Genomic DNA, 457,823 nt, shown 5'->3' with positions numbered 1-457,823 from the left:
AGTCGCAGATCGGTACCTCGCGCTCACCGTCGGCGCCGGCGAGTACCAGCGACGCTTCCAGCGCGAGCAGCACCGGCGGGCTGTCACCGATGGGGGAGCCGGTACCCAGGTTGCCGCCGAGGGTGGCGCTGTTGCGGATGAGACGGGACGCGAACTGCGGGAAAAGCTCTGCCAGCAGCGGGACGCTGCCGTCGAGGCGGCGTTCGATCTCGGTGAGGGTCTGGGCCGCCCCGATCACGATGTGGTCGGATTCGACGCGCAGCTCGCGCAGTTCGGGCAGCCTGTCGACGGCGACCACGCAATTGGCCCGGCGCGAGCGGATGTTCACCTCCACGCCCCAATCGGTGCTCCCGGCGACCACCACCGCGTCGGGCCGCTCGCGCAGCAGCCGCAGCGCATCGGCCAGGGTGCCCGGCCGCAGGAACACGCTGTCGTCCCGGGTGTATTCGGTGGCGACCGGTTCGGGCGCGGACTGCTCGCGGCGCTGCGCCAGGGCGTCGTCCTCGGTGGGCGAACCGACGGCGTACGCGGCATCGCGGATCGGGCGGTAGCCGGTGCAGCGGCACAGGTTTCCGCTCAGCGCGTGCAGATCGAAACCGTTCGGACCGTGCTCGGCGTCGGAATCGGTGACCCCGGCCGGGTCCGCGTCCGAGTCCGAGCGCGAGTCCATGTCCGAGTTCGAGTCCGCGTGCGCGCAGCGGTCGGGCCGGTAGTACTCGGCGGCCATGCTGCAGATGAATCCCGGTGTGCAGTAACCGCATTGGGAGCCGCCGCGGACGGCCATCTCCTCCTGTACGGGGTGCAGCGCTGGGGGCGTGCCGGTTTCGCCGACGGTGGCGAGGCCTTCGGAGGTGATGACCTCCTGACCGTCGAGCGCCGCGACCGGCACCAGGCAGGCGTTGACCGCCACCCAGTCGGTGGGCTTGCTCACCCCGGGCCGGGCCACCAGGACCGAACAGGCGCCGCATTCACCCTCGGCGCAGCCCTCCTTGGTGCCGGTGAGACCACGCTCGCGCAGGAAATCCAGCACTGTGGTGTGGGGTGCGGCCGGTGAGATCGGCGTTTCTTTTCCGTTGACCGTGATCCGCGCCGCTACCATGGCACGTCCTCATTTCGGCGCGCGGTCGATCTGACTGTCCTAGTCGCCATTTCAGGAGCTTTCTATTTCGGTGGCGCAGCTCGAGAACCCAGAGCGCAACAAATCGGCACGCAACGACGTGCCGTAAACGGTGACAGAGAGGGAAAGGTGCCGGGGCCGTGATCGGGCACGCCGGCGAGGGGCTGCTCAGCAGCCGTGTGCTACACGACCCGGAGCCCAGGCGATCTGGTGAGCGAGGCGAAGCAGTCCGGAGATGGTCGACATCCGGCTTCGCCCCCTTCCAGTGGCTCACGAGTTGATGCGGTCGAAGTTACGTTGCCGCAGGTTCACCGGTCAAGCCGATGTCGGTGGATTCCACGAATACCCGCCACTGCGTGTGGCGGGTATTCGTACGCGGAACCAGTTGTGCGGGGACCGGCCGACCCGGCCGGGCAGGGGCCGGGCCGCGTCGGGCCGGCCGGACGCGTCAGCGCACGGGGGTGAAGTCCTGCGAGGCGATGTACCCGGGGCGGCGCACCGGGGCGGCGAAGGGCTTCGACGGACGGTTCTTGACGCTGTTGAAGACGAGGAACACGTTGCTGCGCGGGTAGGGCGTGATGTTGTCACCCGAGCCGTGCAGCGCGTTGCAGTCGAACCAGGTGGCCGAGCCCGCCTTGCCGGTGAAGAGCTTGATGCCGCAGGCCGAGGCGAACTTGGTCAGCGCCTCGTCCGACGGGGTGCCGGCATCCTGCATCTGGAGGGACTTCTTGTAGTTGTCCTTCGGCGTCGCACCGGCACAGCCCAGGAAGCTCCGGTGGGAGCCGGGCATGATCATCAGCCCGCCGTTGGTGGTGTGGTTCGGCGTCAGGGCGATGGACACCGACACGGTGCGCATGTGCGGCAGGCCGTCCTCGGCGTGCCAGGTCTCGAAGTCGGAGTGCCAGTAGAAGCCGCTGGCGCCGAAACCGGGCTTGACGTTGATCCGGGACTGGTGCACGTACACCTCGGAGCCCAGGATCTGGCGCGCCCGGCCCACGACGCGCGGATCGGCGGCGAGGGCCGCGAACACCTCGCTGATCCGGTGGACCTCGAAGACGGAGCGCACTTCCCGGGACTTCGGCTCCACGATGGACCGCTCGTCGGCCAGCGTCGAGGGGTCACGGAGCAGCCGGTCCATCTCGGCCCGGTAGACGTCCACCTCGTCGGGCGTGATGAGTTCGTCGACGGAGAGGAAGCCGTCGCGCTCGTAGCTCTCCAGCTCGTGGGCCCAGACAGGGCCCGGCGTGCCGGGCTCGGACCAGACGACGGGGTCCCGGCGGCCGGTGAGCACCTCCTCGGAGCCCCTGGTCGGATACAGGTCGGTCACCGTGCGGGTGGATGCGTAGGTCATGGTGGTGCCTGCCTCTCCTCTCTGTGCTTTCTCGCTGTGCGTTTTCCGTACGTCAGCTGGAGTCGGGTTCGGTGAGCAGCGGGTACACGCCGTTCTCGTCGTGGTCCTCCCGGCCGGTCACGGGCGGGTTGAAGACGCACAGGCAGCGGAAGTCCCGCTTCACGCGCAGGGTGTGCCGCTCGTGCCCGTCGAGGAGGTACATGGTTCCCGGCGTGATCGTGTAGGTCAGGCCCGTCTCCTCGTCCGTGAGTTCGGCCTCGCCCTCCGTGCAGACGACGGCCTCCACGTGGTTCGCGTACCACATGGACGTCTCGGTGCCGGCGTACAGGACGGTCTCGTGCAGGGAGAAGCCGACGCGTTCCTTGGCCAGGACGATGCGCTTGCTCTCCCAGGTGCCGGATGCCGCCCTGACGTGGCGGTCGGTTCCCTCGATGTCCCGGAACGAGCGGACGATCATGGTGGTGCCCTTCGTGGTATGGGGGTGCTGGTCAGGCGGCTTCGCGGACGGAGCGGGCGAGGATGGCGAGGCCCTCGTCGAGTTCGTCGCCGGTGATGGTGAGCGGCGGGAGCAGTTTCACGACCTCCCCCTCGGGGCCCGAGGTCTCGACGAGCAGACCGTGCTCGAAGGCCCTGCGGCACACCTGCGCGGCGCGCTCCTTGTGGGTGAACTCGATGCCCCAGGCCAGTCCACGGCCCCGGTACGTCGCGCCCAGCCGGCTGTGTTCGGCGCACAGCTCGCGCAGCGCGCGCTCGACGCGCTCGCCCTGGACGAGGGTCCGCTCGCGCAGGACGCCGTCGCCCCAGTACGTCTCCAGGGCCGCGGTCGCGGTGACGAAGGCCGGGTTGTTGCCGCGGAAGGTGCCGTTGTGCTCGCCCGGCTCCCAGAGGTCCAGCTCGGGCTTGAACAGGCACAGGGACATGGGGAGTCCGTAGCCGCTGATGGACTTGGACAGCGTGACGATGTCCGGGGTGATGCCCGCCTCCTCGAAGGAGAAGAACTCGCCGGTCCGGCCGCAGCCCATCTGGATGTCGTCGACGATGAGCAGCATGTCGCGGCGCCGGCACAGGTCCGCGAGGGCGCGCAGCCATTCCGCGCGGGCCACGTTGATGCCGCCCTCGCCCTGGATCGTCTCGACGATGACCGCCGCCGGGTGGTTGAGGCCGGAGCCCTGGTCCTCCAGGAGGCGCTCGAACCAGAGGAAGTCGGGGACCCGGCCGCCGAGGTAGTTGTCGAAGGGCATTGGGGTGCCGTGCACCAGGGGGACGCCGGCGCCGGCCCGTTTGAAGGCGTTGCCCGTGACGGCGAGCGAGCCGAGCGACATGCCGTGGAAGGCGTTGGTGAAGGAGACGACCGACTCGCGGCCCTTGGCCTTCCGCGCCAGCTTGAGCGCCGCTTCGACGGCGTTGGTCCCGGTGGGCCCCGGGAACATCACCTTGTAGGGCAGTGCGCGGGGTTCGAGGACGTGGGACCGGAAGGTCTCCAGGAAGGCCCTCTTGGCGGTCGTCGACATGTCCAGCGCGTGCGTGATGCCGTCCCGCTCCAGGTAGTCGAGCAGGGCCCGCTTCAGGACGGGGTTGTTGTGGCCGTAGTTCAAGGACCCGGCGCCCGCGAAGAAGTCCAGGTAGCCGCGGCCGTGTTCGTCGTACAGCCGGCTTCCCGTGGCGCGCTCGAATACGACCGGCCAGGCGCGGCAGTAGCTGCGCACCTCGGACTCCACGGTCTCGAAGACGGACAGGACCGGCTGGGTCATGGTCAAGGCAACTCTCCAATGAGCTTGGGGGTGTTCGGTACGGGATGTTCGGTTCGGTGGGGACCCGGGCGGCTGCCGGCGCGGCCCGCGGACAGCGGGCGGCCAGGCGGGACCGGGATCAGAAGTGGAGCGGCCCGATGCGGTGCAGGACCTCCGGGGCGTGCCCGCCGTCCGGGAACTCCTCTGCGGCGAACAGCACTTCGCGCGTGAGCGTGGCGCCGTGCCGTGCGGCGTAAGAGGCGAACAGTCGCTCCGACGCGAGGTTTCCGGGAGAGATGGTGGTCTCCAGGGAGCTCAGCCCGTGTTCCGCCGCCACACGGGCGGAGAGGCCGTCGAGCAGGGCCCCGGCGATTCCCTGGCCGCGGGCGGATTCGTCCACGGCGATCTGCCAGACGAGCAGGGTTCCGGGGCTGTCGGGCCGCAGGTATCCGCTGACGAATCCGACGGCCCGCCCGGACGGGTCGCGGGCCACCGCCGAGGTGCCGGCGAAGTCACGGCACCAGAGGAGATAGCTGTAGGCCGAGTTGAGGTCCAGCGTCCTGGAGTCGCGCGCGAGGCGCCACAGCAGGGGGCCGTCACCTGGGCGGGGGCGGTCGATGTGCGTCGTCGAGGTGGTCGGAGTGGACGGGAGGGTCTTCCTGTAATGGGCCAGTTCTGCATGAGCAGTCATGCGGGCCGAAGTTACCCAGGGATGGCGCACATTGCATGGCCCTGAGGGGTTACGGAACCGGTATGGCTCGTGATAGATGCAGATGCCCTCCGGGGGTGTGAAGCGCCGGCAAATGCACCCAGTGATTCTATGAAAAATGCAGACATTTCCACCCCACCCTCGGTTTTATAACGAGCGGATAACACCTTTGTTCTGTCTCATATTTGCCAGTTGAATGTGATGTGTTCGTCGGCCGGTCGGGGGTTTCGTTCATGGCTCCGCGTGGAAGTGGATCAGGCCCTTCCGGGAGGATGCCGAACAGTTCTGCCGGTCTACGCCGCCCCGTCGGGTATCACGCCGAAGTTGTGGCGGGCGATGCTGATGCTGAGGTCCTGTACCGCGTAGGCGGTGTAGTAGTACCCCTGCGGCACCGTGTCCCGCCCCGTTTGCAGGGTGAACCGGTCGCGGAGGCGGCCGTCCGGGGCGGCCGCGGCCGAGCGGAGCGGGTCCGCAAGGGTGTGGTCCGCGAAGATGGGGAGCGTCAGCAGGCCGTAGTGCACCGGGGCGGGACGCGCCTGGGTGAGGTCGACGGTCACCTCCAGCGGGGCGCCGGGACGGACGGTCCGGGGTGAGGTGGTGGCCAGGTGGGGGCCGCCGTCGAAGCGGAAGTAGCCGTCGCCGCAGCGCAGGCAGACGATGACGTCGACGTCGGGGATGACGCGGCTCCTTCCCGCCCGGGTGAACCTCTGCGCGATGCTCCCGCACGCCTCACAGGAGACCTGCCGGGCAGCGGTGCGCACGGAACTGCGCTCGCCCCAATAGTCGGAGTAACCCATCATCGGATCGTCGGGGTTGGCCGCTATCCGCTCGGCGATGGACCGGTCCAGGGCTGCCAGGTCGCCCGTCAGCCGGCGGTGGATCTGCGCCGACTCCTGCGGCGAGGTGCGCCGCAGGAGCCGGGTGTACTTCTTCAGCAGGGCGGAGCAGGCCCCTCTCAGGGGGTGCTCGGCGGGCAGCAGGCCGCTCTCCGCCCAGGCCACGGCGCGGTCCAGGGCGGTGGCGAGCAGATCCTCGGTGTCCTGCTGCCGGGGGCCGCGGTGCGCCGTACCGGAGGCGTCGGCCGTCTCGGCCGCCGCCTCCCGGACGATGCCGTGGCGCACGAAGACCGGATACGGATCGACGTCGGCGATGCTGGCGTTGAGTACCGCCGCGAGATCCTCGTCCGCGGGGCGCCGACGGAGCAGCAGTTCCGTCTCGGGCCGCCCGGAGTCGCTGGCCGTCAGCGTTCCGACGACCGTCTGCGCGGTGCCGTCGACGGCCGACAGCAGCAACTGGTACGGGGCCGCGTACATGGCGGTGTCACTGAACGGACTGCTCTGGCAACTGCTCAAGACCACCTCGGCAGCGGTGAGTTCACTGACCCGGATCAGGAAGCGGTCGTCCTTGCGGTGCGGGTGGCCGTACCCGTACCGAGGGCGCAGGCTGACCGGGCCGCCCGGAGTCTCGACATCGCTGAGCCCGAGCATCCCCCAGACGCCGAGGTTCATCAGGTCGTCCTTCCCGTGCCCCTCGAACATGAGGCGACGCCACGGTGAGGCCGTCAGGTACTCCCGGATGTCGAGGGTCTCGAAGTCCTCGTGGGTCAGGACCTCCAGATCCGGGGGCGGGGAGGCGAACGGGTCCTCGCCGGTCAGCAGTACCCGGTGGGTTATCTCCTCCCGCACGGTGACGTACTGCTTTGCGATCATCCAGCTGAGCGAGGGCAGGTCGCGGCCGGTGAGCAGGGACGTCGAGCGCGCGGCACCGAAGCCCACGAGTGGAGCCACGGTCCGCGACGGCAGGTCCGCGTGGAGGCCGCAGACGATCAGCGATCCGGCGTCGGGCAGTGCGTCCGGATCCCGCTTCCAGTCCAGGGCGAGCGGACGGAGGAGCAGGCGAACGGCGTCCGCCTCGGGTGAGCTGTCGAGAAGGTCGAGTCCGCAGTCCGTCGGCCCGGGGCGGACCGGTGCGTCGTACAGGATCTCCGCACGCGCTGCGGATTCGTTCAGGTCCGGGCGCCCGACTGACAGGAACGGGACGGAGATTGATGGACCGTCGAGAAATTTCCCGGAGAGCGCGAGGAAGGTTTCGACACTGTCACACGGAAGGAATCTTCTGTGGTCTGCGCCCTGAAGCACGGCGAGGCCTGCCTTTCCCGCTCTTCCGATGGGTGTGTTCCGGGTTGCGCGTTCTGTATGCCGAAACCGGTCGCTCTGGCTCTTCCGGGGAGTCGTCACTCCGGATGGCCAGGAGCTTCACCGTACTGGAGAAGCCGCATGTCGCAGACACGTGACGATCGTCACGTGTTCATGTCAGGCGTTGGCTGATTATGATCCCAGCGACCATGGAGAACGTGCTCTCCATCGCCGCACCGTGGGGAAACGGTGCCGGCTGAACAGCGCGGTCAGGGGGACGGGGGCTTGGTGTCGCACCTCCATGGTGTGGCCGCAGGGGGATCCGGTGAGCGTTGCCTGACGTCCGGGCAGAGAGCGGAGCTCTGTCCCGGTGACGTCGCGCGGCGTCTTTGTCGCACCCGCCTCGGCATCCTGACGCGACGCGCCTTCCATCGAGTTTCTTGGAGACCACATTGCCTTCCGAGGCCACGCCGGATTCCGCCGCCGCAACCCTGACCAGGCTGTTGGCCGCAAGCGTCGCCCGGTTCGCCGAGCGGCCGGCCGTCTCTGACGACCAGCAGTCCCTCAGCTACGCGGAGTTGGACCGAAGGACGGACGCCCTCGCCGCGACCCTGCGCGCGCGTGGCATCCGCGGCGAGGACCGCGTGGGGCTCTACCTCGACCGCTCCGTCGACGTCTTCGTAGCCATTCTCGGCATCCTCAAGGCCGGGGGTGCCTACGTGGCCGTGGACCCGCGGTATCCCGACGCCCGACGTGACCTCATGCTCACGCACAGCGGCGCGGAGCTCGTTCTGACGCGGCCCGAATGGCAGGATCGGCTCACCCACCTGGAACTGGCCGTCCTCCCCTTCCGCAGCGGGTCGACCGAGGCTGCCGCCCCGCAGGACGCGGCCGTGGCCGACGGCGCGGCGAGCGTACTGTTCACTTCGGGCTCGTCCGGCATTCCCAAGGCCATCGTGCTCGAGCACCGCAACATCGTCTCGTTCGCCCGGAACCGGAGCATGCCGGCCCTGCGGCCCGGTGACCGCACCGGGCAGATCTCCAGCCTGTCGTTCGACGCCTTCCACTTCGAGATGTGGTCGACGCTCGCACAGGGGGCGGAGGCGGTGATCCTGCCCCCCGTTCCCGAGCTGCTGGCCGCGGACTTCCAGCGCGAGCTGAAGCGCCGGCGGATCACGGCCATGCTCGTTCCGACGATGGTGGTCAATCACGTCGTACGGGAGGACCGCGACGCCTTCGCCCCGCTGCGGCTGCTTCACACGGGCGGCGACGTCATCCTGCCGTCCGCCTGCCGCGAACTGCTGTCCGGCCGGTTCGAGGGGGAGCTGTACAACCTCTACGGGCCGGCCGAGATCACCACGGCCTGCACCGCGCAGCGGGTGACCTCCGCGGAGGCGGGGCGGGACCGCGTCCCGATCGGTGTCCCGCTGGACGGGGTCACCGCGTACGTCCTCACACCGGAGCTCCTGCCCGTCACACCGGGAGAGACGGGCGAACTGTACGTCGGCGGCCCCGGCGTGGCCCGCGGCTACCTCGACGCGCCCGACCTCACGGACGAGCGGTTCGTGGCCAACCCGTTCGCTGACAGCCCGGCCAGGCTGTACCGCACGGGCGACCTCGTGCGCGAACGAACCGACGGGAGCATGGAGTTCGCCGGACGGATCGACAGCCAGCTCAAGATCCGCGGCTACCGGGTCGAACTCGGCGAGGTCGAACGCTCCCTGCGGCAGCACGCGCAGGTGCACGAGGCCGTGGTGCTGCCCAGTGGCGAAGGCGACAGCCGTCGTCTGGTGGCCTTCGTGGTCCTGGACGGTTCACCGGACCTCAAGGACGTACGGGCCCACGCCGAGTCGGTACTGCCCGACTTCATGGTGCCCGGTCACTTCGTCGTCGTACCCGAAATCCCGGCGAACGAGCACGGGAAGCGGGACATGGCGGCGCTGCGGAACCTGCTCGACGAGCACCGGTCGCGGCAGGACGGCCACGTTCCCCCGGCGACCGAGACCGAACGCATCCTCGCCTCCCTGTGGGAGGCTCTCCTGGGCGTGGAGAAGATCGGCGCCAACGACGACTTCTTCAGCCTGGGCGGCCACTCGCTCCTGGCCCTGCGGATGCAGAACAGGGTCAAGCGCGAGTTCGGCGTCGCCTTGGAGTACCGCAACCTGTTGGCCCGTCCCGTTCTCGCCGCCCTCGCCGCCGAAATCGACGATGCCCTGGGCGAGGTGGACTTCGCATGACGGCCGAGCCCCGCATCGACCTGACCGACACCGGGCTGTTCCTCCGCGGCGAGCACAACGAGGCGTTCACCAGGCTGCGCCGCGAGGAGCCCGTCTACTGGAACGAGGGGGCCGACGGCAACCGCTTCTGGGCGCTCACCCGTCATGAGGACGTGCTGTGGGCGTACCGCGAGCACGCGGTCTTCGGCTCGCAGCGCGGGGCGATCCTCGGCGGCTCCTTCCGCAGCAACGAGGACACGGCCGGGGGGCGGATGCTCGTGGCCTCGGATCTGCCCCGCCACCGGCTGCTCAAGCAGCAGATCCATCCCGCGCTGTCCGCCTCGGTCGTGCAACAGGTCGGAAGGCAGGTGGCTCAGCTGCTCGACCGGGCCTTCGAGAGGGCCAGGAGGGAAGGCGGCTGCGATTTCGCGGTCGACATCGCCACCGAACTCCCCGCCGGAGCCCTGATGGTGGTCATGGGCATCGGCCACGAGGAGGCGCACCACCTGATCGGGCTGACCCGCCGCATGGTGGGATTCCAGGACGAGACGTTCGTCGACACCGGGGGCGAAGCCAGGCTGCGTCTCGCCTGGCTCCAGGCTGAGATCTTCGACTTCTTCGCGGACCTCGTGGAGCTGCGCCGCGCGCGGCCCGGAGCGGACCTCGTCAGCGTACTGATCCAGGCCAGGGTCAATGGGCGCCCGCTGTCGGAGGAAGAGATCCTCTACAACTGCCTGAACGTGGCGGTCGGCGGGAACGAGACCACGTCCCACACGGCCTGTTCCGGGCTGCAGGCGCTGATCGACCATCCCGATCAGTACGAGCGCGTCCAGAGCGATCCGGCGCTGCTGCCGGGCGCCATCGAGGAGATGCTGCGGTGGAGCTCCACCAACGCGTACGTCCAGCGGGTCGCGCTGCGGGACGTGGTCCGTGGCAACGCGCAGATCCGCAAGGGGGACTCCGTCACGCTGTGGAACGTCTCCGCGAACCGGGACGAGGAACAGTTCACCGACCCGGGGCGCTTCGATGCCGCGCGCACGCCCAACCGGCACGTGAGCTACGGCGCGGGGATCCACCGCTGCATCGGCGCGCCCGTCGCCCAGGCGGAACTGATGCTCCTGGTCGAGCGGATGCTGGCACCCGGACTGCGCATCCGGTCCGCCGGCCCGCGGGGCAGACTCCGTTCCAATTTCATCCTGGGCACCACCCACATGCCGGTGGAGATCGTCTGAGGCGCGAAGTCCCGTACGCACGCACGTCCGTTACCGACCCAGTGAGCTTCCCCATGCCCCTTCCCCCCGCCGACCCCGGCTACGTCTCGGGTGAGCGCATCGAACGCGTCGTCGCGGTGCACGCCGCCCGTACCCCCGACCGGGTGGCCGTCCAACAGGGCCACGAGACACTGACTTTCCGCGAACTGCGCGACGGTGGCGAGCGGGTCGCGGCCGCTCTGCGGGTGTCCGGGATCGGCCCCGGCGACTACGTCCCCGTCCTCATGGAGCGTTCACCGCAGCTGGCGGTGACGCTGCTGGGAGTGCTCACGGCCGGGGCCGCGTACATCGCCTTGGACCCCGCCTGGCCGCGCGAGCGGATCGAGGACGTGGTGCGGCGGGGGGCGACGGCCCCGCTGCTGGTGGCCGACGGGTGTGGGGCCGCCGACGGCGTCCCGCTGGGGGTTCCTGTCATCCGGCTGCCCATCGACGCCCCGGAACACCAGGAGGAAGTACCGCGGTTCACCGACGGCACCCAGGCCGCCTGCGTGTTCTTCACCTCCGGATCGACGGGGAGGCCCAAAGGGGTGGTCTCGCCGCACCGGGGCACGATACGTACGCTCGTGGACTGCCCGACCGTCCCGCTCGACCACACCACCGTCTTCCTGCAGGCGGCCCCGCTGCCCTGGGACGCCTTCGCCATGGAGCTGTGGGGGCCGCTCATGAACGGCGGGCGGTGCGTGCTGCTGCCGCGGGGGACCGGAGTCCTGGACGTCGAGGCACTGCGCGACGCCATCCTCGTGCGGGGCGTGAACACGATGTTCCTCACCGCTTCGCTCTTCAACGTCCTTACGGACCAGGCTCCGGAACTCCTCGGCCTGCTGCGGCTGTTGCTCGTCGGCGGGGAGCGGGTCTCGGTGCCGCACGCCCGCGCGATGCTGCACCGGTTCCCCGGTCTGAACCTGGTCAACGGGTACGGGCCCGCCGAAAGCACGATCTTCGCCACCACACACGTGATCGGACCCGCCGACGTGGCGGACGACAGCGAAGAGATCCCCATCGGACTCCCCGTGCCGCGGACGGGCTTCGTCCTGCTGGAACCGGGCACCGACCGCGTGACCACCCGGGCAGCCGGTGAGATCGCCCTGTCCGGCGATGGACTGGCCGCCGGATACCTCGGAGATCCGCAGGAGACGGCCAGGCGGTTCTTCGTCCACGACGGCGTGCGGTACTACCGCACCGGCGACCTGGCCGTGAGGGACGGTTCGGGCCGGCTCCGCTACCGGGGCCGCACCGACGGCCAGTTCAAGATCCGCGGCGTGCGCATCGAGCCCGGCGAGGTCGAGCGGACACTCGAAGCGCACCCGGCGGTCGCCGCGTGCTGCGCCCTGCGAGTGGAGCGCGTCGCCGGGCGTCCCGAGCTGGCCTGCCTCTACACCACGACGGGGGAGAGGGAGCCGGACGAGGAGGAACTGCGCGCCTTCGCCGGCAGGGTGCTGCTCGCACCCATGGTCCCCGCGCTGCTGCGCCCGGTGGATCGGCTCCCGCTGGGCGCCACCGGCAAACTGGACCGGGATGCGGCAGAAGGCCTGCTCAGCGGGATCCTGATCCGGGAGCAGCGGAGCTCCTCGTCCGCAAAGGCCGTGGGTACGGACGGGACCTGCACCTCGGACCCGCAGCTCGCGGACGCACGCGCACTGCTCGGTCTCCCGGGGCTCGGCGCCGGGGACGACCTCATCGGAGCCGGCGCGACCTCACTGGACGCCATCCGGCTGGCCGACCGGATCGGGGGCTGGTCCGGGGCCCGGATCACGGTGGGGGACGTCTACCGGCTGCGTTCCCTGGACGCGCTCCGCGAGTACAGCCGTGAGGCACCCCGGGACGCGCCCCCCGTCGCCGTTGCGATGGTGGCGCCGAGGGGGCCGCTGCCCTTGACCCACGCCCAGCGGCGCTTCTGGATGGCCGAGCAGGTGGCCCCCGGCGACGCCGACAACATGCTCGTCCTGGCCTACCGGCTGCGCGGAGCCCTCGACCCGGAGGCGCTCGGGCAGGCCCTGCGGGACGTGGTGGGCCGGCACCCGGTCCTGCGGACCGTCTTCCGCTGGGAAGACGACTTCCCCGTGCGGCAGGTGAGGGACGCGGGGGCGGTGGCCGTACCGCTGGAGCGGGTGCACCCCGTCTCCCAGGGGGCCGGACCGCAGACGGCGGGTCCCACGGATCCGGCACTCGTGGCCCGGCAGCTCACGCAGGACTGGTGGGGGCGCCCCTTCTCGCTCGAGGACGAGATTCCACTGCGGGCCCGCTGGTGCCGGCTGAGGGACGGCAGTCATCTGCTGCTCCTGCACCTGCACCACATCGCCTTCGACGGACAATCCGAGTCCGTGCTGATGAAGGATCTGGGCACCGCCTACGCGGCGCGCTCGGCCGGTCGCACTCCCGACTTCGGCCCGGCCGACGCCTCCGAGGACCACGCGGCCCGGGAGCACGAGCGGCTGGGCGACCGGTCGCGGCGGGACCTGCCCTTCTGGCGCCGGACCCTCGGACACACCCCGGCTCCCGCTCTGCCCGCCCCGGCCGCTGTGGGCGAGGCGCCCCGGTCGGAGTCGGTCTTCCGGGTGGCCCCGGAGACCGTGGCGGCATTGGCCCGCACCGCGGCGGGGTACGGCGGCCCGCCCCTCGCGGCCCTGCTCGCGGCGTCCGGCCGGGCCATCGCCCGGACTCTCGGCGCGGCGGACGTATGCCTGGGCACGGCGACCGCGGGCCGCTTCGACCCCGCACTCGACGGGGCGGTGGGCTATTTCGTCAATCCCCTGGCGATCCCGCTGAATGGTTCGCGGGACCTGGATGCCGGTGAACTGCTGGGGCGGACCGCCCGGACGGTGACCGATGCGCTGGAGCACGCCCGCACCCCGTTCGACGACGTGGTGCGCGCGCTGCGGCCGGCCCGGGAAGGCAGGCATCCCTGGTTCCAGGCCTGGGTGGTACTGCAACAGCAGCCCCCGCACGGCGAGTTCTCGCAAGGCCTGGGCATCGAGGCGATCCGGATCCCGCCGCCCACGACGGCGCTGGAACTGATGGTCGAGGCCTTCCCGCAGCCGGACGGTTCCTGGGAGGTCGTGCTGCTCCGGCGCGCCGACGGCATCGGCGAAGCCGAGGCCGAGGAGCTGCGGAAGGCGCTGGAGGCCGCCCTGGAAGAGCTGGCGGCCCTGGCCTGACGCTCCGGACTCCCGCTACTGCCCACCCGCATCGGCGCGCGGCGCACCACCTCCGGCGCCGCGCCCGAAGGCCAGCGCCAGCTCCTCGATCGCGGCCAGCCGTGCGTCGACCGTGTGCGGCACGCACTGGGCGCGCACCGTCTCCAGCACGTGAGAGGTCCAGGGCCGCGTCCCCTCGACCGGGAAGACGTCCTTGCCGCGGTAGAGGCCGGCCTGCCAGAGCGGGACGAGCTCGGCGCCCCGGCGGACCTTCGCGGCGAGGTTGGTGGGTCCCAGATGGACACCGCGCAGTCCGCGCTCGTAACACAGCTCCAGCGGGAGGTAGAACAGCAACTCGAACGACAGGCCACTGGCGTTGGTGCGTATCTCGTCCACCATCCCGCTGGAGCGGCCCCAGAGCATGTCGCCCCACACGTAGTCCAGGCTGTACCCCAGCAGGGGCCCGGCCGGACCACGCCGCATCGTGGTCAGGACCTCGTGGCCGGCCGCGTGTTGCGCGGTGCTCCGGATCTCCTCCGTGAGGCTTTCGAGCGAGCGCAGGGAACCGTGGCGCCGCAGGGACTGCCAGGCGAGCGCCGCCACTTCGTCGACACAGTCCGCGAGCCGTTCGCGTGTCACGTCGACCCCAGCGGCTGCGGCAGCGGCAGCGGCACGGCGCCGCTCACGGCGGATCGCGCGGCCACCGCGGCACGACGCGTAGTAGTCGTCCATCGAGCTGCCCGGCGCCGGCACCCAACTGTCCATCAGCGGCGACAGGATGGGGCGGGCCACACCGCTCTCGACGAGCGCGACCGCCGACTCGGTGGTGAGGTGCAGTGCGTAGGTCCAGTCGGTCTTACGGGATGCGGCTGCCTCCCCCGCCGCCTCGAAGAACCCGCCCACGATCTCGGCCGGAGCAGTGTGCCGGACCATGAGATGCGCGCGGTAGCCGCGGCGCGGTCCGATGAGGGCGTACGGGGCCTCCGGCCGGTAGGGGAACAGCAAATGCGGTGTGTAACCGGTGTTGTCCTCCCGGGCCGGGAACGAAATCGGGGCGACACCACAGACCTCCCCGTCGGCCACCGCCGTCAGGTAGCCGGGGGCGACCCCGTCCAATCCCTGAGTCGCCCGCAACCAGGGGGCGCTGCTGTAGAAGCCGAACCTGGTATCGGACAGGACACTCGCGGATTCGGCCCCGAGCCGGTCCACCGCATGAAAGTCAGCCACTGGAAACCCTTCCGTATGCACCGCCGTGCGTGTCTCGTCCGCCTGTGCCGGCGCCGTGGCGTACCCCGCTGCCGGCCTGCCACGAGGGATGCCAGTGGATCCCCGGGCCCGTGTAGCCCTGGGATGCCGCCGCGTGCAGCGTCCACAGGGGATCGTGCAGCTGGGCCCGGCCCACCGCGCACAGGTCGGCCCGGCCCGCCAGGATGATCGAGTTCACGTCGTCGTGGCCGGAGAGGGCGCCGACCGCGATCGTGGGAAGTCCCGTGGTGTTGCGGACCAGGTCGGCGTAGGGGGTCTGGTAACTCCTGCCGTACGGGGGCCGCTCCTCGGCCACGACCTCACCGGTGGACACGTCCACGGCGTCGGCTCCGGCCTCGCCCAGCGCCCGGCAGATCTCCACCACATCGGACTCCGTGATGCCGTGCCGCGCCCAGTCGGCGGCGGAGATGCGCACCACCAGGGCGCGGTCGTCCGGCCACACGGCCCGGACCGCGCGCAGGACCTCAAGAGGGAACCGCAGCCGGGACGAGGTCGGCCCGCCGTACCGGTCGGTCCGCCGGTTGGTCAGTGGAGACAGGAATCCGGACATCAAATGCCCGTGTCCGTACTGGAGTTCCAGTGCGTCGAAGCCGGCCCGCAAGGCCCGGCGCGCGGCCGCCACGAAGTCCTCGGCGATGGCGTCCATGTCGGCGCGGGTCGCCTCCCTCGGGACGCCGCTCAGCTCGTCCCAGGGGATCGGCGAGGCGGCGACCAGGGGCCAGCCCTGATCGCCGAGCGGTACGCACCGCCCGTCCCGCGTGGGGACCGCGGTCGCCCCACGGCGCCCGGCGTGGGTCAGCTGGATGCCCAGGCGGGCCTCGGACTGGCCGCGCACGAAGGCCACGATGCGGCGCCATGCCTCTTCCTGCGCATCGGTGTACAGGCCGGGGCAGCCCGCTGTGGCGCGGCCGTCCGCGCTGACGGCCGTCATCCCCGCGAAGACCAGGGCCGCCCCACCCAGCGCGTGGACGCTCAGGTGGACGAGCTCGAAGTCGCCGGGCATGCCGTCGCACGCGGTGTAGAGGGCCATCGGCGGCACCACGATCCGGTTGCGCAGGTGCAGTCCGCCCAACGGGAAGGGCCGGAACATCGGTGGCGTGGGAGGCAGGCCGTCAGCGGCCGGCCCGCAGTCGTCGGACGCGCCCGGGAGTGCCACCGAGTCGACGAATTCCCGGTCCCTGGAGCGTAGGTTGTCGTACGTGACCCGGCGGCTGCGCGTGAGGAGGTTGAACGCGAACTGCCCCGGCTCCTGGCGCGTGTAGCGTCCCGTGTGCTCGAACCACTCCAGACTGGCCTGAGCCGCCCGCTGGGCCGATGCCGCTGCGGGCGCGCGTTCGGCCTCGTACACGGCGAGCGCGAAATCGACCGAGGGGTGCTCGCGCAGGCAGGACACGAGGGACAGCGCGTCCTCCATCGCCAGCTTGGTGCCCGAGCCGATGGAGAAGTGCACCGTGTGCGCCGCGTCCCCGAGCAGCACGACGTTGCCACGGCGCCAGGTCCGGTTGCGCACGGTGGTGAACTTGGACCAGCGCGAGTTGTTTCCCGTGAGCCGGTGGCCGTCCAGATGCCCGGCAAGGGTCTCCTCGCACCACCGGATGCCGGCCGTGTCGCTGGCGCCCGCCGGAAGGGTCTGCGTGTCCGGCCCCCCGAGGCCCGCTCGCCGCCAACTGCTCTCGTCCATCTCCACGATGAACGTGCTGCGCCCCGCTTCGTAGGGGTAGGCATGTACGTTCACCGTACCGAAGTCGTGTGCGTCGACGGCGAAGGTGAAGTGGTCGAAGTGCTTGTCCGTGCCGAGCCACATATAGCGGGAGGGACGCTCGTCGAGGCTGGTCCCGAACTCCTCGGCGTATCCGGACCGGGTGGACGAGTGCGCACCGTCGGCAGCCACCACGAGGTCGTACCGGGCAGCCAGTTCCGCGACCGGCGGCGCAGCGCTGTGGTGCCGCAGCTCCACGCCCAGCCCGACGCACCGGTCGCGCAGGACCTGCAGCAGACGGGTCCGGCCCAACGCGGCGAAGCCATGGCCGCGCGCGGAGACGGACTCGCCCTTGAAGCGGACGTCGATGGTGTCCCAGTACGCGAAATCCCTCTGTATGGCGGCGAACACCTCCGCGTCGGCCTTCGCGATCTTCTCCAGGGTTCCGTCGGAGAACACCACGCCGAACCCGAAAGCGGCGTCGGCGCCGTTCCGCTCCCACACCGTGATGTGCGCCTGTGGGAGCGACTGGCGGGCCAGCGCCGCGAAGTACAGCCCGCCCGGCCCCGCCCCCACCACTGCGATGCGCATCCAGAACTCCTCGTGCTTCCCCCACGGCACTGCTCTCCGGCAGGCCGCAATTGCCGAATTGCCGTGTTACCGGGCGGCCGACTTCGCGGCGCGCAAACGCAGTTCGCTGCGCAGCAGCTTTCCGCTGCTGTTGCGCGGCAACGTCGTGACGAACTCCACCGCGCGCGGGTACTTGTGGGGTGCGATGACCTGCTTGACATGCGCTTGCAGGTCACGGGCGGTGGCCTCGTCGGCGGCGAAACCGGCTCGCAGTACCACGTACGCCTTGATGAGCATGCCGCGCTGGGCATCCGACACGCCCACGACGCCGGACTCCGACACACCTGGGTGGCCGGCGAGCGCCCGTTCCACTTCGGGCCCGGCGATGTTGTAGCCGGAGGACACGATCATGTCGTCGCTGCGCGCCACGTACCAGAAGTAGCCGTCGGAGTCCCGGACATAGACGTCACCGGTGACGTTCCAGCCGTCGCGTACGTACGTCGTCTGGCGCGAGTCGGCGAGATATCGGCAGCCCGTGGGCCCGGTCACGGCCAGCAGGCCGGGCTCCCCGTCGGGAACGGGGCTGCCCGTCTCGTCGATCACGGTGGCGCGGTAGCCCGGGATGGGCTTGCCCGTGGAGCCCGGACGGATGTCGTCGTCGGCGGCGGAGATGAACACGTGGAGCATTTCCGTGGAGCCGATGCCATCGATGATGCGCAGTCCGGTGGCATCGTGGAACTCCCGCCAGACATGCTCCGGCAAGGCTTCGCCGGCCGACACGCAGCGGCGCAGGCCCTTCAGCCGGGGGACCGCACCGGCGGCCAGCATGGTGCGGTATGCGGTCGGCACCGTGAACAGCACGGTGACCTTGTGTTCGTCGACGAGCTCCGCCAGCCGCTCCGGGGACGCCTGTTCCACCAGCAGCGTCGAGGCGCCGGCGTGCAGCGGGAACACGACGAGACCGCCGAGCCCGAAGGTGAAGCCCAGCGGCGGGGTACCCGCGAACACGTCGTCGGGCCGAGGCCTGAGGACGTGGGCGGAGAAGGTGTCCGCGTTGGCCAGCACGTCGCGGTGGAAGTGCAGGGTTGCCTTGGGGCGCCCGGTGGTGCCGGAGGTGAAGGCGATCAGCGCCACGTCGTCGGCCGCCGTCGCGACGTTGGCGAACACGCCGGCCTTGGTGTCGCACCGCCGGGTGAGGTCCTCCGGCCCCGACCCGCCGTAGGCGACTGCCGTCACGTCCGGTGCGCCCGAGGCGAGTTCGTCGAGGTAGCGGTGGTCACACAGGGCGATGGCCGGCCGGCTGATCTCGGTCAGCTCGGCCAGCTCGGCGGACCGGAGCAAGGGCATGGTGGTGACGGCGACACCGCCCGCCTTCAGTACACCGAACCAGGCGGCCACGAGCCAGGGAGTGTTGGGGCCCCGCAACAGCACCCGGTTGCCGGGGGCCAGTCCGAAGTCCTCCGTGAGGACCTGCGCGACCTGGTTGGCCTTCCTGAGGAGATCTCCGTACGACCAGGCCTCCGTCGGGGTGAGCAGGCAGGGACGGTCGGGCCCCCAACGCTCGACGCCCTCGTCGAGGAGACGCGCCGCGCAGTTCAACCGGTCGGGGTAGTGCAGTTGAGGCAGGTCGAAGTGGAGGTCGGGCCACTGGGACACGGGAGGCAGTTGATCACGACAGAACGTGTCGACATGGGCGGACGCGGACAGCTGCATGAGGGGTCACCTGAACCTAGGCGGCAGGAAGAACGGGTTCGCCGGAACAAGACGGCAGATGGGGAGAGCCAGGCCACTCGGACGGCTGCGAAGAGCTCCGGAAACAGGCGCTGCGCCGTGTACGTGACAGGTCCAGCAGGGATGAACCCCCGCTCGCCCCCACCTCCCGCGGGCCGCCCCGGGTGCTGCCGGAGCCGGTCGAGCGAGAGAAACAGCAAAGGGGCCGCACGGCACCGAGCCGACAGCCAAGATCCAACCGTGCCACCCGGCCCGGTCCCTGTCAATCCTCTCCTCATGTGAGGGAGTTGGCACTTGACGAGACTCCCGGACTGCGCGAGAGTGCCGGGGCCGTGTCGGTCGGTCGCCACGCGGATCGACGATTCACCCTCTTCTCCAACCGGACGCGCCAGAGAGCTGTCGGCCCCCTCTCCCGTGATCCGGTTCACATGATGAAAAGTAATTGTGGCTGTATTGTTCGCGAAATGACCATGCCTTCCAGTATTCTATTCCGCCGCGCCGTCGTGGCTGTCGCCGGAATATCTGCATTCGCCTTGACTGCCTGCTCCCAGGGTTTCTCGGAGGCCGATAAGAAGGGCTGCCAGGCCTTTATCAAGACCTATGAGTCATTCAAGAGCGATCGCGGCAGCGTCTCGCGGGACGACTTGAACAGAGATGCCCTCGCCCTGCTGAATTCGAGCGACAAGGACGTGAGCATGGCGGCGGCCTCGTGGCGTGACATCGACTTCGCGGAATCCCAGGTCGACATCCACGCCACCCCCATCGTGGACGCCTGCTCCAAGGCGGGCGCCGGCGGAGCGGCGTCGCCCGCCCCGAGCCGGTGACCTCCGTGCGCGACCTCTCGTACGCCGAGGCCCGATCGCGATCCCGGCTGCTGAGGGTCGAGGAGTACCGCCTCGAACTCGACCTGGTGGCGCCCGGCGAGACCTTCCTGTCGCGCACCAGGATCACGTTCACCTGTCGCCGTCCCGGGGCGGGCAGTTTCGTGGAGTGCGCCGCGGCCCGGGTGGACCGCATCGTCCTCAACGGTGTGGAACTGCCCGTGGACGAGGTGTTCGACGGGAGCCGGATCCTGCTGGACGGGCTGGCCGAGGCCAACGTCCTCGACGTCGACGCCGTCTACGCGTACACCTCGGACGGCCAGGGCCTGCAGCAGTTCACCGACCCGGTGGACGCAGGGGTGTACGTCTATTCGTACGCCCAGGCCCATGACGCGCACCGCTTTCTCGCCTGTTTCGACCAGCCCGACCTGAAGGCCCGCCTCAGACTGAGCGTGCGCGCACCGGAAGACTGGATCGTCCTGGGAATGACACCCCGGATCGGCGAGGAATCCGGACAATGGGACTTCGAGCCCACCGAGCGGCTCTCCACGTATCTCTTCGCCGTGGCGGCAGGCCATTTTCATGAAGTGCGGGGCGCGGTCGGCGATATGCCGGCCGGGCTCTACGCGCGACGTTCGCTCGCTGCCCGACTCGATGCCGACGCCAGGGAAATCCTCACGACGGCGAGTTCCTGCCTCACCGGCTTCGAGGACCTGTTCGGAATTCCTTACCCCTTCGCGACGTACGACCACGTCTTCGTCCCGGAGTTCAACGCCGGGGCAATGGAGAACCCAGGGCTCGTGATGCTCCGGGACACCTTCGTGCTCGACACGACGGCCACCTACGAGGACCGCCAGACCCGGGCCGTGGTCCTCGCGCACGAGATGGCGCACATGTGGTTCGGCAACCTGGTGACTCCGCGCTGGTGGGACGACCTCTGGCTGAACGAGGGCTTCGCAGAACTGCTGGCCTTCCTCGTGGTCGCCGAGCGGACCGAGTTCGCATCGGCGTGGACGGCCTTCTGCGCCGGCCGCAAGGAATGGGGCCATGAGGCCGACCGGCGGCCCTCGACCCATCCGGTCGTCTCGGAGATCCGCGGCACGGCCGGCGTCATGCTCCACCTCGACGGAATCACCTACGCCAAGGGCGCCGCCGTCCTGCGCCAGCTGATGGCCCGCCTCGGCCGCGAGCCCTTCCTGGCCGGCGTACGCGAGGTGCTCCGCCAGCGTTCCTACGCGAACCTCTCCCTGCCGGACCTGCTCGCAGCCCTGGAGGAGGCGAGCGGCGAGGACCTGGAGGACTGGACCGACGACTGGCTGTACACCCCGGGTGTCAACACCCTGCGCACCGAGGTGCAGGAGACCCCGGACGGACGGGTCGGCCGCGTCGAGATCGTGCAGGACGCGCCCGCGGCCTACCCGCTGGAGCGCGCGCACACCCTCGAGATCGGCGTGTACGACCGAGAGGGCGCCGCTCTGGTCAAGCGCGACAGCCTGCGGCTGGACGTCTCGGGCAGGCGGACCGAGGTGCCGGGCCTCGCCGGCGGACAGCGTCCGGCGCTCCTGCTGGTGAACGAGACCGACGAGGCATGGGCCACGGTCCGTCTCGACGCGGTCTCCACGGCCACCATGCGACACTCCCTCGGCCGCCTCACGGACTCCACCGCCCGGGGCGTGGCCTGGCAGGCGCTGTGGCACATGACCCGTGACGCGCAGCTGCCCGTTGCCGCATTCCTGGACGCCTCCTGCGCCGCTCTGGAGACGGAGACCGAACCCGCACTCACCGGGGCCGCCGTGGACCGGCTGCGGCAGGCCGTGGACCGGCTGGGCAGCCCGTCGCTGCGCGAGGCCAGACTGCGACGGCTGGCTCCCTGGTACGCCGCACTCGCCGCGCGGCCCGGCAACCGCTGCCGCCCGGTCTTCGAAGCGGCTGCCGTCGAATGCGCCACCACGGAGCCCGAACTGGCCGCCCTCGCGGCCCGACTGGGCGCGGCCGGCCCGGCACACGGCTCCCAGGCCGACCGATGGCGCATCGTGACCCGGCTCGCGGCCGCCGGGGTGTCCGGCCGTCGGGAGATCCTGGCCGAACTGGCCCGCGACGGCACGCACGGCGGTACGACGGCCGCGGCCACCGCTCTCACCGCCCGTCCGGTGCCCGCCGCCAAGGAGGAGGCCATCGCCCTGCTGGCGGCGCCGGGCGGCTCTGCGCTGCCGATCCTGGAGGGGCACGCCCGCGGACTGTTCAGGCCTGACCAGCCCGCGCTGACCGCCGCGTACGCGACCCGGGCGCTCGGCCTCCTGCCAGGTCTCTGGGAACGGCACGAGGCGCGTGCGGCGTCCCGGCTCAGCAGGCTGCTGCTCCCCGACTTCCACACCGGATCCGACGTGCTGGAGCAGGTGGACCGTGTGCTTGAGTCGGGGTGCGACGAGCGGCTGCGGTGGCTGCTCGTGGACCACAGGGCCGAACTGGTCTCGGTGCGCGACACACGAGCGATGGATGGATCACGATGACGGACACGGCAGTACCCGCCCAGGACGACCCCGGCCGCTACCGGCTCGGTGCCACCTGCGTCGTCTTCGACGACGAGGGCAACGTCCTGATCCAGCTCCGCCGTTCACCGGTGCGCTGGGAGCTGCCGGGCGGTCTCGTGGAACCGGGGGAGCACCTGCACGACGCCGCGGCCAGGGAGGCCGAGGAGGAGACGGGAGTCACCGTCCGGGTCCAGCGCCTCGCCGGGGTGTACCAGCACCCGAGCAAGGGCATCCTGGCGGCCGTCTTCGTCGCCGTCGCGGCCGGCGGCGCGCCCCGGCCGAGCACGGAGGCATCCGAGGTCCGCTGGGCGGATCTCGCCACGGCCCGGGAACTGCTGCACCCGCTGTACCGGCCCCGCCTGGAGGACGCCCTGAACTCCGCCGAGGGCGTGCCCCTGTGGGTGCACGAAGGGCAGCGCACCATCGGGTCGCTGCCCGGCACGACGGCGCGGACATGACCCCGCCGACACCGACGACCAGAACAGGCGACAGGGTGGAAGACCCCATGACCGAGCACCCGCCGAACACCGACGCACTCCCGGACCCGGAGGCCGTGGTGGTTCCGGACGGCTTCGGACGGACCCGCGCGTTCCTGCGCGAGGACCATGCCAAAGACTTGCACCAGGGCTTCCAGCTCTTCGCTTCCGTTTCCGGGACCCCGGTGGCGGACTTCGCGTACGGACAGGCCCTCGGCCGGGCGCTGACGACCGACTCCCGGCTCCACTGGCTGTGCGCTTCCAAGCCTCTGACCTCGGTGGCCGTCGCGCTGCTGATCGAGGAGGGTGTGCTCGGGCTCGACGACCCGGTGACGCGCTTCGTTCCCGAGTACGGGCAGGCAGGCAAGGAGGGGGCCCGGATCGGCGATCTGCTGGCCCACACCGTGCCCTACCGGGACGGGGCCTCGCAGTACATCGCCTCGCTGGACTGGCAGGAGAACCTCGCCGCGGCCTGTGCGGCCCCGGTCGACGAGGCCATGGAGATCGGCGGCGTCAGGACGTACAGCGCCTGGATCAACTCCCACGTGCTCGCGGAGGTCGTTTCGAGGGCGGCCGGCGGGGAGTACGGGGACGTTCTGCGGGGCACCGTCCTCGGACCGCTCGGCATGGACCGCACCCACCTCGGGATGACGGCCGCGGAGTACGCCGCCGCCGAGGACGACCTGCGCGCCATGACGTACGGAGGGGTGCGCAACCCCGACTCGGGCCATGCCAACGACGCCTTCGTCATGGGGGTGCCCGAGCTGCGGGCCGCCTGCATTCCCGGGATCGGCGCGATGGGGACCATGCGGGACCTCGCCCGGCTGTACGAGGCACTGCTCGGCCACGGGCCGGCCGGGGGTGAGCCGGCCTGGAAGGGGGCCTCAGCCCTGCTGCGCCGGCGGCACATGGTTCCCGAGGCGCCGGAGGACTGGGAGAACTGGTCGGCCGGCTGGGCGATCAACTCCATGAACTGGTCCCGGGGTTTCGTGACGGACCGGGGGATGTACTGCCCCGAGGTCTCCCCGAGGGTGTTCGGCCAGCCGGGCGAGAAGACGGTCATGGCCATGGCGGACGCCGACAGCGGGCTGGTCCTGGCCTTCTCGTTCAACAGCTTCATCAGCTCGGCGGTGGCCGGGTTCCGGATGACCCGGATGTGTCAGGCCGTCCACGGCGACCTCGTGGAGATCGGGGCGCTCGCCGCAAGGCCGGCCTGACACCCCGACCGGCCGACGCGGCAACGGCAGGAGACGGCGACGCGCCGACCGCAGCACTCGCGGTCGGCGCGTCGCCGTCTCCCCTGACCTGTCCGCAGGCGTGCCGGGCGGGCCCGGTGCTCAGCGGATCACCACCGGGGAGGACGCGGCCCGTACGGTCAGGCGCGGCCGACCCGTGCCGTCGGCCGAGACCTGCCAGAGGTCCGAGCCGACGTCCCCCGGCTTGGAGTAGAGCACCGTACGGTCGTCCAGCCATTCGACCTGGTCGTCGACACTGGCCGACTCCGCCAGCTCGTTCTCGGCCATGCTGCGCAGGTCCAGCACCACCAGCTGCCAAGGGCTGTCCGGATCGCGGTGCGGGGCCCGCTTCTTGAAAGCCAGCCGGGTTCCGTCCGGTGAGAGCGAAGGACATTCGGCATTCGTGCGCAACGTGGACAGGGTCCGGTCCACCAGGTCGCCGCGCACCAGGTACGTCTTCCCGCCCGTGCCCAGCGTGAGGTAGAAGGTGCGGTCGTCGGCGAAGGTCACCCCCCAGAAGTTGACGTCGGGGGAGCGGTACGCCGCGCCGTCCAGGAACAGGGACCAGGATTCGAGGTCGGGCAGCGCGCGGCCCGAGGCGGTGTCGTGGATCGTCACCCGGGTGGAGAACCCGGCGGCGGCGTAGGAATCCCCGCTGACGAAGGTGGTCCAGGTGGCGAACCGGCCGCTGGGCGAGACACGGGCCCGGCTCGGTGTCCCGCTCATCGGCGTGCGCGCGACCTCACGCAGCGAGGCGTCGAGGATGACCGCCTGGTACGAACCTGTGAGTCCTTGTGGTGCCTGGAGGCAGACGGCGGTGTCGCGCGCGCTGTAGAACCGCTGGCACGACAGCGGGCCCGTGGTGCGCTCGCCGTCCGGTGCGGTGAGCGGCACCGCTGCCAGGAGGGAACGGGTCGGTCCCCAGGCCTCGTTGCGAAAGAGAAGCTCTCCCGGTGCGTTCGCCCGGATCTCACCCGGGTGTTCCCCCGGTCCGCCGACGGCGGACCGGCCCCGGGTGTCCGCATCCCGCGCGGTCCGCACGACGTACCCCGCGGCCAGGGCGAGGCACAGGGCGGTGACGGTGGCGAGGACGCCGAGGCGTGCCGCCCGGTTCACGACGGGCTCCCGGAGGCCTTCTTCGCCGGCCGGTCCGGATCGTCGGCACGGGGGCGCAGCGCCAGGACGGACAGGACACCGCACGCCAGCGCGAGGGTGGCGGCGAGGAGCGCGACGTGTTGCCCCCAAGCCGTCCAGGCCGCCCCGAACAGCAGGGAGCAGACAAGCCTGGCGACGGCCTGCCCGCTCTGGACCAGGCCCATCCCGGTGGCTTTGAGCCCGTCGGGAAAACAGGGGGCGACCAGTGCCATGAGGACTCCGTCGGTCGCGGCGTAGAAGATCCCGTGCAGGACCAGCACGGTCGTGGTGACGGCGGTCGGACTTCCGCCCTCGAAGAGCAGCACCCCGTACGCGCCGAGCAGGCTCACGTGCCCGGCGAGAAAGATCCGCCACCGCCCGAACCGGTCGGCCAGGCGCCCGACCGGGAGGGCGAACAGCAGGAATCCGGCAGCCGTGCCCAGCGGCAGGAGAGGGAACTGCGCGGTGGGCAGGGTGAAGCGCTGCTGGAGCATCAGGTACAGGAAGGAATCGCTGACGGTGACCAGTCCCAGAACGGCGGCGCACCACCAGACGCGGACGAAGCCGCGGTGGGTGCGAAGGCGAAGGGGGGCCCGCCAGGACAGCGCCGGCGGCTTCGCCGGTCCGGCCGCCGTCGCTCCCGGGGTGTCTTCCCGCACGAACAGCCACAGCAGGGCGACGGCGGGCACCGCGACGCAGAAGCTGACGAAGAACACGGCGTGGTAGCCGCCGTCGACCTGGCTGAGCAGTACGAAGGCCACCAGGGGCCCCAGCAGGGCGCCGACGGTGTCCATGGCGCGATGCAGCCCGAAGGCGCGACCCTGCGCCTCGGGAGGCGCGGACATGGAGATCAGGGCGTCGCGAGGGGCGGCCCGGATGCTCTTGCCGGCCCGGTCCGCGAAGATCACGAGCCCGATCGTCGAGGCAGTGCCCGCCACCAGCAGGCCCAGCTTGCAGACCGCCGAGAGGGCGTACCCGGCGGCGGCAACCGGTTTGCGGCGCTGCCGGCGGTCCGACGCGTAGCCGAACAGCACGCGCAGCAGGGCCCCCGAACCGCTGTAGACACCGTCGAGCACCCCGAAGAGGAACGGCGACAGCCCGAGGCCGAGGACGAGGTACACGGGCAGCGCCGCACTCGTCATCTCCGACGAGATGTCCGTGACCAGGCTGACGGTCCCCAGGACGAGCACGTTGCTCTTGACGAGGCTGAACGAACTGCCGGAGGGCAACGGCGGCTGCTCGTCCCGTGCCCGGGCCGCCGGTTCGGCGGCCCGGGAGGTGGAGAGGTACATTCCTCAGCTTCCCCGCTTCACTGCCAGATCTCGCTGATGGGTTCTGCGCCCGCTGCGTTGCCCGAGTGCTGGAGGCCGTACATGTCCTCCAGCGTGCGCAGCACGCCGTAGTGGTTCAGCAGCCGGCCGTAGTTGCCGGGCTTGACCATCGGGCCGTGGAAGACGAGCGGGATGCGGGCGTCCTCGCGCGTTCCCTCGTCGAAGGTGACGACGAGGAGGCTGTTGTTGGCCGTTGCCCAGCGGGCATAGGCGTCCAGGTTGGCCTTCAGCCAGCTGTCACCGACGGCGATCGTGCATCCCTGGTCCTCGTTGTGCATGTCGTTGCACAGGTCGGGAACGACGAAGGAAACGGTCGGCAGGGTCGAGAAATCGCTGGGGAACGCGCTGAAGGGCTTGTTCGTCGAGGGCGGCAGATTGGCGAACCCGGCCCACGGATTGTGCTTGCGGGCGTAGTTGCCGGACGTGCACTCGTCGGAGCCCTCGTGCGGGAGTCCCTCCGAGTAGCCGGCGAAGCCCAGGTTCTTGTCGAGCAGGCTCCGGCCCAGGTTGGGGGCGTCGACCTTGTCCGGGTAGCAGTTGTTGTCGGTCCTGCCCTGGTTGCCACCCGAGAACATCTGGTAGTAGTTCGGCTGGCTCGCGGGGGAATTCGCGAGCATGCGGGTGAAGCTCGCGCCGCCCTTCGCCAGCTCGTTGATGTACGGGGCCTGCGGGTTGCCGATGATCCGCGTGTACTGCTTGTTCTCGAAGACGACCACGACGGTCTTCTCCGGCCGCGGGAGCGCCTTGGCGGGCGCCGCAGGGGCGGTGGGCGGCGCCGCCGGTCCGGACGTGCAGCCGGTGAGGGCCAGACCCGCCGCCACGACGAGGCCCGCGAGCCGCCGGGCCGTCGTGCGGTGCTTCCGCCGCCGGTGCGGGGTGCGCTCACTCGGCATGGGTCACCAGCCAGTTCACGATGCGCTCGGCGTAGTCGAGCTGGTGCGAGAGGCGCCCGTTGTACATGAAGAGGTGGCTGGCCTCGGGGTAGCGGACGAATTCGACCTCGCACCCCTGGCGCAGCAGTGCCGTGTGCCACTCCTCCGACTGCCCGACCGGATTCGCGAAGTCGTACTCGCCGTGGACGATCAGGGTCGGCGTGCGGACGTCCTCGGCGTACGTGAGGGGCGACGAATCCCGGTAGACCTCGGGAACCTCGTAGGGGCTGCCACCCATCTGCTCCGTGATGAAACCGGATATGCCCGACGAAGTACCGTACAGGCTGAGCCAGTTGGAAATGCAGGCGACAGAGATGCCCGCGGCGAAGCGGTTGGTGCGCGCGGTCAGCCAGGTGGTCATGAACCCCCCGTGGCTGGACCCCATCACGGCGACCCGGGCGGGGTCGGCCAGACCCCGTTGCACGAGGGCGTCGACTGCGGCGAGGAAGTCCTCCTCCTCGCTGAAGCCGAGGCGGCCCATCGCCGCCCGCATGTATTCCTCGCCGTACCCGTCGCTGCCCCGCGGGTTGAGCAGCAGGATGTTCCAGCCGCGTTCCGCGAGTACCTGGCGGTAGAGGTAGTACGGGGAGAAATTGGGCCGCCAGGCGTTGTCGGGTCCCCCGTGGATGTCCACCAGCAGCGGTGGCGGCGTGCCGTCGGCGGAGTCGGCTGCGCGCACGAGGTAGCCGTGCAGGTCCACCCCGTCGGCGGTGCGCGCAGCGAAGGGCTCGGCTTGCCGGATGCGGGCCCGGTCGAGGGCGGGGTGCAGATCGGTGACGCGCACGAGTTCGGGCGAGGCCGGGTCGAGCAGGTGGATGTCGCCGGGGTTCGTGCCGTCGGACACGGCCACGGCGAGCAGCTTCCCCCCGGCAGCCTGGCTGAGGGCGGTGACCACGGTGGCGGGACCCGACAGCAGGGGCAGGGGCCGGGTCTCGCCGGCAGCGAGGCGGTACACCCAGGTGCAGCCCTGCTCGCGGGCACAGAAGATGAGGTCGCCGTTCTCGGTCCGTACGACGGACCCGGCGCCGCCGGACGAGGGGACCAGGACGCGCCGGTCGAATCGGGGCAGCAGGTCCGTCGCCCGGCCGCTGTCGAGGTCGAGCCGGAAGAGCGTGGTGAGCCGGTTCGGGCCCGGCAGGTGCTGGCCGGCCAACAGCAGAGTGCGGCCGTCCGGCTCCCATGCCGTCCAGCTGACGGTGCCGTTCCAGTCGGCCGCCTGTCGGACGGTCCCGTCGGCGACCTCGACGATGAACGGGCGGGTGATCCGGTCGAGTTCGCGTTCGGGGTGTCGGGCGGAACTGAAGGCGATGCGGCTGCCGTCCGGCGACCAGGAGGGGGCGTGCACGTCGTAGTCGCCGGACGTGAGCTGCCGCACTTCACCCGTGGAGACGTCCACCGTGAAGAGGTGGCGGCGGATGGCCGGGACCAGCCCGACGCCGTCGGCCTTGTACGACAGACGGCGCACGACGGTCGGCTCGTGCGGCTTGCGGTCCGCCAGGTCGGTGGCGGCGAAGTCGGGTGCGAGGAAGGAGATCAGGCGTCCGTCGGGCGACCAGCTGGGCTGGCTGACCCCGCGGACACCGGGCAGGAGGGCGCGCGGTTCACCGGAACCGTCCGGCTGGATGCGCAGGGCACCCGCAGCCCGGTCGCCGGAGGGCGCCAGGTAGGCGAGGGCGTCGCCGAGCGGGGACCAGCGCGGCGAACCGGCCCCGGTGGGCGCGGCGGGCCGGTGTGTCAGGCTGCCGTCCGCGTCGGCGAGCCGGAGTGTGGTGACGACGCGGTCGAGCGCGGCCGCGGATTCCTTGACGGTGAACGCGATCCGGGTGCCGTCCGGATGGAGCTCCACTTCACCCGGCAGCTGATAGTCCAGGAGGTTGTGCAGGTGCAACGCCTTCGTCCCTTCCCGCGCGCTACTCGTCATCGGCCCAGTCGGGCAAGGAGTCGAGAGCGTCGGCCACAGCGGTGGGCGTCGACAGGGTGACGACCTCCAGCAGGCTGATGTCTTTGTTGAATCTCTTACGAATTCGGGCTCGAATCCTGACGGCCTTCAGCGAGGTCCCGCCGTGGGCTTCGAATCCACTGGCGGCGTCGAGTGACTCGTCCTTGAGGACGCTCTGCCACATCGCCACCAGTGTGCTCAAGGGTTCATCTGCCGGAGCGTCCCCGTCGTGATGCGTGGAAGTGATCATTTGGTGTTTTTCCCGGTTTCCGCTCGATTGCGGCAGCCTGTACGGCGGCTGGAAATAGAGGAATGAAGGTCCGGCGGAAGGCGGCCGGAGCGCGCACCCGGGTCCCCGCGTCAGATCGCGCGCCAGGGGGAGGTGGCCTTGAGGATAAGCACAGTTTCCGGCCGGTAACAACCTTGTCGTGATGATGCGTTGTGTGCGTCATGTGACGAGGGTCACGGCTCTGATCTGCGACTTTGTGCGTAGACTCCGATCGACCAAGTCCACGGCTGATGACCGGTTTTCAGTCGCGGGGCGGCACCTTGGGTGCAACGGGGCCAACCGGACATTCGACTCATCTTTCGTGAGTCTTCTTGTGTTGCCCAAGGAGCCGTCGAGTTCGCTTGGTTGCCGCAGAGGCTGACCACCTCATGCGCAAATCAATTGCAGTGTGAACCTTTTCGCGGAGGCTTAGGCCTCACGTGTCTTCATTTCATGAGTAAACGCTTGGGGGGCGTTGCTGTGCATGCTGGCCATTCTCTTGAGGAGAGTCCCGGCGGCAGACCTTTGGCGATCGAAGTGCGCGAGCTGACCCGGATCTACAAGGACACCGGGCGCAAGTTTCGCAAGCAGGAGCCGAAAGTCGCTCTGGATTCGCTCTCCCTGACCGTGCCGCAGGGTGAGGTGCACGGCCTGCTCGGGCCCAACGGCGCCGGCAAGACCACGCTGGTGAAGGTGCTGTGCACCGTCCTGCTTCCCACCGCGGGCGAGGTCCGGATCATGGGCCACGACGTGGTGCGGGAAGCCGCGCGGGTTCGCTCGTACCTCGGTGTCACCTTCGGTGGCGACCGGGGGCACCACTTTATGTTGACGGCCCGTCAGACCATGTCTTTCTGGGGCTCGATGTACGGACTGACCAAGAGCGAGACAGAAGCTCGGGCCGAGGTGCTGCTCGGCCGCTTCGGCCTCCTCGAACGTGCGGATTCCCGGATCGAGACCTACTCGCGCGGCATGCGCCAGCGCCTGCACCTGGCGCGTGCGCTGCTCGCCGATCCGCAGGTGCTCTTCCTCGACGAGCCGACCATCGGTATGGACCCGGTGGGCGCTCTGGACTTCCGCAAGCTGATCCTCTCCCTCAAGGAGGAAGGCAAGAGCATCGTCATCACCACCCACGACATGGCGGAAGCGGAAGCCGTGTGCGACCGGGTCAGCCTCGTCGACAAGGGCAGGATCATCGCCAGTGAGACACCGGAAACCCTGTCGCGCTGGCTGTCCGAGTACGAGAACGTGGATGTCGACGATGCCGCCGCGGACGTACTCGCCGAGGTGGAGATGCTGCCGGGCGTCATCGGCGTCCACGGCCGGCCCGGTGGAGGGACGCGTATCCAGCTCGGTGCCGACGGCGCCGCGGGCCGAGTCCTGGCCAAGCTCGTGGCCGCAGGCTGCACACGGCTGCGCACGGTGCGGCCCGACCTGAGTGACGTCTACGTCGCCCTGCTCGAGGACCGGAAGATCGGCGTCGGCCGATGAGAGGACTCCGGGCGGGGTTCTGGTTCCAGTGGATGACGTTCCGGGCCCGGATCGGAAGCGTCACGATCCTGCTGGCCATTCCCTTCTACGTCATCAACTTCCTTTCCATAGTGGAGGTTTCAGGGCGCACCGATCTGTATGCCGCGGTCGTCCTGGCGCCCGCGCTCTCCGGCATCTGGTCCGTGGCCCTCGCGCTCGGGGCCAACAGCATCACGAGCGAGCGGGGCCATGGAACGCTGGAGTTGATCGTCAGCTCGTCCGCTTCCGTCAAGGCCTACCTCTGGGGGCGGATGCTGGCATCCGCGGCCGTCGGCCTCCTGGCCTTCGCGGAGTCGTGGCTGTTCGCGATCGCCGTCGTGGACCTTCCGCCGGTGATCTGGCACCCCGTCTGGTTCGCCGCGGCCATCATGGGAACCGCGTTCGCCACCGTGGCCACCTCCGCCGTGCTGGCCGCCGTCGCGGCCCTGTCGCGGGCGCCGGACGCCCAGCAGAACTTCCTCAACTACCCGATCTTCGTGCTGGCCGGCATCTTCACGCCGGTTGCCCTGCTGCCCGTCTGGGTCCACCCGATCAGCCGCCTGATCTTCCTGTCGTGGGCGGCGGACCTGCTGCGCGAGACGCTGAGTCCGAACGAGCTCGCCAACCCGTGGCTCCAGCTCGGCGCCGTACTCGCCCTCGGAGCCGTCGCGTTCGCGAGTGGCGGATGGCTCATCTCGTTGATCATGACCAGGCTTCAGAAGACCGGAAAGTTGATTGCAGGATGACACGTGCTCTCAGCGTGTGGCCCGTGGTGCGCGAGTCCGCGATCGCCGGGTACCACGAATTTCGCGTCTTCTTCACGCTCAGGCTCTGGCTGGGCGGCTGGGTGGTCCGGCTCTTCTTCCAGGTCCTGTTCTTCTCCCTGGCGGGCCTCTACGTCGCGGGAGACGTCCAGATCTCCTTCCTCCTGGTCGGCAACGCCCTCGCGGTCCTCGCGCTGGAAGGCGCCGTAGTCGCCCATGCCGCATCCGCCGAGCGTGATCAGGGGACGCTCACCAGCCTGGTGCTCAGCCCGGGCAGCGTCGTCGTGAGCATGTTCTCCCGAGGGCTGCTCAGGATCGGCCTGGCGACCGCCAGCTCCACCATCGTCCTGGTCACCGTGCTCGCCGTGATGCGCCTGGACTTCCCGTGGGTGCGGCTTCCCGCGCTGCTGCCCATCCTGGTGATCGTCGCGTGCTCCTGCTACGGCTACGGCTGGTTCTTCGGCGCCCTCGTCTACAAGTTCCGTAATTTCAGGGACACTTCCACCAATCTCGCCTACCTGCTGATCACTATGATCTGCGGCGTCAACGTCCCGATCGACTACTGGCCGGGCCCCGTCCAGCTCTTGGCGCAGTTCCTTCCGCTCACCCACGGACTGCTCGCCGTGCGCGGACTCCTGGGTCAGATTCCTCCGGTCGACGTGCCCCTGCACCTCCTGGCCGAAATCGCCATCGGCGTGGGCTGGCTGTCCCTCGCGGGACTGTTGCTGCACCTGTTCGTCGAATCCGACCGGTCCACCGGGCGCCTCGAGCTCTCCTGACCGGCCCGGGCCGCCGCGCCCCCTCTCCTCTCCCTCAGATCGCAGCGAGTCCGGCCTGCCCTCACCCGGCGGGGGATGACTCGCGTTCACATCAAGGAGTCTGATCATGAAACCGCTGGAGCCCATTGCCGTCATCGGCATGGCCGGAAGGTTTCCCGGCGCCAGCGATCTCGATCAGTACTGGAAGAACCTCGTCGAGGGCCGGGACTGCATCGCCGATCTTGACGAAGAGACCCTGCTGGCCGCAGGAGTGCCCGCCGAGGAACTCGCCGATCCCTCCTACGTCCGGCGCCGGCCGCTGATCGCCGACGTCGAGGCCTTCGACGCTCCCGCATTCGCCATGACCCCGCGCGAGACGGAGATCCGCGACCCGCAGCAGCGGCTCTTCCTGGAGACCGCGCACTCCGTCCTGGAGCACGGCGGCTACGACCCGCGCACGTTCGACGGTGGCATCGGTGTCTACGCCGGCACCAACGTCAACCGGTACCGCATCGACCACGTCGAAGAGCCGGACATCGTCGACAGCGTCGGCTGGATCGCCCTGGAGATCGCCAACGCCCCCGACTACCTGTCGACGTTCGTCTCCTACAAACTGGGCCTCAAGGGCCCGAGCATGACGATCCAGACCGCCTGCTCCACCTCGCTCGTCGCCGTTCACATGGCCTGCTCCGGCCTGCGGATGGGCGAGTGCGACATGGCCATCGCCGGCGGTGCCAACCTGGAGATGCCGCTCAACCGCGGTTACCAGTACATGGAGGGCGGGATCTCCGCCCCCGACGGCACCCCCAGGCCGTTCGACAAGGATGCCGGCGGCACCAACTTCGGGAACGGGGTCGGTGCCGTGCTGCTCAAGCGCCTGTCCGACGCCCTCGCCGACGGGGACACCGTCTACGCCGTGATACGCGGCTCGGCGATCAACAACGACGGCGACCGCAAGGTCGGCTTCAGCGCACCCAGTCCCTCCGGCCAGACGGCCTGCATCATCGAGGCCCTCACCAACTCCGAGACGCCGCCGGAGACCATCTCGTACGTCGAGGCACACGGCACGGGAACCGTGATGGGCGACCCCATCGAGGTGGCCGGGCTGACCGAGGCGTACCGGTCCGTCGCCGAGCAGCCCCTCGCGGCCGGCTCGTGCGGCCTCGGGTCCGTGAAGTCCAACGTCGGTCACCTCGGCCAGGCCGCGGGCATATCCGGACTCATCAAGACCATCCTGGCCCTGGTCAACGAGCAGATCCCGGCGAGCATCAACTACTCGGTTCCCAACCCCAAGTTGGACCTCGCCAACACGCCCTTCTACATCAATTCCGAGCTCCGGCCCTGGCCGCGAACCGCGGACGCCCCGCGCCGCGCGGCGGTCAGCTCGTTCGGTATCGGCGGAACCAACGCCCACCTGATCCTCGAAGAGGCGCCGAGCCGGCCCGCCACCCCCGCGCCGGGCAAGCCCGAACTGATCGTGTGGTCGGCCGCGGACGACGCCGCGGCCGAAGCGCTGCGCGACCGTCTCGCAGGACACTTCGGCTCCCTCGCCGAGGACCGCTTCGCGGACACCGCGCACACGCTGCGGGTCGGCCGGTCGGCGCGGCGCGTGCGCGCGGCCGCCGTGGCGGGCTCCGCGGCGGAGGCGGCCGGGCTGCTGCGGGACACCGCGCAGATCGTCCGGGGGGACAAGGTCAAGCGCGACATCACCTTCCTCTTCCCGGGACAGGGTGCCCAGTTCCCGGCGATGGCCCGCTCCCTCTACGAGTCGGTGCCGCTGTTCCGGCAGGGCTGTGACCGGGCCTTCGACGAGCTGGAGCCCCTCCTCGGCCGGGACCTGCGCGAGCTGTGGCTCTCCGACGCCGATCAGGACGCCATCTCGGAGACCTCGGTCGCCCAGCCGCTGCTCTACGTGATCGGCTACACCTGGGCGCACTGCCTCATGCACTGGGGTGTCCGCCCGGACCGGCTCGCCGGACACAGCATCGGAGAGGTCGCGGCGGCCGCCGTCGCAGGCGTCTTCAGCTTCTCCGACGGACTGCGCGCCGTCGCCGCGCGTTCCACCCTGATGCAGGACATGCCCCGCGGCGGGATGCTCGCGGTCGCGGCGCCGCAGGAGGCACTGGCTCCGTACATCGGCGGCGAGGTCTCGGCGGCAGCCTTCAACGGACCCCGGCAGTCGGTCCTGGCCGGGCCGCAGGAGGCGCTCTCCGAGATCGCTGAGCGCCTGCGTGAGGCCCGCATCGCCTGCCGTCCGCTCGGTACCTCGCACGCCTTCCACTCCGCGATGATGGGACCGGCCGCCGAGGACTTCGAGAAGTTCCTCGCGTCCCTCACCCTCAACGCGCCCCGCATCCCCTTGATCTCCGGCGCGACCGGCGCCGAGCTCACCGCCGACGAAGCGGTCTCGCCCGCCTTCTGGGCCCGCCAGCTGGTCGAGCCGGTGCGCTTCTCCGAGGCGGCCTCGACGGTACTCGCGGGCGGTCCCACGTTCCTGATCGAGACCGGCCCCGGACAGACGCTGTCCGCACTGCTGCGGTCCCGGCCCGAGGTCCGCTCCGGAGAGTCCGTCATCGCACCCTCCATGGCGCAGGAGGAGCCGGACGAGACGGGCGGCGACCTGCTCCAGCTGTCCCGGACCCTGGGCCGGCTGTGGGTGGCCGGGGTACCCGTCGACTTCGCCCGCCTCGACGCCGCCTCGGACGCCCAGCGGGTGGCCGTGCCCGGGTACCCGTACCAGCGCAAGCGCCACTGGATCGAGCGGAGCTCCGTACGCAAGGCCCGCCAGACGCCGGTCGAACCCGTGGCCAAGGCGCAGCAGGCACCGTCCACCCCCGCCGAAGCCGCACAGAGCCGGCCGGCCGCCGAACCCGCCGCGGAGGCAGTGGTGAACGATCCGGTCTCCGAGACCACGTGGACGCTCGGTTCCCTGGAATGGATCCGCCGCAGCACTGGTATCAGCCCGGTCGCGGACGCCGAGGCGGACGGCACCACCGCCGTGACCGTCCTGCCGGCGGGCCGGGAGGACGCCGTTCTCATGCGGACGGCCCTCCAGCAGGCCGGGTACCACACCGTGCGCGTCCGCGCAGGCGACAGCGACGACGAGGGCTTCGACCTCGGGTCCGAGCAGGCGTGGGACGAGCTGTTCCAGCGCGCCGACGAGCGCCGCCCGTCCACGGTCGTCGCGTACGGCGCCCTGCTCGACGCCGGCGACACCGTCACCCTCGACACCCTCGACGCGCAACTCGAGCGGGGCTTCCACGCCCTGCTCGGCTGCGCCAAGGCGATCAGCCGCGCCCAGCGGCGACACAGGCGTCCGGTGACGCTCGCGGTCCTGGTCCGCCACGCGGTCGACGTCACCGGCGCCGAATCCGTCAACCCGGCATCCGCCATGGTCGTGGGCCTGACCCGGACCATCGAGCAGGAGTACCCGAACATCCGCTGCGTGCTCCTGGACGTCGCCCCCGACACGCGTGTCGGGGCGCTGAGCGCCCAACTGGCCACGCTCGACGAGCCGTTGCTGGCCCTGCGCGGCACCACCCTCTGGGCGCCCGTCCTGCGGCCGCTGGAGCGCACGGCCCGTCCCGGCCGCCTGCGGCTGCGCCAGCGGGGTGTCTACCTGGTGACCGGCGGTCTGGGCGGTATCGGTCTGACCGTCGCCAACGCCCTGGCCGAGACCGGGCTGCGGCCGCGGATCGCCCTGCTGGGCAGGTCCGGCATGCCCGACCCCGCCACCGAGCGGGGCCGTACCGTGGCCGCCGCGGTGGCGGAGATGGAGGAAGCGGGCGCGGAGGTCGTCGTCGTACGGGGCGACGCGAGCGACCTGGAGTCGCTGCGCGCCGCCGTGTCCGAGGTCGAGACGGTGTTCGGCGCCGTCCACGGTGTCGTGCACAGCGCCGGCCTCCCCGGGGGCGGCCTCCTGGAGCGCCGGTCGCGCCGGGACATCGACGCGGTCCTCGGTGTGAAGGTCCGCGGCGCCCTGGTCATCGAGGAGGTCTTCGCGTCTCGTGCCGAACTCGACTTCCTGACGCTGTTCTCCAGCCAGGCGGGTGTGGTCGGCCTTCCCGGCAGCGGCGACTACGCGGCGGCCAACGCGTTCCTCGACGCCCACGCCCGGGCAGCCACCGGAGACCGGTGGACCGTGGCCATCGACTGGCCCGGCTGGGCCGAGGTCGGCATGGCGGCCCAGTCGGACGTGTCCCTCACGCTGCTGACCGGGGCGGACGACCCGCGTCCGACGGCGAACCGCTCCGAGAACGAGGGTGAGTTCCGCCGCGTGCTGACTCCTGGCGAGAGTTGGGAGGTCGACGAGCACCAGTTCGACGGCCACCCCGTTCCGCCTGGCACCGCCCTGCTCGAACTGGTGGTCACGGCGGCCCTCGAACAGCGCATCCATGCCCCCGGCACCCCGATCGAGCTGCGTGAGAGCGTCTTCCTGGCGCCGGTCAGGCCCTCCGGCCCGACCGAGTTCGGCGTCGTCTTCTCGCCCATGGCGGGCATGCACCGGTTCCGGGTCCAGACCCGCCCTGCCGGCACCGACGAGCCGTGGACCCTCCACGCCAACGGCGTCCTGGCCACTGCCTCGATCCCGCAGCCGGCACCGGTGGAGATCTCCGAGCTCACCTCCCGGTTCGAGCCGATCCAGAACGTCGGCCTCACCAACTGGATCAGTTTCGGACCGCGCTGGAACACCGTCGGTCCGGTGTCGGGCACCTTCACCGAGCGCGTGGCCCATCTGCGCCTGCCGGAGGAGTTCCAGGAGGACGTGCAGACGCACCCGTTGCACGCCGCCCTGCTGGACGTGGCGACCGCCCTGCTGCCGCTGAGCGAGACCGACGCCAAGTACATCCCGTTCCTCTACCGCCGCCTCACCTTCTTCGGCCCGCTCCCCGCGCACATCGTCGTGCACGCCAAACTCGGCGACGGGGAGAAGGGCGTACGGACCATGGACTTGGACCTGTACGACCCGGCATCCGGCGAACTGCGGGTCAGCGTGGGCAGCTTCACGCTGCGCGAGGTGCAGCCGGAGGACTTCGTCCGCGCGCTCGCCGAGCCCGCGCGCCCGGCCGCCCGCCGCCCCGCACCGCAGAAGAAGCCCCAGGCTCCGGCCGCCGTCGTGGCCGCCGCGAGCCCGGCCGACCGGACCGGACCGGGACTGCTCAGCCCGCTCCAGGGCGCCGAGGTCTTCCTGGAGCTGGTGAACGGCTCGTACCCGCCGGCGGTGATCGTCGACGCGCCCGGCCCCCGGATGCGGGCGCGTGCTCTGGCTTGGACCGACACGGCCGCGCCCCCGGCCACCGAGCTCCGTCAGGCACGCACCGTGCCGACGGCCGTCGCGCTTCCCGTCGCCCCTTCCGCTCCCCAGGCCGCTGCCGCGCCGCTCGCGCCCGTCGTGCCTGCCGCGCCCGTCGCGTCGGCCCAGGCCGGAGGCGTCCAGGAGGTCATGGCCGGTCTCAAGGAACTGTGGAGCGAGGCCCTCGGCATCGAGCAGATCGACGAGGACGAGGACTTCTTCGAGCTCGGCGGGAACTCCCTCGCCGCCGTCCAGCTCATCGCCCGCATGAAGGAGCGCTTCGGCATCGAACTCGGAGCGGGCAGCATGTTCGAGCTGAACACCATCCGTCTGCTCGCGGACGAGATCGTGCGGGAGACGGCGTGAACATCCGGCGTTTCTACTCGGCGGACCTCCTCGCCGGTGAGGTGGCCGTGGTCACCGGCGGGGGGTCGGGCCTCGGCTACGCCATCGCCCGGGACCTGGTGGCCTGCGGAGCCGACGTGGTCATCACCTCGCGTTCCGCGACCCGGCTGGAGGAGGCCGAGCTGCGGATCGCGGAGGAGACCGGACGGCTGTGCGCGGGCTTCCCCTGCGACGTCCGCAACGACGACGAGATCGCGCGCCTGCGCGACTACGTCAACAGCCGGTTCGGCAAGGGCAGCATCCTCGTCAACAACGCCGCCGCCAACTTCCACATGCCCGCGGAGCGCATGACGAGGCGGGCCATGGAGACGGTCGTCGACATCGACCTGATGGGCACCTTCGCGGTGACCCGCGCCTTCGTGCCCGACATGATCGAAGCGCGCCGCGGAGCCATCCTGAGCATCACGGTTCCCTCCGTGTACCGCGGCTTCCCGGGCTTCTCGCATGCCGGGGCGGCCAAGGCGGGGATCATCTCGCTCACCGGCTCGTGGGCGCGCGAGTGGGGCCGCCACGGCATCAGGGTCAACGCCCTGGCGCCGGGCCCCGTCCCCACGGAGGGCGTCACCGTCAACATGCTCGGCAAGGACGCCGCGGACGTACCCGGCGCCTTCGCGGAGCACAGCGACGTGGCGGCGCTCGGGGGCCTGGGGACACCGGAGCAGATCGCCAGCGCCGCGGTGTTCCTCTGCTCTCCCGCGGCCAGCTGGATCACCGGCGTCAACCTCACCGTCGACGGCGGCATGGAGCTGAGCACCCCGTTGCACAGGCCGGTGACCGGATGAGCCCGAGCGACACCGCACTCTCCCGCAAGGAGCAGTCGATGTGGCTGTTCCAGAAGTTCTCGCCCGGGCGCGGCGTCAGCAATGTCCCGATGGCCTTCCGCCATCAGGGAGCACTGCGCTGGTGGCCGTTGCAGGAAGCGGTCAACGGGGTCGTCGCGCGGCACGCCGCCCTGCGCACCGTGTTCCCCCAGGGGGAGCAGGGGCCGACACGCCGGCAGCTCGACGCCCGCGACGTCGTGCTGGACGTGGAGGCCATCGCCTCCACGGAAGCGACCCTCGAGGCCGACCTCGCGGCCTTCGCCGCCCGTGCCTTCGAGATGGACGGCGGGCTGCTCGTCCGTGCGGCGCAGTTCCTGCTGCCCGAGGGCGGCGCCTTCTGCTTCGTGGCACACCACCTCGTCTTCGACCGCGTGTCCGCAGTGGCCGTCGCCCAGGAGATCGCGGCCGCCTACGACGCGTTCGCCGCAGGAGCCACGGAGCCGCCCTGGCCGGCCGGATCCGGTGCGGTCCACCGGGAACCGGAACCCGACGAGCGCGACGTGCGCTATTGGCGTGAGCGCCTGGCGGGCGCGGACGGCGCCACGATGGACCTCGTCGTGGGCCAGGCTCCGCCGGCCGAACCGACCTTCGCCGGCGCCCGCAGCGTCCATGTCCTGGAGCCCGCCACCGTGCGGGGCCTGGACGAGCTGTGCCGGGATCTGAAGGTCACCGAGAACATCGTCATGCTGGCGGCGTACCTGCTGCTCCTGCTGCGCCACGGCGCCGGACCAGACCTGGTGGTCGGCGTCCCGGTGAACAGCCGCCGGCGCAGGGAGGACGCCCAGGCCGTCGGCTACCACGTCACGACCCTCGCCCTGTGCGTCACCGCAGATCCGACCAAGGGCTTCGCGGACCTCGTCCGTTCGGTCCGCGACGCGTTCCTCGGTGCACTGGAACACTCCTCCGCCTCGTTCGAGGACGTATGGCGCAACGACAGCGGCACTGCCGACTGGCGTGCGCCACTGTTCCGGCACATGTTCAACTTCTTCCCGTCCAGCACCGGCACCCTGAACATCGACGGGCGCCCTCTGGAGATGCTGGACATCGATCCGCACAGTCGGATGGACCTCGAATTCGTGGTCACCCCGCACCACGGCCGCAAGGCGGTGACCGCGGTCCACAGCACCGAGGTCTTCCAGCCCGCCCAGGTCGCAGGCATGCTGCAGCGCTACGAGCTGCTCATCCAGGCGGCCGCCGGGGAGCCGGAGCGGCCGCTGGCCGCGCTGCCCCTCCTCACCGCGTCCGACGCGGCCGTGCTGGCCGCGGCCAACGACACCGCGCGGCAGTGGGCCGCCGCGGAGCCCACCGTGCTCGACCGCGTCGTCGGCGCTGCCGGACGCGCGGCCCAGGCCCCGGCCTTCATCGAGCCGGACGGTTCGCAGCTGACCTACGCGCAGCTGCTCGGGCACACCGAGCGGCTGCGCGGCAAGCTCGCCGCCGCAGGCGTCCGCGAAGGGGACGTGGTCGCGCTGGCCGCTCCCCGCGGCGGGCTGCTGGGCGCGGCCGTCCTCGCGGTCTGGTCCCTGGGCGCCGTCTACCTGCCCCTCGACCCGACGCATCCGGCCCAGAGGCTGTCGTTCCAGCTCGACGAGGCCGCCGTCGGGGTCGTCGTCACCGACGGGGGACCGCTGCCCGAGGCCGTGCTGGCCGGCCGTACCCGGCTGTCCTGGGAGGCTCTCCCCGACGAGGGCCTGCCGGAGGCGGACCCGTCCGCCTGGATGCGCCCGGAGCAGGACGCACCCGCGTACGTGATCTTCACCTCCGGGTCCACCGGACGTCCCAAGGGCGTGCGCCTGTCGCACCGCAACCTCGCCAACGTCGTGCACTCCTTCGGGGAACTGCTCACCGTGACCGAGGCCGACCGGATGCTGTGGCTCACCACCTTCGCCTTCGACATCTCGGCGCTGGAGGTGCTGCTGCCGCTCGCCAACGGCGCCTGCGTGGTGACCGCGCCCGACGAGGCCCAGACCCGTCCCGACGTACTGGGAGACCTGCTGCGGCGTCACGAGGTGAGCCTGGTACAGGCGACCCCGACGACCTGGCGGCTGCTCGCGCCCCGGATGCGCGGCGCCCTCGACGGCGTACGCGTCCTCTGCGGCGGCGAACCGCTGTCGACGGTGCTCACGCACAAGCTCCTCGCCACCGGCTGCCGGCTGTTCAACGTCTACGGGCCGACCGAGACCACCATCTGGTCCACAGCGGCAGAACTGCGCGCGGACACGCTCACCGACCCCGTGAGCGTCGGCGTCCCCATCGCCAACACCGCGGCGCTCGTGGCCGACCCTGCCGGATCCCCGGTCCCCGTCGGCCTCCCCGGCGAGTTGTGGCTGGCCGGCGACGGAGTTGCCCTGGACTATCTCAACCGCCCGGAACTGACCGCGGAACGCTTCGTCACCGGCCCGGACGGCAGACGCCACTACCGGACCGGCGACATCGCCCGGCTGCGTGCCGACGGGACCCTGGAGCTCCTCGGTCGCGGCGACCGGCAGATCAAGCTGCGCGCCCACCGCATCGAACTCGGCGAGGTCGAGGCCGTCGTCGAGGAGCACCCCCGGGTCGCCGCCGCCGCGGTCGTGGCCCGCGGCGACCTCGACGCGGACGGCCACCTCGTCGCCTTCGTCACGGCGCACGGCCCCGCCGACGGGCTCGCCGACCAGCTGTGGCAGCACCTGCGGGAGCGGCTGCCGGCCTACAGCCTCCCCGCGCGCATCACCGTGCTCGACCGGCTCCCCACGACGAACAACGGCAAGACCGACTACCGGGCGCTGCCCGCCGCCGAAGCCCCCGACGAAGCCGGGCGGACCGCCGGCTCCCCTGCGGACACGGATGCGGACACGGATGCGGACCGGGTCACCCTGATGCTCACCGGACTGTGGCGCGAAGTGCTGGACAACCCCCGACTGACCGCCCGGGACAATTTCTTCCTCAACGGTGGCCAGTCCCTCCTCGCAGCGCAGCTGACCGCGCGGATCGAGGAGTCGACCGGGACGCAGCTCGGCCTCCAGGCAGTGTTCCAGGCCCCCACCCCGGCCGCGATGGCGGGCCGTCTGCGCGCGCTCGCGGGAGGCCGCCGATGACCGTCGAACCGCGTCCGGTCCTGTACGGACAGCGCGTCCCCTCGCCCGCCCCGCAGGGCATCCCGGGCCTGATCCGGGAAGCCGTCGAGGCGGGCCCGGACCGCATCGCCTGTGAGGACGCGGACCGCGCCCTCACGTACCGGGAACTCGACCGGCTCAGTGACGCGTTCGCCGAGCAGCTGGGGGTCGACCCCGGACAACGGCCCGTGGCTCTGCTCATGCACCGCGGCGTGGACGTCCTCGTCGCGATGACCGGCGTGCTCAAGGCCGGCCGGCCCTACCTCCCGCTCGACCCCGAGGAGCCGGAAGCCCGGCTCGCCGGCATGGTGCGCGACGCCCGCCCCGTTGCCGTGGTGTGCGAAGCGGACCTGCCGCGCCGGGACTGTCTTGCGGCGCTGCCGCACCACACCGTGGGACGTGACGTCCCCGCGGACGCGCACCCCCGGCCGCTGCCGCACCCGGATCCCGACACCCCTGCGTACGTGATGTTCACCTCCGGGTCCACGGGCGAACCCAAGGGAGTCGTCCAGGGCACGTGGGGCTTCGTCAACCGGCTGCGCTGGATGCGCGATCAGTACGCCGTGACCCCCGAGGACCGAATCCTTCACAAGACGCCCTACACCTTCGACGTCTCGGGATGGGAGCTGTTCCTCCCCCTGGTGAGCGGCGCGCGGTGCGTCATCGCCGCCCCCGGCGCGCACCGCGATCCCGCCGCCCTGGTACGCCTGATGTCCCGGGCGCGGATCACGCTGTGCCACTTCGTCCCGTCGATGCTGGCGGAGTTCCTGCGCCACCCGGGGGCCGCCGAGGGCCTGGCACCGCTGCGCGCGGTCTTCTCGAGCGGCGAAGCGCTGCCGCCCGGCCTCGCACACCGGTTCCACCGGCTGTCCCGCGCCGAACTGCACAACCTGTACGGCCCCACTGAGGCCGCCATCGACGTGACGCACTGGCGGGTGCCCCGGGAGCTGACCCCGGACGGCCGCGTCCTGATCGGCGCACCGATCGACAACGTCACGCTGTACGTCCTCGATGCCACCGGGCGTGCCGCTGCCGCCGGTGAGCCCGGCGAACTGTGGATCGGCGGGCCGGCCGTCGCCCGCGGCTACACGGGCCGCCCCGACCTCACCGAGGCAGCCTTCACGACGGTGGGCGCCGAACGCCGCTACCGCACCGGAGACCTGGTACGCGTACGGGACGGGCAGCTCGAGTACCTGGGCCGGCGCGACGAGCAGGTCAAGGTCCGTGGCGTCCGGATCGAACTGCGCGAGGTCGAGGCGGCCCTGGCCGCGGCCCCCGGCGTGGAACACGCCGTCGCCACCGTCGTCCGGGACACCGCGGAGGACACCACCGACCTCGTCGTCGGCGTCACCCTGACCGCCTCGGACCCCGGCGGGATCGCGGCGGACCCCGAGACGGTCCGGGAGCGGGTACGCGAGCACCTGGCGCGGCGGCTGCCGGCCGGCTGGCAGCCCAGCGGCATCCACCTCGTGCGTCGCCCGCCCGTCAACCGCAGCGGCAAGCTCGACCGGCACGCGGTGCGCGCCACCCTCACCTCCTGGTGGCAGGGCCGGCGCTCGGCGGTCCCGGCCCTGCCGGACGACACGCTCGCCGTACTGTGGCAGCGCACCCTCGGCGCCCCCACCGTCACCGAGGAGCAACGCTTCCTGTCCCTGGGCGGCCACTCTCTCGCCGCAGCCCGGCTGGTCGGCGCAGTGCGCGCGGCCTGCGGGGTCGACGTCCCCCTCTCCCTGCTGCTCTCCGACAACGCGACCCTCGCGGAACTGCGCCGCTTCGTCGCCGCGGCCCCCCGCGAGGACCAGGGCCCGGCCGAAGCACACGGCCCCGGCGCCCGGGTGCCGCTCGCGCCCGAGCAGCGCAGGCTGTGGCTGCTCGGACGGCTCTTCCCCGACTCACCCGCCTACAACGTCGTGACCGCCCTGCGGCTGCGCGGCGAACTCGACGTACCGGCTCTGCGCGGCGCGCTGGCAGCCGTCGCGGCCCGCCACGACATCCTCTGCTCGCGCATCGTGCAGGACGCCGACGGCGAACCCCTCCTCGAACACGCACCGGGCGCCACCCTGCCCCTGCACGTCGAGGAACTCCAGGACGAACTCACCGAGTCGGCTGAGGACGCCCTGCTGCGCGACTTCCACACGAGGGTGCTGCCGGACGACACGGCCCCCATGGCGAGGGCCGCGCTGTGGTACTCGCCCGGCGCCGGGCACGCGCTGCTCACCCTCGCCTTCAACCACCTGGTCGCCGATCAGCGGACCGTGGACCTCGTCCTCGCACAGTGGGCCGAGGCGTACGCGGAGCTGCACACCGGCGCCCGGCCCGCCGACACCCAGGGCCCCTCCTACCGGGCGTACGCCCTACGGGCAGCCGCCCGCGAGGGCTCCCCGCGCCGGCAGGCCGACCTGGACTACTGGCGCGAGGCCCTGGCGGACGCGCCACGTCAGCTGAACCTGCCCTTCCGGGGGCAGCGTCCGGTCGTGCCCGCCTTCGGCGGCGCCGACCACGTCGTGCACCTGGGCCGCGAGGAGAGCACCGGCATCGACGCCCGGCTCGCCGGTCGGGCGGCCACCCCCGCCGGATTCTTCCTCGCCTGCCTGGCCGTGGTACTGGGCAGGTGGGCGGGGGAGGGGACCGTCGTCATCGGCATGCCCGCCTCACGCCGGCGCTCCGACGAGGAACAGGACCTCGCCGGCTTCCTCGTCGACACCCTGCCGGTGCGGATCGACCTCGCGGCCGACCGGGGCTTCGGTGACCTGCTGGGTCATGTGACCGAGCAGTACACCAAAGCCCTCGACCATGCCGGTCCCACCTTCGACTCCATCGTCGACGCCCTGGACATCGGCTCCCGACCGGACCGCAACCCGCTCTTCCAGGTGTGGTTCAACGATCTGACGCAAGCGGCCCCGGCACCCGCCGTGCCAGGGCTGCACACCTCCTTCCGGCGGGTGCCCACACAGTTCTCGCTGTTCGACATCGGGCTGTACGTCCACCGTGACGCGGACGGCGGCTACGTCTGCCAACTGGTCTGGGACCGCGATGTGTTCAGCCGTGACGTGGCGGTCGAACTCCTCGAATCCTGTCTGCGCGTGGCACGGCAGGCGGTTCGCGACGACGCGCGGCCGCTGGCCTCGCTCAGCCTGCGCACCGAGCGGGCGGACGCGCTGCTCCCGGTCGCGCCCGACGACTCCCCGCCCCCGGCGGGACCGCGCACCAGCCCGCTCGCCGACATCCTCCAGGCGACCGGCCGGCACGGCGCACTCCCCGCCCTGGTCTCCGCCGCCGGCGTCCTGGACCACGCCGCCGTGGCCAGGCTCGTCGCACGGCTGGGCGGCGAACTCGCCGCCCGGGGCATCCGGTCCGGCGATACGGTCGCCGTACGCGCCGAACGGCATCCGCTCCTGCCCGTGGCGCTGCTCGCCGTCTGGTGGGCGGGCGCCGCGGTGTCCGTGGTGGACGCCGCACTGCCCGCCGCCCGCCTGCGGGCCTGCGCCGACCGGGTGCCCGCCAAGGCGGTGCTGGTCTTCGGTGACGACAGCGCGGCCTCGGGGACGGCGCTGTCCGTGCCGAGGCTGCTGGACGGCGGGGCCGGGTCGGCTCCCGCCGCCCCCGTGACGGCCGAGGGGGGCACCAGCCACTACCTCTTCACCTCGGGTACGACCGGAGAACCCTCGGCCGTGGCCGTTCCGCACGGCCCGCTGCGGGACTTCCTCCGGTGGTACGTGCGCGAGTACGGCTTCGACGCCTCCGACCGGTTCGCGTTCCTCGCCGGCCCCGGCCACGACCCCATGCTGCGCGACGCACTGACCCCGCTCCACGTGGGCGCCGCCCTGTACGTGCCCGAGCCGGGGCTGGTCATGGCGCCGGACCGGCTGTTCGGCTGGCTCGCCTCCACGGAGGTCACGGTCGTGCACGCCACGCCGGCCCTGCTGGAGCTGCTGGCCGCCGCGCACGCGTCGCGGCCCGCCGACCGGCTCGGCGCGCTGCGCCTGCTCGTGGTCGGCGGCGCCCCGCTGAGCGCCGGGCTCGTCCGCCGGGTCCGGGCGTTCACCTCGGCCCGCATCGTCAACGCGTACGGCACGACCGAGACCCCGCAGATCGTCGCCCGGGCGGACGCCGACCCCGGCCCGGACGTCCCGGACGCTGCGGTCCTTCCCGTGGGCCGGGCCGCCCACGGCCATCAGGTCGTCGTACTGGACTCCCTGGGACGGGTCGCCGGACTGGGGGAGCGCGGAGAGGTGGCCGTCCGCGGCCGCAACCTCGCTTCGGGATACGTAGGGCCCGGCAGGCCGCGCCCCGGTTTCACCGACGACGCCGAAAGCGGTGTGCGGACCTACCGCACGGGGGACTTCGGTCGCTATGACACCGAAGGCGCTCTGCACATCGAGGGGCGCTCGGACCGGCAGGTATCCGTCAACGGACACCGGGTGGAACTCGACGAGATCGAAGCCGCTGCCCTGCGCCACCCGGCGATCCGCCAGGCACTCGCCTCCGTGGACGACACTCCCGCGGGTCCCGCCCTCACGCTGCGCGTCGTCGCGGTGCCCGGCGCGGAGCTGCCCGCCGACAGCGTACGAAGGCACCTGCGCGGCATCCTGGCGCTCCCGGCGGTACCGGGGGCCGTGCTCGTCGACGGGCGCCTCGCGCTCAGCGGAAACCTCAAGGCGGCCGCCCGGGCGGGGGACGGGCACGGTGAACGGCGCCCGCCCGGACCGCGGCCGGCCGAAGCGACGCCGGCAGCCCGACGGATCTCGGAGCTGGTGCACGAGACCCTGCGACGTGAGATCGGCGCCGACGAGAACTTCTTCGACGCGGGCCTCGACTCGATTTCGCTGGTTCGGCTGCACGCGCGGATCGCGCAGTCGCTGAACCGCACCGATCTTCCGGTGACCGCGATGTTCCACTTCCCGAACATCCGGTCGTTGGCACGCTTCCTGAGCGGAGAATCCGCCGCCCCGGAAGGAGAGGAAACTCCCGCACGATCCGGTTCCGGTGTCCGCCTGGACGCCGCCTTCCTGACTCAGGTCGTGAAGGCACGCCGTGACGTCCGTGAGCGGATTCGTATGGAGAGCAAGGAATAAGGAGTGGCAATGATGCTGGAACCCATCGCGGTCATCGGTCTCGCGGGAAGATTTCCCGGTGCGTGCAACGTGCAGCAGTTCTGGCTGAACCTGCGCGACGGCAAGGAGTCGGTCTCGTTCCTCTCGGACGAGGAGCTGCTGGAGGCCGGAGTCCCGGCCGAGTGGCTCACGAACCCCGCGTACGTCAAGGCCCGGCCCATGCTTCCCGGGATGCGCGACTTCGATGCGTCCTTCTTCGGCATGACGCCCCGTGAGGCGCAGCTGTGCGATCCCCAGCTGCGGCTCTTCCTGGAATCGGCGCACGGCGCGATCGAGAACGCGGGATACGACCCGGCGACGATCCGCGAGAGCGTCGGCGTGTTCGGCTCGGCCACCGCGAACGAGTACGCGGCCCTGAACATCCGGAGCCACCCCGACTACGCGAACAGCCCCGGAGAGATGATCTCGGCGTTCAACAACGTCGACTACCTGGCCACCTTCAGCTCGTACAAGCTGAACCTGCGGGGGCCGAGCATGTCGGTGGTCACCGCATGCTCCAGCTCCCTGGTCGCCGTCCACCTGGCCTCCCAGGCCCTGCGCCTCGGTGAGTGCGACCTCGCACTCGCGGGCGGGGCAGGCGTCGAACTGCCCTACGGGCACGGCCACTGGTGGACCCCGGGCAGCGTACGGACCAAGGACGGCCACTGCCGCCCCTTCGATGCGCAGGCCACCGGCACCATCTTCGGCAGCGGAGCGGCCGTGGTGATGCTCAAGCGCCTCTCCGACGCCATCGCGGACGGCGACTCCATCCGCGCTGTCATCCGCGGACTCGCCGTCAACAACGACGGTTCCGACAAGGTGAGCTTCAGCGCCCCGAGTGTGGCCGGGCAGGTCGCCTGCATCCAGGAGGCGCTGACCCTCGCGGACCTGCGGCCCTCCGACATCTCCTACGTCGAGGCGCACGGCACCGGTACCGCCCTCGGCGACCCCATCGAGGTCGCGGCGCTGCGCCAGGCATGGTCGACGTACGACGGCACCGAACTTCAGCCCGGCTCCTGCCCCATCGGTTCGGTGAAGTCGAACGTGGGTCACCTCGGGCCGGTGGCCGGTATCGCCGGACTGATCAAGGTGATCCTCTCGCTGGAGAACGAGCAGCTGCCGGCCAGCATCAACTTCACCGAGCCCAACCCCAAGCTGGAACTCGAAAAGACGCCCTTCTACGTCAACGACCGGCTGAGCCCCTGGAAGCGCGACGCGTCGGCGCCGCGCCGTGCCGCGATGAGCTCGCTCGGCATCGGCGGCACGAACGTGCACGCGATCATCGAGGAGGCGCCGGCGACGTCCCCGGCCCCGGAGGACGGCCGGCCCCGCGTCGTCGTCTGGTCCGGCAAGTCCGTCGAGGCGGAGGAAGCCCTGCGCGCCAAGCTCGCGGAGGACTTCGGCTGGCACGGCCGCCGTCACTTCGCCGAGTCGGTGGCGACGCTGCAGCGCGGCCGCGCCGCCCACAAGGCGCGCGGCGCCGTGGTGGCGCAGAGCGCGGAGGCGGCGGCGCGGCTGCTGGCGGCCGATGGCGACAGCGGCGTTCTGCGCACGAGCCCGGAGCGCAGCAAGCCCCGTACGGCGCCCAAGGCGCGCCCCGTGGCCTTCCTGTTCCCCGGCCAGGGCGCCCAGTACCCGGGCATGGCCGCCGGCCTGTACGGCGTGGACAAGACGTTCACCCACACGCTCGACACCTGCTTCGAAATCCTCGCGGAACAGGGTCTGGACCTGCGCCCGATGTGGCAGGACAACCAGGACGCGGCGACGCTCGCCCGCACCGAGAACGCCCAGCCCCTGCTGTTCGCCGTCGAATACGCGCTCGCTCGGATGTGGCAGTCCTGGGGCGTCGAGCCCGCGGTCCTGGTCGGCCACAGCGTCGGTGAGATGGCCGCAGCCACCATCGCCGGAGTCTTCGAACTCGGGGACGCGCTGCGCCTGATCGTCCTGCGCTCGCGTGCCATGCAGAACATGCGGCCCGGCGCGATGCTCGCCGTCGCAGCGCCCGCCGAGAAGCTCCGCGACCTGCTCGGCGACGAGGTCAGCCTTGCCGCGGCCAACGGCCCCGGCGAAACGGTGCTCTCGGGCACGCCCGAGGCGCTGGCGGCCGTACGGGAGATCCTGGCCGACCGGCGCGTCGCCGCCAGTGCCCTGCCCGCCTCCCACGCCTTCCACAGCCCCGCCATGGCACCCGCCGTCCAGGAGTACCTGGCCGGATTCTCCGACGTCACCCTGAACGAGCCCCGGATCCCGCTCTACTCCGCCGCCGCGGGGGCGCTGCTCACCGCCGGTGACGCGCTGCGCCCCGAATTCTGGGCGGAACAACTGGTGAACCCGGTCCGGTTCGGCCAGGCCCTCGACGCCGCCCTGGCGGACCAGGACCTCGCCCTGGTCGAGGTCGGCCCGGCCCAGACGCTCACCGGCCTGGCCCGCCGGCTGCCCGCCCTCCGGGAGAAGCGCAGCATCGCCGTCCCCTCGCTGCCCCGGAACGCCGAGCGCGGCGAGGACGACCTCACCACCGCCCTCACGTCGCTGGCCAAGCTGTGGGTGGAGGGCCAGGACGTCGACTGGGCCGCGGTGGACCAGGACAGCCCCCTGCGGCGTGTTCCCGTCCCCGGCTACGCCTACCAGCGCACCCGGCACTGGATCGAGTCGCAGCAGCTCAGCGGCCCCGTCGCCCAGGTCGCCGGCGTCTACGGCGCGCCGCCCGCAACCGCTCCCGCCGTGCCGCCCACCGCATCGGCGGCCGCGACCCCGGAGCAGCCCCCCGTGGAAGCGGCACCGGCCGCCGCGCCGCAGTCGCCCGCATCGGAGGTGTCCCCCTTCGGGATCCTCAGCTGGGTGGAGGAGCGCCGCGAACCGACCCGGTCGGAGCGCGCCCGCAATGTGCCGGCGCTCGCGCTCCTTCCCGAGAACCCGCAGCGCGCCCTGGCCCTTCAGCTCGTCCTCCAGCGCAGCGGCTACCGCCCGATCCGGGTCCGCCCCGGCTCGCGGTACGAGGTGAAGGGCGAGGAGTACTGGGTGCGCCCCGGCGAGCCGGAAGACCTCGGCAAGGTGATCGCCGACGTCACGGCGCGGGGCCTGGCCCCCGAGACCCTGGTCCACGCGTGGTCCGCGGACACCTGGAACGCCGCCGACACCGACAGCGTCGACGAGCAGCTCGACCTGACCGTCCACAGCCTCTTCGCGCTGATCCAGCAGGGCACGCGCAGCGCGGTACGCGGCAAGCTGCCGTCCCTGCTCACCCTGACCACCCGTTCCGTCGACCTCACCGGCACCGAGGCCACCGACCTGGTCAAGGCCACCCTGCACGGAATCGTGCGCACCGCCGCTCAGGAACTGCCCGGAGTGCAGTGCACCCTCGTCGACGTGGCCCCGGGCACCCCGGACGCCGAACTGGTCGACGAGATCCGCAACGCGGCCGGCGGCATCGTGGCCCTGCGAGGCCTGCGCCGCTGGACCCGCCGCGAACTCCCCTTCACCCCGGCTCCGGAGAACACCGAGGTCATCCGGCCCCAGGGCGTCTACCTGGTCACGGGCGGACTCGGCGGACTCGGACTGGAGGTGGCGGGCCGGCTGGCCGGCACCGGCATGCGGCCCCGTATCGTGCTGCTCGGCCGTCGGGGCCTGCCGCAGGACACCGCGGCCGATCCGGCGTTCGACACGGCGCGCGCCGCGATCGCGGAGATGGAGGCCCTCGGCGCCGAGGTGCGCGTCCTGGCCTGTGACGTGGCCGACGAACGCTCCCTGCGCCGGGCCCTGGACACCACCACCGCCCACTTCGGCCGGATCGACGGCGTGCTGCACCTGGCCGGCCTGCCCGGCGACGGCATGATCCACTTCCGGAGCCGCGCCCAGGTGACCGAGATACTGCGTCCCAAGATCCAGGGCACACTGCTGCTGGAACGGCTGCTGCGCGAGCGGGGAGCCCTGGACTTCTTCATCTCCTTCGCCAGCCGGGCCGGCGTCGGCGGGCTCGTCGGCAGCGCCGACTACGCCGCCGCCAACGCCTTCCTCGACGCCCACGCGACGGCTGCCACGTGGACCCGCGCCCTGAGCATCGACTGGCCCAGCTGGGCCGAGGTCGGCATGGCGGCCGACTCCACCGCCGACGTCAGCAGCCTCGCCGACGTCAGCGCCGTATCGGAGCGCGTGCGCGACCAGGCCGTCGAGTGGGAGACCACCGTGGCCGCCGACACCCACTGGGTCCTCGATGAACACCGGGCCGCCGGGGTGGCGCTGCTTCCCGGCACCGGCCACCTCGACCTGCTGCTGAGCGTGTTCCGGGACAAGGTCGCCCCGAGCACCGAGTGGCAGACCGTGCGCTTCGCGGACGTGGTGTTCCGCCGTCCTCTCGTGGCCCGGGAACCGCGCCGGGTCAAGATCACGTACACCCCCGACGGGGCGAGCTGGACGTTCGCCGTCGATTCGCAGCCCACGGCCCGGCCGCGCGGGGCATGGACCACGCACGTCACCGGACGGATCGCGACGGCGGAAGCCGCAGCCCGCCGGGTGGACCTGGACGAACTGCGGAGCAGGCTGGAAGAGCAGGAGGCGCCGGCCCGCCGCCCCGCCCACAAGCGCCTGTTCACCCTCGGACCGCGCTGGCAGAACGCCGGACGGACCTGGGCGGCCGACGGCGAGAAGCTCGTGGAGATCACGCTCCCCGAGGCGTTCGCGGGTGACCGGGTCGAACACCCGCTGCACCCCACGATGCTGGACACGGCCACCGCCTCGGCGCGGGACGCCGCCGAGCCGTTCCACCTGCCGTTCCTCTACGGCGCCCTCTCGGTGTACCAGGCGCTTCCGCAGCGGCTGCTGAGCCACATCCGGCGCCGCCCCGAGCCGACCGGCACGATCACCGCCGACATCACCCTGATCGGTGAGGACGGCCTGGTGATCGCCGAGATCGAGGGCTTCACCATGCGTCTGGTGGAGGGGAGTTCCTTCCTCGACACCCCGGAACCGGCTGCGCCGGCCGGGCAGGCGAACCGCCCGGTGGACGGTGTCGGTCCGCAGCAGGGCGTTCAGCTCCTCTTCGACCTGCTCGAGAGCCGGACCCCGGCCCAGGTGACGGTCCGGCCGTACCGCGACGGCCGCCCGGCCGGCCTCGACCCCGTCTTCGCCACGTCGGCGACAGGGCTCGCACCCGGCGTGCCCGCTGCCGCTGTCACCTCCGCTCCGCCCGCCACGGCGGAGCCGGCGCGGCCGCAGGCCCCGGCCCCCGTCCCGGCGGCCCCGCCCGCCCCCGGCGCCGCGGAGGCCTCGGTCGAGGACCGGCTGCGCGGAGTCTGGGAGGCGGTGCTGGGCTCGATGACCATCGAGCCCGACGACGACTTCTTCGACCTGGGAGGCAACTCGCTGACCGCCGTCGAGATGATGTCCCGCATCCGGGACGCCTTCGCCGTCGAGCTGAGCATCGGGTCCCTCTTCGAGTACCGCACCCTCTCCGCGCTCGCCGGCGTGCTCCGGGACCAGGGAGCGCACTGAAGGTGATCAGTACCGATCAGAGGACGCGGCGGCCCGCCACCGCAGCCGACCACCGGGTGGCGCTCGCCCCCGGCTGGTCGCTGTGGCGGCAGGCCGTCCTCCGCGGCGCAGGCCTCCCCTTCGGCTGGCTGGAGGAGCTGCGCCCCCAGGGGCGCGGCACCGGACACTTCATCGGCCAGGACGACTTCCTGGCCGCCCTGACCTGGCAGAACCCGACGGTCCTGCGCAACTGGCTTGCCCGTCACGCCGCCGCGGACGGCGCAGCACCCCGAAGCGCCAAGCGGGAAGCGCTGCTGGCCCACTACGCCCAGCGCTACTGCGCGAAGAACGACACCATCGGCTTCTTCGGACCGGTGTCGTGGGCCGAGTTCGCGCCGTCCGCAGAAGGGGTGACCGCGACCGGCACCGGCGCCGTCGCCCGCAGCGGCGTCTTCTTCGAGACCTGGGCGGTCGAGGCCCTCGCCGCGGCATGGGCACACGACCCCGAGGTGTTCGACCACCTTCCCGTACGACTCCACCCGACCGTGTCCGTCAGCCCGCGGGGCGTGCACCGACCGCATCGAGCACCGGAGCACCTCCTCGGCCTGCGCGCCGCGCTCGTCGAGGCGCTGTGGACCGGTGCGGGGGAGCCGGCCGACGTACGGCAGCTGACGGCCCGGGTCACGGCGGCGCACCCGGCGGTGCCCGAGGCCGTCCACGGCGAACTGCGGGCGCTCGAAGCACTCGGCATGGTGACGGTCGGCGTCGCGGTCCCGCTCAACGAGCGTCCCGAGGCCGCGCTGCGGGAATGGGCGTCCGGCATCGGCCACCCCGCCCTGCGACGCCGCCTCCTCGACGAACTCGGCTCCCTGACCGGGCTCCGCGACGAGGTGGCCCGGTGCGCCGACCCGGTCTCGCTCCTCGACGCGCTGACCGCCCTCGACGAGCGGTTCGCCGCGCTCACCGGAGCGGCCCCCAGCCGCGCAGGGACATCGGCCCCGGCCGGCCGCACCCTGGTGTACCTGGACTGCCGCCGGGATCTGGACGTGTCCCTCGGCACCGACCTGCTGGAAGACCTCAGGGGGCCGCTCGCCCTGCTCCTCGCCAGTGCACGCTGGTTCGTCGCGGAGACGGCCCGAGAGGTCTCGGCGGAGCTGGTGCGCCGCCATCGGACCCTGAGCCGGAACGCGTCCGGTGAAGTGACCCTGGACAGCCTGCTGTTCGCGGCCAGTGACGTGCTTTCCGGCGCACCCTCCACGGTCATCTGGGAGATCGTCGAGGACTTCCAGGCCCGCTGGGCCGAAGTGCTCGGCTGCGCCACCCCGGACCCGGAAACCGGCGCCCTGCGGCTGGACTGCGCCACGGCCGCGCCGCTGGTGCGCGCCCTCTTCCCGCCGGGGCGGCTCGGCTGGACGCAGGCCCGCTACCACAGCCCGGACCTGATGCTCTGCAAACGGCCGGACGGCGGGCACTCCTGGGTCCTCGGGGAACTCCACATGGCCCTCAACACGATGGAGAGCCGGGTCTTCCACACCCAGTCCGACGACCCGCAGGCCCTGGTCTCGGCAACCGCCGCCGACCTGACCGACGGCCGGATCCTGCCGCTCTACCCCAACAGTTCGCCCGAGGTGAGCCCGCGGACCTATCCGCCGGCCTCCGTCCACGTGCCGGGTCAGTACGTCTACTGGTCGTACGCCCAGGACGCCGGAGACCCGGACGGCGGAGCCGGACTGCCCTCCACCGCCCTGCTCGTCAGCGAGCGCGACGGCGAACTCCTCGCCGGGCCCCGCGACGGCGGACCACAGGCCCCGGTGCTGGAGTTCTTCGGCGACTTCCTGACCGCACTCGTCGTCAACCGCTTCCAGCTCACAGCGGACGCCCCCCGCGCACCGCGCGTCCATCTGGGAGACCTGGTGGTGCGCCGTGCCTCGTGGTCCTTCCCCGTGGCAGCGCTGCCGGGGAGGGGCCGTGGCGGCCCCGCGGCCGAAGCGGCACTGCGCGACCGGCTGATCGCCGCCGGGGTGCCCCGGTCGGTCTTCGTCAAACTGCCCACGGAGCCCAAGCCGTTCTACGTCGACCTCGACGCCCCCCTGCTCGTAAGGAACCTGCGGCGCGCGGTGGCCCGCGTACCGCAGGACCGGGCGGGCGAAGTACATCTCAGCGTGGTCGAGATGCTGCCGGGGCGCGACGACCTCTGGCTCACCGACGCGGCCGGTGAGCACTACACCTCGGAGTTCCGCGTCGTCGCCGTGGACGACCGTGACCACGCACCCGCATTCCGACCGGCACCCCATGGGACAGCACAGTGACATCCGAAACCGATTGGTTCATCCCGCAGTCGAAGTCCGACCAGGCGAGCCTGCGCGTCTTCACCCTTCCCCAGGCGGGCGGTGGCTGCGCAACCTTCGGCGCCGCCGCCCGCTCCATGGGGCCGGGCCTGGACGTGTGGGGACTCAACCTTCCCGGCCGCCAGGCCCGCTTCGCGGAACCCGCCCGCTCCGACCTCTACCCGCTGGTCGAGGAGATCGCCGACGCCTTCCCCCGGTTCGTCGACGGTCCGTACGCCTTCGTGGGCTACTGCTCCGGCAGCCTCCTCGCGCTCATGCTGACGGCTGCGCTCAAGGAACGCGGCCTGGCACTGCCCGAGGGTCTCGTGGTGATCTCGTTCCGCGCACCGCACCGCCCGAGCGGCTTCGAGCAGGTGCACACCCTGGAGAGCGAGGACTTCTGGCGGGAAATCCTCTCCTACGGAGGAGTGCCGGAGGTCCTCGTATCGCGCCCGGAGTACCGCGAGCTCTTCGAGCCCTCGCTGCGCGCGGACCACGCCCTCGTCGCGGCGTACCGCGACGAGGGCGTGCGACCGCTCGACGTACCGATCACCGTGCTCGGCGGCCGTCGCGACCCGGTGCTTCCCGCAGCCGAACTCCTGGAGTGGCAGGGCTACACCTCGGCCGGTTTCGGCCTCCGGCTGCTCGACGGAGCGCATTGGCTGCTGGAGGAGCCCGCCGCGCGGCTGCCCGAGGCGATCGGGCACGAACTGCGCGGTTTCCTCGCCGGCGGCGCGGCCGGCCGGGAACGGGAGGTCTGAGATGGACGACGTGACCTCCCGGCTGTACGCGGCCTTCCGAGCGGAACTGCACGCCGACGCGGAATTCAGCGAGACCATGGGCTTCTTCGTCGCGGGGCTGACCTCACTGCAACTGCTGCGGATCAGCGAACGCCTCGTGGCGGACGGCGTGAAGGTCACGTTCAACGACCTCTTCCGACACCCCACCGTCGCGGAGCTCGCGCATGAACTGCGCCGCCGTGAAGGCGCGTCGGGCGCGACGGGTCTGCCGTGGGAGTCCTGACGGCGAAGGCCCCCGGGACATCTTCCCGGGGGCCTGGCGGCACGGGTCGGTCAGGCGCGGGCGGCCGGGGCGAACCCGGCGAGTACGGCACGGACCTCCGGGTGCGACACCAGTTCGGCGCGCGTGCAGTCCACCGAGATCACCCGGGTGGCGCGGGCCCCCGGCCAGGGGCCGCCGAACGCGTGGTCTCTGGACATCACCATGAGGACCTCACCGTCCCACTCGGGGAACACCGCGTTGTGGGAGGCGATCAGGTGGGTCAGCCAGGCAATGGTGTGGCCGACCAGATCCGTCACCAGAGCCTCCAGGACGTCGTCCTCGAAGTCGTCCTCGGGGTCCTCCTCGCGCAGACTGCGGGCGGCCATGGCCCGCAACTCGCCCTCCATTTCGCCCAGAACCTGCTCCGGACGCCCGGTCAGGTCGTCCGCGGTGAACCGTACGGCCGGGGTGACGTCCCGCTCGGCGAACCGGACGACGGCCTCCCGGTAGGCCTCGCGCACCGAGTCGGCGGGGCACGGCGAACCGTCGAGCACCACCAGCACGGGAGCGGGTTCCTCGCGGGACAGCAGCCGGGCCACCGCGTAACCGATCGGAGACGCCAGGCAGTACGAGACGACCGCCCGGACGGGGGACTGCGGCGGCCGGTTCTCCAGAAGGCGGCGGGCGTACGCGTCCGCCGAGAACTCGTGAGGCAACGGGGTCGACATCAGGGAGTGCAGTTCGATTCCCGGTGTGTGATCCGCCAGATCGCTGATACGCGTCCTTTCCTGATGGCCGGGATAGTCGAGAGTCACCGCTACGGCGTCCATGAAATTCCTAACAAAGATTGAGAAGGTGCCGCCGTGAGCGCACCGCTTCCAGCGGTCTGCGCATCCGGCCCAGCACATCGTAATTCTTCAGCACCGACGAGAAAAGACGGAAATGAACTTCAGCGCTGTTGCCGGGGGACCGGCGGTCCCTGCCGTCGAGCAGTGGCCGGTGGGCCCCAGAGAGCAGGCCTTCTGGCTGCTTCAGGAGCTGGTCCCCGACGCCGGAGTCTCCAACGTGATCGTCGGCGTGGAATGTGCTCATCCCGTTGACACCGCCGTTCTTGCCGAAGCGGTGAACTGGGTGGTCCGCCGCCAGCCGGCGCTCCGATCGTACTTCGTGGAAGCCGGCGGAGTACCGGTCCGGAGAATCCGCCCCGCCAGCGCCGTCCAGGTGAACGTGGAAATTCACGCGGCCTGCGCCGACACCCTCCACGATCAAATCCGGGATTTCGCCCGTCCGGCATTCGACCTCGCGTCGGACCTCCTCGTCCGGGCCGGGCAGTTCGTCCTGCCCGACGGAGGCAGCACGATCGCCTTCGCGGTGCACCACATCGTCTTCGACGGCGGATCGACCCCGGTCTTCCTGGAGCAGGTCGAGGCCGCGTTCGCAGCGCTCATGGCGACCGGCGACTTCCCCCGGGACCTGCCTCCCGTGCCACTGCCCGCGCCGGACCCCGAGCCCTCCGACACCAGCCTGGCCTACTGGCGCGACCGGCTCGCCGCCGTCGGGCCCGGTGCCATGGAGCTGCACGGCGCACGGGAGATCGGACAGAACCCGACCTTCGCCGGTTCGCGGCTCGTCCACCAGTGCAGCCCCGGTACCGCCGAGGCACTGCCCCGGTTGCGCAGAGAGCTCCGGGCGAGCGACAACGCCGTGCTCCTCAGCCTCTTCTACGCGGTGCTCGCCGGCCACGGCGCGGGCCCCGACCTGGTGGTCGGGATTCCCCTCAACCTGCGCCGCCCCCAGTACGCCGACGCGGTCGGCTACTTCGTCACCACCCTGGCCCTGACGGCGCACACCACGCAGGGCATGACCTTCCGCGAGCTCGTCGAGCAGGTCCGGGACGGTCTGACCGAGGGCATCAGCCATGCGGACGCCCCGTTCGAGACCGTGCGGACGGACGGCCCGGCGGAGGGCCTCTGGCACCGGCCGGTATTCCGTCACATGTTCAACTTCCTGGACCGCTCCGAGGCGGACATGTGGTTCGCCGGCGGCCCGGCCCGGCGCCTTCGGCTTGCCGAGGCGGATACCGGACACAGCAGACTGGACCTCGAAATGGTCGCCGAACGGTCGGCCGCGGGCCTCTCCCTGCAAGCCGTCTACAGCACGGAAGTCCATACGCGGCAGCAGGCACTGGCCATGCTCCTGCGCTTCGAAGCACTCCTCGCCCAAGTGGCCGCGGACCCCGACCGCGCCCTCGGCGACCTGACGTGCGGCACGGACGCGGACGCGGCCGTGGTGGCCCGGGCGAACGCCACCGCACGCAGCCGGCCGGGAGCACCGAACGTGCTGGACGCGGTCCGCGGCCGGGCCCTGGCCGACCCGGACGCCCTCGCGGTGACGGACGGCGAGGAGCGGATCTCCTACCGGGCCCTGGTGACGGCGGCCGAACGGGTCCGCGACCGCCTGATCGCGGCGGGCGTGGAGCCGGGCACCGCGGTCGCCCTGGCGGGCCCCCGAAGCGCCCGGACCGCCGCTGCGGCACTGGGCATCTGGGCCGCCGGGGCGCACTACCTCCCCCTCGATCCGGCGCACCCCGTCGAGCGTCTGGCCGACCATCTGGCCGACGCCTCGGTCTCGTGCGTCATCGACGACGGCGCCCTCGACCCGGCCTGCCTCGCCGGCCGTACGACGGTGGCGGCCGCGGCCTTCGACGAGGCGGCGCAACTCTCGGCCGACACCCTCGCACCGGTGGTGCCGCTCGACGCCGGCACTCCCGCGTACGTCATCTTCACGTCCGGTTCCACCGGCAGGCCCAAGGGCGTCCGGCTGTCCCACGGCAACCTGCGCAACGTCACCGAATCGTTCGCCGAGCTGCTCGGGATGGCGGCAGGGGAGTCGATGCTGTGGCTCACCACTTTCGCCTTCGACATCTCCGCGCTCGAACTGTTCCTTCCGCTGACGGTCGGGGGCAGCGTCCTCGTGGCACCGGACGAGGCGCGGTCGGAGCCGGAGGTGCTTGCCGCGCTGATCGCCCGTCACCGCCCGGACGTGCTCCAGGCCACGCCGACCACGTGGCGCCTGGCGGTGGAAGCATGGGGACCCGGTGCCCTCGCGGGGACCAGAGTGCTCTGCGGCGGGGAGCCGCTGCCCGAGGCGCTGGCGCAGCGGCTGTTGGAGACGGGTTGCCGGCTGTTCAACGTCTACGGCCCGACGGAGACCACGATCTGGTCGACGGCCGGTGAGGTCACCGGATCCGGACCCGTCACCATCGGCACTCCGGTCGCCAACACGCACATCCACATCCTGGACGCGGCCGGCCGCGACCTCCCTCCCGGCCTGCCGGGCGAACTGTGCATCGGGGGCGAGGGCGTGGCACTGGGTTATCTCGACCGGCCCGGTCTCACGGCCGAGCGTTTCGTGGACCACCCCCGACACGGACGCCTGTACCGGACGGGCGACCGGGGCCATTGGACGCACGAAGGGGAACTGTGCCTGCTCGGCCGCTCCGACCGCCAGGTCAAGGTGCGCGGCCACCGGCTGGAACCGGGCGAGATCGAGGCGGTACTGATGCGCCTTCCCGAGGTGGCCGAAGCGGCTGTGGCCGTCATCACGCCCGGGGACGACCCGAGCCTGGTCGCTTTCATCCGTGCGAGCGGCCCGGATTCGCCGGCGGACGACTGTATCTGGGAACACATCCAAAAAACACTGCCGTCTTACGCGCATCCTTCCCGTATTGTCCGAGTTGAAGCACTTCCGATAACGGCCAATGACAAGGTAGATTACGGAGCGCTTGCCGTACTGGGGGAAAAGTCGGCCGGCTATCGCGATGCAGGCGTGGCACAGGAAGTGCTGCCTCATCCGGGAGAAGTGGACGAGGAACTCCTTTCCCAGCTCGTGGAGCTGTGGCGAACCATTCTGAAGGATCCCGGACTGGGTCCGACGAGTCATTTCTTCCGAAATGGCGGACATTCGCTGCTCGCCACCCGCCTCGCGGCAAGACTGCACCGGAAGGTCGGGGTGCGGGTGAGCATCGTAGAAATTCACGAAGCTCCCACCCCTTTGGAACTGGCCAAGTTCATCGGGGCCGACGCCAGTGTGAATCACGAAGGTTGAGGGTGTGAACCCCGACTCGGGGCCGAGCGCGGAGTCCGGCTTCCCGCCATCACAGAACCAAGAAAGGCAAGATTCCCGCTGATGCGAATTCTGGTTACCGTTTCCGACCAGGTGTGGGGCGGCAAGCATCGTTACATGTTCGACACCGTCCGCGACCTGCGGGCGGCCGGACACGCCGTCACGACCGTTGTCGAGAAGGACAGCGCCATGGGTGACCGCCTGCGCGCGGCTGAACTGCCCGTGGTCGAGGTACCGCCCTTCGGCGGGTCGCGAGAGGCCGCAGCCGCCGCTCTTGCCGAGGCGGCAGGCGTGGAGCGGCCCGACATCGTCTGCGTGACGGGCCGTCATGATTCCGCGGCCTGGCTGGCCTCCGAAGAGTCCCACGAACTGCGACCCGCCCTGGTCCTCTACCGCCACTCCGCGTTCCCGCTGGAACCCGGGGCGGACACCGAGCGGCTGCTGTCCCGTACCGGCCTGATCATCGCAACGTCGAAGGAGCAGGCCGAGCGCCAGTTCGCCGCCACCGGCATCCCGGGGCTCCAGGACCGGGTGGAAGTCATCACCAGCGGCGTCAGCCCGGAATTCGTGGAGCGCGCCGCCACCGCGCGTCGCTCGACCGTCCGCAAGGAACTGGGTCTCGACTCCGAGGACTTCATCCTCGCCGTCGTGGCGCGCCTGTCCTGGGAGAAGAACATAGGCCAGGCGATCGAGGCCTTCGCCCAACTCGTCCTGGAAGAAGACGGCATGGCCGCCAGCCTGCTGGTGGTGGGCGACGGCCCGATGCTCGGCGAACTGCAGAAGCAGGCCGCTGACCTGGGTGTGTCGGACCGGGTGGACTTCGTCGGCCACCGCGACGACATCCCCGAGGTGCTCGCCGCCGTCGACGCCGTCCTCCTCACCAGCAGCGTGCCCGAGACGGGCCCGCTTGCGCTCAAGGAGGCCATGGCTGCGGCCCGGCCCGTGATCGCCACGCGCATCGGCGGCATCCCCGAGTTCGTCACGGACGAGGTGAACGGGCTCCTGGTCGAGAACGCCGACCAGCTGCGGGAGGCGATGCGCCGGCTGATCCTGGACGAGGCGTTCGCCGCCGAGCTGGGACGGCGCGGCCTCGACGCGATTCTGACGGAGCACCGGCTGGAGCGGCGCACCCAGTTCCTCTCCTGGCGCCTGGACTTGCTGGCGATCGAGCAGCTGCCGCTGGACGTCGCACTCGGCGAAACGCAGTGGGACGGCGTACGGCTGCGCACCGAGAGCGAGGGCGGATTCGTCTTCGTGCCCCGCACCTCGCAGCTCCTGCCGGTCGACGCGCCGGCCCGGGAACTCATCGAGCGGTCGGTCGCCGCAGGTGACCCCCTGCTGCTCGCCGGTTCGGACGAGCCCGCGCACCGGGAGCTGGTGGCCACCTTGTTCCGCATGGGCGCACTCGTCCGGCGCGGACGCTTCGACAGGAAGGAACGATGAGCACACTCGTCGTCGTCGCCCACCCGGACGACGAAGTGCTCGGTGCCGGAGGGACCATCGCCGCCCTGGCCGCCGCCGGACAGGCGGTCACCATCCTGATCGTCGCCGAAGGAGTCTCGCTCAGACACCGGGACATCACCCTGGAGCAGGCACGCGAGACCTGCCGGGAGGCGGCCCGCCGCCTCGGCGTCAAGGACGTACGGTTCGGCGGTTTCTCCACTGACGGGACGCTCATCGCGGACGGCCCGCAGAGCCGGGTCGTCTCGCTGGTCGCCGAAGTCCTCGAGAACGTACGGCCCGAGACCGTGCTGACCCACCACGCGGGGGACATCCATGCCGATCACCGGCTGCTGGCCCGGTCGGTCGTCTACGCCACCCGCATCATGGCGGCCGGCACCGTCCGGCGCGTCCTCCACTTCGAGGTCCTGTCGTCGACGGAGCAGCAGACACGGCCGTCCGAGGCCTTCCTGCCGACCGTCTACCAGGACATCGGTGAGTTCGTCGACGCCAAATGCCACGCTCTGGAGGCCTATCACTACGAGGTCTTCGACGCACCGCACCCGAGGTCACCCCACGGCGTCCGGGCACTGGCCGGCTACCGGGGAGTCCAGGTGGGCGTCCGGGGGGCCGAGGCGTTCGTCCTGGGCCGGGAGCTCGTCACGGCGCAGGCCGGAACGGAAGGTGCCGCATGAAGGTCCTGCTCACGGGAGGCGCGGGGTACATCGGCTCCTTCGTCGTGCGGGAACTGACGGCGCGCGGCCACGAGATCCAGGTGATCGACAACCTCTCGTCCGGTCGCGAGGAAGCGATCGCCGGTACGCCCCTCGTCGTCGCCGACATCCGCGACGAGAAGGCCGTGATGGAGACCTTCGACCGGTTCCGGCCCGCATGCGTCATCCACCTCGCCGCCCTGAAGTCCCCCGAGGAGTCGTGCCAGGACCCCGCCCGCTACTTCGACGTCAATGTCGGCGGAACGGTCAACCTCCTCCGCGCGGCGTCCCGTTACGGGGTGGAACGCTTCGTCTTCTCCTCCTCGGCCGCCGTGTACGGCACACCGCAGGTGTGTCCGGTGGACGAGACGGCCCCCGCCGCCCCGCAGAGTCCATACGGCGAGTCGAAGTACGTCGGGGAGCGGCTGGTGGCGAGCCAGTCTTCCGCGAGCGGGATGCAGTACGCCTGCCTGCGCTACTTCAACGTGGCGGGAGCGGCGCCGGACGCCTCGCTCGGGGAGTACTCCGGCACCGAAGCGCGACAGCTCGTGCCGCGGGCCGTCGCGGTGGCCCGTGACCTGCTGCCGGATCTGAAGGTCTTCGGCACCGACTACCCGACCGAGGACGGGACGGCGGTGCGCGACTACATCCACGTCATGGACCTGGCCCGGGCCCATGTCCATGTCGCCGAGGGACTGGGCGAAGCCGGGCGCTGCGGCACCTACAACCTCGGCCGCGGCGAGGGCGTCAGCGTGCTGGCCCTGGTGGAACGGCTGCGCGGGATCAGCGGCGCGGAGGTACCCCTGGACTTCGCCCCCCGCCGGCCCGGTGACATGGCGGCCTCCTGGGCGGACGCGGGGCTCGTGGAGCGCACCTTCGGCTGGCGTGCCGAATACGGCCTGCACGAAATCCTCAGCTCCGCCTGGAGCTGGCACACCGCACCCGACGCGGGGTGAACGGGCCGTGCACATCCACCTCGTACGGCACGGCCGGGACACCCGGCGGGGAGACCGGAGCCTGACCGCGGACGGCGTGCGCCAGGCCAGGGCGGTCGCGCAGCGGTTCGGGCACAGCGGCGTCACCGACCTGAGGACGGCGGCGCTGGACCGGGCACGGGAGACCGCCCGGGAGATCGCCCGCGCCACCGGCATCGTGGCGGAGGTCGACCACCGGCTGGACGAGATCCGCCCGGGAACGGCCGACGACTTCGGACTTCCCGGGCCCCGCGAACGGCTGCGCGCACCATCGTGCGGCCCGGACACCGGCGGCGCCGAAACCTGGGACCGTTTCCTGGAACGGGTCTCGGCGTTCCTGTCCGAGCTGTGCCGCGCGAGCGCACCGCAGAGACAGGTCGTCCTGGTGACCCACAGCGGGGTCTTCGACGCGATGTTCGAGATCCTCTGCGGCACGGGACAGCGCGTCGAACTCGCCGTCGCGCATACCGCGGTGACCCACTGGGAGTACCGGCCGGGCTGCCCCGCCGGTTCCTGGCTGCTGCACAGCCACAACGACACGACCCACCTCGACCACCCGAACCACGCACCGGCCGCCTAGGCCGCCGGAGCTTCCGGAGACGCACTATGCAGGCAACCGAACCGAGGAAGCGGCGCAAGCTGCTCATCTTCTGCATCGACGGCGGAGTGCCGGGGATCGTCGACCGGCACGACTTCTTCGCCGTGGACCGCTGGGTACCGGGACTCCGGTCCACTCCGGTCTGCGCGCTGCCCACGGTGTTCCCCTCCTCGACGGCACCCGCGCACGCCTCGTTCCTCACCGGCCGGCATCCTCAGGACCACGGCATCGTGGGCAACGCCTTCTGGTCCGACGAGCCCGTCGCGGAGATCGAGGCGCTGTCCGGCAACCCCTTGGCCTCCATACACCCGTACGAACGATCCACCCTGACCGCCCCCTCCCTGCTCGACTGGTGTGAGGAGAACGGGCTGTCCGCTGCCGCGGTGCAGTTCCCGCACACCTTCTCGCGCGCGGGCGGCGAGACGGCGATCCCGAGCGTGTACTGCCTGTACGCTCCGGCCCGCTCGGCGACCGTCGCGCTGGAGAGCGGCACGGGAACGGCGCAGCTGACGTACTTCGGCCGCACCGTGCGCCTCACGTTCCGCCCGCGCGAGAACGGCCAGGTCCTGGTGACCGGCGAGCCGGGCGCCACCGAGGTGCGCTTCGAACTCGGTGTCACACGGCGCCTGGAAGTCCGGCCGGCCGGAGCGGGCCATCTCTCCATACCGTTGACGATCCGTCAGATCACCCCTTCGGAAATCGGGTTCACTGCCGGTACAGCCGTGCTCAGCACCCCGTACGGCGCGGTCATGGAAGACCTCCTGGCCAAGGCGGACCCCGAACACGGCGCGAGTACGCTGGCCCCCGACTACACGGCCAACCCCGACCACGACTTCCACGAGTCCCCGCGCGCGCCGTGGGTCAAGGACATGGCTCTCGCGGTGCTCGCGGACATCGACCCGGACGTGCTGTTCGTCCGCTTCAACCAGGCCGACCACGCCCAGGAATACCTGTACTGGCACGCGGTCCGCGGCGACATCGCACAGCGGGAACGCGCGCAGGAACAGATCCTCGACGCCTACCGGCTGATCGAGCGCCAGGTCCGGGAGATCGCGCTTCAGGTGGGGGACGAGGCCGACTACGTCTTCTTCTCGGACCACGGCATCGACTACGTCGAGACGCACCTGCGCCCCAACGCCGTACTCGCCGGGCTGGGCCTCGGGCAGGAAATGACCTTCCGCGGGGACAGCAACATCGCCTACCTCTACGCCGACACCCCGCTCTCCCCCGAGGAGATCCAGAGGCTGTCCCAGGCGCTGACGGCAGTGGACGACACGGTGGAAGCCGTCACGGAAGAGACCGCCGAGCGGTGGAGCCTGCCCTGGGGCAGCCCGAGGCTGGGCCGGCTGGCGATCACCTGCGGGCCGCATCGCGAGTTCCAGTACGGCCCCGGCCCGGCTCGCGAGACCGTCGCCTCCGCGTCGCACGGATACCTCCCCGACTCTCCGAGCATGAACGGATTCTTCCGCGCGTACGGTCGGCTGCTCCCCGACGTCCCCCGTCCCGCACACCTCGTGGACGTGGCCGGCTTCATCCGGCACCTGTATCGCGGCTGACCACCGCCTTCCGGATTTGCAACTCGATCAATTCAGACGTGGGCGCCACCGCACACCGGTGCCGACGGGAAAATCACATGGGGGAACTGACTCATATGCTGCGCCAGCTATCGGATGCGAGGAAGGTCCTGGTGACCGGCGGCGCCGGTTTCATCGGCAGCCACCTCGTCGCCTTCTGGGAATCCCTGGGGGCCGAGGTCGTCACGATCGACGACCTCCGGGTGGAGCCGCTCACGGCGGTACGCGGAGAGTTCCGGCAGAAGCCGGTGCTCCACATGGACGCGAGTGATCTGGACGGGGTGGACGTCGTCTACCACCTCGCTTCCCACAAGAGCGTGCCCGAGTCGTTCAGCCGCCCCCTCGAATACCTGGACAACGTCGCCTCCGTGTCGCATCTTCTGGGGCTGGCAGCGGCTGCCGGCACGCCGAAGGTCGTCATCGCCAGCACCTGCGAGGTCTACGGGGAGGCGGCCGCGTTGCCGTCGGCCGAGGGCGACCCGCTCGCGCCGAGGTCGCCGTACGCGGCGACGAAGGTCGCTCTGGAGATGATCTCCCGCGCCTACCAGGAGGCCGCCGGCCTCGGTGTCGACGTCACGGTGGTCCGCTTCTTCAACGTCTACGGACCGCACGAACGCCCCGACGCCCTCGTGCCGCGACTGTGCAAGAGCGTGTTGGAGGGCCAGCCGCTCCCGCTGGAAGGATCCGCCCGCCAGCGCCGGGACCTGACGTACATCTCGGACCTCATCCCGCGGCTGGCCCGGGTGGCCACCCTTTCCTCGGTGCCCACCCTCAACCTGGGCAGCGGCGCCACACATTCGGTGGCGGAGGTGGCCGACGCCGTGAGCCGGCTGCACTCCGGGACCACCGTGCGGCGGCTGCCGGAGCGGAAGAACGAAATCCGGGAATTCCGCGCCGATGTGACGCTGGAGCGCACGCTCCTCGGGCCGCTGACCGCCCCGGTGGGCCTCGCCGAAGGCGTGGAACTGACCTACGCATGGTGGAAATCCCGCCTCATGACCGAGACATTCGTGCAAGACCTCGACAAGGAGTTCGCCCGATGAGTGGGTACCGCGGACCGGTGCGCGCAAGCCTGGACGTCACGTACGCCTGTGACCTCCGTTGCATCCATTGCCGTACGAACACCGGCGAGATCCCGGTGCACATCCGGCGCCGCATGCTGTCGATCGAGCAGATCCAGGAGGTCATGCTCGACCTCGACCGCATGGAGACCTTCGAGATCACTCTGACCGGTGGCGAGCCGACGATCCGCAAGGGGTTCTGGGACCTCCTCGACGTCGTCCCCAAGCTCAAGCACTCCACGGTGACGCTCATCACCAACGCGGCCAACCTCAGCCGCGACCAGATGGACAGAATCATCGACAGCGGCATCTCCTCCCTTCGCGTCAGCATGGACGGAACCAGGGAGACCTTCGAGGCGGTCCGCCTCGTCGACCGGTACGACCAGGTCATGGAGAACTCGGCCTACCTGCGGGACCGTGTCGACAGCTTCAAGGTGCTGACCACGGTGATGAAGACCAATCAGCACAACGTCTTCGACCTGGCCGACGACCTGCGCAAGCACGGTTTCCGGCGGCAGGACCTCATCCTGGTCCGGTCGCACGGGCGCGGCGGCCGCAACCGGCTGCTGCTCACCGAGGCCGAGACGATGGAGATCCACGAGAAGGTCCAGGAGTTCCGCCGCCGGGTCCCGGCCATCGACTTCGACCTGAACCTCAACGCGCCCTACCTCATCCCGGGGGAAGAGCTCGCCTCGTACCAGGACGTCGTGATGTTCCCGTACCTGGTGAAGGACACCAGCGTCGCGATCTCCGCGACGGGTGACGTGACCATGAGCCGCCTGTACAGCGCGCATCCGCTGGGCAACGTCAAGGATGCGCCCGTCTCCCGGATCTGGGACGAGGGTCAGGAGCAACTCGTGCGGGAGCAGGAGGAGTTCAGCGACGCGAAGCTCCGTGAGATCTTCTGGGACTTCGCCGCCGCGGAGACCCCTCAGGACGCGCCGATGGTGCTGACCTCTCTCCTGGACCGGCAGCTCTTCGAGGGATACGAAGTCCGCTGACCGCCGCCGCCCTGAACCGAAAGGAGAACCCCCATGACGACCGCATCGAACGGCCACCCCTGGACACCGCCCGTCCCGCGTGACAAGCAGCGGCTTCCGGAAGAGGTCGGCCTCTGGCTCGAAGCCAAGGCATGCGCCACGATCGCCACGGTCGAGCCCGACGGGCGGCCGCAGCTCTCGGTGGTGTGGGCGCACTACACCGAGCACGACGTGCTGTTCGCGACCGTCAAGGGCCGCCGGAAGTACGACAACATCGTGCGCAATTCCCACGTCACCGTCCTGATCACTCCTCCGGACAGCGAGGACCACTACGTGGAGATCCGGGGCAGGGCCCAGATAGAGGACGGCGGCCGGGAGCTGATCGATTTCCTCCACGAGCGCCACCGAGGGACCCGCCCCTATCCCTGGGACGCCCCCGGAGACGAGCGCGTCGTCGTACGCGTCGTCCCGGACCGCATCCTCGTCTTCCACGGCTGACCGGGCGGATCCCGGACGCATGCCCCGCACCGGGGCCCGGCAGCGCCGGGCGCCTGCGCTGCCCGCCCCTCAGGCGAGCAGGTTCGCGATGTGGTCGCTCATCCCGATGACCCAGTCCGGGTCGCCGTGCTTGCGGCCCCAGAGCGAGGCCTGTACGGCGCGCGCCTGGGCCCAGCGGCGGCAGCGTTCGGGGTCGATCTCCGCGGCTTCCGAGAACACCGCCAGGCGGCGCAGGAGATGCGCATCGGGATCCGGGTCCGCAAGGAAGTCCTCAGGACGGCCGCGCAGCAGCGTGATGCCGTCGTAGGCGGGATCTCCCGCGTAGCCCTTCGGGTCGATGGCCAGCCACGGCTCGCGCTCGGCGCGCAGGACGTTGGTGAAGTGCAGATCGCCGTGGACGAGTGTCTCCGGCTGGTCGACGCCGAGTTCCCGCAGGGTCGCGGCCGCCGCGTCCACGACGCGGCGGGGCAGGGGATGGTGGAGAAGGGCTGCGTCGTCGCGGAGTTCCTGTTCCCACTGTCCTGCCGCGTCCCGTAGCCGGGGCACGGCCGCCGGAGCGGGCGTGGCCAGCCGGCGAACGAGCCGGCCGGCTGCGGCCACCGCGTCATCGACCCGCGCCACTGAAGTCAGCGTGTCCTGGCCGGCCGTCTCCAACAGCATGGCGAACAAAGGGTCGTCGCGCCGGTACAGCAGGACTGCGCCGCGTCCTGCCCAGGCCGCGAACGCGTCGGGCTCGTGGACATTGCCCGGGTGCGGGAACGAGATCTTGAGTACGGCGGCCGAACCGTCCCCGACCCGTACCGGAATGACGATCGCGACCTGCCCGTGAAGGGCAGGTGCCGTGGGGGTGAGGTCCCACCGGGTCAGGAGTTCCCCGGCCAGCCCGGGGAGCGAGGCGATCCAGTCGGAACCTGCACGGCCCTCGCGCGCCACGGTGCCCCGGGCGAGAGCTATCGGAATGTCGATCACCACGTCATCTTAGGGGGCCTGCCCCATCACGGAGAGCGCCCCACGGCCCCGGGCCCGACAGACCTGTCATGAGAACGCAGAGGAGTCTTTGTGAAGAAGCCGGTATTCGTTACGGGGGTCGCGGGGCTGTTGGGCAGCCATACGGCCGAGGAGCTCGCGCGGCGCGGCCACGAGGTCAGGGGCATCGACAACCTGCTCGGCGGATACAAGGACAACATTCCGTCGGTCATCGAATACCGGACGGCGGATTGCCGGGAGATGTCGGAGTACGCCGACATGCTGGAGGGCGTGGAGGTCGTCTACCACTGCGCGGCAGCTCCGTACGAGGGGCTGAGCGTCTTCTCGCCGTACCTCGTCCACGAGCACACCTGCAGTTCGACGATCGCCGTCCTCTCGGCATCCGTGGCCGCGGGAGTCGAGCGCTTCGTCTACTGTTCGTCGATGGCCCGCTACGGGGCCGGATCTCCTCCTTTCACCGAGGACATGGCGCCGGCCCCGGTGGACCCCTACGGCATCGCCAAGTACGCGGCCGAGCTGACGATCCGGTCGCTCTGCCAGGAGCACGGAATCGAATTCAACATCGCTGTCCCGCACAACGTGATCGGGCCGCGGCAGCGCTTCGACGACCCGTATCGCAATGTTGCGGCCATCATGATCAACAGGATGCTCCGGGGGCTTCCGCCGGTGATCTACGGAGACGGATCGCAGCGGCGCTGCTTCAGTTACGTATCGGACGTCGTGCCGAGTCTGATCGAGCTCGGGCTCAACAAGGGAATCCAGGGTGAGGTGATCAATGTCGGGCCCGACGAGAACCCCGTGACCATCCTCGAGCTGGCGCAGACGATCGCCGATGTCCTGGATGTCCCGTGCGACCCGATCTTCGTCCCCGGGCGGCCGCTCGAGGTGCATCAAGCCACCTGCAGTTCCGACAAGGCGCGTGCACTCCTTGGCTACCGCACAGAGGTCGGGCTGCGTGAGGCCGTGGCCGCCATGGCCGACTGGATATCGGCTCAGGGGCCTCGGGAGTTCGATTACCATCTGCCGCTGGAAATCGTGAGCAGCCGGACGCCGGTGACATGGACCGAGCGGATCCTGTGAAGCCGCCGACGCCCGAGGTCTGCATCGTCGTCCTCAACTGGAACGGCTTCGAGGACACGGTGAGCTGCGTGAACTCCGTGCTGGAGAACGAGTACGCCAACTTCCGTGTCGTCCTGATCGACAATGGCTCGGAGGGAGACGAATGTGACAGGCTGAGCTCGCTGTTCCATTCAGAATCGCGCGTCACGGTGCTGGGTAATCGCGAGAATCTCGGGTTCGCCGGCGGGTGCAACACCGGAATCAGGCTCGGTGCGGAATCGGGTGCGGAATACACTCTCATACTGAACAATGACACCCTGGTGGACCGCGATTTCTTGACACTGCTCGTGCGGTGCGCCCAGGAAAACGCGGCGGATATCGTCGGCCCTCGCATCGTCCGCGACAGCGAGCCGGAAACGGTGTGGTGGCAGCCCTCACACGTCAACTACTATTTTCCGTCGCTCAGTCGTAAGGTCTCTCCGGATGTCACTCAGGAGATCAATAACGTCGTAGGGTGCTGCATGCTCGTCTCCAGAAGGGTATTCGAGACGATCGGGCTGTTCGACGAGTACTACTTCATCTACGGCGAGGAGAGCGATTTCAACATCAGAGCCGTTCGGGCTGGGTTTCGGCTCTTCTACTGTGCGGAATCGAGAATTGTTCATAAAGTGTCGAAGAGCTGGGGTGTGGAGTTCCATCCCAACATCGGCTACTACAAGATGCGGAACAGGATATATCTCGCCCGGAAGAATTTCCTCGGACGCCAGCTGGCCATTCACTGGATGTATCTGGTCTACTACCTCCTCCTGCGTACTGGTGGGGCACTGCGCGAGGGTAACGTGAAGTATGTCGGGGCGGTTCTTCAGGGGGTTCGAGATGCTTTTCGAAGAGGTGGCGGCGGGCGCCGGCCAGAATAGATTCGTAGCAGGCGGAGTGCTGGCTGAACTCCCACCGGTATGACAGTATTGGGTTATGTCCTTCGATCACAATGACCACTACCATCGCTTGCTGATGCGGCAGGTTCCGAAGAATTGCCATACCGCTTTGGACGTGGGTTGCGGTACGGGCCGATTCGCTCGTCGGCTGGCGGCATCGGGCATGGACGTGGATGCCGTCGACCCCTCCCCGGAAGTGATCGATGTGGCGCGAGCCGATGCGATGAGGGGCCGCGGCGGGGCAAAGCAGCCCCGATTTCAGGCCGCGGATGTGACCGAGATGGAATTGCCTCACGGGCACTACGATTTCATCGCCTGCCTGGCGAGCCTTCACCACATGCCCTTCGGAACGGTGGGCAGGCTGCGCGAGGCTCTGGCTCCGGGCGGAGTCCTGGTCGTTCTGGGCTGCTATCCGGAACGGTCGCGGCTGGACTGGGCCTGGAGCCTGGCGGCAGTTCCGGCCAATGCGCTCGCCCGGTTGCTGGTGGCCGCACGCGAACGCGTACGCCGGTCTCCGGAGCCGCGTGATGACGGTCTGTCTCATGTCCAGGCCCCGGTGTTGCAGCCCGTCATGTCGTACGAGGAGATCCGGTCGGAGGCGGCCGAGCTGTTGCCCGGGTTCACGATGCGCAGACTGCTGTTCTGGCGTTATCTCCTGACGTTTCGTCAGGCTGCGGGCTGACTGCCGTCAGCCCTGTGCCCGGTGTGACCGAGGCGCTGCGGCGGTGCCGGCCCGCGAAGGTCTCGCGGGCCGGCAGGCCGTGTCAGGCCTTGGGGCGGTCCAAGGCGGTCAGGAGGTAGCCGTCGTCCTCGTTGGCGGCCCCGGCCGCGGGGACGAACACCGCTTCGCCGGGCATGCGGGCGTCGCCGACCTGGTGAGCGGGCAGCGCCAGTCGGGCCGTGAACGCCACGAAGCGGCCCTTGCTGACGAGGCGGCAGACGCTGAAGGCCCGCGGCTGGCGCTGCGCCCGGCAGCGGACCAGTCCGCGGGGGCCGCCCCCTCGGTCTCCGCCGCCATGCGCAGGCCCGCACACGTAGAACGCGAACGGCGCCTGCGGGTCGCCGGCCAAAGCCTCTCCGAACCGCGCGATGTGCTCGTCCCGGCCGATGAAGGCCCGAACCCGCGCGGTGCTCAGTCTCTCTCCCGCGGACGCCATGACGGCTTCCCTTCCCCCTTGTTCCGGCTTGTTCCGGCCTGACAGCCCGTGCCCGGCGGCACCGCCCACCGGTGCCCGCCTCATTGAGACGGGTACGAGGCGCGTGTGGTGCTGGTCCGGACCGCAAATTTTCGCCCTGCTGACGTCACAGCCATGTCGTCGCCAGCCAGGTGGCCACGGACGCGGCGGCAAGGAGCGTGACGTTGAGGGCGATCCGGCGGTCTCCCCGACTCAGGTGAACCCCGGTCGCGCCGATCTGCAGGACCACGAACCCGACGGCCGCGGCCAGGGCCAGCCAGGGCGTGATGCCGGTCAGCGGCGGGAGGACCAGCCCGATCGCGCCGAGCACTTCGACCGTCCCGATGGCTCTGACGACCGGCATCGGCGTGCTGTCCACCCAGGCCATCATCGGTCGGAGCTGCTCACGGCTCCGGACGACCTTCACCCCGCCGCCGTAGAGGTAGAAGAGAGCGAGCAGGCCACCGACGATCCAAAATGCGAGGTTCACGATTCCCCATCCGTGGTTACCGGTTACCGGTTGGCGGTAGCCGGTTGCAGGTGACCTTCGGTTCGTCGGTCACGCGTCGATTCCACTGCCGCGGGGCTGCGCGTGTCCAAGACCCTTTCTGTGACCTCGATACCGCACGGGTATCGTTGCGCCATGGAGCTACGCACGCTGCGCTACTTCGTGGCGGTCGCCGAGGAACTCCACTTCGGCCGGGCCGCCGTCCGGCTGCACATGAGTCAGCCGCCCCTGAGCCGGGCGATCAAGCGGCTGGAGACCGAGGTCGGTGCCGCGCTGTTCGACCGGTCGTCCGCCGGTGTCGCGCTCACTCCGGTGGGGGCGGTGCTGCTCGACGAGGCGGGCGCCCTGCTCGACCAGGCCGACCGGGTACGCGAACGCGTGGCCGCGGCGGCCGGCGCCGCGGCCGTCACCGTCGGCATCCTGGGCGACAGCTCAGACCAGGGCATCACCCGGCTCGCCGGCGCATACCGCCGGCGTCACCCGCGCGTCGAGGTCCGCATCCGCGAGACCGACCTGACCGATCCCACCTGCGGGCTGCGCGCCGGACTCGTCGACGTCGCCCTGACCCGCGGGCCGTTCGACGACACCGGCCTCGTCGTGCACGCGCTGCGCGCCGACCCGGTGGGAGCGCTGCTGCGCGCCGACGATCCGCTGGCCCGCCGCGACGACCTCACCTTGTCCGACCTGGCCGACCGCCGCTGGTTCGTCTTCCCGGAGGGCACCGACCCCGTCTGGCAGTCGTACTGGAACGGCGGAGAACTTCGTGAGGGTCCGGTGGTGCGCGCCGTCGTGGAATGCCGGCAAGCCGTTCTCTGGAACGGCACGGTCGGCATGACCCTCCTGGACCACGAGCCGGCGCAGGGGCTCACCGTGGTGCCGTTGACCGACATGCCGCCGAGCCGCGCGGTGGCGGTATGGAACGAGGGCGACACGAACCCGCTGATCCGCTCGTTCGTCCAGATCGCGACCGCCGCCTACCGCCACTGAGCGCCTCCACACGGGTACCCGCGCCGTGGCCGGGCCGGGCCGGGCCGGTGGCGCTGGGGGCCGGGTGGGTCAGCTCGTCGGGCTGGGCCATGTCCGGCGCACCTGGTCGTCGGTCATCGCGGACCGCGCCTGCTGTTGCGGCGCATCGGAGACGTCCGGGACGGCGCGGCCGTGGAGGCGTGGTTGCGGGCCGACGTACGCAACTCCTCCCGGACGCGCCTGCGCGCCAAGCGGGAGACGCCCGGCCTGGACGGTCTCGACCACGACGCTTCCGCCGACACGGAGGGGAGATCTCCGAGCTGTGGCCGGCGGAGTGCTCATGTTCCGCAACAGCGGACGCGTCCAGAGGCTCCGGGGGGTCTTCCCCCAGCCGCCGTCTCCGGGGGGCGACCCCGACTGGACCGGCCCCCGTTTGACATGCCCCGAAGGGATGGCAGGGTGGTAGGTGGGGTCGATGTTGGGAGGCTCCGCATGGCATCCGGTTCGGTATGGCATTCCGCAGCGCGGCAACTTCCGCTGAGGCTGACGGCGGGTACGTTCTTCCTGAGCTCCGCGCTCTCGAAACGCGGTGCGGACGAGGCCACGGCCGAGGGTCTCCACCAGTTCGCCGCCATGACCTACCCGTTCCTGGGCAAGCAGGACGCGCAGAAATTCGTACGGCTGCTCTCCTTCGGGGAGCTCGCCATCGCCGCCTCACTGCTCGTGCCGGTCGTCCCCGCCGCGGCCGCCGGGGCCGCGCTGACCGCGTTCTCCGTCGGCACCCTCGGGCTCTACCTGCGTACGCCGGGGATGCGGCAGGAAGGCAGCCTGCGCCCGACCGAGCAGGGAATCGCGCTGGCCAAGGACGTCTGGCTGCTGGGTATCGGCGTCTCCCTGATCGTCGACGGCGTGAACGAATGCCGGTGACGCACCGAGAGCCCGTCGGCGGGCGCCTGACGGGGCAGGTCAGGAGCGCAGATGGGCATGACCACATGGTTCTTCGAGCCCGGTCATACCGCGGCGGAGTTCCGCGCCAGGCACATGATGGTCACCCACGTGCGCGGGCAGCTCAAGAACGTGCGCGGCCGGCTTGAGGTCGATCCCGACGAGCCGGAGGGGGCGCGCGTCGAGGCGACGGTGGACGCGACCCAGGTGTACACCGGCCAGCCCCAGCGGGACGCCCACCTGCGCAGTGCCGACTTCTTCGACGTCGAGCACCACCCGACGTGGACCTTCGTCGGGTCGCGCGTTCACCAGGTGAGCGGAACCGAGTTCGAGGTCACCGGAGATCTGACCGTGCGCGGCGTGACGCGCCCCGTCACCTTCGACGTCACCTGCCTGGGGCAGTGGGACACCCCCTGGTGGGAGGAGGGGCAGAACCTCGGGCCCAGACGGCGTGCCGGTTTCACCGCCACGACGCGACTCAACCGCCATGACTTCGGGGTGAGTTGGAACGACGTCGTTGACCGGGGTGGAGTGGTCGTCAGTGCGCTGGTCGATGTCGTGGTCGACGTCGAAGCCGTTCTCGAACCCGGAGGGACGGCCGCCTGAGCGCTGCCGACGGGCGCGCCCGCGGTCACGGCGCCGCGTCCGTGGTGTCGAGCAGTACGCACTGGTCGAAGTTCATGCAGCCGCACTCCAGACAGTCCGCGACCGCCTTCCGCAGCGCCTGGGTGCGTGCAATGTGCTCGTCGAGCTCGGGCAGCTTGCGCGTGGCCATGTCCCGCCACTGGCGGGTGGCGGACGGTGTGGCGCTGCCGGCCAGCAGCTGCGTGATCTCGGCGAGGGTGAAACCGGCTCGCTGGGCCATCTTGATCAGGGCGACCCGGCGGACGGCGGTCGCGGGCCACACCCGGCGTCCGCCTTCGCGGCGAGCGCCGGGCAGGAGACCGCGCTCCTCCCAGTAGCGCAGTGCCGAAGCGCGCACGCGGGCCTTGTCCGCGAGTTCACCGATGGGCAGGTACCGCATGCCAGCCCTCTTCCTTGTCCGGCCTTGACTTCAAGCGTGCTTGAAGGACGACTGTGACCCGCATGTTCTCAGTTGCTCCGGGACGCCTGGTGCCCGGCCCCTACCGCTCGCTGTTCGCCGACCGGACGTTTCGGCGGCTCTTACCGGTCTTCGCGCTGTCCGACCTGGGCGACGGCATGAGCGTCGTCGCCGTCGCGTGGCTGGCGCTCGCGCTGGGGCCCGACGGCGGCCAGGGCGCGCTGGCCGGCATCGCCGTCGCCGCCTACGTCCTTCCCGGTGCGCTGGGCGCGCTGGTCCTGGGACGGTGGATGCGGCGGCTTCCCGCACGGCGGCTCCTGGTCACCGACTCCGCGCTACGAGCCGTGCTGCTGGGGGCGGTCCCGCTCGCGCACGTGGCCGGGCTGCTCACACCACCCCTGTACGTCGGGCTCCTGGGCGCCTCCTCGCTGCTGCACGCCTGGGGCAAGGCCGGCAAGCACGCGCTGTTCGTCCCCCTGCTCACGGACGGCCAGCGTCTGACGGCCAACAGTGTGCTCAGCACCAGCCTGTGGAGCGCGACCATCGCGGGCCCTGCTCTCGCGGGCCTTCTCGTGGGAGTGGTGTCCCCGGCATGGATCATCGGCTTGGACGCAGCCACGTTCGCCGTGCTCGCCGTCCAGGTGGGCCGCACCGCCCTGCCCCCCTCCCCGGAACCGGGCCCGGAGCCGGTGCCGGTGACCGGCGGCGCACAGCGAGGGCTGAGCATTCTGCTCCGCCAGCCGGAACTCCTCGGCCTGCTCGTCGTGACCTGGGTGTTCAACTTCGCCTTCGGCCCCGTCGAAGTCGCCCTGCCCCTGTTCGTCACCGACGACCTCCACGCCGGCCCGGGGCTGCTCGGCGCCTACTGGGCCGCCTTCGGCATCGGCGCCGTCGTCGGCGCCCTCGCGCTGAGCGCGGCCGGACGGCTGCCGCTGTGGCCGGCCATGCTCGGCATCATCGCGGGCCACGGCATCGGCATGCTCCCGTTCGCCCTCACGCACACCCCCCTCCCCTCCCTGATCGGCTTCGCTTTCGCCGGACTCATCTACGGCCCCTACTCCGCGCTGTCCATCACCCTGATCCAGAGCCGCGCGCCCGCCGGCTCGCTCACCACGGTCCTGGCCGCTCGCAGCGCCGTACTCCTGACGGGCTCCCCCCTCGGAGCGGCGTTCGGTGGATTCCTCCTCGACCGGACCGGCGCCCCCGCCGTCCTCGTCGGCTGCGGTGCCCTGATGATCGCCATCGTCCCCGTCAGCGCCGTTGCGCTGCGTGCGGCCCGGTCGCGCGTCAGGGCGCCGGTTGCTTCGCAGGGGCCTGCCCGGCCGGGAGCGTGCCGGGTGCGAAGCGGATCGGGGCCTGGAAGCGGGCCCTGCGGGCGGCGCGGCGGAAGACCGTGAGGACGGCCGGGCCGGCCAGGCAGATGCAGACCAGGTTGGTGACGGCGCGGCCGGTGTCCCAGCCGAGGGAGGTGGCGAGGTCGAAGGCGAGGTAGCGGTGGAACTGCTCGGTGAAGGGGAGGCCGGGGAGGTAGGCGATGGAGCTGTTCGGGTCGAGGGAGAACGGCCAGAACGAGAGGTTGAGGAGGAAGCCGAAGAGGTAGCCGGAGACCGATCCGTAGACGGCGAGCATGGCCACCTCCCGGCGGCCGGCGGCCTTGGGGAGGAACCCGGCGAGCATGCCCACGAAGGCGCAGCCGAACATCTGGTACGGCATCCACGGCCCGACGCCGCCCGTGATGAGGGCGGAAGCGAAGAGCGAGGTGCAGCCCAGGGTGAAGCCGAAGCCCGGCCCGAAGACCCGTCCGGCCAGCACGAGGATGAAGAAGACCGTCTCGATCCCGGCGGTGCCGGCGCCCAGCGGGCGGATGGCGGCGTTGACGGCGGACAGCACCCCGAGCATGGCCAGGGCCTTGGAGTTGATGCCGCCCTCGGCGATCTCCGAGATCACCACGCACAGCACGATCACCAGCAGGACACCGAAGATCAGCGGCGGGGCGTAGTTCGAGCCGAACTTGCCCGGGGCGACGAGGAACGGCCAGAAGAACGCGACGATGCCGAGGAACGCGGCCATGCCAATGACGATCCCGGCCCGGGCGCGGATGCGGATGGCCGCGGTGTACGTGCTCACGACTGCGGGTCCGTTCCGTCGGCGGGGAGTACGGCGGCCAGCTGGTCCACGGTGAGGAAGGGCAGCGGGGCCAGGATCTTCGCGGTCTGCGGGGCGAAGACGGGGGAGGCGACGATGACCTCGGTGGTGGGGCCGTCGGCGACGACGTCCCCCTCGGCCATGACCAGCACGCGGTCGGCGGCCCGGGCGACGAACTCGACGTCGTGGGTGGAGATCACGACGGCCCGGCCCTCCGCGGCGAGATCGTCCACGATGCGGATCAGTTCGTTCTTGGCGCGGTAGTCCAGGCCGCGGGTGGGCTCGTCCAGCAGCAGCACCCGGGGGGCGGCGGTCAGCTGGATCGCGAGGACGAGGGCGAGTTTCTGGCCCTCGGACAGGTCGCGGGGGTGCGTGGTGTCGGGGATGCCCGGCGCCAGCCGGTCCAGGACGGCGCGGGCCCGGATCCCGTCCTCGGCGACCTCGGACTCGGCGTCGGCCTGGTCGAGTTCCTGCTTGACGCTCTCCAGGTAGAGGAGGTCGGTCGGGGTCTGGGGAACCAGCCCGACCAGTTGCCGGGCCTGCGCGGCGGAGAGCTTCCGCGGATCCTGCGGCTTCGCGCCGCCGGGCGCCGCGACGGCCACGGAGCCGGCCTTGCGGGGCCCGGACCCCTGGAGGGCCCACAGCAGGGAGGACTTGCCGGACCCGTTGCGGCCCATGAGCGCGGTGACCTCCCCGCCGCGCAGGCTCAGGTCGACCTCGCGTACGGCCGGTACGCCGTGGTAGGTGACGGTGATGCCGCGCGCCGTGAGGAGTTCCGTACGGTCCGCCGCCGCAGCGGGCCGCACCGGCGGCGCCGCGGTGTCGGCCAGGCGGGTGCGCAGCGGCGCGGCCGCGCGCCGGGCGTCTCGGATCGAGAGCGGGAGCGGGGACCAGCCCGCCGTACGGCCCAGTTCGACGACGGGCGGGGCGATGGACGACGTACGGAAGATCTCGTGGGGCGGTCCGGACACGACGCGGCCGTCGCCCGGGAGGTGGATGACGCGGTCGGCGTACTGGACCACGCGCTCCAGACGGTGTTCGGCGAGCAGCACGGTGACGCCGAGGTCGTGGACGAGGCGGGTGACGGCGGCCAGTACCTCTTCGGCGGCGGTCGGGTCCAGGGCGGACGTGGGTTCGTCGAGGACGAGGATCCGCGGGTGGGCGGTGAGGACGGAGCCGATGGCCACGCGCTGCTGCTGGCCGCCGGAGAGCTCGTGCAGCGCGCGATGGCGCAGGTCGGCGAGGCCGAGGAGGTCGAGGGTCTCCTCGACGCGCTTGCGCATGGTGGCCGGGGGGACAGCCAACTGTTCCATCGCGTAGGCGAGTTCCTCCTCGACGGTGTCGGTGACGAAGCCGTCGAGCGGGTCCTGGCCCACCACGCCCACGACGTCGGCGAGTTCACGAGGGGGATGCGCCGCCGTGTCCCGGCCGTCGACCAGGACGCGGCCGTGGAGGGTGCCGCCGGTGAAGTGCGGGACCAGACCGTTGACGGCGCCGAGGAGCGTGGACTTGCCGACGCCGGTGTGGCCGACGACCAGGCAGAGTTCGCCCTCCTCGACGGTCAGGTCCACGTCCCGCAGGACCGGTTCGGCCGTGTCCTCGTACTGGACGGTGACCTGGTCGAAGATGATCACTTGGATTCCTCGGTGCGCTGTGCGGGGACGGCCGGGCGGGCGGGGGCGGTCGGTGGCGGGGCCAGGAATCCGGCGGTCCCCGCGAGGAGGATCGCGGCGGCCGGGACGAACGGCAGGGTGGGCCAGCTGAGCGGATAGATCGAGGGGTTGAGCTCGGCGGCGTTGAAGCCGACGTTGGTGAACAGCAGGACGGCGGAGAGGACCCCGCAGCCGGCCACGGCCCATTCGGCCAGGCGCCAGGGGTCGGGCCGGTAGCTGGTCCGGGTGATGCGGCGGCCGCCGAGGCGCAGGCCCGCGAAGCACAGCAGGGCGCCCGCACCCATGGCGGGCAGGCCCAGCAGCTTCGGCGCGGTGGCGTCGAGGAGACCGTAGGCCCCGGCGCACAGGCCGCACATCCCGAGCAGCATCAGGGCGCCGGTCAGACGGCGGGAGCGGCGGGTGGCGGTGCCGGCGCGGCCGTAGCCGCGCGAGTCCATCGCCGCGGCCAGCCGCAACGAGCGCTCCAGCGCGTCCTCCAGCACGGGCACGATGATCCCGCGCAGCGCCCGCAGGCCCTTGGCGCGACCGGCCCGCAGGCGCCGGGCCCGGTGCACGCGCTGCACGCTCTGCACGAGCTGCGGGGCGACGCTGATGGACACGGTGACGGCGACGCCGAGTTCGTAGAGGGCGCCGGGCAGGACGCGCAGCGCCCGCTTGGGGTTGGCGAGGGTGTTGGCGGCGCCGATGCAGCAGAGCATGCAGGCCAGGCGGAGCCCGTCGGTGGCGGCCGAGAGCAGTGCCTCCAGCGAGACGGGGCCGCCGAGTTGGATGCCCGCGTACCAGTCGGGGGTGGGGATGTGGGGGAGGGAGAAGAGGAAGTGGTCGCGGGGGGTGATGCCGGTGGCGAAGACCGCCCGGAAGAGCACCCGGATCGCGACCACGGTCAGCGCCAGGTACAGGTAGTACTTGAAGCCGCGCGCCCAGGGCGCTTCGGTACGTCGCATGGTGATCACGTAGCCGAGGACGGCGAGGACGAGGAACAGCAGCAGCGGGTTGTTGGTGCGGCTGACGGCGGTGGCGAGGGCGAGGGCCCAGACCCACCAGGCGACCGGGTGCAGGGTGCGGGGCAGACGGCGGCCGCCCGCGTCCGGCGCGAGGCCGGACGCGGGCGGCTTGGCCGCGGCCGTGGCGGTACGTGACACGCGGCTACTCCGTACGGCGGCGGCGCTTGGCCGCGAACACGGCGGCGGCGCCGATCAGCAGCACCAGCGCTCCGGTGGCGACGGCGGGCAGGTACGAGCCCGCGTCATGGGCGGCGTCCGCGGCGGGCGCGGCCTCGACCACCTTGGGGCCGGGGGCGGGCGCGGCTGCCGCGGGAGCGCTGGTCGTCGGGGTCGTCGGGGTCGTCGCGGTCGTCGGAGTCGCGGAAGGAGTCGGCGAGGCGCTCTCGGAGGGGCCTGCCGGGGGGCCCTGCGAAGCCGGGGCGCTCGGCGGCTGTGTCGTCGCGGGGGCGGGAGGCGCGGGGTCGGCCGGTGGCGGGTTCTCCGGCTTGGGGCCCGTGTTGACGTTCGGCGGCAGGGGCGCCGCGGTGCGGGTGTCCTTGGGGAGCGGCTGGTTGCCGCCCATCGGCTGGGCGTTCTTGGCGCGCAGCTGGTCGGGGGTGACGGTGGGCCGGCCCTCGGTGCCCTCGATGTTCGTGCTGCCGAAGATCCACAGATCGACGCTGCCGGGCTTCGGCTTGTAGAGCATCGCCCCGAGCTGGCTGTACTCCCAGGTGTTCTGGCCCGGGTCGGCGTGCCAGTACGACCAGTAGGCCGAGGCGGGCGGCGTCAGGACGCAGTCGTCCTGCTGCGGGGTCGGGAACTGCTTGCCGCCCTGGTAGCCGCTGTAGCCGATGCGGCAGATGAAGGCGGGGCCGTCGTGGCCGGTGCCGGTGGTGGCCCAGCCGCCCTGGTTGAGGAGTTCGTAGCCGGTGGTGGGCGTGGTGCCGCAGGAGCGGTAGACGGGGCCGCCCCAGTGGCTGAAGTCCACGGCGAGGACGGCTCCGGAGGAGGTGGTGCACTGTCCCATGGGCTGCGGGGCGGCCCCGGCCGGGCCGGCGGTGGCGGCGAGGGCCGCCACCGTCAGCCCGAGCGCGGCGGCCGTACGGGCCAGGGCGCGGAGCACGGGGTTGCCGCTCATGCGCTGCCTCCGGTGGTCTCGCGGCGGCGCTTCGCGGCGCGGGTGACGCCCCAGCCGCCGAGGACCAGGAGCACTGACGCGGCGGCGAGACCGCCGACCTGGGCGCCGGTGGAGGCGAGGTTGCCGCCTGAGCCTGAGCCTGAGCCTGAGCCTGAGCCTTTGCCTGAGCCCGAACCTGAGCCGCTGCCCGTTTCGCCGGACGTACCCGTTCCGCCGGAGGTGTTGGTTCCGCCCGAGGGGCCTGTTCCGCCCGAGGTGTTCGTCCCGCCGGCCGAGCCCGTCCCGCCCGTCTCCTCGCCCGGGGTCACGATCACGGGAGCGGAGGAGGAGCCGGAGGAAGTGCCGGACGAGGAGCCGGTGGTGCCGCCCGTGGTGCCGCCGCTCGTGCCGCCGGATGTCCCGCCGGTCGTCCCGCCCGTCGTCCCGCCCGTGGTGCCGCCGGTCGTGCCGCCGGTGGTGCCGCCGCCGGTCGTGCCGCCCGTGGTGCCTCCGGAGGTGCTGGGGACGGGTTCCGGGGTGGTGCCTTCGAGGCTGCGGGCGAGGGTGCCGAAGGAGATGCCGGTGGCGCCGCCCACGGCCTGCGCGGAGGCGCGGACGTCGGATCCGGGCTGGGAGCCCTTGGCGATGTTGAAGCCGCCGTCGCCGTTCTGCTGCGAGGCCAGGAACTTACGGGCCTTGGCGATGTGGTCCGCGTACTTCGTACCTTCCAGGGACAGGCCCTGCACGGCGAGGGCCGCCGAGTTGACGGAGTTGCCGGAGGCGCCGGGAAAGCCGCCGTCGTCCTTCTGCTGCGTCGCCAGCCAGGCGACCGCCTTGTCCACGGCCGTCTGCGAGGCGGCGTCGGGGAGCAGGTCGAGGGCCATGGCGGCCATCGCGGTGGAGTCGACCTCGGCCTGGCTCGCCTCGCCGATCAGGCTCGGCCAGGCACCCGAGGGGTCCTGGAGGTTCTTGAGGTAGGCGATCGGCTCTGCCGCGGCGGCCGTCTCGCCCGCGCGAACCTGGGCGATGACACCCAGGGACTGCGAGAAGACGGAGGTGGCGTTGGTGTAGTTGCCCTTGGCCGCGCAGCGGACCGGGGCCGGAGACGAGGCGGGGCAGACCGCCTTGGCGAGCGCGCCGATCAGGTCCTGCCCGCCGAAGGCGCGCGGGTCGCGGCCCACGGCTTCCGCGAGGAGGGCCGCCTTGCCGATGGAGCCGCCGCCGGCGTACTTGGTGCCGATCAGGGTCCAGTCGTGGATGCCGCGGCCCTTGCCGTCCTTGCCGCCTTTGTCGAGGAAGTCGACGATGTTGCGCAGGGTGGCGTTGTTCTCGCCGGTGGCCGCCAGCGCGTAGGCGCCGTCGATGGTCATGCCGTAGTCCGCGAAGCCGGTGCCCGGGCTGCTCTCGTAGAAGCGGCCCTGGATCAGCCGACTGGGGTCCGAGAGGTACGCCGAGCCCTTCTTCACGTCGGGCCCTTCACCCGGCGGAGTGGTCGGAGGCGTGGTGGGTGGGGTCGTGGGCGTCGTCGTCGGCGGCGTGGTCGGCGGGGTCGTGGGCGGAGTGGTCGGGGGAGTGGTGGGCGGAGTGGTCGGAGGTGTGGTCGGCGGGGTCGTCGGGTCGGGCTGCCTGGTGGTCAGCGCGACCAGGTCGCTCTCGGCGCCCGCGATCACGACCGGGGTGGTGGCGAACAGCCGCGGGTCGGTGTCGCCCTCCTCGAAGCCGAAGCCACCCTGCGGAAGCTGCTGCTTGGAGAGCCAGGAGACACCCGCGTCCGCGTGACCCGCATCGCCCAGGGCGCGCAGGGCCTGCGCCGCCCAGCCGGTGGAGTTCGCGCTGCCGGTCGTCAGGTACGAGGCGGAGGGCCAGGCGCCCGTCGGGAGCTGGGACTTCTTGAGGTAGGCCCGGGCCTTCTCGACCACCGCGTCGTGGCCGCCGGCTCGCTTGAGGGCCAGGGTGATCAGTCCGGTGGAGGCGGCGTCGCTGTCGCACCACCCGCCGGAGCGGATGAGGATGCCGGTGAAGCCGCCGTCCTCGCACTGGAGGCCGGTCAGCCGGTGAACGGCGTCGGCGGGGGGCGTCACACCGCCGTTGAGCAGGGCGATGACGGCCATGGCCTGGGCGTCGGACTGGCCGGTGGTGCGGAAGTCGCCCTTGGTGAGGCAGCCTTCGACCGTCTCGCCGTCGCCGATGTCCCTGGGACACACGTACGTGACGAGGTCCCCGAGCAGGTCGTGGCCGCCGAAGGCGCGGGGATCCTTCCCGGTGGCCTCGGCGACGAGCGCGAGGCGCGCGGCGGCGGTGGCGTCGGGGATCCCGTCCTTGCCGGCCGGGTAGGCGTACGCGTCCGTCTGCGCGGGCGTGGCGAGGAAGTCGGCGGCCTTCCGGGCGGCCGGGCTCTTGGGATCGGCGCCGGCCAGGGCGTAGACGACCTCCGTCGTGAACAGGTGGTTCGGGGTCGTGGCACCCTCGTCGACGACGCGCTCCCCGTCCGTCAGCTGTCCGGCGAGCCAGCGGGTGGCGGCGGGAACGTCGACCGCGCCCGGAGGCACCGTCGGGGGTCCCGTCGGTCCGGTCGGGTCCGGCGAGGGGGCACTGCCCCCGGCGCGCACGTCGTCGGGGGAGAAGGCGGGCTTGCCCGAGGTGCCGCCGATGTCGGTGCCGCCGTAGACCCAGGCGTCCACGTCGCCGGGCTTCGGGGTGCGCGCCATGGCGCCGAGCGGGCTGTAGGTCCAGTTCTTCTGACCGGGGGATGCGATCCAGTACGACCAGTACGCGGTGGCCTGCGGGGTGAGCACGCAGTCCTCCTTGTCCGGAGTGGGGTACTGCGTACCGGTGTTGAAGGAGCCGTTGCCTATGCGGCAGATGAACCCGTCACCGTCGTGGACGGTGCCGGTGGTGGTGAAGCCGCCCGTGTGCAGCAGCTCGTAGCCGGTCGTCGGGGTGGTGTCGCAGCCGCGCTCGACCTTGCCGCCGAAGGGGCCGAAGTCCACGGCGACGATGGCGCCGGTGGTGGCCGTGCACTGCTCGATCGGATCGGCATTGGCGGACGAGGGAACCGTGAGGAAGGCCACGCCCGCACCGAGCGTCAGGAAGGACGCGGTCACGAGGGAGAAGAACCGCCGTCTCGTCCCCGACTGCCGTTTCGCCTGTTGTTCGGTCCCCACCGCGGCCCTCGTCTCTGCCGTACGGGACCGGAAACGTGGCGAGGAGCCCCCGCACGGCGGTGCCGTGGGGAGGCGGGACGACCACGCCGTAGTCCGCGACGGCGTTCTTCGTTTCATGACACTGCGCCAGGCATTCCGACTCGCCCGGATCGCTCCGGGCCTACGGTTGCGGGTCAGCGCCGGACTTCGACCGGCTTCCCCTGGTGCTGAGTACTTATCAGCCGGAGTGCAACACGGATCCCGTGAGGGCGTCAAGGTGGCGTGCATCTCATCGGCCCGTCCCCGCCCGAGGGTTCGCCGGGACGCTGGCGGACCCTTGATCACTCGGGTAGCGTCCTGCGCTGCCACATGGGGGAATCCGGTGCGAAGCCGGAGCTGACGCGCAGCGGTGTGGGACGGCGGGGGCCGTCTCCGAGCCCGAATGCCCATACGGCGATGCAGTACAGGAAGCCGTACCACGCGTTCCGGACGGCGGCCCCCCGGCATGCCCGGCCGTGCTCGCGCACGGCTGCCCGGCGCGGGGAGCGGCTGGCGTCCGCCGATTCCAGGAGCAGGCCATGTCCCGTCCCCGTACCTCCCGCCGCCTCGCGCTCGCGGTGCCCGCCGTGCTGGGCGCCTTCGCCCTCACCGCGCTGCCCGCCTTCGCGACCTCCAGCCCCGCGCAGATCGCCACGTCCAAGACGAACGGTGTCGCCTACCTCAAGTCGCTCCAGGCGGCGGACGGTTCGTACGCCGGCTCCGGGCTGTCCAACGAGTGGGCGTTCAGCGCCTTCGCCGCGGCCGGTACGGCCGTCGTCGACGTGGTGCCCGGCGGCGACACGACGAAGAACGCCCGCACCGTCTACCGCAACCTGTTGTCGACGGCGGGCTGGCCGCAGGCCTCCCCGGTGGTCACGGACTACGAGCGCGGCACCCTCAACGCGTACGCGGCCGGCATCGACCCGGCCCGCGTCTCGGCCTCGCGCAACCTCGTGGCGAACATCTACTCCTACTGGCAGACGGCCGAGGCGGGCTACTTCGGCCCGTCCGGGAACTTCAACGGCACCGTTTTCGCGGCCCTTTCGCTGGGCGGAGCCAAGACCCAGGCCGGCGGCAGCCGCATCCCCCAGGCCCTGACCGACTCGATGGTCACCCGTATCCGCGCCAACCAGCACGTGGACGGCGGCTGGACCTACCAGAAGGCCGAGGGCAACCCCACCGTCCTGAACTCCGCGGGCGACGTCGACATGACCGGCGCCGCCATGGCCGCCCTCTGCGCCTCCGGAGTCCCCAACACCGACGCGGACGTCGTCCAGGCCAAGAACTTCCTCAAGAGCACGCTGGTCGCCAACAGCGGTGCCTTCAACTCCCTCTACGGGGTCAACACCAGCTCCAACGGCTGGGGCGTCGCCGGCCTCAACGCCTGCGGCTTCAACCCGCAGTCCGGTGACTTCCTCACCGGACTCGGCAAGACCCCCGTCGACTTCCTGATCGCCAACCAGTACAACCCGGCGGGCGGCTTCAAGTACAAGCCCTCCGACACCAGCCCGTCCGCCTACTCCTCCATCGACGCCCTGCGCGCCGTCGCCGGCGGCGGCTTCACCACGGCCCCGCCGGTCCCGGTCACCGCCGGGGCCCCGCAGTGGGTCGCCCAGTCCGCCTTCACCGCCGGCACCGCCACGAAGCTGGCGCTGAGCGTCGACGACGGCGCGGGCAACCTCAAGGTGTGCTCGGTGGCCTTCACCCCGACCGGTACGACCACCACCCTCGGTGACGTACTGGCCGCCGCGACCGGCGCCGCCACCCCGTCGGGCTGCGTCACCGGCGTGACCCCGTCCTCCGGCACCGGGACGATCACCACCGTCAACGGCAAGGCCAACAGCGGCTCGAACACCTGGAAGGTCAGCGTCGACGGCTCGGCCTTCGCCGGTGCGCTGCGCGAGAAGGTCATCAACGTGGGTGACACGATCGCCCTGCGCTGGGGCGCCTGATCCCGTTCCGGGTGCGGGGCCCCGTACGCCGGGCCCCGCACCCGGCCTCGGATCGCACCGGCCGTCAGAGCGCCCGCGGCAGCGGCCGCTGTGGGGGACCGGTGTACGCGCCGAGGGGCGGATCAGGGCGACCGTCTTCCACTTCTCCCGGCTTGGCGGGACCTGCCCCCTGGACGGGCCGGGGACGGCTCAGCCGTGGAAGGAACCGTGCCGTCCCGCCCCGGACGCGAAGCGCGCGGCACCCGAGAGGGTCTCGCCGGCCGACAGCGGCACCATGCCGTGCCGCAACTCGGCGGCCAGCGCCTCGGGCTCCGCCAGCCCGTGCTGCTCCCGTACGGACAGCCGGTCGTGGCGCAGGCACAGCTGCGGGAACGCCGCGATCTCCCGCGCGAGTTCCTCCGCCGCGTGCCGGGCCCGCCCCGGCGGTACGAGACGGTTCGCGAGCCCGATCGCGTACGCCTCGGCGGCCGGAACGGGCCGGCCGGTCAGGATCAGGTCCATGGCGCGGCTCTCGCCGATCAGCCGGGGCAGCCGGACCGTGCCGCCGTCGATCAGCGGCACCCCCCACCGGCGGCAGAACACCCCGAGGACCGCGTCCTCCTCGACCACGCGCAGGTCGCACCACAGGGCCAGTTCGAGTCCGCCGGCCACGGCATGGCCGGTGACGGCCGCGATGACCGGCTTGGTCAGGCGCAACCGGGTCGGCCCCATCGGGCCGTCGCCGTCGGGCTCCACGCGGTTTCCGCGTTCGGTGCCGACGGCCTTGAGGTCGGCGCCCGCGCAGAACGTACCGCCCTCGCCCCACAGCACCGCGACCGAGGCGTCGTCGTCCGCCTCGAACTCCCTGAATGCATCGGCCAGTTGCCTGGCCGTCGGCCCGTCCACCGCGTTCCGCGCGGCGGGCCGCGACAACACCACGGTCGTCACGGGCCCGTCACGCTCGACGCGGACGGAGGGCGCGCCGCCCTGTTCTTCCGGTGCCGCCGGGATGTCGGTCATGGCGGCATTCTCACGTGTCCGCGGCCCGACGGCCAGAGCGGCGAGGAGGGCTCATCGCGGTGTCGTTCCGGAACGCGCTCATCGAACGGCGTCCGGCCCGACGGCCGGGGCTCCGTCGTGGCGTGCGCGATCACGGACCACGACCCCGCCCCGGGCTGCCGCCCTGCCGCTGAAAGGTTCCCGCAACTGCCTCTGAGAGGAACTCCGTTGACCGGCGCAGCGGCGCGCCGGGCAGACTGCTGGGCTGAGCGGGTGGTCATGTCCATTGCGGGAACGGTCAAGCTCCGGGTGATCCTTCTGTGCGCCGGACGGGTGTGGAACGTGCACGGCGCAAGCCCCCAGGGAGACCACGACACCACGCGCTGGTCTGGGACGAGCCGAGCGCACGCTGTGGGCGGCGGGAGCCGACGTATGGCCCGAGACGTCGGGGAAGGTCCACGGGCGTCTGGTGGGTTACGCGTACCGGGACGACGAGGCCGAGCCGCTGTCCTGCGGCAAGGACCGCGACTCCACGATGCGTGAGAAGGTCCGCCTCTTCACCCGCGCCGGGCAGGAGTCGGCTGGGGCACTGGATCTGAAGGGGCTCGCCTACAAGGCGCGCTGGTTCGAGGAGACCCCGGGCAGGCCGCCCGCTGACCGCACCACCCCCGTCTACGCGCGTCGCCCTCGTGGAGCGCATGTGGGAAAGCACCAGCAGGCAGAGCACCGGTTGGGTCATCCACCACACATGCGCCGGGAGTGGAATCAACCACTCCAACATCAGGCGAGAATTCCGGCCACCGGGCCACCGGACCGCCGGGTACTTCCCGGCCCGATGTGCCATGAGCAGTAGCGGGATTCGAGCGAGATCAGGGGAAGACACCCGTGCGACGAAGGACATTCGGCACGGCCGCCACCGCGGCCGTGTTCGGCCTGCTGATACCACTGTCCGCCTGCGGTGCCTGGGATGACGGCGCGGACGGCAGCGGCACGCTCCACCTGGTGGCCGCCGAGTACGGCGACACCCCGGCCACCAGTTCCAAGGCCTACTGGGACAAGCTGACCGGCGCCTTCACCGCCGCCCACCCCGGTATCAAGGTCCAGGTCCAGCTCCTGCCGTGGGCCGACATCGACCGCGAGGTCTCCCGCATGGTCAAGGCGGGCCATGCGCCGGACATGGCGCTCATGGGCTCGTACTCGGACTTCGCGGCCCAGGGAATGCTCTATTCGGCGGAAGAGATCCTCTCGGTCGGCGCCGAGGCGAACTTCCTGCAGCCCCTCGCAGAGGCGGGGACCGTCAACAGCCGCCTCTACGGCCTGCCTTTCGTCGCGAGCAGCCGTCTCCTGTTCTACAACGAGGCGCTCTTCGCCAAGGCCGGGATCACCGAGCCGCCCAAGACCTGGTCCCAGCTCAAGTCCGCCGCCAAGGCGCTCAAGGACAAGGGCGTGAAGTTCCCGTACGCCATGCCCCTGGGCCCGGAGGAGGCGCACGCCGAGGCCTTGATCTGGGAGCTCAGCAACGGCGGCGGCTACGCCGACAACAGCGGCAACTACAGCCTGGACTCCGACCAGAACATCCGGACCTGGCAGTGGGTCAAGGACAACATGGTCGCCCCGGGCCTGGTCGGGCCCACCCCGCCGTCCCAGCTCAACCGCGCCGACGCCTTCGCGGCCTTCCTGCGCGGCGAGGTCGGCATGCTCAACGGCTACCCCTCGCTCGCCCACGAGGCGGCCGCGAAGGGCATGGGCGTCGGCACCGTCGCCATGCCGGTCGCGGACTCGCTCCGCTCCGCGGAGAGCCCGCCGACCGTGGGCGTGGCCGACTGGATGATGGCGTTCAAGAAGAACGGCAAGCGGGAGGAGATCGGCACGTTCCTGGAATTCGTCTACCAGGACAAGAACCTGTCGGACTTCGTCGGCCGCTACCACCTGCTGCCGTCCACCGCTTCCGCCGCGCGCACCCCGGCCGGCGGAGGCCTCGGGCAGACCGATCTGGACTTCCTCGGTGCGCTGCGGACCGCCCGTCTCTACCCGGTGAACGACCCGTCCTGGGTGACGGTCAGTGACACCATCAAGCGCAACATCGGCCGCGCCGTGGAACCGTCCGGCGACCCGAAGGCCGTCCTGGAGGACATCGCCGCCAAGGCGGCCGAGGCCGGCAAGAAGAGCTGAGGGCCGCACGCGCGTCCCCGTTCCCCTTCGGTGACCGGCCGCGGTCCCGGCGCGTGCCGGGCCCGCACATATTTTCCGCTTCTCGCGCCAGGACACGAAAACGACTTCCCGCGCGAATGCTGTCGCGGTTGCCCTGCGTGTTCTCGTGACCGTGCGGTGCGCGGTGCACGACCATGTGGACGGCGGCGGGCGCCGTGGCGCGGGTCACAGCGCTCGACACCAGTCGTCACGAGCAAGCAGCCAGCAAAAGGAACACTGAGACAGGAAGAAGGGCCGACGTGTCCGGCAGCGAAAGCGAGAACCCGGTAATCCCTTCCCCGACCCCCGCGCCGACTCGGCCCAGGACGAACCGGGACTGGTGGCCGAATCAGCTGGACCTCCAGGTCCTGCACCAGCCCTCGCCCCGGTCCAACCCGATGGGCGAGGACTTCGACTACGCGCAGGAGCTGGGGACCCTCGACCTCGACGCGCTGAAGCGGGACGTCTTCGAGGTCATGACGGCGTCGCAGGACTGGTGGCCTGCCGACTACGGTCACTACGGGCCGCTCTTCATCCGGATGAGCTGGCACGCCGCGGGCACGTACCGCATCGCCGACGGCCGGGGCGGAGGCGGCTCCGGCGCCCAGCGGTTCGCCCCCCTCAACAGCTGGCCGGACAACGCCAGCCTCGACAAGGCCCGCCGGCTGCTCTGGCCGGTCAAGCAGAAGTACGGACGGAAGATCTCCTGGGCGGACCTGCTGGTCTTCGCCGGCAACTGCGCCATGGAATCGATGGGGTTCAAGACGTTCGGGTTCGGCTTCGGGCGGCAGGACATCTGGGAACCCGAGGAGATCTTCTGGGGGCCCGAGGACACCTGGCTCGGTGACGAGCGCTACAGCGGCGACCGAGAGCTCACCGGTCCGTTCGGTGCCGTGCAGATGGGCCTGATCTACGTGAATCCGGAGGGGCCCAACGGCAACCCGGACCCGTTGGCCGCCGCCAGGGACATCCGCGAGACGTTCGCGCGCATGGCGATGAACGACGAGGAGACGGCCGCGCTCATCATCGGCGGCCACACCTTCGGCAAGTGCCACGGCGCGGTCGATCCCCAGTACATCGGTCCGGAACCCGAGGCCTGCCCCGTGGAGGCGCAGGGCATCGGATGGAAGAACACCTTCGGCACCGGCAAGGGCGCGGACACGCTCACCAGCGGCCTGGAGGGCGCCTGGACGAGCGAGCCGACGAAGTGGGACAACGGCTACCTGGACAACCTGTTCGCCTACGACTGGGAGCTGACGACGAGCCCCGCCGGCGCGAAGCAGTGGACTCCCAAGGATCCCGCGGCCCAGGGCACGGTGCCCGATGCCCATGATCCGTCGAAGAGGCACGCCCCGATGATGCTGACGACCGACCTCGCGCTGAGGCTGGATCCGATCTACGGGCCGATCGCGAAGCGCTTCCACGAGAACCCGGACGAGCTCGCGGACGCGTTCGCCAAGGCGTGGTACAAGCTGCTGCACCGCGACATGGGACCCCTCTCGCGCTACCTCGGCCCCTGGATCCCCGAGCCCCAGCTGTGGCAGGACCCCGTCCCCGCGGTCGATCACGAGCTGGTCGGGGACGCGGACATCGCCGCCCTCAAGGAGCGGATCCTCGCCTCCGGGCTGTCGATCCCCCAGCTGGTCTCCACCGCTTGGGCGTCGGCGGCGAGCTTCCGCGGCACCGACAAGCGGGGCGGCGCCAACGGGGCGCGGATCCGGCTCGCGCCGCAAAGGGACTGGGCGGTCAACGACCCGGCCGAACTGGCCGGGGTGCTGCGGACCCTGGAGCAGATCCAGCAGGACTTCAACGCCTCCCAGTCGGGCGGTACGAAGGTCTCGCTCGCCGACCTGATCGTCCTGGGCGGGTGCGCCGCCGTCGAGCAGGCGGCGAAGAATGCCGGGCACGCCGTCACCGTCCCCTTCGCGCCGGGACGCACGGACGCCTCGCAGGAGCAGACCGACGTGGACTCGTTCGCCGTGCTCGAACCGACCGCGGACGGCTTCCGCAACTACGTCCAGGCCGGGGAGAAGCTGGCGCCGGAGACCCTGCTGCTGGACCGCGCCGGCATGTTGACGCTGACGGCCCCGGAGATGACGGTCCTGATCGGCGGCATGCGGGCGCTGAACGCCAACTCCGGGAAGTCCCGCAACGGTGTCTTCACCGACCGGCCGGGGACGTTGACGAACGACTTCTTCGTCACCCTCCTCGACATGGGTACGGAGTGGAAGCCGTCCGTCTCGACCGAGGGCGAGTTCGAAGGCCGGGACCGCGTCACGGGCGAGCCCAAGGGGACCGCCACCGCCGTCGACCTCGTCTTCGGTTCGCACGCCGCGCTCCGGGCCATCTCGGAAGTCTACGCCTGCGAGGACGCGAAGGAGAAGTTCGTCCGCGATTTCGCGGCCGCCTGGAACAAGGTCATGAACCTCGACCGGTTCGACCTCTCCTGAGCCCGCCGGTGTCCGGGTCGGCCGCTCACCGGCCGACCCGGACACCGGACTTCGGGTGCGCCCGCCCGGGCGCCCCCGGAGGCTCAGCCGTGGGTGAAGTGCGGCGGGCGCTTGTCCACGAAGGCGGACATGCCCTCCTTCTGGTCGGCCGTGGCGAACACCGCGTGGAACAGCCGCCGTTCGAAGCGGACGCCCTCGGTGAGGGTCGTCTCGAAGGCCCGGTTCACAGCCTCCTTGGCCATCATCGCGACCGGCTTCGACATCCCGGCCACGGCCTCGGCCACGGACAGCGCCTCGGCCGCCAGTTCGTCGGCCGGGACGATCCGGGAGACGAGCCCGGCGCGTTCGGCCTCCTCGGCCCCCATGGTGCGGCCGGTCAGACAGAGATCCATCGCCTTGGCCTTGCCGACGGCGCGGGTGAGCCGCTGCGAGCCGCCGATGCCGGGGATGACGCCGAGTTTGATCTCGGGCTGTCCGAACTTCGCGGTGTCGGCGGCGAGCAGGATGTCGCAGAGCATCGCCAGCTCGCAGCCGCCGCCCAGCGCGTAGCCGGAGACTGCCGCGACCGTGGGCGTACGGACCTGGCCGAGGCGGTCCCAGGCGGTGAACCAGTCGGAGAGGTACATGTCCATGTAGCTCCGCGGCCGCATCTCCTTGATGTCCGCGCCCGCCGCGAAGGCCTTCGCGGAGCCGGTCAGGACGATGCAGCCCACGTCCGGGTCCCGGTCCAGTTCCTCCGCCGCGGCCACCACCTCGGTCATGACCTGGAGGTTGAGGGCGTTGAGGGCTTCCGGCCGGTTGAGGGTGATCACGGCCACCCGGCCCTTGCGTTCCAGCAGGATGGTCTCGTAGGTCATGCGGGTGTTCCGTTCTGCGGTCGGAGGGTGCGGACGATCGCCGAGAAGTCCAGGGCGGCGCCCTCGCCCTCGGCGAATGCGGCGTACATCTCGGATGCCTTGAGACCGAGCGGCGCGTCGACCCCGCCCGCCCGCAGGGCGTTCGCGGCCAGGGTGAGGTCCTTGGCCATCAGGGGCGCGGCGAAGCCGGGCCGGTACTCCCGGTTGGCGGGGCTGGCCGGGACCGGTCCGGGTACGGGGCAGTTGACGGTGAGCGCCCAGCACTGCCCGGAGGCGGTGGAGGCCACGTCGTAGAGGGCCTGGTGGTCCAGGCCGAGGCTCTCGGCGAGGACGAAGGCCTCGCTGACCCCGATCATCGAGACGGCGAGGATCATGTTGTTGCAGATCTTCGCGGCCTGCCCGGCACCCGCCGCCCCGCAGTGCACGGCCTTCCTGCCCATCGCGGCGAGCAGCGGCTCGGCCGCCGCGAACTCGGGGGCGCCGCCGCCCGCCATGAAGGTGAGGCTCGCGGCCTGCGCGCCCACCACCCCGCCCGAGACGGGCGCGTCCAGCGAGCGGTGACCGGCCGCCCCGGCGGCCTCGTGCGCGGCCCGGGCGTCGGCCACGTCGATGGTGGAGCAGTCGACGAACAGGGTTCCGGGTCGCGCGGCGGCCAGCAGCCCGTCCTCCCGGTACAGGGCGAGGACGTGCCTGCCCGCCGGCAGCATGGTGATCACCACGTCGGCCTCGGCGGCCGCCGCGCCGGCCGAGGAGGCCGGCTCCACCCCCGTCGCCGCGGCGGCGGCCAGGAGCTCCGGCACCAGGTCGAAGCCGAGGACGCGGTGCCCGGCCCTCACCAGGTTGGCCGCCATCGGGCCACCCATGTGGCCCAGTCCGACGAACGCCACGGTACTGCTCACCAGGGCACCTCCTGAGTCGAATCGTTCGCCGCCAGCCGCAGTTCGCGCTCGCCGAGCGGGGCGAAGAACCGCTCCACACCGGCCGGTTCGACCTCCGCGAGGGTGGGCGGACTCCAGTGCGGGCTGCGGTCCTTGTCGATCACCTGGGCGCGGATGCCCTCCACCAGGTCGGGGGAGGACAGGGCCGCGCAGGAGACCCGGAACTCCTGCTCCAGGACCCTTTCCAGCGGGCCCAGTTCGCGGGCCCGGCGCAATGCGGCCAGGGTGACCTTGAGGGCCGTCGGTGATTTCGCGGTCAGCGCGGCCGCCGCCTCCTTCGCAGCCGGAAGGCCGTCGGCGAGGAGCCGTCGGACGATCCCCTCGACGCTGTCGGCCGCGTAGCAGTGGTCGATCCACCCGCGCGCGGCGGCCAGTTCACCGGCCGGCGGCGTCCGGACCCGGCTGCCGAGCGCCTCGTGTACGGAGGTCCGCGCGAGGTCGGCGGCCAGCGCGGGGAGCTCGGCCGCGGGGACGAAGTGGTCCGCGAGCCCGCACAGGAGCGCGTCGGCCGCCCCGACCGCCGTACCGGTGAGGGCCAGATGGGTGCCGAGCCCGCCCGGCGCGAGGGCCAGCAGGTAGGTGCCGCCGACGTCGGGGACGAAGCCGATGCCGGTCTCGGGCATGGCGACGCGGGAGCGTTCGGTGACGATCCGTACGGTCCCGTGGGCCGAGATCCCCACACCGCCGCCCATGACGATGCCGTCCATGAGGGCGACGTACGGCTTGGGGTAGCGGGCGATACGGGCGTTGAGCCGGTACTCGTCGTGCCAGAAGTCCGCCGAGGCGGTGTTCCCGGCCCTGGCATCGTCGTAGATGGCGCGGATGTCGCCTCCGGCGCACAGGCCGCGTTCACCGGCGCCCTGGATGACGACGGTCTCGACGGCCGGGTCGTGCTGCCAGGCGGCGAGTGCCGCGTCGATGCGGAGCACCATGGGGTGGCTGAGGGCGTTGAGGGCCTCGGGGCGGTTGAGGGTGATGTACGCGGCGTGGCCCTCGGTACGCAGCAGGACGTGGTCGTCTTGGGGGGATTCGTTGTTCATCGCAGGGTCTCCGTGAGTCCGCGGGCGACGATGACGCGCATGACCTCGTTGGTGCCTTCGAGGATCTGGTGGACGCGCAGGTCGCGGACGATCTTCTCGATGCCGTACTCGCCGAGGTAGCCGTAGCCCCCGTGGAGCTGGAGGGCCCGGTCGGCGACCGTGTAGCCCGTGTCGGTGGCGAACCGCTTGGCCATCGCGCACAGCCGAGGGGCCAGCGGATCGCCGGAGTCGAGGGCCTGGGCGGCCTGCCGGAGCAGGGCGCGGGCGGCGGCCAGTTCGGTGGCCATGTCCGCGAGACGGAACTGGAGCGCCTGTGCGTCCAGGAGCCGCCCGCCGAAGGCCTCGCGGTCGGCGAGGTACGCCAGGCTGCGGTCCAGGGCGCTCTGCGCACCGCCGAGCGAGCAGGCGGCGATGCCGAGCCGGCCGCCGTTGAGGCCGTTCATGGCGATGCGGAAGCCCTCGCCCTCGGCTCCGAGCAGCCGGTCGGCGGCCACGCGCACCCCGTCGAGGACGACCTGGCGGGTGGGCTGCGCGTTCCAGCCCATCTTGTGCTCGTTCGGGCCGAAGGAGACCCCGGGGTCCTCCCGTTCGACGACGAAGGCGGAGATCCCGCCGGGCCCGGCCTCCCCGGTGCGGGCCATGACGACGTAGACCCCGGCGGCTCCGGCGCCGGAGATGAACTGCTTGACGCCGGTCAGCACGTAGTGGTCGCCGTCCCGCTCGGCGCGGGTGCGCAGGGCGCCCGCGTCGGAGCCGGCGCCGGGTTCGGTGAGGCAGTAGCTGCCCAGGGTGTCGGCCGTGCAGAGGCCGGGCAGCCAGCGCTCGCGCTGTGCGCGGTCTCCGTAGCGGTCGATCATCCAGGCGACCATGTTGTGGATGGAGAGGTATCCGGCGATGGACGGGCAGCCGGTCGCGAGGGTCTCGAAGACGAGGACCCCGTCGCCGCGGCCGAGCCCCGAACCGCCGTGCTCCTCCCGTACGTACACGCCGCCGAGGCCCAGGACCGCGGCCCTGCGGATGACGTCGACGGGGAAGTGCTTGTCCCGGTCCCAGGCGACGGCGTGCGGCGCGAGGTGCTCCTGGGCGAAGTCGAGGGTGACCTCGGCGAGGGCGAGCTGGTCCTCGGTGAGGGTGGCCACGGCGCTCATCCCATCGTCGGGATGGTGAAGCTCGCGCCCTCCTTGGCCCCGGAGGGCCAGCGCGAGGTGACGGTCTTGGTGCGGGTGTAGAAGCGGATGGAGTCGGGACCGTGCTGGTTCAGGTCCCCGAAGCCGGAGCGCTTCCAGCCGCCGAAGGTGTGGTAGGCCACCGGGACGGGGATCGGGACGTTGACGCCCACCATGCCGGCGCCCACCCGGCGGGTGAAGTCGCGGGCGGTGTCGCCGTCGCGGGTGAAGATCGCGACGCCGTTGCCGTACGGGTGCTCCGTGGGCAGGCGCAGCGCCTCCTCGTAGTCCGCGGCCCGTACGACGCTCAGCACCGGGCCGAAGATCTCCTCGCGGTAGATCCTCATGCCGGGGGTGACGCGGTCGAAGAGGGTGGCTCCGGCGAAGTAGCCGTTCTCGTGGCCGGGCAGGGTGAATCCCCGCCCGTCGACGACGAGTTCGGCGCCCTCGGTGGCGCCGATGCCGACGTAGCGGTCGACCCGGTCGAGCGCGTCACGGCTGACCAGCGGCCCGAAGTCGGCCTCGGGGTCGTCGGAGCGGCCGACGCGCAGGGTGGCGATGCGTTCCTTCAACCTGGCCACCAGGGCGTTCGCGGTCTCCTCGCCGACGGGGACGGCGACGGCGATGGCCATGCAGCGTTCGCCGGCGGAGCCGTAGCCGGCGCCGATCAGGGCCTCCACGGCCTGGTCCAGGTCGGCGTCGGGCATCACGATCATGTGGTTCTTGGCGCCGCCGAAGCACTGGGCGCGCTTGCCGTGGGCGGCGGCGGTGGCGTAGATGTGCGCGGCGATCGGGGTCGATCCGACGAATCCGAGGGCCTGCACGCGGGGGTCTTCGAGGAGGGTGTCCACGGCTTCCTTGCCGCCGTTGACCACGTTCAGCACACCGGGCGGCAGACCGGCCTCCAGGAAGAGCTCCGCCAGGCGCAGCGGTACGGACGGGTCCCGCTCCGAGGGCTTCAGGATGAAGGAGTTGCCGCACGCCAGGGCGGGTGCGGCCTGCCACAGGGGGATCATCGCGGGGAAGTTGAAGGGGGTGATCCCGGCGACCACGCCCAGCGGCGCGCGCAGGGAGTGCACGTCGATCCCGGTGCCCGCGTTGTCGGTGAACTCCCCCTTCAGCAGGTGCGGGATCCCGGCGGCGAACTCGACCACCTCCAGGCCGCGTTGCAAGTCGCCGTGCGCGTCGGCGACGGTCTTGCCGTGCTCGGCCGACAACAGCCGTGCGAGGGAGTCCCGTTCGCCCTCGACCAGCTGGAGGAAGCGCAGCATGACGCGGGCGCGGCGCTGCGGGTTCCACTGCCCCCAGTCGGCCTGCGCCTCCTCGGCGTTCGCGATGGCGGCCTCGGTGTCGGCGCGCCCGGCGAGCGGGACGCGTGCCTGGACCGCGCCGGTGTTGGGGTCGTACACGTCGGCGAAGAGGCCGGACGCCCCGGTGGTGTGCTTGCCGCCGATGAAATGGGTGAGTTCGCGGACCATGGATGCCTGCTCTCGTCAGGTTGGATCCGGGGATGGCACGGCCCGGCCGCGGACGGACCCGGTGGGGTGCGCCGCTGGGAGGGGCCGTGAGAACTACGAGCGCGTGGACAGGTGGTGTGCGCGCTCCGCCGGATCACCAGGGTCGTGGGTACAAACCGGTGCCATGCGTGTCTGCTCCATCCTCGTGGACAACACGGAACGTTCCGCGGCCGGTATCCTGACTCCCGGATCCACGCGTGCCGCCCGCCTTCCCGACAGACCTCGTCAGTGGCGTGTGGATGGCAGCACACTCCCCGGTCACAGTGGCGGGACCGTGCCGGATTCTCACCGGCTTCCCTGCACCGCGGACCTTGTGCCACGAACATATAGTTGGACGTCCTAGTAAGTCCAGACCCGCCACCGCGCGCCTACAGTCGGTGCATGCGCATCGTCTCCCTGCTCCCGGCCGCCACGGACATCGTGGCGGACCTCGGCCTCGCCGCCGACCTGGTCGGACGTACCCACGAATGCGACTGGCCGCCGGAGGCGGTCGCCTGCGTTCCGGTGGTCACGAGGGCCGGGTTCGCCGCGGAGGAACTCAGCAGCCGGGAGATCTCCGAGGCCGTGGGCGGGGCCGCCCACTCGGGCTCCTCGCTCTACACCCTGGACACCGAGGCGCTCGCCGCGCTCGAACCGGAGATCGTGCTCACCCAGGACCTGTGCGACGTCTGCGCGGTGTCCTACGAGGGAGTCTCGCGCGCGGTGCGCCTGCTGGACGCCGGACCCCGCGTCCTGAGCCTGGAACCGCGCACCCTCGACGACGTACTGGACTGCCTGGTCACCGTGGGCGAACTGCTGGGCGTACGGGAGCGGGCCGAGCGGCGGCGCACGGAACTGCGGGCACGGCTGGCGCAGGTGCGGCGGCTGACCGCCGGCCGGCCCCGGCCCCGGGTGGTGGCCATCGAATGGCTCGACCCGCTGTGGCCCGCCGGGCACTGGGTGCCCGAGCAGATCACCTGCGCCGGGGGAGAACCGCTTCTCGCCGCACCGGGCGAGCACACCGAGCCGATGACCTGGGACGCCGTTCGTGCCGCCCGCCCCGACGTCGTGCTGCTCCTGCCGTGCGGCTTCCCGCCGGAGCGGACCCTGCGGGAACGTGACCTCCTGACGTCCCTCCCCGGCTGGGACCAACTGCCCGCCGTACGGGCCGGGGAGGTCTGGGTCCTGGACGGGCCCGCCTACTTCAACCGCCCCGGACCGCGTGTCGTGCGCGGCGCCGAAGTGCTCGCCCACGTCCTGCACGCCGTCCGGGCGGGCGAGCCGGTGGCCGCGGGCGAGGCCCGCCGCCTGGAGTGAGCCTGCGGGGCCCGGTCAGCCCCGGGCCGGGTCGGGGGCACCCTTGACCGGGTAGGGGATGAAGGTGCTGCTGTTCTCGTCGACGGCCAGGGCCCGGCCGAGCGGCGGCACGGCCCGCTGGGGGCAGTCGAGGCGCTCGCAGAGCCTGCAGCCCATCCCGATCGGGGTGGCCGCCGCCCTGTTGTCGAGGTCGAGCCCGTCGGCGTACACGAGGCGGGAGGCGTGCCGGATCTCGCAGCCCAGGCCGATGGCGAAGGTCTTGCCGGGCTCGCCCCAGCCGCCCCGGTGCCGGGTGACGGCGCGGGCGGTCCACAGGTAGCGCTGCCCGTCGGGCATGGCGGCCACCTGGACGTGGATGCGGCCGGGCGCCGCGAAGGCCTCGTACACGTTCCACAACGGGCAGGTGCCGCCCGCACGGGAGAAGTGGAATCCGGTGGCCGACTGCCGCTTGGACATGTTCCCTGCCCGGTCCACCCGGACGAAGGAGAACGGCACCCCGCGCAGCCTGGGGCGTTGCAGGGTGCTCAGGCGGTGGCAGACCGTCTCGTAGCCGATCCCGAAATGGTCGGTGAGCCGCTCGATGTCGTAGCGGAACTCCTCGGCGGCGGTGTGGAAGGCCGTGTACGGGAGGATCAGCGCGGCCGCGAAGTAGTTGGCGATGCCGATCCTCGCCAGGGCGTGAACGGGGGAGCCGGGCGGGAAGTCCTCGGCGGCGAGCCGGTCCAGCTCACCTCCGTACTCGATCAGTGCCAGCTGGGTGGCCATCCGGAATGCCTGCTGGCCCGGCCGAAGCCGGTTCGACAGGTGCAGGACCCGGGCGGTCCCGTCGTAGTGGTGCAGCCGGTCGGAGTCCGCGGCGGTCCCGACCCCGTGCCGGTCGGAGAGCCGGCGGGTCAGGGCGCGGATGACGTCCCCGGGGCGGATGCCGATCTCGCGGGCCAGTGCCTCCGCGGCGAGATCGGTGTCATGGAGGTAGTTCTGCCGCCGGTAGAAGAACTCGCGGATCTCCTCGTGGGGCGAGCGCGGCGCGTCCGCCACCTCGTTCCGGCCGTCGGCGGCGTCGGCGAGGCGCTCGGTCAGGAGCTGGCTGCGCCGGCCCAGATCGAGCAGGACCGAGGCGACGGCGGGCATCCGGGTGGCCAGTTCGGCCAGGTCGGACGGGGAAACGCGGGCCTCGGCGACCTGCTGGGCGAGCGCCTCGCGCAGGTCCGCGACCAGGCGGCTGGTGTCGCGCTCCGAGAAGAACCCCGGATCGACCCCGAACGCCTCGGTCAGCCGCAGCAGTACGGGAACGGTGAGCGGCCTGGAGTCGTGCTCCATCTGGTTGAGGTAGCTGGGCGAGATGGCGAGCACCCTGGCCAGATCGGCCTGGGTCATCCGCCGCTCCTCGCGCAGCCGCCGCAGCCGTGCTCCCGCGTACGTCTTGCTCACCGCACTCCTCCGCCGTTGGACACGCGCCGCCAGGATACGGGGGCAGGCGCGGCCGAGGGGCTTCGCAACCTTGGCAATTCCGGCCTCGAAGATTCGCAAAGCTTGGCAGATGTACCTCCTTGATGGCACTCAGTGTCAATGCCAGAGTCGGTGCTGCGGCCCGCCGGACCTGGCGGCCGAGGCGGGCTGCCGGGCCTGATTCACGCCCTGATTTCAGGGATCCTGGCAGCTCGAATCGGCGGCTCGGCAGCATTGCTCAGCTTCGGCCCGCAGCCGGGTTCGGCGGCCGCACCTCCTTTACAGGCACAGAGTGCCAATCCCCAGGGTGCCTGCCCAGGTGCAGGTCCGGCTCATTGGCAAGACAAGCGACGGATGGAAACGGTGACGGTCATGGCAGAGGCGAACACGACGGCGGCGGCCGAGCAGCTCAAGCAGCGCTGGGCGACGGACCCGCGGTGGTCGGGCATCGAGCGCACCTACACGGCCGAGGACGTGGTCCGGCTCTCGGGCAGTGTCCGCGAGGAGCACACGCTGGCCCGGCGCGGCGCCGAGCGGCTGTGGCGCCAGCTCCACGAGCAGGACTACATCCACGCCCTGGGCGCCCTGACCGGAGGCCAGGCGGTCCAGCAGGTGCGGGCCGGACTCCAGGCGATCTACCTCTCCGGCTGGCAGGTGGCGGCCGACGCGAACCAGGCCGGCCACACCTACCCGGACCAGAGCCTGTACCCGGTCAACTCGGTGCCGCAGGTGGTGCGCCGGATCAACAACGCGCTGCTGCGCGCCGACCAGATCGCCACCGCCGAGGGCGGCGCGGACACCACGGACTGGCTGGCCCCCATCGTCGCGGACGCCGAGGCCGGCTTCGGCGGCCCGCTCAACGCGTTCGAGCTGACCAAGGCCATGATCGCGGCCGGTGCGGCCGGCATCCACTACGAGGACCAGCTCGCCTCGGAGAAGAAGTGCGGCCACCTCGGCGGCAAGGTGCTCGTCCCCACCTCGCAGCACATCCGCACCCTCAACGCGGCCCGCCTCGCCGCCGACATCGCCGACACCCCCACCCTGGTCATCGCACGTACCGACGCCCTGGCCGCGAACCTGCTGACCAGCGACGTCGACGAGCGCGACGCGCAGTTCGCGACGGGGGAGCGCACCGCGGAGGGCTTCTACCGGGTGCAGAACGGCATGGCACCGGTCATCGCCCGCGGCCTCGCCTACGCCCCGTACGCCGACCTCATCTGGGTCGAGACCGGCACCCCGGACCTGGCCCAGGCCCGCGAGTTCGCCGAGGCCATCCACGCCCAGTACCCCGACCAGATGCTGGCGTACAACTGCTCGCCCTCCTTCAACTGGAAGGCGGCCCTGGACGACGACCAGATCGCCAAGTTCCAGCGCGAGCTCGGCGCGATGGGCTACCGCTTCCAGTTCATCACCCTGGCGGGCTTCCACTCCCTCAACCACGGCATGTTCGACCTGGCCCGCGGCTACGCCGAGCACGGCATGACCGCCTACGTCGACCTCCAGGAGCGCGAGTTCGCCGCCCAGGCGCAGGGGTTCACCGCCGTCAAGCACCAGCGCGAGGTCGGCACCGGCTACTTCGACCTGGTCTCCACCGCCGTCAACCCGGCTTCCTCGACCACCGCGCTCGCCGGTTCCACCGAGGAAGAGCAGTTCCACTAGACGACTCAGTCAGCCGGCCAAGCCGATTTCCGACGGGTGCCCGGGGACGTCCCCCTCGGGCACCCACCGCCCCCGTTGAGGAGAACCGCATGCCCCTCTCGTCCCTGACCAGCAGTGTCCAGGTTCTCGGTGCACCGGGTGAACGCCACGAGGAGATCCTCACCCCCGAGGCCCTGGAGTTCATCGGCCGGCTCGACGCCGCGTTCGCGGACCGCCGCCTGGAGATCCTCAAGGAGCGCCGCCGCCGCTCGGGCCACCTGGCCGGCGGCACCCCGCTCGACTTCCCGCTCGCCACGCGCACCGTCCGCGACGATCCCGGGTGGAGGGTCGCACCGCCCGGACCCGGCCTCACCGACCGCCGCGTCGAGATCACCGGCCCGCCCGATCGGCGGATGGCCGTCAACGCCCTGAACTCCGGCGCCCAGGTGTGGATGGCCGACTTTGAGGACGCCACGGCCCCCACCTGGGACAACGTCATCGGCGGCCAGCTCAACCTGCTCGACGCCATCGAACGGCGCATCGACTTCACCACCCCCGAGGGCAAGGAGTACCGCCTCGGCGAGAACCTCGCGACCATCATGGTCCGCCCGCGGGGCTGGCACCTCACCGAGGAACACCTGGAGACCGACGGCCGCCCCCTGTCCGCGTCGCTCGTCGACTTCGGCCTGTACTTCTTCCACTGCGCCCGGCGCCAGATCGACGCCGGCCACGGCCCGTACTTCTACCTCCCCAAGCTGGAGAACCGGTACGAGGCCCGCCTGTGGAACGACGTCTTCCTGCTCGCGCAGGAACTCCTCGGCATCCCCCGCGGCACCGTCCGCGCGACGGTGCTCATCGAGACGATCACGGCCGCGTTCGAGATGGAGGAGATCCTCCACGAACTGCGCGAGCACAGCGCCGGTCTCAACGCGGGCCGCTGGGACTACCTCTTCAGCCTGATCAAGACCTTCGGCCATCGCACCGACTTCCAGCTCCCCGACCGCGCCAAGGTCACCATGACCGCCCCCTTCATGCGCGCCTACACGGAGCTGCTCGTGCGCACCTGCCACCGGCGCGGGGCCCACGCCATCGGCGGCATGGCCGCGCACGTCCCCAGCCGGGACGCGGAAGCCAACACCGCCGCCCTCGCGAAGGTCCGCCTCGACAAGGAGCGGGAGGCCGAGGACGGCTTCGACGGCTCCTGGGTCGCCCACCCGGGGCTGGTACCGGTATGCCGCGAGGTCTTCGACGGAGTCCTGGAGGAACGGCCCAACCAACTGGAGCGGACGCGTGAGGACGTCGAGGTCACGCCCGCCGACCTGCTGTCCGTCCGCCGGATCGCCGCCCCGCCCACCCGCGAGGGCATCCGCTCCAACGTGGCCGTGGCGCTGCGCTACTTCGACGCCTGGCTGCGCGGCAGCGGCGCCGTCGCGCTGAACGGGCTGATGGAGGACGCCGCGACCGCCGAGATCGCCCGCGTGCAGATCTGGCAGTGGCTCCGCCACGACAGGGTGGACCGGGGGACGGTCATCGACCTCCTCGACGCCGAATGCGCCGCCCTGGAGGCCGAGGACCCGCAGGCGCTCGCGCTCGAAGCCCGGGAGGTCTTCGTGGACACCGCACTCTCGGTCCGGCTGCCCGCCTTCTTCACCCCCGAGGCCTACACCCGCCACCTCGTGCGCCGCGCCGCCGCGCAGGTGTCCGCGTGAGCGCCCCCGCGCAGCCGGCCCGCATCCTGCGCGTCGGGGTCGTCGGCGGAGGCCAGATGGGCGCCGGCATCGCGGAGGTGTGTGCCCGCGCCGGCCTCGACACCGTCGTCGCCGAGGCGGACGCCACCGCCGCCCGCGCCGCCCGGGAGCGTGTCGCCGTCTCCTTGGAGCGCGCGGTCCAGCGGGGCAAACTCGACCGGATCTCCGCCGAGGACGCCCTGGCCCGCCTGGTGTTCACCGGCGACCTGGAGGATCTCGCCGACCGGCAGCTCGTCATCGAGGCCGTCACCGAGAACCCCGAGGCCAAGTCGGACGTCTTCACCAGCCTCGACAAGATCGTGGAGGATCCGGAGGCGATCCTCGCCACCAACACCTCCGCGATCCCCATCATGCGGCTCGGCATGGCCACCCGCCGCGCCGACCGGGTGGTGGGCCTGCACTTCTTCAACCCCGTCCCCGTGCTGCCGCTGGTGGAGGTCGTCTCCTCCCTCCACACCTCCCGGGAGACGGTCGCCGCCGTCGAGGCCTTCGCCCGTGACGCCCTGGGCAAGACCACGGTCCGGTCCCAGGACCGGGCCGGCTTCGTGGTCAACGCGCTGCTGATCCCCTACCTCCTCTCGGCCATCCGCATGGCCGAATCCGGCTTCGCCAGTCCCGCCGACGTGGACGCCGGGATGGAACTGGGCTGCGCCCACCCGATGGGCCCGCTCAAGCTCGCCGACCTGATCGGCCTGGACACGGTCGCGGCGATCGCCGAGTCCCTCTACGAGGAGTTCAAGGAACCCCTGTACGCCCCGCCCCCGCTGCTCCAGCGGATGGTTCAGGCGGGGCTGTTGGGCCGCAAGAGCGCCCGGGGGTTCCACACATACGGCCGGGGCTGAGGGGTTCCGGCACGTCTCCAGGGCAGAGGGTGCGCCGGAGACGCGGGAGAACGGCGCGGGTGGGGCGAGTGGTGTCGCCCCACCCGCGCCGCGTCTCATTCGGCCGTCCGGCATCTGGACACCTGTGTTCGTGTTCCGGTCGACCGACCTAGGGTGGGTGTCGCAGCTGGTTCGCCCCGTCCGCCAGGCGGAATGCGTCGTAAGAGGGAACCCGGTGGGAATCCGGGACTGCCCCGCAGCGGTGAGTGGGAACGACCGCCGTCATACGCACTGGGCCCGTACGGGTCTGGGAAGCGACGGCCAGTAGGAGTCCGCCCGAACGGGCGACGCGCCCACGAGTCCGAAGACCTGCCCGTTGCCCGCGCGCGACCGATCGCGCACGGAAATCCGGTGACCTCGTGGGCGGGTCGGCGACACACATCAGGCGGGCGTCCGCGCGTACCCCCGTGTACGCGCCAGCGGCGGTCCGCCCGGTTCGTCATCCCTTCGCGCCCCGACCCGTCACCGGGTCCATGGAGACATGCTCGCGAAGGAGAGTTCCGTGACCCGCAAGCCCGCAGCCGCGGCAACACAGGCCACCGTGTACGGATACCCCCGCCAGGGACAGAACCGGGAACTGAAGAAGGCCGTAGAGGGGTACTGGAAGGGCCGCGTCAGCGCCGAAGCCCTCCAGGAGACCGCCCGGGACCTGCGCCGCGGCGCCTGGCAGCAGCTGGCGGACGCCGGCATCGACGAGGTTCCGACCGGCGACTTCTCGTACTACGACCACGTCCTCGACACCAGCGTGATGGTCGGCGCGATCCCGGCCCGCCACCGCGCCGCCGTCGAAGCCGACCCGCTCGACGGGTACTTCGCGATGGCCCGCGGCACCCAGGACGTGGCCCCGCTGGAGATGACCAAGTGGTTCGACACCAACTACCACTACCTGGTCCCCGAGCTCGGCCCCGACACCGTCTTCACCGCGGACCCCGCCCAGCAGGTCACCGAGCTGACGGAGGCCCTCGCCCTCGGCCACACCGCCCGGCCCGTGCTGGTCGGCCCGGTCACCTACCTGCTCCTGGCCAAGCCCGCCCCCGGAGTCCCCGCCGGCTTCGAGCCGATCACCCTGCTGGACCGGCTGCTGCCCGTCTACGCCCGGGTGCTGGCAGAGCTGCGGGCCGCGGGCGCCGAGTGGGTCCAACTCGACGAGCCGGCCCTGGTCCAGGACCGCACCCCGGCCGACCTGAACGCCGCCGCCCGCACCTACCGGGAGCTCGGCGCCCTGACCGAGCGCCCCAAGCTGCTCGTCGCCTCCTACTTCGACCGGCTCGGCGAAGCCCTGCCCGTCCTGGCCAAGGCGCCCGTCGAGGGCCTCGCGCTGGACTTCACCGACCGGGCGGCCGCCAACCTCGCCGACCTCGCGGCCGTGGGCGGGCTGCCGGGCAAGCGCCTGGTCGCCGGAGTCGTCAACGGCCGCAACATCTGGATCAACGACCACCAGAAGTCGCTGACCACCCTCGGCACCCTGCTGGGCCTCGCCGACCGGGTCGACGTCGCCGCCTCCTGCTCCCTGCTGCACGTCCCGCTGGACGCGGCCGTCGAGCGGGACATCGACCCCCAGATCCGGCGCTGGCTGGCCTTCGCCCGGCAGAAGACCGCCGAGATCACCACCCTGGCGCGCGGCCTGGCCCAGGGCACCGACGCGATCGCGGCCGAACTCGCCGCCAACCGGGCCGATCTGGCCTCCCGCGCCCACTCCGCGATCACCCACGACCCGGCGGTCCGCGCCCGCACCGCCGCCGTCACCGACGAGGACGGCCGCCGCGCCCAGCCCTACGCCGAGCGCGCCGCCGCCCAGCGCGCCCACCTGGGCCTGCCGCTGCTGCCCACGACGACCATCGGGTCCTTCCCGCAGACCGACGAACTGCGCGTGGCCCGCGCGGACCTGCGGGCCGGCCGCATCGACACCGCCGGGTACGAGGAGCGCATCAGGGACGAGATCCGAGAGGTCCTCTCCTTCCAGGAGAAGGCCGGGATCGACGTCCTCGTGCACGGCGAACCCGAACGCAACGACATGGTGCAGTACTTCGCCGAGCAGCTCACCGGCTACCTCGCGACCCAGCACGGCTGGGTCCAGTCCTACGGCACCCGCTACGTGCGCCCGCCGGTCCTGGCCGGGGACATCTCCCGCCCGGAGCCGATGACCGTGCGCTGGACGACGTACGCGCAGTCGCTGACGGCCCGGCCGGTCAAGGGCATGCTGACCGGCCCGGTCACCATGCTCGCCTGGTCCTTCGTACGCGACGACCAGCCCCTCGGCGAGACCGCCCGCCAGGTCGGACTCGCCCTGCGCGACGAGGTCGACGACCTCGAGGCGGCCGGGACATCGGTCATCCAGGTGGACGAGCCGGCGCTGCGCGAGACCCTGCCGCTGCGCGGCGACGGCCACGCCGACTACCTGGCGTGGGCCACCGAGTCCTTCCGGCTCACGACCTCCGGCGTGCGGCCGGACACCCAGATCCACACGCACATGTGCTACGCGGAGTTCGGCGACATCGTCCAGGCCATCGACGACCTCGACGCCGACGTCATCAGCCTGGAGGCGGCCCGTTCCCACATGCAGGTCGCGCGCGAGCTCGCCTCGCACGGGTACCCGCGCGAGGCCGGTCCCGGCGTCTGGGACATCCACTCCCCGCGCATCCCGTCCGTCGAGGAGGCGGCCGCCCTGCTGCGCAAGGGACTTGAGGCCATCCCGGCCGAGCGCCTGTGGGTCAACCCCGACTGCGGTCTGAAGACCCGCGGCTGGGCCGAGACCCGGGCCTCCCTGGAGAACCTGGTCGCCGCGGCCCGTGAGGTCCGTACGGAGGCCGTCGGCACGCTCTGATGCGCTTTCGGGCCGGAACGGCTGCCTTGTCATGTTCCGGCCCGATTGCGGTGCCACCGGGTGCGGCTCTCGCGCAGCGTCCGGTCCCGGCCGACCCGCACCGACCGCCGGCTAGTGCTGTGACCGCGTTGGTTCGCCGGGTTCGGGCCCCTTCTGCGGGTGGGGCCGGTTGGATGGAGGCTGACATCTGATCGAGCGTGTGGAGGCGTGGTGGCGGAACCGGTCAAGGTGCGGCGTCTGACGGATCAAGAGGGACAGAAGCTGCAGCAGATCGTGCGGCGGGGCAGCACCAGCACGGTGCGGTACCGGCGGGCGATGATGCTGCTGGCCTCGGCCGGCGGGAACCGCGTGCCGGTCATCGCCCAACTGGTGGCGGCCGACGAGGACACGGTGCGTGACCTGATCCACCGGTTCAACGAGATCGGGCTGGCCTGCCTGGACCCTCGGTGGGCGGGAGGCCGTCCCCGCCTGCTCAGCCCTGACGACGAGGACCTCGTCGTGGCGACGGCCACCACCCGCCCGACCAAGCTCGGCCGGCCCTGCACCCGCTGGTCGATCCGCAAACTCGCCGCCTACCTGCGCACGGTCCGCGTCCGGACGATCCGGATCAGGCGTGAAGCCCTGCGCTGCCTGCTCGCCCGCCGCGGCGTCACCTTCCAGCGCACCAAGACGTGGAAGGAATCCACCGACCCTGACCGGGACGCCAAACTCGACCGCATCGAGCACGTCCTTCAGCACTTACCGGACCGCGTGTTCGCGTTCGACGAGTTCGGGCCGCTGGGCATCCGCCCCACCGGCGGATCCTGCTGGGCGAAGCCGGGCCGTCCCGACCGGGTCCCGGCGACCTACCACCGCACCTACGGCGTCACCTACTTCCACGGCTGCTACTCCGTCGGCGACGACACCTTGTGGGGTGTCAACCACCGCCGCAAAGGCGCCGTGAACTCCCTGGCCGCGATCCGGTCGATCCGCGCGGCCCGGCCGGACGGCGCCCCGATCTACGTGATCATGGACAACCTCTCCGCCCACAAAGGCGCCAAGATCCGCACCTGGGCGAAGAAGAACAAGGTGGAACTGTGCTTCACCCCGACCAACGCCTCCTGGGCCAACCCGATCGAAGCCCACTTCGGGCCGCTGCGACAGTTCACTCTCGCCAACTCGAACCACCCCAACCACGCCGTCCAGACCCGTGAACTGCACCGGCACCTGCGCTGGCGCAATGCCAACGCCCGCCACCCCGACGTCCTGACCGCCCAACGCCGCGAGCGCGCCCGCATCCGCATCGAAGAGGGCATCCGCTGGGGCGGACGCCCCCTCAAAACCGCAGCCTGACCACGCCGCCGAACCTGCCTGGTCACAGCCCTAGATATGGATGAGAATCTGTCGCAGGGGATGTCCGAGCGCACCCGCGAGAGAGGCCAACTCCCCGTCGGTCAGCCAAGCCCGGTTGGGATACAAAACCTCGATCCTGAACCGCGCGAACCCCATCGGCCAGTCGTACACCAGCTCGTTAAGCGACGTCTCAACGTCGCAGCAGGGAACCGTCACCATGAGCGTCGAAAAGCCCTCGTCGTAGCACTGCGAGACAGCATCACCCCACCAGCCAGGTGCGAGCTCCGTGCCGCACTGCGGGCAGGAGATCCTCTCCAGGTTGGCGAAGCAGTGGACCACCTCGACGCTGTCGTGCCACTTGGCTTCCAGACCACGTCGGGCGTCGTCGTCAGAAAGCATCCCGGACAACACAACCGCAGCACGGTCCGCCGCATCCTTACTGGGCTGCCAGTACGGATCGGTCGGAATCACCGTCAGGTAGTTGTCACTCATCGCCCGCCCCCACGCCCGCCACCGTCCGCTCCTCGTCTCGTCGTCAGACCCGGCGAACCTATCCGGTCACAGCACTAGAAGGCGGTCCAGGTGAAGGCCACCTGGTCGCCGGCCTTCAGCTTGAACTGGCAGCCGCCGACCGGCGTGGGGGTGCCGTTGACGGAGATGCTCCAGTAGGCGGAGCCACCGCCGCTGACGTTCTTGATCGTGTCGACGGAGAAGTCGTCGAAGGAGGCGTACCAGGCGCCGTCCCAGGTGAAGTGCTTCTTCTTGGCGGCGTCGTCCAGGGCGGCGGTGGGCGTGGGCACGGCAGTGGAGTTGGCCGAACCGTTCGTGCCGTCGCACTTGTGCGTTCCACCGGTGGCCGTGGTCACGTCGTGGCCCTTGGTCTTGACCTTGCCCTGGAACAGCAGCCCGCTGGGCCCCTGGACGGTGACGTTGACCTTGACCGGGGCATTCGTGTGCGGCGCGGGCTTGGCGTGGGCGACGGCGGGAGCCGTGGCGAGCGCGAGCCCCAGGGCGGCCGTGGTGACGAGGGTGCGGCGGACGAGGTTCGGGCGCATGAGTTGCCTTCCTGGCGGGGCGCGGTCCCACATCGCGACCCCGGCCGCACGCACGACGGCCCGTCGGCGCTCCACCGGGGAACGGCACGGGTGATCGGCGAGTCGGCGACCCAAGGCTCCGCGCTGTAGACCATGACAGTGGGAAGCGGTACGCACCGCATGCCGGGCTCCCCGACTCGGAGCGCGGATGCGCCCCACACGGTTGCAGGTCAGCGCCGGATTCCCACCGGCTTCCCCCAGATCACACGGCGATTCAGTTGTCCGCCCGGCCTGGCCGGGCAGACGAATCGTACGGTCACACCGGTCCGGTGAACAGGGGCCTCCTCTCGGAGGCTTCGGACCGGCGCACGGGACTCGGCCCAGGGTGGTCACGCGCTCGTCACCGCCCCTGTCGAGGCCGCGGGCCGGCCACCCCCCGCGACGGTCGGTACACGGCACAGGGGCGGCGTACTCCCGTGCGCCCCCATGTGCCCCTTCGACGACGCCGACCACCCCGTTCAGGACGGCCCTGTCGGCGGTGTACTACCTCCACCGCAGGCCCCGCGGCTTCGACGGCGGCCAGCTCCGGCTGTACGACACGCTGCTCCACGAGGGCGGGGCCCAGCCGGCGGAGTCCTACCGCACCGTCGAACCCGAGCACGACACCATCGTGTTCTTCCCTGCCGGGGCCTTCCACGAGGTCGTCCCGTCCACCTGCCCCAGCGGGCGGTTCGCCGACCACCGGTTCACCCTCACGACGTGGATCAGCGGCACGCGGTCCGCGACGGAGGTGCCCGCCACCCGTCTCACCCTGCCCGCACCCCGCGCGACACCGTGAACCAACGGGCCGTCATCGCACCGCCCCAGCTCGCCCCGTACCGGGCGGTCAGGGCCGGGCGGTCAGGTATCCGCCCATGGAGGTGAAGTATTCGGTCGCGGGCAGCTCCCGGCCGTCCTCGGTCCGTACGCGGGTGATGGCCAGCCCGTGGTTGCGGCCGGTGCGGGCGTCGGCGCCGGCGACGATCACCACGCCGTCGCCCTCGCGGTAGAAGACGCGGCCGGGCGTGCCGCCGTACCGGCCCTGGGACACGCGTGCGGCCAGTACCTCGAGCCGCCTGCCCTTGTGGAAGGTGAAGGCGCTGGGGTACGGCTCGGACTGGGCGCGGACCAGACGGTCCAGGTCTTCGGCGGGCCAGGCCCAGTCGATGCGGCTGTCCTCGACGGACCGTTTGTGGAAGAAGCTCGCCCGGGACCGGTCCTGCCGGGTGAACTCCGTCCGTCCGGAGGCGATGAGGTCGAGCGCGCCGACGGTGACCGGGGCGATGAGGTCGACGGTCTTGTGGAAGAGGTCGGTGGCGGTGTCCCTCGGTCCTACCGGTACCGCCTCCTGCCGCACGATGTCGCCGGCGTCGAGTTCGTCGTTCATCATGTGCGCGGTGACGCCCACTTCGGTCTCGCCGTTGATCAGGGCCCAGATCAACGGGGAGAAGCCCGCGTACTTCGGCAGCAGCGCGTCGTGCACGTTGAGCGTGCCGTGGCGCGGGAGGCCGAAGACGCGCGGGGGCAGCCAGGTGCGCCAGTTGTTGGCCACGATGACGTCCGGGTCGGCCTCCTTGAGGCGCTCGAACAGCTCGTCGTCGTCAGGGCGGTTGCGGATCAGCACCGGGACGCCGTGCTCCTCGGCGAGGTCGGCGACGGAGTCGCTCCAGATCTTCTCGTAGGCGTGTTCGCTCTTGGGGTGGGTCACGACCAGTACCACGTCGTGCTCGGAGTCCAGGAGGGCTTGCAGGGTGCGGTGGCCCCAGGTCTGGTAACCGAACATGACGACCCGCATGGGGTTCCTCCTCGGAGCAGGGGGCTGGCCAAACTTGAGTAAAGCAAGGCTTGCCTAAGTCCGCAACGGTGCCTGCCGGTAGCCGAGTTGGCGATCTCCCCCGCCGCCGGCCGCCCGATTTGTCTATCGACAGGCTCATCGTGATGAGCTTAGCCTTGCCTAAGTTTTGGGTCGCGGCTCCGTCGGCGTGCCCGACTTCCGTGCTTCCCGATGCTCGACCGACGGCTGCCTGCTCACCCGGTACGGCGGCTGCCCCCGCACGATGGGAGTGACATGGCACAGGCTCGTCCTGGCGACGCCCCGTTGATTCACGACCTCATTGGCATCGGCTTCGGGCCGTCCAACGTGGCCATGGCCATCGCGGTCGGCGAGCACAACGCACGCGTCGGCAGAGGAGGAGCGATGACCGCTCGCTTCTTCGAGCAGCAGCCGGGCTTCGGGTGGCACCGAGGCATGCTCATCGACGACGCGACCATGCAGGTGTCCTTCCTCAAGGACCTGGTGACGCTCCGCAACCCGGCCAGCGAGTTCAGCTTCCTGTGCTACCTGAAGAGCAGGGGACGGCTGATCGACTTCATCAACCACAAGAACCTCTTCCCGCTGCGGGTCGAGTTCCACGACTACTTCGAATGGGCCGCGGACCAGGTCGACGACATGGTCTCCTACGGCCACGAGGTCGTGGGGGTCACGCCCGTCGTCCGCGACGGCGTGGTGGACCACCTGGACGTGACGGTCCGGTCGGGGGAGGGGCTCGCGCTCCACCGGGCCCGCAACCTCGTCATCGGCACCGGCCTGCGCCCCCTCATGCCGGACGGCGTGGAGCGTACCGACCGCGTCTGGCACAACTGCGACCTGCTGACGAAGGTCGACGCGTTGGCGGGTACCGCCCCGTCCCGGTTCATCGTCGTCGGCGCCGGGCAGAGCGCCGCCGAGAACGTCGCCTACCTGCACCGCCGCTTCCCCGGGGCCGAGGTCTGCGCCGTCTTCTCCCGGTACGGGTACAGCCCCGCCGACGACAGCAGCTTCGCCAACCGCATCTTCGACCCGGAGGCGGTGGGGGAGTACTTCGCCGCGCCCGAGAACGTCAAGCGCAGGCTGATGGACTACCACGGCAACACCAACTACTCCGTCGTGGACATCGACCTGATCGACGACCTGTACCGGCAGATGTACCAGGAGAAGGTCCTCGGCACCGAGCGGCTGCGCTTCCTCAACGTCTCCCGGCTGACCGCGGTCAAGGAGGCGCCGGCCAAGGTCCGGGCGACCGTGCAGTCCCTCGTCACCGGAGAGGAGACCCCCCTGGACGCGGACGTGGTGGTCTTCGCCACCGGCTACCGCCCCGCCGACCCGCTCGGCCTCCTCGGTGAGGTCGCCGACCGCTGCCTCGTCGACGACGAGGGCCGTGTCCGCGTCGAGCGCGACTACCGCATCGTGACCGACCCCGAACTGCGCTGCGGCATCTACGTGCAGGGCGGAACGGAGCACACGCACGGCATCACGTCGTCCCTGCTGTCCAACACCGCCATCAGGGTGGGCGAGATCCTGGACTCGCTCCTCGACCGGGGCCGCAAGTCCGATGCCGACGAGGTGCGGACGGTAGTCGACGGGACGGGCAGCACGGCCCGATAGCGGGGCGGTGGCGAGTGCCACCGACGAGGTTTCGCCGGTGGAGCGAAGGGATAACGTACAGCGACATGGGCACGATTGCAGTCGAGCGCCCCGTGCCCAAAGGCACAACAGGGCCACGTCGGCGACGAGTTGCGGGTTTCGCCGTGCTCGTGCTGATCCTTCTGGCGGCAGCGGTGGTGTCGTTGGCCGTCGGTGCGCGCGCACTGAGTCCCGCCGAGGTGTGGCACGGGTTGCTCGATGCGCCGGACTCCGACCGGCGGCTCACCGAGATCAGACTCATCGTGCAGACCGTACGGGTGCCCCGGACGGTGCTCGCGGTCGTGGCGGGCGCGGCCCTGGGGGTCGGCGGGGCGCTGATCCAGGGCTACACGCGCAACCCGATCGCCGACACGGGCCTGCTCGGGGTCAACTCGGGCGCCTCGTTCGCGGTGGTGACGGTGATCGCCCTGTTCGGCTTCGCCGACCCGTTCCAGTACGTCTGGTTCGCCTTCCTGGGGGCGGCGGTCGCCGGCGTCGTCGTGTTCGGGCTGGCGAGCATCGGCCGGGGGGCCGGCAACCCGTTGACGCTCGCCCTGGCCGGGCAAGGGGTCACGGTGTTCCTCGCGGCGATGACCACGGCGGTCGCCATGTCGGACCAGGCGTCGCTGAACGCGCTGCGCTTCTGGAACGCGGGCTCCGTGGCCGGTGTCGGATTCGACGTCATCTGGCCCGTGGTCGCGTTCATCGCCGTCGGGCTGGTGCTGGCACTGACCACGCTGCCCGCCCTCAACCTGCTGAACCTGGGCGACGACGTGGCGCGGGGCCTGGGGGTGAACATCACCGTGACCCGGACGGTCGGCATCACCGCCATCACCCTGCTGGCCGGGGCGGCGACGGCGGCCTGCGGCCCCATCGCGTTCCTCGGCCTCATGGTGGCCCACGTGGCCCGGTACCTGACCGGGCCGGACTACCGCTGGCTGGTGCCGTACGCGGGTCTGCTCGGGGCCGTCGTCCTGCTGGTCTGCGATATCGCGGGGCGCCTGCTGGTGCGGCCGGGCGAGTTGGACGCGGGTGTCGTCGTGGCCCTCCTCGGCGCGCCGTTCTTCGCGGTCCTGGTGTGGCGCGGAAAGTTCAAGAACGCGTGAACGGGGCCGATGTGAAGCCGGTGGTGGTGGCGCCGGGCGTGCGGTTCGGCCGTGTGTCGTTCGTCTGGCGGCCGTGGATCGTGTGCGTCACCCTGTTGCTGGTGGCGGCGACCTTCCTCGTGTTCTGCCTGTCCATCGGCGTCGGGGACTTCCCCATCGGTCTGCCCCAGGTGATCGCCACGATCCTCGGCCGGGGCGAGCAGGTCGACGAGTTCGTGATCATGGACCTGCGGATGCCGCGCGCCCTGGCCGGGTGCGTCGTGGGCATCGCGCTGGGGGTGTCAGGGGCGATCACCCAGTCCATCGCGCGCAATCCGCTGGCCAGCCCGGACATCCTGGGGATCACCGGGGGAGCGGGCGCGGTCGCGGTGTTCCTGGTGACGGTGTCGGGCGGGACCGCCGCGGCGGTCGTCGACTCCGTGGGCCTGTCCGGAGCGGCGCTCGCGGGCGGTCTCGGTACGGGTCTCCTGGTGTACTTCCTGGCGTGGCGGCGCGGGATCGACGGCTTCAGGCTCATCCTCATCGGCATCTCGGTGAGCGCCGTGATGGAGGCCGTCACGACCTGGCTGCTGGTACAGGCCGACATCAGGGACGTGGCCCGCGCTCAGGCATGGCTGATCGGCTCGCTGGACAACCGGTCGTGGGACGACATCCGGGTGGCGCTCTGGTGCACGCTCGCCCTGATGGCCGTCGTGGCGGGTACGGCGTTCCAGTTCAAGCCGATGCACCTCGGCGACGAAGTGGCCGCGGGCCTGGGCGTCCGGTACTCGGCGGTCCGGGCGGTCCTGCTCCTGTGCGCGGTCCTGCTGGCCGGCGTGGCGGTGAGCGCGGCGGGGCCCGTCCCGTTCGTCGCACTGGTGGCGCCGCAGGTGGCGATGCGTCTGGCGAGATGCCCGACCCCGCCGATGGTGGCGTCCGGCATGGTGGGAGCCCTGTTGCTGACCGGCGCCGACCTGGTCGCGCGCACGGCGCTGCCGATCACCCTCCCGGTCGGCGTGGTCACCGCCGCGATCGGCGGCCCCTTCCTCATCCATCTGCTGGTGCGGGCGAACCGCCGGTGACCGACATGCGATCAGGCACGCACAGAACAGGGGAACTCGTGGCCGCTCAGCACATCACCGGGGTCGGGTCCGGGAGCGATTCCGGGAGTGGTGACGCCTCACGACTGGCGGCCAGGGGCGTCACGGTCGGGTACGGCGGCAGGACCGTCATCGACGATCTCCACGTGGAGATCCCGCCGGGGGTCGTCACCACGATCATAGGTTCCAACGGCTGCGGGAAGTCGACCCTGTTGCGGACCCTGTCGCGGCTGCTCAAGCCGGCCAGGGGGACGGTCGTACTGGACGGCGAGGACATCGCCCGGCTCAGGACCAGGGACGTGGCGAAGAAGCTCGGCCTCCTGCCGCAGGCGCCGGTCGCACCGGACGGGCTCACGGTCGCCGACCTGGTGGCCAGGGGCCGCCACCCGCACCAGAGCTGGCTGCGGCAGTGGTCCTCGGACGACGCCTCGGTCGTGGAGCGGGCGCTGGCCATGACCGGGGTGTCCGACCTGGCCGACCGTCCGGTCGACGCGCTGTCCGGCGGACAGCGTCAGCGCGTCTGGATCTCGATGACGCTGGCGCAGGGCACCGACCTGCTGCTGCTGGACGAGCCGACGACCTACCTGGACCTGGCGCACGCGATCGACGTGCTCGACCTGGTGGACGACCTGCACGAGTCGGGATGCACCGTGGTCATGGTGCTGCACGACCTGAACCTGGCCACGCGCTACAGCGACAACCTCATCGTGATGAGGGCCGGGTCGATCCTGGCGCAGGGGCACCCGCGTGACGTGGTCACCGCGGAGTTGCTGCACGAGGCGTTCGGGCTGCGTGCCAAGGTGATCGACGACCCGGTGGGGGACCGGCCGCTGATCGTGCCGATCGGCCGCACCCACGTCCAGCTCGGCTAGCTTGGACAAAGATACGGTTCAAGTAAGGCTAGGCTAGCCTCACTTGGGCGCGGTAGGGTTTGCCTGCCCTCGGGCGGGGCTGCAATGGATGGCACGAAAGCAAGGGATTGCGGATGCTGCTCCATCGAACGACAGTTACGAACTCCTGGCGGCGGACGGCCGCGGTGCTGTCCGCCGCGGCCCTCGGGCTCGGCCTCCTCTCCGGATGCGGTTCCGACTCGGGCGACCGGGCCGACACGAAGAGCGACGACGCCCCGGCCGCCGCCGGTACCTTCCCGGCCACCGTGGAGCACGCGTTCGGATCGACGAAGATCGCCAAGGCTCCCCAGCGGGTCGTCGCCGTCGGCTACACCGACGACCAGGCCATCCTGGCGCTCGGCATCAAGCCGGTCGGCATGGTCGACCAGTACCCGAACCCGCCGGGAACGACCCCCGACGTCAACACCCAGTGGCCCTGGGTGAAGGAGAAGTGGGGCGGCACCCGGCCCGAGGTCGTCATGAACAACGGCGACGCCGGCCCCAACTACGAGAAGATCGCCGCCCTGCGGCCGGACCTGATCATCGCGGTCTACTCCGAAATCGACCAGGCCGCCTACGCGAAGCTCTCCAAGATCGCCCCGACCGTGGGCCGCACCAAGGCCGAGAAGGAGCCGTTCAGCGCCCCCTGGCAGGACAACGCCCTGCACATCGCCAAGGCGCTGGGCCAAGGGGACAAGGGCGCCGAGCTGGTGAAGGGCATCGGGGACAAGCTCGAAGCGGCCCGCAAGGCGCACCCCGAGTTCGCGAACCAGACGGCCGTCGCGCTGTCCTGGTACAAGGACTCGGCGGCACCGTTCACCACCACCGACGTGCGCGGCCGGCTGGTGACGGGCATCGGCTTCAAGGGCCAGACCGAGATCGACAAGATCGCGGACGGCAAGTTCTACACCGTGCTCTCCCCCGAGCGCATGGACCTGATCGACGTCGACCGCATCTTCGTCATCAACGACAAGGCGGACCAGGAGGCGCTGAAGAAGTTCGAGCTGTTCACCAACCTCTCCGCGGTCAAGAACGGGAAGGTGTCGTACCTCCTGGACGGCGAAGGGCCGGCGGTCGGAGCGGCCATGTCCCAGGGCACCCTGCTGTCCCTGCCGTACGCGATCGACGAGCTCGTCAAGTCGGCCGGCCAGGTGTGAGCACCACCGACACGCGCGTCGCCCCGTCGACCCTGCGCACGGCGACCGGACGCGAGGCCACCCGCTGGGTCGCGGCGCACTGCCGCGACGTGCCGTGGCTGACCGCATCCACCGTGCTCACCACGGTGGCCGGGGCGGCGCTCCAGGTACTCCCGCTGCTGCTGCTCGGCCGGGTCGTCGACGGGGTCGTCGAGGGCGAACCGCGCTCGATCCTGGTCACGACAGGGGTGCTCATGGTGGCCGCCGCGCTGCTCGGCGCGGCGGCCACCGCGCTGTCCACCTACCTGGTCGGGCGGCTCGGCGCGGATCTGCTCGCGCGGCTGCGGGAAGGCGCCGTCCGGGCGGTCCTCGGGATGCCGAGCGCACGGATCGAGCAGGTCGGCCGGGGAGACGTGCTCTCCAGGGTCGGTGACGACGTGGCCGTGCTCTCCAAGGGCATCCGCACGGCCGTCCCCACGGTGTTCTCGGCGGGCGTGCTGGTGGCCATCGCCACCGTCGGCATGTTCGGCCTGGACTGGCGCCTCGGACTGGCGGGCGCCGGCGCGCTGCCCGCGTACGCCCTGGCCCTGCGCTGGTACCTTCCCCGGTCGGCCCCGCTCTACCGCAAGCAGCGGGCGGTGCAGGCCGACCGTGCGCAGGCCTTGATCAGCGGACTGAACGGGATCGACACCGTCCGGGCGTACCGCCTGGAGGGAGCCGTCCGGGAGAAGGTCACCCGCGAGTCGTGGCGGGTGCGCGACCTCGGCATCGAGGTGTTCCGGCTCTTCGGCCGGTTCGTCGGCAGGGAGAACCGGGCCGAGTTCATCGGGCTGGCGCTGATCCTCGTGGTGGGGTACGCCCTGCTGGAGGCCGATGCCGCGAGCCTGGGCGACGTGTCGGCGGCCCCGCTGCTGTTCCACCGGCTGTTCACCCCGCTGGGCTCCATCATGTTCACCTTCGACGAGGCGCAGAAGTCGGGGGCGAGCCTGACCCGGCTGGTCGGGGTGCTGGGGGAGGACGCGGAGGACCGGCTGGTGGGAGCCCCCGCCGTCGCACCGGCGGCCGGCGCAGCGGCGGGCGGCATCCCGTACGCGGTGACGGTGCAGGGGCTGACGTTCAGCTACCCCGACACCGACGAGCCGGTCCTGCGGGACGTAGACCTGGCCATCCCGGCCGGCGGCTCGCTCGCGCTGGTGGGGGCGACGGGCGCGGGCAAGTCGACCCTGGCCGCGCTGATCGCGGGCATCGGCACCCCCGGGAGCGGGTCGGTGCGCGTCGGGCCGACCGACCTCGCCGGTCTGGACGAGGCCGGGGCGCGGGCCCTGGTGAGCATCCTGACGCAGGAGACGCACGTGTTCTCCGGTCGGCTCGCCGACGACCTCCGGCTGGCCGCGCCGGACGCGACCGACGCGGAGCTGATGGACGCCGTGCGCACCGTCGGCGCGCAGGGATGGGTCGACGCGCTGCCCGAGGGGCTGCACACCCCGGTCGGCGAGGGCGGTGAGCGCCTGGACGTCACCAAGGTCGCCCAGATCGCCCTGGCCCGGCTGGTGCTGGGCCGGTCGCCGGTGGTGGTGCTCGACGAGTCGACGGCGGAGGCGGGCAGTGAGGGCGCGGCCGAGCTGGAGCGGGCGGTGCTGGCCGCGTGCGCGGGCCGGACCACCTTGTTCGTGGCGCACCGGCTGACGCAGGCGATGGCGGCGGACCGGATCGCCGTGCTGGACGAGGGGCGCGTGGTGGAGCACGGCACGCACGAGGAGCTGGTGGCCCTGGGCGGCCGGTACGCGCGACTGTGGCGGGCTTGGCGGGAGGGCAGCTAGCCCGTCCTGATTCTGGTGGGTCAACTTTCAGAACTGGAAGGGGCGTTGAGTCTTCGATGACGGAATCGACCGCTCGTCTCGTACGGCTTTCCTCCACGCGCCTGGCCGACGTGCGCCGGCGTACCGGTGACTACTCCGACAGGACCATCGCCGCGGCGTGCGCCATCGGGCTCTCGTACTGGGCGACGGGCCGCAGCCCCGAGGGCATGGAGCTCACTTCCGCCACCCTGTTCGCCGATGTCCTCGGGTGGGTCGACAACGGCGGCGCCGGCCCTGCCGGCTGGGAGGCCGGCGAGGGCGACGCGGACGGCGGGGACGGCGCGGCCGGCCGCAGCATCGCCGTCCCGGAAGGCGTGGCGCCGGCCGAGGCGCAGCTCGCGCTGGACGACCTGGCCGACTTCCCCGACCGGCCCCTGGGCACCATCGGCCCGTCCAGTGTGGCGGCGAGGCTCGAAACCCTGGCCGAGTGGAACGACACCGGGGCGCCCCGGGTCCGCCCGACCCTGGTGGAGATGTTCCGCGAACAAGCACGGACCCGGCCGGACGCCGTAGCCGTGGTCGACGAGCACCGGTGCCTTACGTACCGCCAGGCGGCCGAACTGTCGAGCCAGCTGGCCCACCATCTGATCGAACGCGGGCTGGGCCCCGAACAGGTCGTCGGCATCTCGCTCGGCCGCTCCGCCGACATGGTGATCGGCCTCCTCGGCGTGCTCCAGGCGGGGGCCGCGTTCGTACCGCTCGACCCGCAGTGGCCCGCCGCGCGCCGAGCCGTCGTCATCGACGACGCCCGCGTCGTACTGCAGCTGGCCGGCCCGGGCGAGCGCGACCCGAGCGAACCGGATGCGGTCGCCGTCGACCTCGGCGACTGGCGGTTCGGTTCCCACCCCCGCGAGGGGACCGGGGTCGCCGTCCCCGGCGGCGCCCTCGCCTACGTGATCTTCACGTCCGGTTCGACGGGCCGGCCCAAGGGCGCGATGATCCGGCACGAGGCGATCAGCGAACGCCTGCTGTGGCAGGTCGACGAGGTCCTGGGATTCGGCCACGACGACGCGTCGCTGTTCAAGGCGCCGCTGTCGTTCGACATATCCATCAACGAGATCTTCCTGCCGCTGGTGTCCGGCGGCCGGCTGGTCGTCCTGCGGCCCGGCGGCGAACGCGATCCGCACCACCTGCTGAACGTGATCGCCGAGCAGCGCGTCACCTTCACGTACCTGGTGTCCTCCATGCTGGACGTACTGCTGGAGATCGCCGGCGACTCCGGGCGGCTGGACAGCCTGCGCCACGTGTGGTGCGGCGGCGAAGTGCTCACCCCGGAGCTGTACGAGCGGTTCCGCACGCGGCTCGGCATCCCGATGTACCACGGCTACGGCCCGGCCGAGACGACCATCGGCGTCTCGCACGTCGTCTACCGGGGCGCGGCGGAACGCCTGTCGACGTCGATCGGCAAGGCCAACCCCAACACCCAGCTGTACGTGCTCGATCCCGAGCTGCGCCCGGTCCCGGTCGGGGTCGGCGGCGAGCTGTACGTCGGCGGCTTCCTCCTGGGGCGCGGATACGCGGGCGCGCCCGGTCTGACGGCCTCCCGGTTCGTCGCGAACCCGTTCGCCGGGGACGGGTCCCGGCTGTACCGGACCGGTGATCTCGCACGGTTCGCCCCGGACGGATCGCTGGACTTCCTGGGCCGGGCCGACAACCAGATCAAGATCCGCGGCATGCGGCTGGAGATCGAGGACGTCGAGGCCGGGCTCGCGGAGCACCCCGGAGTACGGCACACCTGCGTCGTCGCGAAGAGGAACACCGCGGGCGGTACCTACCTGGTGGGGTACGTGATCCCCGCCGCCGGGAGCGTGGACCTGCGGGCGGACGAGGTCAGGGCCTGGGCCGCCGGGCACATGGTCGAGTACATGGTGCCCGCCCACATCGTGGTGATGAAGGAGTTCCCGCTCACCGCGAACGGCAAGCTCGACCGCGGCGCGTTGCCGGAGCCCGAGATCGGGACGGGCCCGCGCGTCGCGCCCGCCACCGAGAACGAACGCCTGGTGTGCGCGGCGGTCGCGGCCGTGCTGCGGCTGGACGAGATCGGTGTCGACCAGGACTTCTTCGAGCTCGGCGGCGACAGCATCCTGGCGATCTCCCTGCTGAGCGCGTTACGTGACGCGGGTCTGCACGTCACGGCACGGCAGATCTTCACCCACAGCGTCGTGGGGGCGCTGGCGGCGGTGGCGAGCCGTGCGGGCGCCGCCACCGTGGACCACGCCGACGTCGCGACCGGTCCCGTCGTGGGATCGCCCATCGTGCGGTGGCTCGGCGAGACCACGGACGCGATCGACGGCTTCGTGCAGTCGGTGGTGCTGAACACCCCGGAAAACCTGACCGCCGAGGCCCTCGACGCGATCCTCGCCGCCGTGGTCGCACGGCACGACATGCTGCGGGCCAAGCTGGTGCGCGGCGACCGCTGGAGCTTCGACATCCCGGAAGCGGACCGGGCCGTCGCCGGGTGGCAGGAGAGCGACCGGCCGCTCGACGAGTGCGCCGCGCTCGCCACCGGCGGGCTGGACCCGGCGGGCGGCGTGATGCTGCGGGCCGTCTGGCGCCGGGAGGCACGGCAGCTGGTCCTGGTCGCCCACCACGTGGTGATCGACGGCGTGTCCTGGCGGATCCTGCGGGAGGACCTCGCCACGGCGTGGCGGCGGTTCGCCTCCGGTGCGCCGGTCGAGCTGCCCCCGGTGGGCACCTCCTTCCGCCGCTGGACGCAGTTGCTGGAGCGCTCGGCGTTCGACGCGGACCGCGCCCACTACCGGCGCCCCCTGCCGGGGGCGGACGCACCGGTGGGCAGGCGCGCGCTGTCCGCGGCCGACACCGTCGCGCGGGAGCGGGCGACGACCGTCCGCGTCGGCCCCGACGTCACGGCCGCGCTGCTCGGCGCGATCCCCGCCAAGTTCCACGCGGGCGTCAACGACGTCCTGCTGACCGCGCTCGCCGTCACCCTCGCCCGGTGGCGCCGCGACCTCGGGCAGGACCAGACGTTCGCCCACATCGAACTGGAGGGCCACGGCCGCGAAGGACACCTCGTGGCGGACGCCGACGGCTTCGAGCCGGAGCTGTCGCGGACCGTGGGTTGGTTCACCACCCTGTTCCCGGTGACCGTGGACCCCGGCGCGGCGGCCGACCTCGCCGCTCCCGAGTACCTGGCCGCAGCCCTCAAGGCGGTCAAGGAAGACCTGGCCCGGGTGCCGGGCAACGGCCTGTCCTACGGCGTCCTGCGCTACCTGACCGGCACCGGGCTCGACGTCCCCGCACCCCAGGTGCTGTTCAACTACCTGGGCCGCTTCGACGCGGGGGCCCCCGGGGACTGGGAACTCGCCGCAGCCACGGGCCAGTTGGGCGAGAAGCGCGACCCGAGGATGCGCCTGCCGCGCGCCCTGGAGTTCAACGCGATCGCCGAACCCGGCCCGACCGGCGCGTACGAACTGGTCACGACCATCTCCTGGCCCGAAGGGCTGCTCACCGACGAGGACGTCGCGACCATCGGCGCCTACTTTCGGGAGGTCCTGGCCGGGCTCGCCGCACTCGACGCGGGCGGGCACTCTCCCAGTGACTTCGGCCTGGTCGCGCTCACCCAGGCCGATGTCGACGACCTCGACGGCCCGGCGCTGCGGGACGTCCTGCCGTTGACCCCGCTCCAGGAAGGCCTGTACTTCCACTCGGTCTTCGACGACGACTCCGCGGCCAACTACGTCGAGCAGCAGCTGCTGACGCTGGACGGCGAGGTGGACGCCGCCCGGCTCGCCGCGGCGGCCTCCCGCTTGCTCACGCTGTTCCCCAACCTGGCCGCGCGGTTCTCGACGCTCGCCGACGGCCGGGTGGTCTCCGTCCTGGAAGGCGGCGCCGAAGCCCCGTTCACCACGCTGGACCGCCCCGGCATCACCGACGAGGAGATCCGCGACCACGCCGAACGGGACCGCCGCGCCGGCTTCGACCTGGCCGCCGGGCCGCTCATGCGGTACACGCTCATCCGCGCCGGCGCCGGCCGCAACGTCCTGGTGCAGACCGTGCACCACATCATCGCCGACGGCTGGTCGGTGCCGCCGATGCTCCGCGCACTGCTGGCCGAGTACCACGCGCCGGGGACCGTGTACCCGCTCGGCGGCTTCACCGACTACGTGCGCTGGCTCGCCGGCCGCGACGAGGACGAGAGCGACCGGGTCTGGCGCGAACAGCTCGCCGGGCTGCCCGGTCCTTCGCTGGTCGCCGAGGGGCACACGCCCTCCGACCGGTTCGCCGACACCGCCGTGGAGCCGCAGGACGACATCGACGCGGCCGTCCGGTCGGCCGGCGTGCCGCTGAGCGTGGCCGTGCACAGCGCCTGGGCGGTGACGCTGGGCGGCGTCCTGCACGGCAGGGACGTCGTGTTCGGCTCCACCGTGTCGGGGCGCGACGCGCAGGTGCCCGGCATCGAGGACATGGTCGGCCTGTTCATCAACACGATCCCCGTGCGCGCCCGGTGGGCCGCGACGACCACGGCGCGGGGCCTGCTCGCCTCGGTGCGCGAACACCAGAGCGCCGTGCTGGCGCACCAGCACGTCTCGCTGGCGCGCATCGGCCGCCAGGCCGGCGCCGGTCCGCTGTTCGACACCCTCGTCGTGTTCGACGTGGCGACCGACCTGGACGCCCTGCGGAGGCCCGAGGACACGCTGACCATCACCGGCATCGTGAACGAGGGAGCCCCGCACTATCCGTTGACGCTCGTGGTGGAGCGCGCGGCCGACGGCCGGCCGGGCTTCAACCTCATCTACGACGGCGCCCTCCTGCGGGAGGCGGGCGCCCGGGCGATCCTGGACACGTTCAGCCGTACCCTCACCGGTCTGCTCACCCGGCCGGACGCCCTGGTCGACGACCTCGCACCCGAGGAAGCCCGGCGTCCCGTGCAGGCCGCCCCGACGACCCTGGGCGCACTGTTCGACGCCGCCGCGCAGCGCGACCCGGCCGCCACCGCCGTCACCCAGTGCGCCCTCGACGGGAGTACCCGGTCCCTCACGTACGGCGAACTGGCGCGAGCCAAGGATGACTTGGCCTCCGCCCTGCGCGCGGCCGGCGTCGGGCCGGGCGAGCGCGTCGCCGTCGCCGTCCCCCGTTCCCTGGAGCAGGTCGTCGCCCTGGTCGCCGTCGTCACCGCGGGCGGGGCGTACGTGCCGTTGGACCTGGAGTACCCGGACGAACGGCTGGAGTACGTCCTCGCCGACGCCGCCCCGCAGGTCGTGCTCGTGGACCGCGGCCGGCGGGACCGCTTCACGCGGCTGCTGGACCGGGCGGGCGTACCGGCCCGCGTGCTCGTACAGGGAGACGAGCTGCCGCAGGACACCCGGGACGCCACCGTGCCCGGGGCGGAGGGGCACGATCCCGCCTACGTGATCTACACGTCCGGCTCGACCGGCAGGCCCAAGGGCGTCGTCGTCCCGCACTCCAGCGTGGTGACGCTGCTGGCCAACACCCGGCCCGCCATGCACTTCGGGCCGCAGGACGTGTGGGTCCAGTTCCACTCGTACTCCTTCGACTTCGCGGTCTGGGAGCTGTGGGGCGCCCTGGCGCACGGTGGCGAACTGCTGGTGCCGGAGTACGGGCTGACCCGCTCCCCGGTCGACTTCCACCGGCTGGTGCGCGAGCGCGGAGTGACCGTGCTCAACCAGACCCCGTCGGCGTTCTACCAGTTCATCGAGGCCGACCGGCACGCCGGCGAGCCGCTCCCGGCACTGCGCCGGATCATCTTCGGAGGCGAGGCGCTGGATCTCGGGCGGTTGCGCGGCTGGGTCGAGCGGCACGGCGCGGCTTCGCCCGAGCTGGTCAACATGTACGGCATCACCGAGACCACCGTCCACGTCACCCACCGGGTCCTGACCGGCGAGGACTTCGGCCCCGACGGCGGAGTCAGCCCGATCGGCGCTCCGATTCCCGGCCTGGTCACCCACCTGCTCGACGAGCGGCTCCGACCGGTGCCCCCGGGCCGGGTGGGCGCCATCTACGTCGCAGGCGACCAGGTGTCGCTCGGCTACCTGAGCCGGCCGGCGCTCACCGCGGGCCGGTTCGTGGCCGACCCGTTCGCGGGCGACGGCTCCCGCATGTACCACACGGGCGACCTCGCCCGCCGCACGCTCGACGGCGGTCTGGAGTTCACCGGCCGCGCCGACGACCAGGTGCAGCTCAAGGGCTTCCGCATCGAGCTGGGCGAAGTGGAGTCCGCGATCAGGGAACTCGACGGCGTGCTCGACGTGGCCGTCACCGTGGCGGACAGCGGCGACCACCTCGTCGCGCACGTCGTGGGCCGGGCCCACGGCGACCTCACCGCCCTCACCGGCCTCCTGTCCTCGAAGCTGCCCGCGCACATGGTGCCCGGGCGGGTGCTGCCGGTCGACGTCCTGCCGCTGACGGTCAACGGCAAACTGGACCGCAAGGCCCTGGCCGAGGGGGCCGCACACCGCCCCATGCCGGTGGCGGCGACCGGCTCCGCACTCACCGCACTGGTGGACATCTTCACGCAGACGCTGCCCGGCACCGCCGTCGACGGCGACAGCGACTTCTTCCGGGCCGGCGGCGACAGCATCCTCGCCATCACCGTGGTCAACCGGGCCAGGGCGCTCGGCCTCGCGATCGCGCCACGGGACGTGTTCCTGCTCAGGACCCCGCGCGCGCTCGCCGAGCACCTGGCGGTGAGCACACCGCGGCCCGCTCCGCGGCCCGTACCCGCCCTCCCCGAGGAAGGCCCGCTGACGCCGACGCCGATCATCCTGCGCCAGCGGCAACTGGGCGGATCCCTCGCCCGGTTCGCCCAGGCCAGGAGCCTGCCGGCGCCCGAGGGCGCCGGGTTCGCCGACGCCGAGCGCGCCGCGAACGCCGTCGTGGCCGCCCATCCGGTCCTCCGGTTGCGGCTGCGCGTCGAGCACGGGGTGTGGGCTCTGAGCACCGAACCCGCCCGCGAGGCGACCGTCGTACGCAAGGACGCGACCGACCCGGCCGACGCCACGGCGGCGGCGAACGAGGCCGCGGGACGGCTCGATCCCGAGGCCGGGAACGTCATCGCGTTCTCCTGGCTGGAGGCGAGCCGGACCCTGGTGGTCACCGTGCACCACCTCGCCGTCGACTCGGTGTCCTGGCTGGTCCTGCTGGACGACCTGGCCGCCGCCATGCGCGGCACGGCCCTGGCGCCGCCCACCACGTCCTACGCCGAGTACGCGCGGGCACTGGCGTACGAGTCCGGCCACGTCACCGAAGACCTCGGACACTGGGTCGGCACGCTCCAGGCGCCCCCGCTGCTGCCCGCCGTCGAGGGGCTGCGCGAGACCACGGTCGTGCTCCCGCCCGAACCGAGCGGCCTCGTGACGCGTACCGCGCCCGCCGCACTCGGCGTCGGTCTCACCGAGCTCCTGTGCGGGGCGCTGCGCACCGCGCTGACACACGTCCAGCCCTCGCCCACCGATCTCGCGATCGACCTGGAGCGGCACGGCCGGGTCCCGGTGCTGCCGCACCACGACTACACCCGTACGGTCGGCTGGTTCACCTCCATCGCGCCCGTACGCCTCACGGCGCACACCGACCCCGTCGCGGCGGCCCGCGAGGTCGCCGAACGGCAGCCGGACGAGCGCGCGCACATCGCCTACGGCCGGCTCCGGTACCTCGACGCGCAGACGGCCCCGCTGCTGGACGCCCGCCCGCAGGTGCTGTTCAACTACCTCGGCCGGGGCGGCGAGTCACAGGCCCCGCACCTCACCGGCGGCGATCAGGGCAGCCCGTACGCCGTCGAGGTCAACGCCTGGACCGACGCGGCCACCGGAAGCCTGCACGCGGCCTTCACCCTCGCCGAGGGCATCCCCGAAGAGATCACCCGGCACTGGCGGAGCGCACTGGAACGCATCGCGGACGCCGCCACGACCGCCGAGCGCACGGCGCCGGTCACCCCGCTCCAGCGGGGCCTGTTCTTCCAGGCCCAGCTGGCGGGACCGGCCGGACACTACGTGGCGCAGAGCTACTTCGCCTTCGACCGGCGCCTGGACACCGACGCGCTGGCCGAGGCGATGGCCTGGGTGATCGGGCGGCACCCGGTCGTGGGAGCCGGCTTCACCACCGACGACGACGGCAACCCGGTCCAGGTCCTCGCGGCGGGCCGCCGGGTCGGTGTCCGCACGGTCGGTCTCGCCACGGACGCGGAGGTCGACGCCCTGCTCGCCCGGGACCGCGACACGGGATTCGACCCGGGCGAGCCGCCGCTGATCCGGCTGACGGTGGTCCGCCGCCCCGACGGCCGCGACGGCCTGCTGCTGAGCTACCACCTGCTGCTGTGGGACGGCTGGTCCCGCGAGATCGTGCTGCGGGACCTGTTCGACGCCTACCGGGCCGCCGTCGCAGGCGAGTTGTCGGCCCCGGTCCCGGCCACACCCGGCTTCGAGGACCACGCCCGGGCGCTCGACGCCAAGGACCCGGCCGTATCGGAACGCTTCTGGGCGCAGCACCTGGCCGGCCTGGCGGGCCCGACGCTGCTCGCCGGACCGGCGCCGGCCCTCGCGGACGGCCTGCCGCGCACCCTCGTGCACACGCTCTCCGCCGAACGGTCGGAGCTGCTGCGGCAAGCCGCCAAGGAGCACGGCGTCACGCTGAACTCGGTACTGACCGGAGCGTTCGGCCTCCTGCTGGCCGCGCGGACGGGCCGCGGCGACGCCGTGTTCGGGGTGACCGTATCCGGCCGGGAGGGCGAAGGCCTGTCCGGCATCGTGGGCGTCCTGCTCAACACCGTGCCGATGTGGACGCGGGCCCGGCCGGGCGACACGGTCCGGGAGTACCTGTCCGCCGTGCAGACGGCCCGGGTCGAGGCGATGGAGCACGAGCACCTCGGGCTCGGCGAGATCCAGCGGGCCAGCGGCCACGACACACTGTTCGACAACCTCTTCGTGCTCCAGAACTTCCTGGACATGGACGCGTTCGCCGCGATGAACACCCGGCACGGCATCACCTCGGTGCGGGCGGACGACTCCACGCACTACCCGTTCACCTGGGTCGTCACGCCCGGCGACCGGCTCACGGTCAAGCTGGAGTACCGCGACCACGACACCGGGGCCGCCCGGCGGCTCCTCGACGACTACCTGCGGGTGCTCGCCGACCTGGCCCGGTCCACCGGCCCGGTCGGCGCACTGCCGGGCCTGGGACCGCGGCCGGGGTCCGCCGACCGCACGGACATCGGCACGGACACCGTGGTCGACCGGTTCGACCGGGCGGCGGACCGCGACCCGCAGCGGATCGCACTCGTCGCCCACGGCCGGACCATGACCTTCGGCCGGCTCCGGGACCGCAGCCGCGCGGTGGCGGGTGTGCTCGCCCGGCGCGGCATCGGCCCCGAGAAGACCGTGGGCCTCGCCGTCCCGCGCTCCCTCGACTCGATCGTGGCGCTGTTCGCCGTACTGCGCACGGGCGCCGCGTACGTGCCTCTGGAGCTGGACCATCCGGACGAGCGGATCGGCGCGATCCTCGCGGACGCCCGCCCGGAGGCGGTCCTCACCGTGAGCGCCGTATCGCCCCGGCTGGAGGGGGCGCCCGGCGATCTGATCGAACTGGACCGGCCCCTGCCCGAGGCCGAGCCGTACGTGACGTTCGCCCCGGGCGACCCGGACCGGCTGCGGCACCCCGCGTACACGATCTACACCTCCGGATCGACCGGGAGGCCCAAGGGCGTGGTCACCGAGTACGCAGGGCTGACCAACATGCTGATCAACCACCAGCGCCGGATCTTCGAGCCGGTGCTCGCCGACCACGGCCACCGGGTCTTCCGCATCGCGCACACCGTCTCGTTCGCCTTCGACATGTCGTGGGAGGAGCTGTTGTGGCTCGCCGACGGCCACGAGGTGCACGTCTGCGACGAGGAGCTGCGCCGCGACGCCCCCAGGCTGGTCGAGTACTGCCTCGACCACGGCATCGACGTCATCAACGTGACCCCGACCTACGCACAGCAACTGGTCGCCGAGGGCCTGCTCGACGACCCGGCCCGGCGGCCCCCGCTGGTGCTGCTCGGCGGCGAGGCCGTCACCCCCACGCTGTGGCGGCGGCTCGCCGAGACCGAGGGGACGGCCGGGTACAACCTGTACGGACCCACCGAGTACACCATCAACACCCTCGGCGTCGGCACCTTCGAGTGCCAGGACCCGGTGGTGGGCGTGGCGATCGACAACACCGACGTGTACGTGCTGGACCCGTGGCTGCGCCCCCTGCCCGACGGAGTTCCAGGAGAGCTGTACGTGTCGGGCATCGGCATCGCCCGCGGCTACCTCGGGCAGAGCGCCCAGACCGCGCACCGCTTCGTCGCCTGCCCCTTCGGCGCCCCCGGCGAGCGCATGTACCGCACCGGGGACCTGGTGCTCCGCCGGCCCGACGGGAACCTGATGTACCTGGGCCGCACCGACCAGCAGGTCAAGATCCGGGGGCACCGGGTCGAACTCGGCGAGGTCGAGGCGGCGTTCGCCGCGCACCCGGCGGTGCGGTTCGTCGCCGCCGTCGCCCAGCCCGACCCGCAGGTCGACGGCGCGTACCGGCTGGCCGCCTACCTCGTACTGGACGACGGCGACGGCGACGGCGGCGGCGACGGCGGCGGCGGCGGTGACGGCGGCGGCGGTGACGGCGGCAGCGACCTGGCGACGGTCGCCGCCGAAGTGGGCGCCGCGCTCCCGGACTTCCTCCGTCCGACGCACTACGCCCGGGTCGCCCGGATCCCGCTGACGGTGAACGGCAAAGCCGACACCAAAGCGCTGCCGGAGGCCAGGCCGCTGGGCGCGCTGACCACGGCGGGGGAGCGCGGCCCGGAGACCGTGACCGAGACCGCGGTGTGCGAGTTCTTCGCAGAGGCACTGGACCTGGACGACGACGAGGTGAGCGCGGTGAGCGACTTCGTGTCCCTCGGAGGACACTCCATGCTGGCGGTGCGGCTGATCGGGCTGCTCCGACGGGAGTACGGTCCTGTGATCACGATCCGCGATCTGTTCACCCTGCGAACCCCCGAAGCGATTGCCCGACACCTCGATGACGACTCCTGACCCGCAGCGGCCCCACGACGGGTCCGGCATCCTGCGCACCGCACTGCGCCGCAACATCGGCGCCATGACCTGGGGCACCGTCCTCATGGCCCTCTACCAGGCGGGTGAGACCGCCTTCCCCATCGCGCTCGGCCTGATCGTCGAGCACACGATGCGGGGGGACCGCAGCCTCGGCGCGCTCGCCCTGTCGATCGCCGCGCTGGCCGCCATCACCACGACCGTGTCCCTGTCGTGGCGGTTCGGCATGCGCATCCTGCAGAAGGCCAACACGACCGAGGCGCACCGCTGGCGGGTGCGGGTCGCGGACTGCGGACTCCAGCCGGTGGCCAGGGACGTCGACCTCAAGTCCGGCGAGGTGCTGACCATCGCCACCGAGGACGCCGACCAGACGGCCGACATCATCGAGGTGGTGCCCCTGCTGATCAGTTCGCTGGTCGCGGTGCTGGTCGCCGCGGTCGCGCTGGGGCTGGCCGACGTCCGGCTCGGCCTGCTGGTGATCGTGGGAACCGTCGCGATCCTGTCGATCCTGAGCGTGATGTCCCGGCGGATCGGCTCCAGCACCCGCGAACAGCAGGCCCGGGTGGCGCGGGCGGGCGCGAAGGTGGCCGACCTGATCACCGGCCTGCGCCCGTTGCACGGCTTCGGCGGCAACCACGCGGCCTTCCGGTCCTACCGGAAGGTCAGTACGGAGGCGAAGCGCCAGGCGATCACCGTGTCCAGGGTGAACGGCGTGTACGCGGGCACCGCGGCGGCCCTCAACGCGACCCTCGCCGCCGCAGTGACGCTGACGGCCGGCTGGCTGGCGTTCAACGGCCGGATCACCATCGGGGAACTCGTCATGGCCGTGGGGCTGGCGCAGTTCATCATGGAACCGCTCAAGATGTTCTCGGACATGCCCAAGTACGTGATGATGGCGCGCGCGTCGGCCGAGCGGATGGCGCTGGTGCTGACCGCGCCACCGGTGACCACCACGGGTCCGGAGCGCCCCGCCGCGGGCGGTGACCTGGAGATCGACTGCGTCCGGTACGGGGCCCTGCGCGGGCTGAAGTTCCAGGTGCCCGCCGGCGAGTTCGTGGCCGTCGCCGTGTACCAGCCGCGCGCGGCGGCCGATCTCGCCTCGGTCCTCGCCGTGAAGGTCCCGCCCGCCGCGTACGAGGGGGTGGTGCGGGTCGGCGGGCAGGAGATCGCCGACCTGTCGATCGAGGCGGTCCGCGAGCACATGCTGGTGAACCCGTACGAAGGGGAGATCTTCGCGGGCACCCTCCGTACGAACATCGACCCGTCGGGCACCAGCCGTACGGTGCCCGAAGCCGTCCAGGCGTCCATGCTGACCGATGTCGTCGCGCTCCACCGCGAAGGACTCGACTACGCCGTCCGCGACCGCGGCGCGAACCTTTCCGGTGGGCAGCGCCAACGGCTCTCCCTGGCCCGCGCCCTCGCCGCCGACACCGACATCCTCGTCCTGCACGACCCGACCACGGCCGTCGACGCGGTCACCGAACAGCTCATCGCGCGCAACGTCGCGGAGCTGCGCCGGGGCCGCACCACCGTCGTGATCACCAGTAGCCCGGCCCTGCTGGACGCCGCCGACCGGGTCCTCGTCCTGGACGACGGCGTCATCACCGCCGAGGACACCCACCGCAACCTCCTCGCCTCCGACGAGGAGTACTGCCTGGCCGTGGCGCGGTGACGCGGTGAAAGAGACGGCCTAGCCGAGCGCCCAGGCGACGTCCCTGAGGAGGGCGTGGCGCCAGCCCGCCCGGTCGTGGCCCGACGCCGAGCGCGAGACCCGTACGGTCGCACCGGCCTCTTCGGCCAGGGTCTCGACCACCTCGCAGTGGGGCAGCATCCGCGTCTCGTGCTCCCCCACGTCGAAGGCGACCCGCAGCCCGGACAGGTCGGGGCGCTCCCGCAGGCGCGCGGCGACGGCGCCGCCGGCCGGGCCGCCCAGGGGGTCCGCGAGCGCCGGGGCGCCGGGCGCCCACCAGAACGAGCCCGACTGGCAGGCGACCCGGGACACGAGGTCCGGGAACTCCAGCGCCGCGTACAGCGCGCTCAGCCCGCCGAGGCTCTGCCCGGCGACCACCAGCCGGTCCCGGTCCGCGGGCAGGCCGGTCTCCGCCACCAGCGGCAGCAGTTCGTCCCGGACGGCCTCCCACAGCTCGGGCCTGCACCCGAACTCCGCCTCCCGGTCCCTGGTCGGCAGGAAGACGAGCGTCACGGGCGGCAGCTCGCCGCCGGCGACGGCCGAGTCGAACGCCGTCATCGCCGGGTGCAGGTACAGCCAGTCGTCCCCGTCGAGCAGCAGGACCACCGGTCCGCCGCCGCCCGCCGGGTGGACCCGTACGGTACGCCGTCCGCCCAGGCGTTCGCCGGCCCAGCGGACCCGGGTGCGCGGGACGGGCAGCACGCCGTCCGCGCCGGTGACGGGCCAGTGCGGCTGGGCGGGGGCGTCCGGGGTGGCGGCGATGGAGCGGTCGCCGCCCGCACCGGCGGGGTTGAACGGGTCGGCACGAGCCGCGTCGCCCGCGAGGAACCGGTAGGTCACCCGCAGCCGCGCGGGCATGCGCACCTCGGCGTACCAGCAGTCCGTGTCCGCCCATCGGCGCAGGGGTACCGGCTCCGACCAGCTCTCGAATTCGACGCTCGCCGGAGAGCCGCGCCACAGGAACAACGTCGTCCAACCGCCGCCACCGGCAGGCACCGACGCGGGTGCTCCCGCCGCCGCCCAGAACGTGTCGCTCCCGGGCTCGGCGGGCAGTCCGAATGCGGCGAAGCCGTTCTCCGTACGCATGCAGGTCTCCTTGTGAGCGGCAAGGGGAACGGGTTAAGCTCGTCTCAATTAGGCGAGCCTAACCTAAACTTGACGTTCCCGGGGAGGCACCGACCGTGAGCACCAACCCGTTCGACGACACCGAAGGCCGCTTCCTCGTCCTCGTGAACGATGAGGGTCAGCACTCGCTCTGGCCGTCCTTCGCCGAGGTGCCCGGCGGGTGGGAGACCGTCTTCGGGGAGGACACCCGGGAAGCGTGCCTGGACTACGTCGAGGCCAACTGGACCGACCTGCGCCCCCGTTCCCTCGCGCGGCCGACGGAAGCCTGACCCGCCCACGCCGGCCCGTACCCCCAGGGACACCACCGCCGATGCTCTGCACCAGGCTGACGAACGCCCGCTTCCTGACCATGGACCCGGACCATCCGGTCGCCCACGAGCTGGGCATCTGGCGGGGCCGGATCTTCGGCCTGGACGACGCCGTGGCCTCCCTTCCCGCGCGCGAGGTGATCGACCTCCAGGGAGCCACGGTGCTGCCCGGGTTCATCGACGCCCACGTCCACCTGGCCTGGACCGGCTTCAAGCAGCACACCCCGAGCATCGCGGGCCTCACGCGCGTCGACGACGTGCTGGCGGCCGTGGAGCGGGCAGTCGCCCGGAAGGGCTCGCCCGGATCCTGGGTGAGCATCGCGGGCTACGACCAGCGGGCCCTGGGACGCCATCTGACCGCCGCCGAACTGGATCGGGTCGGCCAGGGCCACAAGCTGTACGTCATGCACGAGTCCGGGCACGGCTGCGCCGTCAACACCGCCGTCCTGGAGCTGCTCCCGGCGGACACCCCGCACGAGAACGGCTTCCTGGCCGAGGGCGCCATGGGAGCCGCCCGCGCGCTGCGACTGCCCTACTCCCAAGCGGAGTTGGCCGAGGCGATCGGGCGCGCTGCGCGGACCTGCCTGGCCGAGGGGGTCACCGCCTGCGCCGAGGCGGGCATCGGCGGCGCCCTCTTCGGCCACAGCCCGGTGGAGCTGGGAGCGTACCAACTCGCCCGCGAGAAGGGCCTCTTGCCGCTGCGGGTGCAGCTCATGGTCTCCGCGGACCGGCTGCGGCCGGTCGCCGCACACGAAGCCGACGGGATCCCCAAAGCCCTCGACCTGGGGCTGCGCACCGGCTTCGGCGACGACCGGCTCTCCGTGGGCGCGCTGAAGATCTACACCGACGGCGGCATGATGGCCCGTACCGCCGCACTGAGCCGCCCGTACGAAGGGCTGGACCACGCGGGCCAGTTGCAGGACGACCCCGAGGTGCTCGCGCAGTCGATCGTGGACGGGCACCTCGCCGGATGGCAGCTCGCCGTGCACGCCATCGGCGACCGCGCGACGGACGTGGCCCTGGACGCCCTGGAACGGGCCCAGCGCCTGCGGCCCCGTTCCGGCGCCCGGCACCGCATCGAGCACGCCGGCCTGGTCCGCCCCGACCAGCTTCCGCGCTTCGCGCGGCTGGGCGTCAGCGCGGTCGTCCAGCCCAGCTTCCTGCGCCACTTCGGCGACGACTACGCGGCGATCACGGGCGAGGAGCGGGCGCCGTGGCTGTACAGGGGCCGGGGGTTCCTCGACCACGGCATCACCCTGGTCGGCAGCTCCGACCGGCCGGTGACGGACGGCTCCCCGCTGCGGGCCGTCCAGTTCATGGCCGAGCGCGCCTCAGACTCCGGCCGGACGATCGGCCCGGACGAGGGCATCACCGTCGACGAGGCCCTGCACGCCTACACCGTCGCCGGTGCCTACGCCTGCCACTGGGAGGACAGCGCGGGCAGCCTCACCCCGGGCAAGCGCGCCGACCTGGTCGTGCTCGGCGACGACCCGCGGCGCGTGGACGTCTCGCGCATCGGTGACATCGAGGTGGTGGCGACGTACGTGGACGGCCGCGAGTCCGGGAAACCGGCGGTCTGAGTACAGGGCCGCCGAGCGTTCGTGGCGACCACCACCGAACCCCGCCTGCGTGGCGATCACCGCAGGGGGCCGCGAGAATGAAACCCGCCGGACACGCAGCGCCCGGGCCGGGAACCCCTGTACCAATGGGAGCCCGGCCCCGGCCGGGAGCGGTGCGACGCTCGGCCCGAAGGAGGGGTGGTGCGCCCTTACCCGCCGATCGCGGAGCACGGCCTGATCGGGGACCTCCAGACCTGCGCGCTCGTCTCGTCCGAGGGCGTCCTCGACTGGTTCTGCTCGCCGCGCTTCGACTCGCCCAGCATTTTCGCGGGCCTGCTCGACCACGGCCGCGGCGGACACTTCGCCATTGCCGCGGACGCACCGGGCGGCGCCGACGACGGGCCTGGCGGCGCCGACGACGGGCCGGAGGCCGGGGCCGGCGTCCTGACCCGCCAGCTCTGCCTGCCCGACACCGCCGTGCTCGTCACCCGCTTCCTCACCCCCGAGGGCGTCGGCGAGGTCGTCGACTTCATGCCCGTCCACGAGGAGCCCACGGCCACCGACCGCCACCAGGTGGTGCGGGTCCTGCGGGTGGTACGCGGGACCGTGCGCTTCACGCTGGAGTGCCGCCCCCGCTTCGACTACGGCCGGGCGCCGCACGAGCTGGCCTTGGACGGCGCCACCGCGCGCTTCGACGGGCCGGGCGTCACCGCGTACCTACAGGCCGTCGGCCCCCTTCCGCTGGAGGCCGACGGGGAGGACGTGCGCGCGACGGTCACCCTGAGCGCCGGCGAACGCGCCGCCGTCGCACTGACGGTCTGCGACGCCCGCAGCGGGGCCCCGCCACCCGTCGACGCGACCTCCATGGCGGAACGGTTCACCGCCGTGGGCCGCTTCTGGCACGAATGGATCGGACGCTGCACGTACCGAGGCCGCTGGCAGCAGATGGTCAACCGCTCCGCCATCACCCTCAAGCTCCTCACCTACGCCCCCACGGGCGCACCGATCGCCGCCGCCACCATGGGCCTGCCCGAGCAGGAGGGCGGCGAACGCAACTGGGACTACCGCTACACCTGGGTCCGCGACGCCTCCCTCTCGGTCCGTGCCATGCGCGACCTCGGCTTCACCGACGAGGCCAACGCCTTCCGCAGATGGCTCCAACCGCGGCTGGAGGCCGGAGACGCCCCCAACGGCGAACCCCTGCAGATCATGTACCGCGTCGACGGCGACCCGGCGAGGCCGTCTACGCCCTCGCCCAGTCCGGCCAGGTCGACGATGTCGTCGGCTACGACGCCTGGAAGCGCTCGGCCGGCGTGCTCGACTGGCTGTGCGACAACTGGGACCGCCCCGACGAGGGCATCTGGGAGACCCGCGGCGGCCGGCAGGACTTCACCTACAGCCGCCTCATGTGCTGGGTCGCCCTCGACCGCGGCATCCGGCAGGCCGTGGCCAACGCCCGTCCGGCGGACCTGAACCGCTGGACCGCGGAACGCGACACCCTCATGGAACAGATCATGACCCGCGGGTGGAGCCCGGAACGACAGGCGTTCGTCCAGCACTTCGGCACGACGGTCCTGGACGCCTCCCTGCTGCTGATGCCGCTCGTCGGCTTCATCGCCCCCAGGGATCCGCGCTGGCTCTCCACCCTCGACGCCATGGACACCGAGCTCGTCGCCGACAGCCTCGTCCACCGCTACGACCCCGCGGCCTCCCCGGACGGCCTCGAAGGATCCGAAGGCACCTTCTCGCTGTGCAGCTTCCTCTACGTGTACGCACTCGCGCGGGCGGGACGGCTCGAACAGGCGCGCTACGCCTTCGACAAGATGCTCACGTACGCCAACCACGTCGGCCTGTCCGCCGAAGAGATCGGCCCGACGGGCGAACAGCTCGGCAACTTCCCGCAGGCCTTCACCCACCTCGCCCTCGTCACCGCAGCCCTGGCGCTCGACGCCGAACTCGACCGCGGCGCGCACGGCCATGCTGCCTGACCTGCTCCGCACCGGCGGGCAGCCGCCCCCCGCCCCGCTCCGCGCCCTCCATCGCCGGTGAAGGTGCGGGGCCACTTGGCGGATGCTGCAATGGGCTCATGAGCGACGACATCCAGGACATGGGACGGGTTGCCGGAGGCCGCGTTCCGGTACGGGCCCTGCCGGCCTCGCTCGACGCCGACGAGGAGGGGGAGAACGGCCGGGGCGCCTCGCTGTGAGCGGACAGGAGGATCCAGGCCCGGCCGTCGGCCACCGATGGCGCCGGCGCATGGTGGCGGGCCACCTGCTGCGATCCCGGACCGACGCCCCGTACTTCACGGTGACGGACGAGGATCCATGACCCCGCGAGAGGCGCGCATGCGGAGCACGGCCGGTCCGGATGAGCGGGCCCGGCGGGGCCGGGCTGTCCGCAAGCAGGTCAGCCGGGCCTCGCACGGGCGGTGGAGCGCGGCGGCGGACCGGCCCGATCCCATCGGTGTGCTGGAGCGGCAGGCGGCCGGCCGGGTCGCCGGGCTGCTGCCGATCCGCTACGGGCGGATGGCGGCCTCCCCGTTCGCCTTCCTGCGCGGCGCGGCCGGCGTCATGGCCGCGGACCTGGCCGCCCAGCCGGACACCGGCCTGACCGTCCAGCTCTGCGGCGACGCCCACCTGCTGAACTTCGGCCTCTTCGCCTCGCCAGAGCGGGCACTGCTGTTCGACCTCAACGACTTCGACGAGACCCTGCCCGGGCCGTTCGAATGGGACGTCAAACGGCTCGCCGCCAGCACGGCGGCCGCCGCCCGGGACAACGGCCACAGCGACGACGGCGCGTGGCGAGCCGCCCTGGCCGCGGCCCGGTCCTACCGACTGGCCATGCGAGCGCTCGCCGGGCAGGGCGAACTCGCGGTCTGGTACGAGCGGGTCGACACCGCCGAGGTGCTCCCACTGATCCGCGGGACCGAGCTGCGCGCCCGGGTCGAGGCGAGCCTGCTGCGCGCCCGTCGGCGCACCAGCCTGCAGGCTCTGGCCAGACTGACCGAAATGCGGGACGGGCGCCGGCGCATCATCCACGACCCGCCGCTGCTCGAACCCCTCGGAGAACCCGAGGCACGGGCCGCCGTCAGCAAGATCTTCAGCGAGTACCGCAGCACGCTCCACGAGGAGCGGCGCCTGCTGCTGGACCGCTACCGGTTCGTCGAGGCGGCCCAGAAGGTCGTCGGCGTCGGGAGCGTCGGCACCCGCTGCTTCATCGTCCTGCTGGCCGGCCGCGACGATCAGGACCCGCTCTTCCTCCAGATCAAGGAGGCCGGACGCTCGGTGCTGGAAGACCACCTCCCCGCCGACAGCCACGGCCACCACGGCCACCGAGTGGTCGCGGGACAGCGCCTGCTTCAGGCCGCCTCGGACATCTTCCTCGGCTGGACGAGCGGACCGGCCGGGCGCGACTTCTACGTCCGGCAGCTGCGCGACATGAAGGGGTCGGCCGTGGTGGAGACCATGTCCCCCGCCATGCTCGGCCAGTACGCCGAGCTGTGCGGCAGGGCTCTGGCCCGCGGCCACGCCCGCTCCGGCGACCGCATCGCCATCGCCGGGTACCTGGGCAACGCCGACACCTTCGACCATGCCATCGCCGACTTCGCGCTCCGCTACGCCGACCGGACCGCCCAGGACCACGCCCTGCTCAAGGCCGCCGTCTCCGACGGCGCCATCACCGCAGCCCACGGCATCTGATCGGGCGCGCGGGGGCGCGCCGGGGCGCGAGGACCTGCCCGGCGGCCGACCTGCGCTCCGCGGGGAACCGGGTCATCATGGCGGCAGGTCGGCGGGCTCCGTCCGGGCGCCGGACCTGCGCGTGGCGGCACGCCTGAGCCGGGAGGTCACTCGTACGCATGGACGAATCGCGCAGAGCCTGGATCATGATCGGCGTCGTCATCGCCGTGATCTTCCTGAACGTCGTGGCCATCATCCTGATGAACACCGTCGGACGATGACTGTCAGCCCTCGGGCGGGACATGAGTACACGTACTCATGCGGTGGCGTATGGGCGGGCCCAGGCTGAGTTCATGCACCAGCGGGAATGGAAACCGGCCCACCACCGTCGCGGCGTAGAGCGTGCCGGCATCGCCATCCTGGCGGTGGCCGCGGCGGTCTTCGCCGCCGGCGCCATCGCCCTCGGCTCGGTGATCCTGGTCTACGCCCTCGCCTGAGCCGGGCCCCGGCCGAGCGTCGCCCGGTGCGTCGGCGCCTTCGAACGGCTGATACGGGTGCCACTGGCGGCCGCGGAGTCCGGCGCCGCATCGCATTCCTGACATACCGTCAATCTCCTTTGCCCGGACGGATGTCCGAGGCACTCCCGCGCAATCAACAGAGGCTGCGCGGACCCTTGCCGTGCCGCGCCGGTTCGCGAATGATGCTCCGGGCGTGTCGGTCGGCGGTGGTCGCGGTCCGACCGCGCCCCCGCCCCCGACCGGTCAGGAGCCCTGTCTTGCGGACGAACCGTCGCATCCGGAGATCGATCGTGGTCGTCGGAGCCGCCCTCGCGCTGGTCGTCGGCGTTCCCCAGGTGGCCTTCGCGGCGCCACCCCCGGCCCTCCCCAGCCAGGCCGAAGCGATCGAGCTGACCTTCCAGCCGGCCTACGACTACGACACCGACGGCTGCTACCCGACACCCGCCATAGGCCCGGACGGAGTACTCAACGGCGGACTCAAGCCCACCGGCGCCCTCAACGGCAGCTGTCGGGACGCCTCGGACCTGGACAACACCAACGGATACTCCCGCTGGAAGTGCAACAACGGCTGGTGCGCCGTGCTCTACGCGCTGTACTTCGAGAAGGACCAGGCCGTCGCCGGCATCCCCCTCGGCGGCCACCGCCATGACTGGGAACACGTGGTGGTGTGGATCCAGGGCGACGAGGCGAAGTACGTCGCGACCTCCGCCCACGGCGACTTCGTCGTCCACGCGCGCGAGCAGATCCGCTGGGACGGCACCCACCCCAAGATCGTCTACCACAAGGACGGCGCCGGCACGCACTGCTTCCGCGCGGCGAACACCAACGACGATCCGCCCGAGAACCACCACCGCGCCTGGCAGTACCCCGCGCTCGTCGGATGGTCGGGCTACCCCGCAACCCTGCGGGACAAGCTCGGCCAGGCCGATTTCGGCAGCGCGCACTTCGGCCTGAAGGACGGAGCCTTCGCAGCGCACCTGGCGGAAGCCAGGCCGGCGGGCATCCCCTTCGACCCGAACCTGTAGACGGCTGCCTGCCGCCCGCCGACGCCTTCTCCGGCTCGGGCGGGCGGCGGCGTCAGCTGCCGGGTTCCGCGGCCGAGATCGCCGAGAGAGCGGACCCCGGGTCCTGTTCGACCGCGAGATCACCGAGGGTGACGACGCCGACGAGCTCGCCGTCCTCGGTCTCCACGGGCAGGCGCCGCAGCGCATGCCGGCGCATGAGATCGACGGCCTGGTCGACGTCGTCCCCGGGCCGGACGGTGACCAGCTCGGTGCTGCACACGGCCTGCACGGTGGTCTCCGCGGGATCCCGGCTCTCGGCGACGGCGCGGATGACGAGGTCCCGGTCGGTGAGGATGCCGCGCAGACGGCCCTCGTCGACCACGAGCACGTCCCCGATACCGGCGTCTCGCATGACGCGCGCGGCCTCGGCCAGCGACGTCAGCTTCTCGACGGCCACCGGCCGCTCGGTCATCACCTCGTGGACCTTTCGGGTCATGGCTCCTCCTGCCGCTGGAAGCCGCTCCTGCCGAGTGGCTACCCGTGCACCTCGGCCGTACGCGGGGCCGGCCCGTCATGGGCGAGCAGTCCCGCCGCACCGGGCGGCGTGTGGCGCTGCATGGCCGTGCGGAACGCGCTCATGCAGGGAACGCAATAGCGCTCAGCCGCTCCCTCGGACAGCAGCGCGGTGACGGTCTGGTCCGGAGCCAGGATGTAGCCGCACAGGGTGCCGGTGCCCGGCTCCTTGGCTATGACGTGCCAGAGCATTTCGGATCGGCCGGGGGTGGTCTCGGCGCGCATCTCGTACATGGGCGTGCCTCTCTGCCGTGTAAGCCGGGCGGGGGACGCCGGCCCGAGATCCATGAGAGGCCCCCTGGGCCGAAGAGGCCAACGGGCGTAGGCCAACCGGAGGAAAGAGGGGTGAGGCAGGTTTGGCGCCGGATTGAGCGGAGCCGTGTCAACTTTACTGCAAAGAGCCACATGAATGGTATCCCGGCCGGACACGGGATGAGCCGGTCGGCGTACACGTCACTGCGGACGGCCCGATACGTTCCTACGCTGGCTGAATGAGCATCAGATCCTCTGGGCGCAGAACCGGCTGCGGCGCGGCAGCTCTCGCCATCGGTGCGTCGGTCCTCCTCGCACCGCCGGCCGCGGGCCTCCAGCGAGCCGAACCACTGCCGCCCCGCCCCGCCCCGACCGTCAGCGCAGCCCTGTTGCACCGCTCGGGGACCCATGTGCGGCCGCGGCAGGGAGCGCCCGAGCTGCCGGACGACGTGTCCGCCCTGTCGTGGCTGGTGGCCGATGTCCGTACGGGTGAGGTGCTCGCGGCCCACGACGCGCACCGCCGCCTGCCGCCGGCCAGCACCCTCAAGACGCTCTTCGCCCTCACCGCGCTGCCCCGGCTGCCCGGGTCGGGCCGGCACACGGTCACCGACGCCGAGCTGGACGAGGTGGCGGACGGGAGCAGCCTGGTGGGTGTTTCCGCCGACCACACCTACCGGGTGGCGGATCTGTGGCGCGGCGTCTTCCTCAGCTCGGGCAACGACGCCGTGCACGTGCTGGCCGAGATGAACGGCGGCTGGAACGCCACGGCAGCGCAGATGCAGGCCAAGGCGCGCACCTTGGGCGCTCTGGACACCACCGTCGTCTCCCCGGACGGCTTCGACGCCGACGGTCAGGCTTCCTCGGCCTACGACCTCGCCGTCTTCGGCCGTACCGGCCTCGCGAACCCCGCCTTCGCCGAGTACGCGGCGACCGTCGACGCCCTCTTCCCCGGCGGCACCCGCAGCGACGGCAGCGCCACGTGGACGTACGGCATCGAGAACACCAACCGGCTGGTGACCGGCGAGGACGGGGTGGGCCGGTACCCGGGGATCATCGGGGTCAAGAACGGCTACACCTCGCAGGCGGGCTACACGCTGATCGCGGCCGCCCGCCGCGGCGGCCGCACCCTGCTGGTGACGGTGATGAACCCTCAGCGGAGCAGCGGGAACGCGGTGTATGAGGAAGCCGGGTCCCTGCTGGACTGGGGGTTCGCCGCCGCGGGCCGGGTGGACCCGGTCGGATCACTGCTCCCGCCGGCGGCGCCCGGGAAGCCGAGCGTCGGCGTCGTGGCGGCCCTCGCCACCACCCCGGACCGCCCCCAGCGCAGTGGCGACACCGCCTACGCCGTGTCGGCCGCGCTCCTCGCGGCGACCGGCCTCGCCGGGGCGGCCGTCCTGCGACGGCGCCGCACCCGCCGAAGCAGGCGGCCGGCCGAAGCTCGGACACACCTGCCCTGACGGGGAACGCCGCACGGGCCGCGGGAGGCTCCCGGGAGCGGGACGCGGGTAGGGCCGGGTCAGCGCACCATGCTCGCGTCCGCTTCCTGGTGCATGCCCCTGCACAGGGCCCAGACGACGAGGAGGTTGACCGCGATCAGCACCAGGGCCCACAAGGGGTAGTACGGCAGCCACAGGAAGTTGGCGATCGCGCCCAGACCGGCGACGGCGACACCGAAGAAGCGTGCCCACAAGGCTCCGCTGATCACGGCGCAGCCGGCGAGGATGAGGGCGATGCCCAGGATCAGGTGCACCCAGCCCCAGCCCGCAAGGCTGAACTCGAACACGTAGTGGCGCGTCGCGAGGAACAGGGCGTCCTTGGAGATGGCCGCGATCCCCTCGAAGAGCGCCATCACGCCGCCGAAGATCATCAAGGCTGCTGCCAGGACGGTGGTACCGGATGTGGGCGCATGCCAGGGACTCGGGTGCGCGTTGCCTGCTTGGGGTCTGCTGGCGTCACTGGCCATTTCGGTCTCCATGTGTCGCAGGGCCGGTCTGGCACGCCGGGACCGGCGGGATCCCCTGTTTCAGCGTGTCACGGCAGCCTCCCATCGGCATTCCGGCCCGGGCGCGCGGGCATGACGGAGCCCCGCGGTTTCACGGGGTCGCGCGCACGATGACGAGCGACCCTTCGTACGCGGGCCGCGTGCGCAGGTGGCCGAAGCGTTCGTCCCACGCCCCGGAGGCGAGGTCGTGGCGCAGCGTCCCGTCGAAGCGCTCGCGGACCCCGTCGTCGACGAAGCTCCAGGCGGAGCAGGCCTGGCGGGCCGCGGGGTCGAGGAGCATCTCGGGGCGGCCGTAGTACGCCTCGTTGCAGCCGTCCGTGCAGTCCAGGGGGATCGGTACGGTCTGGATGCTGCCCGTGCCGCCGAGGGCCCGGGCCAGGTCCTCGACGGGCGGGTACCGGCGGGCCTCGGTGTCGAGGACCTCGGGCGCGTACTCGTACAGCCAGAAGTCGCGTACGAGCTTCGGGTCGCAGGTCAGGACGAGGACCGGGCCGCGGGTCACGCGCCGCATCTCGCGCAGACCGGCCGTGACGTCGCTCCACTGGTGCACGCTGAACAGGGTCATCGCCCCGTCGAACTCGCCGTCCTCGAAGGGCAGGTCCTCGGCCAGGGCGTCGACGGCGCGGGCCAGGCGGGCCGGGCGCTGGGCGCGCATGGACTCCGACGGCTCGACCGCCGTCACCGAGCGGGCGGCGCTCTCGTAGGACCCCGCACCGGCGCCCACGTTGAGGACGGTCGCCGCGCCGTCCAGGGCCTCGGGGCCTGGTCGCGCTCCGCGGTGTCCATCAGGTACTGGCTCTGGCGGGCCGGCAGGGACTCGGCGAGGAAGGTTTCGTAAATCAACTGGCAAATGCTTGTTCATTCGACCAAGGAGCGCTCAGATGCGGCCCTGGTGGATGTGCTCTCCCATCCGCTCGTCGGTTGATCCGAAAACGCCGTCGGGAGAGCGCCCCCGCGCCCTTCGGACCGTACCGAGCCGGAGGGCAGGGGAGCCGGGTGGAGGGGAGGCGGCAGCGCGACGCTACGCCGTCCGGTCGGCGGGTGCCGGGCCGGGCACCCGGACCGTGATCAGGTCACCCACCCCCGCCACCTCGTTCAGCGACTGGGCCAGCGCCAGCAGCACCTTGCGCACGGTCTCGATCTCCGCCCGCAGCTCCTCCGCACGCGCCCAGCGCCGCTCGTGCGCGACCGGATCCACGTGGTCACCGCGCATCGCCTCGTGCGCGGTGAGCAGCGGGTGCCACCGGCTGAGCAGCGGCCGGATGGACAGGTTCAGGACGTTGACCGCCAGGACCCCGAACGTCACGTGCCCCGGCGGCACCCTCGGTGCGACGGCCGGCCCGTACCGCCGCAGGATCTCCCGCGTCGTCGCGAAGACCGTGTAGAGCGAGGACAGCGCCTCCCGCAACAGCCCCTCGTCCTCGCGTAATTCGACGACCGAGATCCGGGTGGCCAGTTCGACGTACAACTCCCATGCGGCCTCCCGCTCGGAGTCCACGGGTTCCCACACCCCGCTGATCTCGCCGACGAACGGGATCGACAGCTTGACCGTGATCTCCCGCGGACCCATGCCGCGGCTCCGGCGCCGTCCCAACCTCTGTCGCAAACTCATCCCCCGAACCTTCCCGGACTCGCAAGTTCCCATGCCACCCTACGAGTTGCACGCGTGCGCACAAGGGGAGTTCGGTCGAACCGGGGGGTCGGTCATGGACGGGCGCGAGTACAGACGTGACGCTTTCATCTCGTACAGCCATCAAAAGGACGTTCCGCTCGCCCAGGCGCTGCAACGGGGCCTGCACCGGCTCGCGCGCCCCTGGACACGCCGTCAGGTCGTCCGCGTGTTCCGCGACACCACCAGCCTGGCAGCCGCCAGTGATCTCGGCGCGGCCATCCTCGACGAGCTGGGCCAGTCCAAGTACTTCATCTACATCGCCTCGCCCGCGGCCGCCAAGTCGCGCTGGGTGCGTGCCGAGATCGAGTACTGGATCGAAAACCGCCCGATGGACCACTTCCTCATCGCCGTCAGCGACGGGACGATCGCGTGGGATCCGTACACCAACGACTGGGACTGGTCCCGTACGAACTGCCTCCCGGACGTGCTCCAGCGCAAATTCGCCAAGGAGCCGCTCTGGGTCGACCTCACCGCCGTCCGCAAGGCCGAGCGGTACTCCTTGCGCGACGCGCCGTTCCGTGATTCCGTCGCCGCTCTCCTGGCGCGCGTCCGCGGGCTCAGCAAGGACGAGGTCGACAGCGAGGACCTCCGTCAGCGCCGCACCGCGCTCCGCATGCTCCGCGGCGCGGTCACCGCCCTGTCCCTGCTCCTGGTGACGTCACTGATCGCCGGAGTCATCGCCTGGCAGCAGCGCAACGAGGCCCTGGCCCGCGCCCGTACGTCGGCTTCGCTGGCCCTCGCCGCCCGCGCGCTGGAGATGGCGGCCACCGACCCGCGCAGGGCCGCGCAGTACGCGCTGTACGCCTACGAGACCGAGCCGACCGGCGAGGCCGCCCAGGCCCTGGCCCGGGCGGTGGCGGCCAACGACAAGGTGTCACGGCACCTCCAGGGCGGAAACGAGGCGGTGGCCGAGTGGAAGAGCGCCGGCAACTTTCCCGCGACCAAGGTCGCGGTGAGCCAGGACGGCAGCACCATGGCCTACTACTCGGAGTTCGACGCCGACTTGAACGGCCAGGCGGCCACGCACGTCCACCTCTTCGACATCCGGGCCGGCAAGACCCTCGGAATCCTCCAGGGCGAGCGCTGGCCGCTCAGCGGCGGCCCGATCGAGCTGAGCGCCGACGGCCGGCTGCTGGCCAAGGCGATCTGGCCGAACCGGATCGAACTGTGGGATGTGCGCCAGGGCCAGTTGCTGCGGACCATCGCCGCGGGCAATCCCGACGAACTGTCCCGGGCCAGTATGGGATTCCGCGCCTTCGCGCTGTCCGCGGACGGCGGGAGGCTGGCCGCGGCCTTCCACTCCGGGTCCGTGCAAGAAGAGGTGCACATCGCGGTCTGGGACACGAGCACCGGCGCACCCGTCAGCCAAGGCCTCGCCGACAGCGCGTGGGTCGAGTTCGCCTTCCGTGACGAGAACCAGCTGCTCAAGGTCGACGGCAGCGTGAAAACCGTGCGCACCCTCGCCCTGGACAGCAACACCTGGAGCGAACCGCGAGCGCTTCCCGGATTCCCCCCGAGCGAGGACCGCGAGGGGGGTCTCCGGCTCACCCTTCTCTCGGGCGACGGGGACATGGCCTACGTGGGGGCTGACGACGGCTCGATCGGGCGGGCGAAGGACGGAGACACGGACGAACTCTGGGACCTGGCCGCAGGCCGGAAGCTGGCCAGCGTCCCGATGGGCGACATCCGCGAGACCGCCCTGCCCCGGGACAACAACGCGATGGTGGTGGGTGACGGCCAGCAGGGCGTGGCCCTGTACGACGCGGCCCTGCGCCGACGCCGGGTCCTCGGCTCCTTCGGGTTTCCGGCCCGGAGCATCGCGACGTCCGGCGACGGCACTTGGGTGGCTGCGGGCAGCGAGGACGGAGCGATATCCCTGTTCTCCACCGCGAGCCTCCAGGGTGGCGCCGACGTGCCGAACGAGGACCAGATCAAGGCCGCCGAGCTCACCCCCGACAAGCGGCTCGCCTTCCGCGGCAAGGACGACCGTACGGACCTCTGGTCCGTCACCGAAGAGGGCGTGCAGCGCCTCGGGCACATCAACACCGGCATCGTCCGCGACAACGTCACCAACGACTCCGTGGTCGCCAACGGGGACGGCACCCGGGTCGTGGTGGAGAAGGCGGGCGTCGTGACCCTCTGGGACCCGAAGACCGGATCCCGGGTGAGCACGGCGGGCGAGGACAACCCCGTGAACCTGCCGCTGTACTTCCTCCCCGACAACATCCACCTGGTGGGCGCGGGCAACGACGGAATCACCGTGACCGACACCAGGACCTGGAAGGTCGTCCAGGAGATCCCGGGCACCGGCTCCTTCGACGGGTCCTCCTTCAGCGGGGACCGCACGACTTTGGTGCTCAGCGACGCCGACAGGGAAGTCAAGGTCTTCCGGGTGTCCAAGGGGAACCGCCTCAAGCAGGTGCGCAAGACATCGATGAAGGGCGCCACCACCGTCAGCCGAAACGGCGACAAGGTCGCCACCATCGACGGTGACAACCGCATCACCATCCTGGACGTCGCCTCCGGACGGCTGGTCCAGAGCAGCGCGGTCGCCCTCAAGGGCGGCCAGCAGAGCGTCGTGTTCAACGGCGATTCCCGCTTCGTCGTCCAGGTCGTCGGGACGGGCCCGGACGCCACGTTCCAGTTCTGGGACGCGCAGACCGGGGAGTCGCGCGGCACCTGGGCCGTGGAAACACAGGTCGTCGGTGCCAAGGACACCGTGGAGATGTTCACCGCCCCCGGCGGCGCGGTCCTCACCTTCGGCGCCGACGGATCCCTGATGCGCCGCACCATCGACATCGCGGCCTGGCGCCAGACGCTGTGCAAACTCGTCACCGACCCGCTCCCCGTGGCCGAGTACGACCGCTACCTGAACGGTCTGGCCGTCTCCGCGCCCTGCCGCCCGCAGACCGGGGCGTAGCGGGTGGAACGCGACGCGTTCATCTCGTACAGCCACCGGCGGGACGTTCCGCTGGCCAAGGCCCTCCAGGACGGCCTGCACGATCTGGCCCGCTCGTCGATCCTGCGCCGCCCGGCGGTGAAGGTCTTCCGGGACACCACCAGCCTCGCCGTGAACAGCGACCTCGGCGGGGCGATCACGGCGGCGCTGGGGAGCTCCAGGTACTTCATCCACCTGGCCTCACCCGAGGCCGCCGCCTCCCGCTGGGTCCGCGAGGAGATCGCGTACTGGCGTGCCAACCACCCCATGGACCACTTCCTGATCGCGCTCAGCGGGGGCGTGATCGTCTGGGACGACGCCCTCGGCGACTTCGACTGGACGCTCACGACCGCCCTCCCGGACACCTTGCGGGGCGCGTTCGCGGCCGAGCCGCTGTGGGTGGACCTCAGGAGCTTCCGCGAGGCCGGCACGCGCTCCATGGAGGCCGGCGAGGAGTTCCGCGACAAGGTCGTCACCATCGGCGCCCGGCTCCACGGCAAGAACAAGGACGAGCTGGACAGCGAGGACCTGCGCAAGCAGCGCAAGGCGGCCGGCTTCCGCAACAAGATGGTCTCCTCGCTCGCGGTGGCCCTCGTACTCGCCCTCACCGCCGCCGTCATCGCCTGGCAGCAGCGGGGCGAAGCCCTCGACCGCGCCCGTACCTCCGCGTCCCAGGCGCTTGCCGCCCACGCCCTGGACGTGGCCGACGCCGATCCGCGCAAGGCCGCCCAATTCGCCCTGTACGCAGCCGCGGTCGAGCCGACGGGGGAGTCCGCCCAGGCACTCGCCCGCGCGGTGGCGGCCAACGACAACGTGGCACGACACCTCCAGCGCGGTTCGGAAGCCGTGGCCAACCACCGGACCCACAGCACCTTTCCGGCGACGGAGGTGGCGATCAGCCACGACGGGAGCATGCTGGCCTACTACTCGGACTTCGACGCCGAGGAGCCCTCTCCGGCGGAGAACCACGTCCACCTCTACGACATCCGCGCGGGCAAGGAGCTGCCGAGCCTCCACGGCAAGACCTGGCCGCGCAACGGCGGCGGCCTCGCGTTCAGCTCGGACGGCCGGATCCTCGCCGTCGAAGCCCCCTACAACCGCATCGAGGTGTGGGACGTCCACAGCCAGAAGCTGATCCGGACGGTCACCGCGAGCGAGGCCGAGGACTTCGCCAACGCCTTCGTGGGCCTGCGCGGCTTCGCCTTATCCGGAGACGGACAGCGGCTGGCCGCCGGCTACTACACGAGGCCTTCCCCGGAGGGGGAGTACACGTTCCACCTCGCCGTCTGGGACACCGCGAGCGGCGGGCTCCTCACGGCGGAGCCCGCCGCCCGGGAGACCCTCGCCCTCGACTTCGACGGCGCGAACCGGTTGAACGTCCTCGACTTCCGGGCCGGTACGCTACGCACCTTCGCCCGAGACACCGACTCCTGGAGCGCGCCGCGCGAGATTCCCGGCTTCCCCCGCGGGGAGGGGACGTTCGCCACCTTGTCGGACGAGGGGACCAGGGCCTACATCGCGGCTGACCACACAGGCGCGAACAAGGCGGAGGTCTGGGACGTCGTCAAGGGACAGCGCCTGTCCACCGGCGCGGCGGACGGCCCGGAAGCCGTCCGGCCCAATGGCGCGGGCGGAGCCCGGTTCGCGGCGGCCGACCGTCAGGCGGTGTCCGTGTACGACGAGGCGCTCGGCCGCCGCCGCACCCTCGGCGCCTTCGCCTGGCCGGTGCGGAGCCTGTCGGCTTCGCGCGACGGGCAGTGGGTGGTCGCGGGAGCGCAGGACGGGGCCGTGTCCCTCTTCTCCGCCACGAGCACGCAGCGCGGCGCTCCCGTCCCGAACGAGCAGCAGGTGAAGGCCGCCGAACTCACCGGCGACAAGCGGCTCGCCGTCCGCAGCGCGGCGGGCGGGACGGACCTGTGGACCGTCGACTCCCACGGCGTCCGGCGGCTCGGACGCATCGGCGTGGAACTCGTCCGGGACAGCAGCCGCGAGGACACGGTGGTCGCCTCGGGCGACGGCACCCGCGCGGTGGTGGGGCAGCAGGGCGCGCTGTCCGTCTGGGATCCGCGCAGCGGGAACCGGACCGGGTCCGCGCCGGCCGGCGGCCCCGAGCTCGTCCCGCTGGCCTTCCTCCCCGACGGCCTCCACATCGTGGCCACCACCGAAGCGGAGCTCCAGGTGATCGACACCCGGTCCTGGGAGGTCCGCCAGTCCCTCCCCTTCGACCACGGGACGCCGGGCTCCTCGGCCGTCAGCGCGGACCGCACGACACTGGCCCTCCTGAGCGGCTCGGCGGTCTCCGTCTGGCGGTGGACGGGGGAGAAGCGGCTGGAGCGCGTACGCGAGGGCACGACGGAACAGACCACGTCGATGCGGGCCACCGTGAGCAGCCACGGGGAGAAGGTGGCCGTGGTCGACGACGACTTCCGGATCACCCTGATCGACGTCGCCACGGGCCGGACCGCCCACGCCACGGCCGGGTCCCAGGCCGTGCGGGGCAAGGTGCTCTTCAGCCAGGACTCCGAGATCCTCGTCCAGCCCTTCGACAGCGCCCTGGGATCGGGCCTCCAGTTCTGGGACGCGGACTCCGGGGAACGGAGCGGCAGCTGGGCCCTGGAGGGCCGCGGCGCCGGCGCGGGAACACCCGAGGCGGATGCCTTCGCCGCTCCCGACGGTACCGTTCTGGCCTTCGGCCCCGACGGCGCCCTCGTCCGCCGCACCATCGACCTGGCCGCCTGGCGCGGGATCCTCTGCACGGTGGTCCCCGACCCCCTCCCCAAGGCCGAACGCGACCGCTACGCCAAGGACCTGGACGTCGAGGCGCCCTGCCCGGGGGACAGCCCCTAAGTCCCTAAGCCCCTAAGGGGTGTCCTGCCGGGCGAATCGCGCGCCGTCCCAGGCGAAGGAGCGCCGCACGCGCTGAGAGGGGCAGCACATCGGTTCGCCCTGGCCGTAGGACACGAGGTCCACCGTCACGGTTCTGCCGGAGAACGAGAGCCCGCCGGCAACCCGCAGGCCCCGGCCGTTGATCCGCTCCTCGGCACTGACGAGTACGGCGAGGCGCCGGGGCGCTTCCGGCGAGGAGGAGCCGTCGAACACCTCCACCTGCTCGGGCCAGGTGGAGGCCCTGTGGACGCAGTCGAACGTGACGAAGGCGTCGGGGACGCCCGTGCCGCGGACGTCGGCGAACCGGGTGTCCAGGATCTCGATGCCCTCGTTGCCCGCGGCGAGGCAGTCGATGTCCTTGATCACGTTGCGCCAGTCCGTACCGGCGAGGCCTTTGGAAGGCGGAGAGGCCGGCGGCTTCTGCGGGGTGCCGGGGCGGGTGGTCCGCGACGGCGGGACGCTGGGCGGGGGAGCTTCCTCGGGGGGAATGCCGGGCGCGGCCGTGCTGGGGGAGGCGCCGCGGGTGGCCTCGGTGGGGGAGGCGCCCGGTCGCCGATCGCCGGCCTTGGGCGATCCGCCGCATCCGCCGATCAGCACGCCCGAGCAGAGCAGCAGCGCGGCGAGGGACCGTAATCGGCGGTAGGGGCGGTGCGGGGCGTGGAACTGGGTGCGCGTCATGGTGCGCTCGCTTCCGTCGGTCGGGGCTGGAGCGGCAGGACGGGGTAGTCGCGGATCTCGGAGGGGCGGGAGCAGACCTCGGCGGCGGCCCCGCTGACCCCGCTGAGACCGAGGGTCGTGCGTGTCCGGTGCAGGGCCTCGTCGACCAGGCGGCAGATGTCGCGTTCGGTCCGGCCCCGCCACAGCCGTACGGCCCGGTCCTCGCCCCCGCTCACCAACTGGGTGCCGTCGGGGGACCAGCTCAGGGCGGTGACTCCGGAGGAATGCGCGGCCTCCCGCTGCTGGACGAGCACGCCGGTGCGCGGCTCCCACACCTGGATCGAGCCGGAGCCGTCCCCGGCGGCGAGCCGGGTGGAGTCCGGGGACCAGGCCAGCGCCTCGACCCTGCTGTCACCGGCCTTGACCGGGGCGGAGGCCGGCCGGCCCGTGGCGCCGTCCCAGAACCGGATGGTGCCGTCCACACCGCCGACGGCGATGCGCCTGCCGTCCGGGGACCAGGCCATGCTCCGGGCCGGACCCGGCGGCGGCTGTGGGGCCGGACCCCAGGGCTGTCCGTCGTCCGCGTTCCACAGGTGCAGCGATCCGTCGGCCAGGACGGCGGCCAGGCGCCGGCTGTCGGGGGACCAGGCCACGGACCTGACTTCCAACGTCGGCTGGGCCGCCGACTCGGCGCTCACGGCGGCAGGCCGCGGCTGCTTCGGCGTCAGCTGCCCGGTACCGACGTCCCAGACGCGCACCTCACCGTGCTGCGTCCCGGTGGCGACCCGGGTGCCGTCCGGCGCCCAGGAGGCGCTGATCGAACCCCCGCTGCCCCACCAGGGCCGGTCCGGATCCGTACCGTCGGCGGTCGGCCACGTACGGACACCGCTCCCGCTCACCCGCAGCAGCCGGCGGCCCTGCGGATCCCAGACGATGGTCTGGACGAGGTCCTTGGGGTCGCGCCGCGGCTGCGGGCTGCCGGGAACGGGCTTCCCCGTGCGGGAGTCCCAGATCCACACGGTCTCGCCCCCGTTGCCACTGGCGGCGATGTGGTGCCCGTCCGGCGACCAGGCAACGGCGCCGACGGCGTCCGTGAGACCGATCAGGCCCGTGTCGCGCGGAGGCGCCGGTGCGACCTCCCACAGGCGCAGTACCGAGGTCTGGGGTCCGTTGGAGTCGTCGAAGGCACTGCCCTTGAGGAACGCTCCCGTGAGGTACCGGCCGTCGGGGGACCAGGCGAGCTCGCTGGTCAGGGACAGCTTGCTGTCGCGGGCGAGCGCGGGGCCCACGGCGCCGCGGGTGTCCGGGTCCCACAGCCGGACGGTCCCCGCCAGGTCGGCGACGGCGACCCGCGTCCCGTCGGGCGACCAGCTGATCTCCCGGATCTTGTTGTCGGTTCCTCCCGCCGGCGAGGCCGCCACCTGCCCCGTCTGCGCGTCCCACCACTCGATCACCCCCTTGCTCCCGGTGGCGATGCGGCGGCCGTCAGGTGACCAGGAGAGCGCGTCGACCTCACGGTCCCGCGCCCCGGACCACACCAGCGCGCCCCGGCTCACGTCCCAGACGCGGATGCCCGTCACACCGACAGCGGCGAGCCGTCCACCGTCGGGCGACCAAGCCAGCCTCAGGATGTGCGTCCTCGAATCGGGCAGCGGATTCCCGAGCGGTCGGCCGGTCCGGATGTCCCACGGCCTGATCCCGCCCTCCTTCGAACCCGTGGCGAGCGCTGCCCCACCGGGGGAGAGGGCCATGGGGTACAGGAAGCTGTGGTCCACGGGGAGCGGTCCCGCGGTCACCTCTCCGGAGACGGCGTCGCGTACGACGTACCCTCCGTCGTTCGACCCCGCATCACCGTGCAGCACCGTCAGCAACGACCGGCCGTCCCGGCTCCATCGGACGGGATGGGCCTTGAAGTCCCCGGGGACGGGTGGCGCCGGCCCCCGGTACGGGACGACCGTACGCGCGTCCCGCACGGTCCAGCGGTCCACCGCGCCCTCGTCGTCGGCCACCCACACCTGCGAGCCGTCGGCGGTCCAGCGCAGGGAGACGGTCGGAGAGACGCGGTCGGGCCGTTCGAAAGTCGTCTCCCCGACCAGCCGGGCGCCCCACGAGTCCAGTCTGTTCAACGCGTCGCCCAAGGCGCGGCGCGCCTCGGGGCGGGCCGGAGTCACGCGCTGCTCGGCCGCGAGGGCGAAGGCCAGGGAGGCGAAGGGATCGGACGCGTTCCGGGACTCCGCCGCGTACTGGCGCAATTCGGCCAGGGCGGTCTGCTTCTGGGCCGTGTCCCGCTGCCGCACGGCCGTTACGGCGGCGAAGCCGGCGATGGTGGTGAGCGCGGCGAGTACGGCGATGGTCAGCCGCACGTAGCGCCGGGTCCGACGGTTCTGGCGGACGTCCTCTCCGATGAGGCGGTCCTTGTCCGCGCCGTGCAGCGGAGCGGCCAGATAGGCCACCGCCGTCCGGAATTCCGGGTCGCGCAGCGACAGCTCCCCCCGGGCGCGGGCCCAGCCGAGGAGCACCGCATGGGGTTCCTCGTGGAAGTGTCCCGACAAGGACCTGGGCAACGCGGTCGTGAGCTGCCAGTCGAAGTCGCGCCCCAGCGCGTCCCACGCCATCCCGGGCAGGTGTCCGGCGCCGTCGGCAGGGGGATCGGTGAGGACGATCAGCAGGTTGTCGACGCCCCGGTGGGTGCACCAGTACTCGATCTCCCGCCCGACCCAAGGCGCCCGGGCCGAGTGCTCGCCGGCCAGGAGGATGAGGAAGCGGGAGCTGTCCAGCGCCTGCTGGATGGAACCCCACAGCCGTGAGCCGGCCGCCAGACTGCCCTCGTCCCGGAACACCCGCAGGGCGCGCAGCCGGTACCAGGGCTTGGCGAACGTGTGCAGTCCGTGCTGGAGGGCGACGGCCAGGGCGTGATCGGTCGCCCTGCTGTACGAGATGAACGCGTCGTAGGCGAAATGCCCGTCCGGGACCGCGGGGCCGGTCGCGTCGGCCGTGCGGCGTCGCGCCGCGGAACGAGCGATCCTCACCACGCACACGCCCCCCGGCACGTTCCTGTAGTGGCCGACCGGCCTGCGACTCGGAAACCAGCCTGGCAGAGAACGCCGCTGACGGGGAGGGCAATGGAACTCCTGTCTGGATCTGTCTCGAACCTGTCGGCCTCCGGACCGGGCAGGGCGCGAAATGTGAAGACCCCGCGTGAACCCTGTGAGGGGTTCGCATCGCCCTGCCGGTTCATCTTCGGCGCATCCCTCATAACGGCGTGGCGAACGGCTTGTGGCATCGGTCGAACTCATTGGTAACTCACTTGCGAAACCCGAGTTCCTGCCCGGTGCGCTGTCCTGACCAGCCGGAATCCGGCACGGTGCGGCCGGTCGTGGACCGCGTTCGGCGATTTCCGCGGCCGGGGTATGGTCTAGCGCGTTCGGAGGCCGGGACGCCGTCGCGCGCCAAGTGCGGGACGTACCAACAGCTTTGAAGGGAACGGTGGGAATCGCGGGCGAACCCGACTGGGAAAGGGAATTCGGGGCACACTCGGACCCCGTATGCGCAGACCGACCGAAAGACGTTCGAGGCGAGGCAAACCGATGGATGCTCCGACCAACACGTCGGCCGATGGCCGCAGCTCCGGCGGAGAAACGAGGGACGGAGGCTGGTTCGGCCGAAGCCCGCGCAGCGGAACGAGCGGGTCCGGGCAGGATCGCCACGACGCGGAGGACCGAATACCCACCCGCCCGGTGACGGCGATACGCCCCGTGGGCAGCGGTGCCGACAGGAGCCGTCCGGCTCCCGATCCGTCGGCACCCGCGCCGGCTCCCCAGCCGCCGGCCGACGAGGCGCCGGCTCCCGCGCCGGTCGCCGGGCCGCCCGCGCCGGTCGTCGAGCCGCCCGCGTCCGTGGTCGAACCGCCCCCGCCCGTCGCCGGGCCGCCCGCCGGCCAGCAGCCCGCGCCGGCCCCGGAGGCGCCGCCCAGACCCGCCCCGGCCCCCGCAGCGCCCGAAGACACCTCCGACGGCGCCCTGCTGCGCCGCACCATGGCCGAGATCGAGCCGATCGCCGACAAGGTCACCTCGTACTTCTACGCGCTGCTCTTCGTCCGGCACCCCGGCCTGCGCGACCTCTTCCCCGCCGCGATGGACACCCAGCGCGACCGCCTCTTCAAGGCGCTGCTCACCGCCGCGACGCACGTGGACGACGCCGCCACGCTGACCGAGTACCTGACCCATCTCGGCCGCGGGCACCGCAAGTACGGCACGCTCCCCGAGCACTACCCGGCCGTGGGGGAGTGCCTCATCGGCGCGCTCTCCCGCTACGCGGAGCGGAGCTGGGGTCCGCGGACCGAGGCCGCCTGGGTGGGCGCGTACACCGCGATCTCCCAGATCATGATCGACGCCGCGGCCCGGGACGAGCTGCGCGCCCCCGCCTGGTGGCAGGCGGAGGTGGTCGCCCATGAGATGCGTACCCGGGACATCGCGGTCGTGACGGTCCGGCCCGACCAGCCCTACCCCTTCCTCGCCGGGCAGTACGCCGCCGTGGAGACCCCCTGGTGGCCGCGCGTCTGGCGGCACTACTCCTTCGCCTCGGCGCCCCGCTCCGACGGCCTGCTCTCCTTCCACGTCAAGGCCGTGCCGGCCGGCTGGGTCTCCAACGCCCTCGTGCGGCGCGCCCGCCGCGGGGACGTGATCCGGCTCGGGTCCCCCGCCGGATCCATGACCGTGGACCACAGCACCGACCACGGGCTGCTGTGCCTCGGCGGCGGTACCGGCATCGCGCCCATCAAGGCCCTGGTCGAGGACGTGGCCCGGCACGGCCGCCGGCGTTCCGTCCAGGTGTTCTACGGGGCCCGCCGCGACCACGACCTGTACGACATGGACACGATGCTCCGCATGCAGCGGTCGCACCCCTGGCTCTCGGTCCGGTCCGTCGTCGACGACGGCTCCGCCGCCGACCTGGGCGCCCGGCTCCCGGATGCGGTGTCCCAGTACGGTCCGTGGCACACCTACGACGCGTACCTCTCCGGCCCGCCCGGGATGATCCGCCGCGGAGTCGACACCCTCGTGGGCATCGGCATGCCCGCCCACCGCATACGGCACGACTCCATCGAGGAACTGGTCGGGGCAGGGAATTGAGCACATCCGAACAGACCGGTCACCGGCAGGCCGCGCCGGTCCGGACCGCACGTCCCGGCAGCCACGGCGAACATCTGGTCCAGCAGCGCACGGGCACCGCCGAGCGCGCCGACAAGTTCTATGCCGAACAGGTCCTCGACCGGCTCAACACCCGTATGCGGGAGTTCGTGGCACGCCAGGAGATGTTCTTCCTCGCGACCGCCGACGGACGCGGAGACTGCGACAACACCTTCCGCGCCGGCCCGCCCGGCTTCCTCCACGTCCTGGACGAGCTCACCCTCGCCTACCCCGAGTACAGGGGCAACGGCGTACAGGCCAGCCTGGGCAACATCGAGGAGAACCCCCGCGTCGGCATCCTCATGATGGACTTCCTCCGGGACCGCATCGGCCTCCACGTCAACGGCAGGGCGCGGATCGTCGCCGACGAGGACATGCGCCGCGCCCACTCCGGGCTCGCGGTCGACCCCGTGCCCGGCCGCCGCGCCCGGGTGTGGGTGGAGATCACCGTCGAAGAGGCGTACATCCACTGTTCCAAGCACATCCCCCAGCTGCAGAAGGTGCCGCTGCACGGCCCCGACCGGGCGTGGGGAACGGACGACTTCAAGCGCAAGGGCGGCGACTTCTTCGGAGCCGCCGCCGAAGCGCCGGAGCGCGGTCCCTTCATGCCCCCGCCCCGCGCGGACACGGCGGCGTGGCGGGCGGAGGCCGAGCGGGTCCTGGAGAGGGCCGAGCAGCGCTGCACCGGGACCGGGGAGCGGACGTTCACCGGCTGGTTCAGGAGCCGCTCGGCAGGGCCCTGAGGAACCGGCTCCCGACACCGCCGGGGCGGTCCTCAGGGCGCCGGACCGCCTCCGGGATCGGCCGATGGAGGGTCGGGCTGGGTGGTGGCCCGGCCGGCGACCGGATTGACGCCCGGTCTTCGGGACACAAGCGCGGCGTGCTGAAGATACTTCTGGTCGCCCTGCCCGGATCACTCGCAGCGGGCGCCGCCGTCGCCGCCCTCCGGGCCTCTCCCTGGTGGTGGGCCGCGGCCGCCCCGCTGCTGCTGATCGCGCTGGTGGCCGCGCACGACCTCGTACAGCGCCGGCATTCCGTACTGCGGAACTACCCGCTGCTGGGGCATCTCCGGTTCGCGCTGGAGGCGCTGCGGCCGGAGCTCCAGCAGTACTTCATCGAGCGGAACTTCGACGGCCGCCCCTTCGACCGCGACACGCGCAGCATCGTCTACGAGCGGGCCAAGGGCACCGACGCCGAGGAGCCGTTCGGCACCGAGCGGGACCTGTACCTGGCCGGCAGCGAATACCTGACCCCGTCCATGGCCCCGCGGCCGGTGCGCACCGATCCGCCCCGGGTCCGGATCGGCGGGCCCGACTGCACCCGGCCCTACGACATGGCCCTCCTCAACATCTCGGCGATGAGTTTCGGCTCGCTGTCCGCCAACGCCGTACTGGCCCTCGACACCGGCGCCCGGCTGGGCGGCTTCGCCCACGACACCGGTGAGGGCGGCCTGTCGGAGTACCACCTGCGACCCGGCGGGGACCTCGTCTGGGAGATCGGCACCGGCTACTTCGGGTGCCGTACGGCCGAAGGGGACTTCGACGAGCGGCAGTTCGCCGAGAAGGCGGCGCACGCACAGGTCAAGTGCGTGTCGCTGAAGATAAGCCAGGGCGCCAAACCCGGCATCGGCGGGGTGCTGCCGGGAGCCAAGGTGAACGCGGAGATCGCGAAGGTGCGCGGCGTCCCGCAGGGCGAGACCGTGATCTCGCCGCCCTTCCACCGCGTCTACTCCACGCCCCGCGAGCTGGTGCGCTTCCTCGGCCGGATGCGCGAGCTGGCCGACGGCAAGCCCGTCGGGTTCAAACTGTGCGTCGGCTCGCGCCGCGAGTTCCTCGCCGTGTGCAAGGCCATGCTGGAGGAGGACATCACGCCCGACTTCATCGTCGTCGACGGCGCGGAGGGCGGTACGGGCGCCGCGCCGCTGGAGTTCGCCGACAATGTCGGCCTGCCGCTGGGCGAAGGGCTGATGACGGTGCACAACGCCCTCGTGGGCGCCGCACTGCGCGACCGCATCCGGATCGGGGCCAGCGGCAAGGTCGCCACCGGCGGCGACCTCGTCAAACGCCTGCTCCAGGGCGCCGACTACACGAACGCCGCCCGCACGATGATGTTCGCGATCGGCTGTATCCAGGCCCAGCGCTGCCACACCAACACCTGCCCCGTCGGAGTCGCCACCCAGGACGCGCGGCGCGCCCGCGCGCTCGACGTCGGGGACAAGTCGCAGCGCGTACAGCGCTACCAGAAGGCAACGGTCAAGAGCGCCCTCCAGATCATGGCGTCGATGGGAGTCGACGACCCGCGCGACCTGCACCCGCACATGCTGCTCCAGCGAGTGGACCCGCACACGGTCCGCTCCTACGCCGAACTGTACGAATGGCTCACCCCCGGACAACTGCTCGCATCACCGCCCGAGGGCTGGGCATCCGACTGGCAGGCGGCCGATCCCGACCGCTTCACCCGCTGACACGGCCACCCGCACCGAGGGGCCGCACCCGAGACCGAAGGGCACTCCTGTGGCACGCACCGTCGCCCACGTGATCGTCGACGCACTCAAGGAATTGGGTGTCCGGCACGTCTTCGGCGTCGTCGGAGACGCCTTGAACCCGCTGACCGACGCGATCCGCACCACGGACGACCTCGACTGGGTCGGCTGCCGGCACGAAGAGGCCGCGGCCTTCGCCGCGGGGGCCCAGTCCCAGCTCTCCGGAACCCTCGGCGTGTGCATGGGAACCGTGGGACCGGGCTCCGTGCACCTCCTCAACGGGCTGTACGACGCGGCGAAGAGCCGTACCCCCGTCCTCGCGATCTGCGGGCAGGTGCCCCTCGCCGAGATCGGCAGCGACTACTTCCAGGAAGTCGACAACGACCTGCTCTTCCGTGACGTGGCCGTCTACCGCGCCACCGTCACCTCGCCCGAGCAGATGCCCCGCATGCTCGAATCCGCCGTACGCGCGGCCTTCAGCCAGGGCGGAGTGGCCGTCCTGACCGTCCCCGGCGACCTGGGCGACCAGGAACTGGGCGACGACCGCCCGACGCGCTTCGCCCTCGACCGCGCCGTCACCCGACCCGACGAACCCGCCCTGGCCGAGGCCGCCGAACTCCTCAACGCCGCCTCCCGCGTCACCCTGCTGGTCGGCCGCGGGGCACGCGACGCCCGCGCCGAGGTGCTCCGCGGCGCCGAACTGCTCTCCGCCCCGATGGTGCTCACGCTCAAGGCGAAGGAGGGCTTCGAGGACGACAACGCCTTCCAGGTGGGCCAGACCGGCCTGATCGGCAACCCCGCCGCCGCCCACGCGCTCGACAGCGGCGACGCGCTCCTCATGCTGGGCACCGACTTCCCGTACCGCGACTGGTACCCGAAGGACTGCAAGGTCGTACAGATCGACAGCCGCGAGGAGCACCTGGGGCGCCGGGTCCCCGTGGACGTGGGCCTCGCGGGCGACGTCGGAGCCACCCTGCGGGCCCTGCTGCCGCTGCTGAAGGCGGCGCCGGACCGCACGCACCTGGACGAGGCCCGTGAGCGGTTCGCGCACTGGCAGGAAGGCCAGCAGCGGCTGGCCGACCCGGAGCACGAGCACCGCTGGACCGGCAGGCTCCGAGCGGCTCTGGACAACCGAGACCACCAGATCCGCCCCGAGGCACTGGCCGCCGCCGTGGACCGCCACGCCGCCGACGACGCCGTCTTCACCTCCGACACCGGAATGGCCACCGTCTGGCTCTCCCGCTTCGTCACCATGCGCGGCGCCAGGCGGCTGATCGGCTCGTACAACCTCGGCTCGATGGCCAACGCCATGCCCCAGGCGCTCGGAGCCCAGCTCTGGGCACCCGACCGGCAGATCGTCGCCTTCTGCGGTGACGGCGGACTGAGCATGCTGCTCGGCGACCTCATGACGATCAAGACGTACCAGCTGCCGGTGAAGCTCGTCGTCTTCGACAACCGCCGCCTGGGCATGGTCAAACTCGAACAGGAACAAGCCGGCCTGCCCGAATTCGGTACGGAACTCGACAACCCCGACTTCGCCGCCGTCGCCACGGCCCTCGGCCTGACCGGGATCCGGGTCACCGATCCGGCAGACCTCCAGGACAGCGTCCGCCGCGCGTTCGAGACCCCGGGGCCGGTCCTGCTGGACGTGCTCACCAACCCCGAGGAAGTGGCCGTCCCGGGCAAGCCGACCGTGTCCCAGGGCTGGGGCTTCGCCATCGCCAAGGTCAAGGAGATCCTGCCGAGCCGGGAAGGCTGACCGCGACAGCGGGGGGACGAAGCCGTCTGAGGGGGACGGGGCGGGGTAGTCGCTGAGGCAGGTACCACCGAAGGAGGACACGATGACAGGTCAAGACAAGTCCCGGCGCCACCCGAGGACCACCCCGGCCGAGGCCGAGGGCGAGAGCGGTGACCGCGAGGCCCGGCAGCAGGCGGACGACGCCGTGGTCCGGGGTACGGGCAAGGGCGCGGGCGACGGCGAAGCGGATGACGGCGGCCACGCCGCCAAGCGGCAGCGCCCGGGGATCGGCCGGGAGGAGCAGGCCCGCCCCGAGCGCTGACGGCCCCCGCTCACGGCCCGCGCATGCCGCCCCTCACCCGGCGGCGACCGGGGGGTCCGGGATCTCCCGGCGCAGCACCGGGGCGATCTCGGACTGGAACAGTTCGAGGGAGGCGCGGTGCCGGTCGGCGCCCAGGGGGCCCGCGTCGGCCTGGAGGTGCAGCACGGTGTGCCCGAGCCGCTCGTGGTAGCGGTGCACCTTCTCGATCACTTGCTGCGGGCTGCCGATCAGGGCCGAGCTGCGCTCCACGAAGTCCTCCAGCGTGGGGAAGACCGGCGCGACGCCCAGCTGCCGCTGCGCGGCGAGGTAGCCCTCGAAGGCGGGCCGGAAGGCCTTCACCGCCTCCTGCGAGGTACGCGCCGCGTGGTAGCCGGCGGTGCCCGCGCCGACCGTCGCCAGGGCGGGGTCGTGGCCGTGGTGCTCCCAGCGCTCGCGGTAGTACCGCACCAGCTCGGCGTACGGCTCCACCGGGTGGCTGACGTTCGCCGAGAACAGCGGGTCACCGTAGCGGGCCGCGAGCTCCACCGACTCCCGGCTCGTCGCACTGCCGTGCCAGATGCGGACGGGCTCCCCCAGGGGCCGGGGGAGCACCTCGGCGGCGGACAGCGCGGGCCGGTGGCGCGGGGTCGCCGTCACCTTGTCCTCGCGCCAGATCCGGCGGAACAGCTCGTAGCCCTCCGCGTTGCGCTCCCACTGGTCCTCGGTGCTCACCTGGAACAGCTCGCGCTGCGCGGAGCCGTTCCCCTTGCCGATGATCAGCTCCAGGCGCCCGTCGGAGAGGTGGTCCAGCGTCGCGTAGTCCTCGTACGCCCGCACCGGGTCCAGCAGGCTCAGCGTCGTGACGGCGGTGAACAGCCGGATCGTGCGGGTCAGCGCGGCGATGTGGCTGAGGACCACCGGCGGCGAGGACGAGAGGTACGGCCGTTCGTGCCGCTCGCCCACCCCGAACCCGTCGAATCCCAGCTCCTCCGCCAGCAGCGCGCTGTCGACCACCTCACGGAACCGCTCCCGGGTCGGTTTCGCACGTCCCGTCGTCGGGTCCGGTGCATTGGCGATGAGGGTGATGGCCAGGAACTTCACGGCACCTCGTATTCCCGAGCGTTCTCAAATTCTCCATTTCTCCGAAAAACGCTACGGCGGACCGATGCCGTGAACAACGCCGTGAGTGTGAAAGTAATTTGACAGCATTGTTGCGCCGCAATGTTCAGCCCGGTACCCGCACCGCCAGGAAGGAAGGGCTGCGGCGCAGCGTGAAGCCGAGCGACTCGTAGAGGCGGATGGCGGGGGTGTTGGCAGCGGTCGTGTGCAGGAAGGGCACGTCACCGCGACCGCGGATACCGGCGGCCACGGCGCGCACGAGCCGGGTGGCCAGCCCGCCGCCCCGGTGTTCCGGGTGCGTGCACACGGCGCTGATCTCCGTCCACCCGGGCGGCCGCAGCCGTTCCCCGGCCATCGCCACGAGCCGTCCGCCCCGCCGGATGCCGAGGTACGCACCCAGCTCGACGGTCCGCGCCAGGAACGGCCCCGGCCGGGTCAGCGCGATCAGCTCCAGGATCTCCGGAACGTCCGCCGGCCCCAGCCGGACCGCCTCCGGGTCGGCCTCGGCGCGCAGCGAGGTGTCGATCAGCTGGACACCGGGGACGGAGTCCACGACCGCCCATCCCTCCGGGACGGTGAGCACCCCCGAGACCCCGGTCACGGCACCCGGCCCGGCGAGCGCGGCCAGGTCCTCCCAGGAGCGCGGGTCGGCCGGGTCGGCGAGGGCCGCGAAGGGGGCCACGTCCGACGGGTAGCGGGCGGCACGGGAGCCGGAGTTGCCGCCGGTCACGGCGAAGCGGGAGTGCGGGCCGGACAGGGCGGCCCAGACCGGGTTGTCGAGGACGTGCCGGTCGAGGGCGTGCCCGTCGAGGAGGCGCCCGTCGAGGGGGTGTCCGTCGGGAACGTGCTGGTCGAGGGCGTGGGGCTGCGAGCGCGTCATGGGAGCCGTCCCTGGTCAGGAGTTGTTCAGCGGCAGGCCGGGCGGGTTGACCTCGGAGGTGGCGACGGCCTCGGCGGACAGGTTCCAGGCCGCCAGCACCTGCCCGTACTGTCCTTCCTTGATCAGGTGGTTGATCGCCTCCGCGACCGGCGCGGCCAGACCGCTGTCCTTCTTGGCGGTCGCGGCGATCAGGCCCTGGAGCGTCTCGCCGGCGCCGGAGAACTGGCCCGCCTCGCGGGTGGGGGAGGCGCTCTGCGCGGTCTGGGTGACGTGGTAGGCGACGGACGGGTTGGGGCCGAAGCTCGCGTCGATCTTCTTGCCGCTCAGGGCGAGGTAGGTGCTGTTGGTGTCGGGGAAGTACTTGACGGTGAGGTCCTTGCCCTCGGTCCGCAGCTTGGCCTGCCACTCCAGCAGGATCTTCTCCTGGTTGGTGCCGCGGCTCACGGCGATCGTCCTGGCCGCCAGGTTGCGGTAGTCGTCGCCGAAGTTCCAGGAGTCGTCCTTGTTCACCTCGAAGGCGAGGTTGTCCTTGCGGTAGGACGCGAACTCGTACTTCTTCTTGCGCTCTTCGGTGACCGTGACGTTCGTGAAGGCCACGTCGACCTTGCCGCTGTCGACGCCGACGAAGACGTTCTCCCAGGTCGAGTTCCGCACCACGGGCTTGAGCCCGAGCACGGCGGCCACCAGCCGCCCCAGGTCGGGTTCGGCGCCGGTGAGGGTCTTCTGGTCGGTACCGACGTACGCGAGCGGCGGGAAGCCCGCGGGCAGGGCGCCGACGCCGATGACGAGCTCCCCGCGCCCCCGCACCTCCTCGGGCAGCCGAGCGCGGATGGCCTCCACCGCGGGGACCTGCAACTCGCGCTGCTGCGCGGCGCCGTTGGAGAGCGCGCCGACGGTGACCGCGCCGGAGACCGCCGGGCGGCCCTCGGCTCGAGCCCCGCCCGGACCGGACGCGGCGCTCTGGCCGCCGCACGCGGCGAGCCCGACGGCGAGGGTGGCGGCGGAGGCGGCAGCGAGCAGGCCGCGGGTGACTCTGGAGCGCACGTAGGGGTGCGGGGATCGCATGGCAGTCCTTCGGGGTTCTGGGCGGGGTGAGGCGGGTGAGGCGGGTGAGGTGGCGTGGATCGGGGCGGTTCGGGGCGGGAGTCGGAGCCGGGGCCTTCGGTGTCAGAGCACCCTGCTCAGGAACTCCCGGGTGCGGGGGTGGGCGGGGCGGTCCAACACCTGGGCGGGCGGCCCCTGTTCGACGATCCGTCCGTCGTCGAGGAAGACGATCTCGTCGGCCACCTCGCGCGCGAAACCGATCTCGTGCGTGACGATGACGAGGGTCGCTCCGCTGTCGGCCAGGTCCTTGATGACGGCGAGCACCTCACCGACGAGTTCGGGGTCCAGCGCGGAGGTCGGTTCGTCGAAGAGGATCACCGCCGGCCGCAGCGCGAGGGCGCGGGCGATGGCCACCCGCTGCTGCTGGCCTCCGGACAGCTGGCGCGGGTAGGCGGCGGCCTTGTCGGCCAGGCCGACCCGGCCGAGCAGCTCGCGCGCCAGTCGCCGGGCCTCCGCCCGGGGCAGCCGCCCCGTCGCGACGGGGGCGGCGGCCACGTTGTCCAGCACCGTCAGGTGCGGGAACAGGTTGAAGTTCTGGAACACGAACCCGATCCGGCCGCGCTGGGCCAGGATCGCCTTCTCGCCGAGCTCTTTGAGGCGCTCGCCGTGCCGGCGGACCCCGATCAGCTCGCCGCCCACGCTGACGTGGCCCGACTCGGGTTTCTCCAGGTGGTTGATGACCCGCAGCAGGGTGGACTTGCCGGAGCCGGACCTGCCGAGGACGGCCGTGACGCTGCCGGGCGGGACGGTCAGGTTCACCCCGTCCAGGACCTGGTGGGAGCCGTACCACTTGTGCACGTCGTGCACCTCGACGGCGGCCGACGGGGCGGCGGTGCCGGCACCGCGGGCGGGGCTTCGCGTGCTCATATCGCCGTCTCCGTCCGGAACCGCTCGCGCAGCGCGCCCAGTCCGGCGCGGGCCTTCTGCAGGGGGGTGAGGGGCAGGGTGCGCAGGGCACCGCGTGCGTAGTACCGCTCCACGTAGAACTGCACGACGGAGACGGCGCTGGTGAGGATCACGTACCAGACGGTGGCCACCAGCAGCAGCGGCACCACGTCGCCCGGATACGTGGCGCCCATGCTCTGTACGGAGCCGAACAGGTCGAGCAGCGACACGTAGAAGACCAGCGAGGTGGCCTTCAGCAGCCCGATCAGCTGGTTGACGTAAGCGGGGACGATGGAACGCAGCGCCTGCGGGAAGACGATCCGCGCGAACTGGTAGCGGCGCGGCAGGCCCAGGGCGGACGCCGCCTCGTGCTGGCCCTGGTCGACGGACAGGACACCGGCCCGCACCACCTCGGCCGCGTACGCCGCCTCGCACAGGCTGAGGCCGGCCACCGCGACCACGATGTCGGCGGCCAGCCGCGACTCGTCGAAGGTGAAGAACGCCGGGCCGAACGGCACGCCGATGCTCAACGTCGGGTACAGCGCGCTGAAGTTGTACAGGAAGAGCAGCACCACGATCAGCGGCACCGAACGGAACAGCCAGATGTACGTCCAGCTCACCGCCCGCAGCACCGGGTTGGAGGAGAGCCTGCCGAGGGCGAGCACGATGCCGCCGAACAGCCCCAGCACCGCGCTGTACGCGGCCACCTGGAGGGTGATCAGCAGCCCCTCGACGATCACCGGACGCGTGAACCAATAGGAGAACCGGTCCCATTGGTAGAACGGGTTCGTCAGCAGCCCGTGGCCGACCTGGGCGAGCAGCACCAGTACGAGGGCCGTGGCCGCCCACCGCCAGGGGCGGCGCAGCGGCAGCACCCGCTCGGAGCGCCGCCGGGCCGGTGGCCGGGCAGGGCCCCGGCGTACGTCGGCACGGGCGGCGCCGGCCGGTGGGTCGGGCGGGGCGGCTACAACGGATTCGGTCACGGAGGGCTCCGGCGGGTTCGGTATCCCCGGTACCGGGAAAGGTCCGTACCGGCGGCGGGGCAGAAAAGGGTGAGGCGCCGCGTCGGGCGCCGGGGATCGCCCGGCACCTCCGTATTTCCGCTGACGTCTTTATCTGCGGCGTAAGCTAGGCACCGCCGATATGGGGTGTCAACCAATTCGATATCGGGGGAACGGGAATGAACGCCGATTTCATACGCCGTACACAACGGGCCCGTTCGCGAATTCTTCGTCACGGCGGTGCGACCGCGCAGACCAGTACCTGCCGTGCGCCATCTGGGCCACAATGGTGAGGGGGCACACCTTTCGCGGGGTGGAAGGCGGGATCCGATGCGCTATGCAGCCGTCACCGCGCTGAGCCACGCCGGGCTCGTGCGCGAGCAGAACGAGGACAGCCTCGTCGCCGGCCCCTGGACGCTCTGTGGCACCCAGACCCGCAACCCGCAGACCCTGGTCTTCCCGCTCGGAGCGCCGCTCGTCGTCGCGGTCGCCGACGGGATCGGCGGGCAGCCCGCCGGAGAGGTGGCCAGCGCGATGGTCGTACGCCGTCTCGCGCGGCTCGGCCCGTCCCTGGACAGCGAGGACACCGTCCGCGACGCCCTGAACGTGTGCAACCGGGCGGTGTACGCGGCCGCCGGCCGGGACCCGGAGCTGGCCGGGATGGGGACCACCGTCGCGGGTGCGGTCCTGCTGGAGCGGTCCGTGCTGTTCTTCAACGTCGGCGACAGCAGGGTGCTCGCCACGACGGACGGCGCACTGCGCCAGGTGAGCGTCGACGACAGCCCGCCGCTCGCGCCGGGGCAGCGTACGACCTCGCTCATCACGCAGGCACTCGGCGGCGCCCGAGGCTTCAGCGCCGTGTCGCCCCACGTGACGGCGTCGCAGCTCTCCGCCGGAGACCGCTGCCTGGTCTGTACGGACGGGCTCACCGACCCCGTGCCGGAGGACGTGGTCGAGGCCGTACTGGGGGAGCACGAAGACGGCCGGGCGGCGTTCGAGCTGTGGAAGGCCGCCATCGACGCCGGTGGCCCCGACAACATCACGCTCGCGCTCGTGCGCATCGACGAGTCGTGACCGGCTGGGGAACGGGCCGGACGGGGTGAGCCGCGTCTCACCCTGGCGATGCCGCTTGTCTATGCAACGAGTTGCATAGAAGGATCGAGGCATGGCGCTCGAACACGCGATCCTCGTATCCCTGCTGGAGAAGCCCGGCTCCGGCTATGAGCTGGCCAGGCGCTTCGAGCGGTCCATCGGCTACTTCTGGACCGCCACCCACCAGCAGATCTACCGCGTCCTCAAGCGCATGGAGAGCGCCGGCCTGCTGGCCGTCCGCGAGGTGCCGCAGCAGGGCAGGCCGGACAAGAAGGAGTACTCCGTCGCCGGTCCCGGCCGCGCCGCCCTCTCCGAGTGGCTCCACGAACCGATCGAACCCGAGAGCCTGCGGCACGACCTCGCCGTGAAGATCCGCGGCGCGGCCTTCGACGACCCGGCCGCACTGATCCGCGAGGTCGAGCGGCACCACCGGGTGCACAGCGACCGGCTCGCCCACTATCTCGCCGGCCAACTGCGCGATTTCACCGGGCCGCAGGCCCCCGTGCCGCTCGACGCGGGTCGGGAACTGCAGCACGTCGTACTGCGCGGCGGCATCGCGTACGAACGGATGACCATCGCCTGGCTCGACGACGTACTGGCCACGGTCCGCCGCCTCGGCCCGTCACGCCCCTGCACCTGAACCGGGCCCCTTCACCACCGCACCTCCACCCGCTCGACCCTTGACCCGCTCGACCCCTCAACCCTCGACCCCTCGGAAGGCGGACCTCCATGGCCGACCCCCTGCTGTTCAACCCGCGCACCTACGACCCGGCGCACTTCGACCCCGAGACCCGCAGGCTGCTGCGCGCCACCGTCGACTGGTTCGAGGAGCGCGGCAAGCGCAAGCTGATCGAGGACTACCGTTCCCGGGCCTGGCTGGGGGACTTCCTCGCCTTCTCCGCAAAGGAAGGCCTGTTCGCCACCTTCCTCACCCCGGCCTCCGCCGGCGGCCACGAGGACCAGCGCTGGGACACCGCCCGGATCGCCGCGCTCAACGAGATCTTCGGGTTCTACGGCCTCGACTACTGGTACGCCTGGCAGGTGACCATCCTCGGGCTCGGCCCGGTCTGGCAGAGCGAGAACGCCGCCGCCCGCGGCCGGGCGGCGCAGCTCCTCTCCGAGGGCGAGGTCTTCGCCTTCGGCCTGTCCGAGAAGACGCACGGCGCCGACATCTACTCCACCGACATGCTGCTGGAGCCGGACGGTGACGGCGGCTTCCGGGCCAGCGGCTCCAAGTACTACATCGGCAACGGCAACGCCGCCGGGCTGGTCTCCGTCTTCGGCCGCCGCACCGACGTCGAGGGCCCGGACGGGTACGTGTTCTTCGCGGCCGACAGCCGCCACCCGGCCTACCACCTCGTGAAGAACGTCGTCGACTCCTCGAAGTACGTCAGCGAGTTCCGGCTCGACGACTACCCGGTGGCCGCCGCCGACGTCCTGCACACGGGCCGCGCCGCCTTCGACGCCGCCCTCAACACCGTCAACGTCGGCAAGTTCAACCTCTGCACCGCCTCGATCGGCATCTGCGAGCACGCGATGTACGAGGCCGTCACGCACGCGCACAACCGCATCCTGTACGGCCGCCCCGTCACCGCCTTCCCGCACGTGCGGCGCGAGCTGGCGGACGCGTACGTCCGCCTCGTCGGGATGAAGCTGTTCAGTGACCGCGCCGTGGACTACTTCCGCTCCGCCGGTCCCGACGACCGCCGCTACCTGCTCTTCAACCCGATGACGAAGATGAAGGTGACCACGGAGGGTGAGAAGGTCATCGACCTGATGTGGGACGTCATCGCCGCCAAGGGCTTCGAGAAGGACACGTACTTCGCCCAGGCCGCCGTCGAGATCCGCGGACTGCCCAAGCTGGAGGGCACGGTCCACGTCAACCTCGCGCTGATCCTCAAGTTCATGCGCAACCACCTGCTGGACCCGGCCGATTACGCGCCCGTCCCGACCCGGCTCGACGCGGCGGACGACGCGTTCCTCTTCCGGCAGGGGCCGGCCCGCGGGCTGGGCTCCGTACGCTTCCACGACTGGCGGACCGCGTACGACGCGTACGCCGAAGTGCCGAACGTCGCCCGCTTCCGCGAGCAGGCGGACGCCCTGTGCGAGTTCGTCACCACGGCAGCCCCGGACGAGGCGCAGAGCCGCGACCTCGACCTGCTGCTCGCCGTCGGCCAGCTGTTCGCGCTGGTCGTCCACGGCCAGCTGATCCTGGAGCAGGCCCGCCTGACGGGTCTGGACGAGGACGTGCTGGACGAGCTGTTCTCCGTCCTCGTACGCGACTTCTCCGCGCACGCCGTCGAGCTGCACGGCAAGGACTCCGCCACCGCCGAACAGCAGAGCTGGGCCCTCGGCGCGGTCCGGCGCCCGGTGGTCGACGAAGCGCGTGCGGCGCGGGTCTGGGAGCGCGTGGAGGCGCTGTCCGGGGCTTACGAGATGGCCCCGTAAGCACCTGGCCGACACGGAAGCGGGGCGGTCCTGGCCACAGGGCCGCCCCGCGGTGCGCCCGGCCGCGGGCTCAGCGCGCGAGCCGGGCTTCGAGGCCGTCGAGGATGGCTTCCACGCCGAACTCCATCTTCCGGCGGGCCATCTCGGAGGGATCCGCCTGCGCCTGCTCCTCCAGGCGGGCGCGCAGCCGGGGGTACTGCGACGCGATCCCGGTCGCCCACGTGACGACGTCCTGGACCGGGGCGTCCTCGTCGCCCCTGCCCGGGCGGATCCGCGCCCGCACCATCGCCGCTTTGGCCGCGTCGTCGATGGCGACTCCCGCCACGAAGGTGAAGGCGGTGTTCACCGCCCAGTCGAGGTCCCAGCCGGTGAAGCCCGCGGCCTCGTAGACGGCGTAGTTGTGGTCCTGGAGCCGGGCCATCCCGTGGCCGTACACGAAGTGCGTGCTGATGGCGGTGATCAGCCAGGGGTGCCGTCGGGCCAGGGCGTGCGTGTCGTGCATCAGGGCCCGCGCCGCGGCGCGCCAGCCGGCCGTGCCGGGGTCCAGGGGTTCGATCTCGCCCCAGACCTGGTCGGCGGACAGGACGACGAGGTTCTCCTTGTCGCCGACGTGCCAGTACATGGCGGTGGGGGCCGAGCCGAGCCGCTGGCCGAGTTTGCGCATGCTCAGGCCGTCGATGCCCTCGGCGTCGAGCAGCTCGATCGCGGCCCGGACGATCTGGTCACGGTTCAAGGTCTCACGCGGCATGGCGTCAGCGTAGCCCACTTCTCGCACACCGTTCAATTAGCCCTTGCACGCCGTGCAAGTCTTCTTTTACGGTGTTCAAGCGGCTGTAGTCGCACCCCGTCGCACGCCGTGAAACCGACCGGAGGAACCATGAACGAAGCCCCGCTGCCCTCGCTCCCCACCGAGCGGCCCGCCGGCTGCCCCTTCTCCCCGCCCGGCGAGCTGGGGGAGTTACGCGCACGGCGATCCGTCAGCCGCATGACCTACCCCGACGGCCACGAGGGCTGGCTCGTCACCGGCTACGCCCCGGTCCGCGCGGTGCTCGCCGACTCCCGCTTCAGCTCCCGCTACGAGCTCATGCACCACCCCCTTCCGGGCGGCCCCGAGGGCACGCTGCCGCCGGCCCCGGTGGGCGACATGACCGGCATCGACGCCCCCGAGCACACCCGCTACCGGCGGCTGCTCGCGGGCAAGTTCACCGCCCGCCGCATGCGCCTGCTCACGGCCCGGATCGAGCAGATCACCGCCGAGCACCTGGACGCCATGGAGCTCCAGGGCCCCCGGACCGACCTGGTGCGGGCCTTCGCGCAGCCCATCCCCGCCCTCGTCATCTGCGAACTGCTCGGCGTGCCCTACGCCGACCGGGAGACCTTCCACCGCCACACCGAGGCCCTGATGGACATGGAAGCGACCCCGCAGGAGCGGATCGCCGCGATGACCGGGCTGCAGGACTACATGCTGGAACTGGTCCGGGCCAAGCGGGCGGAGCCCACCGACGACCTGCTCGGCGACCTCACCACCAGCGACCTCACCGAGGAGGAACTCGCCGGCCTCGGCGGCTTCCTGCTCGGCGCCGGACTGGACACCACCGCCAACATGCTCGCCCACGGCACCTTCGCCCTGCTCGGCAACCCGGACCAGTTCGCGGCCCTGCGCGCCGATCCCGGCCTCGCCGACAGCGCCGTGGAAGAGCTGATGCGGTTCCTCAGCGTCGCCCACACCATGATCCGGGTGGCCCTGGAGGACGTCGAACTCGAAGGGCGGACCATCAGGTCGGGCGACACCGTCACCCTCTCCGTCGAGGCCGCCAACCGCGACCCGGAACGCTTCCCCGACCCGGACACCCTCGACCTGCACCGCAAGGCCGCCGGACAGCTCGGCTTCGGCCACGGCATCCACCAGTGCCTGGGCGCCCAACTCGCCCGCGTCGAGATGCGCGTGGCCCTGCCCGCACTCCTCGCCCGCTTCCCGGAGCTGCGCCTGGCCGTCCCCGCCGCGGACGTGCCGCTGCGCACCGGCATGAACATCTACGGCGTGCACCGGCTACCGGTCATCCTCGGCTGAACACACGGCAGTTCGGGTGTGTCACCGAGCCCGCCGCCGTGCCCGCGCCAGGCGCCGAGGGGTCGCACGGGGATCCCGGGACGATGGCGAGGGCGGCCGCGGCGATCCGGTTTCGCGCTCAAGGTGCTGACTCGCGCGGGCGCGACTAGCCTTGCAAGGGAGAGCCGCAGCTGAGGGGTACGCCCCTTGTCGCCGAGGTTCCTGTAACGGCGGGGACCGAAGCGGCAGCGCTTGCCTCGGGGGACGTACGTGGCCGACCCGGCCGCGTCGTTGGCAGGACGCGCTCCTCGCACTTCACGCGGCGACACACTCGACCCGCGCCGCACGATTCCCTTGCGGCCGCGGCCACCCTTGACGTGCTTCGAAGAGTCGTGCGGAAGGGTGGAAGGAAAGGTATACCCATGCGCGCACTGAGAGTGAAGCGTCTTTTCGCGGTGTCCGCCGCCGGTGTTCTGATGGCCGGTGGTGCCGCACTCGGAGCCGCGGGAACCGCCTCGGCGGCAGCCCCGACCCACCCCGTCAGCTATGTCGCCGGCGGTGGCTGGGACGGCGACGGCTACGGCTACGGCGGCCACCACGGCGGCTGGGACGACGACGACCACGGCGGCTACGGCCACGGCGGCTGGGACGACGACGACTGCTGAACCCATTCACTGAAAGGGATGATGTGCGGACCCGTCAGCGGGGCCGCACATCACGGTGTCATCCGCCGGAGAGTCATTCGCCGGAGAAGGGGCTGCTGTCGAGCCGGGCCAGCAGGTCCGCGGGATCGCCGTACACCGAACCGGCGCCGGCCTCTTCCAGGTCGTGGCGGGGGATACCGCCGCAGAGCAGGCCCACGCAGGTGACGCCGGCCCGGGTCCCCGCCTTCATGTCCCACACGCTGTCCCCGACGAAGACGGCGCCTTCCGCGGGCGCGTCCGCCAGCTCCAGCGCGTGGTGGACGGGGTCCGGGGCGGGCTTGCCTTCGGCCACGTCGTCCGCGCCGGCCGTCGCGGTGATGGCGTCGTCCGCCCCGATGGCCTTCCTCAGGGCGTCGAGTTCGCCGCTGCCGGCCGAGGTGACCAGCACGACGCGCCAGCCCCGGCGGCTGAGCGTGCGCAGCAGTTCATCGGCGCTCCGCAGCCGGGGCAGCCGCTCGAAAAACGTTCCGTAGAGGGTGTCGTGCGCGGTGCTCAGCGCCTCGTCCCGGTCCGTGTCGCGCTCGCTGCCCAGGAGGTGGGCCAGCAGGTCCTCGCCCGGCAGCCCCAGGGCGCGGTGGATGGAGTGCATGGGTACGTCGTGACCGGCCTGGTGCAACGCCTGCCACCAGGACGTGACGTGCAGGTGGTTGGTGTCGACGAGGGTTCCGTCGATGTCGAACAGCGCGGCCCGGTTCATACGCACCCTTCCCTGGCTTCCCCGGAGGGACATGTCCTTCCGTACAGCCTGCTGTCACCGTCGGTGGTGCGCATCCCCTGGCGGGCCCGGTTCAGCGGTCCACCAGAGGAACGGTCAGGGCCGAATCCCCGCGGCCCCACGCGTCCAGGAGGACGCGCCCCAGGCGGTCGTCCAGCAGCGTGGTGGCGTCCGCTCCGAAGGCGATGTCGTGTTCGAGGTGCGGTTCGTCCTCCAGAAGACCGGCGATGACCTCCCGGCGGACGAGCTGCTCGTGTACGGCGTCCGCCTCGACGTGTTCCGCGTAGAAGTGCTCGGCGGCCGGCCCGGCCCCCAGTCGGCGCATGGCCGCGGCCAGCCGGCGCGAGCCCGGCGAGGAGGTCACCTCGACGCAGGCGAAATGACCGACCAGTGCCCCGCGCAGCGCCCGGTGCAGGCCGAACAGGGACATGAGGTTCACCGTGGCCAGGGCCTCGGCGGGCGCCGCGTCGAGGTAATGGCCGTAGGCGGGGTCCAGATCCAGGTCCCGCATCAGGTCCGCGAAGAGCCGGGAGTGCATCCGTTCGGCGCGCCCGGCGCCGAACTCGTCGTACTCGATCGCGACCATGGCGGCCTTGGCGCGGCCGCGCAGCCGGGGGATCACCCAGGCGTGCGGGTCGGCCTCCTTGAGGTGGTACAGCGAACGCAGGGCCGCGTACTCGCGCATCTGCCACAGCTCGCCGTTGTGCTCCAGGTGCCCGGAGACGCTGCCGGTGTGGTCGACGGGCTCGACGAGCAGCTCGCCGAAGGCCTCGTCGACGGTGCGCTGCGATGGGGCGTCCGCCCGTACGGCGGCCAGGAAGCGGTCCTCCATCGCCCGCCGCAGCCGCAGCAGACCGGGGTCCCATTCGGACGTCTCGGCGACGCCCTCGAAGCTCCGGTAGTGGAGTTCGTACAGCACGTACAGGGCGAGCTGGAGGTCCTCCCCGTACGGGTCCCAGCGCGGGGCCGCCGAAGCGTCCGGCAGCGGTCCGCGGCCCTCGCGCAACGCGGCCACCACGGCCGAGGAGAGGTCACCCCGCCCGGCGGGCAGTAGCGGTTCCGCTTCCGTGGTCACGGGCGGGGAGGGGGAGGTCCGGGTCGTCGGCATGCCTATCGTCCCTCCTGACCTGCGCGCTCGCGTTCCTCGGCCGGTGTGCCGTGCCGTTCGGCCCGGATGATCACCAGCTCCTCGGTCTGCTGTCCCGGCTCCACCAGGCCCCGCGCCTCCAGCCAGTGCCTGCGGGAGCGCAGGACGGGGCCGAAGGGTATGCGGGCGCGCTCCACGATCTCGCCCCGCAGCCCGGCCTCGGCCAGGCGGGCCAAGGTGTCATCGGTGCCCGACAGGGCGGAGTGGACCAGCAGCGCGCCGTGGGGCTTCAGGAGGGCGGGAGCCGCGGCGCAGATCCCGTCGACGACGGCCCGTCCGTCGAGGCCCGCGTCCCAGGAGCGGGCCGCACCCCGTCGGGGCAGGTCGGCGTGCGGGGCGGGCACGTAGGGAGGGTTGCTGACGACGAGGTCGAAGTGCCGACCGTGCACGGCCTGCGGGGCCGTTCCCCGCCGCACCGCCACGGGCAGGCGCATCCGCCTGGCGTTGGCCCTGGCGCTGAGGACGGCTCGCCAGGAGACGTCCACCGCGGTGACACGGGCTCCGTGGCCGGCAGCGCACAGGGCCAGGGCGCCGGTCCCGGTTCCGATGTCGAGGACGTCCATCCCGGGAGAGACCTCCAGCCGCACGGTCCGTGCCAGCAGCATGGTGTCCTCCTGGGGCGGGTACACCCCGGGGAGCCGCCACAGCGGCCTGAAATCGGGGCGTGCTCCCCACAGGCCCGTCCCTGCCGTCCCTGCCGTCGCAGCCGTCTCAGCCGTCATGTGCGGTCCTCCATGGAGTCGGTACGCGGTCGACGCGTTCGAGGGCGCCGATCGCGCCGCTCTCCGGCCTGGCGCTCCGCGGCCTCGTCGGCCTCGCGGGCGGCCGGTGTCTCGATTCACCCTGCGGCTACCCCGGCCCCCCGCTCCCATGCCTGCGTCACTCGGGCCTCACGGATCACCGGCGGGCGGAGTGCGCCCCGGCTGAGCGGGCAGACGCTGGGCGCAGGCCCCGCCGCCCGGATGCGCGGGAAGCGGATCGCCCGGGCGGACCGCCGGGATCCGAGATAGAGGAGAGGGCACACCGATGGACCAGAACTCCGGAAACCAGCGCCCGCACGGCGGGGCGGCCGAGGAGACCGCCCGCCCGCACGGCAGGGCGGCCGAGGAGACCGCCGAGGAGATCAGGGAGCACGTGGAAGCCATGCGCACGGAGCTCGGGCGGACCGTCGAGGCGTTGGCCGCCAAGACCCACGTGAAGGCCCGGGCCAGGCGGCGGGCCGCCGCGGTCACCGAACGGGTGGGGGCGGTGGCGAGCGAGACCACCGCGCAGGTCCGCGAGAGGGGCGCCGAAGCCGGACAGCTGGTCCAGGACGCCGTCCCGGCGATGCTGCGGGCGAAGGCCGGTGACGCCGGTGCGGGCTCGCGGGACCACCGCGCTCTCCTCGTGGCGGCCACGGTCGCGGCGGGGCTCGTGGTCGTCCTGGTGGTGGTGCGACGGCGAAGGGGGCTGTGGTGAACGCGGGGCGGGACGGGGGCGACTGTACGACCTCCCCAGGCCCAGCCGCCCCCTGCACCACCCTGATCCCACGCTCGTCTGCCCGCCCGCCGCCGGCGTAAACGGGCGGCCCGGGCCAGGCCGCCGTCTGCCCCTCCCGCGTCTACTCCTCCGGCAGCGCGGAGGCGAGCTCGCCCGGGGACACCGCGGCCGCCGTGAGGACATCGCGCTCGCTCCGCTCGCTGCGCCCGTCGGGGAGCGCGTAGGACGCGTACGACTCGGCAGCGGCGTGCCGGGACGAACGCTGGGCGTCGAGGAGGCGTCGTGGCTGGCGCTGCCAGCCCGTGGTCGTCAGGGCGGTGCCGTGCCGTCGGCTGTGGTGGCGCAGGTCGCGCAGGAAGCGCAGGCCGGTCAGATCCATGAAGGTCACCTGGCTCATGTCGAGGACGAGGGCCGCGCGCTCGGGCAGGACCCGCAGGGCGAAGGCGAGTTCCCCCCGGGTGTCCACGTCGATCTCGCCGACGGGAGTGATCAGGACGGTGTTGCCGATGGGAATGACGGTGATCTCGAAGAAGGAGTCCATGCTGCTGGTTCCTTGAGGTGATCGGGCCGCTGCTACGCGCCGCGTCTACCCCCGACCGTCGGATCCAGCAGTCCCGGGCGACTTGTCGTGGGCGCGCGACGAATCACCGGATCAGCCGGTCCGAGTAGTTACGGTTTCTCCTTGTATGTCGTACATGGCGTATGCCGTACCTGGCAGATGTGTCGTCCATGCGCAGCTGTCGCGCATCGCACGATCGCACCGAGGAGACCGCGTGTACCGCAATCTGGTCATGGCCACGATCGGCTTCACGCTGACCTTCTGGGCCTGGGACCTGATCGCCCCGCTCGCCCCGGTCTACAAGGACCGGCTCGACCTGACGGACCTCCAGCAGTCCCTGCTGGTCGCGGTCCCCGTGCTCGTCGGATCGCTCGGGCGGGTCCCGGTAGGAGCCCTGACGGACCGTTACGGAGCCCGGCGGATGTTCCCCCTCGTCGCGGCCCTGACCATCGTCCCGGTCCTGCTGCTGATCCCCGCCGGAAATTCCTACCCCGCCCTGCTCGGCGCCGGCTTCCTGCTGGGCCTGGGCGGCACGACCTTCGCCATCGGCGTGCCGCTGGTCAACTCGTGGTTCCCGCCGGCCGAGCGGGGCATGGCCATCGGCGTGTTCGGCATGGGCACCGGCGGCGTCGCGCTCTCCGGCTACTTCACCCCGCGCATCGCCGCCCACGGCGAGAACCTGCCCTTCCTCGTCGTCGCCGCAGCCCTCGCCGTCTACGCCGTCCTGGCCGCGCTGCTGATCACCGACCGGCCGGACCGGCCCGTGGCCACGGCCCCGCTCGCCGCCCGCCTCGGCGACGCCGGGAGGCTGCGCACCACCTGGGAACTGGCGGCCCTGTACGCGGTGGGCTTCGGCGGGGTGGTCGCCTTCGGCGTGTACCTGCCGACGTATCTGAAGACCTGGTACGAGCTGTCACCCACCGACGCGGGCACCAGGGCGGCCGGGTTCGCGCTCGTCACCGTGATCTTCCGCCCCATCGGCGGCTGGCTCTCCGACCGGGTCCACCCCGCGCGGGTGACGGCCTGGGCGCTGGCGGTGGTCGCCGTGTTCGCCATCGTCCAGGCCTTCGACCCGCCGCTGGCCCCGCTGGGCACGGTCTGTTTCCTGACGATGGCGGCGGGCCTGGGCGCGGCGGGCGGCAGCGTCTTCGCGCTGGTCGCCCAGGTGACCCCGCAGCGCCAGGTCGGCACGGTGACGGGCATCGTGGGCGCGGTCGGCGGTCTGGGAGGGTTCGTTCCACCGCTGGTGATGGGCGCCATCTACAGCGCGAAGGGCACGTACTCGATCGGCTTCATGCTGCTCTCGGACCTCGCCCTGGCGGGCTGCGTGTACGCCTACGGCCGCATGCGCACGCTCAGCCGCCCGGCCGAGCCCGCCTAAGGGCTGTCCCGTAATCCCCGGCGGGCGCACGACGACAGCTACGGCACCTCGCCGCGTTGTCGGAGCGCCCGGATACGCCCAGTATGAGGACGCTCCTCCGCCTTGCGATGCACCGCATCTGACGCCGCGCGCTGATCCACCGGGGATTACGGGACAGCCCTTAGGGTCGTCGATCCGCCGGGCCGTCCGACTCCCTTGCCGGCCGCCTCCGTTGGGCATGCCGCGCGAGGGCGCCCCGCCGATCGTCGAAGATCATCCAAGGTGCAGAATGACCTGTATGACCATGACGAATACGCCTAAGACGGCAACGATCGACGACGCCCACCTGGTCAGCCGCACCCTGGCCGGCGCCTTCGGCGACGACCCGATGATGCGCTGGTTCTTCCCCGACGACGCCTCCCGCGGGGCAGGGCTGGGCCGCTACTTCACCACGCTCTTCACCCGGCAGTACGTCCATCACGGCGTGTGCGAGCGCACCGACGCGGCGGCCGCCTTCTGGGTGGCGCCGGAGGGGCAGGCGAAGGCCGTTCCCGACGCGGAGACCATCCAGGAGCTCCAGGACATCCTCGGTGACCGGGCCCTGTTGTTCCGCGATGCCGTCGAGGCGGCGGCCGAGCACACGCCCAAGGATCCGCACTGGTACCTGGCGGTCATCGGCGCCGACCCCGCCGCCCGGGGCCAGGGGCACGGGGCGGCCCTGCTCCGGTCGGGGCTGGCCCAGGCCGACGCGGCGGGCCTGCCGGTCTGTCTGGAGTCCTCCAAGCCGTCCAACCTCCCCTTCTACGAGCACTTCGGCTTCACCGTGCGCGAGGAGCTGCGACTGCCGGGCGGCGGCCCGGTGCTGTGGGCCATGCGGCGCGAGCCCCGCCCCCCGGCCGGCGTCTGAGACCGTCCGGCGGGCCGTCGGCGCAGCCGCTCTCGATCCGCAGCCGCATGGAATTTCCGCGACCTCGTGAGGGCCCTCGAAGGAGGCCGCGGTGCCTCCCAGGCGGATCCGGGGATCACCGGCCGGCAGCTGTACGCCCACGGGGAACGGCTGGCGGCCGGGGCGGGCTGGAGCCTGGGCGGCTGGCACGCGGGGCACCTGGCGGGGGAGTTCCCGCACGAGCTGATCGACGGCGCCACGGCGGAGTCGTACATCACCCCGGAGAACGACACCCCGCTGCGCCGCGCCGAACGTGCTGGCGCTGCCACTGGATCCTGGAGATCCACCTGGTGAACGAGCGGGGCGGCTTCGGCGGTTTCCACGAACAGCTCCTCGACCTGACCTGACCCGGCCTGACCGGATCCGCCGAGGGTCGCCGCCGGTCAGGGCCGCCGCCGGTCAGGGCCGCCGCCGGTCAGGGGCGGCGCTCGGGCGGGGGCTCGATCAGGGCCAGCCAGGCGGTGAGCAGCGTCTCCAGCTGCCGGGCCTCTTCCGGTGCGAGGCCGGCCAGCAGGGTCCGTTCGTTGTGCATGTGCTCCGCGAAGGCGCGGTCGATCAGGTCCCGTCCCGCCGGGGTGAGGGCCACCACGCGTCCGCGGCCGTCGGTGGCCGAGCGCCGACGGGCGACCAGGCCGTCGCGCTCGAGCCGGTCGATCCGCTTGGTCATGGCGCCGGTCGTCACCATGGTGTGCACCGCCAGCTCGCCGGGCGCGCGTTCGTACGGCTCGCCCGCCCGCCGCAGCGCGGCCAGCACGTCGAACTCACCCTCGCTCAGCCCGAACCGGCGGTACACGAGGCAGAGGCGTTCCGTCAGCAGCAGGCCGAGCCGGTGCAGCCGTCCGATCACCCCTTGGGGGCTCACATCGAGATCCGGTCGCTCACGGGCCCATTCGGCCTGGATGCGTGCGACGTGGTCCAAGGGCTCCTCATTCACACCAGAAGGATACCTTCCATGGAAGCTATAGTAGCTTCCATGGAAGGTACTCTTCGGTGGTCGCTGGTCACGGCAGTCGCACCCGTGGCGTGGGGCACGAACTACTTCGTCACCCGGGAGTTCCTGCCCGGGGGCCACCCCCTCTACGGCGCGGCGATCCGCGCCCTGCCCGCGGGGCTGCTGCTCCTGGCGGTGAGCCGCAAGGGGCCGCACGGCGCCTGGTGGTGGAAGTCGCTGCTGCTCGGAATCCTCAACACGGGCGGGTTCTTCGCCCTCGTCTACGTCGCCGCCCAGCGGCTGCCGACGAGCGTGGCCTCGACCGTCATGGCCACCGCGCCCCTGGCCATGATGCTGATCGCGTGGCCTCTGGTGGCCGAGCGGCCCCGGGCGAGGCACCTGGCCGGCGCCGGGGTCGGAGTGGGCGGGGTCTGCCTCATGCTGTTCACGGCGGCCGGGCCGGTGGACGTGCTCGGCGTACTCGCCTCAGCCGGGGCGATGGCGATGTCCTCCCTCGGCTACGTGCTCGCCAAGCGGTGGAGCGCCGAGGCGGACGTGCTCGCCTCGACCTCGTGGCAGCTCATCGGCGGGGGCCTGCTCCTGCTCCCGCTGGCCGCCGCGGTGGAGGGGAGCCCGCCCGCCCTCGACGCCGGCGCGCTGCTCGGATTCGGGTACGTCGTCGTCGTGGCGACGGCGCTGGCCTTCGCGGCCTGGTTCGCGGGACTGCGCCGGCTGCCCGCCGCCACGGTCGGACTCCTCGGCCTGCTCAACCCCGTCACCGGGGTGCTGCTCGGCACGGCCGTGGCGGGCGAGGCCCTCACACCGCAGCAGCTGTGCGGTCTGCTGCTGGCCCTGACCGGGATCCTCCTCGGACGGCCCGGCGGCCGAACCCCGGCCGCCCCGCCCGTCGGCGGTGCGCCGACGGGCGGGGCGGTGTCCGGCCCGGTGCCCGGCTCGGTGTCCGGTCGGGACCTCAGGGGCGCGGTGACAGTTCGGCCATGGCGCTCCAGCCCTGACCGGGGACCTCGACGTGGATGATCTCCGGGGTCGAGGCGATGGCGCCGGCCAGCGTCTCCATGCCTGCCTTGAAGTGCTCCGAGGCGACGTGCGCGGCGCCCGCCTCGGCGTCGGCGAAGGCCTCCAGCAGCGTGTACTTGTTCGGGTCGTCGACGCTGCGCGACCAGTCGTAGAAGAGGTTGCCCGGCTCGCTGCGGGTGGCACGGGTGAAGTCGTCGACGAGCGTGAGCCAGTTGTCGCTGTGCTCCGGACGGACGTCGAACCTGACGGCTATGAAGATCATGCCCCCAGCCTGGCACCGGGCCCCCGACGCCGCACGCCGGGCGTGCCCGGATTCCGGCAGGGCCGGAAACGGCGGTGCGCCCGCCCCCGCGGCGCGGCGACCGCCCGCGTCAGAGCGCTCCCGCCGCCGCCCGGGAAAGCGCGGCACGGATCTCCTCGGGGCGCCGCCGGAACTCCTCGGTCGGCAGCGACACCGACAGGGCGTGCACCTCGCCCTCGCGCGGCCGCGCCTGGGGCAGCGGCACGGCCACGCAGGTGTACGCGGGGTCGGCCTCTCCGACGGAGACCGCGAAACCCTGCCCGCGCACCCGCGCCAGCTCCGCCTCCAGCCGGTCGGCGCTGGTGATGGTGGCGGCGGTCAGGCGCGCCATGCCGTGCTCCGAGAGATAGCGCCGGCGCAGCGGCCGCGGGAGCTCGGCGAGCAGCGCCTTTCCGTGCGCGGTGGCGTGCGCGCGGGTCTCCCGCCCCGGGGCGAAGGGGTTGCCGGTGTCGGTGAGGGGGGTCGTCGTGTCGACCACCGTGATCTGCCCGCCCTGGTACGCGGTGTAGTACGCCTCGGCTCCGGTCGCGCGGCGCAGCCGGGGCAGCAGGCCGCGGATGTCCGGTTCGGGCTCCAGCTGCCGGAGGTAGCTGCGGTGCAGCCGGGGGACGAGGGGCCCCAGCGCGTATCCCCGTGCGGTGCGCACGAGGTGGCCGCGCGCGGTGAGCGGGGCGAGGAGGTGGTAGACGGTGGACAGCGAGCACCCCGTCCGGCGGGCCAGCGCCTTCGCGCTGACGGGCCCGGACGCCTCGGCCACGGCGTCGAGGAGGGCCAGCGCCCGGTCGACGGACTGCGGACCGGTGTGCGGCATGTGGGTTCCCCGGGACTGGCGGCGTACGAGACCTACCGAGCCTACGGCAGCGTCCGGCGGCGTTGCGGCTGCCGGTTGCGCGGAGTGGAGAGAGGATGGACCCACCCGGCGTGCGAGCGGGGAAGGGAGCGGCACAACCACTGACCTCCGGGCGTGGTGGGAAGGAGCGGCCGGGCATGAGCAGCTCTGATGCCGTTCCCGCCGGTTCCGGCACGCCCGGGACCGATCCCGCCGGTTCCGGTGCTCCCGGCCCCGACGCCGCCGGCGCGTGTGCTCCCGGCCCCGACGCCGCCGGTACGTGTGCTCCCGGCCCCGACGTCGCCGGTGGGGGCCCGCCCGCGCCCGATCCGTCCGCCGAACCGGGCGGGCTGCTGGACGTCCTGGGCGTCGCCGCGGTGCTGCTGGACGACCGCGGACGGATCGTCCTGTGGAGCCCGCAGGCCGAGGAGCTGTTCGGCTACAGCGTCCAGGAGGCCCTCGGCCGCTCCGCCGTGCACCTGCTGGTCCTGGAGGACCAGCGGGACCACGTCGCGTCCCTCTTCGCCGACGTGATGGCGGGCGCGGGCTCCTGGGCAGGGGTCTTCCCGGTCCGCCACAAGGACGGCATCACCCGGCTGGCGGAATTCCGCAACATGCGTCTGGAGGACGACCAGGGCCGGCTCTACGCCCTGGGGATCGCTTCCGACCTGGCCACGCTACGGCGCGTGGAACGCGACCTGGCGCTGTCCCTGGGGCTGGTCGACCAGTCCCCGATCGGCCTCGCGGTCATGGACACGGACCTGCGCTACGTCCTGGTCAACCCCGCGCTCGCGCGCATCAACGAGCTCCCCGCCGCAGAGCACCTCGGCCGCCACCTCCACGAGACCCTGCACTTCCCGGACACCGAGGCCATCGAGTCGGCCATGCGCGAGGTCCTGGCCGACGGCCTGCCGCAGCTGAACCGGATCGTCACCGGCCACACCCCGGCCGACCCCGAAGAGGACCGCGCCTGGTCGGTTTCGCTCTACCGGCTGGACGACTCGGTGGGACGCCCGATCGGAGTCGCCGCCTCCGTCGTGGACGTCACCGAGCAGCACCGAACGGCCAGGGCCGTCGCCCAGGCCCGGCAACGGCTCGCACTGATCGCCGACGCCTCCGTACGCATCGGAACCACCCTCGACCTCGACGTGACGGCCCGCGAGCTGGGCGAGATCGCCGTCCCGGAACTCGCCGACCTGGCCACCGTCGACATCATCGACCGCATCCTCAAGAGCGACCACCCGTCCGAAGGCGGCCCGAGCGGCGAGACCGTGCAGTTCCGCGCCCTCGCCGTCACCGCCGCCCACCCCACCCCGGCCACCCTGGCGGCCGACCCCGTGGGCGAACTCGCCCGGTACGACGCCACCCGCCTGGTCACGCAGTGCGTGCGCACCGGCCGGGCCATCCTCGTCCCCCACGTCACCGCGCGGGACCTGGAGGGGATCGCCCGGAACTCCGAGGCGGCCGCCCTGCTGACCGAGGCCGGCTTCCACTCCTACCTGGCGGTGCCCCTGACCGCCCGGGGCGAGGTCATCGGCGTCCTGGGCCTCCAGCGGACGAGCAATCCGATGCCGTTCGACCACGACGACGTGCTGCTCGCCGCCGAACTGGCCGCGCGAGCCGCCGTATGCATCGACAACGCGCGCTGGTACCAGCGCCAACGCCATGCCGCCCTCACCCTCCAGCGGCATCTGCTGCCCCAGGAACCGGCCCGGACCCCCGGCCTGGAGATCGCGTACCGCTACCAGCCCGCCGCGGCCGTGGGCGAGGTGGGCGGCGACTGGTTCGACGTCATCCCGCTGCCCGACGACAAGACCGCCCTCGTGGTCGGGGACGTCATGGGCAGCGGCATCAACGCCGCCGCGACCATGGGCCAACTGCGCACCGCGGCCCGGACGCTGGCCGAGCTCGACCTCGACCCGGCAGCGGTGCTGACCCGGCTCGACCACACCACCACAGGCCTCGGCCACACCATGGCCACCTGCGTCTTCGCCGTCTACGACCCCCGCCGCAACAGCTGCCGCATCGCCACCGCGGGCCACCTGCCACCCGTACTCAGCCGCCCCGGCCGCGCCCCCGAACTGCTCGACCTGCCCACCGGAGCACCCCTGGGAGTCGGCGGGGTCCCCTTCGAGGCGACCGCCTTCACCCTGGGCGCGGGCGACGAACTGGTCTTCTACACCGACGGCCTGGTCGAAACCCGGGACGAGGACATCGACGTACGCCTCCAGGTGCTCACCGACCTGCTCACCCATCCGGGCCGCCCCCTGGAGGAGACCTGCGACCTGCTCCTCGGCGCCCTGCGCCACCCGGACGACCGCGACGACGTGGCCCTGCTCATCGCCCGCACCCGCCCCCGCTGAACCCGCACCGCTTGAGCCGGTCCGAAGCGGGCAGACGGAGGGCGGAGGAACGGCAAGGACCCGGAACCGAGCGAAGGAGTTGTTTCCATGAGCGGCAACGTGTGGGGCTACCGCGAGACGTCGGGCCGGCTGCTGGGGGCCGATCTCACCGGCTACAAGGTCGAGGCGACCGACGGCCACATCGGCAAGGTCGACGAGCACTCCGACGAGGTCGACTCCTCGTACATCGTGGTCGACACCGGCCCGTGGATCTTCGGCAAGGAGGTCCTCCTCCCCGCCGGCACCGTCTCGCGCATCGACGAGGAGGAGCGGAAGATCTACGTGGACCGGACCAAGGACCAGATCAAGGCCGCACCCGAGTTCGTGAGCGAGAAGCACCTGCGGGACGCCGAGTACCACCGCGAGGTCGAGGGGTACTACGGCCGTCCGTTCGACATCCCGGACCACCGGGCCTGAGGCCGAGGACCCCGCCCGGACACCCGAGGAGACCCCATGACAGACGGCGCCGCAACCGACGCGCAGGAGCGGGGCGACGGCCGCAGCGAGAGCCCCGAGGAACGGGCCGACCGGCAGTGGGAAGAGCTGGTGCAGGAGATCCGCGTGGCCCAGACGGGCGTGCAGATCCTCTTCGGCTTCCTCCTGACGGTGGTCTTCACTCCCCACTTCCAGGGCCTCCGGTCGACGGACAAGACGATCTACCTCGTCACCGTCGTCCTCGGCTCACTCGCGACCGGCGCCCTCATAGCCCCGGTGTCCTTCCACCGCATCGTCTCCGGCCGCCGGATGAAGCTCCAGTCCGTGGCCTGGGCGTCCCGGCTGACCTTCCTGGGCATCGTGCTGCTGCTGGCCACCCTCGTGTCCGCGCTGTTCCTGATCGTCCGCGTGGCCACGCACAACGCGCTGGCGCCCTGGCTGGTGTCCGGGGTGCTGGTGTGGTTCCTGCTGTGCTGGTTCGTCCTGCCCCTGTGGGCACGTGCCCGGTACGCGGAGGACGACGAGGACTGAGGCCGCGGACCCGGCTCAGTCGCGGCGGCGGGCCACTACCGGGAACGTGGGGTCCTGGTGGCCGCCCGAGGCCAGCATCCGCACCTCGCCGTGGTCGCTGATCTCCGCCCGGACGATCCCGGTCTCGTCGGCGTACACGGGATGACCCCCCGGTCCCGCCTGCGAGGTACGTGAGACGAGCACCGTGTCCTCCTTCTCCACCCCGTCCTCCTCGCTCCGGAACACCAGCTCGTACCGGTCCTCTTCCACAGCACCTCCCGATCCGGGCCGCGGTCGGCCGCCCTTCCATGGGACCGCCTGATGTCCGGCGCGTCCATTTCAGCGCGGCGATTGGCCGAGGGACACCGCGCTCGGCCCCGGGTACGCAAACAGCCCCGGACCGGGGGTCCGGGGCTCTTCGCACGGGTGCCGGGCGGCGCGGGCGGGGTCCCGCCCGGCCGGCTAGGCGTCCTTCTGGTCCTGCTGCGCCTGCTTCTGCGCGTTCTTCTCCTTGATGCGCACGGCCTCCTTGCGGACCTCGGCCTGGGTCGCGCGCTCCTTCTGCAGCCACTCGGGGTCTTCGCTCTTCAGCGCTTCGATCTGCTCCGTGGTGAGGGCCTCGGTGACCCCGCCACGTGCCAGACCGGCGATGGAGACGCCGAGCTTCGCCGCGACCACCGGCCGGGGGTGCGGGCCGTTGCGGCGCAGCTCCTGGAGCCACTGGGGCGGATCGGCCTGGAGCGCACCCAGCTCGCTGCGCGAAACGACACCCTCCTGGAACTCGGCGGGGGTGGCTTCGAGGTACACACCCAGCTTCTTCGCCGCGGTCGCGGGCTTCATGGTCTGGGCGGTCTTGTGCGACGTCATGGAGTCAAGAGTATCGAGCGTGTGCGCTACCTCTGACCACGGCCGGTAACCTGGCCGGGTGACAGGCTCGGAAGTACATCCTTCGTTCCGGCTCGCCTATGTTCCGGGGGTGACGCCCACCAAGTGGGTGCGGATCTGGAACGAACGGCTGCCCGGCATCCCGCTGACCCTCGTCCCGGTGTCCCCCGCCGAGGCCCCCGACGTGCTGCGCGCCGGTGACGCCGATGCGGGCTTCGTCCGGCTGCCGATCGACAGGACGGACCTCAGCGCGATCCCGCTCTACACCGAGACGACCGTCGTGGTGATCCCCAAGGACCACCTGGTGGCGGCCGTAGAAGAGGTCAGCACCGAGGACCTGGCCGAGGAGATCGTGCTGCACCCCCTCGACGACACCCTCGACTGGGAGAGCCTGCCGGGCCGGCCCGCGCTGGAGCGTCCCGCCACGACGGCGGACGCCATCGAGCTGGTGGCGGCGGGCATCGGCGTGCTCGTCGTCCCGCAGTCGCTGGCCCGGCTGCACCACCGCAAGGACCTCACCTACCGGACCGTCACGGGTGCCCCGGAGTCGCGCGTCGCGCTGTCCTGGCCGGAGGAGGAGACCACCGACCTGGTCGAGGAGTTCATCGGGATCGTCCGCGGGCGGACCGTGAACAGCTCCCGCGGCCGCTCCCTGGCCGCGCCCGCGCCCGCCCCGGCGCAGCCGAAGGGCAAGCGCCCCGCGGCCGGCGCCTCGGGCCGCAAGCCCGTAGGCGGCAAGACGGCCGGCAAGAACCCGCGCGGTGGCGCCGGCGGTGCGAAGGGCGCCAAGGGCGGCAAGAACCCGAATGCCGGCAAGGGCGGCGCCAAGCGCGGCAAGCCCCGCGGCCGCTAGGTCCTGCCCGCCGTTCCGAGAGTGGTCTGACGTGCTCGTTGCCCGCTCGGTCGCGTTGTTCCTCGCGGCCGCCCTGTTCGAGATCGGCGGCGCCTGGCTGGTGTGGCAGGGCGTCCGGGAACACCGGGGCTGGGCCTGGATCGGTGCGGGCGTGATCGCGCTCGGGATCTACGGCTTCGTCGCGACCCTCCAGGACGACGCGAACTTCGGCCGGATCCTCGCCGCCTACGGCGGGGTCTTCGTCGCCGGGTCGCTGGCCTGGGGCATGGTGCTGGACGGGTACCGCCCGGACCGGGCGGACGTCATCGGCGCCTGCCTCTGCCTCGCCGGCGTCGGCGTGATCATGTACGCGCCCCGGGGCTGACACCGGGCCGGTCGCCTCCGACCGCCCGCCGCACGAATGAATCGAGCAGGTGTTCGGTTCCGGGAGTAGGCTGGCGTCATGCACGCGCTCCAGGGCTCCCTCTTCGACCAGACCGACGACATCGGCCTCGGCCCGCTCGCCGGCCTGCGGCGCACCGTGCTCGGAGCCGGGGCCTGGGTCGACCACCTGCCCGGCTGGCTGACCGGGGCCGACGCGCTGTTCGAACGGCTCGCCGCCGACGTGCCCTGGCGCGCCGAGCGCAGGCAGATGTACGAGCGCGAGGTGGAGGTGCCACGGCTGCTCGCCTTCTACGGGGAGGGCGAAGCGCTGCCCCACCCCGTGCTCATCGACGCCCGCGAGGCGCTGACCGGGCACTACGCCCCCGAGCTCGGTGAACCCTTCGTCACCGCCGGCCTGTGCCTCTACCGCACCGGACGCGACAGCGTCGCCTGGCACGGCGACCGCACCGGCCGCTCCGCCACCCAGGACACCCTGGTCGCGATCCTCTCCGTGGGCGACCCGCGCGACCTCGTGCTGCGCCCGAGGGACGGCGGCCCGACCCTGCTGCGGCTGCCGCTCGGCCACGGCGACCTCGTGGTGATGGGCGGCTCGTGCCAGCGGACGATGGAACACGCGGTGCCCAAGTCGGCCCGCGCCGTCGGCCCCCGCATCAGCGTCCAGTTCCGCACCCGCGGCGTCATGTGACGTCCGGGCGTCGGCCCCGGCCCAGCTGGTCGTCGCGGGTGGTCAGCAGGACCTCGCGCAGCCGTGCCACCAGCTCGGAGGCGCTCTACCGCCGCTCGCCCCCCGGCTGCGGGACGGTGCCGTCCGCCGAGAGCTGTACGAGGTCGTCCGAGAGGACGTCCGCGTACACCTGCTCGTGCTCGACGGGGCCGCCACCGGACTGGCGCAGCCCGACCGTGGTTTCGACGGCCTTGCCGATGAGGGCCGTCATCACGAACGAGAACAGGCCGAGCACCACCACGGCCGTGAGCTGCCTGCGGAGCAGGTCCCAGGAGCCGCCGTCGAAGAGCCCCTTGCGGCCGGTCAGCGCACCCGTGGCGCACAGTCCCGCCAATCACCATGCCGACGATCCAGTGGGGGACCGTTACCGCGACCGTCGTCTTGGTCGTGCCGGTCGTGCCGGTCGTGCTCGTGGCCGCCGGGGCCGTGGGTGTGCGCGTACCCGGGCCCGCGCTCGGCGTCCAGCCCCGCCGCGGTGCCGTCGCGCCCGTGCGCCAGCAGGCGCAGAGCCTCCCGCACCCGGGCCCGTACGACCTGCTCGATCGCCGCGTCCGAGAGCAGCGGCCCGGTGTACAGGGCCGGCCGGCGGCGACGGCGCCGACCGCGGCCCGTTCTCGAGGCCGCCGGCCAGGATCACGGTGGGCGTCGGCGGACCGGCCGCGGGCCGGGCCCATTCGGGTGCCACCGAGACCACCGCTCAGGCCCCGACCGGATCGTGGCAGGAGACGAGTTTGGTGCCGTCGACGAACGCCGCCTCGACCTGGAGCAGCGCTTCACGCCGCGATCGCGTCGCTTGCGGGCCAGGTCGGCCACGACGTAGATCCACAGCCTGTCCCTCTCGCGGGGCGCGAGATTCATCGGTCACTCCCTTTCGGGCAGGCTTCCGGCAAGGGGCCTGTACCGAGCGGTGGTTCAGGTGCGCCGCAGCCGGGGGATCTGCGGTACCGCGGCGACGAAGACGAGCGTGGTCAGCACGAACGGCCAGGTGAACGTGTGGCCGCCGAAGGGGTCGAAGAAGGCCGACATGGCCGCCGTGTGTCCGGTCGCCGCGGCGGCGCCGAGGACGGCGTACGCCAGGCTCCAGCGGCTGCGGACCACGAACACCCCGCACAGGGCCATCGCGACGAGCACGCTGCTGTAGCCCATCAGCCCCTGCGCGACCCCGTCGGTGGCGGCCTTCGGCAGCGCGGCGAGCGCCGGGCCGGAGTGCCAGACCCGGGAGAAGTCGGGCGCGGAGATCGTCATCACGCTCGCGATGATGCAGAACGGCGCCGTGAAGGTGGGGATGTTCCAGGTCCCGAGGAGGGTGGCGAGCGCGGAGGTGACCACCACGACGGTGATGCTGCCGCCGACGGCCAGGAGCACCGTCGAGGGGTGGTCAGCGCCGAGGAAGACGGCGAAACTCAGCGCGACGAGCGTCCCGTTGAACCCGTGCAGTCCGGCCGCGACGGTCTCGCGGTCGATGCCGAAGGCGTACGCCGTGGCGGTTGCGACCGCGCTGCCGAGCAGGGCGTAGAGGGCGAATTCCCAGCCCGCGGCGGCGAGGGCGGCGAGGAAGAAGATGCCCGTGACGGCGCTCGGCATGAAATCGACCTGCGCGAGACCGCGCAGGACTTCCTGGATGAAGCTCGCGGGCTGAGCGGGGGCGGCGGCTCTGACCGGTTCCGCAATGACAGCCTGCATTTTCATTTCTCCAATGCGGGAAAACGAACCGTTCGCACGGGCAACAGTAATACCAAGGCAGACGATCCCCCTCGGCTTCGGCAGGTGTCTTGAAAGGAACGCGGCGGAAATCCGGTGCTGCTTTTCCGCATTCAGGAAATGCGATCAGAACACACCCCGACAATAGACGTGCATGCGTGCGTGCAGGCAGGCATGCGTGCGTCCAGGGCATGCGTGCGGGCTGGCGGGCGGCGGTCGGGTGGTGTCCGCTGGACCGGTGAGCCCCGCACCCGGTCGCTTCGCCCGCGGCCGCCGCTGGTGGGCCGGACTGCCGCCCGCCGCCGGCGCGGCCGTCATGGCCGCGGGGATCCTGTCCATCGGCCTGGACCTGACCGGGTACCGCCTGCTGTCGCTCGCCGCACTGGCCGTCGCCGGGGCGCTCTGGCTCCTGCTGGCCGCCGACTTCGCGATCCGGCTGGTGAGCGACCGCGGCCGCTTCCGGGCCGAGGCGGACACCCCGCCCGCCCTCACCGCCGTCGCCGCCACCACCGTGCTCGGCGCCCGGCTCTCCGCGTTCGGCTGGCAGACCGCGGCCGCCGCCCTGCTGGCGCTCGCCGCGGTGCTCTGGCCGGGGCTCCTGTACACCGTCGTACGGCACTGGCAGCGCCGGATGCCCGGCGCCGCCTTCCTCGTCTGCGTGGCCACCCAGGGGCTGGCCGTGCTCTCGGCGGTGCTCTCCACCGCCTGCCACCGGGACTGGCTCGGTTGGGCGGCCCTGGCCCTGTTCTGCCTGGGTGTGCTGCTGTACGCGCTGGCCCTGGCGCACTTCGACCTCCACGAGGTGACCGGCGGTGCGGGGGACCACTGGGTGGCGGGCGGGGCGCTGTCCATCACCGCCCTCGCGGGATCGAAGCTCACGGCCTCACCCGTCTGGACGGGTCCGGCGCACGAGGCGCTGCGTACCGCCACGCTGGTGGCCCTGGGCCTCTCGCTGGTCTGGTACGCCGTCCTGCTCGCCGCCGAGCTGCGCAGCCCGCGCCCCCGCTACGACGTCCGCCGCTGGTCGACCGTCTTCCCCCTCGGTATGACGGCCACCGCCTGCCTGTCCACCGCCGGACCGGCCGGGATCGACTGGCTGCGCCCGGTGGGGGAGGTGCTGCTGTGGATCGCGGTGGGCGCCTGCCTGCTGACCTGCGCCGCGTTCGCCCTGGCCCGGCGCGCGGCCGGGCGCGTCTGACCCGGGACCTACGTGGCCTCGGGCCCGCCTCGCGCGTCCCGGCTGCCTCGCCCGTCCCGGCCGCCTCGCCTATCCCCGCCCGTCCCGTCCGTCCCTCCCGTCCGTCGTACGGAAGCCCAGTACGGCCACGCACGCCAGCAGCACGACCGCCGCGAGCAGCGCCCAGCGGGCGCCGTGGTGCAGGGTCAGCAGCCCGCCGCCGAAGGCCCCGCAGAGCAGGGCCGCCACCGACACCAGGCGCCGTACGGAGGAGGGGCCCCAGGGGTCGGCCGCCAGGCCGGTCAGGGTCCGGGTGACCACGGTGGTGGTGAGGTCCGGGACGCCGAGCCGGTGCACGACGGCGTTCTGCAGCCCCATGCCGAACGCGAGCAGGCCGACCAGGACGAGCTGCCGGCCGCCCGCGGCGGTCGCGGCCAGCGCCCCGGCCACCAGGACGGCCTGCGCGGCCACCAGCGGACCGAACAGCCGGGACCCGCTCCAGGCGGCCGTTCCGGACCGGCGCAGCCGCCCGGCGGCCCCCGCCCCCACGATGAACGCGCCCAGGGCCAGTACCGAGGCCGCGCCGGAGAGTTCCCGGTCCCCGGCGAGCGCGAAGCCGAGGAAGACCACGTTGCCGGTCATGTTGGCGACGAAGACGTGGTCGAGCCCGAGGTAGCTCACGGCGTCGACCAGTCCGCTCACGAAGGTGAGCAGGACCAGCAGCGGTGGCACCACCCCGTGCGGCCGGACGGCTCCGCCTGCCTCGTCGCGTGCGGGAGGGAACAGCCGGTCGGCCAGCACCCGCAGGACCGAGTTCCGGCTCACCGGCGCGCCCCCGGCCGCCGGGCGGCCCCGGCCGGCAGTTCGCCGTCCGCGACGACCGCCCGCCCCACCTGGTCGAATTCCATCCGAGAACCCCGTTCGGCGCAATGGTCGATGACTTCCGGCCCGCTCCGACGGGGACATCCGGAGGATCGGAAACGGGGAACCGCCCCATGAAAGGCGGGGGCGGAGGAAAGGCTTTCGTCGCAGAAAACGTACCGGCCGGCGAACCGCCCAGGGGGGAGCGACCCGGAATTCGACGAGGCGCCGGTCTTCCGGCGCGGAGCCCCGCGGCTGGGTAGGGTTCCGGTATGGCATACACGTTTCAGGTGACCGTCGACTCGACCGATCCGCATCCGCTCGCCGACTGGTGGGCCGACGCCCTCGGCTGGGAAGTGGAGCCCAGCGACGAGGCGTTCATCCGCCGCATGGTCGAGCAGGGCCACGCCCGCGAGGAGGACACCACCACCCACCGCGGCGTCCTCGTCTGGAAGGTCGGAATCGGCATCCGCCACCCGGAGGGCCTGGAACGCGCGCCGAGGATCCTCTTCCAGCTCGTGCCGGAGGACAAGACGGTGAAGAACCGCGTCCACCTCGACGTCCGCACCGGCGCCGACGATCCGCGGGCCGTGGTCGAGCGGCTCGTCGCCAAGGGCGCGAAGCTCCTCCACGAAGGCAACCAGGGCCCCAGCACCTGGACCACCCTCGCCGACCCGCAGGGAAACGAGCTCTGCATCAGCCACTGACCGATCGTTTCGGAATGACGGCACGGGCGGCGGAGACAGGTGAAGCTGCGGGCCGGTTCGAGCGGGCCGGGGACGCCCGAGTCCTGGCGCTGGGCGGCGGCGACCAGGCCTTCGAGGGCCTCGCGCGGTACTTGGCCACCGCTCACCCCAGCCGGTCGAAGATCAGTCCGTCGACGCATGTCAGCAAGATGTGAGCGTGATTCTCGACGTCCGTCACGCTGTGCGCGGTTGAGGAACAGCCAGACGGCCTCGCCCCGCGTCCGTGCGATGACGCCCAACCTCGGACAGGGTGCCTGCCAGGCGCTGGAGGACGCGGTCACCTGGCCGCCGCGCTCGCCGTCGAGCCCATGGCCCAGGCCGCGCTCTCCCGCTACGACCCCGAGCGCCGGCCGCGCAGCCGGGCCGTCGCGCGATGCGGCTGACACCCTCCCGCGCCGCAACGCGCGTGATCCTTCGGCACCACACCTGGGTTCCACCACGGCTGAACTGATCCGATCCGTGCCCGGCCGGCCCAGGAGCGGGTGGCGCCGCTGCCGCCACCCCCGTCCGAGCGGCGCCACCGCATAAGGCCCCGTCCCGTACGGCCCGTCCCGCGAGGCCCGGCCACGCACTACGCTGCCCACGTGAACGTCATCCTCTTCGGCGGAACCGGAATGATCGGACGGGGCGTCCTGCGCGAGTGCCTGCGCGACGCGTCCGTCGAGCGCGTCCTGTCCATCGGACGCACCCCGCTCGGCGTCACCCACCCCAAACTGCGCGAGCTCGTCCAGCACGACCCGTCCGACCTCTCCCCGGTCGCCGCCGAGCTGGCGGACTACGACGCCTGCTTCTTCTGCCTCGGCGTCTCCTCGGTCGGCATGAAGGAGGAGGCCTACCGCCGGATCACCTACGACCTGACGCTCGCCGTGGCCCGCCCCCTCGCCGCCGCCAACCCCGGCCTCACCTTCGCCTACGTCTCCGGCGAGGGCACGGACAGCACCGAACGGGGCCGCTCCATGTGGGCCAGGGTCAAGGGCAAGACCGAGAACGACCTGCTGGAACTCCCCTTCCAGGCCTACATGTTCCGCCCCGGCATCGTCCAGCCCGTCGGCGGCATGCCCTCCAAGACGCGGCTCTACCGGGTGGCCTACGCCGTCACCGCGCCCCTGTTCCCGGTCCTGCGCCGGTTCGCCCCCCACCTCGTCACCACCACCGAGGCCCTGGGACGCGCCATGATCGCCGTTGCCACCCCGGGCACCGGGACCACCACCCGCGTCCTGCGCCCCCGCGACATCAACCGGCTGGGGAGCACCCCGCGGACCAGGCATAATTGAGTACCGGGGCGACCCTCCCGCACGAGAGAATCAACCATCTCGAACCGGGAGGAACCCCATGAGCCAGGACCACCTGACTCTGCACGACCTGCTGCCCGCCCAGGAGCTCGCCGCGGCCATAGACGCCGGGCACGTGACCCGCAAGGCGCACCCCGAACTGCCGCTGTCCATCTACACGTACACGCGGACGGCACAGTACGAGCGCGTCTGGAACCAGGTCACCACGCGCTGCCGGGGCCTCGTCGCCGACGACGCCACCGGGCGGATCGTCGCCCTGCCGCTGCCGAAGTTCTTCAACGTCGGCGAGCACGAGTCCGGCCAGCCGTACGCCCCGGCCCTGCCCGACGAGCCGTTCGAGGTGTACGACAAGGTCGACGGCAGTCTCGCCGTGGTCTTCCACTACGCCGGCCAGTGGCGCGTCGCGTCCAAGGGTTCCTTCATCAGCACCCAGGCGACCTGGGCGCAGCGCCGCCTCGACGGCCGGGACACCGCGGCGCTCGTGCCGGGCGTTACCTACCTCGCGGAGATCCTCTACCCGCAGAACCGCATCGTCGTGGACTACGGCGACCGCCGGGACCTCGTCCTCCTCGCCGCCTTCGGCGCGGACGGCACCGAGGTGCCGCTCGCCGAGGCCGCCGCGCACTGGCAGGGCATCGGGTCCGTCGTCACCGTGTGGCCCGCCATGCCGCTCGCCGAACTGCTCGCGCTGACGGAGTCCAACACCCTGCCCGGCGGCGGCGCCGCCACCGGTACCGACGCCGAGGGCTTCGTGCTGCGCTTCGCCTCCGGCGTCCGCGCCAAGGCCAAGATCGCCGAGTACGTACGGCTGCACAAGGTGCTCACCGGAGTCACGGAGCGGGACATCTGGCGCAGCCACGGCATCCAGCGCTTCGCCGGCCTGCCCGCCAAGCAGCTCGCGCAGGGCCTGAACTGCACGGCCGCGGATGTGGCGGCCTGGAGCGGCAAGCCGCTGGACGCGCTGCTGGAACAGGTGCCGGACGAGTTCGACACCTGGGTGCGGGAGGTCATCGTCCGGCTGGAGGACGCGGCCGCGGAGCTGGAACGCGCCGTCGACGAGGCCTTCCGGGGGCTGGAGCACCTGGCCGCCGACCGGGGCGCCTTCGCGCGCGCCGCCAAGCAGCTCCCCGCGGGCGTCCTGCGCTCCACGATGTTCCTGCGGCTCGACGGCAAGTCGACCGAGCTCGTCACCTGGCGAGCCGTCCGGCCCGAGACGGCCGACCCCTTCACCACCGACGAGGAGAACTGACCCGTGTCCGACAACGCGGCTGCCGCCGAGGCGCCGGCGGCCCCCGAAACGCAGGCTGCCGACCACGAGGCGACAGCCCCCGAGTCCCCCGAACGCACCCGCCCCGTCGTCCACGTCATGACGGGTCTGCCCGCCTCGGGCAAGACGACCGCCGCTCGCGCCCTGCAGGCCGGGTCCGGAGGCCGGATGCGCCGCGTCAACCTGGACGACCTGCGGGTCATGTTCGACGGGCCCGATCATGGGCGCGGTCTCTCGTACAAGCACGAGCAGACCGTCCTGGAGGTCCAGGACGCGGCGCTGCGGGCGGCCGTCGAGGGCGGCTTCGACGTGGTCGTGGACAACACCCACCTCACCCCGAACATCCCCAAGCGCCTCAAGGCCGCCGTCGCGGGCCTCGCGACCTTCGTCGTGCACGACTTCACCGACGTCCCGATCGAGGAGTGCCTCAGGCGGGACGCCGCTCGCGAGCGGAGGGTCGGCGAGGAGGTCATCCGGATCCTGGCCGACAAGCACGCCAAGTCCCGCAAGGGCGGCTGGAAGCTCACCGCCGAGTGGCTCAACGACCAGCCGGCCGTGGAGCCGTACGTTCCGGACCCGACGCTGCCCGCCGCGGTGATGTGCGACATCGACGGCACGCTCGCCCTGACCGGCGACCGCAGCCCGTACGACTTCACGCGCTGCGAGATCGACGCGCTGAACGAACCGGTGCGGGCGGCCCTCGACGCCTTCCGGCGCGCCGACGGCAGCGTCATCGTGCTGCTGTCCGGCCGGGGCGAGGAGCACCGGCCGCAGACGGAGGCCTGGCTGGACCGGCACCAGGTCCCGTACGACGAGCTGTGGATGCGCTCCGCCGGAGACGTCCGCCGCGACGACATCGTGAAGGCCGAGCTGTTCGACGCGCACGTCCGCCACCGCTACGCGGTACGGGTCTCGCTCGACGACCGGGACCGGGTGGTCGCGGTCTGGCGCCGGATGGGCCTGCCCACCTGGCAGGTCAACTACGGCGCCTTCTAGCCGGCGGCCGCCGAACGTGAAGGTGCTGATTGTCGACGCCGCGAACGTCGTGGGGTCCGTCCCGGACGGCTGGTGGCGCGACCGCCGGGGCGCGGCCGAGCGGCTGCGCGACCGGCTCGCGGAGCGGGACGCCGATGAGGAGATCATCCTGGTCGTCGAAGGCGCCGCGCGCGGCGTCGAGTCCGTGCCCGGAGTACGGGTGGACTCGGCGCCGGGCAGCGGGGACGACCGGATCGTGGCGCTGGCCGCGGCCTACGCGGAGCGCGGCGGCTGCGTGGTGGTCACGGCGGACCGGGAACTGCGTGAGCGGGTGCGGGCGTACGGCGCCCGGTGCGAAGGCCCGCGCAGCGTGCGCCCGGGGGACTGACCGGACGGGCGCTCACGCGGCGGGCCGGTGTGAACGCCCGTCAGCCGGAAGTCCGGCCCCCCGGATTGCGGGGGGCCGGACTCCCGGCCGTCGGATCGGACGTAGACCGCTCGGGTCAGCCGCGGCACCACTCCACCCGGGTGAGGTTCTTGACGTAGCGGGCGGAGACCCAGCGGCTCTCGTAGTCCTTGCGGTCCTTGCGGTCCTTCCGGTCCTTGCGGTCCTTGTGGGCCGCACGGTCCTCGCCGTCCACGCCGTCCACGCCGTCCTCGTAGTCCTCGCGGTCCTCTCGGTCCTTGCGGTCCTCGCGCTTGTGGTCCTCGCGGCCGCTGTGCTCCTCGCGCTCCACGCCGTCCAGCAGGTACCAGATGTTGTTGCCGTCGACCTTCTCGCCCCGCCACTTGCACTCGATCTCGAGCTTCTGGTGCGGGTAGACCTTGCCGACGCGGTACCCGTGCGTGCTCGGCTTGTTGCGGACGGTCAGCGGACCGCCGGAGATGACCTTGCCCCAGGCGTGGTCAAGCTTGTCGTAGTCCTCGTCGGAGTCGTAGTCGTAGTCGGGATCGTCGTCGTCGCGGACGGTCTGGTGGCTCTGCATCGCGCCCATCGAGCCCTGGTCGGCGATCGCGGTGCTCGCGCCGACCAGGCCGAGCACCAGGCTTCCGGTGGCGAGAGCGAGGATGGTCCTGGTTGGCTTCAGCATGCGCCGGCTCCTCTACGAAGAGTTCCGCCCGGCCGCGGCAAGCGGTCCGGGCGGCAACCTGTCGGTTGCCACGGATGACTATGGCGACGCGGCGACACGAGACCCCGGCGGCGCGCGGCCGTTTAGCCCGATATGCCCAATCTGTCTCTTGGTCCGGCCGCTCGGGCCGCCGGTCCCCGTCCGCAGACACCGCGGCGGTGCCGTCATCGGCCGGGAGGGCAACTGCCTCTGGTACTCAGAGGGTTGGGGGTCCCTACTCAGGAGATTCGGTCCCCGGCCCGCTACCGTGAGCCGCACGAGAGGGTCGCACGACGATTCAGGGGGCGGACATGCGGCGTGTTCGGGCGAGAACGGAGCTGACCGCGGGGCTGGCGGCCGGGGTACTGGCGGGGGCGCTGCTGCTGGCGGGCTGCGGTTCGGACGGCGAGACGCGGACCGGAGCGGACCCGCGGCCGGGACCGACGGCCTCGGCCTCGGCCCCGACTTCCGTACCGCCCTCGGCTGTCGCTCCCGCCCCCTCCGGCACGGCCCCCGGCACCCTGCCGACGGCCTACGACTTCACCCCGGATCCCGCCCGTGTCCCGCACACCGCCGAGCAGGCGCGGCGCCTGACGCGGGCCGCCCAGCTCGACCCCGACAGCTGGTCGGCGGGCATGGTGCGGCACGACCCGTACGAGAGCGGCGGCAACTGGCCCGTGCTGTCGGCGGACTGCGCGTGGTCGCGCGGAGACCTGCCGGCGGACGTGCTCGACAGCTACACGCGGAAGATCGACGTGCCGGCCAAGGACGGCAAGGGCAGGGTGCTCGGCTCGGTCACCATCTCCGTCCACCGGGACGCGGCGGCCGCCGACGCCGACATGAAGGACACCGTGCAGCAGAGTTTCCGCTGCCCCGACCAGGACCTCGGCGGCGGGCAGTCCCTCCAGGGGCTGATGTCGATGCACATGCCGCAGAAGGACGTGCTCAACGCCGACGCCTCGATGTTCGAGTCCGGCACGTACGGTTCGGCCGACTCCGGCGGTCCCCAGAAGTACGTGTGGACCAAGTCCCGCATCGGACCCGTCGTGATGGCCCTCTCCGTCAAGGGCGCGCAGGGGTACGAGATCAGGGACCTCCTGCTGCTGGCCGCCGAGGGCGGCGCCAAGGCCCTCTACCGCATCGAACTGGAGCTGAAGTGACCGGATCGGGCGCGGCCGCCGCGCGCGGGGGCGGGAGTCCTGCCTGATGCAGCCGCTGCACACCACCGATCCAGCCCGCATCGGCGGGTACCGCATCCTCGGCCGGCTCGGCGCGGGCGGCATGGGCGTCGTCCTGCTCGGCCGGTCCGGGGGCGGGGCCCTGGTCGCCGTGAAGCTCGTCCGGGCCGAGTACGCCGACGATCCGGCGTTCCGGGTCCGTTTCCGGCGCGAGGTCGCCACCGCCCGCCGGGTCCGCAGCCCGTGGGCCGTGCCGGTGGTGGACGCCGACACGGAGGCGCCCGCGCCGTGGCTCGCCACGGAGTTCGTTCCGGGGCCGCCGCTGAGCGATGCCGTCGCCCGCTCCGGCGGGCTCCCGCCGGACAGCGTCCGGCACCTCGGGGCGCGGCTGGCGGAGGCGCTCGGCGCGGTGCACGCGGCCGGGCTGGTGCACCGGGACGTGAAGCCCGCCAACGTGCTGCTGGCCACCGACGGGCCGCGGCTCATCGACTTCGGGATCGCCCGGGCCCTCGACGACACCGTGCTCACCGCCACCGACGTGGTCATCGGCTCGCCCGGCTTCCTCTCGCCCGAGCAGGCCCAGGGCGGGCACGTCGGGCCGCCCAGCGACCTCTTCTCACTGGGGTGCGTGCTCGCGTACGCGGTCACCGGGCGGCGGCCGTTCGGCTCGGGTCCGGTCGAAGCCATGCTCTTCCGTACGGTCCACGACACCGCCGACACGGCCGGCATCCCGCACACGCTGCTGCCCGCGGTCGCCGCCTGCCTGGCCAAGGCCCCCGGGGACCGGCCGACCGCCCAGGAGCTCCAGGAGACCCTGACCGGGGACACGGACGGCTCCTGGCTGCCCGGACCGCTGCTCCAGCTGATCGCCGAACGCTCCGCGCAGATGCTGCAACTGCCCGACATCGAGCCGACCCGGGCGACGGCATCCGCGACGGCATCCGCTGCGGCGGCCGCGCCCGTGACGGAGACCGCGTCCGCCCAGGACGCCCCGCCGGAGCCGGACGCCGGGTCCCGGCCGCGCCCCCGCCGCCGGGCCTTCCTCGCGGCGGCCGCACTCACCCTCGCCGCCGGGGGCGGCACCGCGGCCTGGCTCGTACGCGGCGACGGCGAGCCGGCCGGCAAGGGCGCCGACCCCGTACGCCCCACCCTGGCCATCGGGCTCCAGGCCGACCTCAGCGGCCCCGGCCAGAACGTGGGCAGGGCCCAGCGCGACGGCGCCCGGCTGGCGGTCGAGGAGCTCTCCGCCCGCAGGGAACTGCCGTTCACCTTCAGGCTGGTGGAGGCCGACGACCAGGGAGCGGCCGGCCCGGCCGGCACCGCGGCCGCGGGCCTCGCCGCCGACACCGCGGTGGTGGCCGTGCTGGCCGCCACCAGCGGGGCCGCCGTCGGCGCGGTCCTCGCCCGCTACGACCAGGCGGGCCTGCCCGTACTCAGCGTCTCCGACGGGGACACCACCCACATCAGCCGGGTCTTCACCTGCCTGCGTCCCAACGACGCCTACCAGATGCGGCCCGTCGTGGAGTACCTGACCGCACGCGACCGCGGGGCCACCTTCGTCGTGGACGACGGCACCCCGTACGGCTGGCAGACCACCCGGGCCCTCAGCGAGGCCCTCCGCGCGGGCAAGAGCCGGATGACCCCGGCGACGGTGGCCGCCGACGCCGACCACGGGCCGGTCGCCCAGGACGCCGTACGGGCCGCCGCAGGCGCGGTGCTCTACGGCGGCGGCCCCTCCGGTGCGGCCCGGCTGGCCCGCGCCCTGACGGCGGCCGGATACCGGGGCCGGGTCCTCGCCACCCAGGCGGTACACGACCCGCGCTTCCCGGCGGAGGCCGGTGGGAGCGCCGAGGGCTGGCTGCTGGTCTCCACCGCGCTCGACCCGGCCGCGTCCCCGGCCGCCGCCGCCCGGGCCTTCGACACCGCCTTCCGGGCCCGGTACGGCAACACCCCGGCCCCGCTCTACGCGGCGGAGGCCTACGACGCGGTCCACCTCCTGGCCCGCTGCGCCACGGGCCTGGGCCGCGCGCAGGTCGGCCGGGGCGACCTGGTGCCCACCGTGCGCGGGACCACGTACCAGGGCGTCTCGAAGAAGTACGCCTTCGAGCCGGCGAACGGCACCTTCACCGGTGAGGGCCTGTCCTTCTACGAGGTGGCCGCGGGCCGGTTCCGCCTGCTGGGCGACCGCTGGACGGCCTGGCCCGGCTGACGCGTGGCGGATTCGCACCGCATGAATGGCGGAAGGCCGACGCACCCTTTCGGGGGACTCCCGCGCACCCTGCGGCTGGCTAGCATTCTCGTAAGTGCTTGTCCTGCAATCCCATATGGGATTGCAGGATCATGCGCCCCCGACGAGGAGAGGTCTCATCATGCAGTTGCGCAATGGTGTCGTGGCGAGTGGGATTCCCGGTGCGGTCTGGGTGAAGAGCCGGGCGAGCGTGGGCAACGGCAACTGTGTGGAGGTGGCCGCACTGGGCGGCGGCGAAGTGGCGGTGCGCAACTCGCGATTTCCCGACGGGCCGGCCCTGATTTTCACCGCCGCCGAGATCGAGGCGTTCATCGACGGTGCCAAACGATCCGAATTTGATCAGCTGACCGGATGAGGGCCAAACCTTAGGCCAAGGCTTGGAACGGCAGCCCGTCGCACCCCATTCTGAGGACTGCGATCTGCCCCGGTCATATTGGAGTTCGTATGTCTGCGCTCCCTGAACCGCTGCCCGAGCCCCTTGCTTCCGTCGTGCCGCTGGCGAGGGAGCACGGCCGGGCGGCGGCCGGCCGTGTGCTCGGACAGGAACTGCGGTCATGGCGGGAGCTCCGCGGCCTCACCCTGCGGGACGCGGCCCCCGTCATCCGCGGATCCGTCTCCAAGCTCAGCCGTCTGGAGCGCGGCGAAAGCCCCCCGAAGGCGCGCGACGTCCTCGACCTGGCCCGCCACTACCGCCTGGACGCCGACGCGATGCGCACCGTACAGCGCCTCCTGGAGCACGCCCAGGACTGCGAGTGGTACGAGCAGTACAGCGACGTGACCCCCGGCTTCCTCCGCCGCCTGATCGAGCTGGAAGGCGACGCGGAGGAGATCTGCGTCTACGAGAACCTCGTCGTCCCGGGCATCCTCCAGACCCCCGAGTACGCCTGGCACATGGCCAGGGCCGTGATGCCCAGCGCCCCCGAGGACGAGATCGAACGGGTCGTCCAGCTGCGCACGCAGCGCCAGCTGCACCTGATGGAGGGCGCGGTGCCGAGGCTCACGGTCCTGCTCGACCAGGGGGTGCTCCAGCGGCGCTGCGGAAGCGCCGAAGTGATGCGCGGGCAGCTGACGCACCTGCTGCGCGCCGGCGAGGTCGCCAAGGTGAACATCCGCATCCTGGAGATGGGCTGGGGCTACTCGGCCGCGCCGCCGTACCCCATCACCCACCTGAAGTTCCGCGACGGCGGCCCGGCGGAGCTGGCGTACGTGGAGCACATCAACGGCGCGAACTACGTGACCCGGCCGCGGGCCCTCGACGACCACCGCAACGCCCTGAGCAACCTGCGGAAGTCCGCCGTCTCCAGGGAGCGGAGCCGGACACTGATCGAGGAGGCGCTGCGGCAGTACTGCTGAGGGCCAGACGGGCCGGGCGGGCAGGGCGGGCCGGGGGAGGAGCGCCGGGCGGGCCTCAGAGCCGGCCCACACCACCCCACTCGACCCAGTCCCTCGGCCGGTTCTCCGGCGGCGGCGGGGGAGCGTCGGGACGCCAGTCGACCACGTCGACCAGGTCCGGTTCGAGGATCCGAAGGCCGTCGAAGTACCGCCGCACCTCGTGCGGCTCCCGGACCCGCCCCCAATTGCCGTGCGTGGTGGTCTCCATGAGCCGGGTCACGTCGTCGCGTACGACCGGGTCGTCACTGACGAGCTGGCAGATGACCATGAAGCTGCCGGGCGCCAGCAGCTCCGCCGTCCGGCGGACCACGGCGGACGGGGAACGCTCGTCGTCGGTGTCCGGGATGCAGTGCAGGACCGACACGAAGAGCGCGGCGACGGGCTGCTCGTAGTCGAGGAACTCCCGCGTGGCCGTGTGGATCGCCTCGGTGTCGCGCAGGTCCCTGGGGATCACGAGCGTGCCGGCGTTGTCGTGCAGGGTGGTCTGGGCGTGCGCGAGGACCATCGGGTCGTTGTCGATGTACGCGACCCGGCAGCTCTTGTCGGCGCGCTGGGCCACCTCGTGGACGTTGTCCTGGGTGGGCAGGCCGGAACCGTGGTCCAGGAACTGCCGGATGCCGTAGTCCTCGACGAGGATCCGGACGACCCGGCTGAGGAACGCCCGGTTGTTCCGGGCCAGCAGCTGGGTGCTGGGTGCGATCTCCAGCAGCCTGGTACAGGCCTCGCGGTCGCTGGCGTAGTTCTCCACACCGCCCAGGAGCCAGTCGTACATCCGCGCGACGCTGGGGGTGTGCATGTCGATCAGGGGAGACTCGGGGTTGTTCCCTAACTCCATGTGCCCTCCTCATGGCCCTGCCGGGCCCGTGGTCCAGGGGTCGGCCCATGGTAGGGAGTCGTCGGGCGGCCTGCCAATCACTCGCGGGGGTACCGGCCGGGACGCGGGGCTCCGGGACGGGTGCGCGCGAACTCGTGCCCGCCCCGGCAGCGGGCGCACGCGGAGCCGTGCCCGCCCCCGAACGGGCACGGCCGCGCGGCGGGGCCCCGGGGGGAGGGGCCGAGGCCGGTCAGGTGGCCGGCACACGAGAAATCTACGGCCCGGACCGGGTAGCCCTCGCCCATCCACAGGTTGAAATCCGCCTACCCCCCTCGGGGGTGACCCTGTACAACCATGGGTGTACTCATGGGGGGTTTGAAGTGCAGCTGTCGGCGCATCCGGCAAGAGGTCTGCTCCGTACCGGGCTTCCGGTCGTCGGCGAGATCGTGTACGCCGTCGGCTCGCTCTGGATCTCGGCCACCATGCTCCGGAACTGGCCCGATCCGAACGGTTACTGGCGGGACACCGACCCCCTCGCCTACGCCCTGCTGGCAGCGGTCTACCTGCCGCTCGCCCTGCGCCGTCTCTTCCCGGTGGCCGTCCTGGCGAGCACCGCTCTCTGCGTCGGCGCGTACTTCACGCTCGGCTACTACCACGTGGTCGTCGTGTGCGGGCTGGCCCTCGCCCTCTACACCGTCGCCGCCCACCGGCCCCGCAGGGTGTCGGCGCGCTGCGCGGTGGTCTCGCTCCTCGTCCTCCTCTGGGGGACCCGGCTGGCCGAACCGGGCATCGGGCCGCTCAGCGTGGGCTTCGTGACCGTCACCACCATCGTCTGCTGGGTGACGGGCGACGGCTCCCGGCGGCTGCGCGAGCTCACCCGCCAACTCCGCCTGGAGCAGGAGGAGAAGGCCCGCCGGGCCGTCATGGAGGAGCGCATCCAGATCGCCCGCGAGCTGCACGACGTCATCGCCCACCACGTCTCGGTGATCTCCGTCCAGACCGGTCTCGCCGGGTACGTCCTCACCTCCGACCCGCCCACCGCCCGCCGGGCCCTGGACACGGTCGCGGGCAGTGCCCGCGAGGCCCTCGCGGAGATGCGCCGGATGCTGGTCGTCCTGCGCGAGGCCGACTGCGCGCCGCTGCCGCGGCAGACGCCGCAGGTGTCCGGGCTGGGCCGCCTCGACGAACTGGTCAAGCGGGTCGGCGACGCGGGGGTCCCGGTCGAGGTGGCGATCACGGGCACGGCGTACGCGCTGCCGCCCGGGATCGACCTGTGCGCCTACCGGGTCGTGCAGGAGGCGCTGACGAACGTGCTGAAGCACGCCCCGCAGGCGCACACCACCGTCCGCGTCCACTACGGCGAGGACGAGGTCCGGGTCCGGGTCACGGACGACGGGAGCGGGCACCGGGCACCCCGGGTTGCGGCCGGCGCCCGGGCAGCGGCAGGTCAGGGGTTGATCGGCATGCGGGAGCGGGCGACGATCTACCAGGGTACGGTGACCGCCGAGCCCGTCCCGGACGGCGGGTTCGAGGTCAGTCTGCGGGTCCCGGTGCCGAGGGCCGGCCACGGTGCGTGAGGAGGGGGCGGGGATGACGCGCGTACTCGTCGTCGACGACCAGTTCCTGATCCGGTCCGGGCTGACCGCGCTGCTCACCGCCGCACCCGGCTTCGAGGTGGTCGGTGAGGCCGCCGACGGGGAGGAAGCGGTCCGGCTCGCCGCCGCCACGCGGCCCGACGTGGTGCTGATGGACATCCGGATGCCGGGGACCGACGGGATCGCCGCCACCGAGCGGATCCTGGCCCGGCCAGGCCGGGACGAGGCCGCTGCTCCGCTCTCCGGCCCGGACCCGGCCGGCGCGCCCCTGCCCAAGGTGCTGATGCTGACCACCTTCGACTCCGACGAGTACGTCCTGCGCGCGCTACGGGTCGGGGCGGCCGGGTTCCTCCTCAAGGACACCCCGCCCGACCGGCTGCTCTCCGCGATCACCACCGTCCACGCCGGCGAGATGCTGTTCAGCCCCCAGGCCCTGCGCGGCCTGATCGACACGTACGCCGCCCCGGCCGCCCGCGCCCCGCACCCCGGCCTGGCCCTGCTGACCCCGCGCGAGCGGGAGGTGTTCGGCCTGGTCGGGGCCGGGCTGTCGAACGCCGGGATCGCGGAGCGGCTCGTACTCAGCCCCGCGACCGTCAAGACCCACGTACACCGCTGTATGAGCAAGCTCGGGCTGTCCAGCCGCGCCCAGGCCGTGGTCCTGGCGCACGAGTCCGGGATCGCGGGCCACCCCGCCTGACCGGGGACCGTCCGGCCGCACCCCTGGTCCGGCCCGGGATGCGGGCCGCGTCCCGCCGAGCCAGAGTGGGTCCCATGGGTATCGAAGACTACGGCGGCGGCCCCGGGGCGCAGCAGACCGGCGTGATGGTCGTGACGACCAACGACGTGCCCGGCTACCGGGTGGAGCAGGTCATCGGTGAGGTCTTCGGACTCACCGTGCGCTCGCGGCACCTGGGCAGCCAGATCGGCGCGGGCCTGAAATCCATGATCGGCGGCGAGCTGAAGGGTCTCACCAAGACCTTGGTGGAGACCCGGAACCAGGCCATGGACCGCCTCATCGAACAGGCGAAGGCCCGGGGCGGGAACGCCGTGCTGATGATGCGCTTCGACGTGACCGAGGCCGCCGACGTCGGTACCGAGGTGTGCGCGTACGGGACGGCCGTCGTGCTGGTGCCCGCCTCCACGTAGGTCCCCTCGGCGCCTGTCGGCGCATCCGTAAGTCCAGGACAGGGCTCCGCTTTGTCCATGGGCCTGCCGTGCCCGTGGTCCGCAAGCTGTCAGGTCAGTGAGCGGACCGCAGGGCTCCGGAGCCGTGCGGTCTTCCGTGCAAGGAAGCGCCGATTCCCGGAGGCCCGATGCGCACCCCCCTCTGGCCGGCCGCAGCCGCGGTCGCCGGTCTCATCGCCACCCTCGTCGTGTCCGTACCCGTGTCGGCCGCCCCGGCGGCCACGCCCGTCACCATCGCCTCGCCCGAGCTGTCGGTCCGCGTCGACAGCGGGTTCCCCCGTGTCATCGGCTACACCCGGCGCGCCACCGGGGACACTCTGGACGGCAACGTGGACCCGGTCTCCGCCGTCGTCGTCAATGGGACCGCGTACACCCCCACGGTCACCTCGACGCCCTCCGCCTCCGGCGTGGACTACGCGCTGGCCTTCTCCGGAGTGACCATCAGATCCCGTCTCTCGGTGACCGGTTCGGTCGTGGAGTTCAAGGTCACCGCGATCGAGGACACGCCCGCGCTGCGCGTACGCAGCCTCGCGATACCCGACCACCACCTCGTCAGCGTCCGCAGCGACCAGCCGGGCGCGAGCCTGTCCACCGCGACCATGCACACCGCCACCACGGGCACGGGGGACACCTTCACCCCCGTCACCGCCTCCACCCCCGTGGACCCGGCGGCGACGACGGTGATGTACGGGCTCCTCAACACCGGGAAGCTGGCCGCCGCCATCGACTCCAACTCCCTCTACGACCAGCCGTCGGGCGGCACCGCCCGCGACAACGGCCGGATCAGCAAGCGGGTCACCGACAAGGGCTCCTACCGCCGCGCGGGCCTGTGGAGCGGCTCCTGGCTCTACCGGGCCGCGGGAGCCGCGGACACCGACACCGAGCCCCTCCCGTACGTCCGGGTCGCGATCACCGCCGACCGCAACGCCGACTCCGTCGTCGACTGGCAGGACGCGGCCGTCGCCTACCGCGACATCTGGACCCCGCCCACCGGCTGGCAGGACACGGCGAACCGGGTCGTCCAGCGCATCCCCTTCAACTTCGCCTCCCAGGCCACCCACCCCTTCGCGCAAACCCTCGACGAGACCAAGCGGGTCAGCCTCGAGACGGACGGTCTCGGCCAGTTCGTCCTGCTCAAGGGCTACGCCTCCGAGGGCCACGACTCCGCGCACATGGACTACAAGAACATCGGCTCCAAGCTGGGCGGCGCCGCCGGCCTGAACGCCCTCACCACCGCCGGCCACGCCTACAACGCCGACTTCGGCGTGCACGTCAACGCCACCGAGGAGTACCCGGTCTCGGCCACCTTCGACCCGGCGCACCAGAGCGGCGGCCTCGGCTGGGACTGGCTCGACCAGTCGTACTACGTGGACACCCGCAAGGACGGCCAGTCCGGGCAGCGGCTGAGCCGCCTCCGGGACCTCAAGGCGGCGGCCCCCGGGCTCGACTTCCTCTACGTCGACGTCTGGTACGGGGACGGGTACGTCTCCCGCAAGCTCCAGCGCGAGATCGCCGGACTCGGCTTCCAGCTGGCGACCGAGTTCCCCAACACCCTCACCGAACAGTCGCTCTGGCACCACTGGGCGACCGACGTCGACTACGGCGGCAGCGACCTGAAGGGCATCAACTCGAACATCGTCCGGTTCATCGCCAACCACACCAAGGACGACTGGATCGCCCGCAACCCGCTCCTCGGCGGCGCCGAGGTCACCGCGTACGAGGGCTGGCAGGGCAGGAAGGACCACCCCGCCTTCCTGAACACCACCTTCGCCGTCAACCTGCCGACCAAGTACCTCCAGGAATCCCCCATCGTGAAGTGGACGGCCGACACGGTCACCCTCGCCAACGGCACCACCGTCACCACCGCCGGCGGCACCCGGAAGATCACCACCGCCGGCCGGACCGTCCTGAACGGCTCCGGCTTCCTGCTCCCGCGCGACGGCAAGCTCTACCACTGGAACGACGCGGGCGGCGCCTCCACCTGGACCCTGCCCGCCGGCTGGTCCGCCCCCAAGCTGTACGAACTCACCTACACCGGACGCCGGTTGGTCGGCGACCTCACCGTCAGCCGGGGACAGGTCACCCTCAACGCCGCCGCCAGGACCGCGTACGTCGTCACCAACGGCGCCGCGCCCGCCCAGGCCGACCCGAACTGGGGCGAAGGCACCCCCGTCAAGGACCCCTCCTTCTACTCCGGCACCCTGGACTCCTGGACCGTCACCGCGGCCGGCGCGGCCGTCACCCGCAACGCCCAGGGCCAGAACGAGCTGACCATGGCGGCGGGCACCGCCCCCGCCGTCTCCCAGCAGCTCACCGGCCTCACCCCCGGCACCTACGCCGCCTCCGTCTGGGTCTCCACCCCGGCCGGCCGGGCCGCCACCCTCGCCGTCACCCCGGCCGGCGGCTCCCCGGCCTCCGTGTACGCCGACTCCTCACCGCTGACGAACAACCTCGGCGGAAGCGAGAAGAACGGCACCGCGATGCAGCGGATGAAGGTGTTCTTCGACGTCCCGGCAGGCCGGTCCACGGCCACCCTCGCACTGTCCGCCGCGGCCGGATCCGGCACCGTCCACCTCGACGACGTCCGGGTGGTCCGCTCCGCCCGCACCCCGCTCGGCGGCCACTGGTTCGCGGAGGACTTCGAGAACGTCGACGCCGGCTGGGGACCCTTCGCCTTCGGCGGCGCCGGAGGCTCGGCCACGGACCCCCGTACCCACATCGCGCAGCGCAACGCCCCCTACACGCAGGCGGGATGGAACGGCAAGCTCGTCGACGACGTGATCAGCGGCCAGAACTCCCTCAAATCGCACGAGGAGCGCACCGGCCTGCTCTACCGCACCCTGCCCCAGACGCTGCGCCTGACGCAGGGGCGCTCGTACAAGGTGACCTTCAGCTACGAGAACGGCTTCGGCGGGGACTACCGGTTCGTCACCGGCTCGGGCGCCACGGAGACCGCCACCGACCTGAACCAGGCGCGTACCGCCACCACCTTCACCAAGACCTTCACCGCCGGGGCCGACGCCTGGTTCGGCGTACGGAAGGTCACCGCGGAGGACTCCCACGACGAGGCCGACCTCATCCTCGACGATCTCACCGTCGACGACCTCGGCCCGGGCGGCGGCGGTGAACTGCTCGTACCCCAGAGCCGGATGAGCGTGAAGGCCGTCGACAGCCAGGAGACCGCCGGGGAGAACGGCAGCGCGGCCAACGTCCTGGACGGCAACGGCTCCACCATCTGGCACACCCAGTGGTACGCGGCCACCGCGCCGATGCCGCACGAGATCACCCTGGACCTCGGAGCCGCCTACAACGTCTCCGCGCTGCACTGCCTGCCCCGGCAGACGCAGAGCAACGGCCGGATCGCCGACTACCAGGTCCTCACCTCCACCGACGGGGTGAACTGGGGCACGCCGGCCGCCACCGGGACCTTCCCGGACAGCGCCGCGCAGCAGGACGTGGCCTTCCCCGCGCGGACGGCCCGCTACGTCCGGCTCAAGGCCACGCGGGAGGTGGGCGGCCATCCCTGGACCTCGGTCGCGGAGCTCAACATCGGCTACCTGCCGTGAGGCCGCGGCTGCGGCCGCGCGGGTGGCTGCGCTGATCCCGGCCGGAGCGACTGCTGGGCACGGAACCGGACCGGGGCCATGCCCACCCGGCGGCTGAACAGCCGGCTGAAGTACGCGGGATCCTCGTAACCGACCCGCCGGGCGACCCCGGCGACCGGCAGGTCGGTACGGGCCAGCAGCTCCTTCGCCCGGCTCAGCCGGATCCCGAGGAGGTACTCCTTGACCCCCTCGCCGGTGCTGCGCCGCACCGCACCGCGCAGCTCCGGCAGCGGTATCCCGAGCCGGGCCGCGTGCTCGGCCACCGAGATCGGCAGCAGCGCGTCCCGCGCCAGGGCGTCCATCACGGCGTCCCCGTGCCGGGACACCCCGGCCCGCGCGTAGCGCAGGGCCACCAGCAGGGCGTGCACCGCCGCCGCGGCCTCCACCTCCAGCAGCGGGCCGCCGCGCCGGGCGGCCCGGACGATGCCGTCGATCACGTGCTCCACCCCGGCCGTCCCGCTCAGCGCGACCAGCGGGCGGTCCGGGGTGACGTAGCCGAGGTCGGTGTACGCCTCGACGCTGCGGCCGGCGAAGTCCACGAAGCACTCGTCCCAGCCCCCGCTGCCCCGGTCCGGGCCGTAGTGGTGCACCACCCCCGGTATCAGCCACAGCAGGGCGGGCGCGGTCACCGGCTGCGGAGGCCGCCCGCCGTGGCTGAACCACCCCCGGCCCCTGCTGACGACCACCGCCACGTGGTGGTCGAGCACGCGCGGCCCGACGACCGGCAGCACCCCCTGCTGCACCCCCACGCCGAGACAGACCAGGCCGAGCCGCCGGTGGTTGGCCGTCGGCGAGAAGTACCGCATCCAGCTGCTGTACGGAGGACCGCTGTACGGGGGCGTCGGCATCTGCGGATTGTGATCCACCGGGCCGGGCGCCCTCAAGCCCTCCACCGGGCGGCCGGTCAGGGGGAGGCGGGTTCCCGCTCGGCGGTACGCGGCCCGGCCGCCGGCACCTTCTGCGGGCGGAGTCCCAGAGCCAGCCCGGCGATCACCACCGCCAGGCCCGCCCACACCGCCGGCCCGGGCACCCCGCCGCCCGCGGCGGCCCCGGCCCCGGCGGCGGCCAGCGGCGCGACCCCGGTCAGCAGCCCGGCCCGGCCGGATCCCACCGCGAGCACCGTGCGGTACCAGAGCAGGAACGCCACGGCGGTCACCATCACGGCCAGGTACCCGACGGCCGCCCACTGCGCCGGGCCGAGTTCCACCAGGTCGGCGGGCCGTTCCACGAGCGCCGTCAGCCCCGCCAGCATCACCGCCCCCAGCCACACCGCGTGCACGGACACCCCCCACGGACCGTGGCGGCCCAGCACCGGCACCGCGAGCAGGGTGAACCCGGCCTCGCAGCCCAGCGCGAGAGCGGCCCAGCCCACGCCGGCCGCATCGGTCCGGCCGGTCCCCTCCACCAGCACCGCCCCGGCCACGACGACCGGCGCGGCCAGCAGCACCCGACGGCTGGGCCGGCGGCCCTCCAGCAGCGGACCGACCAGCCCCATGACGATCGGTACGGAGGCCACGGCCACCGCGATCACGGCCGGTTCGGCATGCGCGACGCCCCGTACGACGGCCACGTTGAACAGCACCAGACCGGTGGCCGCGACCCCGGCCAGCCACAGCCACTCCCGCCCCCGGGGACGCAGGACCGGGACCCGGGCCGCCCGGGCGAGGGCGAGCAGGATCAGGGCGGCGGCCGTGTACCGCACGGCCTGGGCGGCGAACAGCGGGGCGGCGGTCAGCGAGCTGGAGACGGAGACGCTGCTGCCGACGAGCGCCATGCCGACCATGCCGGGGGCGAGGTCGCGCAGCGGGGCGGAGGATGCGGATGCGTTCATACCGGCCAGCCTCTGCCAGCATTGGACCCATGAGCAGTGCCAAAGAGAGCCGGTCCAAGGGGTCCAAAGCGGAGCCCGGCCGGCCCGCCGCCGACAGCGGCGCCGCGGGGAGCGACGGGTCCGACTTCCTCCTGCTCGACATGGGCCGGGCTCCGGCCCGGGGCCGGACCGAGTGGCTCACGGCCCGTATCCGCGCCGCCATCGAGGACGGCACCCTGCCGCTGGGCAGCAGGCTCCCGGCGGGCCGGCTGCTCGCGGCGGAACTCGGGGTGTCCCGGGGGCTGGTCACCGAGGCGTACCAGCGGCTGGCGGACGCCGGCCAGGTGGTGGGCCGCGGCCGCGCGGGCACGATCGTCGTCGCCGCGCCCCTTGCCGCGCCCCGCCCGGCGCCCGGTCCCGCGGTGGCCGGCGCCGGCCGGGCCGACCCGTTCGCCCGGCCCGCGCCCGGGGCCGCCCTCGTGGACGCCCTGCGCGCGGTGCCCTGCCGGATCGACCTCTCACCGGGCGTGCCGGACCTGGCCGCGTTCCCGCGTACGGCCTGGCTCCAGGCCGAACGCCGGGTGCTCGCGGAGCTCACCCCGGCCGACTTCGGCTACGGGAACCCGCAGGGCGCGCCCGCGCTGCGCGAGGCGGTGGTCGGCTGGCTCGGCCGGAACAGGGGGATCCGGGCCGACCCCGGCGAGGTGGTCGTGGTCGCGGGCGTGGCCCAGGCGCTGGGGCTGCTGGCGCAGGTGCTCCGCGAGGACGGCGTACGACGGGTGGCGGTGGAGGACCCCGGCTCGCTCGGCGCGAGGCAGCAACTGGAGTACGGGCGGCTGGAGACGGTGCCGGTACGGGTGGACGAGGGCGGGCTGGACGTGGCCGAACTCGCCGCCGGCGGGGCGCAGGCGGTGCTGCTCACCCCGGCGCACCAGTTCCCGACCGGGGTCGTCCTCGACGGCGAACGCCGCCGCGAACTGCTGGGCTGGGCGGCGGCCGGGGGAGTGGTCATCGAGGACGACTACGACGCCGAACACCGCTACGACCGGGCGCCGGTGCCCGCGCTGCGGGCCCTGCTGCCGGAAGCGGTCTGCTACGCCGGGAGCGTCTCCAAACTGCTCGCGCCGGCCCTGCGGCTGGGCTGGCTGCTGGTACCCCCGCGCCTGCTGGACGCGGTGGTCGCGGCGAAGCGCTACGCCGACCTCGGCAACCCCGTCCTGGCACAGCTCGTCCTGGCCCGGCTGATGGAGTCCGGCGAGCTCGAACGCCACCTGCGCCTCGTCCGGCGCCGGCACCGCCGCCGCAGGGACGCGATGCTGCGCGCGGTGGAGGAGCGGTTGCCCGGTGCCCGGGTCCACGGCGCGGCGGCGGGCCTGCACCTGATGGTCACCTTCGACGGCGCGGCCTTCGACGACACCGCCCTCGCAACGGCCGCACTGGCGCTCGGAGTCAAGGCGCACCCCCTGTCCTGGCACCGTCTCGCCCCCGGGGCGCCGGGGCTGGTCCTGGGCTACGCGGCCGGGCCGGTCGGCGAGATCGAGGAGGGCGTCGCGCTCCTGGGCGCGGCGCTGCGTACGCTCCGGGGCCGGGACCGAGGCCGTGGCCCGGCGGCCCCGGCACGCAGATGATCTTCTGCGTTGACAACTCGGCTGCCGCACGCATGTAATGGCACCGGTGTCGCGTGACGCCGGCCAAAGAGCAGTGGGCCGGCCGGCAGTCGGGCGAACACCCTTCACTCAGGGGTACCGCCATGAGTTCACACTCCGCTCCCCGCATCTGACGCCGCGCAGCCCGAGTCGGCTGCTGCCCCTTCGCGTCATCTCCCGCGCCGCACCGCCACACCGCAGCACGCCGTCGGCGTCCGCGTGCCGCGGTGCGCACCCATCCCGTTCACCGGAGACAGAAACCCGCATGCCCACATCGTTCAACCAGTCCGTCATCGAGGAGTTCCGCGCCAACCGAGGCAAGGTCGGCGGCCCCTTCGAGGGGGAGGACCTGCTCCTGCTGACCACCACCGGCGCACGCACGGGGACGGAGCGGACCAACCCGCTCGGCTACGTCCGCCACGGCGACGCCCTGCTGCTCGTCGCGTCGAACCTGGGCGCCGCCCGGCACCCCGACTGGTACCACAACCTGCTCGCGCACCCCGTGGTCCGCGTGGAGACCGGTACCGAGAACTTCGAAGCCCTCGCCGTCCCCGCCGAGGAGCCGCGGCGCGCCGAACTGTTCGCGCTCGTGGTCGGCGTGGCCCCCGGGTACGCCGATTACCAGGCCCGCACCACGCGGGTGCTGCCCGTCGTGGTGCTGGAGCGGGCCGAGCCCGACGGCTGGGAGGCGCCCCGCGCGGCCGCGAACCTGGCCGACAAACTGCTGGAGGTGCACACCTGGCTGCGAGCCCAGTTGCGTCACGTCAGCGCCGAGGTGGAGGCCCACTTCAGCGCGCTCGCGGCGCACACGGGCCCGGGGGAGCCGCCGCCCCCCTCGCTCGGGCTCCAGATCCGCCAGCGCTGCCTGGCCTTCTGCCAGTCGCTGGAGTTCCACCACACGGCCGAGGACGCGCACCTCTTCCCCGGCATCGCCGTCCACCACCCGCACCTGACCGCCACCTTCGACCGGCTCCGCGACGAACACCGCACGGTCGCCCGCCTCCAGGGCGAGCTGGTCGCCCTCCTGGGCGGCATCGCCATCGCGGAACCGGAACGGTTCCGTACCGAGCTCGGGCGGATGTCGGCCGAGCTGAACGCCCACCTCGACTACGAGGAGGACGCGCTGCTGCCGCTGCTGGCCGAGGTCCCGTGGCCTCCGGGGCCGCCCGCGGCGGCCTGAGGCCGACGGCACCGCGGCGGGCGGGGCGCTCCCGGAAACTCGCGAAAAGTTTTTCGGGAACGGCGGCAACCTCGGGGCGGGTCGCGCGTCGTGCGGGGGTGAAGGGCGTAGTTCCGCGTCCTCGTCCCGACCGCACGACCGTGGAGAACCACCGTGAAGAACCTGAAGCGCGTCACCCTGTCCGCCCGCCGGGCGGCGGCCCTCACCGCGGCCGCCGCCGGGGTGAGCGTCGTCCTGGGCGGGCAGGCCTTCGCCGCGCAGGCGGTGCCGACGGCCGCGCCGGCGCCCTCCGCGAGCGCCGTGCCGAGCGCCCAGCCGAGCGCCGCGCCGAGCGCCGTCCCCAGCTCGCCCGCCGGTTCCGGTACGAGCGCCAAGCCCACCGCCCGGCCGAGCGCCGTCCCCAGCTCGCCCGCCGGTTCCGGTGGGAGCGCCAAGCCCACCGCCCGGCCGAGCGGCGCTCCCGCCTCGCCGGCCGTTTCCGGTCCGAGCGCGTCCCCGAGCGCGGCCCCGCAGCCCTCGGCTTCGTCCGACGGGTCCGAGCTCGCGCATACTGGCTCCTCGTCGACCACCATCGCCCTGGGCGCCGGGGCCGCCGCGCTCATCACCGTCGGGGCCGGCGCCCTGTACACGGTGCGGCGCCGCGTCAGCAGCTGAGGACACCCGTGCTCCACCTCGCACCAACCGTCGGCCCCCTCACGCCCGGCTCCGGCCGGGCGTGGCGGGGCCTGTGGTCGTGGCTGCTGCGCCGCGACCGGCCGGCCCCGTCGGCCCCGCCGGCGCCGGCGGGGCGGCACGCGCACGGGTACGCGTACGAAGACGGCGCCGGGGACACCTGGCACGGGGGCACGCCGCCCGCGCCGACCGTCAGCGAGCTCTACCACGCGCACCGGCTGCGCATGGTCCGGCTCGCGGTCCTGCTCGTCGACGACCTGGCCACCGCCGAGGACGTGGTGCAGGACGCCTTCACCGCGCTGTACCGGCGGCACGGGGAGCAGATCACGGAGGTGGACAACGCGCTCGGGTACCTGCGCACCGCCGTCGTGAACACCTCCCGGTCCGTACTGCGCCGCAGGCGCACCGCCCGTGCCTGGATCCCGCCCGTGACGGCCGACGTACCGTCCGCGGAGGCGTCCGTCGTGCTCGACGAGGCGCACCGCGAGGTGCTGGCCGCCCTCGGGAGGCTGACCCCGCGCCGCCGGCAGGTGCTGGTGCTGCGCTACTGGGCGGAGCTCAGCGAGGCGGAGATCGCCGCCACGCTCGGGATCAGCCGCGGCGCCGTGAAATCGAACGCGAGCCGCGCCCTGGACGCGCTGGAACGGATTCTGGAGGGACGGGTATGACGTACGACGGCGACGAACGCCAGGTCGAGCGGCGGCTGCGGCAGGCCCTGGCCGCGCGCGCGGACGAGATCACCGTCGTAGAGCTGCGCCCCGCCGACCCGCCGGGACCGCACCTGCGGCGGCTGGCCGTTCCGGCGGCGTGGCTGCGGCGCCTGTCGTGGTCCGTCGCGGGGCTGGCGGCGGCAGCGGCCGCCGTGACCGGCTACGTCCTGCTGGCCCCCGAAGCCGCCCCGGTCCGCCCGGTACCGCCCGCCGCGCCGCCCGAGTTCACCGCGCCCGGACCGACGCCCTCACCGCGACCGGAGGCCGAGCAGCCGAGCGGGACGCCCTCGCCGGCCGCGTCACCGACCCCGAGGGACGCCCGGACCGGCACCCCGTCGGCGAGGCCGTCCCAGCCGGCCGGCGCCGGATCCGGGTCCAGCCCGCGCCCGTCGCGTTCCGTCCCGCCGAGCGCGGTCCCCTCGTCCCCGCCCACGGCCACGGCCCAGCCGTCGGGGTCCCCGAGCCGCATGCCCTAGGTACGAGACACAGGAGGCGGGACACCCCCCGGGGGGTGTCCCGCCTCTGCCATGCGTGCGGGCGCGCCTACGCGGCCGCCGTGCGGGTGTTCTCCACCGCCGCCACCAGCGGGGCGAGTTCCGGGTTGCGGGAGGCCTCGTCCAGCGCCTCGCGCAGGGCGGTGTCGTTCGTCGGGCGGGCCGCCGCCAGGAGGGCCAGGCCGGCCTCGCTCACGTCGGTGTAGATGCCCCGGCGGTCGGTGTCGCAGATGTAGCGGTTCAGCAGCCCGCGGTCCTCCAGCCGGCTGACCAGCCGGGTCGTGGCGCTCTGGCTGAGCACCACCGAGTCCGCCACCTGGTGCATCCGCAGGTGGCCGCCCGGGCCGCTGTGCTGCCGGCTGAGCACGTCCAGCAGCGAGTACTCGCGCACGCTCAGTCCGTGCCCTGCCTGGAGCGCCCGTTCGATGTGGGCCTCGATCCGGCCGTGGAGGAGGGAGAGGGCGCACCAGCCCTGGGAGAGGGCGGTGAGTGCGCTGTCCGTGGCGGTCATGGGCGGGCTCCTCCTTCGAAGCGTGTCCCTTCAGGATAGGTCACCGGTGCAATAGCCCGCGCTTGCAAATATCCCGCGTCTGCAATTAATGTGGACGCACGTAAGCCGCGACAGCAACCGATGCGGCGACACGCACCCTCCCCCCTGAAGGACACCTCCCCTCATGCCTCTCGCACTCCTCGCCCTCGCCATCGGGGCCTTCGGGATCGGCACCACCGAATTCGTGATCATGGGACTGCTCCCCGAGGTCGCCGGCGAGTACGGCGTCTCGATCCCCACCGCGGGCTTCCTGGTCACCGGCTACGCGCTCGGTGTCGTCCTGGGCGCCCCCCTGATGACCGTCCTCGGCACCCGCATCCCCCGCAAGCGCATGCTGATGCTGCTCATGGGCCTGTTCGTCGTCGGCAACGTGCTCTCCGCCCTCGCCCCGGCCTTCGGCGTCATGCTCGCCGGGCGGGTCGTCGCCTCCCTCGCCCACGGCGCCTTCTTCGGCATCGGCTCGGTGGTCGCCGCCGGACTCGTCGCTCCCGAGAAGAAGGCCGGCGCCATCGCCATGATGTTCACCGGCCTGACCGTGGCCAACGTGGTCGGCGTACCGCTGGGCACCCTCGTCGGCCAGAGCGTCGGCTGGCGCGTCACCTTCCTCCTCGTCGCCGCCCTCGGCCTGCTCGGACTCCTCGGCATCGCCAAGCTGGTCCCCGAACTGCCCCGGCCCGAGGGCGTCCGGATCCGCCACGAGCTGGCCGCCTTCCGCAACGTCCAGGTGCTCCTGGCGATGGCGATGACCGTGCTCGGCTTCGGCGGGGTGTTCGCGGCCATCACCTACATCACCCCGATGATGACCAACGTCGCCGGATTCGCCGACACCTCCGTGACCTGGCTCCTGGTCCTGTTCGGCCTCGGCATGGTCGCCGGGAACCTCATCGGCGGCCGGTTCGCCGACCGGGCCCTGATGCCGATGCTGTACGTGTCCCTGGGCGCACTGGCCGTCGTACTGGCCGTCTTCACCCTCACCGCCCACACCAAGGCCGGCGCGGCCGTCACCATCGTCCTCATCGGCGCCCTCGGCTTCGCCACCGTGCCGCCGCTCCAGAAGCGGGTCCTCGACCAGGCCGCAGGGGCCCCCACCCTCGCCTCCGCCGTCAACATCGGCGCCTTCAACCTCGGCAATGCGCTCGCCGCCTGGCTCGGCGGACTCGTCATCGCCGCCGGACTCGGCTGGACCGCCCCGAACTGGGTCGGAGCCGCCCTCGCGGCCTCCGCGCTCGTCCTCGCCGGCGTCTCCGGCGCCCTGGAACGGCGTACGGACGCCCGCGCGGCCGGCAGCCGGGTCGTCGCGGCCTCGGCGCCCGCGGCCACCGTCCCCGCACACCACTGATCCCCCGTTCACCCACCCCTGCCCCCTGAGGAGCACCCCCGCATGTCCAGCACCACCCGCACCGCCGTCGCCCCGCTGACCACCGAGGACGCCGAACTCCTGCTCGGCGCCGCCCGCGCCGCCGCCGAAGCGGCCGGGGTCACCGCCAGCGTCACCGTCCTCGACGCGGGCGGCCACCTGCTGGCCTTCCGCCGCGACGACCGGGCCGTCCTGATCTCCGGCGAGACCAGCACCCGCAAGGCCTACACCGCCCTCCAGCTGAACGCCCCCACCGCCGACCTCGTCGACGCCGTCCAGCCCGGCGGCCCCTTCCACACCCTGCCCACCGCCCTCGACCGGCCGCTGCTGTTCATCGCCGGCGGCCTGCCCGTCCACCGCGACGGCCGGCTCATAGGAGCCGTCGGCGTCGGCGGCGGGGCCCCCGACCAGGACCACGGCTTCGCCGCAGCCGCGCTCGAAACCCTCCACGCGCTGGTCTGACCCCCTCCCGGTAGCGCGCCCGCGTCCCCCGTGCCAGGTTGGTACGGGGGACATGGGCACACGGGCACACCATGAGGAAGCCGACGAAGCTCAGGAGAGGGCAGGCCATCGCGACGGCAACGGCCGCCGTGCTGGTCTCACTGGCCGTCCCCGGATGCTCGGCCGGCTCGGACAGCGCCCGCGGCGCGGGCACCACCCCGGCAGCGACCCCGGCGCCCGCCGGTACGGCCCCCTCCGCCCCGGCCGCGCCCGAGCCCCCGCCGAGCCCCACACCGTCGTACCCCCTGTCCGCGACCCCGAGCACCATCCCGGCCGTACGGGAGTTCCAGGCCGCGCGGGGCCCCGGCTGGAAACCCGCCCCCGACGCGCGGGTGGTCGTACCGCCCGGGGACCGGGCGGCGCTGACCGACGAGGCGAAGCTGCTCGCCGGCGAACTCAAGATGGGCTTCGCCGAGACGGCCGACCCGCGCCCGGGTGACGTGGAGCTGGCCCTGGGAGCCAAGGGCTCCGGGCCGCCCGAGTCGTACACGCTCACCGTCCAGGGCGGCCGGGTGCGCATCACCGGACCGGACGAGGCGGGCGTCTTCTACGGCACCCGCACGCTCAAACAGGAGATACGCAACGCCGGTTCGGCCTCCGAGGGCACCGTGCGCGACGGACCCGCGAAACCCCAGCGCGGACTCAACCTCGACATAGCGCGCAAGAACTTCACCCCCGACTGGATCGAGGACCGGCTGCGGGAGATGGCCGACGTGAAGCTCAACCAGCTCGGCCTGCACTTCTCCGACGACCAGGCCTTCCGGATCGAGTCCACGTCCCACCCGGAGATCGTCTCCACCCCGCACCTCACCAAGGCCGAGGTACGCGCGATCACCGCGCTCGCGGCCCGCCTGCACATCACGGTCGTCCCCGAGATCGACTCGCCCGGCCACCTCGGTGCGGTGCTGCGCGCCCACCCCGCCCTGCAACTGCGCGACGTCCAGGGGCGGGCGGTCAAGGGAGCGGTGGACATATCCAACCCGGCGGCGGCCAAGCTCGTGGACGAGTTGCTGCGCGAGTACCTGCCGCTGTTCCCGGGCGGCGCCTGGCACCTGGGCGCCGACGAGTACCAGGCGCTGGTGGTCCGCGACCCGCAGGCCTCCTTCCCGCAGCTCGCCACCGCCGCCCGGCAGCGGTACGGGCCGAACGCGCGGGTGCAGGACCTCGCGACGGGCTGGCTGAACGACCGTGCGGCCGTCGTACGGCCCTCGGGCAAGGCCCTCAAGGCGTGGAACGACGGCTTCTTCGCCGGGGGAGTGGTACCGGCCGCCAAGGACATCCAGGTCGAGTACTGGACGGGCAAGGAGATCGGCGCCCGGCCGCCGCTGGAGTACCTGCGCGAGGGCCGCAAGGTGGTCAACCTCAACGACGAGTACCTCTACTACGTGCTCGGCGAGCCCAACCAGTTCACGTACCCCACGGGCCGCCGGATCTACGAGCAGTGGACCCCCCTCGTCCTGCGCGGCACCACGCCCGTCCCCGCGACGTACGCGGGCCAGATCCTTGGCGGCAGGCTCGCGGTCTGGGCCGACCTCGCCGGGTCGCAGACCCAGGCGCAGGTGGCCGAGGGCATCCGGCTCCCGCTGGCTGCCCTGTCCCAGAAGGTCTGGGACTCCAGGGCGCCGAAGCTCCCGTGGCCCTCGTTCCAGGCGCTCGCCGACCGGCTCCGGTGAAATCGCTGGACCGTGCCGGGCCGGGTTGGTTGGATCGGTGGATGAACCACGAACTTCCGGACGGCTACGAGATCTCCACCGACCCGGCCCGGCTCGATGCCGCGCTGATCCACCGCTGGCTCTCCGAGGACGCCTACTGGGCCCTCGGACGCAGCCGCGACAAGCAGGACGCGGCCATCGCGGGCTCGCTCAATTTCGGCGTCTACGACAGCGCCTCCGGCGCCCAGCTCGGCTATGCCCGCGTCGTGACCGACCATGCCACCTTCGGCTGGCTCTGCGACGTCTACATCGCCCCGGACGTACGGGGCAAGGGCCTGGGCACGGCCCTGGCGGCCGCGGTACGCACGCACCTGGAGCCGTACGGAATCAGGCGGGTGCTGCTGGCGACGGGGGACGCCCACGCCGTCTACGCGAAGATCGGCTTCGAGCCCCTCGCGGACCCGCAGAAGTGGATGGCGCTCGGCGACCAGTGACCTCCCGGGGGCCAGGCCTCCCCCGGGGGCCCGGCCCGGCTCAGTGCTGGGCCGTGCGGTCGCGGAGCTGCCAGCGGCGCCGGACCCACTGGCCGACCAGCGGCAGCGCCGTGCAGACGGTGAGGATCCAGGCGGCGGCGAAGGACCAGATCAGCGGCTGGGCGACGGTGATCGCGGCCGCGACGAGCAGGGCCACGGTCAGTGCGCCGAGCGCACAGGCCGCCATGACGCGATGGCGGAGGGTGGCGGACCGCAGTCGGCGTTCCAGGGAGCGGTCACTCTTGAGATGGGCTTCGATCGCGGAAAGGGCGCGCTGCTCGTGATCGGAAAGTCCGGCTCCATCCATGACGACGTACCTCCGTGAGCTGCCACCGCCGGGCGCGGGCCGCAGCTTCTGGCCTGCGAATACCCTGCCTGACGCGCGTCAACCCCCGGAGGGCCGCCGTGGTGGGCGCCGAACGGTCACCAGATGGAGTTGACCCACTCCGGGTGGTCGATGAACGGGTTCCGGTTGTGCTGGAAAGTATCGAAGATGACCTGGTTGCGGCGCTGCTCGAAGGCGTCCGGCGGGTCCTGCTGGTTCCACTGCTTGAGCACGCTGATCCGGCCGATCGCCGGGGCGGAGCCGTTGTTGACCTTGTCGTTGACCTCGAGGTTCGCGAAGCCGTCCTCGCCGTCGTAGCGCACGGCCATGTAGAGCAGCATCCGCGCCACATCGCCCTTGACCGCGTCGCGCGGCTCGAAGGAGTCGGAGTCGGTGAAACTGCCGGGGGCCTCGGAGACGGGGCTGCCGCCCTTGTCGAAGTCCTTGTTGCCGCGGGTGCTGTTGACCGTCACGTCCTCGGGGCGCAGGTGGTGCAGGTCCGTGCCGGGGCCCGTCGCGGTGCCGAAGTCGCCGTGGCTCTTGGCCCAGACGTGCTCGCGGTTCCAGTCGTTGGGCCCGCCGCCGTTGGTGGCCTTGGACTGGGAGCGGCCGGAGTAGACGAGGATGACGTTGGCCGGGTTCGCCGGGTCCTGGTCGGTGACCTTCAGGGCGTTCCACACCCCGTCGTAGGTCACCTTGGTCTGGGTCTTGATGATGCCGTGGAGCGCGCTCTTCAGCGCGGCTCCGGTCTTGCCCTGGGCCGCGGCGTAGTAGTCCGCGTAGTCCGAGGTGGCGGAGGCGTCGGCGTGGGGATTCGCCGCGGTCCGCTGCTGGCCGGCCGAGGCGGTGGCCGGTATGAGGGCCAGGGCGGCGGCCGCGAGGCCGGCCGCCCAGGGGGTCAGGCGGGAGATTCTCATGACGTGGGGGTACCTCTCCACACGCACCGTCCCCGCCAGTGCAGTTGGCAGGGTGTCAGGTGGCAGAGCGAGGCTCACATTGTCATGTGCCCTACAGGTAAAAACCATGTGTCGGGCGTGCGGACCTTGGGGTTTGTCCGCCCTGCGGCAGGGGCAGCGTTGCGAGGGCACGAACCGTGAACAGCCCTACCGGGAGCAGCCCATGGCAGCAAAGATCCTCATCGTCACCGGCGACGCGGCGGAGTCGCTGGAGGTCCTCTACCCCTACCAGCGCCTGCGCGAGGAAGGGTACGAGGTCCACATCGCGGCGCCGGCGGTCAAGAAACTGCGGTTCGTGGTGCACGACTTCGAGGACGGCTTCGACACGTACACCGAGAAGCCCGGCTACACCTGGCCCGCCGACGTGGCCTTCGCCGACGTGGTCCCGGAGGACTACGCGGCCCTGGTCGTCCCGGGCGGCCGGGCGCCGGAGTACCTGCGCAACGACCCCGAGGTGCGGCGGATCCTGGCCGCCTTCGCCGGTTCCGACAAGCCGATCGCGCAGATCTGCCACGGCCCCCTGATCACCGCGGCTGCCGGAGCCCTGGGCGGGCGCCGGGTCACCGCCTATCCGGCGCTGGAACTGGACATGAAGGCAGCGGGGGCCGAGTTCGAGGACTCCGAGGCCGTGGTCGACGGCACCCTGGTCTCGGCCCGGGCCTGGCCCGACCACTCCGCCTGGATGCGCGAGTTCCTCACCGTGCTGCGCAGCAAGGCCCCGCTGGCCTGACCTGTTCGCGAAGCGTCCGGTTCCGGGACCGGCACGATCGCGGTCCCGGCCGGTTCCCAGCCCGAGGGCATCGCCGTCTCCGGCCGGGGCGTCGCCTCCACGGGACCGCTCATGGTGCACGGTCCACGGGGGCCGGCTCTACGTGGTCGACGCCCGCTTCGGCTCGGACCGGTCGGACCCCGCCACCGCGTCGACGACCGTCAGCTGCCCGAGGTGACCTGGGGGGCGGGCTCGTACTTGTAGTTGGCCGGGCCGAAGTTCTTCTTCACGGCGGCGTCCCACGACCCGTCCGAGACCATCTTCGTCAGCGCGGAATTGATCTTGCGCTGGAGGTCGGCGTTGCCCTTCTTGATGCCGATGCCGTAGTTCTCGTTGCTCAGGTTCAGCCCGATCAGCTTGAACTTGCCCGCGTTCTCCTTCCGGGCCGCGTACCCGGCCAGGATGGAGTTGTCGGTGGTCATGGCGTCGACGTGGCCGTCCTGGAGGGCGACGACGCATTCCGAGTAGCTGCCGAGCTCCAACGTGCTCGCCTTCGGGGCGAGGTTGATCTTCAGGTTCTCCGCGGAGGTCGAGCCGGTGACCGAGCACAGCTTCTTGTTGTTGAGGTCCTCGGCCTTGGTGATGGCGGTCTCCGAGGCGCGGACCATCAAGTCCTGGTGCGCGATGAAGTACGGGCCGGCGAAGTCGACCTTCTCCTTGCGCTTGGCGCTGATGGAGTAGCTCGCCGCGACGAACTCGACCTCGTTGTACTGGATCAGCAGTTCCCGGTCGGAGCTGTAGACCTGCTTGAACTTGATCTCCGACGGCTTGTAGCCGAGCTCCTTCGCGACGTACGTCGCGACGTCGACGTCGAAACCGGTGAAGGTGCCGTCGGCCTCGCGCATCCCGATGCCGGGCTGGTCGAACTTGATGCCGATGTCGATGGGCTCCTTGGCGTCTTCGCCGCCACACCCGGAGGCGGTGACGGCGAGGGCGATCACTGCGGCGACCGCACCGGCCTTGGGAACCTTCATGCTGCACTCTTTCCTCGGGAACGCGGATCACGCGGAACGGGGGGTGAACGGGTCGAGCGGGGTACCGGGTCGGTACGGGAGGTTGACGCGGCGTACGGAGCCGGTGAAGGTTCCGGGCACGTGGAACCGCGGGGTAGTCGCGACACGTGTACGAGGAAGCTAGGAAGGTGACGGGCACACCGTCACTACATCTGAGGAAAACTTGAGGATAACGATCCGGTTCAGCCGCAGATCCTTCGGCAGAACTCGGTCGTAGCCGGACAAGGGGGATGAGCGTGGCGACGGATTCGGTGCGGATCAACGGGAATGCGCTGCTGCTGGGCGACGGCGCGCAGATCCGGTTCATCCGGACATTGCGCCTCCCGGAGTCGGGTACGCACGCCCTCCCGCCGGGGCTGGGGGAGTTCCCGCTGAGGCGGGTCGAGGACTACCCGGACACGGTGCCGGCGGACTGGCTGGCCAAGGGCGGCGTGATGCTGCCGGTGTACCTGCGCGAGGCGATGTGGCTCAGCTTCGCGGGCACCCGCGAGCCGGCCGCGCTCCAGGTCGGGGTCGGCAAGGTCTGCGCGGTCTCGGGCGAGCGGTGGACGGGCCGGCTCGCGCGCGGCCCGCAGAACTACCTCGACCTCCCCCGGCAGCCCTGGCTGGACGGGATCAACTCCGGGAAGGGAACGGTGCGCCAGTTCGTCGCCGTACCGCTGGGACTCGGGGCCACGGTCGAGGGCCAGGTCACCGGTGAGGAGACCACGGGCGGGGTGCAGCTCCAGGCGTTCCCGCTCCGCGCCGAGCCCCTGCGGCAGTGGCGGGAAGCCGAAAGGGCCCGCCTGATGCCGCCGCCCATGCCCGCCTCGGCCCCGGCTCCCGCGGGGTTCGGCGGTTACGGAGCCGCCCCCGCCGCTCCGGCGGCGCCGGGGAGCGCGCCCAGGGCCCGTGCGGCCCGGCCCGGCGGCCGCCCGGCACCGGCGGCTCCCGCGATGGGCCTGGGGGTCGGCGGCTCCATGCGCCAGGAGGTCTACCAGGACGCGCGGCCCCTGTCCGACTGGGCGCAGGAACCGGCCGCGCGGGTCTTCGTCCACCTCGTGACCCCGCCCGAGTGGCGCCGTATCACCGGGGAGGCCGCGCCGCCCTCGCCGGTGGACCGGGCGGCGTACACCGCGGCCGGGCTGCCGTGGTTCGACTACTACGACGAGTCCGCCGCCGACCTCCCGGCCTCCGACACCCTCGGCGCGGTCAAGCCGGTCGGGGACTGGCTCGGGGACGACCACACCCCCTGGGTCGCCCCGACCCCGTCGCAGACCAAGCCCCTCGGCAACGCGCCCCGCCCGGGAAGGCCCGTACAGGACGGGGACTGGTAGCCCGCGACGATGCCCTGTGCAGGGCTCCGCGACGAGGCCCTGTGCAGGCCCCGCGACGATGCCCCGCGCAGGACCCCGCGCCGATGCCCCGCGCAGGACCCCGCGACGAGGCCCTGCGCAGGACCGCGCGACGATGCCCCGCGCAGGGCCGGACTCGAACTCATCCGCGAGTCCGGCCCGGTGGCCGGTATGATCACCAGCCGCAAGGCCGTAGCGCAGAGGTCGTCGCGCCATCGCCGCACGCTGGAGGACGCCGGTTCGAATCCGGCCGGTCTTGCGCTTCCTCGGACGTGGTGGAGTGGTGATGAGACGGCCGACGGCCATGCGGTGTCCCGCGACCGGGAGCGAAGGCCGGTGAGCGCGCCGCTGCGGGTGCGCGTCGGCCGCCCGTCCCAGAACTGGCCCGTCTGGCAGCGGATCCGCCGGTACGCCGTCCCCGCCTGGATGATCGAGAGCGCCACCGGGCACCGGCTGGCCGGCGACTGGCGGGCGGCCTGCGCCGCCGCCGCGGTGGACGTCGACTTCGACTTCCCCGAACTGGCGGCCCGTCACGGCAGCGCCCTGGTCGGCGAGTTGGCACAGGACCTGCGCCACCTCGCCCCCGACCTGCTGCGCTGGCACCTGCCCCGCCTGCTCGGCGGCCTGACGACCCTCGCACCCGGCAGGCGGATCCTGCTCGCCCGCTACGGGCCGGACGACGCGGCCCCGGCGCTCTACGTCACCACCCCGGCGCTGCCCCGCGGACCGCAACGGCTCCGGCTCAGCTGCGCCCCGCCCGAGCAGCCGTGGGCCGACTTCGCGGAGAACTGGACCGCCGCCCGCCCGCTCTGGGACGCCCGGCACACCGCCGGACTGCGCGCCCACGCCGGCGGCCCGGACCGGATGCCCTTCCTGCATCCCGACGGCACCCCGCTGCACCCCGACGAGCTGCCCACCGCCGACCCCGGCACGGCCGATCCGGCCCGGCACGCCGAGTGGGTCGGCCTGCTCCAGGCGCGGGGAGAGATCGGCGCGGCCTTCGAGTCCGCCGGGATCGAGCTGGACCTGGCCACCCCCTCCCTGGACGGCGCGGGCCGCCCGGTTCACTCCAGGCACTTCCTGGAAGGCCTCGCGGCGGAGCTGCCCGTCGACCTGACCCGGCTGGATCCGGAGCTCGCCCGGCTCGCCGCGGCCGGAGCCGGCGAACGGTTCCGCATCACCGACCCCTGGCGCGGCAGCCTGCTGCTCGACAGGGCCCGTACGGGAGGCCGTCCGCGCGTCCGGGCCGCGGCCTGGGCCGAGGTGCGGCACGCGGCCCCGCTCCCGCCGTACGTCTGGCAGGGCCTGCCCGACCTCGCGCTCCTGCGCACGGGCCGCATCACCCCGCGCGAGCTGCACCCGCTGGTCACCGCGGCCCTGTTCCCGGCCGCCGGTCCCGCGCAGGGCCCGCCGGGGCCCGCCGCGCCGAAGCCCGTACGGGTGCGGTGCGGCGGCGACTGGCACGAGGTCCGCAGCCGGGGCGGCGTACTCGACGTGCCGCACACCCCCGAGGAACAGCGGCGGGCGGACGCCCTCGCGGAGTCCGGCGGCCCGTCCCCCGCAGGCTGCTTCTCCGTGCGCCGGACCTGGACCACGGGCGACGGCCGGCTGCCGCGCGCCCTGCGGGCCGAGCGCCAGGAGCTGTTCCTGCGCGCCCAGCACGGTGACACCCCGGGCGTGACGGCACTGCTCGAAGCAGGGCTCGACCCCCGGCTCAAGGACGCCGGCGGCCGCGGGCTGCTCCACCTGCTGCCGCTGCTCGACCACGAGGCGCTGCTGCCCGCACTGCTGGCGGCCGGCCTGGATCCGGAGGACCGGGACGGGTCGCTGCGCACCCCGCTGTACACGGCCGTCACCAACGGCGGCTCCCCCGCCCTCGTCCGGGATCTCCTCGCCGCCGGGGCCCGTACCGACGTCGCGGACATCACGGGGACGTCCCTGTCCCGGGCCGCCCGCGCGAGCCGGCGGACCGATCTGGAGTTCCTGGAGGAGCACCTCGACCGGAGTCCCGACGCGTACCCCACGGACCCTCGGACCGCCTGGAGGAACGCGCTGATCGACCGGTACGGCGCCCTGCGGCGGCAGCCGTGAACCTCCCCCCGGCCTGGCTGGGTACGGCTGGGGACGGGCGGCCGCCGGAAGTGCGCACTGGCCGGGAACATGCGGTCGTCGGGGCCGTGATTGCGCGCGCATGACAGCATGGCCCGGGCAAGACCCGTTGCACAAAGGGGGAGTTCGGTGAGCGGAGTACGCAAGAGCCTGGCCAAGGTGGAGATCGCGTTGCGCTGGGATCCCAGCCCGGCCGGCTCTCCGGCGAACGATCTGGACATACTGGCGGCGGTGTACGGGACGGCGGACCCGTACGGGGAGCCGGTCTACCTCGTGCACTTCGGCAGCCGTGCCCCCGACGGCACCATCACCCTCAACCGGGACAGCAACACCGGGCAGGGCTTCGGCTTCGACGAGGTGATGACCATCGAACTCGACCGGCTGTCGCCCGAGCTGGGCCGGGTGGTGGTGGGCGTGGTGATCCAGGACTCCGGATCCGCGGACGGCCACAAGAAGAACTTCGCCGCCATAGCCGGTACCGGGCTGCGGATCCGCGAGGGCTACACCGACCTCGCCGAGACCGACTTCGCGGACCTCGCGCAGGCCACCGCCGCAACCGTCGCGGAGTTCGTCCGGGACGCCTCGGGCGGCTGGTCGCTGCACGCGCGGACGCGCGGATTCGACGCCGACCCCGAGGAGTACTCGCGCCTCATGGGCGCCGCCCGGGGCTGAGGCGCGGGCCGTCGCCTCCCCGCGGGCGATACCTCGACCCACTTGTCGAGGGCGCGGCCCGCGTGCTGGCGGCGCGCCCCGCCCACCCGCACAGATCGGGCGGCGGCCACTCGTCGCGCGAGTGCCCGCCGCCCGGTCCGGGTGGCGCGCTGCCGCCGTCCCCACGTGGCAGCGCGGGCGGGTCGCCGTCCGGTCATCGGGGACGGCGACCCACCTGTCTCAGGGGGTGGTGCCGGGAGGGGCACCGGGCGTGATGCCGAGCGCGGGCAGCAGGGCCGCGTCGACGAACCGCACCAGGTAGTCGGCGTCGGCGTACCGCCCCTCCAGCACCGGCCGGATCCGCAGCACACCCATCAGCTGCGCCGGCAGGAACTCCACGGCCGGATGGTCGGCGGTGATCTCGCCCCGCGCCACCGCCCGGGCGACCATCGCGTCGAACGCCGTCAGCTCCGGCTCCACCAGCGCCTCGCGCAGCGCCCCCTGCAGCTCTTCGTCGCTGAGGACGGCGTGCCCGAGGGCCTGCGTGAGCCGGGTGTCCCGGCCCGAGGTGCCGGCCGCGATGCGGGCCGCTTCGCGCAGATCGCCCGCGAGCGTCCCGGTGTCCACGGCCGCCAGGGTGCCCTGGCGGTTCGCGCGCAGTGCGGCCGCCACGAGCCGCGGCTTGGTCTTCCACTGCCGGTAGAGCGTGGACTTGCCGCAGCAGGCGCGGGCGGCGACGCCCTCCATGGTCAGGGCCTCGTAGCCGTGCTCGCGCAACTGCTCCAGGACGGCGTCGTAGAACTCCTGCACCCGCTCCGGGCTGATCTTGGAGCGGCGCGCGGCGGTCGGCTGCGGCGACGTCATGGGGTTGCGGCCCTCCTCGGCTGCTCGGTCCGGCATCCCGAGCGATCGCTGCGGTACCGGTGTGCTCCGAGTGTACGGCTACGCAAGCGTATCGGTACACCTGCGTATCGATACGCGAATGTATCGATACACTGGCGTGTCGATGTACGGCGGGCCCTGACCGGACGAGCCCCGACCAGCCGTGCGCCGAGTACAGGAAGCGAGACGGGGGATGACCTCCCACACCACACCCGTGGACCCACCGGCGGCAGGGCCGAGGGCCGCCCGGCGCAGACTCGTCCGCGAGCTGCTGCTCGTCGCGGGCCTCTTCACCGTCTACAAGGCGGGCCGGACGCTCTCGACCGGCCGCACCGAGGAGGCCTTCCGCAACGCCGCGCGGATCTGGGACGCGGAACGCGCCCTGCGACTGCCCGGCGAGGGCGCGGTACAGCGGCTGCTGCTCCACGGCGACATCGGCGGCGACGCCCTGATACACACCGCGAACACCTACTACGCCGCCGTGCACTTCCCGGCGACCGCGCTCTTCCTGGTCTGGCTGTACGTCCGCCGCCCCGCCCACTACCTGTGGACCCGCCGGGTGCTCGCCGTGCTCACCGGGGCCGCCCTCGCCCTCCACCTCGGCTTCCCGCTCGCGCCCCCGAGGATGCTCGGCGCGGCGCACCTGGTGGACACGGGGCAGGTCTACGGACCCACCGTCTACCGGGCCGCGCCCGCCGCCGACACCATGGCCAACCAGTTCGCCGCGATGCCCTCCCTGCACTTCGGCTGGGCGCTGATGCTGGCCCTCGGGATGATCGCCGCCACCCGCTCGCGATGGCGGGCCCTGTGGCTGCTGCACCCGCTGGTGACCCTGCTCGTGGTCGTCGGCACCGCCAACCACTACTGGCTCGACGCGATCGTCGCCACCGTCCTGCTGGGGGCCGCGCTGCTGGTCATCCCGCGGCCGGTCGCGGTCGTGGCCCCGGTCCCGGCGGCGGCCACGGTCGTGGACCCGGTCGTGGACCGGCTCGTGGACCCGGCTCCGGCCGCCGAGCCGCCCGTACGGAGCCTGGCGCGCCCGCGCCCCGACGCCACCGGCCGTGACGGCGCCGCCGCGCGGGCCGGTGCCGGTGTCGGTGCCGGGGCCGGGCACCGGGTCGGGGCCGGGCGATGAACGCCACCGCCCTCGCCGTCGCGCTCTGCCTCGCCTCCGCCGTGACCTACGCGGCCGCCGCCGTGGCCCAGGAACGCCTCGCCCGCGCCGCCGTGGCCCGCACCGCCACCGCCCTGCTCGGCAACGGCGCCTGGTGGTGGTCGGCGGGCCTCAACGCCGCCGCCGCACTGCTGCACGCCGCCGCCCTGCGGTACGGGCCGCTGACCCTGGTCCAGCCCCTCGGAGCCCTCACCCTGGTCGCCGCCGTCCCCCTCGGGGCGCGCGGAGCGGGGCGGCGGGTCGCCGCCACCGAGTGGCGGGGCACCCTGGCCACCGTCGCCGGGCTGGGACTGCTGCTGCTCCCGGCCTCGGGCCCCGCCCCCGACGACACCCTGACCCTGGCCGAGGCGCTGGCCGTCTCGGGAGCCACCGCCGCGGTGATCGTCCTGCTGACCGTACGGGGCGACGTGCGCTCGGGGCTGCGGCACGCGACGGCGTCCGGGCTGGCCTCCGCCGCCGCATCCGCCCTGACCCAGACCGTGGCGGTTGCGGGCGGCCGCGGGGGAGCGCTGCTGAGCTTCCGGGTGATCGCGGTGGCCCTGCTCGTGGTGGTGTTCGCGGTCGGCGGGATGCTGCTGTCGCAGCGGGCCTACCGGGGCGGCCTCGGTGCGCCGCTGGCCGTGGTCAACCTGGCCAACCCGCTCGCGGCCGCGGCCATCGGCATGGTGCTGCTCGGGGAACGCCTCCAGGGCGGAGCGCTGGGCATCGCCCTCGCCGCGGCCGGCGCCTTCGCGGCGGGGCGCGGCGTGCTGCTGCTGACCAGGACGGCGCCGGGCGACCAGGGCGCGGTGACCGCCGCCGTACCCGCGCCCCGTGTGGCAGCATGATCGGCATGGCTGACCGCTCGTACCTCTCCCTGTGGTCCAAGGACTCGGTGCTGTCCATCGGCTCGGTGGGCTCGGTGCTGTCCGTCGGTTCCGTCGGCAGCGTGCTGTCCATCGGCTCGATCGGATCCGCCCTGTCGCTGGGCTCCACGGGATCGTGGCTCAGCGCCGGTTCGGCGCTCTCCGCCTGCTCGGCCTTCTCCGTCCTCTCCTACCGCTCCCGGGGCGGCCTCATGGCGGCCGGAGCCGTCGCGGCCACCGTGGCCACGGTGGCGATGGCGGCCCGGGCACACCGCCGCTGAGCGGCCCGAGAACCGTTCGGGCCGGGTACGCGTCATCCCCCGTGAGGGCGCGAACGAACGCGACCTCACGCGAGCGGAGCGGAGTGAACGGGCATGGGCATCGTCAGCTGGATCATCCTGGGCTTGCTGGCCGGCGGCATCGCCAAGCTCCTGCTGCCCGGACGGGACCCCGGCGGCCTGATCGTCACCACCCTCATCGGCATCGCGGGCGCGTTCACCGGAGGCTGGCTCTCCGCGAAGTTCCTCGACCGGCCGATCCAGACCGAGTTCTTCGACGCGGCCACCTGGGGCTCCGCCATCGCGGGCTCGCTGGTCCTGCTCGTCGCCTACCGGATCCTGTTCGGGCACTCCCGGCGCTGACGGGGGTGCGGCCGCCGCCTACGCTGGGCCCGCACGGCGCGACGTACGAGCTGCGAGGAGCCCAGAACGCCATGAGCGTCACCCCCGTCCCCACCTCCGACCTGTACGACGAACACGGCGAGGCCCTCGCCGTCTGCGCCACGCAGTTCCGCCGCTTCGGCGGACGACGGCTCTTCGCCGGCCCGGTGCGCACGGTCCGCTGCCACGAGGACAACGCCCTGGTGCGCGAGCTCGTCAACACGCCGGGCGAGGGCGCCGTCCTCGTCGTGGACGGCGGCGGCTCGCTGCGCACGGCGCTCTCCGGGGACCTCATCGCCGGGGCGGCCCAGAGCAACGGCTGGGCCGGGATGATCATCAACGGAGCCGTTCGCGACAGCGTCGCACTGGGCGGGCTCGACCTCGGCGTGCTGGCCCTGGGCACGGTCCCCCGCAAGAGCGGGAAGACCGGCGCGGGCGCGGTCGACGAGCCCGTCACCGTCGGCGGGATCACCTTCCGCCCGGGCGACACCGTGCACGCGGACGACGACGGCGTGGTCCTCCTGCCGGGCGACTCGCGCCAGGCCTGACGCGACGGGTGCCCGCCGCGGCGGCTCCGGCCCGCTGCCACGCCGGGCCCCGGGACTGCGAGCGGCGAGCACGGGGCGGCGGGCGCGCGAGGTCCGGGAGCGGCGAGATCCGGCCAGGGCCGGGCCACCGGCTCTGGCGCCGCGCGGCTCGGCCGGGTTTCACTTCGGGCCCATGAGACGACACAGGACCACGGGCCTGCTCGGCGCGCTCGCGCTCGCGGCGGCCACGCTCGCCGGCACCGCGGGACCCGCGGCCGCGAAGACCTCCGAGGCCGCGAACACCCCGGCGACCGCGTACACCTCCGCAGGCGCGAGCACCCCGGCGACCGCGTACACCTCCGCAGGCGCGAGCACCCCGGCGACCGCGTCCACCCCCGCGACCGCGTCCACCCCCGCGACCGCGTCCACCCCCGCGACCGGGAACGCCCCCGCCCCCGGGAGCCTCCCCGCCACCGAGCCGCCCGCCGAGTTCGGGACCGACTGGCACGACCCCCTCACCCCCGGCCCGCCGGTCGCCCGCCCGGGGACCCGGTCCTGCCAGGTGACGCTCGCCGAGGCCCAGTTCCGGGACTTCACCCCCTACCGGGGCAGCTACGCGCCGCCCGCCGGCTGCGGCCGCGCCGACTGGGCCAAGGTCGTGCTCCGCCTCGACGGCAAGGTCAAGGGGCGCCAGTACGACCGCCTCGGCAACCTCACCCTCGGCGGCGTCGAGATCCTGCGCACCTCCACCCCCGAGCCCTCGCCCGACGGCATCGCCTGGTCCGTGGAGAAGGACGTCACCCACTACCGCGACACCCTCAGCCGTCCGCAGCCCGTCGAGATGCTGATCGGCAACGTGGTCGACGACACCTACACCGGGGTCATCGACGTCAAGGCCACCCTCACCTTCTACGCCGCCGAAGGCCGCACCCGCCCGGCCGAGACCCCCGACCGCGTCCTTCCGCTCACCACCCCCGCCGTCACCACCCCCCGCAACACCGAACGGATCCTCGCCGAGGTGTACGCCACCGGCTCCGGCGGCGGCTGCGAGGAGTACTGGTACATGACCGTCCCGGACGCCGCCCCCTACTCCTGCAAGGCCGCGGACGGCCCCTACCGCGAGGTCCGGGTCTCCGTCGACGGGCAGCTCGCGGGCCTCGCCGCGCCCTTCCCGACCGTCTGGACCGGCGGTTGGTCCAACCCCTTCCTCTGGTACGTGACGCCCGGCCCCCGCGCCTTCGACGTCCAGCCGCTCCGCTACGACCTCACCCCGTACGCCGCGATCCTCAACGACGGCCGGCCGCACCGGATCGAGGTGTCCGTGGCCGGGGTCCCGGCCGGCCAGAGCGGCTGGAGCACCCCCACGAACCTGCTGCTCTGGCAGGACGAGGGCCGCGCGGTCGTCACCGGCGCCCTCACCCGGCACGAGGAGGGCGAACCGACCGGCTCCTCCCGCTGGACCCCCGGCAGCGAACACCGCCTCGACACCGAGGGCGCCCACCGCCTGACCGTCGCCGGACACCTCGACACCTCCCACGGCCGGGTCGCCACCACCGTCACCCGCGCCGTGCACCACACCTCCGTGCACCGCTGGACCGAAGGCGAGAACCGCGACGCGCTCACCGCCGACTGGACCGACGAGGAGAGCGTGACCCACGGCGCCACCACCACCCGTACGAAGCGCACGTACACCATGGACGGCGAGACCACCCTGGGCGCCGGGGACCGGCTGCGCACCGTCCTGTCCCTCGGCGACCGCGCCGACACCGTCACCCTGCGCGGTGGCCGCCAGGTGGGCTGGTCGCGGCTCGACGACCGGTACGCGGGAGACGCGAGCTACACGTCCGGCGTCCCGCGCGACCAGCGGCACGCGGTCGGCACCACCACCGCGCGCTACCGCCTGTACGGGTCGGACGTGCCCGGCGACTGCTACGACCGGACGGTCGGCACCGCCCAGGGCGCCCTGACGGTGGACCGGCGAGGCTGCTGACAGCGGTGGCGCCTACGATGACCGGCCATGGACACGAGTGAGACCGGCAGACAGCTGGTCGACGGCCGCTTCGAACTGATCGCCCCCCTGGGCGCCGGAGGCATGGGCACGGTGTGGCGCGCCCGCGACATCGCACTGCACCGCGATGTCGCGCTGAAGGAGGTGCGCCCGCCGGACCCGGCGACCGCCGCGGCCCAGCCCGGACTCGTCGTCCAGCTCCGCGAAAGGGCCGTTCGCGAGGCCCGGGCACTGGCCCGCCTGACCCACCCGAACGTGGTGACGATCCACCACATCGTGGAGCCCGCGCCGGGAGGCGACGGGCATCCGTGGATCGTGATGGAGCTGGTCAGGGGCGGCTCGCTGCACGACCGGCTGGAATCGGGCCCGATGCCGGTCTCGGACGTGCTGCGGCTCGGGCTCGACGTGCTGTCGGCGCTGCGCGCCGCGCACGCCGAGGGGGTGCTCCACCGCGATGTGAAACCGGCCAACGTGCTGCTGCGGCCCGAGGGATCGGCCGTGCTGACCGACTTCGGCATCGCCGCGGTGCACGGGTCGACGGCGCTCACCTCGACGGGCGCGCTGATCGGCTCGCCCGAGTACATCGCCCCCGAGCGGGTGCGGGGCGCGGAGGGGCTGGCCGCCTCCGACCTGTGGTCGCTCGGGATGATGCTGTACGTCGCCGCCGAGGGGGTGCACCCGCTGCGCCGGTCCACCACCATGGCCACGATGGTCGCCACGCTCGAAGAACCGATCCCGGCGCCGGTGCGTTCGGGACCGCTGGGGCCCGTACTGGAACGGGTGCTGGTACGCGACCCGGCGGCGCGGCCCGACGCGGCGCAGCTGGAACAGCTGCTCCGGAACGCGAGCAGTGCTCTGCACGGCGTCGGCACCCCGCCGGCCCCCGCGCCCACCCCCGTGACGGCCCCGGCTCAGCCCGGCTTCGGGCCCTACGGCCCGCCGCCGACCGCAACGCCCCCCTTCACCCCCGCTCCCTCCTTCGCCCCCGCGGCCGGCAACCCGTACGCGGCGACCGCGACCGTCCCCGCCACCCGCACCCCGCGCCGCCGTCCCGCGCTGCTCGCCGGCCTCCTCGCGGTGGCCCTGGCCGGCGGAGTGACCGCGGCCTTCCGACTGCTGCCCGACGGGGACGCCTCCACCGGCCGCGACGCGAAGGGCGGCCCGGCGGCCACCCGCTCCGCCGCCTCCACCCCCGTGACGGCCCCGTCCACCGCCGCCCCCGCCGGGCGGACGGGCACCGGCCCGTCCACCGCGCCCCGGGACGGCCTGCTCACCCCGGACGGGGCCCGCACCGCCGTGGAGGCCCTGAAACAGGGCACCGGCACCACCACGTTCCTGAACCTGATCGTCTACCCGGACTACATCCTGGCCGGGGTCCCCACCGCGCCCGGCGCCAGGACGTACGACAGCTGGCAGTACCGGGACGGCGTCGCCAAACGCCTCGCCCCCGGCGGCACCATGCCGGCGGGCCAGACGCTGATCGACGTGTCCACCGTCGCGTGGGACGCGCTGCCCGGCCTTCTGGAGCAGTCGAAGAAGGACCTCGGCGTCGACAACCCGACCCAGCGCTACCTCATCGTCGACATGTGGCCGGTGGACAAGACGCCCGCCATGCGGCCCTACCTCCGCGACGACTACGGCCAGGGCGGCTACGTCCTCGCCGACACCCAGGGCAAGGTCAGGAAGGTCTACCGCAGCTGACATCGTGTACCCGTACGAGACCCGCGCCGGCGGACGTACCCGCCCGGACGCGCGGGCGGGTACGCGCACCGGCACACCTGGAACGGGAGCGGCACCACCATGCCCAGCTGGCGCACCACCCTCACGGCGGCCGGGATATCCCGGCCGGGACCGCGAGCCGACTTCACGTACGCCGCCCGCCGGGTGCTGCGCCGCGAACCGGCCCCGTACCTGGCGCTCCGCCTGCTCGCCGCGCCGCAGCTCCAGCCCTGGCTGGCGGCCGGACTCGCCTTCATGAACCTGGTCGACGACGTGGCCGAGACCGGTACCCGGGAGCAGCGTGCAGCGGGCCTCGGGCTGCTGGCCGAGCGCGTCGAGACGGCCCTGAAGTCCGGGGACAGCCCCGACCCGGTGCTGCGCGCGTACGCCCACGCCGTGAACTCCCGCGCCCTGCCCGCGGAGTGGGTCTCCCGCTTCCTCGACGGCGCGGCCACCGCCGAGGCCGCCTTCGACGGCTTCGCCGCCGAGGAGGACTTCCAGGCCTACCTCGACGCGTACGCCTGGCCCGGGGTGCTCGTCTTCGTCGGCCTCCAGTACCGCGGCGGCCCCGACGAGGAACAGGCTGCTGGCTGGCGGCGGTTCGTGGACGCGGCCCAGCGGGTCGACTTCCTGGCCGACCTCGCCGGAGACCTCGCGGAAGGCCGGCTCTGCCTCCCGCGCGCCCGCCTCACCGAACACGGGGTGAGCCGCGCCGATCTCGAACAGGGCCGCGACACCCCCGCCGTACGCGCCCTCCTCGCCGCCGAATGCGCCCGGGCCCGCGCCGCCCTCGACGCCACCACCGGCATCCTCGCCCTCGCGGAACCCGGACTGCGCCCGGTGATCGCGACGATGACGGAACTGATGGCGCACCAGCTCACCGCCGTGGAGCGGGCCGGTGTCACCGCCCTGCGCAAGGACACCGGTTACGGCCTGAAGGCCCCCCTGCTGACCCTGGCCCGAGCCCGGATCGGCTCCCGCAGGACCTGAGCGCCGCGCGCTCCGGCGGTGACATTTGTACTGGCCCGGTCCGTACATGCGCATCTGCCGGGGCACCCGCCCCGGTTCGTAGCGTGGTGGGCATGACGCAGGACATCACGCAGGACATCACGCAGGACGTGACACAGCAGGGGACGCCGTCGGCGGAGGCGCCCGCGGTACGGTTCCGGCACGCCGGCAAGTCCTTCGGCCCCGTCCGGGCCGTGTCGGGCATCGACCTCGACATCCGGCGCGGCGAGACCGTCGCGCTGCTCGGCCGCAACGGCGCCGGGAAGTCGACCACCATCGGCCTGCTGCTGGGCCTCGACGAGCCCGACGCGGGCAGCGTCCGGCTCTTCGGGCTGACTCCCGCCGAGGCCGTACGGGCCGGCCGGGTCGGGGCGATGCTCCAGGAGGGGCGCGCCGTACCGCGGCTCACCGTGCGGGAGCTCGTCGCCTTCGTCGCCCGCACCTACCCGGCGCCCATGCCGGTCGCGGAGGCGCTGGAGCTCGCCGGGCTCACCGGCCTCGCCGGCCGCCGCGTCGACCGGCTGTCGGGCGGGCAGGCGCAGCGGGTCCGCTTCGCCGTGGCCCTCGCCGGGAACCCCGAGCTGATCGTCCTCGACGAGCCGACCGCCGCCCTCGACGTCGAGGCCCGCCGCGCCTTCTGGGAGTCGATGCGGGCGTACGCGCTGCGCGGCAACACCGTCCTGTTCTCCACGCACTACCTGGAGGAGGCCGACGCCCACGCCGACCGGATCATCGTCGTGGACCACGGCCGGATCGTCGCCGACGGGACCGGCGAGCAGCTGCGGCGGGCCGCCGGCGGAGCGCTGGTCTCCTTCGACCTGGCCGGCCGCCCCACCGAGGCCCTGGGCGGACTGCCCGGGGTGGTCTCCGTGGAGGTGCGCGGCGATCGCGCGCGGCTCCGTACCCAGGACTCGGACGCCACGGTCGTGGCCCTCGCCGGGCTCGGCGCCGTCCGAGGGCTGGAGGTCAGCGCCGCCTCGCTCGACGACGCCTTCCTCGCCCTGACCGAACCCTCCGCCGAACCCTCCGCCGAGCACTCCGCCGAAGCCTTCACCGAACGTGCCACCGAATCCTTCACCGAACGTACCGCCGCCGGCTCGGCGGCTCGGCCCAGCACCCCGGAGAGCGTCCGATGATCACCGCCTACGTCCGCCTCGAAACCCGCCGCACCCTGCGCGACACCGGCTTCGTGTTCTTCGGCATCGGCATGCCGGTGCTGATGTACCTGCTCTTCACCAACCTCGGCACCAGCGAGACCGAGTGGAACACCGCCTCCATGGTGGCCATGGCCGCGTACGGAGCCCTCGGCGCCGCCCTCTCCACCGGCACCGGCGTCGCCGAGGACAAGACCACCGGCTGGCTGCGCCAGCTGCGCGTCACGCCGATGCCCCCGCACCGCGTGGTGGCCGGCCGGGCCCTGACCGGCTCGGTCATCGTGCTCCCGGCCATCCTCGCGGTGCTCGCCGCGGGCGCCCTCGTCAACGGGGTACGGCTCGAGGCCTGGGAGTGGGCGGCCGTCACGCTCGTACTGTGGCTCGGGGCGCTGCCGTTCACCCTGCTCGGCATCGGCAACGGATACCGCCTCTCCGCGCAGACGACCGGCCTCGTCAACGTCGCCTGCAACCTGCTGCTCTCCATCCTCGGCGGCCTCTGGTTCCCGATCGAGCTGTTCCCGCAGTGGCTGCGCTCGCTGTCCGCCTTCACCCCCACGCACCGCTTCGCCGAGATCGGCCGGCAGCTCGCCACCGGCGCCGCCCCCGGCCCCACCGCGGTGGCCGTGCTCGCGGCCTGGGCCCTGCTCTTCGCGGCGTACGCGGTGATCTCGTACCGTCGGTCCGCGAGGACGGTGTAGAGATGCGCACGGAACGGGGAACGAACATGCTCGGCAAGCGGGCCGCCAACGGGGAGTGGAAGGCCGACTGGCCGGCCCGCAAGGCCGAGTGGCGGGCCACGGAGCGGGCCCGCAAGGCGCGGGGCGAGGCCTGCGACTCGGGCCGGGGCCCGATGGGCCCCTCCAACGGATTCACGCTGCTGCCCTGGCTGCTGCTGGGCATGGGGGCCATCTCCAACGTCATCAAGGGCGAGACGCCCAACCCCTGGATCGGCGCCCTCGGCCTGCTCCTCTTCAACTCCCTCTACATCACACTGGTGTTCCGGGCCTTCGACCGGCGGGCCCGCGAGTCCGCCGGCACGCGCTGGTGCCTGGTCGCGCTGGGCGCGGTCACCGTCGCCCTCGCGCTGGTCTACGGGGACAACTGGCTGCTGTTCTTCCCCCTGCTGGGCCTGGCCACCGGGGCCGTGGTGCGGGGACGCGCGCTCGGCCGGTCGATGTTCGGCGTCACCGTCCTCGCCGGGGCGGTCGCGGGCTACCACGAGGGCTGGGACGCGGCCGGGGTGGTGTACGGGACCCTCGTCTCCGGCATGGTCACGGCGGCCATCCTCGCGCTGTCCGAGACCGTACGGGAACTGCGCGACACCCGGCAGGAGCTGGCCCGGGCCGCCGTGGAGCAGGAGCGGCTGCGCTTCTCCCGGGACCTGCACGACCTGCTCGGCCACACCCTGTCGGTCATCGTCGTCAAGTCGGAGGCCGCGCGCCGGATCGCGCCCCGCGACATCGACGCCGCCCTCGCCCAGGTGTCCGACATCGAGTCCGTGGGCCGCCAGGCGCTGACCGAGATCCGCGAGGCCGTCACCGGCTACCGCGAGGCCAGTCTGGCCGCCGAACTCGACCGGGCCCGGGGCGCCCTGACCGCCGCCGGCGTGGAGCCCGTCGTACGGCAGTCCGGGCCCCCGCTGCCCCCGCAGGCGGCGGCGCTGCTGGGCTGGGTGGTCCGGGAGTGCGCCACCAACGTGATCCGGCACAGCCGTGCCACCCGCTGCGAGATCGAGGTGCGCGGCTCGGCGGAGCGGGTCCGGCTGGTGATCACCGACGACGGCGGCGGCGTAGGCTCGACCCCGCCGGGCAGTGGCCTGACCGGCCTCACCGAACGCCTCGCGGCGGCGGGCGGCACCCTGGACAGCGGTCCCGCTCCCGGCCGGGGCTTCCGGGTCACCGCCGAACTCCCGGTGGACCCGGCCGGACCGCACGAGGAGAGCCGATGATCAGAGTCCTGCTGGCGGAGGACCAGGGGATGATGCGGGGCGCCCTGGCCCTGCTGCTGGGGCTGGAGGAGGACATCGAGGTCGTGGCGCAGGTGGCCGCCGGGGACCGGATCGTGGCCGCCGCCCTGGAGGCGCGGCCGGACGTGGCCCTGCTCGACATCGAACTCCCGGGCCGCAGCGGGCTCGACGCCGCCGCCGACCTGCGGGCGCGGCTGCCGGAGTGCCGGGTGCTGATCCTGACCACCTTCGGCCGGCCCGGCTATCTGCGCCGCGCCATGGAGGCCGGGGCCACCGGGTTCCTGGTGAAGGACGGCCCGGTGGAGGAACTGGCCGCCGCCGTACGGCGGGTGCTCGCCGGGGAGACGGTGATCGACCCCTCGCTCGCGGCCGCCGCGCTCAGCGCGGGGCCGAACCCGCTGACCGGCCGGGAGGTCGATGTGCTGAACGCCGCGGCGGACGGGGCGACCGTCGCCGACATCGCGGCGAGGGTGTTCCTGTCCGAGTCGACGGTGCGCAACTACCTCTCCTCGGCCATCGGCAAGACCGGCACCCGCAACCGTATGGAGGCCGTCCGAGCCGCCCGCCGCCAGGGCTGGCTCTAAGGGCTGTCCCGGCTCAGTAAGCGCCGTTGACGTTGTCGATCGAGCCGTAGCGGGCGGCCGCGTAGTTGCAGGCGGCCGTGATGTTCGCGACGGGGTCGTAGGAGTCCATGGACGTTCCCGGCACGTGGTAGGTGCGGAACGTCGGGTCGATGACCTGGAGCAGGCCCTTGGAGGGAATGCCGGCCGCCGCGTTGGAGTCCCAGTTGTTGATCGCCAGCGGATTGCCCGAGGACTCCCGCATCACATTGCGGTGAATTCCGTTGTAGCTGCCGGGAATACCGTGCTTGGCCATGACGTCCAGGGACTCGCGTATCCAGCCGTCGAGGTTGTTCGGGTACGAGGCGGCGGGGCGCGCGACGGACTCCGAGGCCCCGACCGTCTTCGCTCCCGTACCGAGGGACAGCTTGAGGCCGGGCCGGATGGCCGACGGGTCCGCGCCGACGACGGCGCGGTTCGCGGCGTAGAGCTGCTCCCAGCCGCCGCTCACCGAATGCTGCGCCGCGATCTTGGAAAGGGTGTCACCGGCGACCACGGAGTACGTGGTGGGAGCGGTGGTGTTCTCGGCCGCTCCGGCCGCGTTAGCGCTGATCAGCGGGAGGGCGAGGGCCGCGCCGCCCGTGCCGGCGACGGCCAGCTTGCGGACGATCCGGTACTGCTTCGGCCGGCGGTGCTTACCCTTTGCGGACATGGCGGAATTCCTCACGTGGGGGTGCGGGAGAGCCCCTGGTGGCGACCGGAACGGGAGGTGGGGCCACCGGGAATGAGGTGACCGTAGGGCAGCCCGCGGAGCCGGACAAGGCGCGAATTCCACCGGTTGATCGACATCCCGCATTCGGCCCGGTAAATGACCATGGGAATGCGTTCCCGGGAAAGCCAACTTTCTTTCCGGCGAAAGGGAATCAGGGCTTCCGGGGGAATTGATGTTGATGTGCCCGGAGTGACTGACGTCACGGTTTGAGGCCGCGCGCGATAATTCGGGCAAGTCGCCCGTCTGTGTGCCGGATTCGGGCGACTCGTACGATGCTTGCGAAATCGCCCATCACGGACGCTTTCCGGCGCGCGCGTCGTATCCCGCCGGGGTCGGTGCGTGATCGTCCCGTACTCGCGGGCCCGGCCGCCGACGGTTCCCGACGTCTGCCCCGTCCCGCCCCGTCCCGCCCCGCCCCGCCCCGCCCGGGACGGGACGGGGCGGGCTGAGCTACGCGGTCAGAGCTCCGCCAGGACCTTGAGGGTGCCCGCCACCGCGGCCTCGGTCGCCGGCAGCAGGGGGAGGCGTACGTCAGGGCTCGGGATCCGGCCCTGGGCGTGCAGCACCCCCTTGACCACGGACGGGTTCGGCTCCGCGAAGGCCGCCGCCGAGAGCCGGGCCAGCGCGTGGCCCAGGGCCCGGGCCCGCGGCACCTCGCCCGCCTCCCAGGCCGCCGCCAGCTCCGCGAACCGCTCCGTCGCCAGGTGCGCCGAAGCCAGGATCCCGCCCGTCGCCCCGAGCGCCAGCATCGGGGACACGTACGCGTCGTCGCCCGCCAGCACCGCGAACCCGTCCGGGAGTTCGCCGAGCAGCGCCACCGTGTCCTGGTCGATGCCGCCGCCCGCGTACTTCACCCCGGCGACCCCGGGCAGCGCCCCGAGCGCCCGCAGCGCGGCCGCGTCCAGCGGCTGCCCGGTCCGGTACGGGATGTGATAGACGATCAGCGGTACGGGGCTCACCTCGGCCAGCCGCGCGAAGTGCGCCAGCACCCCCGCGGCGGAGGGCCGTACGAACGACGGCACCGTCACCAGCGCCGCCCGCACCTGCGGCCACCGGGCCAGCCGGGCCAGCGCCGCCTCGCTCGCCCGGGTCCCGCTCGCCCCCGCGCCCACGGTGAGCGGCGCGCCGCGCTCCGCGCAGACCCGGGCGCAGACGCCGGTCACCAGGTCGCGCTCCGCCTCGTCGAGGGTGGCCGTCTCGGCGGTGGTGCCGAGGGCGACGATCCCGGCGGCTCCCGCGTCGAGCACCTCGTGGGCCAGTGCCTCCAGCGCGTCGGCGGCCACCTCCCCGCCGGCGGTGAACGGGGTGACGAGCGGGACGTGGATCCCGCGCGGGGAGACGTGGGGGGAAACGTCGGGGGAGGGGTGGGCGGAGGGGGCCGGTGCGGCCCCCTGGGCGGTGCCGGGTGCGAAGTCCTGTGCCGTGTTCTGTGCCGTGTCCTGTGCCATGGGTCCAGCCTTCCCCGCCCGAACCGTCAAATCCAGTTCGCCTTTCTTACCTGAACCGTAAGCTGATCCGATGCTCGATGTACGGCGCCTGCGCCTCCTGCGCGAACTCGCCCGCCGCGGCACCATCGCCGCCGTGGCCGAAGCCCTCGCCTTCAGCCCTTCGGCGGTGTCCCAGCAACTCGGCGTCCTCGAACGCGAAGCCGGCCTCCCGCTGCTGGAGCGCACCGGACGCCGGGTCCGCCTCACCCCCGCGGGCCAGAACCTCGTCGTGCACGCCGAAGCCGTCCTGGAGCGGCTGGAGCAGGCCGCCGCCGACCTCGCCGAGGCGCGCAGCGGCCTGGCCGGAGCCCTGCGCATCGGCTCCTTCCCGACCGCCACCCGCGCCATCGTCCCGGCCGCCCTGGTCACCCTCGCCCGGCGCCACCCGGGGCTGGAGCCGATGGTGTCCGAGACCGACCCGGCGGCCGTCGCGCACGCGCTGCGGGCCGGCGACCTGGACGTGGCCCTGGTCCACGAGTACGACTTCGTCCCCGCGCCCGAGGAGCCCGGCCTGGCCACCGAGCCCCTGTACGGGGAGGCGATGTACCTGGCCGCCCCCGCCGGCACCCCGGTGGACGCCGGGACCGACCAGGGCGCGGTCCTCCGTACGCAGGCCGACGCCCCCTGGATCACGGCCACGCCCGGCACCCTCTGCCACGCCATGACGGTACGGGCCTGCCAGGCGGCCGGATTCACCCCCCGGGTCCGGCATCAGGTGGACGAGTTCGCCACGGTCCTGGCCCTCGTCGCGGCCGGCCAGGGAGTGGCCGTCGTACCGCAGCTCGGCATCACCGCGGCGGCCCCCGGGGGCGGTCTCACCCGTCTGCTGATGCAGCGCCGGACCATGCTCGCCTTCCGCAGCGGAGCCGCCGCGCACCCCGCCGTGGCGGCCTTCGGCGCGGCGCTGCGCACCGCCGTACCGCCGGATCTGGCCAGTCAGCGCGCCGGTGCGTGACACAACTCCCGTACCGCGTGCCGCCCGTGTACGTTCGATGATCCAGACGGATCCGATCAGAGTGGGGTACGACGTGACACATCGCGTACGAGGGGTCATCGCACGGAGCAAGGGCGCACCGGTGGAGACGACGACGATCCTCGTGCCCGACCCGGGCCCGGGTGAGGCCCTGGTCAAGGTGCAGGCCTGCGGGGTCTGCCACACCGACCTGCACTACCGCGAGGGCGGCATCAACGACGAGTTCCCCTTCCTCCTCGGCCACGAGGCGGCCGGCATCGTCGAATCGGTCGGCCCGGACGTGACGTCCGTCGCCCCAGGCGACTTCGTCGTCCTCAACTGGCGTGCCGTGTGCGGTACCTGTCGGGCCTGCAAGCGGGGCCGCCCCTGGTACTGCTTCGCCACGCACAACGCCACCCAGCCCATGACCCTGGAGGACGGCACCCCGCTGTCCCCGGCCCTCGGCATCGGCGCGTTCGCCGAGAAGACGCTTGTCGCCGCCGGGCAGTGCACCAAGGTGGACCCGGCCGCCTCCCCGGCCGCCGCCGGACTCCTGGGCTGCGGGGTGATGGCCGGCCTCGGCGCCGCCCTGAACACCGGCAACGTCGGACGCGGTGACTCCGTCGCCGTCATCGGCTGCGGGGGAGTGGGCAACGCGGCCGTCGCCGGAGCCCGGCTGGCCGGCGCCTCGAAGATCATCGCGGTGGACCTGGACGACCGGAAGCTGGAGTGGGCCCGGGGCCTGGGAGCCACCCACACCGTCAACGGCCGCACGGACGACGTGGTCAAGGCCATCCAGGCGCTGACCGACGGGAACGGCGCGGACGTGGTGATCGAGGCCGTCGGCCGTCCCGAGACCTACCGGCAGGCGTTCTACGCGCGCGACCTGGCCGGCACGGTGGTCCTGGTCGGCGTCCCGACCCCGGACATGAAGCTGGAACTCCCGCTCATCGACGTCTTCGGACGCGGCGGAGCCCTCAAGTCCTCCTGGTACGGGGACTGCCTGCCGGAGCGCGACTTCCCCGTGCTCATCGACCTGTACCTGCAGGGCCGCCTCGACCTGGACGCCTTCGTCTCCGAGACCATCGCGCTCGACGGGGTCGAGGAGGCCTTCGGCCGGATGGAGCGCGGCGAGGTGCTGCGTTCGGTGGTCGAGTTCTGACCCCGCCGCGACCGGGCGCCCCGATCGCCCCCGGCCGCCGCCGGTCCCGCCCGCACCCTGCCGCCGGCGAACCGGCCACGGGCGAACCGGCCGCAGGGCAGGGCCCGGACGGGCGGCGGGCCCGCGCGTAGACTCGGGCGCACCGCCACACCCCGTGCCCCGGCCGCGACCCGGCCGGGGCACCCGCACACTCCAGGGGCCGCCCGTGACCGCCGACCGCAGCTACCGCCAGCCCGGCGTCGTCCTCACCGACCACCGGTTCACCGTCCCGCTCGACCACGCCCGGCCGGACGGCGAGCGGATCGAGCTGTACGCGCGCGAGGCCGTCGCCACCGGCAAGGACCCCGAGACCCTGCCCTGGCTGCTGTACCTGGAGGGCGGCCCCGGTTTCGGCGCCCGCCGCTTCGTCGGCCGCCAGGCATGGCTGGGGCGGGCCCTCGACGAGTACCGCGTCCTGCTCCTCGACCAGCGCGGCACCGGCCGCTCCACCCCGGCCGGCCGGCAGTCGCTGCCGCTGCGCGGCGCCCCCGCCGAGCAGGCCGAGTACCTCGCGCACTTCCGTACCGACTCCATCGTGCGCGACTGCGAGGCCATCCGCCCCGGCCTGACCGGCGGCGCCCCCTGGACCGTCCTCGGCCAGAGTTTCGGCGGCTTCTGCGCGACCCACTACCTCTCCACCGCCCCCGAGGGCCTGGCCGCCGCCCTGATCACCGGCGGTCTGCCGTCCCTCGACGCCACCGCGGAAGAGGTGTACGAGGCCGCCTGCCCCCGCGTCGAACGCAAGAACTCCGCCCACTACGCCCGCTACCCGATGGACGTCGAACGGGCCCGGCGCATCGCCGCCGAGCTCGCCGAGCGCCCCGCCGAACTCCCCGGCGGCTACCGCCTCACCACCGAGGCCTTCCAGTCCCTGGGCCTGCTCCTGGGCATGGGCGACGGCAGCCACCAGCTGCACTACCTGCTGGAGAACGCCTTCGTCCCCACGGCCGCCGGGCCCGCCCTCTCCGACGCCTTCCTCGAAGGCGTCCACGCGCAGCTCTCCTTCGCCGGGCACCCGCTCTACGCCCTGATCCACGAGTCGATCTACGCCCAGGACCCGGCCGTGCCCACCGCCTGGGCGGCCGAGCGGGTGCGCGCCCGCCATCCGCGCTTCGACGCCGCCAAGACCCTGGCCGGGGACGAGCCGCTCTTCTTCACCGGCGAGAGCGTGCACCCCTGGCAGTTCACCGCCGATCCGGCGCTCGTCCCGCTGCGCGAGACGGCCGAACTGCTGGCCGCCCGTACCGGCTGGCAGCCCTTGTACGACCCGGCGCGGCTCGCCGCCAACGAGGTGCCGGTCGCCGCCGCGATCTACCACGACGACATGTACGTGGACACCGCGCACTCGCTGCGCACCGCGCGGGCGATCCGGGGCCTGCGGACCTGGGTGACGGACGAGTTCGAGCACGACGGCGTCCGCGCGGGCGGCCCGCGGGTGCTGGACCGGTTGCTGTCCCTCGTACGGGCCGAGGCGTGAGACACCCCTGACCACGATCCGCCCGTCCGATTCCCTTCGCCTATTGTGCGGTACATGACCGAACAACTGGCCCAGCCCGCCCCCTTGCAGCCCATGCCCACCGACTGGCAGCGCGCCCTCGCGGTGGTCGCCCACCCCGATGACCTCGAGTACGGCTGCGCGGCCGCGATCGCGGACTGGGTCGACGGCGGCAGGGAGGTCGTCTACGTGCTGGCGACGCGCGGGGAGGCGGGCATCGACACCATCGCCCCGGCCGAGTGCGCCCCGCTGCGCGAGGCCGAGCAGCGCGCGAGCGCGGCCGTGGTCGGGGTGTCCACGGTGGAGTTCCTCGACCACCACGACGGGGTCGTCGAATACGGTCTCGGGCTGCGCCGGGACATCGCCGCGGCCATCCGCCGGCACCGCCCCGAGCTGGTCATCACCCTCAACCACCGGGACACCTGGGGCGGGGCGGAAGGCGGGGGCTACTGGAACACCCCCGACCACAAGGCCGTCGGCCGGGCCACCCTGGACGCGGCCGGTGACGCCGGAAACCGCTGGATCTTCCCCGAGCTCATCTCCGAGCAGGGCCTGGAGCCGTGGAACGGGGTGCGCTGGGTCGCGGTGGCCGGATCGAACACGCCGACGCACGCGGCCGACGCCGGCCCGGGACTGGAGCGGTCCATCGAGTCCCTGCTGGAGCACAAGGCGTACATCGAGGTGCTGACCGACCAGGATCCGCAGGAGTACGTCCGCACCTTCCTCACCGGCAACGCCCAGCAGGCGGCGGCCCGGTTCGGCGGCCGTCCGGCCGTTCCGTTCGAGGTCTTCCCGCGCTGACCGAGGCCCCTTAAGCTGACGATCCGTCAGTTTTGAGGGGGTTGCCGGTGATCGACACCATCTCCACGGAGGTCGCGGAGGGTGCGGGGCGGATCCGCCTCGACGTCGCGGACGGGATCGCGTCCCTCACCCTCTGCCGCCCGGACAAGCTCAACGGCTGGAGCTGGGAGTCCACCCGCCAGCTGGGCCTGCTGGCCGACCGGATCCGCTTCGACCCGTCGGTGCGGGTGGTCCTGCTCCGGGCCGAGGGCCGCGCCTTCTGCGCCGGGATCGACGTCACGGCGCCCGGCGGCGCCATCACCGGCGAATCGCCCGCCGAGCGGACCCGGAACTACTACGAGGGCATCCGCTGGGTCCACGAACGCTTCGCCGTCCTCGCCGGCCTCCCGCAGCCGGTGGTGGCCGCGGTCCAGGGCTACTGTCTCGGCTTCGGCTTCGAGCTGGCCCTCATGGCGGACATCCGGGTGGCGGCCGAGGACGCCGTCTTCGCCCTGCCGGAAGCCCGGTTGGGCGTGGCGGTGGACGCGGGCGGGGACCTGCGCATCGCCCGCGAGGCCGGGGCGGGCTGGGCGAAGTTCCTGGCGCTCACGGGCCGCCGGATCGACGCCGCGACGGCGGAACGCCGGGGCCTGGTCCAGCTGGTGGTCCCCGTGGCCGACCTGGACGCCACGGCCCGCGCCCTGGCGGCCGAGATCGCCGCGAACGCCCCGCTCGCCGTCCAGGGCATCAAGCGCGGGATCGACGCCTACGCGGACGCCGCCCTCCCGGCGGCCCTCGACCGCGTGGCGATGACGGCCGCCCTCACCCTCACCTCGCAGGACGCCCGCGAGGGCTACGCGGCCAAGGCGGCCCGCCGGCCCCCGCACTTCACCGGAGGGTGACCCTCGTGGCCCGGCCCCCTTCACGGGGTGAACGGTCCCCGGCCCAACTGCTCGCGCACCGGCACCACTTCGGGGTTGACCAAGGCGCGGCGCTGCCAGTTCGCGCCGTCCACCACCAGGGTGTGCCCGGTGACGAAGCGGGCGTAGGGCGAGGCGAGGAAGGTCGCCGCCCACCCCAGTTCGCGCGGCTCGCCGACCCGCAGGGCGGGCTGCCGGCCGTCCTTGGCGTCCGGGGCGGACCGCTCCAGGCCGTCCCGGATGTCCTCGGTCATGTCGGTGTGCGGGAACAGCCCGGGGACCAGGCCGTTGATCTGGATGCCGTACGGCCCCCACTCGACGGCGAGGGTCTCCACGAGGTTCTTCACCCCGGCCTTGGCGGCGGCGCTGTGGGCGAAGCCCGGGCCGCCCGTCCAGGCGTACGAGGCCCCGATGTTCACGATCGACCCCGGGGTGCCCGCCGCGAGGTGGCGGCGGGCGAACTCGCGGGTCATGAACCAGGTGCCGGTCAGGGTGATGTCGACCACCGCCCGCCAGGCGTTGGGCGACAGGTCCTCGGCCGGGCAGGGGAAGTTGGCGGCCGCGTTGTTGACGAGCACGTCGGGCAGCCCGAAGGCCGCCCCGGCCGCGTCGAACACCCCCGCGACCCGCTCCGGGTCCCGGATGTCGCAGACGGCGGCCGTCACCCGGCCCGCGCCGGGCACGGCGGCCAACTCCCCGCACGCCGCCTTCAGCTGCCCGGCGCGGCGGCCGGCTATCACCAGGTCCGCGCCGAGCCGGGCGAACTCGGCGGCGATGGCCTTGCCCAGCCCGGTGCCGCCGCCGGTCACGAGGACCACCTGCCCCGCGTACGTACCGGGGGGCAGGGCGGCGGCACCGGGCGGCGGCGGCGCGGGCAGCCCGCGCAAGGGGTTCTCCATGCGCCCATCGATAGCGTGCGGACGCTCAGATCACCATGCCCGGGGCGCGGCTACTGCTGCGGCAGGTACGCCTGCTTGCTCGCGCAGGTCCAGATCACCGGCTTGAGCTTGCCCTTCGCGTTCACCGCCGCCCCGCCGACGCGGTCGTTGTCGGTGACGGCGGAGGCCGTGGCGGGCTGGTCCTTGGCGAGCCGGGGCAGGGCGCGGACCGGGCCGGTGCCGGGCCACAGCTGCGCCTGGTCCTGGAGGGTGAGCGTATCCGGGTGGAACTTCGCGGTGCCGACGCTCACGTTCGTCGTCGGGCTGACGGCCTCGAAGGTCCCGTACGGGTGGGTGCTCAGCACGCCGGGGGAGGTGCCGGGCTGGGTGTACGGCGGGGCCCAGACCCAAGGCTTGTACTCGTACCACGGACCCGACCAGTCGTAGCCGACGACCCGGCCGCTCTCGTCGATGTCCTGGACGTAGCTCTCCTCGAACGTGCCGCTGCCGCTGGGTACGAGCGAACGCGCCGGTCCGCCGTCACCCGGCCACACGACGGGGTACGTCCCCTCCAGGTGCGCCCCGGTCTCGGGCACCTCGTAGTCCTGGTACGCCTGGCCGAGGACATCGCCCTTGCCGTTGATCGCGGTGACCATCTTGATGCGGGTCCCGGGCCCCGCGTCCGCCGGGACGGTCAGGTCGCGGACCTTCTGGCCGTCCTTCCAGACGGCACCGGTCGACGAGCGGGTGGGGCGCCCGACGACGTAGCCGGCGTCGTTCACGTCGGCCTCGCCGTCCGCCTGGTCGCTGTCCGGGAGCCGTGTGACGGACGCGGCGCCCTGCCGGTAGGTGAACAGGTACCCGTCCGGACCGCCCGCCTCGCCGACCATCAGGCCGCTCTTGTTCACGGCGAGCACCCTGCCGTGCTGGTTCGGGTCGGGGAACGGCAGCCGGTGCAGGGTGGTCCCGGTCCAGTAGGCGGGCCTGCCGCCGGAGACGCCGACGGCGAGGTTCCCCGTACCGAGGCCGAGGACGTTTTGGTACTGCTCGCCCCCCGGGACGTACGTGTCGGGTCCCTGCGCGCCCAGTACCTGGATCTTCGGGGTGCAGGTGGCGGCAGAGCCGGCCGCGGAGGCCGGTCCGGCGGCGGTGATCAGTCCCGCCAGGACGACGGCGGCTCCGGCTGCGGACATGCTTCTTCTCATGGTGTCCCCCCTGGACATGTGCTGTTCCCCGTTTGGCTCATGACACGTGCGTGTCACATGTTGCCGGACGGAAGGGCTTTGCCGGTCGTATTGACGCGAGTTGATTCATGTCAGGTCCGCGTCGACTTCGCCCCGTCCGGCAGCGGGTCTGCCGTCCCGTCCGGCACCGCGTCCGGCACCCCGTCCGGACCGGGCGGTTCCCAAGGTGGCAAGCGACCGCTTAGTATGCCGCCGAGCGTGGTTCATCGACGGCGGCTGGAGGCCCCGGATGCAGGCATGGCGAGTACACACCCCCGGCGAGCCCCGTGAGGCCATGCGCCTCGAAGAGGTTCCCGAACCGGTTCCCGGCGAGGGCGAGGTGAGGCTCAAGGTGCTCGCCGCGAACGTCAACTTCCCCGACGCGCTGCTGGTCCGCGGCCAGTACCAGATCCGCCCCCCGCTGCCCTTCACCCCGGGCGTGGAGATCTGCGGCGAGACCGAGGACGGCCGCCGCGTCATCGCCAACCCGAGCCTGCCGCACGGAGGTTTCGCCGAGTACGTCACCGCGCCGGCCCGCGCCCTCCTGCCGGCCCCCGACACCCTCGACGACGCCGAGGCGGCCGCCCTGCACATCGGCTACCAGACCGGCTGGTTCGGCCTGCACCGCCGGGCCCGCCTCCAGCCGGGCGAGACCCTGCTCGTGCACGCGGCCGCCGGCGGGGTCGGCAGCGCCGCGGTCCAGCTCGGCAAGGCCGCCGGGGCCACCGTCATCGGCGTGGTCGGGGGCAAGGCGAAGGCCCGTACCGCCGAGGAGCTCGGCTGCGACCTCGTCATCGACCGCACCGCGGAGGACATCGTCGCCCGCGTCAAGGAGTTCACCGGCGGGCGCGGCGCGGACGTGGTCTACGACCCGGTCGGCGGGGACGCCTACAACGCCTCCGCCAAGTGCGTGGCCTTCGAGGGCCGCATCGTGGTCGTCGGCTTCGCGAGCGGCGCCATCCCCGCCCCCGCGCTCAACCACGCCCTGGTCAAGAACTACGCGATCCTCGGCCTGCACTGGGGGCTGTACGCCACCAAGGAGCCCGCCGCGATCCTCGCCTGCCACACCGAGCTCACCCGTCTCGCCGCCGAGGGGGCCGTCAAACCCCTGGTCAGCGAACGCGTCCCGCTCGCCGCGGCCGCCGAAGCCGTGCAGCGCCTCGCCGACGGCAGCACCACCGGCCGGCTGGTCGTCGTACCGGCGCCGGACGGAGGTGCCTCCCGATGACCACCGCCGACGAACTGCTCGTACGCGTCCGGGACCTGCTGGCCGCCCACCCGCCCACCGGAACGCCCCGCGCCGACTTCCTGCGCGCCCGCTTCGACGCCGGACTCGCCTGGGTGCACTACCCCGAAGGCCTCGGCGGACTCGGAGCGCCCCGCTCCCTCCAGGCCGTCGTCGACTCCGCGCTGGAGGCCGCCGGAGCCCCCGACAACGACCCGCGCCGCATCGGCATCGGGCTCGGCATGGCCGCCCCCACCATCCTCGCCTACGGCACCGAGGAGCAGAAGCGCCGCTTCCTGCGCCCCCTGTGGGTCGGGGAAGAGGTGTGGTGCCAGCTGTTCAGCGAGCCCGGAGCCGGCTCCGACCTCGCCGCGCTCGGCACCCGCGCCGTCCTCGACGAGGCCTCCGGCGCATGGGTGGTGGACGGCCAGAAGGTGTGGACCTCCAGCGCGCACACCGCCCGCTGGGCCATCCTGATCGCCCGCACCGACCCCGCGCTGCCCAAGCACCAGGGCATCACGTACTTCCTCTGCGACATGCACGCCCCCGGCGTCGAGGTCCGTCCCCTGCGGCAGATCACCGGCGAGGCCGAGTTCAACGAGGTCTTCCTGACCGGAGTCCGGATCCCCGACAGCCACCGGCTCGGAGCCGTCGGCCAGGGCTGGGCGGTCGCCCGCACCACCCTGATGAACGAACGCGTCTCCATCGGCGGCATGCGCATCCCCCGCGAGGGCGGCATGATCGCGCCCGTCGCCGCGGCCTGGCGCGAGCGCCCGGAACTGCGCACCCACGCCCTCCACCAGCGGCTGCTGGAACTGTGGGTCGAGGCCGAGGTGGCCCGGCTCACCGGCGAGCGGCTGCGCCAGCAGCTCGTCGCAGGCCAGCCCGGCCCCGAGGGCAGCGGCATGAAGCTCACCTTCGCCCGCCTCAACCAGGAGATCAGCGGGCTGGAGGTGGAACTCCTCGGCGAGGAAGGACTGTTGTACGAGGACTGGACCATGCGCCGCCCGGAGCTCGTCGACTTCACCGGCCGCGACGCCGGTTACCGCTACCTGCGCGCCAAGGGCAACAGCATCGAGGGCGGCACCAGTGAAATCCTCCTCAACATCGTCGCCGAACGCGTCCTCGGGCTGCCCGCCGAACCGCGCGACGACAAGGACCTCGCCTGGAAGGACCTGGCCCGATGACCAGCCCCCGCGCCCCCTTCGACCTGCTCTACTCCGAGACCGAGGAAGAGCTCCGCTCCGCCGTACGCTCCCTGCTCGCCGACCGCTGCGACCCCGCGAGCATCCTCGCCCGGGTGGAGACCGGCCGGCCGCACGACCCGCAGGTCTGGGAGACCCTCGCCGCCGGGATCGGGGCGGCCGGGCTGCTGGTGCCCGAGAAGCTCGGCGGCCAGGGCGCCAGCCACCGCGAGGCGGCAGTGGTCCTGGAGGAGCTGGGCCGGGCCGTGGCCCCGGTGCCGTACCTCACCAGCGGGGTCCTCGCCACGGAGATCCTGCTCGGGTGCGACCCCTCCTCGGCCGAGGCCTCCGCCCTGCTGCGGGACGTGGCCTCGGGCGCCCGGGTGTGCGTTCCCGCCGTCCCGCTGACCCTGGCCCCCGGGGCGCCCCTGCCCGCCGGGGTGCGGGACACCGGCGGCGGGACCCTGACCGGCGCCGTCACCTCCGTCGCCGACGCGGTGGCCGCCGATGTACTGCTGGTGCTCGCGGACACCGGGCTGTACGCCGTCCCGGCGGCCGAGGCCGTACTGACGCCGCTGGTCCCGCTGGACCTGACCCGCCCGCTGGCCACCGTCACCCTCGACGGGGCCGCCGGCACCCGGCTGGCTGACCCCGCCACCGCTCGGGCCGCCGTCGCGGGCGCCCTGCTCGCCGGCGCCGGACTGCTCGCCTCCGAGCAGCTCGGCCTCGCGGAGTGGTGTCTGACGGAGACGGTCGGCCACGTCCGGACCCGGCACCAGTTCAACCGGCCCATCGGCTCCTTCCAGGCCCTCAAGCACCGCCTCGCCCGCCTCTGGCTGGACGTCGCCTCCGCCCGCGCGGCGGCCCGCGCGGCCGCCGACGCCCTCGCGACGGGCGCTCCCGACGCGCCGCTCACCATCGCCGTGGCCCAGGCGTACTGCTCCGGGGTCGCGGTCCGGGCCGCCGAGGAGTGCGTCCAGCTGCACGGGGGCATCGGCATGACCTGGGAACACCCGGCCCACCTCTACCTCAAGCGGGCCAAGGCCGACTCCCTGGCCCTGGGCACGGCGGGCCACCACCGCAGCCTGGTGGCGGACTTCGCGGAGCTCCCGGCGCCCTAAGGGCTGTCCCGTAATCCCCGGCGGGCGCACGACGACAGCTACGGCACCTCGCCGCGTTGTCGGAGCGCCCGGATACGCCCAGTATGAGGACGCTCCTCCGCCTTGCGATGCACCGCATCTGACGCCGCGCGCTGATCCACCAGGGATTACGGGACAGCCCTAAGGGTGCGGTGTCCTGCCGCAGCGCGGGGCCTCCCCCCCCGCCCCGCGCTGCGGCGCCCGGCCGGTCCCGCCGCAGCGGTACCGGCCGAACGGCCGATGCGCGGGGCGGCGCGGGTGCGGCAGCCTCGACGGGTCGCCCCGACGAAACCCCGCCCCGTGAAGGAGGCGCCGTGCTGCACGCCCTCTACCTCCTCGGCATAGCCGCCTTCGCCGCCTCCGGCGTGCTCGCCGCGCACCGCGCCGGCATGGATCCCTTCGGCGGGCTGGTCCTCGCCTTCGCCGCCGGCATCTCCGGCGGGACCCTGCGCGACCTCATCCTCGACCGGCACCCGCTCTACTGGACGCACGACTGGCTGCTCCTCGTCCTCATCGCTTCCGTCGCCGTCGCGACCATGCTCTACCTGCGCCGCTGGGAGCTGCCGCGGCGGACGCTGATGGTCGTCGACGCCGTCGGCCTTGCCGTGGTCACCGTCATCGGGGCCCGCGCCGCGATCGACGCCCAGGTCACCCCGGTCGCCGTGCTCATCCTCGCCGTCCTGACGGGCGTCACGGGCGAGGTCGTCCGCGATGTCCTCTGCGGGGAGTTCCCGCCGCTGCTGCTGCGCGAGGAGGTGTACGCGACCGCCGCCCTCGCCGGCGCCGCCGCGTACCTCGGGCTGCACTGGGCCGGCGCCGCCGACACCGTCAACATCGGCGTCTCCGCGGGACTGGTCTTCGCGCTCCGGATGGCCGCGGTCTTCCGCGACCTGCACCTGCCCCGCCTGCAGGGCGTCCGGAACTGATCCCCGTCCTCGCGCCACGACCGCGGCCCGGTGGGACTCCCCGCTGCCGGGACCACGCCACCGGCCCCGGCGGGCCGTCTGCACCCCCACCACGCCGTTCTGCAAGCACCCCAAGGGGTGACCTCGCCCGCCGGGCCGCGTTAGTCCCCGTAACGCGGACCACCGAGCGAGGGAGACCGTATGTACGCCGCACCGCCCGCCGCCGCACCACTCACCCGTCGCGCGGTCCTCCGTACGGCGTTCACCGCGGCCGTGCTCGGCGGCACGGCCGCCGTCCTGAGCCCCGTACTGCGCGCCCGCCGGCCCCGCCAGACGCTCACCCCGGCCCCGCTCACCGAGGAGACGTACCGGGGCCGGCACATCGCAGTCGACGTCGCCGGGGTCCGGATCGACGGGCGCCCGCTGCACGTCATGCGCAGGGCCGACGGAAGCTACCTGAGCGGCATCAACCACTTCCAGTCGTACGAGACCCCGCTGGAGCTGGCCCGCGCGGCCGTCGACGAACTGGGCACGAACCAGCTGGCGTCGGCCGCCCCGCACCACGGCTGACGGGAGGAGCCCCGCCTTGTACACCCGGCAGAACCAGAAGGACCTGACCAGCGCGCAGAAGAAGCGGTTCACGGCGGCCGTGCTGGAGCTCAAACGCGACGGCACCTACGACCGCTTCGTGCGCACCCACGACAAGTACTTCGTGCCCGACCGGGACCGGGGGCTCCGCGTCGGGCACATGTCCCCGTCGTTCTTCCCCTGGCACCGGTGCTACCTGCTGGAGTTCGAGAAGGAGTTGCAGGCCCTCGACCCGGGGGTGTCCATCCCGTACTGGGACTGGACCGCCGACAACAGCCCCGTCTCCTCCCTCTGGGCGGAGGACTTCCTCGGCGGCACCGGACGCGACGGCGACCGGCAGGTGATGACCGGGCCCTTCGCCTACGACAAGGGCAACTGGACGGTCACGGTCGGCATCACCGAGGCGCGCTACCTCACCCGCAACCTGGGCCGCCCGCAGAACCCGATCAAGCTGCCCACCCCCGCCGAACTCCAGTGGGCCGTCGACGATCCCACGTACGACACCTCGCCCTGGGACTCCACGGCGAGCGCCGGCGGTTTCCGCAACAAGCTGGAGGGCTGGGCCGCGCCGAAGAGCGAGCGCTGGCGCAACCACAACAAGGTCCACCAGTGGATCGGCGGCCACATGACCGGAGGCACGGCCCCCAACGACCCGGTGTTCTGGCTGCACCACGCCTTCGTCGACCTGGTGTGGGACCGCTGGCAGCAGAAGCACCCGGGCTCCGGCTACCTGCCCGCCGCCCCGCTGAAGGCCGGCGACCTCCAGCGCGGCCGGGTCATCGCCCTGGACGAGCCGATGCCCCCGTGGGACGTCACCCCGCGCCAGATGTCCGGCCACCGGGGCCTGTACCGGTACGACGTCTGACCCGGGCGCCCGCCCCGTGCGCACGGCACGCGGGAGCACGGGGAAGGGCCCCCGCCTTCGAGGCGGGGGCCCTCAGTGGTGCTTCCGACGGGGCAGGCGATCAGCCGCCGTAGCCGCCCTCGGTGTGGTGCTCGCCGCCACCCGACTGGTTGATGCAGGTGTTGCCGAACGCCGGGTTCAGCAGCGCGATCACGTTGACGGTGTTGCCGCAGACGTTGACCGGGACGTGCACCGGAACCTGGAGGACGTTGCCCGACAGGACACCGGGGGAGCCGACAGCCGCACCGTGCGCTCCGGCATCGGCGACTGCCAGACCCGCACCGGCAGCAATGGTGCTGCCGGCGACAGCGGTGATGGCGAATGCCTTCGCGATACGCGACATCAAGATCTCCTCGTGAGATGTGGGGCGCCACAGAATCTGCGGCATTTGACATGGCATACAACGCGGGGACCGCCGTGGGGTCACGGCCGCTGCTCCTACCCGGTGACGGAAAACCGGACGGAGGCGAAGTACGGGCGCACCTGGGTCACCGTTCCCGGCCGCAGGACCGCCACCGGCACGCCCTTGCACCCGGCCTCCCGGTAGAGGGCCGCCGTGGCCGGGGTCCGGTTCGTCACGGCCCGGGTCCCGCCGCCCTCGGCGGGCACGCAGCCCTTCGCCGTGCTCAGCCGGTGGACCTTGTCGTCCTGGCCGACGTACTGGAAATCGGGCCCGGCGGCCTGTGCCGGGCCGCTCGCGGCGGCCGCGGCGGCGGCCGCCAGCAGCAGCACGGGGACCAGGCCGGTCCGGGCGGTGTTTCGAAGGACGTGGGGCTTCCGCATGGCTCGCATGGCCGGTCCAACCCGGCCCGCCCCCGGCCGGGTCACGCCTTGTCACCCGTTGGACGGCTGTGCGACCGTGCCCGGAAGACCGGATTCAGGCGGCGGCGGCACGCCGCTCCAGGAGGACACCATGAGCTCAGCGGACGACGCCCGGCCCCGGGTCGGCACCGCACACGGCGTGGTCGAGGGCCGGCTCGAGGACGGCGGGACCGCCGTCTTCCGGGGCATCCCGTACGCCGCCCCGCCCGTCGGCGCCCTGCGCTTCGCGCCGCCCCGGCCCCCGGCCGCCTGGGAGGGCGTACGCGACGCGGGGGCGTACGGGCCCACCGCGCCGAAGGTGCCCTACCCGGAGAAGTACGCCGCCCTGCTCCCCGACCCGGACATCCCCGGGGACGACTGCCTGAACCTCAACGTGTGGACCCCGGACCCGGCGCCCGGGGCCCGGCTGCCCGTCATGGTGTGGATCCACGGAGGCGCCCTCACCCGGGGATCCGCCGCCGTGCCCGTCTACGACGGCTCGGCCTTCGCTCGGGACGGGGTCGTGCTCGTCTCGTTCAACTACCGGCTCGGCGTCCTCGGCTACGGCCTCTTCCCCGACGCCCCCGCCAACCGCGGGCTGCTCGACCAGATCGCCGCCCTCACCTGGGTCCGGGACAACATCGAGGCCTTCGGCGGGGACCCCGGCCGGGTCACCGTCTTCGGGGAGTCCGCGGGGGCCATCAGCATCGGCGCCCTGCTCGCAGCGCCCCGGGCCGCCGGGCTCTTCGCCCGGGCCGTCCTGCAGAGCGGCGCCCCCGAGGTGATGCCCCGCGAACGGGTCCGCCCGATGGTCCGGCGCATGGCCTCGCTGCTCAAGGTGCCCGCCACCGCCACGGCCTTCGCCGCCACCGCCCTGCCGGACCTGCTCGCCGCCCAGGCCGCAGTGCTGCGCCGCTCCAGCCCGGTCACCGGCGGCCCCGCCTTCGGCCTGGTGGCCGACGCCGACACGCTCCCCGAGGACCCGCTCGGCGCCGTGGCGCCCGACGTACCGCTGCTGCTGGGCTGGACCAGCGAGGAGTACCGGCTCTGGCTCGCGCCCACCGGGGCGATGCGGCTGCTGGACGGGCTGGGGCCGCTCGCCGTGGAGCTGGCACGCGTGCGCAGCGGCAAGGGCCGGGAGGCCGTACGGGCGCTGCGTGCCGAGCTGCCCGCCGCGGGGCCGGCCGATCTCGCCGGGCACCTGCTCACCGACCGGCTGCTGCGCGATCCGCTGCGGAGGCTGGCCGGATCCCGCCGGACGGCGCCGAGCCACCTCTACGAGTTCCGGTGGCCCAGCGGGGTGCCCGGCCTGGGCGCCTGCCACGCGCTGGAGCTGGGCTTCGTGTTCGACACCCTCGGCAAGCCCGAGTCCTCCCGGCTGGCCGGGCCGGACGCCCCGCAGGCCCTGGCCGACGAGATGCACGCCGCCTGGGTCCGCTTCGCCGTCACCGGGGACCCGGGCTGGGCGCCCTGGGACGGCAGCGGCCCGCCGAGGGTGTTCGGCGGGCCGGAGCGGCAGGAGCGGGGCGCGGAGCCGCCCGTGGGCGTGACTCCGCAGGGTCCGTAGGGTCCGTAGGGTCCGTAGGGTCCGTGAGGTCCCTCCCGGGGCGCGGCGCCGTGCGGGCGCGCCCCGGGGCGGGGGGCTACTCGACGGGCCCCTCCATCACCTTGCTGATGAACTGGATCGGTCCCTCACCCATGTTCGGCACGTACGTCTTGGCGTTGTGCTGGCCGCCGGGTATGACCCTCAGGCTGGTGTGGATCGGTCCCTTGCCGTACGTGGCGACGAACTTCTGCACGTCCGGCAGGGTCTTCTTGTTGTTCTCGTTGTCGCCGACCTGGAAGGCCAGATAGACCTCCGGGCCCTTCTTGTCGATGAGTTGCTTGGCCAGCAGCTCCGGGTTGTTCTCGGCCTTCTCCTTCTCGTGGCCCTTCCACAGGGAGGAGTCGGGGACGATGTCCGGTCCGGAGCAGATCGCGGCCTTGAACTTCTCCGGGTACTTCAGCACGGCCTTGAGGCTGGCGAAGCCGCCGGTGGAGGAGCCCATGTAGGCCCAGCCGTCGCGCGACTTGATGGTGCGGAAGTTCTCGCGCATCAGGTCCGGGACGTCATCGGTGAGCCAGGTGCCCATCTTGGGCTGGCCGGGGATGTCGGAGCCGTCCCAGTAGATGCCCTTGTCGTCCGGGCCCGGGTTCAGCACCGGCATGGCGAGGATGAAGGGCTTGCTCTTGCCCTCGCTGTACCACTTGCTGATGCTGGTCTGGAGGCCCAGGTCGGTGCCCATCCAGTAGTTGCTCGGGTATCCGGCGCCGCCGGGCAGGGCGATCATGACCGGGAAGCCGCTCTTGGCGAACTTCGGGTCGTTGTACTCCTTCGGAGCCCAGACCCACACCTTGCCCTTGAAGCCGGACTTCTTGCCCTCGATCGTGGTGACGGCCACGTGCGTGCCGTCGGAGAGGGTCATCGAATTCTTGAAGTCGGCCTTCGGGCCCGTGGGCATCGACATCTTCGAGCTGGCCGCCGGCTTGGCGTCGCCGCCCTTGCCGTCCCCGCCGGGCGTCTGCCCGAAGGACACGGCCTTGCCCTTGTCCGTGAAGGGGGGTATCTCGAAGTGGTTCATCACGAGGGCCGCGACGCCCGCCAGTGCCAGGACGGTGGTTCCCGCTATCAGCCAGCGCTTGACCTTGGACTTGCGCCGGGGCGGCTCCTCGTACGGAGGCTCCTCGTAGGACTGCTGCTGGTACGGCGGCTCGGGCTGGCGGTACTGCTGCTGACCGTACTGCTGGTCCTGCTGCCGGCCGTACTGCCGGTCCTGCGGCTCGTACTGCTGCCGGCCGTACGGCTGCTGCCCGTACTCCGGCTGCCGGCGTGGCTGCTGGCCCTGCTGCTGACCGTACTGCTGGCCGTGGGGCGGCCGGGGCTGCTGCGGAGGCTGCCCTTCCGGCCGGTACGGCGGCTGGTACTGCTGCCCGTCGGGTGCGTACGACATGTGCGGTGGCTCTCCGGCTGGTGCTGCCCCGTCGGGGCGGGGTGGACTGCTTCCGTTCGAATGATGAACGAAAGTGCTGCAGGGTTCCGCATTTTTCCTTCTCTTGACGCGCCCTGGGGGCGGACATTGCCCGTCCCCAGGAAGGCCTGCGGAGTTCCCGTTGTGTTCGCCAAGTATCCCTGGCCCATGCACGTGCCCCTGGGTATGGTGCGTCCGCGCCGCCCCCAGACCCCCCATGCCCGGAGGTATGTCCCGTGTTTGGCATGTCCCTTTCATGGCCTCGCCGTAAGACCGCCCTGGCCTCGGCCTTCGGCCTCACCGCCGCCGGCGCCGCGCTCTGGGCGGGCATCGGCGCCGCCCAGCCCGCGCACGCGGCCGGCCTGCCCGCCCCCGACCACGTCGTCGTCGTGGTCTTCGAGAACCACGCCTACAACCAGGTCATCGGCAGTTCCAGTGCCCCGTACATCAACTCCCTGAAGACGGGTGGGGCCAACCTCACCCAGTCCTACGGCATCACCCACCCCAGCCAGCCGAACTACCTGCAGCTGTTCTCCGGCTCCCACCAGGGCGTCACCGGCGACAGCTGCTACACCCCGGGGTTCAGCTCCGCGCCCAACCTGGCCTCCGAGCTGATAGCCGCCGGCAAGAGCTGGGCCAGCTACAACGAGACCCTCCCCAGCCAGGGCTCCACCACCTGCAGCAGCGGGAACTACGCCCGCAAGCACAACCCCTGGTTCGCCTTCTCCAACGTGCCCACCAGCACCGCCAAGACGATGGCCCAGTTCCCCACGGACTTCACCACCCTGCCCAAGACGTCCTTCGTCGTGCCGAACCTGTGCAGCGACATGCACGACTGCTCGGTCGGCACCGGCGACACCTGGCTCAAGAACAACCTCAAGGCCTACGCGGACTGGGCCAAGACCCACAACAGCCTGCTCGTGGTCACCTTCGACGAGGACAACCGGCTCGCCGGGAACAAGATCCCCACCGTGCTCTACGGCCAGCCCGTCACCGCGGGCAGCACCTCGGCCACCACCTACAACCACTACGACATGCTGCGCACCCTGGAGGGCCTGGCCGGCCTGACCACCCACGCCGGGAACGCGGCCACCGCCAAGGACATCACGGGGATCTGGGCTTCCTGACCATGTACGTTGCGGACAGTCGCGGCACCCCCGCGCCCGCCGTGACCCCCGAGCCGCAGGCCGTCGCCCCGGGCACCCGCCCGGGGCGGCGCGCCGCGCTCGCCCCCACGGTGCTCGCCCTCGGCACGGTCAGCCTGATCACCGACGTCTCCTCCGAGATGGTCACGGCCGTGCTGCCGCTCTACCTCGTCGCCGGACTCGGCCTGTCGCCCCTGGGCTTCGGCCTGCTCGACGGCCTCTACAACGGCGTCAGCGCCCTCGTCCGGCTCGCCGGAGGCCACCTGGGCGACCGGTTCGGCCGCCACAAGGCCCTCGCCGGGATCGGCTACGGGCTCTCCGCCCTGTGCAAGCCGCTGCTGCTGATCGCACACACCCTGCCCGCCATCGGGGCCGTACTCGCCCTCGAACGCACCGGCAAGGGCCTGCGCACCGCCCCGCGCGACGCGCTGATCTCGCTGTCCGCCGAACCCGCGGACCGCGGCCGGGCCTTCGGCGTGCACCGCGCCATGGACACCGCCGGCGCGCTGATCGGGCCGATCCTCGCCTTCCTCGTCCTGCGCGGCGCCGCCGACGGCTACGACGCCGTGTTCACCGTCAGCGCCTGCGTGGCCGCGCTGGGCGTACTGGTGCTGGTGCTCTTCGTCCCCGGCCGGCGCACCGCCCCCGCCCCCGGCGCCGCGCCCGTCTCACTGCGCGCCTCCTTCGGCCTGCTGCGCCGCCGGGACCTGCGCCGGACCGGGCTCTGCGCCCTGCTGCTGGGCCTGTGCACCGTCAGCGACGCCTTCGTGTTCCTGCTGCTCCAGCGCGCCACCCAGATCGCCGACCGCTGGTTCGCGCTGCTGCCGCTCGGCACCGCCGCCGCCTTCTTCCTGCTGGCCCTTCCACTCGGCCGGCTCGCCGACCGGGTCGGCCGCTGGCGGGTCTTCCTCGGCGGCCACCTCGCGCTGCTCGCCGCGTACGGCCTGCTGCTGACCGGCGGCGGCCAGCCCGCCCTGCCCTACGCGGTGCTCCTGCTGCACGGCGGGTTCTACGCCGCCACCGACGGGGTGCTGATGGCCGCTGCGGCCGGCGCCGTCCCCGATGAGCACCGCGGCGGCGGGCTCGCCCTCGTCCAGACCGGCCAGGCCCTCGCCCGGTTCGCCGCCTCCCTCGGCTTCGGCGCCGCCTGGACCCTGTGGGGAGCCCGCCCCGCACTCCTCGTCGCCGCCGTGCTGCTCGCCGTGGCCGTCGCGGGCTGCGTCCGGCTCCGGCCGGCCGAAGCCTGATCCCCCCCTCCCCGAAAGGCCCCCATGACCCTCCAGCGCCGGATCCTGATCCTCGTGTCCGCAGTCGTCCTGCTCGCCGCCGTGGGGGTGCTCGCCGTCGTACGGGCCTCCACGCGGGCCGACGAGAAGAACCAGACCCAGGCCGGCGGCCCCCAGGTCACCCCCGGCGCGGTGTCCCTCGCGGCGGGCGACGGCGGGGCGCGGATCGTCTTCCGGAACATGGCCTGGGGCCCGCACCGCGACGAGCTCGCCACCGTCCCGGCCGCCGCGCCCGACGGGCCGCGCACCACCTCGGGGGTGAGCTGCCAGCGCTTCCACTCCGCCGGGGGCACCGGGATCTGCCTCCAGGCCGACAAGGGCGGGGTCCAGGACAGCTACCGGGCCGTCGTCCTCGACGCCCGGCTCAAGGAGGTCTCCGCGCACCCGCTGGCCGGCATCCCCACCCGCGCCCGGGTCTCGCCCGGCGGACACCTCGCCGCCTGGACGGTGTTCGTCGGCGGGGACTCGTACGCCGGCACGAACTTCTCCACCCGGACCTCGCTGCTCGACCTGCGCACGGGGAAGTTCGACGCCTCGCTGGAGGACTTCACCATCCGGAAGGACGGCAGGGCCTACCGGAACGCCGACGTGAACTTCTGGGGGGTCACCTTCGCCGCCGACGAGAGGACCTTCTACGCGACGCTCGCCACCGGCGGCCAGACCTACCTGGTCCGCGGCGACCTCGCCGAGCGCACCGTGACCACGCTCCGGGAGAACCTGGAATGCCCGTCCCTGTCGCCCGACGGGACCCGGCTGGTGTTCAAGAAGCGGGTGCCGGGCCTGTCGGCCGACGCGCCCTGGCGGCTGTACGTCCTGGACCTGGCGTCCATGCGGGAGACCCCGCTCGCCGAGGACCGCAGCGTGGACGACCAGGTGGTGTGGACCGACGACCGGACCGTCGCCTACTCCCTGCCCGGCGATTTCGGCGCCGACCTGTACACCGCCGCGGCCGACGGCACCGGCGCCCCGGCCCGGCTGATGGCGTCGGCCCTCGCCCCGGCCTTCCTCGGCTGACAGCCGCGAGGCGCGGGACGGGGGCCGCACGTCGGACGTTGCTCCGAACGCAGGACCGTTACGCCGGGATCAGCGTCTTGCGGCGCCGCTTGCGCGGCGAGGCGCCCGAGATCCTCAGCTCGATGATCGACCGTACGGCCGGCCACTCCTCGTCGAGGACCGAGTAGAAGGCCGTACTGCGCACCGCGCCGTCGAGCCCCCGCGAATGGGCCCGGCGGACCCCCTCGCAGGTGAACCCGAGCCGCTCCATCGCGGCCCGTGAGCGTCCGTTCCGGGCGTCGGCGCGCAGCGAGATGCGCCGCACCCCCCAGGTCTCGAAGGCGTGGCGGAGCATGAGCAGCTTCGCCTCGGTGTTGATGCCGGTGCCCTGGGCGCCCGGCGACAGCCAGGTATTGCCGATCTCCGCCGCATCGGGGACCGCCGTGGCCGGGTCGCCGAACGGGACGCCCGGCACGGCGGGCCACACGAGCGGCCCCTGCCAGTAGTCGAGTTCCAGGAACCGGGTCGAACCGACGACCCGCCCGTCAGTGGCTCTGACCACTGCGAACGGGAGAGATCGACCCGCTGCCTGATCGGCGAGGGCGCGGTCGATGTACTCGTGGGACGCCTGCAACCCGTGCGGCACGGGAGTGAAGGCGTAAGTCGTACGATCCTCGGCCCCGGCCACGGCCAGGGCCTCGGTGTGGTGGGGGGCGAGGGGCTCGAGCCGCACGCTGCGGCCGGCGAGGAGTACGGGTACGGGCACGGAGCCTTCGGTCCTTCTGGGCGGTGGGGTGGTTGCACAGTCTGCGCTCCTGACGTCACCCCCCGCGCAAAACGCGAGTGAAAGGCAACGGGCTGTCAGGTGAACGCGAGTGGCTCAATGTAGCCCCTCGAAGTCCTCTCATGAACCCCCTGAATGGCAACGCCGCGGCCATGTTTTTCGATGACCTTGGTCCCCGGGGCGGCGAGCCCGTAATCCTGATCTCCGGACATCCGTTCAACCGGTCGACGCGGGCCCCCCGGACGGCCGCGCCGACCTCGGCAGGTCCTGGCCGGCCGTCGTGGGCCGGGCCTGCCGTCCGGCGGGAAGTGGCCCGCCGGATGCCTTGCTGAATGGCCCTGTCCGGCGGGCCACTCCGATGGTCCAATCGATCTCGTGACCCTACGGATCCTGCCCCCGTCCGGTGCGCCGCGCAGACTCGCCGCGGCCCAGTTGAGCAACTCCGTCGGAGACGGTGCCTACTACGTGTGTTCGGCGCTCTACTTCACCCGGGTGGTCGGCCTCTCGCCCGCCCGGATCGGCCTCGGCCTCACCGTCGCGTGGGCCGTGGGTTCCGTCGCCGGAGTACCGCTCGGCGCCCTCGCCGACCGGCGCGGACCGCGCGGCACCTCCGTGCTGCTGGCGCTGACCACCGCCGGCTCGGTGGCCTCGTTCCTGTTCATCCGGTCCTTCTGGGCCTTCCTGGCGGCGGTGGTCTGCTACGCCACCGCCCAGTGCGGGCTGGCGGCGGCCCGGCAGGCGCTGCTCGCCGCACTGGTCGCCCCCGGGGAGCGGACCGGGGTACTGGCCCACCTACAGGCCGTGCTCAACGCCGGACTGGCGCTGGGCGCGGCGCTCGGCGGGCTCGCCCTGAGCGCCGACACCGAGCGGGCGTACCTGGCGGTGTTCGCGCTCGACGCCACCGGTTTCCTGATCTGCGCGGCCGCGCTGCTGTGGCTGCCCGCGGTGGCACCCGCAGCGCGGCGCGCGGCCGGCGAACCGCGGCTGGCGGTGCTGCGGGACAGGCCGTACGCCCTGGTGACCCTGCTGAACGCGGTCCTGCTGCTGCGGATGCCGCTGCTCAGCCTGGCGATCCCGCTGTGGATCGTCGAGCGCACCCATGCCCCGGGCTGGCTGGTGTCGGCGCTGTTCGTGCTCAACACCGTCGCCGTGATGCTGTTCCAGGTGCGGGTCGCCCGGCCCGTCACCGACCTCGACACCGCGGGGCGGGCCGTGCGCCGCTCCGGGCCGGTGATGGCCGCCTCCTGTGCGCTGTTCGCGCTCTCGGCGCTGCCCGGGGCCGGGTGGGCCGCGGCGCTGCTGCTGGTGGCGGGCGCCGTACTGCTGGTGGACGCCGAGATGCGGCAGTCGGCGGGGTCCTGGCAGATCGGCTTCTCGCTGGCTCCCGCCGACCGGATCGGCCAGTACCAGGGCTTCTTCGGCACCGGTGTGCCGCTCGCCCGGACCCTGGGACCGCTGCTGCTGACCTCGCTGCTCGTGCTCTGGGGGATCCCCGGCTGGCTGCTGCTGGGCGCCGTGCTGCTGGGCGCCTCGTACGCCATGGGCCCGGCCGTGCGCCGGGCCCGGTCGCCCCGGAGGGCGGGCGGCGGCCAGGTCGTGGAGGCGCTGGGATCCGCCTGAGATCATCGCGGCATGGATGACGTACTGCGGCAGCTGGCCTCCGTCGGGCCCTTCTTCACCGTGCCGTACGGGAATGAGCCGCCCGGCCCGGGCTTCCGGCCGCTCGACGAGCTGTACGGGGAGCAGCTGGAGCCCTACGTGGCGGAGGTGGGGCGGCGCATCCGCAGCGGATCCGGCCGGGTGGCGGCCTCGACCGCGCAGTTCGGGATCGCCTCCCGGCTGTGGTCGCTCGGGCTCGGCTGCGCCGCGCTGGCGGGGCAGGTGCCGGACCTGGGCCCCGGCAGGGTCTGGTGGCGGCTGCCCGGGGCGGGCTCGCTGGAGCTCTGGCTGCCCCAGCCCCGGGCCCTGCCCGTCGCGGAACTCGGGGACACGGTGCTGGGGAACCTCGGAGTCCTGGACGCTCGGCTGCGCGAGCGGTTCGGGGTGTCGCCCCTGGTGCTGCGCGGGAACGCGGCCTCCGGGCTGGTCGGGGCGCTGCGCGTGCTGATCGATCGGGTGCCGGGAGGGCCGGCGGTGGAACTGGCCGCGGCGCTGCTGTCCGACGGGGGCGCGCTCGGCGGGACCGGCACCTTCATCCACGAGGAGGGGCTCGGGGTGGCCTTCGTACGCCGCAGTTGTTGCCTCTACTACAAGGTGCCCGGCGGCGGTCTCTGCGGGGACTGCGTACTGCGGACCAGGTAGAGCCGAAGGGGGCCGTCGGGGAGCGGTTCCACTGCTCCCCGAGGGCCCCCTGGGGGCGACCGGTGCTGACTAGAAGGTCAGGTTCCAGGCGTCGATCTTGCCGGTGTCGCCACCGGCGTTGTCGTTCACGCGCAGCTTCCAGGTGCCGTTCGCGACCTCCGAGGAGGCGTTGACGGTGTACGTCTGCGCGATGTTGTCGGCGCTGCCGCCGGCCCGGTTGTGCACGGTGTAGACGGTGCCGTCCGGTGCCACCAGGTCGACCTTGAGGTCACCGGTGTAGGTGTGCTTGATGTCCACGCCCACCTTGAGGGTGGCCGGCGCGTTGCCGGTGACGCCGGTGACGGTGATCGGGCTCTCGACCGTCGTGTTGTCGCCGATCGCGAAGTCGGCCTGGTTCTCGAAGTACTTGCCTGCCGGCGGGGTGGTGCCGCCGACCGCCTTCAGGGCGTCGACCTGGCCCTCGCCGAAGAAGGCGTTGTTGGCCGTGGTCCCGGTGCAGCGGCTGTCCGACGGGCAGGGGACGTCGTTGGCCTGGGTGGCCAGCTTGTCGCGGATCTGCGCCGGGGTGATGCCCGGGTTGGCGCTGGCGAGCAGCGCCGCGACGCCCACCACGTGCGGGGTGGCCATCGACGTGCCGCTCTTGGAGCCGTACTTGCCGCCCGGGAGGGTGGAGTAGACGTCGCTGCCCGGAGCGGCCACGTCGATGACGCCCTGGCCGAAGTTGGAGAACGAGGCCTTCGTGACGCCGGTGCCGTTCGCCGCGACCGTGACCACGCCCGGGAGTTCGGTGGGGATGTCGAGGCAGGCGTTGGTGATGGTGCGGGTGACCGGCGTCGAGTCGTTCGGGCTCGCGGAGTCGGTCGTCTTGTGGGCGAGGTCGTAGTTCTCGTTGCCCGCCGCGGCGACCTGGAGCGAGCCCTTGCTCTCCGCGTACTCCTGGGCGCGCTTGACGCCCTCGATGATGGCGGCCTGGTCGATGTTGTCCGGGCAGTTGAACTGCCACGGGTCCGTGTAGTAGCTGTTGTTGGTGACCTTGAAGCCGTGGTCGCCGGCCCACACGAAGCCGCAGATGGTGTTCTCGGCGAAGAAGAACGAGTTGCCCGGCTCGGCCACGCGGACCGCGGAGATCTTCACGTTGGGGGCCACGCCGATGACGCCCTTGCCGTTCTTGGCGGCGGCGATGGTGCCCGCGACGTGCGTGCCGTGGGTGTCCACGTCCCGCCAGGCGCCGGTACGGGTGTCCGGCTTGCCGTAGGCGCAGGAGACGGAGTCGGCCGCGTTGAAGTTCGGGGCCAGGTCCTGGTGCTGGTCGTCCACACCGGTGTCCAGGACGCCGACCTTGACGGTGGCGGAGCCGGTGGTGACGGCCCAGGCCTGGTCCGCCTTGATCTGGCTCATGTCGGCGCGGACCGGCTCGCCGGCCGGGGTCGTCGACTGCGCGGGGTTGGCCGGCAGCGCCGGGTTGTAGGCGTCGGTCGGGACGTCCGAGGTGCGGGTGGCGCCGACCTTCTGGACCCCGCTGACCCCGCGCATGGTGGCGGCGAAACCGCTGGAGGCCGAGTGGGCGACGATCACGCCGATGGCGTCGAAGTTCGAGAAGACGGTGCCGCCGTTGGCCGTGATGGCCGAACGGACCGCCGAGCTGTCACCGGGTGCGGTGATCACGAGGTAGGCACGGGTGCCGGCAGCCCAGGTCGCACTCTGGGAAGCCGGCGCCGCTGCCGGGGCCACGGCCTTGGCGGCCGGGGCGGAGGGGGAAACGGGGGCGGTGCCGGCGAGTGCGGCGGGGGCCCCGAAGGTGAGCGCGGCGCCGAGGGCGGCGGCGAGCACCAGGGTACGTCGAGGTCGGCTGGATATGTGGGGTATCAATGCGTCCTCCGATGGCCCGATGGTGCGGGTGGCACCTACCGGGCCGTACGAAACGAGTGGTGGACGCAAGATGTCAGAAGCCCGGCCCCGTAGGGAAGTACCTTTTACCGCAGCCGAGTTGGTGATCATCTGGCTGAAAACAGCTGTATCGAGGCCATATTCACCAGGTGGGGTGGCCGCGGGGCCACCGGAACGCCCGTGAACGCCCCCGCGTCGGACACCCGGCAGCCGAACGAAGCGGCGCCGAAGCTGAGTCGGCCGGCCGGGCTGGGCACCGTGGGGGCGAGCCCTGCCCGGCCGGCCGCGGAGGCGTCCTGGCGGTGCTGCCGGGCCGTGCAGCCCCACGCCACCGGATCGCCCCCGTCGCGGGCCTCCCGGTTACACCGGGACGCCGTCCTTGCCGCCGCCCGACTGGACCGGGACGGCCGCCGGCTCCTCGCCGGGCTCCGTCCCGTGTCCGTCGTCGACCAGCGTGGTCTCGTCGAACGGGAGCCGTCCCGCCAGCACCTCGGTGGCGCGCTCGCGGTCGAACTCCTTCGTCCACGTCCCGATCAGCACCGTCGCGACCGCGTTGCCCGCGAAGTTCGTCATCGCCCGGGCCTCGCTCATGAAGCGGTCGATGCCCACGATCAGGCCGACCCCGTCCACCAGCTCCGGCCGGTGCGACTGGAGGCCGCCGGCCAGGGTGGCCAGACCCGCGCCCGTCACCCCGGCCGCGCCCTTGGAGGCCACGATCATGAACAGCAGCAGGGAGATCTGCTCGCCCAGCGCGAGCGGCTTGCCCATCGCCTCCGCGACGAACAGCGAGGACATCGTCAGGTAGATCGCGGTGCCGTCCAGGTTGAAGGAGTAGCCCGTCGGCACCGTGATGCCGACCACCGGCCGCGACACCCCGACGTGCTCCATCTTCGCGATCAGCCTCGGCAGGGCCGACTCCGACGAGGACGTGGACAGGATCAGCAGGAACTCCCGGCCCAGGTAGCGCAGCAGGGTGAAGACGTTGATCCCCGTACACACCCTGAGCAAGGTGCCCAGCACCACGAACACGAAGAGCAGACAAGTGGTGTAGAAGCCGATCATGATCACGGCCAGCGACTTCAGCGCGTCCATGCCGGTGGCCCCGACCACCGCCGCGATCGCCCCGAACGCACCCACCGGCGCCGCCCACATGATCATCGCGAGCACCCGGAAGACCAGCTTCTGCACGTGCCCGATCCCGCGCAGCACCGGCTCGCCCGAGCGGCCCATGGCCTGGAGCGCGAACCCGACCAGCAGCGCCACCAGCAGCGTCTGGAGCACCTCGCCTCCGGTGAGGGCCGACACCAGCGTGGTCGGGATGATCCCCAGCAGGAACTCCGGCGTGCTCTTCGCCCCGCCCGCCTTGGCCTGCGCCTCACCCGCCGAGCGCGCCGCCTCGGTCAGGTGCAGTCCGCTGCCCGGGTCCAGCAGGTTCCCCACCAGCAGACCGATGGCCAGTGCCACCGTGGACATCACCATGAAGTAGCCGAGGGCCAGACCGCCGACCGCGCCCACCTTCGCGGCCTTGCGCACCGAGCCGATGCCCAGCACGATCGTGCAGAAGATCACGGGCGAGATCATCATCTTGATGAGGTTGACGAAGCCGGTGCCCAGCGGCTTCAGCTCGACGGCCACGCCGGGGGCGGCGAAGCCCACGGCGATGCCGAGCAGTACCGCGGCGATCACCGCGATGTAGAGATAGTGGGTCCTGTCGCGCCTGGCGGCCACGATGCCTCCTGGTGGTGATGGTGTTCCGGGAGACCATCGCCCACCCTGTGACCCCGGTCACCCTTGCGTTCATTGAGTTCACGGCCGGGTGCAAACTGAGCGCCATGTTCCGCTTCCCTCGACCGCCCCGCAGCCTCGCCGGCCAGCTCTTCGCCATGCAGGTGCTGCTGGTCGCCGTCGTCCTCGCCGGCTGCGCGGTCTTCGCGTACGCGACCGCCCGCGGCCAGGCCGAGGACGCCGCCAGGCGCCAGGCCGGAGCCGTGGCCCGGGCCGTCGCGGACTCGCCCTCCGTGATCGAGGCCGTACGGGCGGCCGCGCGCGGGACCGATCCGTCGGCCGCGCTCCAGCCCTACGCGGAGCGGGTGCGGGCTGACTCGGGGGTGGACTTCGTGACGATCATGTCCCCCGAGGGGCGGCGCTGGACCCACCGCGACCCGCGCCGCATCGGCGAGCCCTTCCTCGGCAGCACCGCCCCCGCGCTGCGCGGCGAGACCTTCAGCGAGACCTACACCGGCACCCTCGGCCCGTCCATCCGCGTGGTCACCCCGCTGCTGGACGACGGCCGCATCGTCGGCATGGTCAGCGCGGGCATCACCGTCCGGGCGGTCAGCGCCCGGCTCGCCGACCAGCTCTCGGCCCTCGCCTGGGTCGGGGCCGCCGCCCTCGTCCTCAGCGGGGCCGGCACCCACGTCGTCAACGCCCGGCTGCGCCGGCACACCCACGGGATGAACGCCGCCGAGCTCAGCCGGATGTACGACTACCACCAGGCGGCCCTGCACGGGGTCCGCGAGGGGCTGCTGATGCTCGACGGCCAGCGCCGGATCACCCTGATCAACGACGCGGGCCGCGAACTGCTCGGCCTGCGCGGCGCCGTCAGGGGCACCGGCGTCGCCGACCTCGGCCTCCCCGCCCCGCTCACCGGCGCCCTGCTCGCGGACCGGCCCCGCGTGGACGAGGTGCACCTGACGGCCGACCGGGTCCTGGTCGTCAACAGTTCGCCCGTCGCGGGCGGCGGCCGCCGGGGTACCGTGGTCACCTTGCGCGACCACACCGAACTCCAGTCTCTCGCAGGGGAGTTGGACAATGAACGCGGATTCACCCAGGCCCTGCGCTCACAGGCCCACGAGGCCGCCAACCGGCTGCACACCGTGGTCTCCCTCATCGAACTCGGCCGTACGGACGAGGCGGTCGAGTTCGCCACCGCCGAGCTGGAACTGGCCCAGGCCCTCACGGACGAGGTGGTGACCGCCGTGGGCGAGCCGGTCCTGGTGGCCCTGCTGCTCGGCAAGGCCGCGCAGGCGCACGAGCGGGGCGTCGAGCTGGTCGTCACCCCGGACAGCAGTGCCGTCGACACCGGGCCCGGGACTCCGGCCGCGCGGGACCTGGTCACGGTGCTCGGCAACCTCGTCGACAACGCCGTCGAGGCGCTCACGGGCACCCCCGGCGGGCGGGTCGCCGTCACCGTCCGGCGCGAGGAGCGGGAGATCCTGATCCGCGTCGCGGACAACGGCCCGGGGCTGCCCGAGCAGGCGGGGGCGGACGTCTTCCGGCGCGGCTGGTCCGGCAAGGGCGAGGGGCGCGGCCTCGGCCTCGCGCTGGTCCGTCAGGTGGCCCACCGGCACGGCGGCAGCGCGGAGGCCGCCGGGGCGGCGGACGGCGGCGCGGAGTTCACCGTACGGCTGCCGCTGCGCCGCGAGGCGCGCTCATGAGCGGGCCCGGGGTGCGGGTGCTGGTGGTCGAGGACGACCCCGTCGCCGCCGACGCGCACGCGCTGTACGTGGGGCGGGTGCCCGGCTTCACCGCGGTCGCCGCCGTCCACTCGCTCGCCGAGGCCACCCGGGTGCTGGAGCGCACCCGGATCGACCTGCTGCTGCTCGACCTGACCCTGCCCGACGGCCACGGGCTGCGGTTCGCGCGCGGGCTGCGGGCCGCGGGGCATCCCGTGGACGTGATCGTGGTGACCTCGGCGCGGGACCTGGCCGTGGTCCGCGAGAGCGTCTCACTGGGCGTCGTGCAGTACGTGCTCAAGCCCTTCGCCTTCCCGACCCTGCGCGAACGGCTGCTGCGCTACGCCGAGTTCCGCGCCACGGCGGGGGAGGCCGCCGGCCAGGACGACGTCGACCGGGCGCTCGCCGCACTGCGTGCGCCCGGTCCCGCCGAACTCCCCAAAGGGCTCAGCGCCCCGACCCTGGACCGGGTCGCGGCGCTGCTGAGGGCGGCCGGGGACGGCCTGACCGCCGCGGGGGCGGCCGGGGCGGCCGGGATCTCGCGGATCACCGCCCGCCGCTACCTGGAGTACCTGGTGGACACCGGCCGGGCCGGCCGCACCCCCCGGTACGGCCAGGTGGGCCGCCCCGAACTGCACTACCGCTGGCTGGCGGAGGCCGGCTCGGTGTCGAAGGTGTAGAACTTCCGGTGGTCCAGCATGTCCGCCGGGGTGACGTCGTTCCACGGCCGCATCGTGTCGTTCAGGTCGACGACGTTCGCGGTGCCGGCGGCGGGCAGGTAGGTGGACTTCGGGTGCCGGGCCTGCCAGTCCGCCCACAGCTTGTCGATGAAGGCGTGGTGCATCCAGAAGACCGGGTCGTTGGGCGAGACGCCGGTGGCCATCTGGCCGCCGACCCATACGTGCACCCGGTTGTGGAGGTTGGCGCCGCGCCAGCCCTCAAGGTTGTTGCGGAAGCCGTTCGAGGAGCTGTTCCAGGGGGCCGCGTCGTAGACCGGCATGGCGAGCACGGCGTCCACCTCCGCCTTGGTCGGCAGCTCGGCCACACCCGTGCCGAGCGCGCGCCGCAGGTACGCGCGGCCGTCCACCCGTACGTTCACGTCCCACTTGCCCGTCGCGTACGCGAACGGCCCGTCGAGGACCTGTCCGTCGCGGGCCCGGCCGGTACCGCCGAGGAAGTCGGCGGCCCAGAGGGAGGAACGGGTGGTGCGGTCCGTCGTCCAGTCCCAGTACGGAAGCGCAACGCTTTTGTCCACCGTCTGAAGAGCCGCCTCGAACTCCAGCAGAAAGCGGCGGTGCCACGGGAGGAAGGAGGGGGAGCGGTGGCCGACCCGGTCGCCGGAGTCGGTGTCGCTCATGATGAAGCCGTTGTGCGTGGTGACGAAGCGGTCGTACCGGCCGGTGCGCTTCAGTTCGAGGAGGGCGTTGGTGAAGGCGCGCTTCTCCTCGGGGGTGAGCGCGGCCTGGTTCTTGCGTACGGTCATCACATGCCGCCCATCGGGACGAGGGCGGCGCCCTGGAGCTCGCGCACGGCGGCGCGGGCGACGGAGACCGGGTTGGCGAAGGTTTCGTAGTGGTTGACCACGCTGATCCAGGTGCCGTCGGCGTTCTGCATCACGTGCAGCTCGCTGCCGTCTATCCGGACGGTGGGCAGACCGGGGGAGTGGTGGCCGCCGTGGTGCCCGCCGCCGGTGGCGGGGGTGATCTGTATTCGGCGTCCCTGGTAGACCTCGTCGACCGAGCCGGCGGGTGTCGCGGCGCGGGAGTCGGTGCCGGCCGCGTACGCGGTGGCGCCCGCGAGGCCGATGACGGAGAGTGCGCCGGCAGTGGTGCCCAAGGCCTGCCTGCGGGTGATCTTGTTCATGGATGAAGAACTATCAGGAGGGCAGGGCGAGTTGACCGCTATCCGGACATCGATGGATAAGTTGCGCATAGAACGAATTGGGTGATCTTCCCGTCCGGACCGGCTCCGGTGGCCCGAACGGGAAGATCTGCGTCGAACAGCCTACCGGTCGGTAATTTTTCCGGCGGAGCGGGGTTCCTATGGACGGGATCACATCGCAGAGTCGGCCGGAAGGTGCAGCCCGGACATGCCCGGCCCTTCGGCCGTGAACGCCCGATATCGGCCTATAGTCCCGATATGGCTCTGCATGTGACGAAGGACGTACGCGCCGCCGATGCCGACACGGACGTGTTCGCGTCCGCCCTGAGCGGCCAGATCCTGCCCAAATACCGGATGCCCGACGACCACTCGCCCACCGAGGTGGTCTACGAGCTGATCAACAACGAACTCCTCCTCGACGGCAACGCGGCCCAGAACCTGGCCACCTTCTGCACCACCTGGTCCGACGACGGCGTCCATCGCCTGATGAACCAGTGCCTCGACAAGAACATGATCGACAAGGACGAGTACCCGCAGACGGCCGAGATCGAGGCCCGCTGCGTCAACATCCTCGCCGACCTCTGGAACGCACCCGCCGAGACCACCGCCACCGGCTGCTCCACCACCGGCTCCAGCGAGGCCGCCATGCTCGGCGGACTCGCCCTGAAATGGCGCTGGCGCGCCCGCCGGCAGGCCGCCGGGCTGCCCGCCGACCGGCCCAATCTGGTGTGCGGGCCCGTCCAGATCTGCTGGGACAAGTTCGCCCGCTACTTCGACGTCGAACTCCGCCAGATCCCCCTGGAGCCCGGCGCCACCGGCCTGCGTCCCCACCAGCTCGCCGCCTACGTCGACGAGAACACCATCGGCGTGGTCGCCATCCTCGGCGTGACCTACACCTGCGACTACGAACCGGTCGCCGAGATCGCCGCCGAACTCGACCGGATCCAGGCCGACCGGGGCTGGGACGTGCCGATCCACGTCGACGCCGCCAGCGGCGGTTTCGTCGCCCCCTTCCTCCACCCCGACGTGGTGTGGGACTTCCGGCTGCCGCGCGTGGCCTCGGTCAACACCTCCGGCCACAAGTACGGACTCGCACCCCTCGGCGTCGGCTGGATCGTCTGGCGCACCGCCGACCTGCTGCCCGCCGAACTCGTCTTCGACGTGGACTACCTGGGCGGCGACATGCCGACCTTCGCCCTCAACTTCTCCCGCCCCGGCGGCGAGATCATCGCCCAGTACTACCTGTTCCTGCGCCTGGGCCGGGGCGGCTACCGCCGCGTCCAGCTGGCCTGCGCCGAAACCGCCCAGTACCTGGCCCGGGAGATCTCCGGGATGGGGGTCTTCACCCTGCTCTACGACGGCCAGGGCGCCCTGCCCGCCGTGTCCTACACCCTCGCCGACCCGGACGGCGCGGGCTTCAGCCTCTACGACCTCTCCGACCGGCTGCGGATGCGCGGCTGGCAGGTGCCCTCGTACCCCCTGCCGGCCAACCGCGAGGAGACCGTCATCCAGCGCGTGCTCATCCGGCACGGAGTGACCCGCGATCAGATCGCCCTGCTGGTCAGCGACCTGAAGAAGGCCGTCGAGCATCTGCTGACCACGCCCCAGCCCGTCCCCGCCACCGAACCCCGCTCCGGGTTCCACCACTGACCGGCGCGGCTACGCCGCGGCCGACCACATCATGTCCAGCGCCGTCAGGGCCGCCACCCGCTCCGGGGTGAGGGCGGCGGCCCTGGAGCGCTGGTTGGCGATCCAGGACCCCAGCCGCAGCTCCCGCCCGCCGACCCGCTCCACGTGCCGGCGGGGCACCCGCAGATGCCCTTCGCGGGTACGGAACTCCCGGGCCGCCTCCAGGTGCGCCGCCCAGGCGGCGCCATGGCTCGTGCGCGCCCGGGGGCGCTCCGCCCCGGTCGCCGGGGCCGCCCCCAGGGTGTGCTCCAGCAGCCACCGCTGCGCCCAGCCCAGCCGGTCCCACCCCAGCCGCTGCGCGCGGACCCACTGGCCCAGGTCCTCGCCCTGCACGAGCACCTCGCCGGGGCCGAGCGGGAGCCGGCCGCCGGCGTCCAGGTGCACCCGGGTCAGGTGGAAGGCCCGCTGCCAGGAGATGTCCCAGGCGGGGCACCAGGACGGGTCGATCTCCTCCAGGGCCTCCCGGCGCTCCTGCGCCAGCGCCCCCGGCCCCTCCCGGCGGGCGGCGGCCCGGTTGTTCTTCATCCAGACCCCGAGCGGAGCCCCGTGCCAGGTGGTCTCCACCGGCGGCAGCAGGTGCCCGTGCTCGGCCGCCCAGGCCCGGGCGGCGGCCAGCCCCTCGTCGAACGCCACGTCGAAGTGGCTCCACACCATCCCGAGTTCGTCCAGCGCCGCGGTCCGCTCGCGGCCGAGCGCGCCCCGGCGGTACGTGCGCCGCGCGTCCGCGATCCACTGGCCGAGCGGGAACCGGGCCAGCCCCTCGGGCCACTGGCCGCCGCCCGCCGGCACCCGGTACGCGAACGGCACCTTCAGGTCCCCGGCCGCGGCCGCGTAGACCCGGGCCGCCTCCACCCCGCGCCGCCACTGCTCGTGCTCCGGGTTCAGCACGCGCAGCCGGATGAAGGCCGACAGCAGCGCCGGGTCCCGGGGCGTGGAGAAGCTCAGCAGGGACGCCGCGCCCGTCCGCTGCGCCCCGGCCGCCCCGGCTGCCGCGGCCCGCCGGCCGCCCGGCGCCTGCGGCTGGGCCAGGGCCTCCACGAGCCGGCTGTCGTGGGCCCGCAGCGCCTCCAGCAGCCGCGCGAGATCCCCGTACGCCCGGGAGGTCAGCATCGACTCGGCCGTCTCACCGGGCCCCAACAGCACCGGCACCACCAGCGAGGCCACCTTCCCCTCGCCCGGCCGGATCCGCAGCGCCCGCCCCACCGCCTGGACCAGGTCGGGCATGGAGCCCCGTACGTCCGCCCAGAAGACGGAGTCGCACTCCTTGGTGTCCACGCCCTCGCCCAGCACCCGCACGCTGCCGAGGAAGGCCTTCTCCGCCACCCGGCCGTCCGCGAACTCGCCCAGCACCCGGCGCCGGTGCGCCGCCGTGTGCTGCCCGCACAGCCAGTCCGCCCACACGGTTCGCGGATACCCGGGCAGCGGGGCCCGGTGGGCGGTCCGCATCCGCTCCGCGACCGCCGGCAGCCCGGCCGCGAAGGCCTCCGCCTCCTTGGTCAGGTGATGGAAGACCAGCGTCCGCTCGAACCCCTGGTCCGCGGCCGCCTTCACCAGCGCCGCCTGCAGCGCGGCGAGCCGGGCCCCGCGGACCGCGTCCGAGCGGCCGTCGGCGCCGAGCAGCAAGGCCGCCTGGAACCCCGGATCGGTGACGTCCACGCACACCACCCGGTACGGGGCGCAGATCCCCCGGTCGATGGCCTCGGACAGCGTCAGGGTGTAGCAGCGCGCGCCGAAGGGGCCGTCCGGATCGTCCTCCATGGACGCGACGAGGTCGCCGCGGCCGGCCCGCTCCGGCGCCCGGCTCCCCGCCGGTTCCTCGGCCCCGTTCCCCACCGGGCCCTGCGCCCCGGTCTCCTCCAGGCCCTCGCCGTCCCGCCACACCCGGGGGGTGGCCGTCATGTACAGCCGCCGTACGGAGGGGATCCGCGTGTTGTCGTGGACCACGGCCCAGGGCTTGCCGATCCGCCCCGACGTCCGGTGCGCCTCGTCGACCACGACCAGGTCCCAGCCCGGCAGCCCGGCCCGGTGCGCGGCCTCCAGGGTGCCCAGGCCGAGCGAGGCGTACGTGGCGAACACGGTCAGCTTCTCCACCGGCGGCCTGCCCCGGCGCGCGAGCTCGGCCGGGTCGGTGGTCGTCGGAACCCCGGCGTCCTCCTCGCGCAGCGAGCACACGGCGAGGGCGCGCCCGGCCCGGCCGCCCTCCCGCCAGGCCGCCGCGGTCTGCACGAGCAGATCGAGCGAGGGCACCAGGACGAGCACCCGCCCGGCCCGCAGCTCCTCGGCGGCGCGCACGGCGACCAGGGACTTGCCGGACCCGGTGGCCATGACCACCTGGGTCCGCAGGCCCTTGCCGGGCACCCGGCCCGTGGCGGGCAGCTCCAGCGCGCGCACCACCGCGTCCACGGCCTCCCGCTGATGCGGGCGGAGAACGTTCCTGGCCAATGCCGTCACCCCGCCCACTCTGATCAGCTCGTTCGGCTCCAGCTCCCATCTTGCCCGCATTTTGAATCAGAAGGTGGGACGAATCCCCGGCCCGGCCGCGAATCCGGCCCCGCCATGAATCCGGCCCTGCCGCGCGCCCTTACCTGCGGGCGCCGAAGTTCTGCGTCCACCAGGGCCCGCCCGCTCCCTGGTGGATGCCCACGCCGATGTCCTTGAAGGAGCAGTTGAGTATGTTGGCCCGGTGCCCCGGACTCTTCATCCAGGAGTCCATGACCGACTGGGCCGTCTGCTGGCCCTTCGCGATGTTCTCCCCGTACGTGGACCACGCGTACCCGGCGGCGGTCGTCCGCTTGCCCGGGTCGGAGCCGTCGGGATTGGTGTGCGAGAAGAAGTCCCGCTGCGCCATGTCGTCGGAGTGCCCCTGGGCGGCCGCACGCAGCTGCGAGTCCTCCTTGAGCGGTCCGCAACCGGCGTTCGCGCGCTCGGCGTTGACCAGCGCCACCACCTGGCCCGCCACGCCCTGCGGGGCGGGCGCCGGAGCGGGCGCCGGCGGGCGCGGGGCCGGGGCGCTGCTCTTGGTCCGCTCGGGGGTCGGAGCCGGCTTCGGGGTCTCGGTGGGCGACGGCGACGCGGAGGCCGACGCGGAGGGCGAGGGCGATGCCGAAGCGGAAGGGGAGGGCGAGGCCGAGGCGGAGCCCGAGGGGAGCACCGCGGCCGCGTCGGGCGCGGAGAGCGCGGCCAGCGGGGAAGCGGGAGCGGCGCCGCCCGCCTCGGGACCACCCGAACCGGGGAGCGTGCCGAGGTACACGAGACCGCCGCCCGCGACACAGGCGGCGACCACCGCTCCGCCGATGGCCCGCCGGCGGTTCTGGCGCCGCTTGCGCAGCGCTCCGCGGCCGCCGGCCTGCTCGGCGCCGGGACCGCCCGAGTCGCCGGCCCGGCGGCGGGCCGCCCGGCCGGGTCCGGTCACCACCGGGGTGAGCTGGGTCGCCGCGTCCGCGAAGGAGGCCCCGGAGTCCGCGAAGGCCGCGCCCCCGTCGGGCGAGCCCGCGCCCGGGACCGCGTGGGCGGCGCCGGCGGGGGTCATCGCGCCCCCGGCGGCGGCAGCCGACCGGACGCCCGCCAGCAGCGCGGCCGCGACCGGCACCAGAGCCAGCCCCGCCAGCAGCCCCTCGGCCGGGACCAGCCCGCTCCACAGCCCGGAGCACCTCACGCACTCCCGGGCGTGCCGGGCTATGCGCTTGCGCCACAGCGTCGACGGCAGACCGTCCCAGCCCGCCACCACCGTCCGCAGCCCCTCGCAGGGGGGCTGCGCGTCGAGCGCCCGCTCGACCACGCGGGCCGACTCCAGCTGGGCCTTCATCCGCTGCACCCGGACCGCCGTGTGCTGCGGGGAGAGCTCCAGGGCCGCCGCCATCTCACCGCGCGTCAGCTCCCCGGCGCACTCCAGCCACCACAGCGACAGCAGGGCCCGGTCGTCGGGCTCCAGCCAGCGCGTGGCGCGGGCCGTCTCCCGGCGCTGCCCCGCCAGGTTGAGCCGTACGACGGTCAGGTCGACGAAGTCGGCGCCGGGGTCCGCGACGTCCCCGGCCGCCTCCAGGCCGCTCTCGCCCGGGCCGCTCTGCCGGGCCGCCCAGTGCGCCCGTATCCGGTTCATCGTGATGGCCACCAGCCAGGACCGGAAGCTGTCGTCCGCGCGCAGGCCGCCCAGCCCGTCGAGCGCCCGCAGCATGGTGTCCTGCACCACGTCGTCCACGTCGCAGGACCCGTTCAGGGCCCGGCCGACGATGTTGTAGACGAGCGGCAGGTAGGTGCTGACGAGCTCGTCCTGCGCGCGGGGATCGCCCGCGCGGGCCGCTGCCACCAGCGCTGCCGTGTGCTGTGTACTCATGTGATGTTCCCTGTCCGTACCGGCGGTCGATGATGCCCAATAACTGGGAGACCGTCGAGTGGGGTCCCGATAACACTTATTCGCAGAACGGGTCCGCCGCCACTTCTACGACGGTTTCCTCGCCGGTGCCGCGGGCCGCCCGGACGGGGTAGCGCCGCGCCGAGGCGTCGGCCTGGGCGAGCCGCCGCAGGGCAGCCAGCATCGCATCGCCCAGTACGGTCCCCACCACCACCCGCTCCACCAGCTCCTCCGGGCGCTGCCGGCGGGCCACGAAGGCGAGGTCCGCTTCGGCGATCCGCTCCCCGGCCTCCGCGAACTCGTCCAGGTACTCCAGATAATCCCCGTGGCCGACGGCCAGTACGGAGGCCACCGCGGCCGTGAGCGCCTGCGCGGCCGGGTGGCCGGCGCGAACCCGCCAGCCGCGCCGCTCGATCAGCTCCCCGACCAGGATCCCTGCCCGCTCGCCGGACTCGGGGTCGGCGTCCTGCGGGTAGACGGGGGCCACGGTCTGCGCGGCCGCGCCGAGCAGGTCGTGCACCGGGCGCTCGCGGTCCTCCACCGCCTCCACCACCTTGGCGACGGCGGCCAGCGGGAGCCCGCCGACGTCGGTGAGGGCCCGGATCAAATGCAGCCGCCGCAGGTGCGGTTCGCCGTAGCGGGCCTGATTGGGGCTGGTCAACTCACCTGCGGGCAGCAGTCCTTCGCGCAGATAGAACTTGATCGTGGGCACCGGGACCCCACTGGTGCGGCTCAACTCGCCCATGCGCACGGTGACTTCTCTCCTTCGAGCGTTCGGGACCCTTGCGGTGCCCGGCTCCGGAATGGATAGTGAAGCTATCGGAAAGCGGGTAGTGACACTATCCATTACGGGGGAACTGTGATGCGGAACCACATCGAAGGATGGCATCGGCCGTTGCTGCGCTTCGCGGCGGCCATGGGGGTGATGGCGCTGGTCTCGGCGGCCGGGCTGGTCGTGGACGACCGGATGCTGGTCGGGTCGCCCATCTGGCACAAGCCGTTGAAGTTCTCCATCTCCTTCGCGCTCTACGCGCTGACCCTGGCCTGGCTGCACTCCCTCCTCGCCCGGGGCCGCCGGGTCAGCTGGTGGGCGGGCGTGGTCGTCACCACGGCGAGCGCGATCGAGATGGCCGTGATCGTGGGCCAGGTGGTGCGGGGCAAGCGCAGCCACTTTAACCACGAGACGCCGCTGGACTCGGGCCTGTTCGCCGTCATGGGCCTCACCGTGGCGGTGCTGTGGCTGGCGACGCTGGTGAGCGCCGTGGTGCTGTTCCGGCAGCCGCTCGCGGACCGGGCGACCCGCTGGGCCGTCCGCCTCGGCCTCGTCATCGCCCTGGCCGGGCTCGGCCTCGGCTTCCTGATGACCCAGCCGACCGAGGCCCAGCTGTCCGGGCAGATCTCCGGGACGGTCGGCGCGCACAGCGTCGGCGTCCCGGACGGCGGGCGCCAGCTGCCGCTCACGGGCTGGGCCGCCACCGGGGGAGATCTGCGGATCGGCCACTTCCTCGGCATGCACGCGCTCCAGGCGCTGCCGCTGCTGGCACTCGGCCTCGCCTTCGCGGCCCGGCGGTACGGCTGGGCGGCCGACGCGGGGGTGCGGGCCCGCCTGGTGCTGGTCGCGGGACTCGGCTACGCGGGGCTGGTGGCGCTGCTGACCTGGCAGGCGCTGCGCGGGCAGCCGCTGACCTCGCCCGACGGGGCGACCCTCGGTGCGGCCGGGGCGCTGCTGGCGGTGGCGGCCTCCGGGGCGGTGCTGGCGCTGCGGCACGGGGCGGGAAAACGGGGTGCGGCTCCGGTGGGGGCCGGCTCCGGGGGCTGATCCCGGGTGGCCGTCACAGCAGCGGGGCCAGCGCGGCCGTCGCCGCGCGCAGGGCGGGTGCGTACGCCTCGATCTCCTCGCGGGAGACCAGGAAGGTCACGGTGGTGACGGACACCCCGCCGAGCGGGCGCCCGCCGGGGCCCAGGACCGCGGCGCCGATGCAGCGGATCGTCGCCTCGTTCTCCTCGTCGTCCAGTGCGAAGCCCCGCGCGCGGACCGTCGCCAGCTCCGTGTCCAGGGCCTCCGCAGTGGTCAGCGTCCTCGGGGTGCGGGCCGGCAGGCCGCCGGACGCGACCAGGTCCCGCACCTCCTCCGCCGGGAGGTGGGCCAGGACGCTCTTGCCGATCGCCGTGCTGTGCAGCGGCATCCGCATGCCGACCCGGGACGCCGTACGGAAGGGCTGTTCGCTCTCCAGTTTCCGGATGTAGGTGATGGTCTCCCCGCTGTGCAGGGCGAGATGCACCGTCTGCCCGGTGGCCTCCCGCAGCTCGCGCAGGATCTGCTCGACGCTCGGCGGCTCCCCGCCGCTGACCAGGGCCGACAGCCCGCGCAGCCGGGGGCCCACTCCGTAGCGGCTCTCGCCCTCCAGACGTACGAAGCCCTGCTCGATCAGCGAGGCCAGGATCCGGAACGTGCTCGACTTCGGCACCGCGGCCGCCGCCATCACGTCGGTCAGCCGGTGCGGGCCGCCCGGCGCCGCCACCGCCTCCAGGATCCGCAGGGACTTCTCCAGAGCGGAACCCGCCGCGGAAGTGCGGCCTCCGCGGGCCGCGCCGTTCGCTCCAGGTGCTTCATCCGTTGACACGCGGTCTCCCGGCATGGGTAAGGTCCGAAACAGCAAGTTCCAGTAAACGGTACCTAGTTCCACTACGTGGAACAAATGGGAGGCTCTCTTGTCCTGCCATCCGTACGCGGTGATAGCCGCCCAACGGCTGCTTCCCGTACTGCGCGACACCGACGCGGACGCGGCCGTCCGCCGGACCACGGCCCTCCTCGCCGCCGGCTGCCGGGCGGTCGAGCTGACCACCTCCACCCCCGGCTGGGCCGGGGCCGTCCTGCGCACCGCGCCGCTCGCCGACGCCAAGGGCCGGCCCGCCCTGATCGGCGTCGGCACCGTCACCACCACCGCGCAGGCCGAACAGGCCCTCGACGCCGGTGCCGCCTTCCTGGTCTCCCCCTACCCGGCTCCCGAGGTCCGCGCGGTGGCCGCGCGGCGCCAGGCGGTCTTCGTCGAAGGCGGGTTCACCCCCGGTGAGATCGCCTCGGCAGCCCGGCACGCGGGCGCCGCGAAGGTCTTCCCGGCCCACGTCGGCGGCCCGCGGTTCGTCCGCTCCCTCAAGGCCGTCCTCCCCGAAGCCCTGATCATCCCGACCGGCGGCATCCGGCCCGGGGAGGTCCACGCGTGGCTCTCCGCCGGAGCGGCCGCCGTCGGCATCGGCGACGGACTGCCGGACGACCCCGGTGAACTGGCCGCCGTCTTCGCGGAGCTGGCACTGCCGTGCTGCCCGCGCTGCGCCCCGGAGCGCTGACCGTGTCCGGACAGCCGCGCGCCGCCGGCTACGACGTACTCGTCCTCGGCGAGGTCCTCGTCGAGCTCCACGCGGACACCCCGCTGCGCGAAGCCGCCGACGGGACCCCCGCCCGGATCTCCTACTCCGGCGACGCCCTCAACGCCGCGGCCGCCGCCGTGGCCGCCGGGGCCCGGACCGCGCTGCTGGCCGTGGTCGGGGAGGACGAGCTCAGCGTCCCGCTGCTGGCCCGCGCCGCCGAACTCGGCGTGGACGTCTCCCACGTACGCCGCTCCCCGCGCCCCAGCGGCGCCTACCTGCTCAGCGCCGACACCGAGGGAGACCGGGAGTTCGTCTACTGGCGCACCGGGAGCGCCGGCTCCACCCTGTCCACCCGGCACGTCGAGTCCTGGCGGGAGCTGCTGACCGGCTCCGCCGCCCTGATCACCAGCGGCATCGCCGGCGCCCTGTCACCGAGCAGCCGGGAGGCCGTGCTGGCCGCCGCCCGGGCCGTCCACGAGGCCGGCGGTCACCTCTCGTACGACCCCAACTTCCGCCCCCGGCTCACCGGCCGGAGCGAGGCCCGGGAACTGCTGGCGCGGATCGCCCCGCTGACCGGGCTGCTCAAGACCTCGTGCCCGGCCGACGCGCTGGCGCTGGTGGGCACCGACGACCCGCTGCTCGCCGCCGGCCGCTACCGCGCGCTCGGCGCCCGTGCCGTCGCCGTCACGGCGGGCGCCGGCCGGCTGCTGCTGGACGACGGCACGCGGGCCGCCTACCACCCCGTGCCCGTCAACCCCGCCCCCGTCGACGCGACCGGCGCCGGGGACTGCTTCACCGGCACCACCACCGCCCGCCTCGCGCTCGGCGACACCCTCGCGGACGCCGTGGCGTACGGGGCCGCGGCCGCCTCCCTGTCCGTGTCCGGCCGGGGCGGCACCGGACGCGTACCGGCCTTCACCGAGACGGCCGCCCTGGCCGCCGCGCACCGCGGGACTACTGCGCCGAGCGGGCGGCGACCGGGCTGAGCCGTGCGCCGTCCGCGACCTCCTACGCCGCTTCGAGCAGGGCGATCTCCTGCGGCGACAGGCGCAGCGCACCGGCGGCGATGTTCTCGGCGAGGTGGTCCGGGTTCCCGGTGCCCGGGATGGCCAGCACGTGCGCGCCCCGGCTCAGGGTCCAGGCCAGGCGCAGCTGGGCCGCCGACACCCCGTGCTCCGCGGCGAGCGCGAGGACCTCGGGGCCGTCGGCCTCGACCACCCCGGCCTCCTTGCCCGCGCCCGCGATCGCGAAGAACGGTACGAACGCCACGCCCTGCTCCCCGCACGCGTCGAGGAAGGCGTGGTCCTCGGCCGGGGAGCCGATCCCGTACGGGTTCTGCACACAGACCACCGGGGCGATCGCCCGGGCCTCCGCGAGCTGCTCGGGCCGCGCGTTGGAGATCCCCAGGTGCCGGATCAGGCCGGCCGTGCGGAGCTCGGCGAGGGCCCCGAAGTGCTCGGCGACCGAACCGGCGCTCTCGCGGCGCGGGATGCGGAGGTTGACCACGTCGAGGTGGTCGCGGCCCAGCTGGCGCAGGTTCTCCTCGACCTGGCCGCGCAGCTGCTCGGGCTCGGCCCACCACCAGTTCCCGGCCGGGTCCCGGCCGGGTCCGACCTTGGTGGTGATGACCAGTTCGTCGCCGTACGGGGCGAGGGCGCTGTTGATCAGCTCATTGGCGGAGCGCAGCGCGGAGAAGTAGAAGGAGGCCGTGTCGATGTGGTTGACGCCGAGCTCGACGGCCCTGCGCAGCACGCCCGTCACGCGGTCGCGGTCGGTGGGGGAGCCGTCGGCGAGGTGGGTGAGGCGCATGGCGCCGAAACCGATCCGGTTGACGGTCAGGTCACCCAGCTGCCAGGTTCCGGATTCGTGGGCATTGATCGGTTCAGAGGTCATGGAGCACTCTCGCACACCGGCCGGTGAGCGGGGCTCGGTGCCCTGGCCTGCGGAAACGGCCGCCCGGCCGGCCGAGCGTCCGGATGGGAGGCGCCGCCGGGCCGGGCCGGTTTCCACGGCCCGGCGGCGCCGGTCGGAGGAGGCCCGCAGACCTCTCGCGGCCCCTGGGGGACGGCCCTCAGCGGCCGCGCAGGCCCCGGTCGACGGCGGTCATCAGCTCGCCGTCGGCGGTGTCCGCGTCCAGGGACCAGAACATCGCGCCGCCCAGGCCGTTCTCACGGACGTACTGCGTCTTGGCGCGCAGCACCTGCGGGTCGTCGTACGTCCACAGTGTGGTGCCGTCGAACAGCCACGCGTGCCCGCCCCGCCGGTCGCGGTACACCCGGTAGGTCCCCGAAGCCGCCAGCTGCTTGAGCTCCTTGTAGTCCGCGTACCCGGCCGCCCAGGCCGCCGGCGCCGGGTCCGTCGCCGGCCGGCCCATGCCGTCCCCGCCGCCGCTGACGCCGGTCCAGCCCTGCCCGTAGAACGGCATGCCCACCACCAGCTTCTGTGCGGGCGCCCCGCGCCGCCGCCAGGCGTCCACGGTGCCGTCCACGCTGAAGTCGCCCCGGGCGTACAGCGCGGACTGCTGGGCGGTGGTCTTCTCGCCCGATACGTGGAAGTCGTAGCCCTGGAGGGTGACGAAGTCGAGGTCGCGCATGATCCGGCGGACGTCGAAGCCCGCGTCGATCTTGGCCGGGGCGGTCGGGACGAAGGCCGTCAGCTCGTACTTCTGCTTCCGCTTCTGGTTGCGGCCGTACGCGTCGAGCTGGGTGCGGAACTCCTTGACCAGCTCGGCGAAGTTGCGCTTGTCCTCGGGGCGGAACTTCGTGTCCGTGTCACCGGCCGAGCCGGGCCATTCCCAGTCGAGGTCGATCCCGTCGAAGATCCCGGCGGCCGCGCCCGGGCCGCCGCGGGCGCCGTCCCTCGGCAGGTTCCCCTTGATGTAGAGGTCGATGCAGGACTGTACGAGGGCCTTGCGGGAGGCGGGGGTGAGGGCGGCGTCCGAGAAGTTCGTCGACCAGCTCCAACCGCCCAGCGAGAGCAGCACCTTGAGGCCCGGATGCTTGGCCTTGAGCTCGCGCAGCTGGTTGAAGTTCCCCGCCAGCGGCTGCTGCGCGTCGTCGGCCACGCCGTCGACGGAGTTCGCGGCGTCGAGCGGACGCACGTAGTCGGCCCACGCGTCCGCCTCACCGGGCACGTTCCCGGTGAAGCACTTGCCCTCAGGACTGATGTTGCCGAAGGCGTAGTTGATGTGGGTGAGCTTGCCGGCCGTGCCGTTCGCGTCGAGGTCCTGGACCTGGAAGTCGCGCCCGTAGACGCCCCATTGGGTGAAGTACCCGACCTTCTTGTACGAGCGGTCGTGGCCTCCCGCGTCGGCCTGCGCGGCGGCGGAGGGCGCGAAGGCGGCCAGCAGGGACAGGGAGCAGGCGGCGACGGTCAGCCTGCCGAGCGTGCTGAAGCGCATGGGCTTCCTTTACGGATGCGGGAGCGGATTCGCGTGCGCTGTACATGTGTGGTGGCGCGGCGGGGCAGGGTTGCGACGTGAGGTGCTGTGCCGCGGAGGCGCTGCACCCCGGAAACTATTGGTCTGGACCATCCCGGTCAAGGGGGCGTCCACCTCGGCTTCTGCGGTGTTACCGACCCGTCCGAAAAACATCCTTCACGGCACTGGGCACCTCTGCCCCCCGTCGCTACCCTCCGCGCATGATTCCCACGGTGGTCTGGGGCATCGGCAACGTCGGCCGCGCGGCGATCCGCGCGGTCGAGGCCCACCCGGCGCTCGAACTCACGGCAGTAATCGTCCACAACCCCGCCAAGGTCGGCCGCGACGCGGGCGAACTCGGCGGGCTGGCGCGCATGTTGGGGGTCGCCGCCACCGACGACATCGAGGCGGTGCTGGCCGCCCGGCCGGCCGCCGTGGTGTACGCGGCCTCCGGGGACATCCGCCCCGATGAAGCCCTCGCCGACATCACCCGCGCGATCGCCGCCGGGGCGGCGGTGGTCAGCCCGGCCCTCTACCCCCTCTACGACCACCGCAACGCCCCGCCGGAGTTCGTCGATCCGGTGCTGGCCGCGATAGCCGAGGGCGGCGGCTCACTGTTCGCCTCCGGTGTCGACCCGGGCTGGGGCAACGACGTCCTCCCGCTCCTGATCAGCGGACTCGGCACGACGGTGGACGCGATCCGCTGCCAGGAGATCTTCGACTACTCCACGTACGACCAGCCGGACTCGGTCCGCTACCTGGTCGGCATGGGCCAGCCGATGGACTACGAGCCGATGATGCTGATGCCCTCGATCCCCAGCATGGTGTGGGGCGGACAGATACGGATGATGGCCCGGGCGCTCGGCGTCGAACTCGACGAGATCCGCGAGACCTCGCAGCGCCGGGCGCTCGACACCACCGTGACCACGCGCACGATGGGCGAGTTCGAGGCCGGCAGCCAGGGCGCGATCCGGTTCGAGGTCCAGGGCATCGTCGAAGGCGAACCCCGCATCGTGATCGAACACGTCACCCGCATCCATCCGTCCTGCGCACCCGACTGGCCGCTGCCCCCCGACGGGGCCGGCGCACACCGGGTGATCATCGAGGGCCGCCCCCGCATCGAGGTCACGATCGAGGCCACCGACGAGGGCGAGAACCGGTCCGCCGGCGGCAACGCCACCGCGGTCGGGCGGCTCGTCGGAGCCATCGACTGGCTCGTGGCCGCGGAACCCGGCATCTACGACGCGCTCGACATCCCGCTGCGACCCGCAGTCGGCAAACTCGGAAGGAAGCAGCCATGAGGATCGACATCCCCGAGGGGCAGCACCCCATCGAATACGTATGGGGAGACATGGTCCCCGGCATCGGCATGGCCGCGGCGAACTTCTCCCTGTCGGTCTACGCCCACACCACCCTGGGCCTGCGCGAGTTCGAAGCCGCCCGGCTGCGCATCGCGCAGATCAACGGGTGCGTGTTCTGCCTCGACTGGCGCACCGACCGGGACGGGGAGAAGGTCGAGGAGGAGTTCGCCGACGCGGTCACCGAGTGGCGTACCACCAAGGCCTTCGACGACCGCACGCGGCTCGCCGCCGAGTACGCGGAGCGGTACGCCCTGGACCACCACGGTCTCGACGAGGAGTTCTGGGGGCGGATGACCGCGCACTACAGCCAGGTGGAGATCGTGGAGCTGAGCATGAGCATCGGCTCCTGGCTGGCCTTCGGCCGGCTCAATCACGTGCTGGGCCTCGACAGCGTCTGCATGCTGCCGGGGAGTTGAGGTGGTCCGGGGCCGGTCGGAGATTCCGGTCGGAGATTCCGGTCGGCCCCGGGAACCGGTCATCGCTACAGGTCGGTGGCGATGATCTTTTCTATGTTCCGTTCCGCGAGCGCCGTGATGGTGACGAACGGATTGACGCTGGTGTTGCCGGGGATCAGCGCACCGTCGATCACGTACAGGCCGGGGTGGCCGTGCAGGCGGCCGTAGTTGTCGGTGGCCTTGTTCAGGATCGCGCCGCCGAGCGGGTGGTAGGTGAGGTGGTCGCCCCAGATCTTGTTGGTGCCGAAGAGATCGGTCCGGTAGATCGTCCCCTCCTTCGAGTTGATCTTGTCGAAGATGGTCTTGGCCATGTCGATGGCCGGCTGCTTCCAGGCCGTCTGCCAGTTCAGGCCGACCTTCCCCGCCGCCGCGTCCCAGGAGAACTCGGCCCGGTTCGGGTTCTTCGTGATCGACAGGTAGAAGGACGCGTACGTCTCGATCCCCGTCGGCAGCGGGGCGATTTCGGCGAAGGCGCCGCCCGCGTCCCAGTTGTCGATGCCCCCGCAGGGAATGGAGGCCTGCACCTTGCCGGTCGCGTCCCACATGTGATTGGCGCGGCCGCACATGACGTTCCCGTTGTCGCCCCAGCCCTTGCCGATCTCGTTGTTGAGGTTCGGCAGCGCCCCGGTGGCCTTCAGCTTCACGAGGAGCTTGCTCGTGCCGACACTGCCCGCCGCGAAGAACACCTTGTCGGCGACGACGGTCTTGGTGGCGATCGTGTCGCCGGTGGTGTTCAGCTGCTCGATGACGACCGTGTAGCCGCCACCGGCCGAGGGGGAGACGGTGGTGACCCGGTGCAGGGGCGAGATGCTGACTTTGCCCGTCGCGCGAGCGGCGGCGATGTAGGTCTGCTGGAGGGACTTCTTGCCGGCGTTGTTCCCGTAGAGGATCTCGCCGGCCACCGCGGACTTGGGGACGGTCCCGGCGACCTCCTTCTTCATGTAGTCCCAGTCGTAGACGTCCGGTACGAACACGAAGGGAAAGTTGGAGCGCTGGGCGTGCTTGCGGCCGACCCGGGCGAACTGGTAACAGTCCACCGTCTCGAACCAGTTGGGGTCGATGAGCCCCACGCCGAGGCCGGCGTTGGCCCGCGGGTAGTAGGTGGTGTACATCTCCTCGGCGTCCACCGACGGCAGGATCGAGGCGAAGTTCTGCCGTTTGGGAGTCACCGCCATGCCGCCGTTGACCAGCGAGCCGCCGCCGACCCCGCGGCCCTGGTAGACGATGATCCCGCCCATCTCCTCGGCGTCCAGGATGCCCGTGTACTTGGGGACGTCCTTGTCGATCGGGAAGCCGAGGAAGTTGCTGAGGGGTGCCTTCGTCCTGGTGCGCAGCCAGTAGGAACGATAGTCCGGCTTGGTGGTGTTGGCGAAGATCTTTCCATCGGTGCCGGGGGTGTCCCAGGCCATGCCCATCTCGATCATCTGGACGTCGACACCCGCCTGGGCGAGGCGCAGTGCGGCGACGGAGCCGCCGTATCCGGTGCCGATCACGAGGACCGGTACATGGGCCCCCGCTGCGATGGGGGCGTTCGCGGTGACTGTTCCGGCGCGGGCGGCCGTGGTGTTGACGGCCAGTGCCGCGGCTCCAAGAATGGAACCGGTTCCAGCGATGAATCCACGGCGTGAAACACCCTTGGATACCTTGTTGTTCAGGGATTTGTCACTCATGTGACGTTCCTCACTCTCGACGGAGTGAGAACAAGTTCTACTGTTGCTTGCGTGGTAAGTCACTACATACGCCGAGGTAATTTCCGGCCGCTTCGGGGCCGGTGGCCCCGCGCAGCCCCGTGACGCCCGTGACGCCCGTGGCGCCGGGGTCGCAAGCGGCGGCCTCGTCCTAGGGGAGGCTCCACTGGGCCACGTCGTCGGCGAGTCCGGCGTTCAGGGCGAACTGCACTGCGGCGGGGGAGCTTTCGGCGGGGATCCGGAAGGCGATGAACCCGAGCGCGGTGTCGCCGGGGTCGAGGGTGACGGTGGCGGGAAACGCCGGTCCCGCGTCGGTGGGGGTGTCGGATCCGGTGTAGCGCCGCCCGGAGGTGTCGAGCAGGTGCGCGGCGGGCGCGGGGGAGTCCTCGTACGGGGCCGTGCCGGTGTTCTCCAGCTTCAGCTGTACGGCGACCAGCCGGCCCGCGCCCTCGGGCGCGGGCCCCGTCGGGCTCGCCGGCTTCGCGGGGTCGGCCACCTTCGTCAGGGTGACGTCGAGGCGCTCGCCGGGCCGGGTGCCGGCCAGGGAAACGGTCTCGGAGGAGCCGGTCGGATCGCCGGGCCCGGAGTGGGCGGGGGCGTGGCCGGCCGGTGCGGCGCCGAGTGCGGCGGTGGCGAGCAGCACGAGAGCGGCGAGCGGGCTCCGGAGGCGGCGCGCGGCTCCCGTGATCCGCGTACGGCGCATGGCGGCACCTCCTTCACTGCCCCCCGCCCACGATCCTCCGCGGGTGGCGCTCGCGCCACCCGCGGAGGATCGTGGGCGGGGCCGCCGGCCCGGGCCCCCGGCACGGATCGGCTCGGGCGACCCGCTCGCCGCCGCCCGGACCTCCGGGGCACCCGTACGCGCTCGGAAATTCCCCCAGTTGACCACCGAATTCGGTGGATCTTCGGGCCGAGCCATGTCATGGTTGGTCTCGCCGAAGGGGTGTAGCTCAGCTGGCCAGAGCAACGGTCTCCAAAACCGTAGGTCGCAGGTTCGACTCCTGCCGCCCCTGCAAGAAGCAGCACCAGCGTGGATGCGCAGAACGCCCAGGTGGGAGACCTCTTCCCAGCTGGGCGTTCGTCATCTCCCGGCGTCGAGGTCACCGCCCCGGCTTCGGTCAGCCGCGGCCGGCCTCGGCGCAGCGTACGCATGTCGTCGCCGCCGGGCGTACCTCCAGGCGGGCCTCCGGTATCGGCTCGCCGCACCCCTCACACCGCCCGTAGACGCCTTGCTCCAGGCGGTCCAGTGCGTGGTCCAGCTCCCCCAGGTACGCGTTGGCCTGGGCGAGCAGGGCTGCGACATGGGCACGCTCGAAAGCGGTGCTGGACCCTTCCGGATCGTGCTCGTCGTCGACCGCCACGAGGGCGTTCGCCTCGACGATGCCGTCGAAGTCGCGCCTCAAGGCCGCGATCTGCGCACGTGTCGAGGCCTGCTCGGCCGCGATCCGTTCACGGACGACCGAGGGGAAGTCCGTAGCGGAAGGGGGAGGATCGGGCGTACCGCTCATGCGTGCGACAACGTCGGGGCGGGGGTGTGCATTCCGCGCTCCATGAGCGCGGTGGCCACGGCCGAATGCCGAGAGACCGGCGCTGACCTGCGGACACGCAGCAGCCCTCCCGTGGGGAGGCCGGGAGGGGCGTGCGCCCGGGATGGTCCGGGGCCACACCATATGCACTGCTGCGGGTCTGCGGGTAGCCATGTGACAGGAGAGGTTCCGGATGGGGCGGAGCCGGCCGACGGTCCGGGCGCACGGTGTCCGGATGCGCGCGGGAAGCCGCGGCCCCAGGGTGGATGCATGTCGGACCAGTCGCCACCGCCGGGACAGGAGCCTCCCCGCTGGGGTCAGCGGCCTCCGCCGGGATACGGAACACCGCAGCCGCCCGGAGCGTCGTGGGGGTCTCCGCCGCCTCCGAGGAAGGGCAGCACCGGCCGGATCATCGGGCTGTCCTGCCTGGGGGCCATTGGTCTGCTGCTGCTCATCGGCGTGATCGGCGCCCTCCTGACCGTGTCCGGCGGAGGAGAACCCGACCGGCGCCCGGCCGTGCCGCCGAGCCCGTCGGTCTCGGGGACGCTCACCCCGTCGGCCGGTGAGAGGCCGGCGACCACCGGGCCCGCGGGCGACGTGAAGATCACCGGGTGCGAGCTCGACCCGGACACGGGCTGGGGGAGCGCCGAGCTGCTGATCACCAACCGGTCCTCCAAGTCGAGCAGCTACATCATCAGCGTGGAGTTCGTCGACGCGTCGAACAAGCGGCTCGGCGAGGCCGCCGCGTTCTCGAACAACCTCGCGCCGGGGCAGAGCGCGCGGACCACGGCGCAGGGGCTGGAGCAGATCCAGGACAGGATCAGCTGCCGGATCACGGACGTGACCCGCTACGCCTCCTGACCCGGCCCGGATGCGACCGGAGACCTCCCGCCGCATCGTGGTGGCATGGAGCATGCGCCGATCGTCGTGCACCGGATCTCCGTCTCGGGCGGCCGGAGGGTCACCATCCGCGTCCAGGAGCAGGACCCGGGCCTGGCCCAGGAGCAGGCCCAAGAGCAGGCCCAGCCCCAGGAGCAGGGGGAGCCCCGGGCCCCGGATCGGGAGCAGGTCCTGGGCCTGGCCCACAGTGACGCGGACGTGATCGAACTCCTGCGCCGGGCCGGGGTGGCGGACCCCGACGAACTCGTGCTCGGCGAGGAAACCCCGCTGCTCAGCTGGGAGGGCGACGAGCCCCACGTCTACCTGCCCGCCCCGCCCGACCCCGACGGGTTCTGAGAGCGCTCGCCCGGTCCGCACCCGGGCGTCTGGCAGACTTGGCAGGGTTCTCCCAGGCGGTGCAGGACAGGAAACCGGTGCGAATCCGGTGCGGTCCCGCCACTGTGACCGGAATCCGCCCCGCGCGGATCCGGGAGTCAGACACTGACGCACCGCCTCTTCACTTCGACCGGGGACGAGGATCCCCCGGAGAGGCTTCGCCATGCCGCGTTCCCGCGCTGTTCTGCGCTCGCTCATACCCCTCGCGCTGCTCGCGCCCCTTGCCGCCTGCGGGGGTTCGCCGGGCGGGAAGGACGCCGCCGCGCGCGCCGGCGCCGTGCCCGGGTTCCCGTACACCGTCGCCAACTGCGGTGTCAGCACCACCTACCAGGTCCCGCCCGAGCGCGTGGTCACCCTGAACCAGCACACCACCGAGATCATGCTGGCCCTGGGACTGGAGCGGAAACTGGTCGGCACCGCCTACCTGGACGACGCCGTCCTGCCCGCCTACCGGCCCGCGTACGAGAAGACGAAGGTGCTGGCCAAGGAGTACCCCTCCAAGGAGGTCCTCCTCGGCGCCAACCCCGATTTCGTGTACGGCGGTTACGCCAGCGCCTTCGACAAGGCGCAGGGCCGCGACCGCGAGGGACTGGCCGGGTCCGGCGTCAACTCCCGTCTCAGCGTGGAGTACTGCACCCAGGGGCCGGTCGGGCTGGACCAGCTCAAGACCGAGATCACCGAAGTGGCGCACACCTTCGGCGTACCGGAGCGCGGCGCCGAGCTCATCGCGGACGAGCAGCACCGCATCGAGGCCGTCACCGCGCGGGTGAAGGACAAGGCCAAGCCGTCCGTCTTCGTCTACGACTCGGGCGAGGCCTCCGCCTTCACCTCGGGAGGCAACGGCATCGGCAACGAGATCGTCTCCCTCGCCGGGGGGACGAACGTGTTCGCCGACCTCAAGGACACCTTCGGCGACGTCGCCTGGGAGAAGGTCATCGAGCGGGCACCCGAGGTCGTCCTGATCTTCGACTACGGCGGCACCACCGTCGAGGCCAAGAAGCAGCGCCTGTTGAACGACCCGGCCCTGGCGCAGGTTCCCGCCGTCAAGAACCAGCGGTTCGTGGTGCTGCCGCTGTCCTCGGCCGTGCTCGGAGTACGCGTCCCCGACGCCGTCGAATCCCTGGGCCGCCAGCTGCACCCCGACGCCGCGTGAGCTCGCGCCGTACCCCGGCCGCCCTCGTGCTCCTCGCCGCGGCGCTCATCGCGTCCGCCGTCGCGGGCCTCGCCCTGGGACCGGTACGGATCGCCCCCGGCCAGGTGCTCGACATCGTGCTCGCGGGCCCCGGACCGGGCGGCGGGGCCTTCGGCTCGATCGTGTGGGACGTCAGGATGCCGCGCGTGCTGCTCGGCGCCGTCGTCGGCGCCGGACTCGCCGTGGCGGGCACCGTCCTGCAGGCCCTCGTGCGCAACCAGCTCGCCGACCCCTTCCTGCTCGGCGCCTCCTCGGGGGCGTCGGCCGGGGCCGTGCTGGTGATCGTCTTCGGTACGGGGACCCTCGGATTCGCGGGCGGGGCGGGCGTGCCGCTCGCGGCGTTCGCCGGGTCCATGGGCGCGCTCGTCGCCGTCTACGCGATGGCGCGGCGCGGCGGCACCATGACCACCGGCCGGCTGATCCTGGCCGGGGTCGCCGTCCAGTACATCCTGTCGGCCCTCACCAGCCTGGTGCTGGTGCTGGCGGCACACCCCGACCAGATCCGCAGCGTCCTCTTCTGGACCCTCGGCGGGCTGGGCGGTGCCCGCTGGGACGAACTCGCCCTGCCCACGGCCGCGCTGCTCCTCGGCACCGGCCTGCTCCTCGCCCTCGCCCGGCCGCTGGACCTGCTGCTCGCCGGGGAGGAGGGCGCACACACCCTCGGCCTGGACACGGCCCGGTTCCGGGCCGCCGTGTTCGTCCTCACCTCCCTCGTCATCGGTGTGCTGGTCGCCTACAGCGGCGCGATCGGCTTCGTCGGGCTGATGGTTCCGCACGCCGCCCGGATGGCGGTGGGCGCCGGACACCGGGCGCTGCTGCCGGTGGCCGCGCTGGGCGGGGCGGTGTTCCTGACACTGTCCGATCTGGCGGCCCGTACGGCCGCGGCGCCGCAGGAGATACCCGTCGGCGTGGTCACGGCACTCGTCGGCGGGCCGTTCTTCCTGTGGATGCTGCGCAGGTCCACCCGTACCGAGGGGGTGGCCGGATGAGCCTGCTGACGGGACGCCCGGTGGAACTCCGCGTCGAGGCCCTCCGTTACGAGGTCGAAGGCAAGACGGTGCTGCACGGAATCGACCTCACCGCCCGGCCCGGCGAGACCGTCGCAGTGGTCGGGCCCAACGGCAGCGGCAAGACCACCCTGCTGCGCTGTGTCTACGGCACCCTGCGCCCCGCCTCCGGCCGGGTGCTGCTGGACGGGGTCGACGCGGCGTCGCTGGGCGTCAAGGACAGGGCCAGGCGGGTGGCGGTCGTCCCGCAGGACGCGGCCGGCACCTTCGGGCTGTCGGTCCGCGAGGTCGTCGCCATGGGCCGCAGCCCGCACAAGCGGTTCTGGGAACAGGACGGACCCGACGACGCCCGGCGCGTCGGCGAGGCCCTGGAGACCGTCGGCGCGGCCGCCTTCGCCGCCCGCCGGTTCGATGAACTCTCCGGCGGCGAACGCCAGCGCGCCCTGGTCGCCCGCGCCCTCGTCCAGGACCCCGGCCTGCTCGCCCTCGACGAGCCGACCAACCACCTGGACATCCGCTACCAGCTGGAGATCCTGGGCCTGGTCCGCGCCCTCCCCGCGACCAGCCTGCTCGTCCTGCACGACCTCAACCTGGCCGCGTCCTTCTGCGACCGGCTGTACGTGCTGGCAGGCGGACGGGTCGTGGCCTCGGGGGCCCCGGCCGAGGTCCTCACCGAGGCGTTGCTGTCCGAGGTGTACGGAGTCCGGGCCCGGGTCGGCACCCACCCGACCACCGGCGGGCCGAGCATCGTCTACCTTCCGGTGGCCGGGGAACGCGTGCGGGAGTAGAGCCGCGGCTCTACCCCTGGAAGCCGTAGGGCCGGGTGATCAGTTCCATCCCGTGTCCGGACGGATCCGGGAAGTAGACGCCGCGGCCCCCGTCATTGTGGTTGATCTCCCCCGGATGCTTCTGGTGCGGGTCGGCGTAGTAGGCGATCCCCGCCGACTTGATCTTTTCGAAAGCCGCGTCGAACACGTCCTCGGAGACGAGGAACGCGTAGTGCTGGGCGGCGATGGACTCGGCCGGAGCGGTCGCGAAATCCAGGGTGACGCCGTTGCCGGTCTCGACGGGGACGAAGGGTCCCCACTCGTTCCCGACCTCCAGACCGAGGAGGTCCGCCAGGAACTCGGCGAACTCCCGGTTGTCACGCGAGTGGACGATGGTGTGGTTCAGCTGGACTGACATGAGTGAATGCCTCCGAAAGGCACGCCACGGCACCTCCATGCCTCACCCGGTCGGTGACCGACACGCGATGCCGTCACTGTGATCCTAAACGGACGGTCCAGGCGAATACCACCCGGTATTCGGACGATGGCGGACGCCGGCGGCGCACGATGGCCGACGGCGGCTCAGGGCGCCGGGCGGTCGGCGGTACACGGAGCCGGGCGGTCGGCGGAGGACGGCGGCGCACGGCGGCCGACGAACGGCCCGGCTCAGGAACCTCCGTACACGGCCTTGACGTTGTCCTGAGCAGGGTGCGTCCGTCCGGCCGGCCCCGCCGCGAATACCCGCAGCAGGTTCTCCGTCACGCGTGTGGTCAGTGCGCCGGAGCGCGCGTCGAGGCCGTGGTTGGCTCCGCCGCGGCCGTCCCCCGTCGCATCGAGGGCCTCGACCCAGCGCATCGTGCCGGTCGCGAAGACCCCGGCCCCGCTCGCCGTCGTGTAGTACGCCGTGTCCTGGTGGCTGGGCCGGCCCTCGCACACCACGGGGGAGTGGGCGAGTATCTCCATCGGGCGGGGCGTGGGGAAACCGGTGTCGACCTTGTCGTACTCCACGCCCACCAGGTGCGGGAAGCCGTCGCCGGCCTTCACCCCGGCGCCCTCGAACAGCCAGTGACCGGGGTTGGTCACCACGTACGGGGCGTCCACCGGGTAGCCGTCGTAGATCACGCCGAGCAGGGAGCTCTCCGGATCGGCGGCGGGAGGCGAGCGGAAGTCGACGGTCGCCGGATGGCCGCGCTTGAAACCGGGGTCCTGGTCGTAGGAGGACTTGTAGCAGACCACCGTACGGTCCGGGCCCAGGTCGGAGGGCTCCAGCCGGATCCGCCGGTAGCAGCAGTTGGCGCCCAGTATCGCGATGTTGGTGCCCGCGTCCCGGGCCGCCGTGAAATGCGCCCGCTGTTCGGGGGACCAGTACTCGTCGTGGCCGAGCGACAGGACCGCCGCGGCCCCCTCCAGCAGCCGCTTCTCCCGCGCCACATCGGTGGTCGTCGCGTAGGCGAGAGGGACGCCGAGCCGCTCGGCGAGGGCGATCAGCGGTGCCTCGTACACCAGGAACAGGCCCGCGCCGTCGTCGTACTCGTACGGCCGGTCGAAGGTCACGGCGAGGGAGCGCGAGGCGTAGCCGCCGCTGGGGCCGTCGTAGCTGCCGTAGCCGCCCCAACGGTTGTACGCCTGCCAGGTCGCGACCGCGTTGACGACGACCGTACGTCCCGTCGAGGCGGAGGAACGGACCGTGACCGGGACCAAGCGCTGCCCCTCGCCGCCCTGGGCGTCGAGCCGCAGCAGGTAGCAGCCCTCGGGCCAGCCCTTGGTGTCGACGCCGGTGGTACGGGCCCACCGGGTCCGGACCGTCCTGGTGCCCGGGTCCACCGTGGGCTCGGGCTGGCGCACGCCGGGCAGGGCCTCCGAACGCCAGACCAGCCGGGCCCGGGCGCCGCCGTACCAGCCCATGCGGTACGCGGAGACGGTGAACCGGGGCGCCGTGGTCGACACGTGCAGCCCGAACGACTCGCCGGGCAGGACGCTGACCTTGTCGGCGAAGCCCTCGATGGCGCGGGCCGGCCCGGGCTTGACCACACGCCAGTCGTGGTTCCCGGGCCGGGCGTTCTCGGCCCTGACGTCGAAGCCGGGCGGCGCCGACTTCGCCGGCGACGCCGACGGGGAGCCGTTCGGCTTCGCGCCCTCTCCCGGCCCGGCCCCGTCCGCCCGCCCGCCGTCCGCGCTCGCGCAGCCGGTCACCGCCCCGAGACCGGCCGCCGCGGCCGCCCCCGTCGCGGCGATCGCGAGAAACCGCCGCCTGGCCCCGGGTTCGGCATCCCCGGCTATGTGCTCCTGATCCATGCGGGGCACGCTATGTCACCCTCCACACTCCTCTTCGGCCGGGCCGCGCATCCCCGCGCAGCCGCCCTAGGACCACACCTGCCCCGCGCCGCCTGCTTCGCGGCTCGCCAGACCGCCGAATCACCACCGCACCCCGGCCGGTCGCCGTGAAGCCCGCCCGGCAACGGGCCCCGGAGCCCTCCTGCTCAAGGGCACCGCCGCTGCTGCCCCACCCCACCGACGAACACCGTCCCGCGAACCGTTCGCGCGCCTCCCCTCGCAGGCTGGCCCGGAGCTCGCCAAGGCGTTCGCGCCGTAGCCGTAGCCGTAGCCGTAGCCGTAGCCGTAGCCGTAGCCGTAGCCGTAGCCGGTAGCCGGTAGCCGGTAGCCGGTAGCCGGTAGCCGGTAGCCGGTAGCGGTGCCCGTGGCCGCAGCCGCGCGCACAGCGCATCGGCCGATGGACCAGGCCCCGGCATACAGCCGTACCCGCCTGGGCCCGCGCGGCCCGAGCCGAGGACGCCGACCAAATTTCTCGGCGAGGCGCCGACTTCACGGACCGCGCCGAGGGCTCCGACGGTTCGGCTGCCGAGTCGGCCGAACCGCCGGCCGCCCCCCCCGCAGCCGCCACCACCGGCCGCCACGGCGGACGCCGGTCACCGCAGCCGCCACTGCCGACCCCTGCGGCCACCGCCGACCACCCCGGCCGCCACCGCCGACCACCGCGGCGAACGCTATGGGGTATCGCCGTGCCGTCCTGGCCGAGGGACGGCGCCCTCCGACACGGCGCCAATGCTGCGCGAGCACAGGCCACCGGGCATCCAGCACCAGGTCCCCGCGCACCAGGCGGCATACCGGGCCCCTTGGCCCCGGACACCAGGCCCGGACACCAGGCCCTGGCCCAGGACACCGGACCTCTGGACACCGGGATCTCGGCATCGGCCATCGCCCCCTGGCCGCCGGCACCAGCACCGGCACCGGGCCCCAGCACCGCGCCCCTGGCCATCGGCGCCGGCGCCGCCACCGGGCCACCGGCACCGGCCCGGGCTCCGGGCCGGGCTCTGGGCCCTCTCGCACCGGGTGGGTCGCCGGTACCAGGTACAGGGCACTGGTATCGGCCCCGGCCCCGAGCACCAGGCCTTGGGGGCACCAGGCACCGGATACCGGACCGAGGCGACGGCCAGGCCACCGCCTCCTGCGCCCGCCGCCCCGCCCCGCCCGGTCGGGCCGGCGGCGGGCCGTGTTCCTGGGCGGGCCGTGCCCCGGCGGCCGGGAGCGCCCAAGCCGGTTCACCCCAACCGCACCACCACCTGCTGGCCGGCGCCCGCCGTTGCGGTGAGGTTCCCGAAGCCGAGGCGCAGCCGGGCCCCCGTCGTCGCCGTCAGTACGCTCGCCGGCCGGGACAGGACCGCGGTGACGGGCCGGTTCCACACCAGGGTCAGCGCGGTCAGCGCCCGGGCCGGGTCCGCGACGCAGACCGTCGCCGTGCCGTCGGATCTCTCCCGCACCGTGACCGAACAGGGTGCGCTCGCCTCCAGCGCACCGGCCGTCCCGGCCTGCCAGAAGTTGACACCGGTGAAGCCCAGCGAGGCGACCGAAACGCCCTGGACGGCATCGGTGTTGGCGAGCACACCGGCCCAGCCGGGGGTCGCGGCCCGCGCCGCGGTCTGGGCCGCCGTGGCTCCCGGGAGTATCTGGTGGACGTACCCGGCCCCAGCCGGATCCGTGCCGTGGTCGTACCAGAGGGTCAGGTAGCGCCGGGTGAGGGCGGTGGTGGAGCCTCCCCGGTTGATATCGCTCCACCGGCCGGTCCGCGCCTCCCGCAGGGCTCTGAACGATCCCGAGCCGGACACCACGTACCCGCCGAAGCCCGCCAGGTGTGCCCAGCCCGGGGCCGGGAAGGTGGCCGACCAGCCGAGGCCGCCCGGCTGGACCGCGCCCCCGACGGTCAGGGCGTGCGTACCGGCGGCGCCCAGGTTGCGGTTCTCGATGACCGACTCGACGGGGACGCCGTCCGTGGCCCGGATGCCCGCGCCCAGGCAGACGACCGTGTCGGCGAGGAAGAACCAGGACTTGTGCGCCGTGAGGGTGCTGCCCAGGCCCCGCAGATGCTGGCCCACCGAGGAGAACTCCCCGTCGGTGCTGCCGCCCACCCACGCCGCGTCCGGCCGGGAGGCTCCCCAGTCACCTCCCGCGCCGTCCGCGAGGACCTTCCGGGCGACGGTGATCCCCGGCAGGCGGTACGGGTCCACCGTGGGCCAGAAGGAGTCCGAGTACTGGCCGTTGCCGTAGGTGGAGCCCCACCAGGCCAGCATCCCGCTCCCGGTGTGCCAGCCGCGCAGGTTCTCGCCGTTGCCCGTCTCGTAGTGAGCGATCCGCCGGGAGGCCATGGACAGGGAGGCGGCCCAGCCGGGGCGCCGGTGGGTGGCCCGGTCCATCGAGGCGAACAGCCGGTGCCCGACCGTCTCGGGCAGCGCCGCCACCGAGGTGTCCCCGTCCACCTCGGCCAGCCGGGCCACCGAGGACAGGCTCAGCGTCTGGTCGGCGAGCGGGCGACTGTAGTAGTCCCGGGCCATCCATCCCTTCACCAGCCCCCGCCAGCGGGCCCGCTCGGCGGCGCTCGCACCCTCGGCCAGCAGTAGGATCCCGGCCATGACCGCATGCCCGCGGGCGTGGTCGTCCTGGAGCACCTGCCGGGCGTCCGAGGCGGTCAGACCGCGGCTCACCGCCCGCCCCGACACCGAGTCCATGACCAGTCCGTTGAACAGGAACGGTGCCCAGGCCCGCTCGACGGCGTCGAAGACGATCTGCGCGCCGGGGTCCGTGACCTGCCACGGAGTCCCTCGCAACAGCCCGAACAACAGCCCGAGCCCGCCGAGCAGCACCGCCCCGTACGTCCCGGTGTACGGCACCCAGGTGTGCTGTACGAAGGAGCCGTCCCGGTAGAGCCCGTCGCCCGTGGAGACGTACGGGAAGACGGGCGCGAGCGCGTCCCGGGCCAGGGTGATCTTCGCGGAGTCCGCGCCGACCACCCCGCGCAGGGCCAGCACCCGGCACAGGTCCACCCGGTTCGCCCCCGTACTCGTACCGCTGTACGAACCGACGGCGGAGTCCGGCACGAAGTGGTCCACGGCCGCGCAGAATCCGGCGAGCTGAGCCTGCGACAGGTCCCCGGAGAGCAGGACGCAGAGGTCGAGCAGGGCCTGCGGGGCGCCGATCTGCCAGCAGTACCAGTTGCCGTACGGCACCTGGCCCGCGTGGTAGACCTCCGCGTGCAGATGGTCGAGCCCGGTCAGCAGCGCCGAACGCAGCGAGCCGTCGCCGGTGAGCCCGGTGCCGGGCCGGACGTACGCCTCGGCCATCGTCCGCAGCCGGTAGTGGCTCTGCATCATCTTCTCGGCGTCGGTGGCGAAGCCCAGGTCCGGCCAGAGCGAACCGGGCGCCGGCGCCATGGCCGCCCGCCAGTCGCCGGCCTGCGTTCCGAGCTCCACCAGCCGCGAGCGGAACGGCTCGGTGCCGGCGGGGAACTCGGCGCCCAGGAAGAGGCCGCGCCAGACCGCCCGCATGGCCTCGGGGACCTCGGCCCCGGGCCGGGCGTCCGCGCGCGAGGCGGGTGAGCCGAGCAGCAGCGCACCCCCGCCCGCCGCGGAGAGGAAGGCGCGCCGACTCCACATGTCCGTCATCGCATTCTCCTTGTCTCGATCCGTAAGCCGGCCACGGTGCCGCCGGTCCCCGCCGCTCCTTGCCCGTCGCTCCCCGCCCCTGTTCCTGCTCCTGCTCTGTTCCTCAGCTCACTCGACGTGCTCGCGGTACCGCGCGATCACCTCCCGCAGCACTTCGGAACCCTCCCGGGCCCACAGCCCCGGACTGAAGATCTCCACCTCCACCGGCCCGCGGTAGCCGGCCAGATCGGCCTTCTCCCGGAAGGCCCGCAGATCGATGCACCCGTCGCCCAGTTGCCCTCGCCCCAGCAGCACGCCTTCGGGGAGCGGGGTGACCCAGTCGGCGACCTGCACGGACACGATGCGCCCGGCCGCGCCCGCCCGGTGCAGATCCGCAGCCAGCCGCTCGTCCCACCACAAGTGGTACGCATCCGCCACCACCCCCACCTGTTCGGCCGGGAATTCCTCGGCCATGTCGAGGGCCTGGCCCAGCGTGGAGACCACGCACCGGTCCGCCGCGAACATGGGATGCAGCGGCTCGATCCCCAGCCGCACCCCGTGCCCGGCGGCCCACGGCGCGAGTTCTCCCAGGACGTCGACGATCCTGCGGCGTGCCCCCGGCAGGTCGCGGTCGCCGTCGGGCAGGCCGCCCGAGACCAGCACCAGGGAATCCGCCCCCAGTTCGGCCGCCTCCTCGACGGCCCGCCTGTTGTCCGCGAGAGCCGTCGCCCTTCCCGCCGGATCGGCAGACGTGAAGAACCCGCCACGACACAGCGAACTGACCCGCAGACCCGCCCCGGCGATCAGCTTTGCCGTCTCCCGCACCCCGAACCGCCGGACCGGGTCGCGCCACAGTCCCACCGCGCCCACGCCGGCCGCTGTGCAGCCGGCCACCAGCTCCGGCAGCGACCACTGACGGATGGTCTCCTGGTTGAGGCTGAGCCGCACGGGGGCGGCGACCCCGCTCATGACGCGAACCCGTACACCGCGAGAAGCTGCCGTATTCGGGCCTGCGCCAGCTGGGGGTCCGGGAACAGGCCCAGCCGGTCGGCCAGTTCGTACGCCGTGGCCAGGTGGGGGAGGGAGCGGGCCGAATGCAGCCCGCCCACCATGGTGAAGTGGTCCTGGTATCCCGCCAGCCAGGCCAGCAGCACCACCCCCGTCTTGTAGAAGCGCGTCGGCGGGGCGAACAGGTGCCGCGCCAGCGGAACGGTCGGATCCAGCAGCTCACGGAACCCCGCCGGGTCGTCCGCGTCGAGCGCGAGCGCCGCCCGTGCCGCGAAGGGGGCGATCGGGTCGAAGACACCCAGCAGTGCGTCGCTGGCCAGTTCCCCGTCACCGGCGATCAGTTCCGGGTAGTGGTAGTCATCGCCCGTGTAGCAGCGCACTCCCGCCGGCAGTCGGCGTCTGAGTTCCACTTCCCGTCCCGCGTCGAGCAGCGAGACCTTGATCCCCTCCACCTTCTCCGGAGACTCCGCGATGATCTTCAGGAAGACTTCGGTGGCGTCGTCCAGGTCGTCGTGGCCCCAGTAGCCGGCCAGCTCCGGATCGAACATCGGCCCCAGCCAGTGCAGTACGACCGGACGGGCACTCTGCCGCAGCAGTCTTCCGTACACCTCCAGGTAGTCCTCCGGGCCGCGGGCCGCGGCGGCCAGCGCCCGCGATGTCATCAGGACCGCCCCCGCCCCGCACGCCTCGATGTGCTCCAGCTGTTCCTCGTAGGCGGCGGTGATGGCCGCCAGGGAGTGCGCCCCACCCGCGGTGAGCTGGTCGGTACCCGCACCACAGACGATCCGGCCGCCCACCGCCCCCGCCTCGGCCGCGGAGCGGCGGATCAGCTCCGCGGCCACCGGCCAGTCCAGGCCCATCCCGCGCTGCGCGGTGTCCATGGCCTCCGCGACCCCGAGCCCCTGCGCCCACAGCCGGCGCCGGAACGCCAGCGTGGTCTCCCAGTCGACCACCGGGTCGCCTCCGGCAGCAGCCGTGAGCGGGTCGGCCACCACATGGGCCGCCGCGTAGAACCGGCGGCTTCGGGCCGGGCCGCAGACCAGCGGCCCGAGCGGGTCCGTGTTCGGCCGGTACAGACGGTGTCCGCCGTCCGCCGAGGGAAGCCGGACGGCGGTCACAGGGTCACCTCCGGTACCGGCAGCCGCCGGCCCTCCGCGGCGGAGCGCAGCCCGAGCTCGGCGAGCTGCACCCCCCGCGCACCGGCGAGCAGGTCCCACTGCCAGGGCTCGTCCCGTACGACATGGCGCAGGAACAGCTCCCACTGGGCCTTGAAACCGTTGTCCGCAGGCGCGTTGTCGGGGACCTCCTGCCACTGGGCGCGGAAGTCCTCGGTCCGCGCCAGGTCCGGATTCCACACCGGCTTGGGCGTCGCCGCCCGGTGCTGGATCCGGCATCCGCGCAGACCCGCGACCGCCGACCCCTGTGTGCCGTCGACCTGGAACTCCACGAGCTCGTCACGGTTGACCCGGACCGCCCAGGAGGAGTTGATCTGGGCGACCGCCCCGCCCTCCAGCTCGAAGATCCCGTACGCCGCGTCGTCCGCCGTGGCCTCGTACGGCTTGCCCTCCTCGTCCCAGCGGCGGCCGATGTGCGTACGGGTAAGGGCCTGCACGGTCCGGACCCGGCCGAAGAGCTCGTGCATCAGGTATTCCCAGTGCGGGAACATGTCGGCGACGATGCCGCCGCCGTCCTGCGCGCGGTAGTTCCAGGAGGGGCGCTGGGCGGGTTGCCAGTCGCCTTCGAACACCCAGTAGCCGAACTCCCCGCGCACCGACAGGATCTCGCCGAAGAACCCGCCGTCGATCAGCCGCTTCAGCTTCAGCAGGCCCGGGAGGAACAGCTTGTCCTGGACCACGCCGTGCTTGACCCCGGCCGTCGTGGCCAGCCGGGCCAGCTCCATCGAGGACTCGAAGCTGAGGGCGGTCGGCTTCTCGCAGTACACGTGCTTGCCGGCCGCGACGGCCTGCCGGACCGCCGCCTCCCGGGCACCGGTCACCTGCGCGTCGAAGTAGACCTCCACCTCGGGATCGGCCAGCACGGCCGCGAGGTCGGTACTGAAGTGCTCCAGGCCGTGCCGGTCGGCGATGGCCCGCAGGGCGGTCTCCCGGCGCCCGACCAGCACGGGCTCCGGCCACAGCACTGTGCCGTCGCCCAGGTCCAGCCCGCCCTGCTCGCGCAGGGCGAGCAGGGAGCGGACGAGGTGTTGGCGGTATCCCATCCGCCCGGTGACTCCGTTCACGGCGATCTTGATCGTCCTGCGGTCGGTCCTGATGTCCACGGGGTTCCCCTCCTTCGTGACGTGCGTCGTGCGTGCGGTGCGGTGCGAGCAGAAGTGGAAAGCCGATAGAAAGCGCTTTCTCTCGCATCAGGTTAGGGCTGCGCATCGCTCCTTTACAACACTCGTTCGAGTGATAGAAAGCGCTTGCTGCATCGGGCAGTATGGAGGTCCAGACACCGGATGAGACGATGGCTCCGCCCGACAAGGCGGGGCCACAGGACAGGATCAGAGGGAGGGGTACGAGATGGCGGTGACTCTCGCGGAGGTCGCGGCGCACGCGGGTGTATCGCCCGCCACGGTCTCGCGCGTACTGAACGGCGGATATCCCGTGGCCGGGGGCACCCGGACCCGCGTGGAGCAGGCCGTCGAGGATCTCGGCTACATCGCCAACGGCCCCGCCCGGGCGCTCGCGGCCGCCACCTCCGACCTCGTCGGAGTCCTCGTCCACGATGTCGCGGACAGCTTCTTCGGCATCCTGGCGGGATCCCTGCAGAGCGCCCTGGCACCCACCGGCCGGGAGGCCGACAGGCGGCTGGCCGTCGTCTGCAACACCCAAGGCGTCCCCGAGACCGAACTCGCCTACCTCACCCTGCTGGAGGGGCAGCGGGCCGGTGGGGTCGTCCTCACCGGCGGCGCCGTCGAGGACCGGGAGCACACCGCCGCGCTCGCCGCCCGCGTCGCCCGGATGGCGGCCACCGGCGTCCCGGTGGTGCTGTGCGGACGCCCGCCGCTGCCGGTACCCGCCGGGCTGCCCGTGGCCACCGTCATGTTCGACGACCACGGTGGTGCCTTCCGGCTCGCCGAACACCTGCTGACCCTCGGTCACCGGCGCATCGCCTACGTCGCGGGCCCGCCCGGACTGAGCACCACACGCGAGCGGCGCGCCGGACACCTCGCCGCCCTGCACCAGCACGCCCCCGACCTGCCCGACGCCTGCGCGCCCCTCATCGTCGACGCCGGATTCGAGCGCTCCGCCGGCTACGACGCCGCCCGCGAACTACTGCGCCGGGGCGAACCGTTCACCGCCGTCGCCACGGCCAACGACACCGTCGCCACCGGTGTCGTCGCGGCCCTGCGCGAGGCGGGCATGAGAATCCCCGAGGACGTCTCCGTCGCCGGCTTCGACGACCTGCCGTTCTGCGTGGACACCGCCCCCGCGCTCACCACCGTCCGGCTGCCGCTGCGCGAGGCGGGCATCCTCGCCGCCCAGCTCGTCACCGGACGCCGCCCGCTCCCACCCGGCGGCATCACGACCCTGCCCGCCGAGCTGATGGTCCGGGAATCCACCGCACCGCCCCCGGCCGAAGGGAGCCGGCCGTGAGGTACGCCTTCTCCACGCTCGGCCTCTGCGGCACACCGCTCGACAGGAGCGCAGCCCTGGCCTCGGCCCAGGGATACGAGGGCCTCGAACTGCGCGCCCACCCCGAGGAGCCGCTGCACCCCGGCAGTTCGGCCGGCGACCGGGCCGCGGGCCTGCGGACCCTCACCGCTGCCGGGGTCACCGTCCTGGGGGTCGCCGGCTATGCCAAGGTGGCCGCGCCCGGAGAGGACGGCCCGATCCTCGCCGAACTGCGGTCCCTGGTCCGCCTCGCCGCCGATCTGGAAGCCCCCTACGCAAGGGTCTTCCCGGGCGGCGGGGACCAGCCCGAGGCGGAGGCCGACGCCCACGCCGTGCGCCGGCTGCAGGCCGCGGCTCCGTTCGCCGAGCGGCACGGCGTGCGGATCCTGCTGGAGACCCACGACTCCCACCGCACGGGCGCCGCCGCCGCCCGGGTGCTCGACCGGGTCGCGCAGCCCGGCGCGGGCGCGCTGTGGGACGTACTCCACACCTGGCTGGGCGGCGAGCCGCCTGCGGAGTCCCACCGCAGTCTGGCCGGGCACCTGGGCTACGTACAGGTGAAGGACGTGGTATCGGCCGAGGAGCTCACCCCGCTCGGGCTCGGTGCCGGAGTGCTGCCGCTCGCCGAGGCGGTGGCCTGCGTACCGGCCGAAGGCTGGCTCTGCTGGGAGTACGAGAGACGCTGGTACCCCGGCGCCGCCGAGCTCGCGGGACAGCTCGCGCAGGGCCGGGAGTACCTCCAGCGGCTGGTGGCCCACGGCTGTCAGGCGGAATAGCCCAGGCGGGCGGGGTCGACGCCGTAACGGAAGCCGAGGCCCCGGGCGTACCGCTCCAGCTCCTCCACGGCCGTCGCCGCCAGCCGGTCCAGCTCTCCGCCCAGGGAACCGGCCACATGCGGGGTGAGCAGTACGTTCGGCAAATTGAACAGGGGAGAAGAAGCCGGCAGGACCTCGGGCTCGGTGTGGTCGAGGACGGCGTGCAGGCGACCCGCGACCAGCTCCTCCGTCAGCGCCGCGGTGTCTACGAGCGAGCCCCGCGCGGTATTGACGAGCGTGGCGCCGTCCGGCATCAGCGCCAGCCGGGACGCGTCCAGGAGATGGCGGGTCTGCGGCAGGGCGGGAGCGTGCAGGCTCACCACATCGCTGCGCCGCAGCAGTGCGTCGAGCGTGCAGGTCTCACCGCCGAGGGCCGCGACCTCGGCCGGGTCGGCGTACGGATCGTGCACGAGTACCCGCAAGTCGAAGGGCCGCAGGAGTTCCAGGACGCGTCGGCCGATCAGGGAGGCGCCGATGAGGCCGACCGTACGGCGGTAGTTGCCGACGCCCGGGTAGCGGCGCAGCAGATCGATCGGGCCCCGGGCGGCGCGGTAGGCGTGCGCCGATTCCAGGACCCGCTTGTTGGCGAACAGGATCGCGGCCAGGGTGTACTCGGCTACCGGCACCGCATTGGCGGCGGCGGCGCTGGAGACGAGCAGCCCGCGTTCCCAGCAGGCCTCGGTCACATGGTGCTTGACGCTTCCGGCGGCATGGACGACGGCCCGCAGCCGCGGCATCCGCTCCAGCGCCTCCGCGTCGAGGGTCGGACAGCCCCAGCCGGTGAAGAGCACCTCGGCCTCGGCGAGACGGTGGCGCAGCCCTGGGTCCGCCACGGCGAAGTCCGTGAGGAGCAGCTCGGGATCCACATCGGCGACGCGGACGAGCTCGGGCAGGACGCGGCGGCTGAGCACCGCGGCCCGGGTACCGGGGCTCATGGCGAGCACCGTGGCGGGGCGGTGCGGGGAGAGCGAAGGGTGGGTCACTTGACGGCTCCTGCGCTGAGACCCGAGCGCCAGAAGCGCTGGAGGCCGAGGAAGGCCAGCACGAGCGGGACGACGGCGACGAGCGAACCGGTGATCACCAGGGGATAGAGCTCGGGCTGCTGGTAGACGCTGCGGTTCCACATGAACAGCCCCAGGCTCACGGGGTAGAGCCGTTCGTCGTTCAGCATGGTCAGCGCGCCGTAGAAGTTGTTCCAGATCGCAGTGAAGGTGAACAGGAAGATGGTCACAAAGCCCGGCCACAGCATCGGGAACGACACGTGTGTGAAGACCCGTAGTTCGCCCGCGCCGTCGACGCGGGCGGCGGCCAGTACCTCCTCGGGGACGTAACCCTCGGCGAAGACGCGGGCCAGGTAGACCCCGAAGGGGTTGACGAGAGCGGGTACCAGGTAGGCCCAGTAGGTGTTCACGGCGCCGGCGGCCGAGGCCATCAGATAGAGCGGCAGCTGGAGGACGGTGGCGGGGACGAGTACGCCGGCGAGGACGACACCGAAGAGCTTCTCCTTGTGCCGGAACTCGTACGCGTGGAAGGCGTATCCGCAGGCCACGCTGATCAGGGCGGAGAGGGTGGAGCCGACGACGGTGTAGAGGAGGCTGTTGCCGAGCCAGCGGCCGAAGATGCCGTCGTTGTACGTGAACACCTCGCCGAGGTTGGTGAGGAGGTTGAACTCGCCCGGGGCGTAGGGGTCGGTGGCGAAGAGGTCCCGGCGGTTCTTGGTCGCGGCGAGCACCAGCCAGGCGAGGGGCATCAGGGTGTAGGCGGCGACGAGGAGCAGCGCGGCATTGACGGCGGTCCGGGAGAGCAGGCCACGATTGCGGGCGGGGCGCGTGATGCCGGTGTTCCTGCTGGGACCGGTGGTGCGGTCGGGGGCCAGGGCGGTGGTCATGCGGACCTCCATCGGTTGCCAAGCTTCGTGACGACGTAGGAGGCGGCGCCCGCCACGAGGGCGAGCAGCAGCGCGCCGGCGGCGGCCAGCCCGTAGTCGTGGCCCTTGAACGCGGCGCTGAAGATGTACATGGTCGGCGACCACGATTCGCCCATCTCGGTGGCACGGAGCTGGAGCAACTGCGGGGCGTCGAAGAGCTGGACGGCGCCGACGCAGGTGAACAGCACGGTCAGGACGAGAGTCGGACGGATGCTGGGCACCTTGACCTGGAAGGCGGTGCGGATGGCTCCGGCGCCGTCCATGGTGGCGGCCTCGAGGGTTTCGCGGGGGATGGCCTGGAGGCCGGCGAAGAAGATGATCATGTTGTAGCCCATCCACTGCCAGGCCGAGATGTTGACCACGGACAGCAGGGCCTCGTCGCGGCCGAAGAAGTTCCAGGAGAGGCCGAAGGTGTCGAGGGCGTCGAGGACGGGACTGAGGCCGGGTGTGTAGAGGTAGAGCCAGATCATCGCCGCGATGAGGCCGGGCACGGCGTGCGGCAGGTAGAAGGCGATCTGGAAGAACCGCTTGGCGCGGGCCAGCGCGGAGTCGAGGAGCAGGGCGAGGAGCAGGGCGCCGCCGACCATCACGGGGATGTAGAGGAGGCAGTAGACGGCGACGTTGCGGAAAGAGGTGAGGAAGAGGGGATCGGCGAGGGCCTTCGTGTAGTTCCCGAGACCGCTGAAGACCCGCTGGGTGCCGCCGAAACCGAGGCCGGACTGCGCGTCGTGGAAGAGGCTCAGCCAGGCGGCGTAGCCGATGGGGGCGATGGTGACGAGGGCGAAGAGGAGGAAGAAGGGGGCGGTGAAGAGGAGGACGGCCCACCTGGTCCCGGTGCGGGTGGTGGTGCGGGTGGTGTGTGGGTTGCGGGTGGTGCCCGTGGCGCGGGCGGTGCGGAGGGCGGGAGCGGCGTTGGGCTCGGCCGCGGTACGGATGCCCGCGCCGGTGGGGCCGGCGGCGGCCGGACCCGGTTGGGCGCCGCCGGCCCGGACCGCACCGGTGCCCTCGGCGTTCCACGCGGGGGCCGGGCCGCCCCCGGCATCCCGTTGGGCCGCCGGGATACCCGGGCCGGCCGGGGTGGCCGGAGCGTCGGGGCCTCCTGGGGTTGCCGCAGCGTCGGGGCCGGCCGGGGTGGTCGGAGTGTCCGGGCCTCCCGGGGCTGCCGGAGTATCCGGGCCTCCCGGGGTGGTCGAAGCGACCGGACCGGCCGGGGTCGTCGGAGTGTCCGCGCCTCCCGGGGTCGTCGAAGCGGCGGGGCCACCCGGGGTGGTCGGAGCGTCCGGGCCGGCCGGAGCGTCCGGGCCGGCCGGGGTGTTGCGGCCGGCCGGGGTCGAGGGGGTGCGGGCGGGCATCAGTCGGCCAGGCCCAGGCCGCGGTCCTTGATGGCCTTCTCCGCGGCCGCCTGCCCCTCGGAGAGGGCCTTCACCAGGTCCGGGCCGGCCGCGTTCTGCGCCGAGTTGACCTGGAGGTGCGTCGGCCCCCACGTCCAGCCGGGCACGATCGTCGCCGCCGCCTCGCCCGCCAGGGCGTACGGGTTCTGCCCGTCGAAGTACGAGGCGTCGAACAGCTTCGCCGCCTCCGCCCGCATCTCGGGGTTGGCCGGCAGGGCGCTGCTGGGGGCCTTGAGCGAGCTGAGCCGGGCCTGGATCGCGTCCGGCTCGGTGGTCACCCACCTGATGAACTCCGCCGCCGCCCTGGTCTGCTTGCTCCCCTTCGGCACGATGTACGAGGTGCCGCCGTACATCCCGGTCGCCGGCTTGCCGTCCCACGTCGGCAGCGGGGCGATGCCCCACTTGCCCTTCAGGTCCGGGTAGTTCGCCAGGAAGGTCCCCGCCGTCCAGGCGGCGCCGACGACCGTCGCGACCTGCCCGGAGGATCGTTCCTTCGCCTCACCCTCGCCCCACAGCGGGGTCTTCGAGGCGACCCCCGACGCCATCAGTCCGTTCCAGAACTCCGCGACCTTCTTCGAGGCGGGATCGTTGATCGCCACCTTCCACTTGTCACCCTCGGTCCCGTACCACTTCGCGCCCGCCTGCCACGACAGTCCGGCCAGTACCGCCGGATCGCCACCACCGAAGTTGGTGATCCGCACCGACGGATCGGCCTTGTTGATCTTCTCCGCGGCCGCCTTGTACTCCTCCCACGTCTTCGGCACGGCCACCCCGTGCTTTTCGAAGATGTCCTTCCGGTAGAAGAGTTCGAGCGGGGTCACGTCGAACGGCACCGCCCACGTCTTGCCGCCCAGCTTCACCAGCGACTGAACCGCCTCCGGGAACTTCTCCGCTACGAGTTTCCCGGAGGTCGCGCTGAGGTCCTCCAGGTTGCCGCCGCTCGCGAACTCGGGGAGCGCCGAGTAGTCCATCGTCGCGATGTCGGGCGCGTTGCCGCCCTTGACCGCGTTCGCCAGCTTGGCCGCCCCGTCCGGGCCGCCGGGGATCGCCGAGAACTTCACCTGGATGTTCGGGTGCGTCTTGTTGAACGCGTCGGCCGTCTGCTGCGCGCCCGCCGAGGAGGACCAGTAGGTGACGGTGACCGGCTGGTCCGCGGAGCCGGGCGCACCGGCCGAAGCCTGGGCGCCCGTCGCCCCGTCACCGCCGCCGCAGGCGGTGGCGAGCAGCGCCAGGGAGGCGACCGAGGCGGTCAGGGCGAGGCGGGGCAGGCGGACCGTACGAGCGGGACGACCAGGACGACCAGGACGAGCAGGACGTGACGGCCAGGACAGGAGAGAAAGCCGGGACGGGCGGAGGGGGCGACGGAAGCTGCGCGACATGATTCGGCTCCTACGGACACGACCGCTGACGGCGGCGGATGGGAGAACGCGGCCCATCTTTTGCGCGAACACGCACACCGTCAAGAGCGAATGCGCAACTCGATCGAAACAATCAATTGCCGCGCCCCTCCCGTCCGTTATGCGCGGATCGTCAGTCGCGGCAGCAGCTCCAGGTGCTGCCGCGGCGCCTCCGGCCCGCCGCCCGGACCTGTGGCCAGCCGGTCCAGCAGCAGCCCCGCCGCCCGCGCTCCCACCTCCCGCTTGGCGGGCGCCACCGCCGACAGCGGTACGTCGGCCAGCCCGGCCACCTCGTCGTCGTACGTGATCACGGCCAGGTCCTCCGGCACCCGCACCCCCCGCGCCTGAAGCCGCGGGATCAGCATGATCGCGTCGGTGTCGCTGTGGATCAGAGCGGCGGTCACACCGCCCGTGGTCACCGCCCCGCACAGGTAGTCCAGGGCCCGGGCGAACCGGTCGGCCACCGTCAGCGGATCCGCCCCGGCCGGCGGCCACGGGGGCGCGGGCTCCAGCCCCAGCGCGGCGACGGCCGCCTCGTACCCGGCCCGCAGCCGCGCCGTGGTCGGGGTCTCCTGGCAGGCCAGCGCGATCCGGCGGTGCCCGAGCGCCACCAGGTGCTGCACCGCCCGGGCCGCCCCGTGCGCGTGGTCCGACACCACCCGGTCCAGCGCGGCCGCCGGGTGCCCGGGCGGGGCCGACCGCTCCACCAGCACCGTCGGCACCGCCAGCTCCGCCGTCCACGCCCCCTCTCCCGGCCCCGCCGAGCCGGTGTCCCAGTTCGGCGTCAGCAGCAGCCCGTCCGCGCCGGTCGACAGCAGCCGGTCCGCCTGGGTCCGGTCCTCGCCGGGCAGGTACCGGGTCAGCCCCACGGTCAGGCGCGCCCCCCGCGCCTCCACCACCTCGCGGGCCCCCCGTACGACATCGGCGTAGTAGTACTCGGTGGTCGGCACGACCATCCCGATCACCAGCCCCGGCCGCACCGGAGCGGCCGTCGGCTCCCGCAAGGCCGAGGCGCCCTCGGATGCGCCGGAGGGCGGGGCCGGCCGGTGCTCGACCCGGCTGATCACCCCGTGCATCCGCTGGATCTCGCCCCGGGCCGCCATGGCCTCGATGTCGCGCCGCAGGGTCACGGGGGAGATGCCGAGCTCCCGGGCCAGGTCCGCGACGCGCACGCTGCCCCGTGCCCGGACGAGCGCGAGCACCTGCGCCTGGCGCTGGTCCACATGTGGTCTCAAGGTGTTCCCCCTGCGGTCTTCCCGCGGTCTGCCCGTCGGTATCCGTGGTGTGCACCGCCATCATAGTGAAGTGAAACGATCGAATCGATCGCTTTCGTTCAACTGGTCATTGACGGCATGGACGGGGCGTTCATATATTCGGCGGCGTCCCGCACCTCGCCACAGCATCTCGACCTCTCTCGGGAGTCAGCGCATGCTCACGTACGACCAGGACGGATTCCGGCGCGCGGCCCGCCCCCACCGCATCGTCTCGGGCTCCCTGCACTACTTCCGGGTCCATCCCGACCTGTGGGAGGACCGGCTCACCCGGCTGCGCGCCCTGGGCGCCAACACCGTGGACACGTACGTTCCCTGGAACTTCCACGAGACCGCCCCCGGCAAGGCCGACTTCACCGGCTGGCGGGACTTCGGCCGCTTCCTGCGCATCGCCCAGGACCTCGGACTCGACGCGATCGTCCGCCCGGGCCCGTACATCTGCGCCGAATGGGACTTCGGCGGCCTGCCCGCCCGCCTCCTCGCCGTCGACGGGCTGCACCTGCGCTGCTCTGACCCCCGCTTCCAGGCCGAGGTCGACGGCTGGTTCGACCTCGTCGTCCCGGAACTGCTGCCGCACCTCACGAGCCGGGGCGGCCCCGTCGTCGCGGTACAGATCGAGAACGAGTACGGCTCGTACGGGAACGACACCCGCTACCGCGCCCACGTGGAGCGGGCGCTCACCGAGCGCGGCGTGGACTGCCTGCTGTTCACCGCCGACGGCCCCGAGGACGCCATGCTCCAGGGCGGCACGGTGCCCGGCCGGCTCGCCACCGCCACCTTCGGCGCCAAGCCCGCCGAACGCCTCGCCCTCCTGCGCCGCTACCAGAGCACCGGGCCGCTCACCGCGATGGAGTTCTGGATCGGCTGGTTCGACCACTGGGGCGAGGACCACCACGTCCGCTCGGTCGAGGACGCCGCCGCGTCACTGGACGAGCTCCTCGCCACCGGCGCCTCCGTCAACCTCTACATGGCCCACGGCGGCACCAACTTCGGCTTCTGGGCCGGCGCCAACCACACCGGATCGCGCCCCACAGACCCCGGCTACCAGCCCACCGTCACCAGCTACGACTACGACGCCCCCATCGGCGAGGCCGGTGAACTCACCCCCAAGTTCCACGCCTTCCGCGAGGTCATCGCCAAATACGCACCCGTGCCGGACGGCCCGCTCCCCGCGCCACGGCCGCGCATGGCACCCGCCGTCGCCACCCCCGCCGGCCGCGCCCCGCTCCTCGCGCACCTCGACGCGCTCGGCGGCGCACCCGTACTGCGCCCCGCACCCGAGCCGATGGAGAAGCTCGGCCAGAACCACGGCCTGATCCACTACCGGACCACCGTCACAGGCCCCCGCCCCGCCATGCCCCTGCGGATCGACGGGCTCGGGGACCGCGCGTACGTCTTCGCCGACGGAGCCCTCCTCGGCATCCTCGACCGCAACGCCCCGGACGAGGGCCTCGACCTGCCCGTCGGTGAGGGCGGAGTGGTCCTCGACGTACTGGTCAGCGCGCAGGGCCGGGTCAACTACGGCCCGCTGCTCGACGACCGCAAGGGCATCTGGCGCGGGGTCCGGCACGGCCACCAGCAGCTGTTCGAGTGGGAGATCAGGCCGCTGCCGCTCGGCGATCTCAGCGCCCTGAAATGGTCGCGGACAGCCCCGCGGAACGGACACGAGGGCGAGGGCCAAGGCGGGCACGAGGCCTGGCACGAGGGCGGGCACGAGGCCTGGCACGAGGGCGGGCACGAGGGCGAGAACGAGGGACGACCCGTCTTCCACCGCTTCACCCACCCCGTCGGCGACGCGCCCGCCGACGGATTCATCGACGTGTCCGGCTGGGGAACCGGTCTGCTGTGGCTGAACGGTTTCCTCCTCGGCCACTACGACACCCCGCGCGGCCCGCAGCGCACCCTCTACGCCCCCGCCCCCCTCTGGCGGACCGGCGACAACGAGATCGTCGTCCTCGAACTGGAACGCCCCGGCACCGAGCTGCCGCTGCGCGACCAGCCCGACCTCGGCCGCCCCACGGTGGTCACCCTCCAGTGAGAGAAGATCTCCACGTGAAGCGCACCAGTGCCCGCCTCGCCGACGGACGCGAGATCCTCTACTACGACACCGACGAGAGCGCGGCCCGCTCCTTCCCGGACACCCGCCCCCTCGACGCCGCCGCACTCGCCACCACCTCCGAGGTGCGCCGCGACCCACTGCTCGGCGACGCGGTGGTCATCGCCTCCCACCGCCAGGGCCGGACCCACCTCCCGCCCGCCGACGCCTGTCCGCTGTGCCCCTCCACCGAGGGCCGCGCGAGCGAGATCCCGGCCCCGGACTACGAGGTGGCCGTCTTCGAGAACCGGTTCCCCTCCCTCGCGGGCGACACCGGCCGGTGCGAGGTCATCTGCTTCACCCCGGACCACGAGACCTCCTTCGCCGGACTCGACGAGGAGCGGGCCGCGCTGGTGCTGGCGGCCTGGACCGACCGCACCGGGGAACTCTCCGCCCGCGCAGGGGTGCGCCAGGTCTACTGCTTCGAGAACCGGGGCATCGAGATCGGGGTCACCCTCGCCCATCCGCACGGCCAGATCTACGCCTTCCCCTTCGTCACCCCGCGCACCACCCGCATGCTCGCCACCGTCGCCGCCCACCGGGCCCGCACCGGCGGGGAGAACCTCTTCGAGCGGGTCCTGGCCGACGAGCGGGCCGACGGCTCCCGGGTGGTCCTCGAAGGGGAACACTGGACCGCCTTCGTGCCGTACGCCGCGCGCTGGCCGTACGAGGTCCACCTCCACCCGCACCGCCGGGTTCCCGACCTGCCCGCCCTGGACGAAGCGGCCCGCGCCGAGTTCCCCCGGGTCTACCTGGAGCTGCTGCGCCGCTTCGACCGGCTGTTCGGGAGCTCCGGTCCGACCCCGTACATCTCCGCCTGGCACCAGGCCCCGACGGGGGAGGGGCGGGAGGACTTCGCGCTCCACCTGGAGCTGTTCACCGTCCGCCGCACCGCCGACAAGCTGAAGTACCTCGCGGGAACCGAGTCCGGGATGGAGGCCTACATGAACGACGTGCGGCCGGAGGACGCGGCGGCCCGCCTGCGGGAGGTGGCGAGCCCGTGAGCCGGATGGTCGCGCAGCAGTTCCGGGAGCTGTACGGGTATCCGCCCGAGGGGGTCTGGGCGGCCCCGGGCCGCGTCAACCTGATCGGCGAACACACCGACTACAACGACGGCTTCGCCCTGCCCTTCGCGCTGCCGCAGCGCACCGAGGTGGCGGTGGCCCGGCGCACTGACGGGACCCTCAGGCTCCACTCCGCCGACGTCCCCTCGGGCACGATCACCCTCGCCCTCTCCGACCTGGACCCGGCCCACCCGCCGCAGAGCTGGGCCGCCTACCCGGCCGGGGTGGTCTGGGCACTCCTGGACGCCGGGCTCGCGACCGGCGGGGCGGACCTGCACGTACGGTCCGACGTGCCGACCGGAGCCGGGCTGTCCTCCTCCGCCGCGCTGGAGGTGGCCACCACCCTGGCCCTGGCCGAGCTCCACGAACTCCCGCTCACCCGCACCGAGGTGGCCGCACTCGCCCGGCGGGCCGAGAACGCGTACGTCGGAGTGCCCTGCGGAGTCATGGACCAGATGGCCTCGGCCTGCGCCACCGACGGCCACGCCCTGCGCCTGGACACCCGCAGCCTCGAACAGCGGCACATCCCCTTCGACTGCGCGGCGGCGGGCCTGCGCCTCCTGGTCATCGACACCCGCGTCCAGCACGACCTGGCCGACGGCGCCTACGCCGAGCGCCGCGCCTCCTGCCACCGGGCGGCCGCCGAGCTCGGGTTGCCGGCCCTCCGCGACCTCGCGTACCAGGAGCTGGAGGGGGCGCTGGACCGCCTCGCCGACCCCGTCGCGCGCCGGCGCGTCCGGCACGTCGTCACCGAGGACCAACGCGTCCTGCGGGTGGAGGAGTTGCTGCGGGCCGGGCGGCTGCGCGAGACGGGCCCGCTGCTCACCGAGGGGCACGCCTCGTTGCGCGACGACTACGAGGTGTCCTGCCCGGAGCTCGACCTGGCCGTGGCCACCGCGAACGCGGCGGGCGCGTACGGGGCCCGGATGACCGGCGGCGGCTTCGGCGGCTCGGCCCTGGCCCTGGTCGACGCGGACGCGGAGCCCTCGGTGGCCCGGGCGGTGACGGAGGCCTTCGCGCGCGCGGGGTTCAAGGCGCCGCGCATCACCCCGGCGGCGCCGTCGGCGGGCGCGAGCCGCCTGCTGTAGCCCGGGGAAGCGGGGCCGGCCCGGCCGGCCCCGGGCAGCCGGCGGCCGGGCCCTCCCGGCCGCCCGGCTCCGGCGCGTCGCCCCTGCCCGGGCTCCGAGCCCGCCCTGCGGTGCGCGACGCGCGCCCGTCCGGCGCGTCGCCCCGCGGTGCGGGACGCGCGTCCTCAGCATCCGGCCGTACAGAACACGCAGCCTTCCCACAACGGCAGCGCGTCCAGCACCCGGTGGCGCACGCAGGAGGCCACGGCGGCCTCTTCCGGGCCGGGCATGACCTTCCAGCCGGGGCGCTCGGCGGTCGCCGGGTCGAACTCCTCGACCATCGCCCGGTACTCCCGCAGGTACCCCTCGGCGCGGGCGGGCTCGTAGGTCAGTTCCTCCCACCGGTGCCGGGTCAGGGCGAGGTCGAGGACGCGCAGCAGGAACTCCTTCGCGGCCGCTCGCTCCCCGGGCTCGGCACCCCAGTCGAGCTCGGCGAGGCGGAAGCCGACGGCGCCCCGGCCCATGACGGCCTGGTCCTGGAGCGTCAGGAGGGCGGCGAAGCGGAAGTGCCACGGCTCGCGGGCAAGTGAGGACACGGCCAGGACCAGCACGTCGACGAAGACCGCCGTGGCGTTGTTGTTGAGGTCCAGGCAGCGGCCGTTGCCGCCGTGGAAGAAGTTCGACACGGGGTCAGCCTGCCGTAGGCCACCGCCGCCGTCACCATCGCCCCGGCCACCGGCGCCGACATCCGCGAAGGCCCCCGCGAAGGCCCCCGCGAAGGCCCCCGCGAAGGCCCCCGCGAAGGCCCCCGCGAAGGCCCCCGACCTGGGTGCCTGTTCGGTGCAGGAGGCCCGGGCCGTCGCCAAGCGCCTCGCCGGCCCCCTCCGACGCGGCTGACCGGCAGGGGGGATCCCGGGCCGCCCGGCACCTCCACGAGCCCTGCGCCTGGGGTAACTTCCTGTTGATCACGCAGTCGCGAGAGTGGAGGAGCGAACCCATGCGCTATGTCCCCCTGGGCAGTTCAGGTCTGCGGGTGTCCGCGGTCGGCCTCGGCTGCAACAACTTCGGCGGCCGCCTCGACGCCCGGGCCACCCGCGCCGTCGTCGACGCCGCCCTCGACGCGGGCATCACCCTCCTCGACACCGCCGACATCTACGGCGGCCGGGGCGGCTCCGAGACCCACCTCGGCCAGGCCCTCAAGGGCCGCCGCGACCAGGTCGTCCTCGCGACCAAGTTCGGCTACGACGGCGTGGACATGGAGTACGGGCCCGCCGCGGGGTCACGCGGCGGCCGCGCCTACATCCGACGCGCCGTCGAGGAGTCCCTGCGCCGCCTGGAGACCGATCACATCGACCTCTACCAGCTGCACAGCCCCGACCCGGACGTCCCCATCGCCGAAACCCTCGCCGCGCTCACCGAGCTCGTCACCGAGGGCAAGGTCCGCTACATCGGGCACTCCAACCTCAGCGGCTGGCAGCTCGCCGAGGCCGCCCACGTCGCCCGGGAGACCGGCGCGGCCCCCTTCGTATCGGCGCAGAACGAGTGGTCGCTGCTCCAGCGGTCCGTCGAACGGGACCTCGTACCCGCCGCCCTGCACTACGGCGTCGGCGTGCTCCCGTACTTCCCCCTGGCCAACGGCCTGCTCACCGGGAAGATCCGCCGGGGCGCGCCCGTCCCGGCCGGCTCCCGGCTGGAGGGCCGCGACGCCTACCTGACCGACGAACGCCTGGACACCGTCGAGGCCCTGGCCGCGATCGCGGAGAAGTACGACCGCACCGTCCTGGAGCTCGCCATCGGCTGGCTCTCCGCCCAGCCCGGCTGCGCCTCCGTCATCGCCGGCGCCACCTCCCCCGAGCAGGTACGGGCGAACGCCGCCGTCGCCGACCGCCCGCTGGAAGCCGCGCTGCTCGCGGAGATCGACGCCATCGACGGCATCGGCGCGGGGGAGCGGTGAACCCCGGGCCCGTCCTGCGCTGCGCCGTCCTGGACGACTACCAGGGGGTGGCGACCACCGTCGCGGACTGGTCCTCCGTCGGCGACCGGGTGGAGGTCGTCACCCACACCGACCACCTCTGCGACGAGGACCTGCTCGCCGCCCGCCTGGCGGAGTTCGACATCGTCGTCACCCTGCGCGAGCGCGTGGGCTTCCCGGCCTCACTGCTGGACCGGCTGCCCCGCCTCAAGCTGCTCGTCGCCAGCGGCATGCGCAACACGGTCATCGACTACGCCGCCGCCGAGCGCAACGGGGTGACGGTGTGCGGCACCGCCAGCTCCTCCGCCCCGGCCGTCGAGATCACCTGGGCCCTGCTGCTGGGCCTGGCGCGGGGCATCGTCCCCGAGAACACCGCCCTGCGCGCCGGGGGCCCTTGGCAGCACACCCTCGGCGCCGACCTCCAAGGACGGCGGCTCGGACTGCTGGGTCTCGGCAAGATCGGCGGCCGGGTGGCGCAGGTCGCTCTGGCCTTCGGCATGGAGGTGACGGCCTGGAGCCAGAACCTCACCAAGGAGCGGGCCGAAGCGGCAGGCGTGTCCCTCGCCGCGTCCAAGGAGGAACTCCTGGCGGACAGCGACTTCGTCTCCGTCCACCTCGTCCTCGGCGAGCGCACCCGCGGGCTGATCGGGGCCGCGGAACTGGCGCTGATGCGCCCGACCGCGTATCTGGTCAACACCTCCCGGGCGGCCATCGTCGACCAGGACGCGCTGATCGAGGCCCTGCAGGGCGGGCGCATCGCGGGCGCCGGACTCGACGTCTTCGACATCGAGCCGCTGCCCGCCGGACACCCCGTGCGCACGGCGCCGAACCTGCTCGCCACACCGCATCTGGGCTATGTCACGCGGGACAACTACGCCACCTACTACGGCGAAGCCGTCGAGGACATCCGCGCGTTCCTCGACGGCGCGCCCGTCCGCGTCCTCCCGTAGGAGGACGGGGTCCGGTTCAGGCGGGTGCGCCGGTCAGGACCTCCACCTGACCGGTGTCCAGCGAGTAGTAGCCGCCGACGACGGCCAGGGAGCCCTTCTTGACGAGGGGCGCCAGGTCGGCGTTGCCGCGCAGGCCGTCCGCGGTGATCGTGATCTGGTTCCGGATCATGGTGTCGACGGCATCGGCGCCGGGGTCCTCGACGGTCGCTTCAGCACGAACAGGTCGCCGACCCCGGTGTCGAAGACCAGCTCCGGCGGCACTCGGGAGTCGATGCAACCCAGGACCACGCCGAAGGGCTCCTGCCCCTGGGCCACGAGCTCGCGGCGGTCCGGATCCCTGTTGGGATGCTCCAGGTCACCGCTGACCCAGCGCCTGTTGCCGTGCATCAGCCGCGTGAACGCCGACTTCGGCGTGGCCGGGGACGGTTCCGGCGCCGCCGTGTTCACCTTCGCGGTGGTCGCCGGGGAACAGCCCGCCAGCCCGCCAGCGTGACCGCGGTGATCGCGCGGCCGCCGGTGAGCGCGGCCCGACGGGGTGCGAGTCCTGCCCTGTCCATGGTTGGTGCTCCGCGCAGTCGCCCGTACGTCCTGACGACGGCGATTGTCCGGGCTCGCCGGGCCGGAGCGGCGGCAGGCACGAGCGCGCACGCCCCCCGACGCCCCTGACGGCCCACCGCGGACGCCCCCCGCCCCGCCCGCACCCCACGGAAACGGCCCGGGAGGCCCGCATCGCGCGGGCCGCCCGGGCCGGTACCGGCGTCGGCCGGCGGAGCTCAAGGGCTCAGGACACGATGTCCTTGCGGGAGAACCCCCGGAAGGCGAGGGCGAACAGCACCACCGCGTACGACACCGACACCGCCACCCCCTTGATCATCCCGCCCCACTCCAGCTGCGGCTGGAGCGCGTCCGCCCACGCGAACTGCCAGTGCGCCGGCAGGAACTCCCGCCAAGACCCCAGCGCGGTCACCGCGTCCAGCACGTTCCCGACGATGGTCAGACCGACCGCCCCGCCGACCGCGCCCAACGGCGCGTCCGTCCGCGTCGACAGCCAGAACGCCAGCCCGGCCGTGACCAGCTGCGACACGAAGATGAAGGCGACGACCAGCGCCAGCCGCGGCACCGTGTCCGCGGCGGGCAGCGCCCCGCCGGTGGGCAGCTTCAGCGGCCCCCACCCGTACGCCGCCGTGCCCGCCGCGAGCGCCACCACCGGCAGCAGCACCATCGCCGCCAGGCTGAACCCCAGCGCCACCACCAGCTTGCTCCACAGCAGCCGCGCCCTCGGCACCGGCGAGGCCAGCAGGTAGCGCAGCGAGGACCAGCCGGCCTCGGAGGCCACCGTGTCCCCGCAGAACAGCGCGACCGGGACCACCAGCAGGAAGCCCGCCGACACGAACAGGCAGGTGGCCGCGAAGTTCGCCCCCGAGGCCGTCGCCGTGTCGATCAGGCTGATCCGGCCGTTGCGTCCGCCCCCGCCGTTGTCCGGTCCGCCGCCCACGGCGAACGCGATGATCATGATGAACGGCAGTGCCGCCAGCACCCCGCCCATCACCAGCGTCCGCCGCCGGCGCCACTGGCGCAGTGCCTCCACCCGCAGCGGGAGCGTCCGGCCCGCCCGGTAGCCGGCGGCCACCTCTGTCACGGCGCTCACGCCGAACCTCCGATCAGGGTGAGGAACGCGTCCTCCAGCCGACGGTGCGGCCCCACTCCGGACACCGGCACCTCCAGCCGTACGAGTTCCGCGATCAGCCCGGCGGCCGTCGCACCTTCGAGCCGTACGAGCAGCCCGTCATCGGCGGCGACGACGGAACCGACCCCTTCCAGGGCCCCCACCTTCTCCAGGAGGGGCTCGTCCACCGGCCCGGCCAGGGTCACCAGCAGGGTGTCCCCGCCCCCGGTGATCTCCGCGACCTCGCCCGCCTGGACGAGCCGGCCGCGGTCCATGACCACCAGGTGCGTGCAGGTCTGCTCGACCTCCGAGAGCAGGTGGCTGGAGACGATGACAGTCCGCCCGGCGGCCGCGTAGCGGATCATGACGTCCCGCATCTCCCGGATCTGCGGCGGGTCCAGACCGTTCGTCGGCTCGTCGAGGATCAGCAGGTCCGGCATGCCGAGCATGGCCTGCGCGATCGCGAGCCGCTGCCGCATGCCCTGCGAGTACGTGCGCACCGCGCGTTCCAGGGCGTCGCCGAGCCCGGCGATCTCCAGGGCCTCCGCCATGTGGGAATCCTCTACTGGCCGGCCGGTGGCCTGCCAGTAGAGCTCCAGGTTGGCCCTGCCCGTCAGGTGCGGCAGGAAACCCGCGCCCTCGACGAAGGCGCCGACCCGCGACAGCACCGGAGCCCCGGCCCGCACCGCGTGCCCGAACACCCGGACCTCCCCGGCGTCCGGCGAGATCAGCCCCATCAGCATCCGCAGGGTGGTGGTCTTCCCGGCTCCGTTGGGCCCGAGCAGACCCAGCACCTGGCCCTTCTCCACCCGGAAGGACAGGTCCCGCACGGCGTAGCGGTCCTGGGACTTCGCGTAGCGCTTCGTCAGCCCGGTGATTTCGAGTGGTACGTCGGCCAGTGCGGGTTCGGGCTGCGGTGCTCCCGCCCGCGTCCCGGCGCGGCCCCTGCCGGTCCTCCGGATCCCCAAGAGCCCCGCGGCCAGCGCCACAGCGCCCAGCGGCAGCCACCAGGTCCAGGCGGGCAGGGCGGCCGCCGCGGTCCGCACCTCAGGGGCGACGGGCACGGACAGGGGGCCCTCCGCCGAGACGGTGTACACGGCGGGCGCGGCGGGGGACGCGTACCCGAGGTCGGTGGCGGCGACCACGAGCCGCAGCCGGTGCCCGGCCTCGACGGCGTGGTCCACGGCCGGCAGCCGCAGCCGCACGGTCCGGCCCTGCTGGGCGTCCGACACCCGTACCGGGGCGACCAGCTGACTGGGCAGCACCTGCTGGCGCCCGTCGGGCCCCACGTCGTACACCTTGCCGAACAGCACCGCCGAACCGTCCGCAGCCGTCGACCTCACCTTCAGGGTGACGGTCGGGGTCCCGGTGATCCGTACGCCCTCGGCCAGCGGCTCCGATTCGAACCGGCCGTTCTGCCCCGGGAAGTCCAGCGACAGCCCGGCTCCGAAGGAGGCGAGCTGTCCGCCGATGCCGGGCAGCGCGGACAGCGACGGCGGGGCGCCGCCCGCCGGGTTCGCGAAGCTCTGCTCGCGGCCGGTGAGGGCGAACTCCCGCGGCCCGGAGGTGAGCCCGGGGTAGCGGTCGGCGCTCGCACCGCGCACCTGCACCGTCCCGTCGGTGGAGTCGATGCCGCCGGTGCGCGAGACCCGGAACGCCGGGCCGGTGACGGCGCCCTTCCCGTCCGCGCCGCCCTTGAGGTAGCGGTCGAACCAGGCCGTCACGCGGGCCTCGATGCGGCCGGACTCGCGCATGCCGCCGTCGTGTCCGCCGGCCGCCCAGTCCACCGCGACGGGGGCGCCGTTGGCCGCGATGGCCTTGGCCATGGCATCGGCCTGATCCAGCGGGAAGAGGGAATCCTCCTGGCCCTGCACGATCAGGGCGGGCACCTTGATCCTTTCGCCCACGGCCGAGGGGCTGCGCTTCTCCAGCAGCTCACGGGCCTCGGCGTCCGGCTTCCCGGCCACCGCGACCCGTTCGTACATCGCGCACAGCTCCGGCTGGAACCGTCCGCAGCCCGGCGAGGCCGCGGAGTCGGCGGGCTGCCCCTGGGCGCGGGGGCCGGTGCCCGCGCCGGTGCCCGCCGTGCCGGTGCCCGCCGTGCCGGTGTCCGCCGCCGCGCCCGTGTCCGGAGCGGCTCCGCCCGGGTTGGTGCTCGCCGCGCCGGTGGTGAAGAAGATCCCGGTCCACAGCTTCTTGAACACGTCGTTCGGGAAGAGGGCGTCGGCGAGGTTCCAGTACGTGATCTGCGGGGCGATGGCGTCCACCCGGCGGTCGTACCCGGCGGCGAGCAGCGCCGCCGCACCGCCGTACGAGGCCCCGGACACGCCGACGCGCGGATCGCCGTCCGCGTCGAGCCGCACCTCGGGCCGGGCCGCGAGCCAGTCGATGAGCCGGGAGACGTCCTTGACCTCGTGCTCGGGGTCGTTCAGCCCGATCCGGCCGCCCGAGCGGCCGAAGCCGCGCGCCGACCAGGTCAGGACGGCGTACCCGTCGCGGGCCAGCTGTTCGGCCTGCCCGCGGACGTCTTCCTTGCTCCCGCCGAATCCGTGGCCGAGAAGGACGGCGGGACGCTTCTCCGCCGCGTCCGGCCCCTCCCCGGCGGTGAAGTACGAGATGTCGATGCCGGCGCCGGGCATCTGCAGCACGTGGTCCTGACGGTGCACGGCGGGCGGATCGGCGGACGCCACGGCGGTGGCCGTCAACGTACCGGCCCCCGCCAGGACGGCCAGGGCGGCGCCGCCGGCCAGCAGGCGGTCCCGGCGGCGCCGGGGCAGTCGGAGCTTCATACGGGAACCCTAAACGCCAGGCCCCCGGCGCCGGAGCGTCCGCAGGGTGAGGTCGACACCTTCTCGAGGACTACACGGGCGGGCCCGCGTACCGCGCCCGCGGTACACGGCGACAGGCGCGCACCCGCCGGTGCCCGGCCCGCGTGCTCCCGCCGGTGCTCGGCCCGCGTGCTCCCGCCGGTGCCCGGCCCGCACGCTCCCGCCGGTGCTCTGCCCGCGCGCACCCGCGGCGCTCTGCCCGCGCCCCCGACCTGCGCCGGACGGCGAGCGGCGGGAGGATGGGCCGCATGCTGCTGGCCGAGGTCGCGCGCGTGTCCCGGGAGGTCGCCGAGACCTCCGCCCGGTCCCGGAAGACCGCCCTGCTCGCGGAGCTGTTCGCCGCCGCGCCCCCAGAGGAGGCCGGGCTGGTCATCTCCTACCTCGCGGGGCGCCTCCCGCAGGGCCGCCCCGGCGTCGGCTGGCGGACCCTGGGCCGGGAGACCGCACCCGCCGCGCTGCCCACGCTCACCGTCGCCGCGGTCGACGCCGCGGTGACCGAACTGGCCGCGCTGGCGGGCCCCGGCTCGCAGGCCGCGCGGGGGCGGATCGTGGCAGCCCTGCTCGGCGCGGCCACCGAGCCCGAACAGCGGTTCCTGCGCAGCCTGCTGTCCGGCGAGGTGCGCCAGGGCGCGCTGGACGCGGTGGCCCTGGAGGGGGTGGCCGCGGCCGCCGGGGTGCCGGCCGCCGAGCTGCGCCGCGCCGTGATGCTGGACGGCTCCCTGCCCCGGGTCGCGGCGGCCGTCCTCGCCGAGGGGGCCGAGGCGCTGCGCGGGGTGGCCCTGCGGGTCGGGCAGCCGGTGCAGCCGATGCTGGCCGGCACCGCCAAGTCGGTGGCGGAGGCGCTGACGGCGCTCGGGCCGTGCGCGGTGGAGGAGAAGCTGGACGGGATCCGCGTCCAGGTGCACCGCGCGGAGGACGGCGTACGGATCTACACGCGCTCCCTCGACGAGATCACCGACCGGCTGCCGGAGGTGGCCGAGCTGGCGCGGGCGCTGCCCGGCGAGCGGTTCATCCTCGACGGGGAGGTCATCGGGCAGAGCCCCGAGGGGCGTCCCGTCCCCTTCCAGGAGGTCGCGAGCCGGGTCGGCTCCCGGGTGGACGTGGCCGCGGCCCGCAAGGTCCTTCCGGTGACCGCGTACTTCTTCGACATCCTGGCGGGGGGCGACGACGTACTCCTCGACCTGCCCGTCCGCGAGCGGTACGCGGCGCTCGCGGAGCTGGTCCCGGAGGCCTCCAGGGTCCGGCGCCTGGTCATCGAGGACCCGGCGGCGGACGGGGCGCGGGCGGCGGCCGAGGAGTTCTCGGCCGAGGCCCTGCGCCGGGGCCACGAGGGAGTGATGGTCAAGGGCCTCGACTCGGCCTACGCGGCGGGACGGCGCGGCAGACACTGGCTCAAGGTCAAACCGGTGCACACCCTCGACCTGGTGGTCCTCGCCGCCGAATGGGGTCATGGCCGTCGCACCGGACTGCTGTCCAACCTGCATCTGGGGGCCCGGGCCGCCGACGGCACGTACGCGATGCTCGGCAAGACCTTCAAGGGCCTCACCGATGTGATGCTGCGCTGGCAGACCGAACGGCTGCGCGAGCTGGCCGTGGAGGACGACGGCTTCACCGTCCGGGTGCGGCCCGAGCTGGTGGTAGAGATCGCCTACGACGGGCTCCAGCGCTCGCCGCGCTACCCGGCCGGAGTGGCGCTGCGCTTCGCGCGGGTGCTGCGGCACCGCCCGGACAAGAGCGCGGATCAGGCCGACACGGTGGACACGGTGCTCGGCGGGCGGCCCGAGTAGACGCTCTTTGCCTCAGAGGTAAGGAGAATTGCCAATGAGGTAAGGATCTGGCTCAATCGGGGCATGACAACCGGTCCTGCTCCCGGCCCCGCAGAAGCGGCCGGGGACGACACCCAGACGGCGGAGCTGCCCGCCGTGGCCCCGCAGCTGCGCGAACTGCGCCGCCGCGCCGGCCTCACGCTGGAAGCCGCCGCCGCACGGGCCGGGCTCTCGCCCGCCCACCTGTCCCGGCTGGAGACCGGGCGGCGCCAGCCTTCGCTGCCGCTGCTCCTCGAACTCGCCCGCACCTACGGTACGACGGTCTCCGAGCTGCTCGGCGAGGCCCCCGCCGTGGCCGATCCCATCGTACGGGCGGGCGGACCCGGGGCCCGCGAGGCCGACGGCTGGACGTACTGGCAGGCCGGCGGCTCGGGGCGCGGGATGCAGGCCCTGCGGGTGCACGTCCCGCCCACCCGCGACCAGGGCGAGCTGGTCCGCGTACACCCCGGAGAGGAATGGCTGTACGTCCTGACCGGGCGGCTGCGGCTGCGCCTGGGGGAGGCCGAGTACCTGCTGGACCCGGGCGACAGCGCGCACTTCGACTCGCTCACCCCCCACCGCATCGGCGCGGCCACCCCCGCCGGCGCCGACCTGCTGTTCGTCCACACGCTGCTCCAGAGCAGCCGCGCCGGGCTGTGCCTCGGCGCCGCGACCACCCACCACCACTAGCGCAGGAGCCGCACCATGTCCCAGGAAGAGAACGTGACCGCGAACGGAACCACCGCCACGTCCGAGGAAGCCCAGCCGGAGCCGGTGACCCTGCTCAAGCGCTTCGAGTCGAAGTTTCCGCGGGGTCTGATCATCCGCCTGGTCGCCTATCTCTTCGTCGGCCACCTCTTCGCGTTCTTCGTCTACCTGCTCTTCGTCCTGGGCGGCCAGAACCAGTAGGCGCCCCGAGCCCCTTCCGGCCCGCGCCGGACCCAGCCGAGCGGGGGCGGATCGCGGGCCCGCCGGACGCGCAGCACGCACACGGCCCCGACGGCGGTGGTGACCGTACCCGCCGTCAGGTCCGCCGCCGCGCTCCAGCACGCCGGATGTCAGCCCGCGGCCGGCTGCTGCATCGTCGAGCAGTGGATGCCCCCACCGCCGCCCATCAGGCGGTCGACGTCGAGCTGGACCACTTCCCGGCCCGGGAAGGCCGCCGCCAGCGCCTTCTCGGCCCCGGCGTCCTTGGCCCGGTCCCCGAACTGGGAGGTGATCACCGCGCCGTTGGCCAGGTGGAAGTTGAGGTAGGAGTCGACGAAGTCGGGGCTGCCGGAGCGCAGCGTGTCCGGGCCGTCGACCTTGAGGACCTGGAGCCTGCGGCCCTTGGCGTCGGTGGCGGCGGACAGGATCGCGAGCTGCTGCCGGGCGTCCTGGGCCCAGATGTCGGTGCGGCCGGGGGGCGGTACCTGGACCACCACCACGCCGGGCCGGACGAACCGGGACGTGACGTCGATGTGGTCGTCGGTGATGTCCTGGCCCTTGATCCCGGGGACCCAGATCATCTTGTCCGCGCCGTAGGCGGCGAGGACCCTGGCCTCCACCTGGGCCCGGCTCAGACCCGGGTTGCGGTTCTTGTTGACCAGGCTGCTCTCGGTGGCCATCACGGTGCCGTCGCCGTCGGTCTCGACCGCGCCGCCCTCCCCGACGAAGGTGCTGGTGACGAACGGCAGCGTCTCGCGGGAGGCGATCAGCCGGGCCACGTTCTGGTCCTTGCGGTGGGTCTGCTTGTTGCCCCAGCCGTTGAAGTTCAGGCCGATCGCGTCCACGGAGCCCGCGCCGTCCCGGCGGAAGACGGCGCCGCTGTCGCGCATCCAGAGGTCGTCGACCGGTATCGAGGAGATGACCGTGACGGTGGAACCGCAGCGGGACCGGGCCGTGGCCGCCGCGCTCGCGTCGGCCGCGCACATCACGACGGGCTCGTAGCGGGCGACGGTCCGGGCGATGAGGGCGATGTCCTGCTGCACCCCGGCGAGGTCGGAGCCCCAGATGGAGCGGCTGGAGGGCCAGGCCATCCAGGTGCGCAGGTGCGGTACGTCGTCGAGCGGAACGGTCATCCGGCCGGCGGCCCCGGCCCGGACACCCCGGGCGTCCTGGGCCCCCGGGATGGCCTGATCGGCCTGATCGGCCTGATCGGCCTGATCGGCCTGATCGGCCTGATCGGCCTGGGCGGACTGCGGGGCGGTGACGCCGAGGGTCAGGCCGACAGCTCCCGCTCCCGCCGAAAGGAGCAGTTTTCTACGGCTTGGATTCATTCGAACCTCCGAAGGAGGAGTGGATGAGAGGTAGCCGCACTGTGGCACTAACTGAATTTTCAGTCAATCATTCTGCGCCCGCCGGGCGAGGGCTCACCGCTCCGTCGTCCTCGGGCGTTCGAGCGCCGGGGCGGTGATCCCGCACTGGGTGCGGCACTGCGGCTGGGGCGCGTCGGGGGCGAAGGTGCGTACGGTCGCCCACGCCAGCACGGCTCCGACCACCAGCACCCCCGCACACCAGAACATGGCACGCCCGAAGGCCGCGTCGAAGAGGTCCGCCGTGAGGTAGGCGTCGGGCCCCATGCCGGCCAGCAGCGGCAGCGCCGCCACCGCGAGCAGGCCCGCGGCCCGCGCGGCGGCGTTGTTGATACCGCTGGCCAGCCCCGCCCGGCCCGGGTCCACCGAGGCCAGTACGGTCGCCGTCAGCGGAGCCACCAGGGCCACCATTCCCATCCCCAGCACGATCAGCGCGGGCAGCACGTCCCGGACGTACGAGGCGTCCGGCCCCATCCGCACCGCCAGGAGCATTCCGGCCGCGCACAGCAGCGGCCCCACCGTCAGCGGGATCCGCGGCCCGATCCGCTCCGCGAGCGCCCCGGACCGGGCGGACAGCAGCAGCATCAGGGCGGTGGTGGGCAGCAGGGCGGCTCCGGCGGCCAGCGCCGAATACCCGCACACCACCTGGAGCTGGAGGATCACGAGGAAGAAGAACCCGCCGAAGGCCGCGTACACGCACAGGGTGACCAGGTTGACGGCCGTGAACTGGCGGGAGGAGAAGATCTCGGGCGGCACCATCGGATCGGCCCGCCGCCGCTCCACGAGCACGAAGACCGCGGCCAGCAGCACCCCGCCCACCGCCGCGCCGACCACCGCGGCCGTCCCGGACCGGGCCTCGATCAGCGCGTACGTCAGCAGGGCCAGCGCCGATGCGCCGAGCACCGCCCCGGCCACGTCGAAGCGGCCGTGCGCCTGCGGATCCCGGGACTCCGGTACGTGTCTCAGCGCCACCGGCACGCATACGGCGGCCAGCGGCACGTTCAGCAGGAACACCCAGCGCCAGCCGGGCCCGTCCACCAGCCAGCCGCCGAGGAAGGGCCCCACGGCCGCGCCCACCCCGCCCAGTCCGGACCACAGGCCGACCGCCCGCGGCCGGTCGCCCCGCCGGATGGAGCCCTGGATCAGTGCGAGCGAACCGGGGGTCAGCAGCGCGCCGCCGACCCCCTGCAGGGCGCGGGCGCCGATCAGCACCCCGGCGTTCGGCGCGATCCCGCACAGCAGCGAGCCCGCCGCGAACCACACCACGCCGAGCACGAAGATCCGGCGCCGCCCGAACCGGTCACCGAGCGCCCCGCCGACCAGGATCAGCCCGGCCAGGGTCAGCAGGTAGGCGTTCACCGTCCACTGGAGCACCGCGAGATCGGCGTCGAGATCCTGCCCGATGCGCGGGAGCGCCACGTTGACCACCGTCGAGTCGAGCATGGCCATCCCCGACCCGAGCACGGTGGTCAGCAGGATCCACCGGCCCCGGGCGGACGCGAGCGGGACGTCGGGTCCGGGTGGCCCCGAGGAGGGCGGCCCGTCGGTCGGCCGGTCGGCTTCGGTCATGTCCTCAGGCTGGCCCGGGTGGCCGGTACGGGCCACTTGGCGGCCGAGAACTCGTCTCAATAGGCCCTCTTGTAATGCACATGACCTCTCGATCACCATGGCCCGCGCACATCACGCACGCCCATTCCGCACAACCTGCACACGGCGTACGAGGAGACCACACGTGGCCCAACGCGACAGACGACGATCCCTACGCGCGGCGCTCGCCGCTCTCGCCTCGATCCTGCTCTTACCCGTCGGCGCGGGCGTCGCCGCCGCCGCACCGGATCCGGGGCCCGCCCCCGGGGCCGCCGAGCGCAAGATCGAACCCAAGCTCCGCTCCCAGCTCGACGGCTCCGCGAAGGCCGTCTTCTGGGTCTACCTCGACAGTGCGGCCGACCTCACCGCCGCGGGGAAGCAGCAGACCCGTGCCGCCAAAGCGGAAACGGTTCTGCGGGCCAAGAAGGACCACGCCGCGCGCAGCCAGGCCGAGGTGATCAAGGCCCTGGACGGAGCGAAGGCCGAGTACACCTCCTACTGGATCGTCAACGCCGTGCGGGTCGTCGGCAGCGAGAAACTCGCCGGGACCCTCGCCCAGCGCCCCGAGGTCGCCCGGATCGACGCCGACGACAAGGTCGACCTGCCCAAGCCCGCCGACGGCAAGCGGGAGCGGGCCGCCGCCGACGCCGTCGAGTGGAACATCGACCGGATCAAGGCCCCGCAGGTCTGGGACCAGCTCGGGGTGCGCGGCGAGGGCATCGTCGTCGCCAACATCGACAGCGGCGTGGACTACACGCACCCCGCCGTGAACAACCAGTACCGCGGCAAGCACGCCGACGGCTCGTACGACCACAACTACAACTGGTTCGATCCCGCGGGCGTCTGCGCCGGCGCCGCCCCCTGCGACAACAACGACCACGGCACCCACACCATGGGCACCATGGTCGGCGACGACGGCGGAGCCAACAAGATCGGCGTCGCCCCGGGCGCCAAATGGATCGCCGCCAAGGGCTGCGAGACCAACTCCTGCTCCGAGGCCTCCCTGCTCGCCTCCGGCCAGTGGATCGTCGCGCCGACCGACCTGAACGGCCAGAACCCGCGCCCCGACCTCGCCCCGCACGTCGTCAACAACTCCTGGGGCAGCGCCGCGCACGACGACTGGTACCAGCAGATCGTCGACACCTGGCGCGCCGCCGGCATCTTCCCGGCCTTCTCCAACGGGAACTCCGGCCCCAGCTGCTCCACCAGCGGCTCGCCCGGGGACTACGCGAGCTCCTACAGCTCCGGCGCCTTCGACATCAACGGCGCCATCGCCTCCTTCTCCTCGCGCGGCGCGGGCCCCGGCGGCATCGTCAAGCCCAACATCGCGGCCCCGGGCGTGAACGTGCGCTCCTCCGTCCCCGGCGGCGGCTACGAGGCCTTCTCCGGCACCTCCATGGCCTCGCCGCACACCGCGGCCACCGTGGCCCTGCTCTGGTCCGCCGCCCCCGCCCTCGAAGGGGACATCGCGCAGACCTCGGCCCTGCTGGACGGCACCGCCGTGGACACCGACAGCAGCCAGTGCGGCGGCAGCGCCGCCGACAACAACGTCTTCGGCGAGGGCAAGCTGGACGCCCTCGCCGCCGTGACGGCCGCCCCGCGCGGCGCGATCGGCGCACTCGGCGGCACCGTGCGCTCCGGCGGCCAGCCCCTCGCGGGCGTGAAGATCACCGCCGACGGCCCGATCGACCGTACGGCGACCACGGCTGCCGACGGCAGCTACAGCTTCGGGTCCCTCTCGGTGGGCACGTACACGCTGACCGCATCGAAGTTCGGCTACGGAGAGCAGACCGGCACGGCCACCGTCACCGAGAACGCCACCGCCACCGGTGACTTCACCCTCACCCAGGCCGCCTCCGCCAAGCTCACCGGCACCGTCTCCTCGGGCGCCGGCCCGGCCGCGGGCGCCGTCGTCACCGTCGCGGACACCCCGGTGACCGCGACCACCGACGCGCAGGGCCGCTTCGAGGTCACCCTGCCGCACGGCACGTACGACGTGAACGCCACCCACGCCTCCCGCTGTGTCACCGGCGGCAGCGCCCGGCTCACCCTCACCGGCGACGCCACCGTCGCCGTCGACCTGCCCGAGCGCACCGACGGCTACGGATACGCCTGCGCCACCGCCGGCGACCGCCCGTACCCGGCGGGGGACCGGCAGCTCGCGTTGACCGGCGACAACACCACCGAGCGCGTGGACCTGCCCTTCCCGCTGCCGCTGTACGGAAAGACGTACGGCCAGGCGTGGATCGGCACCAACGGCACCGTCAGCTTCGGCGGCAACAACACCGGCGACATCAACGGCGACCTCCCGAGCACGGCCACGCCCAACGCGGCCCTGTACCCCTTCTGGGACGACCTGGTCGTCGGCGCGGCGGGCAGCGGCTCCGGCGTCTTCACCGGCGTGACGGGCACCGCGCCGCACCGCAGCTACGTGATCGAGTGGCGCGAGGTGTCCCACTGGTCGGCCCAGGCCGACAAGTTCTCGTTCTCGGCGTCGATCGGCGAGGACGGCACCGTCACCTACTCCTACAAGGGGACCGGCGGCACCGGCATCAAGGGCGGCTCCACGGCCACGGTCGGCGTGGAGAACGCGACGGGCACCGACGCCTTCAAGTACTCCTTCAACACCGCGGTCATCTCGGACGGCCTGTCCATCGCCTTCCGGACCACCAGGAGCGGTGTCGTCGCGGGCCGGGTGCTCGACGCCAACGACGGCAACGGCATCGCCGGGGCCACGGTCACCGTCGGCAGCGGCGACACGGCGGTGTCCGCGACCACGGCCGCGGACGGCGGCTACGTCGTCCAGAGCCCGTCCGGCGCCAGGACCGTCTCCCTGGCGGCCCCCTCGTACGAGTCCGCCACCGCGACGGTCGACGTCAAGCCGGCCGACGTCACGGCGGTCACCCAGTCCCTGCGCACCGGCAAGGTCACCGCGGCCAGGTCCGCGGTGGAGGTCGTGCTCCCGGCCGGCCAGAAGCGCACCCGCACCCTCGACCTCACCAACCCGGGCCTCGGCACGGCGTTCACCGTGACCGAGGACGCGGCCTGGCTCACCGCCACCCCGGCCTCGGGCAACCTCCCGACCGGCGGCAAGGCGCCGCTCACCCTCACGGTGGACACCGCGGGGCTGGCTCCCGGCTCGGTGCTGACGGCCGATCTGAAGATCACCTCCGCCAGCGGCCGCTCCCCGGTCCTGACGGTCCCGGTCAAGCTCGTGGTGCCGCGCTACCAGGTCGCCCTGGACGCGGGCTCCGACTACGCAGGCACGGACGCGGCCGGTGACAGCTGGTCCCCGGACCGGAAGTACACCGCCGGTTCGTACGGCTACCAGGGCAACGCCACCGTCCAGTCCACCGGCCGCACGATCGCCGGAACGGACGAGCAGCGGCTGTACCGCAACGCCCGCGAGGGCATGTACGAGTACCGCTTCGACAACGTCCCCAACGGGACCTACACGGTGGAGCTGGGCTTCGCGGAGCTCTCCAACACCAAGCCGAACAAGCGCGTCTTCGACGTCCTCGCGGAGGGCACACAGGTCCTGCCGTCCCTGGACGTCTCCCTGGAAGCGGGCACCTACACGGCCCTGACCCGCACCTACACGGTGACGGTCACGGACGGCGTGCTCAACGTCCGCTTCATCACGCACAACGGCTTCGGCAAACCCCTGCTGAACACCCTGCGCGTGACGGACCGCCCCGACAGGAGCTAGCCGCACCCCGGTGAGAACGGGGCGGGGCACCCGGAGGTGCCCCGCCCCCGCACGTCCGCCCGGCCCGCCGCGGTACGCGGATTGTCCTACCGGCATCCGGGTGGCGGCCGCGGGCCGCGCCGGGCGACGCGCACGGGCGTGCGGTCCGGGGCCGCTAGCGTGGGCGACCATGACGGTGCTGGACGAGCAGACAGAGCAGCGGATCCGCGACCTCGTACGGACCACCGACCCGGGGGCCGTCTGGGCGGTCGGCGGCCCCGACGGTCCGCACGTCGGCGGCGGGGACCGCGACGCCGGGTTCGACGTCGGCGCCCTCGCCGCCGTGCTGGCCGTCTGGCCCGTGATCGGGAGCCTCGTCACGGCGGGGGAGCTGGCCCTGCACACCCCCCTCGCGGCCTACGGCGGCGCGGCCGCGGCCGGAACACCGGGCGGGACCACCACCCACCAGCTGCTCACCCGCGCCGACGGACTGCCCGCCCTCACCCGGCTCGCCGAACACCTCAGCGGCCGCCCGCTCGCGGAGTCCGCCGCCGCCCGGATCTGGCGGCCCCTGGGCATGACCGGCACCCGCTTCGCCGCAGGCGCCCTGCACGCGCCCCTCACCGACCTCGGCCGCTTCCTGAGCCACCTGCTGTCCACCGCCGACCACCCCGTCCCCCGCGCCTGGACCGCCGAGTCCCTCCGGATCCGCACCGGCGAGCTCACCCCCGCCCGCGGCCTGCTCTGGCACCCCGCCCCGGCCGGTGTCTGGGCCCACGGCGACGGCCCCACCGTCTGGGTCTCACCCCGCCACCACCGCTGGGCGGCGCTGCTGCCCACCCGCACGGCCGCCCCGCTGCGCACCGCGTTCCGGGAGGCGGCGTTCGGAGCAACTGCCCCGAGCTGACGGGCCGGGCCGGGTTCTGGCCCCTCCCGCCGAGGCCACCGCCCCGGTCCACTCCCTCAGAGCACTCGGAGCGCGCGCCGCCCAAGATCGACGTACGGTGATCCCGGTGTCACCGACCGTCGCTTCCGGCTGTGCGGAGGCACGGCGAGCCGTACGCCCCGCGGCGGCACCCCCACCCGAAGCGACTGCTCGACCCAGGCAAGGCGGACCCGGCATGACCCAGTCGACCACGACCCGAGGCCAGGCGGCCCCGACCGAGGGCGGCAGACCGGCACGGGCAGGCCGTGCGCAGGCCGTCCGCTTCGCCGCGACCCACACCCTGCCCGTCCTCGTACGCGGCCTCGTGGGCCCCCGCCCACAGGAACTGCACGCCCGCCCGGCCGCCGGCCGGCCCCGCTGGCCCGCCGCCACCCTGCGCGCCCTGCGCGCACGCCACGGCGGTGCACCCGTCCTCCTGCCCGGCCTGTCCGGAAGCACCCTGGTCATCCTGGACCCGCAGGACCTGGACCGGTTCTACGCCTTCTACGCCGCACCGGCGGGCGCCCTCACACCCGACCCGCCGGACCCGGGCCCGGCGGCGCCGCCCGGCGCACCCCGCACCCGGGGCGAACTCCGCGACGGCCGCCGGAAGATCAACGACGCCGTCCTCGCGGCGGGCAGCCCCGTCCACCCCTCCTGCGCGCCCTTCCTCACCGCCATCGCCGAAGAGGCCCGCCATCTGACGGCCTCCGACACCCTCGGACTCGCCCGCGCCCGGCACGCGGCGGCCAGAGCCGGCCGCCGGATCGTGCTCGGCGACGCCGCCGCCGAAGACGAGGAACTCACCGACTGGCTCAGGCGGCTGAGCGCATCGCCCGGCCGCCGCAGCAGGACCCGCGCCGCCCGGGCCGTCCACGCCGAGGCCGCCGCGCGCATCGCCCGGTACGCCGCCGACGCCGAGCCGTACACCCTCGTCGGGCGGGCCCGCCGGCACACCGACCCCACCGGCACCCTCGATCCCGTCGGGCAGGCCCAGCACTGGCTGCCGGCCATGGACACCGTCCCCGCGACCCTGCTGCGGACCCTGCTCCTCCTCGCCGCCCACCCCGCCGAACAGGACGCGGCCACCGCCGAGGCCCGGGCGGGCGGGGCCGCCCAGGGCGAACTGCCCCGGCTGCGGGCCTGCGTACAGGAGTCGCTGCGGCTGTACCCGGTGGTGCCCGACCTGGTCCGCGTCACCACCGCCGAGACCCAGTGGCGCGGCGTACGCCTGCCTCCGGGAACCTCCCTGCTGCTGCCCGCCCAGTTCCACCAGCGGGACCCCGAGCACGTGCCCGCCGCGCACGTCTTCGTCCCCGGAAGGTGGTCGGGCCGGGGGGCCCGCCAGGACGTCCGGATGGCCCCCTTCGGCCACGGACCGGGCCGCTGCCCGGGGGACCGGCTGGCCCTGCTGGTCGTCTCCGCGTTCTGCGCCGAGGTCCTGCGCGGGCACCGGGTGCGGGACGGCCGCCCCGCACTGGACCCGCTGGGCCCGCTGCCCACGGCGCTCGACCCGAGGCGGATCCGGCTCAGGACCGCCCGCCGCTGACCCGGGCGGGACCCCCGCGCACCGCCCCGCACGCCCTCCGCCGAAGCCCCGTGCCGAAGCTCCTCCGCCCGAGCCCATCCACCCGAGCCCCCGGCCGACACCCACGAGGAACTCATGTCCGACGCCGCGACCTCCGCGTCCACCGCCCCGGACGCCGACCTGCTCAACGCCATGTCCCGGGAGCTGGCCGAGGCCGCCGACGCCGTCGGCGAGGCGGCCCGCTACGCCTCCGGACTGGCCCTCGGCGCCCGCCTGCCGGTCAGCGCGCTCGGCCGCGGCCGCCGGCGCCGGCTCGGCTGGCGCACCCTGCTGCGCACCCTGACGGACCCGGCGGGTCTCGGCTGGGCCCCGCGCGGCCGGGGCGTGGCCCGGGCCGGGTGGTTCGCCGGGATCCTGGCCGGCCGGGAGAGCCTCGCCGTCAGCCTGGCCGTCTGCGGTCTGAAGGCCCGCATCCGGGCGACGAGCGCGGGCCACCCGGAGCTGCGCGCGGATCCGGACGCGGCCGCGATCCTCACGGCCGTGGAGGAGGACCGGCAGGACGAGGCCGTCCGGGTCTTCCGCGCGGTCATGCGGGACCAGGGCGCCCAGTACGCCTTCGCCAGGCTCTTCCCGACCTTCGCGGACATCCTGGCCTGGCAGGCGCTGACCGACGAGAACCCCTTCAACGACCACGCCGGCTGGCAGATCGCCACCGGGCGGGCCATGGCCGCCGAGCCCCTGCTCGGCCTCGGCGCCGCGGTGCGGGCCTTCCTCGACCGCGGGCCCGGCCACGCCCGCGCACGCGACCCCTTCGCGGGCCCCCTCGACCCCGCCGGGCTCCTCGACCGGCTCGACACCGGCGGCACCGTCGCCGGCTACGCCCGCAACCTCGACCTGCTCGGGACCCGCGGCCTCCTCCTCGTCCAGCAGGTGATCGGACCCGACGGAGTGCTGCGGTACGTCGTCCAGCTCGGGGACCTGCCGCAGGCCCCCGGCCGGCGCCCCCGGCCCGCCACGGCCGCCCCACTCGAAGCGGCCGACGGGCCGGAGTCCGCGCACGCACGCGCCGCGGCCCGCGCCGTACGCGCCCAGGTCCCCTCCGGCACGGAACTCGCCCTGGTCGGCCACCGCCTGGGCGGGACCACCGCCATGCACCTCGCCCGGAACCGGGACTTCACCACCGTCTACCCGGTCACGCATGTCGTCGCCATCGGCTCCCGCACCGACGCACGACCGCCCGCCGACCCCCGCACCCGGGTGTTCTCCCTGCCCGACGGCCACCGGCGGCATCCGCACACCCCCGCGCCCGGCGGGAGTTCCGCCGCCGATGCCTCGCTGGCCGCCTTCCGGGGCCGGGTCACCGGCAGCCGCCTGTTCCGGCTCTCCGACCGCTGAGGAACGATCACCGATGACCGACACCACCGCCCTGCGCACGCACTCCGCGGTCCTGCGCTCGCACGCCGAACGGCTCCGCGCCGCCTCCGAGGACCTGCGCGGCCAGGGCCCGCACGCCGAGGCCTTCCGCGCCGAGGTCGCCGCCCTCGCCGAGCGGTGCGCCACGGCGGCGGGCGGGCTCGCCCTGGCCGCCGCACAGCTCGACGCGTGCGGACCGACCCGCTGAGGCCCCCGGCGACGCTCGCTCGCGCCTTATGCCGCCGGGGTCGGGCCGTGCGGTGGGACCCCGGGGAAGTGCACGTCGTACCGGTCCTGTTCGGAGAGCAACTCCTCGAACGACGCAAGCCCCTGCTGGATCCGCCCGAGCGTCCGGAAGTACCCGAACCGCTCGACGCCCGGAGTCAGCACCACCAGCAGATCGACACCCCCGCCCGGCGCCGCGCCGAACGCGTGCGGCAGGCCGGGCGGTACGAGGACCAGCCCTCCCGCGTCCACCCGTACGGCCTCCCCGTCCAGCACGAAGTCGGCGGCGCCGCCCAGTACGTGGAACAGCTCGCAGGACCGGCGGTGGAAGTGGGTCGGGGCACCGGGGGCGCCCGCCCCGAGGGTGAGGCGGTTCACCCCCGCCGCCCCGCCGTCCGCGAAGAGCCGAAAGGCCCCGCCGTGGGGGAGGGGCACCTGCTCGGCCTCCTCGGCCCGGACCACCAGTGCGCGCTGCTGCCGCGCCGTGTTCTGCGCCGTGTTCTGCGTCATGTTCTGCCCCGTTCACAGGAAGCCGGGCGGCCTCGCGCTGCCCGGCCCCTCCATTCGACGTGGGGAACAGGGCGCGAACCAGCACCGTTCTCCACGTACGGCGATCACCGATCGCGATGCAGGGGGAGGTCCGGGGGATGGAACTACGGCAGCTGCGGTACTTCGTGGCGGTCGCGGAGGAGGAGGGCTTCGGCCGGGCCGCCGAGCGGCTGCACATCGTCCAGTCGGCGGTGAGCCAGCAGGTCGCGCGGCTGGAACGGGAGCTGGAGCTGGAGCTGTTCGACCGGACGGGGCGCCGGGTGCGGCTGAGCCCGGCCGGGGAGCGGCTGCTGCCCGAGGCCCGGGCGGTGCTCGCCGCCGCCGAGCGGACCCGTCAGGTGGCTGCCGCGATCGCCGCCCGGGAGGAAGGGGTGCTCAGGCTGGGCATCGTCCACGGACCGGGTGACCGGATCTACCGGCTGCTGGACGAGCTCGCCGCCCGCGCGCCCCGGGTCCGGGTGCGGCCCGGCCGGCTGCCGGTGACGGAGCGGCTCGCGGCGGTGCGCTCCGGGGAACTGGACGCGGCGCTGGTCCGGGGCCGGCCGGCGGCGCCGGGGCTGGAGCTGCTGCCGTTCTGGCAGGACCCCCTGTACGTGGCCCTGCCGGCCGGTCATCCGCTGGCCGCGGAGCCGCGGCTGAGCCCGGCCCAACTGGCGCACCTCCCGGTGCGGTTGGCCCCGCGGGAGCAGAACCCGCCGTTCCACGACCTGGTCACCTCGTTGGCCGGAGCCCCGCAGGGCCCGCCCTTCACCGACCTCCTCGGCACGCTGACGGCGATCGGCGCCACCCCGCAGACCCCGTCCTGGACGGTGTTCTACGAGGTGGCGCCGCTGCCCCGGCTGCCGCGTACCGCGATCCGGCCGCTGGAGGGCCCGGCGCTGACCACCTATCTGGCGGTGCCTCCGGGGCCTCCGGGGCCGGAGCTGCGGCATCTGCTGGCGGCGGCGGCCCGGTTCGGGACGGGCGGGGAGGAAGGGCTAGAGGACGAGTGACAGCAGGAGGACGAAGCCCAGCCCGACCACCGAGATGATCGTCTCCATCACCGACCAGGTCTTCATGGTCTGCCCGACGGTCATCCCGAAGTACTCCTTGACCAGCCAGAACCCGGCGTCGTTGACGTGGCTGAAGAAGAGCGAGCCCGCTCCGATCGCCAGCACCAGCAGCGCGGTCCCGGTCGTCGACATGTCCGCGGCGAGCGGGGCCACCAGTCCGGCCGCCGAGATGGTGGCCACCGTGGCCGAGCCGGTGGCGAGGCGGATGGCCACCGCGATCAGCCAGGCCAGCAGGAGGGTCGGAATGGCCCAGTTCTCGGAGAGTTCGAGGATCATCTGGCCGACGCCGGCGTCGATCAGGGTCTGCTTGAAGCCGCCGCCCGCGCCCACGATCAGAAGGATGCCCGCGATGGGCGCCAGCGACTTCTCCACCGTGGTCGAGATCCGCTCCCGGGTGAAGCCGGCTGCCCGGCCGAGGGTGAACATGCCCACCAGGACCGCGGCGAGGAGTGCGATCAGCGGGGAGCCGGCCACGTCCGTGACCCGCTGGAGGCCGTCGGCCGGATCGTCGACCACGATGTCGACCAGAGCCTTGATCAGCATCAGAGCCACCGGGAGGAGCACGGTGAAGACCGTCGCCCCGAACCGGGGCCGGTGCTCCAGGTCGGCGGACGGGCGCTGCGGGACCATGTGCTCGGGCGCCGGGATGTCGACCCAGCGGGCCGCGTACCGGGAGAACAGCGGCCCGGCGATGATCACCGTGGGGATCGCGACGACGACGCCGAGGGCGAGGGTGACGCCCAGGTTCGCGTGCAGTGCGTCGATGGCGACGAGCGGGCCGGGGTGCGGCGGGATCAGCCCGTGCATCACGGACAGCCCGGCCAGTGCCGGGACGCCGATCCGCATCAGGGAGTAGTTGCCCCGCTTGGCGACCAGCAGCACCACCGGGATCAGCAGCACGATCCCGACCTCGAAGAAGAGCGGCAGCCCGATCACCGACGCGATGAGCACCATCGCCCAGGGCATGGCCCTGCCCTTGGCGCGGGCCAGGATCGTGTCCACGATCTCGTCGGCCCCGCCGGAATCGGCGAGCAGTTTGCCGAGGATCGCGCCGAGTGCGATGAGTACGCCGACGCCCGCGACCGTGGAGCCGAGTCCGGCCGTGAAGCTGGCGATGGTCTTGGCCAGAGGGGCGCCCGCGAAGGTCCCGAGGGCGAGCGAGCCGACCGTCAGGGCCAGGAAGGCGTGCAGCTTGAGGCGGGTGATGAGCAGGACGATGACGGCGATGCCCGCGAGGACGGCTATGCCCAGCTGGGCGTGTCCGGCCGAGGTGATGGGCCCGGGGGCGGCCGCTGCCAGTGTCTCGACGCTGAGACCGGTCACGGTGACGGTTCCTTAACTCGTGGCTTTCAGGGCGGCGAAGGCCGGATGCAGGGGGAGGGGCGGACGGGCGAAGGGGTCAGAGCGGGCGCAGCGCGGTGAGCGCCCGTTCGGTGATCTCTTCGGGGGTGCCGGAGACGTCGACGGCGACACCGAGCTCGTCCCGCTGGAGCGGTTCCAGCGTGGCGAACTGGGAGTCGAGGAGGGTCGTGGGCATGAAGTGGCCCTTGCGCTCCGCCATCCGCTTCTCGATCAGGGGGCGCTCGCCCGTGAGGTGGACGAACACCGCCCCCGGGGCGCAGGCCCGCAGCCGGTCGCGGTAGGAGCGCTTGAGGGAGGAGGCGGCGATGACCCCGCCCCGCTGCCCGGCGCTGTAGCGGATCCACTCGCCGATGGCGTCCAGCCACGGCCAGCGGTCGGCGTCCTCCAGCGGGGTGCCCGCGGACATCTTGGCGACATTGGCCGCCGGGTGGAAGGCGTCGCCCTCGGCGTACGGGACACGGAGGGCTTCCGCGAGCAGCCGGCCCACGGTCGTCTTGCCCGTGCCGGCCACACCCATCACCACAATGACGCGCTGGGAGCTCACGTCGTACCTCGCTGTCCTCGTCGACATCGGTCCGTGCGGCACCACTGAAGCCCATTAAGTAGTACTTATTCAAGGGCTCGGCGGAAAACATCACATCTTTTGTTCGCCGAGGGGTCACCGTACGCTTACGCCATGACCACTGAAGGCAGTCCTGTGCAGGGGCTTCACTCCCGTGTCCTGGACGCCATCGGCCTCGCGATCACGGCCGGCGACTCCCCGCCGGGAAGCGTCCTGCGCACCGACGAGATCGCCGAGCGCTTCGACGCCTCCCGCACGGTGGTCCGGGAGGTCGTCCGCGTCCTGGAGTCGATGCAGCTCGTCGAGTCACGCCGCCGGGTCGGCGTCACCGTACGCCCGGCGGACGAATGGAACGTCTACGACCCGCGCGTGATCCGCTGGCGCCTCGCCGGCACCGACCGCCCCCGCCAGCTGCGCTCCCTCACCGTGCTGCGCTCCGCCGTCGAACCGGTCGCGGCCGGGCTGGCCGCCGCGCTGGCCACCCCCGAGCAGTGCGCGCAGCTCACCGAGGCGGCCCTGGGCATGGTCCGCACCTCGCGCGGCCATCAGCTGGAGGGCTACCTGCACCACGACATCGCCTTCCACCGCATCGTCCTCAACGCCTCCGGCAACGAGATGTTCGCCCGGCTGGGGGACGTCGTCGCGGAGGTGCTCACCGGCCGTACCGAGCACGCCGTGATGTTCCACGACCCGGATCCGGCCGCCGTCACCCTGCACGTCCAGGTCGCGGAAGCGGTACGGGAAGGGGACGCCGCCCGCGCGGAGGCGCTGACGCGGCAGATCGCCGTGGGCGCGCTGGAGGAGCTCGACGTACTCGCCCCGTGATCTCCCGCCGCCCCGCGGCCCGGTCCGAGAGGCCCGCACGGTAGGCCACACTGGGCGCGTGCTGGGACATGCCGAGAGAAATGACGGCGGCCCCGCCTCCTTCGTGGGGCGGGACGGCGAACTGGCCGCACTGGACGCGGCCTTGGCCGGACACCGGCTGATCACCCTCACCGGGCCGGGCGGCGTGGGCAAGAGCCGCCTCGTCCGGCAGGCGCTGGAGGCGGGCGCCGGAGCGTCCTTCCCCGACGGGATCCACTGGGCGGACCTCTCCCCGCTGCCCGACCACCGGCTGCTGGTGGACACCGTCGCCGGCGCGCTCGACCTCGCCGACCACACCCCCCGGACCCTGGGCGAAGCCGTGCGGGAATGGATCGGCGAGCGTCGGCTGCTCCTCGTACTGGACTGCTGCGAGCATCTCGTCGCCGCCCTACGGGACCTCGTACGCGACCTCCTCGCCGCCGCCCCGCACCTCGTGCTGCTCCTGACCAGCCGGCAGCCGCTCGGGCTGGCCCGCGAGCACGTACTGGAGCTCGGGCCGCTCCCGTACGCGCCGGGAGCGGGGGAGGCCCTGGCCCTGTTCACCGCCCGGGCGGCAGCCGCCGCGCCCCGGCAGGCCCCGCCCTGGACACAGGAGCGGCTGCACGCCGCCCGGGCGATCTGTGCCCGCCTCGAAGGGGTCCCCCTCGCGCTGGAACTCGCCGCCGCGCAGTTGACGGACCACACCGTCGAGGAACTCGCCCTGCGGCTCGCCCGCCGGATCGGCCCGCTGGCCGCCGACGGGCCCGTCGAACCGCCCCGGCACCGCGCCCTGCGCACCGCCATCGGCTGGAGCCACGAGTGGTGCGAGCCCCGCGAACGGCTGCTCTGGCTACGGCTGTCCGTCTTCGGCGGCGTGTTCGACGAGCCCGCCGCGCGCGCCGTCTGCTCCGCGGCCCCGCTCACCGAGGCGGAGATCGGGCCGCTGCTGGCGGTACTGGTCGCGAAGTCCGTCGTGCGCCGCGCCGGGCAGGGCCCCGACGGAGCCGCGTACCGGATGCTCGACACGGTCCGCGAGTACGGAGCCATGTGGCTGGACGGCGTCGGCGAACGCGAAGCCCTGCGGGCCCGGCACGCGGAGTACTTCCTGGAACTGGTCCGCACCGCCGAGCGGGACTGGCTCGGACCCGCACAGCGCGCGGCCTACCGGCGGATCGCCGCCGCGCACGGGGACCTGTGCGCCGCCCTCGACCACGCCCTGGCGGCCGCCCCGGGGCAGGCCCTCGAACTGGTCGGCCGGATCGGCTTCTTCTGGGCCTGCTGCGGCCACCTCCACGCGGCCCGCCGCTACCTGGAACGGGCGCTGGCCACCGCCCGCCCCCAGGACGTCCCGCCGGAGGACCGGCTCCGCGCCCTGTGGGCCCTCGGGGTGAGCCTGCTGCTCCAGGGCGAGAAGGACCAGGCACACCGGCTCGCGGTGACCTGCGAAGCCCTGGCGACGGAGTTCGGGCACACCTCCTGGCCCGCGCTGGACGCCGCGTACCTGCTGGGCCTGAGCCACCTGCTGGCCGGCCGGCCGCTGGCCGCGCGGATCGTGGCGGAGAACGTCCTGGAAGCCCTCCCCGGCCGCCCCTTCGACTCGGCGGCACGCCTGCGCTGCCACCTGCTCCGGGTGTTCGCCCTCACCGGGATGGGCCTGTTCGAGGACGCCCGCGCGGAAGCCGAGCGGCTGCTGGCCGGCTGCCGGGCCGTGGACGAGCACTGGACGCGGGCCTACGCCGAGTACCAGCTGGCGCTGATCTGCCTGTTCGAGAGCCGCCCCGCCGAGTCCGCGGTGCACGCCCGCGCGATGCTGGAGAGCAAGCGGGAACTCGGCGACAGCTTCGGCACCGCCCTCGGCCTCGACCTGCTCGCGGCAGCCCGCGCCGCGGCGGGCGACGGGGCCGGCGCGGCCCGCGCGTACGGGACCGGGCACGCCTACTGGCAGGCCGTCGGCCACCCGCAGCGCGGGACACCGGAACTGGCCTCCGTACGCGAGGAGTTCGAGCGCACCGCCCGCGGGGCGCTCGGGGACCGGGCGTACGAGGAGGCCTTCATGGAGGGCGTCCGCCACGGCCACGCCCTGCGCACCCGGACCCACCTGTACGGAGGGTGAGCCGCGGCGCGGGCGGGTCCGCCGCCGGTCAGGCTCCCGCGGGCCGGCCGATCAGCTCGCCCGGGGCGCCCTGCTCGGCATCCGGGAGCCGCCGCCCGGCGTGCGGCATCCGCAGGGCGAGCGCCAGCCGCTCCGCGTCCCCGGGCGGGCCGAAGTCTCACCGGGCGGACGGCGGGAGGGCCACCGGCATCACCAGGGTGGTGAAGCTTCCCTGGTCGGCGGAGCGCACCAGGACCGGCCCGTTCACCTCGGAAATCTCCAGCAGCACGTCGGGACCGACGCTCGCCTCCAGGGCCGGTGCCAGCACGGCCGGGTCGAAGCCGATGCGCACGGGCTCCGCCTCCTCGCGCACGGCGGGCAGTTCGGCCGGTTTCCCGGACCCGTCCGGCAGGGATACGAGGATCCGGTCGCGCCCGAGTTCCAGGGCGGCCGACGGGGTGTCCCCGCAGGCGTCGAGGGCGGCGATCAGCGCGGCCCGTTCCACGACCACCCGGTGCAGGGGTGCGGCCAGGGCCTCCAGCACGTCCCGGTAGGCGGGGAAGGTCCCGCCGGCCACCGGCACCTCGCGGGGCCCGCCGGGATGGCGGACGGTCAGCGCCGACCCGCCGGGTCCCGCCACCAGGGTCACCTCGGCGGCGCGGGCCGCCCACGCACCGAGCCCGAGCAGCGTGCCGGCCTCGATCAGCAGCCGCCCCGGCGGTCCGCTCACGGCGGCGGGGCGCAGGGTGCGCAGCGAGAGCCGGTAGCGGTCGGTGGCCACGAAGCGGACCTCGTCCCGGGTGAACTCCACCAGCACGCAGCCCAGTTCGGGGTGCGCCGGGTCCCGCCCCGCCGCCGGGGCGACCTGCCGGGCGGCGCTCGCCAGTTCGGCTCCGCCCAGGGTGATCTCGGTGCGGGCGGGCAGCGCCGGGAGCCCCTCCAGCACCGCCCCGATCGCCGCGTCGGCGGTGCGCCGGGCCTCCCGCACGGCCGCCCGGTGGCGTTCCAGTACGGCGCGCCTGTTCGGAGGTCCCGTCGAGCACCGCGACCACGTCGGCCAGCGCCAGCCCCGCCTCGCGCAGCCCGCGCAGCAGCGTGGCGCGGGCCTGCTGGGCCGGGGCGTAGGAGCGGTAGCCGGTGGCGGGGTCGACGTGGGCGGGGAGCAGTACGCGGCAGTCGTCGTAGAAGCGCAGGGCGCTCGGCGCGAGGCCGACGCGTCGGCCGAACGCGCTGATGCCCATCAGATCGGGGTTGTTGTCGTCCATGAGCGAGATTGTCGACTTTCATCCCACTTGAAGGTCAACCCGCCGCCCCTGCCCCGCGCCGGTCAGCCCCGCGGTTCGGAGGCCTGCGCCCCGGCGCAGGTCCAGATCACGGGGCGGCCGTCGATGGTGCCGCCCACCCGGTCGTCGTCGGACACGGCGGTGGCCTGCGACTCCGCCGTCGGGTCGGGCACGGGCAGCGCCTTCACGGGCCCCGCACCGGTCTGGTAGGTCGCCTGGCCGGGCTTCGCGTGGCCGCCGTCGAGCCAGGTGACGGCCGATCCCACCAGCCTTGCCGTGGTGGGGCTGATGGCCCCGATCCGGAGCTCCTCCTGTCCGGCCAGCTTCGGCAGGGCGGTGGCCGCCGCGGCGTACGGCGCCTGCCAGACGTATCCGGTGTAGTGGGCCGAACCGTGCAGGCTCTGGATGTCGGTGGCGACGACAACGCCCCGGTCGTCGATGCCGGCGGGGTGGATCTCCTGGTCGTAGTCGCCCGATCCCACGGCCGGCAGCGCGTACGCGGGCCCCTGGCCGGCCGGCCAGACGACCGGGTACGACTCGTAGTGGAAGCCGGACGGGGTGTCGTCCTCGTAGCGCACCAGGGCGCTGCCGAGGATGTCGCCCCGCTTGTTGACCCCGGTGATCTTGTCGACCTTCGACTTCGGGTCCGCCCCGGTGGGCAGCGGCAGTACGCGCACCAGTCGGCCGTCCTGCCACTGCTTGGCGACGTTCCCGTCGAGCCCGGCGATCCGGCCCGCGTCGTTCACACCGATCCCCGAGTACGAGGAACGGGCGGGCGCGGTGAGCAGCGTCACCTGCCGGGCGCCCTTCTGGTAGGTGAACAGCACGTGCTCCTGGTCGTTGTTCCGGTCCAGGACGCCCACCATCAGCCCCTTGGCATTGACGGCGCGGACGCTGCCCTGCGTCCAGCCGGCCGGCAGCGGCACCCTGAAGGCCCGGGTGCCCTGCCAGTACACCGGCGCGTCGGCCGAGCTGCCGACGGCCAGATCGCCGGCTCCCAGCCCGAGCACCTCGTTGCCGCCGTCGCTCCCGGTGACGGCCAGCCGCTTGATGTCCGGCTTGCAGACGGCGGCTCCCGCGCCCGCCGACGCGGCGGCCGGACCCGCCGCGCTGATGAGTCCGGCCAGGACGCACGCGGCCGCAGCCGCGGACATGCTTCTCCTCATACGGTTTTCCCCCAGGTCATGTGCGGTTCCCCGTGGTTCATGACACGTGCGGGCAACATGCTGCACGACAAGCCGGGTTCAATCCGCCGGAACCGTGCATACCGTTCGAGGTTGGACCGGTTACCGCTGAGGACTGACCGATTCCCCGCCGCCCGGGAGTCAGCCCGTGGCGGTGCGGGGCTTCGTCTGCTGGACCGCCCAGCCGTTGCCGTCCGGGTCCGAGAAGTACACGAAGGAACCCCAGGGCATGTCCTGGATCTCCGTGACCTCCAGGCCCCGCCCGCGCAGGTCGGCGTACGCCTCCTCGATGTCGGCGACCACCACCTGCATGTTGTCCAGAGAGCCCGGGGTCATCCGGGTGATCCCCTTGCCCAGCGCGATCGAACAGGCCGACCCGGGCGGGGTCAGCTGGACGAAGCGGATCTCCTCGCTGACCGTGACGTCATGATCGGCGACGAAGCCGATCTTCTCGTAGAACGCCTTGGCCCGGTCGACATCGGTGACGGGGACGGCGACCAGTTCCAGCTTGATGTCCATCACGACCTCCATGATCGGCAGCGGTCCCGGAGTGCGGGCCTCCCGGCATCATGCGCCCGGGGCGGGGAATCCGCCGCCCGGAGCGGCCTGTGCCGCCGCCGTGTCCTTCGCCGCGAACTGGGTCCGGTACAGCTCCTCGTACCGGCCGCCCGCCGCCAGCAGCTCGGGGTGCGTGCCCCGCTCCACGATCCGGCCGTCCTCCACCACGAGGATCTGGTCGGCAGCCTGGACGGTCGACAGCCGGTGCGCGATCACCACCGCGGTCCGGCCGGCCAGCGCCTCGGCGAGGGCCTCCTGGACGGCGGCCTCGGAGGTGGAGTCCAGATGGGCGGTGGCCTCGTCCAGGATCACCACCCGCTGGCGGGCCAGCAGCAGCCGGGCGATGGTCAGCCGCTGGCGCTCCCCGCCCGACAGCCGGTAGCCGCGCTCACCGACGACGGTGTCCAGTCCGTCGGGCAGCGAGGCGACGAGCCCGTCGAGGCGGGAGCGGCGCAGGGCCTCCCAGACCTCCTCCTCCGTCGCCCCGGGGCGGGCCAGCAGCAGGTTGGCCCGTACCGACTCGTGGAAGAGGTGGCCGTCCTGGGTGACCATGCCGAGCGTCTCCCGGATGGAGTCGGCCGTGAGGTCCCGTACGTCGGTCCCCGCGAGCCGCACCGCACCCGAGTCGGCGTCGTACAGGCGGGGCAGCAGCTGTGCGATGGTCGACTTCCCGGCGCCGGAGGAGCCCACCAGGGCGATCATCTGCCCCGGCTCCGCCCGGAAGGACACCTCGTGCAGCACCTCGGTGCCGCCGCGCGCGTCGAGGGTGGCCACCTCTTCCAGGGAGGCCAGCGAGACCTTGTCGGGAGAGGGGTACCCGAAGGAGACCCGGTCGAACTCCACCGCCACCGGACCGTCCGGAACCCGCACCGCGTCCGGCTTCTCGGCGATCAGCGGCTTCAGGTCGAGGATCTCGAAGACCCGCTCGAAGCTCACCATCGCGCTCATCACCTCGACGCGGGCGCCGGCCAGCGCGGTCAGCGGGGAGTACAGGCGGGTGAGGAGCAGGGCGAGGGCGACGACCGAGCCCGCCTCCAGGGTCCCGCGCAGCGCGTAGTACCCGCCGAGCCCGTAGACCAGCGCCAGGGCGAGGGCGGACACCAGGGTGAGGGCGGTGATGAACGCCGACTGGGCCATCGCCGTACGGATCCCGATGTCCCGGACCCGGGCCGCGCGGGCCGCGAACTCGGCGGACTCGTCGGCCGGCCGTCCGAACAGCTTGACGAGGGTGGCGCCGGGAGCCGAGAACCGCTCGGTCATCTGCGTGCCCATGGCGGCGTTGAGGGTCGAGGCCTCCCGCTGCATCGCGGCCATCCGCGCGCCCATCCGGCGGGCCGGCAGCACGAACACCGGCAGCAGGACCAGGGCGAGGAGGGTGATCTGCCAGGAGATGCTCAGCATCACGCCGAGGGTCAGCAGCAGGGTGACGACGTTGGAGACCACGCCGGACAGGGTGTTGCTGAAGGCCCTCTGGGCCCCGATCACATCGTTGTTGAGGCGGCTGACCAGGGCGCCGGTCCGAGTCCGGGTGAAAAAGGCGACCGGCATCCGCTGCACGTGGTCGAAGACCGCCGTCCGCAGGTCGAGGATCAGCCCCTCGCCGAGGGTGGACGACAGCTTGCGGGTCAGCAGTCCGAGCCCGGCCTCGGCCACCGCGATCAGCGCGATGAACAGGGCGAGCCGGGTGACGGTGGCGCTGTCGCCGCCCCCGACGATGGTGTCCACGACCCGGCTCGCGAGCAGCGGGGTGGCCACCGCGAGCAGCGCCGTCACCACGCTGAGCAGCAGGAAGAGGGTGAGCCCGCGGCGGTGGGGGCGGGCGAAGGCGGCGATGCGGCGCAGGCCGGCCCGGGAGAGCGGGCGGCGGTCCTGCTGGGCGTTGATGGCGCTGTGCAGCGAGGTCCAGGCGGTGACTTCCATGTCCATGTCCCGAACGCTAAGACCTCAACCAAACTTTAGGTCAAGGCTTCGGCCGTGAACCACCCGGTCCGGGCGCCAACTCCCGTTCGTGCGAGGGATGTACGGGACTCTCGTCCGCTGTCGGTGGCCGGTGGCATCATCGGGGGATGACGCAGGGATCAGAGCCCGTTCCGTCCGGTCCACCCGTTCCGTCCGGTCCACCCGTTCGTTCCGCCCCGTCCGTTCCCGTTCCCGATCCGCCCGGTACGAGCGTCCCCGCCGCCGGCTCCCGAACCGTCCGGCCGTCCGTCGGGACGGTGCTGGACCGCTTCGAGGAGCGGGCCCGCGAAGCCCCCGGGGCCCGCGCCGTCATCGCCGGTACGCACAGCCTCACGTACGGGCAGCTCGATGCCCGCGCCAACCAGCTGGCCCACCACCTGCTGGCGGCGGGCCTGCCGCCCGGCGGCCTCGTGGCCATCGGGACGGCCCGCCAGACGGAACTCCTCGTCGCGCTCCTCGCCATCCTGAAGGCGGGCGGGGCCTACACCGTCCTCGACGTCGAGGGCTCGGGCACCGGACCGCGCCGGCTGCGCGGCCTCGACCCCTTCGCCGTCCTCACCCACGCGGCACACCAGGCCCGCCTCGACGACGGCCGCGGCCTGCGGTTCGTCCGCCTCGGCGCGGAGGCCGCCGCGATCGCCGCACACCCCGTCGAGCCGCCCCCGCGCCCCGCGGCCCAGGACGCGGCGCAGGTGTTCACCGGGGGAGTCCAGCCGCGCGCAGTGGCGCTCACCCACGCCCTGCTGCTCGCGGCGTACGAGGCCTGGGCCGAGGTGGCCCGGCTGACCCCCCGGGACCGGCATCTGATCACCGCCGGGACCGACATCACGGCCTTCGCCACCGGCTGGACGCGGGCCCTGTGTTCGGGCGGCGCCCTCGTCCTCCCCGAGGGCGGGCCCTGGACGCCCGACGCGGTCCGCCGGGCCGTCGAGGCCGAGCAGGTCACCGTGGTGCACACCGATCCGGCCGGCGCCACCGGACTGCTCGTCCCCGGGCGGAAGGAGCCCACCGCCGGTGCCCGCCCGGGCGCGGACATCCCGCGGCAGGACGACGCGGCACTGCGCTCGCTGCGGCTGGTCGCCGTCACCGGGGACCGGCTCTACCTCGACGAGCAGGCCGCCCTCCAGGCCCGGCTCCGGCCCGGCGCACGCGTGCTCAACGTCTACGGGCCCACCGAGTCCGCGGGCACCGGCACCTGGTTCGAACTTCCCCAGCTTCCCGGCCCGTTGGACGACCCCGAGCAACTCTCCCTGATCGGGCGCCCCTTCCCCGGCTGCCGGGCCGACCTCCGGAACGGCGAGCTCCGCCTCACACCGCCGGACGGGACCGACGCGATCCCCACCGGCGACCTCGTACACCTGCGTCCCGACGGGCTGCTGGAGTTCCGCGGCCGGATCCGCGACCGGATCACCCTCGACGGCCACCCCCTCGACCCGCACTCCCTGGAATCCCTGATCCGGGGCCACCAGGACGTCGGCTCCGCCCTCGTGGCCGAGGTCGACGCCGGACCGGGCTCGCGGCGGCTCGTCGCCTACCTCGCTCCGCCCGCCGGCGCCCAGGCCTGGCCCCCGGGCGCGGGACTGCCGGACCCCGACCGGCTCCGCGACCACCTGCGGGACAAGGTGCCCGCGGAGCAGACCCCGCGCGCGGTGGTCCGGTTGCGGGCCCTGCCGCGCAACCGGGCGGGTCAGGAGAACAGGGCCGCGTTGCCGCAGCCGCCCCGGCTGACCGGCCCCGTGAAGGGCACCAAGAGCGGGGGCAAGTACGCGGCGGCGGGGAGCGGGGAGTTCCCGAGCGGCTGCGCCACCGGCTGCGGGGTGTTCGTCCTCGGCCTCGTCGCCCTGCTGCTGACCGACGTGTTCTGGCCCGGCTCCACCGACCTCACCGGCATCCCGGGCCCCTGGGCGCCCCTCTTCTTCATCCTCTACCTGTTCGAGTGCGCGGCCTTCGCCGCCGGTGTGCTGTTCCTGTTCACCGGCCGCGCCCGGATGCGCAGCCAGGGCCGCGGCCCGCGGCTCACCGCGGCCGCCCACCTCGCCGTGGTGTACCTGCTGGCCGCCTGGTGGCCCCAGGACAACCTCTACCGGCTGGCGGCCAAACAGGACTGGCCCCGCCAGGCCGCGCTGGTCTACGCCTTCAACATCCCCCTGATGATCGCCGGCGCCGTCCTGGCCGTGTACGTCACCCGCAAGCCCCGCTCGGCCTTCGACTTCGACGACTGAGCCGACAGCTCGTCCGCCCGGCCGGCCGGGGCCGCCGACGCGGGCGCGTCCCCGGCCCCGGCCCCGCCTCCGTGCCTGTCCCCGTCCCCGCCTCCGGCCCACCCCCCGTCCCCGAGTCCCAGCGCCTCGCCGACCCCCAGGGCCCGGGCCCGTACCAGCGCCTCGGCCGCGTCCAGCACCGCCCTGCTGCGCGCGGCCACCAGCACGCCCAGCCAGGGCGCCGGATCGAAGGCCCCGGTCGGGATCGCCGGCACGAACACCGCCCCGAGTTCCGCGCATTCCCGCGCCAGGTCCGCGCACAGCTCGTCGAACTGGGCCTCCGGCAGCCTGGCCCCCAGCTCCACCCGGTCCGCGATGCGCACGAGGTGCCCCGCGCCCCGCAGCTCGTCGAGCCGGGCCGCCACCATGAAGGCGACCGACGGCCCGGTCAGCCGCAGGTTGGTCTCCGTCGGCGCCAGCCGCCCCGCCCCGTCCGCGACGAAGTCGACGTCGAACCAGCCCCGGTAGCCGGCCGCCGCGAGCTCCCGGCCCACCGCCGCCCCGAAGGTCAGCAGCGGCCGCTCCACCTCGCGCGGCACCGTGCCGGGGCCGACGGTCGCACCCCGGTAGCCCCCGTCGGCCACGTCCATCACCGCCCCGCCGACCTCGTGGACCCGGCCCGCGCCGTCCACGAACCCGTCGTACGTCAGGTCGCGCGGGGCGCCCGCACCGACCGGGCCGGCCACGTACTCCTCCACCAGCAGCGGCCCGCGCGGCAGCCGCCGCAGCACCGCACGGGCCCCGCCCGCCGCGCGGACCTCCCCGGGCGTCACCAGGGTGGTGCCCGAACCCCCGACGCCGTGCTCCGACTTGAGGACGGTGCTCTCGCCGCGCGCCGCCCTGGCCGACAGCAGCCGTACCGCCGCCCGGCGGGTGCCGGCCCTCCACTGCGCGGGCAGGGTGATCCGGGGGTGGCCCCCGCCCGCGAGGATCTGGCCGAACAGGGCGTGCGCCGCGGACTTGGACTCGTACCGCAGCTCCCGCGGTTGCCACGGCCGGCCCGACAGCAGCCCGAAGGGCTCCGTCAGCCCCCACGGTACGAGGGGCAGCGCGGCCCCCGTCAGCCGCGCGGCCAGCGCCGGCCGGGCCCGTACGGCGTCCGACAGGCCGGCACCGCGCTCCACGAGCCCGTCGTACACCTCGACCTCCCCCCACTCCAGCTGCCGGCCGACGAGCCGGGTCCAGCCGGCCGGTACCGCCAGGGGCAGCACCAGAGCGGCGGGTTGCGGGCTGTAGAAGGCGGCCAGGCAGGCGTAGTGGTGCGCGGCCCGCTGCTCCCGGTCCAGGGAGGCATCCCCGAACTGGGCGTTGAACTCGGCGACGTTGCCCACGTGCACCGCCGGACCCCCACCGGTCCACGCCCGCGCCCAGCCGGCCGCCGGGGCGGGCGCCACCTCGAAGCGGACCAGCCCGTCGGGGCCGCCCTCCACGGCCACCGCGCCCATCGCCCGGTAGAACCCGACGGCGTGCGGATCGGAGTCGATCAGCAGCCGGCGCACCCCGAGCCCGACCGCCCGGCGCAGCACGTCCCGGTACAGCAGCCGGCCGATGCCCCGGCCGATCGCCGCCGGGTCCACGAACAGCAGCCCGAGCCGCGCCCGCGGCCCGGAGCCCGGCGCCTCCCGTGCCGGCCGCGGCCGAAACCCGTCTACCGACTCCGGCTCCGGCTCCGGCTCCGAATCCGGCTCCTGCCCCGACCCCGGCTCCGACCCCGGCCCCGGCTCCGACCCCGGCTCCGACCCCGGCTCCGACCCCGGCCCCGGCCCCAACCCCGGCCACGGCTCCAGCTCCAGCGACGCCAGCCCCAGCACGGTCCCGGATCCGTCCTCGGCCACCACGATCCGGCGGTCCGCGACCTCCCCGGCCCGGATCCGCAGTTCCCGCGCGCAGTCGGCCAGAAACCGTGCGTCGTAGCCCCAGTACGCCTTGGAGCGCAGCACCAGTTCGGACAGCGCCCCGGCCTCCTCGGCCCGCGCGGCCCTGAGCTTTGCCATTTCCTGACCTCCCCATGGTCCACCGCCTGGCCGTGCGATAGATTCGGCCACCCACACGGCAGGTACACCCTCCCTCACTACCCACGCGGAGACAGGCTTCTCAATGAGCGACATCATCAACGGACTTGGCCGCACCAGCGCGTTCGGCGCCCTCGGTCTGGTCCTGCTGATCCTCGGCATCGTCCTGGTGGACGTGCTGACGCCAGGGAAGCTCCCCAAGCAGATCTGGGAGGAGCGCAACCGCAATGCCGCGCTGCTGCTCAGCTCCGCGCTCCTCGGCATCGGCGGGATCGTCTTCACCTCGATCTGGACCACGTACGACGACTTCGGCAAGGGCCTGCTGTCCACCGCCGCCTTCGGCCTGCTCGGCTTGGTCCTGATGGCGGTGGCCTTCCTGGTGCTGGACCTGGTCACCCCGGGCAAGCTCGGCGCCATCGTCGTCGACCCCGAACCCCACCCGGCGGTCTGGGTCACGGCCTCCTGCAACCTCGCCGTGGCCGCCATCGTCGCGGCCTCCATCGCCTGACGGCCGGCCCCGGCCCCGCTCGGCACGAGGCCGGGCCGGGCCGCTACGCCAGCCCCAGGGCGAACACCGCGAACCCCGCCGCGAGCAGCCCCGCCACGGTCCGCCGTACCGCCGTCGCCCTGGTCCACGGCTGCTCGAACCGGCGGGCGTACCGGGCGATGCCCACCAGCAGCGCGGCGAACAGCGGCATCCACGCGAGACGCGCCGCGATCCACCCCGGGCTCTCCGGAGCCGTCGTGAGGCCGGCCAGCTCTCCCGCGAAGGACGCGGGAACGGCCGCAGCCAGCATCGCCGTCTGATGCCAGCACAGGATCGTCATCGCGCACAGGTTGATCACCACCACCGGCGCCCACAGCGCCGGACGGGCCAGCAGCTTCGCGAGACGGTCCCGCAGCAGGATCGCCGCCCCGGACTGGGCCGCCGCCAGGGCCGGCACGAGCAGCGACGGCGGGTGCGAGTTGGTCCGGGCTTCGCCCGGTACGCCCACCATCGACGCGGGATAGTGGAAGAGCGCCAGCAGCGCCGCGAAGAGTACGGCCCCGCCCGCCAGCAGCAGCCACGCCCCGCGCCGGCCGATCCGCCGCTCGCCCCAGTCCACGCCCAGCTGGTACGCGAACAGCCAGCCCGGCAGGATGTTCAGCAGCGACAGCCAGGACGGCACCGAGTCGGACAGCGGCCCGTAGCGCAGGAAGTCCACCACCGCCACCGATCCGAGCAGCGGAGCCGCCGCCCACCCGCCCATCCGGTGGGCCGCCCGCACGCAGTACGGGGTCAGCGCGGTGATCACCACGTACACCCCGACGAACCACAGCGGCTGGATCACCAGCGTCGCCCCGGTCCGCAGCGTGGCCTCCGGCACCCCCGCCGCGTACAGCACCGGCGCGGCCAGCGCCCACACCGCCGTCACCCCGAGCACCGGCCGCCCCAGCCGGGCGATCCGGCCCTTCAGCCAGGCGCCGGTCGTGCCCGGACGGTGCCGGAAGGAGAGCGCCGACGCGTACCCGCCGACCAGGAAGAAGATGCCCAGCATCTGGAGCACCCAACTGGCCGGGGCCAGGCCGCCGAACGCCGACAGCGGGCTGGCGTTGTGCAGCCCGCCCCCCTCGTCGAGGGTGAACCCGCCGAGCAGCCAGTGCCCCGTCGGCACGGCCAGCAGTGCCAGGGCCCGCAGCCCGTCGACCGCCCGGTCGCGGTGGGCGGGGGTCTGCCGTTCGATCCGGCCGGCCGTCGCCCGCAGCAGGGTCATGGCGCTCATCGGGCCTCTCCCTTCGCGATCGAGGCGAAGGCCGCCAGCGACTGGGTGCCGGGGGTGAAGTAGCCGGTGTGGCCCTTCACATCGGCGGCGGGCACCCGGCGGGCACCGAACGCCGGGGAGGTGGGGTCGGCGCCGTGGCCGATCCCGGCGAACTCGACGTTCGGCACGTCCGCGATCCAGTCCGAGGGGCCGCGCGCCGCCCACACCCGGGCGCCGGTGCCCAGCCCGGCGGCGGTCCTCGCACGCATCCCCGGCGAGCCGAAGGCGACGAGGTCGCGGGCGTCGGTGTGCCGGGCCGCGAGCCCGCACACCACCGAGCCGTAGCTGTGGCAGAACAGTGCCGGGTCGGGGGCGCCCACCGCGTCCAGTCCGGCGGTGAAGGCCGCGAGCCGGACCGCCCCCGCCTCGGCGAGCCGTCCGTCGGCCGCGTCCAGGCCGACGCCGACCGGGGTGGTGTATCCGGTCCAGGCGATCACGGCGGTGTCCCCGCCCGTCGCCGCCCGCAGCGCCCGGGCCATCCCGGCCGGGCCGGTGTGCGGGGTGCGCCGGGCGTCGTACGTGGTGGCGTCGTTGTCGGAGCCCGGGACGATCACCGACACGTGAGCCGCGTGCGCCAGATCCCCGAACACCTCCGCGACCTGGCCGCGGCCGCGCGGGTCGAAGGCCAGGATCTGGCGGCCGGGCCCGGCCAGGGAGGCGAACCGGGCCTCGCCCGTGGCGGTGACCGCCAGCCGGTTGGCCTCGTACCGAAGCGGGAGCGGCGCCCCCTCCAGGTTCCCCACGACCAGCGGGTGGCGCCTCAGGAGCTCCCGCCGCCCGGCCTCGTCCAGCCCGGCGAAGAACCCCGAGACCTCGCGGGGCGAGGCCTGCGCCGGATCGGGCAGCGCCCGGCCGGACACCGTGTCGGCCCGCCAGGCGGCGGTGCCCGGCGGCGGCCCGGTGACCACCCGCTGGCTGTCGGCCGAAGCCCATCCGGCGGTCCCCGCGACCACGGCCACCGATACGGCGGCGGCGACCAGCGTCCTTGCGAAGCGGCGCATGCCCCTTCTCCTCTCCTCGTGACGAGGAGGAAGGTAGGAAGGAGGTACCGGACCGTACGTCGGACCGTGGAGCCAAGTCGGATGTCATACCCCGGTAGGGGGTGGAGGAGACCCGGTCTCCCCCCGGCCCCTCAGGCGCTGTCGCCCGGCCGCACCAGCCCCGCCTCGTAGGCGAAGATCACCGCCTGGGCCCGGTCCCGCAGGTCGAGCTTGCCCAGGACCCGCCCGATGTGGGTCTTCACCGTCTGCTCCGCCAGCACCAGGTGCGCGGCGATCTCCTGGTTCGACAGCCCGCGCGCGATGAGCTCCAGTACCTCGGTCTCACGCGGGGTCAGTCCGTTCAGCCGCAGCGTCGGGTCCTTGCGCGGCGCCGGCCGCTGCTGCACGAAGTCAGCGATCAGCCGGCGGGTCACCGAAGGGGCCAGCAGCGCCTCACCCGAGGCGACGACCCGGACCGCCGCGATCAGGTCGGCCGGCGGGGCGTCCTTCAGCAGGAACCCGGAGGCGCCCGCGCGCAGCGCCTCGTACACGTAGTCGTCGATGTCGAACGTGGTCAGCATCAGCACCTTCGGCCGGTGCACCACGCCCGGCGGCGGATCGAGGATCTCGCGGGCCGCCGTCAGCCCGTCCATCTCCGGCATCCGGACGTCCATCAGCACCACGTCGGGGTGCACCGTGCGGGAGACCTGCACGCCCTGCCGCCCGTCGGGCGCCTCGCCCACCACATCGATGTCTGCCTGCGCCGACAACAGGGCGGCGAACCCCGCCCGCACCATGGCCTGGTCGTCGACGATGATCACGCGGATGGTCAACTGGCGTCCTCGTTCGGCTCGTTCAGGGGCAGGCGGGCGGCGACCCGGAAGCCGCCGTCGGGCAGCGGGCCGGTGTCCAGCGTGCCGCCCGTCAACCGTACGCGCTCGCGCATCCCCACCAGGCCGTGCCCCGTACCGGAGGCCTCCAGCGCCACCACGGCGCCCGGGGCCGGGCCGTTGACCACCAGCACGAGCACCTCGGCGGCCTCGGCGTCGTACGTCACCGACACCCGGGTCCGCGCCCCCGACGCGTGCCGCACCACGTTCGCCAGGGCCTCCTGCACGATCCGGTACGCCGACAGGTCCACGGCCGGCGGCGCGGCTTCCGCGGCTCCCGCCGCCAGCGACAACTCCACCGGCTGCCCCGCCCGTACGGTCGCCTCCACCAGCTGCTGGAGCCTGCCGATGCCCGGCTGAGGGGCCCGCTCCCCGCCGGGACCGTCGCCGCCGTTGCCGCGCAGCACCGTCAGCAGCCGCCGCATCTCGCCCAGCGATTCGCGGGCGCTGGCCGCGATCGCCTCGAACTCCTCGCGCACCGGCTCCGCCATGCCGGGCAGCCGGTACGGCGCGGAGTCGGCCTGCACCGTGATCACCGACATGTGGTGGGCCACCACGTCGTGCAACTCCCGCGCGATACGGGCCCGTTCCTCCAGCAGGGTGCGGCGGGCCCGTTCGGCCTCGCTGATGCTCTCCTGCTCGGCGATCCGCTGCTGCGCGTCGCCGAGCCCGCGCAGGGCGCCCGTCAGCGCGAGGAAGGACCCGCCGAGGACGAAGAGGAGCGCGGTGGTGTTCGTCACCCCGTCGGGCTGGAAGAACCCGAGCACCACCCCGGCCGCGCCGGTCACCAGCCACACCGCGACCAGGTTCCGGACGGACTCGCGCAGCCCCAGGCAGACCATCAGCACCAGGTAGCCGACGATGGTCATCGGCGGCCACGGCCAGCTGTGCCCGGCCACCTGGTCGGCGTGGCTCAGCACCACGGCTGCGGCCACGTCCGCGGCCAGCACCATGCCCCAGGCCTGCAGCGGCCGGGTCACGGCGAGGAGCAGGGGAACGGTCTGCGCCACCCCGAGGGCGCCCGCCCAGCCGCCGCCCGCCTTGTAGTCGTTGGTCAGCACGGCGATCGTCACCGGCAGCAGCGTGACCACGAAGACGGCGACGACCGCGAAGGGCAGGATCCGCTGCCAGGCCTTGGGCGCCCGCGCGAACAGGGGCTCGCCCGCCCGGGCGGGCGTACGCAACGCCACCGCGAGTTGCGCGAGCGCGCGGGTTCCCCGGGCGGCCGCGGGTGTACGGGCCTTCGCCCGGGGCGTCTTGCTCATGATCAGCCCACCCTATGCGCAGCCACCGCGACGCGGCCGGCGCGCGCCGCTGTTTCCGTAGGCGTCGCCCTACAGCCGCCGGGGTACCGCGCCGCAGCCGGCGAGAGCGCCCTACGGGCCGGCCCTTACAGCCCGGCCCGGCGGGCGAGGCGGGCCCGCAGCCGGGTCAGCCGCGCGATCTCCGCGTCGAGCGCGGCGAGCCGGTCCCCGACGACCCCGCCACCGCCGCACCCGGCCGGCGCGCCGTCGGCCAGCACGTGCAGCCGGTGCGCGACCCCCCGCAGGTCCTCGACGGTGAACCCGTGGGCCAGCAGATCGCGGATCACCCGGACCCTGGCGACCTCCCCCGGCCCGTACTCCCGCTGGCCGGAGGGCGTCCGGGCGGGCGCGGGGAGCAGTCCGCGCTGCTCGTAGAACCGAAGCGCCCTCGGCGTGGTCCCCGCCGCTGCCGCCGCCTCACCGATCCGCATCCCGTCCCACCCCGTCGCCCCGGCCCGCGCACTCCACGACCACGGCCCCGAAGTGCCGCCCCGCCATCAACTCCTCCAACGCCCGGGGCGCGCGATCGATGCCCGGGACCAGGGCGTGCGGGAAGCGGATCTCGCCGGAACGCAGCCAGCCCCCGAAGCGCGCGGCCCACTCCCGCTCCACCTCCGGGTGGTCCGTGCCGCTGTACCCCCGCAGCGAGACGCCCCGGACGACCAGGCGGAACGCATCGATCTCCACCGGCGCGCTCCCGCCGGCCCGCCGCGCGGCGAGCTGGCCCGACAGCGCGCCGACCAGGGCGAAGCGGGCGCCGGGCCGGGCCGCGCCGAGGGCCGCGGCCAGCTGCTCACCGCCGACGGTGTCCAGCAGGACGTCGATCCCGTCGGGGGCGGCCTGCGCGAGCTGGGCGGAGAAGGGCCGCGCGGTTCCCCGTAGGACGACAGCGTCGTACCCGAGCTCGGACACCAGCCGCTCGGCCTTCCCCGCGGAACCGGTGCTGCCGATCACCCTTCCCGCGCCGAGCAGCCGCGCGATCTGACCCGCCAGCGAACCCACCGCGCCCGCCGCCCCGGTGACCAGAACGGTGTCACCGGGGCGGACTTCGGCGAGGCGGGTCAGCGCGCCGTACGGAGCGCTGCCCTGGGCGAGGTGGGCGACCGGATCGGGCAGCGTGTCGCCCAGCGGGGTGCAGTCGGCGGCGTCCACCAGGGCGTACTCCCGCCAGCCCAGCATGTGCGCGACGGCGTCCCCCGGCCGCAGCGGGCCACCGGCGGGCGCTGCCACGACCTCGCCGACCGCCGGGCCGAACAGCGCGTCACCGGCGCGCAGCGGCGGCAGCGGCAGGTCCTCCACCTCCCCGCCGATCAGGGTGCGCAGGCCCGGGAAGACCAGGAAGTGGCGGTTGCGGACGAGGACCTGCCCCGGCCCCGGCTCCCTCACCGGGCTCTCGACGACGGCGAAGTCCCCCCGCTCGGGCAGCCCTTCGGGCCGGGCGGACAGCCGGATCTCACGTGCGGTGCGGGGCAGGACCATGACCATCCGGGGCTCCTCGGCAGGGTGCGGGGCGGCGGACCGGAAGGTGCCCGCCGCTCGGGTGCGCCGACGCTAACCCCTGACCCGCACGTCAGGGTCAAGCCCGCGAAGGTGCCCGGGCCGGCGGGACGGCCCCTTCGGCCGCCCGCTGGGGGCTTTGGCGCCCGGCATAGACTGCGCCGGTCGGGATGATCACCGCACACGGGGGAGCCGGAACGCATGGGCACGGCAGCCGCGCTCGAGAAGCTGGTGCCGGTGCTGCTGGCCTTCGGCGGCGGCGTGCTGCTCGCGCGCCGCAAGACGGTCCCGGCGGAGGCCTCGAAGGCCTTCGCCGACTACGCCTTCCTCTTCGCGGTCCCCTGCTACCTCTTCGGCAACATCTACGCCAGCGACCTCGCGGCCCTGTTCAACTGGCGGGCCGTCGGCGGCTATGCCGCTGCCGCCGCCCTCGCGGTCGCCGCCGTCGCCCTCGCGGCCGTCGCGTACGGGATACGCGAGCCCCGCGCGGTCGCGCTGCGGGTGATGGCGGGAGTCCAGGTGAACACGGCGTACTTCGCCGTTCCCGTCTTCATCACCGTGTTCGGCACGGCCGCGCCGATCTTCCCGATACTGCTCTTCCAGGTCTGCGTCCTGTCCCTCGTGGTCATCGCCATCATGGAACTGGGGCGCGCCGGCGCGGGATCCGGTGGCCCCGGCAGACGGCTCGCACGGGCCGTCGGAGCGTCCCTCGCCACCCCGCTCGTCCTCGCCTGCAACGCCGGGATCCTGCTCAACCTGCTGTCGGTCCGGGTACCGGGGGTGGTCCTGGACGGGGCCGCGTTCGTCGGTGACAGCGCCTCCCCGGTCGCCCTGTTCGCCCTGGGCCTGCACCTCGGCGGGCTCGGGCTGGACGTCCGGGGGACCACGCGGGAGGAACTGCTGCTGATCGGCTTCAAGTGCCTCGGGTTCCCGCTGCTCGCCTGGCTGGTGTGCGGGGCGCTGTTCGGCGTACGGGGCGACTGGCTCGCGTACCTCGTGCTGATCGCCGCGATGCCGACCCCGCAGAACCTGTTCATCTTCGCGCAGCGCTACGACGTGGGCGTCGACCTCTCCGCCTCGCTCGTGATCAAGAGCTCGGTGGTCTCCCTCCTGCTGCTGCCCGTCTGGCTGCAGACCGTCGCCGCCTCATGACCCGTACGGTCGCCGCCGCCGTCTGGTCCGTGGGCCCGCCGGCCGCCGCGGGGCCGGCGGATCCGGTGGCCGTCCGCTCGTTCCCCCCGGCGGGCTCCGCTCGTTGACCCGGCATGGAGCTCCTGCCGACCATCGCGGCGCCGGGCGTCGGTGAACGGGCCGACGCCGCGGCCGATGCCGCCTGCCACCTCTACGACGCCGTCGCGCCCTGGGGGACCGGCCGGCCGGGCGGATGGAGCCGGACCGCGGCCGAGGACGCCGCCGAGACCATCGAGACCACCGCGCACGCGCTCGCGTACGTCGACCCGCGCGCCGAGGTCATCCTGGCCCCGGTGCACACCGCCCTCGCGGAGCTGCGCCGGCAGCTGGAGCTGGCGCCGGCCGACCCGCTGACCGTCGACGGGCTGCCGGCCACGCCGCGTACGGTCGGCAATCCGCGCCGGACCCGCTGGGTACGGGTGCTCACACCGCCGCCGCAGCGGCGACCGCCGTCCGGTACAACGTCCTGATCTCCGTGCCGAAGTAGGAGCTGTACGAGGTGTCGGCCGTGGGCCCGCCGGTCTTCCAGCCGCCGATCACCCCGATCACCTCCCCTGTCCGGGTCTTCGGGTCGTAGTGCGTGATGAACGGCCCGCCGCTGGTCCCGCCGGGATATCCGGTGCAGTCGATGCGCAGGAACGATCCGGGGCTGCGCGGGTCGGTGCTGGTGAACTTGGTGGTCCTGTTGACGCACACCCGGGGGCGGGCCGCCCCGGCCGGATGGCCGATCAGGCTGACCCGGGGATGCGTGTAACCGGCGTTGACGAGCAGCCGGTTCCCGCCGACCACGGACTCGACGGGGCGGCCCTTGGCATCCGGCCCCACCTGGGCGAACGCCACGTCGAGGGTGGCCGCCCGGTCGGCGCCCTGGCTGCGGTAGCGCTGGTGGATCCACACCTTCGAGCGCCCCTTGGCGTCGCGCAGCACCGGGAACATGCCGTACGGCCGCGGTTTCGCGGCCGTGTACCGCGGTACGAAGGCCACCTGCCGGGTGTCGGTGCCGAGCAGGCAGTGCGCCGCGCTGAGCACCAGGTTGCGTCCGGGGGAGGAGACCACGCTGGCGGTGCAGAAGTACGCGCCGGCGCCCTTCATGACGAACATCCGGCCGACGACCGGGATCCCGTCGAAGTTCTGGCCGACACCGGGGCCGACGGCCGTGACGGCGCCGATGGTGCCGTCGGCCGGGGCCGGCTGCGTGGTCATCGCGGGGCCGGGCCCCGGGGCGACGGTGGGCACGGGGGCGACGGCGGGGGTCGTCGCCGGAGCGGTTCCGGTGGGAGCCGTGGTGCCCGGCGCCGTGGCGGCGGGCGCGGGGGAGGCGGCGGCAGCCGCCGGGGCCGGCCCGGCCGCCGGTGCGGGCGTCGCAGCGGCTGCCGGCGCCGGCGGGGCGCCGGGGGCGGGTGGCGCCGGGGTGGCGGAGGCCATGCGCTCGGCCGTCCAGAAGGACTGCGCCTCCCGCGCCGACCACCGGCCGGGGGCCTGCGAGGCCCCGGCCTCCGCCACCGGCAGCGGCCCGCCCAGCAGCGCCAGAGCGGTGGCGGCCGCTGCCATCGTCAACGTGCGTCGCATGCGGAGCTCCCTAGATGGCTTGGGGGAAGCGGAACAGCCGGGCGGGGTCGTACGTGCGCCGGGCCTCTTCGAGGCGGGCCAGGTTCGGCCCGTAGTACGCCTCGCGCCAGCCGGGCAGCTTCGGGTCGATGTAGTTCTGGTACGCGCGCCCGCTCGCCCAGGGCCGCAGCTCCTGCCAGAGCCCGTCGAGCCAGCCCTGGTGCCGGGCCACTTCGGCGGCCGGAGCGGACTCGGGCCAGTAGGCGAGGTACTGGGCCAGGAACGCGCTGTCGCGGTGCACGAAGGCGGTGTCCGCGGAGCCCACCCGGTTCAGGGCACCGCCGCACTCCCCGAGGAACTGCACCACCCCCCGCCCACCCGGTGGCACCGCCTGCGCGTAGCCGCGTACGGCGGCCAGCACCGCCCGGACCGCGGCCTCCGGCAGCCCGGCTCCGGTCCAGAAGTCCGAGCGGGCGGCGTACGACTCCCGGGGGACGCGGCCCTGGGGGTCGTGGCCGGGCAGGGTCCCCGGCAGGCGGCACTGGGCGGCGGACCGCTCCTCGCAGCCGGACATCGCCCGCAGGGTGTCCCCGTAGCCCCGTACGGCGATCCAGCTGTCCCGCGGTTCCCGGCCGACCAGGCCGGCCAGCCGCGACAGCTCGCGCTCCAGCTCCGCCCGCCCGTCGAAGCACAGCACCTTGACGGACGGCACGGGGGCCGGCCCGGCCTCGATCCCGAACTCCACGTTGCTCCAGAACGGGTCCGGCAGTCCGCCCAGCCAGCGCTGCCAGCCGTTCAGCAGCGCGGCGGAGTCCCCGGCCGGCCAGTGCAGTTCGGCGAAAGCGGTGTCCCCCACCGGGTGCGGGCGGAACCGGAACTCGGTCACCACCCCGAAGTTGCCTCCCCCGCCGCCGCGCAGGGCCCAGAAGAGCTCCGGGTCCTGGTCGGCGTCGGCCTCGCGGACGAACCCGTCGGGGGTGACCACCCGGACCCCGGTCAGCGCGTCGGAGGTGGTGCCGTACGCCCGCGCGGCCAGGCCCATACCGCCGCCGAGGGCGAGCCCGGCGATCCCGACGGTGGGACACAGGCCGGTCGGGATGCCCAGCCCGAGCTCGGCGAGGGTGCCGTTGACCTCCCCGAGCCGGGCCCCGGCGCCGATCCGCACCATGTCCCCCTCGGCCGCCACCCCGGCCATGGCCCCGGCGTCGACCACGAGCCCGCCCGAGCCGGTGGACCAGCCCGCGTAACTGTGGCCGCCCCCGCGCGGCACCACCGGCACGGCGGAGCGGCGGGCGAAGTCCAGGCAGACGGCCACGTCCCCGGCGTGCGCGGGGTAGGCCACGGCGGCCGGGGCGATGGCGTCGTAGCGGGGCTGGAACAGCTGCCGCGCCTCGGGGTAGTCCGGGTCGCCCGGCAGTACGAGCCGCCCGTCCATCGCCCGGGCGAGCGCCGCGAAGTCGGGCCCGCGTACGGGACGCCGGGAGGACCGCCCGGGGGAGGAGCCCCGGGACGGGGGCGGTGCGACCGCCCCGACCGTGGCCAGAACGGCGGCGGCCGCACTCGTCAGGACGAGACGGCGGTGCAGGCTCATCCCCCCTTCCTGCCACCGGCCGGCCCGTTCGGGGCGAAGGCGGGCCCACAAAGCCCGAGTTGCCCCCCGAACGGCCCAGACCCCTGTTACGCGGCCCGGCACCGGGCGGCGCGGGCTTGACCGGCACGATCCGACTGGGACGGCAAAGGGACGGCCTGAAGGGACGGCCTAAAGGGTGTTCGGCAGAGGACGGGGGCGATCGGCGTGAGCCGCCACCCGGGCGTCATGGGGCCGCCGGCCGGCGGAAGGGCTGATCGCGGCGGGGATCACCGCGCGGGAGAGCACCCCGGGGGTGTCCCCGCGCCGCAGCTGCCCCAGGGCGGCCGATACCCGGTAGAGGAGGTCGGGATCGTCCAGGAAAGCCGGATCCGGCGCCCGGTGCGCGCCGTCCGATCCCTTGGCCGGGACGTGGTGATAGGCCGTGAGGGCATGGACGAGCATGACCGCGTGGGCCTGCGCGTCGGCCTGGCGGGGATCGGCGCCGGCGGTACGCAGCCGGGTGTACGCCGCCGCCCTGGTCCCGGGGTCGAAGTGGGGGCGCAGGACGGACAGGCCGTCGAGGATGTCGCACTTGCGCCGCAGGTGCCGCTTGCCGGGCCCGGACCACCACGCGAGCCGCACCGACGCTCCGGGGACCACACCCCGCAGCGCGGTCCACAGCGGTGCCAGGCCGCGGTGGCGGACCCAGGAGTGACGCGCGTCCAGCAGGCGCTCCGCCGCGGAGGGAAGGACGTAGCCCGCTCCGAGGAGGAAGGTGGCCAGCAGTGCGAGCGGAGGGGCGAAGTCCGTGCTGAGCGCGTCCCAGTCGTGGCCCAACCAGCGGGCGGCGACCGCGGTCACCTTGCAGGCGTCATGGGCGAAATTGAACAGGGCGCCGGTCGCGATCAGCGCGAGCCCGCCCCGCAGCCCGCCGTGCACCTCCCGGTACCAGCGACTGCACAGGTAGGCCATGGTGACGGAGGAGAGCGTGTGGGCCAGCAGGTTCGCGACGATCATCTCGCGGATGAACGGGGTGTTCGCGTAGTAGGTGTCCAGGTCCCGCAGCCGCTCCACGGGGGCCTCGCCGAGGAAGAAGAGCACGAACAGGGCGACGACGACCGACGCGTAGACAGCGGTGCACCAGCGGGCGGCGCGGCGCCTGCTGTGTTCCGGACCGCCGCGCCAGGTGATCATCTGGTGGATGATCGCCGCGCTCGCCGCCGTCAGCAGCCCGTAGACGAGGGGCGCGCTGAAATTCGAGACGCCGACCAGCCCGTTCACCCGTTCGATCGTGGGCGGGGCGGAGAAGAAGAAGATCGCGCCGCCGAGCACGAGCAGCACCGGGAACGAACGCAGCAGCGGGTCCCGCCAGCCGCCCCTCAGCAGGCCCGGGCACCGGACGGCGAATGCCAGGAGCATCAGCGCCGCGGGTGCGTAGTAGAGAACGGCGGGCATCATCGACGGAACCTCTCCCTGCGGGCCGGTCCACGCTGCGGGCAGAGGAACTCGCTCCGTCCGCGCGGGCGGTGGGTCCCGGGCCCGTCCTCATCGAACAGTAGTGCCCTGTTGTACCCGCAGTCACCGCTGTTCGCCAACCGCCCCCGCGTCCCGCGCACCGCCCGCCCCGTCCGTATCCGGCTTGCGGGCCAGCAGGAAGCCCTGTGGGGAGCGTTCGAGGGCGTCCGGCTCGCGGACCAGGCGCGCCACCTCGGTCAGGCCGGCCCCGGTCAGCAGCCCGGCCACCAGGTCGGGCGGGGTCCAGTACACGTCGAGGTCGACCGGATGCCCGTACGCGTGCTCCAGCCGGATCCGCTCGTCACCGGCCTCGAAGGCGATCAGCAGGTGTCCGCCGGGCGCGAGCACCCGCGCGAACTCGGCGAACACCGGTGGTAGTTCCCCCGGCGGGGTGTGCACCGTCGAGTACCAGGCCAGCACCCCGCCCAGGACGCCGTCGGCCACGTCCAGCGCCGCCATCGAACCCACCTCGAACCGCAGCCCCGGATACGTCCGGCGGGCCACCGCCACCATCGCCGGAGACAGGTCGACGCCGAAGGCCCGTACGCCGAGCCCGTCCAGATGCGCCGTCACCCGGCCCGGACCGCAGCCCAGGTCCGCGACGGCCCGGCCAGGACCGCCGTCCTCCCCGCGTACGCACTCGGCGAAGGCGGCCAGCATGGCCCGGTCCAGCGGCTTGCGGGCCAGCTCGGGGCCCAGCAGCCGGGCGTAGTCGACGGCCACGGCGTCGTAGGACGACCGTACGGAGTTCAGGTACGAGGAGTCGTTCATGCCCCTGGACAGTAGCCCGCCGACCGGCCCGGCTCACCCCCGGAGCAGCGGATTGGGCAGCTCCGCCCACTGGTCGCCCGGGGTTCCGGGACTGAGCCGCATCAGCGTGAGCGCCTTGACCGGCAGCGGGCCGCAGCGCAGGGCCTCGGTGTCGGCCGTGGCGGGCAGCTCCGCCGTCCGCTCCAGGGCCTCGCCCAGGGCCCCGGCCGAGCCCGCCGTCGCGGCGAGCGCCCCGGCCGCCAGGGAGCCGAACAGCTTGCGTCGCAGCGCCGTCTCGTCGTCCGTGACGAGCCGCCCGGAGAGCGGCGGCACCTCCAGGCCGTGCCGGACCAGCCGGGCCGGGCTGATCCGGATGTCGGCCAGGTCGCGGTAGACCAGCCGCAGCGGGGCGCCGGTGGGGGAGAGCACGACCAGCAGGTTCTGCCCGTGGGCCTCCAGGGCCACCCCGAGGTCCAGCACCTCCAGGCACACCGAGAGGGCGAGGCGGGCGAACTCGGCCCGCCAGGGCGCCGACGCGGCGAGCGCGGTGCCCGCCAGGGCCGCCACCGGTACGACCCGCTCGCCCGGGCCCGCGTACACCTCCGGGGGCTCGCGGAAGACGGCCGCCAGGTCGGGGCTGTGGGCGGTGGCGGCGGCCAGGGTGCGGGTGACGTGCAGGCGCCCGTCGAGCCGCTCGGACAGCCGGGACGCGAAGGCGGACACCGCGGCGGCCGTCTCGATCGAGTAGACGGAGATGTCGCGCACCGAGGAGGTGAGCCGGGTGCTCAGCGGGGTCTTCACATGGGCGCCGCCGTCGGCCGGGGCGAGCGTGCGCAGCGACATCAGCGGATGCGCGGTCACACCGCCGCTCCCGCCCCGCAGGCCCCCCTGCTTGAGGACGTGCTCGGCCTGCCACGGGTGCACCGGGAACAGGAGCCGCTGCCCGTCCCTCAGCCCGGCCGGCCAGTCCCCGGTCACCAGGCACTCCCCGGCCGGTACGGCGACCAGCCCGAGCTGTACGAGCGGCCGGTGCTCCGGGGCGTACGCCAGCTGCTCCGCCACCGAGAACCCGGGCCGGGAGCGGCAGTTGGGGTGGTAGGGGTGGCCGTCCACCACCCGCTGCTCCCACTCCCAGCCGGCCTGCGGGGCGCCATCCCGCGCCGCGTCCGGCTGCCCGGCCCGGGAGAGCGCCAGCGAGGCCGTGCTGTCGTCCAGCTCGGCCGCGAACGCGGCTCCGTGCGGCACCCCGAGCGCCGACACCAGCCGCGCGGCCTGCCGGTACACCCGGCCGTCGAAGCGGACCTCGGTGACGTAGGAGGAGGTGGCGTACGGGTCCGGGAGCGGCCCCTCCAGTCGCCCGCCCCCGGCGGTGACCAGCACCAGCGAGTCGGGCCCCGCCTCGCGGCGCACCACCCACGGCAGCGGTTCGAAGGCCAGCGCCCGCCAGAGCCGGGTCAGCACGGCGGCCCGCGCACCGTCCAGGGCGGCGGCGTACGCGGACCCGAGCCCGGGGCGTACGTCGGCCAGCTCGGCGGCGACGGCCTCCTCGGCCGGGGGGACGGGGACGTGCGTGCTGCGGTCCAGGGTCCTCTTCCTCTCTCATAATTGGTGTACCTGATCATCAGTGATGATCACCGAACGGATCGAATGGAACCAGTGGACCTCAACGCCGCCGCCGACGCGTACGCCGCCACCCCGCTGCTGAACTGCCTGCTGCGGGAGGCCGCCGATCCCGCAGGTGAGGAGGGTGTCCACCGGCTGCGCGGCAGCGGGCGGCTGCTGCGGGTGCGCGGCGGTCGCAGGCCCGTACGGCCTGAACTGCGCACGGCGAACGGCTGGCATCCGCTCAGCCATTCGGAACTGGTCAAGCTCACTTCGGACGAGCTGCGCCAGTACACGGGCGTCTCCAACGACGAGCTGCCGACCGAGATCACCGACAGCCGGGACGCCGTCGCCGCGGTCCTCGCGGCCCGGGCCGCGGCCGAGGTGCCGGCGGACCCGTACGTCCGGTCCGAACAGGCGCTCGTCATGGGACACCCGCACCACCCCGCCCCCAAGGCCCGGGGCGGCGCGCCCGCCGCGAGCTGGCTGCCGTACGCACCCGAGGCCCGTGCCCGCTTCCCGCTGGTCCTCCTCGGGCTGCGCGAGGACCAGGTGGCCGAGGAGGGCGGCCCGGCGGCCGCCGGGGTGATCGACTCGCTCGCCGGGATCCTCGACGGCCCGCCCGCGCCCGCCGGGTACCGGCTGCTGCCCGCGCACCCCTGGCAGCTGGAGCTGGTCGCCGGCCGGCCGGCGGTGCGCGAGGCCTTCGCCGACGGGCGGCTGCTGCGGCTCGGCCCGGCGCGGCGTCCGGTGTGGCCCACCGCCTCGATCCGGACCGTGTACGTGCCCGGCCCGGACGCCGACCTGTTCGTGAAGTTCAGCCTCGACGTCCGGATCACCAATGACGTGCGCCGGCTGTGGCGGCACGACCTGCTGAAACTCCGGCGTACGGACTCCGCCGTCGAGGCGGCCTTCGCGGAGCTGCGCCGCACGGGTTCGAACGCCGTCTGGCTCGCCGACCGGGGTTACCGCACTGCGGACTTCGCCTTCGAGGAGCTCGCCGTCCTGGTCCGCGACGGCCTCGGCGGACAGCTGGCCCCGGGGGCCCGGCCGCTGCTGGCCGCCGCGCTCGCGGAGGGCTTCCCGGGCAGCCCGGCGGCGGACACGGCCGACCCGGCCGGGTGGTGGCAGGCGTATCTGCGCCAGGTCGTGCCCCCGGTCCTGGACCTGTTCGCCCGCCACGGGATCGTGCTGGAGGCCCACCTCCAGAACTGCCTGGTGGCCGTCGACGGCCGGGGCACGCCGGTGCAGGCCCTCTTCCGCGACGCGGAGGGCGTGAAGCTCCCGGGCGACCTCACGCGCGAGGCCGCCTGGCAGCGGCTCGTGTACTGCCTGGTGGTCAACCACCTGGCCGAGGTCGCGGGAGCCCTGGCCGAGTGCCACCCGGCCGTGGCCGGCCGGCTGTGGCCCGCGGTCCGGGACGAGTTCCTGCGCTTCGACGCCGCCCACGGCCTGCCGGAGATCGCGGAGCTGCTGGCGGCCCCGGAGCTGCCGGCCAAGACGAACCTGCTGCTGAGGTGGACCCGGGCGGACGGGGCGGACGCGCGCTACCTCCCCCTGCCGAATCCGCTGCGGACGTAGGCCCGCTCCTTCGCCCGCGGCGGCGAGCGATTTTGGCCAAGGTGGTTCCGGGTGACCCCACTCCCGGTGCCGAAAGGTATAGACCAATGCTACGTTGGTCGGGCAGACCGCGCAGTCCTTGACCACCCGTCAGAGGAGAAGCCATGCCCTCCCCTTCGCGGGGCGGCGGCCCGGCCGCCATGCCCAAGTACCAGCGGATCGCCGCAGCGCTGCGGCAGGAGCTCCACCGCGCCGCGCACACCCCCGGCGGCAGACTGCCCTCCGAACGCAGCCTCGCCGCCCGCTACCAGGTCAACCGGCAGACCATCCGGGCCGCCCTCCAGCACCTGAGGGCGGACGGACTGATCGTCACCGGCCGGCGCGGCACCCGGCCCGTGACCCCCGCCGCGCCCGCCCCCGTGGCCCCCCTGGCCCCGGCGGTCGCGGCCGCCCCCACCCAGAGCCGTCTCACCCTCGTCAGCGTGCCGCCCTCCTACGCCGCGCTGCTCGGCATGAAGGGCGGGGACCGCACCCTGGTGCACCACCACCGCGAGTTCGGCCCCGCGGGCGAGACCGTCCAGCACGCCGTGACGTACCTCAGCCCGCGCGTGGTGGAGGGGACCCCCGAACTGGCCGCCATCCGCCGGCGGGCGGCCGTCCGCGACGAGGACGCCGGGCCGCTGCGCGGCTGGCTGGAGCGGGCCACGGCGGCCGGCCGGGTCGCCGAGACCATCACCATGACCCGGACCAGCCACCCCCCGGCCGCCTCCGCCACCTGCGGGCTGACCGTACGGCGCACCCTGCACGACGGCTCCGGCCGGCTGCTCGCCGTCACGGACCTGGCCTTCCCCGCCTGGGACCGGCTGACCTTCCACCGGGACCGCGCGGCGGGCGGTTTCCGCGTCAGCTGAGCGGGGGTCGGGCGCCGCGAGCCCGTGCTCGAGCCGTGAGCCGTGAGCCGTGAGCCGTGAGCCGTGAGCCGTGAGCCGTGAGCCGTGAGCCGTGAGCCGTGAGCCGCGCGGCGCCGAGCCGCGCGGCTCGGCGCTCAGGCGCTGGTGTGGACGTCCCCGCTGGTGGTCGAGGTGATGACCCCCCGGCGCCCCAGATCGCCCGGCGGGATTCCCGGATGGTGCCCCGGCGGCCTGCTGTCGGGCGCCACCCCGAGGGCCAGCCGCGAGACGATCCGGTACCGGTCCCCCCGGTAGACGGAGTGCACGTACTCGACGGGGCGGCCGGTGGAGTCGGTGGTGAGCCGTTCGATCAGCAGGGCGGGGGAGAGCAGCGGGACGTCCAGCAGCTGCGCCTCCGCCTCGTTCACCACCGTCGGCTCGATCGACTGCTGCGCCTCGTGGACGAACACCCCGTGGTGGTCGCGCAGATGCTCGTACAGGTCCCCGGCCTCCAGCTCCGCCGGAGTCAGGGCCGGTACCAGAGCGGCCGGGATGTGCAGGTGCTCGATCGCCATCGGGGCCCCGTCCACCAGTCGCAGCCGGGCGACGTACAGCAGCCGGTCGCCGGGCGAGATGCGCAGCCGGCGGCCGATGCGGGCGCCGGCCTGGTGGAGGGAGTGCTCCAGGATCCGGCTGGACCAGTGGCCGGCCGCCTGCCGCGGGGCGAAGGCCGTCTCCTCCGCGGCCAGTTCCTGGGTGATCTTGGCGGGGGCCACGAACATCCCGCGCCCGTGCTCCCGTACGAGGACCCCGGTGGCCACGAGCTCGTCCACGGCGGCGCGCAGCGTGGGCCGGGACACCTCCAGGGCCGCGCACAGGGTGCGCTCCGAGGGGATCGCGTCTCCCGGGCGGCGTACGTCGATCAGCCCGAGCAGATGCTCGCGTACGCGCTCCCGCTTGAGCACCGAGCCCGGGGGAGGGGGTTTCTGCTCCATGGCCCGCGCCCTTCCGCTCAGGCTGCCTGTCCAACTGGTCATACGCATCCAACCATTCGGGGGGCCGCATCGCGAGGGCTGGGGCCGGACTTTCGTGCGGTGCGCGGGGTTGACGCCCGGAGGCGGCCGTGCCACCTTCTAGCCACTCGGTTAACCAATTGGTCAGTTGGTCAACTCGCCGATATCCGGTCCGAGTTCAGGCCGCGACCAGGTGAGGAGTTCCCACGCCGTGCCCGACCTCCGCACCGACCTCGCGCTCGTGCCCCGCCCCGCCTCCGTCATCGCGCAGCCCGGCCGCTTCACCCTCGACGACCGCACCGGCCTGCGCGCCGAACCGGGCGCCAAGGCCGCCGCCGACCTCCTGCGCGAACTCCTCGGCCCCGCCACCGCGGCGGCGCTCGCCCCCAGCCCCGAAGGGCGGATCGTGCTCCGGCTCGACCCAGCCGCCCCAGCCGCCCCAGCCACCCCCACCGTCCCCGCCGCCCTCGACGACGGAGCCGAGGGCTACCGGCTGGACGTCACCACCGACGCCGTCCTGCTGTGCGCCGCCCGCCCCGAGGGGCTGCTGCGCGGGGTGCAGACCCTGCGGCAGCTGCTGCCGGCCGAGGCCCTTGCCGAGCGGGGGCAGCGGCGCGGCGACCGGTCGCTGCCCTGCGTACGGATCACCGACCGGCCGCGGTTCGCCTGGCGCGGAGCCCTCCTCGACGTCGCCCGCCACTTCCAGCCGGTGTCGTACGTACGCCGCTTCGTGGACCTGCTCGCCCTCCACAAGCTGAACGTCCTGCACCTCCACCTCACCGACGACCAGGGCTGGCGGATGCCCGTGGCCGCCTACCCCAGGCTGACCACCGTCGGCGCCCGGCGCGGCGAGAGCGAGGGGGACGGGATCCCGCACGAAGGCTCGTACAGCAGGGCGGAACTCGTGGGCCTGGTCCGGTACGCGGCCCGGCGCGGGGTGACGATCGTCCCCGAGATCGAGATGCCCGGCCATGCCCGAGCGGCCCTCGCCGCCTATCCGGAGCTCGGCAACAGGCCCGGGACCCGGCTGGAACCCTGGACCCGCTGGGGCGTCTGCGAGAACGTCCTGGGCGTCCACGACGAGGTGCTCGACTTCTGCCGGACGGTGCTGGACGAGGTCGGCGAGATCTTCCCCGGGCCGTACGTGCACATCGGCGGCGACGAATGCCCCCGCGCCGAATGGGAACGCTCGCCGGCGGCCCGCGCCCGGGCCGCGGCCGAGGGGCTGGCCGGCCCGGCCGCGCTGCACGGCTGGTTCCTGCGGACCGTCGGCGCGCACCTGGCCTCGCTCGGGCGCCGCCCGCTGGGCTGGACCGAGAACGGCACCGAACTGCCGTCCCCCTTCACCGCCCTGGCCTGGCTCGACCCGGAACACGGCCGGGCCGCCGCGCTGCGCGGCCACGACGTGATCATGACCCCGTTCCGCTCCACCTACCTCGACCATCCGCAGTCCGCCGAGCCCGGCGAACCGCGCGGCCAGGACGGGGTGGTCACCCTGCGGGACGTCTACGAGAACGACCCCGCCCCCGCGCACTGGGAGCCCGAGGCCGCCCGCCGGGTCCTCGGGACCCAGGCGCAGCTGTGGACCGAGTACGCGCGCACCCCGGCGGAGCTCGAATACCTGGCCTTCCCCCGCCTGTGCGCCCTGGCCGACACCGCCTGGTCCGGGCACCGCGACTGGCCCGACTTCCGGCGCAGGCTCGGCCACCACCAGACCCGGCTCGCCGCCCTGGGCGTGCGCGGCCGATCCCCCCACCCCGAGAGGAACGCATCATGCGAACCACGAAGCGGAGCAGGGCCGTTGCCCTCGCCCTCGCGCTGACCGCAGGACTCGGCACGGCGGTGGCAGGCACCCTGCCGGCCACCGCCGACGCGAGTGCCGCGGCCGGCCGGGTCAAGGTCCAGTACCGCACCAGCGCCGGCGGTGCCACCGCCGACCAGGTCGAGCCCTGGTTCAAGGTGGTCAACAGCGGCTCCGACGCCGTCCCGCTGAGCCAGGTCAGACTGCGCTACTACTTCAAGGCCGACGGGCCGGGCACCCAGTACCGGTACGCCTGTTCATGGGCGGTCAGGGGATGCGCGAACATCACCGGAACCTTCGGCACCCTGGCGACCCCCACCGCCACCGCCGACCGCTATCTGGAGATCGGCTTCACCGGCGGCGCCGGAACCCTGGCCCCGGGCGCCGACACCGGCGACCTGCAACTGCGCTTCCACCGGGCCGACTGGCAGACCGTGAACCAGGCCGACGACTACTCCTTCGGCGCCGGCCGCACCGCGTACGGGGACTGGGACAAGGTCACGGCCCAGCTGGGCACGACCTCGGTCTGGGGCGCGGCTCCGGGCGGCAGCACCCCGGACCCGGATCCCAGTACCCCCACCCCGGACCCGACCGACCCCGGACCCGCCGGCGCCACCCTCTTCGACGACTTCGACTACGCCTCCCATTCCGACCCGGCGATATCGGCGCACGGCTGGAGCGTGCGCTCCAACTCCGGCGGCCCCGGTGTGCCGGGCGCGACCTGGGCGCCCGAGAACGTCACCTTCGCCGTCGAAGGCGGCAACTCCCTGATGAACCTGGAGACTTCGACGGCGGGATCCGGCGAGAGCACCAAGCAGACCGAAGTCCTCACCCGGGCGGCGAAATTCAGGAACGGCACCTACACGGCGCGGGTGAAGTTCTCCGACGCCCCCCAGTACGGCCCGGACGGGGACCACCTCGTCCAGACCTTCTTCACCATCAACGACCTCAAGGCCCCGATGGCCGACGACTACGCCGAGTACGACTTCGAGTACCTGCCGAACGGAGGCTGGGGCGAGCCGGCGAACATCCTGTACACCACGTCCTGGGAGACCTACCGCCCCGACCCGTGGGAGGCCGTCAACCAGCACACCGAGTCCCGGAGCAGCTACGGGGGCTGGCACGACCTGGTGCTCACCATCGACGACGAGAAGATCGTCTACTACGTCGACGGACAGGAATTCGGCCGGCACGATGCCCGCTACCTGCCCGAGCGGCCCATGTCGATCAACTTCAACCAGTGGCTGATCGACCTGGCCGGCCGGCCCGGATCGGCCGCCCGCGCGTACGACCAGAAGGTCGACTACGTCCTGCACGTGAAGGACCAGGTGCTCACCCCGGCCCAGGTGTCCGCGCGGGTCGGTGCCTTCCGCGCGGCGGGTACCGCGTTCCAGGACACCGTGCCGAACGGCTGACGCGCGGCGCTCCGGGACGCGCGCTCCGGAGCGCCCGTCCGTGCCCCTTCGGGCAAGGTCCGAAGGAGGTTCCGAAGGAAGCGGCCCAAGCCAGGAGACTCCAGCCGGCTGCTCCCGCGGGGCAGTCGGGCGCTGGTCAGATCGTGACCGGGCCGTGGGCGGTGGCGAACTCGACCGAGACCAGGCCCGGTTCCTCATCCTCGACCCAGGTGACGTCGATCTGGTCGAGGGGGTGGTCGGCCGGTTCGCCGAGGAATTCGGCGATGGAGGCGGCGTCGCCGGCGATGGAGACCCCGTTGATGGTGGTGGAGGTGCGCGGGTCGGCGCTCGGGCGCTCCTCGATGGGGACCAACCACTGAAGGAAGTAGGGCAGTTGCGGTTCCTCCAGCAGTTCCAGCAGGCCGATCTGCTTCCACCTCAGGTCGAACCCGTCGGGGCGGACACGGTGGCCCTCGGCCGAGGTGCGGCCGAGGCGGGCCTCGACCGGGGCGATGTCGTCGACGGAGACCACCCAGCCGAGCCAGCCGCCGCCCTCGGCGGCGCGGCGCGCGACCGCCTGGCCGAAGGGTGCGCGGTCGGCGGCGGGGTGGTCGAGTGTGGTGACGACCTCTACGTAGGTGCCGCCGCTCAGCGGGAGAATGAAATTGCGGGTGCCGAATCGCGGGTGCACGCCCCCGTCGACGAACCCGGCGCCGAGGGCGGATCCGATCCACTGGACGGTCGAGACGAAGCTGTCGCGGGCCACCGCATAGGACACGTGATCAAGTCGCACTGCGTCATCATCACCCGACAACCCGTACACATCACGACGCCACGCCCGCCGCACTTCCAAGGGACAGGCTCTAGCCGACCGGCTCGACTCCGCCGTCCGCCGTGGCGCGGCCGGCCGTGCGGCCGGTCACATGGTCGCCCGGGGCGGCGGGGGCACCGGTCAGGAGCGCGAGGAGACCGGCCACCTGGACGCCGGCCTCGGCGGGGTGCCGGAAGACGGCGCCTGCGGAGATCTCGTAGCGGTTGCGGCGGCCGTCGCGGACCCGCTGGAGGTAGCCGTCCGACTCCAGGTCGGTGACGATCGACTGCACGGTGCGCTCGGTCAGGCCGCAGATGGCGGCCACGTCCCTGAGGCGCACGGCGGGGTCCCGGGCGATGGTGACCAGCACGCGAGCGTGATTCGTCAAAAAAGTCCAATTATGCCGCTGAGACATGCTCCCCATATGCTCATGATGCGCTACACGATTCACGTGAAGCAATACGTGAAACAAATTTCCGGTAATTCTTGACGTACGAGCCGAAGAGGTCCAGCATCTACGGCAGTCAAGGTCCCGCGCCGCAAGCCGACAAGCCCAAGGAGCGAACCCCATGCCGGTCCCTGCCCCGTTCTCCGATACAGCCGACACCGCCGCCAGCTCCGCTCCCGTCGTCCCCCGCCCCCGCCGGACCACCGCGGGCCTGCCGCGGATCGACGAGCCCCGGGAGATGGCCCCGGCGGACGCCCGCGAACTGTCGCGGGTCTTCTTCAGGCGGCTCCACGAGCTGACCGAGGGCACCCCGGAGTACCAGTACGTCCGGAACACGCTCATAGAGATGAACGCCTCACTCGTCCAGTACGCCGTCCGCCGCTTCCGCAGCCGCGGCGAGGGAGGTGAGATGGAGGACATCGTCCAGGTCGGCACCATCGGCCTCATCAAGGCGATCGACCGGTTCGACCCGTCCCGCGAGAACGAGTTCTCCACCCTCGCCATGCCGTACATCACAGGCGAGATCAAGCGGCACTTCCGCGACACGAGCTGGGCCGTCCACGTCCCGCGCCGGCTCCAGGAGCTGCGCATCGAGATCGCGAAGGCGAAGGAGGAGCTCACCGTCCGCCTGGACCGCTCCCCGACCGTCGCCGACCTCGCCGAACACCTCCGGCTCACGGACGAAGAGGTCCTCGACGGGCTGGTCGCCGCCAACGGCCACACCTCCGGGTCCCTCGACGCCCCGCACGCCGAGCACGGCGACGGGCCCACCGAAGGCCAGACCCTCGCCGACGTCATGGGCGAGGACGAGCCGGCCATGGAGCTCGTCGAGGACATCCAGTCCCTGGCCCCGTTGCTCGAACAGCTCACCGACCGCGAGCGCCGCATGCTCCAGATGCGCTTCGGCGAGGAGCTGACCCAGGCCCAGATCGGCGACGCCCTCGGCATCTCCCAGATGCAGGTCTCGCGACTGCTGACCCGGCTCCTCGCCCATCTGCGCGACTCCATGCTGGCGGAGCCGCAGCACACGCGACGTTCGGCCCCGAACCCGGCCTGACCAGGGCGGCCTCACCCGGCGGCATCCTCTTCGGGGTGCCGCCGGGTGAAGCGGTGCCACCAGTGCCGCCGCCGCGGATGCACGGCCCGGCCGAGCCGTCGGCCCAGCAGCAGATAACCGAGCAGGGCCCCCGCCGTGTTCAGGATCACATCGTCGACGTCGAAGGCCCGGCCCGTGACCAGGGCTCCCTGCACCAGTTCGACGAGGGTCATCACGACCGTCGTGCACACCGCCACCCGCGCCAGACCGCGGGCCTGCGGCACGAGCACCGGCAGCAGCACCCCGAACGGCACCCCCAGCAGCAGATTGCCGCCGATCTGGCGCGCGGCCTCCCGGACCGTGCCGTGGTCCAGGTAGGCGCGGACCGACCGGCCCGGGTGGACGTTGCTGTACGTCAGGGCCTCGGAGGCGGGCGACGGCTCCAGGGTCAGCCGGGCGAGGACCACGCTGAACGCCACCGTCGCCGCGAGCGCCGCCAGCATCGCAACAGCCCGCAGCGCCGGATGCGCGCCGGCGCGGGGCGCCGCATTCCTGTGCCGAATCGGATTCATGGCCCGCGTATGCCCACCCATCCGGACCCGACCCGTGGCACTCCACACGCACCCGGAAACGCCCGCCGGAACGTGAACTGGATCACCTTTGCGTTTGCAGCGGTTAAGTCGGGGCACCCGCGGCCCCGGAACGGAACCTTCCGCCGGGCGCCCACGCGCCCGGCCGGGGGGCGCGGGCGGATCCCGCACCGCTCCACGGCCCGCCGGCCCCATCGGCGCGCCGTCCCCGGTACGACCCGCGAGGTGTATGTGTCCACGCTCCAAGCCGAGCACGTGTACAAGGTGTTCGGCAGACGGCCCGACGGCAATGCGGACGCCGTGCGCGCGCTCGAACGCGGCGCCGACCGCGAAGAGCTGCGCGCCGACGGAACGACGGCAGCCGTCATCGACGCCTCCTTCCAGGTCGAACCCGGCCAGATCTTCGTCGTCATGGGGCTGTCCGGATCCGGCAAGTCCACGCTGCTGCGCATGCTCAACGGACTCCTGGAACCCACCTCGGGACGCATCCTCTTCGACGGTGAGGACCTCACCGCGCTCAGCGCGCGCGAACTGCGCCGCGTACGCTCCACCAAGATCAGCATGGTGTTCCAGCACTTCGCGCTGTTCCCGCACCGCGACGTCCTGGCGAACGCCGCGTACGGACTGGAGGTCCAGGGCGTCCCCCGGGCCGAGCGCGAACGGCGCGCCGCCGAGGCACTGGCGCTGTGCGGGCTCGGCGGCTGGGAGAACTCCTGGCCCGACGAGCTGTCCGGCGGCATGCAGCAGCGCGTGGGCCTGGCCCGCGCACTGGCCACCGACGCCGACCTGCTGCTGATGGACGAGTCCTTCAGCGCCCTCGACCCGCTGATCCGCCGCGACATGCAGGACCAGCTGCTCGAACTCCAGCAGCGCTTCAAGAAGACCATCGTCTTCATCACCCACGACCTCAACGAGGCCATGCGCCTGGGCGACGCGATCGCCGTCATGCGCGACGGCCGGATCGTCCAGCAGGGCACCGCCGAGGACATCCTGATCCGCCCCGCCGACGAGTACGTGGCCTCCTTCATCCAGGACGTCGACCGCTCGCGCGTGCTCACGGCCGACGCAGTCATGGACGTCCCCGCGCCGGACGGTGACGCCTGCGACTGCCCCACCGTCACCACCGAAACCCCCCTTGCGGAGCTGTGCGCCGTCAGCGCCCGGGTCCCGCACGCGGTGGCCGTCACCGACGGGGCGGGCGCCGTGGTCGGCTCCGTCCCGCAGGACCGCCTCATCGCCTTCATCGGCGACGAACAGCGGCCCCCGATGTACTGCGCGGAGGTGGCAGCCTGATGCCCCGCCTGAATCTCGGCGCCTGGGTCGACAGCGGTGTCGACTTCCTCCAGCGCCACCTCTCCTGGCTGTTCGATGCCATCAGCACCATGGTCACCGGTCTCTACGACGGCATCGACGCGGTGCTGTCCGCGCCCGCCCCGCTGCTCTTCGCGGGCATCCTCGCCGTCGCGGCCTGGTGGCTGCGCGGCCTGCTCGCCGCTCTGCTGGCCTTCGCCGGATTCGCGCTCGTCGACTCCGTCGGACTGTGGTCCGAGGCCATGTCCACGCTGTCCCTGGTCCTGGTCGCCACTCTGGTCACGCTGGTGTTCGCGATCCCGCTGGGCATCTGGGCCTCCCGCTCCGACCGGGTGAGCGCCGTCCTGCGGCCCGTCCTGGACTTCATGCAGACCATGCCCGCCATGGTCTACCTCATCCCCGGCATCATCTTCTTCGGGGTGGGCGTGGTGCCCGGCATCATCGCCACCATCATCTTCTCGCTGCCGCCGGGCGTCCGGATGACGGAACTCGGCATCCGCCAGGTCGACGCCGAGCTCGTCGAGGCCGCAGACGCCTTCGGCACCACCCCGCGCGACACCCTGGTACGGGTGCAGCTGCCGCTGGCGCTGCCCACCATCATGGCGGGCATCAACCAGGTCATCATGCTCGGCCTGTCGATGGTCGTCATCGCCGGCATGGTCGGCGGCGGCGGACTCGGCGGCGCGGTCTACCGCGCCATCGGCAACGTGGACATCGGCCTCGGCTTCGAGGCGGGCATCTCCATCGTCATCCTCGCCATGTACCTGGACCGGATGACCGGAGCGCTCGGCCGCCAGGTCTCCCCGCTCGGCCGCCGCGCCCTCGCCAAGACCCGGGTCGCCGCGCGCGGCGCCGCCAAGCTGTGGAACCACCGGCCGCAGCCCGCCTACGCGGTCACCGGAGCCGTGATCCTGGCCCTGGTCGCGGGCGGCCTCGGCGTCTTCGGCGGCTCGGACCAGCCGAAGACCACCGCGAGCGGCGCGGAGAACGTCGGCAAGGGCCGCAAGGTCAGCATCGGCTACATCCCGTGGGACGAGGGCATCGCCTCCACCTTCCTCTGGAAGGAGCTGCTGGAGCGGCGCGGCTTCGAGGTCGACGCCCGCCAGTTGGAGGCCGGCGCGCTCTACACCGGCCTGGCCGGCGGCCAGATCGACTTCCAGACCGACTCGTGGCTGCCCGTCACCCACGCCCAGTACTGGGAGAAGTACGGGAACAAGCTGGAGGACCTCGGCTCCTGGTACGGCCCCACCTCCCTGGAGCTGGCCGTCCCCTCGTACATGAAGGACGTCCGCTCCCTCGCCGACCTCAAGGGCAAGTCCGACCAGTTCAAGGGCCGGATCATCGGCATCGAGCCGAGCGCCGGCGAGATGTCGATCCTCAAGGATAAGGTCCTGGGCGAGTACGGCCTGGACGGCGAGTACAAGGTCGTCGACGGCTCCACCCCGGGCATGCTCGCCGAGCTGAAGCGGGCTTACGAGAAGCAGGAGCCCGTCGCGGTCGTCCTGTGGTCCCCGCACTGGGCCTACTCCTCGTACCAGCTCACCAAGCTGGAGGACCCCAAGGGGGCCTGGGGCAAGGGCGACGGGATCCACACCCTCGCCCGCAAGGGCTTCGGCTCGGACGAACCGGAGGTCGCCGAGTGGCTGCGCTCGTTCAAGCTCACCGAGGAGCAGCTGACCGGCCTGGAGGCGAAGATCCAGGAGACCGGCAAGGGCAAGGAGCAGCAGGCGGTCCGCGCCTGGCTGGCCGATCACCCGGAGATCGACAAGCTGGCCTGAGCGCCTGAGCGCCTGAGCGCCTGAGCGCCTGAGCGCCTGAGCGCCTGAGCGCCTGAGCGCCTGAGCGCCTGAGCGCCTGAGCATCTGAACACCTGAGCGCCGGTGCGCGGAGGACCTCGTACGTCCCTGCGCGCACCGGCGCTCTCGTCCGTCCGGCGGCGGTTCAGCCCACCGGGACCCGCCGCTCGCCGGCCGTCCGCGTGCCGTCGGGCAGCGCCCCGCCGCGGCGCTGACGCAGCGGCCACCACAGGCTCCGCCCCAGCAGCGAAGCCAGCGCCGGCACCAGCGCGATCGACAGGACGAACGCGGAGAGCAGGATCCCGAGCCCCGTGGCGAAACCGATCTGCTGCGTCGCGGAACCGGGGCTGGCGGCCAGGCTCCCGAAGGAGACGGCGAGCACCAGACCCGCCGTGGCGATGGCCGGCGCCGTGTGCCGCACCGCGCGGGCCACCGCCGCGCGGGCCGGACCCGGCCGCCCCATCTCCTCCCGTATCCGGTCGCTGATCAGGATGTTGTAGTCCGTGCCCAGCGCCACCACGAACAGGAACAGCACCAGCGGCAGCGAGAAGTCCACCCCCGGCCGGCCCAGGGTGTGCTGGAACACCAGCGTGGAGGCGCCCAGGGTGGCGGCGAAGCCGAGCCCCACCGCGATCATCAGGACGGCCGGCGCGAGCAGGCTCCGCAGCAGCACCAGCAGGATGAGCGCGATCAGCACCGCCGCCACCGGGAAGACCACCTTCAGGTCCTCGTCCACGGCCTCGGAGATGTCGGCGAAGACCGCGGGGGTACCGCCGACATGCGCCTCGGTACCTTCCGGCCGGTGCGCGGCAACCGTCCCCCGGACCGGTCCGGAGACCAGGTCGCGGGCCTCCTGCCGGTGCGGATCGGCGGTCAGGAACAGGTCGATCCGGGCCGCCCGCCCGTCCTCGCTCAGCGCGGCGGGCGCGACCTGGCCCACCCCGTCCACCCCGGTGAGCGCCCCGGCCAGCCCGCCGAGCCGCTCGGCGCTCAGCGTGCCCCCGTCGGAGGCGGTGACGAACACGCTGGTCGGGTCCGACACCCCGGCGGGCAGGGCGCGGGCGATTTCGGCAGCCGTGCCCGCGGCGGCCGTACGCCCACCGCCCCCGCCGGTCTGCCCGTAGTCCATCCGCATCCCCGACAACCCCGCGGCCAGCGCCCCGAGCAGGGCCACGGAGGCGAGCACCAGCCTCAGCGGGCGCCGGGCCACCCGCTCGCCCATCCGCGCGGCCACGCCCCCGCGCGGCTCCCGCTTCAGCGCACGTGACGGCCAGAACATCCGGCGCCCCGTGACCGCGAGGAGGGCCGGCATCAGGGTCAGGCTGCCGAGCAGCATCACCAGTACCGCCACGGCGATCGCCGGTCCCAGCACCCTGAACTGGCCGAACGTGGCCACCCCGAGGGTGGAGAACGCCGCCACGATCGTCAGCGCCGCCGAGGTGATCGCCGTACCCACCCGGCCGGCGACCTCGGCCGCAGCCGCCCGGCCGGACTGCTCGGGGCGGCTGCGCAACTGCTCGCGGAAGCGGAACAGCAGGAAGAGGAAGTAGTCGATGCCGATGCCCACCAGCACCACGTTGATCAACTGCGGTGTGGACGGGTCGAGTTCGATGCCGGTCAGCAGCGCGGAGCCGACCACGACACCCGCCGCTGCGCCACCGATGATGCTGACCGCGATCAGCGGCAGCAGCGCCGCCAGGACGCTGCGGAACACCAGGACGTGCAGCAGCACGATGACCCCGACCATCACCGCGCCCACGACCTTCGACCGGGTCTTCTCGCCGTCGACGGTGTCCACGGTGTCGGCGAGCCCGCCGGTGAAGCCGGTCCGCAGCCCCGCTTCGGTGAACGCGGCCCGGGTCGTATCGCGGAAGGCCCGGTAGAGCCCCTGCATCCCCGGATCGGTGGGATTGCCGGTCAGTTGGACGGACAACAGCCGAAAGCTCCGGTCGGGGGCCGTCATCGCCGGGCCGACCCGGGGGAGCTGGGAGTGGTCCTGGACGAACAGGGGCGGGGCGTCCTCGTCCTTCGGCATGGTGACCCGGCGCCGGGTCAGCTCCGCGGCCTCGGCGTCGATGCGCTGCTCGTCGGCGGCGGTGAGCGGCGCCCCGTCGGCGCGGGCCACCAGCACGGTCAGCGGGTTGGCGTCCGGCTTCGCCCCGAAGTGCTCCTCGGCGACCTTCAGGGCCGCGGCCGAGTCGTACTGGGCGGGCAGGAACTCGCCGGTCGAGGCCTGGGTGGCGCGAGGGGCGAGCCCCGCGCCGACGAAGGTGAGGGCGAGGCCCAGCACCGCCCACAGGGCGATGACCTTCCAGGGACTTCGGGTGGCGAAGCCGGTCAGGGCGCGGATCACGAGTTCCTCCGTAGCGTGACGCTGGGCCGGGGTCCCCCGGCTGCTCTCCAGCTCATCAGCGGCCGGGCGCCGAAACGTCGTGGCGGGGGAGGACACCGCACCCGGGACCGGAGGCCGACGCAGGGGGGCCGACCAGGACTCCGGTCCTGGTCCGGGCTCCACCCGGAGGGCCGGAGAGGCCGCGCACCCGGTGTGAGAATGGATCGGGTACGTGACATGCGGCGCACCGGGGGGAATCCGGCGGGGCCGGCGATGACGGGGAGGACCGGGCGGCATGCCGACAGCGACAGCAGGGGGAGGCGGCCCAGAGGGCCCCGCCGCCCCCAGGATCCGGCGCAGGCTCGCCGACGCCCTCACCTGGAGCCGCAACGACGCCCTGGTGGCCGTCGGTTCCGCGGCGGTGGACCTGACCGCCTACTCGATCGGCGCCCTGGAGAGCGGCGAACGCCTGAGCCTGCCCGTGCTCGGTCTCCTGGTGTTCGCCTCGCTCGCGCTGCTGGTCCGGCGCCGGTACCCCGTGGCCGTGCTCGGCGCCGCACTCGTCGTCGGCGCGATCCTGAACCTGGTCATCCCGCTGCCCATGGGGTTCGACGCCAATGTCACGGTCGCCCTGTACTCGGTGGCCCGGGTCCGCGGTCCATGGGTCATCGCGGCGGCCGGGCTCGCGACCCTGCCGCTGCCGCTGATCGGCCGGGACGGGCACTGGGCCGAGACCGGATCGGGGGTGATCGGCAACCTGGTCGCCGCGACCCTCGTCGCCGGCGCGGGCCTCGTGGTCCGCCGCTATCAGCGGGAGGTCGAGGCCAACCGCACCCTGCTCGCCGACCGGGCGGTGGCCGAGGAACGCCGCCGCATCGCCCGCGAGCTCCACGACATCGTGGCCCACCACATCACCACCATGCAGCTGATGGCCGGCGGGGCCCGGGCCAACCTGGCGCACGACCCGCAGGCCGCCCGCGAGGCCCTGGTCACCCTGGAGGGCTCCGGGCGGATGGCGCTGCGGGAGATGCGACAGCTGCTCGACGTGCTGCGCGCGGGTGAGGAGCCCGAACGGACCCCGCCCGCCCCCCAGCCCGGCGCCGGGGACCTCGACCGCATCATCGCCGAATCCCGGCTGGCCGGGATGGAGACCGCGTTCACCGTGCGGGGGGCGGTCCGGCCGCTGCCGCCGAGCGTCGGGCTGACGGTGTTCCGGGTCGTGCAGGAGGCCCTGACCAACGCCCGCAAGCACGCGGGGCCCGCGCGGGCAGACGTACGGCTGACGTACCGGCCGGACGAGATCGCCGTGGAGGTGCGCGACGACGGTGCGGGTGCGCCGCCGTACCCGGCGCCTTCGCGGCCGGGACCCGGCTCCGGGTACGGTCTGGTGGGAATGCGTGAACGAGTCGCTCTGCAGGGCGGCACGCTGGAAGCGGCCCCGCTCGACGGCGGCGGCTTCCGGGTGGCCGCCCGTCTGCCGGTGGCATCGGGAGCGGCCGGGGGAGAGGGAGGGGAACCACGCCGATGATCCGCGTGCTGATAGCCGACGACCAACCGCTCGTGCGACGGGGCCTGGCGCTGATCCTGGCCCCCGACCCGGACGTGGAGGTGGTGGGAGAGGCCGCGGACGGCGCCGAGGCCGTGGCCCTCGCCCAGCGGCTGCGGCCCGACGTGGTGGTCATGGACATCCGCATGCCGGTCCTCGACGGGGTCCAGGCCACCGGAGAACTGGCCCGGACCCGGCCGGAATCGCGGGTGCTCGCGCTCAGCACCTTCGACATGGACGAGTACGTGGTCGCCGCCCTGCGCGCGGGCGCCTACGGCTTCCTCCCCAAGGACATCTCCCCCGAGGAGCTGATCGCGGCCGTCCGTACCGTGCACACCGGCGAAGCCGCCGTCGCGCCCCGGCTCCTGACCCGGCTGATCTCCACCTACGTCCGGGCACCCGACCGGCACCGGCGGCCGGCCGGGCCCCCGGCGACGGCGGACGGACTGACCCCCCGCGAGCTGGAGATCTGGCGCCTGCTGGCCCGGGGCCTCGACAACGCCGAGATCGCCCGGGACCTGGACATCAGCATCTCCACGGTCAAGAACCACATCACCGGCGTTTTCGGCAAGTTGGGCATACGCGACCGCGCCCAGGCGGTGATCGCGGCCTACGAGAGCGGCCTGGTCGAGGCCGAACGGAGGAGCACTTGATCACCAAGTGCCCGCAGAGGACCGGAATCGGACTGGTGACCCTACCCCTGACCAGCCAGAACACTGGATGATTCGCCCGTGTGTGCGGGATGCTGCGCATGGCACAGTGCCAGGAGCACAACCGCCGGACCAGGGAGCCTCCATGCGTGACCCGCACCCCATGCCGCCGCCGCTCGCGGCCGAGCCGGAAGGTCCGGCGGAGCCGGGCCCGCTGCCCGCCTGTCCGGTGTGCGCCGGCGCCCCGCAGCGGATCTCCTGGCGCCAGCGCCCGGGCGAGCCCGTGGTCCTGATCTTCGACCCCTGCGGCCACCGCTACATGTCCCCGGCCGCACCCCTCCTGGCCGTGACCCCGGCGATCCCGCTCAGCGAGTGAGGAAGCCGGCGGTCGGTCCCGCTCAGGGAGTGAGGAAGCCGGCGATCCGCTCGGCGAACGCCTCCTCGCCCAGGATCTCGATCCCGGCCGCCTCGGCCTTGGCGACCTTGCTGCCGGCCTTCTCGCCCGCCACCAGGAGCGTGGTCTTCCCGGATATCCCGCTCGCGGACTTCCCTCCCGCCCGCTCGATCAGCTCGCGGACCTTGTCACGGGTGTCGTACGCCGCCAGCGCGCCCGTCATCTTCCCCGTGACCACCACGCTCTGACCGGCCAGCGGACCCTCCTGCGCTCCGGGCACGACCGCCGGCCGGGGCTCGGTGAGATTGACCCCCGCCGCCGCCAGCTTGTCGATGACCGGCCCCAGCTCCGCCACCTGCGCCACGATTCCGGCCGCCTTGGCCTCACCCACCAGCTCCACCGCCGTCATCGCGGTGGTGTCCGCCGCGCGGATCGCCTCCATCGTCCCGAAGTGCCGGGCGATCCGCCGGGACATGCCCCGGCCCGTGCCGATCACGCCGAGCGCGCAGAACACCCGGGACAGCGGCCTGGCCTTGGCCGCCGCGATCTGTTCCAGCAGCTTCACGGCCCGCTTCTCGCTGCCCGCGGCCTGCGTGAGCACCGCCTGGTCCAGGGTGAACAGGTCGGCGACGTCACGGACCCGCCCGGAGTCCACCAGGGCCCGGACGTACGTCTCGCCCAGGCCGTCTATGTCCAGCTGGTCGCGCCCCGCGGCGTACAGCACCGCGGCGATCCGCCCGCAGTCGGCCGGCCGCGCGCAGCGCCACCTCTCCTGCGACCGGTCGATCTCCCCCTGGCAGCCGGGGCAGACACCGGGCAGCTCGATCTCCCGCTCCGCGCCCGTGCGCAGCTCGACCACCGGGGCCTCGATGCGCGGGATGATGTCGCCCGCCTTGTAGACGGTGACCGTGTCACCCAGCCGCAGGCCGCGCCGGACGATGTCGGCGGGGTTGTGGAGCGTGGCGTGCCGCACCACCGAGCCGTCTATCTCCACCGGCTCCAGGACGGCGGTCGGCGCGAGCACGCCCGTGCGGCCCACCGCCCAGGTCACCTCCAGCAGCCGGGTGCGCCGCTCGACGGCCGCCAGCTTGTACGCCGTCGCCCAGTGCGGGTGCCGCGAGCCCGTACCGGCCGCCGACTGCTCCGCCAGGGAGTCCAGTTTGACGACCACCCCGTCGATCCCGAAGGGCAGCACCGGGCGCAGGGCGGCGATCCGGTCCACCTGCTCCTGGACCTCGGCGAGCGCGGCCACCACCGTCAGCCCGGCCTCCGTGGCCGCGGCCGTCCGTACGCCCGAGGCCGCCACGTACGCCATGACCTCGGCGTGGCCCCCGCGCGGCAGCACCTGCGCGCCGTCGAGCTCGACCGCGCCGAACGCCCAGAAGGTCATCTCCACCGTGTAGGGGCGGCCCTTGGCCCGCAGGGTGCCGGCCGCGCCGTTGCGGGGGTTGGAGAACGGTCCGGCGCCGTGTGCCGCGCGTATCTCGTTCGCCCGCTCGAACTGCTCCGTCGTCAGCAGGACTTCGCCGCGCACCTCGAACGAGGCGTCCGTGGCCAGTTCGAGCGGCAGACCCACGATGGCGCCGATCGCATGGGAGACGTCCTCCCCGCTCGTCCCGTCGCCCCGGGTGACCAGCTGCACCAGCCGCCCGCCGCGGTAGCGGGCCGCCAGCGAGGCGCCGTCCAGCTTCGGCTCGACCGCGTACCCGCCCGTGACGGGGCCGCCCAGCCGTCTGACCAGCGAGGCTTCCCAGTCGAGCAGGTCCTGCGGGTTGAAGGCGTTGGCCAGCGAGAGCATCGCCGCGGAATGCGCCACCTCCCCGGCCGGCACGGCGCCACCGGCCACCTTCCCGGTCGGGGAGGCCGGGTCGACGTGCTCCGGGTAGGCGGCCTCGTACGCCTGGATCAGCGAGACGAGGAGGTCGAACGAGGCGTCGTCGAGCGGCGAATCGCCCGAGCCGTAGTACGCGGCGGAGGCCTTGATGGCCGTACCGATCGCGTCGGCGTACTCGTCACGGGTGGCCAGGGCGGAAACGGTGGTGATCGTCATGCCCCGATAGTGACCGAGGGGTCTGACAATGAGGATGTCCTTGGCGTCGTGCGGGGGTCTGACTCCGGGTCTGACTGACGTTTCGGCTGTCCGTCTGCCGAATCGTCGGCCGCCGGGCGACGCCACCGCGTGTGCTCGCGGGTGTCCGTGACCTCATAGGAGCTTGGCCACCAGCCTCATTCGATCTCCCGCTCCGCGCCCGTGCGCAGCTCGACCGGGGAGGAGGCCGGACGCGCCCTCGCCCCGGCAGAACTCGGCGAGTCTGCCGGGGCGGGCCGGACCACGGCGGTTCCCGTGCGGTCGTCGGGTCGTGGGTCCTGCCCCCGACGACCGCACGACGGCACAGAACGTCGCGGTCAGGAGGAACTCGGGTCAGCGGACCTCGGTGACCCGGTGCTCCTTGCGCGCTCCACAGTTGGAGTTGTACACCTGCACGTGCACGTTGCTGATGCCCCCGCCCCAGTCGACGCAGTGGCCCTTGCCGTACACGTAGGCCGGCCCCGCGTACGACGTGTACCGGCCGTAGTCCTCGCCCCGCTCCCAGGTTTCGGGGACTTCGATCCAGAGGGCCATGTCCACGGCCGCACCCGGGTTGTTGCGGATGGTCGCGACGCAGTTCTTGCCGTTCGAGGCGTTGTACGTCAGGTAGACGGTGCCCAGCGAGCCGATGGCGGCCGAGTTCACGGTCTTGTAGGCGCTTCCGCAGACCTTCTGCGGCGTGGTGTTGGGCGCGGCGCTGGCGGGCGCCGCCAGAGCGGTCGTGGCCCCCAGGGCCAGGGCGGCGAATGCGGCGGTGGTAAGGGCGGAACGGGTGAACCTCATGTTTCCCCCTGATGGTCATTGGAGTTGGTCGCTCCTGCATGGTGTGACATGCAGGACGGCGGAACGGTTGCGCATTGTCCGCAAAAGATGTGACCGTGCCTCACTTACCACCCCGCCCGCCGGCCGGCGGACGGCCTCCGACGGCCGCACGCGGGCGTCGAGGCCACGCAGGCCGACTTCGCCGCGTTGCGCCGGCGGTCGACGGCTACGCCCGGACACCGAGCTGACGCTCGGCGTCCTCGACGACCGCCTCGGTCAACGGTGGCCGAACCCCATACAGCCCCTCGCCCCAGAACGTCGCCTCGACCTCGTCAAACCCCGCCACCAACGCATCCTGCGGACCCCGCCGACAGGCTTGACGGTCCACAGGAGCGTCAACGGCCGGTCCGTGCGGCCCGCGCCGACTGCGGCGGCAGTCGAGACGACACCTGACGCATGCTCAAACATGCTTGATGTCAGGCGACTTCGAGCAACTTCCTTCAAAGAGAGCTCGGATCCCGCTATCTTGCCGGGAGCATGCCAAGTCGGTGTGTCCGCGATCCGGACCGCACGAGGAGCTGCCCCATGACACTGACACGCTTCAGCAGGAGCCCACGGCGACGGTGCACGGCGGCACTGCTCGCCGCCGCCCTCGCGGTCGCGGGACTGGCCGCCGCCGGGCCCATCGCCTCACCGGCCGCCGCGGCGCCCTCCGGGGCCACCGCCACCGCAGGCGACGTCACCGGCTTCAGCCGGTCCGGGAACACCTTCACCGTCACCGCGTCCAGCGGGGCCAAGGCCCGCGTGGTCGTCGCCCGCGCCGACATCTTCCGGCTCTGGCTCTCCCCGGACGGCGCCTTCACCAACGATCCGGCCGGCTCCGACCTCGCGCCCACCACCGACTTCGGCTCGGTGAACACCGCCTACTCGGACGCGGGTACGTACTACCGGATCACCACCGGCTCCCTCTCCATCCGGGTCAACAAGTCACCCCTGAAGTTCTCCGTGTACCGCGCCGACAACTCCACCCCCGTCTGGCAGGAGACCCAGCCGACCTCCTGGACGGGCGGCCGGACCACCCAGTACCTGGCCCGGGGCGCCGACGAGCAGTTCTACGGCACCGGTCTGCGCCTCGGCGAGTGGGCCCTGCGCGGCAAGACCGTCCCGGTCGCCGTCGACAACAAGTGGCGCGAGAACAACAACGCGAGCCCGGCCCCCTTCTACATGTCCACCAACAACTACGGCGTCATGCGCAACACCTGGGCCCCCGGCTCCTACGGATTCAACGCGCCCACCACCCTCACCCACGACGAGAACCGGTTCGACGCCTGGTACTTCACCGGGGACTCCCTCAAGACCGTCCTCGACGCCTACACCGACGTCAGCGGCAAGCCCTTCATGGCTCCGATGTGGGGCTTCGAGCTCGGCAACGCCGACTGCTTCAACGCCTCCAACCCCGACTACCAGGGCGACCACGACCGCCTGCGCCACCAGACCACCCCCGACGTGGTCGGCTACGCGGCCGACGCCCGCGCCGCCGACATGCCCTCCGGCTGGTTCCTGCCCAACGACGGCTACGGCTGCGGCTACACCGCACCCCTCAAGTCCACCGTCGACGCCCTCAAGGCCAAGGGCTTCCAGACCGGCCTGTGGACCTCCACCGGCCTCGGCGGCATCGCCGACGAGGTGGGCCAGGCCGGCAGCCGCGGTGTGAAGACCGACGTCGCCTGGATCGGCGGCGGCTACAAGACGGCCTTCAAGGGAGTCCAGCAGGCCGTCGACGGCATCGAGCAGAACTCCGACGCCCGCCGCTACGTCTGGACCGTCGACGGCTGGGCCGGCACCCAGCGCAACGCCGTCGTCTGGACCGGCGACACCAACGGCACCTGGGACGACATGCGCTGGCACGTCCCGGCCATCGCCGGCGCGGGCCTCTCCGGGCTCAACTACGCCTCCGGCGACATCGACGGCATCTTCGGCGGCAGCCCCAAGACCTACGCCCGGGACCTCCAGTGGAAGGCCTTCACCCCCGCCTTCATGACCATGTCCGGCTGGGGCGCCACCGGCCCGCAGGCCGGCTACCAGGACAAGCAGCCCTGGCGCTTCGCCGAGCCGTACCTGTCGATCAACCGCAAGTACCTCCAGCTCAAGATGCGGCTGATGCCCTACCTGTACACCATGAGCCGCGTCGCCAACGAGACCGGCGTCCCCAGCACCCGCGCCATGGTCCTCGACCACCCCGACGACCCGGTGGCCCGGGGCAACCTCACCAGCGGCCAGTTCATGGCGGGCGACTCCTTCCTCGTCGCACCCGTCGTCTCCGACACCACCGTCCGCGACGGGATCTACCTGCCCGCCGGGACCTGGACGGACTACTGGACCGGCAGGACCTTCGCGGGTCCGGGCTGGCTCAACAACCACCAGGCCCCGCTCGACACCCTGCCGCTGTTCGTCAAGGGCGGTTCCATCGTCCCGATGTGGCCGCAGATGAACTACACGGGGGAGAAGCCCGTCTCCACCCTCACGTACGAGATCCACCCGCGCGGCAACTCCTCCTTCAGTCTCTACGAGGACGACGGCCGCACCCGCGCCTACCGGTCCGGGGCCTTCGCCCGCCAGCAGGTCGACGTCACCGCCCCCACCGCCGGCACGGGTACGGTCACCGTCAACGTCGGTGCCCCCACCGGCAGCTACGCGGGCAAGCCCACCTCGCGCGGCTACGAGTTGACCCTGCACGTGGCCTCCGCCCCCACGGCCGTCACGGTGGACGCGGCCGCCCTGCCCCGGCTCACCACGAAGGGTGCGTACGACTCCGCCACCACCGGCTGGTTCTTCGACCCGGCCGACCGGTCCGGGGTCCTCTGGGTGAAGACCGGTACAAAATCGGGCGCCTTCAGCGTCTCGGCCGCCGGAGCCGGCATCCCCGCCGCCGACGCCATTCCGGCCGGTTCGGCCCCCATCTCCCAGTCGGCCTGGTCCCTGGTCTCCGCCGACAGCCAGGAGACCGGCGCCGAGAACGGCGCCGCCCGGGGCGCCTTCGACGGCAGCCCGGCCACGATGTGGCACACCGCCTGGTCGTCGGGCACCCCGGCGCAGCTCCCGCACGAGATCCAGATCGACCTCGGCGCCCGCTACACCGTCGACGGCCTCGGCTACCTGCCCCGCCAGGACGGCGGCGTCAACGGCCGGATCGGCGGCTACGAGGTCTACGTGTCCGACACCACCACCGACTGGGGCTCCCCGGCGGCCACCGGCACCCTCGCCGACACCGCGGCGGCCCAGAAGATCGCCCTGCCCGCCAGGACCGGCCGCTACCTCAAGGTGAAGGCCCTGACCGAGGCGGGCGGCCGCGGCCCCTGGACCAGCGCGGCCGAAATCACCCTGACCGGCCGCGCCGCACCGCTCCCCGCCGACGCCACCCTCGTCAACGGGGCCTCCGCGAGCTGCCTCGACCTGCCGCACAGCGCCACCACCCCGGGCACCGAACCCACCCTGTACACCTGCCACGCAGGCCCCAACCAGCGCTGGACCCTCCAGCCCGACGGCCGCCTCACCGGCCTCGCGGGGGTCTGCCTCGACGCCGCGGTCGCCTCCCGCGTCACGGTCCGGACCTGTGACGGAGGCGCCGCCCAGACCTGGCAGCCGGGCCCGGACGGCAGCCTCCGTACGGCGGGCCAATGCCTCACCCCCGAGGGGTCGGCCACCGCCAACGGCACCCGGCTCACCCGCGCCGCCTGCACCGGCACCCCCGCCCAGCGCTGGACCCTGACGCCGTGACGCCGTGACGCCGTGGCGCCGTGGCGCCCAGAGCTTCCGACAGCCGCCGCCCTCCCCGGTCCCGCCGGGGAGGGCGGCCCGCATCCGCTCCTACGCCTCGGCCACGCCGTCGTGACCCCGCCGGCCGCCCGGCGGGTCCCCGCCCTCGACGGGCCAGTGGGCCCGGCCCGCGTCCCCGTCCTGCCGCCCCTTCCCCAGGGGGTGACCGTCCGCCTCCGACGTGCCCCGGCCCGGCTCTTCGGCCGCCAGGCCCTTCGCGGCCGCACGGCCGGGCAGCACCGACGCCGGCAGCAGACCGAGCGCGGCCAGCGCCGCCATGGCCGCCAGCGCGCCACGGCCGGGGGAACTGCCCGCACCGCCCGCCGCACCGCCGGCCGCGATGGCGATGCCGAGCGTCGGGCCGATGTTCATGGCCGTCTGCTTGAGGCCGCCGACCACCCCCGCGTACCCCGCCGGGGCGTCACCGACCACCGTCCCCGTCGCGGTGACCATCACCGCCGCGAACCCCGCGCCCAGCACTCCGAAGCCGATCCCGCCCGGGGCTCCGCCCAGGCCGAGGCCCGCGATGCCGGCCACCACGAGCCCCGTCCCGGTGAGCGCCGTCCACCGGGCCCCGAACCGCCGCAGCGCCATCCCGGCCACCGGCGCCCCGGCGACCATCAGCGCGGTCAGGGGCAGCACCCGCAGCCCGGAGGCGAGCGGATCGAGCCCCTCCACGTCCTGGAGGAGGAAGGTGGCCACGAACAGCGCCCCGAACATGCCGCCCGAGACCACCAGCAGCAGCGCCATCGAAGCCGTCACCGGCTTCGACCGGGCCACGGCGGCCGGCACCAGCGGCTGCGCCGAACGCCGTTCGCGCCGCACCAGCAGCCCCGCGAGGACCGCGGCGCCCCCGAGCCCCGCCAAGGTCGGCAGCGAGAGCCACCCGTGGTCCGGTACGCCGGCCAGCGCGTGCACGAGTACCGCCAGCCCGGCGGCCAGCAGGGCGGCGCCGCCCACCTCCAGCCGCCCGTCCTGCCCGGCCCGTTCCGGCGCGGGCATCCGCAGCGCCAGGATCAGAGCGGCGATCACGACGGCGACGGGCACGTTCATCACGAACACCGACCGCCAGCCCAGCTGTGCGACCAGCACGCCCCCGATCAGCGGTCCCGCCGCAGCGGCCACCCCGATCGCGCTGGTCCGGATCGCGACCGGCGTCGCCAGCCGTTCGGCCGGGTACGCGAGCCGCAGCAACGCCAGCGTCGAGGGCTGGAGCAGCGCCCCGAACACCCCCTGGAGGGCGCGCAGTGCGATCACCCAGCCGACGCCGGGCGCGAGCGCGATCCCCGCCGAGGCCGCGGCGAAGCCGAGCACCCCGACCATCAGCATCCGCGGATGCCCGTACCGGTCGCCCAGGCGCCCGGCGATGACCAGGAAGGCGGCTACGGCGAGCAGATAGGCGGTGCTGGTCCACTGGACCTCCGCCACACTCGCCCCGAGGTCGCGGCGCAGGCTCGGCTGCGCGACGAGCAGCACGGTCCCGTCCAGGGCCACGAGCATCGCCCCGGCCACGCTGACGAGGAGTGCGATCCGGTGCCTCATCGGCCGTCCCTCCCGAGGTGGGCGTCCAGGGCGGCATCGACGAGCTGGTCGAGCCGCGCCGGATCGGGCCCGCCCTGAACGAGCGGGAGGCTGTCCCAGGACCACAGCTGGGCGATCCCGTGCAGGTTGGCCCAGAGCGCGGCGGCGGTCACGGCCGGCGCCGGGATCTCCTCGTCGCCGGTCCGGCAGCGCGCCACCAGGGCGACCAGCAGCTCGAACAGCGGCAGGGTGGACTCCCGCAGCCGGGGCCCGGCGGGGGCGGGGTCCTGCCGGTCCCCGTCCAGCAGGTCGTGCCGGAACATCAGCTCGAACATGCCCCGGTGCTCCAGCGCGTAGCCGACGTAGGCCCGCGCGAGGGCCGTCACCTGTGCGCGCGACGCGGCCTCGGCGGCTCCGGCTCCGGCCTCGGCCATGGCCTGGGCGAAGCGGATGGCGAGGTCGGCGAACCCGCGCCGGGCGATCGCCGACAGCAGGGCGTGGTGGGTGGGGAAGTACCGGCGCGGCGCCCCGTGCGAGACCCCGGCGCGCCGGGCGATCTCCCGGAGCCCCAGTGAGCCGGTGCCCTCCGACATCACGAGGTCCACACCGACGTCGATCAGCCGCTCCCGGAGCGGACTCTCCTGTTCCATAGACAGTGTCTACCAGCCGGGCATAGACACTGTCTATTCCGCGGGCCGGGAGCTGCTCCGCAGGGTCCTCGCAGGTCTGCGGCATGATCGCGTCGGGCCCGCCGTGGATCCGGGCCGCCGGTCACCTGGCCTGCGGGGGAGCGGTGGACAGGCCGCTCGGCGCCGGCCCCAGGGTGGTGGTGCCCGGCGAGGCGCGGTGCCCGAGGCCCGTCCGGTACGCGTCCAGGGCCGCCTCGATCCGGCCCGCGCGCCGCAGCAGGTCGCCCAGCAGCCGGCACAGGTCGGCCAGGTCCCCGGTCGCCCCGCTGCGTTCCAGCAGGGCCAGCGCCAGTACGTAGTGCTCCTCCGCGGCCTCGGTCCCCCCGCGCTCCTCCGAGATCAGCCCGAGCAGCCGGTGCGCGCCGCCCGCGTGCACCGCTCCGTGGCTGTCGCCCAGTTCCAGCAGCGCCGACAGGAGTTCGGTCGCCTCCTCGTACCGGCCGAGCCGGCGCAGCACGTCGGCCAGTTCCACCTCGACCTGGGCCGTGTACAGGGTGGCGCGCTTGGCCGACAGCATCTCGCGGGCCGTGCGCAACTCGGCTTCGGCCGAGGCGAGATCGCCGTTCTGGGCCTGTACGTAGCCCCGCATCCAGTGGCAGTGCGCCAGATCCGTGCGCAGCCGCAGCTGCCGGTAGATCGCCTGGGCCTTGGCGAGGGAGGCGTCGGCGTCCGCCACCCGCCCCTCGGCGAGGAAGGTCCGGGCGACCTGCCGGTGCATGCCCGCCACCAGGGCCGGGTCCTGGACCTGTGGGGCCAGTGCGAGGGCGAGTTCGGCGGCGCGGGCGGCCCGGGCGTGGGCGCCCATGTCGATGTACGGGCCGATCGCCGCCGCGTACAGCAGCACCAGCGCCTCCGGGTCGCCCAGTCCGCCGGCGTTCAGCTCGTCGATCGTCGATTCCAGGAGGTAGCACGCGTACCGCAGCTCGCCCGCGAGCAGGTGGGCGACGGCCCGGCCGCGGATCGGCCGGGCCCGGCGGGGGAGCGGCTCGTCCGCGAGGAGCTGTTCGGCCGCCTCGAAGTGGCGTATCGCGGTGGTCAGTTCGCCCGACTCCAGGGCGCAGTCGCCGAGCCCGAGCAGCGCCTCGGCCCGCTCCGGCGCGAGGCCGAGGTGCTCGGCGTCGGTGAGCAGCCGCCGGAAGCGGACGGCGGCCTCGTCGGCGGCCCCGGTGGCCAGGGCCCGCTGGGCGTCGGTCAGCGCCAGCCGCAGCTCGGTGGCCAGGTGCGGCGGCCGGCCGGTGGCCAGCTCCTCGTACGAGGTGCCGAGCCGCCGGGCGAGGTGGCGCAGGGCGGTCTCGGAGGGGCGGACCCGGCCCGACTCCAGGGTGGAGATGTATGCCGGGGTGTAGGAGGGTTCGGCCAACTGCCTTTGTGTCAGCGCGCGTTCGATGCGCAGCCGCTGAACCCGGCGGCCGATCTCGGCCGGTTCGTCCATATGGTCCCCCTGCTCCGTTGAACTCCCCAGTATTCAGCGGGAGATGGCCATTGCGCAGGCTCCCCGCGCACCCCTAATTTAAGCACCTGATTAAGCCAGCTTATCTACGCACTTAACTCCGAGGGGGATTCTTTGAACTCACCCATCCGCCTGGCCGTCGCCGCGGCCGGGGCCGCCGCCGTGCTCTTCGCCGCTATGCCCGCGGGCGCCGCCGCCGCACCCGCGCCCCACGGGACCGGGGTCGAGGTCGAGATCCCGGGCCCCGAGCAGGGCCAGGCCGCCGGATCGGGCCACACCCGGGTACCGGCCGCGGGCCGGGCCAAGGACGCGCCCCGGCTCTCCGCCGCCGAGCGGGAGGCCGACGGCGAGGTCACCAAGGTGATCGACAACGGCCCGACCGCCGACCGCCTCGACGTGGTCGTCATCGGCGACGGCTACACGGCGGCCGAACTGGACCGGTTCCATTCGGACGCCCGGCAGAAATGGGCCGAGGTCGCCGCCGTCGAGCCCTACGCGACGTACCGCAACCTCTTCAACGTCTGGACCGTCGACGCCGTCTCCCGCGAATCCGGGGTGTCCGGCGACCCCGACCCCGCCACCGTCCGCGACACCGCCCTCGGCTCGTACTTCTGGTGCGAGGACATCGAACGGCTGCTCTGCATAGACCAGCCCAAGGTGGACGCGTACGTGGCGAAGGCGCCGGCCGCCGACCTGGTGATCGTGCTCGCCAACAGCTCCAAGTACGGCGGCGCCGGCTACAACGAGCCCAGCGCCACCCTCGGCTACGAGGGCATCTCGACCGCCTCCGCCGGCAACGCGAAGTCCGGCCAGGTCGCCATCCACGAGACCGGACACTCGCTCGGCAAGCTCGCCGACGAGTACTTCTACCCCGGCTCCCCGGACTACGAGAAGTACACCGGCCCCGAGCCCGCGGACTCCAACAGCTCCACGCTGACCGCCGACCGGATGGCCCGCACCCGGACCAAGTGGTACCGCTGGCTCGGCGCGGAGTCCCCCGACGGCGGCAAGGTCGGTGCGTACGAGGGCGGCGGGTACTACGTCACCGGGCTCTACCGGCCCACCGACAACTCGATCATGCGGGTGCTGGGCAAACCCTTCAGCCTGCCCGGCGTCGAGTCGATGATCGCCGGATTCCACCGCCACGCGAACACCGTCACCCCCCTCACCCCCACCGGGCGCACCCTGCGGCCGCGCGATACCGCAAGGGCCTCGGTACCCCGGCTGGCGGGGCTGGACGGCCGCCAGTTCGCGGTGCGCTGGTACCTGGACGGCAGGGAGCTGAAACGGTTCGAGGGGCGGACCGAGGTACGCGTGCAGGAACTGTTCCTGCACGACGGGCGGACGCACAAGCTCTCCGTCACGGCCGAGGACCGCACCCCGTCGGTCCGCGACCCGAAGATCGCCCGGACCCTGCACAGCACGGTCGGCTGGAACGTCCGCCGCTGACGCCGCTGAGCGGGGCCGTCCGCTTCCGGCCCTGCCTCAGACCCCGTCCGCGTAGCGCCAGAACGCGCGCATCAGGGCGGGCGGGGTCGGTCCGCTCATCTCGACCTGGGTCAGCAGCACCGTGACGGCCCCGGTCGCGGGCACGATGTGCGCCGCGGTCCCGGTGCCGCCCACCCAGCCGTAACGGCCCGGAACGTTCCACGGGTCCACGGCCTCGACGTCCACCGAACCGCCGAACCCCCAGCCCTGCCCCTCCAGGAACAGCGCGCCGTCCGCGCGCTGTCGCGGGGTCAGCCAGTCGGTGGTCATCTCCCGCACCGACGCCGGGGACAGCAGCGCCCGCCCGTCGGGGCCGGTCCCGTCCGCGAGCAGCATCCGGCCGAAGGCGCACCAGTCGTCCGCGGTCGACACCAGCCCGCCGGCCCCCGAGGGGAAGGCCGGCATCCGGCTCCACTGCCCGTCGCGTGCGTCGACCAGGGTGAGGTCGCCGCCTGCCGGATCCGTCCGGTAGCAGCCGGTGAACCGGTCCAGGTCCGCACGCGGTACCGCGAAACCGGTGTCGGCCATCCCCAGCGGCTCGAAGATCCGCTCCGCCAGGAACTCCGGCAGCGGCCGTCCCGACGCCCGGGCGATCAGCACGCCCAGGATGTCGGAGCACGTGTTGTACAGCCAGGCCTCACCCGGCTGGTGCAGCAGCGGGATCCGGGACAGGGTCTTCATCCAGGCATCCGGGTCCGCGATCAGCTGCGGCTGCGGAGGCCCCTGCCGCAGCTCGCTGAAGAGCAGCCCGACGGCGGGCAGCGTGAAGTCCGACGGGAACCCGTAGCCGGCCCGGAACGTGAGCAGGTCCTCGACCGTGATCGGCCGCGCGGCCGGCACCACGTCGTCCACCGGGCTCGACGGGGTGCGCACGACCACGGGCGAGGCCAGCTCGGGCAGCCACTCCCGGACCGGTTCCGCCAGGCCGAGCCGCCCCTCCTCGATCAGCATCATCACCGCGGCGGCCGTCACCGGCTTGGTCAGCGAGGCGATGCGGAAGATCGAGTCCCGGGCCATGGGCGTGGACCCGCCCGACTCGGCGGTGCCCACCGCGGCCACCTCGACCCGGTCCCCCCGGGCCACCAGGGCCACCGCCCCCGGCAGGGATCCGCTGCGGACGTGCGGTTCCAGGACCTCGTGCAGGCCGCTCATGAGACTCCACCTCTCCCGATGTTGCCGGCGGACCGGAGCGGCCCACCGCAATCCAGACTCCCCGGGCGGGCGGGAATCATCGGTCAGGCGCCCCCGGGCTTTCGTCCCCCTCAAGGGCGCTGTGCCTCCCACAAGGCGCAGTGGTGTTCGGCCCCCACGTCCACCGGCCGGATGCCGCCGGCCCCCGGAGCCAGCGACAGCACCGGATCAGGGGCCCCGAACCGCGGCCACCGAGGGGCTCCCGGACCGTTCGGCGTGCCCGTGCGGGCGAAGCGCGTCCAGTAGCCGGCCATCCGGTCCGCCAGCGCCCGCTGGCCGGGGTCCAGTCGGTTCGCCGCGAACAGGTAGGACAGCTCGAAGCCGTGCGAGGCGCCGTACGGGAGGTCCGCCACCTCCGGCAGCCCCGCGTAGTTGGGCGCGCTCCGGTCGCTGAACCGGTAGCCGTACGTCGGCACGTGCCGGGCCAGCGCCCGGCTGTCCCGCAGCGTCGGGCAGATGAACGAGGCGTCGGACAGCACGGCGGCGAAGGCGGTCGCGGGCGTCGGATATCCCGTCACCGGGTAGGCCGCCTCCACGGCCGCGGCCGAAGCGCCGAAGGAGGTCCGCAGCCGCTCCCGGTAGGCCCGGGCGTCACCCAGCGGGTAGACCGCGAGGGTCTGGGCCAGGAACAGCCGGGATTCGTCCCGGGTGGTGCCCTGCATCACCGGCACGCGGGCGAACCTGCCCTCCGCCAGGGCGCGGTCCGGCGCGAGCGGCAGCACGGCGTTGCCGTACGCGACCGAGGAGAACCGCCCCATCAGTTCGGGCGTGGCCAGCCGGCCCGCATCCAGGCCGCGCAGGCACTCCAGCACCGCGGGGGACCGGCCGGGGCAGCCGAGCGCGGCCGCCGCCGCGAGGCCGTCCGCGACCGTGCGGGACTCGGCCACGAAGGGCTCGTACCGGCCGAGCGAGGGCAGCAGGGCGCCGGGCGGCATGGTGGTCGAACAGGAGCCGCTCTGCACGATCGCCCGGTGGAAGAGCCCGGCCGAGCCCGGCGAGGTGAGGTGGGCGCAGACGCTGAGGCCTCCGGCCGACTCCCCGAACACGGTGACGTTGTCCGGGTCGCCGCCGAACCGGCCCGCGTTCGCCCGCACCCAGCGCAGCGCCGCCCGCTGGTCGGCGAGGGAGAAGTCCGGGGCGCCGCCGAGCGCGGGATGGCCGAACAGGCCGAAGACCCCCACCCGGTAGTTGACCGTGACGACCACGGCGTCGCCGCGCACCGCCAGCGGATCGGGCCGGTACAGGTCCCCGGCGCCGTTCTGGAAGCCGCCGCCGTGGAACCAGACCATCACCGGCCGGTCCGGACGGCCCTTCGGGTGGCCCGCGGGCGCGGTGACGTTCAGGTACAGGCAGTCCTCCGAGCCGCTCGGCCCGCCGGGACCGAGCGGCGGCAGCTGCACGCAGCGCGCGCCCGGCGCCCCCGCGTCGCGCACCCCGGACCACGTGGGCGCGGGCGCGGGCAGCCGCCAGCGCAGCGGTCCGGTCGGGGGCGCGGCGTACGGGATGCCGTCGAAGGTGGCGTACGTACCGTGCGCCCGGCCGCGTACGGGCCCCTGGACGGTGTTCACCACGGGCCCCTCCGCGGCGGGGCCGTCGGCGGCCCGTGCCGTGGCGGGGCCCGCCGCGAGGGCGGCCAGGAGCAGCAGGGCAGGCAGCGCCGGGGCGTACAGCGGCGTGGCCGTCCGCGTCCGCCGCCGACGCCGCCCGAAGAGGTTCCCGTCCGGCACGTCGAGGCCCCCTCCTGCGTGGATGATCGGCCCCCACTGTGCAGGGAGCGCCGCGGCGGGGCCACCCCGCGCGCGGCGTGTCCGGACCGCGAGCACCCGATCAGGTGGACGGTGCCTTCCGGGCGGCGCGCGCGAGGCAGGATCCGAAAGAGACGGCCTAACCCCGCTCCACCAGCCCGCGTACGTAGGCGGCCTGACCGGCGTGCTGGAGGTCGTCCGCCAGCACGCTGACCAGCCGGACCCCGAGCGTGACCGGGGGGTCCCAGCGCTCGTCGACCACCTGGTCGAGCTCCCCGGCTCCGAGGCCGCGCACGAACCGCAGCGTCTGCTCGTGCACCGCGTCGAAGTAGCCCAGCAGCAGTTCGCCCGAGTCCACGCGCACCTTCCCGGACTGCGGGGCGGTGTGCCCGTACCCGGTCGCGTCGGCGGGCAGCGGCAGGCCGAACCGGGTCACCCAGTCCTGCGCCCGCCACACCTGCTCCTGCCCCGACGCGTCCGCCACATGGTCGTCCTGCACCCGGGTCAGGTGCCAGACCAGCCAGGTGATGGAGTTCGCGGCGGCGTCGACCCGTTCGTTCAGCTCCTCGGCCGAGAGGCCCTCCACCACCTCGTGGACGACCTCGCGGATCCGGGCGAACCCGTCGGCCAGAACCTCCGTACCCTTCACGGCGCGGCCCGGCCGGCTATCGCAGGTCCATGCCGGGATCGTCCATGATGCGGCCCTCAATCTCGCTCTGCTCCTGGAGCCGGCGGGCCTTGTCCTGGAGCCGCTTGCGCTCCTGGGGGTCGGTGGACCGCTCGGCCGCCGCGTTCATCTCCTTGGCCTTCTCGCGCAACTGCCGGGTCCGGCCGCCGGATTCGCCTGCAACGCTCATGATCGCTCCTTGGCTCGGTGGGGGAGAGCGGGCGCAACCAGGGAAGCAGCAGTCCGGTGCGCACGCATCTCGAAGGCCGTGGCACCGCTCTAATCAGCGGCGATGCCCGTGATGGCGGGGTCGCCCAGCGGTGCGGTCTCCTCGGTCAGCCCGACACCGCTCAGCGCCGCCGCCGCGAGTTCCCGGGCCTTGGCCTGGGCCTCCCGGGTCGTGGCGGCCTCCACCTCCAGGTGGAGGCTGAAGGCGGACGAGCCCGAGTAGAAGGACAGGATGTCCAGATCCTCCTTGACGCCCAGATCCGTGCTGCGCGGATCCGCCGGCCGGAGCGCGCGCACGAGCTCCGTACGGGCCTCGGGGGTCAGTTCGGTCAGGAGGGTGCCGGGAATGGTGACGACGTAGACGGTCATGACACAGCGCTTGCCCGCGACTCGCGCGGGAAATCGTCGTCGGCGAACCCGCCCCCCGTTTGCCCGCCCCGAATGGCGCAGTGCGCCGATGTACCGCTGAATGTAACAAAGCGTGCGCTTCCCATGACGCACGATGACCGGCGCGCGATGTGTAGACCCGCGTGTCGGCGAACGGAGCTTTCCATGAATGACCCCATCACCCTCGCGGCGACCGACCCGGAAGACCGCCGAGAGACCCCCGACACCCCGGACCGCACCGACGAGTCGGACGGCCCCGGACATCCCCCGCCCGCCCCGGCCTTCCCGGCCGTCCCCGACGCCGAGCCGCCCGCCCCGCCCATGCGGACCCTGCTGGAGACTGCCGCGACCTGTCGGCCCGTCGAGGAGGTCACCGCACTGGTGAGCCTGCTCAAGGAGACCGGCCGGCAGCCCAACCCGGGACACGAGGCGCTCCGCGCGGCCGCCGTGTCCCGGCCCGTCGACGAGGTCCGGCAGATGGTCGCCCTGCTCGGCGAGCCCCCGCACGGCGACATCGAGGCCGACATCACGCTGCGCGCGGCCGCGGTCGGCCGGTCCATCGAGGACGTGGCCCTGCTGGCCGGCTTCCTGGACACCGACCGGGTCGGCAGCCCCGGCGACCCCGACGGCCCCGAACGGGCCGCCCGGGCCGGCCAGGCCGGTGAGGCCGGGCAAGCCGAGGCGCCCGCCGCACCCGCGCGGCACGCGGAACCCGCAGGACACCACCAGGCGCCGCGGCCGGAGCGGCCACCGGTGTACAGGCCGGAGCCCAGGCCCCCGGTCCGCGCCGAGGGCGCGCTGCGCCACATCCTGCGCTGGCCCGTGGCCGCCGCGCTGCTCCTGTGCGGCGTGCTCCACCTGCCCGGGGACCTGGCGGCCCTGTCGGCCCTCACCCTCGGCGAAGCCCTGCCCGTCGCCCTGTCGGCGCTCTGCCTCTGCCTCGGCGCGCTGCTGATGGTGCGTGACACCGCGGCGGTGTGGCGGACCGGGGCCGTCGCGGCCCTGGCCGTCGTCGTGCTCCACGTGGTCGGCGGCATCGCGCTCTTCGACCCCCTGGAGGGGGCGCTGGGCGGACCCCACCCGTGGGCGGGTGTCACCGCCGTGATCTGCGCGGCCGCCGGCGCGGTGCTGGCCGGTCTGGCGCTGATGTACCGCCCCCGGCAGGCCGACCGGGCCTGATCCGGGGGCAGGGGCCCCGGCGGACCACCGCCGGGGCCCCTGCCGTTGCGCCTTGCGCGTCCCGAGGGCCTACGCCAGGAGGTTCACCGCGCGGGTGAACACCCCGGGCAGCCGGGCCGCCAGGGGCACGATCCGGCGGGCCAGCCGCGGCCGCCCCCGGGCCCACAGCAGCGAGCCGGTCAGCGCGCGATAGCTGCGCGACAGCTCCCGCCAGGCCCGCTCGTACTCCGCCGGGCGGCCCGCGAGCACACACCGTACGAGTTCCCCCGCGGCCGTCACCGCCAGCGTCAGCCCCTCCCCGGTGAGCGCGTCCACGTACCCCGCCGCGTCCCCGACGAACAGCACCCGCCCGGCCACCCGGGTGCGCGCCCCTTGCCGCAGCGGCCCGGCGCCGCGCACCGCCGCACCCGCCGAGGCCTGCGGCAGCCGCGCCGACAGCAGCGGGAACCCGGCGAGTTGCACGTCGAAGGGCGCCTGCTCCGAGGTCAGCACCGCCACACCGATCCGGTCGGGCCCCAGCGGGGTCACGTACGCCTCGCACCGGGCCGACCAGTGCACCTCGACCAGGTCGCTCCAGGGCTCCACCGCGTAGTGCCGCCGCAGCCCGTACCGGGCCGGGCGCCCCCGCGCGGGCGGCGCCGACAGTCCCAGCCCGCGCCGGACGGGCGAGTGGAGGCCGTCCGCGGCCACCAGGTAGCGGGCGGTCAGCCCCGCCGCTCTGACCCGGAGCGTGTCCTGCCGGACCTCGTCCACCCGTCGCGCGAGCACCCGTACGCCCAGCTCCGCGGCCCGCGCCGCCAGGGCCGCCTGGAGCTCGGTACGCCGGGTGCCGCGCCCCGGGCCGGTACGGAACAGCCCCTCCGCGCGGAGTCCGCTCACGCCGTCCACGTAGCGGATCCCGCGGAACGGACGGCCCGTCACGGGCACGCCCAGCTCCTCCAGCCGCCGTACGGCCCCCGGCATCAGCCCCTCGCCGCAGGCCTTGTCGATCGGAGTGGGGCGGGGCTCCAGCACCACCACCTCCAGCCCGGCGAGCGCCCCGTGGATGGCGGTCGCCAGCCCGGCCGGGCCGCCACCCGCCACCAGCAGGTCGATCACGGCGCGGAACCCACGAGCCGGGTCGTCGTACGGGCCTGGGTGAGCGCCGTGTTCTCACAGCGGATCCGCACCCGCAGCAGCAGCGCGTTCAGCACCGTGAAGGCGGCCGCGGTCACCCAGGCCGAGTGCACCAGCGGCAGGGCGAGGCCCTCCACCACCACGGCCGCGTAGTTCGGGTGGCGCAGGAGCCGGTAGGGCCCCGCGGCCACCAGCGGCAGGGCGGGCACGACGATCACCCGGGTGTTCCAGCGCGGCCCGAGCGCGGCGATGCACCACCAGCGCAGACACTGCGCGGCGACGGCCAGCGCGAGCGCCGTCCAGCCCAGGGCGGGCAGGAACGGCCGGTCCGCCGCCCAGGGTTCCACCGCGCACCCCGCGAGGAGGGCGGCGTGCAGGGCGACCATGAACGGGTAGTGGCCGCGGCCGTACTCCCGGCCGCCCATGGCCAGGCTCCAGGTGGCGTTGCTACGGGCCACGGCGAGCTCGGCCAGGCGCTCGGCGGCGACCAGCCCGAGGATCAGCAGGTACAGGTTCATCGACATGAGGGGCTCACCAGCGCAGGAGGACGAGTTCGGAGGCGAAACCCGGGCCGAAGGCGATCATCAGCCCGGTCGATCCCGGCGCGGGAGGCCCCGCGGCCTGGATCCCGGCCAGGATGTGCAGGACGGAGGCGGACGACAGGTTGCCCGCCGTCGCGAGCGAACGCCGGCTCGCGGCGAGCGCGGAATCCGCCAGCCCGAGGGTCTCGGACAGCACGTCGAGGATCTTCGGACCGCCCGGGTGGCAGATCCAGGCGTCGACATCGGACGGTTTGAGGTCGTGCCCGGCCAGGAAGGTCTCGACCTCCTCCGCCACGTGCAGCCGGACCAGCTCGGGCAGTTCCCGCCCGAGCACCATGCGGAAGCCCCAGTGGCCGATGTCCCAGCCCAGCAGGTGCTCGGTGCCCGGATACAGCCGGCTGCGCGAGGCCACCACCGAGGGCCAGGCGCCGCTCTCGTACAGGGGGTGGCCGCTGCTCACCGCCAGCAGGGCCCCGGCCCCGTCACCGAACAGCGCCCCTGCCACGAGGTTCGCCATCGAGGTGTCGGTGGGCTGGAGGGTGAGCGAGCACAGCTCCGTCGACAGCAGCAGGGCCGCCTGGCCGGGACGGCCGCTCAGGTGGTCGTGCAGATGGCCGAGCCCGGCGGCGCCGGCCGCACAGCCGAGTCCGAACAGCGGCATCCGTTTGACGTCGGGCCGCAGCCCGGTCCGGGCGGCCAGCCGGGCCTCCAGGGAAGGGGTGGCGAGCCCGGTCACCGTCGTCGACATCACCAGGTCCAGGTCCCGTGCGGCCAGTCCGCCCTCGGCGAGGGCGAGTTCGACGGCGCGGGCGCCGAGATCGAGCGCCGCCGAGGTGAACAACGCGTTCGTGGTGCCGAAGTCGTTCCAGGGCCCGTACCGCTCCAGGGGCAGCGCGAGATGCCGGGCGTCGACCCGGACCGACTCGTGCACCCGGCGCAGCAGAGCGGTGTCCGCACCCGGCGGGAGGAAACGGGCCAGCGCCTCCGTGATTTCCGACTGCTCGTAGCGGTGCGGCGGGAGCACGCTGCTCACTGCCAGGACACGTGTCATTGACCCAACATAGGGAACAACCGACATTTCATGACGAAAGACGCGAACCGGGCGTGCCGTCGCCGCATACCGTGACGCCCGTGCCCGCCACCCGACAGTCCCCGATGCCCGTACAGACCCCCGTCCGCCCGAGCCCCGCGGCGGCCGCGACCGCTCTGCTCGCCGCTTGCCACCCCCTCCCGGCGGCCGCGGTCACCCTCTTCACCGCCGCCCTCGCCGTGGCCGCAGGGCGCGGTCCCGCGGGCTGCGCGGCCGCCGCCGGGGCCGTCGCGGCCGGCCAGCTCTCCGTGGGCTGGAGCAACGACCGCGTCGACCTGCGGCGCGACCTGGCCACGGGCCGACGGGACAAACCCCTGGTGGCGGGCGGGCTACGGCCCGCCACGGTGACCTGCGCCGCGACCGCGGCGCTGCTGCTCTGCGTGCCGCTGTCGCTGGCCTCGGGGTGGCGGGCCGGCGCCGTGCACCTCGGCGCGGTCGCGGCCGCCTGGGCGTACAACCTGCGGCTCAAGAGCACGGCCGCGTCCTGGCTCCCGTACGCCCTCGCCTTCGGCCTGCTCCCGGCCTTCGTCACGCTCGGCCTGCCCGGGGCGCCCTGGCCCCCGCTGTGGCTCACTGGCGCCGCCGCCCTGCTCGGCGCCGGGGCGCACTTCGCCAATGTCCTGCCCGACATCGCGGACGACCTGGCCACCGGAGTGACCGGGCTGCCGCAGCGGCTCGGCGGCCGCCGCTCGGGCGCACTCGCCGGGCTGCTCACGCTCGGCTCCGCCGCGGCCCTGGTGGCGGGACCGCCGGGGCGGGTGTCCCCGTACGGCTGGGGGCTGCTGGCGCTCACCGGAGCCGTGGTGCTCGCCACCGCCCGGGCCGGCGGCCGGATCCCCTTCCTCGGTGCGCTCCTGGTCGCGGGCGCCGACGTGGCGCTCCTGGTGGTGCGCGGCGCCGGGCCCGGCTGAGCCGGAGCACCTGCTTCCGGACCACTTCCGGACCACTTCCGGACTGCTTCCGGACTACTTCTGGACGCGGAGCGCGGCGGTGTGCTCGCGGACCTGCTCGGGGGTGAGATAGGCGTCGGTGAACTCGAAGTCGCGCAGCGTGGCCCGCTTCTGCGCCTGGAAGCCGGTACGGACGAAGTCGTCCCCGGCGACCGCGTTGATCAGCCAGTTGGTCAGCACCCGGGTCTTCGCCACGTTCGTCCGCAGCGCCGTCCAGTGGTAGCCGCGGGCCACCGCCTGGGCCGGGAGGCCGCGCAGCTCGATGCCGAGCGGCTTGGAGACGGCGTCGCGCCCGCCGAGATCCACCACCAGACCCAGGTCCTTGTGCACGTACGGACGCATCGGCTGGTGGCGCAGCGAGGCGATGACACTGTCGGCGGCGGCCTTGCCCTGCCGCATGGCGTGCTGCGCGGTCGGCGGGCAGAGGGCCTCCCCGCCCGTGGCCAGATCCGGGACGGCCGCCGCGTCCCCGAGGGCGAAGGCGCCGTCGGCACCGGGCACGGTCAGCTCCGGGCGCACCACCAGCCGCCCCTTGAGGGTCTCCGCGCCCAGGGTGGCCACGAGCGGGCTGGCCGCGACCCCGGCCGTCCAGACCAGGGTCCGGCTGGGGAGCACGCGGCCGTCGGTGAGCGTCACCTTCTCGGGACCCACCTCGGAGACCGAGACCCCGAGCGAGACCTCGATCCCGCGCCTGCGCAGGATGTCCAGGGCGGCCCGGCCGAGCTTGTCGCCGAGTTCCGGCATCAGCTTGGGGGCCAGGTCCACGAGGTGCCACTTGATCAGCCCGGGATCCAGCCGGGGGTAGCGGGCCGCCGCGTTGCGGGTGAGCCGTTGCAGGCAGGCGACGGTCTCCGTGCCCGCGTAGCCGCCGCCGACCACCACGAACTGCAGCCTGGCCGCGCGTTCGGCCTCGTCCTCGCTGGCGTCCGCCAGGTCGAGCTGGGCGATCACGTGGTCGCGCAGGTACGCGGCCTCGGCGAGGGTCTTCATCCCGCGCGCGTGATCGACCAGCCCGGGGATGTCGAAGGTCCGGGTGATGCTGCCGGGGGCCAGCACGATGACGTCGTACGGCTGGTCGACCGTCTCGCCGGTGATCTTGCGGATGACGCAGATCTTCGCCTTGGTGTCCACGCCGATCGCCCCGCCCGGGATGATCCGGGTGCGGTGCCTGCTGCTGCGGCGCAGCGAGACGGCGATCGACTGCGGGGTCAGCACGCCGGCGGCGACCTGGGGGAGCAGCGGCAGGTACAGCTGGTAGGAGGAGGGCGTGACCAGCGAGATCTCGGCCTCGGCCGGGGACAGCCGCCTCTCCAGCCGCCGGACGCAGGCGACCCCGGCGAAACCGGCACCCACAACGAGAATCCTCGAACGCGACACGGTGTACGTCCCTTCCCAGACAGGCGGTTCCTGTGTCGGGTCGTCTGCCCCGTGGGCGGGGAATCTGCACATCTGTTTCAGGACGGGACCCGGGTGGCCGTCCCCCAGGCCGGTTCCGACGGTTCTGCCGGCCCAGCGGTTCAGGGCGCGGAGGGCGGGCGGCGGGTGCGGGTCCAGTCGAGCAGCTGGTCCGCGGTCCAGGTGTTCACGACCCGCTCGGCCCGCACCCCGCACTCCACGGCGCGTTCGCAGCCCTGAAGCTGCCAGTCCAGCTGCCCCGGGGCGTGCGCGTCGGTGTCGATGGCGAACAGCGTCCCGCTCTCGACGGCGAGCCGCAGCAGCCGCCGGGGCGGGTCCAGCCGCTCGGGCCTGCTGTTGATCTCCACGGCCGTACCGGACTCCGCGCACGCCGCGAACACGGCGGCGGCGTCGAACTCCGACTCCGGGCGCGTCCGGCCCGTCACCAGCCGCCCGGTGCAGTGGCCGAGGACGTCCATCAGCGGATTGCGTACGGCGGCCAGCAGCCGGCGCGTCATCGCGGGGGACTCCATCCGCAGCTTGGAGTGGACCGAACCCACGACCACGTCGAGCTGCTCCAGCAGCTCCGGCTCCTGGTCGAGCGAGCCGTCGGCCAGGATGTCGCACTCGATGCCGGAGAGCAGCCGGAACGGCGCCCAGGACGCGTTCAGCCCGGCCAGCACCCCCAGCTGCTCGCGCAGCCGCTCGGGCGAAAGCCCCCGGGCCACCTTCAGGCTCGGCGAATGGTCCGTGAGCACCGCCCACTCGTGGCCCAGCTCGGCGGCGGCCCGGCCCATGGCCTCGATGGGGCTGCCGCCGTCGGACCACTCCGAGTGCAGGTGGCAGTCCCCGCGCAGGGCGGCCCGCAGCGCACGGGCGGCGGCACTGGCGGGCGGCCCGGCGGGGTGCGCCGCGACCTCGTCCTCCAGCTTCTGCAGGTACTCAGGGACCTTCCCGCCCAGTGCCTCCCGCACCACCTGGCCGGTCTTGGGCCCGAGGCCCTTGACCGCCTCCAGCGAACCGGCCGCGACCCGTTCGGCGACCTCGCGCTCGCCGAGGCGCTCGACCGTGGCGGCCGCCGTACGGAAGGCCTGTACGCGGTAGGTCGGGGCCTGTCCGCGCTCCAGCAGGAAGGCGATCCGGTTCAGCGCGGCAACCGGGTCCATCGCGCACCTCCTGTGCCCAGTGTGGCAAGCGACGCCGGGCCGGGCACATCGGCGGCCGGGCACAGCGGTCGGCCGGGCGCCCGGCACAGCGGTCGGCCGGCCACAGTGGTCAGGGCGCCGGCGGCGTCGTGAGGGCGGTGGTGAGGGTGAACAGCGCCCCGTCCGGGTCGCGCAGCGCCACCCACCTCTCCCGGGCGTTCGAGGCGACGTCCGAGACGGCCCGCCCGCCCAGCTCGACGGCCGCCTCGATCGCCGGTTCCAGCCGGGGGACCCGGAAGTGGACGTGCCAGCGGGGCCTGATGTGCGGGCTGTACGAGGCGGCCTCCACCGGGCCGCTGTTGAGGCGGGCGACCGGCTCCCCGGCGTGCCGCAGCACGACCTGGTCCTCCTCGTACGAGACCTCGCAGCAGCCGGGCCGGCCGGTGGCCCACTCCAGCACCGCACCGTAGAAGATCGCCGCGTCGAAGGCGTTGCGGGTCCGCAGCTCCAGCCAGGCCGGGGCCCGTCCCTCGCCCGAGCGCCAGTCGGAGGACACGGGGCCCTCCCAGATCCCGAACACCGCGCCGTCGAGATCCGCCGCCAGGGCCCCGCGGCCGCCGTTGGGGAAGGACACCGGGCCGACCGCGATCGTGCCGCTGCGCTCCCGGATCCGGCTCACCGCCACGTCGGCGTCGTCGACGGCGAAGTACGGGGTCCAGGCCACCGGCACCGCCAGATCGGCGGCCAGCGCCCCGATCCCCGCCACCGGCACACCGTCCAGCTGGGCCACCGAGAAGGCCTCGCCGAGCCGCGCCGGACGGAAGGTCCAGCCCGCGACCGCCCCGTAGAAACGCTGCGAGGCCGCCAGGTCCCGCGCCATCAGGCTCACCCAGCAGGGTGCTCCGAACACGTCCTTCGTCGAGATCCGCACCGCGTACTCCGCCTCTCACCGCCACCGTGACCCGCCGTCCGGTCACAAGAAGTAGCGTCCGGGGACCCTCGGTGACGCGGAGGCGCGCCACGACGGCCCCGGGCGGTCACCACCAGTAGGCGGGGTACTTCGGGGCCTTGCGCCGGATGCGGGATCCGGCGTATCCGGTGAGGACGAGCAGCACGGTCGAGCCGAACAGCAGCGGGACGAACCGGGTGGCCGCCGGTGCCTGGAGCACGACCACCACGGCGGTGGCGCAGGCCGCCGAGTGCGGGGTCCGGGCGACGATCAGCAGGGCCAGGGTGACACCCGCCGCCACGGCCGCCGCCCAGGCGCTGCTGCCCGCGGCGGCCAGCACCGCGTACCCCACGGCGGCGCCGAGCAGATGGCCGAGTACGACACCGCGCGGCTGGGCCAGCGGCAGCGTCGGCGCGCTGTGCACCAGGGCGGCGCTCGCGGCCAGCGGCGGGATGAGCACCGGCTCGTGGAGCATCGCACCGATCCCCACCAGGCCCAGCAGCACCGTCGTCGCCGCGCTGACGCTGTGGACGGCGGCCGCGGCGGTCGGCCGGGCGGGGGCCCGGCCGGAGATGGTCCGAGGGGCGCGGGACGGGGCCGCGGCCCCGTCCACGGGGGCTGTGGGCGCGTCGGGGTACGGCGCGGTGTCAGTGGTCATGTGCGGCAGGGTTTTTTCCGGTGCGGGCGGCCGGCAGGGGCCGTACGGAGGCAGGGGGCGGGGTGGTGCGGGCAGGGGCGGGGTTCTCATGACTTTATCGGGCGGTAGTACGACAACCGTCCCGGGGGTGAGCAAAAGCTCATCCGCCGCGGGCCACCGGACCTCATCGTGTATGACTGCCAAGGCAGCGGCGCAGTCCCGCGGAGGGACCAGGGAAGGACGAGAGCATGACGACGCACCCGCACCTCACCGAGGTCCCCACCGACCTCGACGCGGTGATCGCCGAAGCCCCCGCCGACGGCACCGGCGCGCTGTGGCGGCTGACCGGAGCGGCGCGCGGACTGGACTCCAACCTCGTCCGCCTCGCTCCGGACGGGGTCATCGCGGAGCACACCGAACCGGTCCTCGACGTGCTGCTGGTCGTGGTCGGGGGCACCGGCCGGCTCGGCACCGGGGACCGCTCGCACGACCTGCGGCCCCACACGGCCGTCCTGCTGCCGAGGAACACCCGGCGCTCACTGACGGCGGGCCCGCACGGGCTGGCGTACCTGACCGTCCACACCCGGCGGCCCGGCCTCGGCATCGGCACGGCCGCCGCTCCCGTGGCCTCCACCGCCCGCCCCGCCGAGGCCCCCGAGGGCTCCCAGGGGGGTGAGACGGCCTGTCTGCTGCACCGGGTCTGCCCCGACTGCGGCCGGCTCGCCGCCGAACGGGACGCCCGGTACTGCTCCCGCTGCGGCAGCCCACTGCCCCGGTGACGAACCGGGCCCGGATCCCCACAAGGCCTACGCTGGTGGTATGACGATCATGGGCCCGCACGACCTCGACGGCGCCGTCTCGGACTCCGTACAAGCCCTCCGGGGCGTCACGCACCTCGACTGGTCCCTCCCGGCCGCGGGACTGGACTGGAGCTGCCACGACACGGCCGTGCACCTGGCCGCGGACCTGACCGGGTTCGCCGCCCAGCTCGCCGGCCGGCACACCGGCTCCTGGCTCCCCCTCCAGGTCACCGCCGCCCCCGGCACCGCTCCCGGCGGACTCGTCGACCTCGTGGAGGCCAGCGGCCGGCTCCTGTCCGCCGCGGTCTACTCCGCCCGCCAGGACAGCCGCGCCTGGCACCCTGCGGGAGCGGCCGGCGCCGACGGCTTCGCCGCGATGGGCGCCGCCGAGGTGCTGCTGCACACCCACGACATCCTGCGGGGCCTCGGCGTCACGGACCGTCCGGGCGCCGGGCACCCCGACCACACGGCCGCCCTGATCCTCGACCGGCTCTTCCCCCACGCACCGCGCTCCGCGGCGGGCGGCCCCTGGCAGTCGCTCCTGGCCGCCACGGGCCGGGCCGACCTCCCCGACCTGGCCCCCCAGCAGAACTGGCGCTGGTACAACGACCCGATCCGCGGGGTCGGCGTCGTCCTGTGCGAGATCGGCCCGGCGGCCGCCGCCGACCTGCACGCCGGCGGCACCGGCGGCTTCGCCTGGACGGAGGACGGACCGGCCGAGGGAACCCGTATCGCAGCCGGGATGGTCGGCCTGGCGTGCGAGGTGGGCGAATACCGGCCCGGCTGGGGCCCGTACGCCATCGTCCGGGCCCGGGACCACCGCGCGATCGGGGGCATCGGCTTCCACAGCGCCCCCGACCCCGACGGCCGCGCGGAGATCGGCTACGACCTGGTCCCCTCGGCCCGCCGCAGGGGCCACGCCACCGAGGCGCTCCGCGCGCTGGCCGCCTGGGCGTTCGAGCAGCCCGGCCTGACCGAGCTGCACGCCAGGGTCGAGGACGGGAACACCGCCTCCCACGCCGTCGTGCGGCGGGCCGGATTCCAGGAATCCGGCTCCGCCGACGGCTCCGTCCTGTACCGGCTGCGCCCCCTGTAGCCGCAGCCGGCCGGATGCCAGGTGGTCGGCGGGGTCGCCGATGGTCGCCGCTCGGTCAGAAGCCGCAGTTGGTGACCCACTTGTGGGAGGAGATGCGGTCGTTCCACTCCCACGGGATGTTGCCGGCCGAGCCGTTCGGGGCGCAGGTCGAGGCGCCGGTGTAGCCGATGTTCTCGTACACCCGGACATCGCCCAGCGAACCGGAGTAGCCGTTGTTCCACCAGGACGAGGCCCGGTCGTTCATGTCGTAGCTGCCGCCGCGGCCACAGGTGCGCCAGTCGGAGTCGTTGCCGCTCCAGCCACAGGACGGACCACCGCGGTTGGTGTCCGCCCAGACCCAGTAGTTGCCGTCGGCCGCCACACCCGAGGCGTCGGCGGGGGCCGCGGCGGCCGAGGTCACCGTCGCGGGAACGGCCAGCAGCGGCACCGCGAGCACGCAGGCCAGCATCGTCGTGCGGAACTTACGCATGGGATTCTCCTTCTCGATGGGTGTGCTGAGCCACGACGCGCTCCGCCTTCGGGAGCGCGTCGTTCTGGAGCCGCCGCCTCAGGTCGATCTCGTCCCGGTGCTGCGCACGGACTTCTTCGCCATAGGCGCGGTCCAGAGTCTGGGAGACCCGGGCCAGCGGGGTGCCGGTCGCACAGGTCGCTTCGGTGACCGCCAGCGCGGTCTCGGCCGCGTCGGCCTGCCCGGGCCCGGCGCCGTCGGCCAGTTCGGCCGCGGCCTGCCGGGACTCGGCCGGAGTGGAGTAGGGCCGGCCCGCCGCCCGCATGCAGGCGGACCACTGCCCGACCGCCTCCGTCCAGCGGGCGTCCTGCCGTACCCGTGCCTCCTGCACCGGCCGGAGGTTCATCGTGACGACCTTGGCGCGGAACCAGCCGGCCAGATCCCCGTAGAGCGCGCGCTGGGCATCCGCGATGCACCCCTCGGTGCTCGCGGTGAGGGTCATTCCGGTGGGGGTGGTGGCCGAGAGCCCCTCGGGTGAGGCACCCATGAGCGCGGTCCGCGCCGCCGCCCGCTGCCGGGCCGAAAGGCGCATGAAGTACCGCTGGTTGGGATCGGCCTCCCGGGCACCGGCGCTCCCGCGGTCCTCCCGCCCCCCGTAGCCGTGGGCCCGCGCCCACTCCACGTCGTCCACCCCGTACGGGAACGAGCGCTGCGCCGCGGCCTCCTGCGCGGGCTCGGTGACGGCGTACGGGAAACCCCGCGCGGCCATGCACCGGCTGATCAGGATCTGCTCCGCCCGCGCCAGCAGCCGGGACTGCTCGGCGCTCGGCTCCCGTACGGGACCCGGCTCCCGGTGCGGCGTCCCGGACCCGCAGCCGCCCAGGGCCAGGGCCGCTGCCAGGGCGGCAGCCGTAACCGCCGTCGCACGTGCTCCGTTCATCTGCGGGAACCCCCTCTCCGGCCGTGCACGGCGCGGTCGCCGTGGTGCCGGATCCAGGTCTAGCCGCCATCCGTTGTTCGGCGTCGGCGCCCTGGCAGTGAACAAACAATTGCTGAACAATCCGCCCCGAAGGGCAGGAAAGCCGCTGCGTGGAAGGGGCTGTGCATGGCACGCAAGGAACGTCCGCTGGAAGGCGGGGACGGACCGCTGCTGGAGTTCGCCGCCGCCCTGCGCCGCCTGCGGCACGAGGCCGGATCCCCGCCCTACCGGGACCTCGCCGCGCGCGCCCACTACTCCGTCGCCACCCTGTCCGGGGCCGCCGCCGGACGCCGGCTGCCCAGCCTCGACGTCACCCTGTCCTACGTACGCGCCTGCGGCGGCGACCCGGTGGAGTGGGAACGGCGCTGGCACGCCGTCGCCGTCGAACTGGCCGTGGAGACCCCCGGCCTCCTCGGCGAGGAGGACGGCGCCCACGAGCCGCCGTACGTGGGGCTCGCGGCCTTCCGGGCCGAGGACGCGGAGCTCTTCTTCGGGCGGGAGCGGCTCGTCGAGGACCTCGTCTCCACCCTGGCCCGGCACCGGGTCCTCGCCCTCGTCGGCGCCTCCGGAGCCGGCAAGTCCTCCCTCCTGCGGGCCGGGCTGCTGCCGCGGCTGCGCCGCGACGCGCCGCGCCGCACGGTGCGGGTCATCACCCCCGGCCCGCACCCGCTGGACCGCGCCCAGGAGGCGCTGGCCGGACAGCAGGAGGGAGGCGAGGAAGAACTCGTACTGATCGTCGACCAGTTCGAGGAGGTCTTCACCGTCTGCGCCGACCCCGACGAACGCGCCCGCTTCGTCTCCGCGCTCGACGAGGCCGCACGCCGGCCCGGCTCCCGCTGCCGGGTCGTCCTGTGCGTACGGGCCGACTTCTACGCGCACTGCACCCGCCACGCCGAACTCGTCGGAGTCCTGCGCGAGGCCCAGGTCCTCGTCGGACCGATGAGCGCCGCCGAACTGAGGCGGGCCGTCGTCGAACCCGCCCGCCGGGCCGGACTCACCGTCGAAGGCGCCCTCCAGGCCACCCTCGTCGCCCACGCCCACGGCCGGATCGGCGTCCTGCCCCTGCTCTCCCACGCCCTGCTGGAGACCTGGCGGCGCCGCCGGGGCGCGGCCCTCACCCTGGACGGCTTCCAGGCCGCCGGCGGATTCGAAGGAGCCCTCGCGCAGTCGGCCGAAGCGCTCCACGGCTCCCTCACCGGCCGTCAGCAGCAGCTGGCCCGGCAGATCTTCGTCCACCTGATCGCGCTCGGCGACGGCACCGAGGACACCAAACGCCCCGTGGCGCGCGAGGAGCTCGACGCGGACGCCGACACGAACGCCGTACTCGGCCGGGCGGCCCGGCTGCGGCTGCTCACCCTCGGCCAGGGCCGGGTCGAACTCACCCACGAGGCGCTGATCCGCGCCTGGCCCCGGCTGCGCGGCTGGCTCACCGAGGACCGGGAACGGCTGCGCCGGCACCGCCAGCTCACCGAAGCCGCCCGCTCCTGGGAGGGCGTGGGGCGCGACCCCGGCGCCCTGCTGCGGGGGACCCGGCTCGCCCTGGCCCGCGACCTCGTCGACACCCCCGGCCTCGGGCTCACCACCGCGGAGCGGGAGTTCCTCGACGCCAGCGCAGCCGCCGAGGCGGCGGCCGGCGACTCGGCCCGCCGCCGCACCCGCCGGCTGCGGATCCTGGTCGCCACGCTGGCCGCCCTCGTGGTGGTGGCCGCGGTCGCCACCGGCAACGCCGTACGGGCTGAGGAGGAGGTCACCCGGCAGCGCAACGACGCCGTCGCGCAGAACCTCGCCGAGACCGCGGGCGGCATCGGCAACAGCGAACCCGGCCTGGCCGTCCAGCTGAGCCTCACGGCCTACCGGCTCTCACCGACCTCCCGGACCCACGACAGCCTGCTCAGCGCCCTGATGACCGCGTGTCCCGCCCACACCAAGGAGGTCGTCGCCCTCGCCTACCGCCCCGACGGCCGTCAACTGGCCACCGCCAGCGGCGACCGCACCGCCCGGCTCTGGCGGATCCGCGGCACCGACCGGCCCGTCGCGGTGGCCACCCTCACCGGCCACCGCGAGGCCCTGCGCGCCGTCGCCTACCGTCCCGACGGCCGTACGCTGGCCACCGCCTCCGCCGACGGGAACGTACGGCTCTGGGACGTGGCGGAGCCCTCCCGCCCCGCCGTCGCGGCCGAGCTCGTCGAACGGGGAGGCGACGTACGCGCCCTCGCCTTCAGCCCCGACGGCCGCACCCTCGCCACCACCGGGGCCGACGGCAGCGTCCGCACGTGGGACGTGGCCGACCCCCGGCACCCCGCCGAGGCGGCCCGGCTCACCGGCCACCAGGACGCCCTGCGCGCCGTCACCTTCAGCCCGGACGGCCGTACCCTCGCCACGGCCGGCGAGGACCGCACCGTACGGCTCACCGACATCACCGACCGCGAGCACCCGAAGCCGCTGGCCACCGTCGAGGGCCACGACACGGCGGTCTTCTCCGTCGCCTTCAGCCCCGACGGCCGCACCCTCGCCTCCGCCAGCGGCGGCCACACCCCCGTACGCCTCTGGGACCTGAAGGACCTCGGCCGCCCCGCACCGCACGCCACCCTCGCGGGCCACACCGACGTGGTGGGCGCGGTGGCCTTCAGCCCGGACGGCCGCACCCTCGCCACCGCCAGCGACGACCGCACCGTCCGGCTGTGGAACGTGGCCCGGCCCGCCCACCCCGCGCTGCTGACCACCCTCACCGGGCACATCACCGCCGTCGGCTCGGTGGCCTTCAGCCCCGACGGCTCCGTCCTGGCCTCTGGCGGCTTCGACAACACCCTGCGCCTGGCGGGCACCGACCGGGACCGCGCCGCCGCGGGAGCCTGCGCCCACACAGGACCCCGGATCAGCCGCGCCCAGTGGTCCCAGTACATGCCCTACCTCGACTACGCGCCGCCGTGCACCGGTCTGGAGCGGCCCTGACCGCCCGGGCCGTCTAACCTCGGTACCGGCACATCGTGCGTCCGGAACGGCTCGGAAGGCAGGTCCCGCATGGCGAGTTCCCCGATTCCCGTGATCGATCTCGGCCCCTGGCGGTCCGGCGGGCCCGAGGCCCGCGCCGAGGTGGCGCACCAGGTCGACGAGGCCCTGCGGGCCGCCGGCTTCCTGCTGGTCACCGGCCACGGAGTGGATCCGTCCCTGCCCGCCAGGATCCGGGAGGAGGCCCGGACCTTCTTCCGGCTGCCGACGGCCGTGAAGGAGCCCTACTCCGTGGCGGTGGGCGGCCGGGGCTGGCTCGGCCCGGGTGCGGAGGCCAACAGCTACGCCGAGGGGACCGCCTCGCCCCCCGACCTGAAGGAGTCCTGGTCCTGCGCGGCCGAGGACCCCACCGGGATCCCCTCGGTGGACGCCGAGTGGTTCCGGCCCAACGCCTGGCCGGCCGAAGTACCCGGGCTCCGGCCGCTGGTGGCCGAGTACCTGGCGGCGATGCGCGCGCTCTCCGACGAGCTGCTGGAACTGCTGGCCGGCGCCCTGGGCCTGTCCGGGGACCATTTCACCCGGCACACCGGCCACCCCACCTGGGGGTTCAACCTCAACTGGTACCCCGGCACCGCGACGATCGGCCGGCCGCTGCCCGGCCAGTTCCGCATCGGCCCCCACACCGACTTCGGCACGGTCACGGTCCTGGACCGCGAACCGGGCGCGGGCGGCCTGCAGGTCCACACCGACGCCGACGGCTGGCAGGACGCCCCCTACGACCCTGCGGCGCTCACGGTGAACATCGGCGACCTGATGGCCCGCTGGACGGGCGACCGCTGGCGGGCCGGCCGCCACCGCGTCCTGCCCCCGCCCGCCGACGCCCCGGCCGAGGAACTCGTCTCGCTGGTCTACTTCTACGAATGCGATCCGCACACCCGGGTGGAATCCCTTCCGGCCCCACTGGGCCGGGTGACCCACCCGCCGGTCGACTCGCACACCTACCTGCGGGAGAAGCTCGACGCGATCACCGTGGCCTGAGCGGGTTCAGGATCCGGCCCCCGGCTGCCCTGCCACCTCGGCCAGGGTGAGCGCGGGGCACCCGAAGAGGGCGGTGAGCACACCGCGCTGGCGCCCTGTCAGCGGGCCCAGGAACACCACCGCCCCGGCACCGGTCTCCTCGCGGGCGGCGGCGATCTCGCGGATCTTTCCGTACCTCATGAGGGTCCGTGAGGAGAAGGGCAGGCCCATCTTCCGCACCCCGCCGTCGGACACCCCGCGGCGCTGCACGGCCCGCCCGAGCACCCGTAGGCCCCGCGCCTCCAGCTCGGCGGCGGCCGCGTCCATCCGCTCCGCGAAGTCCTTCTGCTTCGCGGAGAAGTACCCCGCCAGCAGCACCCCGGACCCCGCGGCAGGCGGCCGGGGCGCGGCGGTCGGCGGATCCGGACGCCCGGACCGGCGGCGCGCGGGCCGGCGGGCACGGGAGTGGCTGCGGTCATGGTGCACGCCGCCACCGTAGGGGACGTGCCGTCCGAAGGCCCGGCAATTTCCCGTCGGCACACACGAGCCCCCAGGTGCCTACGACTTGAGGGTGACAGGCCGCCCCCCGCAGGTCGCAGGGTCGGCTCCTCCTGTGAGCTGACGAGCGCAAGCCCGCCGATGCGTAACTTCAGGGGCATGAACCGACGCCGTACAGTCACCACCGCAGCCCTGTTCGCGCTGCTGCTCCCACTCCCGCTGGCCGCCGCGGGAGCCTCCGCCGCCGCCGAGGCGCCGGCCGTGGCCGAGAGCCGCCGGGTGCTGCCCGAACTCCCGCGTCCCACGGGCCGGTTAGCCGTAGGCCAGGACACCCTGCACCTGGTGGACCGCAGCCGCACCGACCCCTGGGCGGGCTCCGGCCCGCGCGAGCTGATGGTGACCATGCGCTACCCCGCCCAGCGCGGCACCGGCGGCCCCGTGCGCTACCTCACCGACGAGGAGGCCCGGCTGCTGCTCGTCGACCGGGGGCTCGACAAGGTGATCCCGGTCGAGTCCCTCGCCGGTACGAAGTCCTCCGCCCGGTCCGGTGCCCGCCCCGTCGAGGGCCGGTACCCGCTGATCGTCCTCTCGCCCGGCTTCACCGTCCCGCGCGCCACCCTCACCGCGCTCGCCGAGGACCTCGCCTCCCGCGGCTACGTGGTCGCCGCGGTGGACCACGCGTACGAGAGCGCCGGCACCGCCTTCCCCGGCGGACGCGTACTGCCCTGCCTGGCCTGCGAGAAGGTCCATGACGAGGCCGGCTACAAGAGCGTCAGCGACAACCGCGCCCGCGACGTGTCCTTCCTGCTCGACCGCCTCACCGGCCGCCACCCGGCCTGGAACCGCGCCGGCCTGATCGACCGCGGCCGCATCGCGATGGCGGGCCACTCCATCGGCGGGGCCTCGGCGGCCGCCGCGATGGCCGCCGACCCCCGGGTCAAGGCGGGCATCGACATGGACGGCACGCTGTTCACCCCGGTCCCCGAGAGCGGACTCGGCGGCCGCCCCTTCATGCTGCTCGGCGCCAAGGACACCCGCCCCGGCGCGGAGGCCAGCTGGGACCGGGACTGGAACCGCCTCGACGGCTGGAAGCGCTGGATCACCTTCGCCGACTCGGGCCACTTCACCTTCACCGACTGGCCCGCCATCGGGGACCAGCTCGGCCTGCCCGACCCGGAAACCCCGCTGCCCGGCACGCGCTCCGTCGAGCTGACCCGGCGCTACGTCGGCGCCTTCTTCGACCAGCACCTCAAGGGCAGGCCCCAGCCCGTGCTGGACGGCCCGACCGCGGACGCGCCGGAGGTCTCCTTCCACAACCCGTAGCCGGGACGGTCCCGAGGCGGGGGCGGCGGGGGCGGATTACCCCTGGCCGGGCGCGTTCGGCAGGATGTGGTGCATGACCGAGATCCGCACCCCCCGCCTCCTCCTCCGCCGCTGGACCGACGACGACCTCGTCCCCCTGTCGGAGATCCTCGCCGACCCGGAGGTGATGCGCTGGATCGGCGACGGCTCCACCCTCGACCTCGACGAGACGGCCGAGGCCATCGAGCGCTGGGAGGAGGAGTGGGACGACGAGGGTTTCGGTCTCTTCGCCGTCGAGCTGCTGGCCTCGGGCGAGCTGATCGGCGCCGTCGGCCTGTCCGTGCCCGAGGGGCTCCCGGAGGTGGCGCACGAGGTGGAGATCACCTGGCGCCTGGGCCGGCCCTTCTGGGGACAGGGCTACGCCTCCGAAGCCGCCCACGCCACCTTGGAATTCGCGCTCCAGGACCGCGGCCTCGACCGGGTCGTCGCCGTGAACCGGGCGGGCAACGACGAGTCGGAGAACGTGATCCGCAAGCTGGGCATGGAGCCCGACCGGGACATCACCCACCCGGAGCACGGACACCTCCTGCGGGTGCACAGCATCGACCTCACCGAGTACGAGGCCTGATCCGCGCCGCTCCGCATCAGCCGTTCGGAGGACCCGGGGGCCCTCCGGACGGCTCGCGGGCTCCGGCCGCCGGGCCGACCGGCCGCCCGGGGACACGGGACCACCATGGAACCGCAGGGGCGGGCGCACTCGCGTACCGCCCCGCCCGGAACCGGGAGGGACACCATGAACCCGCACGACCGTGCGCTGCTGGAAGCCGCCGCAGGCGGTGACGCGGCAGCGGCGAGCGCCGCGCTCGCCGCCGGAGCCACCGTGGACGCACGCGACGAGCAGCTCCGCACGGCACTGCTGCTCGCCGTGCTCGGCGACCACGCGGCCGTCGCCGAACTGCTGATCGCGGCGGGCGCCGACCCCGACGCCCCCGACTCCCGCGAAGACACCCCCTGGCTGGTCACCGGAGTCACGGGCAGCGTGCGGATGATGCGCGTGCTGCTGACCGCCGGGCCGGACCTGCGCCGGCTCAACCGCTTCGGCGGGGTCTGCCTCATCCCGGCCGCCGAGCGCGGGCACACCGCCTACGTCCGGGCCGTGCTCCAGGAGACCGGCATCGACGTGAACCACGTCAACCGGCTCGGCTGGACCGCCCTGCTGGAGGCGGTGATCCTGGGCGACGGCGGGCCGCGCCACGAGGAGGTCGTACGCCTGCTCCTCGCGGCCGGCGCGGACCCGGCCCTCGGCGACCTCGACGGCGTCAGCGCGTACGAGCACGCCGTGCGGCGCGGCTTCCGGGGGATGGCCCGGCTGCTGCGGGAGGCCGGGCGATGAGGCGGCGTACGACAGCCCTCGCGGCGGCCGCGGCCGCGCTGCTGCTGGCGGCCTGCACGGGCCGGCCCGCGCAGCCGACGGACACCCGGTCCGCGGCCGCCGCCCCCGGGCCGGTCGCCCCGGTGCCGGCCCCGGTGAGCGGCAGCACCCCCGACGGCACCCTCCTGGTCGCGGACTTCGGCGCCGACACCGTCACCTTCGTGGACCCCGGACGCGGCCCGGTCGCCGCCGTCCCGGTCGGCCGGGCCCCCTACGGCCTGGCCGTGGGCGCCGACGGCCTGGCCTGGGTGGCCACCGCCGAGGGCGTCGCGGTGCTCGACACGAGGACCCGTACCCGGGTGGCTTCCGTCCCGTACCGCACCGGCACCGGTCCGGCCGCGTACGGGGAGTACCGGGGCGGGGGGATGGGCATCGCGCTCTCGCCCGACGGATCGCGCGCGTACGTCGGCGTCAACGTCCCCGGCACCACGGGCGTCCTGGAGGTCATCGACACCGCGACCCGTACGACCACGGCCGCCGTCCCGGTCGGCCGGCGCCCCTTCGACGTGGACGTGGCGCGCGACGGCTCCGAGGTCTACGTCACCGGACACGACTCCTTCGACGTCACCGTGGTCCCCGCCGGCACGCTCCGCCCGCGCCGCGTCGAGGTCGCCCCCTACGGCACGGAGGGCGGGCTCGGCTCCTGGCTGAAGCCGCACTACGCGGTCGTACGGCCCTCCGACGGGAAGCTGCTGCTGCCCTTCGAGGGGGAGCGGCTCGCGGTGGTCGACCCGCGCACCGGTCGCGTGTCGGTGGAGCGGATGACCGCCGACACCCACCAGCACGGGGCCGCGGTCACCCCCGACGGCCGCCTCCTGGTGGTCGGCACGGGCGCCGTCGACCCCTCCGAAGGCAAGGGGCCGTCCCTCACGGTCCGGGCCCCGGACGGCACGGAACGGGTCCACCCGCTGGAGGGTCCGCACGAGGACGTCGCCGTCTCCCGCGACGGCCGCACGGCCTATGTGGCCGGAGGTTTCACCCGGGAGGGGTACTGGAACGGCATCACGGCCGTCGACCTGGCCGACGGGAGCACGCGTCGGCTGGCCGCCGGCCACCGCCCGCTGGGCATCGCCGTACTCTGAGCCGCGAGACCAAAGCTGGACTTGGAGAGGTCATAAGTTCTCTTTATGGGGCCATAACCAGGGGGCGGGTGCCGGGTTAGGGTGGCCTTAGTTTAGGGTTCCCTTGATCAGTCTGTTCTTCGGTCGAAGGGACCCACTCATGCCTCGCCCCCTGCGGGTAGCAATAGTCGGCGCCGGCCCCGCCGGTATCTACGCGGCCGACGCGCTGCTGAAGTCCGAGGCGGCCGCCGAGCCCGGGGTGTCCATCGACCTCTTCGAGCGGATGCCGGCGCCCTTCGGCCTGATCCGGTACGGCGTGGCCCCCGACCACCCGCGCATCAAGGGCATCATCACCGCCCTGCACCAGGTGCTCGACAAGCCGCAGGTCCGCCTCTTCGGCAACGTCGACTACCCGAACGACATCTCGCTCGACGAGCTGCACTCGTTCTACGACGCCGTGGTCTTCTCCACGGGCGCCACCGCCGACCGCGAGCTGCGCATCCCCGGTGTGGAGCTCGACGGATCGTACGGCGCGGCCGACTTCGTCTCCTGGTACGACGGCCACCCGGACGTCCCGCGCACCTGGCCGCTGGAGGCCGAGAAGGTCGCCGTGCTCGGTGTCGGCAACGTCGCCCTCGACGTCGCCCGCATCCTCGCGAAGACGGCCGACGAACTGCTGCCGACCGAGATCCCGGCCAATGTCCACGACGGGCTCAAGGCCAACAAGGCGCTCGAGGTGCACGTCTTCGGCCGCCGTGGCCCGGCGCAGGCGAAGTTCAGCCCGATGGAGCTGCGCGAGCTCGACCACTCGCCGAACATCGAGGTCATCGTCAACCCCGAGGACATCGACTACGACGACGGCTCGATCGCCGAGCGCCGCAAGAACAAGCAGACCGACATGGTCGCGAAGACCCTGGAGAACTGGGCGATCCGCGACATCGGCGACCGCCCCCACAAGCTGTTCCTGCACTTCTTCGAGTCCCCCGTCGAGGTGCTCGGCGAGGACGGCAAGGTCGTGGGCCTGCGCACCGAGCGCACCGAACTCGACGGCACCGGCAACGTCAAGGGCACCGGAAACTTCACCGACTGGGACGTCCAGTCCGTCTACCGCGCCGTCGGCTACCTGTCGGACGAACTGCCCAAGCTCCCCTGGGACGTCGAGTCCGGCACCGTCCCGGACGAGGGCGGCCGTGTCATGGCCGCGGGCGAGCACCTCGCGTCGACGTACGTGACCGGCTGGATCCGCCGCGGTCCCGTCGGCCTGATCGGCCACACCAAGGGCGACGCGAACGAGACCATCGCGAACCTGCTGGCCGACCACGCCGAAGGCCGGCTGCTCACCCCGGCCGCGCCCGCGCCGGAGGCCGTCGAGGCCTTCCTCACCGAGCGGGAGATCCGCTTCACCACGTGGGAGGGCTGGCACCGGCTGGACGCCGCCGAGAAGGCGCTGGGCGAGCCCCAGGGCCGCGAGCGCGTGAAGATCGTCGAGCGCGAGGAGATGCTCGACGCGAGCGGCGCGTAACCGTCACGGACCGACGAGGGGGCCCGACTGTGGCGGGCCCCCTCGTCGGTCTTGCCGTTTCAGGTCAGTCCGTGATGGACGTGATCTTCTTCGTCTTCAGGTCCGCCTGCACGTGGATCTGCGTGGTGTCGCCGCCGCCCCACGTCAGCGTGACCGTGGCGTTCGTCTTGCCCGCACCGCTTCCGGTGGAGGCGACCTTCCACTGCGCCGGCACGTTCTGGGCGCGCAGCACCCCGTTCGCGTGGTTGGTCTCCTCCCACTTCTTCAGCTCCGCCTGGAGGGGCTTGGAGAGGTAGAAGGAACGCAGCTGGTCGGCCGTCTTGCCGTCGTTGTCGTACGAGGCGTCGATGTAGGCGCCGTAGAAGTCCGCGATACGGGTGAACGCGCCCTCCGGGCTGCCCGAGACCGACGGCAGCGCGGCGGCGGCCGGGGCGCCCTGCGGCGCGGGCCCGTCCGCGGAGGCGGTGGTGACGAAGGCGAGGGAGACAGCCGCCGCGACGGCGGTGGCCGCGGTGGCGAGGGCGATGGCGGTGCGCTTGGCCGGAAGCTTGGACATCGGTGAGACCTTTCCCCGTGCTGAGAAGGTGCCGGTACGGTCCCTGGCACTGCCCTCACCGACGCGGGCCCGGTCCGCGCCGGTTCTCGGGTCGCGGGAAATGGCCGAAAACGGTGCGCGTATGGCGTACGGGGCGGAATGCGACGCCGTCGCGGACGGTTCGGACAAGCGCGATACCCGTACTCCGCACGCACTGGAGAGCTCATGAAGATCGGCATCATCGGCGCCGGCAACATCGGCGGCAACCTCACTCGCCGGCTCACCGCCCTGGGACACCAGGTTTCCGTGGCGAACTCCCGCGGCCCCGAAACGCTTTCGGACCTCGCGCAGGAGACCGGCGCCACCCCCGTCACGGTCTCCGAGGCGGCCCGCGGCGCGGAGATCGTCGTGGTCACCGTCCCGCTGAAGAACGTGCCCGACCTGCCCGCCGGCCTCTTCGACGGGGCGGCCGAAGGCTTCGCCGTCATCGACACCGGCAACTACTACCCCCAGCAGCGCGACGGCCGTATCGCGGCCATCGAGGACGAGGGCCTGACCGAGAGCCGCTGGACCGAGAACCACCTCGGCCACCCGGTGATCAAGGCCTTCAACGGCACCTACGCCGCCGACCTCCTCGACAAGCCGCTGCCGGCCGGGGACCCGGGCCGGATCGCCGTACCGGTGGCCGGTGACGACGAGGCGGCGAAGAAGGCCGTCCGCGGCCTCATCGACGAGCTCGGCTTCGACACGGTCGACGCGGGCGGCATCGACGAGTCCTGGCGCCAGCAGCCCGACACGCCGGTGTACGGACTGCGCGCCGGTGTCGAGGCCGTCACCAAGGCCCTGGCCGAAGCCTCCCCGGTGCGCACGGCGGACTTCCGAGGCTGACCACGACCGCTGACCACGACCGCTGACGGCCGGCCGCCGGCGGCCGGACCCGGGCGACTGCCCGGGGTCCGGCCGGCGTCGGACCGGGCGGTCCGGCTGTGAAAATCGGCATCACCCGGCCGGGTAAATCTGTGATCGCGAATGTAGTCATTGGCTCTCTGGGGGCCTAGTATTTCTGGTGCAGTGAGTCACTGAAACGAAGGTGCTATGCCCCCTGAGAAGTCCCCGCTCGCCGACAGCCTCGACGATGACGACTACCCCGCGTACACCATGGGCCGGGCGGCCGAAATGCTCGGCGCCACCCCCGCATTCCTGCGCGCGCTCGGCGAGGCCAGGCTGGTCACCCCGCTGCGCTCGGAGGGCGGCCACCGCCGGTACTCGCGCTACCAGTTGAGGCTGGCGGCCCGCGCGCGCGAGCTCGTGGACGGCGGTATGGCGCTCGACGCCGCATGCCGGATCATCGCGCTGGAGGACCAGCTGGAAGAGGCCCTGCGGGCCAACGCGGAGATGCGCCGCCACCATGGCGTCTCCGCCGCGGGCGAAGCCCCCTGAGCGGCGGCCGCGGTCCGCGCATACCTGTACCCGCCACTGTAGAAATTCACCGAATACCCGGTGAAGGTTTATGACACGGCAAGCAGGCGCGCGAAAACTTTCCGCGCTCGACGACTAGCGCTGTGCTACGGTGGTTCTCAGTTGCAGTTGTGGTTCCCAAAGACTTCAAGTGCTCCCATCGGATTTTCTCCGGCGGGCGCACTTTTTATTTCCGGATTTTCTTCGGACGGGGCAATCATCACTTCGACTCCGGTGCCCGCACAGTGTGGGTCCGGGTACAGCCCCAAAAGGAGAATTCATATGGCATCTGGCACCGTGAAGTGGTTCAACGCGGAAAAGGGCTTCGGCTTCATCGAGCAGGACGGTGGCGGCGCTGACGTGTTCGCCCACTACTCGAACATCGCCACCCAGGGCTTCCGTGAGCTTCAGGAAGGCCAGAAGGTGAACTTCGACGTCACGCAGGGCCAGAAGGGCCCCCAGGCCGAGAACATCGTTCCCGCCTAAGCGTTGACACGTACTGCGTAGCTGGGGCCCGCACCTTGGGGTGCGGGCCCCAGCTCGTTGTGTTTCCCCAGCTCCGCCGGCCGTCACGGTCCGCGTGAGCGGCGCGGCAGCACCGTCTGCCGAGCGCCCACGACCCGCCCGGGAGGAAGTCCTCCCGGCCGTCGCCCCCGATGCCCGGCCTGTCTTCCGGCCGCCGGGTACGGCGACGCCCTCTCAGCAGTGAACCGATCCGTTCCGCACCGCGTGTACGGCCGGGTCCTGCTGTGTCATTTCTTCGGCTCGTTCTTGAGAATCCGCTGCGGCTTCACGCCAATGCCAGGAATTCCTCGATACGTGCCGCATCGAGGAAGGTTCTGCATGAACCGCACAGCTCGCACCAACGACCGCTCGTCCCGTTCCCGTACGGGCGGCTCGTACGGCTCTTCCAGCTCGTACGGATCCTCCAGCCCGTACAGCTCCTCCGGGTCCGGCAGCTCGTACGGCTCCTCCTCCGGCGGCAGCCGAGGCAGCCGCTTCGGCTCCCCGGCTCCCGGCCGCTCGGGCGGCGGCCGCTCCGGCGGCGGGGCGAACCGTTCCGGCGGATACGGCCGACGGTCCTCCGCCCCGCAGGGCGAATTCGCCCTGCCCGTCACCCTGACCCCGGCGCTGCCGGCCGTCGAGGCCTTCGCGGACCTGGACATGCCCGAGCAGCTGCTGACCGCGCTGACCGCCCAGGGCGTGACCGTGCCGTTCCCGATCCAGGGCGCGACCCTGCCGAACACCCTCGCGGGCCGTGACGTGCTCGGCCGCGGGCGCACCGGCTCCGGCAAGACCCTGGCCTTCGGGCTGGCGCTGCTGGCCCGTACCGCCGGACAGCGCGCCGAACCGGGGCAGCCGCTCGCGCTGATCCTCGTACCGACGCGTGAGCTCGCCCAGCAGGTCACCGACGCGCTCACCCCGTACGCGCGCTCCGTCAAGCTCCGGCTGGCCACGGTCGTCGGCGGGATGTCGATCGGCAAGCAGGCCGCTGCCCTGCGCGGCGGGGCCGAGGTCGTCGTCGCGACCCCCGGACGCCTCAAGGACCTCATCGACCGGGGCGAGTGCCGGCTGAACCAGGTCGGCATCACGGTCCTGGACGAGGCCGACCAGATGGCCGACATGGGCTTCATGCCGCAGGTCACCGCCCTGCTCGACCAGGTGCGCCCCGAGGGCCAGCGGATGCTGTTCTCCGCCACCCTCGACCGCAACGTGGACCTGCTGGTGCGCCGCTACCTGACCGACCCGGTCGTCCACTCGGTCGACCCTTCGGCCGGCGCGGTCACGACGATGGAGCACCACGTGCTCCACGTGCACGGCGGCGACAAGCAGGCCGCCACCACGGAGATCGCCGCCCGCGACGGCCGCGTGATCATGTTCCTGGACACCAAGCACGCGGTGGACCGCCTGACCCAGGACCTGCTGAACAGCGGGGTACGGGCGGCGGCGCTGCACGGCGGCAAGTCGCAGCCCCAGCGCACCCGGACGCTCGCGCAGTTCAAGACCGGGCACGTGACGGTGCTGGTGGCGACGAACGTCGCCGCACGCGGCATCCACGTCGACAACCTCGACCTGGTCGTCAACGTCGACCCGCCGACCGACCACAAGGACTACCTGCACCGCGGCGGCCGCACCGCCCGCGCGGGCGAGTCCGGCAGCGTCGTCACCCTGGTCCTGCCGAACCAGCGCCGGGACATGGTGCGGCTCATGGCCGCCGCCGGGATCACCCCGCAGACCACCCAGGTCCGCTCCGGCGAGGCCGAGCTGAACCGGATCACCGGCGCCCAGGCCCCCTCCGGCGTCCCCGTCACCATCACGGCACCGGTCACGGAGCGGCGTACGCGCAGCGCCGCGTCCACCCGAGGCCGGCGCAGCAGGCCGGCCCAGGCCCGCCGCCGCTCGTACGACAGCGTGGCGTGAGCGCGCTGACCCGACAGGGCCGCACCCGCCGCAGGGCGGACGCCGCATAAGCCTCACGGGGTGCGGGCCCGGCAGTGTGCCGGGCCCGCACTCCGCCGGGCAACCGTGACCGAAGCGTCACCGGACGCCCGCAGCCAAGGGCCTCGCGGCCTTGCTACCTTCCCCCATCAGCCAGAGGGAGGAGGGCCGCCATGCAGGTCAGACCCGGACCCGGACCGAGACCCGGTGCCGGACCCGGTGCCGTGTGCGGTGCCGGATCCATCCGCGGACTCCGTCCGCTTCTCGTACCGGTGCTCCTGGCGGCAGCCCTCGCGGGCTGCGCCGGGGAGAAGCCCGCCGCGTCGGCGAGCCCCGTACCCGCCGCCACACCCTCTGTCACGCCGTCCGCGAGCCCCTCGCCGACCCCGGAGGGCACTGCGAGCGGCCCGGCGGCGTCCACGCCCCCGCCCCCGGCAGCGGTACGGACCGCCCCGCCCGCGGCCCCGGCCCCGGCCACCTTCCTCTCCATGACCGTGGCCACCAAGGGCGGCCGGCTGAGCCTGGTCCGCGGCGGCCCCGCGCAGGAGTTCACGGTCACCCTGCGCAACGGGAACACCCAGGCGTACCGCCACCTGCTGCTCACCTTCCAGATGGAAGGCCTCGTCGCCGCCCCCGGAGACGCTCCCGGCCCCGCCCGGGACCTCATCCTGGAACACCTGGACCCGGCGGGCACCTGGCGCCCCGCCGACCTGCGCATCGCCAACGACTTCAAGCCGTACGAGCTCTACTCGGGCGGCACGCCCCTCGCCCGCGACGCCGTCCGCACCGAGCGCTACCGGCTGCGCGCCACCGCCACGGGCCCCACGGGCAGCTCCCCGGTCGTGGTGAACGCGATCGACACCGACGCCCCGTCAGACACCCCGGAGGAACGCGAACGCCCGGGACACTTCTCCCTGCCCCACACCACCCGCCGCCCCTGACGGGCTCAACGGGCCGTCGTACGAGGGAGGCGCGTGCGACTACCTGGACGGGCGGGGCGCGAGGCAGACTGTCCGGCGTGACAACACTGAGCAAAGGCGCCAACCTGCCGGTCGCGGCTTCCTCGGTCCGGGCGGTGCTCGGCTGGTCGGCCGGGCCCGGCGTCCCGGACGTCGACGGGTCCGCACTGCTGCTGACCGGCAGCGGACGAGTGCGCTCCGACGGGGACTTCGTCTTCTACAACCAGCCCCGGCACGCCTCGGGCGCGGTCCGCCACCTGGGCAAGCAGCCCGGCGCCGACTCCCTGGAAGTGGACCTGGCCGCCCTGGAGCCGGACATCGAGCGCGTCGTGCTGTGCGCGTCCGCCGACGGGGGAGCCTTCGGGCAGGTGCCCGGGCTGAACCTGCGGCTGCTCGACGCCGCGTCCGGTGCGGAGCTGGCCCGCTTTGACATGGCGGCGGACACGGAGACCGCGTACGTGAGCGGTGAGCTCTACCGGCGGTCCGGTGCCTGGAAGTTCCGGGCCGTGGGGCAGGGTTACGCGAGCGGTCTGGCGGGTCTGGCAACCGACTTCGGCATCAGCGTCGACGAGGCGCCGGCCGCGGCCCCCGTACCGGCCCCGGTGTCCGCGCCTCCCGTGAATCCCGCGCCCGCCTTCACCCCGGCCCCGGCCCCCACGGTCGCGCCCGCGGTACCGGGCGTCCGGATGGTCAAGGGCGAGGAACGGCTGCCCGTCGACATGCGCAAGCGCCTCTCCCTGCGCAAGGAGCAGGTGGCCGTCAGCCTGACCAAGGCCGGGGCCGCAGGCGTGACCGCCCGCGTCATCCTCGTCCTCGACGCCTCCGGCTCGATGAGCACGCTCTACTCGCGCGGCACGGTCGCGGGCGTCGTGGAGCGGATGGCCGCCGTCGCCGCGCAACTCGACGACGACGGTGAGATGCAGGCGTGGACCTTCGCCACCAACCCCGCCCGGCTTCCCGACCTGACCATCGGTGAGCTCCCCGAGTGGATCCGCCTGCACGTCAGGGTCGGCCAGATGAGCCTCTTCGGCCGCAAGAAGCCGCCGAAAGGCCTGGTGCCGGGTCAGATCGACATGCGCGCGGTCGGGTTCCAGAACGAGGAACAGAAGGTCATCGCCGAGGTGCGCGCCTACGTACGGGACGTCCCGGTGCCCGCCCCGACCCTCGTGCTGTTCTTCTCCGACGGCGGTGTGTACCGCAACGACGAGATCGAACGGGAACTGCGGGCGGCCGTGGAGGAGCCGGTCTTCTGGCAGTTCGTCGGTCTCGGCAGGGCGGGCTTCGGCGTGCTGGAGCGCTTCGACAACATGCCCGGTCGCCGGGTCGACAACGTCGGCTTCTTCGCCGTCGACGACATCGACACGGTCTCCGATCCGGAGCTGTACGACAAGCTCCTGTCGGAGTTCCCGTCCTGGATGCGCGCCGCCCGAGAGGCCGGTATCCTGCGCTGACGGCCCCGGTACGGCCCCGGGCGCGGCCCTGGTAAGGCCCCCGCGTTACAGCCCCCCGGTCCGGCTCAACCGCCGTGCCCGGGGGCTTCTTGTCGTTCCTCCGCCGGGAATCCGACGGGATCGGCCCCTTGACCTGATGTTGGTCCAGACCACTCATGAGGCGTCCGCCCGTTCGCTCGCGCCCCACCGGGAGCATCGATGAGACGTCGTTCCAGCCCCGTTCGCTCGTTACCGGTCGCCCTGACCATTCGGTGTACGGGGACGACCTCTGCCTGAACTAGAGCGTTAGGCTCGGCCGGGCCCGGGAACGTCCCCGGGCCCGGAAGGGCGGCGGCATGACCAGCGGTACGGACAGCGGTACCGGCAGCGGTGCGAGCCGGGAAGGGGCCGTGCGGATCCTGCGGGCGGCCGACCGCCCGGCGGCCGGCTGGAAGAACGGCGGCGGAGTCACCCGGGAGATCGCCGCGTGGCCCGAGGGCGTCGGCATGGACGCGTTCGCGTGGCGGGTCAGCCTGGCCGACGTCACCGCCGACGGCCCCTTCTCCGCCTTCCCGGGGGTCGAGCGCATCCTCACCGTCGCCGAGGGCGCGGGCATGGACCTCACGGTCGGGGGCGTACACCGCCTCGTGGACGAGCGCTACGCGCCCCAGCACTTCCCCGGTGACCGCCCGACCCACGGCCGGCTCCTGGACGGCCCGGTCGTCAACTTCAACGTGATGTACCGCAGGGACCGGACCCGGGCCGAGGTCGCCGTCGTGCGGGGTGACCTCGCGCTCGCCGTACCGCCCGGCCAGACCCTGCTGGTGGTCGCGCTGGACGGGCCGACGGCCGTCGAGGCCGATGGCCAAAAGCCCGCCGAGTTGGGTCGCTACGACGCGGCCCTGGTGCCCGCCGAGCGCGGCGCCCTCGTACGGACACCGGGGCACGCGGCGCTGGTGAGGCTGGGGCCGCGCCCCTCCTGAGCCGCGGGCGGCGGCCCGTCCGTACGCGACCCCGTGTCCGGATGTGACAGAGAACCGTCATTGCGGCCGTGGTCCCGGACGACCACGATGAACGCATGCCCACGCCCCACCGAGTCGTCATCGCGGTCTTCACCGATGTCGACCTCCTCGACGTCACCGGCCCCGCGGAGGTCTTCGCCCTCGCCAACCGGACATCCGGCAGCCCTCTGTACGACGTACGGCTGGCGGGCCCGGAGGGCGGCCAGGTCACCACCTCGGCCGGTGTCCGCCTGGTCGCCGACCTCTCCTTCGCGGAGGTCGGCGCGGCCGTGGACACGCTCCTGGTCCCCGGCGCCGTCGAACTGGACGAGGAGGGACCGGTCGCGCTCGTCGACGACGCGGTGGTGCGGTGGATCGCCGCCACCGCACCGCACGCCCAGCGCGTGGCGTCGGTGTGCGTGGGAGCCCACCTGCTGGCCGCGGCCGGCCTGCTGGACGGCCTCCGGGCCACCACCCACTGGTCGACCGCCGCCCAGCTGGCGGCCGAACACCCGCGCGTCGAGGTGGACGCGGACCCGATCTTCGTCCGCTCGGGCCGGGTGTGGACCGGGGCCGGCATCAGCGCCTGCATGGACCTGACGCTGGCCCTGGTGGCCGAGGACCACGGCGAGGAACTCGCGCTCGCGGTCGCCCGGCAGCTGGTGATGTACCTCAAACGGCAGGGCGGCCAGAGCCAGTTCAGCGTTCCGCTCAGCCGACCCGCCGCAACGCGCAGGGACATCGACGAACTGCGCCTGTTCATCACCGAACACCTCGACGCGGACCTCTCCGCGGCCGCGCTCGCGGCCCGGATGTGCATGAGCGAGCGGCACTTCGCCCGGACCTTCCGCAAGGAGACGGGCACCAGCCCCGCCGCCTACGTGGAAGCCGTCCGGGTGGAAGCCGCCCGGCGCCTGCTGGAGACCACCGACCAGCCCCTGGAGCAGATCGCCTCCGCCGCGGGCCTGGGCTCGGTGGAGACCCTGCACCGCGCCTTCCGCAAACAGATCGCCACCACCCCGGCCGCGTACCGCCGCCGGTTCCGTACCTCTCCCTGACCGAAGGAATCACCGGACCATGAACGCCTCCACCACCCTGCGCGACGTCATAGGCCTCGACAACACGCCCGCGCGCCTCGCCGATTCGACGCTGTTGATGATCGACTTCCAGAACACCTACCGCTCGGGGGTGCTGGCCCTCGAAGGCGCCGAGCAGGCCCTGGCCGCCGGCGCCCGGCTGCTCGCCGCCGCCCGGGCCGCCGGGGCGCGGGTGATCCACATCGTCAACGACGGCGGCGAGGGCACCCCGTACGACATCCGGGCCGAGATCGGGGCCATCAGTGACGAGGTCGCACCCCGGGACGGGGAACCGGTCGTGGTCAAGCAGGTCCCGAACGCGTTCCACGCCACGGACCTGGAGAAGACGCTCCGGGAGCTGGGCGCAGGCCCCGATCTGGTCCTGGCCGGATTCATGACCCACATGTGCATCACCTTCACCGCCCAGGGGGCCTTCTACCTGGGCTACCGCCCCACCGTCGTCGCCGAGGCGACCGCCACCCGCCCCCTGGCCGGGCCCGACGGCGCCCTGGTGCCGGCCGTCGCCCTCCAGACCGCGAGCCTGACCACGGTCGCGGACCTCTTCGGCACGGTCGTCGCGACGACCGCCGACCTCACCGGCTGAGGAGTACGGGACCACCGCCCGGTGTGCGGCTCCGGCGTCGAGCCGCAGCCGCACACCGGGCGAACCCCAGTTGTATGGAGCCCAGTTCTAGAAGACTTCTCCAGTCCGTTTCTGATCTAGGCTGGCCCGATGGTGAAGCAGCAGCGTGGCGAGGCCACCGTCGAGCTGGTCCTGCGCTCCGCGCTGAGGGTCTACGCCGAATCGGGGCAACAGGGCTTCACCGTCAACGCGGTCACCAAGGCCAGCGGCGTGAGCCTCGGCAGCCTCTACCACCACTTCGGCAGCTTCGACGGCCTGGCGGCCGCGCTCTACACCCGCTGCATGGGGGAGCTGTTCGAGTCGATGATCGCCGCCCTGCTGCGCACCCGTACCGCCCGCACCGGGATCAAGGCGCTGGTGCAGGCCTACCTGCGCTTCACCCAGGAGCAGCGGGACGCTGCGCTGTTCCTCCACGCCTCCGCCTACTCCGGCTATCTGGCCGTACACGCCGAGGAGATCTCCGCGGCCAAGGCCGTCATGCTGGCGCCCATGGCGCAGTGGATGGAGTCGCGGGTCCTGAAGGGCGAAATCGCCCCCATGCCGGGCGCGTTGATCGAAGTCCTGGTCATGGGTCCGGTCGCGGAAGCTGCGCGGCGCTGGCTCTCCGGCACGTACGAGATCGACCTGGCCGAGGCGGCCAGGCTCCTGCCCGACAGTATCTGGCGCTCCCTGCGCCCCGAATGACCCTGCGCCCCCGAATGCCCCGGTGACCCGTGCCGTGAGCGCCGGTGGCGGGGTCAGCCGCAGCCGCCGCAACCACCGCATCCGCCTCCGCCGCAACCGCCTCCGCATCCGCCCCCGCACCCCCCGGAGTTGTCGGTGCGCCGATCCCGATCCCGATCCCGATCCCGGTCGCGCCGCTCCGCGTCGCGCCGCTCCGCCGCCTCCCGGCGCCGCTGCTCGCGCAGTGCGGCCGCCCGCCGGACGCTCTCGCGGTGGGACACCCCGCTCGGTGTCCAGAAGCCGAGCCCATGGCGCCGGCGCGGCAGCAGGGGAGCGGCCGTGACCTGGGGGACGATGCGGCCGCCGGCCTCGTGCACGGCGTACTCGAGGAGTATCTCGGCGCCCTCGTGAGGGACTCCGTACAGCACGGCGGCGAAGGGCTCGCTCAAGGGGTCCACATCGTGGTGCCCGGCGCGCAGGGCCGCCTCGCTGCCGCCGGCCAGCAGCCGGGTGCCGGTGCGGGTGTCCCGGCTCCGGGGCAGGCAGGCGATCAGGGGTTTGCCGGAGGTGTCCCGCGCGTTCGGGTACAGCCAGTGGTGCGCGGACCGGGCGAAGCGGACGCCCACGGCCAGAGTCGGCTGAGGCCCCCGGTGCAACCGCCGGGCGGCCGTGCGCGCCGCGATGCCCACGCCGACCAGGGTGAGCCCGAGGACCAGCAGCGGCAGGGCGGTGATCTGCCGGCCGATGGCGTCGTACGGGGCGCCCGTGCCCCCCGCGCGCAGATCCCGGCGCAGACCCCCCGCCAGTACGGCGGCGCCCGCGAGGCCGAGAGCGAGGCCGGTCAGTGCCGGCCACCAGCCGCGTCGGCGGTGTCCGTCGGGCAGCGCCCCGGGGAGCGGTACCCGGGCCGGTCCGGCTGCGGCCAGGGCGAGTTCACGCTGTCGGCTGCGGGACACGAGCCGGGCACAGGCTCCGTCGAAGGCGTAGAGCGCGAGGGCCAGGGCGAGCCACAGCCCGGCGACGCGCGCGGTGCCGGGGGGTTCCCGCGAGGTGAGGGAGGCGGCCGCGGCCACCGCGATCAGGCCCGCGGAGCACAGGGTGGCACCGGGGAGGAAGCGGAACCAGAGCGGCAGGGCTGCCAGCAGGACCGCCCCGGGGTAGTCGCGCCAGGCCGTGCCGGTCGCCCCGGCCGCCGCGCCGCCCACGCCCAGCAGCAGGAACGCGCCCGCGACCAGAGCCGCGAGGACCCGACTGCCGGCGACGGGGGAGTAGAAGGAGGGCGTACGGGACTTCAGCCAGCGCTCGGCCGCGGGGATCTCCCAGGCCGCCGTGCCCCCCTCGGGTAACACCCCGGCGGGCAGGTGTTTGACGTAGTCGGTCACGGCATCAGTATGCGAGCGCCCCCGGCGCCTGGGAACAGCGATGCGCGCCGCGGCCTGGTACGGGGCCGCGGCGCACCGGAGATCAGTGGAACAGCATCGACGCGCCCCCGGCCGCGGTGGTGACCGAGCCCGGACACAGGAAGCTCCCCGAGACCTTGGTCGCCGTGAAGGCCTGGTTGACGTACTTCCGTGTGGCACCGTCGCGGTTCCACACGATGTTCGTCGCCTTGTAGCGGCAGGAGATGAAGCTCTGCTTGCCGGTGATGTCGATGGAGTCCGTCTTCGCGAGGCCGCTCGCGTCGTCGAAGGTGAAGACGGGGTTGTTGTTGAGGGATGCGGTGATGCCGCCGCCGCAGGACAGGTTGCCGCCGGGAGTGTTGATCGTGGTGCGGTCGACGCTGAGCGTGCTCGGCGGACTCGCGCTGGTACGGGCGTTCGTCCAGCTACAGGTGTTGCCCGCGACGACGATCACCCCGTCGACCCGCTGATCGGCTGCGGGCCCCAGGGCCAGCGCCGTCGTCGAGCCGCCGAGAACCGCTGCGGCCGTCAGCACGGTGACGCAGGGCCATGTGGAGATCTTCCTCATGTCGCTCCTCTTTGCCACGTCCTTGTGGGGGTGTACGGCGAGGCGTGGGGGGCCGCGCCTCACGGAAAGTCCCACAGGGGTCTTGAAATGTCAGGACCATGTCAAGCAATTGGCCGGATGGCGCCCTCCTGGCGGGAGGACGCCCCTGCGGCCGCCGAAGGCCCCGACCGGGAACCGAGGACCCGCCCGGCACCACCACCGCCCCACCACCGCCGCACCACCGCGTTCTCGCAGGCTCTGCGGGACCACCACCGCGTACGTACGCGCCAATCCGCCGGCACGTGAGGCGCCGGGCCAGCACCCACGGGGGAACAGTGATCACTCGAAGGACCGCACTGAGGGCAGGCGTGGCCGCCACCAGCGTCATCGGGACGGGCGGCATGCTGCTGCCCGCCGTGACGGCCGCCGCCAACGAGCCCCGCACCGCGGCCACCACCGCCGGCGACCTCGACCCGGCCGGCATGGCGAAGTTCACGCAGCGGATGCCGCTGGCACCGGTGCTCCAGCCGTACCTCACCACCGGCACCGCCAGCTACTACAGCATGACCCTCAAGGAAGCCTCCAAGGAGATCGTGCCGGGCCTGACCACCCCGCTGCGCACCTTCAACGGATCCTTCCCCGGCCCCGTCATCAAGGCCGAGTCGGGCCGGCGGGTCGTGGTCAAGCAGACCAACACCCTCGGCAACCCCACCTCGATCCACCTGCACGGCGGCCACGTTCCCCAGGACAGCGACGGCTCCCCGATGGACCTCATCGCGGCCAACGGCGGCACCAAGACGTACACGTACCCCAACTCCCAGCCCCACGCGAACCTGTGGTTCCACGACCACGCCCACCACCTGGAGTCCGAGAACGTCTTCCGCGGCCTGACCGCCACCTACCTCCTCACGGACGACACCGAGCGGCGCCTCGGCCTGCCCTCCGGCGCCTACGACGTCCCCGTCTCGCTGCGGGACGCCCGCTTCGCCGAGAACGGCGAACTCGTCTACGAGATGGGCGACTTCCAGCACCGCCACGTCATCCTCGCCAACGGCAAGGCCTGGCCGTACTTCGAGGTCGCGGCCCGCAAGTACCGCTTCCGCTTCTTCAACACGGCCAACATGCGCTTCTTCGACCTCCGGCTGGCCGACGGCTCCGAGATCATCCAGATAGGCACCGACGGCGGCCTCCTCACGGCCCCCCACCACACCGGCTCCGTGGCCATCTCCCCGGGCGAACGGGCCGACGTGGTCATCGACTTCTCCCGTTTCCCCGTCGGCAGCACCGTCGAGCTCCACAACAAGGCCGCGGCGCCCGGCGAACCGGAGGACCTGATCGGCAAGGTGCTCCAGTTCAAGATCACCCGTTCCGCGAGCGACGACAGCGTCGTCCCGGCGGCCCTCCGTACGCTGCCGCCGCTTCCGGTCGCCACCGTCAACCGCAGCATCGAGCTGCGGATGGACGAGACGGGCGGGCCGCACGACATGGCGTACATCGACGGCAAGACGTACGACATGAACCGCATCGACACCGAGATCGCCTACGGTTCCACCGAGATCTGGACCGTGAAGAACGCCAACCAGTTCGTCCCGCACAACTTCCACATGCACCTGGTGCAGTTCCGGGTGCTGGAGCGCAACGGGCAGCCGGTCACGGCCGGTCCGGAGACCGGGCTCAAGGACACCGTCCCGCTGATGCCGGGGGAGACCGTGAAGCTCCAGGCCACCTTCACCGGCTACCGGGGCACGTACGTCTACCACTGCCACATGTTCGACCACGGCGCGATGGGCATGATGGCGAACATGCGCATCTCCTGACGCGCGGGGCCACCCGGCCACCCGGCCGCGGGGCCGCGGCGGCCCCGCTCGTCCGGCCGCCGTCATCTCCCGGGCCGGGGCGGTCTGCGGCCCTGGACGGCCCAGGCGCGCAGGGTCAGTGTGAGGGAGCCGTCCGGGCGTACGGGCAGGGCCGCGCGCAGGGCATCGCGCAGCCGGCTCCGCGCGGGCGGGGCGAGCGCGGCGACATATCCGGGCGCGGGGCCCTGGCCGGAGAGGAAGGGGTCCCACAGATCGCTGAAGGAGGTGAAGGCGGCCTCCACCTCGATCGGGGCCACCGCCACCTCGGCCAGCCCCGCCGCCGACCACAGCGCCCGCAGCGGCTCGGGCCGGCACAGCGGGAACCGGCGCCCCTCGTCCAGCTCCGCGGCCGCCGGATCCACGGCCACGGCGGCGTCCCAGAAGGAGCGCAGCAGCGCCATGCCCTCGGCGTAGTCCCACACGTAGCAGGCGACGAGCCCGCCCGGCCGCACCACGCGGACCGCCTCCGCGACCGCCGCTCCGGGCGCGGGCAGGAAGTTGAGGGCCAGGCCGCTGACCACGGCGTCGTACGCGGCGTCGCGCATCGGCAGTGCCAGCGCGTCGGCCACGAGGAACGCTGCCGGAGCCGGCACGGCGGCCCGGGCCGAGCCCACGAAGGCGGCCGAACGGTCCGCCCCCGTAACCAGCCGCGGCCGGCACCTTGACGACACGGTGGCGCTCAGCGCACCGGTGCCGCAGCCCACGTCCAGCCATGCCGCCCCGGGGGCGCGGGGCAGCCGGCCCACGAACTCCTCGGCGACCAGGCGGCTCCACCGCCCCATGTACGCCTCGTAGGCGTCCCCGGCCGCCCACACGAACCGCCCGCCGACCTCTGCGTCGTCCACCGGCCCGCCTTCCACCCGTTGCTCCGCCGCCCATCGGACCACGGCTGCCGCGCGCTCCGGAACGGCCGGGCCGCCGTACGCCCACCGGGCGCGGTCTTCCACCCGTACGGGCCATCCGGCCGGCGTCGCCGTCGTCGGGCGGCGCCGCCGCCGGACGAGGAGAACGACAACGGCGGCCGCGGAGCCGGAGCGAGGCCGAGCCGAGGCCGAGCCGAGTCAGAGCCGGGCGCCGAGCCGGGCCTTGGCGGCCGGCCACTCCTCGGCGAGCAGGGAGAAGTACACGGTGTCCCGCCAGGTGCCGTCCGGGCGCCGGCGGTGGCGGCGCAGCACTCCCTCGCGCTGCGCGCCGAGCCGGGCGATGGCTGCCTGAGAGCGGAGGTTCATGTGGTCGGTCTTCAACTGCACGCGGCCCATGCCCAGTTCCTCGAAGGCGTATGTCATGAGCAGCAGCTTCGCTTCGGTGTTGACCGCCGACCGCCAGTGGTCGCGGCCGTACCAGGTCCAGCCGATCTCCAGACGCTCGTGCTCGGCGTCGACGTCCATGAAGGTCGTCCAGCCCACCGCCCTGCCGCTGGCGAGATGGATGACGGCGAAGGGGTGGTACACGCCGCGTTCCGCGTCCGCGAGGAGTTCGCTGAGGGTGGCGCCCAGCTCCTCTTCCGTCCGTGGGGCGCTGCCGCCCTGCCACCGCCAGACCTCGTCGTCACGGCCGCCGGCCGCGAACAGGTCACCGAGGTGGTCCATCGACAGGGGGACGAGGCTGATGTGCCGGCCGGTCAGTGTGACGGGGGCGGGTATCTGTGCAGGCATGCCGCCACCCTAGCCCTTTGAACTAGCTAGATCAAATTAATGCACTAGTACAAAAATGAGCAGAAACAAAAATACCCCGGGCCCAATTGGCGGCCGGGGTATTCATCTGCGTATATTTGTTGTTTCACGTCGAGCGCACGAAGACGTGAGGAAGTTTTATGAGGCCACTGTATCGCGTCGGGAGTGGAATTGTCAACCGAGGAATTCCGGATCGAGCAGCAATTCATCAACGGGCTCTACGCGCGCCTCGATGATCTGCGTGACCAGGCCGAACGTGCCGTACAAGGGGCACTGGCCGATGCCGGGAGCGGGTTCCAGGCGCGGCTGGAGCGGGATGTGCTCGTGGCCGAACAGTCCGGTCTGCTTTCCGCACTGAACTCGGGGGAGAACGGTCTGTGTTTCGGCCGCCTCGAGTTCTCCGACGGCCGCGACCACCACATCGGCCGTATCGGAATCAGGCAGGACGACGCCGAGCGCACCCCGCTCGTGCTCGACTGGCGCGCCGAGGTCGCGCGCCCCTTCTACCTCGCGACCGGACACTTCCCGATGGGGCTGCGCCGACGCCGTCACCTGACCACCCGCGGCCGGGAGGTCACCGCCCTGCACGACGAGATCCTCGACCTCTCCGACACCGAGCGCACCGGCCACGAGGGGGCCGACGCCGACGCCGTGCTGCTCGCCGCGCTCGACGCCGCCCGGACGGGCCGGATGCACGACATCGTGCGGACCATCCAGGCCGAGCAGGACCGCATCATCCGCTCGCCCCACCGCGGGGTCCTCGTGGTGGAGGGCGGCCCGGGCACCGGGAAGACCGCGGTCGCCCTCCACCGGGCGGCCTACCTGCTGTACGCGCACCGCGAGCTGCTCGCCAAGCGCGGTGTGCTCATCGTCGGCCCGAACCCGGCCTTCCTCGGCTACATCGGCGAGGTGCTTCCGGCCCTCGGCGAGACCGGCGTCCTGCTCGCCACCCTGGGCGAACTCTTCCCCGGCATCCACGCGACCGGCACCGACCGCCCGGGCGCCGCGGCCGTCAAGGGCCGCGCGGAGATGGCCGACGTCCTCGCACGCGTCGTGAGCGACCGGCAGGCACTGCCGGAGACCGTGCCCGCGGGCGCGGGCGAGGACAGCGACGTCGTCCCCGAGCCCGCCCTGGAGATCGACCACGACGACTACGGGACGCTGCTGCTCGACCGGACCATGGCGTACGAGGCCCGGGACCGGGCGCGGACCACCGGCCTGCCGCACAACCTGGCGCGCCCGTACTTCGCGTTCCGCGTGATCGACGCGCTCACCGAGCAGCTCGCGGACCGCCTCGGCGCGGATCCGTACGGCGGCCCCAACCTGCTGGGCCCGGACGACTGTGTTGTCCGGGGAGGTTGGTGACGCGGCCGGCGGTGGGCGGCCGGTCGGCCAGCCGGTGCAGCCGCAGCGCCAGTTGGATCTCCAGGGCGGGAGCGGGGGCGTTCCAGTCGTCCCCGAGGAGCCGGCGGATCCGTTCCAGCCGCTGCACGACCGTGTTCACGTGGACGTGCAGGGCGTCCTTGGCCTTCGAGAGGCTGCCGCCGTGGGCGTAGTAGGCGTCCAGGGTGCTGACCAGCTCGGTGCCCCGCCGTTCGTCGTACGCGATGACCGGCCCCAGCACCCGCTCGACGTACCCGCTCACGTCGGCCCGGTCACCGAGCAGCACCCCGAGGAACCCCAGGTCGGGCAGACCGGCCCCCTGCCCGGCCCGCCCCAGGGTGTGCAGGGCCTCCACGCACCGCAGCGCCTCGGCATGGGCGGCCGGCAGCCCGGACGGCCGCCCGGCCGGGCCCGCCGCACCCACCGTGACCGCGGTGCCCAGGGCGCGGCCCAGCTCCGCCGCCAGCGACTGCGCGACCGCACCCGGATGTTCGGCCGGGGCCACGAGGACCACGCGGCCCTCGTGCACGCCGGACAGCCCCTCCAGGGAGCGGGCCCGGCGGGCCGCCTCCGCTGCCAGCCGGCCGCGTACGGCGGTGTCGCAGTGCAGCACCAGGACCGAGTGCGGCCGGTTCAGGTCGAGGCCGAGCCGGCGGGCCCGTATGCTCCGGCTCCCCGCATCGCGGACCCGGTCGGCGCCCCCCGGCGTCAGGAGGTCGCCGAGCAGCTCTCCGCGCACCCGGTCCTCGGCCTCGGCTATCGAGCGCCGGAGCAGCAGCAGGAGGGCGGTGACCAGGCCGGCCCGCTCGAACACGCGCCGGTCGGACCCGGTGAGACCGGGCCGGCCGGTGAGGGCGATGCTGCCGAGGAGTTCGGGTCCCGCCAGGACCGCCCAGACCCAGATCCCGTCCACCGCGACGGCCCGCCCGCCGGAGCGGGAATCCGCCGCGCCGCGTACCGGCGGGTCGATCGGATCGGCGGCGACCCGCGCGAGTTCGGTGCCGTCGACGTCGTGGACGACGATGCCGCCCCCCAGCAGGGTGGCCACCTCACGGGCGAGATCCTCGATGTCGCCGCCGCGCAGGACCAGTTCGGTGAGCCGGTCGTGGGTCTCGGCGGCCAGGCGCACCGCCTCGCTGTGGGCGCGTACCGTCTCGTTGGCCTCGTTCAGCTCGACGAGGGCGGCGCGGGTCTCCTCCAGCAGCCGGGCGCTGTCGATGGCCACGGCCGCATGGTCGGCGAGGGAGGAGAGCAGCGCCACCGCGTCCGGGGCGAAGGCGCGGACCGTGCGGTCGGCGGCGTACAGCACCCCGATCACCCGCGTCCCGACCCGCAGCGGCACCCCCAGGATTCCGCGCAGTCCCTCCTCCCCGACTCCGCGGTCGATGGCCCGGGTGTGCTTGAAGCGGCTGTCGGCCCGGTAGTCGCTGCTCGCGTACGGCCGGGCGGTCTGGGCCACGAGCCCGCCCAGCCCCTCGCCCATCCCCAGCCGCAGCTGCTGGAACGCCGCCGAGACCGAGCCGTCGGTGACCCGCATGAAGGTGTCCCCGGCGGCCGGGTCGTTCAGGGTGAGGTACGCGACGTCGGTGCCCAGGAGGGTACGGGCGCGCCGGACGATGGCCCGCAGTACGGAGTCCGGATCGCGCAGCGCCGCGAGGTCACCGGCGGTGTCGAACAGCGCCGTCAGCTCCGCCTCGCGGCGCCGGTGCTGGCCGAGGGTCCGCCGGATGCCCAGCGCGACCTGGGCGGCCTCCTCCACGAGGGCCACGTCCGCGGCGGAGGCACCGCCGCCGCGGGCCCGGGCGGCGGCCCCGGTGAAGCGCTCGGCCGGCGCACCCTCGGCCAGCAGGTCCAGCAGTTCGCGCAGCGCTGCTGCCGCGGGGTTGTCCGGGGGAGGGCTGGTTGCTTCGTTCACGAGGCCCATGCTGGCAGTCCTCCGGCCCGGATCCGAGCCCCTGTCCCTGACTGCCTGCCCGCCGCCCTTCGGCCCGGGCCGCCCTTCCGCCCGACGGCCCGTCGGGCTCAGACCGAGTCCGAGGGCCGGCCGGCGCGGGCGGCGCGTGCGGGGGCGCGCTGCTGCCCGATCGCCGGACCGCGCACCGCCACCGCCAGGTTCCGGCCGCGGGTCTCCTTGGCGGCGGCCACGGTGAGGGTGGTGACGACGGCGGCCGCGCACAGGTACACGGAGACCGGGACCGAGGAGTCGTAGTCCTTCAGGAGCTCGACGGCGATGATCGGAGCCAGCGCCCCCGCGACGATGGACGCGAGCTGGGAGCCCATGGAGGCGCCGGAGTAACGGACCCTGGTGTCGAACATCTCGGAGATGAAGGCGGCCTGAGGCCCGTACATGGCGCCGTGCAGCAGCAGACCGATGGTCACCGCCAGCGTGATCACGGCGAACGACCCCGAGTCGACGAGGGCGAAGAAGCCGAACGCCCACAGCGCCATGCCCACCGAGCCGATCAAGGTCACCGGTCGACGGCCGATGCGGTCCGAAAGGGCGCCCCAGGCCGGAATGGTGACGAAGTGGATCGCGGAGCCGATCAGCACCGCGTTGAGCGCGGTGCTCTTGGACAGCCCGAGGTGCGTGGTGACGTAGACGAGGAGGAAGGAGGTCAGGATGTAGTACGAGATGTTCTCGCCGAACCGGGTGCCGATCGCGGTGAGCACCTCGCGCCAGCTCCTGCGGAACACCTCGACCACGGGCGCCTTCTCCTTGGCCCCGCCGCCGCCCGCCGCCTCCGCCGCCGCCTTGGCCTGCGCGGCGAGGAAGACCGGGGACTCGGCCACCGAAATCCGGATCCACAGACCGGCGATCACCAGCACCCCGGAGAGCAGGAACGGGATGCGCCAGCCCCAGGCGAGGAAATCGGCTTCGGACTGCACGGAGGCCAACAGCGCCAGCACCCCGGTCGCGAGCAGATTCCCGCCCGGCGCACCGGACTGCGGCCAGGACGCCCAGAACCCGCGGTGCTCGTCGCCGCCGTGCTCGGAGACGATCAGCACGGCCCCGCCCCACTCACCCCCCAGCGCGAAGCCCTGCACCAGTCGCAGCACCGTCAGCAGGACGGGCGCCCCGGCCCCGATGCCGGCGTACGTGGGCAACAGCCCCATCGCGAAGGTGGCACCGCCCATCAGCAGCAGGCTGAGTACGAGCAGCTTCTTGCGGCCGACCTTGTCACCGAAGTGCCCGAAGACGACCCCGCCCAGCGGGCGGGCGAGGAAGCCGATGGCGTACGTGATGAACGCGATCAGCGTGCCGGTCAGCGGGTCGGTGGTGGGGAAGAACAGCTTGTTGAAGACCAGGGCGGCGGCGCTGCCGTACAGGAAGAAGTCGTACCACTCGATGGTGGTCCCGATGAGGCTGGCGGCGACGACTTTCCTGATGGATCCGGCGGTCGGGGGAGCGGTCTCGGGGGAGGCCATGAACACCACTTCCAGGGGGTCTGCGGGGACGGTCGGTGTCGCCACAACGTAGAAGTCCCCAGGTCGGCGGCATATGTGGTGGCCCCTCACATTCAGGCACCCTCCTGTGTGCCCCGCCGCCACACGCGCGAGGGTGGCGTGCTTCACAGCCCCGGACACACCCCTCGGAAGGGACCATCTAGGATGGCGCCCGCGCGTTGATGTCACATGCGGTTGACGTCACGCCGGGTCGTGCCTCCTGCGCAGTCGTGCGCCGGTGAGCCGTCCGACCGGATGCGTCCGGGTAGCTGTTCCTATGGGGGAGAACTTCGGTGTTCGGAATCATCAGGCCATGCCGTCATCGCCTGGGCGAGGGCTTGCGTACCGAGTGGATGGCGCATCTGTGCGGGCTGTGCCTGGCTCTGCGCAGCGAGTACGGGCAGTTCGCGCGGGTGGCCACCAACTACGACGGCCTGATCGTCTCGGTGCTGACCGAAGCGCAGTCGGAGCGTACCGGGGACTGGCGGCGGGGCGCCGGTCCGTGCCCGCTGCGCGGGATGCGGTCGGCGGACGTGGCGCAGGGTGAGGGTGCGCGGCTGGCGGCGACGGTGTCGCTGGTGCTGGCCGCGGCGAAGATGCGTGACCATGTGGCAGATGGCGACGGCCTGGTGGCGCGCCGCCCGGTGGCGCTGGCGGCACGCCGGATCGCCGACAACTGGGACCGTGCGGGCGTCGCGGGCGGCGAACGACTCGGCTTCGACACCGCGCTGCTGCTCGGGGCGGTCGAGCGCCAGCCGGACGTCGAGCGGTCGACCGGCCCCGGCGGCTCGCTGCTGACGGTCACGGAGCCCGCGGAGACGGCGACCGCAGCCGCCTTCGCGTACACCGCAGTGCTCACGGACCGCCCGGGCAACGCCGAACCGCTGGCGGAAGCCGGCCGTCTGTTCGGTCGGCTGGCGCACCTGCTGGACGCGGTGGAGGACCTGGACGCGGACGCGGCGTCCGGCGCGTGGAACCCGATCGCCGTGACCGGCGCGGACCGCGCCGAGGTGCGCCGGCTCTGCGACGACGCCGTCCGTGGAATACGGCTCGCCCTGTCCGATGCCGAGTTCGTGGACGGACGGTTGGTGCAGGCGCTCCTGGGCGTCGAGCTGGAGCGTGCCGTCGATCGGGTCTTCGACCCTCGGCACCGTCACCATCAGCACCCCCGCCAGGCGCGGGGCCCGCGCATGCTGCCCTGGCTGGGACGCCGCGCGGAGGCGGAAACGCCCGCGGGGACCGGCACGGGCACGGGCACGGCCTGCGGCGTGGGGGAGCTTGCGGGCGCGGCCCCGGAGGGTGGGGTGATGGCGTCGGGCCGGCCGTCGGAGGGACAGTGCCGGCGGTGTCGCGAGTGGCGCCGTTTGTGCGGCGATTGCAGGTTGTGCTCCACATGCTGCCGCTGCAACGACGACGCCGGCGAGGATGACGGAGAGCCCTTGCAGTTCGGCGACGGCAACCGCAACGGCGGCTCGAGCCGGGACGGGTCCGGCAGGGACGGTTCCGGAAGCGACGGCTGGTTCGGCGGCCAGGGCGGCGGCCACTCGGGGGGTGGCTCCTTCGGCGGGTCGGGCGGCGGTCACGGGTCCGGTGGGTCCGGTGGTTCCGGCGGCGGCTCGGGTGACGGCTGCGGCGGTGGCGGTGGCTGCTGCAATCCGTGCAAGTGCTGCTGCGACTGCTGCGACTGAGCGACGGATGAGCCCGGTTCCCCCGCCCGGCGGGGGACCGGGCGCCGAACTTCTCTTCGCTGTGCGTCGACGACGGCGTACGTCACTTGGCTGCCGGTCGTCCTGGAGCTCGGCGCCGGCCTGCTCCAGAGGCCATGTCCTGGCCGTCCGGGGTCGGGAAAATGGCTTGAGCTCGGGCGGCGGCACCGACAGGATCGGGGAAGACCGATGAGTTCTTCCCGGCGCCGCAGTCTGTCAGTGTGACCGCCACGCGCGGAGGACACTCACATGACGGAAGGCGCCATGCCCGCACCACACGAAACCCCCACCCCCTCGCCCGCCCGCGTCACCGCCGTGCTGCGGATTCTCGTGCTGTCCACGTTCGTCGTCCTCCTCAACGAGACGATCATGGTCAACGCGATCCCGCGGCTCATGCGTGATTTCGAGGTCACCGCAGCCGCCGCAGGGTGGCTGTCCACGGCCTTCATGCTCACCATGGCCGTCGTCATCCCGGTGACGGGGTGGTTCCTCCAGCGCGTGACGACCCGAACCGCCTTCGGCCTCGCCATGGCACTGTTCCTCGCCGGCACGGCTCTGGCCGCGGCCGCGCCCGCCTTCCCCGTACTGCTGGCCGCGCGCGTCATCCAGGCCAGCGGCACCGCCGTCATGATGCCGCTGCTCATGACGACGCTGATGACCCTCGTGCCCCCGCACGAGCGCGGCCGTGTCATGGGCAACATCACCCTCGTCATCTCCGTCGCACCCGCCCTCGGCCCCGCCGTCTCCGGTGTGCTGCTGCAGCTGGGGTCATGGCGCCTGCTGTTCCTGGCCGTGCTTCCCATCGCCGGAGCCATGGCCATATTCGGTCGGCGCAAACTGGTCAACATCGGAGAGCCGCAGGCCACCCCCATCGACTGGATGTCCGTCCCCCTGGCGGCAGCGGGCTTCGGCGCCCTGGTCTACGGCCTGAGCGGGCTCGGTGCCGAGAACGCGGCCCAGGCCCCCGTGCCCCCGGAGGCCACCACCCTGGTCGGCGCCGTGCTCGTAGGACTGTTCGTATGGCGACAGCTGGCACTGCAGCGCTCGTCCGCACCGCTGCTGGACCTGCGCGCCCTGACGTTTCGCCACTTCTCCGTCGCACTCGGCCTGATGTGCCTGTCCTTCATGGCCCTCATGGGTGCGTTCATCCTGCTGCCGATCTACCTGCAAGAGGTGTGCGGCCTGACCTCACTGCAGACCGGGCTGCTCCTCATCCCCGGCGGCCTGACCATGGGCGTGCTCGGACCACAGGTCGGCAAGCTCTACGACCGGCTCGGCGCACCACGCCTGGTCGTACCCGGAGCCGTACTCACCGCGCTTTGCCTCGCGCTGTTCGCCCTCACGGGCGAACAGACCTCGCCGTGGCTGGTGCTCGCCCTTCACGTGGCCCTGAGCGCGGGCATGGCGTTCGTCTTCACCCCCGTCTTCACCTCCGGCCTGTCCGTACTGCCGCCGCACCTCTACCCCCACGGCTCCGCCATCCTGGGCTCGCTCCAACAGGTCGCGGCCGCCGCCGGCACCGCCCTGGTCATCAGTGTCATGTCGGGACACGCCGCCACGGCAGCAGCCGAGGGCGCCGACACCACCGGAGCCCTCGCCACGGGCATCCGGTGGGGATTCGGGATCGGCGCCGTGATCGGCGCGCTGGCCGTGCTGGTCGCGTTGCTGATCCGCACCCCGCCCGCTCCGCAGCAGCCCGCTGCGCCGGAGGCCCAGGACGAAGACGGCACCACGACGAACAAAACCGCCCACACACCCACCTGACGCCCTGGTGACCGGCCCGGTGCTCGCCGCGACGAACGGGGGCGCAGGTCATGTGAGTACGCGTACTCACTCCGAGACCGGTAGCCGCACCCATGCGCCGCGCATCCCGCTCGCATAGCGTCCTCGTATGCCCGACGAGACCGTGCCGAATGCCGCCACCCCTGACCGGAGCCAGTCCAGGACCTCCTCCTGCCTCCTCGGCGCCCTGGGATGCGGCGGCGCGGCGCTCGTCGGCGTACTCGTCCTGGTCGCCACGCTCGCATGGGGCTCATCGGGGTCGACGGACTTCCCACGCGTCGCACCCGAGGAGATGGCGAACCGCGCCCTCCGGCGTTCCCAGCAGGCCTACGAGGTCCTGGGGTTCAAGCGCACCATAGAACCCGGAGTCGAGGACATCGGCGTCAGCACGGAGAACACGTTCGGCTCCAGCTACTGCTACGACGGCGGCCTGCTGGGGCTGGAGGACAGGACCGTCGACGGCGCCTACTCGATGAGACACACCTGGGCACTGGACCACGTGCCCGCGAGCCAGGCGGTCCCCGGCCTCCGCCGCCTGCGCCAGTTCCTCAAGGACAACGGCTGGAAGGTCACGTCCTACGACGAGGGCGAGCAGGGCAGGGACTGGGAGTTGTTCGTCCAGCGGGCCGACGGCGACGAGCGGATGTCCTTCACCTGGTACCCGGACCGGGAGTACTTCACCGGCGGCGCCGGCACGCCCTGCGCCTACGACCCGGAGTGGAAGAACGGGGACATCGGCCTTGCCGGGGACGACCAGAGGCCACCCGCCTTCGGGCCCGCCCAGCAGAACTAGCGGGCGGCCCGCCGTCGGGCCACGACGTGGCGGGGGCGGGGTGTGTGCCTCGTCGGGCTCCGGCCTCGGCCGGAGCCCGATCCCGATCCCGGGCAGCGGGCGGTCACCGGCTGCCGTTGCCCTCCCGCTGCTGCAGGACCGCCAGGTCCACCGCCCGGTCGACGGCGGGCAGGCAGGTGGCGAGGTCCGTGTGGACCACGTACTCCACCGATGCGACCGTGTGCAGGCCCTGGACCAGGAAGGTGTACTCCTGGTCGCGCTCCAGCAACAGGACGATCGGCTTGCCGAAGGCGCTGGCCCACCCGATCTCGATGTGGGTGCCCGGGGAGGCCGGGTGGCCCGGCAGGGCCACGAAGACGTCGGCCTTGCGGATCTCGTCCTGGTCGAGCTTGGTGCACTGCTCCGGCCGCATCAGTTCCGCCCCCCACGCCTCACGGCGGTGGGCGTTGTGCACGGAGAGCCCCTGTGCCTCGAAGTGCTTGATCAGGACGTCGAACGGGGCCCGCGCCTCGGCCGGCATCTCTCCGGTCTCGGGGTCCAGGAGCTGGATGAACGGGCCGGCGAGGAAGACCGAGCGGATGCCCAGGTCGGGGCGGGAGCCAGGGGAGTCGAGGGGCGGCGTAATGGCCATGGGAGTACCTCCGGAGTGGCGCTGGTGCGCGGTGTCGGGTGCGGCCGACCGGCGCGCGGTCGGGCGTGGCTGAGGGGCGGGCAGGGTCAGTCCTTGAGGAAGCACTGGATGAAGGCGTCGCCGGTGGTGCCGCCGTGCGTGTACTCGGTGGTGTCGTAGGCGACGAAGGGGTGCCGCTCGACCCGGATGCGGCGGAAGTGCGGAAGGTACTGCCAGCGCAGCTCCGGCTTGGTGCTGAAGAAGGGGATGAAGACGCCGCCGGGGCGCAGCACCCGGACCACCTCCGGCATGGCCCTGGCCCACAGCTCGGCGTCCGTCCAGACGTCCATGTCGAGGGCCGGGTCGAAGAACATCCCGTCGATGCTCTCCGACGGCAGTTCGAAGATCCGCTCGAAGAAGTCGCCGCGCTCGACCGTGAGGTTGTCGGGTACCTGGGGGTGCCGGGCCCGGAACAGGTCCTCGACCTCGTCGAAGAGTTCCAGCACCGTGTGGCTGCGGGTCGCCGGGTTGCCGGCGATGCGCAGCGCGGACAGGCCGAGTCCCAGCCCGACCTCGTAGAAGTCCTGGCCGTACTCGCACAGCATGTCGGCGGAGGCCCACATCAGGTCCCGCTCCCAGGCCTGCATGGCCTGCTCACCGCCGATGCTGAGGGTCACCTGGCCGTTCTGCTCGATCAGTTCGATCGTCGGCTTGTGCTGGGGCGAGGTGTCCCGCTCCGCGACGTTCTGGTTTTCCATGGTCTGCTCCCTACGGGGGTGTGGTGTGGGCGGGGGTCCGGCACTGAGGGCGGTCAGGTGGTGCGGGGAACGACTCCGAAGTGGCGCCTGGCCGTGGAGACGGCGAGGTCCTGCACGGCGAACACCGTGAAGTAGTAGGCCTGCGGGGCGGTTTCGGGGGCGAACCGCACACGGAACGCGACGTCCTCGGCCCGCCCACCGGCGAGCCGGAGCCTGGTGGTGGCCGGCTCCACGGTCGTGTCCTCGCGCAGGTAGGTCGGGACGAACAGGCCCAGCCGGACCGGTCCGGTACGGGCCGCGGTGACCGTGGCGCGTACCTCCAGCACCCCGCCCTGTACGACCTCGTCCGCCGCGTGGGCGAGCAGGGTGGGGGCGTCCGGGATCCGGAAGGTGACATCGCCGCACCGCATGCAGACGGCGCACGTGGTGTCCAGGACGTGCGGGAGCAGGCCCCGCCGGGTGAACTCCTGCGCGGGGCGGCCGCAGTGGCAGGTGACCTCCCGGACCTCCGGGTCCAGGCTGCTGCGGTCGCCGAAGTGCGCCGGGTAGTTCATCAGCTCGGTCTCGGGATCGGCGGCGACCTGCTCGGTGATCACGTGGTCGAGGGACTGCAGGTCCGCCGTGAGCGAGGCCTCGATCTGCTCGGGCGACTGGTCGGCGAGATGGGTGGGCCTGGCCACCCAGAGATCGACCTTCCGGGCCAGTTTGGTCAGCCGGGGCCGCAGCGGGTGGTTGTGCGGCAGCAGGTCCGAGGCGAGGTAGGCGGTGAGCCGGCCGCCCACGGTCAGCAGCAGCGGGTCGGGGCGGTGGTCCGTCGGAGCGGGCGGCGCCGGAGTGTCCTCCGGTGCCCCCGGCAGTCCGAAGCGCATGAACGCCGGGTAGGGGTGTGAGCCGGCCAGGCTGGCGTTGAGGGTGTCGACCGAGTCCGCGCCGATGAGGGCGCCGTGCATCCATGCGACGTTCTCCGGCCGGTCGGAGTCGTGCACCGACACGGCCGAGACCACCGTGCGGGCCGGGCCGTCGAGCGCGTTCAGCAACAGCTGGTACTTCGGGTCGTACAGCGCGAGGTCCGCGAGCGGACCGCTGTTGCACGCGCTGAGCACCAGCTCCACGGCCTCGACCCGGTTGAGGGGGACCAGCTTGTCCTCCGGCTTGTAGCAGGGCAGCCCGTACGCGCAGCGCGGGCCGAGCAGTCCGGGCGTGGCCGGGGCCGAGGCGTTCAGACCGCAGATGGTGAACTCGCCGAGGTTGACGCTGTCGTCCTTGCCGTGCCCCTGGAAGCCCACCCGCCGCCACCGGGTGCCCAGGATCTCCGCCTGGATGTCGGCACGCTCGAAGTCCCGGTCGTCGAAGACCTGGACGCCGGGCAGCCGGGGCGGCCGGTCGGTGTCGGTGAAGAGACCCAGCGCGTCGACGTCGAGGGCCGGTTCCGCGTACTGCTTGGCGATGTTCCAGCAGACCGAGGCGCCGTCGCGGCCGCTCAGCAGCGTCAGCCCGTGCCGCGGCCCGCGGTAGGTCGCCATCAGCAGGGCCCGGACGGGGTCGAGGGTGAGCCGGTCGTAGCAGCCGACGAGCAGCAGCGAACCGCCGTGCCGGGTCCGGAACGCCGCGACGTCCGCCAGTTCTTCCTCGCCCACCCACGTCCGGGCGAGCGGACGGGCCAGCTCCGCGAGCCCTTCGGGCAGCTGCGCCGCGCCGAGGACGATGCCGACGTCCAGCGGGTGCGGCTGCCGCAGGCCGCCGTACAGCCGGCCGGCGAGCTCGACGCTCCGCGCCAGATCGGCGCGGTCCTCGGTCGGGACCGGCACGGGCAGGAGCCGGTGGGAGTCCAGGAACTCCCGGACGGCCGGAGCCAACTCCCGTCGGGCGACCGGACGGAACAGGGGGGCCGGCCCGGACGGCCGGTCGATTCGCTGCTCGGTGAGCGCGGCGTTCATGGTGGACCACCTCGTGATGCCCGCGCCGGGGCGCGAGGGAAGGGGGCGGGCGGGGAAAAGGGAAGGAAAGGGAGCGGCTCGCGCCTGGGTACGCGCGAACGGACCGGCGTGGGGGGCCTCGGGTGGCGGGAACGGCCGTCATGCCGCGCACTTCACCGTCGGCGCCGCCCGCCGGCTCAGCAACCCCCGGCAGGCGAAGGCCAGACCGGCGGCGGCCAGGGCGGTTCCGGTCGCCACCGCGAACACCGTCCGGGGCCCGAACGGGTCCATCAGCAGCCCGCCGGCCTGTTGGCCCAGCGCGTCGCCCAGAACGGTGGCCAGCGACGCCCAGGTGAACGCCTCCGCCATGGACCGTCCGTCGGCGATACCGCTCACCAGGCTCATCTCGGTGGCGGACACCAGGGCGATGGGTACGCTGCCCAGCGCGAGCGCCCCGGCCAGGCCCACCTGCGAGCCCGCGAGCAGCGTCAGCCCGGTGCCTACGGCGTAGGCCAACAGCAGCCGGGGCAAGCGCACCTGGGGCGCCACCTCGGACTGGGACCGGCCGAGCCAGACGGCACCCAGCGCGCTGCCGACACCCCAGCAGGCGTACACCACGCCCGCGCCGCCCGGAGCCCCGTGCCGGTCGACGAATGCCGGGATCGCCAGGGTCAGCAGCCCGATGGGCACCGCGGAGACGGCCATGATGCCGGTCAGCGCCAGCAGGGCCGGCTCCCGCAGCGGGCCCAGTGGGTGGCGCGGCCCCTTCGGCGCCGTCGGCGCGCCCTCGGTGCCGGCCGGCAGCCGGGTGTAGGCGAGCCCGAGCGTGCCCAGGCCGCCGATCGCCGCGATCACCGTCAGAGCCAGGCCCGCCGACCCGGCCAGCATCAGCGCCGCCAGCATCAGCGGCGCCCCGATCACCAGGACCTCGGTGAGCAGCGCCTCCCAGAGGTAGGCCGTCTCGCGTTCCTCCTCCCGGAGCGGCAGCCGCGCCCAGAGCGAGCGCATGCAGGCGTTCGCGGGCGGCAGCACCACCCCCGCGACGACCGCGGCCACCGGCTGCGCCCACCCGCCCGGGCGGGTCGCCCACACGAGGACGGCGAGCGCCGCCGGGTAGGCGACGGCGGTCGCGGTCAACACCGCCGAGCGCCCGCTGCGGTCGAGGCGGCGGGCGATCAGCGGGCTGCCCAAGGCCATGCCGAGCGTGTACAGCGCGGCGACCAGCCCGGCCTTGGCGTAACTGCCGCCCTGTTCCCGGACGGTCAGGACGAGGGCCAGCGACATCAGGTAGACCGGCAGCCTGGAGACGACGCTCCACCAGGCCGCCCCGGCCACCCGGGGACGCGTGAGCAGGTCGAGGAAGCGACGGGGCAGGCCGCTGGTCACGTGTCGGTCTCCGTTCGATGGCCGCGGGGCGGGCCGGGTCGGGTGCCGGGCCGCTGTTCGGGCGGATGGCTTGGGGCTGCGATCAGGTGGGGACGACGTGGGCCTCCCGCGCTGCCACCTCGATCGTGAAACCGGCGAGCACCTCGCGCATGCGGCTCTCCACCTCCCCGACCGAGGCTCCGACGACATGGACGTACCCCGAGGCGTTGTGCGATGCCCGGCGGGCCGTCACCGTGTCACCGGCGCGGACCTTGAGCACCGCGTCGATGACTCCGGGCATCCCCAGGAGCTCGTCCCTGGAGGTGATCCGCCGGACCAGCCCGGTGCCGGGCAGCGGCAGCAGCAGGTCACCGGCGCAGCGGCGCTCCCGGTAATCGAGCTCCGGGCGGCGGCCGAGGTAGACGGCCAGGGTGGCGCCGAACACGTCGAAGCCGTACGCGTGGCCGTGGTTGGCGGGGATCTCGCAGCCCGCGAGCCGCACGCCGATCTCACCGGCGTACACCTCGCCGTCGATCAGGAAGAACTCCATGTGGGCGTAACCGTGGTCGATGCCCATCCCCGTGACGATGCGCTGGACGAGCGCCCGCACGTCGACCGGCGGACCCTCGCCGGTGCCCACGCTGATGTTGGCGTTCATCGCGCCGTCGACGATGTCGAGCGGACGGCAGGGCATGGCACTCGGCCACGCGTCGAGGACCTCGCCGCCCAGGATGATCGCGCAGACCTCCCACTCGGTGCCCGCCAGGTACGCCTCCACCATCCAGTCCCGGGCCGCGAGGTCGATCCCGGCGAGGTCGCCCGGCCCGTCGAGCCGGTGGGTGTCCACGCAGGCGAACGAATCCACCGGCTTGAGCACCACCGGCCAGCCGTGCCGGCCGGCGAACCGCTCGACCTCGGCGCCCGACCGCACGCGCGCGAACTCCGCCGTACGCAGGCCCAGTTCCCGGAAGCACGCCTTCATGGCGGCCTTGTCCCGGACCAGGGCCACCTGCCCCTCGGTCAGGTGCGGCAGGCCGGCGAGCTCCGCGAACCGCTGGGCCGCGGCCTGCCGGGGTTCCGAGGGGTTGCAGAACCTGGTCGGCGGTACCGGCAGCCCGGCCGCCCACTCCCGGTACCGCCGGGCCTCCTCGGCCACCGGGGCGTCCTCGCGCACCCAGAAGGCGGGCAGGTGCGCCGTCTCCAGCAGGTAGTCCTCCGGCAGGTCGGGCCGGGTTTCGGCGAACCGCAGCAGGACCAGCCGGCCCGCCGCCTCCCGCGCCGCGTAGCGGGTGAAGGACGACGGCCGGTCGTCCACCATCAAGAGCACCTCGGCGCCGCTCGTACCGCCCATACCGCTCACACCGCCTCCAGCACCTGGCGGACGGCCTTGGCCGCCAGCGCCTGTTCCTCTTCCGGAAGTTCCGGGGAGAGCGGCACGCACAGGGTGCGGTCCAGCAGGTCCCTGGTCCGGGCGAAGCCGTCACGGCTGAGGGCGAGGGGCTGGTCCGGGGCGTGGTTCCACGGAAAGCCGTCGCGGTAGAGCGAACGACGGCCGGTGAGCACCGGATGCTCGGGCAGCAGGTACTTCCCGAGCGTCCAGTTGGCGATGCCGGCGGCGGTGAGCGCGCCCACCGCGGCGTCCCGCAGCTCCTTGCTCTCGCACCGGAACCGCAGGCTGACCTTCACGTCGCCGGCGGCCCGGGGCCGGACCTCCAGGTCGGGCCGGTCGGGCAGTTCGGTCATGGCGATCGCGTACATCCGCTCCAGTCCGGCGAGCAGCTCGTCGAGGTGGCGGAACTGCTGGCACTGGACGGCCGCGACCTGCTCGCTGGTGACGAAGTTCTCCCCGAAGTGGGCGTCCTCGTTCCAGGTCGGGTAGTGGCCGGGCACCCGCGCCGAGCCGTGGTCGTGGTAGCGGCGCATGGTCGCCCAGGCGTCGTCGGTGTTGGTGACGACGAGCCCGCCCTCGCCCGAGGTGAGGACCTTGTTGTGGTGGAAGCTGAACGTCCCGGCGTAGCCCGCCGTCCCGACGTACCGGCCGTCGGGGAAACGCGCGCCGAGGGACTGCGCGCAGTCCTCGACCAGGTACGGCACGTCCGCCGGCAGCGGTGCCACGGTGCCCTCCATATGGGCCGTGATCACCCGCTGCGCGTCCGGCGGCAGCAGCGTCGGGTCCATGGAGAGCGAGTCGTCGGCGTCCACCAGCACCGGGATCAGACCGCACGACAGCACCGCTCCGGCCACCGCGACGAACGTCACCGCCGGGATGTGGACCAGGTCGCCGATGGCCGGGCGGGTGGAGATCAGCGCCAGCCTCAATGCCTCCGTGCAGTTGTGCACGGCCAGGGCGTGGCCCGCACCGAGGCGTTCGGCCACGGTCCGCTCCAGGAGCGAGGCCATGCTCTCGGTCTCGGTCTGGTACCGGAACAGGACCTGGTGCTCGATCACCTTGCGCAGCTCCGACATGTCGGACCAGTCGAGGTAGTTCGCTCCGTAGGGCAGGAAGCGCTGCCCGAGCCGCTTGTCGAGTGTGCTCATGGTGTGTCGGACTCCGTGATCGGCTGCGCGTCACCGCCGACGACCATTTCCTGGCCTCGGTAGTTGCGCAGCAGCAGGCCGTCGGGGGTGGGGGTGAAGGAGGGCCGCGCGATCGGGATCTTGCCGATCCTGGTCGTCAGCACGTACTGGGGGACGCCGAACCCGGTGATGTGGCCTTGGAGACCGTCCATGATCTCCCAGCCCTTCTCCACCGTCGTCATGAAGTGCGAGACGCCGGTGACGTTGTCGCAGTGGTAGAGGTAGTACGGCCGGACCCGGATCCGCAGCAGCTCGGTCATCAGGGTGCGCATGGTGGCGACGTCGTCGTTGATCCCGCGCAGCAGCACGGTCTGGTTCCCGACCGGGATGCCGTGCCGCAACAGGCGGTCCACGGCCGCCGCGGCCTCCGGTGTGATCTCCTTCGGGTGGTTGAAATGGGTGTTCAGCCAGACCGGGTGGTAGCGGGAGAGCATCGAGCAGAGGTCTTCGGTGATCCGCTGCGGCAGCAGCACGGGGAACCTGCTGCCGATCCTGATGATCTCCACGCTGGGGATCGCCCGCAGCCCGGCGACGATCTCCTCCAGCTTGCCGTCCTGGTAGGAGAGCGGGTCGCCGCCGGTCAGCAGGACGTCCCGGATCTCGGGGTGGTCGGCGATGTAGCGCAGGTCCTCGTCGAAGGAGCCGCCCTCGTCGTCACGGAAGTAGGTGCCGTCGACGTCGGTCGTGTGGAACTTGCGCGTGCAGTGGCGGCAGTAGACGGGGCAGGCCTCGGTGATCAGCATGATCACGCGGTCCGGGTACTTGTGCACGACCCGGTTGGTCTTGCGGTAGTAGGTGTCCCCGACCGGGTCGACCTCGGCCCCGGGGAACTCCATCAGCTCGCCGAGCGCAGGCACCGCCTGCAGGCGGACCGGACAGGCGGGGTCGTCCGGGTCCATCAGGGAGGCGTAGTAGGGGGTGACGCTCCAGCGGTACTTGCCCGCCACCCCGCCGATGGCCTCCTCCTCGTCGGCGCTGAGGTTGATCCACTGCCTGGCCTTCTCGACGTTGGTGATGCGTCGGCGCATGTGCCAGCGCCAGTCGTCCCAGTCGGATTCCGGGACCCTGGGGCGGATCAGTTCGGGGCGGGTGGCGGGTACGGGTTCGCGGAGGGTGTCGGACATGGCGGCTCCAGCACGACGCGGACGACGTGGGTGAGGTGGCCGGAACGGGCGGGGCCGGACCGGCGGGCTGACGAGGAGGCGTGAACGGGCGGGGCGGCTCGGGCCCGCGGTGGGCGGGCTCGGGGCGGGACTCAGAGGGGTGCGAGCGCGAGTTGGCGGAGGGTACGGGCGACCCGCTGCGCGCCGCGCAGGTCGTCCAGAGCCGGGTCGAGCAGGTGCCACGGCCCGGCTGCCGCCGCGGGCGCCCACAGACCCGGGTCGTCGGGGTCGTCGGCCGACGGCAGCGGCAGGACCTCGTCGACCTGTCCGGCGAGGTCCCGCTGGGCGGGCCCCAACGGGGGCAGTAGTGCCAGGGGTGCCCGACGCGCCTGTGCGAGGGCGAGCGCCCCGAGCACCGGCGAGGCGAGGAACACGGCGGCGTCGGCGTGCAGCGCGTCCGGGTCGGCCTCGGCGGCGCGGAGCACCCGCAGGCCCGGATGTTCCGCCAGGGCCGACCGTACGGGTGCGAGCCCGGTGTCGGCGACGACGGTACAGCTCCCGGTGTGGTGCAGCGCGGCGGCGACCAGCTCCCGCAGCGCTCCGGACACGAAGGGATCCGCTTCGGCTTCGGGGACCTGCCACAGGGACAGCAGAAGGAGCGTGCCCGAGCGGGTGCGGCTCCTGCCGGTGCGCCGCGGCGCGAGGACTCCGGTGGGCCGTGCGCCACGGGCCGGGTGCGCCGGCGGCGGCAGCCACCCCGGCCGGTGCACCCGTACGAGCGCACGCTCCGGCGGCGCTTCGTCGGCGGGCGCGCCCGCAAGCCCTGATCGCAGGTGCACCACCGGTACGCCCAGCGCCAGGAGCCGCTCGGTGGCGGCCACGTCGTCGCAGACCAGCGCGGCGACCGGTGGAGGTTCGAG

At 72.9% G+C, this 457,823-nt stretch carries 374 protein-coding genes, 2 tRNA genes, 8 pseudogenes and 6 riboswitches (2 of these 390 running past the window's edge); of the genes and pseudogenes, 214 read left to right on the top strand and 170 right to left on the bottom strand.

Features of this window, described 5'->3' with window-relative positions; genetic code table 11:
• From ACZ4TG_RS03975 to ACZ4TG_RS03950, 6 genes are all read right to left on the bottom strand, one after another.
• On the bottom strand, positions 1-1,099 hold the 5' portion of the coding sequence (locus tag ACZ4TG_RS03975) for a xanthine dehydrogenase small subunit (RefSeq protein WP_468159735.1). Its footprint begins 413 nt before the window's first position; only the first 1,099 of its 1,512 coding nucleotides appear in the window; the start codon lies at positions 1,097-1,099; the stop codon falls past the left edge of the window.
• A 466-nt stretch (positions 1,100-1,565) separates the two neighbouring features.
• A complete protein-coding gene (gene thpD, locus ACZ4TG_RS03970) occupies positions 1,566-2,468 on the bottom strand; it encodes an ectoine hydroxylase (protein ID WP_468159734.1) in 903 nt (300 codons plus the stop codon).
• A gap of 52 nt (positions 2,469-2,520) precedes the next feature.
• A complete protein-coding gene (locus ACZ4TG_RS03965) occupies positions 2,521-2,925 on the bottom strand; it encodes an ectoine synthase (RefSeq protein WP_468159733.1) in 405 nt (134 codons plus the stop codon).
• 31 nt (positions 2,926-2,956) lie between these two features.
• Positions 2,957-4,225: a diaminobutyrate--2-oxoglutarate transaminase gene (gene ectB, locus ACZ4TG_RS03960; protein WP_468159732.1), complete on the bottom strand. Its 1,269-nt coding sequence runs from the start codon at positions 4,223-4,225 to the stop codon at positions 2,957-2,959.
• A gap of 112 nt (positions 4,226-4,337) precedes the next feature.
• On the bottom strand, positions 4,338-4,889 hold the full coding sequence (ectA, locus tag ACZ4TG_RS03955) for a diaminobutyrate acetyltransferase (protein ID WP_468159731.1): 552 nt from the start codon (positions 4,887-4,889) through the stop codon (positions 4,338-4,340).
• Positions 4,890-5,200: 311 nt separating this feature from the next.
• Positions 5,201-7,045 carry a hypothetical protein gene (locus ACZ4TG_RS03950; protein ID WP_468159730.1) on the bottom strand — a complete coding sequence of 615 codons (1,845 nt, stop codon included), beginning with the start codon at positions 7,043-7,045 and terminating at the stop codon, positions 5,201-5,203.
• Between the two features lie 500 nt (positions 7,046-7,545).
• Here ACZ4TG_RS03950 and ACZ4TG_RS03945 point away from each other — a divergent pair, with 500 nt between their 5' ends.
• The 3 genes from ACZ4TG_RS03945 to ACZ4TG_RS03935 are packed head-to-tail and all read left to right on the top strand — an operon-like array spanning position 7,546 to position 13,684.
• Complete coding sequence (locus tag ACZ4TG_RS03945; protein ID WP_468159729.1) at positions 7,546-9,279, top strand: non-ribosomal peptide synthetase; 1,734 nt, start codon at positions 7,546-7,548, stop codon at positions 9,277-9,279.
• On the top strand, positions 9,276-10,490 hold the full coding sequence (locus ACZ4TG_RS03940) for a cytochrome P450 (protein ID WP_468159728.1): 1,215 nt from the start codon (positions 9,276-9,278) through the stop codon (positions 10,488-10,490). The genes ACZ4TG_RS03945 and ACZ4TG_RS03940 overlap by 4 nt, the downstream gene beginning before the upstream one ends.
• 53 nt (positions 10,491-10,543) lie before the next feature.
• The gene (locus ACZ4TG_RS03935; protein WP_468159727.1) at positions 10,544-13,684 is read left to right on the top strand and encodes an amino acid adenylation domain-containing protein; all 3,141 of its coding nucleotides are present in this window, start codon (positions 10,544-10,546) and stop codon (positions 13,682-13,684) included.
• Positions 13,685-13,699: 15 nt separating this feature from the next.
• On the opposite strand, the gene ACZ4TG_RS03930 is transcribed toward ACZ4TG_RS03935, so the two are convergent.
• The 3 genes from ACZ4TG_RS03930 to ACZ4TG_RS03920 form a co-directional block, all read right to left on the bottom strand.
• Positions 13,700-14,890 (bottom strand): GNAT family N-acetyltransferase, encoded by a 1,191-nt coding sequence (locus ACZ4TG_RS03930; protein WP_468159726.1) that lies wholly within the window; start codon positions 14,888-14,890, stop codon positions 13,700-13,702.
• Complete coding sequence (locus ACZ4TG_RS03925; protein WP_468159725.1) at positions 14,883-17,219, bottom strand: oxidoreductase; 2,337 nt, start codon at positions 17,217-17,219, stop codon at positions 14,883-14,885. The genes ACZ4TG_RS03930 and ACZ4TG_RS03925 overlap by 8 nt, the downstream gene beginning before the upstream one ends.
• A gap of 66 nt (positions 17,220-17,285) precedes the next feature.
• Positions 17,286-18,911, bottom strand: a complete 1,626-nt coding sequence (locus tag ACZ4TG_RS03920) for an AMP-binding protein (protein ID WP_468159724.1) — start codon at positions 18,909-18,911, stop codon at positions 17,286-17,288.
• A gap of 482 nt (positions 18,912-19,393) precedes the next feature.
• Here ACZ4TG_RS03920 and ACZ4TG_RS03915 point away from each other — a divergent pair, with 482 nt between their 5' ends.
• Genes ACZ4TG_RS03915 through ACZ4TG_RS03900 form a run of 4 tightly spaced genes read left to right on the top strand, consistent with a single transcriptional unit; the run spans position 19,394 to position 23,974 of the window.
• On the top strand, positions 19,394-19,753 hold the full coding sequence (locus ACZ4TG_RS03915) for a hypothetical protein (RefSeq protein WP_468159723.1): 360 nt from the start codon (positions 19,394-19,396) through the stop codon (positions 19,751-19,753).
• A 5-nt stretch (positions 19,754-19,758) separates the two neighbouring features.
• Positions 19,759-22,260: an aminopeptidase N gene (gene pepN, locus ACZ4TG_RS03910; protein WP_468159722.1), complete on the top strand. Its 2,502-nt coding sequence runs from the start codon at positions 19,759-19,761 to the stop codon at positions 22,258-22,260.
• Entirely contained in the window at positions 22,257-22,739 is a 483-nt protein-coding gene (locus ACZ4TG_RS03905; RefSeq protein ID WP_468159721.1) for an NUDIX hydrolase, read from the top strand. Before pepN ends, ACZ4TG_RS03905 begins: the two co-directional genes overlap by 4 nt.
• Positions 22,740-22,786: 47 nt before the next feature.
• Positions 22,787-23,974 (top strand): serine hydrolase domain-containing protein, encoded by a 1,188-nt coding sequence (locus ACZ4TG_RS03900; RefSeq protein ID WP_468159720.1) that lies wholly within the window; start codon positions 22,787-22,789, stop codon positions 23,972-23,974.
• Positions 23,975-24,094: 120 nt separating this feature from the next.
• On the opposite strand, the gene ACZ4TG_RS03895 is transcribed toward ACZ4TG_RS03900, so the two are convergent.
• From ACZ4TG_RS03895 to ACZ4TG_RS03875, 5 genes are read right to left on the bottom strand one after another with little or no spacing between them, the layout of a single operon-like run.
• The gene (locus ACZ4TG_RS03895) at positions 24,095-25,108 is read right to left on the bottom strand and encodes a TolB family protein (protein ID WP_468159719.1); all 1,014 of its coding nucleotides are present in this window, start codon (positions 25,106-25,108) and stop codon (positions 24,095-24,097) included.
• The gene (locus ACZ4TG_RS03890; RefSeq protein ID WP_468159718.1) at positions 25,105-26,418 is read right to left on the bottom strand and encodes an MFS transporter; all 1,314 of its coding nucleotides are present in this window, start codon (positions 26,416-26,418) and stop codon (positions 25,105-25,107) included. The genes ACZ4TG_RS03895 and ACZ4TG_RS03890 overlap by 4 nt, the downstream gene beginning before the upstream one ends.
• A 17-nt stretch (positions 26,419-26,435) precedes the next feature.
• A complete protein-coding gene (locus ACZ4TG_RS03885) occupies positions 26,436-27,350 on the bottom strand; it encodes an alkaline phosphatase family protein (protein WP_468159717.1) in 915 nt (304 codons plus the stop codon).
• Positions 27,340-29,310: a S9 family peptidase gene (locus tag ACZ4TG_RS03880; protein ID WP_468159716.1), complete on the bottom strand. Its 1,971-nt coding sequence runs from the start codon at positions 29,308-29,310 to the stop codon at positions 27,340-27,342. Before ACZ4TG_RS03880 ends, ACZ4TG_RS03885 begins: the two co-directional genes overlap by 11 nt.
• On the bottom strand, positions 29,300-29,578 hold the full coding sequence (locus ACZ4TG_RS03875) for an acyl carrier protein (RefSeq protein ID WP_468159715.1): 279 nt from the start codon (positions 29,576-29,578) through the stop codon (positions 29,300-29,302). The genes ACZ4TG_RS03880 and ACZ4TG_RS03875 overlap by 11 nt, the downstream gene beginning before the upstream one ends.
• A 543-nt stretch (positions 29,579-30,121) precedes the next feature.
• On the opposite strand from ACZ4TG_RS03875, the gene ACZ4TG_RS03870 reads away from it, so the two are divergent.
• From ACZ4TG_RS03870 to ACZ4TG_RS03820, 11 genes are all read left to right on the top strand, one after another.
• Positions 30,122-31,084 (top strand): ABC transporter ATP-binding protein, encoded by a 963-nt coding sequence (locus ACZ4TG_RS03870; protein WP_468159714.1) that lies wholly within the window; start codon positions 30,122-30,124, stop codon positions 31,082-31,084.
• Positions 31,081-31,848, top strand: coding sequence for an ABC transporter permease (locus tag ACZ4TG_RS03865; protein WP_468159713.1), 768 nt, complete (start codon positions 31,081-31,083; stop codon positions 31,846-31,848). The genes ACZ4TG_RS03870 and ACZ4TG_RS03865 overlap by 4 nt, the downstream gene beginning before the upstream one ends.
• Positions 31,845-32,645: an ABC transporter permease gene (locus ACZ4TG_RS03860; protein WP_468159712.1), complete on the top strand. Its 801-nt coding sequence runs from the start codon at positions 31,845-31,847 to the stop codon at positions 32,643-32,645. The genes ACZ4TG_RS03865 and ACZ4TG_RS03860 overlap by 4 nt, the downstream gene beginning before the upstream one ends.
• 106 nt (positions 32,646-32,751) lie before the next feature.
• On the top strand, positions 32,752-38,283 hold the full coding sequence (locus ACZ4TG_RS03855; RefSeq protein WP_468159711.1) for a type I polyketide synthase: 5,532 nt from the start codon (positions 32,752-32,754) through the stop codon (positions 38,281-38,283).
• Positions 38,280-39,104 (top strand): SDR family oxidoreductase, encoded by an 825-nt coding sequence (locus ACZ4TG_RS03850; RefSeq protein WP_468159710.1) that lies wholly within the window; start codon positions 38,280-38,282, stop codon positions 39,102-39,104. Before ACZ4TG_RS03855 ends, ACZ4TG_RS03850 begins: the two co-directional genes overlap by 4 nt.
• Entirely contained in the window at positions 39,101-42,220 is a 3,120-nt protein-coding gene (locus ACZ4TG_RS03845; protein ID WP_468159709.1) for a non-ribosomal peptide synthetase, read from the top strand. The genes ACZ4TG_RS03850 and ACZ4TG_RS03845 overlap by 4 nt, the downstream gene beginning before the upstream one ends.
• Positions 42,217-47,313: an amino acid adenylation domain-containing protein gene (locus ACZ4TG_RS03840; RefSeq protein ID WP_468159708.1), complete on the top strand. Its 5,097-nt coding sequence runs from the start codon at positions 42,217-42,219 to the stop codon at positions 47,311-47,313. The genes ACZ4TG_RS03845 and ACZ4TG_RS03840 overlap by 4 nt, the downstream gene beginning before the upstream one ends.
• Positions 47,314-47,322: 9 nt before the next feature.
• On the top strand, positions 47,323-52,818 hold the full coding sequence (locus ACZ4TG_RS03835; RefSeq protein WP_468159707.1) for a type I polyketide synthase: 5,496 nt from the start codon (positions 47,323-47,325) through the stop codon (positions 52,816-52,818).
• A gap of 2 nt (positions 52,819-52,820) precedes the next feature.
• Complete coding sequence (locus ACZ4TG_RS03830; RefSeq protein WP_468159706.1) at positions 52,821-55,106, top strand: lantibiotic dehydratase; 2,286 nt, start codon at positions 52,821-52,823, stop codon at positions 55,104-55,106.
• Positions 55,103-55,885: a thioesterase II family protein gene (locus tag ACZ4TG_RS03825; RefSeq protein ID WP_468159705.1), complete on the top strand. Its 783-nt coding sequence runs from the start codon at positions 55,103-55,105 to the stop codon at positions 55,883-55,885. The genes ACZ4TG_RS03830 and ACZ4TG_RS03825 overlap by 4 nt, the downstream gene beginning before the upstream one ends.
• Position 55,886: 1 nt before the next feature.
• Positions 55,887-56,147, top strand: a complete 261-nt coding sequence (locus ACZ4TG_RS03820) for a phosphopantetheine-binding protein (RefSeq protein ID WP_468159704.1) — start codon at positions 55,887-55,889, stop codon at positions 56,145-56,147.
• A 50-nt stretch (positions 56,148-56,197) separates the two neighbouring features.
• Here the strand turns inward: ACZ4TG_RS03820 and ACZ4TG_RS03815 are convergent, their stop codons facing one another.
• A complete protein-coding gene (locus ACZ4TG_RS03815; protein ID WP_468159703.1) occupies positions 56,198-56,854 on the bottom strand; it encodes a hypothetical protein in 657 nt (218 codons plus the stop codon).
• Positions 56,855-57,125: 271 nt separating this feature from the next.
• On the opposite strand from ACZ4TG_RS03815, the gene ACZ4TG_RS03810 reads away from it, so the two are divergent.
• From ACZ4TG_RS03810 to ACZ4TG_RS03770, 9 genes are all read left to right on the top strand, one after another.
• Positions 57,126-60,233 carry a non-ribosomal peptide synthetase gene (locus ACZ4TG_RS03810; protein ID WP_468159702.1) on the top strand — a complete coding sequence of 1,036 codons (3,108 nt, stop codon included), beginning with the start codon at positions 57,126-57,128 and terminating at the stop codon, positions 60,231-60,233.
• An 81-nt stretch (positions 60,234-60,314) separates the two neighbouring features.
• Positions 60,315-61,694, top strand: coding sequence for a glycosyltransferase family 4 protein (locus tag ACZ4TG_RS03805; protein WP_468159701.1), 1,380 nt, complete (start codon positions 60,315-60,317; stop codon positions 61,692-61,694).
• The gene (locus ACZ4TG_RS03800; protein WP_468159700.1) at positions 61,691-62,386 is read left to right on the top strand and encodes a PIG-L deacetylase family protein; all 696 of its coding nucleotides are present in this window, start codon (positions 61,691-61,693) and stop codon (positions 62,384-62,386) included. Before ACZ4TG_RS03805 ends, ACZ4TG_RS03800 begins: the two co-directional genes overlap by 4 nt.
• The gene (gene galE / locus ACZ4TG_RS03795; protein WP_468159699.1) at positions 62,383-63,360 is read left to right on the top strand and encodes a UDP-glucose 4-epimerase GalE; all 978 of its coding nucleotides are present in this window, start codon (positions 62,383-62,385) and stop codon (positions 63,358-63,360) included. Before ACZ4TG_RS03800 ends, galE begins: the two co-directional genes overlap by 4 nt.
• 7 nt (positions 63,361-63,367) lie before the next feature.
• Positions 63,368-63,958 (top strand): histidine phosphatase family protein, encoded by a 591-nt coding sequence (locus ACZ4TG_RS03790; RefSeq protein ID WP_468159698.1) that lies wholly within the window; start codon positions 63,368-63,370, stop codon positions 63,956-63,958.
• A gap of 26 nt (positions 63,959-63,984) precedes the next feature.
• A complete protein-coding gene (locus tag ACZ4TG_RS03785; protein WP_468159697.1) occupies positions 63,985-65,532 on the top strand; it encodes an alkaline phosphatase family protein in 1,548 nt (515 codons plus the stop codon).
• A gap of 131 nt (positions 65,533-65,663) precedes the next feature.
• Positions 65,664-66,593 carry an NAD-dependent epimerase/dehydratase family protein gene (locus ACZ4TG_RS03780; protein ID WP_468159696.1) on the top strand — a complete coding sequence of 310 codons (930 nt, stop codon included), beginning with the start codon at positions 65,664-65,666 and terminating at the stop codon, positions 66,591-66,593.
• A complete protein-coding gene (locus ACZ4TG_RS03775) occupies positions 66,590-67,612 on the top strand; it encodes a radical SAM protein (RefSeq protein ID WP_468159695.1) in 1,023 nt (340 codons plus the stop codon). The genes ACZ4TG_RS03780 and ACZ4TG_RS03775 overlap by 4 nt, the downstream gene beginning before the upstream one ends.
• A 33-nt stretch (positions 67,613-67,645) precedes the next feature.
• Positions 67,646-68,089 carry a TIGR03618 family F420-dependent PPOX class oxidoreductase gene (locus ACZ4TG_RS03770; protein ID WP_468159694.1) on the top strand — a complete coding sequence of 148 codons (444 nt, stop codon included), beginning with the start codon at positions 67,646-67,648 and terminating at the stop codon, positions 68,087-68,089.
• 69 nt (positions 68,090-68,158) lie between these two features.
• On the opposite strand, the gene ACZ4TG_RS03765 is transcribed toward ACZ4TG_RS03770, so the two are convergent.
• Positions 68,159-69,058, bottom strand: a complete 900-nt coding sequence (locus ACZ4TG_RS03765; protein ID WP_468159693.1) for an aminoglycoside phosphotransferase family protein — start codon at positions 69,056-69,058, stop codon at positions 68,159-68,161.
• A gap of 90 nt (positions 69,059-69,148) precedes the next feature.
• On the opposite strand from ACZ4TG_RS03765, the gene ACZ4TG_RS03760 reads away from it, so the two are divergent.
• Genes ACZ4TG_RS03760 through ACZ4TG_RS03750 form a run of 3 tightly spaced genes read left to right on the top strand, consistent with a single transcriptional unit; the run spans position 69,149 to position 71,752 of the window.
• Complete coding sequence (locus tag ACZ4TG_RS03760; RefSeq protein ID WP_468159692.1) at positions 69,149-70,156, top strand: NAD-dependent epimerase/dehydratase family protein; 1,008 nt, start codon at positions 69,149-69,151, stop codon at positions 70,154-70,156.
• A complete protein-coding gene (locus ACZ4TG_RS03755; RefSeq protein ID WP_468159691.1) occupies positions 70,153-71,052 on the top strand; it encodes a glycosyltransferase family 2 protein in 900 nt (299 codons plus the stop codon). Before ACZ4TG_RS03760 ends, ACZ4TG_RS03755 begins: the two co-directional genes overlap by 4 nt.
• 55 nt (positions 71,053-71,107) lie before the next feature.
• Positions 71,108-71,752, top strand: a complete 645-nt coding sequence (locus ACZ4TG_RS03750; RefSeq protein ID WP_468159690.1) for a class I SAM-dependent methyltransferase — start codon at positions 71,108-71,110, stop codon at positions 71,750-71,752.
• Between the two features lie 82 nt (positions 71,753-71,834).
• On the opposite strand, the gene ACZ4TG_RS03745 is transcribed toward ACZ4TG_RS03750, so the two are convergent.
• Both ACZ4TG_RS03745 and ACZ4TG_RS03740 read right to left on the bottom strand, forming a co-directional pair.
• Positions 71,835-72,227: a carotenoid oxygenase family protein gene (locus ACZ4TG_RS03745; RefSeq protein WP_468159689.1), complete on the bottom strand. Its 393-nt coding sequence runs from the start codon at positions 72,225-72,227 to the stop codon at positions 71,835-71,837.
• A 145-nt stretch (positions 72,228-72,372) separates the two neighbouring features.
• Positions 72,373-72,735, bottom strand: coding sequence for a DoxX family protein (locus tag ACZ4TG_RS03740; RefSeq protein WP_468159688.1), 363 nt, complete (start codon positions 72,733-72,735; stop codon positions 72,373-72,375).
• A 153-nt stretch (positions 72,736-72,888) separates the two neighbouring features.
• Between ACZ4TG_RS03740 and ACZ4TG_RS03735 the strand changes: the two genes are divergently transcribed.
• The 3 genes from ACZ4TG_RS03735 to ACZ4TG_RS03725 all read left to right on the top strand — a co-directional run bounded on the left by ACZ4TG_RS03735 (position 72,889) and on the right by ACZ4TG_RS03725 (position 75,270).
• On the top strand, positions 72,889-73,740 hold the full coding sequence (locus ACZ4TG_RS03735; RefSeq protein WP_468159687.1) for a LysR family transcriptional regulator: 852 nt from the start codon (positions 72,889-72,891) through the stop codon (positions 73,738-73,740).
• Between the two features lie 471 nt (positions 73,741-74,211).
• The gene (locus ACZ4TG_RS03730) at positions 74,212-74,646 is read left to right on the top strand and encodes a hypothetical protein (RefSeq protein WP_468159686.1); all 435 of its coding nucleotides are present in this window, start codon (positions 74,212-74,214) and stop codon (positions 74,644-74,646) included.
• A gap of 51 nt (positions 74,647-74,697) precedes the next feature.
• On the top strand, positions 74,698-75,270 hold the full coding sequence (locus tag ACZ4TG_RS03725; RefSeq protein WP_468159685.1) for a YceI family protein: 573 nt from the start codon (positions 74,698-74,700) through the stop codon (positions 75,268-75,270).
• Between the two features lie 25 nt (positions 75,271-75,295).
• Here the strand turns inward: ACZ4TG_RS03725 and ACZ4TG_RS03720 are convergent, their stop codons facing one another.
• Positions 75,296-75,688: a MerR family transcriptional regulator gene (locus ACZ4TG_RS03720; protein WP_468159684.1), complete on the bottom strand. Its 393-nt coding sequence runs from the start codon at positions 75,686-75,688 to the stop codon at positions 75,296-75,298.
• A gap of 62 nt (positions 75,689-75,750) precedes the next feature.
• Between ACZ4TG_RS03720 and ACZ4TG_RS03715 the strand changes: the two genes are divergently transcribed.
• A complete protein-coding gene (locus ACZ4TG_RS03715) occupies positions 75,751-77,103 on the top strand; it encodes an MFS transporter (RefSeq protein ID WP_468159683.1) in 1,353 nt (450 codons plus the stop codon).
• Here the strand turns inward: ACZ4TG_RS03715 and ACZ4TG_RS03710 are convergent.
• From ACZ4TG_RS03710 to ACZ4TG_RS03690, 5 genes are read right to left on the bottom strand one after another with little or no spacing between them, the layout of a single operon-like run.
• Positions 76,994-77,833 (bottom strand): ECF transporter S component family protein, encoded by an 840-nt coding sequence (locus tag ACZ4TG_RS03710; protein WP_468159682.1) that lies wholly within the window; start codon positions 77,831-77,833, stop codon positions 76,994-76,996. The genes ACZ4TG_RS03715 and ACZ4TG_RS03710 overlap by 110 nt on opposite strands.
• On the bottom strand, positions 77,830-79,485 hold the full coding sequence (locus ACZ4TG_RS03705; RefSeq protein ID WP_468159681.1) for an ABC transporter ATP-binding protein: 1,656 nt from the start codon (positions 79,483-79,485) through the stop codon (positions 77,830-77,832). Before ACZ4TG_RS03705 ends, ACZ4TG_RS03710 begins: the two co-directional genes overlap by 4 nt.
• Positions 79,482-80,666, bottom strand: a complete 1,185-nt coding sequence (locus tag ACZ4TG_RS03700) for an energy-coupling factor transporter transmembrane component T (RefSeq protein ID WP_468159680.1) — start codon at positions 80,664-80,666, stop codon at positions 79,482-79,484. Before ACZ4TG_RS03700 ends, ACZ4TG_RS03705 begins: the two co-directional genes overlap by 4 nt.
• A gap of 4 nt (positions 80,667-80,670) precedes the next feature.
• Positions 80,671-81,645 (bottom strand): hypothetical protein, encoded by a 975-nt coding sequence (locus tag ACZ4TG_RS03695; protein WP_468159679.1) that lies wholly within the window; start codon positions 81,643-81,645, stop codon positions 80,671-80,673.
• Complete coding sequence (locus ACZ4TG_RS03690; RefSeq protein WP_468159678.1) at positions 81,642-84,788, bottom strand: prenyltransferase/squalene oxidase repeat-containing protein; 3,147 nt, start codon at positions 84,786-84,788, stop codon at positions 81,642-81,644. The genes ACZ4TG_RS03695 and ACZ4TG_RS03690 overlap by 4 nt, the downstream gene beginning before the upstream one ends.
• Before the next feature lie 108 nt (positions 84,789-84,896).
• A riboswitch (cobalamin riboswitch) is annotated at positions 84,897-85,029 on the bottom strand.
• A 74-nt stretch (positions 85,030-85,103) separates the two neighbouring features.
• Positions 85,104-85,232: riboswitch (cobalamin riboswitch) on the top strand.
• A 113-nt stretch (positions 85,233-85,345) separates the two neighbouring features.
• Between ACZ4TG_RS03690 and ACZ4TG_RS03685 the strand changes: the two genes are divergently transcribed.
• A complete protein-coding gene (locus tag ACZ4TG_RS03685) occupies positions 85,346-86,758 on the top strand; it encodes a prenyltransferase/squalene oxidase repeat-containing protein (protein ID WP_468159677.1) in 1,413 nt (470 codons plus the stop codon).
• Between the two features lie 189 nt (positions 86,759-86,947).
• Here ACZ4TG_RS03685 and ACZ4TG_RS03680 read toward each other — a convergent pair whose 3' ends face one another.
• Entirely contained in the window at positions 86,948-87,757 is an 810-nt protein-coding gene (locus tag ACZ4TG_RS03680; protein ID WP_468159676.1) for a crotonase/enoyl-CoA hydratase family protein, read from the bottom strand.
• An 864-nt stretch (positions 87,758-88,621) separates the two neighbouring features.
• Here ACZ4TG_RS03680 and ACZ4TG_RS03675 point away from each other — a divergent pair.
• Positions 88,622-89,908 (top strand): extracellular solute-binding protein, encoded by a 1,287-nt coding sequence (locus tag ACZ4TG_RS03675; RefSeq protein ID WP_468159675.1) that lies wholly within the window; start codon positions 88,622-88,624, stop codon positions 89,906-89,908.
• A gap of 278 nt (positions 89,909-90,186) precedes the next feature.
• A complete protein-coding gene (gene katG / locus ACZ4TG_RS03670; protein WP_468159674.1) occupies positions 90,187-92,376 on the top strand; it encodes a catalase/peroxidase HPI in 2,190 nt (729 codons plus the stop codon).
• A gap of 83 nt (positions 92,377-92,459) precedes the next feature.
• Here the strand turns inward: katG and ACZ4TG_RS03665 are convergent, their stop codons facing one another.
• The 5 genes from ACZ4TG_RS03665 to ACZ4TG_RS03645 are packed head-to-tail and all read right to left on the bottom strand — an operon-like array spanning position 92,460 to position 97,855.
• Positions 92,460-93,233, bottom strand: a complete 774-nt coding sequence (locus ACZ4TG_RS03665) for an enoyl-CoA hydratase (protein ID WP_468159673.1) — start codon at positions 93,231-93,233, stop codon at positions 92,460-92,462.
• Entirely contained in the window at positions 93,230-94,132 is a 903-nt protein-coding gene (gene mmsB / locus ACZ4TG_RS03660) for a 3-hydroxyisobutyrate dehydrogenase (protein WP_468159672.1), read from the bottom strand. Before mmsB ends, ACZ4TG_RS03665 begins: the two co-directional genes overlap by 4 nt.
• Positions 94,129-95,211: an enoyl-CoA hydratase/isomerase family protein gene (locus ACZ4TG_RS03655; protein ID WP_468159671.1), complete on the bottom strand. Its 1,083-nt coding sequence runs from the start codon at positions 95,209-95,211 to the stop codon at positions 94,129-94,131. The genes mmsB and ACZ4TG_RS03655 overlap by 4 nt, the downstream gene beginning before the upstream one ends.
• Positions 95,208-96,359, bottom strand: a complete 1,152-nt coding sequence (locus ACZ4TG_RS03650; RefSeq protein WP_468159670.1) for an acyl-CoA dehydrogenase family protein — start codon at positions 96,357-96,359, stop codon at positions 95,208-95,210. The genes ACZ4TG_RS03655 and ACZ4TG_RS03650 overlap by 4 nt, the downstream gene beginning before the upstream one ends.
• Positions 96,356-97,855, bottom strand: a complete 1,500-nt coding sequence (locus ACZ4TG_RS03645) for a CoA-acylating methylmalonate-semialdehyde dehydrogenase (RefSeq protein WP_468159669.1) — start codon at positions 97,853-97,855, stop codon at positions 96,356-96,358. The genes ACZ4TG_RS03650 and ACZ4TG_RS03645 overlap by 4 nt, the downstream gene beginning before the upstream one ends.
• A gap of 190 nt (positions 97,856-98,045) precedes the next feature.
• Positions 98,046-98,216, bottom strand: a riboswitch (cobalamin riboswitch).
• A gap of 59 nt (positions 98,217-98,275) precedes the next feature.
• Here ACZ4TG_RS03645 and ACZ4TG_RS03640 point away from each other — a divergent pair.
• Positions 98,276-99,190, top strand: a complete 915-nt coding sequence (locus tag ACZ4TG_RS03640; RefSeq protein ID WP_468159668.1) for a cobalamin-binding protein — start codon at positions 98,276-98,278, stop codon at positions 99,188-99,190.
• A gap of 15 nt (positions 99,191-99,205) precedes the next feature.
• On the opposite strand, the gene ACZ4TG_RS03635 is transcribed toward ACZ4TG_RS03640, so the two are convergent.
• A complete protein-coding gene (locus ACZ4TG_RS03635) occupies positions 99,206-100,621 on the bottom strand; it encodes a short-chain fatty acyl-CoA regulator family protein (protein WP_468159667.1) in 1,416 nt (471 codons plus the stop codon).
• Positions 100,622-101,011: 390 nt separating this feature from the next.
• On the opposite strand from ACZ4TG_RS03635, the gene aceA reads away from it, so the two are divergent.
• The 5 genes from aceA to ACZ4TG_RS03610 all read left to right on the top strand — a co-directional run bounded on the left by aceA (position 101,012) and on the right by ACZ4TG_RS03610 (position 109,062).
• Positions 101,012-102,298: an isocitrate lyase gene (aceA, locus tag ACZ4TG_RS03630; protein ID WP_468159666.1), complete on the top strand. Its 1,287-nt coding sequence runs from the start codon at positions 101,012-101,014 to the stop codon at positions 102,296-102,298.
• Positions 102,299-102,387: 89 nt separating this feature from the next.
• Positions 102,388-103,986, top strand: coding sequence for a malate synthase A (gene aceB, locus ACZ4TG_RS03625; RefSeq protein ID WP_468159665.1), 1,599 nt, complete (start codon positions 102,388-102,390; stop codon positions 103,984-103,986).
• Positions 103,983-104,867 carry a 3-hydroxybutyryl-CoA dehydrogenase gene (locus ACZ4TG_RS03620; protein ID WP_468159664.1) on the top strand — a complete coding sequence of 295 codons (885 nt, stop codon included), beginning with the start codon at positions 103,983-103,985 and terminating at the stop codon, positions 104,865-104,867. Before aceB ends, ACZ4TG_RS03620 begins: the two co-directional genes overlap by 4 nt.
• A 154-nt stretch (positions 104,868-105,021) precedes the next feature.
• Positions 105,022-105,222, top strand: a riboswitch (cobalamin riboswitch).
• Positions 105,223-105,408: 186 nt separating this feature from the next.
• A complete protein-coding gene (gene metE / locus ACZ4TG_RS03615) occupies positions 105,409-107,730 on the top strand; it encodes a 5-methyltetrahydropteroyltriglutamate--homocysteine S-methyltransferase (RefSeq protein ID WP_468159663.1) in 2,322 nt (773 codons plus the stop codon).
• Between the two features lie 210 nt (positions 107,731-107,940).
• A complete protein-coding gene (locus tag ACZ4TG_RS03610) occupies positions 107,941-109,062 on the top strand; it encodes an IS630 family transposase (protein ID WP_468159662.1) in 1,122 nt (373 codons plus the stop codon).
• A 30-nt stretch (positions 109,063-109,092) separates the two neighbouring features.
• Here ACZ4TG_RS03610 and ACZ4TG_RS03605 read toward each other — a convergent pair whose 3' ends face one another.
• A complete protein-coding gene (locus ACZ4TG_RS03605) occupies positions 109,093-109,554 on the bottom strand; it encodes a hypothetical protein (protein ID WP_468159661.1) in 462 nt (153 codons plus the stop codon).
• A gap of 74 nt (positions 109,555-109,628) precedes the next feature.
• Complete coding sequence (locus ACZ4TG_RS03600) at positions 109,629-110,117, bottom strand: DUF4430 domain-containing protein (protein WP_468159660.1); 489 nt, start codon at positions 110,115-110,117, stop codon at positions 109,629-109,631.
• 144 nt (positions 110,118-110,261) lie between these two features.
• A riboswitch (cobalamin riboswitch) is annotated at positions 110,262-110,378 on the bottom strand.
• A gap of 103 nt (positions 110,379-110,481) precedes the next feature.
• On the opposite strand from ACZ4TG_RS03600, the gene ACZ4TG_RS03595 reads away from it, so the two are divergent.
• On the top strand, positions 110,482-110,934 hold the full coding sequence (locus ACZ4TG_RS03595) for a 2OG-Fe(II) oxygenase (RefSeq protein WP_468159659.1): 453 nt from the start codon (positions 110,482-110,484) through the stop codon (positions 110,932-110,934).
• A 48-nt stretch (positions 110,935-110,982) separates the two neighbouring features.
• Here the strand turns inward: ACZ4TG_RS03595 and ACZ4TG_RS03590 are convergent, their stop codons facing one another.
• A complete protein-coding gene (locus ACZ4TG_RS03590) occupies positions 110,983-111,930 on the bottom strand; it encodes a methionyl-tRNA formyltransferase (RefSeq protein WP_468159658.1) in 948 nt (315 codons plus the stop codon).
• Positions 111,931-112,203: 273 nt separating this feature from the next.
• Here ACZ4TG_RS03590 and ACZ4TG_RS03585 point away from each other — a divergent pair, with 273 nt between their 5' ends.
• From ACZ4TG_RS03585 to ACZ4TG_RS03550, 8 genes are all read left to right on the top strand, one after another.
• Positions 112,204-113,559, top strand: a complete 1,356-nt coding sequence (locus ACZ4TG_RS03585) for a lysine N(6)-hydroxylase/L-ornithine N(5)-oxygenase family protein (protein ID WP_468159657.1) — start codon at positions 112,204-112,206, stop codon at positions 113,557-113,559.
• Between the two features lie 65 nt (positions 113,560-113,624).
• On the top strand, positions 113,625-114,683 hold the full coding sequence (locus ACZ4TG_RS03580; protein WP_468159656.1) for a FecCD family ABC transporter permease: 1,059 nt from the start codon (positions 113,625-113,627) through the stop codon (positions 114,681-114,683).
• Positions 114,680-115,744: a FecCD family ABC transporter permease gene (locus ACZ4TG_RS03575; protein ID WP_468159655.1), complete on the top strand. Its 1,065-nt coding sequence runs from the start codon at positions 114,680-114,682 to the stop codon at positions 115,742-115,744. Before ACZ4TG_RS03580 ends, ACZ4TG_RS03575 begins: the two co-directional genes overlap by 4 nt.
• 38 nt (positions 115,745-115,782) lie before the next feature.
• The gene (locus tag ACZ4TG_RS03570; RefSeq protein WP_468159654.1) at positions 115,783-116,634 is read left to right on the top strand and encodes an ABC transporter ATP-binding protein; all 852 of its coding nucleotides are present in this window, start codon (positions 115,783-115,785) and stop codon (positions 116,632-116,634) included.
• Between the two features lie 113 nt (positions 116,635-116,747).
• Complete coding sequence (locus tag ACZ4TG_RS03565) at positions 116,748-117,809, top strand: iron-siderophore ABC transporter substrate-binding protein (protein ID WP_468159653.1); 1,062 nt, start codon at positions 116,748-116,750, stop codon at positions 117,807-117,809.
• Entirely contained in the window at positions 117,806-119,608 is a 1,803-nt protein-coding gene (locus tag ACZ4TG_RS03560) for an ABC transporter ATP-binding protein (RefSeq protein WP_468159652.1), read from the top strand. Before ACZ4TG_RS03565 ends, ACZ4TG_RS03560 begins: the two co-directional genes overlap by 4 nt.
• A 56-nt stretch (positions 119,609-119,664) precedes the next feature.
• Complete coding sequence (locus ACZ4TG_RS03555) at positions 119,665-130,674, top strand: non-ribosomal peptide synthetase (RefSeq protein ID WP_468159651.1); 11,010 nt, start codon at positions 119,665-119,667, stop codon at positions 130,672-130,674.
• Positions 130,661-132,364: an ABC transporter ATP-binding protein gene (locus ACZ4TG_RS03550; RefSeq protein WP_468159650.1), complete on the top strand. Its 1,704-nt coding sequence runs from the start codon at positions 130,661-130,663 to the stop codon at positions 132,362-132,364. Before ACZ4TG_RS03555 ends, ACZ4TG_RS03550 begins: the two co-directional genes overlap by 14 nt.
• A gap of 18 nt (positions 132,365-132,382) precedes the next feature.
• Here the strand turns inward: ACZ4TG_RS03550 and ACZ4TG_RS03545 are convergent, their stop codons facing one another.
• On the bottom strand, positions 132,383-133,468 hold the full coding sequence (locus ACZ4TG_RS03545) for an alpha/beta hydrolase-fold protein (protein ID WP_468159649.1): 1,086 nt from the start codon (positions 133,466-133,468) through the stop codon (positions 132,383-132,385).
• Between the two features lie 95 nt (positions 133,469-133,563).
• On the opposite strand from ACZ4TG_RS03545, the gene ACZ4TG_RS03540 reads away from it, so the two are divergent.
• The 6 genes and pseudogenes from ACZ4TG_RS03540 (at position 133,564) to ACZ4TG_RS03515 (ending at position 140,594) form a co-directional block, all read left to right on the top strand.
• A complete protein-coding gene (locus ACZ4TG_RS03540; RefSeq protein ID WP_468159648.1) occupies positions 133,564-133,776 on the top strand; it encodes an MbtH family protein in 213 nt (70 codons plus the stop codon).
• A gap of 41 nt (positions 133,777-133,817) precedes the next feature.
• The gene (locus tag ACZ4TG_RS03535; RefSeq protein ID WP_468159647.1) at positions 133,818-135,395 is read left to right on the top strand and encodes an amidohydrolase; all 1,578 of its coding nucleotides are present in this window, start codon (positions 133,818-133,820) and stop codon (positions 135,393-135,395) included.
• A gap of 180 nt (positions 135,396-135,575) precedes the next feature.
• Positions 135,576-137,362, top strand: a pseudogene (locus tag ACZ4TG_RS03530) (glycoside hydrolase family 15 protein).
• A gap of 336 nt (positions 137,363-137,698) precedes the next feature.
• Complete coding sequence (locus tag ACZ4TG_RS03525; RefSeq protein ID WP_468159646.1) at positions 137,699-139,072, top strand: DUF2252 domain-containing protein; 1,374 nt, start codon at positions 137,699-137,701, stop codon at positions 139,070-139,072.
• A gap of 332 nt (positions 139,073-139,404) precedes the next feature.
• Positions 139,405-139,548, top strand: a complete 144-nt coding sequence (locus tag ACZ4TG_RS03520; protein ID WP_468159645.1) for a hypothetical protein — start codon at positions 139,405-139,407, stop codon at positions 139,546-139,548.
• A gap of 278 nt (positions 139,549-139,826) precedes the next feature.
• Entirely contained in the window at positions 139,827-140,594 is a 768-nt protein-coding gene (locus tag ACZ4TG_RS03515) for an NPP1 family protein (RefSeq protein ID WP_468159644.1), read from the top strand.
• A 52-nt stretch (positions 140,595-140,646) separates the two neighbouring features.
• On the opposite strand, the gene ACZ4TG_RS03510 is transcribed toward ACZ4TG_RS03515, so the two are convergent.
• Together ACZ4TG_RS03510 and ACZ4TG_RS03505 are read right to left on the bottom strand one after the other, a co-directional pair.
• A complete protein-coding gene (locus ACZ4TG_RS03510) occupies positions 140,647-141,069 on the bottom strand; it encodes a CBS domain-containing protein (RefSeq protein ID WP_468159643.1) in 423 nt (140 codons plus the stop codon).
• A gap of 38 nt (positions 141,070-141,107) precedes the next feature.
• Positions 141,108-141,380: a hypothetical protein gene (locus ACZ4TG_RS03505; protein ID WP_468159642.1), complete on the bottom strand. Its 273-nt coding sequence runs from the start codon at positions 141,378-141,380 to the stop codon at positions 141,108-141,110.
• A 257-nt stretch (positions 141,381-141,637) separates the two neighbouring features.
• Here ACZ4TG_RS03505 and ACZ4TG_RS03500 point away from each other — a divergent pair, with 257 nt between their 5' ends.
• Complete coding sequence (locus ACZ4TG_RS03500; RefSeq protein WP_468159641.1) at positions 141,638-142,855, top strand: D-alanyl-D-alanine carboxypeptidase family protein; 1,218 nt, start codon at positions 141,638-141,640, stop codon at positions 142,853-142,855.
• A gap of 59 nt (positions 142,856-142,914) precedes the next feature.
• On the opposite strand, the gene ACZ4TG_RS03495 is transcribed toward ACZ4TG_RS03500, so the two are convergent.
• The 3 genes from ACZ4TG_RS03495 to ACZ4TG_RS03485 form a co-directional block, all read right to left on the bottom strand.
• Positions 142,915-143,361: a DUF7144 family membrane protein gene (locus ACZ4TG_RS03495; protein WP_468159640.1), complete on the bottom strand. Its 447-nt coding sequence runs from the start codon at positions 143,359-143,361 to the stop codon at positions 142,915-142,917.
• Positions 143,362-143,491: 130 nt separating this feature from the next.
• Positions 143,492-144,124: a class I SAM-dependent methyltransferase gene (locus tag ACZ4TG_RS03490; protein ID WP_468159639.1), complete on the bottom strand. Its 633-nt coding sequence runs from the start codon at positions 144,122-144,124 to the stop codon at positions 143,492-143,494.
• 297 nt (positions 144,125-144,421) lie between these two features.
• Positions 144,422-144,970, bottom strand: coding sequence for a hypothetical protein (locus ACZ4TG_RS03485; RefSeq protein ID WP_468159638.1), 549 nt, complete (start codon positions 144,968-144,970; stop codon positions 144,422-144,424).
• A 136-nt stretch (positions 144,971-145,106) separates the two neighbouring features.
• Between ACZ4TG_RS03485 and ACZ4TG_RS03480 the strand changes: the two genes are divergently transcribed.
• Together ACZ4TG_RS03480 and ACZ4TG_RS03475 are read left to right on the top strand one after the other, a co-directional pair.
• Positions 145,107-147,992, top strand: a complete 2,886-nt coding sequence (locus tag ACZ4TG_RS03480) for a TIR domain-containing protein (RefSeq protein WP_468159637.1) — start codon at positions 145,107-145,109, stop codon at positions 147,990-147,992.
• A 3-nt stretch (positions 147,993-147,995) separates the two neighbouring features.
• Entirely contained in the window at positions 147,996-150,857 is a 2,862-nt protein-coding gene (locus ACZ4TG_RS03475; protein WP_468159636.1) for a toll/interleukin-1 receptor domain-containing protein, read from the top strand.
• Positions 150,858-150,869: 12 nt separating this feature from the next.
• Here the strand turns inward: ACZ4TG_RS03475 and ACZ4TG_RS03470 are convergent, their stop codons facing one another.
• Both ACZ4TG_RS03470 and ACZ4TG_RS03465 read right to left on the bottom strand, forming a co-directional pair.
• Entirely contained in the window at positions 150,870-151,574 is a 705-nt protein-coding gene (locus tag ACZ4TG_RS03470) for a hypothetical protein (RefSeq protein WP_468159635.1), read from the bottom strand.
• Positions 151,571-154,582 carry a toll/interleukin-1 receptor domain-containing protein gene (locus tag ACZ4TG_RS03465; RefSeq protein ID WP_468159634.1) on the bottom strand — a complete coding sequence of 1,004 codons (3,012 nt, stop codon included), beginning with the start codon at positions 154,580-154,582 and terminating at the stop codon, positions 151,571-151,573. Before ACZ4TG_RS03465 ends, ACZ4TG_RS03470 begins: the two co-directional genes overlap by 4 nt.
• A gap of 558 nt (positions 154,583-155,140) precedes the next feature.
• Between ACZ4TG_RS03465 and ACZ4TG_RS03460 the strand changes: the two genes are divergently transcribed.
• The 5 genes from ACZ4TG_RS03460 (at position 155,141) to ACZ4TG_RS03440 (ending at position 161,281) form a co-directional block, all read left to right on the top strand.
• Positions 155,141-156,682: a globin domain-containing protein gene (locus ACZ4TG_RS03460; RefSeq protein WP_468159633.1), complete on the top strand. Its 1,542-nt coding sequence runs from the start codon at positions 155,141-155,143 to the stop codon at positions 156,680-156,682.
• Positions 156,679-157,482, top strand: a complete 804-nt coding sequence (locus tag ACZ4TG_RS03455) for a pyridoxamine 5'-phosphate oxidase family protein (protein WP_468159632.1) — start codon at positions 156,679-156,681, stop codon at positions 157,480-157,482. The genes ACZ4TG_RS03460 and ACZ4TG_RS03455 overlap by 4 nt, the downstream gene beginning before the upstream one ends.
• 137 nt (positions 157,483-157,619) lie before the next feature.
• Complete coding sequence (locus ACZ4TG_RS03450) at positions 157,620-159,203, top strand: FMN-binding glutamate synthase family protein (protein ID WP_468159631.1); 1,584 nt, start codon at positions 157,620-157,622, stop codon at positions 159,201-159,203.
• A gap of 49 nt (positions 159,204-159,252) precedes the next feature.
• Positions 159,253-160,980 carry a thiamine pyrophosphate-dependent enzyme gene (locus ACZ4TG_RS03445; RefSeq protein ID WP_468159630.1) on the top strand — a complete coding sequence of 576 codons (1,728 nt, stop codon included), beginning with the start codon at positions 159,253-159,255 and terminating at the stop codon, positions 160,978-160,980.
• Between the two features lie 82 nt (positions 160,981-161,062).
• The gene (locus ACZ4TG_RS03440) at positions 161,063-161,281 is read left to right on the top strand and encodes a hypothetical protein (RefSeq protein WP_468159629.1); all 219 of its coding nucleotides are present in this window, start codon (positions 161,063-161,065) and stop codon (positions 161,279-161,281) included.
• A gap of 33 nt (positions 161,282-161,314) precedes the next feature.
• Here ACZ4TG_RS03440 and ACZ4TG_RS03435 read toward each other — a convergent pair whose 3' ends face one another.
• The 5 genes from ACZ4TG_RS03435 to ACZ4TG_RS03415 form a co-directional block, all read right to left on the bottom strand.
• Complete coding sequence (locus ACZ4TG_RS03435) at positions 161,315-162,361, bottom strand: LLM class flavin-dependent oxidoreductase (RefSeq protein WP_468159628.1); 1,047 nt, start codon at positions 162,359-162,361, stop codon at positions 161,315-161,317.
• Between the two features lie 124 nt (positions 162,362-162,485).
• Positions 162,486-163,259: a GNAT family N-acetyltransferase gene (locus ACZ4TG_RS03430; protein ID WP_468159627.1), complete on the bottom strand. Its 774-nt coding sequence runs from the start codon at positions 163,257-163,259 to the stop codon at positions 162,486-162,488.
• Positions 163,260-163,274: 15 nt separating this feature from the next.
• On the bottom strand, positions 163,275-164,324 hold the full coding sequence (locus tag ACZ4TG_RS03425) for a transporter substrate-binding domain-containing protein (protein ID WP_468159626.1): 1,050 nt from the start codon (positions 164,322-164,324) through the stop codon (positions 163,275-163,277).
• 102 nt (positions 164,325-164,426) lie between these two features.
• Positions 164,427-165,230, bottom strand: a complete 804-nt coding sequence (locus ACZ4TG_RS03420) for an amino acid ABC transporter ATP-binding protein (protein WP_468159625.1) — start codon at positions 165,228-165,230, stop codon at positions 164,427-164,429.
• Entirely contained in the window at positions 165,227-166,255 is a 1,029-nt protein-coding gene (locus ACZ4TG_RS03415; RefSeq protein WP_468159785.1) for an amino acid ABC transporter permease, read from the bottom strand. The genes ACZ4TG_RS03420 and ACZ4TG_RS03415 overlap by 4 nt, the downstream gene beginning before the upstream one ends.
• A gap of 324 nt (positions 166,256-166,579) precedes the next feature.
• Here ACZ4TG_RS03415 and ACZ4TG_RS03410 point away from each other — a divergent pair, with 324 nt between their 5' ends.
• From ACZ4TG_RS03410 to ACZ4TG_RS03400, 3 genes are all read left to right on the top strand, one after another.
• A complete protein-coding gene (locus ACZ4TG_RS03410) occupies positions 166,580-167,323 on the top strand; it encodes a PP2C family protein-serine/threonine phosphatase (protein WP_468159624.1) in 744 nt (247 codons plus the stop codon).
• A 91-nt stretch (positions 167,324-167,414) separates the two neighbouring features.
• Positions 167,415-167,981, top strand: coding sequence for a PadR family transcriptional regulator (locus ACZ4TG_RS03405; protein WP_468159623.1), 567 nt, complete (start codon positions 167,415-167,417; stop codon positions 167,979-167,981).
• An 89-nt stretch (positions 167,982-168,070) separates the two neighbouring features.
• A complete protein-coding gene (locus ACZ4TG_RS03400; protein ID WP_468159622.1) occupies positions 168,071-169,789 on the top strand; it encodes an acyl-CoA dehydrogenase family protein in 1,719 nt (572 codons plus the stop codon).
• Between the two features lie 70 nt (positions 169,790-169,859).
• Here ACZ4TG_RS03400 and ACZ4TG_RS03395 read toward each other — a convergent pair whose 3' ends face one another.
• Positions 169,860-170,537 carry a TetR/AcrR family transcriptional regulator gene (locus ACZ4TG_RS03395; protein ID WP_468159621.1) on the bottom strand — a complete coding sequence of 226 codons (678 nt, stop codon included), beginning with the start codon at positions 170,535-170,537 and terminating at the stop codon, positions 169,860-169,862.
• 129 nt (positions 170,538-170,666) lie between these two features.
• Between ACZ4TG_RS03395 and ACZ4TG_RS03390 the strand changes: the two genes are divergently transcribed.
• Entirely contained in the window at positions 170,667-171,860 is a 1,194-nt protein-coding gene (locus ACZ4TG_RS03390; RefSeq protein WP_468159620.1) for a cytochrome P450, read from the top strand.
• Between the two features lie 401 nt (positions 171,861-172,261).
• Positions 172,262-172,504: a hypothetical protein gene (locus tag ACZ4TG_RS03385; RefSeq protein WP_468159619.1), complete on the top strand. Its 243-nt coding sequence runs from the start codon at positions 172,262-172,264 to the stop codon at positions 172,502-172,504.
• A gap of 73 nt (positions 172,505-172,577) precedes the next feature.
• Here the strand turns inward: ACZ4TG_RS03385 and ACZ4TG_RS03380 are convergent, their stop codons facing one another.
• The 3 genes from ACZ4TG_RS03380 to ACZ4TG_RS03370 all read right to left on the bottom strand — a co-directional run bounded on the left by ACZ4TG_RS03380 (position 172,578) and on the right by ACZ4TG_RS03370 (position 175,127).
• Complete coding sequence (locus ACZ4TG_RS03380; RefSeq protein WP_468159618.1) at positions 172,578-173,240, bottom strand: HAD family hydrolase; 663 nt, start codon at positions 173,238-173,240, stop codon at positions 172,578-172,580.
• Between the two features lie 91 nt (positions 173,241-173,331).
• Entirely contained in the window at positions 173,332-174,366 is a 1,035-nt protein-coding gene (locus ACZ4TG_RS03375) for an iron-containing redox enzyme family protein (protein WP_468159617.1), read from the bottom strand.
• 2 nt (positions 174,367-174,368) lie between these two features.
• Positions 174,369-175,127: a HemK2/MTQ2 family protein methyltransferase gene (locus ACZ4TG_RS03370; RefSeq protein WP_468159616.1), complete on the bottom strand. Its 759-nt coding sequence runs from the start codon at positions 175,125-175,127 to the stop codon at positions 174,369-174,371.
• A 304-nt stretch (positions 175,128-175,431) separates the two neighbouring features.
• On the opposite strand from ACZ4TG_RS03370, the gene ACZ4TG_RS03365 reads away from it, so the two are divergent.
• A complete protein-coding gene (locus ACZ4TG_RS03365) occupies positions 175,432-175,863 on the top strand; it encodes a DUF3618 domain-containing protein (RefSeq protein WP_468159615.1) in 432 nt (143 codons plus the stop codon).
• 142 nt (positions 175,864-176,005) lie between these two features.
• On the opposite strand, the gene ACZ4TG_RS03360 is transcribed toward ACZ4TG_RS03365, so the two are convergent.
• Complete coding sequence (locus tag ACZ4TG_RS03360; protein ID WP_468159614.1) at positions 176,006-176,425, bottom strand: STAS domain-containing protein; 420 nt, start codon at positions 176,423-176,425, stop codon at positions 176,006-176,008.
• A gap of 250 nt (positions 176,426-176,675) precedes the next feature.
• On the opposite strand from ACZ4TG_RS03360, the gene ACZ4TG_RS03355 reads away from it, so the two are divergent.
• The 3 genes and pseudogenes from ACZ4TG_RS03355 to ACZ4TG_RS03345 all read left to right on the top strand — a co-directional run.
• On the top strand, positions 176,676-177,824 hold the full coding sequence (locus ACZ4TG_RS03355) for an MFS transporter (protein WP_468159784.1): 1,149 nt from the start codon (positions 176,676-176,678) through the stop codon (positions 177,822-177,824).
• A gap of 268 nt (positions 177,825-178,092) precedes the next feature.
• Positions 178,093-178,710 carry a GNAT family N-acetyltransferase gene (locus ACZ4TG_RS03350; protein WP_468159613.1) on the top strand — a complete coding sequence of 206 codons (618 nt, stop codon included), beginning with the start codon at positions 178,093-178,095 and terminating at the stop codon, positions 178,708-178,710.
• Between the two features lie 105 nt (positions 178,711-178,815).
• A pseudogene (locus ACZ4TG_RS03345) lies at positions 178,816-179,096 on the top strand (M24 family metallopeptidase); the annotation flags it as partial.
• Between the two features lie 68 nt (positions 179,097-179,164).
• Here the strand turns inward: ACZ4TG_RS03345 and ACZ4TG_RS03340 are convergent.
• Positions 179,165-179,683, bottom strand: a complete 519-nt coding sequence (locus ACZ4TG_RS03340) for a MarR family winged helix-turn-helix transcriptional regulator (RefSeq protein WP_468159612.1) — start codon at positions 179,681-179,683, stop codon at positions 179,165-179,167.
• A gap of 39 nt (positions 179,684-179,722) precedes the next feature.
• Between ACZ4TG_RS03340 and ACZ4TG_RS03335 the strand changes: the two genes are divergently transcribed.
• A complete protein-coding gene (locus ACZ4TG_RS03335) occupies positions 179,723-180,718 on the top strand; it encodes a DMT family transporter (protein ID WP_468159611.1) in 996 nt (331 codons plus the stop codon).
• Here the strand turns inward: ACZ4TG_RS03335 and ACZ4TG_RS03330 are convergent.
• Positions 180,654-180,980, bottom strand: coding sequence for a putative quinol monooxygenase (locus tag ACZ4TG_RS03330; RefSeq protein ID WP_468159610.1), 327 nt, complete (start codon positions 180,978-180,980; stop codon positions 180,654-180,656). The two genes, ACZ4TG_RS03335 and ACZ4TG_RS03330, sit on opposite strands and share 65 nt — an antisense overlap.
• Before the next feature lie 109 nt (positions 180,981-181,089).
• Positions 181,090-181,830, bottom strand: coding sequence for an IclR family transcriptional regulator (locus ACZ4TG_RS03325; protein WP_468159609.1), 741 nt, complete (start codon positions 181,828-181,830; stop codon positions 181,090-181,092).
• A gap of 176 nt (positions 181,831-182,006) precedes the next feature.
• On the opposite strand from ACZ4TG_RS03325, the gene ACZ4TG_RS03320 reads away from it, so the two are divergent.
• From ACZ4TG_RS03320 to ACZ4TG_RS03310, 3 genes are all read left to right on the top strand, one after another.
• Positions 182,007-184,211: a SpoIIE family protein phosphatase gene (locus ACZ4TG_RS03320; RefSeq protein ID WP_468159608.1), complete on the top strand. Its 2,205-nt coding sequence runs from the start codon at positions 182,007-182,009 to the stop codon at positions 184,209-184,211.
• Positions 184,212-184,298: 87 nt separating this feature from the next.
• A complete protein-coding gene (locus tag ACZ4TG_RS03315) occupies positions 184,299-184,667 on the top strand; it encodes a PRC-barrel domain-containing protein (protein WP_468159607.1) in 369 nt (122 codons plus the stop codon).
• A gap of 36 nt (positions 184,668-184,703) precedes the next feature.
• Positions 184,704-185,216, top strand: coding sequence for a DUF6328 family protein (locus ACZ4TG_RS03310; protein WP_468159606.1), 513 nt, complete (start codon positions 184,704-184,706; stop codon positions 185,214-185,216).
• Between the two features lie 15 nt (positions 185,217-185,231).
• Here the strand turns inward: ACZ4TG_RS03310 and ACZ4TG_RS03305 are convergent, their stop codons facing one another.
• On the bottom strand, positions 185,232-185,465 hold the full coding sequence (locus ACZ4TG_RS03305; RefSeq protein WP_468159605.1) for a DUF6296 family protein: 234 nt from the start codon (positions 185,463-185,465) through the stop codon (positions 185,232-185,234).
• A 192-nt stretch (positions 185,466-185,657) separates the two neighbouring features.
• Complete coding sequence (locus tag ACZ4TG_RS03300) at positions 185,658-186,062, bottom strand: DUF5997 family protein (RefSeq protein ID WP_468159604.1); 405 nt, start codon at positions 186,060-186,062, stop codon at positions 185,658-185,660.
• A gap of 58 nt (positions 186,063-186,120) precedes the next feature.
• Between ACZ4TG_RS03300 and ACZ4TG_RS03295 the strand changes: the two genes are divergently transcribed.
• The 3 genes from ACZ4TG_RS03295 to ACZ4TG_RS03285 all read left to right on the top strand — a co-directional run bounded on the left by ACZ4TG_RS03295 (position 186,121) and on the right by ACZ4TG_RS03285 (position 188,002).
• On the top strand, positions 186,121-186,933 hold the full coding sequence (locus ACZ4TG_RS03295; protein ID WP_468159603.1) for a LysR family substrate-binding domain-containing protein: 813 nt from the start codon (positions 186,121-186,123) through the stop codon (positions 186,931-186,933).
• A gap of 31 nt (positions 186,934-186,964) precedes the next feature.
• On the top strand, positions 186,965-187,297 hold the full coding sequence (locus ACZ4TG_RS03290; protein ID WP_468159602.1) for a YnfA family protein: 333 nt from the start codon (positions 186,965-186,967) through the stop codon (positions 187,295-187,297).
• Between the two features lie 78 nt (positions 187,298-187,375).
• A complete protein-coding gene (locus ACZ4TG_RS03285; RefSeq protein WP_468159601.1) occupies positions 187,376-188,002 on the top strand; it encodes an alpha-ketoglutarate-dependent dioxygenase AlkB in 627 nt (208 codons plus the stop codon).
• A gap of 85 nt (positions 188,003-188,087) precedes the next feature.
• Here ACZ4TG_RS03285 and ACZ4TG_RS03280 read toward each other — a convergent pair whose 3' ends face one another.
• The 3 genes and pseudogenes from ACZ4TG_RS03280 to ACZ4TG_RS03270 all read right to left on the bottom strand — a co-directional run bounded on the left by ACZ4TG_RS03280 (position 188,088) and on the right by ACZ4TG_RS03270 (position 189,724).
• Entirely contained in the window at positions 188,088-188,375 is a 288-nt protein-coding gene (locus ACZ4TG_RS03280) for a hypothetical protein (RefSeq protein ID WP_468159600.1), read from the bottom strand.
• 363 nt (positions 188,376-188,738) lie between these two features.
• A pseudogene (locus tag ACZ4TG_RS03275) lies at positions 188,739-188,899 on the bottom strand (urease subunit gamma).
• Between the two features lie 54 nt (positions 188,900-188,953).
• Positions 188,954-189,724 (bottom strand): urea transporter, encoded by a 771-nt coding sequence (locus tag ACZ4TG_RS03270; protein WP_468159599.1) that lies wholly within the window; start codon positions 189,722-189,724, stop codon positions 188,954-188,956.
• A gap of 256 nt (positions 189,725-189,980) precedes the next feature.
• On the opposite strand from ACZ4TG_RS03270, the gene ACZ4TG_RS03265 reads away from it, so the two are divergent.
• Positions 189,981-190,940: a tellurite resistance/C4-dicarboxylate transporter family protein gene (locus ACZ4TG_RS03265; protein ID WP_468159598.1), complete on the top strand. Its 960-nt coding sequence runs from the start codon at positions 189,981-189,983 to the stop codon at positions 190,938-190,940.
• A 69-nt stretch (positions 190,941-191,009) separates the two neighbouring features.
• Here the strand turns inward: ACZ4TG_RS03265 and ACZ4TG_RS03260 are convergent, their stop codons facing one another.
• Positions 191,010-191,744: a YoaK family protein gene (locus ACZ4TG_RS03260; protein WP_468159597.1), complete on the bottom strand. Its 735-nt coding sequence runs from the start codon at positions 191,742-191,744 to the stop codon at positions 191,010-191,012.
• A 308-nt stretch (positions 191,745-192,052) separates the two neighbouring features.
• Here ACZ4TG_RS03260 and ACZ4TG_RS03255 point away from each other — a divergent pair, with 308 nt between their 5' ends.
• From ACZ4TG_RS03255 to ACZ4TG_RS03230, 6 genes and pseudogenes are all read left to right on the top strand, one after another.
• Positions 192,053-192,487, top strand: coding sequence for a VOC family protein (locus tag ACZ4TG_RS03255; RefSeq protein WP_468159596.1), 435 nt, complete (start codon positions 192,053-192,055; stop codon positions 192,485-192,487).
• Between the two features lie 264 nt (positions 192,488-192,751).
• Positions 192,752-192,977, top strand: a pseudogene (locus ACZ4TG_RS03250) (FAD-dependent oxidoreductase); the annotation flags it as partial.
• A gap of 133 nt (positions 192,978-193,110) precedes the next feature.
• Entirely contained in the window at positions 193,111-193,800 is a 690-nt protein-coding gene (locus tag ACZ4TG_RS03245; RefSeq protein ID WP_468159595.1) for a Rossmann-fold NAD(P)-binding domain-containing protein, read from the top strand.
• A 58-nt stretch (positions 193,801-193,858) separates the two neighbouring features.
• A complete protein-coding gene (locus ACZ4TG_RS03240) occupies positions 193,859-195,067 on the top strand; it encodes a T4 RnlA family RNA ligase (RefSeq protein WP_468159594.1) in 1,209 nt (402 codons plus the stop codon).
• A gap of 3 nt (positions 195,068-195,070) precedes the next feature.
• Positions 195,071-196,081, top strand: coding sequence for a phosphatase domain-containing protein (locus ACZ4TG_RS03235; RefSeq protein WP_468159593.1), 1,011 nt, complete (start codon positions 195,071-195,073; stop codon positions 196,079-196,081).
• Between the two features lie 16 nt (positions 196,082-196,097).
• Entirely contained in the window at positions 196,098-196,448 is a 351-nt protein-coding gene (locus ACZ4TG_RS03230; RefSeq protein ID WP_468159592.1) for a PIN domain-containing protein, read from the top strand.
• A gap of 115 nt (positions 196,449-196,563) precedes the next feature.
• Here the strand turns inward: ACZ4TG_RS03230 and ACZ4TG_RS03225 are convergent, their stop codons facing one another.
• Positions 196,564-197,151, bottom strand: a complete 588-nt coding sequence (locus ACZ4TG_RS03225) for a hypothetical protein (RefSeq protein WP_468159591.1) — start codon at positions 197,149-197,151, stop codon at positions 196,564-196,566.
• Between the two features lie 329 nt (positions 197,152-197,480).
• Between ACZ4TG_RS03225 and ACZ4TG_RS03220 the strand changes: the two genes are divergently transcribed.
• The 4 genes from ACZ4TG_RS03220 (at position 197,481) to ACZ4TG_RS03205 (ending at position 201,948) form a co-directional block, all read left to right on the top strand.
• On the top strand, positions 197,481-198,329 hold the full coding sequence (locus ACZ4TG_RS03220) for a hypothetical protein (protein WP_468159590.1): 849 nt from the start codon (positions 197,481-197,483) through the stop codon (positions 198,327-198,329).
• 46 nt (positions 198,330-198,375) lie between these two features.
• On the top strand, positions 198,376-200,556 hold the full coding sequence (locus tag ACZ4TG_RS03215) for a bifunctional serine/threonine-protein kinase/ABC transporter substrate-binding protein (protein ID WP_468159589.1): 2,181 nt from the start codon (positions 198,376-198,378) through the stop codon (positions 200,554-200,556).
• Positions 200,557-200,716: 160 nt separating this feature from the next.
• Positions 200,717-200,950, top strand: coding sequence for a DUF397 domain-containing protein (locus ACZ4TG_RS03210; RefSeq protein WP_468159588.1), 234 nt, complete (start codon positions 200,717-200,719; stop codon positions 200,948-200,950).
• Positions 200,951-201,039: 89 nt separating this feature from the next.
• Positions 201,040-201,948, top strand: a complete 909-nt coding sequence (locus ACZ4TG_RS03205) for a helix-turn-helix domain-containing protein (protein ID WP_468159587.1) — start codon at positions 201,040-201,042, stop codon at positions 201,946-201,948.
• 55 nt (positions 201,949-202,003) lie between these two features.
• Here the strand turns inward: ACZ4TG_RS03205 and ACZ4TG_RS03200 are convergent, their stop codons facing one another.
• Positions 202,004-202,822 carry an SAM-dependent methyltransferase gene (locus ACZ4TG_RS03200; RefSeq protein WP_468159586.1) on the bottom strand — a complete coding sequence of 273 codons (819 nt, stop codon included), beginning with the start codon at positions 202,820-202,822 and terminating at the stop codon, positions 202,004-202,006.
• Positions 202,823-203,181: 359 nt separating this feature from the next.
• Between ACZ4TG_RS03200 and ACZ4TG_RS03195 the strand changes: the two genes are divergently transcribed.
• The 4 genes from ACZ4TG_RS03195 to ACZ4TG_RS03180 all read left to right on the top strand — a co-directional run bounded on the left by ACZ4TG_RS03195 (position 203,182) and on the right by ACZ4TG_RS03180 (position 209,147).
• A complete protein-coding gene (locus ACZ4TG_RS03195) occupies positions 203,182-204,378 on the top strand; it encodes a sensor histidine kinase (RefSeq protein ID WP_468159585.1) in 1,197 nt (398 codons plus the stop codon).
• A 13-nt stretch (positions 204,379-204,391) separates the two neighbouring features.
• Entirely contained in the window at positions 204,392-205,093 is a 702-nt protein-coding gene (locus ACZ4TG_RS03190; protein WP_468159584.1) for a response regulator, read from the top strand.
• A 74-nt stretch (positions 205,094-205,167) separates the two neighbouring features.
• Entirely contained in the window at positions 205,168-205,542 is a 375-nt protein-coding gene (locus ACZ4TG_RS03185) for a YbjQ family protein (protein WP_468159583.1), read from the top strand.
• A 167-nt stretch (positions 205,543-205,709) separates the two neighbouring features.
• Positions 205,710-209,147, top strand: a complete 3,438-nt coding sequence (locus ACZ4TG_RS03180) for an endo-alpha-N-acetylgalactosaminidase family protein (protein ID WP_468159582.1) — start codon at positions 205,710-205,712, stop codon at positions 209,145-209,147.
• Here the strand turns inward: ACZ4TG_RS03180 and ACZ4TG_RS03175 are convergent.
• Together ACZ4TG_RS03175 and ACZ4TG_RS03170 are read right to left on the bottom strand one after the other, a co-directional pair.
• Complete coding sequence (locus tag ACZ4TG_RS03175) at positions 209,135-210,034, bottom strand: helix-turn-helix domain-containing protein (protein ID WP_468159581.1); 900 nt, start codon at positions 210,032-210,034, stop codon at positions 209,135-209,137. The two genes, ACZ4TG_RS03180 and ACZ4TG_RS03175, sit on opposite strands and share 13 nt — an antisense overlap.
• Positions 210,035-210,090: 56 nt before the next feature.
• Positions 210,091-211,017, bottom strand: coding sequence for an EamA family transporter (locus tag ACZ4TG_RS03170; protein ID WP_468159580.1), 927 nt, complete (start codon positions 211,015-211,017; stop codon positions 210,091-210,093).
• 29 nt (positions 211,018-211,046) lie between these two features.
• Between ACZ4TG_RS03170 and pdxR the strand changes: the two genes are divergently transcribed.
• From pdxR to ACZ4TG_RS03145, 5 genes are all read left to right on the top strand, one after another.
• Positions 211,047-212,624, top strand: coding sequence for a MocR-like pyridoxine biosynthesis transcription factor PdxR (pdxR, locus tag ACZ4TG_RS03165; RefSeq protein WP_468159579.1), 1,578 nt, complete (start codon positions 211,047-211,049; stop codon positions 212,622-212,624).
• Positions 212,625-212,907: 283 nt separating this feature from the next.
• Positions 212,908-213,822 (top strand): nitroreductase/quinone reductase family protein, encoded by a 915-nt coding sequence (locus tag ACZ4TG_RS03160; RefSeq protein WP_468159578.1) that lies wholly within the window; start codon positions 212,908-212,910, stop codon positions 213,820-213,822.
• 153 nt (positions 213,823-213,975) lie between these two features.
• Positions 213,976-214,476 (top strand): LAETG motif-containing sortase-dependent surface protein, encoded by a 501-nt coding sequence (locus tag ACZ4TG_RS03155; protein WP_468159577.1) that lies wholly within the window; start codon positions 213,976-213,978, stop codon positions 214,474-214,476.
• 8 nt (positions 214,477-214,484) lie between these two features.
• Positions 214,485-215,162 carry an RNA polymerase sigma factor gene (locus ACZ4TG_RS03150; protein WP_468159576.1) on the top strand — a complete coding sequence of 226 codons (678 nt, stop codon included), beginning with the start codon at positions 214,485-214,487 and terminating at the stop codon, positions 215,160-215,162.
• Positions 215,159-215,680, top strand: a complete 522-nt coding sequence (locus tag ACZ4TG_RS03145) for a hypothetical protein (RefSeq protein WP_468159575.1) — start codon at positions 215,159-215,161, stop codon at positions 215,678-215,680. The genes ACZ4TG_RS03150 and ACZ4TG_RS03145 overlap by 4 nt, the downstream gene beginning before the upstream one ends.
• Before the next feature lie 67 nt (positions 215,681-215,747).
• Here ACZ4TG_RS03145 and ACZ4TG_RS03140 read toward each other — a convergent pair whose 3' ends face one another.
• Complete coding sequence (locus tag ACZ4TG_RS03140; RefSeq protein WP_468159574.1) at positions 215,748-216,209, bottom strand: MarR family winged helix-turn-helix transcriptional regulator; 462 nt, start codon at positions 216,207-216,209, stop codon at positions 215,748-215,750.
• A 163-nt stretch (positions 216,210-216,372) separates the two neighbouring features.
• On the opposite strand from ACZ4TG_RS03140, the gene ACZ4TG_RS03135 reads away from it, so the two are divergent.
• The 4 genes from ACZ4TG_RS03135 (at position 216,373) to ACZ4TG_RS03120 (ending at position 220,252) form a co-directional block, all read left to right on the top strand.
• Complete coding sequence (locus ACZ4TG_RS03135; RefSeq protein ID WP_468159573.1) at positions 216,373-217,587, top strand: MFS transporter; 1,215 nt, start codon at positions 216,373-216,375, stop codon at positions 217,585-217,587.
• Between the two features lie 42 nt (positions 217,588-217,629).
• Positions 217,630-218,067 carry a GlcG/HbpS family heme-binding protein gene (locus ACZ4TG_RS03130; protein WP_468159572.1) on the top strand — a complete coding sequence of 146 codons (438 nt, stop codon included), beginning with the start codon at positions 217,630-217,632 and terminating at the stop codon, positions 218,065-218,067.
• A 71-nt stretch (positions 218,068-218,138) separates the two neighbouring features.
• The gene (locus ACZ4TG_RS03125) at positions 218,139-219,779 is read left to right on the top strand and encodes a beta-N-acetylhexosaminidase (RefSeq protein ID WP_468159571.1); all 1,641 of its coding nucleotides are present in this window, start codon (positions 218,139-218,141) and stop codon (positions 219,777-219,779) included.
• Between the two features lie 41 nt (positions 219,780-219,820).
• Positions 219,821-220,252: a GNAT family N-acetyltransferase gene (locus tag ACZ4TG_RS03120; protein ID WP_468159570.1), complete on the top strand. Its 432-nt coding sequence runs from the start codon at positions 219,821-219,823 to the stop codon at positions 220,250-220,252.
• 40 nt (positions 220,253-220,292) lie between these two features.
• On the opposite strand, the gene ACZ4TG_RS03115 is transcribed toward ACZ4TG_RS03120, so the two are convergent.
• Positions 220,293-220,598, bottom strand: a complete 306-nt coding sequence (locus tag ACZ4TG_RS03115; RefSeq protein ID WP_468159569.1) for a DUF3040 domain-containing protein — start codon at positions 220,596-220,598, stop codon at positions 220,293-220,295.
• A 116-nt stretch (positions 220,599-220,714) separates the two neighbouring features.
• Positions 220,715-221,533 carry an endonuclease I family protein gene (locus ACZ4TG_RS03110; protein ID WP_468159568.1) on the bottom strand — a complete coding sequence of 273 codons (819 nt, stop codon included), beginning with the start codon at positions 221,531-221,533 and terminating at the stop codon, positions 220,715-220,717.
• Between the two features lie 202 nt (positions 221,534-221,735).
• Between ACZ4TG_RS03110 and ACZ4TG_RS03105 the strand changes: the two genes are divergently transcribed.
• Entirely contained in the window at positions 221,736-222,302 is a 567-nt protein-coding gene (locus ACZ4TG_RS03105; RefSeq protein WP_468159567.1) for a DJ-1/PfpI family protein, read from the top strand.
• Between the two features lie 200 nt (positions 222,303-222,502).
• Here the strand turns inward: ACZ4TG_RS03105 and ACZ4TG_RS03100 are convergent, their stop codons facing one another.
• Entirely contained in the window at positions 222,503-223,315 is an 813-nt protein-coding gene (locus tag ACZ4TG_RS03100) for a glutamate ABC transporter substrate-binding protein (RefSeq protein ID WP_468159566.1), read from the bottom strand.
• A 275-nt stretch (positions 223,316-223,590) separates the two neighbouring features.
• On the opposite strand from ACZ4TG_RS03100, the gene ACZ4TG_RS03095 reads away from it, so the two are divergent.
• From ACZ4TG_RS03095 to ACZ4TG_RS03080, 4 genes are all read left to right on the top strand, one after another.
• A complete protein-coding gene (locus tag ACZ4TG_RS03095; protein ID WP_468159565.1) occupies positions 223,591-224,670 on the top strand; it encodes a hypothetical protein in 1,080 nt (359 codons plus the stop codon).
• A 204-nt stretch (positions 224,671-224,874) separates the two neighbouring features.
• A tRNA-Ala gene (locus ACZ4TG_RS03090) sits at positions 224,875-224,947 on the top strand.
• A gap of 77 nt (positions 224,948-225,024) precedes the next feature.
• Positions 225,025-226,779 (top strand): ankyrin repeat domain-containing protein, encoded by a 1,755-nt coding sequence (locus ACZ4TG_RS03085; RefSeq protein ID WP_468159564.1) that lies wholly within the window; start codon positions 225,025-225,027, stop codon positions 226,777-226,779.
• Positions 226,780-226,926: 147 nt separating this feature from the next.
• On the top strand, positions 226,927-227,469 hold the full coding sequence (locus ACZ4TG_RS03080) for a TerD family protein (protein ID WP_468159563.1): 543 nt from the start codon (positions 226,927-226,929) through the stop codon (positions 227,467-227,469).
• A 219-nt stretch (positions 227,470-227,688) separates the two neighbouring features.
• Here ACZ4TG_RS03080 and ACZ4TG_RS03075 read toward each other — a convergent pair whose 3' ends face one another.
• Entirely contained in the window at positions 227,689-228,312 is a 624-nt protein-coding gene (locus ACZ4TG_RS03075; RefSeq protein WP_468159562.1) for a TetR/AcrR family transcriptional regulator, read from the bottom strand.
• Between the two features lie 211 nt (positions 228,313-228,523).
• Between ACZ4TG_RS03075 and ACZ4TG_RS03070 the strand changes: the two genes are divergently transcribed.
• The 12 genes and pseudogenes from ACZ4TG_RS03070 to ACZ4TG_RS03015 all read left to right on the top strand — a co-directional run bounded on the left by ACZ4TG_RS03070 (position 228,524) and on the right by ACZ4TG_RS03015 (position 239,974).
• Entirely contained in the window at positions 228,524-229,465 is a 942-nt protein-coding gene (locus ACZ4TG_RS03070; protein WP_468159561.1) for a phosphatase PAP2 family protein, read from the top strand.
• Positions 229,462-230,331, top strand: a complete 870-nt coding sequence (locus ACZ4TG_RS03065) for a hypothetical protein (RefSeq protein WP_468159560.1) — start codon at positions 229,462-229,464, stop codon at positions 230,329-230,331. Before ACZ4TG_RS03070 ends, ACZ4TG_RS03065 begins: the two co-directional genes overlap by 4 nt.
• A gap of 5 nt (positions 230,332-230,336) precedes the next feature.
• On the top strand, positions 230,337-230,630 hold the full coding sequence (locus tag ACZ4TG_RS03060) for a hypothetical protein (RefSeq protein WP_468159559.1): 294 nt from the start codon (positions 230,337-230,339) through the stop codon (positions 230,628-230,630).
• A gap of 93 nt (positions 230,631-230,723) precedes the next feature.
• A complete protein-coding gene (locus ACZ4TG_RS03055; protein WP_468159558.1) occupies positions 230,724-230,990 on the top strand; it encodes a GlsB/YeaQ/YmgE family stress response membrane protein in 267 nt (88 codons plus the stop codon).
• A 71-nt stretch (positions 230,991-231,061) separates the two neighbouring features.
• Positions 231,062-231,556 (top strand): ribonuclease E activity regulator RraA, encoded by a 495-nt coding sequence (rraA, locus tag ACZ4TG_RS03050; RefSeq protein ID WP_468159557.1) that lies wholly within the window; start codon positions 231,062-231,064, stop codon positions 231,554-231,556.
• Between the two features lie 454 nt (positions 231,557-232,010).
• A pseudogene (locus tag ACZ4TG_RS03045) lies at positions 232,011-233,525 on the top strand (peptide-N4-asparagine amidase); the annotation flags it as partial.
• A 27-nt stretch (positions 233,526-233,552) separates the two neighbouring features.
• Positions 233,553-235,244 carry a serine/threonine-protein kinase gene (locus tag ACZ4TG_RS03040; RefSeq protein ID WP_468159556.1) on the top strand — a complete coding sequence of 564 codons (1,692 nt, stop codon included), beginning with the start codon at positions 233,553-233,555 and terminating at the stop codon, positions 235,242-235,244.
• Between the two features lie 99 nt (positions 235,245-235,343).
• Positions 235,344-236,252, top strand: coding sequence for a squalene/phytoene synthase family protein (locus ACZ4TG_RS03035; RefSeq protein WP_468159555.1), 909 nt, complete (start codon positions 235,344-235,346; stop codon positions 236,250-236,252).
• Positions 236,253-236,344: 92 nt separating this feature from the next.
• Positions 236,345-237,406: an ABC transporter ATP-binding protein gene (locus tag ACZ4TG_RS03030; protein ID WP_468159554.1), complete on the top strand. Its 1,062-nt coding sequence runs from the start codon at positions 236,345-236,347 to the stop codon at positions 237,404-237,406.
• Positions 237,403-238,122: an ABC transporter permease gene (locus ACZ4TG_RS03025; RefSeq protein WP_468159553.1), complete on the top strand. Its 720-nt coding sequence runs from the start codon at positions 237,403-237,405 to the stop codon at positions 238,120-238,122. Before ACZ4TG_RS03030 ends, ACZ4TG_RS03025 begins: the two co-directional genes overlap by 4 nt.
• 2 nt (positions 238,123-238,124) lie before the next feature.
• Complete coding sequence (locus tag ACZ4TG_RS03020; RefSeq protein ID WP_468159552.1) at positions 238,125-239,372, top strand: sensor histidine kinase; 1,248 nt, start codon at positions 238,125-238,127, stop codon at positions 239,370-239,372.
• Positions 239,369-239,974: a response regulator gene (locus tag ACZ4TG_RS03015; RefSeq protein ID WP_468159551.1), complete on the top strand. Its 606-nt coding sequence runs from the start codon at positions 239,369-239,371 to the stop codon at positions 239,972-239,974. The genes ACZ4TG_RS03020 and ACZ4TG_RS03015 overlap by 4 nt, the downstream gene beginning before the upstream one ends.
• 13 nt (positions 239,975-239,987) lie before the next feature.
• Here the strand turns inward: ACZ4TG_RS03015 and ACZ4TG_RS03010 are convergent, their stop codons facing one another.
• A complete protein-coding gene (locus tag ACZ4TG_RS03010; RefSeq protein WP_468159550.1) occupies positions 239,988-240,662 on the bottom strand; it encodes a transglycosylase SLT domain-containing protein in 675 nt (224 codons plus the stop codon).
• Between the two features lie 518 nt (positions 240,663-241,180).
• Entirely contained in the window at positions 241,181-242,170 is a 990-nt protein-coding gene (locus ACZ4TG_RS03005; RefSeq protein WP_468159549.1) for a dihydrodipicolinate synthase family protein, read from the bottom strand.
• 70 nt (positions 242,171-242,240) lie between these two features.
• Here ACZ4TG_RS03005 and ACZ4TG_RS03000 point away from each other — a divergent pair, with 70 nt between their 5' ends.
• The 5 genes from ACZ4TG_RS03000 (at position 242,241) to ACZ4TG_RS02980 (ending at position 247,539) form a co-directional block, all read left to right on the top strand.
• Positions 242,241-243,164 carry a LysR substrate-binding domain-containing protein gene (locus ACZ4TG_RS03000; protein WP_468159548.1) on the top strand — a complete coding sequence of 308 codons (924 nt, stop codon included), beginning with the start codon at positions 242,241-242,243 and terminating at the stop codon, positions 243,162-243,164.
• A 73-nt stretch (positions 243,165-243,237) separates the two neighbouring features.
• A complete protein-coding gene (locus ACZ4TG_RS02995; RefSeq protein WP_468159547.1) occupies positions 243,238-244,323 on the top strand; it encodes an S-(hydroxymethyl)mycothiol dehydrogenase in 1,086 nt (361 codons plus the stop codon).
• A 205-nt stretch (positions 244,324-244,528) separates the two neighbouring features.
• Complete coding sequence (locus tag ACZ4TG_RS02990) at positions 244,529-245,839, top strand: alpha/beta fold hydrolase (protein ID WP_468159546.1); 1,311 nt, start codon at positions 244,529-244,531, stop codon at positions 245,837-245,839.
• Between the two features lie 54 nt (positions 245,840-245,893).
• Positions 245,894-246,658, top strand: a complete 765-nt coding sequence (locus ACZ4TG_RS02985) for a PIG-L deacetylase family protein (protein ID WP_468159545.1) — start codon at positions 245,894-245,896, stop codon at positions 246,656-246,658.
• 47 nt (positions 246,659-246,705) lie between these two features.
• Positions 246,706-247,539: an enoyl-CoA hydratase/isomerase family protein gene (locus ACZ4TG_RS02980; protein ID WP_468159544.1), complete on the top strand. Its 834-nt coding sequence runs from the start codon at positions 246,706-246,708 to the stop codon at positions 247,537-247,539.
• Between the two features lie 20 nt (positions 247,540-247,559).
• On the opposite strand, the gene ACZ4TG_RS02975 is transcribed toward ACZ4TG_RS02980, so the two are convergent.
• A complete protein-coding gene (locus ACZ4TG_RS02975; RefSeq protein ID WP_468159543.1) occupies positions 247,560-248,456 on the bottom strand; it encodes an SDR family oxidoreductase in 897 nt (298 codons plus the stop codon).
• A gap of 50 nt (positions 248,457-248,506) precedes the next feature.
• The gene (locus tag ACZ4TG_RS02970) at positions 248,507-249,628 is read right to left on the bottom strand and encodes a hypothetical protein (RefSeq protein ID WP_468159542.1); all 1,122 of its coding nucleotides are present in this window, start codon (positions 249,626-249,628) and stop codon (positions 248,507-248,509) included.
• Between the two features lie 280 nt (positions 249,629-249,908).
• On the opposite strand from ACZ4TG_RS02970, the gene ACZ4TG_RS02965 reads away from it, so the two are divergent.
• The 6 genes from ACZ4TG_RS02965 to ACZ4TG_RS02940 all read left to right on the top strand — a co-directional run bounded on the left by ACZ4TG_RS02965 (position 249,909) and on the right by ACZ4TG_RS02940 (position 255,564).
• Positions 249,909-250,886, top strand: coding sequence for an NADPH:quinone oxidoreductase family protein (locus ACZ4TG_RS02965; protein WP_468159541.1), 978 nt, complete (start codon positions 249,909-249,911; stop codon positions 250,884-250,886).
• Positions 250,883-252,070 (top strand): acyl-CoA dehydrogenase family protein, encoded by a 1,188-nt coding sequence (locus tag ACZ4TG_RS02960; RefSeq protein ID WP_468159540.1) that lies wholly within the window; start codon positions 250,883-250,885, stop codon positions 252,068-252,070. The genes ACZ4TG_RS02965 and ACZ4TG_RS02960 overlap by 4 nt, the downstream gene beginning before the upstream one ends.
• The gene (locus tag ACZ4TG_RS02955; RefSeq protein WP_468159539.1) at positions 252,067-253,188 is read left to right on the top strand and encodes an acyl-CoA dehydrogenase family protein; all 1,122 of its coding nucleotides are present in this window, start codon (positions 252,067-252,069) and stop codon (positions 253,186-253,188) included. Before ACZ4TG_RS02960 ends, ACZ4TG_RS02955 begins: the two co-directional genes overlap by 4 nt.
• Before the next feature lie 332 nt (positions 253,189-253,520).
• The gene (locus ACZ4TG_RS02950; protein WP_468159538.1) at positions 253,521-254,132 is read left to right on the top strand and encodes a trimeric intracellular cation channel family protein; all 612 of its coding nucleotides are present in this window, start codon (positions 253,521-253,523) and stop codon (positions 254,130-254,132) included.
• Positions 254,133-254,312: 180 nt separating this feature from the next.
• Positions 254,313-254,681: a tyrosinase family oxidase copper chaperone gene (locus tag ACZ4TG_RS02945; RefSeq protein WP_468159537.1), complete on the top strand. Its 369-nt coding sequence runs from the start codon at positions 254,313-254,315 to the stop codon at positions 254,679-254,681.
• A 16-nt stretch (positions 254,682-254,697) separates the two neighbouring features.
• Complete coding sequence (locus ACZ4TG_RS02940; protein WP_468159536.1) at positions 254,698-255,564, top strand: tyrosinase family protein; 867 nt, start codon at positions 254,698-254,700, stop codon at positions 255,562-255,564.
• Between the two features lie 100 nt (positions 255,565-255,664).
• Here ACZ4TG_RS02940 and ACZ4TG_RS02935 read toward each other — a convergent pair whose 3' ends face one another.
• Together ACZ4TG_RS02935 and ACZ4TG_RS02930 are read right to left on the bottom strand one after the other, a co-directional pair.
• A complete protein-coding gene (locus ACZ4TG_RS02935; RefSeq protein WP_468159535.1) occupies positions 255,665-255,946 on the bottom strand; it encodes a chaplin in 282 nt (93 codons plus the stop codon).
• A gap of 95 nt (positions 255,947-256,041) precedes the next feature.
• Positions 256,042-256,386, bottom strand: a complete 345-nt coding sequence (locus ACZ4TG_RS02930; RefSeq protein WP_468159534.1) for a hypothetical protein — start codon at positions 256,384-256,386, stop codon at positions 256,042-256,044.
• Between the two features lie 130 nt (positions 256,387-256,516).
• Between ACZ4TG_RS02930 and ACZ4TG_RS02925 the strand changes: the two genes are divergently transcribed.
• The gene (locus tag ACZ4TG_RS02925; RefSeq protein ID WP_468159533.1) at positions 256,517-257,971 is read left to right on the top strand and encodes a carboxylesterase/lipase family protein; all 1,455 of its coding nucleotides are present in this window, start codon (positions 256,517-256,519) and stop codon (positions 257,969-257,971) included.
• A 76-nt stretch (positions 257,972-258,047) separates the two neighbouring features.
• Here ACZ4TG_RS02925 and ACZ4TG_RS02920 read toward each other — a convergent pair whose 3' ends face one another.
• The gene (locus ACZ4TG_RS02920) at positions 258,048-259,394 is read right to left on the bottom strand and encodes an alpha/beta hydrolase (RefSeq protein ID WP_468159532.1); all 1,347 of its coding nucleotides are present in this window, start codon (positions 259,392-259,394) and stop codon (positions 258,048-258,050) included.
• Positions 259,395-259,657: 263 nt separating this feature from the next.
• Here ACZ4TG_RS02920 and ACZ4TG_RS02915 point away from each other — a divergent pair, with 263 nt between their 5' ends.
• From ACZ4TG_RS02915 to ACZ4TG_RS02905, 3 genes are read left to right on the top strand one after another with little or no spacing between them, the layout of a single operon-like run.
• Complete coding sequence (locus tag ACZ4TG_RS02915; RefSeq protein WP_468159531.1) at positions 259,658-260,539, top strand: alkaline phosphatase family protein; 882 nt, start codon at positions 259,658-259,660, stop codon at positions 260,537-260,539.
• A 2-nt stretch (positions 260,540-260,541) separates the two neighbouring features.
• Positions 260,542-261,804: an MFS transporter gene (locus ACZ4TG_RS02910; RefSeq protein ID WP_468159530.1), complete on the top strand. Its 1,263-nt coding sequence runs from the start codon at positions 260,542-260,544 to the stop codon at positions 261,802-261,804.
• A gap of 24 nt (positions 261,805-261,828) precedes the next feature.
• A complete protein-coding gene (locus tag ACZ4TG_RS02905; RefSeq protein WP_468159529.1) occupies positions 261,829-262,857 on the top strand; it encodes a TolB family protein in 1,029 nt (342 codons plus the stop codon).
• A 58-nt stretch (positions 262,858-262,915) separates the two neighbouring features.
• Here ACZ4TG_RS02905 and ACZ4TG_RS02900 read toward each other — a convergent pair whose 3' ends face one another.
• On the bottom strand, positions 262,916-263,602 hold the full coding sequence (locus ACZ4TG_RS02900) for a GNAT family N-acetyltransferase (RefSeq protein WP_468159528.1): 687 nt from the start codon (positions 263,600-263,602) through the stop codon (positions 262,916-262,918).
• Between the two features lie 393 nt (positions 263,603-263,995).
• Here ACZ4TG_RS02900 and ACZ4TG_RS02895 point away from each other — a divergent pair, with 393 nt between their 5' ends.
• Both ACZ4TG_RS02895 and ACZ4TG_RS02890 read left to right on the top strand, forming a co-directional pair.
• Positions 263,996-265,240 (top strand): MFS transporter, encoded by a 1,245-nt coding sequence (locus ACZ4TG_RS02895; protein WP_468159527.1) that lies wholly within the window; start codon positions 263,996-263,998, stop codon positions 265,238-265,240.
• Positions 265,241-265,252: 12 nt separating this feature from the next.
• On the top strand, positions 265,253-265,921 hold the full coding sequence (locus tag ACZ4TG_RS02890) for a (2Fe-2S)-binding protein (protein ID WP_468159526.1): 669 nt from the start codon (positions 265,253-265,255) through the stop codon (positions 265,919-265,921).
• A gap of 69 nt (positions 265,922-265,990) precedes the next feature.
• Here the strand turns inward: ACZ4TG_RS02890 and ACZ4TG_RS02885 are convergent, their stop codons facing one another.
• Both ACZ4TG_RS02885 and ACZ4TG_RS02880 read right to left on the bottom strand, forming a co-directional pair.
• Positions 265,991-267,751, bottom strand: a complete 1,761-nt coding sequence (locus ACZ4TG_RS02885) for a S8 family serine peptidase (protein ID WP_468159783.1) — start codon at positions 267,749-267,751, stop codon at positions 265,991-265,993.
• A gap of 417 nt (positions 267,752-268,168) precedes the next feature.
• Positions 268,169-269,536 carry a cation:dicarboxylate symporter family transporter gene (locus tag ACZ4TG_RS02880; RefSeq protein WP_468159525.1) on the bottom strand — a complete coding sequence of 456 codons (1,368 nt, stop codon included), beginning with the start codon at positions 269,534-269,536 and terminating at the stop codon, positions 268,169-268,171.
• Positions 269,537-269,640: 104 nt separating this feature from the next.
• Between ACZ4TG_RS02880 and ACZ4TG_RS02875 the strand changes: the two genes are divergently transcribed.
• Entirely contained in the window at positions 269,641-271,245 is a 1,605-nt protein-coding gene (locus tag ACZ4TG_RS02875) for a sensor histidine kinase (RefSeq protein WP_468159524.1), read from the top strand.
• Positions 271,242-271,943, top strand: a complete 702-nt coding sequence (locus tag ACZ4TG_RS02870) for a response regulator (RefSeq protein WP_468159523.1) — start codon at positions 271,242-271,244, stop codon at positions 271,941-271,943. The genes ACZ4TG_RS02875 and ACZ4TG_RS02870 overlap by 4 nt, the downstream gene beginning before the upstream one ends.
• Here ACZ4TG_RS02870 and melC2 read toward each other — a convergent pair.
• Together melC2 and melC1 are read right to left on the bottom strand one after the other, a co-directional pair.
• A complete protein-coding gene (melC2, locus tag ACZ4TG_RS02865; RefSeq protein ID WP_468159522.1) occupies positions 271,901-272,746 on the bottom strand; it encodes a tyrosinase MelC2 in 846 nt (281 codons plus the stop codon). The genes ACZ4TG_RS02870 and melC2 overlap by 43 nt on opposite strands.
• Positions 272,746-273,126: an apotyrosinase chaperone MelC1 gene (gene melC1 / locus ACZ4TG_RS02860; protein ID WP_468159521.1), complete on the bottom strand. Its 381-nt coding sequence runs from the start codon at positions 273,124-273,126 to the stop codon at positions 272,746-272,748. Before melC1 ends, melC2 begins: the two co-directional genes overlap by 1 nt.
• Positions 273,127-273,402: 276 nt before the next feature.
• On the opposite strand from melC1, the gene ACZ4TG_RS02855 reads away from it, so the two are divergent.
• Entirely contained in the window at positions 273,403-274,794 is a 1,392-nt protein-coding gene (locus ACZ4TG_RS02855) for a glutamate decarboxylase (RefSeq protein WP_468159520.1), read from the top strand.
• 9 nt (positions 274,795-274,803) lie between these two features.
• Here the strand turns inward: ACZ4TG_RS02855 and ACZ4TG_RS02850 are convergent, their stop codons facing one another.
• The 3 genes from ACZ4TG_RS02850 to ACZ4TG_RS02840 all read right to left on the bottom strand — a co-directional run bounded on the left by ACZ4TG_RS02850 (position 274,804) and on the right by ACZ4TG_RS02840 (position 279,929).
• Complete coding sequence (locus ACZ4TG_RS02850; protein ID WP_468159519.1) at positions 274,804-277,335, bottom strand: helicase associated domain-containing protein; 2,532 nt, start codon at positions 277,333-277,335, stop codon at positions 274,804-274,806.
• Between the two features lie 79 nt (positions 277,336-277,414).
• Entirely contained in the window at positions 277,415-279,166 is a 1,752-nt protein-coding gene (locus ACZ4TG_RS02845; RefSeq protein ID WP_468159518.1) for a sigma-70 family RNA polymerase sigma factor, read from the bottom strand.
• 76 nt (positions 279,167-279,242) lie between these two features.
• Positions 279,243-279,929 (bottom strand): MerR family transcriptional regulator, encoded by a 687-nt coding sequence (locus tag ACZ4TG_RS02840; RefSeq protein ID WP_468159517.1) that lies wholly within the window; start codon positions 279,927-279,929, stop codon positions 279,243-279,245.
• Positions 279,930-280,100: 171 nt separating this feature from the next.
• On the opposite strand from ACZ4TG_RS02840, the gene ACZ4TG_RS02835 reads away from it, so the two are divergent.
• Positions 280,101-281,003 carry a hypothetical protein gene (locus ACZ4TG_RS02835; RefSeq protein WP_468159782.1) on the top strand — a complete coding sequence of 301 codons (903 nt, stop codon included), beginning with the start codon at positions 280,101-280,103 and terminating at the stop codon, positions 281,001-281,003.
• 13 nt (positions 281,004-281,016) lie between these two features.
• Here the strand turns inward: ACZ4TG_RS02835 and ACZ4TG_RS02830 are convergent, their stop codons facing one another.
• Positions 281,017-281,808, bottom strand: a complete 792-nt coding sequence (locus ACZ4TG_RS02830; protein WP_468159516.1) for an IclR family transcriptional regulator — start codon at positions 281,806-281,808, stop codon at positions 281,017-281,019.
• A gap of 88 nt (positions 281,809-281,896) precedes the next feature.
• Between ACZ4TG_RS02830 and ACZ4TG_RS02825 the strand changes: the two genes are divergently transcribed.
• Positions 281,897-282,532 carry a bifunctional 4-hydroxy-2-oxoglutarate aldolase/2-dehydro-3-deoxy-phosphogluconate aldolase gene (locus tag ACZ4TG_RS02825; protein WP_468159515.1) on the top strand — a complete coding sequence of 212 codons (636 nt, stop codon included), beginning with the start codon at positions 281,897-281,899 and terminating at the stop codon, positions 282,530-282,532.
• Positions 282,533-282,534: 2 nt separating this feature from the next.
• Positions 282,535-283,539, top strand: a complete 1,005-nt coding sequence (locus ACZ4TG_RS02820; RefSeq protein WP_468159514.1) for a PfkB family carbohydrate kinase — start codon at positions 282,535-282,537, stop codon at positions 283,537-283,539.
• Positions 283,540-283,561: 22 nt separating this feature from the next.
• Here ACZ4TG_RS02820 and ACZ4TG_RS02815 read toward each other — a convergent pair whose 3' ends face one another.
• The gene (locus ACZ4TG_RS02815; protein WP_468159513.1) at positions 283,562-284,446 is read right to left on the bottom strand and encodes an aldo/keto reductase; all 885 of its coding nucleotides are present in this window, start codon (positions 284,444-284,446) and stop codon (positions 283,562-283,564) included.
• A 178-nt stretch (positions 284,447-284,624) separates the two neighbouring features.
• The gene (locus ACZ4TG_RS02810) at positions 284,625-285,953 is read right to left on the bottom strand and encodes a glycoside hydrolase family 18 protein (protein ID WP_468159512.1); all 1,329 of its coding nucleotides are present in this window, start codon (positions 285,951-285,953) and stop codon (positions 284,625-284,627) included.
• Between the two features lie 239 nt (positions 285,954-286,192).
• Between ACZ4TG_RS02810 and ACZ4TG_RS02805 the strand changes: the two genes are divergently transcribed.
• Positions 286,193-287,272 (top strand): NAD(P)H-dependent amine dehydrogenase family protein, encoded by a 1,080-nt coding sequence (locus ACZ4TG_RS02805; protein WP_468159511.1) that lies wholly within the window; start codon positions 286,193-286,195, stop codon positions 287,270-287,272.
• Positions 287,269-287,748, top strand: a complete 480-nt coding sequence (locus tag ACZ4TG_RS02800; RefSeq protein ID WP_468159510.1) for a carboxymuconolactone decarboxylase family protein — start codon at positions 287,269-287,271, stop codon at positions 287,746-287,748. The genes ACZ4TG_RS02805 and ACZ4TG_RS02800 overlap by 4 nt, the downstream gene beginning before the upstream one ends.
• Before the next feature lie 65 nt (positions 287,749-287,813).
• Here ACZ4TG_RS02800 and ACZ4TG_RS02795 read toward each other — a convergent pair whose 3' ends face one another.
• Together ACZ4TG_RS02795 and ACZ4TG_RS02790 are read right to left on the bottom strand one after the other, a co-directional pair.
• Positions 287,814-289,457: a GMC oxidoreductase gene (locus ACZ4TG_RS02795; RefSeq protein ID WP_468159509.1), complete on the bottom strand. Its 1,644-nt coding sequence runs from the start codon at positions 289,455-289,457 to the stop codon at positions 287,814-287,816.
• A 169-nt stretch (positions 289,458-289,626) separates the two neighbouring features.
• On the bottom strand, positions 289,627-290,178 hold the full coding sequence (locus ACZ4TG_RS02790; RefSeq protein ID WP_468159508.1) for a DUF4352 domain-containing protein: 552 nt from the start codon (positions 290,176-290,178) through the stop codon (positions 289,627-289,629).
• 236 nt (positions 290,179-290,414) lie between these two features.
• On the opposite strand from ACZ4TG_RS02790, the gene ACZ4TG_RS02785 reads away from it, so the two are divergent.
• Positions 290,415-290,488: transfer RNA gene (locus ACZ4TG_RS02785), tRNA-Trp, on the top strand.
• Positions 290,489-290,593: 105 nt separating this feature from the next.
• On the opposite strand, the gene ACZ4TG_RS02780 is transcribed toward ACZ4TG_RS02785, so the two are convergent.
• Positions 290,594-290,983 (bottom strand): TraR/DksA family transcriptional regulator, encoded by a 390-nt coding sequence (locus tag ACZ4TG_RS02780; RefSeq protein ID WP_468159507.1) that lies wholly within the window; start codon positions 290,981-290,983, stop codon positions 290,594-290,596.
• A gap of 477 nt (positions 290,984-291,460) precedes the next feature.
• Between ACZ4TG_RS02780 and ACZ4TG_RS02775 the strand changes: the two genes are divergently transcribed.
• From ACZ4TG_RS02775 to ACZ4TG_RS02755, 5 genes are all read left to right on the top strand, one after another.
• Positions 291,461-291,862 (top strand): FxLYD domain-containing protein, encoded by a 402-nt coding sequence (locus tag ACZ4TG_RS02775; protein ID WP_468159506.1) that lies wholly within the window; start codon positions 291,461-291,463, stop codon positions 291,860-291,862.
• 45 nt (positions 291,863-291,907) lie between these two features.
• Positions 291,908-292,237, top strand: a complete 330-nt coding sequence (locus tag ACZ4TG_RS02770) for a hypothetical protein (RefSeq protein WP_468159505.1) — start codon at positions 291,908-291,910, stop codon at positions 292,235-292,237.
• A 26-nt stretch (positions 292,238-292,263) separates the two neighbouring features.
• Positions 292,264-292,404, top strand: a riboswitch (cobalamin riboswitch).
• A 35-nt stretch (positions 292,405-292,439) separates the two neighbouring features.
• Positions 292,440-293,429 (top strand): ABC transporter substrate-binding protein, encoded by a 990-nt coding sequence (locus tag ACZ4TG_RS02765; RefSeq protein ID WP_468159504.1) that lies wholly within the window; start codon positions 292,440-292,442, stop codon positions 293,427-293,429.
• A complete protein-coding gene (locus ACZ4TG_RS02760) occupies positions 293,393-294,457 on the top strand; it encodes a FecCD family ABC transporter permease (protein WP_468159781.1) in 1,065 nt (354 codons plus the stop codon). The genes ACZ4TG_RS02765 and ACZ4TG_RS02760 overlap by 37 nt, the downstream gene beginning before the upstream one ends.
• Positions 294,454-295,263: an ABC transporter ATP-binding protein gene (locus ACZ4TG_RS02755; protein ID WP_468159503.1), complete on the top strand. Its 810-nt coding sequence runs from the start codon at positions 294,454-294,456 to the stop codon at positions 295,261-295,263. Before ACZ4TG_RS02760 ends, ACZ4TG_RS02755 begins: the two co-directional genes overlap by 4 nt.
• A gap of 10 nt (positions 295,264-295,273) precedes the next feature.
• Here the strand turns inward: ACZ4TG_RS02755 and ACZ4TG_RS02750 are convergent, their stop codons facing one another.
• From ACZ4TG_RS02750 to ACZ4TG_RS02725, 6 genes are all read right to left on the bottom strand, one after another.
• Positions 295,274-295,660 (bottom strand): VOC family protein, encoded by a 387-nt coding sequence (locus ACZ4TG_RS02750; protein ID WP_468159502.1) that lies wholly within the window; start codon positions 295,658-295,660, stop codon positions 295,274-295,276.
• 248 nt (positions 295,661-295,908) lie between these two features.
• Entirely contained in the window at positions 295,909-297,537 is a 1,629-nt protein-coding gene (locus ACZ4TG_RS02745; protein ID WP_468159501.1) for a N,N-dimethylformamidase beta subunit family domain-containing protein, read from the bottom strand.
• A 1,265-nt stretch (positions 297,538-298,802) separates the two neighbouring features.
• Positions 298,803-301,196, bottom strand: a complete 2,394-nt coding sequence (locus ACZ4TG_RS02740; protein WP_468159500.1) for a polysaccharide lyase 8 family protein — start codon at positions 301,194-301,196, stop codon at positions 298,803-298,805.
• 108 nt (positions 301,197-301,304) lie between these two features.
• Positions 301,305-302,144 carry a sugar phosphate isomerase/epimerase family protein gene (locus ACZ4TG_RS02735; RefSeq protein ID WP_468159499.1) on the bottom strand — a complete coding sequence of 280 codons (840 nt, stop codon included), beginning with the start codon at positions 302,142-302,144 and terminating at the stop codon, positions 301,305-301,307.
• Positions 302,141-303,301 (bottom strand): dihydrodipicolinate synthase family protein, encoded by a 1,161-nt coding sequence (locus tag ACZ4TG_RS02730; protein ID WP_468159498.1) that lies wholly within the window; start codon positions 303,299-303,301, stop codon positions 302,141-302,143. The genes ACZ4TG_RS02735 and ACZ4TG_RS02730 overlap by 4 nt, the downstream gene beginning before the upstream one ends.
• Complete coding sequence (locus ACZ4TG_RS02725) at positions 303,298-304,401, bottom strand: Gfo/Idh/MocA family protein (protein WP_468159780.1); 1,104 nt, start codon at positions 304,399-304,401, stop codon at positions 303,298-303,300. Before ACZ4TG_RS02725 ends, ACZ4TG_RS02730 begins: the two co-directional genes overlap by 4 nt.
• Before the next feature lie 304 nt (positions 304,402-304,705).
• Here ACZ4TG_RS02725 and ACZ4TG_RS02720 point away from each other — a divergent pair, with 304 nt between their 5' ends.
• Both ACZ4TG_RS02720 and ACZ4TG_RS02715 read left to right on the top strand, forming a co-directional pair.
• Positions 304,706-305,782 (top strand): LacI family DNA-binding transcriptional regulator, encoded by a 1,077-nt coding sequence (locus tag ACZ4TG_RS02720; protein WP_468159497.1) that lies wholly within the window; start codon positions 304,706-304,708, stop codon positions 305,780-305,782.
• Positions 305,779-306,576: a sugar phosphate isomerase/epimerase family protein gene (locus tag ACZ4TG_RS02715; RefSeq protein WP_468159496.1), complete on the top strand. Its 798-nt coding sequence runs from the start codon at positions 305,779-305,781 to the stop codon at positions 306,574-306,576. The genes ACZ4TG_RS02720 and ACZ4TG_RS02715 overlap by 4 nt, the downstream gene beginning before the upstream one ends.
• Here the strand turns inward: ACZ4TG_RS02715 and ACZ4TG_RS02710 are convergent.
• From ACZ4TG_RS02710 to ACZ4TG_RS02690, 5 genes are all read right to left on the bottom strand, one after another.
• Positions 306,564-307,550, bottom strand: a complete 987-nt coding sequence (locus ACZ4TG_RS02710; protein ID WP_468159779.1) for a hydroxyacid dehydrogenase — start codon at positions 307,548-307,550, stop codon at positions 306,564-306,566. The two genes, ACZ4TG_RS02715 and ACZ4TG_RS02710, sit on opposite strands and share 13 nt — an antisense overlap.
• Before the next feature lie 44 nt (positions 307,551-307,594).
• Positions 307,595-308,503 (bottom strand): carbohydrate ABC transporter permease, encoded by a 909-nt coding sequence (locus ACZ4TG_RS02705; protein WP_468159495.1) that lies wholly within the window; start codon positions 308,501-308,503, stop codon positions 307,595-307,597.
• Positions 308,500-309,303, bottom strand: coding sequence for a carbohydrate ABC transporter permease (locus ACZ4TG_RS02700; RefSeq protein WP_468159778.1), 804 nt, complete (start codon positions 309,301-309,303; stop codon positions 308,500-308,502). The genes ACZ4TG_RS02705 and ACZ4TG_RS02700 overlap by 4 nt, the downstream gene beginning before the upstream one ends.
• A 590-nt stretch (positions 309,304-309,893) precedes the next feature.
• The gene (locus tag ACZ4TG_RS02695) at positions 309,894-311,312 is read right to left on the bottom strand and encodes an ABC transporter substrate-binding protein (protein ID WP_468159494.1); all 1,419 of its coding nucleotides are present in this window, start codon (positions 311,310-311,312) and stop codon (positions 309,894-309,896) included.
• A 137-nt stretch (positions 311,313-311,449) separates the two neighbouring features.
• Complete coding sequence (locus tag ACZ4TG_RS02690; RefSeq protein WP_468159493.1) at positions 311,450-312,565, bottom strand: LacI family DNA-binding transcriptional regulator; 1,116 nt, start codon at positions 312,563-312,565, stop codon at positions 311,450-311,452.
• 193 nt (positions 312,566-312,758) lie between these two features.
• Here ACZ4TG_RS02690 and ACZ4TG_RS02685 point away from each other — a divergent pair, with 193 nt between their 5' ends.
• The 3 genes from ACZ4TG_RS02685 to galK are packed head-to-tail and all read left to right on the top strand — an operon-like array spanning position 312,759 to position 316,848.
• Entirely contained in the window at positions 312,759-314,639 is a 1,881-nt protein-coding gene (locus ACZ4TG_RS02685) for a glycoside hydrolase family 35 protein (RefSeq protein WP_468159492.1), read from the top strand.
• Between the two features lie 14 nt (positions 314,640-314,653).
• Positions 314,654-315,700: a galactose-1-phosphate uridylyltransferase gene (galT, locus tag ACZ4TG_RS02680; protein ID WP_468159491.1), complete on the top strand. Its 1,047-nt coding sequence runs from the start codon at positions 314,654-314,656 to the stop codon at positions 315,698-315,700.
• Positions 315,701-315,705: 5 nt separating this feature from the next.
• Positions 315,706-316,848 (top strand): galactokinase, encoded by a 1,143-nt coding sequence (gene galK / locus ACZ4TG_RS02675; protein WP_468159777.1) that lies wholly within the window; start codon positions 315,706-315,708, stop codon positions 316,846-316,848.
• Between the two features lie 164 nt (positions 316,849-317,012).
• Here the strand turns inward: galK and ACZ4TG_RS02670 are convergent, their stop codons facing one another.
• The gene (locus ACZ4TG_RS02670) at positions 317,013-317,513 is read right to left on the bottom strand and encodes a hypothetical protein (RefSeq protein ID WP_468159490.1); all 501 of its coding nucleotides are present in this window, start codon (positions 317,511-317,513) and stop codon (positions 317,013-317,015) included.
• Positions 317,514-317,824: 311 nt separating this feature from the next.
• Between ACZ4TG_RS02670 and ACZ4TG_RS02665 the strand changes: the two genes are divergently transcribed.
• Positions 317,825-318,781, top strand: a complete 957-nt coding sequence (locus tag ACZ4TG_RS02665) for an aldo/keto reductase (RefSeq protein ID WP_468159489.1) — start codon at positions 317,825-317,827, stop codon at positions 318,779-318,781.
• Entirely contained in the window at positions 318,778-319,749 is a 972-nt protein-coding gene (locus ACZ4TG_RS02660; RefSeq protein WP_468159488.1) for a D-2-hydroxyacid dehydrogenase family protein, read from the top strand. The genes ACZ4TG_RS02665 and ACZ4TG_RS02660 overlap by 4 nt, the downstream gene beginning before the upstream one ends.
• Before the next feature lie 16 nt (positions 319,750-319,765).
• Here the strand turns inward: ACZ4TG_RS02660 and ACZ4TG_RS02655 are convergent, their stop codons facing one another.
• From ACZ4TG_RS02655 to ACZ4TG_RS02640, 4 genes are all read right to left on the bottom strand, one after another.
• The gene (locus ACZ4TG_RS02655) at positions 319,766-319,918 is read right to left on the bottom strand and encodes a hypothetical protein (RefSeq protein ID WP_468159487.1); all 153 of its coding nucleotides are present in this window, start codon (positions 319,916-319,918) and stop codon (positions 319,766-319,768) included.
• Positions 319,915-320,136, bottom strand: coding sequence for a carbonic anhydrase (locus tag ACZ4TG_RS02650; RefSeq protein ID WP_468159486.1), 222 nt, complete (start codon positions 320,134-320,136; stop codon positions 319,915-319,917). Before ACZ4TG_RS02650 ends, ACZ4TG_RS02655 begins: the two co-directional genes overlap by 4 nt.
• A gap of 394 nt (positions 320,137-320,530) precedes the next feature.
• Positions 320,531-321,397, bottom strand: a complete 867-nt coding sequence (locus ACZ4TG_RS02645; RefSeq protein WP_468159485.1) for an ABC transporter permease — start codon at positions 321,395-321,397, stop codon at positions 320,531-320,533.
• A complete protein-coding gene (locus tag ACZ4TG_RS02640; RefSeq protein WP_468159484.1) occupies positions 321,394-324,204 on the bottom strand; it encodes an alpha/beta fold hydrolase in 2,811 nt (936 codons plus the stop codon). The genes ACZ4TG_RS02645 and ACZ4TG_RS02640 overlap by 4 nt, the downstream gene beginning before the upstream one ends.
• A 287-nt stretch (positions 324,205-324,491) precedes the next feature.
• Here ACZ4TG_RS02640 and ACZ4TG_RS02635 point away from each other — a divergent pair, with 287 nt between their 5' ends.
• The 3 genes from ACZ4TG_RS02635 to ACZ4TG_RS02625 all read left to right on the top strand — a co-directional run bounded on the left by ACZ4TG_RS02635 (position 324,492) and on the right by ACZ4TG_RS02625 (position 326,957).
• The gene (locus ACZ4TG_RS02635; RefSeq protein WP_468159483.1) at positions 324,492-326,030 is read left to right on the top strand and encodes an ATP-dependent DNA ligase; all 1,539 of its coding nucleotides are present in this window, start codon (positions 324,492-324,494) and stop codon (positions 326,028-326,030) included.
• A 63-nt stretch (positions 326,031-326,093) separates the two neighbouring features.
• Positions 326,094-326,738, top strand: coding sequence for a helix-turn-helix domain-containing protein (locus ACZ4TG_RS02630; RefSeq protein ID WP_468159482.1), 645 nt, complete (start codon positions 326,094-326,096; stop codon positions 326,736-326,738).
• A 15-nt stretch (positions 326,739-326,753) separates the two neighbouring features.
• The gene (locus ACZ4TG_RS02625) at positions 326,754-326,957 is read left to right on the top strand and encodes a DUF6126 family protein (protein WP_468159481.1); all 204 of its coding nucleotides are present in this window, start codon (positions 326,754-326,756) and stop codon (positions 326,955-326,957) included.
• Here ACZ4TG_RS02625 and ACZ4TG_RS02620 read toward each other — a convergent pair.
• From ACZ4TG_RS02620 to ACZ4TG_RS02610, 3 genes and pseudogenes are all read right to left on the bottom strand, one after another.
• Positions 326,921-327,085: pseudogene (locus ACZ4TG_RS02620) on the bottom strand (hypothetical protein); the annotation flags it as partial. The gene ACZ4TG_RS02625 and the pseudogene ACZ4TG_RS02620 sit on opposite strands and share 37 nt — an antisense overlap.
• A gap of 21 nt (positions 327,086-327,106) precedes the next feature.
• Positions 327,107-328,306, bottom strand: a complete 1,200-nt coding sequence (locus ACZ4TG_RS02615) for an agmatine deiminase family protein (protein ID WP_468159480.1) — start codon at positions 328,304-328,306, stop codon at positions 327,107-327,109.
• A gap of 93 nt (positions 328,307-328,399) precedes the next feature.
• On the bottom strand, positions 328,400-329,911 hold the full coding sequence (locus ACZ4TG_RS02610) for an MFS transporter (RefSeq protein ID WP_468159479.1): 1,512 nt from the start codon (positions 329,909-329,911) through the stop codon (positions 328,400-328,402).
• A gap of 163 nt (positions 329,912-330,074) precedes the next feature.
• Here ACZ4TG_RS02610 and ACZ4TG_RS02605 point away from each other — a divergent pair, with 163 nt between their 5' ends.
• The 5 genes from ACZ4TG_RS02605 to ACZ4TG_RS02585 all read left to right on the top strand — a co-directional run bounded on the left by ACZ4TG_RS02605 (position 330,075) and on the right by ACZ4TG_RS02585 (position 337,691).
• Positions 330,075-333,638 (top strand): S8 family serine peptidase, encoded by a 3,564-nt coding sequence (locus ACZ4TG_RS02605; protein ID WP_468159478.1) that lies wholly within the window; start codon positions 330,075-330,077, stop codon positions 333,636-333,638.
• Between the two features lie 169 nt (positions 333,639-333,807).
• A complete protein-coding gene (locus ACZ4TG_RS02600) occupies positions 333,808-334,524 on the top strand; it encodes a serine hydrolase domain-containing protein (protein WP_468159477.1) in 717 nt (238 codons plus the stop codon).
• Between the two features lie 214 nt (positions 334,525-334,738).
• Positions 334,739-336,091 carry a cytochrome P450 gene (locus ACZ4TG_RS02595; protein WP_468159476.1) on the top strand — a complete coding sequence of 451 codons (1,353 nt, stop codon included), beginning with the start codon at positions 334,739-334,741 and terminating at the stop codon, positions 336,089-336,091.
• A 114-nt stretch (positions 336,092-336,205) separates the two neighbouring features.
• Positions 336,206-337,465: a hypothetical protein gene (locus tag ACZ4TG_RS02590; protein WP_468159475.1), complete on the top strand. Its 1,260-nt coding sequence runs from the start codon at positions 336,206-336,208 to the stop codon at positions 337,463-337,465.
• A gap of 13 nt (positions 337,466-337,478) precedes the next feature.
• The gene (locus ACZ4TG_RS02585; RefSeq protein WP_468159474.1) at positions 337,479-337,691 is read left to right on the top strand and encodes a hypothetical protein; all 213 of its coding nucleotides are present in this window, start codon (positions 337,479-337,481) and stop codon (positions 337,689-337,691) included.
• A 26-nt stretch (positions 337,692-337,717) separates the two neighbouring features.
• On the opposite strand, the gene ACZ4TG_RS02580 is transcribed toward ACZ4TG_RS02585, so the two are convergent.
• A complete protein-coding gene (locus ACZ4TG_RS02580; RefSeq protein WP_468159473.1) occupies positions 337,718-338,218 on the bottom strand; it encodes a cupin domain-containing protein in 501 nt (166 codons plus the stop codon).
• A 137-nt stretch (positions 338,219-338,355) separates the two neighbouring features.
• Between ACZ4TG_RS02580 and ACZ4TG_RS02575 the strand changes: the two genes are divergently transcribed.
• Positions 338,356-339,249, top strand: coding sequence for a LysR family transcriptional regulator (locus tag ACZ4TG_RS02575; RefSeq protein ID WP_468159472.1), 894 nt, complete (start codon positions 338,356-338,358; stop codon positions 339,247-339,249).
• Here the strand turns inward: ACZ4TG_RS02575 and ACZ4TG_RS02570 are convergent.
• Together ACZ4TG_RS02570 and ACZ4TG_RS02565 are read right to left on the bottom strand one after the other, a co-directional pair.
• Complete coding sequence (locus tag ACZ4TG_RS02570; protein WP_468159471.1) at positions 339,235-340,632, bottom strand: GntT/GntP/DsdX family permease; 1,398 nt, start codon at positions 340,630-340,632, stop codon at positions 339,235-339,237. The two genes, ACZ4TG_RS02575 and ACZ4TG_RS02570, sit on opposite strands and share 15 nt — an antisense overlap.
• A 76-nt stretch (positions 340,633-340,708) precedes the next feature.
• Positions 340,709-341,242 carry a gluconokinase gene (locus ACZ4TG_RS02565; protein ID WP_468159470.1) on the bottom strand — a complete coding sequence of 178 codons (534 nt, stop codon included), beginning with the start codon at positions 341,240-341,242 and terminating at the stop codon, positions 340,709-340,711.
• 105 nt (positions 341,243-341,347) lie between these two features.
• Here ACZ4TG_RS02565 and ACZ4TG_RS02560 point away from each other — a divergent pair, with 105 nt between their 5' ends.
• Entirely contained in the window at positions 341,348-342,058 is a 711-nt protein-coding gene (locus ACZ4TG_RS02560) for a FadR/GntR family transcriptional regulator (RefSeq protein WP_468159469.1), read from the top strand.
• Between the two features lie 58 nt (positions 342,059-342,116).
• Positions 342,117-344,189, top strand: a complete 2,073-nt coding sequence (locus ACZ4TG_RS02555) for an ATP-binding protein (RefSeq protein ID WP_468159468.1) — start codon at positions 342,117-342,119, stop codon at positions 344,187-344,189.
• A 157-nt stretch (positions 344,190-344,346) separates the two neighbouring features.
• Here ACZ4TG_RS02555 and ACZ4TG_RS02550 read toward each other — a convergent pair whose 3' ends face one another.
• From ACZ4TG_RS02550 to ACZ4TG_RS02530, 5 genes and pseudogenes are all read right to left on the bottom strand, one after another.
• Positions 344,347-345,156 carry a DNA polymerase III subunit beta family protein gene (locus ACZ4TG_RS02550; protein WP_468159467.1) on the bottom strand — a complete coding sequence of 270 codons (810 nt, stop codon included), beginning with the start codon at positions 345,154-345,156 and terminating at the stop codon, positions 344,347-344,349.
• 106 nt (positions 345,157-345,262) lie between these two features.
• Positions 345,263-345,409, bottom strand: a pseudogene (locus ACZ4TG_RS02545) (MerR family DNA-binding transcriptional regulator); the annotation flags it as partial.
• Positions 345,410-345,495: 86 nt separating this feature from the next.
• Positions 345,496-346,605 carry a hypothetical protein gene (locus tag ACZ4TG_RS02540; protein ID WP_468159466.1) on the bottom strand — a complete coding sequence of 370 codons (1,110 nt, stop codon included), beginning with the start codon at positions 346,603-346,605 and terminating at the stop codon, positions 345,496-345,498.
• A gap of 171 nt (positions 346,606-346,776) precedes the next feature.
• Positions 346,777-347,154, bottom strand: coding sequence for a VOC family protein (locus tag ACZ4TG_RS02535; protein ID WP_468159465.1), 378 nt, complete (start codon positions 347,152-347,154; stop codon positions 346,777-346,779).
• A gap of 48 nt (positions 347,155-347,202) precedes the next feature.
• A complete protein-coding gene (locus tag ACZ4TG_RS02530) occupies positions 347,203-349,119 on the bottom strand; it encodes an ABC transporter ATP-binding protein (RefSeq protein WP_468159464.1) in 1,917 nt (638 codons plus the stop codon).
• A gap of 290 nt (positions 349,120-349,409) precedes the next feature.
• On the opposite strand from ACZ4TG_RS02530, the gene ACZ4TG_RS02525 reads away from it, so the two are divergent.
• Positions 349,410-351,374 carry an AMP-binding protein gene (locus tag ACZ4TG_RS02525; RefSeq protein WP_468159463.1) on the top strand — a complete coding sequence of 655 codons (1,965 nt, stop codon included), beginning with the start codon at positions 349,410-349,412 and terminating at the stop codon, positions 351,372-351,374.
• Here the strand turns inward: ACZ4TG_RS02525 and ACZ4TG_RS02520 are convergent.
• Positions 351,281-353,407, bottom strand: a complete 2,127-nt coding sequence (locus ACZ4TG_RS02520; RefSeq protein WP_468159462.1) for a GNAT family N-acetyltransferase — start codon at positions 353,405-353,407, stop codon at positions 351,281-351,283. The two genes, ACZ4TG_RS02525 and ACZ4TG_RS02520, sit on opposite strands and share 94 nt — an antisense overlap.
• Positions 353,408-353,510: 103 nt before the next feature.
• On the opposite strand from ACZ4TG_RS02520, the gene ACZ4TG_RS02515 reads away from it, so the two are divergent.
• Entirely contained in the window at positions 353,511-353,933 is a 423-nt protein-coding gene (locus ACZ4TG_RS02515) for a DUF350 domain-containing protein (protein ID WP_266953118.1), read from the top strand.
• A 43-nt stretch (positions 353,934-353,976) separates the two neighbouring features.
• Here the strand turns inward: ACZ4TG_RS02515 and ACZ4TG_RS02510 are convergent, their stop codons facing one another.
• The 6 genes from ACZ4TG_RS02510 to ACZ4TG_RS02485 all read right to left on the bottom strand — a co-directional run bounded on the left by ACZ4TG_RS02510 (position 353,977) and on the right by ACZ4TG_RS02485 (position 359,886).
• Positions 353,977-355,188, bottom strand: a complete 1,212-nt coding sequence (locus tag ACZ4TG_RS02510; protein ID WP_468159461.1) for an acyltransferase family protein — start codon at positions 355,186-355,188, stop codon at positions 353,977-353,979.
• Complete coding sequence (locus tag ACZ4TG_RS02505) at positions 355,185-356,228, bottom strand: alpha/beta hydrolase (RefSeq protein WP_468159460.1); 1,044 nt, start codon at positions 356,226-356,228, stop codon at positions 355,185-355,187. Before ACZ4TG_RS02505 ends, ACZ4TG_RS02510 begins: the two co-directional genes overlap by 4 nt.
• Positions 356,229-356,359: 131 nt before the next feature.
• Positions 356,360-357,040 carry a response regulator gene (locus ACZ4TG_RS02500; protein ID WP_468159459.1) on the bottom strand — a complete coding sequence of 227 codons (681 nt, stop codon included), beginning with the start codon at positions 357,038-357,040 and terminating at the stop codon, positions 356,360-356,362.
• Entirely contained in the window at positions 357,037-358,362 is a 1,326-nt protein-coding gene (locus tag ACZ4TG_RS02495; RefSeq protein WP_468159458.1) for a sensor histidine kinase, read from the bottom strand. Before ACZ4TG_RS02495 ends, ACZ4TG_RS02500 begins: the two co-directional genes overlap by 4 nt.
• A gap of 125 nt (positions 358,363-358,487) precedes the next feature.
• Positions 358,488-358,832, bottom strand: a complete 345-nt coding sequence (locus ACZ4TG_RS02490) for a MerR family transcriptional regulator (RefSeq protein WP_468159457.1) — start codon at positions 358,830-358,832, stop codon at positions 358,488-358,490.
• Complete coding sequence (locus tag ACZ4TG_RS02485) at positions 358,819-359,886, bottom strand: MDR family NADP-dependent oxidoreductase (RefSeq protein ID WP_468159456.1); 1,068 nt, start codon at positions 359,884-359,886, stop codon at positions 358,819-358,821. Before ACZ4TG_RS02485 ends, ACZ4TG_RS02490 begins: the two co-directional genes overlap by 14 nt.
• Positions 359,887-360,099: 213 nt before the next feature.
• Here ACZ4TG_RS02485 and ACZ4TG_RS02480 point away from each other — a divergent pair, with 213 nt between their 5' ends.
• Together ACZ4TG_RS02480 and ACZ4TG_RS02475 are read left to right on the top strand one after the other, a co-directional pair.
• The gene (locus ACZ4TG_RS02480) at positions 360,100-361,050 is read left to right on the top strand and encodes an AEC family transporter (protein ID WP_468159455.1); all 951 of its coding nucleotides are present in this window, start codon (positions 360,100-360,102) and stop codon (positions 361,048-361,050) included.
• A gap of 113 nt (positions 361,051-361,163) precedes the next feature.
• Positions 361,164-361,559: a hypothetical protein gene (locus ACZ4TG_RS02475; protein WP_468159454.1), complete on the top strand. Its 396-nt coding sequence runs from the start codon at positions 361,164-361,166 to the stop codon at positions 361,557-361,559.
• Here ACZ4TG_RS02475 and ACZ4TG_RS02470 read toward each other — a convergent pair.
• From ACZ4TG_RS02470 to ACZ4TG_RS02450, 5 genes are all read right to left on the bottom strand, one after another.
• Positions 361,513-362,658 carry a S1 family peptidase gene (locus tag ACZ4TG_RS02470; protein ID WP_468159453.1) on the bottom strand — a complete coding sequence of 382 codons (1,146 nt, stop codon included), beginning with the start codon at positions 362,656-362,658 and terminating at the stop codon, positions 361,513-361,515. The two genes, ACZ4TG_RS02475 and ACZ4TG_RS02470, sit on opposite strands and share 47 nt — an antisense overlap.
• Before the next feature lie 10 nt (positions 362,659-362,668).
• Complete coding sequence (locus tag ACZ4TG_RS02465) at positions 362,669-364,228, bottom strand: FAD-binding oxidoreductase (RefSeq protein ID WP_468159452.1); 1,560 nt, start codon at positions 364,226-364,228, stop codon at positions 362,669-362,671.
• A 168-nt stretch (positions 364,229-364,396) separates the two neighbouring features.
• Complete coding sequence (locus ACZ4TG_RS02460) at positions 364,397-365,665, bottom strand: MAB_1171c family putative transporter (protein ID WP_468159451.1); 1,269 nt, start codon at positions 365,663-365,665, stop codon at positions 364,397-364,399.
• Positions 365,666-365,785: 120 nt separating this feature from the next.
• A complete protein-coding gene (locus tag ACZ4TG_RS02455; protein WP_468159450.1) occupies positions 365,786-366,493 on the bottom strand; it encodes a class I SAM-dependent DNA methyltransferase in 708 nt (235 codons plus the stop codon).
• Between the two features lie 33 nt (positions 366,494-366,526).
• The gene (locus ACZ4TG_RS02450) at positions 366,527-368,056 is read right to left on the bottom strand and encodes an IucA/IucC family protein (RefSeq protein WP_468159776.1); all 1,530 of its coding nucleotides are present in this window, start codon (positions 368,054-368,056) and stop codon (positions 366,527-366,529) included.
• 63 nt (positions 368,057-368,119) lie between these two features.
• On the opposite strand from ACZ4TG_RS02450, the gene ACZ4TG_RS02445 reads away from it, so the two are divergent.
• Both ACZ4TG_RS02445 and ACZ4TG_RS02440 read left to right on the top strand, forming a co-directional pair.
• On the top strand, positions 368,120-369,655 hold the full coding sequence (locus ACZ4TG_RS02445) for an IucA/IucC family protein (RefSeq protein ID WP_468159449.1): 1,536 nt from the start codon (positions 368,120-368,122) through the stop codon (positions 369,653-369,655).
• Between the two features lie 143 nt (positions 369,656-369,798).
• Entirely contained in the window at positions 369,799-370,545 is a 747-nt protein-coding gene (locus tag ACZ4TG_RS02440) for a GntR family transcriptional regulator (protein ID WP_468159448.1), read from the top strand.
• A 134-nt stretch (positions 370,546-370,679) separates the two neighbouring features.
• Here the strand turns inward: ACZ4TG_RS02440 and ACZ4TG_RS02435 are convergent, their stop codons facing one another.
• Positions 370,680-371,519 carry a GntR family transcriptional regulator gene (locus ACZ4TG_RS02435; protein ID WP_468159447.1) on the bottom strand — a complete coding sequence of 280 codons (840 nt, stop codon included), beginning with the start codon at positions 371,517-371,519 and terminating at the stop codon, positions 370,680-370,682.
• Positions 371,520-371,748: 229 nt separating this feature from the next.
• Here ACZ4TG_RS02435 and ACZ4TG_RS02430 point away from each other — a divergent pair, with 229 nt between their 5' ends.
• On the top strand, positions 371,749-373,359 hold the full coding sequence (locus tag ACZ4TG_RS02430; protein ID WP_468159446.1) for a beta-N-acetylhexosaminidase: 1,611 nt from the start codon (positions 371,749-371,751) through the stop codon (positions 373,357-373,359).
• Positions 373,311-374,753, top strand: a complete 1,443-nt coding sequence (locus ACZ4TG_RS02425; protein ID WP_468159445.1) for a cellulose binding domain-containing protein — start codon at positions 373,311-373,313, stop codon at positions 374,751-374,753. The genes ACZ4TG_RS02430 and ACZ4TG_RS02425 overlap by 49 nt, the downstream gene beginning before the upstream one ends.
• Before the next feature lie 136 nt (positions 374,754-374,889).
• On the opposite strand, the gene ACZ4TG_RS02420 is transcribed toward ACZ4TG_RS02425, so the two are convergent.
• A complete protein-coding gene (locus ACZ4TG_RS02420; protein WP_468159444.1) occupies positions 374,890-375,525 on the bottom strand; it encodes a VOC family protein in 636 nt (211 codons plus the stop codon).
• Positions 375,526-375,595: 70 nt separating this feature from the next.
• Positions 375,596-375,967, bottom strand: coding sequence for a helix-turn-helix transcriptional regulator (locus ACZ4TG_RS02415; RefSeq protein WP_468159443.1), 372 nt, complete (start codon positions 375,965-375,967; stop codon positions 375,596-375,598).
• Positions 375,968-376,112: 145 nt separating this feature from the next.
• On the opposite strand from ACZ4TG_RS02415, the gene ACZ4TG_RS02410 reads away from it, so the two are divergent.
• Positions 376,113-377,048, top strand: a complete 936-nt coding sequence (locus ACZ4TG_RS02410) for an RNA polymerase sigma factor SigF (protein WP_468159442.1) — start codon at positions 376,113-376,115, stop codon at positions 377,046-377,048.
• Positions 377,049-377,059: 11 nt separating this feature from the next.
• Here ACZ4TG_RS02410 and ACZ4TG_RS02405 read toward each other — a convergent pair whose 3' ends face one another.
• Positions 377,060-377,599, bottom strand: coding sequence for a VanZ family protein (locus tag ACZ4TG_RS02405; RefSeq protein ID WP_468159441.1), 540 nt, complete (start codon positions 377,597-377,599; stop codon positions 377,060-377,062).
• Positions 377,600-377,848: 249 nt separating this feature from the next.
• Between ACZ4TG_RS02405 and ACZ4TG_RS02400 the strand changes: the two genes are divergently transcribed.
• Positions 377,849-378,910, top strand: a complete 1,062-nt coding sequence (locus tag ACZ4TG_RS02400; RefSeq protein ID WP_468159440.1) for a quaternary amine ABC transporter ATP-binding protein — start codon at positions 377,849-377,851, stop codon at positions 378,908-378,910.
• Positions 378,910-380,706, top strand: coding sequence for an ABC transporter permease/substrate binding protein (locus ACZ4TG_RS02395; protein ID WP_468159439.1), 1,797 nt, complete (start codon positions 378,910-378,912; stop codon positions 380,704-380,706). Before ACZ4TG_RS02400 ends, ACZ4TG_RS02395 begins: the two co-directional genes overlap by 1 nt.
• 163 nt (positions 380,707-380,869) lie before the next feature.
• Here ACZ4TG_RS02395 and ACZ4TG_RS02390 read toward each other — a convergent pair whose 3' ends face one another.
• On the bottom strand, positions 380,870-383,077 hold the full coding sequence (locus tag ACZ4TG_RS02390) for an MMPL family transporter (RefSeq protein WP_468159438.1): 2,208 nt from the start codon (positions 383,075-383,077) through the stop codon (positions 380,870-380,872).
• A 274-nt stretch (positions 383,078-383,351) separates the two neighbouring features.
• On the opposite strand from ACZ4TG_RS02390, the gene ACZ4TG_RS02385 reads away from it, so the two are divergent.
• From ACZ4TG_RS02385 to ACZ4TG_RS02375, 3 genes are all read left to right on the top strand, one after another.
• Positions 383,352-384,584 carry a sensor histidine kinase gene (locus ACZ4TG_RS02385; protein WP_468159437.1) on the top strand — a complete coding sequence of 411 codons (1,233 nt, stop codon included), beginning with the start codon at positions 383,352-383,354 and terminating at the stop codon, positions 384,582-384,584.
• Positions 384,581-385,255 (top strand): response regulator, encoded by a 675-nt coding sequence (locus ACZ4TG_RS02380; protein WP_468159436.1) that lies wholly within the window; start codon positions 384,581-384,583, stop codon positions 385,253-385,255. Before ACZ4TG_RS02385 ends, ACZ4TG_RS02380 begins: the two co-directional genes overlap by 4 nt.
• A 142-nt stretch (positions 385,256-385,397) precedes the next feature.
• A complete protein-coding gene (locus ACZ4TG_RS02375; RefSeq protein WP_468159435.1) occupies positions 385,398-385,628 on the top strand; it encodes a hypothetical protein in 231 nt (76 codons plus the stop codon).
• Between the two features lie 22 nt (positions 385,629-385,650).
• On the opposite strand, the gene ligA is transcribed toward ACZ4TG_RS02375, so the two are convergent.
• Both ligA and ACZ4TG_RS02365 read right to left on the bottom strand, forming a co-directional pair.
• Positions 385,651-387,696, bottom strand: coding sequence for an NAD-dependent DNA ligase LigA (ligA, locus tag ACZ4TG_RS02370; RefSeq protein WP_468159434.1), 2,046 nt, complete (start codon positions 387,694-387,696; stop codon positions 385,651-385,653).
• Between the two features lie 372 nt (positions 387,697-388,068).
• Positions 388,069-388,518, bottom strand: a complete 450-nt coding sequence (locus ACZ4TG_RS02365) for a spore-associated protein (protein ID WP_468159433.1) — start codon at positions 388,516-388,518, stop codon at positions 388,069-388,071.
• Between the two features lie 564 nt (positions 388,519-389,082).
• Between ACZ4TG_RS02365 and ACZ4TG_RS02360 the strand changes: the two genes are divergently transcribed.
• On the top strand, positions 389,083-392,274 hold the full coding sequence (locus ACZ4TG_RS02360; protein ID WP_468159432.1) for a TIM-barrel domain-containing protein: 3,192 nt from the start codon (positions 389,083-389,085) through the stop codon (positions 392,272-392,274).
• Between the two features lie 90 nt (positions 392,275-392,364).
• Here the strand turns inward: ACZ4TG_RS02360 and ACZ4TG_RS02355 are convergent, their stop codons facing one another.
• From ACZ4TG_RS02355 to ACZ4TG_RS02345, 3 genes are all read right to left on the bottom strand, one after another.
• Positions 392,365-393,855, bottom strand: coding sequence for an MFS transporter (locus ACZ4TG_RS02355; RefSeq protein WP_468159431.1), 1,491 nt, complete (start codon positions 393,853-393,855; stop codon positions 392,365-392,367).
• A complete protein-coding gene (locus tag ACZ4TG_RS02350) occupies positions 393,852-394,484 on the bottom strand; it encodes a TetR/AcrR family transcriptional regulator (protein ID WP_468159430.1) in 633 nt (210 codons plus the stop codon). Before ACZ4TG_RS02350 ends, ACZ4TG_RS02355 begins: the two co-directional genes overlap by 4 nt.
• A 121-nt stretch (positions 394,485-394,605) precedes the next feature.
• On the bottom strand, positions 394,606-395,955 hold the full coding sequence (locus ACZ4TG_RS02345; RefSeq protein ID WP_468159429.1) for a helix-turn-helix domain-containing protein: 1,350 nt from the start codon (positions 395,953-395,955) through the stop codon (positions 394,606-394,608).
• A gap of 132 nt (positions 395,956-396,087) precedes the next feature.
• Here ACZ4TG_RS02345 and ACZ4TG_RS02340 point away from each other — a divergent pair, with 132 nt between their 5' ends.
• Complete coding sequence (locus ACZ4TG_RS02340; RefSeq protein ID WP_468159428.1) at positions 396,088-397,422, top strand: M64 family metallopeptidase; 1,335 nt, start codon at positions 396,088-396,090, stop codon at positions 397,420-397,422.
• A 36-nt stretch (positions 397,423-397,458) separates the two neighbouring features.
• Here ACZ4TG_RS02340 and ACZ4TG_RS02335 read toward each other — a convergent pair whose 3' ends face one another.
• The 5 genes from ACZ4TG_RS02335 to ACZ4TG_RS02315 form a co-directional block, all read right to left on the bottom strand.
• Complete coding sequence (locus ACZ4TG_RS02335; protein WP_468159427.1) at positions 397,459-398,613, bottom strand: serine hydrolase domain-containing protein; 1,155 nt, start codon at positions 398,611-398,613, stop codon at positions 397,459-397,461.
• Between the two features lie 110 nt (positions 398,614-398,723).
• Positions 398,724-400,379 carry a carboxylesterase/lipase family protein gene (locus tag ACZ4TG_RS02330; RefSeq protein WP_468159426.1) on the bottom strand — a complete coding sequence of 552 codons (1,656 nt, stop codon included), beginning with the start codon at positions 400,377-400,379 and terminating at the stop codon, positions 398,724-398,726.
• A gap of 157 nt (positions 400,380-400,536) precedes the next feature.
• Positions 400,537-401,046, bottom strand: coding sequence for a mycothiol transferase (locus tag ACZ4TG_RS02325; RefSeq protein WP_468159425.1), 510 nt, complete (start codon positions 401,044-401,046; stop codon positions 400,537-400,539).
• 16 nt (positions 401,047-401,062) lie between these two features.
• A complete protein-coding gene (locus ACZ4TG_RS02320) occupies positions 401,063-401,254 on the bottom strand; it encodes a DUF6381 family protein (protein ID WP_468159424.1) in 192 nt (63 codons plus the stop codon).
• 89 nt (positions 401,255-401,343) lie between these two features.
• A complete protein-coding gene (locus tag ACZ4TG_RS02315) occupies positions 401,344-401,661 on the bottom strand; it encodes a hypothetical protein (protein WP_468159423.1) in 318 nt (105 codons plus the stop codon).
• A 183-nt stretch (positions 401,662-401,844) separates the two neighbouring features.
• Here ACZ4TG_RS02315 and ACZ4TG_RS02310 point away from each other — a divergent pair, with 183 nt between their 5' ends.
• Positions 401,845-402,858, top strand: coding sequence for a hypothetical protein (locus tag ACZ4TG_RS02310; protein WP_468159422.1), 1,014 nt, complete (start codon positions 401,845-401,847; stop codon positions 402,856-402,858).
• Positions 402,859-402,927: 69 nt separating this feature from the next.
• Here ACZ4TG_RS02310 and ACZ4TG_RS02305 read toward each other — a convergent pair whose 3' ends face one another.
• The 3 genes from ACZ4TG_RS02305 to ACZ4TG_RS02295 are packed head-to-tail and all read right to left on the bottom strand — an operon-like array spanning position 402,928 to position 405,567.
• Complete coding sequence (locus tag ACZ4TG_RS02305) at positions 402,928-403,956, bottom strand: NAD(P)/FAD-dependent oxidoreductase (protein WP_468159421.1); 1,029 nt, start codon at positions 403,954-403,956, stop codon at positions 402,928-402,930.
• Positions 403,953-404,492 (bottom strand): isoprenylcysteine carboxyl methyltransferase family protein, encoded by a 540-nt coding sequence (locus tag ACZ4TG_RS02300; protein ID WP_468159775.1) that lies wholly within the window; start codon positions 404,490-404,492, stop codon positions 403,953-403,955. The genes ACZ4TG_RS02305 and ACZ4TG_RS02300 overlap by 4 nt, the downstream gene beginning before the upstream one ends.
• A gap of 13 nt (positions 404,493-404,505) precedes the next feature.
• The gene (locus ACZ4TG_RS02295) at positions 404,506-405,567 is read right to left on the bottom strand and encodes a type III polyketide synthase (protein WP_468159420.1); all 1,062 of its coding nucleotides are present in this window, start codon (positions 405,565-405,567) and stop codon (positions 404,506-404,508) included.
• A gap of 80 nt (positions 405,568-405,647) precedes the next feature.
• Between ACZ4TG_RS02295 and ACZ4TG_RS02290 the strand changes: the two genes are divergently transcribed.
• Positions 405,648-406,517: a UbiA family prenyltransferase gene (locus ACZ4TG_RS02290; RefSeq protein WP_468159419.1), complete on the top strand. Its 870-nt coding sequence runs from the start codon at positions 405,648-405,650 to the stop codon at positions 406,515-406,517.
• Positions 406,518-406,571: 54 nt separating this feature from the next.
• Here ACZ4TG_RS02290 and ACZ4TG_RS02285 read toward each other — a convergent pair whose 3' ends face one another.
• The 4 genes from ACZ4TG_RS02285 to ACZ4TG_RS02270 form a co-directional block, all read right to left on the bottom strand.
• Positions 406,572-407,933, bottom strand: a complete 1,362-nt coding sequence (locus tag ACZ4TG_RS02285; RefSeq protein ID WP_468159418.1) for an NAD(P)/FAD-dependent oxidoreductase — start codon at positions 407,931-407,933, stop codon at positions 406,572-406,574.
• Between the two features lie 140 nt (positions 407,934-408,073).
• On the bottom strand, positions 408,074-409,117 hold the full coding sequence (locus ACZ4TG_RS02280; RefSeq protein ID WP_468159417.1) for a PHP domain-containing protein: 1,044 nt from the start codon (positions 409,115-409,117) through the stop codon (positions 408,074-408,076).
• 109 nt (positions 409,118-409,226) lie between these two features.
• A complete protein-coding gene (locus ACZ4TG_RS02275; protein WP_468159774.1) occupies positions 409,227-409,976 on the bottom strand; it encodes a VOC family protein in 750 nt (249 codons plus the stop codon).
• 157 nt (positions 409,977-410,133) lie between these two features.
• A complete protein-coding gene (locus tag ACZ4TG_RS02270) occupies positions 410,134-410,703 on the bottom strand; it encodes an HPP family protein (RefSeq protein ID WP_468159416.1) in 570 nt (189 codons plus the stop codon).
• 227 nt (positions 410,704-410,930) lie between these two features.
• Between ACZ4TG_RS02270 and ACZ4TG_RS02265 the strand changes: the two genes are divergently transcribed.
• Positions 410,931-411,461, top strand: a complete 531-nt coding sequence (locus ACZ4TG_RS02265) for a hypothetical protein (protein WP_468159415.1) — start codon at positions 410,931-410,933, stop codon at positions 411,459-411,461.
• 40 nt (positions 411,462-411,501) lie between these two features.
• Positions 411,502-412,578, top strand: a complete 1,077-nt coding sequence (locus ACZ4TG_RS02260) for a GNAT family N-acetyltransferase (RefSeq protein WP_468159414.1) — start codon at positions 411,502-411,504, stop codon at positions 412,576-412,578.
• A 55-nt stretch (positions 412,579-412,633) separates the two neighbouring features.
• On the opposite strand, the gene ACZ4TG_RS02255 is transcribed toward ACZ4TG_RS02260, so the two are convergent.
• Both ACZ4TG_RS02255 and ACZ4TG_RS02250 read right to left on the bottom strand, forming a co-directional pair.
• Positions 412,634-413,047 carry a peptidase inhibitor family I36 protein gene (locus tag ACZ4TG_RS02255; RefSeq protein ID WP_468159413.1) on the bottom strand — a complete coding sequence of 138 codons (414 nt, stop codon included), beginning with the start codon at positions 413,045-413,047 and terminating at the stop codon, positions 412,634-412,636.
• A complete protein-coding gene (locus ACZ4TG_RS02250) occupies positions 413,040-413,966 on the bottom strand; it encodes a hypothetical protein (protein WP_468159412.1) in 927 nt (308 codons plus the stop codon). Before ACZ4TG_RS02250 ends, ACZ4TG_RS02255 begins: the two co-directional genes overlap by 8 nt.
• Positions 413,967-414,131: 165 nt before the next feature.
• Between ACZ4TG_RS02250 and ACZ4TG_RS02245 the strand changes: the two genes are divergently transcribed.
• Both ACZ4TG_RS02245 and ACZ4TG_RS02240 read left to right on the top strand, forming a co-directional pair.
• Positions 414,132-416,957 (top strand): WD40 repeat domain-containing protein, encoded by a 2,826-nt coding sequence (locus ACZ4TG_RS02245; protein WP_468159411.1) that lies wholly within the window; start codon positions 414,132-414,134, stop codon positions 416,955-416,957.
• A gap of 69 nt (positions 416,958-417,026) precedes the next feature.
• Positions 417,027-417,992 (top strand): isopenicillin N synthase family dioxygenase, encoded by a 966-nt coding sequence (locus ACZ4TG_RS02240; RefSeq protein WP_468159410.1) that lies wholly within the window; start codon positions 417,027-417,029, stop codon positions 417,990-417,992.
• Positions 417,993-417,998: 6 nt separating this feature from the next.
• Here the strand turns inward: ACZ4TG_RS02240 and ACZ4TG_RS02235 are convergent, their stop codons facing one another.
• The gene (locus ACZ4TG_RS02235) at positions 417,999-418,457 is read right to left on the bottom strand and encodes a hypothetical protein (protein ID WP_468159409.1); all 459 of its coding nucleotides are present in this window, start codon (positions 418,455-418,457) and stop codon (positions 417,999-418,001) included.
• A gap of 171 nt (positions 418,458-418,628) precedes the next feature.
• Here ACZ4TG_RS02235 and ACZ4TG_RS02230 point away from each other — a divergent pair, with 171 nt between their 5' ends.
• The 5 genes from ACZ4TG_RS02230 (at position 418,629) to ACZ4TG_RS02210 (ending at position 423,786) form a co-directional block, all read left to right on the top strand.
• Entirely contained in the window at positions 418,629-419,792 is a 1,164-nt protein-coding gene (locus ACZ4TG_RS02230; protein ID WP_468159408.1) for an alpha/beta hydrolase family protein, read from the top strand.
• A gap of 73 nt (positions 419,793-419,865) precedes the next feature.
• The gene (locus ACZ4TG_RS02225) at positions 419,866-420,399 is read left to right on the top strand and encodes a GNAT family N-acetyltransferase (protein ID WP_468159407.1); all 534 of its coding nucleotides are present in this window, start codon (positions 419,866-419,868) and stop codon (positions 420,397-420,399) included.
• A gap of 165 nt (positions 420,400-420,564) precedes the next feature.
• Positions 420,565-421,164 (top strand): ankyrin repeat domain-containing protein, encoded by a 600-nt coding sequence (locus ACZ4TG_RS02220; RefSeq protein ID WP_468159406.1) that lies wholly within the window; start codon positions 420,565-420,567, stop codon positions 421,162-421,164.
• The gene (locus ACZ4TG_RS02215; RefSeq protein ID WP_468159405.1) at positions 421,161-422,285 is read left to right on the top strand and encodes a YncE family protein; all 1,125 of its coding nucleotides are present in this window, start codon (positions 421,161-421,163) and stop codon (positions 422,283-422,285) included. Before ACZ4TG_RS02220 ends, ACZ4TG_RS02215 begins: the two co-directional genes overlap by 4 nt.
• Before the next feature lie 139 nt (positions 422,286-422,424).
• Positions 422,425-423,786 carry an FAD-dependent oxidoreductase gene (locus ACZ4TG_RS02210; protein ID WP_468159404.1) on the top strand — a complete coding sequence of 454 codons (1,362 nt, stop codon included), beginning with the start codon at positions 422,425-422,427 and terminating at the stop codon, positions 423,784-423,786.
• A 64-nt stretch (positions 423,787-423,850) separates the two neighbouring features.
• On the opposite strand, the gene ACZ4TG_RS02205 is transcribed toward ACZ4TG_RS02210, so the two are convergent.
• On the bottom strand, positions 423,851-424,342 hold the full coding sequence (locus tag ACZ4TG_RS02205; RefSeq protein ID WP_468159403.1) for a hypothetical protein: 492 nt from the start codon (positions 424,340-424,342) through the stop codon (positions 423,851-423,853).
• Positions 424,343-424,480: 138 nt separating this feature from the next.
• On the opposite strand from ACZ4TG_RS02205, the gene ACZ4TG_RS02200 reads away from it, so the two are divergent.
• From ACZ4TG_RS02200 to ACZ4TG_RS02155, 10 genes are all read left to right on the top strand, one after another.
• Positions 424,481-425,209: an NADPH-dependent F420 reductase gene (locus ACZ4TG_RS02200; RefSeq protein WP_468159402.1), complete on the top strand. Its 729-nt coding sequence runs from the start codon at positions 424,481-424,483 to the stop codon at positions 425,207-425,209.
• Between the two features lie 207 nt (positions 425,210-425,416).
• The gene (locus ACZ4TG_RS02195; RefSeq protein ID WP_468159401.1) at positions 425,417-425,761 is read left to right on the top strand and encodes a MerR family transcriptional regulator; all 345 of its coding nucleotides are present in this window, start codon (positions 425,417-425,419) and stop codon (positions 425,759-425,761) included.
• Positions 425,762-426,061: 300 nt separating this feature from the next.
• On the top strand, positions 426,062-426,265 hold the full coding sequence (locus ACZ4TG_RS02190; RefSeq protein WP_030228921.1) for a cold-shock protein: 204 nt from the start codon (positions 426,062-426,064) through the stop codon (positions 426,263-426,265).
• Positions 426,266-426,622: 357 nt separating this feature from the next.
• Positions 426,623-428,200 (top strand): DEAD/DEAH box helicase, encoded by a 1,578-nt coding sequence (locus ACZ4TG_RS02185; RefSeq protein ID WP_468159400.1) that lies wholly within the window; start codon positions 426,623-426,625, stop codon positions 428,198-428,200.
• 506 nt (positions 428,201-428,706) lie between these two features.
• Entirely contained in the window at positions 428,707-429,159 is a 453-nt protein-coding gene (locus ACZ4TG_RS02180; RefSeq protein WP_468159399.1) for a hypothetical protein, read from the top strand.
• Between the two features lie 77 nt (positions 429,160-429,236).
• Positions 429,237-430,628 (top strand): VWA domain-containing protein, encoded by a 1,392-nt coding sequence (locus ACZ4TG_RS02175; protein WP_468159398.1) that lies wholly within the window; start codon positions 429,237-429,239, stop codon positions 430,626-430,628.
• Positions 430,629-430,963: 335 nt separating this feature from the next.
• Positions 430,964-431,590 carry a HutD/Ves family protein gene (locus ACZ4TG_RS02170; protein ID WP_468159397.1) on the top strand — a complete coding sequence of 209 codons (627 nt, stop codon included), beginning with the start codon at positions 430,964-430,966 and terminating at the stop codon, positions 431,588-431,590.
• A 95-nt stretch (positions 431,591-431,685) separates the two neighbouring features.
• A complete protein-coding gene (locus tag ACZ4TG_RS02165) occupies positions 431,686-432,666 on the top strand; it encodes a GlxA family transcriptional regulator (RefSeq protein WP_468159396.1) in 981 nt (326 codons plus the stop codon).
• A gap of 19 nt (positions 432,667-432,685) precedes the next feature.
• Positions 432,686-433,288, top strand: a complete 603-nt coding sequence (locus ACZ4TG_RS02160; protein ID WP_468159395.1) for an isochorismatase family protein — start codon at positions 432,686-432,688, stop codon at positions 433,286-433,288.
• A gap of 129 nt (positions 433,289-433,417) precedes the next feature.
• Entirely contained in the window at positions 433,418-434,011 is a 594-nt protein-coding gene (locus ACZ4TG_RS02155; protein ID WP_468159394.1) for a TetR/AcrR family transcriptional regulator, read from the top strand.
• A 53-nt stretch (positions 434,012-434,064) separates the two neighbouring features.
• Here ACZ4TG_RS02155 and ACZ4TG_RS02150 read toward each other — a convergent pair whose 3' ends face one another.
• Complete coding sequence (locus ACZ4TG_RS02150) at positions 434,065-435,372, bottom strand: hypothetical protein (RefSeq protein ID WP_468159393.1); 1,308 nt, start codon at positions 435,370-435,372, stop codon at positions 434,065-434,067.
• Positions 435,373-435,454: 82 nt separating this feature from the next.
• On the bottom strand, positions 435,455-435,958 hold the full coding sequence (locus ACZ4TG_RS02145) for a hypothetical protein (RefSeq protein ID WP_468159392.1): 504 nt from the start codon (positions 435,956-435,958) through the stop codon (positions 435,455-435,457).
• Between the two features lie 314 nt (positions 435,959-436,272).
• On the opposite strand from ACZ4TG_RS02145, the gene ACZ4TG_RS02140 reads away from it, so the two are divergent.
• Positions 436,273-437,754, top strand: coding sequence for a multicopper oxidase family protein (locus ACZ4TG_RS02140; protein ID WP_468159391.1), 1,482 nt, complete (start codon positions 436,273-436,275; stop codon positions 437,752-437,754).
• Positions 437,755-437,816: 62 nt separating this feature from the next.
• On the opposite strand, the gene ACZ4TG_RS02135 is transcribed toward ACZ4TG_RS02140, so the two are convergent.
• Positions 437,817-438,638, bottom strand: coding sequence for a class I SAM-dependent methyltransferase (locus tag ACZ4TG_RS02135; protein ID WP_468159390.1), 822 nt, complete (start codon positions 438,636-438,638; stop codon positions 437,817-437,819).
• A gap of 216 nt (positions 438,639-438,854) precedes the next feature.
• Positions 438,855-439,448, bottom strand: coding sequence for a GNAT family N-acetyltransferase (locus tag ACZ4TG_RS02130; RefSeq protein WP_468159389.1), 594 nt, complete (start codon positions 439,446-439,448; stop codon positions 438,855-438,857).
• 189 nt (positions 439,449-439,637) lie between these two features.
• On the opposite strand from ACZ4TG_RS02130, the pseudogene ACZ4TG_RS02125 reads away from it, so the two are divergent.
• Positions 439,638-440,822, top strand: a pseudogene (locus ACZ4TG_RS02125) (UvrD-helicase domain-containing protein); the annotation flags it as partial.
• Here ACZ4TG_RS02125 and ACZ4TG_RS02120 read toward each other — a convergent pair.
• Positions 440,737-442,773, bottom strand: coding sequence for a helix-turn-helix domain-containing protein (locus tag ACZ4TG_RS02120; RefSeq protein ID WP_468159388.1), 2,037 nt, complete (start codon positions 442,771-442,773; stop codon positions 440,737-440,739). The pseudogene ACZ4TG_RS02125 and the gene ACZ4TG_RS02120 overlap by 86 nt on opposite strands.
• Before the next feature lie 98 nt (positions 442,774-442,871).
• Entirely contained in the window at positions 442,872-444,275 is a 1,404-nt protein-coding gene (locus tag ACZ4TG_RS02115; RefSeq protein WP_468159773.1) for an MFS transporter, read from the bottom strand.
• Positions 444,276-444,631: 356 nt separating this feature from the next.
• Here ACZ4TG_RS02115 and ACZ4TG_RS02110 point away from each other — a divergent pair, with 356 nt between their 5' ends.
• The 3 genes from ACZ4TG_RS02110 (at position 444,632) to ACZ4TG_RS02100 (ending at position 448,574) form a co-directional block, all read left to right on the top strand.
• On the top strand, positions 444,632-445,981 hold the full coding sequence (locus ACZ4TG_RS02110) for a DUF5685 family protein (RefSeq protein ID WP_468159387.1): 1,350 nt from the start codon (positions 444,632-444,634) through the stop codon (positions 445,979-445,981).
• Positions 445,982-446,263: 282 nt separating this feature from the next.
• On the top strand, positions 446,264-447,763 hold the full coding sequence (locus ACZ4TG_RS02105) for a DHA2 family efflux MFS transporter permease subunit (protein WP_468159386.1): 1,500 nt from the start codon (positions 446,264-446,266) through the stop codon (positions 447,761-447,763).
• Positions 447,764-447,890: 127 nt separating this feature from the next.
• A complete protein-coding gene (locus ACZ4TG_RS02100) occupies positions 447,891-448,574 on the top strand; it encodes a hypothetical protein (RefSeq protein WP_468159385.1) in 684 nt (227 codons plus the stop codon).
• Between the two features lie 103 nt (positions 448,575-448,677).
• Here the strand turns inward: ACZ4TG_RS02100 and ACZ4TG_RS02095 are convergent, their stop codons facing one another.
• The 8 genes from ACZ4TG_RS02095 to blsF form a co-directional block, all read right to left on the bottom strand.
• Entirely contained in the window at positions 448,678-449,205 is a 528-nt protein-coding gene (locus ACZ4TG_RS02095) for a nucleoside 2-deoxyribosyltransferase (RefSeq protein WP_468159384.1), read from the bottom strand.
• Positions 449,206-449,291: 86 nt separating this feature from the next.
• Entirely contained in the window at positions 449,292-449,942 is a 651-nt protein-coding gene (locus ACZ4TG_RS02090) for a class I SAM-dependent methyltransferase (protein WP_468159383.1), read from the bottom strand.
• A gap of 53 nt (positions 449,943-449,995) precedes the next feature.
• Positions 449,996-451,879, bottom strand: a complete 1,884-nt coding sequence (locus ACZ4TG_RS02085) for a hypothetical protein (RefSeq protein WP_468159382.1) — start codon at positions 451,877-451,879, stop codon at positions 449,996-449,998.
• Between the two features lie 138 nt (positions 451,880-452,017).
• Positions 452,018-453,244, bottom strand: coding sequence for an MFS transporter (locus tag ACZ4TG_RS02080; RefSeq protein ID WP_468159381.1), 1,227 nt, complete (start codon positions 453,242-453,244; stop codon positions 452,018-452,020).
• 82 nt (positions 453,245-453,326) lie between these two features.
• Positions 453,327-454,574 (bottom strand): ATP-grasp domain-containing protein, encoded by a 1,248-nt coding sequence (locus ACZ4TG_RS02075; RefSeq protein ID WP_468159772.1) that lies wholly within the window; start codon positions 454,572-454,574, stop codon positions 453,327-453,329.
• Positions 454,575-454,579: 5 nt separating this feature from the next.
• On the bottom strand, positions 454,580-455,761 hold the full coding sequence (locus ACZ4TG_RS02070) for a DegT/DnrJ/EryC1/StrS family aminotransferase (protein WP_468159380.1): 1,182 nt from the start codon (positions 455,759-455,761) through the stop codon (positions 454,580-454,582).
• Positions 455,758-456,924, bottom strand: coding sequence for an arginine 2,3-aminomutase (blsG, locus tag ACZ4TG_RS02065; protein ID WP_468159379.1), 1,167 nt, complete (start codon positions 456,922-456,924; stop codon positions 455,758-455,760). The genes ACZ4TG_RS02070 and blsG overlap by 4 nt, the downstream gene beginning before the upstream one ends.
• Positions 456,925-457,055: 131 nt before the next feature.
• Positions 457,056-457,823 carry the 3' portion of a CGA synthase-related protein gene (gene blsF / locus ACZ4TG_RS02060; RefSeq protein ID WP_468159378.1) on the bottom strand. Its footprint extends 168 nt past the window's final position, so only the last 768 of its 936 coding nucleotides appear in the window; the start codon falls outside the window, past its right edge; the stop codon is at positions 457,056-457,058.

The sequence above is a fragment of the Streptomyces sp. NPDC028314 genome (assembly GCF_055565795.1).
Note: the sequence above shows the minus strand (reverse complement) of the source record. Positions and strands in the feature narration are given on the sequence as shown.

What these genes read in the sequence shown, in the direction of transcription:
- thpD (WP_468159734.1), bottom strand. Translation starts at nt 2,468, where the DNA reads ATGACCTACGCATCCACCCGCACGGTGACCGACCTGTATCCGACCAGG.
- ACZ4TG_RS03965 (WP_468159733.1), bottom strand. Translation starts at nt 2,925, where the DNA reads ATGATCGTCCGCTCGTTCCGGGACATCGAGGGAACCGACCGCCACGTC.
- ectA (WP_468159731.1), bottom strand. Translation starts at nt 4,889, where the DNA reads ATGACTGCTCATGCAGAACTGGCCCATTACAGGAAGACCCTCCCGTCC.
- ACZ4TG_RS03940 (WP_468159728.1), top strand. Translation starts at nt 9,276, where the DNA reads ATGACGGCCGAGCCCCGCATCGACCTGACCGACACCGGGCTGTTCCTC.
- ACZ4TG_RS03935 (WP_468159727.1), top strand. Translation starts at nt 10,544, where the DNA reads ATGCCCCTTCCCCCCGCCGACCCCGGCTACGTCTCGGGTGAGCGCATC.
- ACZ4TG_RS03925 (WP_468159725.1), bottom strand. Translation starts at nt 17,219, where the DNA reads ATGCGCATCGCAGTGGTGGGGGCGGGGCCGGGCGGGCTGTACTTCGCG.
- ACZ4TG_RS03920 (WP_468159724.1), bottom strand. Translation starts at nt 18,911, where the DNA reads ATGCAGCTGTCCGCGTCCGCCCATGTCGACACGTTCTGTCGTGATCAA.
- ACZ4TG_RS03915 (WP_468159723.1), top strand. Translation starts at nt 19,394, where the DNA reads ATGACCATGCCTTCCAGTATTCTATTCCGCCGCGCCGTCGTGGCTGTC.
- ACZ4TG_RS03905 (WP_468159721.1), top strand. Translation starts at nt 22,257, where the DNA reads ATGACGGACACGGCAGTACCCGCCCAGGACGACCCCGGCCGCTACCGG.
- ACZ4TG_RS03900 (WP_468159720.1), top strand. Translation starts at nt 22,787, where the DNA reads ATGACCGAGCACCCGCCGAACACCGACGCACTCCCGGACCCGGAGGCC.
- ACZ4TG_RS03890 (WP_468159718.1), bottom strand. Translation starts at nt 26,418, where the DNA reads ATGTACCTCTCCACCTCCCGGGCCGCCGAACCGGCGGCCCGGGCACGG.
- ACZ4TG_RS03885 (WP_468159717.1), bottom strand. Translation starts at nt 27,350, where the DNA reads ATGCCGAGTGAGCGCACCCCGCACCGGCGGCGGAAGCACCGCACGACG.
- ACZ4TG_RS03880 (WP_468159716.1), bottom strand. Translation starts at nt 29,310, where the DNA reads ATGACGAGTAGCGCGCGGGAAGGGACGAAGGCGTTGCACCTGCACAAC.
- ACZ4TG_RS03875 (WP_468159715.1), bottom strand. Translation starts at nt 29,578, where the DNA reads ATGATCACTTCCACGCATCACGACGGGGACGCTCCGGCAGATGAACCC.
- ACZ4TG_RS03865 (WP_468159713.1), top strand. Translation starts at nt 31,081, where the DNA reads ATGAGAGGACTCCGGGCGGGGTTCTGGTTCCAGTGGATGACGTTCCGG.
- ACZ4TG_RS03860 (WP_468159712.1), top strand. Translation starts at nt 31,845, where the DNA reads ATGACACGTGCTCTCAGCGTGTGGCCCGTGGTGCGCGAGTCCGCGATC.
- ACZ4TG_RS03855 (WP_468159711.1), top strand. Translation starts at nt 32,752, where the DNA reads ATGAAACCGCTGGAGCCCATTGCCGTCATCGGCATGGCCGGAAGGTTT.
- ACZ4TG_RS03845 (WP_468159709.1), top strand. Translation starts at nt 39,101, where the DNA reads ATGAGCCCGAGCGACACCGCACTCTCCCGCAAGGAGCAGTCGATGTGG.
- ACZ4TG_RS03840 (WP_468159708.1), top strand. Translation starts at nt 42,217, where the DNA reads ATGACCGTCGAACCGCGTCCGGTCCTGTACGGACAGCGCGTCCCCTCG.
- ACZ4TG_RS03835 (WP_468159707.1), top strand. Translation starts at nt 47,323, where the DNA reads ATGATGCTGGAACCCATCGCGGTCATCGGTCTCGCGGGAAGATTTCCC.
- ACZ4TG_RS03820 (WP_468159704.1), top strand. Translation starts at nt 55,887, where the DNA reads ATGGACGACGTGACCTCCCGGCTGTACGCGGCCTTCCGAGCGGAACTG.
- ACZ4TG_RS03815 (WP_468159703.1), bottom strand. Translation starts at nt 56,854, where the DNA reads ATGTCGACCCCGTTGCCTCACGAGTTCTCGGCGGACGCGTACGCCCGC.
- ACZ4TG_RS03805 (WP_468159701.1), top strand. Translation starts at nt 60,315, where the DNA reads ATGCGAATTCTGGTTACCGTTTCCGACCAGGTGTGGGGCGGCAAGCAT.
- ACZ4TG_RS03800 (WP_468159700.1), top strand. Translation starts at nt 61,691, where the DNA reads ATGAGCACACTCGTCGTCGTCGCCCACCCGGACGACGAAGTGCTCGGT.
- galE (WP_468159699.1), top strand. Translation starts at nt 62,383, where the DNA reads ATGAAGGTCCTGCTCACGGGAGGCGCGGGGTACATCGGCTCCTTCGTC.
- ACZ4TG_RS03785 (WP_468159697.1), top strand. Translation starts at nt 63,985, where the DNA reads ATGCAGGCAACCGAACCGAGGAAGCGGCGCAAGCTGCTCATCTTCTGC.
- ACZ4TG_RS03775 (WP_468159695.1), top strand. Translation starts at nt 66,590, where the DNA reads ATGAGTGGGTACCGCGGACCGGTGCGCGCAAGCCTGGACGTCACGTAC.
- ACZ4TG_RS03770 (WP_468159694.1), top strand. Translation starts at nt 67,646, where the DNA reads ATGACGACCGCATCGAACGGCCACCCCTGGACACCGCCCGTCCCGCGT.
- ACZ4TG_RS03750 (WP_468159690.1), top strand. Translation starts at nt 71,108, where the DNA reads ATGTCCTTCGATCACAATGACCACTACCATCGCTTGCTGATGCGGCAG.
- ACZ4TG_RS03745 (WP_468159689.1), bottom strand. Translation starts at nt 72,227, where the DNA reads ATGGCGTCCGCGGGAGAGAGACTGAGCACCGCGCGGGTTCGGGCCTTC.
- ACZ4TG_RS03735 (WP_468159687.1), top strand. Translation starts at nt 72,889, where the DNA reads ATGGAGCTACGCACGCTGCGCTACTTCGTGGCGGTCGCCGAGGAACTC.
- ACZ4TG_RS03730 (WP_468159686.1), top strand. Translation starts at nt 74,212, where the DNA reads ATGGCATCCGGTTCGGTATGGCATTCCGCAGCGCGGCAACTTCCGCTG.
- ACZ4TG_RS03725 (WP_468159685.1), top strand. Translation starts at nt 74,698, where the DNA reads ATGGGCATGACCACATGGTTCTTCGAGCCCGGTCATACCGCGGCGGAG.
- ACZ4TG_RS03720 (WP_468159684.1), bottom strand. Translation starts at nt 75,688, where the DNA reads ATGCGGTACCTGCCCATCGGTGAACTCGCGGACAAGGCCCGCGTGCGC.
- ACZ4TG_RS03715 (WP_468159683.1), top strand. Translation starts at nt 75,751, where the DNA reads ATGTTCTCAGTTGCTCCGGGACGCCTGGTGCCCGGCCCCTACCGCTCG.
- ACZ4TG_RS03695 (WP_468159679.1), bottom strand. Translation starts at nt 81,645, where the DNA reads ATGAGCGGCAACCCCGTGCTCCGCGCCCTGGCCCGTACGGCCGCCGCG.
- ACZ4TG_RS03685 (WP_468159677.1), top strand. Translation starts at nt 85,346, where the DNA reads ATGTCCCGTCCCCGTACCTCCCGCCGCCTCGCGCTCGCGGTGCCCGCC.
- ACZ4TG_RS03680 (WP_468159676.1), bottom strand. Translation starts at nt 87,757, where the DNA reads ATGACCGACATCCCGGCGGCACCGGAAGAACAGGGCGGCGCGCCCTCC.
- ACZ4TG_RS03665 (WP_468159673.1), bottom strand. Translation starts at nt 93,233, where the DNA reads ATGACCTACGAGACCATCCTGCTGGAACGCAAGGGCCGGGTGGCCGTG.
- ACZ4TG_RS03655 (WP_468159671.1), bottom strand. Translation starts at nt 95,211, where the DNA reads ATGAACAACGAATCCCCCCAAGACGACCACGTCCTGCTGCGTACCGAG.
- ACZ4TG_RS03650 (WP_468159670.1), bottom strand. Translation starts at nt 96,359, where the DNA reads ATGAGCGCCGTGGCCACCCTCACCGAGGACCAGCTCGCCCTCGCCGAG.
- ACZ4TG_RS03645 (WP_468159669.1), bottom strand. Translation starts at nt 97,855, where the DNA reads ATGGTCCGCGAACTCACCCATTTCATCGGCGGCAAGCACACCACCGGG.
- ACZ4TG_RS03640 (WP_468159668.1), top strand. Translation starts at nt 98,276, where the DNA reads ATGCGCATCGTCTCCCTGCTCCCGGCCGCCACGGACATCGTGGCGGAC.
- aceA (WP_468159666.1), top strand. Translation starts at nt 101,012, where the DNA reads ATGGCAGAGGCGAACACGACGGCGGCGGCCGAGCAGCTCAAGCAGCGC.
- aceB (WP_468159665.1), top strand. Translation starts at nt 102,388, where the DNA reads ATGCCCCTCTCGTCCCTGACCAGCAGTGTCCAGGTTCTCGGTGCACCG.
- ACZ4TG_RS03605 (WP_468159661.1), bottom strand. Translation starts at nt 109,554, where the DNA reads ATGAGTGACAACTACCTGACGGTGATTCCGACCGATCCGTACTGGCAG.
- ACZ4TG_RS03600 (WP_468159660.1), bottom strand. Translation starts at nt 110,117, where the DNA reads ATGCGCCCGAACCTCGTCCGCCGCACCCTCGTCACCACGGCCGCCCTG.
- ACZ4TG_RS03590 (WP_468159658.1), bottom strand. Translation starts at nt 111,930, where the DNA reads ATGCGGGTCGTCATGTTCGGTTACCAGACCTGGGGCCACCGCACCCTG.
- ACZ4TG_RS03585 (WP_468159657.1), top strand. Translation starts at nt 112,204, where the DNA reads ATGGCACAGGCTCGTCCTGGCGACGCCCCGTTGATTCACGACCTCATT.
- ACZ4TG_RS03580 (WP_468159656.1), top strand. Translation starts at nt 113,625, where the DNA reads ATGGGCACGATTGCAGTCGAGCGCCCCGTGCCCAAAGGCACAACAGGG.
- ACZ4TG_RS03565 (WP_468159653.1), top strand. Translation starts at nt 116,748, where the DNA reads ATGCTGCTCCATCGAACGACAGTTACGAACTCCTGGCGGCGGACGGCC.
- ACZ4TG_RS03555 (WP_468159651.1), top strand. Translation starts at nt 119,665, where the DNA reads ATGACGGAATCGACCGCTCGTCTCGTACGGCTTTCCTCCACGCGCCTG.
- ACZ4TG_RS03550 (WP_468159650.1), top strand. Translation starts at nt 130,661, where the DNA reads ATGACGACTCCTGACCCGCAGCGGCCCCACGACGGGTCCGGCATCCTG.
- ACZ4TG_RS03545 (WP_468159649.1), bottom strand. Translation starts at nt 133,468, where the DNA reads ATGCGTACGGAGAACGGCTTCGCCGCATTCGGACTGCCCGCCGAGCCC.
- ACZ4TG_RS03535 (WP_468159647.1), top strand. Translation starts at nt 133,818, where the DNA reads ATGCTCTGCACCAGGCTGACGAACGCCCGCTTCCTGACCATGGACCCG.
- ACZ4TG_RS03525 (WP_468159646.1), top strand. Translation starts at nt 137,699, where the DNA reads ATGACCCCGCGAGAGGCGCGCATGCGGAGCACGGCCGGTCCGGATGAG.
- ACZ4TG_RS03520 (WP_468159645.1), top strand. Translation starts at nt 139,405, where the DNA reads ATGCACCAGCGGGAATGGAAACCGGCCCACCACCGTCGCGGCGTAGAG.
- ACZ4TG_RS03510 (WP_468159643.1), bottom strand. Translation starts at nt 141,069, where the DNA reads ATGACCCGAAAGGTCCACGAGGTGATGACCGAGCGGCCGGTGGCCGTC.
- ACZ4TG_RS03505 (WP_468159642.1), bottom strand. Translation starts at nt 141,380, where the DNA reads ATGTACGAGATGCGCGCCGAGACCACCCCCGGCCGATCCGAAATGCTC.
- ACZ4TG_RS03500 (WP_468159641.1), top strand. Translation starts at nt 141,638, where the DNA reads ATGAGCATCAGATCCTCTGGGCGCAGAACCGGCTGCGGCGCGGCAGCT.
- ACZ4TG_RS03495 (WP_468159640.1), bottom strand. Translation starts at nt 143,361, where the DNA reads ATGGCCAGTGACGCCAGCAGACCCCAAGCAGGCAACGCGCACCCGAGT.
- ACZ4TG_RS03485 (WP_468159638.1), bottom strand. Translation starts at nt 144,970, where the DNA reads ATGGGTCCGCGGGAGATCACGGTCAAGCTGTCGATCCCGTTCGTCGGC.
- ACZ4TG_RS03480 (WP_468159637.1), top strand. Translation starts at nt 145,107, where the DNA reads ATGGACGGGCGCGAGTACAGACGTGACGCTTTCATCTCGTACAGCCAT.
- ACZ4TG_RS03470 (WP_468159635.1), bottom strand. Translation starts at nt 151,574, where the DNA reads ATGACGCGCACCCAGTTCCACGCCCCGCACCGCCCCTACCGCCGATTA.
- ACZ4TG_RS03460 (WP_468159633.1), top strand. Translation starts at nt 155,141, where the DNA reads ATGGATGCTCCGACCAACACGTCGGCCGATGGCCGCAGCTCCGGCGGA.
- ACZ4TG_RS03440 (WP_468159629.1), top strand. Translation starts at nt 161,063, where the DNA reads ATGACAGGTCAAGACAAGTCCCGGCGCCACCCGAGGACCACCCCGGCC.
- ACZ4TG_RS03430 (WP_468159627.1), bottom strand. Translation starts at nt 163,259, where the DNA reads ATGACGCGCTCGCAGCCCCACGCCCTCGACCAGCACGTTCCCGACGGA.
- ACZ4TG_RS03425 (WP_468159626.1), bottom strand. Translation starts at nt 164,324, where the DNA reads ATGCGATCCCCGCACCCCTACGTGCGCTCCAGAGTCACCCGCGGCCTG.
- ACZ4TG_RS03420 (WP_468159625.1), bottom strand. Translation starts at nt 165,230, where the DNA reads ATGAGCACGCGAAGCCCCGCCCGCGGTGCCGGCACCGCCGCCCCGTCG.
- ACZ4TG_RS03410 (WP_468159624.1), top strand. Translation starts at nt 166,580, where the DNA reads ATGCGCTATGCAGCCGTCACCGCGCTGAGCCACGCCGGGCTCGTGCGC.
- ACZ4TG_RS03405 (WP_468159623.1), top strand. Translation starts at nt 167,415, where the DNA reads ATGGCGCTCGAACACGCGATCCTCGTATCCCTGCTGGAGAAGCCCGGC.
- ACZ4TG_RS03400 (WP_468159622.1), top strand. Translation starts at nt 168,071, where the DNA reads ATGGCCGACCCCCTGCTGTTCAACCCGCGCACCTACGACCCGGCGCAC.
- ACZ4TG_RS03395 (WP_468159621.1), bottom strand. Translation starts at nt 170,537, where the DNA reads ATGCCGCGTGAGACCTTGAACCGTGACCAGATCGTCCGGGCCGCGATC.
- ACZ4TG_RS03390 (WP_468159620.1), top strand. Translation starts at nt 170,667, where the DNA reads ATGAACGAAGCCCCGCTGCCCTCGCTCCCCACCGAGCGGCCCGCCGGC.
- ACZ4TG_RS03385 (WP_468159619.1), top strand. Translation starts at nt 172,262, where the DNA reads ATGCGCGCACTGAGAGTGAAGCGTCTTTTCGCGGTGTCCGCCGCCGGT.
- ACZ4TG_RS03380 (WP_468159618.1), bottom strand. Translation starts at nt 173,240, where the DNA reads ATGAACCGGGCCGCGCTGTTCGACATCGACGGAACCCTCGTCGACACC.
- ACZ4TG_RS03375 (WP_468159617.1), bottom strand. Translation starts at nt 174,366, where the DNA reads ATGCCGACGACCCGGACCTCCCCCTCCCCGCCCGTGACCACGGAAGCG.
- ACZ4TG_RS03370 (WP_468159616.1), bottom strand. Translation starts at nt 175,127, where the DNA reads ATGACGGCTGAGACGGCTGCGACGGCAGGGACGGCAGGGACGGGCCTG.
- ACZ4TG_RS03365 (WP_468159615.1), top strand. Translation starts at nt 175,432, where the DNA reads ATGGACCAGAACTCCGGAAACCAGCGCCCGCACGGCGGGGCGGCCGAG.
- ACZ4TG_RS03360 (WP_468159614.1), bottom strand. Translation starts at nt 176,425, where the DNA reads ATGGACTCCTTCTTCGAGATCACCGTCATTCCCATCGGCAACACCGTC.
- ACZ4TG_RS03355 (WP_468159784.1), top strand. Translation starts at nt 176,676, where the DNA reads ATGGCCACGATCGGCTTCACGCTGACCTTCTGGGCCTGGGACCTGATC.
- ACZ4TG_RS03350 (WP_468159613.1), top strand. Translation starts at nt 178,093, where the DNA reads ATGACCTGTATGACCATGACGAATACGCCTAAGACGGCAACGATCGAC.
- ACZ4TG_RS03335 (WP_468159611.1), top strand. Translation starts at nt 179,723, where the DNA reads ATGGAAGGTACTCTTCGGTGGTCGCTGGTCACGGCAGTCGCACCCGTG.
- ACZ4TG_RS03330 (WP_468159610.1), bottom strand. Translation starts at nt 180,980, where the DNA reads ATGATCTTCATAGCCGTCAGGTTCGACGTCCGTCCGGAGCACAGCGAC.
- ACZ4TG_RS03325 (WP_468159609.1), bottom strand. Translation starts at nt 181,830, where the DNA reads ATGCCGCACACCGGTCCGCAGTCCGTCGACCGGGCGCTGGCCCTCCTC.
- ACZ4TG_RS03320 (WP_468159608.1), top strand. Translation starts at nt 182,007, where the DNA reads ATGAGCAGCTCTGATGCCGTTCCCGCCGGTTCCGGCACGCCCGGGACC.
- ACZ4TG_RS03315 (WP_468159607.1), top strand. Translation starts at nt 184,299, where the DNA reads ATGAGCGGCAACGTGTGGGGCTACCGCGAGACGTCGGGCCGGCTGCTG.
- ACZ4TG_RS03310 (WP_468159606.1), top strand. Translation starts at nt 184,704, where the DNA reads ATGACAGACGGCGCCGCAACCGACGCGCAGGAGCGGGGCGACGGCCGC.
- ACZ4TG_RS03300 (WP_468159604.1), bottom strand. Translation starts at nt 186,062, where the DNA reads ATGACGTCGCACAAGACCGCCCAGACCATGAAGCCCGCGACCGCGGCG.
- ACZ4TG_RS03285 (WP_468159601.1), top strand. Translation starts at nt 187,376, where the DNA reads ATGCACGCGCTCCAGGGCTCCCTCTTCGACCAGACCGACGACATCGGC.
- ACZ4TG_RS03270 (WP_468159599.1), bottom strand. Translation starts at nt 189,724, where the DNA reads ATGCAGGCTGTCATTGCGGAACCGGTCAGAGCCGCCGCCCCCGCTCAG.
- ACZ4TG_RS03255 (WP_468159596.1), top strand. Translation starts at nt 192,053, where the DNA reads ATGGCATACACGTTTCAGGTGACCGTCGACTCGACCGATCCGCATCCG.
- ACZ4TG_RS03240 (WP_468159594.1), top strand. Translation starts at nt 193,859, where the DNA reads ATGAGCCAGGACCACCTGACTCTGCACGACCTGCTGCCCGCCCAGGAG.
- ACZ4TG_RS03225 (WP_468159591.1), bottom strand. Translation starts at nt 197,151, where the DNA reads ATGCTGAAGCCAACCAGGACCATCCTCGCTCTCGCCACCGGAAGCCTG.
- ACZ4TG_RS03220 (WP_468159590.1), top strand. Translation starts at nt 197,481, where the DNA reads ATGCGGCGTGTTCGGGCGAGAACGGAGCTGACCGCGGGGCTGGCGGCC.
- ACZ4TG_RS03215 (WP_468159589.1), top strand. Translation starts at nt 198,376, where the DNA reads ATGCAGCCGCTGCACACCACCGATCCAGCCCGCATCGGCGGGTACCGC.
- ACZ4TG_RS03210 (WP_468159588.1), top strand. Translation starts at nt 200,717, where the DNA reads ATGCAGTTGCGCAATGGTGTCGTGGCGAGTGGGATTCCCGGTGCGGTC.
- ACZ4TG_RS03205 (WP_468159587.1), top strand. Translation starts at nt 201,040, where the DNA reads ATGTCTGCGCTCCCTGAACCGCTGCCCGAGCCCCTTGCTTCCGTCGTG.
- ACZ4TG_RS03200 (WP_468159586.1), bottom strand. Translation starts at nt 202,822, where the DNA reads ATGGAGTTAGGGAACAACCCCGAGTCTCCCCTGATCGACATGCACACC.
- ACZ4TG_RS03190 (WP_468159584.1), top strand. Translation starts at nt 204,392, where the DNA reads ATGACGCGCGTACTCGTCGTCGACGACCAGTTCCTGATCCGGTCCGGG.
- ACZ4TG_RS03185 (WP_468159583.1), top strand. Translation starts at nt 205,168, where the DNA reads ATGGGTATCGAAGACTACGGCGGCGGCCCCGGGGCGCAGCAGACCGGC.
- ACZ4TG_RS03180 (WP_468159582.1), top strand. Translation starts at nt 205,710, where the DNA reads ATGCGCACCCCCCTCTGGCCGGCCGCAGCCGCGGTCGCCGGTCTCATC.
- ACZ4TG_RS03175 (WP_468159581.1), bottom strand. Translation starts at nt 210,034, where the DNA reads ATGCCGACGCCCCCGTACAGCGGTCCTCCGTACAGCAGCTGGATGCGG.
- ACZ4TG_RS03170 (WP_468159580.1), bottom strand. Translation starts at nt 211,017, where the DNA reads ATGAACGCATCCGCATCCTCCGCCCCGCTGCGCGACCTCGCCCCCGGC.
- pdxR (WP_468159579.1), top strand. Translation starts at nt 211,047, where the DNA reads ATGAGCAGTGCCAAAGAGAGCCGGTCCAAGGGGTCCAAAGCGGAGCCC.
- ACZ4TG_RS03160 (WP_468159578.1), top strand. Translation starts at nt 212,908, where the DNA reads ATGCCCACATCGTTCAACCAGTCCGTCATCGAGGAGTTCCGCGCCAAC.
- ACZ4TG_RS03145 (WP_468159575.1), top strand. Translation starts at nt 215,159, where the DNA reads ATGACGTACGACGGCGACGAACGCCAGGTCGAGCGGCGGCTGCGGCAG.
- ACZ4TG_RS03140 (WP_468159574.1), bottom strand. Translation starts at nt 216,209, where the DNA reads ATGACCGCCACGGACAGCGCACTCACCGCCCTCTCCCAGGGCTGGTGC.
- ACZ4TG_RS03135 (WP_468159573.1), top strand. Translation starts at nt 216,373, where the DNA reads ATGCCTCTCGCACTCCTCGCCCTCGCCATCGGGGCCTTCGGGATCGGC.
- ACZ4TG_RS03130 (WP_468159572.1), top strand. Translation starts at nt 217,630, where the DNA reads ATGTCCAGCACCACCCGCACCGCCGTCGCCCCGCTGACCACCGAGGAC.
- ACZ4TG_RS03125 (WP_468159571.1), top strand. Translation starts at nt 218,139, where the DNA reads ATGAGGAAGCCGACGAAGCTCAGGAGAGGGCAGGCCATCGCGACGGCA.
- ACZ4TG_RS03120 (WP_468159570.1), top strand. Translation starts at nt 219,821, where the DNA reads ATGAACCACGAACTTCCGGACGGCTACGAGATCTCCACCGACCCGGCC.
- ACZ4TG_RS03115 (WP_468159569.1), bottom strand. Translation starts at nt 220,598, where the DNA reads ATGGATGGAGCCGGACTTTCCGATCACGAGCAGCGCGCCCTTTCCGCG.
- ACZ4TG_RS03110 (WP_468159568.1), bottom strand. Translation starts at nt 221,533, where the DNA reads ATGAGAATCTCCCGCCTGACCCCCTGGGCGGCCGGCCTCGCGGCCGCC.
- ACZ4TG_RS03105 (WP_468159567.1), top strand. Translation starts at nt 221,736, where the DNA reads ATGGCAGCAAAGATCCTCATCGTCACCGGCGACGCGGCGGAGTCGCTG.
- ACZ4TG_RS03100 (WP_468159566.1), bottom strand. Translation starts at nt 223,315, where the DNA reads ATGAAGGTTCCCAAGGCCGGTGCGGTCGCCGCAGTGATCGCCCTCGCC.
- ACZ4TG_RS03075 (WP_468159562.1), bottom strand. Translation starts at nt 228,312, where the DNA reads ATGACGTCGCCGCAGCCGACCGCCGCGCGCCGCTCCAAGATCAGCCCG.
- ACZ4TG_RS03070 (WP_468159561.1), top strand. Translation starts at nt 228,524, where the DNA reads ATGACCTCCCACACCACACCCGTGGACCCACCGGCGGCAGGGCCGAGG.
- ACZ4TG_RS03065 (WP_468159560.1), top strand. Translation starts at nt 229,462, where the DNA reads ATGAACGCCACCGCCCTCGCCGTCGCGCTCTGCCTCGCCTCCGCCGTG.
- ACZ4TG_RS03060 (WP_468159559.1), top strand. Translation starts at nt 230,337, where the DNA reads ATGGCTGACCGCTCGTACCTCTCCCTGTGGTCCAAGGACTCGGTGCTG.
- ACZ4TG_RS03055 (WP_468159558.1), top strand. Translation starts at nt 230,724, where the DNA reads ATGGGCATCGTCAGCTGGATCATCCTGGGCTTGCTGGCCGGCGGCATC.
- rraA (WP_468159557.1), top strand. Translation starts at nt 231,062, where the DNA reads ATGAGCGTCACCCCCGTCCCCACCTCCGACCTGTACGACGAACACGGC.
- ACZ4TG_RS03040 (WP_468159556.1), top strand. Translation starts at nt 233,553, where the DNA reads ATGGACACGAGTGAGACCGGCAGACAGCTGGTCGACGGCCGCTTCGAA.
- ACZ4TG_RS03035 (WP_468159555.1), top strand. Translation starts at nt 235,344, where the DNA reads ATGCCCAGCTGGCGCACCACCCTCACGGCGGCCGGGATATCCCGGCCG.
- ACZ4TG_RS03030 (WP_468159554.1), top strand. Translation starts at nt 236,345, where the DNA reads ATGACGCAGGACATCACGCAGGACATCACGCAGGACGTGACACAGCAG.
- ACZ4TG_RS03025 (WP_468159553.1), top strand. Translation starts at nt 237,403, where the DNA reads ATGATCACCGCCTACGTCCGCCTCGAAACCCGCCGCACCCTGCGCGAC.
- ACZ4TG_RS03020 (WP_468159552.1), top strand. Translation starts at nt 238,125, where the DNA reads ATGCGCACGGAACGGGGAACGAACATGCTCGGCAAGCGGGCCGCCAAC.
- ACZ4TG_RS03015 (WP_468159551.1), top strand. Translation starts at nt 239,369, where the DNA reads ATGATCAGAGTCCTGCTGGCGGAGGACCAGGGGATGATGCGGGGCGCC.
- ACZ4TG_RS03010 (WP_468159550.1), bottom strand. Translation starts at nt 240,662, where the DNA reads ATGTCCGCAAAGGGTAAGCACCGCCGGCCGAAGCAGTACCGGATCGTC.
- ACZ4TG_RS03005 (WP_468159549.1), bottom strand. Translation starts at nt 242,170, where the DNA reads ATGGCACAGGACACGGCACAGAACACGGCACAGGACTTCGCACCCGGC.
- ACZ4TG_RS03000 (WP_468159548.1), top strand. Translation starts at nt 242,241, where the DNA reads ATGCTCGATGTACGGCGCCTGCGCCTCCTGCGCGAACTCGCCCGCCGC.
- ACZ4TG_RS02985 (WP_468159545.1), top strand. Translation starts at nt 245,894, where the DNA reads ATGACCGAACAACTGGCCCAGCCCGCCCCCTTGCAGCCCATGCCCACC.
- ACZ4TG_RS02975 (WP_468159543.1), bottom strand. Translation starts at nt 248,456, where the DNA reads ATGGAGAACCCCTTGCGCGGGCTGCCCGCGCCGCCGCCGCCCGGTGCC.
- ACZ4TG_RS02970 (WP_468159542.1), bottom strand. Translation starts at nt 249,628, where the DNA reads ATGTCCGCAGCCGGAGCCGCCGTCGTCCTGGCGGGACTGATCACCGCC.
- ACZ4TG_RS02965 (WP_468159541.1), top strand. Translation starts at nt 249,909, where the DNA reads ATGCAGGCATGGCGAGTACACACCCCCGGCGAGCCCCGTGAGGCCATG.
- ACZ4TG_RS02960 (WP_468159540.1), top strand. Translation starts at nt 250,883, where the DNA reads ATGACCACCGCCGACGAACTGCTCGTACGCGTCCGGGACCTGCTGGCC.
- ACZ4TG_RS02955 (WP_468159539.1), top strand. Translation starts at nt 252,067, where the DNA reads ATGACCAGCCCCCGCGCCCCCTTCGACCTGCTCTACTCCGAGACCGAG.
- ACZ4TG_RS02945 (WP_468159537.1), top strand. Translation starts at nt 254,313, where the DNA reads ATGTACGCCGCACCGCCCGCCGCCGCACCACTCACCCGTCGCGCGGTC.
- ACZ4TG_RS02935 (WP_468159535.1), bottom strand. Translation starts at nt 255,946, where the DNA reads ATGTCGCGTATCGCGAAGGCATTCGCCATCACCGCTGTCGCCGGCAGC.
- ACZ4TG_RS02930 (WP_468159534.1), bottom strand. Translation starts at nt 256,386, where the DNA reads ATGCGGAAGCCCCACGTCCTTCGAAACACCGCCCGGACCGGCCTGGTC.
- ACZ4TG_RS02925 (WP_468159533.1), top strand. Translation starts at nt 256,517, where the DNA reads ATGAGCTCAGCGGACGACGCCCGGCCCCGGGTCGGCACCGCACACGGC.
- ACZ4TG_RS02920 (WP_468159532.1), bottom strand. Translation starts at nt 259,394, where the DNA reads ATGTCGTACGCACCCGACGGGCAGCAGTACCAGCCGCCGTACCGGCCG.
- ACZ4TG_RS02915 (WP_468159531.1), top strand. Translation starts at nt 259,658, where the DNA reads ATGTCCCTTTCATGGCCTCGCCGTAAGACCGCCCTGGCCTCGGCCTTC.
- ACZ4TG_RS02910 (WP_468159530.1), top strand. Translation starts at nt 260,542, where the DNA reads ATGTACGTTGCGGACAGTCGCGGCACCCCCGCGCCCGCCGTGACCCCC.
- ACZ4TG_RS02905 (WP_468159529.1), top strand. Translation starts at nt 261,829, where the DNA reads ATGACCCTCCAGCGCCGGATCCTGATCCTCGTGTCCGCAGTCGTCCTG.
- ACZ4TG_RS02890 (WP_468159526.1), top strand. Translation starts at nt 265,253, where the DNA reads ATGGATGACGTACTGCGGCAGCTGGCCTCCGTCGGGCCCTTCTTCACC.
- ACZ4TG_RS02875 (WP_468159524.1), top strand. Translation starts at nt 269,641, where the DNA reads ATGTTCCGCTTCCCTCGACCGCCCCGCAGCCTCGCCGGCCAGCTCTTC.
- ACZ4TG_RS02870 (WP_468159523.1), top strand. Translation starts at nt 271,242, where the DNA reads ATGAGCGGGCCCGGGGTGCGGGTGCTGGTGGTCGAGGACGACCCCGTC.
- melC2 (WP_468159522.1), bottom strand. Translation starts at nt 272,746, where the DNA reads ATGACCGTACGCAAGAACCAGGCCGCGCTCACCCCCGAGGAGAAGCGC.
- melC1 (WP_468159521.1), bottom strand. Translation starts at nt 273,126, where the DNA reads ATGAACAAGATCACCCGCAGGCAGGCCTTGGGCACCACTGCCGGCGCA.
- ACZ4TG_RS02855 (WP_468159520.1), top strand. Translation starts at nt 273,403, where the DNA reads ATGGCTCTGCATGTGACGAAGGACGTACGCGCCGCCGATGCCGACACG.
- ACZ4TG_RS02850 (WP_468159519.1), bottom strand. Translation starts at nt 277,335, where the DNA reads ATGCGGGCAAGATGGGAGCTGGAGCCGAACGAGCTGATCAGAGTGGGC.
- ACZ4TG_RS02845 (WP_468159518.1), bottom strand. Translation starts at nt 279,166, where the DNA reads ATGAGTACACAGCACACGGCAGCGCTGGTGGCAGCGGCCCGCGCGGGC.
- ACZ4TG_RS02840 (WP_468159517.1), bottom strand. Translation starts at nt 279,929, where the DNA reads ATGGGCGAGTTGAGCCGCACCAGTGGGGTCCCGGTGCCCACGATCAAG.
- ACZ4TG_RS02835 (WP_468159782.1), top strand. Translation starts at nt 280,101, where the DNA reads ATGGGGGTGATGGCGCTGGTCTCGGCGGCCGGGCTGGTCGTGGACGAC.
- ACZ4TG_RS02815 (WP_468159513.1), bottom strand. Translation starts at nt 284,446, where the DNA reads ATGACCTCTGAACCGATCAATGCCCACGAATCCGGAACCTGGCAGCTG.
- ACZ4TG_RS02810 (WP_468159512.1), bottom strand. Translation starts at nt 285,953, where the DNA reads ATGCGCTTCAGCACGCTCGGCAGGCTGACCGTCGCCGCCTGCTCCCTG.
- ACZ4TG_RS02805 (WP_468159511.1), top strand. Translation starts at nt 286,193, where the DNA reads ATGATTCCCACGGTGGTCTGGGGCATCGGCAACGTCGGCCGCGCGGCG.
- ACZ4TG_RS02800 (WP_468159510.1), top strand. Translation starts at nt 287,269, where the DNA reads ATGAGGATCGACATCCCCGAGGGGCAGCACCCCATCGAATACGTATGG.
- ACZ4TG_RS02795 (WP_468159509.1), bottom strand. Translation starts at nt 289,457, where the DNA reads ATGAGTGACAAATCCCTGAACAACAAGGTATCCAAGGGTGTTTCACGC.
- ACZ4TG_RS02790 (WP_468159508.1), bottom strand. Translation starts at nt 290,178, where the DNA reads ATGCGCCGTACGCGGATCACGGGAGCCGCGCGCCGCCTCCGGAGCCCG.
- ACZ4TG_RS02780 (WP_468159507.1), bottom strand. Translation starts at nt 290,983, where the DNA reads ATGAGCGGTACGCCCGATCCTCCCCCTTCCGCTACGGACTTCCCCTCG.
- ACZ4TG_RS02770 (WP_468159505.1), top strand. Translation starts at nt 291,908, where the DNA reads ATGGAGCATGCGCCGATCGTCGTGCACCGGATCTCCGTCTCGGGCGGC.
- ACZ4TG_RS02765 (WP_468159504.1), top strand. Translation starts at nt 292,440, where the DNA reads ATGCCGCGTTCCCGCGCTGTTCTGCGCTCGCTCATACCCCTCGCGCTG.
- ACZ4TG_RS02755 (WP_468159503.1), top strand. Translation starts at nt 294,454, where the DNA reads ATGAGCCTGCTGACGGGACGCCCGGTGGAACTCCGCGTCGAGGCCCTC.
- ACZ4TG_RS02750 (WP_468159502.1), bottom strand. Translation starts at nt 295,660, where the DNA reads ATGTCAGTCCAGCTGAACCACACCATCGTCCACTCGCGTGACAACCGG.
- ACZ4TG_RS02745 (WP_468159501.1), bottom strand. Translation starts at nt 297,537, where the DNA reads ATGGATCAGGAGCACATAGCCGGGGATGCCGAACCCGGGGCCAGGCGG.
- ACZ4TG_RS02740 (WP_468159500.1), bottom strand. Translation starts at nt 301,196, where the DNA reads ATGACGGACATGTGGAGTCGGCGCGCCTTCCTCTCCGCGGCGGGCGGG.
- ACZ4TG_RS02735 (WP_468159499.1), bottom strand. Translation starts at nt 302,144, where the DNA reads ATGAGCGGGGTCGCCGCCCCCGTGCGGCTCAGCCTCAACCAGGAGACC.
- ACZ4TG_RS02725 (WP_468159780.1), bottom strand. Translation starts at nt 304,401, where the DNA reads ATGGGATACCGCCAACACCTCGTCCGCTCCCTGCTCGCCCTGCGCGAG.
- ACZ4TG_RS02720 (WP_468159497.1), top strand. Translation starts at nt 304,706, where the DNA reads ATGGCGGTGACTCTCGCGGAGGTCGCGGCGCACGCGGGTGTATCGCCC.
- ACZ4TG_RS02710 (WP_468159779.1), bottom strand. Translation starts at nt 307,550, where the DNA reads ATGAGCCCCGGTACCCGGGCCGCGGTGCTCAGCCGCCGCGTCCTGCCC.
- ACZ4TG_RS02705 (WP_468159495.1), bottom strand. Translation starts at nt 308,503, where the DNA reads ATGACCACCGCCCTGGCCCCCGACCGCACCACCGGTCCCAGCAGGAAC.
- ACZ4TG_RS02695 (WP_468159494.1), bottom strand. Translation starts at nt 311,312, where the DNA reads ATGTCGCGCAGCTTCCGTCGCCCCCTCCGCCCGTCCCGGCTTTCTCTC.
- ACZ4TG_RS02685 (WP_468159492.1), top strand. Translation starts at nt 312,759, where the DNA reads ATGCTCACGTACGACCAGGACGGATTCCGGCGCGCGGCCCGCCCCCAC.
- galK (WP_468159777.1), top strand. Translation starts at nt 315,706, where the DNA reads ATGGTCGCGCAGCAGTTCCGGGAGCTGTACGGGTATCCGCCCGAGGGG.
- ACZ4TG_RS02665 (WP_468159489.1), top strand. Translation starts at nt 317,825, where the DNA reads ATGCGCTATGTCCCCCTGGGCAGTTCAGGTCTGCGGGTGTCCGCGGTC.
- ACZ4TG_RS02655 (WP_468159487.1), bottom strand. Translation starts at nt 319,918, where the DNA reads ATGATCCGGAACCAGATCACGATCACCGCGGACGGCCTGCGCGGCAAC.
- ACZ4TG_RS02650 (WP_468159486.1), bottom strand. Translation starts at nt 320,136, where the DNA reads ATGCACGGCAACAGGCGCTGGGTCAGCGGTGACCTGGAGCATCCCAAC.
- ACZ4TG_RS02640 (WP_468159484.1), bottom strand. Translation starts at nt 324,204, where the DNA reads ATGAAGCTCCGACTGCCCCGGCGCCGCCGGGACCGCCTGCTGGCCGGC.
- ACZ4TG_RS02635 (WP_468159483.1), top strand. Translation starts at nt 324,492, where the DNA reads ATGCTGCTGGCCGAGGTCGCGCGCGTGTCCCGGGAGGTCGCCGAGACC.
- ACZ4TG_RS02630 (WP_468159482.1), top strand. Translation starts at nt 326,094, where the DNA reads ATGACAACCGGTCCTGCTCCCGGCCCCGCAGAAGCGGCCGGGGACGAC.
- ACZ4TG_RS02625 (WP_468159481.1), top strand. Translation starts at nt 326,754, where the DNA reads ATGTCCCAGGAAGAGAACGTGACCGCGAACGGAACCACCGCCACGTCC.
- ACZ4TG_RS02615 (WP_468159480.1), bottom strand. Translation starts at nt 328,306, where the DNA reads ATGAATCCAAGCCGTAGAAAACTGCTCCTTTCGGCGGGAGCGGGAGCT.
- ACZ4TG_RS02610 (WP_468159479.1), bottom strand. Translation starts at nt 329,911, where the DNA reads ATGACCGAAGCCGACCGGCCGACCGACGGGCCGCCCTCCTCGGGGCCA.
- ACZ4TG_RS02600 (WP_468159477.1), top strand. Translation starts at nt 333,808, where the DNA reads ATGACGGTGCTGGACGAGCAGACAGAGCAGCGGATCCGCGACCTCGTA.
- ACZ4TG_RS02595 (WP_468159476.1), top strand. Translation starts at nt 334,739, where the DNA reads ATGACCCAGTCGACCACGACCCGAGGCCAGGCGGCCCCGACCGAGGGC.
- ACZ4TG_RS02590 (WP_468159475.1), top strand. Translation starts at nt 336,206, where the DNA reads ATGTCCGACGCCGCGACCTCCGCGTCCACCGCCCCGGACGCCGACCTG.
- ACZ4TG_RS02585 (WP_468159474.1), top strand. Translation starts at nt 337,479, where the DNA reads ATGACCGACACCACCGCCCTGCGCACGCACTCCGCGGTCCTGCGCTCG.
- ACZ4TG_RS02580 (WP_468159473.1), bottom strand. Translation starts at nt 338,218, where the DNA reads ATGACGCAGAACACGGCGCAGAACACGGCGCGGCAGCAGCGCGCACTG.
- ACZ4TG_RS02575 (WP_468159472.1), top strand. Translation starts at nt 338,356, where the DNA reads ATGGAACTACGGCAGCTGCGGTACTTCGTGGCGGTCGCGGAGGAGGAG.
- ACZ4TG_RS02565 (WP_468159470.1), bottom strand. Translation starts at nt 341,242, where the DNA reads ATGTCGACGAGGACAGCGAGGTACGACGTGAGCTCCCAGCGCGTCATT.
- ACZ4TG_RS02560 (WP_468159469.1), top strand. Translation starts at nt 341,348, where the DNA reads ATGACCACTGAAGGCAGTCCTGTGCAGGGGCTTCACTCCCGTGTCCTG.
- ACZ4TG_RS02540 (WP_468159466.1), bottom strand. Translation starts at nt 346,605, where the DNA reads ATGTCCGCGGCTGCGGCCGCGTGCGTCCTGGCCGGACTCATCAGCGCG.
- ACZ4TG_RS02535 (WP_468159465.1), bottom strand. Translation starts at nt 347,154, where the DNA reads ATGGACATCAAGCTGGAACTGGTCGCCGTCCCCGTCACCGATGTCGAC.
- ACZ4TG_RS02530 (WP_468159464.1), bottom strand. Translation starts at nt 349,119, where the DNA reads ATGGACATGGAAGTCACCGCCTGGACCTCGCTGCACAGCGCCATCAAC.
- ACZ4TG_RS02520 (WP_468159462.1), bottom strand. Translation starts at nt 353,407, where the DNA reads ATGGCAAAGCTCAGGGCCGCGCGGGCCGAGGAGGCCGGGGCGCTGTCC.
- ACZ4TG_RS02515 (WP_266953118.1), top strand. Translation starts at nt 353,511, where the DNA reads ATGAGCGACATCATCAACGGACTTGGCCGCACCAGCGCGTTCGGCGCC.
- ACZ4TG_RS02510 (WP_468159461.1), bottom strand. Translation starts at nt 355,188, where the DNA reads ATGAGCGCCATGACCCTGCTGCGGGCGACGGCCGGCCGGATCGAACGG.
- ACZ4TG_RS02505 (WP_468159460.1), bottom strand. Translation starts at nt 356,228, where the DNA reads ATGCGCCGCTTCGCAAGGACGCTGGTCGCCGCCGCCGTATCGGTGGCC.
- ACZ4TG_RS02495 (WP_468159458.1), bottom strand. Translation starts at nt 358,362, where the DNA reads ATGAGCAAGACGCCCCGGGCGAAGGCCCGTACACCCGCGGCCGCCCGG.
- ACZ4TG_RS02490 (WP_468159457.1), bottom strand. Translation starts at nt 358,832, where the DNA reads ATGCGGATCGGTGAGGCGGCGGCAGCGGCGGGGACCACGCCGAGGGCG.
- ACZ4TG_RS02485 (WP_468159456.1), bottom strand. Translation starts at nt 359,886, where the DNA reads ATGGTCATGGTCCTGCCCCGCACCGCACGTGAGATCCGGCTGTCCGCC.
- ACZ4TG_RS02480 (WP_468159455.1), top strand. Translation starts at nt 360,100, where the DNA reads ATGGGCACGGCAGCCGCGCTCGAGAAGCTGGTGCCGGTGCTGCTGGCC.
- ACZ4TG_RS02475 (WP_468159454.1), top strand. Translation starts at nt 361,164, where the DNA reads ATGGAGCTCCTGCCGACCATCGCGGCGCCGGGCGTCGGTGAACGGGCC.
- ACZ4TG_RS02470 (WP_468159453.1), bottom strand. Translation starts at nt 362,658, where the DNA reads ATGCGACGCACGTTGACGATGGCAGCGGCCGCCACCGCTCTGGCGCTG.
- ACZ4TG_RS02465 (WP_468159452.1), bottom strand. Translation starts at nt 364,228, where the DNA reads ATGAGCCTGCACCGCCGTCTCGTCCTGACGAGTGCGGCCGCCGCCGTT.
- ACZ4TG_RS02460 (WP_468159451.1), bottom strand. Translation starts at nt 365,665, where the DNA reads ATGATGCCCGCCGTTCTCTACTACGCACCCGCGGCGCTGATGCTCCTG.
- ACZ4TG_RS02455 (WP_468159450.1), bottom strand. Translation starts at nt 366,493, where the DNA reads ATGAACGACTCCTCGTACCTGAACTCCGTACGGTCGTCCTACGACGCC.
- ACZ4TG_RS02445 (WP_468159449.1), top strand. Translation starts at nt 368,120, where the DNA reads ATGGAACCAGTGGACCTCAACGCCGCCGCCGACGCGTACGCCGCCACC.
- ACZ4TG_RS02440 (WP_468159448.1), top strand. Translation starts at nt 369,799, where the DNA reads ATGCCCTCCCCTTCGCGGGGCGGCGGCCCGGCCGCCATGCCCAAGTAC.
- ACZ4TG_RS02435 (WP_468159447.1), bottom strand. Translation starts at nt 371,519, where the DNA reads ATGGAGCAGAAACCCCCTCCCCCGGGCTCGGTGCTCAAGCGGGAGCGC.
- ACZ4TG_RS02425 (WP_468159445.1), top strand. Translation starts at nt 373,311, where the DNA reads ATGCGAACCACGAAGCGGAGCAGGGCCGTTGCCCTCGCCCTCGCGCTG.
- ACZ4TG_RS02415 (WP_468159443.1), bottom strand. Translation starts at nt 375,967, where the DNA reads ATGGGGAGCATGTCTCAGCGGCATAATTGGACTTTTTTGACGAATCAC.
- ACZ4TG_RS02410 (WP_468159442.1), top strand. Translation starts at nt 376,113, where the DNA reads ATGCCGGTCCCTGCCCCGTTCTCCGATACAGCCGACACCGCCGCCAGC.
- ACZ4TG_RS02405 (WP_468159441.1), bottom strand. Translation starts at nt 377,599, where the DNA reads ATGAATCCGATTCGGCACAGGAATGCGGCGCCCCGCGCCGGCGCGCAT.
- ACZ4TG_RS02395 (WP_468159439.1), top strand. Translation starts at nt 378,910, where the DNA reads ATGCCCCGCCTGAATCTCGGCGCCTGGGTCGACAGCGGTGTCGACTTC.
- ACZ4TG_RS02385 (WP_468159437.1), top strand. Translation starts at nt 383,352, where the DNA reads ATGCCGACAGCGACAGCAGGGGGAGGCGGCCCAGAGGGCCCCGCCGCC.
- ACZ4TG_RS02380 (WP_468159436.1), top strand. Translation starts at nt 384,581, where the DNA reads ATGATCCGCGTGCTGATAGCCGACGACCAACCGCTCGTGCGACGGGGC.
- ACZ4TG_RS02375 (WP_468159435.1), top strand. Translation starts at nt 385,398, where the DNA reads ATGCGTGACCCGCACCCCATGCCGCCGCCGCTCGCGGCCGAGCCGGAA.
- ligA (WP_468159434.1), bottom strand. Translation starts at nt 387,696, where the DNA reads ATGACGATCACCACCGTTTCCGCCCTGGCCACCCGTGACGAGTACGCC.
- ACZ4TG_RS02365 (WP_468159433.1), bottom strand. Translation starts at nt 388,518, where the DNA reads ATGAGGTTCACCCGTTCCGCCCTTACCACCGCCGCATTCGCCGCCCTG.
- ACZ4TG_RS02360 (WP_468159432.1), top strand. Translation starts at nt 389,083, where the DNA reads ATGACACTGACACGCTTCAGCAGGAGCCCACGGCGACGGTGCACGGCG.
- ACZ4TG_RS02355 (WP_468159431.1), bottom strand. Translation starts at nt 393,855, where the DNA reads ATGAGGCACCGGATCGCACTCCTCGTCAGCGTGGCCGGGGCGATGCTC.
- ACZ4TG_RS02350 (WP_468159430.1), bottom strand. Translation starts at nt 394,484, where the DNA reads ATGGAACAGGAGAGTCCGCTCCGGGAGCGGCTGATCGACGTCGGTGTG.
- ACZ4TG_RS02345 (WP_468159429.1), bottom strand. Translation starts at nt 395,955, where the DNA reads ATGGACGAACCGGCCGAGATCGGCCGCCGGGTTCAGCGGCTGCGCATC.
- ACZ4TG_RS02335 (WP_468159427.1), bottom strand. Translation starts at nt 398,613, where the DNA reads ATGAGCGGCCTGCACGAGGTCCTGGAACCGCACGTCCGCAGCGGATCC.
- ACZ4TG_RS02320 (WP_468159424.1), bottom strand. Translation starts at nt 401,254, where the DNA reads ATGAGCGTTGCAGGCGAATCCGGCGGCCGGACCCGGCAGTTGCGCGAG.
- ACZ4TG_RS02315 (WP_468159423.1), bottom strand. Translation starts at nt 401,661, where the DNA reads ATGACCGTCTACGTCGTCACCATTCCCGGCACCCTCCTGACCGAACTG.
- ACZ4TG_RS02310 (WP_468159422.1), top strand. Translation starts at nt 401,845, where the DNA reads ATGAATGACCCCATCACCCTCGCGGCGACCGACCCGGAAGACCGCCGA.
- ACZ4TG_RS02300 (WP_468159775.1), bottom strand. Translation starts at nt 404,492, where the DNA reads ATGAACCTGTACCTGCTGATCCTCGGGCTGGTCGCCGCCGAGCGCCTG.
- ACZ4TG_RS02295 (WP_468159420.1), bottom strand. Translation starts at nt 405,567, where the DNA reads ATGACACGTGTCCTGGCAGTGAGCAGCGTGCTCCCGCCGCACCGCTAC.
- ACZ4TG_RS02280 (WP_468159417.1), bottom strand. Translation starts at nt 409,117, where the DNA reads ATGGACCCGGTTGCCGCGCTGAACCGGATCGCCTTCCTGCTGGAGCGC.
- ACZ4TG_RS02275 (WP_468159774.1), bottom strand. Translation starts at nt 409,976, where the DNA reads ATGGCGCGGGACCTGGCGGCCTCGCAGCGTTTCTACGGGGCGGTCGCG.
- ACZ4TG_RS02270 (WP_468159416.1), bottom strand. Translation starts at nt 410,703, where the DNA reads ATGACCACTGACACCGCGCCGTACCCCGACGCGCCCACAGCCCCCGTG.
- ACZ4TG_RS02265 (WP_468159415.1), top strand. Translation starts at nt 410,931, where the DNA reads ATGACGACGCACCCGCACCTCACCGAGGTCCCCACCGACCTCGACGCG.
- ACZ4TG_RS02260 (WP_468159414.1), top strand. Translation starts at nt 411,502, where the DNA reads ATGACGATCATGGGCCCGCACGACCTCGACGGCGCCGTCTCGGACTCC.
- ACZ4TG_RS02255 (WP_468159413.1), bottom strand. Translation starts at nt 413,047, where the DNA reads ATGCGTAAGTTCCGCACGACGATGCTGGCCTGCGTGCTCGCGGTGCCG.
- ACZ4TG_RS02250 (WP_468159412.1), bottom strand. Translation starts at nt 413,966, where the DNA reads ATGAACGGAGCACGTGCGACGGCGGTTACGGCTGCCGCCCTGGCAGCG.
- ACZ4TG_RS02245 (WP_468159411.1), top strand. Translation starts at nt 414,132, where the DNA reads ATGGCACGCAAGGAACGTCCGCTGGAAGGCGGGGACGGACCGCTGCTG.
- ACZ4TG_RS02240 (WP_468159410.1), top strand. Translation starts at nt 417,027, where the DNA reads ATGGCGAGTTCCCCGATTCCCGTGATCGATCTCGGCCCCTGGCGGTCC.
- ACZ4TG_RS02230 (WP_468159408.1), top strand. Translation starts at nt 418,629, where the DNA reads ATGAACCGACGCCGTACAGTCACCACCGCAGCCCTGTTCGCGCTGCTG.
- ACZ4TG_RS02225 (WP_468159407.1), top strand. Translation starts at nt 419,866, where the DNA reads ATGACCGAGATCCGCACCCCCCGCCTCCTCCTCCGCCGCTGGACCGAC.
- ACZ4TG_RS02220 (WP_468159406.1), top strand. Translation starts at nt 420,565, where the DNA reads ATGAACCCGCACGACCGTGCGCTGCTGGAAGCCGCCGCAGGCGGTGAC.
- ACZ4TG_RS02215 (WP_468159405.1), top strand. Translation starts at nt 421,161, where the DNA reads ATGAGGCGGCGTACGACAGCCCTCGCGGCGGCCGCGGCCGCGCTGCTG.
- ACZ4TG_RS02210 (WP_468159404.1), top strand. Translation starts at nt 422,425, where the DNA reads ATGCCTCGCCCCCTGCGGGTAGCAATAGTCGGCGCCGGCCCCGCCGGT.
- ACZ4TG_RS02205 (WP_468159403.1), bottom strand. Translation starts at nt 424,342, where the DNA reads ATGTCCAAGCTTCCGGCCAAGCGCACCGCCATCGCCCTCGCCACCGCG.
- ACZ4TG_RS02200 (WP_468159402.1), top strand. Translation starts at nt 424,481, where the DNA reads ATGCGACGCCGTCGCGGACGGTTCGGACAAGCGCGATACCCGTACTCC.
- ACZ4TG_RS02195 (WP_468159401.1), top strand. Translation starts at nt 425,417, where the DNA reads ATGCCCCCTGAGAAGTCCCCGCTCGCCGACAGCCTCGACGATGACGAC.
- ACZ4TG_RS02190 (WP_030228921.1), top strand. Translation starts at nt 426,062, where the DNA reads ATGGCATCTGGCACCGTGAAGTGGTTCAACGCGGAAAAGGGCTTCGGC.
- ACZ4TG_RS02185 (WP_468159400.1), top strand. Translation starts at nt 426,623, where the DNA reads ATGAACCGCACAGCTCGCACCAACGACCGCTCGTCCCGTTCCCGTACG.
- ACZ4TG_RS02180 (WP_468159399.1), top strand. Translation starts at nt 428,707, where the DNA reads ATGACCGTGGCCACCAAGGGCGGCCGGCTGAGCCTGGTCCGCGGCGGC.
- ACZ4TG_RS02170 (WP_468159397.1), top strand. Translation starts at nt 430,964, where the DNA reads ATGACCAGCGGTACGGACAGCGGTACCGGCAGCGGTGCGAGCCGGGAA.
- ACZ4TG_RS02165 (WP_468159396.1), top strand. Translation starts at nt 431,686, where the DNA reads ATGCCCACGCCCCACCGAGTCGTCATCGCGGTCTTCACCGATGTCGAC.
- ACZ4TG_RS02160 (WP_468159395.1), top strand. Translation starts at nt 432,686, where the DNA reads ATGAACGCCTCCACCACCCTGCGCGACGTCATAGGCCTCGACAACACG.
- ACZ4TG_RS02155 (WP_468159394.1), top strand. Translation starts at nt 433,418, where the DNA reads ATGGTGAAGCAGCAGCGTGGCGAGGCCACCGTCGAGCTGGTCCTGCGC.
- ACZ4TG_RS02145 (WP_468159392.1), bottom strand. Translation starts at nt 435,958, where the DNA reads ATGAGGAAGATCTCCACATGGCCCTGCGTCACCGTGCTGACGGCCGCA.
- ACZ4TG_RS02130 (WP_468159389.1), bottom strand. Translation starts at nt 439,448, where the DNA reads ATGCCTGCACAGATACCCGCCCCCGTCACACTGACCGGCCGGCACATC.
- ACZ4TG_RS02120 (WP_468159388.1), bottom strand. Translation starts at nt 442,773, where the DNA reads ATGGGCCTCGTGAACGAAGCAACCAGCCCTCCCCCGGACAACCCCGCG.
- ACZ4TG_RS02115 (WP_468159773.1), bottom strand. Translation starts at nt 444,275, where the DNA reads ATGGCCTCCCCCGAGACCGCTCCCCCGACCGCCGGATCCATCAGGAAA.
- ACZ4TG_RS02105 (WP_468159386.1), top strand. Translation starts at nt 446,264, where the DNA reads ATGCCCGCACCACACGAAACCCCCACCCCCTCGCCCGCCCGCGTCACC.
- ACZ4TG_RS02100 (WP_468159385.1), top strand. Translation starts at nt 447,891, where the DNA reads ATGCCCGACGAGACCGTGCCGAATGCCGCCACCCCTGACCGGAGCCAG.
- ACZ4TG_RS02095 (WP_468159384.1), bottom strand. Translation starts at nt 449,205, where the DNA reads ATGGCCATTACGCCGCCCCTCGACTCCCCTGGCTCCCGCCCCGACCTG.
- ACZ4TG_RS02090 (WP_468159383.1), bottom strand. Translation starts at nt 449,942, where the DNA reads ATGGAAAACCAGAACGTCGCGGAGCGGGACACCTCGCCCCAGCACAAG.
- ACZ4TG_RS02085 (WP_468159382.1), bottom strand. Translation starts at nt 451,879, where the DNA reads ATGAACGCCGCGCTCACCGAGCAGCGAATCGACCGGCCGTCCGGGCCG.
- ACZ4TG_RS02075 (WP_468159772.1), bottom strand. Translation starts at nt 454,574, where the DNA reads ATGGGCGGTACGAGCGGCGCCGAGGTGCTCTTGATGGTGGACGACCGG.
- ACZ4TG_RS02070 (WP_468159380.1), bottom strand. Translation starts at nt 455,761, where the DNA reads ATGAGCACACTCGACAAGCGGCTCGGGCAGCGCTTCCTGCCCTACGGA.
- blsG (WP_468159379.1), bottom strand. Translation starts at nt 456,924, where the DNA reads ATGTCCGACACCCTCCGCGAACCCGTACCCGCCACCCGCCCCGAACTG.